Annotated in this window: 342 protein-coding genes, 6 tRNA genes, 3 pseudogenes and 1 riboswitch (1 of these 352 cut by a window edge); of the genes and pseudogenes, 152 read left to right on the forward strand and 199 right to left on the reverse strand. The window is 57.6% G+C overall.

Going from position 1 to position 378,408, the window contains the following annotated elements:
* The 7 genes from DESLA_RS18615 to DESLA_RS18625 all read right to left on the reverse strand — a co-directional run.
* Positions 1-1,148, reverse strand: partial view of a secretin GspD/PilQ domain-containing protein gene (locus DESLA_RS18615; protein WP_051434364.1) — the 5' portion only. The gene continues 523 nt to the left of window position 1, outside the view; only the first 1,148 of its 1,671 coding nucleotides appear in the window; it begins with the start codon at positions 1,146-1,148; its stop codon lies beyond the left edge, outside the window.
* A gap of 40 nt (positions 1,149-1,188) precedes the next feature.
* On the reverse strand, positions 1,189-1,698 hold the full coding sequence (locus DESLA_RS0104060) for a hypothetical protein (protein WP_028571480.1): 510 nt from the start codon (positions 1,696-1,698) through the stop codon (positions 1,189-1,191).
* Between the two features lie 10 nt (positions 1,699-1,708).
* Positions 1,709-2,272, reverse strand: coding sequence for a hypothetical protein (locus DESLA_RS0104065; protein WP_035261332.1), 564 nt, complete (start codon positions 2,270-2,272; stop codon positions 1,709-1,711).
* A gap of 1 nt (position 2,273) precedes the next feature.
* Positions 2,274-4,349: a hypothetical protein gene (locus DESLA_RS0104070; RefSeq protein ID WP_028571482.1), complete on the reverse strand. Its 2,076-nt coding sequence runs from the start codon at positions 4,347-4,349 to the stop codon at positions 2,274-2,276.
* Positions 4,350-4,542: 193 nt separating this feature from the next.
* The gene (locus tag DESLA_RS21460; RefSeq protein WP_051434365.1) at positions 4,543-5,985 is read right to left on the reverse strand and encodes an AAA family ATPase; all 1,443 of its coding nucleotides are present in this window, start codon (positions 5,983-5,985) and stop codon (positions 4,543-4,545) included.
* Entirely contained in the window at positions 5,972-6,130 is a 159-nt protein-coding gene (locus tag DESLA_RS23115) for a hypothetical protein (protein WP_169732591.1), read from the reverse strand. The genes DESLA_RS21460 and DESLA_RS23115 overlap by 14 nt, the downstream gene beginning before the upstream one ends.
* A 107-nt stretch (positions 6,131-6,237) precedes the next feature.
* Complete coding sequence (locus DESLA_RS18625) at positions 6,238-6,525, reverse strand: hypothetical protein (RefSeq protein ID WP_156932856.1); 288 nt, start codon at positions 6,523-6,525, stop codon at positions 6,238-6,240.
* Positions 6,526-6,528: 3 nt separating this feature from the next.
* Between DESLA_RS18625 and DESLA_RS21465 the strand changes: the two genes are divergently transcribed.
* From DESLA_RS21465 to DESLA_RS0104115, 5 genes are all read left to right on the forward strand, one after another.
* The gene (locus DESLA_RS21465) at positions 6,529-7,728 is read left to right on the forward strand and encodes a P-loop NTPase (RefSeq protein WP_051434366.1); all 1,200 of its coding nucleotides are present in this window, start codon (positions 6,529-6,531) and stop codon (positions 7,726-7,728) included.
* A gap of 399 nt (positions 7,729-8,127) precedes the next feature.
* On the forward strand, positions 8,128-9,294 hold the full coding sequence (locus DESLA_RS0104100) for an LL-diaminopimelate aminotransferase (RefSeq protein ID WP_028571484.1): 1,167 nt from the start codon (positions 8,128-8,130) through the stop codon (positions 9,292-9,294).
* 79 nt (positions 9,295-9,373) lie between these two features.
* Positions 9,374-9,880, forward strand: a complete 507-nt coding sequence (gene folK, locus DESLA_RS0104105; protein WP_028571485.1) for a 2-amino-4-hydroxy-6-hydroxymethyldihydropteridine diphosphokinase — start codon at positions 9,374-9,376, stop codon at positions 9,878-9,880.
* Between the two features lie 119 nt (positions 9,881-9,999).
* The gene (locus DESLA_RS22735) at positions 10,000-10,152 is read left to right on the forward strand and encodes a hypothetical protein (RefSeq protein WP_156932857.1); all 153 of its coding nucleotides are present in this window, start codon (positions 10,000-10,002) and stop codon (positions 10,150-10,152) included.
* 10 nt (positions 10,153-10,162) lie between these two features.
* A complete protein-coding gene (locus tag DESLA_RS0104115) occupies positions 10,163-10,423 on the forward strand; it encodes a transcriptional regulator (protein WP_028571486.1) in 261 nt (86 codons plus the stop codon).
* A 293-nt stretch (positions 10,424-10,716) separates the two neighbouring features.
* On the opposite strand, the gene DESLA_RS0104120 is transcribed toward DESLA_RS0104115, so the two are convergent.
* The 22 genes from DESLA_RS0104120 to DESLA_RS0104235 all read right to left on the reverse strand — a co-directional run bounded on the left by DESLA_RS0104120 (position 10,717) and on the right by DESLA_RS0104235 (position 30,391).
* Positions 10,717-10,803 (reverse strand) — tRNA-Leu (locus tag DESLA_RS0104120).
* 19 nt (positions 10,804-10,822) lie between these two features.
* Entirely contained in the window at positions 10,823-11,188 is a 366-nt protein-coding gene (gene secG, locus DESLA_RS0104125) for a preprotein translocase subunit SecG (protein WP_028571487.1), read from the reverse strand.
* 23 nt (positions 11,189-11,211) lie between these two features.
* On the reverse strand, positions 11,212-11,985 hold the full coding sequence (gene tpiA, locus DESLA_RS0104130) for a triose-phosphate isomerase (protein ID WP_035261340.1): 774 nt from the start codon (positions 11,983-11,985) through the stop codon (positions 11,212-11,214).
* Positions 11,982-13,172, reverse strand: a complete 1,191-nt coding sequence (locus DESLA_RS0104135; RefSeq protein WP_028571489.1) for a phosphoglycerate kinase — start codon at positions 13,170-13,172, stop codon at positions 11,982-11,984. Before DESLA_RS0104135 ends, tpiA begins: the two co-directional genes overlap by 4 nt.
* Positions 13,173-13,392: 220 nt before the next feature.
* Positions 13,393-13,851 (reverse strand): ribosomal protein S18-alanine N-acetyltransferase, encoded by a 459-nt coding sequence (gene rimI / locus DESLA_RS0104145; protein WP_028571491.1) that lies wholly within the window; start codon positions 13,849-13,851, stop codon positions 13,393-13,395.
* A gap of 29 nt (positions 13,852-13,880) precedes the next feature.
* Positions 13,881-14,681, reverse strand: a complete 801-nt coding sequence (locus tag DESLA_RS0104150) for an inositol monophosphatase family protein (protein ID WP_028571492.1) — start codon at positions 14,679-14,681, stop codon at positions 13,881-13,883.
* 167 nt (positions 14,682-14,848) lie between these two features.
* A complete protein-coding gene (locus DESLA_RS0104160; RefSeq protein ID WP_028571493.1) occupies positions 14,849-15,343 on the reverse strand; it encodes a rubrerythrin family protein in 495 nt (164 codons plus the stop codon).
* 270 nt (positions 15,344-15,613) lie between these two features.
* Positions 15,614-16,366, reverse strand: coding sequence for a hypothetical protein (locus tag DESLA_RS0104165; protein ID WP_156932858.1), 753 nt, complete (start codon positions 16,364-16,366; stop codon positions 15,614-15,616).
* A gap of 162 nt (positions 16,367-16,528) precedes the next feature.
* Positions 16,529-17,752: a LytR C-terminal domain-containing protein gene (locus DESLA_RS21470; RefSeq protein ID WP_028571495.1), complete on the reverse strand. Its 1,224-nt coding sequence runs from the start codon at positions 17,750-17,752 to the stop codon at positions 16,529-16,531.
* 173 nt (positions 17,753-17,925) lie between these two features.
* On the reverse strand, positions 17,926-18,822 hold the full coding sequence (locus DESLA_RS18640) for a tetratricopeptide repeat protein (RefSeq protein WP_084031873.1): 897 nt from the start codon (positions 18,820-18,822) through the stop codon (positions 17,926-17,928).
* A gap of 283 nt (positions 18,823-19,105) precedes the next feature.
* On the reverse strand, positions 19,106-20,074 hold the full coding sequence (locus tag DESLA_RS18645; RefSeq protein ID WP_084031874.1) for a type II secretion system F family protein: 969 nt from the start codon (positions 20,072-20,074) through the stop codon (positions 19,106-19,108).
* A gap of 18 nt (positions 20,075-20,092) precedes the next feature.
* Complete coding sequence (locus DESLA_RS0104185) at positions 20,093-21,058, reverse strand: type II secretion system F family protein (protein WP_028571496.1); 966 nt, start codon at positions 21,056-21,058, stop codon at positions 20,093-20,095.
* A 123-nt stretch (positions 21,059-21,181) separates the two neighbouring features.
* Positions 21,182-22,555, reverse strand: coding sequence for a TadA family conjugal transfer-associated ATPase (locus DESLA_RS0104190; RefSeq protein WP_028571497.1), 1,374 nt, complete (start codon positions 22,553-22,555; stop codon positions 21,182-21,184).
* A gap of 166 nt (positions 22,556-22,721) precedes the next feature.
* Complete coding sequence (locus DESLA_RS18650) at positions 22,722-23,873, reverse strand: CpaE/TadZ family protein (protein WP_051434369.1); 1,152 nt, start codon at positions 23,871-23,873, stop codon at positions 22,722-22,724.
* A gap of 44 nt (positions 23,874-23,917) precedes the next feature.
* Positions 23,918-25,279, reverse strand: a complete 1,362-nt coding sequence (locus DESLA_RS0104200; protein WP_028571498.1) for a vWA domain-containing protein — start codon at positions 25,277-25,279, stop codon at positions 23,918-23,920.
* Positions 25,280-25,311: 32 nt separating this feature from the next.
* Positions 25,312-25,932, reverse strand: a complete 621-nt coding sequence (locus DESLA_RS21475; protein ID WP_028571499.1) for a TadE/TadG family type IV pilus assembly protein — start codon at positions 25,930-25,932, stop codon at positions 25,312-25,314.
* Positions 25,933-25,976: 44 nt separating this feature from the next.
* Positions 25,977-26,456, reverse strand: a complete 480-nt coding sequence (locus DESLA_RS21480) for a TadE/TadG family type IV pilus assembly protein (RefSeq protein ID WP_084031875.1) — start codon at positions 26,454-26,456, stop codon at positions 25,977-25,979.
* Positions 26,457-26,515: 59 nt separating this feature from the next.
* Entirely contained in the window at positions 26,516-26,830 is a 315-nt protein-coding gene (locus DESLA_RS18665) for a hypothetical protein (RefSeq protein WP_035261343.1), read from the reverse strand.
* Positions 26,831-26,901: 71 nt separating this feature from the next.
* On the reverse strand, positions 26,902-28,302 hold the full coding sequence (locus DESLA_RS18670) for a type II and III secretion system protein family protein (RefSeq protein ID WP_035261345.1): 1,401 nt from the start codon (positions 28,300-28,302) through the stop codon (positions 26,902-26,904).
* Between the two features lie 40 nt (positions 28,303-28,342).
* On the reverse strand, positions 28,343-29,215 hold the full coding sequence (gene cpaB / locus DESLA_RS0104225) for a Flp pilus assembly protein CpaB (RefSeq protein WP_028571501.1): 873 nt from the start codon (positions 29,213-29,215) through the stop codon (positions 28,343-28,345).
* A 245-nt stretch (positions 29,216-29,460) separates the two neighbouring features.
* Positions 29,461-30,039, reverse strand: a complete 579-nt coding sequence (locus tag DESLA_RS0104230; protein ID WP_051434370.1) for an A24 family peptidase — start codon at positions 30,037-30,039, stop codon at positions 29,461-29,463.
* 187 nt (positions 30,040-30,226) lie between these two features.
* The gene (locus DESLA_RS0104235; RefSeq protein WP_028571503.1) at positions 30,227-30,391 is read right to left on the reverse strand and encodes a Flp family type IVb pilin; all 165 of its coding nucleotides are present in this window, start codon (positions 30,389-30,391) and stop codon (positions 30,227-30,229) included.
* Between DESLA_RS0104235 and DESLA_RS0104240 the strand changes: the two genes are divergently transcribed.
* Positions 30,390-30,674 (forward strand): hypothetical protein, encoded by a 285-nt coding sequence (locus DESLA_RS0104240; RefSeq protein ID WP_028571504.1) that lies wholly within the window; start codon positions 30,390-30,392, stop codon positions 30,672-30,674. The genes DESLA_RS0104235 and DESLA_RS0104240 overlap by 2 nt on opposite strands.
* A gap of 531 nt (positions 30,675-31,205) precedes the next feature.
* On the opposite strand, the gene DESLA_RS21485 is transcribed toward DESLA_RS0104240, so the two are convergent.
* Entirely contained in the window at positions 31,206-33,959 is a 2,754-nt protein-coding gene (locus DESLA_RS21485; protein WP_051434371.1) for a sensor domain-containing protein, read from the reverse strand.
* Positions 33,960-34,238: 279 nt separating this feature from the next.
* The gene (locus DESLA_RS0104250) at positions 34,239-35,648 is read right to left on the reverse strand and encodes an ATP-binding protein (protein WP_028571505.1); all 1,410 of its coding nucleotides are present in this window, start codon (positions 35,646-35,648) and stop codon (positions 34,239-34,241) included.
* 296 nt (positions 35,649-35,944) lie between these two features.
* Here DESLA_RS0104250 and DESLA_RS0104255 point away from each other — a divergent pair, with 296 nt between their 5' ends.
* From DESLA_RS0104255 to htpG, 10 genes are all read left to right on the forward strand, one after another.
* The gene (locus tag DESLA_RS0104255; protein WP_028571506.1) at positions 35,945-36,772 is read left to right on the forward strand and encodes a CheR family methyltransferase; all 828 of its coding nucleotides are present in this window, start codon (positions 35,945-35,947) and stop codon (positions 36,770-36,772) included.
* A gap of 107 nt (positions 36,773-36,879) precedes the next feature.
* Positions 36,880-36,954 (forward strand) — tRNA-Gly (locus DESLA_RS0104260).
* 12 nt (positions 36,955-36,966) lie between these two features.
* Positions 36,967-37,041: transfer RNA gene (locus tag DESLA_RS0104265), tRNA-Cys, on the forward strand.
* A gap of 25 nt (positions 37,042-37,066) precedes the next feature.
* Positions 37,067-37,141, forward strand: a tRNA-Gly gene (locus DESLA_RS0104270).
* Positions 37,142-37,198: 57 nt separating this feature from the next.
* The gene (locus tag DESLA_RS18680) at positions 37,199-38,047 is read left to right on the forward strand and encodes a class I SAM-dependent methyltransferase (RefSeq protein ID WP_051434372.1); all 849 of its coding nucleotides are present in this window, start codon (positions 37,199-37,201) and stop codon (positions 38,045-38,047) included.
* A complete protein-coding gene (locus DESLA_RS0104280) occupies positions 38,044-39,777 on the forward strand; it encodes a YcaO-like family protein (protein WP_028571507.1) in 1,734 nt (577 codons plus the stop codon). Before DESLA_RS18680 ends, DESLA_RS0104280 begins: the two co-directional genes overlap by 4 nt.
* Positions 39,778-40,072: 295 nt before the next feature.
* A complete protein-coding gene (locus DESLA_RS0104290) occupies positions 40,073-40,390 on the forward strand; it encodes a TusE/DsrC/DsvC family sulfur relay protein (RefSeq protein ID WP_028571508.1) in 318 nt (105 codons plus the stop codon).
* A gap of 292 nt (positions 40,391-40,682) precedes the next feature.
* Positions 40,683-41,984: a M48 family metalloprotease gene (locus DESLA_RS0104295; RefSeq protein ID WP_245589993.1), complete on the forward strand. Its 1,302-nt coding sequence runs from the start codon at positions 40,683-40,685 to the stop codon at positions 41,982-41,984.
* Positions 41,985-42,136: 152 nt separating this feature from the next.
* Positions 42,137-42,424 carry a hypothetical protein gene (locus DESLA_RS0104300; protein WP_028571510.1) on the forward strand — a complete coding sequence of 96 codons (288 nt, stop codon included), beginning with the start codon at positions 42,137-42,139 and terminating at the stop codon, positions 42,422-42,424.
* Between the two features lie 177 nt (positions 42,425-42,601).
* Positions 42,602-44,524, forward strand: a complete 1,923-nt coding sequence (gene htpG, locus DESLA_RS18685; protein ID WP_051434373.1) for a molecular chaperone HtpG — start codon at positions 42,602-42,604, stop codon at positions 44,522-44,524.
* A gap of 286 nt (positions 44,525-44,810) precedes the next feature.
* Here the strand turns inward: htpG and DESLA_RS22230 are convergent, their stop codons facing one another.
* Genes DESLA_RS22230 through DESLA_RS0104330 form a run of 3 tightly spaced genes read right to left on the reverse strand, consistent with a single transcriptional unit; the run spans position 44,811 to position 49,155 of the window.
* Positions 44,811-46,304 (reverse strand): flagellar hook protein FlgE, encoded by a 1,494-nt coding sequence (locus DESLA_RS22230; RefSeq protein ID WP_035261348.1) that lies wholly within the window; start codon positions 46,302-46,304, stop codon positions 44,811-44,813.
* A 58-nt stretch (positions 46,305-46,362) separates the two neighbouring features.
* On the reverse strand, positions 46,363-47,184 hold the full coding sequence (locus DESLA_RS18695) for a flagellar hook assembly protein FlgD (RefSeq protein ID WP_084031877.1): 822 nt from the start codon (positions 47,182-47,184) through the stop codon (positions 46,363-46,365).
* Positions 47,185-47,214: 30 nt separating this feature from the next.
* Positions 47,215-49,155: a flagellar hook-length control protein FliK gene (locus DESLA_RS0104330; RefSeq protein WP_028571513.1), complete on the reverse strand. Its 1,941-nt coding sequence runs from the start codon at positions 49,153-49,155 to the stop codon at positions 47,215-47,217.
* A 229-nt stretch (positions 49,156-49,384) separates the two neighbouring features.
* On the opposite strand from DESLA_RS0104330, the gene DESLA_RS23120 reads away from it, so the two are divergent.
* Positions 49,385-49,657 (forward strand): DUF4911 domain-containing protein, encoded by a 273-nt coding sequence (locus DESLA_RS23120; protein WP_051434374.1) that lies wholly within the window; start codon positions 49,385-49,387, stop codon positions 49,655-49,657.
* Between the two features lie 13 nt (positions 49,658-49,670).
* Positions 49,671-50,120 carry a hypothetical protein gene (locus DESLA_RS0104340; protein WP_156932859.1) on the forward strand — a complete coding sequence of 150 codons (450 nt, stop codon included), beginning with the start codon at positions 49,671-49,673 and terminating at the stop codon, positions 50,118-50,120.
* A gap of 9 nt (positions 50,121-50,129) precedes the next feature.
* Here DESLA_RS0104340 and DESLA_RS0104345 read toward each other — a convergent pair whose 3' ends face one another.
* Positions 50,130-50,972, reverse strand: a complete 843-nt coding sequence (locus DESLA_RS0104345) for a TatD family hydrolase (protein ID WP_028571515.1) — start codon at positions 50,970-50,972, stop codon at positions 50,130-50,132.
* Positions 50,973-51,216: 244 nt separating this feature from the next.
* Here DESLA_RS0104345 and DESLA_RS0104350 point away from each other — a divergent pair, with 244 nt between their 5' ends.
* The 10 genes from DESLA_RS0104350 (at position 51,217) to DESLA_RS0104395 (ending at position 61,439) form a co-directional block, all read left to right on the forward strand.
* Complete coding sequence (locus DESLA_RS0104350; protein ID WP_028571516.1) at positions 51,217-52,875, forward strand: HIT family protein; 1,659 nt, start codon at positions 51,217-51,219, stop codon at positions 52,873-52,875.
* A gap of 6 nt (positions 52,876-52,881) precedes the next feature.
* A complete protein-coding gene (locus tag DESLA_RS0104355) occupies positions 52,882-53,607 on the forward strand; it encodes an AzlC family ABC transporter permease (protein WP_028571517.1) in 726 nt (241 codons plus the stop codon).
* Complete coding sequence (locus DESLA_RS0104360; protein WP_084031879.1) at positions 53,597-53,977, forward strand: AzlD family protein; 381 nt, start codon at positions 53,597-53,599, stop codon at positions 53,975-53,977. Before DESLA_RS0104355 ends, DESLA_RS0104360 begins: the two co-directional genes overlap by 11 nt.
* A gap of 138 nt (positions 53,978-54,115) precedes the next feature.
* Positions 54,116-55,285 (forward strand): GNAT family N-acetyltransferase, encoded by a 1,170-nt coding sequence (locus tag DESLA_RS0104365; protein ID WP_051434375.1) that lies wholly within the window; start codon positions 54,116-54,118, stop codon positions 55,283-55,285.
* A gap of 225 nt (positions 55,286-55,510) precedes the next feature.
* A complete protein-coding gene (locus DESLA_RS0104370; protein ID WP_028571520.1) occupies positions 55,511-56,236 on the forward strand; it encodes a lysophospholipid acyltransferase family protein in 726 nt (241 codons plus the stop codon).
* Entirely contained in the window at positions 56,212-57,870 is a 1,659-nt protein-coding gene (locus tag DESLA_RS0104375; protein WP_028571521.1) for a ribonuclease J, read from the forward strand. Before DESLA_RS0104370 ends, DESLA_RS0104375 begins: the two co-directional genes overlap by 25 nt.
* 28 nt (positions 57,871-57,898) lie before the next feature.
* Complete coding sequence (locus tag DESLA_RS0104380; protein ID WP_028571522.1) at positions 57,899-58,678, forward strand: fumarylacetoacetate hydrolase family protein; 780 nt, start codon at positions 57,899-57,901, stop codon at positions 58,676-58,678.
* A 24-nt stretch (positions 58,679-58,702) separates the two neighbouring features.
* Positions 58,703-59,431, forward strand: a complete 729-nt coding sequence (rdgC, locus tag DESLA_RS18705; RefSeq protein ID WP_084031880.1) for a recombination-associated protein RdgC — start codon at positions 58,703-58,705, stop codon at positions 59,429-59,431.
* Positions 59,428-59,967: a hypothetical protein gene (locus tag DESLA_RS0104390; protein WP_028571523.1), complete on the forward strand. Its 540-nt coding sequence runs from the start codon at positions 59,428-59,430 to the stop codon at positions 59,965-59,967. The genes rdgC and DESLA_RS0104390 overlap by 4 nt, the downstream gene beginning before the upstream one ends.
* A gap of 47 nt (positions 59,968-60,014) precedes the next feature.
* Positions 60,015-61,439, forward strand: coding sequence for a 30S ribosomal protein S1 (locus tag DESLA_RS0104395; RefSeq protein WP_028571524.1), 1,425 nt, complete (start codon positions 60,015-60,017; stop codon positions 61,437-61,439).
* A 279-nt stretch (positions 61,440-61,718) separates the two neighbouring features.
* Here DESLA_RS0104395 and DESLA_RS0104400 read toward each other — a convergent pair whose 3' ends face one another.
* Together DESLA_RS0104400 and DESLA_RS0104405 are read right to left on the reverse strand one after the other, a co-directional pair.
* Positions 61,719-63,920 carry a sensor histidine kinase gene (locus tag DESLA_RS0104400; protein ID WP_028571525.1) on the reverse strand — a complete coding sequence of 734 codons (2,202 nt, stop codon included), beginning with the start codon at positions 63,918-63,920 and terminating at the stop codon, positions 61,719-61,721.
* Positions 63,921-64,006: 86 nt separating this feature from the next.
* Positions 64,007-64,621: a DUF4390 domain-containing protein gene (locus DESLA_RS0104405; protein ID WP_028571526.1), complete on the reverse strand. Its 615-nt coding sequence runs from the start codon at positions 64,619-64,621 to the stop codon at positions 64,007-64,009.
* 68 nt (positions 64,622-64,689) lie between these two features.
* On the opposite strand from DESLA_RS0104405, the gene sucD reads away from it, so the two are divergent.
* The 8 genes from sucD (at position 64,690) to DESLA_RS0104445 (ending at position 72,653) form a co-directional block, all read left to right on the forward strand.
* Positions 64,690-66,852: a succinate--CoA ligase subunit alpha gene (gene sucD / locus DESLA_RS0104410; RefSeq protein ID WP_028571527.1), complete on the forward strand. Its 2,163-nt coding sequence runs from the start codon at positions 64,690-64,692 to the stop codon at positions 66,850-66,852.
* Positions 66,849-67,316, forward strand: a complete 468-nt coding sequence (locus DESLA_RS0104415; RefSeq protein ID WP_028571528.1) for a 23S rRNA (pseudouridine(1915)-N(3))-methyltransferase RlmH — start codon at positions 66,849-66,851, stop codon at positions 67,314-67,316. The genes sucD and DESLA_RS0104415 overlap by 4 nt, the downstream gene beginning before the upstream one ends.
* 22 nt (positions 67,317-67,338) lie before the next feature.
* Positions 67,339-68,196 carry a tol-pal system protein YbgF gene (gene ybgF / locus DESLA_RS21505; RefSeq protein WP_051434376.1) on the forward strand — a complete coding sequence of 286 codons (858 nt, stop codon included), beginning with the start codon at positions 67,339-67,341 and terminating at the stop codon, positions 68,194-68,196.
* Positions 68,193-69,491 (forward strand): DNA-processing protein DprA, encoded by a 1,299-nt coding sequence (gene dprA, locus DESLA_RS0104425; RefSeq protein ID WP_156932861.1) that lies wholly within the window; start codon positions 68,193-68,195, stop codon positions 69,489-69,491. The genes ybgF and dprA overlap by 4 nt, the downstream gene beginning before the upstream one ends.
* 73 nt (positions 69,492-69,564) lie before the next feature.
* Entirely contained in the window at positions 69,565-69,948 is a 384-nt protein-coding gene (locus tag DESLA_RS18715) for a hypothetical protein (protein WP_035261354.1), read from the forward strand.
* Positions 69,945-70,787 carry an HDOD domain-containing protein gene (locus DESLA_RS0104435; RefSeq protein WP_028571530.1) on the forward strand — a complete coding sequence of 281 codons (843 nt, stop codon included), beginning with the start codon at positions 69,945-69,947 and terminating at the stop codon, positions 70,785-70,787. Before DESLA_RS18715 ends, DESLA_RS0104435 begins: the two co-directional genes overlap by 4 nt.
* A gap of 2 nt (positions 70,788-70,789) precedes the next feature.
* Entirely contained in the window at positions 70,790-71,731 is a 942-nt protein-coding gene (locus tag DESLA_RS0104440) for a GGDEF domain-containing protein (protein ID WP_028571531.1), read from the forward strand.
* Positions 71,706-72,653, forward strand: coding sequence for a tyrosine recombinase XerC (locus DESLA_RS0104445; protein ID WP_028571532.1), 948 nt, complete (start codon positions 71,706-71,708; stop codon positions 72,651-72,653). The genes DESLA_RS0104440 and DESLA_RS0104445 overlap by 26 nt, the downstream gene beginning before the upstream one ends.
* A gap of 37 nt (positions 72,654-72,690) precedes the next feature.
* Here DESLA_RS0104445 and DESLA_RS0104450 read toward each other — a convergent pair whose 3' ends face one another.
* The 7 genes from DESLA_RS0104450 to DESLA_RS0104480 form a co-directional block, all read right to left on the reverse strand.
* A complete protein-coding gene (locus DESLA_RS0104450) occupies positions 72,691-75,579 on the reverse strand; it encodes a chemotaxis protein CheA (RefSeq protein ID WP_028571533.1) in 2,889 nt (962 codons plus the stop codon).
* Positions 75,580-75,770: 191 nt separating this feature from the next.
* On the reverse strand, positions 75,771-76,136 hold the full coding sequence (locus DESLA_RS0104455; protein ID WP_035262437.1) for a response regulator: 366 nt from the start codon (positions 76,134-76,136) through the stop codon (positions 75,771-75,773).
* Positions 76,137-76,146: 10 nt separating this feature from the next.
* On the reverse strand, positions 76,147-76,869 hold the full coding sequence (locus DESLA_RS0104460) for a chemotaxis protein CheW (RefSeq protein WP_028571535.1): 723 nt from the start codon (positions 76,867-76,869) through the stop codon (positions 76,147-76,149).
* Positions 76,856-77,641 (reverse strand): ParA family protein, encoded by a 786-nt coding sequence (locus DESLA_RS0104465; protein WP_028571536.1) that lies wholly within the window; start codon positions 77,639-77,641, stop codon positions 76,856-76,858. The genes DESLA_RS0104460 and DESLA_RS0104465 overlap by 14 nt, the downstream gene beginning before the upstream one ends.
* Positions 77,638-78,063 carry a PilZ domain-containing protein gene (locus DESLA_RS0104470; protein WP_028571537.1) on the reverse strand — a complete coding sequence of 142 codons (426 nt, stop codon included), beginning with the start codon at positions 78,061-78,063 and terminating at the stop codon, positions 77,638-77,640. Before DESLA_RS0104470 ends, DESLA_RS0104465 begins: the two co-directional genes overlap by 4 nt.
* A 59-nt stretch (positions 78,064-78,122) precedes the next feature.
* Positions 78,123-78,977 (reverse strand): CheR family methyltransferase, encoded by an 855-nt coding sequence (locus DESLA_RS0104475; protein WP_028571538.1) that lies wholly within the window; start codon positions 78,975-78,977, stop codon positions 78,123-78,125.
* 8 nt (positions 78,978-78,985) lie between these two features.
* Entirely contained in the window at positions 78,986-80,929 is a 1,944-nt protein-coding gene (locus DESLA_RS0104480) for a HEAT repeat domain-containing protein (protein ID WP_028571539.1), read from the reverse strand.
* Between the two features lie 255 nt (positions 80,930-81,184).
* Here DESLA_RS0104480 and DESLA_RS0104485 point away from each other — a divergent pair.
* A tRNA-Arg gene (locus DESLA_RS0104485) sits at positions 81,185-81,261 on the forward strand.
* A 196-nt stretch (positions 81,262-81,457) separates the two neighbouring features.
* Here DESLA_RS0104485 and DESLA_RS0104490 read toward each other — a convergent pair.
* Positions 81,458-82,357, reverse strand: coding sequence for a lysophospholipid acyltransferase family protein (locus tag DESLA_RS0104490; protein ID WP_028571540.1), 900 nt, complete (start codon positions 82,355-82,357; stop codon positions 81,458-81,460).
* 413 nt (positions 82,358-82,770) lie between these two features.
* Here DESLA_RS0104490 and DESLA_RS0104495 point away from each other — a divergent pair, with 413 nt between their 5' ends.
* From DESLA_RS0104495 to DESLA_RS0104545, 12 genes and pseudogenes are all read left to right on the forward strand, one after another.
* Complete coding sequence (locus DESLA_RS0104495; protein WP_028571541.1) at positions 82,771-84,531, forward strand: hypothetical protein; 1,761 nt, start codon at positions 82,771-82,773, stop codon at positions 84,529-84,531.
* On the forward strand, positions 84,524-85,600 hold the full coding sequence (gene gcvT / locus DESLA_RS0104500; RefSeq protein WP_028571542.1) for a glycine cleavage system aminomethyltransferase GcvT: 1,077 nt from the start codon (positions 84,524-84,526) through the stop codon (positions 85,598-85,600). Before DESLA_RS0104495 ends, gcvT begins: the two co-directional genes overlap by 8 nt.
* Before the next feature lie 20 nt (positions 85,601-85,620).
* Entirely contained in the window at positions 85,621-86,397 is a 777-nt protein-coding gene (locus DESLA_RS0104505) for a 16S rRNA (uracil(1498)-N(3))-methyltransferase (RefSeq protein WP_028571543.1), read from the forward strand.
* Between the two features lie 38 nt (positions 86,398-86,435).
* Positions 86,436-87,266, forward strand: coding sequence for a hypothetical protein (locus DESLA_RS0104510; protein WP_028571544.1), 831 nt, complete (start codon positions 86,436-86,438; stop codon positions 87,264-87,266).
* Positions 87,263-88,480 (forward strand): replication-associated recombination protein A, encoded by a 1,218-nt coding sequence (locus tag DESLA_RS0104515; protein ID WP_028571545.1) that lies wholly within the window; start codon positions 87,263-87,265, stop codon positions 88,478-88,480. Before DESLA_RS0104510 ends, DESLA_RS0104515 begins: the two co-directional genes overlap by 4 nt.
* Before the next feature lie 304 nt (positions 88,481-88,784).
* Entirely contained in the window at positions 88,785-89,768 is a 984-nt protein-coding gene (locus DESLA_RS0104520; RefSeq protein ID WP_028571546.1) for a flagellin N-terminal helical domain-containing protein, read from the forward strand.
* A gap of 153 nt (positions 89,769-89,921) precedes the next feature.
* On the forward strand, positions 89,922-91,595 hold the full coding sequence (gene fliD, locus DESLA_RS0104525; protein ID WP_028571547.1) for a flagellar filament capping protein FliD: 1,674 nt from the start codon (positions 89,922-89,924) through the stop codon (positions 91,593-91,595).
* Positions 91,596-91,662: 67 nt separating this feature from the next.
* Positions 91,663-92,145, forward strand: coding sequence for a flagellar export chaperone FliS (gene fliS / locus DESLA_RS18720; protein WP_084032184.1), 483 nt, complete (start codon positions 91,663-91,665; stop codon positions 92,143-92,145).
* Between the two features lie 106 nt (positions 92,146-92,251).
* Positions 92,252-92,344, forward strand: a pseudogene (locus tag DESLA_RS23650) (zinc-ribbon domain-containing protein); the annotation flags it as partial.
* A gap of 258 nt (positions 92,345-92,602) precedes the next feature.
* Positions 92,603-93,265 carry a YIP1 family protein gene (locus tag DESLA_RS0104535; protein WP_245589994.1) on the forward strand — a complete coding sequence of 221 codons (663 nt, stop codon included), beginning with the start codon at positions 92,603-92,605 and terminating at the stop codon, positions 93,263-93,265.
* A gap of 36 nt (positions 93,266-93,301) precedes the next feature.
* Positions 93,302-93,637, forward strand: coding sequence for a hypothetical protein (locus DESLA_RS0104540; protein WP_028571549.1), 336 nt, complete (start codon positions 93,302-93,304; stop codon positions 93,635-93,637).
* Between the two features lie 42 nt (positions 93,638-93,679).
* Positions 93,680-94,393 (forward strand): hypothetical protein, encoded by a 714-nt coding sequence (locus DESLA_RS0104545; protein ID WP_028571550.1) that lies wholly within the window; start codon positions 93,680-93,682, stop codon positions 94,391-94,393.
* A 128-nt stretch (positions 94,394-94,521) separates the two neighbouring features.
* On the opposite strand, the gene DESLA_RS18725 is transcribed toward DESLA_RS0104545, so the two are convergent.
* The 10 genes from DESLA_RS18725 to nifH all read right to left on the reverse strand — a co-directional run bounded on the left by DESLA_RS18725 (position 94,522) and on the right by nifH (position 105,566).
* The gene (locus tag DESLA_RS18725) at positions 94,522-96,006 is read right to left on the reverse strand and encodes a sensor domain-containing diguanylate cyclase (protein ID WP_051434379.1); all 1,485 of its coding nucleotides are present in this window, start codon (positions 96,004-96,006) and stop codon (positions 94,522-94,524) included.
* Between the two features lie 223 nt (positions 96,007-96,229).
* Positions 96,230-97,507 (reverse strand): radical SAM protein, encoded by a 1,278-nt coding sequence (locus DESLA_RS0104555; protein WP_028571551.1) that lies wholly within the window; start codon positions 97,505-97,507, stop codon positions 96,230-96,232.
* Between the two features lie 17 nt (positions 97,508-97,524).
* Positions 97,525-98,895, reverse strand: a complete 1,371-nt coding sequence (locus DESLA_RS0104560; RefSeq protein ID WP_028571552.1) for a nitrogenase component 1 — start codon at positions 98,893-98,895, stop codon at positions 97,525-97,527.
* On the reverse strand, positions 98,892-100,283 hold the full coding sequence (gene nifE / locus DESLA_RS0104565) for a nitrogenase iron-molybdenum cofactor biosynthesis protein NifE (RefSeq protein ID WP_028571553.1): 1,392 nt from the start codon (positions 100,281-100,283) through the stop codon (positions 98,892-98,894). The genes DESLA_RS0104560 and nifE overlap by 4 nt, the downstream gene beginning before the upstream one ends.
* 99 nt (positions 100,284-100,382) lie before the next feature.
* Positions 100,383-100,661 (reverse strand): (2Fe-2S) ferredoxin domain-containing protein, encoded by a 279-nt coding sequence (locus tag DESLA_RS0104570; RefSeq protein WP_035262443.1) that lies wholly within the window; start codon positions 100,659-100,661, stop codon positions 100,383-100,385.
* 160 nt (positions 100,662-100,821) lie between these two features.
* On the reverse strand, positions 100,822-102,201 hold the full coding sequence (gene nifK / locus DESLA_RS0104575) for a nitrogenase molybdenum-iron protein subunit beta (RefSeq protein ID WP_028571555.1): 1,380 nt from the start codon (positions 102,199-102,201) through the stop codon (positions 100,822-100,824).
* 73 nt (positions 102,202-102,274) lie between these two features.
* The gene (gene nifD, locus DESLA_RS0104580) at positions 102,275-103,918 is read right to left on the reverse strand and encodes a nitrogenase molybdenum-iron protein alpha chain (RefSeq protein ID WP_211239021.1); all 1,644 of its coding nucleotides are present in this window, start codon (positions 103,916-103,918) and stop codon (positions 102,275-102,277) included.
* A 23-nt stretch (positions 103,919-103,941) separates the two neighbouring features.
* Positions 103,942-104,316, reverse strand: a complete 375-nt coding sequence (locus DESLA_RS0104585; protein ID WP_028571557.1) for a P-II family nitrogen regulator — start codon at positions 104,314-104,316, stop codon at positions 103,942-103,944.
* Positions 104,313-104,672 carry a P-II family nitrogen regulator gene (locus DESLA_RS0104590; RefSeq protein ID WP_028571558.1) on the reverse strand — a complete coding sequence of 120 codons (360 nt, stop codon included), beginning with the start codon at positions 104,670-104,672 and terminating at the stop codon, positions 104,313-104,315. Before DESLA_RS0104590 ends, DESLA_RS0104585 begins: the two co-directional genes overlap by 4 nt.
* 69 nt (positions 104,673-104,741) lie before the next feature.
* Positions 104,742-105,566 carry a nitrogenase iron protein gene (nifH, locus tag DESLA_RS0104595; protein ID WP_028571559.1) on the reverse strand — a complete coding sequence of 275 codons (825 nt, stop codon included), beginning with the start codon at positions 105,564-105,566 and terminating at the stop codon, positions 104,742-104,744.
* Between the two features lie 411 nt (positions 105,567-105,977).
* Here nifH and DESLA_RS18730 point away from each other — a divergent pair, with 411 nt between their 5' ends.
* Positions 105,978-107,117 (forward strand): LeuA family protein, encoded by a 1,140-nt coding sequence (locus tag DESLA_RS18730; protein WP_084031881.1) that lies wholly within the window; start codon positions 105,978-105,980, stop codon positions 107,115-107,117.
* A gap of 68 nt (positions 107,118-107,185) precedes the next feature.
* Complete coding sequence (locus tag DESLA_RS0104605; RefSeq protein WP_028571560.1) at positions 107,186-107,398, forward strand: hypothetical protein; 213 nt, start codon at positions 107,186-107,188, stop codon at positions 107,396-107,398.
* Between the two features lie 179 nt (positions 107,399-107,577).
* Here the strand turns inward: DESLA_RS0104605 and DESLA_RS0104610 are convergent, their stop codons facing one another.
* From DESLA_RS0104610 to DESLA_RS0104680, 13 genes are all read right to left on the reverse strand, one after another.
* Entirely contained in the window at positions 107,578-108,090 is a 513-nt protein-coding gene (locus DESLA_RS0104610; protein ID WP_028571561.1) for a nitroreductase family protein, read from the reverse strand.
* Between the two features lie 99 nt (positions 108,091-108,189).
* On the reverse strand, positions 108,190-109,383 hold the full coding sequence (locus DESLA_RS0104615) for an HD domain-containing phosphohydrolase (RefSeq protein WP_051434380.1): 1,194 nt from the start codon (positions 109,381-109,383) through the stop codon (positions 108,190-108,192).
* Between the two features lie 46 nt (positions 109,384-109,429).
* Positions 109,430-111,061, reverse strand: a complete 1,632-nt coding sequence (locus DESLA_RS18735; protein WP_051434381.1) for a response regulator — start codon at positions 111,059-111,061, stop codon at positions 109,430-109,432.
* A gap of 92 nt (positions 111,062-111,153) precedes the next feature.
* The gene (locus DESLA_RS18740) at positions 111,154-112,395 is read right to left on the reverse strand and encodes a response regulator (RefSeq protein ID WP_051434382.1); all 1,242 of its coding nucleotides are present in this window, start codon (positions 112,393-112,395) and stop codon (positions 111,154-111,156) included.
* A gap of 703 nt (positions 112,396-113,098) precedes the next feature.
* Positions 113,099-114,052: an L-lactate dehydrogenase gene (locus DESLA_RS0104635; protein WP_028571563.1), complete on the reverse strand. Its 954-nt coding sequence runs from the start codon at positions 114,050-114,052 to the stop codon at positions 113,099-113,101.
* Between the two features lie 564 nt (positions 114,053-114,616).
* Positions 114,617-114,955 carry a sll1863 family stress response protein gene (locus DESLA_RS0104645; RefSeq protein ID WP_028571565.1) on the reverse strand — a complete coding sequence of 113 codons (339 nt, stop codon included), beginning with the start codon at positions 114,953-114,955 and terminating at the stop codon, positions 114,617-114,619.
* A gap of 26 nt (positions 114,956-114,981) precedes the next feature.
* Positions 114,982-116,832: a malto-oligosyltrehalose trehalohydrolase gene (gene treZ / locus DESLA_RS0104650; protein WP_051434383.1), complete on the reverse strand. Its 1,851-nt coding sequence runs from the start codon at positions 116,830-116,832 to the stop codon at positions 114,982-114,984.
* Between the two features lie 147 nt (positions 116,833-116,979).
* Positions 116,980-118,359, reverse strand: a complete 1,380-nt coding sequence (gene radA, locus DESLA_RS18745) for a DNA repair protein RadA (RefSeq protein WP_051434384.1) — start codon at positions 118,357-118,359, stop codon at positions 116,980-116,982.
* A gap of 96 nt (positions 118,360-118,455) precedes the next feature.
* The gene (locus tag DESLA_RS0104660; RefSeq protein ID WP_028571567.1) at positions 118,456-119,310 is read right to left on the reverse strand and encodes a DUF3426 domain-containing protein; all 855 of its coding nucleotides are present in this window, start codon (positions 119,308-119,310) and stop codon (positions 118,456-118,458) included.
* Between the two features lie 89 nt (positions 119,311-119,399).
* Entirely contained in the window at positions 119,400-119,927 is a 528-nt protein-coding gene (gene hpt, locus DESLA_RS0104665; protein ID WP_028571568.1) for a hypoxanthine phosphoribosyltransferase, read from the reverse strand.
* A gap of 223 nt (positions 119,928-120,150) precedes the next feature.
* Positions 120,151-120,627, reverse strand: a complete 477-nt coding sequence (locus tag DESLA_RS0104670) for an N-acetyltransferase (protein WP_028571569.1) — start codon at positions 120,625-120,627, stop codon at positions 120,151-120,153.
* A complete protein-coding gene (locus DESLA_RS21515; RefSeq protein ID WP_051434385.1) occupies positions 120,624-121,115 on the reverse strand; it encodes a TlpA disulfide reductase family protein in 492 nt (163 codons plus the stop codon). Before DESLA_RS21515 ends, DESLA_RS0104670 begins: the two co-directional genes overlap by 4 nt.
* 38 nt (positions 121,116-121,153) lie before the next feature.
* Positions 121,154-123,610, reverse strand: coding sequence for a homocysteine S-methyltransferase family protein (locus DESLA_RS0104680; RefSeq protein ID WP_035261362.1), 2,457 nt, complete (start codon positions 123,608-123,610; stop codon positions 121,154-121,156).
* 267 nt (positions 123,611-123,877) lie between these two features.
* Between DESLA_RS0104680 and DESLA_RS0104685 the strand changes: the two genes are divergently transcribed.
* The 10 genes from DESLA_RS0104685 (at position 123,878) to DESLA_RS22245 (ending at position 133,404) form a co-directional block, all read left to right on the forward strand.
* Positions 123,878-125,050, forward strand: coding sequence for a sigma-70 family RNA polymerase sigma factor (locus DESLA_RS0104685; RefSeq protein WP_084031883.1), 1,173 nt, complete (start codon positions 123,878-123,880; stop codon positions 125,048-125,050).
* Entirely contained in the window at positions 125,034-125,807 is a 774-nt protein-coding gene (locus tag DESLA_RS18755; protein ID WP_035261365.1) for an HD domain-containing protein, read from the forward strand. Before DESLA_RS0104685 ends, DESLA_RS18755 begins: the two co-directional genes overlap by 17 nt.
* A 92-nt stretch (positions 125,808-125,899) precedes the next feature.
* Positions 125,900-127,609, forward strand: coding sequence for a tetratricopeptide repeat protein (locus DESLA_RS18760; protein WP_051434386.1), 1,710 nt, complete (start codon positions 125,900-125,902; stop codon positions 127,607-127,609).
* 277 nt (positions 127,610-127,886) lie between these two features.
* Positions 127,887-128,669, forward strand: a complete 783-nt coding sequence (locus tag DESLA_RS0104700) for a hypothetical protein (RefSeq protein ID WP_028571572.1) — start codon at positions 127,887-127,889, stop codon at positions 128,667-128,669.
* Between the two features lie 113 nt (positions 128,670-128,782).
* Positions 128,783-129,175, forward strand: a complete 393-nt coding sequence (locus tag DESLA_RS0104705) for a hypothetical protein (protein WP_245589996.1) — start codon at positions 128,783-128,785, stop codon at positions 129,173-129,175.
* Between the two features lie 25 nt (positions 129,176-129,200).
* The gene (gene rpiB, locus DESLA_RS0104710) at positions 129,201-129,650 is read left to right on the forward strand and encodes a ribose 5-phosphate isomerase B (RefSeq protein ID WP_028571574.1); all 450 of its coding nucleotides are present in this window, start codon (positions 129,201-129,203) and stop codon (positions 129,648-129,650) included.
* A 15-nt stretch (positions 129,651-129,665) separates the two neighbouring features.
* The gene (gene tkt, locus DESLA_RS0104715; protein WP_028571575.1) at positions 129,666-131,651 is read left to right on the forward strand and encodes a transketolase; all 1,986 of its coding nucleotides are present in this window, start codon (positions 129,666-129,668) and stop codon (positions 131,649-131,651) included.
* Positions 131,652-131,733: 82 nt separating this feature from the next.
* A tRNA-Leu gene (locus DESLA_RS0104720) sits at positions 131,734-131,820 on the forward strand.
* Positions 131,821-132,363: 543 nt separating this feature from the next.
* A complete protein-coding gene (locus DESLA_RS23125; protein ID WP_028571576.1) occupies positions 132,364-132,783 on the forward strand; it encodes an Lcl C-terminal domain-containing protein in 420 nt (139 codons plus the stop codon).
* A gap of 138 nt (positions 132,784-132,921) precedes the next feature.
* Positions 132,922-133,404 (forward strand): Lcl C-terminal domain-containing protein, encoded by a 483-nt coding sequence (locus DESLA_RS22245; protein WP_084031885.1) that lies wholly within the window; start codon positions 132,922-132,924, stop codon positions 133,402-133,404.
* 75 nt (positions 133,405-133,479) lie between these two features.
* Here the strand turns inward: DESLA_RS22245 and DESLA_RS18765 are convergent, their stop codons facing one another.
* Positions 133,480-135,588 (reverse strand): dipeptidyl-peptidase 5, encoded by a 2,109-nt coding sequence (locus DESLA_RS18765; RefSeq protein WP_051434388.1) that lies wholly within the window; start codon positions 135,586-135,588, stop codon positions 133,480-133,482.
* A 331-nt stretch (positions 135,589-135,919) separates the two neighbouring features.
* On the opposite strand from DESLA_RS18765, the gene DESLA_RS0104740 reads away from it, so the two are divergent.
* The 3 genes from DESLA_RS0104740 (at position 135,920) to DESLA_RS0104755 (ending at position 137,538) form a co-directional block, all read left to right on the forward strand.
* Positions 135,920-136,411, forward strand: coding sequence for a TspO/MBR family protein (locus tag DESLA_RS0104740; RefSeq protein WP_035261369.1), 492 nt, complete (start codon positions 135,920-135,922; stop codon positions 136,409-136,411).
* A gap of 287 nt (positions 136,412-136,698) precedes the next feature.
* Positions 136,699-137,148, forward strand: coding sequence for a nucleoside deaminase (locus DESLA_RS0104750; protein WP_028571579.1), 450 nt, complete (start codon positions 136,699-136,701; stop codon positions 137,146-137,148).
* A 60-nt stretch (positions 137,149-137,208) separates the two neighbouring features.
* Positions 137,209-137,538 (forward strand): hypothetical protein, encoded by a 330-nt coding sequence (locus DESLA_RS0104755; protein ID WP_028571580.1) that lies wholly within the window; start codon positions 137,209-137,211, stop codon positions 137,536-137,538.
* 70 nt (positions 137,539-137,608) lie between these two features.
* Here the strand turns inward: DESLA_RS0104755 and DESLA_RS0104760 are convergent, their stop codons facing one another.
* Positions 137,609-138,250 (reverse strand): hypothetical protein, encoded by a 642-nt coding sequence (locus DESLA_RS0104760; protein WP_028571581.1) that lies wholly within the window; start codon positions 138,248-138,250, stop codon positions 137,609-137,611.
* A gap of 223 nt (positions 138,251-138,473) precedes the next feature.
* On the opposite strand from DESLA_RS0104760, the gene DESLA_RS18770 reads away from it, so the two are divergent.
* The 15 genes from DESLA_RS18770 to DESLA_RS0104850 all read left to right on the forward strand — a co-directional run bounded on the left by DESLA_RS18770 (position 138,474) and on the right by DESLA_RS0104850 (position 152,109).
* Positions 138,474-138,878, forward strand: coding sequence for a helix-turn-helix domain-containing protein (locus DESLA_RS18770; RefSeq protein WP_035261372.1), 405 nt, complete (start codon positions 138,474-138,476; stop codon positions 138,876-138,878).
* A 305-nt stretch (positions 138,879-139,183) separates the two neighbouring features.
* Positions 139,184-139,537, forward strand: a complete 354-nt coding sequence (locus tag DESLA_RS18775) for a hypothetical protein (RefSeq protein ID WP_051434389.1) — start codon at positions 139,184-139,186, stop codon at positions 139,535-139,537.
* 229 nt (positions 139,538-139,766) lie between these two features.
* Complete coding sequence (locus tag DESLA_RS0104775; protein WP_245589997.1) at positions 139,767-140,132, forward strand: YkvA family protein; 366 nt, start codon at positions 139,767-139,769, stop codon at positions 140,130-140,132.
* Between the two features lie 55 nt (positions 140,133-140,187).
* Positions 140,188-140,484 (forward strand): hypothetical protein, encoded by a 297-nt coding sequence (locus DESLA_RS0104780; protein WP_028571583.1) that lies wholly within the window; start codon positions 140,188-140,190, stop codon positions 140,482-140,484.
* A gap of 402 nt (positions 140,485-140,886) precedes the next feature.
* A complete protein-coding gene (locus tag DESLA_RS18780; RefSeq protein WP_169732592.1) occupies positions 140,887-142,098 on the forward strand; it encodes a YcjF family protein in 1,212 nt (403 codons plus the stop codon).
* Positions 142,095-143,642: a GTPase family protein gene (locus DESLA_RS23765; protein ID WP_051434391.1), complete on the forward strand. Its 1,548-nt coding sequence runs from the start codon at positions 142,095-142,097 to the stop codon at positions 143,640-143,642. Before DESLA_RS18780 ends, DESLA_RS23765 begins: the two co-directional genes overlap by 4 nt.
* Before the next feature lie 307 nt (positions 143,643-143,949).
* On the forward strand, positions 143,950-144,249 hold the full coding sequence (locus tag DESLA_RS0104800) for a DUF1889 family protein (RefSeq protein ID WP_028571585.1): 300 nt from the start codon (positions 143,950-143,952) through the stop codon (positions 144,247-144,249).
* Positions 144,250-144,372: 123 nt separating this feature from the next.
* Positions 144,373-144,681, forward strand: a complete 309-nt coding sequence (locus DESLA_RS22250; protein WP_211239022.1) for a ubiquinol-cytochrome C chaperone family protein — start codon at positions 144,373-144,375, stop codon at positions 144,679-144,681.
* A gap of 125 nt (positions 144,682-144,806) precedes the next feature.
* The gene (locus tag DESLA_RS0104805) at positions 144,807-145,682 is read left to right on the forward strand and encodes a YaaW family protein (protein ID WP_051434392.1); all 876 of its coding nucleotides are present in this window, start codon (positions 144,807-144,809) and stop codon (positions 145,680-145,682) included.
* Positions 145,683-145,699: 17 nt separating this feature from the next.
* Positions 145,700-146,626 carry a hypothetical protein gene (locus DESLA_RS0104810; protein ID WP_156932862.1) on the forward strand — a complete coding sequence of 309 codons (927 nt, stop codon included), beginning with the start codon at positions 145,700-145,702 and terminating at the stop codon, positions 146,624-146,626.
* 659 nt (positions 146,627-147,285) lie between these two features.
* A complete protein-coding gene (locus DESLA_RS0104820) occupies positions 147,286-147,696 on the forward strand; it encodes a hypothetical protein (RefSeq protein ID WP_028571588.1) in 411 nt (136 codons plus the stop codon).
* A 341-nt stretch (positions 147,697-148,037) separates the two neighbouring features.
* Positions 148,038-148,607 carry an HAD family hydrolase gene (locus DESLA_RS22740; RefSeq protein ID WP_156932863.1) on the forward strand — a complete coding sequence of 190 codons (570 nt, stop codon included), beginning with the start codon at positions 148,038-148,040 and terminating at the stop codon, positions 148,605-148,607.
* A 10-nt stretch (positions 148,608-148,617) separates the two neighbouring features.
* A complete protein-coding gene (locus DESLA_RS22745; protein WP_156932864.1) occupies positions 148,618-150,018 on the forward strand; it encodes a hypothetical protein in 1,401 nt (466 codons plus the stop codon).
* Between the two features lie 53 nt (positions 150,019-150,071).
* The gene (locus tag DESLA_RS18790; RefSeq protein ID WP_084031888.1) at positions 150,072-151,097 is read left to right on the forward strand and encodes a helix-turn-helix transcriptional regulator; all 1,026 of its coding nucleotides are present in this window, start codon (positions 150,072-150,074) and stop codon (positions 151,095-151,097) included.
* 61 nt (positions 151,098-151,158) lie between these two features.
* A complete protein-coding gene (locus DESLA_RS0104850) occupies positions 151,159-152,109 on the forward strand; it encodes a YcjF family protein (protein ID WP_028571590.1) in 951 nt (316 codons plus the stop codon).
* Between the two features lie 34 nt (positions 152,110-152,143).
* Here the strand turns inward: DESLA_RS0104850 and DESLA_RS18795 are convergent, their stop codons facing one another.
* From DESLA_RS18795 to DESLA_RS0104860, 3 genes are read right to left on the reverse strand one after another with little or no spacing between them, the layout of a single operon-like run.
* Entirely contained in the window at positions 152,144-152,701 is a 558-nt protein-coding gene (locus DESLA_RS18795) for an arylesterase (protein ID WP_035261378.1), read from the reverse strand.
* An 18-nt stretch (positions 152,702-152,719) separates the two neighbouring features.
* Positions 152,720-153,076 (reverse strand): DUF4087 domain-containing protein, encoded by a 357-nt coding sequence (locus DESLA_RS23655; protein WP_156932865.1) that lies wholly within the window; start codon positions 153,074-153,076, stop codon positions 152,720-152,722.
* A complete protein-coding gene (locus DESLA_RS0104860; RefSeq protein WP_028571591.1) occupies positions 152,967-154,253 on the reverse strand; it encodes an ATP-binding protein in 1,287 nt (428 codons plus the stop codon). The genes DESLA_RS23655 and DESLA_RS0104860 overlap by 110 nt, the downstream gene beginning before the upstream one ends.
* A gap of 726 nt (positions 154,254-154,979) precedes the next feature.
* Here DESLA_RS0104860 and DESLA_RS22750 point away from each other — a divergent pair.
* Complete coding sequence (locus DESLA_RS22750) at positions 154,980-155,123, forward strand: hypothetical protein (protein WP_156932866.1); 144 nt, start codon at positions 154,980-154,982, stop codon at positions 155,121-155,123.
* Between the two features lie 97 nt (positions 155,124-155,220).
* The gene (locus tag DESLA_RS18800) at positions 155,221-157,101 is read left to right on the forward strand and encodes a YgiQ family radical SAM protein (protein ID WP_035261380.1); all 1,881 of its coding nucleotides are present in this window, start codon (positions 155,221-155,223) and stop codon (positions 157,099-157,101) included.
* A 16-nt stretch (positions 157,102-157,117) separates the two neighbouring features.
* Here DESLA_RS18800 and ligA read toward each other — a convergent pair whose 3' ends face one another.
* Positions 157,118-159,166, reverse strand: coding sequence for an NAD-dependent DNA ligase LigA (gene ligA / locus DESLA_RS0104875; protein WP_245589998.1), 2,049 nt, complete (start codon positions 159,164-159,166; stop codon positions 157,118-157,120).
* Positions 159,163-159,978 carry a glycosyltransferase family protein gene (locus tag DESLA_RS0104880; RefSeq protein ID WP_245589999.1) on the reverse strand — a complete coding sequence of 272 codons (816 nt, stop codon included), beginning with the start codon at positions 159,976-159,978 and terminating at the stop codon, positions 159,163-159,165. The genes ligA and DESLA_RS0104880 overlap by 4 nt, the downstream gene beginning before the upstream one ends.
* Positions 159,979-160,030: 52 nt before the next feature.
* Between DESLA_RS0104880 and DESLA_RS18805 the strand changes: the two genes are divergently transcribed.
* Positions 160,031-160,330 (forward strand): transcriptional regulator, encoded by a 300-nt coding sequence (locus tag DESLA_RS18805; protein ID WP_156932867.1) that lies wholly within the window; start codon positions 160,031-160,033, stop codon positions 160,328-160,330.
* Between the two features lie 41 nt (positions 160,331-160,371).
* Here the strand turns inward: DESLA_RS18805 and uvrB are convergent, their stop codons facing one another.
* Positions 160,372-162,399 (reverse strand): excinuclease ABC subunit UvrB, encoded by a 2,028-nt coding sequence (uvrB, locus tag DESLA_RS0104890; RefSeq protein ID WP_028571594.1) that lies wholly within the window; start codon positions 162,397-162,399, stop codon positions 160,372-160,374.
* A gap of 366 nt (positions 162,400-162,765) precedes the next feature.
* On the opposite strand from uvrB, the gene DESLA_RS0104895 reads away from it, so the two are divergent.
* On the forward strand, positions 162,766-163,263 hold the full coding sequence (locus tag DESLA_RS0104895; RefSeq protein ID WP_028571595.1) for a hypothetical protein: 498 nt from the start codon (positions 162,766-162,768) through the stop codon (positions 163,261-163,263).
* Positions 163,264-163,386: 123 nt separating this feature from the next.
* Here the strand turns inward: DESLA_RS0104895 and aat are convergent, their stop codons facing one another.
* The 4 genes from aat to DESLA_RS18810 form a co-directional block, all read right to left on the reverse strand.
* Positions 163,387-164,070, reverse strand: a complete 684-nt coding sequence (aat, locus tag DESLA_RS0104900) for a leucyl/phenylalanyl-tRNA--protein transferase (RefSeq protein ID WP_028571596.1) — start codon at positions 164,068-164,070, stop codon at positions 163,387-163,389.
* Between the two features lie 281 nt (positions 164,071-164,351).
* A complete protein-coding gene (gene clpA, locus DESLA_RS0104905; RefSeq protein WP_028571597.1) occupies positions 164,352-166,631 on the reverse strand; it encodes an ATP-dependent Clp protease ATP-binding subunit ClpA in 2,280 nt (759 codons plus the stop codon).
* A gap of 4 nt (positions 166,632-166,635) precedes the next feature.
* Positions 166,636-166,938, reverse strand: a complete 303-nt coding sequence (clpS, locus tag DESLA_RS0104910) for an ATP-dependent Clp protease adapter ClpS (RefSeq protein ID WP_028571598.1) — start codon at positions 166,936-166,938, stop codon at positions 166,636-166,638.
* A gap of 122 nt (positions 166,939-167,060) precedes the next feature.
* The gene (locus DESLA_RS18810) at positions 167,061-168,413 is read right to left on the reverse strand and encodes a tetratricopeptide repeat protein (protein WP_051434394.1); all 1,353 of its coding nucleotides are present in this window, start codon (positions 168,411-168,413) and stop codon (positions 167,061-167,063) included.
* 70 nt (positions 168,414-168,483) lie between these two features.
* On the opposite strand from DESLA_RS18810, the gene DESLA_RS18815 reads away from it, so the two are divergent.
* The gene (locus tag DESLA_RS18815; protein ID WP_051434395.1) at positions 168,484-169,137 is read left to right on the forward strand and encodes a class IV adenylate cyclase; all 654 of its coding nucleotides are present in this window, start codon (positions 168,484-168,486) and stop codon (positions 169,135-169,137) included.
* Here the strand turns inward: DESLA_RS18815 and DESLA_RS0104925 are convergent.
* The 4 genes from DESLA_RS0104925 to pgm all read right to left on the reverse strand — a co-directional run bounded on the left by DESLA_RS0104925 (position 169,091) and on the right by pgm (position 174,361).
* Positions 169,091-170,155: a protein-glutamate methylesterase/protein-glutamine glutaminase gene (locus tag DESLA_RS0104925; protein WP_028571599.1), complete on the reverse strand. Its 1,065-nt coding sequence runs from the start codon at positions 170,153-170,155 to the stop codon at positions 169,091-169,093. The two genes, DESLA_RS18815 and DESLA_RS0104925, sit on opposite strands and share 47 nt — an antisense overlap.
* Positions 170,152-170,715: a chemotaxis protein CheD gene (locus tag DESLA_RS18820; RefSeq protein WP_051434396.1), complete on the reverse strand. Its 564-nt coding sequence runs from the start codon at positions 170,713-170,715 to the stop codon at positions 170,152-170,154. Before DESLA_RS18820 ends, DESLA_RS0104925 begins: the two co-directional genes overlap by 4 nt.
* Before the next feature lie 355 nt (positions 170,716-171,070).
* Complete coding sequence (locus tag DESLA_RS0104940) at positions 171,071-172,708, reverse strand: B12-binding domain-containing radical SAM protein (RefSeq protein ID WP_211239025.1); 1,638 nt, start codon at positions 172,706-172,708, stop codon at positions 171,071-171,073.
* Positions 172,709-174,361: a phosphoglucomutase (alpha-D-glucose-1,6-bisphosphate-dependent) gene (gene pgm / locus DESLA_RS0104945; protein WP_028571601.1), complete on the reverse strand. Its 1,653-nt coding sequence runs from the start codon at positions 174,359-174,361 to the stop codon at positions 172,709-172,711.
* A 148-nt stretch (positions 174,362-174,509) separates the two neighbouring features.
* Between pgm and DESLA_RS21520 the strand changes: the two genes are divergently transcribed.
* Positions 174,510-175,958 (forward strand): VgrG-related protein, encoded by a 1,449-nt coding sequence (locus tag DESLA_RS21520; protein ID WP_051434397.1) that lies wholly within the window; start codon positions 174,510-174,512, stop codon positions 175,956-175,958.
* A 38-nt stretch (positions 175,959-175,996) separates the two neighbouring features.
* On the opposite strand, the gene DESLA_RS0104955 is transcribed toward DESLA_RS21520, so the two are convergent.
* The gene (locus tag DESLA_RS0104955) at positions 175,997-176,290 is read right to left on the reverse strand and encodes a hypothetical protein (RefSeq protein WP_028571602.1); all 294 of its coding nucleotides are present in this window, start codon (positions 176,288-176,290) and stop codon (positions 175,997-175,999) included.
* A gap of 204 nt (positions 176,291-176,494) precedes the next feature.
* Here DESLA_RS0104955 and DESLA_RS0104960 point away from each other — a divergent pair, with 204 nt between their 5' ends.
* Entirely contained in the window at positions 176,495-176,767 is a 273-nt protein-coding gene (locus tag DESLA_RS0104960) for a hypothetical protein (protein ID WP_028571603.1), read from the forward strand.
* 7 nt (positions 176,768-176,774) lie between these two features.
* Here the strand turns inward: DESLA_RS0104960 and DESLA_RS0104965 are convergent, their stop codons facing one another.
* The 4 genes and pseudogenes from DESLA_RS0104965 to DESLA_RS23660 all read right to left on the reverse strand — a co-directional run.
* Positions 176,775-177,524, reverse strand: coding sequence for a TlyA family RNA methyltransferase (locus DESLA_RS0104965; RefSeq protein WP_028571604.1), 750 nt, complete (start codon positions 177,522-177,524; stop codon positions 176,775-176,777).
* Between the two features lie 3 nt (positions 177,525-177,527).
* The gene (gene thrC / locus DESLA_RS0104970; protein WP_028571605.1) at positions 177,528-178,991 is read right to left on the reverse strand and encodes a threonine synthase; all 1,464 of its coding nucleotides are present in this window, start codon (positions 178,989-178,991) and stop codon (positions 177,528-177,530) included.
* A gap of 40 nt (positions 178,992-179,031) precedes the next feature.
* Positions 179,032-179,595, reverse strand: coding sequence for a Uma2 family endonuclease (locus DESLA_RS0104975; RefSeq protein WP_028571606.1), 564 nt, complete (start codon positions 179,593-179,595; stop codon positions 179,032-179,034).
* 122 nt (positions 179,596-179,717) lie between these two features.
* Positions 179,718-179,900 (reverse strand): annotated as a pseudogene (locus DESLA_RS23660) (DUF1016 N-terminal domain-containing protein); the annotation flags it as partial.
* Between the two features lie 582 nt (positions 179,901-180,482).
* Between DESLA_RS23660 and DESLA_RS22755 the strand changes: the two are divergent.
* The 6 genes from DESLA_RS22755 (at position 180,483) to DESLA_RS0105010 (ending at position 184,730) form a co-directional block, all read left to right on the forward strand.
* Positions 180,483-181,472 carry an RES family NAD+ phosphorylase gene (locus tag DESLA_RS22755; RefSeq protein ID WP_156932868.1) on the forward strand — a complete coding sequence of 330 codons (990 nt, stop codon included), beginning with the start codon at positions 180,483-180,485 and terminating at the stop codon, positions 181,470-181,472.
* Between the two features lie 90 nt (positions 181,473-181,562).
* The gene (locus DESLA_RS0104990; RefSeq protein WP_028571609.1) at positions 181,563-182,735 is read left to right on the forward strand and encodes a hypothetical protein; all 1,173 of its coding nucleotides are present in this window, start codon (positions 181,563-181,565) and stop codon (positions 182,733-182,735) included.
* 153 nt (positions 182,736-182,888) lie between these two features.
* Positions 182,889-183,335, forward strand: coding sequence for a hypothetical protein (locus DESLA_RS0104995; RefSeq protein WP_156932869.1), 447 nt, complete (start codon positions 182,889-182,891; stop codon positions 183,333-183,335).
* 49 nt (positions 183,336-183,384) lie between these two features.
* Positions 183,385-184,101, forward strand: coding sequence for an NYN domain-containing protein (locus tag DESLA_RS0105000; protein ID WP_028571611.1), 717 nt, complete (start codon positions 183,385-183,387; stop codon positions 184,099-184,101).
* A gap of 126 nt (positions 184,102-184,227) precedes the next feature.
* Entirely contained in the window at positions 184,228-184,470 is a 243-nt protein-coding gene (locus tag DESLA_RS0105005; protein ID WP_028571612.1) for a type II toxin-antitoxin system Phd/YefM family antitoxin, read from the forward strand.
* The gene (locus DESLA_RS0105010) at positions 184,467-184,730 is read left to right on the forward strand and encodes a Txe/YoeB family addiction module toxin (RefSeq protein ID WP_028571613.1); all 264 of its coding nucleotides are present in this window, start codon (positions 184,467-184,469) and stop codon (positions 184,728-184,730) included. Before DESLA_RS0105005 ends, DESLA_RS0105010 begins: the two co-directional genes overlap by 4 nt.
* An 80-nt stretch (positions 184,731-184,810) precedes the next feature.
* On the opposite strand, the gene DESLA_RS23275 is transcribed toward DESLA_RS0105010, so the two are convergent.
* From DESLA_RS23275 to DESLA_RS0105080, 13 genes are all read right to left on the reverse strand, one after another.
* The gene (locus tag DESLA_RS23275) at positions 184,811-185,311 is read right to left on the reverse strand and encodes a DUF1016 domain-containing protein (protein ID WP_211239027.1); all 501 of its coding nucleotides are present in this window, start codon (positions 185,309-185,311) and stop codon (positions 184,811-184,813) included.
* Entirely contained in the window at positions 185,247-185,729 is a 483-nt protein-coding gene (locus DESLA_RS23280; RefSeq protein ID WP_245590100.1) for a DUF1016 N-terminal domain-containing protein, read from the reverse strand. Before DESLA_RS23280 ends, DESLA_RS23275 begins: the two co-directional genes overlap by 65 nt.
* Before the next feature lie 282 nt (positions 185,730-186,011).
* Entirely contained in the window at positions 186,012-187,736 is a 1,725-nt protein-coding gene (locus DESLA_RS0105025) for an FAD-dependent oxidoreductase (protein ID WP_028571614.1), read from the reverse strand.
* A gap of 96 nt (positions 187,737-187,832) precedes the next feature.
* Positions 187,833-189,146 (reverse strand): YhjD/YihY/BrkB family envelope integrity protein, encoded by a 1,314-nt coding sequence (locus DESLA_RS0105030; protein ID WP_084031890.1) that lies wholly within the window; start codon positions 189,144-189,146, stop codon positions 187,833-187,835.
* The gene (locus DESLA_RS0105035; RefSeq protein WP_028571616.1) at positions 189,124-190,176 is read right to left on the reverse strand and encodes a 3-isopropylmalate dehydrogenase; all 1,053 of its coding nucleotides are present in this window, start codon (positions 190,174-190,176) and stop codon (positions 189,124-189,126) included. The genes DESLA_RS0105030 and DESLA_RS0105035 overlap by 23 nt, the downstream gene beginning before the upstream one ends.
* 24 nt (positions 190,177-190,200) lie before the next feature.
* On the reverse strand, positions 190,201-190,446 hold the full coding sequence (locus DESLA_RS0105040) for a hypothetical protein (RefSeq protein WP_028571617.1): 246 nt from the start codon (positions 190,444-190,446) through the stop codon (positions 190,201-190,203).
* A gap of 12 nt (positions 190,447-190,458) precedes the next feature.
* Positions 190,459-190,956, reverse strand: coding sequence for a 3-isopropylmalate dehydratase small subunit (locus DESLA_RS0105045; RefSeq protein ID WP_028571618.1), 498 nt, complete (start codon positions 190,954-190,956; stop codon positions 190,459-190,461).
* Position 190,957: 1 nt separating this feature from the next.
* Positions 190,958-192,229 carry a 3-isopropylmalate dehydratase large subunit gene (locus DESLA_RS0105050; protein ID WP_028571619.1) on the reverse strand — a complete coding sequence of 424 codons (1,272 nt, stop codon included), beginning with the start codon at positions 192,227-192,229 and terminating at the stop codon, positions 190,958-190,960.
* On the reverse strand, positions 192,214-193,749 hold the full coding sequence (locus DESLA_RS0105055; RefSeq protein WP_028571620.1) for a 2-isopropylmalate synthase: 1,536 nt from the start codon (positions 193,747-193,749) through the stop codon (positions 192,214-192,216). Before DESLA_RS0105055 ends, DESLA_RS0105050 begins: the two co-directional genes overlap by 16 nt.
* A gap of 478 nt (positions 193,750-194,227) precedes the next feature.
* The gene (gene pssA, locus DESLA_RS0105065) at positions 194,228-194,989 is read right to left on the reverse strand and encodes a CDP-diacylglycerol--serine O-phosphatidyltransferase (protein WP_028571621.1); all 762 of its coding nucleotides are present in this window, start codon (positions 194,987-194,989) and stop codon (positions 194,228-194,230) included.
* Entirely contained in the window at positions 194,986-195,654 is a 669-nt protein-coding gene (locus DESLA_RS0105070; protein WP_028571622.1) for a phosphatidylserine decarboxylase family protein, read from the reverse strand. Before DESLA_RS0105070 ends, pssA begins: the two co-directional genes overlap by 4 nt.
* Positions 195,655-195,743: 89 nt before the next feature.
* Positions 195,744-197,447, reverse strand: coding sequence for a potassium channel family protein (locus DESLA_RS0105075; protein ID WP_028571623.1), 1,704 nt, complete (start codon positions 197,445-197,447; stop codon positions 195,744-195,746).
* Positions 197,448-197,484: 37 nt separating this feature from the next.
* Complete coding sequence (locus DESLA_RS0105080) at positions 197,485-197,913, reverse strand: DUF4079 family protein (protein WP_028571624.1); 429 nt, start codon at positions 197,911-197,913, stop codon at positions 197,485-197,487.
* 252 nt (positions 197,914-198,165) lie between these two features.
* Here DESLA_RS0105080 and ahbC point away from each other — a divergent pair, with 252 nt between their 5' ends.
* The 7 genes from ahbC to ahbA are packed head-to-tail and all read left to right on the forward strand — an operon-like array spanning position 198,166 to position 203,376.
* The gene (gene ahbC / locus DESLA_RS0105085; RefSeq protein ID WP_028571625.1) at positions 198,166-199,359 is read left to right on the forward strand and encodes a 12,18-didecarboxysiroheme deacetylase; all 1,194 of its coding nucleotides are present in this window, start codon (positions 198,166-198,168) and stop codon (positions 199,357-199,359) included.
* 9 nt (positions 199,360-199,368) lie between these two features.
* Positions 199,369-199,917: a Uma2 family endonuclease gene (locus tag DESLA_RS0105090; protein ID WP_028571626.1), complete on the forward strand. Its 549-nt coding sequence runs from the start codon at positions 199,369-199,371 to the stop codon at positions 199,915-199,917.
* A gap of 10 nt (positions 199,918-199,927) precedes the next feature.
* Complete coding sequence (locus DESLA_RS0105095) at positions 199,928-200,239, forward strand: nucleotidyltransferase domain-containing protein (RefSeq protein ID WP_028571627.1); 312 nt, start codon at positions 199,928-199,930, stop codon at positions 200,237-200,239.
* Positions 200,229-200,618: a HEPN domain-containing protein gene (locus DESLA_RS0105100; protein ID WP_028571628.1), complete on the forward strand. Its 390-nt coding sequence runs from the start codon at positions 200,229-200,231 to the stop codon at positions 200,616-200,618. The genes DESLA_RS0105095 and DESLA_RS0105100 overlap by 11 nt, the downstream gene beginning before the upstream one ends.
* Positions 200,619-200,639: 21 nt before the next feature.
* A complete protein-coding gene (gene hemB, locus DESLA_RS0105105; protein WP_028571629.1) occupies positions 200,640-201,611 on the forward strand; it encodes a porphobilinogen synthase in 972 nt (323 codons plus the stop codon).
* A 24-nt stretch (positions 201,612-201,635) separates the two neighbouring features.
* Positions 201,636-202,865 (forward strand): heme b synthase, encoded by a 1,230-nt coding sequence (ahbD, locus tag DESLA_RS0105110; protein WP_084031891.1) that lies wholly within the window; start codon positions 201,636-201,638, stop codon positions 202,863-202,865.
* A gap of 46 nt (positions 202,866-202,911) precedes the next feature.
* The gene (gene ahbA / locus DESLA_RS0105115; protein ID WP_028571631.1) at positions 202,912-203,376 is read left to right on the forward strand and encodes a siroheme decarboxylase subunit alpha; all 465 of its coding nucleotides are present in this window, start codon (positions 202,912-202,914) and stop codon (positions 203,374-203,376) included.
* A 159-nt stretch (positions 203,377-203,535) separates the two neighbouring features.
* Here the strand turns inward: ahbA and DESLA_RS0105120 are convergent, their stop codons facing one another.
* The 19 genes from DESLA_RS0105120 to DESLA_RS0105210 form a co-directional block, all read right to left on the reverse strand.
* Positions 203,536-204,495 carry an LVIVD repeat-containing protein gene (locus tag DESLA_RS0105120; RefSeq protein WP_028571632.1) on the reverse strand — a complete coding sequence of 320 codons (960 nt, stop codon included), beginning with the start codon at positions 204,493-204,495 and terminating at the stop codon, positions 203,536-203,538.
* A 170-nt stretch (positions 204,496-204,665) separates the two neighbouring features.
* Positions 204,666-205,733 carry a Coenzyme F420 hydrogenase/dehydrogenase, beta subunit C-terminal domain gene (locus DESLA_RS22265; RefSeq protein ID WP_084031892.1) on the reverse strand — a complete coding sequence of 356 codons (1,068 nt, stop codon included), beginning with the start codon at positions 205,731-205,733 and terminating at the stop codon, positions 204,666-204,668.
* Positions 205,734-206,220: 487 nt separating this feature from the next.
* Positions 206,221-208,317, reverse strand: a complete 2,097-nt coding sequence (locus DESLA_RS0105130; protein ID WP_028571633.1) for an AfsR/SARP family transcriptional regulator — start codon at positions 208,315-208,317, stop codon at positions 206,221-206,223.
* Between the two features lie 259 nt (positions 208,318-208,576).
* Complete coding sequence (locus tag DESLA_RS0105135) at positions 208,577-211,819, reverse strand: AfsR/SARP family transcriptional regulator (protein WP_084031893.1); 3,243 nt, start codon at positions 211,817-211,819, stop codon at positions 208,577-208,579.
* Positions 211,820-212,182: 363 nt separating this feature from the next.
* Entirely contained in the window at positions 212,183-212,407 is a 225-nt protein-coding gene (locus tag DESLA_RS0105145) for a hypothetical protein (protein WP_028571635.1), read from the reverse strand.
* A gap of 60 nt (positions 212,408-212,467) precedes the next feature.
* On the reverse strand, positions 212,468-213,691 hold the full coding sequence (locus DESLA_RS0105150) for a PQQ-dependent sugar dehydrogenase (protein WP_028571636.1): 1,224 nt from the start codon (positions 213,689-213,691) through the stop codon (positions 212,468-212,470).
* A gap of 424 nt (positions 213,692-214,115) precedes the next feature.
* Positions 214,116-214,313, reverse strand: coding sequence for a rubredoxin-like domain-containing protein (locus DESLA_RS0105155; protein WP_028571637.1), 198 nt, complete (start codon positions 214,311-214,313; stop codon positions 214,116-214,118).
* Positions 214,314-214,342: 29 nt separating this feature from the next.
* Entirely contained in the window at positions 214,343-214,762 is a 420-nt protein-coding gene (locus tag DESLA_RS18835; RefSeq protein ID WP_051434400.1) for a pentapeptide repeat-containing protein, read from the reverse strand.
* A 445-nt stretch (positions 214,763-215,207) separates the two neighbouring features.
* The gene (locus tag DESLA_RS18840; protein WP_245590001.1) at positions 215,208-216,491 is read right to left on the reverse strand and encodes a type I restriction-modification system subunit M; all 1,284 of its coding nucleotides are present in this window, start codon (positions 216,489-216,491) and stop codon (positions 215,208-215,210) included.
* A gap of 18 nt (positions 216,492-216,509) precedes the next feature.
* Positions 216,510-216,821, reverse strand: a complete 312-nt coding sequence (locus DESLA_RS22275; protein ID WP_084031895.1) for a DUF2442 domain-containing protein — start codon at positions 216,819-216,821, stop codon at positions 216,510-216,512.
* A 3-nt stretch (positions 216,822-216,824) separates the two neighbouring features.
* Positions 216,825-217,217: a DUF4160 domain-containing protein gene (locus DESLA_RS23410; RefSeq protein WP_245590002.1), complete on the reverse strand. Its 393-nt coding sequence runs from the start codon at positions 217,215-217,217 to the stop codon at positions 216,825-216,827.
* Positions 217,214-218,596 (reverse strand): restriction endonuclease subunit S, encoded by a 1,383-nt coding sequence (locus DESLA_RS0105180; protein ID WP_028571639.1) that lies wholly within the window; start codon positions 218,594-218,596, stop codon positions 217,214-217,216. The genes DESLA_RS23410 and DESLA_RS0105180 overlap by 4 nt, the downstream gene beginning before the upstream one ends.
* The gene (locus DESLA_RS0105185) at positions 218,596-221,364 is read right to left on the reverse strand and encodes a type I restriction endonuclease subunit R (RefSeq protein ID WP_028571640.1); all 2,769 of its coding nucleotides are present in this window, start codon (positions 221,362-221,364) and stop codon (positions 218,596-218,598) included. The genes DESLA_RS0105180 and DESLA_RS0105185 overlap by 1 nt, the downstream gene beginning before the upstream one ends.
* A gap of 161 nt (positions 221,365-221,525) precedes the next feature.
* Positions 221,526-222,518 (reverse strand): proline iminopeptidase-family hydrolase, encoded by a 993-nt coding sequence (locus DESLA_RS0105190; RefSeq protein WP_051434401.1) that lies wholly within the window; start codon positions 222,516-222,518, stop codon positions 221,526-221,528.
* 57 nt (positions 222,519-222,575) lie between these two features.
* Positions 222,576-223,139, reverse strand: a complete 564-nt coding sequence (locus DESLA_RS0105195) for a hypothetical protein (protein WP_028571642.1) — start codon at positions 223,137-223,139, stop codon at positions 222,576-222,578.
* 164 nt (positions 223,140-223,303) lie between these two features.
* Positions 223,304-223,639, reverse strand: a complete 336-nt coding sequence (locus tag DESLA_RS0105200) for a DUF1016 N-terminal domain-containing protein (RefSeq protein WP_245590003.1) — start codon at positions 223,637-223,639, stop codon at positions 223,304-223,306.
* 352 nt (positions 223,640-223,991) lie between these two features.
* Positions 223,992-224,414 carry a hypothetical protein gene (locus DESLA_RS23790; protein WP_492207360.1) on the reverse strand — a complete coding sequence of 141 codons (423 nt, stop codon included), beginning with the start codon at positions 224,412-224,414 and terminating at the stop codon, positions 223,992-223,994.
* Between the two features lie 205 nt (positions 224,415-224,619).
* Positions 224,620-224,988 (reverse strand): hypothetical protein, encoded by a 369-nt coding sequence (locus DESLA_RS0105205; protein ID WP_028571644.1) that lies wholly within the window; start codon positions 224,986-224,988, stop codon positions 224,620-224,622.
* 109 nt (positions 224,989-225,097) lie between these two features.
* Positions 225,098-226,240, reverse strand: a complete 1,143-nt coding sequence (locus tag DESLA_RS0105210; RefSeq protein ID WP_084031896.1) for an ATP-binding protein — start codon at positions 226,238-226,240, stop codon at positions 225,098-225,100.
* Between the two features lie 265 nt (positions 226,241-226,505).
* Here DESLA_RS0105210 and DESLA_RS0105215 point away from each other — a divergent pair, with 265 nt between their 5' ends.
* From DESLA_RS0105215 to DESLA_RS0105230, 4 genes are all read left to right on the forward strand, one after another.
* Positions 226,506-227,699, forward strand: coding sequence for an acyltransferase (locus DESLA_RS0105215; RefSeq protein ID WP_084031897.1), 1,194 nt, complete (start codon positions 226,506-226,508; stop codon positions 227,697-227,699).
* The gene (locus DESLA_RS18845; protein ID WP_051434402.1) at positions 227,696-228,772 is read left to right on the forward strand and encodes an alpha/beta hydrolase family protein; all 1,077 of its coding nucleotides are present in this window, start codon (positions 227,696-227,698) and stop codon (positions 228,770-228,772) included. Before DESLA_RS0105215 ends, DESLA_RS18845 begins: the two co-directional genes overlap by 4 nt.
* Before the next feature lie 160 nt (positions 228,773-228,932).
* A complete protein-coding gene (locus DESLA_RS0105225) occupies positions 228,933-229,709 on the forward strand; it encodes a M15 family metallopeptidase (RefSeq protein ID WP_245590004.1) in 777 nt (258 codons plus the stop codon).
* A gap of 164 nt (positions 229,710-229,873) precedes the next feature.
* Positions 229,874-231,667, forward strand: a complete 1,794-nt coding sequence (locus tag DESLA_RS0105230) for a GspE/PulE family protein (protein ID WP_051434403.1) — start codon at positions 229,874-229,876, stop codon at positions 231,665-231,667.
* 41 nt (positions 231,668-231,708) lie between these two features.
* Here the strand turns inward: DESLA_RS0105230 and DESLA_RS0105235 are convergent, their stop codons facing one another.
* The 3 genes from DESLA_RS0105235 to DESLA_RS22765 are packed head-to-tail and all read right to left on the reverse strand — an operon-like array spanning position 231,709 to position 233,530.
* Positions 231,709-232,044, reverse strand: a complete 336-nt coding sequence (locus tag DESLA_RS0105235) for a 7(1) septoil knot domain-containing protein (protein WP_211239028.1) — start codon at positions 232,042-232,044, stop codon at positions 231,709-231,711.
* 39 nt (positions 232,045-232,083) lie between these two features.
* Positions 232,084-233,337, reverse strand: coding sequence for an L-serine ammonia-lyase, iron-sulfur-dependent, subunit alpha (locus DESLA_RS18850; RefSeq protein ID WP_051434404.1), 1,254 nt, complete (start codon positions 233,335-233,337; stop codon positions 232,084-232,086).
* 19 nt (positions 233,338-233,356) lie between these two features.
* Complete coding sequence (locus tag DESLA_RS22765; RefSeq protein ID WP_156932871.1) at positions 233,357-233,530, reverse strand: hypothetical protein; 174 nt, start codon at positions 233,528-233,530, stop codon at positions 233,357-233,359.
* 620 nt (positions 233,531-234,150) lie between these two features.
* Here DESLA_RS22765 and DESLA_RS0105250 point away from each other — a divergent pair.
* The 10 genes from DESLA_RS0105250 (at position 234,151) to DESLA_RS23580 (ending at position 248,154) form a co-directional block, all read left to right on the forward strand.
* Positions 234,151-234,807, forward strand: a complete 657-nt coding sequence (locus tag DESLA_RS0105250) for a DUF4145 domain-containing protein (protein ID WP_028571651.1) — start codon at positions 234,151-234,153, stop codon at positions 234,805-234,807.
* An 80-nt stretch (positions 234,808-234,887) separates the two neighbouring features.
* On the forward strand, positions 234,888-235,811 hold the full coding sequence (locus DESLA_RS22280) for an FRG domain-containing protein (protein ID WP_084031898.1): 924 nt from the start codon (positions 234,888-234,890) through the stop codon (positions 235,809-235,811).
* A gap of 56 nt (positions 235,812-235,867) precedes the next feature.
* Entirely contained in the window at positions 235,868-236,302 is a 435-nt protein-coding gene (locus DESLA_RS0105255) for a PIN domain-containing protein (protein ID WP_028571652.1), read from the forward strand.
* Positions 236,299-236,511 carry a hypothetical protein gene (locus DESLA_RS0105260; protein WP_028571653.1) on the forward strand — a complete coding sequence of 71 codons (213 nt, stop codon included), beginning with the start codon at positions 236,299-236,301 and terminating at the stop codon, positions 236,509-236,511. Before DESLA_RS0105255 ends, DESLA_RS0105260 begins: the two co-directional genes overlap by 4 nt.
* Before the next feature lie 289 nt (positions 236,512-236,800).
* A complete protein-coding gene (gene xerD, locus DESLA_RS0105265) occupies positions 236,801-237,700 on the forward strand; it encodes a site-specific tyrosine recombinase XerD (protein ID WP_035261404.1) in 900 nt (299 codons plus the stop codon).
* A gap of 60 nt (positions 237,701-237,760) precedes the next feature.
* Positions 237,761-240,445 carry a CBS domain-containing protein gene (locus tag DESLA_RS18855; RefSeq protein ID WP_035261406.1) on the forward strand — a complete coding sequence of 895 codons (2,685 nt, stop codon included), beginning with the start codon at positions 237,761-237,763 and terminating at the stop codon, positions 240,443-240,445.
* Positions 240,446-240,473: 28 nt separating this feature from the next.
* On the forward strand, positions 240,474-241,409 hold the full coding sequence (locus tag DESLA_RS0105275; protein WP_028571655.1) for a transglycosylase SLT domain-containing protein: 936 nt from the start codon (positions 240,474-240,476) through the stop codon (positions 241,407-241,409).
* Between the two features lie 17 nt (positions 241,410-241,426).
* Positions 241,427-242,356 (forward strand): substrate-binding periplasmic protein, encoded by a 930-nt coding sequence (locus DESLA_RS0105280; RefSeq protein ID WP_028571656.1) that lies wholly within the window; start codon positions 241,427-241,429, stop codon positions 242,354-242,356.
* Between the two features lie 15 nt (positions 242,357-242,371).
* Positions 242,372-246,088: a response regulator gene (locus tag DESLA_RS18860; protein WP_051434405.1), complete on the forward strand. Its 3,717-nt coding sequence runs from the start codon at positions 242,372-242,374 to the stop codon at positions 246,086-246,088.
* Positions 246,085-248,154, forward strand: a complete 2,070-nt coding sequence (locus tag DESLA_RS23580; protein WP_169732593.1) for a response regulator — start codon at positions 246,085-246,087, stop codon at positions 248,152-248,154. The genes DESLA_RS18860 and DESLA_RS23580 overlap by 4 nt, the downstream gene beginning before the upstream one ends.
* Before the next feature lie 144 nt (positions 248,155-248,298).
* Here DESLA_RS23580 and DESLA_RS0105295 read toward each other — a convergent pair whose 3' ends face one another.
* The 4 genes from DESLA_RS0105295 to DESLA_RS0105315 form a co-directional block, all read right to left on the reverse strand.
* Positions 248,299-250,905 (reverse strand): PEP/pyruvate-binding domain-containing protein, encoded by a 2,607-nt coding sequence (locus DESLA_RS0105295; protein WP_051434406.1) that lies wholly within the window; start codon positions 250,903-250,905, stop codon positions 248,299-248,301.
* Between the two features lie 288 nt (positions 250,906-251,193).
* Positions 251,194-252,411: a serine hydrolase domain-containing protein gene (locus DESLA_RS0105305; protein WP_028571658.1), complete on the reverse strand. Its 1,218-nt coding sequence runs from the start codon at positions 252,409-252,411 to the stop codon at positions 251,194-251,196.
* Between the two features lie 200 nt (positions 252,412-252,611).
* A complete protein-coding gene (locus DESLA_RS0105310) occupies positions 252,612-253,268 on the reverse strand; it encodes a DsbA family protein (RefSeq protein WP_028571659.1) in 657 nt (218 codons plus the stop codon).
* Positions 253,265-253,702 (reverse strand): disulfide bond formation protein B, encoded by a 438-nt coding sequence (locus tag DESLA_RS0105315; RefSeq protein WP_028571660.1) that lies wholly within the window; start codon positions 253,700-253,702, stop codon positions 253,265-253,267. The genes DESLA_RS0105310 and DESLA_RS0105315 overlap by 4 nt, the downstream gene beginning before the upstream one ends.
* A gap of 776 nt (positions 253,703-254,478) precedes the next feature.
* On the opposite strand from DESLA_RS0105315, the gene DESLA_RS18870 reads away from it, so the two are divergent.
* Positions 254,479-255,054 carry a DUF305 domain-containing protein gene (locus tag DESLA_RS18870; RefSeq protein WP_051434407.1) on the forward strand — a complete coding sequence of 192 codons (576 nt, stop codon included), beginning with the start codon at positions 254,479-254,481 and terminating at the stop codon, positions 255,052-255,054.
* A 43-nt stretch (positions 255,055-255,097) separates the two neighbouring features.
* Here DESLA_RS18870 and DESLA_RS18875 read toward each other — a convergent pair whose 3' ends face one another.
* Together DESLA_RS18875 and DESLA_RS0105335 are read right to left on the reverse strand one after the other, a co-directional pair.
* A complete protein-coding gene (locus DESLA_RS18875; RefSeq protein WP_051434408.1) occupies positions 255,098-255,703 on the reverse strand; it encodes a pentapeptide repeat-containing protein in 606 nt (201 codons plus the stop codon).
* A 9-nt stretch (positions 255,704-255,712) separates the two neighbouring features.
* Entirely contained in the window at positions 255,713-255,979 is a 267-nt protein-coding gene (locus DESLA_RS0105335; RefSeq protein ID WP_028571662.1) for a c-type cytochrome, read from the reverse strand.
* A gap of 386 nt (positions 255,980-256,365) precedes the next feature.
* Here DESLA_RS0105335 and DESLA_RS0105340 point away from each other — a divergent pair, with 386 nt between their 5' ends.
* Together DESLA_RS0105340 and DESLA_RS18880 are read left to right on the forward strand one after the other, a co-directional pair.
* Entirely contained in the window at positions 256,366-258,360 is a 1,995-nt protein-coding gene (locus tag DESLA_RS0105340) for a ferrous iron transporter B (protein ID WP_156932872.1), read from the forward strand.
* Between the two features lie 26 nt (positions 258,361-258,386).
* A complete protein-coding gene (locus DESLA_RS18880; protein WP_051434409.1) occupies positions 258,387-259,067 on the forward strand; it encodes a metal-dependent transcriptional regulator in 681 nt (226 codons plus the stop codon).
* Between the two features lie 18 nt (positions 259,068-259,085).
* Here DESLA_RS18880 and DESLA_RS21525 read toward each other — a convergent pair whose 3' ends face one another.
* The 17 genes from DESLA_RS21525 to DESLA_RS0105435 all read right to left on the reverse strand — a co-directional run bounded on the left by DESLA_RS21525 (position 259,086) and on the right by DESLA_RS0105435 (position 278,920).
* Positions 259,086-260,291 carry a sensor histidine kinase gene (locus DESLA_RS21525; RefSeq protein WP_051434410.1) on the reverse strand — a complete coding sequence of 402 codons (1,206 nt, stop codon included), beginning with the start codon at positions 260,289-260,291 and terminating at the stop codon, positions 259,086-259,088.
* Positions 260,288-260,995: a cobalamin B12-binding domain-containing protein gene (locus DESLA_RS18890; RefSeq protein ID WP_051434411.1), complete on the reverse strand. Its 708-nt coding sequence runs from the start codon at positions 260,993-260,995 to the stop codon at positions 260,288-260,290. The genes DESLA_RS21525 and DESLA_RS18890 overlap by 4 nt, the downstream gene beginning before the upstream one ends.
* Positions 260,996-261,037: 42 nt before the next feature.
* Positions 261,038-261,892 (reverse strand): hypothetical protein, encoded by an 855-nt coding sequence (locus DESLA_RS0105360; protein WP_028571664.1) that lies wholly within the window; start codon positions 261,890-261,892, stop codon positions 261,038-261,040.
* Positions 261,889-262,569, reverse strand: coding sequence for an ABC-type transport auxiliary lipoprotein family protein (locus DESLA_RS0105365; protein ID WP_028571665.1), 681 nt, complete (start codon positions 262,567-262,569; stop codon positions 261,889-261,891). The genes DESLA_RS0105360 and DESLA_RS0105365 overlap by 4 nt, the downstream gene beginning before the upstream one ends.
* Positions 262,566-263,714 (reverse strand): MlaD family protein, encoded by a 1,149-nt coding sequence (locus tag DESLA_RS0105370; RefSeq protein ID WP_028571666.1) that lies wholly within the window; start codon positions 263,712-263,714, stop codon positions 262,566-262,568. Before DESLA_RS0105370 ends, DESLA_RS0105365 begins: the two co-directional genes overlap by 4 nt.
* The gene (locus tag DESLA_RS18895) at positions 263,711-264,568 is read right to left on the reverse strand and encodes an ABC transporter ATP-binding protein (RefSeq protein ID WP_245590005.1); all 858 of its coding nucleotides are present in this window, start codon (positions 264,566-264,568) and stop codon (positions 263,711-263,713) included. Before DESLA_RS18895 ends, DESLA_RS0105370 begins: the two co-directional genes overlap by 4 nt.
* Entirely contained in the window at positions 264,552-265,688 is a 1,137-nt protein-coding gene (locus DESLA_RS0105380) for an ABC transporter permease (protein ID WP_245590006.1), read from the reverse strand. Before DESLA_RS0105380 ends, DESLA_RS18895 begins: the two co-directional genes overlap by 17 nt.
* A gap of 30 nt (positions 265,689-265,718) precedes the next feature.
* The gene (gene sugE / locus DESLA_RS0105385; protein ID WP_028571668.1) at positions 265,719-266,033 is read right to left on the reverse strand and encodes a quaternary ammonium compound efflux SMR transporter SugE; all 315 of its coding nucleotides are present in this window, start codon (positions 266,031-266,033) and stop codon (positions 265,719-265,721) included.
* Positions 266,034-266,036: 3 nt separating this feature from the next.
* Positions 266,037-268,844 (reverse strand): hybrid sensor histidine kinase/response regulator, encoded by a 2,808-nt coding sequence (locus DESLA_RS21530; protein WP_051434413.1) that lies wholly within the window; start codon positions 268,842-268,844, stop codon positions 266,037-266,039.
* The gene (locus tag DESLA_RS18905; protein WP_051434414.1) at positions 268,834-270,105 is read right to left on the reverse strand and encodes a branched-chain amino acid ABC transporter substrate-binding protein; all 1,272 of its coding nucleotides are present in this window, start codon (positions 270,103-270,105) and stop codon (positions 268,834-268,836) included. The genes DESLA_RS21530 and DESLA_RS18905 overlap by 11 nt, the downstream gene beginning before the upstream one ends.
* A gap of 220 nt (positions 270,106-270,325) precedes the next feature.
* Entirely contained in the window at positions 270,326-272,026 is a 1,701-nt protein-coding gene (locus DESLA_RS0105405) for a glutamine--tRNA ligase/YqeY domain fusion protein (RefSeq protein WP_028571669.1), read from the reverse strand.
* Between the two features lie 24 nt (positions 272,027-272,050).
* A complete protein-coding gene (locus DESLA_RS18910) occupies positions 272,051-272,863 on the reverse strand; it encodes a DsbA family protein (protein WP_051434415.1) in 813 nt (270 codons plus the stop codon).
* A 101-nt stretch (positions 272,864-272,964) separates the two neighbouring features.
* On the reverse strand, positions 272,965-273,981 hold the full coding sequence (locus DESLA_RS0105415) for a hypothetical protein (protein ID WP_028571670.1): 1,017 nt from the start codon (positions 273,979-273,981) through the stop codon (positions 272,965-272,967).
* A gap of 21 nt (positions 273,982-274,002) precedes the next feature.
* The gene (locus DESLA_RS0105420) at positions 274,003-274,932 is read right to left on the reverse strand and encodes a glycosyltransferase (RefSeq protein WP_028571671.1); all 930 of its coding nucleotides are present in this window, start codon (positions 274,930-274,932) and stop codon (positions 274,003-274,005) included.
* A gap of 63 nt (positions 274,933-274,995) precedes the next feature.
* Positions 274,996-277,356, reverse strand: coding sequence for a glycosyltransferase family 4 protein (locus DESLA_RS0105425; protein WP_028571672.1), 2,361 nt, complete (start codon positions 277,354-277,356; stop codon positions 274,996-274,998).
* A 110-nt stretch (positions 277,357-277,466) separates the two neighbouring features.
* Positions 277,467-277,955, reverse strand: coding sequence for a hypothetical protein (locus DESLA_RS0105430; RefSeq protein ID WP_028571673.1), 489 nt, complete (start codon positions 277,953-277,955; stop codon positions 277,467-277,469).
* Positions 277,955-278,920 carry a GDP-mannose 4,6-dehydratase gene (locus DESLA_RS0105435; RefSeq protein ID WP_028571674.1) on the reverse strand — a complete coding sequence of 322 codons (966 nt, stop codon included), beginning with the start codon at positions 278,918-278,920 and terminating at the stop codon, positions 277,955-277,957. The genes DESLA_RS0105430 and DESLA_RS0105435 overlap by 1 nt, the downstream gene beginning before the upstream one ends.
* A gap of 209 nt (positions 278,921-279,129) precedes the next feature.
* Here DESLA_RS0105435 and DESLA_RS18915 point away from each other — a divergent pair, with 209 nt between their 5' ends.
* The 6 genes from DESLA_RS18915 to DESLA_RS0105470 all read left to right on the forward strand — a co-directional run bounded on the left by DESLA_RS18915 (position 279,130) and on the right by DESLA_RS0105470 (position 284,898).
* On the forward strand, positions 279,130-280,515 hold the full coding sequence (locus tag DESLA_RS18915) for a glycosyltransferase family 4 protein (protein ID WP_051434416.1): 1,386 nt from the start codon (positions 279,130-279,132) through the stop codon (positions 280,513-280,515).
* Positions 280,512-281,633, forward strand: a complete 1,122-nt coding sequence (locus DESLA_RS21535) for a glycosyltransferase family 4 protein (protein WP_028571675.1) — start codon at positions 280,512-280,514, stop codon at positions 281,631-281,633. Before DESLA_RS18915 ends, DESLA_RS21535 begins: the two co-directional genes overlap by 4 nt.
* Complete coding sequence (locus tag DESLA_RS21540; protein ID WP_051434417.1) at positions 281,630-282,985, forward strand: glycosyltransferase family 4 protein; 1,356 nt, start codon at positions 281,630-281,632, stop codon at positions 282,983-282,985. Before DESLA_RS21535 ends, DESLA_RS21540 begins: the two co-directional genes overlap by 4 nt.
* Before the next feature lie 3 nt (positions 282,986-282,988).
* A complete protein-coding gene (locus DESLA_RS0105460; protein ID WP_245590007.1) occupies positions 282,989-283,831 on the forward strand; it encodes a glycosyltransferase family 2 protein in 843 nt (280 codons plus the stop codon).
* Positions 283,832-284,122: 291 nt separating this feature from the next.
* On the forward strand, positions 284,123-284,401 hold the full coding sequence (locus tag DESLA_RS0105465; protein ID WP_028571677.1) for a type II toxin-antitoxin system TacA family antitoxin: 279 nt from the start codon (positions 284,123-284,125) through the stop codon (positions 284,399-284,401).
* Entirely contained in the window at positions 284,398-284,898 is a 501-nt protein-coding gene (locus tag DESLA_RS0105470; protein ID WP_028571678.1) for a GNAT family N-acetyltransferase, read from the forward strand. The genes DESLA_RS0105465 and DESLA_RS0105470 overlap by 4 nt, the downstream gene beginning before the upstream one ends.
* Positions 284,899-285,072: 174 nt before the next feature.
* Here the strand turns inward: DESLA_RS0105470 and tpx are convergent, their stop codons facing one another.
* Positions 285,073-285,588, reverse strand: a complete 516-nt coding sequence (tpx, locus tag DESLA_RS0105475; protein ID WP_028571679.1) for a thiol peroxidase — start codon at positions 285,586-285,588, stop codon at positions 285,073-285,075.
* Between the two features lie 413 nt (positions 285,589-286,001).
* On the opposite strand from tpx, the gene DESLA_RS0105485 reads away from it, so the two are divergent.
* The 9 genes from DESLA_RS0105485 to DESLA_RS0105525 all read left to right on the forward strand — a co-directional run bounded on the left by DESLA_RS0105485 (position 286,002) and on the right by DESLA_RS0105525 (position 295,561).
* Positions 286,002-286,673: an endonuclease III domain-containing protein gene (locus tag DESLA_RS0105485; RefSeq protein ID WP_028571681.1), complete on the forward strand. Its 672-nt coding sequence runs from the start codon at positions 286,002-286,004 to the stop codon at positions 286,671-286,673.
* Between the two features lie 101 nt (positions 286,674-286,774).
* On the forward strand, positions 286,775-287,854 hold the full coding sequence (locus DESLA_RS18930) for a murein hydrolase activator EnvC family protein (protein ID WP_156932873.1): 1,080 nt from the start codon (positions 286,775-286,777) through the stop codon (positions 287,852-287,854).
* 122 nt (positions 287,855-287,976) lie between these two features.
* Positions 287,977-289,251 (forward strand): S41 family peptidase, encoded by a 1,275-nt coding sequence (locus DESLA_RS0105495; RefSeq protein ID WP_028571682.1) that lies wholly within the window; start codon positions 287,977-287,979, stop codon positions 289,249-289,251.
* A 25-nt stretch (positions 289,252-289,276) separates the two neighbouring features.
* The gene (locus DESLA_RS18935) at positions 289,277-290,779 is read left to right on the forward strand and encodes a divergent polysaccharide deacetylase family protein (protein ID WP_051434418.1); all 1,503 of its coding nucleotides are present in this window, start codon (positions 289,277-289,279) and stop codon (positions 290,777-290,779) included.
* Positions 290,776-291,147 carry a cupin domain-containing protein gene (locus DESLA_RS0105505; RefSeq protein WP_211239029.1) on the forward strand — a complete coding sequence of 124 codons (372 nt, stop codon included), beginning with the start codon at positions 290,776-290,778 and terminating at the stop codon, positions 291,145-291,147. Before DESLA_RS18935 ends, DESLA_RS0105505 begins: the two co-directional genes overlap by 4 nt.
* Before the next feature lie 36 nt (positions 291,148-291,183).
* Positions 291,184-291,711 carry a hypothetical protein gene (locus tag DESLA_RS21545; protein ID WP_051434419.1) on the forward strand — a complete coding sequence of 176 codons (528 nt, stop codon included), beginning with the start codon at positions 291,184-291,186 and terminating at the stop codon, positions 291,709-291,711.
* A 149-nt stretch (positions 291,712-291,860) separates the two neighbouring features.
* Positions 291,861-292,048, forward strand: a riboswitch (cobalamin riboswitch).
* A 58-nt stretch (positions 292,049-292,106) separates the two neighbouring features.
* The gene (locus DESLA_RS18945) at positions 292,107-292,769 is read left to right on the forward strand and encodes an anaerobic ribonucleoside-triphosphate reductase activating protein (RefSeq protein ID WP_035261415.1); all 663 of its coding nucleotides are present in this window, start codon (positions 292,107-292,109) and stop codon (positions 292,767-292,769) included.
* Entirely contained in the window at positions 292,763-294,838 is a 2,076-nt protein-coding gene (locus DESLA_RS0105520) for a ribonucleoside triphosphate reductase (RefSeq protein WP_028571684.1), read from the forward strand. Before DESLA_RS18945 ends, DESLA_RS0105520 begins: the two co-directional genes overlap by 7 nt.
* 33 nt (positions 294,839-294,871) lie before the next feature.
* On the forward strand, positions 294,872-295,561 hold the full coding sequence (locus DESLA_RS0105525) for a class I SAM-dependent methyltransferase (protein WP_028571685.1): 690 nt from the start codon (positions 294,872-294,874) through the stop codon (positions 295,559-295,561).
* Between the two features lie 28 nt (positions 295,562-295,589).
* On the opposite strand, the gene DESLA_RS0105530 is transcribed toward DESLA_RS0105525, so the two are convergent.
* The 5 genes from DESLA_RS0105530 to DESLA_RS0105550 all read right to left on the reverse strand — a co-directional run bounded on the left by DESLA_RS0105530 (position 295,590) and on the right by DESLA_RS0105550 (position 300,565).
* Entirely contained in the window at positions 295,590-296,789 is a 1,200-nt protein-coding gene (locus DESLA_RS0105530) for a DNA polymerase IV (RefSeq protein WP_211239030.1), read from the reverse strand.
* A gap of 66 nt (positions 296,790-296,855) precedes the next feature.
* Positions 296,856-297,290 carry an ATP-binding protein gene (locus DESLA_RS0105535; RefSeq protein ID WP_169732594.1) on the reverse strand — a complete coding sequence of 145 codons (435 nt, stop codon included), beginning with the start codon at positions 297,288-297,290 and terminating at the stop codon, positions 296,856-296,858.
* Positions 297,277-297,609 (reverse strand): STAS domain-containing protein, encoded by a 333-nt coding sequence (locus tag DESLA_RS0105540; protein ID WP_028571688.1) that lies wholly within the window; start codon positions 297,607-297,609, stop codon positions 297,277-297,279. Before DESLA_RS0105540 ends, DESLA_RS0105535 begins: the two co-directional genes overlap by 14 nt.
* A 43-nt stretch (positions 297,610-297,652) precedes the next feature.
* Positions 297,653-298,402: a DUF4412 domain-containing protein gene (locus DESLA_RS0105545; protein WP_028571689.1), complete on the reverse strand. Its 750-nt coding sequence runs from the start codon at positions 298,400-298,402 to the stop codon at positions 297,653-297,655.
* Between the two features lie 132 nt (positions 298,403-298,534).
* Entirely contained in the window at positions 298,535-300,565 is a 2,031-nt protein-coding gene (locus DESLA_RS0105550) for a molybdopterin-dependent oxidoreductase (protein ID WP_028571690.1), read from the reverse strand.
* A gap of 705 nt (positions 300,566-301,270) precedes the next feature.
* On the opposite strand from DESLA_RS0105550, the gene DESLA_RS22285 reads away from it, so the two are divergent.
* From DESLA_RS22285 to DESLA_RS22290, 3 genes are all read left to right on the forward strand, one after another.
* Positions 301,271-301,549, forward strand: a complete 279-nt coding sequence (locus DESLA_RS22285; protein WP_084031909.1) for a BrnT family toxin — start codon at positions 301,271-301,273, stop codon at positions 301,547-301,549.
* Positions 301,546-301,860 (forward strand): CopG family antitoxin, encoded by a 315-nt coding sequence (locus tag DESLA_RS0105560; RefSeq protein ID WP_028571692.1) that lies wholly within the window; start codon positions 301,546-301,548, stop codon positions 301,858-301,860. Before DESLA_RS22285 ends, DESLA_RS0105560 begins: the two co-directional genes overlap by 4 nt.
* 62 nt (positions 301,861-301,922) lie before the next feature.
* Positions 301,923-303,026: a hypothetical protein gene (locus DESLA_RS22290; RefSeq protein ID WP_084031910.1), complete on the forward strand. Its 1,104-nt coding sequence runs from the start codon at positions 301,923-301,925 to the stop codon at positions 303,024-303,026.
* Positions 303,027-303,208: 182 nt separating this feature from the next.
* On the opposite strand, the gene DESLA_RS0105575 is transcribed toward DESLA_RS22290, so the two are convergent.
* Positions 303,209-304,759 carry an ammonia-forming cytochrome c nitrite reductase subunit c552 gene (locus tag DESLA_RS0105575; RefSeq protein ID WP_051434420.1) on the reverse strand — a complete coding sequence of 517 codons (1,551 nt, stop codon included), beginning with the start codon at positions 304,757-304,759 and terminating at the stop codon, positions 303,209-303,211.
* Positions 304,752-305,225 (reverse strand): cytochrome c3 family protein, encoded by a 474-nt coding sequence (locus DESLA_RS0105580; RefSeq protein ID WP_051434421.1) that lies wholly within the window; start codon positions 305,223-305,225, stop codon positions 304,752-304,754. The genes DESLA_RS0105575 and DESLA_RS0105580 overlap by 8 nt, the downstream gene beginning before the upstream one ends.
* Before the next feature lie 364 nt (positions 305,226-305,589).
* On the opposite strand from DESLA_RS0105580, the gene DESLA_RS0105585 reads away from it, so the two are divergent.
* From DESLA_RS0105585 to cimA, 5 genes are read left to right on the forward strand one after another with little or no spacing between them, the layout of a single operon-like run.
* Positions 305,590-307,116: a bifunctional ADP-dependent NAD(P)H-hydrate dehydratase/NAD(P)H-hydrate epimerase gene (locus tag DESLA_RS0105585; protein ID WP_028571695.1), complete on the forward strand. Its 1,527-nt coding sequence runs from the start codon at positions 305,590-305,592 to the stop codon at positions 307,114-307,116.
* Positions 307,117-307,146: 30 nt separating this feature from the next.
* On the forward strand, positions 307,147-307,605 hold the full coding sequence (locus DESLA_RS0105590) for a CBS domain-containing protein (protein ID WP_028571696.1): 459 nt from the start codon (positions 307,147-307,149) through the stop codon (positions 307,603-307,605).
* A 56-nt stretch (positions 307,606-307,661) separates the two neighbouring features.
* Positions 307,662-308,210 (forward strand): tRNA (adenosine(37)-N6)-threonylcarbamoyltransferase complex ATPase subunit type 1 TsaE, encoded by a 549-nt coding sequence (gene tsaE, locus DESLA_RS18950; RefSeq protein ID WP_084031911.1) that lies wholly within the window; start codon positions 307,662-307,664, stop codon positions 308,208-308,210.
* Positions 308,198-309,442: an aspartate kinase gene (locus DESLA_RS0105600; protein ID WP_028571697.1), complete on the forward strand. Its 1,245-nt coding sequence runs from the start codon at positions 308,198-308,200 to the stop codon at positions 309,440-309,442. Before tsaE ends, DESLA_RS0105600 begins: the two co-directional genes overlap by 13 nt.
* Entirely contained in the window at positions 309,439-311,040 is a 1,602-nt protein-coding gene (gene cimA, locus DESLA_RS0105605) for a citramalate synthase (protein WP_028571698.1), read from the forward strand. The genes DESLA_RS0105600 and cimA overlap by 4 nt, the downstream gene beginning before the upstream one ends.
* Positions 311,041-311,444: 404 nt before the next feature.
* Here cimA and DESLA_RS0105610 read toward each other — a convergent pair whose 3' ends face one another.
* The 14 genes from DESLA_RS0105610 to DESLA_RS0105680 form a co-directional block, all read right to left on the reverse strand.
* Positions 311,445-311,762 (reverse strand): BON domain-containing protein, encoded by a 318-nt coding sequence (locus DESLA_RS0105610; RefSeq protein WP_028571699.1) that lies wholly within the window; start codon positions 311,760-311,762, stop codon positions 311,445-311,447.
* A 152-nt stretch (positions 311,763-311,914) separates the two neighbouring features.
* Positions 311,915-312,550: a cyclase family protein gene (locus tag DESLA_RS0105615; RefSeq protein WP_028571700.1), complete on the reverse strand. Its 636-nt coding sequence runs from the start codon at positions 312,548-312,550 to the stop codon at positions 311,915-311,917.
* Positions 312,551-312,568: 18 nt separating this feature from the next.
* Positions 312,569-314,476 (reverse strand): glycoside hydrolase family 15 protein, encoded by a 1,908-nt coding sequence (locus tag DESLA_RS0105620; RefSeq protein ID WP_051434423.1) that lies wholly within the window; start codon positions 314,474-314,476, stop codon positions 312,569-312,571.
* A 720-nt stretch (positions 314,477-315,196) separates the two neighbouring features.
* Positions 315,197-317,227: an amylo-alpha-1,6-glucosidase gene (locus tag DESLA_RS0105630; RefSeq protein ID WP_028571702.1), complete on the reverse strand. Its 2,031-nt coding sequence runs from the start codon at positions 317,225-317,227 to the stop codon at positions 315,197-315,199.
* A complete protein-coding gene (gene treZ / locus DESLA_RS0105635; protein ID WP_245590008.1) occupies positions 317,220-319,112 on the reverse strand; it encodes a malto-oligosyltrehalose trehalohydrolase in 1,893 nt (630 codons plus the stop codon). The genes DESLA_RS0105630 and treZ (DESLA_RS0105635) overlap by 8 nt, the downstream gene beginning before the upstream one ends.
* Before the next feature lie 318 nt (positions 319,113-319,430).
* Positions 319,431-319,958 (reverse strand): DUF2892 domain-containing protein, encoded by a 528-nt coding sequence (locus DESLA_RS18955; RefSeq protein ID WP_084031912.1) that lies wholly within the window; start codon positions 319,956-319,958, stop codon positions 319,431-319,433.
* A 62-nt stretch (positions 319,959-320,020) separates the two neighbouring features.
* Positions 320,021-321,133: a D-alanine--D-alanine ligase family protein gene (locus tag DESLA_RS0105645; protein ID WP_028571704.1), complete on the reverse strand. Its 1,113-nt coding sequence runs from the start codon at positions 321,131-321,133 to the stop codon at positions 320,021-320,023.
* Between the two features lie 15 nt (positions 321,134-321,148).
* A complete protein-coding gene (locus tag DESLA_RS0105650; RefSeq protein ID WP_051434424.1) occupies positions 321,149-322,180 on the reverse strand; it encodes a putative zinc-binding metallopeptidase in 1,032 nt (343 codons plus the stop codon).
* Positions 322,181-322,567: 387 nt separating this feature from the next.
* Positions 322,568-324,376 (reverse strand): SLC13 family permease, encoded by a 1,809-nt coding sequence (locus DESLA_RS0105655; protein WP_028571706.1) that lies wholly within the window; start codon positions 324,374-324,376, stop codon positions 322,568-322,570.
* 256 nt (positions 324,377-324,632) lie between these two features.
* Positions 324,633-325,457 carry an MlaA family lipoprotein gene (locus tag DESLA_RS0105660; RefSeq protein ID WP_028571707.1) on the reverse strand — a complete coding sequence of 275 codons (825 nt, stop codon included), beginning with the start codon at positions 325,455-325,457 and terminating at the stop codon, positions 324,633-324,635.
* Between the two features lie 17 nt (positions 325,458-325,474).
* A complete protein-coding gene (locus DESLA_RS0105665) occupies positions 325,475-326,101 on the reverse strand; it encodes an MlaC/ttg2D family ABC transporter substrate-binding protein (protein WP_028571708.1) in 627 nt (208 codons plus the stop codon).
* A gap of 69 nt (positions 326,102-326,170) precedes the next feature.
* The gene (gene mlaD / locus DESLA_RS0105670; protein ID WP_028571709.1) at positions 326,171-326,623 is read right to left on the reverse strand and encodes an outer membrane lipid asymmetry maintenance protein MlaD; all 453 of its coding nucleotides are present in this window, start codon (positions 326,621-326,623) and stop codon (positions 326,171-326,173) included.
* A complete protein-coding gene (locus tag DESLA_RS22295; RefSeq protein ID WP_084031913.1) occupies positions 326,620-327,849 on the reverse strand; it encodes an ATP-binding cassette domain-containing protein in 1,230 nt (409 codons plus the stop codon). The genes mlaD and DESLA_RS22295 overlap by 4 nt, the downstream gene beginning before the upstream one ends.
* 351 nt (positions 327,850-328,200) lie before the next feature.
* Positions 328,201-329,007 (reverse strand): MlaE family ABC transporter permease, encoded by an 807-nt coding sequence (locus DESLA_RS0105680; RefSeq protein ID WP_028571710.1) that lies wholly within the window; start codon positions 329,005-329,007, stop codon positions 328,201-328,203.
* A gap of 1,231 nt (positions 329,008-330,238) precedes the next feature.
* Here DESLA_RS0105680 and DESLA_RS0105690 point away from each other — a divergent pair.
* Both DESLA_RS0105690 and DESLA_RS22770 read left to right on the forward strand, forming a co-directional pair.
* The gene (locus DESLA_RS0105690) at positions 330,239-330,859 is read left to right on the forward strand and encodes a methyltransferase family protein (RefSeq protein ID WP_028571711.1); all 621 of its coding nucleotides are present in this window, start codon (positions 330,239-330,241) and stop codon (positions 330,857-330,859) included.
* Positions 330,860-331,030 carry a hypothetical protein gene (locus tag DESLA_RS22770; protein ID WP_156932875.1) on the forward strand — a complete coding sequence of 57 codons (171 nt, stop codon included), beginning with the start codon at positions 330,860-330,862 and terminating at the stop codon, positions 331,028-331,030.
* 247 nt (positions 331,031-331,277) lie between these two features.
* Here the strand turns inward: DESLA_RS22770 and DESLA_RS0105705 are convergent, their stop codons facing one another.
* Positions 331,278-333,755, reverse strand: coding sequence for a heavy metal translocating P-type ATPase (locus DESLA_RS0105705; protein ID WP_028571712.1), 2,478 nt, complete (start codon positions 333,753-333,755; stop codon positions 331,278-331,280).
* Positions 333,756-334,616: 861 nt separating this feature from the next.
* Here DESLA_RS0105705 and DESLA_RS0105710 point away from each other — a divergent pair.
* A complete protein-coding gene (locus DESLA_RS0105710; RefSeq protein WP_028571713.1) occupies positions 334,617-335,099 on the forward strand; it encodes a hypothetical protein in 483 nt (160 codons plus the stop codon).
* Between the two features lie 213 nt (positions 335,100-335,312).
* Here DESLA_RS0105710 and DESLA_RS18965 read toward each other — a convergent pair whose 3' ends face one another.
* The 14 genes and pseudogenes from DESLA_RS18965 to DESLA_RS21550 form a co-directional block, all read right to left on the reverse strand.
* A complete protein-coding gene (locus DESLA_RS18965; RefSeq protein ID WP_028571714.1) occupies positions 335,313-335,885 on the reverse strand; it encodes a DUF305 domain-containing protein in 573 nt (190 codons plus the stop codon).
* Positions 335,886-336,009: 124 nt separating this feature from the next.
* Positions 336,010-336,561, reverse strand: coding sequence for an alpha/beta fold hydrolase (locus tag DESLA_RS18970; RefSeq protein WP_245590009.1), 552 nt, complete (start codon positions 336,559-336,561; stop codon positions 336,010-336,012).
* A gap of 10 nt (positions 336,562-336,571) precedes the next feature.
* A pseudogene (locus tag DESLA_RS23770) lies at positions 336,572-336,832 on the reverse strand (alpha/beta fold hydrolase); the annotation flags it as partial.
* 63 nt (positions 336,833-336,895) lie between these two features.
* Complete coding sequence (locus tag DESLA_RS0105730; protein ID WP_211239031.1) at positions 336,896-338,137, reverse strand: phospholipase D-like domain-containing protein; 1,242 nt, start codon at positions 338,135-338,137, stop codon at positions 336,896-336,898.
* Positions 338,138-338,234: 97 nt separating this feature from the next.
* On the reverse strand, positions 338,235-338,819 hold the full coding sequence (locus DESLA_RS0105735) for a DUF6691 family protein (protein ID WP_028571716.1): 585 nt from the start codon (positions 338,817-338,819) through the stop codon (positions 338,235-338,237).
* A 7-nt stretch (positions 338,820-338,826) separates the two neighbouring features.
* The gene (locus tag DESLA_RS0105740) at positions 338,827-339,456 is read right to left on the reverse strand and encodes a YeeE/YedE thiosulfate transporter family protein (protein ID WP_245590010.1); all 630 of its coding nucleotides are present in this window, start codon (positions 339,454-339,456) and stop codon (positions 338,827-338,829) included.
* 168 nt (positions 339,457-339,624) lie between these two features.
* Complete coding sequence (locus tag DESLA_RS0105745) at positions 339,625-341,031, reverse strand: MBL fold metallo-hydrolase (protein ID WP_028571718.1); 1,407 nt, start codon at positions 341,029-341,031, stop codon at positions 339,625-339,627.
* A gap of 126 nt (positions 341,032-341,157) precedes the next feature.
* Positions 341,158-341,784 (reverse strand): superoxide dismutase, encoded by a 627-nt coding sequence (locus tag DESLA_RS0105750; RefSeq protein ID WP_035261421.1) that lies wholly within the window; start codon positions 341,782-341,784, stop codon positions 341,158-341,160.
* Positions 341,785-342,276: 492 nt separating this feature from the next.
* The gene (locus DESLA_RS18975; protein WP_035261424.1) at positions 342,277-342,633 is read right to left on the reverse strand and encodes a hypothetical protein; all 357 of its coding nucleotides are present in this window, start codon (positions 342,631-342,633) and stop codon (positions 342,277-342,279) included.
* A gap of 24 nt (positions 342,634-342,657) precedes the next feature.
* Positions 342,658-343,152, reverse strand: coding sequence for a hypothetical protein (locus DESLA_RS0105760; RefSeq protein WP_028571720.1), 495 nt, complete (start codon positions 343,150-343,152; stop codon positions 342,658-342,660).
* A 34-nt stretch (positions 343,153-343,186) separates the two neighbouring features.
* Positions 343,187-343,543, reverse strand: coding sequence for a phage holin family protein (locus tag DESLA_RS0105765; RefSeq protein WP_028571721.1), 357 nt, complete (start codon positions 343,541-343,543; stop codon positions 343,187-343,189).
* Between the two features lie 18 nt (positions 343,544-343,561).
* The gene (locus DESLA_RS18980; RefSeq protein ID WP_211239032.1) at positions 343,562-343,924 is read right to left on the reverse strand and encodes a DUF883 C-terminal domain-containing protein; all 363 of its coding nucleotides are present in this window, start codon (positions 343,922-343,924) and stop codon (positions 343,562-343,564) included.
* A 496-nt stretch (positions 343,925-344,420) separates the two neighbouring features.
* Positions 344,421-345,626 carry a mechanosensitive ion channel family protein gene (locus DESLA_RS18985; RefSeq protein ID WP_051434425.1) on the reverse strand — a complete coding sequence of 402 codons (1,206 nt, stop codon included), beginning with the start codon at positions 345,624-345,626 and terminating at the stop codon, positions 344,421-344,423.
* 117 nt (positions 345,627-345,743) lie between these two features.
* Positions 345,744-346,307 carry a 3D domain-containing protein gene (locus DESLA_RS21550; RefSeq protein WP_051434426.1) on the reverse strand — a complete coding sequence of 188 codons (564 nt, stop codon included), beginning with the start codon at positions 346,305-346,307 and terminating at the stop codon, positions 345,744-345,746.
* Positions 346,308-347,213: 906 nt separating this feature from the next.
* Here DESLA_RS21550 and DESLA_RS0105785 point away from each other — a divergent pair.
* Together DESLA_RS0105785 and DESLA_RS0105790 are read left to right on the forward strand one after the other, a co-directional pair.
* On the forward strand, positions 347,214-348,071 hold the full coding sequence (locus DESLA_RS0105785; protein WP_028571722.1) for a PRC-barrel domain-containing protein: 858 nt from the start codon (positions 347,214-347,216) through the stop codon (positions 348,069-348,071).
* 233 nt (positions 348,072-348,304) lie between these two features.
* Positions 348,305-348,508 carry a DUF3185 family protein gene (locus DESLA_RS0105790; RefSeq protein WP_028571723.1) on the forward strand — a complete coding sequence of 68 codons (204 nt, stop codon included), beginning with the start codon at positions 348,305-348,307 and terminating at the stop codon, positions 348,506-348,508.
* A gap of 371 nt (positions 348,509-348,879) precedes the next feature.
* Here the strand turns inward: DESLA_RS0105790 and ku (DESLA_RS0105795) are convergent, their stop codons facing one another.
* From ku (DESLA_RS0105795) to DESLA_RS18995, 3 genes are read right to left on the reverse strand one after another with little or no spacing between them, the layout of a single operon-like run.
* Entirely contained in the window at positions 348,880-349,875 is a 996-nt protein-coding gene (ku, locus tag DESLA_RS0105795; RefSeq protein ID WP_028571724.1) for a non-homologous end joining protein Ku, read from the reverse strand.
* Positions 349,868-350,653, reverse strand: coding sequence for a non-homologous end joining protein Ku (gene ku / locus DESLA_RS0105800; protein WP_028571725.1), 786 nt, complete (start codon positions 350,651-350,653; stop codon positions 349,868-349,870). Before ku (DESLA_RS0105800) ends, ku (DESLA_RS0105795) begins: the two co-directional genes overlap by 8 nt.
* A 2-nt stretch (positions 350,654-350,655) precedes the next feature.
* Entirely contained in the window at positions 350,656-350,889 is a 234-nt protein-coding gene (locus DESLA_RS18995; protein ID WP_035261426.1) for a hypothetical protein, read from the reverse strand.
* Positions 350,890-350,954: 65 nt separating this feature from the next.
* On the opposite strand from DESLA_RS18995, the gene ligD reads away from it, so the two are divergent.
* Complete coding sequence (ligD, locus tag DESLA_RS0105805) at positions 350,955-353,666, forward strand: DNA ligase D (RefSeq protein WP_156932876.1); 2,712 nt, start codon at positions 350,955-350,957, stop codon at positions 353,664-353,666.
* Positions 353,667-353,703: 37 nt separating this feature from the next.
* Here ligD and DESLA_RS22780 read toward each other — a convergent pair whose 3' ends face one another.
* From DESLA_RS22780 to DESLA_RS0105830, 5 genes are all read right to left on the reverse strand, one after another.
* On the reverse strand, positions 353,704-353,877 hold the full coding sequence (locus DESLA_RS22780) for a lmo0937 family membrane protein (protein WP_156932877.1): 174 nt from the start codon (positions 353,875-353,877) through the stop codon (positions 353,704-353,706).
* Positions 353,878-353,984: 107 nt separating this feature from the next.
* On the reverse strand, positions 353,985-354,791 hold the full coding sequence (locus DESLA_RS19000) for a ubiquinone/menaquinone biosynthesis methyltransferase (protein ID WP_051434427.1): 807 nt from the start codon (positions 354,789-354,791) through the stop codon (positions 353,985-353,987).
* 39 nt (positions 354,792-354,830) lie between these two features.
* Positions 354,831-356,054, reverse strand: coding sequence for an SDR family oxidoreductase (locus DESLA_RS0105820; RefSeq protein ID WP_028571727.1), 1,224 nt, complete (start codon positions 356,052-356,054; stop codon positions 354,831-354,833).
* Positions 356,055-356,060: 6 nt separating this feature from the next.
* Positions 356,061-357,881 carry an FAD-binding oxidoreductase gene (locus DESLA_RS0105825; protein WP_169732595.1) on the reverse strand — a complete coding sequence of 607 codons (1,821 nt, stop codon included), beginning with the start codon at positions 357,879-357,881 and terminating at the stop codon, positions 356,061-356,063.
* A gap of 156 nt (positions 357,882-358,037) precedes the next feature.
* Positions 358,038-359,870, reverse strand: a complete 1,833-nt coding sequence (locus DESLA_RS0105830; protein WP_028571729.1) for a transketolase — start codon at positions 359,868-359,870, stop codon at positions 358,038-358,040.
* A 468-nt stretch (positions 359,871-360,338) separates the two neighbouring features.
* Here DESLA_RS0105830 and DESLA_RS19005 point away from each other — a divergent pair, with 468 nt between their 5' ends.
* Entirely contained in the window at positions 360,339-363,950 is a 3,612-nt protein-coding gene (locus tag DESLA_RS19005) for a S41 family peptidase (protein WP_245590011.1), read from the forward strand.
* A 1,051-nt stretch (positions 363,951-365,001) separates the two neighbouring features.
* On the opposite strand, the gene DESLA_RS22785 is transcribed toward DESLA_RS19005, so the two are convergent.
* Positions 365,002-365,361, reverse strand: coding sequence for a hypothetical protein (locus tag DESLA_RS22785; RefSeq protein ID WP_156932878.1), 360 nt, complete (start codon positions 365,359-365,361; stop codon positions 365,002-365,004).
* Positions 365,362-365,547: 186 nt separating this feature from the next.
* On the opposite strand from DESLA_RS22785, the gene DESLA_RS21555 reads away from it, so the two are divergent.
* The 6 genes from DESLA_RS21555 (at position 365,548) to DESLA_RS19025 (ending at position 371,443) form a co-directional block, all read left to right on the forward strand.
* Entirely contained in the window at positions 365,548-366,219 is a 672-nt protein-coding gene (locus DESLA_RS21555) for a PRC-barrel domain-containing protein (RefSeq protein ID WP_051434428.1), read from the forward strand.
* Positions 366,220-366,370: 151 nt separating this feature from the next.
* Positions 366,371-367,729, forward strand: coding sequence for a DUF2254 domain-containing protein (locus DESLA_RS19020; RefSeq protein ID WP_035261429.1), 1,359 nt, complete (start codon positions 366,371-366,373; stop codon positions 367,727-367,729).
* Positions 367,726-369,054 carry a ferredoxin reductase family protein gene (locus DESLA_RS0105860; RefSeq protein ID WP_028571731.1) on the forward strand — a complete coding sequence of 443 codons (1,329 nt, stop codon included), beginning with the start codon at positions 367,726-367,728 and terminating at the stop codon, positions 369,052-369,054. Before DESLA_RS19020 ends, DESLA_RS0105860 begins: the two co-directional genes overlap by 4 nt.
* 41 nt (positions 369,055-369,095) lie before the next feature.
* The gene (locus DESLA_RS0105865) at positions 369,096-369,920 is read left to right on the forward strand and encodes a glucose 1-dehydrogenase (RefSeq protein WP_035261433.1); all 825 of its coding nucleotides are present in this window, start codon (positions 369,096-369,098) and stop codon (positions 369,918-369,920) included.
* A gap of 64 nt (positions 369,921-369,984) precedes the next feature.
* Positions 369,985-370,239 carry a hypothetical protein gene (locus tag DESLA_RS23290; RefSeq protein ID WP_028571733.1) on the forward strand — a complete coding sequence of 85 codons (255 nt, stop codon included), beginning with the start codon at positions 369,985-369,987 and terminating at the stop codon, positions 370,237-370,239.
* 28 nt (positions 370,240-370,267) lie between these two features.
* Positions 370,268-371,443 (forward strand): GGDEF domain-containing protein, encoded by a 1,176-nt coding sequence (locus DESLA_RS19025; RefSeq protein WP_211239033.1) that lies wholly within the window; start codon positions 370,268-370,270, stop codon positions 371,441-371,443.
* Here the strand turns inward: DESLA_RS19025 and DESLA_RS0105880 are convergent.
* From DESLA_RS0105880 to DESLA_RS0105905, 6 genes are all read right to left on the reverse strand, one after another.
* On the reverse strand, positions 371,364-372,755 hold the full coding sequence (locus DESLA_RS0105880) for an Nramp family divalent metal transporter (protein ID WP_028571735.1): 1,392 nt from the start codon (positions 372,753-372,755) through the stop codon (positions 371,364-371,366). The two genes, DESLA_RS19025 and DESLA_RS0105880, sit on opposite strands and share 80 nt — an antisense overlap.
* Positions 372,752-373,114, reverse strand: coding sequence for a sensory rhodopsin transducer (locus DESLA_RS0105885; protein WP_211239034.1), 363 nt, complete (start codon positions 373,112-373,114; stop codon positions 372,752-372,754). Before DESLA_RS0105885 ends, DESLA_RS0105880 begins: the two co-directional genes overlap by 4 nt.
* 170 nt (positions 373,115-373,284) lie before the next feature.
* The gene (locus DESLA_RS0105890) at positions 373,285-374,466 is read right to left on the reverse strand and encodes a D-arabinono-1,4-lactone oxidase (protein ID WP_028571737.1); all 1,182 of its coding nucleotides are present in this window, start codon (positions 374,464-374,466) and stop codon (positions 373,285-373,287) included.
* Between the two features lie 144 nt (positions 374,467-374,610).
* Complete coding sequence (locus DESLA_RS0105895; RefSeq protein ID WP_028571738.1) at positions 374,611-375,807, reverse strand: AI-2E family transporter; 1,197 nt, start codon at positions 375,805-375,807, stop codon at positions 374,611-374,613.
* A gap of 49 nt (positions 375,808-375,856) precedes the next feature.
* A complete protein-coding gene (locus tag DESLA_RS0105900; RefSeq protein WP_435050755.1) occupies positions 375,857-376,546 on the reverse strand; it encodes a superoxide dismutase in 690 nt (229 codons plus the stop codon).
* A 158-nt stretch (positions 376,547-376,704) separates the two neighbouring features.
* Positions 376,705-378,249: an FAD-dependent oxidoreductase gene (locus tag DESLA_RS0105905; RefSeq protein ID WP_028571740.1), complete on the reverse strand. Its 1,545-nt coding sequence runs from the start codon at positions 378,247-378,249 to the stop codon at positions 376,705-376,707.
* Between the last annotated feature and the right edge of the window lie 159 nt (positions 378,250-378,408).

A 378,408-nucleotide genomic window follows, 5' to 3' on the forward strand; every position in this document is an offset into this window, starting at 1 on the left:
AGGGCGGAAAGCTGAACTTCAAGGTAGTTGGGGCTGCCGGTGATGAATCCCAAGGTCAATCCGGTGAGCGTGGAGGTCAAATCGGCGGGGAAGTTCCCGGCCATGCCGCCGCTGCCCTGGCCTTGATCGAAGAATGGGGGAGGCAGTTCCCCGGCGGGCCATCCTCCTGCCGGACCTCCGACGCCGGGCGCCACCATCCAGGGTTGATCGCCGGCGAATCCCGCACGCCGTCCGCCCCACTGAAAGCCGAGGTCCCGAGCCGTGTCCTTGGTGGTCTCCACGATGTGGGCCTGGATCAGAATCTGGGGTCGCGGGCGATCCAGATGCTCCAGCAAGGCGAAAACCTTGTTCGTGACGTTGCGGGGGGCCTGGAGCACCAGAGAGTTGGTTTCCGGGTGGGGGACGACGACGCCTTGCGCGCCCTCGCCTCCGTTGCTCCCGAGCAATTTGGTGATCATGCCGGTCAAGTCGTTGCCGGATGTTCGGGACGTTTCGGACGTTCCAGTGCGTCCGTCCGTTCCGGCTGAGGGATCCTGGCCGATATTCAGGTAACGCAGCTTGATCACGCTGGTGACCAGCGGCCCGGAATGCATCGCCTCAGCCCGCAACTTGGTGAAGTCCTGGGCCACGCGCTCCCGCTCCATGTCCTGCTTGACGTCGTCCACGGTGCGGACTTGCAGGATGGCTCCGTTCCACACGTACACCAGCCCGTGGGCGTCCGCCATGTTGCGGAAGGCGGTTTCCCATGGAACGTCGTCGATAATCACGCTGACGCCCTGCATGGCCCGGACGCTGGGGGAAAGGACCATGTTCACCTGGGCGGCCCGGGCCAGGGCCATGAGCAGGGTGGCCATGGGCGCTTCCTGCATGCGCAGGGAGACGCGCTGTTGGGGAAAAGGGGTGTCCGGGGAGGTTTCGGGTTCCGGGTCCAAAATCAAGGAAGCTTCCGGAATCTCGAAACGCGGTTCCAAGGGGCGGTCCGTGGGGGTGTGGGCCAGAGCCTGTTCGCTGAGTTCCCGCCAGTGATCCATGGGGTCTTCCTTGGAGGTGGAAGCGCAGCCCCAGAGCAAGACCAGCGTCAAGAGGGCCGCCAAAAACCCTGGAAAAAAAGCAAGGATATTGGCTTGGGTGCGGTCAGTATGCGTCATAAAGCCTTTGTACCGTTTCGGATGAATTATCCACAATTGATTACCAACTCGCGCCTTCCAGGTCCACCACCAACGTTCCGGTCACCGCGCCGGAGGGTGTGCGGCGTTGGATGACCACGGCGTCCTCGTGGGTTTCGGCCAAGTAGTAGCCTAGTTTGTCCAACTGGTCGCCGGTCTGGTATTCCCGTCCGTTGATCACCACGAAAAGATCCTGCCCGGCAATGTTGACGAACCCTTGATAAATGAACTCGGGAAATGATTCCTCCCCGCGTTGCGGGGCGGGCTCCTGTTCCAGGACCACGTCCTCAAGCCGCTGGAAGGGATTTCGCCCCCTGGAATCCAGCGCGGTTTCCAGGATGTACCATTCCAGGCTGTCCAGCCGGGAGCGGGATGCGATATCCAGGGCGCTTTGGGCAACGGCGTCGGCCGGGGAGGCTTCCTGGACCATGGGCGCGGGGGCGCTGGTCCGTCTGGAATCCAGGAAGACGTATCCGCCGTACAGCACTGCCGCAAGCATCAGGCCGACCAGAATTTTTTCACGCAGGGCCATCACGTCTCCGTCATCCTTTATCCATGGCGACAAGCAAGCGCATTCTGATTTCCTCGCCGGTCCGACCGCTGGAAATTTCCAGGTCCCGGACGTCCAGCAGCCAGGGATTGCCGCCCAGGGCAAGCAAAAACTCCCACAACCGAAACATCTCCCCGGCCAGGGAGCAATCCACCAGCAGGACGCCATCCCTGGCCAGAGCCGAAGCGTCGGGTCGGATGAAGCGGACGTCCAGGGAGGCTTCCTCGGCCATGACCCTGATGCGCGGCGCGGCATCCTCCAGTTGGAGAACGGTTTCGCCCGTCAGCATATCCGCGTGGAGCCTTCCGGGCAGAGGTTCGTCCAGGATGGCCTGGAGTTCTGCCTGCACGGGGCGCAAAGCCTGTTGCGTCCGGATCTCGTCCTGGCGCTGGGCGATCCCGCGGGATAGCCTCTCGCTTTCCATGCCGTGCGGCAGGACGAAAACGAACAGGAAAATGCCAAGGACGCCCAGACACAGAATAAGCCAGGGAATATTGTTGCGCGAAGGCCGAAAGGCCGTTTTCAAGGATTTCAAGGCGGCAAAGGGAGGCATCATGTCACTCCCTTGACGCTACGGCGTCAAGCCGGGTCGATGAGTCGGGTCTTGCGTGCATGGGCAGATGCAAAACAAAGCGCATCCGCTCCTCGCCGTGATTCCCGCTTTCCAGACGTTTGTCGTGGACCTGCGGCGGTTCGAACAGCGGCGAGCGCTGCAAGGCGATGATGTATCCGGCCAATGCGGTTTCAAACCTCATGGGATCGCCGACGATCATCCCGTCCATGACCAGGGCCTTGCCTCCCGCCACGGGCTCGGAAGACCGGGCGCGGACATCGGCTTGCCGCCGCGCTCCCCCGTCGACCCGGACATTGAACAGTCGGATATGCTCCGGCGTCAGGGCCGCCACCTCCCGCAACATGGCCAGGGTCTGCAAACGCGCGCTCAGGCTGCGCAGCTCCTCCTGCTGCTCCCGGATCTCGTTCACGGACCGCATGAGCATGTCTTCACCAAGCCGGGGCGTGAATTCCGTGAGTTCCCGGTCCAGGCCGGCCAGGGTTTCCCGCTTGGCCGCGATGTCCTTCCCCTGAAACATGTAGACCGTGCTCAGGACCAACAGCAGGATGATGGTCGTGACGAACATGGCCATGTTCACCCTGGTGACGGAACGGGCTTCCTCGTGCTGATGAAAGGTCGCCTGCAGGTTCAGGCAGTTGCCGGGCGTACAAAGGGCCAGGGCCAGGGCCAGATTGTGTTGGATGCGGTCCAGTTGCGTCGGAGGCGTTGTCGGCCCCCATTTGGGCTGCTGTTCCGGGTCGAGGGGATCCAGGGCCTGGGTGGGCACTCCGAGAATGCCCCAAAACACCTCGCGCATGCGAACGTTTACGGCCAAATCCCCGGATATCAGCAGCAGTTCCGTGCGCTCCTGATTCTGCTCGCGCGTGTTGTAGGCGAACGTCCGCTCCACCTGCTTGGCCAGACGTTCGCAGACCGGCGCGATCATCTCGAAAATCTGGTCGTCGGAAATGGCTTCCCAGGGTATGGACGAGACGTCCCTGCCGTTGGCCAGGGTCTGGATCAGCATGTTCATGGCCCGGTCCATGTCCAGCGGTTCGCCGACATGTTCGGTTGCCGGGGGCTTTCGGACATCTTCGGGGATATCAACGGACGAAAGCCGGGGCAGGGCGGTTCCGGTTTGTACCTCGTCGTCTTGAACCAGGGACGCCGCCATCGCCTCGACTTCGGCGTCCTCGTCGTCCTTGATGGAAACGTCCAGTTCAACCATGCCCCGCGCCGCGTCCCCCCGCCCCTGACGTGCTTCCTCCCGGCGACCGGCCAGGCGTTCGTTGCAGTGCTGAACCAGGGTATCGGCCATGCTGCTCAATCCGGTCTTGACCAAACGGCTCATGACCAGATTGCCATCGGCGAAGATGTCGATGCGCGACCAGTCCTGTTCCACTTGCAGGGTAGCGAAATACGGCGCGTCGACATGGAGAAAAGGGTGGCGAAACATGGCTTGCAGAGCCAGGGGCGCCGGGGTCAGGCCGGCAAGAGGCAGGCCCGCCTCCACGAACCAGGATCGGGTCAGGGCAAGCTCTTTGCGGGGCGCCACGCAGCAGATCACGCTGTGCTTTACCGCCCCCTTATCCATGATCTGGCCCTGGACCTTGAAATCCAGAAGAAATTCCTTGTCGTCGAAGGGATTGTCCCGTTTTACCCGCCAGTACACGAGATCGTACAATTCCCAGGGCGGCACCTTGGGAACGAGGATATGTTGCAGTTGGGTCCGAAACGAGAAGACATGGCTCCAAATTTTCAAATCATCTGTACGTCCGCAGAGAGACTTGACTTCACGGCGCAGAAAGGCCGGAAAACCGGCGCTGCCCGGATTGGCTCCCTCAGGATAGGCTATGTCTCGAAAGCCAAGGATTTTCGGGGCGGCTTCAGTGTCCGCGACCAGCATCAGACGCAGCCCTCGCGGCGCGATGTCCACCCCCAGGCGTCGGCTTTTGGTCGTCCAGGGTCTGGGTATCCTGAAACGTGAAACCTTGGCCGTGGGGGAGGCCTGAGCTGTCGAGGATTCGTGTTTATCCCCGGAGCGGATGATGTGCAGCAGTTTTTCCGTGGCTTGGCTCATGATTGGTCATGGCAAGGGCTGGAGTTCGGCGGACATCTTTACTGTCCGCAAGCCTTGCAGGTAAAAAAAATGGGATTGGTAAAAAAACACCATCCCGGAAGGATGTGGCGTTCTCACAAGCATGGCATCTCGCCATGAAGCGCGTCCGTTCTGATCAAATGGGTTGCGGAGTATTTATGCAAAAAGTGCTCCATTACTTCCAGGCAGGCCGATAGCGCATTCCCTCGGCTTCAACGACCACGACCTCCAGGCCTTCGTTTTCGCGGAGCGCCTCTGCTTTCCGGATGGCCTGGTCCAAGGTGTCGAAATGGTCGATATACACGATGTTCCACTGCCGTCCATTGTAGGTCACGCTCAACGTGCCGGCGGTCTTGTGCCGGGCGCGCATGGCGAGCACCGCACTCTCGGCGGCGTCATGTCGAAGAAAAGCTCCAGCCTGCACGTAGAAGCGCGAACCGGAAAACATTTGGCCCGGTTTGATGGAGTCGTGCTCTCCTGATGCGATGATCTGCTCCGAAGGTGTCTCTACAGGCGCGAGGGAGACGGTTTCCGTTTCGTCCGTATCCATTTCGTCCGTTTCCGTTTCGTCCGTATCCTGGTTGTTCGTGCCCACGGAAGGAGGGATGGCGTCGGTACGAGCCGGAGCCGTCAGGAATGCATGACTGACGGGTTCCCTGATTTCCGCTGGCGAAACGGCCTCCTTGCTTTCAGGGGCGGCGGGATCAAGTGCCGGGATTTCCTGCAAGCCCCGAGGAACAAGAGTCAGCATTGCAATCAGCATGACCGCGACGAAAAGCAACAGGCCCGGGCGGCGGTCCTCATCCCAGCCCAGGGGCCGGGCGCAGGCCAGCACGACGTTTCGATTCACCTTGGACTTGTTGGTGACGATCAAGGTCATCAAGGCCTTGTGCCCGAGATGCATGATTTTTCGCGGGGTGCCTCGAGACGCTCGGTACAAGGCCCAGTACGCCGGCCAGGTGAATAGCTCCCTGGAAGTGCCGGCAAGGCTGAGCCGATGACGAATCAGTGCCCTGGTGTCCCGGAAGTTCAAGGGCGTCAGTCGGCAAAACTCGTTGATTCTGTCCTGAAAGTTGGGCATTTCGGCCAGAACCACGTCGAATTCTTCCTGGGCGAAGATGATCACCTGCAGGAGCTTCGCGTCGTTGGTCTCGTAATTCAGCAGTTCCCTGATTACTTCCAGACAGGAAGGGGCGAGCTTCTGGCCCTCATCGATGATCAGCACCAGAATTCTCCGGCTCTCCTGGGCTTCCTGAAAAAGATGCTGCTGCAAGGCCTCCATCATTTCCCGGTGCGTGGCTTCCGGCGAGGGAGAGACGCGCAAAAAGCGGGTGTGCAGGGTGACGAGCAGTTCTCTGGCCGTGGAAAACGTGGGGTCGAGGATGAGGTGCGGAACAATGGCCGAGTCGTTGGCCATGCCCTGGATCAGGGTGCGGCAGAGCGTGCTCTTGCCCGAACCGATCGGCCCCAGGCAGACATTCAGGCCGCGGCGCAGACGAACGGCGATTTCCAGCCGATGCAAAGACTTGGCGTGGTTTTGGGATTCGAAGAAAAAAACCGGGTCCGGAGAGTTGGAAAACGGCTCCCTGGTCAACCCCAGCAATTCAAAGTAGTTCACGCAAAATATCCTTGCAGTACAGGGTCGCCCCTTGCCGCGGGAATTGATCAAGCTCGACGCGAAGCACGCCAACCATGTTCATCATGAAAATCCGCACATTACCCGAGCCTTGCTCCACAGGCAAGAAAATGTGGGGAGAGTTCATGGTTTTCGGGCATCCGGGCATCAAGTGTTTTGAAGGCCACGCTCGGGCAGGGCCATTTTGTTCTCTGGAAAATGGCTATAATTTCAGAGTAGTATGTTTTAGGGTGTTCAAGGGGAACCCCCAAGGGTGGGCTGGCAATCATCGAAATCGCTATCGAAATCGTGATCGAAATCGATTTCTGATAACATTCCGATTTCGATCACGATTTCGATTTCGATACCGATCCTGAGTGCCCGTGGTTCGAGAACAAAATTGCCCTGCACGCTCGGGGAAAAGTTGTTGATTCCGTTCAGAAAGCCGGGTAATTGTAAAGATGGCAGCTTTAAAATTCCTGATGCCCGCGCAGGTCGAACCTTCATTTCGGCGTTGCAACCAGTTTCATTGATGGCGCTCAACCCATGCTCGACAATACGACCGCACCTCGTTCGTCTGTTCAACAGGCACGCAAAGACGTCACGTCCCCGAAACGCAAAACCCGGACCATAGCCGTTGCCAGCGGCAAGGGCGGAGCCGGCAAGACGTCGGTGGCCGCTTGTCTGGCCTGGATATTGGCGGAGCAGGGACGAAGGGTTTGCCTGGTGGACGTGGATCTGGGCCTTTCCAATGTGGACGTGCTTCTGGGAATAACTCCCGGGCATACCCTGGAAGAGGTCGTTATCGACAACCTTCCCATGGAGCAGGCCATCACCAGGGTGCGTCCGGGTCTGGACGTTATTTCAGGCGGCTCGGGGATCGCCGCCCTTACGGAGATGACCAAGGCAAAACAGATCGATTTCTTGAAGAAAATCAAATCGCTGGACAGCTATGATTTTTTGCTCCTGGATAATGCGCCGGGAATCCATCGGCAGGTTGTCGCCTTTTGCCTGGCCGCCAGGGAACAGGTCATCGTCGTCAACCCCGAACCGACCTCCGTAACCGACGGATACGCACTGCTCAAGGTCCTTCGGCAGAACGGACTGCGTCGACCGCCTTATATCCTGCTGAACAAGGTTAAAGAGGGCTTTGACCACGCAACGCTGATCAAACGCTTCGCCGCTGTCTGCAAAAAGCACCTGGGAGCGCTGATCCTTCCGCTGGGCGCCGTCCCCGAGGATCCCGTCTTCCATGTTGCTTCGACCCGGTCCGTACTGCCCGTGGCCTTTCGGCCCCAAGCCCCCGGGTCCCTGGCCCTGACCCGGGTGGCCAACCTGATCGTCAAGCGCATGGCTCCGGAAACCCTGCATTCTCATTTCCACGGCTTCTGGGCTGCTTCGCTGTTCACGATGTTCCAGGGGCTGCACCTGCCCGCGGACGGAGCGTCCACGGCAAGCCCGAAGACGTCTCCCCCCTCCGCCGCGCCTCCGGCGTCGCCCGAAGCCGAAACGCGACCTTCGGTTCAGGACGTGGTTCAACGCCTGGACCACGTCGTAGCGGAGTTGGCCGACACAGTGGCCAAAAGCATACGGCATCCCCAGGCTTCCCCTTCGGAAGACGCTTCAGAGGCAGCGCACCGCTTGGCTCTTACGGCGGAGCGGTTGCAACGCCTCGCGGAAATCTGGAAGAAGGCGGCCATGTCCTCGCTCAAGGCTTCGACGGCCAACCCGGACGCGAAGCCATGAGCCCTTGGCTGAAGCGAGAAGGCGACCTATTCTGAAAGAGGTTTTGCTTGCCCCCCTTTTCGTCGCCCTCCTATGAGAAAGCATGGCAGATTTGTTTTCGTTCCTCACCCACTATCTGAACGGTATCGAAATCGAATTCGAGCTTCATGCCCAAGATGACGCAATCACCGGGTGATGCACAGCATTTTCCGATTCTGATTCCGATTTCGATCGCGATTGATTTTGAGGAGAACAGATTTGTCCCCTTATGAGAAAGGCCTGGGTTTGACTTTACGAGCCACTCTTTACTAAACTTTTTTTTGGTGACGGCCATCCCGGTGGTTCCGGGAGGGCTTTTTTCGTTTTCACCGTCGACACGCCTTCAACCGAGAACCTTCAATATTCAAGGAGTTCCGAAGCATGCCGAATTTCAAGCCGGCGCGGCGCTTGGCGCAGTTGCCGCCGTATCTGTTCGCTGAAATTGACCGGGTCAAGAATGAAGTCAAGGCCAAGGGAGTGGACATCATCGACCTGGGAGTAGGGGACCCGGATCTGCCGACCCCGGACTTCATCATCCAGTCCATGAACAAGGCCGTGGCCAAGAGCGAACATCACCGCTATCCATCCTACTCCGGGCTGAACTCCTTTCGGGAGTGCGTGGCCAGATGGTACAAATCGCGCTTCGGCGTAACCCTGGACCCCACCTCCCAGGTGCTCAGCCTGATCGGCTCCAAGGAGGGTTTGGCCCACTTCCCCCTGGCCTTCGTGGACCCCGGCGACCTGGTCATGACCTCGACGCCCAATTATCCGGTCTATCCCATCGCGACCATGTTCGCCGGCGGCGAGACCCATTTCGTGCCGTTGACCGAATCCACGGATTTTTTGCCGGATTTGGACGCCATCCCCGAGGACGTGTGGAAACGGGCCAAGATTTTTTTCCTGAACTACCCCAACAACCCCACCTCGGCCATGGCCCCGCGAAGCTTCTACGAGAAGCTGATCGCCAAAGCCCGGGAGTTCGGGACCATCCTGGTTCATGACGCCGCGTATTCGGAAATGTACTACAATCCGGCCAACAAACCGCTCAGCATCCTGGAAATCCCCGGTGCCATGGACGTGGCCATTGAGTTCCATTCCTTGTCCAAGACCTACAACATGACCGGCTGGCGCGTGGGCATGGCCGTGGGCAATCAGGAGTTGGTGCAAGGCCTGGGCAAGATCAAGAGCAACATCGACTCCGGCATCTTCCAGGCCGTCCAGGAAGCCGGGATTACCGCCCTGGATCACGGCGAGGCCTTTGCCCAGGAGATGCGGGACATCTACAAGGGGCGGCGGGACGTGGTGGTGGCGGAACTGGCCAAGATCGGCCTGGAGTGTCGCTCCCCGGAGGCCACGTTCTACGTCTGGACCAAAGTCCCCCAGGGCCGCGATTCCACCGGCTTCGTGGCCGAGGTGCTCCAGAAGACCGGAGTGGTGGTCACGCCGGGCAACGGATTCGGCACGCCTGGAGAGGGCTACTTCCGCATCGCCCTGACCGTGGGCGAGGACCGTTTGCTGGAAGCTTTGGCCCGGATCGCCAAGCTGTAATGACGGCAGGGAAGGGGGGAACATGCTGTTTCCCTCTTTTTTTTCTTGAACTGTTCGAAGTCGATCTTTACTTGCGGGCATGACGCAATCCCGGACCACGCGGGCGTTCATCAGTCTGGGCTCGAACCTTGGAGACCAGGAAGACAATCTGCGGCAAGCGCGTGAAACGTTGAGTCGGCTGCCTGAGGTCCGACTTGGTTCGCAATCCCCCGTCTATTTGACGGAACCCCAGGACGTCCGGAATCAACCCTGGTTCGCCAATCAGGTCGTCTCTTTGGACTGCGGGCCTGTCTGGACGGCCCAGGAACTCTTGCGAACGCTCCTGGAAATCGAAGACCGCATGGGGAGGGTCCGCGAACGAGACAAAGGCCCGCGAATCATCGATCTGGATCTGCTGCTTTTCGGCTCACAGTGTTACGATTTTCCTGAGTTGACCCTGCCGCATCCGCGCCTCCGTGAAAGGGCCTTCGTCCTCGTTCCCCTGCGCGACATCGCCCCGGAACTCGTCTTTCCCGACGGGACAAATCTGTCCGAGGTGCTTGATCGTTTATCGTTTCATGTCCAGGGACGTGGTATTTTTCAGTAGGGAAGGGGCTGTTTCAGAAACAGGTTTGATTTTTCAGGATCGACCTTTTACTGAATTCGGGTTGTGCAGTGAATTCTGAAGACGCGAAGCGGGAGGCGACTCGGGAAGGAGCGCCGCCCATGGAACTGATTGACGGGAATCGCCTTGTGGCCATGCTGGAGAAAGAGGAAATCGGCGTTGTTCCGCGTACGGTCTACGCTATCGATTACGCCTTTTTCCGAGCATATTTACCAGAGAAGCCGGAACCGGCGACGTCGGGAATCGGCGGGTAGAGGAGTTTTCATGCTGAAATTTCTAATTTTTATTGCCGCGGCTTTCATCTTGTACAAACTTCTGGTCGGTGATTTCCAGAAGAAGAAAGAGGTCAAGGAAAAAGAAAGCGAGAATCTGGCCGCCAATGGTGTGATGACCAAGGATCCGGTCTGTGGGACATACGTTCCGGTGGGCAGCGACATTCGGATCAAGGAAGGGGAGACGGTGCACTGCTTCTGCAGTTATGAATGTCGGGATTCGTATCTGAAGAAGCTGGAGGCCGGGAAGTAATACCATCTCCAATTCAATGATTCTCTTTCGGTGTCGCTATCGGGATGGGAATTGGGATCGAATTAGGATTATTGGAAACAGTAGCGATCCCGATCCCGATAACTGCATTTTCTCAAGCGAACAACGCATTGCCGAAATAGAAGGTATTATTGGCACACAAACAGTATCGATCCCGATAGCGATACCGACGCCGACACCGACAACTGAATGAGTACAAGAACCAGGTGAAAAGAGCTCGATAAAAAAAGACGAGGTCGGACAAACTGTCCGACCTCGTCTTTTTTTGTGACTCTTGGTGCCGAAGGGGGGACTCGAACCCCCACGAGGTTTCCCTCACCACCCCCTCAAGATGGCGTGTCTACCAGTTCCACCACTTCGGCGTTTGACTTTGCTTGAGATTTACTGCGTTTCGGTCCGTGATTGCGGAGCAGCGTCTTGAGGTTCCGCTGGGATCGAGATCTGTTCTTCGATGCTTCCTGGTGCGGAGGGAACTTGCGGCAAATCAGCCGGGAAGTCAAGGATCACGGATTCTTCGGCGGTGCGTTGTCCGCTCATGTAGGTGAAGCTCAGGGAGGTGATGATGAAAATGCTGGCCACGCTGATGGTCAGCTTTTTGAGCAGCCCCCCGGCGCCGCTGCTACCGAAGACGGAACTGCTGCCTCCGCCGAAGATGACGCCCATGCCTTCCTTGCCGGATTGCAGCAGGATGAGAATGACCAGAGAGATACAGGCCAAAACGTGAATGGTGATGATCAGTGCGTTCAAAACAGTGTGCTCCTTGCGATATTTCAGACAGCCGAGGCAATGGCCGTGAAGCTGTCGACCTGCAAACTTGCGCCTCCTACCAGCACGCCGTTCACATTGTCAAGGTCCAGGATCGCTCCGGCGTTGTCCGGCTTGACGCTGCCGCCGTAGAGAATGCGGATTTCGTCGCCGCAACGAGGGAACAACTCCTGCAGGGTCTTGCGGACAAGATCGTGGGCCGCGACGATGTCCTCGGTCTGGGCCACCTTGCCCGTGCCGATGGCCCAGACCGGCTCGTAGGCGATGGTCAACCGGTCCGGAGTCACGCCGTCCTTGTCCACCTCGGCCAATCCCAGCCGGAGTTGCCCTTTGAGTACGTTTTCCACGCTGCCGTGGGTGCGCTGGTCCAGGGTTTCGCCGATGCACAAAATCATGTGCAACCCGGCTTGAAGGCCAAAGGCGGTCTTTTGGGCGATGAACCGGTCGGACTCTTTGAGCACGTGACGGCGTTCGGAGTGGCCGACCAGGGCATGGGTGCATCCGGCATCCACGAGCATGAAGGGCGCGATTTCCCCGGTAAAGGCGCCTTCGGAAGACGGATAAAAATTTTGTCCTCCCAGGAACAGTCGTTCTCGCCCGCGGATGGTTTCGGCCACGGCCTTCAGCGTGGTGAAGGGCGGCAGAAGCAGGATTTCGCGGTCCTCGGGCAAAACGTCCCGGAGGCCGGCGGCCAAGCCGGAGGCCAGCTCCACGGCCTGGGCCTCGGTTTTGTACATTTTCCAATTTCCGGCGATCAACATTTTTGGGGTCGTACTCATGCGGCGCACTCCTTCAGGGCTTTGAAGGCGGGGAGATCCTTGCCTTCCATGAATTCCAGAAACGCTCCGCCCCCGGTGGAGATGAAGCTGATCTTGTCCGCCAGGCCCGAGGCGTGGAGCATGGCGTCCGTATCACCGCCGCCGACGATGCTCACCGAGGCGGAATCGGCTATGGCCGTTGCCACGTGCATGGAGCCGGAAGCGAAGGCCGGGTTCTCGAACGCGCCCATGGGGCCGTTCCAAACCACGGTTCCGGCACCGGCCAGTACTTCCGCGAACAGCGCTTGCGTAGCCGGGCCGATGTCCAGGACCATTTTGTCCGCGGGAATGTTCTGGTACGGGCAAACCCCGTCGGCCCGTTCGGACTTGAGGCCGTCGGCATACACAAAGTCCACGGGGAGATAGAGCGCTGTTCCACGCTCCTTGGCTTTGGCCAGGACGGCCCGGGCCGTGTCCAGGAGATCGTCTTCCACCAGGGAGGAGCCCACGCCAAACCCTTGAGCCTTGATAAAGGTGTTGGCCATGGCCCCGCCGATGATCATCCGGTCCACCTTTTCCAGGAGATTGTCCAACAATTCGAGCTTGCCGGAGACCTTGGCCCCCCCCGACACGGCCACAAAGGGGCGCTTGGGATCAGCCAAAGCCCGGCCCAGATATTCCCATTCCTTTTGCATCAACAAACCCGCGCAGCAGACCGGAATCAACTTGGCCACGCCGACGTTGGAAGCGTGGGCCCGGTGGGCCGTCCCAAAGGCGTCGCTGACGAAAACGTCCCCCAGTTTGGCCAACTGGGCGCTGAAATCCGGATCGTTCTTGGTTTCTCCGGCATGGAAGCGCAGATTCTCCAACAACAGGACCTGACCCGGCTCAAGGGCCTTGGTCATGGCTTCCACCTCGGGACCGACGCAGTCCGGGGCCATGGCCACGTCCACTCCCAACAACTCGGAAAGACGTCGGGCAATGGGGCCCAGGCTCAGTTCGGGCACGACCTGACCCTTGGGGCGCCCCATGTGGGAACACAGCACCAGAGCAGCGCCGCGTTCCAGGGCCTGCTTCAACGTGGGCAGGCTGGCCCGGATGCGGGTGTCTTCCTTGATGGTGCCTTGATCCATGGGCACGTTGTAGTCCACGCGGATCAACAGGCGTTTATTCCGCACGTCAACGTCTTTTAAATAGGTAATGCTCATCGTTTTCCTCCTGGCTTGGGTGCTACAGGGCGGTTGTCATGCTGGCAGTCCGTTGAAAAATTCCCAATTGCCGCGTCGCTGCAAATATTTCAAACTCTCACGTATGAAGCAATACGCTTCGATCTTGAACTATTTTTGCTCCTTGCACTTGGGATTTTTGAACGAACTGCCGGAATAGGATAATTTCAATACTTGGGTAGATCGTACCTTACGACTTCGCTCATGCCGCGACGTATCGCGGATCGCACTGCATCAAAATGGCGTCTCTTACTCCCTCCGGGTGCCGGTAGTAACCCCGACGGCGTCCGATGGGCGTAAAACCGAGCGCCGTGTAGAGGTGTACGGCGGCAAGGTTGGTTTCGTCCACCTCCAGGTGGCAGGCATCGATTCCCAGGGCCGCGCCGTGTTCCAGGGCCGCGGCCGCCAGCGCCCGGCCCAGGCCGCGGCCCCGGAAGTCCTGACGAACGGCCATGTTCAAAATCTCCATCTCCGGAGGCAGGATTTGGCAGCTGATGTAGCCGATCAATGCGACCTCGACGCGAACCCCATGCACACGGCACGTGCCCTGGTCATAGCTGCTTTGGAATTGCTCCAGGGACCACGGCGCGGGGAAATGCGCGGCTTCCAACGCCGCGGCTTCCGGAAGTTCGTCGCGGGAGAGCAGAAAGACGCGGGACACGGCGGTCGGTTCGTTTTGGGAGGCGGGGATCAGCCGTCGGTTCGCCCCAGGGCCTCGACCATCTCCGCGTGGACCTTGGTGTTGCTGGCCAGGATGGAAGGGATATGCAGGTCGAACGCCGAACCGTCGATCCGGGTGACCAGTCCTCCGGCTTCGCGGACCAGCAGCCATCCCGCGGCCATGTCCCACGGCTTGAGGTTGATTTCATAGAAGGCGTCGAAACGGCCGCAAGCGACATAGGCCAGGTCGCTGGCCGCGGAGCCGGGCCGTCGAATCCCCTGCGTCAGGGTGAGCATGGTTTCCATCCACCCCAGAATCGGCGGCAGTTGCTCCCGGACGGAGTAGGGAAACCCCGTGGCGACCAGGGAGTTTTCCAGGTCCGGGACGGTGGATGCCTGGACCGGAACGTTGTTGAGATGGGTCCCTCGGCCCTTGGCGGCGTGGAACAGTTCGTGGAGCACGGGCAGATGGACCAGCCCAAGCTGAACGTCGCCCTTGTCCCACAGCGCCACGGAGATGGCCACGAAGGGAAAGCCGTGGGCGAAATTGGTGGTACCGTCCAGGGGGTCGATGATCCAGGTGGGACCGTTCAGTCTTTTTCCCAAGTCCTCGGCGGAGGCCGACTCCTCGGCCAGAAAACCGGCCTCGGGGAGCAGGGCGCCCAGACGTTCCTTGAGGAGTTTTTCAAGGGCCAGGTCCGCGGTGGTGACCAGGTCGATCCGACCCTTATGGCGGATTTCCCTGGGAGCGTGCCAGTACCGCATCAACAGGTCCCCGGCCTCGCGGACGATGTCGATGGTTTTGTGAAGAAGTGGTGCGTGGTCGGTCATCCGGCGAACATATGCGCAAACAGGGCTGATGCCAAGACGCTGAAAACGAATCGTCCCGCGTCGCTCATGCGACGCGGGACGATATTTCTGGAAATCCTGCTTGATTCCAACTTCGAAATCGTCGGGTTCCGGATTCGGAAACAGCGGCGCTTCCGGATGAAAACGTATTAATCGACCTTAAAGAACGCCTTTTTCGCGGCGTTGCAGACCGGACATTTCTCCGGAGTTTCGCCTTCAATCGTGTAGCCGCAGACGCTACAGACATGGATGTCGATTTCGGTCTGCTTTCCCAGATTCTGGAGGGCCTTTTCGTAGAGTCCGGCGTGAATCTTCTCCACTTCATTGGCGAAGTGAAAGCCGCGTTCCACGGCCTTTTGGCTTTCCTCCTGGGCATCGGCGATCATCTCCGGGTACATCTTCGTGAACTCATGGGTTTCCCCGCTGAGGGCCTCCTTCAGATTTTCCTCCGTGGTGCCGATGCCGCCCATCAGCTTGAGATGGGCGTGGGCGTGAACGGTTTCCGCCTCGGCAACGGCCCGGAACAAGCGGGCTACCTGGGGATGACCTTCCTTGTCGGCTTGCTTGGCGAAAGCCAGGTATTTCCGGTTGGCCTGGGATTCCCCGGCAAAGGCTTCCTTAAGGTTGTTCATGGTCTTGGACATTGTGGTTCCTCCTTGAGAAGGGTTGAGTGTGCGATGGTCCGTGACGACTGTAATCTGAATGCGGTGAGCGTCGTCGATCCAGTGTCTTTTTCATAGTCCAAGAACGGCCGCAATGGAACCAGTAATGGGGGGGGGCGAAATGGCAGTCAGAAGCAGAAATGTGCCGCCCTGGGCGGCGATCCCAGGGCAAAAGATTCCGGACTCGTAATTCAAAAGTTGAGTGCAACCGGAAGGTTGCACTCAACTTATTTTGAAAAGGTTCGCCGGGGCCTAGAATTGCACCGGGAACTGGGTGGATTTGTTGTCGGCTCGGGCGGTGACCGTGACCGGGTGGGTGCTCTTGAGGTGGATCTGCCCGATGCCGTGCCGGTTGGTGCGCACTTCGGGAACCGGGGCGGGGTTGCCTTGGTGATCCACGAATTGCCCGCCGCTGCTGTGGAATCGGACGGCGACGTTCTCCAGGGGAGTCTCTCTGGGACCGGGACCGGTGACCAGCACGCGGATGATTCTCGTATCCGCCGTGGGACCGACCTGGATGTCGAGCAGGCGGATGTTTTCCACGATGAAGACCTGGATGGATGCGGATATGGTCCCGCTGCCCACGTTGTCGTGCCAGTCCACGTCGTCTCGCTGGTGGGATGCCGAGGCCATGGCCGTCACCGTGGCGCTGGGATAGGGGCCAAGCAGCAGATAGATGTCCGCGATGCCGTTGGCATTGGTTTCAATGGACGGACCGTTGGGCGTATTAATGCATTCCATTACTGTTAAGTCTTCGGTGTCCACCTTCACCTCTTCGCACAACTGGCCCGCACTGGTGCTGAAGCTGACGAGAACGCCTCCCATCATCTGATTGTCCTTGTTCCGAACCGTGGCCCGGACAATCTTTGTGGCTATGGGCAGGTAATTCGATGAAAAGGATTCCATCCTTATTTCGCCCGGTCCCGGACCGTCTCCGCCACCACCGCACCCGGGCATCGACAACGCCACCACGATCATCGCAACAAGCCACCATACCCGTTTCATGCCATTCCTCCTTGGATTGTAATTGTGTGCCGGGTGATCTCGATATTGCAACATCTTGCCAATGGTTCTCGCATCAGCGCGACCATTTCAATGGTTGAATGACCGGCGTACCCGGATACGGACAAACCGCGCCCGGTCCTGTTCGCCATGTCTTTTCGCTCGTCATGGACGCACGGGGGAATCCGGTCCACGGCTGATCAGCGTTCCCTGGCCGGAAGCGGCGTGATGGGCCGGGTCTTCGACGTGCCTGCGCCCGAGAACGGCCAATTGGCGCTGATCCAGATCCTTTCCGACAACGACGCGGATGCGTGATTCGAAACGGTCCAGGGACGCTTCCTCCTTCAGGAGGTACTCCCCCGGAAACTGGCGGGACAGCAGTTTCGCGGCCGGGAGGTAACCGATTCCGTAGTGGATGATGGTGCGGGGATGGTCGAAATGGTCGGCGTTTTTTTTCCGGATCACCCGGAAGCCGTTTTTTTCCAGATACGAGCCGACATCGTGAGCAATACGGGTGACGCCGCTGCCGTTGAGCACTTCCACCGGAACGGCTTTCAGGAAATCATGTTGGTTCGTCTGCCGGTCCGGAGTGACAGGCATCCCGGACGATGCCTGTCCGGTGGAAAGTTGAAGCTCCGCGGCCGGGGCGGGGGAGGGCGTGGCGGTGGTTTGGGTTGCGGGATCGACCCGTGGTCCGGCCTGCTCGATCCGACGACGTATGGTGCGAGGTTCAGTCCGATTTCCGGACTTTGGTTCGACCCGTGGTTCGACCTGTGGATCGATGTGGGGGGCGCTCACGGTGTTGCCCGGCGGTCTCGGCATCAGCTTGCGGATCCAGTGGCGCGGCTCGGGCTCGAATTGGGCGGTTTCCGTCTGTTCAATTTCAGTTTGGTTGTCGAACAATGTCGTTGGGTCGACACGGGAAGCGGGGTGTTCCGCATGGGGGTCGCGCTGGAACTTGGCCAGGGCCTGGTCGAACAGGCCTTTCTGTGCATAGGCCATGCCCAGATTGTTCAGAAAGATCGTGTTGCTCTGGTCCAGGGTCACGGCTTTTTGGAAAGCCTCCACAGCCGCTGTGTAGTTGCCCTGGAGAAAGTAGGAGTATCCGAGGTTGTTGTAGATGTAGTCCTGATCCGGGTCCAGGCTCAAGGCCTGCTTGTACAGCGCCACGGCCTGTTCGTAGTTTTCCAGTTTGTCGCAGGATACGGCCATGGCGTTGAGGGCCTTGATGTGGTCGGGTTCCAGCAGGAGCACCTTGGCGAATTCATCCACGGCCAGTTTGTGCTGCCCGCGGGTTTGGAAATAGAGGCCCTGCCGAAAATGCATTTCCGGATTGCGGATGAACGGCCGGGCCGAGGCCACGAGGCGGCGCAGTTCCTGGTCGGACATGGTCGTACGGTGCTGCGTTCCCCAGGGTTGGGGCTCATGATTCCTCTCCCACAGGGCGCAACCCGACAATCCCACCGCGATACAGACAGGAATGCCAATTTGTTTCAAATGCTCCCGCAACCCGTTTCCCATAATTGACCCACCGTTTTTGAGTTTTGAACCGCTCGCTTCGATCACTGCTCCTTCCCCAAACCCAATCTGGCTCGTTTCAGATTTTCGCCGGCCATGACGTAGAATCCCGGTTCGTGTTCGATGGCTTTTTCGAAAGAGCGGATGGCGTCTTCGTAACGGTTCTTGTTCAGGTAGACGCTGCCCAGGTTGTTGTAGGCCTGGGATTCGGTGCCGCCCTTGCGGAAGGCTTCCAAGGCGGCCTGGTAATGTCCCAGGTTGGAGAGGGCCAGGCCCAGGTTGTTGTAGACCCGGCGGTCCTGGAAATTATGTTCCAGGGCCTTGTTGAAGGCGGCAACGGCCTTTTCGAAATTCCGGGACATGGTGAAGGAAACACCCAGGTTGTTGTACAGGGAGCCTTCGCCGGGCCGCAGGGTAATGGCCTTTTGGTGTTCGATCAGGGCCAGGGCGGTTTCGCCCCGGAGGTCGTGGATCATGCCCAGGTAGGCCCGGGATCGCCACAGGTCCGGGTTCAGACGCAGGGCCTGCTGCAGGCTGAGCAGGGCCTGGTCGAGGTTCCCGGCCTGGAAAGAGGCCCGCCCCATTCCTTCGTGGGCCAGTTCAAAATCGGGATTCTTGGCCAGAATTCGCTGGAATTCGCTGACAGCTTCCTGGTTGTGTTCCCCGTGAACAAAGACCAGACCCCGCTTGTACCTCGCGCTGAGATTGTCCGGGTTCTGTTCCAGGGCGCGGTCGAACTGGAACAGCGCCATCTGCAGGTTGTTGCCGGCCAGCAGGGCATCGCCCAACCGTTCGTGCTCCCGGCTGGTGATGGTCAATCCGTCATCCCGGACCAGAGATATCTGTTGCTTGGCCGTACAGGAAATCATTCCCACGCTGAGGAGCAGTATCGTTGTCCAGCATGTCGCAACCCCCATCATTCCAGCCTTGCGTTGTCTCATGATTCGATCCTTCGTCCAGCGTTGGCGAGGTCCGCCGGAATGGCCACGGTTGATTGATTATGAACGTGAATGATACTCAGTATTCCGCATTGTTGACGCCTGCCCCGGTAATAGCCCAAAAACTCCGGGCAACTCTTTTCATAATACCTAGAAACCCTGGGCAGACAGGCAAGATGCCTGTCCCGCTATAGAACAGATACCTGCCCCAGGTCGCCCGTGAAGGGCGGCCTAGGGATTTAGTGTCGGGTAGGTGTCGGGTCGGATGTTGCATCGTTGCGGTGCGCTACATCTGGATCAGTGTCCGATAAATCTGAATCATTCCAGGGCCAAGGATGACCACGAACAGTGCTGGAAAAATAAAGAGGATCATGGGGAACAGCATCTTGACCGGCAACTGGGCGGCCACGGTTTCGGCGCGTTGAAAACGCTGCGTGCGCATGCTGTCGGAGTAGACCTTCAAGGCCTGGCTGACGCTGGTGCCGAATTTGTCCGTTTGGATGAGCAGGGTCGTCAGATTGTGCATTTCGGAGAGATCCGTGCGCATGGCCAGGTTCTTCAAGGCGTCATGGCGCAGCATTCCGGCCCGAAGCTCCAATGAGTAGAGCATCAGTTCGTCGCTCAGTGTTTGGTTGTCGAGCCGGATTTCGTTGGCCACTCGTTGCATGCTGGCGTCCATGCCCATGCCCGCTTCAACCCCCACAACCAGCATGTCCAATGCGTCAGGAAAGCCGTCCAGGATGATTTGTTTGCGTTTGAGCGTCCTGTTGTAAAGGAGCAGGTCTGGCAGGTAATAACCGGTCAGGGCCGCTGCCGTGAGAGCCAGGATCATGACTGTCGGAGAGATGGTTATGTGGGGGGTGGAAAGCTTGAACAACAGAATACCCGAGGGCAGGAGCAGGGCCAGAAGGAACTTCGTGCCCCAGAAGACGGCAGGGGCCCCTTCGCTCCGGATTCCGGCCTTCAGAAATCGGACCCGCATCCGGGAATGTTCCGCGACGCTGTCCTTGGTGATTTTGCTTCCCAGCAGGCCGATGAGGTCGTAGACCATGCCTCCCTTGGAAGATGACTTCTGGTTTTTGCCCTGAACCGGTTCAGCCGTGGAAGCGGAGAGGGGAAAGCGGGCTCTTTCCAGGAGCGCTCGTTGTCGCGCGGCGTGCCGAGTGTGCTGAACAACGCCGAACAGCAGCAATACGAAGGAAAATGCAAGCATGCCCACGCCGGCAAGCAGCAAATGATCTCCTTGAATAGGCATTTTTGACTCCGAAAATGTCTAGACCTTGATTTTGACCATGTTCTTCATGACGATTGCCCCGAAAATCATCATGATCGAGGCTCCGCCAAGCAGGAACCAACCTATGGTTTCCTCAAACATGACGCTCATATAGTCGGGGTTCAAAAAGTAGATCACGATTCCGATAAAAAACGGCAGAATCAGGAGCACGTACATGGAAAGCACGGCCTCAGCCGCCAGGGCCTTGACTTTTCCGAACAGCTTGAATCGCTCCCGGATCAATGTAGCGATTTTGTCGATGATTTCGGCAAGATTGCCGCCGGTTTCCCGTTGGAGGATAACCGCTACCACGAAAAAGTTCAGATCCTTGCACTCCACACGCTCGGTCATTTTTCGCAGGGCCTCGGGAACGCCCACGCCGAAGTTGATTTCGTCCAGGGTGGTTTCAAACTCCGGTCCCAAGGGGTCCTCGAATTCTTCCGCCGCGAGCTGCATGCCCGTACTGAAGGCGTGGCCGGCCCGCAGGGACCGGGCAATCAGGTCCAGGGCCTCGGGCAGTTGCCGCATGAATTTGGCGGACCTTTTTTTCTTCTGCCTGGACAGATAGACAAAGGGCGACAAGCCGCCCGCCAATCCTGCGCCGAAAGCCGGAAGAGTCGAATATTTCAGGGAGACGAGCAAATAAAACGACATGAACAACAGCACGCTCAAGAGAATGAAGAATCCGGCGGAACGGCGGGCATTGGCCTGGAGGAGCAATCGATTCAGTTGATGGGCCGGGGAGAATCGCAACAGGATGGAATTGAAGGTCTTGATTTCGCTGAGAACTAATTTGCGTGTGATTTCAGAAACTTCTTGTCTTTCCTCTCGCAAGGCGATTCGTTTCAATTTGCGACGGATCGCAGCCCGGTCAGGATTTGTGATCATCTGATAGGAGTAGTACGCTGCTTGCAGCATAATCACCGTGACGATGAAAAGAATCGCAGCTATTGCGTAGATGTTCATACCCGCCTCCCCGCGCTGCCCGGTTCGTTGAACATTCCGATCGCAGCGTGATGCATACAGATTAACCTCTCAGGCTTGCTCGAAGGGTTGAGCGAACCTCGATGAAGAACTTTCAAGAATCTGTCATATCTCATGAATTTTATCCGGATTGAAAATTTTTTGATCTATTGGAATGCCGTATTGGGTGAACTTTTCCACAAACCTCGGCCTCACTCCGCTGAATCGGAAAAATCCCCTGATTTTTCCGTCGTTGTCGATGCTCTTGGTGGTGAAGGCGAATATTTCCTGGGTGGTGATGACGTTGCCTTCCATGCCGGTGATTTCCTGGATGCTGGTGACTTTTCGAGTGCCGTCGGTCAGGCGGGCGGTCTGGATGACCACCTGGATGGCGGAACTGATGAACCGACGCATGAAATCCGAAGAAATATCCAGGTTGGCCATGGAAACCATGCTTTCCAGACGCATCAGGGCGTCCCGGGGGGAGTTGGCGTGGATGGTGGTCAATGATCCGTCATGGCCGGTATTCATGGCCTGAAGCATGTCAAAAGCCTCCTGTCCCCGCACTTCGCCGACGATGATTCTGTCAGGCCGCATCCGCAGGCTGTTGCGCACGAGATCCCTGGCGGTCACTTCGCCCCTGCCTTCGATATTCGAGGGCCTTGTTTCCAGACGGACCACATGATCCTGCTTGAGCTGCAATTCCGCCGCGTCCTCAATGGTGATGACCCGTTCAGATACGGGCACGAATTGGGAGAGGACGTTCAACAGGGTGGTTTTTCCGCTGCCGGTGCCTCCGGAAATCAGGACATTCAAACGGGAACGGACGATTCCCTTCAGGATTTCACCTATTTCCGGAGTCATTGCCCGGAGCATTATCAAGTCTTCCAGCATCAGGGGATCGCGTCCGAATCTGCGGATGGAGAGAATTGGTCCGTCCAGGGCCAGGGGAGGGATGATCACGTTTACCCGGGAACCGTCGGCCAGTCGCGCATCCACCATGGGCGAGGATTCATCGATCCGCCGGCCCACGGAGGAGACGATCTTGTCGATGATTTTCATCAAATGTGAGTTATCCTTGAATGACGACTCGGACAGTTCAAGTTTCCCGAAGCGCTCCACGTAGATCTGGTTGTGAGTGTTGACCAGGATGTCGGCGATGGTGTCGTCCTTGAGATATGGTTCCAGCGGACCCAGCCCCAGGACTTCGTCTTCGATATCCTGGAAAAGTCGTTCTCTCTCGCTCAGGTTCAGGGGGACTTTTTTGAACCCGTTTTCGTCCATGATTCTGCCCAGCAAAGTCCGGATCTGGGATTTCAAAACACTGCGTTCCAAGGAATCCAGCAGCGTCAGGTCCACGAGATCCAATAGCCGCGAATGGATATTGCTTTTGAGCTGAAAATAGTCATCGCTCACTTTTCGTGCAGTCGGCGCTTCGACAACAGGACGGGAGGGCGGGCTGGGGGCTTCTTCGATTGTTTTCTTGCTGTTGAAAAACATGCGGACTTCTCCACTCAACCAGGTGTTTGCTCGCAATTTGATAACTGCTCAAAAAAACAGGCATTCTCCACCGGGCAGCCGTTACACATAATGCAACTTCTGCCTTATTCGGACGACATAGAAACACAGTAGTGGGACAGGCATCTTGCCTGTCTGCCCAGGGTTTTCAAAACAGCCACCACGATTTTTTCTTGGCCGCTTTGTCGCCCTCCGCGGGGGACAGGGATTCGGCCAATTGTTTAAAGCTTTTGGTGATCTCCTCTTTGGCCGCGAATTTGGCCAGGGGCTGGCCCTTGTTGATGGCCGATATCGTGGTGGCATAATCATTGGGGACGGTCCAAAACACCTTCTGGCCCAGGGAACGCTCCACGTCTTCCAGAGTGATGCTGGTTTTTTTCATGTATCTGTTCAGAATGATATGGATTTTGTTTTGCTCCGGGTATCCAAGGTCGCGAAAGGAGCGCAGCAGTTTGTTGGTGGTGGCCAGGCATGGCAGACTCTGAACGGAAACAAGGAAAAGCATGTCGGATTTTTCCATGAACTTCAGGGTATTGTCGTTCATCACCTGCCCCACGTCCACGATTATGAAATCGAACATCTGGATCAGAACGTCCAGCAGATGCTGGATGACTTCCGGTGTGGCAAGGTACTGGCTTTCCATGTATCCGGGAGAAGGCAGGACCTGGACTCCAGAGGGATCCACGGCCAGGATGTTTTTTAGGAACGTGGAATCCAGCCGGGAGATGTTCTTGATGATTTCACTCCAAGTGTAGGCGGGTTCGATTTCCATGAACAGCGGAATGTCGCCGAAGAGGTTCATGTCCAGCAAAACAACGGATGTCGGCTGCTTCTGATTCGCCAGGCTCACGGCCAGATTCACGGCGACGGTCGTGGTTCCTACTCCGCCTTTGCTGCCGGAAACGGTGATGATTCGCCCCCTGTTCTTCCGGCCGGCGTCGTCGACGCCCTTTCGACGGTCCATGAACCGTTCCAGAGCGGCCTGGATCTCTGCATCCTCCGCGTTGGGGCCGAAAAATTCCCTTGCTCCCGCCCGGATGGCCTTCAGCAGAATAGCCTGGTCCGGGTTGCCGGAAGCCAGGAATATTTCCCTGGCTGATCCATTCCCGGCAACCTGCTGCACCAGCTTGAAATCCGCATCCACATCCGGGCTCAATTCGAGAATCAGGAGGTCAGTGGGGCCGGTATCCGTTTCTTTTTGCAGTTCAAGCTGCTTAAAACGGCCGATAACATGCTCAAGCTGCTTTCTGAGACCATGATTCTGAATTCTCAATCTGATATGGGATGTTTCAGCCGACATTGCTCCTCCACTTCTGTTAAGGGGCCAGAATGTTTCCCGTCGCGTTACTGAATGAGCCGCAGTTTGATCTGTCTGGCCACTTCCTGGAAAATGGCCTCCAGGTCCGAGGAATTGGGCGTGTAGTAGGTGAAGGAGGGGCCGCTGGATATGGCTTCCAGAAAACCCTCGTCCACATTACCGAGACCGATGGCGTAGATCTTGATGTTTCGGTCCTTTAAGACCTGGATGTTATCCAGGGACTTGGTCCTGGCCACGTTGCAGATGTGCCGGGCCATTCGGGAAAAATAATTCGAGTCCGGCTGATTGTCGTCATACGGGCTGGACCATTTGGCGCATTGAGCCGCCGGGTAGGGGGAGGCATTGGGCCGGGGAATGGGCCGCTCTTCAAATATTTCCCATTTGGTGTTCAGATATCTGGTAAACGTTTGGTTCCACCACCATCCGCTCGTATAGCCGCAGCTTGTCAGGGGGGTTGCGGCGGTCCGCAATCCGTCGCCGGTGTCGCGGGGATCAATGCTCAGCCATGTCTCCACGCTGTGGTTTCCCAACTGAGTGTGTACCACGGGGGTTTCGTTCGGCCGGCAATTGCTGGTCACCACCCCCACGGCGTCATGGACGATGTTGTTGTGACGGAAGGTTCCCCGGAATGCCGTGGGGTTGCCGTCGGAAAAAAAGACCATGAACTGCTCCACCCGCTGGTCCCCGGGAATTCCGCTCTGATCCGCGAACTGCGCCCCGGAGCGGGTGACGGCGTCCTCGATGTTTGTTGCTCCCACGGCTTGTAGGTTGGTAATGGCCGTATTCATGGCCGTGACGTAATTGGTGCCCATGGGGCGGTTCACCGTCACGGAGGTGGCGAAGGAGACCAGTCCCATCCTGTCCGTGTCCTGGGTATCCTCGAAAAAGTCCACAAAGGATCTGGCCGCGGACTTCAGATTGGTCATCGGGGTTCCGCTCATGGAGCCCGAGCGGTCCAGAACCACCATGATTTCGACTTCCTTTTTCTGGGCCACGCCTTCACTGCTGATTGCCGTCACGTCCATGCCGAACAGCCGGGACAGGGTGGCCTGGGCCGAGACCTGTCCCACGACTCGAACCCTGTTAAAGGGCTCCCGCGTTCCGGTGAAGATGACGGCTTCCGAGCCGGATAGCGGCGTGCCGAGAAATCCCGGGGAAAAGTTCTCGTATCCGAAATCCTCGGCAATGACTTCCGGAGCCACATAGGGGTTGGAGATGTTGGCCGCCGCGGAAAGGGCCGCGGAGTCGGCGGCTTTGGACAGTTCCGAGCGGACCAGGTACCAGTAGCCGACTTCGTAGGCCAGGGCAGTGAATCCGAGCAGAACCATGAGCATGACCGCGAAGGTGACCAGCACCGCTCCCTGTTCGTTTGCGCCTTTTCTGTTCATCTGTACCTCCAGGGCTCCGACTCGGAGTGCAGTCAGATCTGCACGAACTGCAGAACGCTGCGGCTGCCGATGATCATTCCGCCGTCATCGGGAAACAGGTTCTCCCGGAGAAAATTGGGCAGCGGCGTCACCGGGCGAAAATGAAAAAAGACCTCCACCACCACCACTTCCGAGATGATCGAGGTGTTGTGCGTTTCATTGAATAGGAGATAGGTGTAGATGGTTTCGGTAAACCCCATGTTCAGACGGTTTTCATGGATGCTGCTGGAAGCGTTCAGGCTGCCGCGACTGCTTACGCTCGCTATCCGGGGAACCCGCAAATCCTCGGGAATCCCCGTGCCCGCCCGCACCCGGGTGATGAGGATTCTGCCTTCCCCGTGCAGGTCGAGAGGTTCGGCGGAAGCCTGGAGCATGTTCAGCAGCTGATCGCCGGATTTGAATCCGCGGGAGGCGATGCTTCCTCCTTCCCGGCTGACATTGGTCACGATGAGTCTGGCGTGGAAAAGCCTGCCGAAATCGATGACCACGAAGGCAAGCAAAGCCAGCAGGGGAAGGATCAGGGCGAACTCAATGAGCGCGACGCCTTGTTCTCCGTTTCGCGGCGTCCGATGACGACTTCGGCGGCATGCTTGCAAAAAGTTGCGGCCTTTCATGGCGATTCTCCAATGGCTCCGGTCTTCACGAGGCCTTCTCGGACCTAATCGAAAAACTCATTGCGATAGACCGCCTGGACTTGGACCCAGACTTTGTTGTCCGGGAAAAAGGCGCCGATGATCGGAGTCAGGAAGGAAAAATGATATCTGGTCCTAACGCGCATGTAGCTGCCCGGCTGGCCGGCGTCCTGGATGTCCTCCCAGTTTTCCGGGTCGCTGTAGTCCGGATTCACTTCAAAAATGCTGATGTTCAGGTTGTCGGGGTTCAAGGCCAGGGAAGCCTGCTCCCGGATGGTGATGATCATGGAATTGGTTCGATCCTGCAGCTCGTCCTCCCTCTCTATCCTGCCGCCCACGAGAGCCAGGCGCATGCCCTCCCTGGTGGCGTACTGCAGGGTATGCTGGGTGAAGAAGTACATGCCGAAGTCGATGACGGCGAACATCAGCAGCACGAACAGGGGCAAAATCAGCGCGAATTCCACTGCTGTCGCACCTTTTTGTCCGGGACGTCCGGTCTGGTTCATGGGGTTACCCTCACAGTGTGCCGCACGCACGGGCAAATCATCTCATCGCGCCGACCGGTCTAATTTTTCGGGGTGATGGTGAATACGGGGCTGACGCGATCTATGGGATCCACTTCCTTCTCGATGGAGAATGTTCTGCGGTATTTTTCTGTGGCCAGCCCGCCGGTCCGTCCGTCCATCCCTTCCACGGGTTCCCTGGTCAGGCCGGCGGTGGGATTCAGGGTCTGGTTGGAATTGGCGGATTGAACGGACCGGCCCCAATTATCCTGGAGGAAAGTCACCCTTTGGCTTTCCGGCAGATTTCCGGCACAACCCAGAATCATGATGGAAACAGCCGGCAGTATGGCCAGGCCAAGCATTGCGATTCTGCTCATCCCGCTCTCCTTCGCAGTGGTTTCGGTACAGGCCGCGCGGGCCTGGGCCGGTAAGTGGGTGATCTTTCCAATCACGGCACGACAACATGCCCGAATTGTCCATCAAACATCGCGGATCTGTAGTGTGGCGAATGCTGCTGGGATTGTCCGAAAACTCCCCAGATGTAGAATTCCGCGTCGTCCGGCCCGATGAGAAAGTCCGTGGGCAGGCGTTGTTCCGCCGCGACGATAGGTCTGACCAGGCGAGGGGTGACCAGAATGACCAATTCGGTTTCATTGGACTGAAAGCTTTTGCTGGAAAACAGGGCGCCCAGCACGGGCAGATCGCCCAGAGCCGGAAATTTGGATACCGCCTCACGGGAGGTTTCGCTGAGCAAGCCGGCAATGGCAAAGCTCTGCCCGTCTCCCAACTCGACGGTTGTAATCGCCCTGCGGACGTTAAGGCCCGGTATGAAGGCCCCGGCGATGACCGCTCCCCTGTTGGGATCGATTTCGGAAACCACCGGAACCACATTGATGGCGATCCGGTCTTCGCTGAGCACCGTGGGGGTGAAGGCCAGTTCAATGCCGTAGGGCTTGAACTCAACGCCGATGTTTCCCTCTTTATCCACTTCAGGGATGGGAAATTCGCCGCCGGCGAGGAAGCTCGCGGTCTGACCGCTCAAGGCGACCAGTGACGGTTCGGCCAGGATTTTGGCCATGTCGTTTTCCTTGAGAACGTCGAAAATGCCGCGCCACTGCACCGACTGCCCCGGTCCGGTGTGCAGGGACATTGTCCCGCTGGCCGGCCGCAACGGATCAACCAGGCTTCCGAGAAAGCCCAGGGCAAACCGGCCGCTTTCGTTCACCAGGTTGAAGTTCACGCCCAGCCGTTGCAGCGACTCCCGGGAAACGTCCGCGATTTTCACTTCCAGCATCACCTGGTGCACGCCGCCCACCTGAACCATGTTGCGAATGTTCTCCCGGGGGGCGAAGGCTTCCGTGAGGACCAGGATCTGGTCCAGTTTGGACATGCTGGAAACTCGCCCGGACAACGTCAGGGAATCGTTGGTGGACAGGATCCGCAGGTCCGTTTCCTCGGGGAAGATTTCATTGATGCGTTGCTTCAGCCGGGCGATCTCGTAGCGCACTTCCAGCTCGTAAATCGCCGAAATCCGGTCGTCCTGCCACATCATCAGATTGGTGCTGCCCGCGGCCACGGGTCTCAGGTAGAGCTCTCGGGCGGAGATGGCCCGGACGCTGACCACATCCGGGTCGGCCACCAGAGCGCGGTCCACTGCCGTGGGTGTTCTGAGAATGACGGCCCGTCCGTATTCCAGCTGCAACCGCCGCGGCTGTTCCAGGTTCACGACGACTTCGTCGGGGACCACCTGGAAGTTCTGGGCTCGGCTTTCCAGGGGGAGCAACCAGGAGATGGCTACCAAGTGCAGAAGAACAGCGGCTGTTTTCCAGGATCTGATTGCGGCAGGCATGGATATCCATTCTCCTTGCTGGTTGATAGCTAGTTGATAGCTATTGGATGAATTTGAACTGCTCGACCTTGTTGCCCTCGATCACTTCCATGATGAACTCCGAGCGTCTCGGGGGCGGCGGATTATTGATCCGGGGGGCGGGGCCGGCTGCCAGGCGGACGGGTTGGGGATTGAGGTAGTTCATGGCGTGTCTGGTCGTGGCTCCCCGGGTGACCACCGAATTGACGTCGATGGGGCTGCGCAGGGCGAACTGGAGCCGGCCCTGGTTGCGGACATGGGTCAGGATTTCGGTTTCTTCCGGAGTCAGCTCCAGGGTGTAGACATCCACAGGTGCCGTTGCGCCGTTTTCTGTCTCCTGCATTACTGTTCCCGTGGCCAGGACCGTGACGTTCTCCAGGACGATCTTGGTGACGTCTTCCTCGGTTTCCGCGTCCATCCAGGTTACAAGCACGTCCACTTTGTTGCCGGGGTGGATGAAGCCGGAAAGGCCGATCACCTTGTCCCCCTCCACGGCCACGGCCCGTTTGCCTTCGCCAAGTAAGGCCGAAACACCGCCGGTGCGGATGTCGATGGGCGCCAGACGGTGTTCGATGATCGCCTCGCCTTCCTTGAGGGGAACGATGGCCACCCGGCCGATCAGGTCGGATGAATTCCGGAAGTGGCCCTGGGGCAGATTTTTCAGGATCTGTTCCCGGTCGGCGATCATCTCCGCGGACAATCTGGTTCCCGCGGCAAGGTCGAACGCCGCCACGGCTACGGGCCCGATATCCGGCCGCTCCTTCTGGATTTCCTCCACCACCTTCGCGGGGATGCCGGTGTTCTGCTGCTGCAACCAGTTGTAGATGAACATGCTGCCCACCACGGCGATGGCCATGGCGAGAGTGATCGGTATCAAAGCCTTCCACCTGCCCATAAGTCCTCCTGGATTGCGAATTCGAAACGCGGAGCTTGTTTGAAACTTGAGAGATGAAATTGAAATGCAACGACCCGGCTCATCCGAGTAAAGCGTCCTGGATACTCGCTTCCCCGTCTGCACGGGGACAGCTCCCGCGGGTGTGGCTGACCCGGAGAGGCATAAAAACACGTCATTCCCGCGAAGACGGGAATCCAGTTCTGATTAGTGTCCGGTCATCGGAAAATCATCGACTTTGGAACGTATCAGATGCCGAGAAACTCAAACCCGACATGGTTCAGCGCCAGGTAGGTAATGGTTCCTAAAGCAATTGCCACGCCATAACAGAGTTTTGGTTTGTTTTCGATTGGATGAGGAGTGGTTACGGGTACATATTGGCGGGTCAGCAGGAAGGTTTTGAGAACGGCCCATGTCCGGGAAAACAAGATTCGTCCGTATTGGCGGTGGATGGCCAGCAAGAGCAGGGCATACACCCCGCCGTACAGGGCGGTGAAAATCGCTGAGATAAACACCCCCTTGGCCCCGACCACGGCCCCCACGGCCCCCATGAGCTTGGCGTCCCCGGCGCCCATGCCGCCGAAAATGTAGAGAGGAAGGAAAATGGCTATGCCCAGCAGAAGACCGGAAATACCAAACAAGAAACCTTCAAGCCCAAATAGTAAAGCGTGGAAAGCCAATGCGAGCCCCATGATGGGGAAGGTGAGAAAATTCGGGATTTTTTGGTACTTAAGATCTGTAATGGATACAACAATAAGAACAGGGATAAGCAAAAAAATGAAATAATTCAAATGTGACATGATTATTTCAAAAAAAAAATAATTCATTTTGATATTTCATTTTGTTATAATTATTTAAAAATTTAAGTAACTCTCTGCGATCATTATATTTTCATAACTTATTCAATTATGTAATGTATATCAAACAAATAATGTAACAGGTTTATATAGTGTATATATGATTACAATTATTAACCATATATACACTATATTTGAAATTATCCGTCGGCAGGGGTTAGGGGGTTAGTGCGGTATCAACTTCTTCGAACGCAGCCTCAATCTTCGGTCCAATGGTAATTAAAAAGGCAATCGCTGCTATAGAAATCAAAGCAACCAATAAACCATACTCCACCATCGTCGCCCCTTCCTCGTCCTTCAAGAAATTCATCAGCTTTTCCATGGTGTCCTCCTGGATAAATGTGGTTGAAGGTGTTGATACAACATGGGGAACCAAATCAGCCAAAGATTTTGAATTCCCTGGGCCTGAGATGCTCTTGTCTATCAAAAATCGGGCCAAATATTATTTTGCGCTTAACTTTCTAATATTAAAGATTAAGTTTCTTTGTGAACATGATTTGTGGGGGGAGATTTGGGCTTGGAACTGTCTTGTTGTCCGAGAAAAGGCGATTTGGGGAGGGGATGATGGTTTTGATAGTAACTGTTTGGAGTTAAAAGAAATGTAAAACATGACGGGCCGGCGGGTGACCGAGATACCTGGATTGGGTGGCTGATTGGTACGGGGAGCGTTCTGTCGGTGAAATCGACACTGAGTGTAAAGAAATCTGACAAGTCCATGGAGATAAATCGGGTGTTGTGTCCATGATGAAGGTGTTCTGTTCAGATATTCTTTTTTTCACTCAAGAAAAAATATTCAATGGAGTCTTGGGGAGAAGATCGAGTGATTATTTGTGTCAATATTTTTAACACAACATGAAAAAACAACAGACTTGGATTTAATATCAACAAATTTAATAGGATATGATCTAGTTTTCGTGGATGTGTCCGTCTTTTCAGGACAGGTCAGTGCGAGACAGGTCAGTCTTGTAATACAGGATAGATGGTAGTCAGGAATCAGGAGGCAGGAGGCAGGAGGCAGGAGACCCGACCGTTCCCACGCTCCAAGGGGTACACTGCTAAAATGTGTCAACCTTTTCTGAACCATCCCAAAAATGTTTCCCCTTTGCGTCCTTCGCGCCTTGAGCGAAGCGGGCGGTTCAAAAACACTGTATTGGAATGGTGGAATGAACGGAATCGGATTGGGGGTGGAACGGCGCTTCGGTTGAGCGGGATTTTGGGGGGATGATCCAGGTTTTATCGATATCCGCGGGATCCATGGGTTTGGCGAACAGGTATCCCTGACCGTAATGACACTTGTAGGTCTTGATCAGGTCGCATTGGGACTGGGTTTCGATGCCTTCGGCCACCATTTCCAGATTCAAGCCCAACGCCATTTCCACAATGGCATGGATGATCGTGTTTTTCGCGGGGATGACGTTGATGGCGCTGACGAAGGAGCGGTCGATCTTCAGTTCGTCCAGAGGGAAGCGCTGCAAGTGGGCCAGGGAGGAATAACCGGTTCCGAAATCGTCGATGCTCAGCCGGGCGCCCATATACTTGAGCCGCTTCAGCGTGCGAAGGTTCGTATCCATGTTGGACATGGCCATGGTTTCCGTCACTTCCAGGTTCAGACAGCCCGGGTCGAGACTGTATTCCTGCAGAACCTGATAGATCTTTCCTTCCAGCCCGGGTTTGGCGAGCTGCTTGCCGGAGATGTTCACGTTCAAAATCAGCGAGGTATTGGTTTCACGCCACTTTCCAATTTGGCGGCAGGATTCCTGGAGCACCCAGTCCCCGATGGGTTCGATCAGTCCGGTTTCCTCGGCCAGGGGAATGAACATGGCCGGGGAAATCAGGCCGTTGTCCGGATGCTTCCAGCGGATCAGGGCTTCCAGGCCCTTGAGTTCGCCGCTGTCCAGCTTCACGATGGGCTGGTAGTTGATGAACAGTTCGTCCCGTTCCATGGCCCGGCGGAGTTCCTTTTCCATGATCGTTCGCCGGCTCTTGCGCTGGTAGATCTCCGAACTGAAGACGGCGCAGCGGTTTTTGCCCTGCTGCTTGGCTTGCTGCATGGCCAGTTCCGCGTCCCGGAGCATGTCGTCCGCGCGGACGTAGTTGGGGTTGTAGGCCAGGATGCCGAAGCTGGCGGTGATGAAAATCTCGTGGCCATCCACCTGAAAGGGGTCTTCCAGCTTTGTCCTGATCTTCTCGGCCAGGGTCATGGTGTCCCCGGGCAGGGCGTCTTCCGTGAGCACGCAGAATTCATCCGAGCTGAAACGGGCCAGGGTGTCCGTGGGACGCAGCTGGTCCCGGACCCGCTGGGAGATTTCCAGGAACATCCGGTCGCCGACGAAATGGCCGAAGCTGTCGTTGACCGTGCCGAACCCGTCCAGATCAAAGATCATCAACCCGAAAAGTTGGTTCGGGTCGTTGGCCGCCTTTTTCAAGGACTGGTCCAATTTTTCCAAACAATAGGATCGGTTGGGCAGGTTGGTGCGCTGGTCGTAGAGAACCTGATGCATCAGGCGCTCGTCGTTTTGCTTCCGGACCGTGATGTCCGTGATGCTGCCGGCGAACTGGATGATTTCGCCCTTGTCATCGCGCACGGTTCGGGCGTTTTCAGCGATCCAGACCGGACTGCCGTCCTTGCGGCGGACCAGGGTTTCCATCTGCAGGATTTCGCCCTTGTTCCGAAGCGCGGCAAGTCTGCTTTCCCGGACCTTGGGGATCAAATAGATTTGCGAAAATTGCGTTGCGCGGTTTGCGGCTTCGAACTCCTCGGGAGAGGCGTAGCCGAGGATTTCGGCAAAGGAGCTGTTCACGCAGACCACCGTGTCGTCGGCCCTGGTCAGGTACATCCCGTCCGGGGCATGGGCGAACAGGGCCCGGTAGGTGGACTCGGATTTGCGCAGTTTGACCTCGGCCTCATGCTTTTCGGTGATGTCGGCCATGGTCCCGGCGAGCATCAGATTTCCGTTGCCGTTGTAGCTCAGGGCCTTGCCCCGAAGGCGAATCCAGCGCCACTCCCGTGTGTCGGTCTTCATCCGGAAGCGGTGCTCGAAATGCTCCCCGTTGTCGGTAGCGTACAGCCTGAGCTGCTCCTGAAGCTGTTCCCAGTCCTCGGGATGGACCAGGGTATCGAAGGCGGCGTGGTGTTTCAGCTTTGCGGAGGATTCTCTTTCCGTGTGCCCATTGCCGGGCAGGTCCACCGTCATCTTATACGAGTTCATGTCCATCTCGCAGACCAGTTGCCGAGCGCCCTCCAAGGCAGCCCGCAGGCGCTTTTGGTCCAGCTCGATGGATTCCTCGATCTGCTTGCGCTCCGTGAAATCCTCCAGCTTGACGAAGACCTTTTCCACCAGCCCGGTGGTGTTGCGCACCGGGATGAAGGTCACGCGCAGGAAAACGGTCTTAGAGTTCGGCTCCGGGTAAGCCCTGGGCAGCTTCCGCCACGTTTCGGGCAGGACCACTGTTTCCCCCAGACGAACTCTGGAAAAGACGTCGTTCAGGCCCCAGTCCGAAGTGCGGTGGTCTGTCATGACGGCAAATTGCTCGCCCGGCGTCAGGCCCATCAGCTCGGCGAAGGAATCGTTGAATATCAGGGTAGTGCCGACGGGATCGCAGATCAGGGTCGGGTGGGGATTGGAGCGGATGATGTCTTCAAGTTCCCGGTTCTTGTTGTTTTGGTGCCTGCTCAGGCCCGGGAAGAACAGCCCCAGCGTGCTTTTGAGGTTCAACCCCATGAAGAGGGATGCGGTGAGGAGCAGGTCGATGAGTTTGTCGGGCCGGGGGTGGTGACTGTGGCAGACTGCGATCCAGAACACCGTGCAGATCACAATGAACCATATCACCATTGCCGGGGGCGGAACCCTTTGTGCGGTTTTGTCGTCCGCCTGGGCGGTGGTGATCATGGAATCCATTGTTGCCCGTTGTCTAAAAAAACAATTGTAACAACTCAGCTTATTCAAAGTGCGGCCTGGATACCCGCCTTCGCGGGTATGAGTGCGCCCGTGAAGGCGGTAATTCAGCCTCGGCATGAGGCTCTACTCAGGCTGTGCTGAACAGTTGTAAAGCGATCTTGTTTTCCCGGACTGTGATTGATCTTGTTTTTCCGGATCGTGTTGCCTTGTGATCTGTTTTCTATGTGGTCGAATGCATCAGGAGGATAAATAGCAACATGCGTGCCTGAGCTACGCGACGAACAGGTTGTCCCAGGCCATGGCGATCTTTTCTTCGCTCAGCTCGGGATGGCGGCCGTGGTAGTACGCTTCGTCAATGATGTGGTCGATGATGTCCCGGGGCTGGCACGCGGAGAGGCGAACATCCATGCGTTTGTAATACTGGTCCATCAGAAATTCGAAGACATCTTCCTTGAACTCGACGTTGTTCGCCTGGCAGACCTTGATGAATATCCGGCGGTAGTCCACGGGAGAGGGGTGGTCGATTTTGATTTTGTAGCGCAGCCGGCGCAGGAAGGCCATGTCCACCAGCTGCTTGGGATCAATGTTGGTGGCGAAGACGATCAGCTGGTCAAAGGGCACAACGAACTTGCGGCCCGTGTGCAGGGTGAGTAGGTCCATGCGCCGGGCCAGGGGGATGATCCAGCGGTTGAGCAGGGTCTGGATGTCCATTTCCTGGCGACCCAGGTCGTCGATGATGAACAGGCCGTTGTTGGCCTTGACCTGGAGCGGGGCCTCGTAGAACTTGGCGATGGGGTTGAAATCCAGGTCCAGGGTGCGCATGGTCAGCTCCCCGCCGACCATGATGGTGGGTCGCTTCACCCGGATCCAGCGCTGGTCGGCGGGCGGAACGTCCGTAGCGGGCGGCACGGGCAGATGCACGGACTTGTCGAACACCGTGATGATTTCGCCGCCCACGATGAAGGCGTGGGGCACGTAGACCTCGCCGGGCAAGGCGCGGCCCATGGCTTCGGCAATGGTGGACTTGCCGTTGCCGGGCGGGCCGTACAGGAAAATCGCCCGTCCGGAGCAGGCCGCGGGCCCCAGGGTGTTCAGCACCGACTCGCTGACCACGAGATGGGAAAAGGCCTTGTTGAAGTGCTCCGGCTTGATCACGATGTTCATCACGGTCTGCAGTTCGATCTGTTTGCTGTACTCGGCCAGGAGCACCGGGGCGGGCCCTGTGTAGCGGCAGACGTTCAGAAGCTCCGCGGCCCGGTTGCGCCCGATGTCCGTCATGGCGAACTTGTAGGAGGTCTTGGTCAGGTGCTCCGCGCCCTTGACCATGATGCACTGCTCCCGGCGCAAAATCTCCATGGCCTCGTCCACCACGGGGATGGGCAGCTTGACGCTGTCGGCCACCGTGGGAATCGTGAATTCGCCCATGAAGACCACGTGCTTGTTGATCAGGTCCACGATGAAGGTCAGGGACAGGCCGGTCTCCTCCACAGTGCGCGGCGGCGGGGGCGTCTTGCGGAAGAAGTCGGCCAGATCCGTTTCATTGATAAAGCCCAGGGTCACCAGGTTATACCCCAACCGCCCCCCGGACATCCGCTGCCGCTCCAGGGCCATCTCCAACTGTTCCTCGTTCACCAGATTCTTCTCCACCAAACGCGAACCTAAAAGAGCGTGAGCTTCCATTTGTTTCCTCTCTTTTTGGTATGATCCCGTGTCAGCTCTGTATTGTATGCAATATATTTGCCGGAATGAGGCCGTTGAGGGGGGGCTGCCTCAAAAAACTTGCGGAAATTGACTGCCGGAAATGCTGTCTCCTCTTCATAATCCGCATGACCAGGAAAAGATGTCGACCTTTGACGCATACGTTGAGTCGTCCCGAAAAAAAGGCTAAAGCGACGTCGGAGGAAGGGACGTCCATTCCGAGTAAGGGCGGGTTGTGGCCGCAACGGGCGTTCGAACCAGGGAGAAAGGCGAGGCATATGCTTGGAACCATGAAGGAACGCGATTTCCGACGGCTCAGTGAATTCGTGCAGAAAAACTGCGGCATCAAGATGCCGCCGAGTAAAAAAACCATGATGGAAGCCCGGTTGCAGCGTCGTCTTCGGGCATTGAATTTAACCGAATACCACAACTACTGCGAATACGTCTTCAGCCCCCAGGGAACGGAAAGCGAGATCCCTCATCTGATCGACGCCCTGAGCACCAACACCACCAGTTTTTTTCGCGAACCGCACCATTTCCAATATCTGACTTCCACGATTCTGCCGACTTGGTGGCAACGCTTCGGCCATGCTCGGGAATTGGCGGTCTGGAGCGCGGGGTGTTCGTCCGGGGAGGAGCCTTACACATTGACCATGGTTCTGGCCGAGTTCCAGGAACAGTACCCGCTGTTTCGCTGGTTCATCCTGGCCACGGACATCAATACCCAGGTTCTGGAGCGGGCGGCCAAGGGCGTTTATCCGGACGACAAGCTTCACACCATCCCCAGGGCTTTGCATCAGAAGTATCTGTTGCGCAGCAAGGACCGAACCAAGAAGCTGATTCGGATCGTCCCCGGATTACGCGAAAAGATTCGATTTCGTCGCCTGAACTTCATGGAGCGATTCAGTTTTCGCGAGCCCATGGACATCATTTTTTGCCGCAACGTGATGATCTACTTCGAGCGGGACGTCCAGGAACGCCTGATCCGCAATTTCCTGGAGCATTTGCATCCCTGGGGGCACTTGATCATCGGTCACTCGGAAAGCCTCGCCGGGATGGATCTCGGTCTGATTCAGGTGGCGCCGACGGTGTATCGCAAGGCGTAGTTTCTTCTCCGTAGCCTGAATAAGAATGGAGTTCTCTTGGATTGGAAAAAGAGTGCGGCACTCCCTTGACAGCCGACAGTCTCTTGGCTAGATACTCACCTCTTCGAGCGGGAATAACTCAGTGGTAGAGTGCAACCTTGCCAAGGTTGAAGTCGCGGGTTCAAATCCCGTTTCCCGCTCCATTTTTTTTTTGAGGCGGCATAGCCAAGTGGTAAGGCAGCGGTCTGCAAAACCGCCATTCTCCGGTTCAAATCCGGATGCCGCCTCCAAATTTGATTCGTACTTTCCCATCAAGCGGGAGTAACTCAGTGGTAGAGTGCAACCTTGCCAAGGTTGAAGTCGCGGGTTCAAATCCCGTCTCCCGCTCCATATTTCCTTCTTTCCCCTACTGATTCACCTCCTCATATTTTCGAGCCCTTCCCCGACATGGCCATGTCCAATACCGGCAAAACTGGATCGCCGACCGGCAATTCCCGATTGCATCTGCTCAGCCGGTCCGTGTCCAAGTCGGAGTTGTCACGGCTTCTTGAACAGGCCTCTCTTGATCAGCTTTTGGAACTTGTCTCCGCCAGGCACGCGGTGCATTTCGAAACCGTGCGCATCGGGGAGGACGTCCTGGAATGCCTCCAGCTTTCGGACATGGAAGCGTATATCGAGCAGCGCCTGAACGTGCCTTCCCCCGAAGTCGGTCCAGAAACGGGAACGGGAGCCGGGATAGACGCTTTACCGCTTTGGGCTAAAATATGGCCGGCCTCCCTGCCCCTGGCCATGTATATGCGCGGCGTCGTCCCTGGTCACGGGGAGCGGGTCCTGGAGATCGGGGCCGGACTGGGCTTGACCGGCTTGTTCGCGGCCAAACGCGGGTTTTCCGTGGTGCTCAGCGATATTGTCCCCGAAGCTTTGCTTTTTGCGCGGATCAATGCATTGCGCAACGGGCTCGGCGACACAGTCGTCGTTCAGTCCGTGAACTTCATTAAAGAAGACCATCCGGATCGCTATCACCGAATAATTGCTTCAGAAGTTCTCTACCGTGAGCAATTTTTCGACCCATTGCTTTCTTTTTTTCGGACCCATTTGGAACCCATGGCCACTGCTGAAATCGTGCTTTCCGCGAATGCAGGGCGGCGTGCGATCAAATTTTTTGCGGCTGCGAAGGATTACTTTCAAATCTCACGTTCTTGTGTTCCCTCACCGGTACCCGCGGTCGATTTTCACGGACTTCCTGGGACCGAAGCCAACCAGAAAACGTATCTCTACCGACTGAGGCCTCGATGAGCATTCGTCTGCGATCATGTCCCAAGGGACATACCAAAGAACTGGACAAGGTTTGTCCTCCCCAGGAAACGGTTGTCAGGGTTCGGGCCTCTCTGGAGGCATTTGGGGAAGACGTTCTGGCTGAGACCCGGCGCATCGACACCGGGCGGCTGGGCATCCCCGTTTATCTGAGCGTCTGTGGACAATCAGCCCGCCGAATCATGCCCACCCGCAAGCAGATGGGCAAAGGAGCGTCCGCCATCCAGGCCGAGGCCTCGGCCTTGGTGGAGTTGACGGAGCGGTTCAGCTTTTTCAGTTTCTGGCAAGGCGTTCAGGATATTGAGCCCTGCTCCTGGAGCGAGGCCCAGCGGAAATGGCCGGGGAGGGTTCTGCCTGTCTCCGAGATCGCCTTGTCCGTCTCCGACGCGTTGCCCGACGAGCAAATCAGAAGCCTGATGGACCTCGTTGCCTGGCGCTTCGTGCCGGCAACGCGGCTGGATACCGGACAGGAGTTTCTCGTCCCTCTGGAATGGTTTCGGAAGATTAATGAATTTAACGGCTCATCCGCCGGAAATACCCCTGAGGAGTCGATCCTCCAGGGCGTGTGCGAACTTGTGGAACGTCATGTCTGCGCCGTGGTGGACCGGGACCGTCAAAAAACGCCTACCCTTGATCCGGAAAGCTTCACGGACCCCGTTCTTCGCGACCTGATGGACGCTTTCAAGCGCGAGGGCATCGTCGTCGTTTTGAAGGACTTCTCCCTTGGCCTGCCCGTGCCCACCGTGGCCGCCGTGGCCTACGATCCTGCAACGTTTCCGGAACGCAGCGAAATCGTCTTCACCGCCGGAACCGCCTCAACGCCATCCAAGGCGGCCATTCGCGCCCTGACAGAGGTTGCGCAGCTGGCCGGAGACTTCGAAACCGGCAGCAACTACGAAGCCTCCGGACTTCCAAAATTTACGGAATTGGCGCAAATCGCCTGGTTGCTGGAGGGGGATACGGTTTCTCTATCCAGCTTGCCGGACATCGGACGCGAGGATATTCTGGATGAACTGACGGAGCTTTGCAACGGGTTGGAGCGAATGGGCTTTCGGGCGTACAGCGTGGAGACGACGCATCCGAAGTTGGGAATTCCGGCTCATTACTCCTTCGTGCCGGGCTTTCAGTTCCGTGAGCGGGCCCTGAATCCCTGCGTGGGCTTGTTCGTCGGGCGCATGTTGGCCGAGGAAGTCCCTCCGGAGCAAGCCAAGACCGGCTTAGAGCACTTGGCCCTGTTGTATCCCGACGCCTCCTTTCCGCTGTTTTTTCAAGGGCTGCTGGCCGTGCGTCAAGGACGCTTTTCCAAGGCCTTGGAAGCCCTGGGCAAAAGCGAGTTGGGGCTGGAGCAACGTGACGACCAAGCCCTGGCTGCCTTTTATCAGGGGTACGCCATGAGCCGGGAGGAGCGCTGGACGAGCAGCCTTCCGCATTTGGATCGGGCGATCAAACTTTGTCCGGAGGTCAAGGAGTACTTTAATCTTCGCGGAGTGGCCAAATTCAAACTGGGCGAATACGCCGGAGCTGAGTCGGACTTTCGAAGCGCGTTGGACTTGGACAGCGGCTCAGCCATGGATCTGGCGAACATGGGGCTGTGCGTCAAGTTTCAAGGTCGCGCTGAAGAAGCTGAGGCCTTGCTGCGCTCCGCTTTGGAACTCGATTCGAGCCTGGATTTTGCTCGCGACCACCTTCGGGAATTGCAATCCTTCGAATAAACCGAAGAGTGACATCCGGATCGCGATAAAAGGTTTCGTTTTTTTCGCCATCCAGCATTGACAACGAATGTCCTTGCATTTTACAAGATAAAAGGATTCAACGCGCATCACGAATGAATCGCGGAATTCTCCGCTGTTTCTGTTCTCACGGAATGTCCCGGAATGGATTTTCGGGCATTTCTGATTATCACGGGATTCCCCGATTTGGGCCTCGTGATTTTTGACAAGGGTCCCGGTCAGGTGCTAACTGCACACTCATTTTGAGACTTAACAAACGCTTAAGGAGGTTTGGACAATGGCCACTGTAGAATTCAAGGGAAATAACTTTGAAGTTGATGAAGACGGTTTTTTGCAGCGTTTTGAAGACTGGAACCCGGATTGGGTGGAATTCGTCATGGAGAGTGAAGGCATTAAAGAAATGACCGATGAGCACCAGAAGGTCATCGATTTTCTGCAGGACTATTACAAGAAGAACGGTATCGCCCCGATGGTGCGCATCCTGTCCAAGGTGACCGGCTACAAGCTGAAGCACATTTACGAGCTGTTCCCCTCCGGACCCGGTAAGGGAGCCTGTAAAATGGCCGGTCTCCCCAAGCCCACCGGTTGCGTATAAATCACTACTTTACCGGTTTTAAAAAAAAAGCGGAGCCCATTGGGCTCCGCTTTTTTTTTGTATGCGCACTCAGCAGAAGGTTCGTGCGAACAGATATCTTCGGACGTCCCACAGGGTTGCCAAAGCGGCGGTGCGGTATGGGCGCACTTGACGTTCCAGTTCAACGGATTATGTGAAACGAACGGTAGTGAGCAGTGAGCACGACCTGGACGACCTTGATCGACACGAAACAGAGAGGATGAATATGCATCACCGGAATTCCGACTTTGCACGACGGATCGCGAGCCGGTCCATGACCAGACGGGATTTTATGTGGTTGGCCACGGTGGGAGCCGCCGGGGCCACGGCGGGGTGCGCCGCGAACCCGGTCACGGGCCGGCAACAGTTGATGATTCTGTCCGAGGCCAATGAAATAGCCTTGGACAAGGAGCATTCGCCGCATCAGTTTTCCGCGGACTACGGGGCGGTCCAGGATGTTCGACTGAACCAGTACATCACCACGGTGGGGGAGAGCATGACGGGGTTCACCCACCGTCCGCACATGCCCTACTCGTATCGGTGCGTGAACGCGACCTACGTCAATGCCTACACCTTCCCAGGAGGCAGCATGGCCACCACCCGGGGGATCATGCTGGAAATGCAGGACGAGGCTGAATTGGCCGGGCTGCTGGGTCACGAGATGGGCCATGTCAACGCCCGGCATACGGCGGCACGGATGTCCACGGGCATCCTGACCAGTGTGGTCCTCCTGGGCGCTTCGGCGGCCCTGGCGTCCCAAGGTGAAACCTGGGGAGCCGTTGCCGCCGGTTTGGGCGGGGTGGCAGCCGGGGCGCTGTTGGCCCACTATAGTCGCAACGACGAGCGGCAGGCGGACAATTTGGGCATGGAGTACATGACCAAATCCGGCTACAGCTCCGAGGGCATGGTCGGCCTGATGGACGTGTTGCGCAACATGCAAAAGAACAACCCCTCGGCCATTGAGATGATGTTCTCCACCCATCCCATGAGCGAAGAACGTTATCAGACTGCTGTTCGGGAGGCCGCAAGCACGTATGGTCATGCCCGAACCCAGCCCCTGTATCGGGAGCGGTATATGGATCACACCGCCGGGCTGCGCCGGATCAAGGGGGCCATTGAGAAGATGCAGGAAGGGGAAAAGCTGATGCGCCAGGAACAGTTCTCCCCGGCCGAAACCGCCCTGGACGACGCCTTGCGCCAAGCCCCGGAGGACTATGCCGGATTGATGCTGATGGCCAAGTGCCAACTGGCCATGGACCGGCCCCGGCGGGCCGAATTCTTCGCGGACAAGGCCCGGACCATTTATCCAGCCGAAGCCCAGGCCCATCATGTCAGTGGTGTGGCGAAACTCAAGTTGGACCAGTTCGAAGCCGCCTACGATCAGTTTGATCGCTATGAAAAGCTGCTCCCCGGCAACCCGAACACGGTTTTTCTCAAGGGCATCTCCCAGGAAGCCATGGGGCGCCGCAATCAGGCCGCCCAGGAGTATCAGCGTTTTCTCGGCACCGTCCGCCAGGGCGAACAAGCCGAGTACGCCTATGGCCGTTTGGTGGAGTGGGGCGTTATCGCGCCTTGAGAGCCTGTCTTCTCACACCCAAGACTTGTCTTTTGACTTGTCCGTCCTTGCATCGGAAAGGTGAACGGCCTTTATTTTGCAATGCTCTCTGATTTGAGGGCAAGGCTGAATTTTTTGACCACCTTTATTCCTGACAAGGAAGGAGCAAGACCATGAAGATCGACGGGAGCGACAGTGCATTTGCCGGCCATGACTACTTGAAGGCCCTCCAGGATAAAATTCAGGATCTGAAACGTGGTGCCGGACCTTTGGCGGACGGGGACCGAACGAGTATTCATCCGCGGCGCGCCTTTGTCGGAGCGGGAGAAGAGGTTTCGTTCGGCGATGCCCGGCAGAGCCTTGAGCAGATCAAACGGACAGGACAGGGGTCTCAGCTAGGGGATTTGCATGTCAATCTGAACATGGACCGGGTCCGGGAGCTGTTGAGCCCTTTGGGCTGAGTGTTTGGCTTGGGCATTTTTTCCGATTTCGATTTCGATTTTTGAGGTTCAAAAACAGAATTCCGCTCCTGAGCCCTTTCCCTTGGGTTGACGCCGCCGCATAAAATATTATCTGTAGGCACTTTTTGCTGTGTGGCGCATCAAGAATCATCCCAAGAACGGTGAAGGAGAACGGATATGAACGTGGACGCATCGCAAGGCCCTGGCGAGACCAGGGAGTTTCAGGCCGAGGTCAAGAAGATCCTCGATATCGTGATCAATTCGTTGTACACGGAGCGGGAAATCTTTCTGCGGGAATTGATTTCCAACTCCGCGGACGCCCTGGAGCGCTATCGGCATCAGAGCTTGACCGACCCGGGTGCGTACCCGGATTTGCCTTTGGAGATCCGGATCGTGGTGGATAAGGATGCCAAGACCCTGACCATCACGGATACCGGCATCGGCATGGATCGCGGCGAGTTGGAAGCCAACCTGGGAACCATCGCCCATTCCGGGACCAAGACTTTCCTGTCCCAACTGGCCGAGGGGACCAAGGACGTCAACCTGATCGGCCAGTTCGGCGTCGGGTTCTACGCCGCCTTCATGGTCGCGGGCAAGGTCCGGGTGACCTCCCGATCGTATCGCCAGGACGACTCCGGGCATCTCTGGGAGTCCGACGGCGGCGGGGCCTACACCATCTCAACGGCATCCGAATTGCCGCGGGGCACGTCTATTGTCCTGGAACTCAAGGACGACGCGGCTGAATTCGCGGACCCAGAGCGGATCAAGCGGATCATCAAGCAATACTCCAGTTTCGTGCCCTTCCCGATCCTGCTGGACAACGAGGCAGTGAATACGGTCCAGGCCCTGTGGACCAAGAACAAAAGCGAGATCACGGACGAGGAGTACACCGAATTCTACAAGTTCGTGGGCAATGCCTTTGACGACCCTCTGCTCCGGTTGCATTTCGACACCGACGCCCCCCTGGCCATCAAGGCCCTGCTGTTCGTGCCCAAGGACAACTTCGAGAAGTACGGCCTGGGCCGAACCGAGCCCGGGGTGAACCTGTACTGCCAGCGCGTACTCATCGAGCAGCATTCCAAGACCATCCTTCCGGAATGGCTGCGCTTCCTCAAGGGCGTGATCGACTCCGAGGATCTGCCCCTGAACATTTCCCGCCAAGCCCTGCAGGACAGTTCCCTGGTGCGCAAGATCAATTCCGTGGTCACCAAACGCTTCCTGAAGCACCTGGAAGAGACGGCCAAAAACCAGCCCGAGACCTACGAGACCTTTTGGCGTGATTTCGGCTACTTCCTGAAGGAAGGGGTGGTCAGCGACTTCGGCCATCGGGAAGCCCTGGGCAAGCTGCTGCGCTTCGAATCCTCCACCACCGAACCCGGCAAACTGACCTCCCTGGTCGACTACCTGGGCCGGATGAAGATCGCCCAGAAGGAAATCTTCTACATTCACGGCTCCAACCGCGAAGCCATCGAGGCCGGTCCGTACATCGAGGCCTTCCGCAAGCGCGACCTGGAAGTGATCTACACCATGGACCCCATCGATGACTTCGTGATGGGCCACCTGGCGGAATTCGAGGGCAAGAAGCTGGTTTCCGCGGACCGGGGCGACATTGAGCTGCCGGAACTGGACGAGGACAAGAAAGATCAAAAAGACCAGCCCGAAGCCGAAAAGGAAATGGACAAGGCCCAGGCCACGGATTTGGCCGCCTGGATGAAGGGCGTGCTCGGCGACCGGGTCAAGGAGGTCAAGGAGTCCAAGCGCCTGGAAGGCAGCCCGGCCATGATCGTTAATCCGGACGCGCATATGACCAGCTCCATGGAACGGATCATGCGCGCCGCCGGCCGCCAGGGCGATCTGCCCATCTCGGCCAAGGACCTGGAAATCAACGCCCGCCATCCCCTGATCAAGGGCCTGGCCGCCCTGCGCCAAACCGACGAACCTTTCGCCCGCACCGTGGCCGAACAAATCCTGGACAACGCCATGGTCCAGGCCGGCCTGCTGATCGAGCCCAGAAACATGGTGGACCGGACGTATCGGATTCTGGAGCGGGCCGTGGGTGGAGCAGGGGAGGCACCTAAAAAGGTGGAGTCAGATTCCTGATCAGGTCATTCATTTTGTAGGGGATGAGCGCATACACAGTTGCGCCCCCCCTTTTATCGGTATCGGAATCGGAATCGGGATCGATACGGTTTGTTCGCCAATAGTCCTATTTCGATACCGATACCGACCCCGACCCCGATAACTGCATTATATAAAAGCCCCTGGAGGTGATCCTCCAGGGGCTTTTTTCGGTCTTCTCGATTACCCCTTTGCCTCGCCTCACCAAAAACAACAGGCCGGAAGCATCTCGCTCCCGGCCTGTCCTGATTACCGATCCGTCAACCCGTTATCTCTTCATCCGAATCACTTCATCCAGCATCGTGTCCGTGGTGGTGATGGTCTTGCTGTTGGCCTGGAAGCCTTTCTGGGTGCTGATCATCTTCACGAATTCCGTGGCCAGATCCACGTTGGAGAGTTCCAAGGTGTTGGAGGAAACCGTCCCCAGGTTGCCCGTACCGGCTATGCCCGTTAATGGAGGCCCCGAAGCTCCGGTTGCCGCGAACAGGTTACCGCCTTCCCGGTTCAATCCCCAGATGTTGTTGAAGTTGTTGATGGTCAGCGCATACAGATCGAGAACTTGTCCGTTGGAATAGCGTCCGGTCAGGACGCCTTCCCTGTTGACGGAAATGTTCTGTAAAAAACCAGCGGTATAGCCATCCTGGGTTTGATACAATGTGGTTGAAGCATTATTGTAAGCTGTTGTGGAGAGAGCATTTCTTTGCCAATCAGCAATGTCGCCCGCAAAAGCTCCTGCTACGTATCCAGCGACATCGCCTACAAATCTTGTTCCTAGAGTGAATTCAATATTTTGAGGTTCTCCAAGAAAATTTGCAGCAAATGTTGGATAGCCATTTCGTGAAATAAAATATGGATCGCCATTGCCATCTTCTGTTTCGAGAGTTGGGTCTGCTCGCATATTGATAATCTCTCCAGCAGGATTAAACAGAAGATCTCCTGTCATTAACAATCCAGTGCCATTTTCTTGATCATCTTCAGGTGGAATCGTTACAATAAATTGCCATATTGTAGTTCCATCTGGGGGATCAGGCTGGTCAGCATCCGGCCTTTTATCAAAGTATACCGTTACATTATGAGCGCCGCCGTTCGCATCGTAAATCTTCATTGTAGTTTGATATTCAAACTCTTGATTTCCTATATCACCAGGTGGTGGGCCATCCCATGCATCTATAAGATCGTCGACACTGGACCTGGCGGCGGAATCAAGGTTGACCACGGCGTTGACAGTTGATGTCGGTGATGGAGGTGATTGGAAGTTGTCTAATTGAATGTCTCTGGGAACACCTTGGATATTGACACGTCGAGCACCGACACCTTCACCATCAACCTCATCGACCAATGGGTCGACCGTATCCCGGGCAATACCCCAGCCTTGAACCCTATACCCATGCGGATCGACGAGAAATCCTTCCTGGTCAAAACGGAAGTTTCCGGCGCGGGTGTAGTAATTTATTTCATCACCAGGAGGGCTGACGGTAAAGAAACCGTTGCCGGTGATGGCCACGTCGGTGGACTCGTTGGTGGTTTCAAGGGAACCCTGGCTGAAGTCGCCCAGGACGGCGCCGACCGCGACGCCGCGACCTATCTGGCCCACACCGTTGGCCACGCTGACGTTCTGGCTCATGAAGTCTTCAAAGTGCATGCGAGAGCCTTTGAACCCGACGGTACTCACGTTGGCGATGTTGTTGCCGATCACCCCCATTTTCTGGCCGTGCCCCTTGAGGCCGCTGACTCCCGTCCACATTGATGCGGTGAGACTCATGATTGTGCTCCTTTGTATAGCCCGCTCGCGCTCTTAAGAGGTGAGGGGGTGAAATGAATTACTGGGTCAGACTGTTCAGAAGGTCTTCGGTGGAGGATGATCCGCCGAACAATCCGTTAAGATTCGCCAGGTTTCCTGTAATATTTTGGAGTTCCGATGCCAGCGCATTGCCTTGCGCCGCCCCTGCTCCGACGACTTCCTTAACGTCCGTGATATTGACTCTTCGTCCGTCCTGAAGGCGGAGGAAGGTTTGCCCATCCTCGCTGACCACCGCTGAAACCACTCCGCTCGTCTTGGTGGAAACCATCAACGGCTCTCCGTGCTTGCCTTCCGCGGCCATGGCAATACTGTATACTCCGTCGGGCAGCGGATTGCCGGAGTGGTCCCGGCCATCCCAGACAAATTCGTGTTCGCCGGGCATGCGACCGGGCAACGTGATGGTGCGGACGATGTTGCCGAAGGAATCGAAGATGTTCATGTGCAGCTTTTCAGCCACGTCCGGCAGGGAATAGGTGAAGGAGCTGACGGAGTCTCCATCCTTGCTGATGCTTCGCCCTTCGGCTCGAATCTCTTTGCCGATGAAGTTGACTGCGTTCAACGTTTCCTGACGGGCAAACGAATCCTTGAAGCCCTCGATGGACTCGGAGATGTTGCTGAGTTGCTCCAGGCTGGAGAATTGAGCCAATTGAGCGACGAATTCCTTGTCGTCCAAGGGGTTGAGAGGATCTTGGTTGGCAAGCTGGGTGGTCAACAAGCGCAGAAAGGCATCTCTGTCCAATCCGCTTTTATCGCCTGTCCTCGGGTCCGGTGGAGCGAAGTCTCGTTCGGCTCGGCCGACCAGATTGCCAGCGTGGGGGCTGACATATGGGCTTGTCGACATGATCGTTCTCCTGGAAAGAGGAAAATTTTGCTAGGCGATCAGGTTGATGCCGCCTTCTCGGGGTGAATTAAGCAAAATCGATGCCTGTTCCGAAGCGTCCTGGCCTCCGGCATCATTTTTTTGCAAGCCTCGCCCCAGGGCGGCCCACTGGGTATTGGCACCCTGTTCCTGGAACTTTTGTCCGTCCGAGCCCTGCCAGAGCTGGGTGAACTGGTTCTGGTCCTGCAACTGGGTCGAAACTTCCAGGCGCGTGACCCGCAGGCCCTGGGACTCCAGGGACTGGCGGAGCAAAGGCATGTTTTCGGCGATGATCTGGCGGGCTTCCTGGTTTTCCGCGCGCAGCACAGCCTGGACTTCTTTGCCTACCACTCTGAGGTTCACGGTCAGGCTGCCCAGATCCGCGGGATGCAGCTGCAAGGTCAATTGCTGGCGGCCCTGGCCCATGTTCTGGAGCAGGCCGGAATGGACCTGATTCAGGACGGCCCGGTGCGGAGCCGGGGCATTGGCCAGGACCTTGCGGGCCGCGGCTTCGGTATTGGTGGCCGCGGTGGTCTGGCCCAGGATGGATCGTGGGTCCGTGCCGGCATCCTTGAGCAGGCCCCCGGATGCCTCGCCGCTGCCCTGGACGCTGACCTTGTTCCAGAAGGATTCCCAGCCCTGGGCGGACTGGTTCGCGGCATTCTGGGCATTGGGGTTTTGCCAGGGCGTTCCCTGGCCGTTGCGGTCCATCATGCCGGAATTTTTGCCGTCGCCTCCCGAGGATACTGTTTTAAGCGCGTTCACGGCCTCGGTCATGGACATCCGGTGGGCGTTGGGGCCGTTGTCCGCGGCCTGCATCCGGAGATCACGGTTTTCAGAAGCTGCCATAATCCTTTGGATTTCCGCCAGTAATCGGTTTCTGTCCTGATCCGAGCCAGCTGCGGCCTCCTTGATCATGCCCAGGATTTTTTTCAGCTCCTCAGGAGACAGTTCCTTTTCCGTGGCCTGCTGCAGGATTTGGTCGAGGTTCGGAGATGATCCGCCTGCGTTCTGTTTGAGAGCGTTCTGAAACGCGGCCAGGGTCTCCGAATTCAGCTTCAGCTCGCCCTTGGCCGCGGCGTCAGAGACTCTTTGCAGCAGATCGGCGTTTTCCCGGAGCGCCTTGTGGACCACGGAACGTAGTTCAGCCGTCATTTCGATTCCAGCCTTTCTCATGGCCTCGGCAATGGCTTGCATGGCCTGCACGGATTTCGGGTCCACATTCCCGAAACTTTCGCCGCTCAATCCGAAAAACTTCCCCAGAGCGGGGTCCGTCGTCCCGGAAGCCTTGTCGCCGCCCATCAGGCCCAGGGCTTGCAGCAAAGCCAGGATTTCCGCCGAGGTAAAGGAAAATTTCTCCTCGCCGGTCAGGTTGGAAAGCAATTCCTCGATGCGCTTGAAGACCGCGTCCAGTTTATTGTCCAGGATGTCACCAGCCAGGGCCAGGGCGTCGTCCGGAGAGAAGCCGATCTTTTCCAGCAGGCTGATCAGGTCCTTTTCCTGCTCCGGAGTGAGCTTGATATTGGCCAGTTCCTTCAGCGGCTCGCGCAAGACGTCCAGGACTTGCCGCCACGTGACGGTCTCGTTGGAATCAAAGAGATCCTCAAGACGATCCAGAGTTTCCTCGTCCACGCCCAGCTCTTCCAGCTTCGGGCGCAACTCGGCAAAATCTTCCCTGTTTACGGGCACGTCTAATTCTCGGGAACGTGGAAGATCCTGGTGAACGGACTTGGGCGGTTCCGGATGGTTTCGCCGGTCGTCGCTTCGAACGTGTTCCGAACGCGTCGTCTCCGGCGAAGGATGGAATGGTGCATCGTCCCGAGTGTCGCGCAGGAATGCCCCGAACACATCTTCGAAATTTTTGTTTCCGAGGTTGAACAGCGGAGCGTCCAGGGCGAACCCCGTGTTGGCCGAGGAACCGGATTGGGCTGAAAAAGAGGGAAAAATCTGCATGGTCTTTTCTCCTTGTCCGCGTATGTTTCAAGAGTCGTTCCAACTTCCTCGCTTCCGGTACTGGGGGCGTCCCACGTCGCCCTTGTCCGCGACGGCCTGTTGCGATAGGAGAAAGGTCATGTCTTCGCCACGGGCGACTTCTCGGAAGCCCCCTCAAAAAATATATCAGACGACCTCTCAGGCGACCTCCCAGGCGACGTCTCGGTCACTTCCGCGGTATTCAAGCCGCATGTACCTGCAACTCGCCCCGGACGGCATCTCTCTGCTGAAGTTTCTTCTGGAGGCCGAGGACAATCTGGCCTATTTGAGCACGGTGAGCCCGCACACGGCGGTGGTCAAGCTGGTTTTCGCCCCGGGCCGGGAGCGGGAAATTTGGAAGTTTCTGGAGACGGCGCACCATCAATTGACGTTTCGTGAGGTGGTTACGTTCCCGGGTGGGTGGAAGAGCGAGGAAAAACGGAAGGAATCAAGAAAGGATACGGAGGAACGGGATGCAAAATGAACGATGTCGCCGTATGACGACACCATGGATGGCCGTGCTGCTGGTCGCGGCCTGGTTGAGTCTGGGGATGGGCGGGCTCGGCGACTCGGATGTGGTCACCAAAATTCCCAAGCCGGAGCGGTCGTTTCTGGTGGAATTGGTGGACGCCGACGACGTCTCCTTCGCCTTGCACGACTTTTCCATGAACGGCCTGACCATGCTCCCGGTCACGGCGGGAAAGGCGGACATCAGTCTGGATTTCGCCGAAATCATGGAAGCCCGGATGTATCTCCAGGACGACCGAGTCCTGTCCAAGGTTTTGTTTCGGAATCAAACCACCCAAGAGTTTATGATCGATCCGGGTCTGGCGTTCTATGGATTGACGGATTGGGGCAAGTTGAAGATCACGGCCGGAAATATCCGACGGATCACGTTTTTGGGCCGGGCGGACAAGCCCTTGCCTGCCGGAGCGGGGACGGATTGAACCTCCTTTTCATTCGTCCAAATTGAAAAACGCTCGGGCCGTGTCCCCGCAGGCCGTCCAGATATCCTGAATCGGCTGGCCGCGCAGGTCGGCGACGGCTTGGGCCGTATAGCAGAGATAGGCCGGTTCGTTGCGCTTGCCTCGAAAGGGATGCGGGGTCAGGAACGGGCAGTCCGTTTCCAGAACCATCCGGGACAAGGGAATGTGGGGGATTGCCTCTCGCAGGGCCGTGCTTTTGGGAAAGGTGACCGGGCCGGGGATGGAGATATGCCAGCCGTCGGCCAAAATCTGTTCCGCCAACTCCCGGCCCTGGCCGAAACAGTGCCAGAGCAGCGGGCGATCCCTGAACCCCAGGTCCCGCAAGATGGTCAGGGTTTCCGGCTCGGCTTCTCGGCTGTGGACGATCACGGGCAGATCCAACTCCCTGGCCAGGGCCAATTGCTCCTGGAAAGCCCGAATCTGGACGTCCCTGGGACTGCGGTCCCAGTAGAAGTCCAGCCCGATTTCGCCCAGGGCGCGCAGCCCCTTGTCCTCATCCTGGTCCTGATTTTGGGCGAACAGCGCGGCCATGTCCGCCAGGACGTCCGGCGTGACGGTGGACGCCTCGTGCGGGTGGATGCCCAGGGTGAAGAACATCCCGGCAATGGTGGACAATCGCGGCTGGTGGGCCCGGTACGCCTCGGGCGACAGAAAGACGTTGCCGAACCAGGCCACTCCGGCCGCCCTGGCCCGATCCAGGACGTCATCCAGGTCCTCGGCGAAGTCCGGAAAATCCAGGTGAGCATGAGTTTCCACGCCCCCGGGGGGCAGGCCGAACGTCTCCGGCAAGGGGATGTTTTTTTTTGACGACATATGGTGCTCCTCCTTCGGGCGGGGAACCTACGGCAGGCGGCGTTGGTTTGTCACGCGCCGCGGGCCGAACCTCCGGGTCAAACCTGTTCTCATCGAAATCGCGATCGAAATCGAAATCGGAACATGCTGTGAGTAAGGCATCTTTATAGACATGATGTTCGATTTCGATCACGATTTCGATACCGATTCAGGTAACGAGTGAGTATCGAAATCAAATCAGTTCAAAACTACAACTACCCTCGCGATGACATTACGCACCTGCATCACCCCTGAAGGTCGATTCCGCTTCGGCGTCCACCGACCTTCCTACACAGTGGCCAACCTGCGGGCCGAGGACCATCTTGAGGCCCTGGGTCGAACGGAAACCGGGAAGGAGGTGAACAACCAGCGCAACTTTCCCGTCGGAGACGTCCAGGTGGACCGGGCCTCCGTGATCTACGAAATCCCCAATGCCTTTCCATTCCGGGGCACGACCTACGTCGATTCCTCCTGGGCCGACGCCAAGGCCCACGATCCGCTTTGCATCGCGCTTCCCGCGCCGGAAAAAACATCCATGCACGATGCGTTGGACTCCATCTTCGACGCCGCGGGAAGCAAGACCCCATCATCGGACAAAGCCGCGCTCTTCGCGGCTCTGCCTGAATCCGTGCTCCTGGCCGTGGCCGTCACGTCCACGGACCCGAAGGATCTGCAAATCATCGCGTCTCTGTCCTGCGATCTGTTGTTTGGCGACACGGATGATCCTTCAGGAGCCGTCCCCACGGGGTTGCGCTACATCAAGGACGCGGATGGTCGGGTCCGCCCCGTGATGCATCGTCACGATCTGTTCGAAGCCGTGGTGAACAATCCCCGACTGCCGGACGCCTACAAGGTGGCCATGGTTCTTCGGCCCGGTGTTCAGGGGGCCAGCGAGGTGGTGGGGGACGTTCGCTTCGGTCCGGACGGGCGCACGCACGTATTCGAGTATCTGCGCCGCAACAGCTACATTCCTTGGGGCCATTTCGCCGCGAACATGGCCCACGACGCCGTGCGGTACGGAATCCGCGAACTGGACGTGGAGGACATTCTCGGCCTTCGTCACCTGTATTATCAGCGAACCTACATTCGGCTGGCGGAGCTGTGCGGCCTGGCCACGCCCCGGCATCGGCGGTTGACCGTTGAAGAGCTGGAGGAACTGCGGATCACGACCCTGGAGCACGTCCGCCGGGCCGCGGCTCGCGGCGAGGAGCTTGCCTACAGCGCCACACTCTGGGGCTGGAATTTCGGGTTTGATTTCGCGCCCAGCGGCTATCGCCTCCACGCTTCCCATCAGCAGGTGCATCAGCAGTACGCCTTGATTCCAAGCTCGTTGCCGATCACCGAGGCGTTGAGTGAGGGCGGGACGTTTCGTCCGTATGCCTGCGGCGATCTGGTGGCCGACGCCGTAGATCGCTATCGGGTCGAGACCGGACAAGGGTTGTTCACGGACTATCTGCGGGCCATCCGCGCCAATCAACGCACCGACGGCCGTCCTGGGGAAGCGGACTTGGTGGTCCATGAGGACGAGCACGTGCTGCTCTTCGTACCCAAGGCCCAGGCCGCCGGGTTCGAGTTGCAACTGATGCCGCTGCGTCCGGTGGGCAACGTGCTGGAGGCGGACGCGACCTGCCGCGCGGCCCTGGACAAGGCCATGCTCATCGCCCAGCGGGCCTTGGAAGGCCTTGGTGCGCGGATGGTCACCAGCATTGAGTATTCCCGCCGCCTGGATGCCGGAGATCCGGACCAACGTCTGCTGTACGCCTTTCTGCCCAAACTGCCCTATGCCCCCGGCGGGTTCAGCGAGGCCCAGGCCCGGTGCATCGTCGGCCACTATCCCGAGGATTTCGCCCTGGCCTGCCGAATAGTTCTGGCCAGGGACATGTGAGCATTCATGTCCACACCCTCAATTTCCTCGTCACAGCCGATAACGTTCACGCTTTCCGGCGTCCGGCGCGGCTTCCAAAGCTGCCTGCCCCTGGGATTGAGCGTGTTCGCCTACGGCTTGGTCTTCGGCATCCTGGCCGTGCAGGCCGGGATGAGCGCGGCGCAGGCCGGGGCCATGAGCCTGACCACCTTTGCCGGGGCGTCCCAGCTTATGGTGCTGGAGTTCTGGGGACCGGTCCTGCCCTTTTTGGGCATCGTGCTGACAACATTCATCGTCAATCTACGCCACGTACTCATGGGCGCGGCCCTCAGGGATTGGCTGGTCGGCCTTCCCCCTTGGAAAGCCTATGGTTCGTTGTTCTTCATGACCGACGAGTCCTGGGCCCTGTCCATGCGCGAAATGGGTTCAGGCGGACGGGACGCCGCGTTTCTGCTGGGCGCGGGGCTGTGCATTTACCTGTTCTGGTTTTCGGCCACGATTCTTGGTGCATCCAGCGTTTTTTTTCTCGGTACGGCCATGAGCGACCCGGCCCGCTGGGGCCTGGACTTCGCGTTCACCGCCGTGTTCATCAGCCTGTTGATTTTTTTCTGGAAAGGCCGACACGACCTGCCGGTCTGGCTGGTAGCCGCCGCTGCGGCCTGGATCGGATGGGCGCTGCTGCCCGGTAAATGGTACATACTTTGCGGCGGTCTGGCCGGGGGGCTGTACGGGGCATGGCGACATGGACGCTGATCTCGCCCTTGCGGCCCTGACCGGCGTTTCGAGCCCGAGTTTTTTAGGGGTGTCCGTGGGAGGAGCCGGGGGAGAAGCCTGGGGCGTGTTCTGGGTTTTGCTGGGCATGGCCGCGGCGACCTATCTCACCCGGGCCGCTGGTTTGTTTCTGATCAGCCGGGTTTCGCCCACGCCGCGAGTGGAGGCCTTTCTCCGGCATGTCCCGGCCTCGATCCTGGTGGCCATCGTCGTGCCCAACCTTGTTCAAGGCGGGCCGGCGGAACGGGCCGCCGCCGGAATCACGGCCCTGGTCGCCATCCTGACCCGCAACCTGATCGCCGCCCTGTTCGCCGGCGTCCTGGCCGTGGTCGCGTTGCGGGGAGTGATATAGTGATCTTACCGCGGTGTCGGAATCGGTATCGGAATCGGTATCGAACTCAGGTTATTGGCATACAAACAATATCGATTCCGATACCGACACCGACACCGACACCGAAAGAGAATTGTTGAATTGGAAATGGTATTACCCATGACCACCATCCCCACCCTGACCGCGATTTGGCATAACGCCATTGCCGACATTGATCCCGATGCCTGGAACAGGCTGTGTTCCGGTCGGGATGTTCCTTTTTTGCGCTGGGAGTGGCTGCATTTATTGGAAGCGTCCGGTAGCGTCGGCTCTGAAAGCGGCTGGCAGCCGTGTCACCTGACGATTCACGATCAGGGGCGGATGGTCGGGGCCGCGCCGCTGTATTTGAAAACGCACAGCGACGGGGAGTTCGTCTTTGATCATGCCTGGGCCCATCTGGCCGCGAGCATGCGGGTGCGCTACTACCCCAAACTGGTAGGCATGAGTCCGTTCAGTCCGGTCACGGCTTATCGCTTTCTGATGGCCGGGAACGTGAATCAGGCCAAGTTGAGCGCGGCCATGATTCTGGAAATCGAGAACTTTTGTCGGCGACGCGGGGTGTCCGGGTGCGGGTTTCACTTCGTGACCACCAACTGGGGGCGAATTCCGGAAAGCCTGGGTTACAAGGTCTGGGTGCATCAGGGGTTCGTCTGGCTGAATCCCGGCTTCACTTCCTTTGACGAGTATCTGAACGGGCTGAAGGCCAATCAGCGCCGCAACGTACGTCGGGAGCGCGACCGTCTGGTCCGGCGCAAAATCACCACTCAATGCCTGTTCGGTCGGGAGATTCCGGAGTCCTATTTCGCCCTGATGTACGAACTGTATGCCCGGCACAACGATCGGTTCGGGCAGTGGAGCTGCAAGTTTCTGACCCCGGCCTTTTTTCAGGGACTCCGGAAAACCTTTCGTGACAACCTGTTGATCATCGCGGCCTTCGAACCGGATGAACCTACTCCCATGGCCATGTCGCTGCTCATCACGGACGGGGACCGGCTCTACGGGAGATACTGGGGCACGTGGCGGGACGAAGAGTTCCTGCATTTCGAACTGTGCTACTACAAGCCCATGGAATGGATGATTAGGAAAGGAATCCGGCTCTTTGACCCGGGCATGGGCGGCGTGCACAAGGCGCTGCGCGGATTCGTCTCCGCGCCCAATTACAGCTTGCATAAATTTTTCGATCCCCGGCTGCACGGAGTGATGGAATCCACCATTTCGGAATACAACCAGATGGAAATGCGGGACATCGCCGCCCTGAACAGCATCCTGCCCTACAAGCGACGAGGGTGAACGGGGGGATACATCGGATCGGTATTGAAATCGAAATCGTGGTCGAAATCGAACGTCATATCCAAGAAGATGGCGTAATCACCGAGTGATGCACAATTTTTTCCAGATTCCGTTTTCGATTTCGATTTCGATCGCGATTTGGATTATTGATGAGAACAGATTTGCCCTGATCATTTCCTGGCCGCATTTACATTTTGATCATAACAGATTAGGAGAGGGCGCTGCATGTTGTCCATTATTCCTTTCTATCTTTTCTTTGTTCCGCTGACCATTTTCTTCGCGATCGTCGTCATAATCGCTTCTTTTTTCGACCGTAGCGGAAATCTTTCGAACCGGATCAGTATCTTCTGGGGCGGGCTGGTTTGCCGGTTGGCCGGGGTCACGGTGCATGTGGACCGCGGAGATTTCGATCCGGATGGAAAGTATATCCTGATGGTCAATCACCAGAGCTGGTTCGATATTCCGGTGTTGCTGGCGGCCTTAAAAGGGCATCAGTTCCGGTTCGTGGCCAAGAAAAGCCTGTTTCGCATCCCCTTTTTCGGTCAGGCCATGTCCCGAATCGGGTACATCGGCATTGACCGGGAAAATCCTCGCCGCGGGATCAAGAGCATTCAGGAAGCCATCGCCAAGTCCGACCACGCCTCCATTCTTATTTTTCCCGAAGGCTCCCGCTTCGAAAAGCTTGGGAGCTTCAAAATCGGGCCGATGATCCTGGCCATCAAAAGCGGACGTCCCGTGGTGCCGGTATTGATCTCCGGAACCTACGCCGTGCTCCCGAAAGATTCCTGGCGCATCCGACCGGGTTCCGTCGCGGTGCGGTTCTTTCCCGCCCACGCGATCCAAGACGCCTACACGCTCAAGGAGCGTGAACGACTCAAAGAGGATATATGGAAAATCATGCACGCGCACTCCAAGGAGACTGACGAATGGTTGGACAAGAAACGTCCGTGACCCTGACCCCTCTGGGAGGGTTGGGCGAGATCGGGATGAACTGCATGCTGCTGGAGTCCGCCGACGGCATGATCATTATCGATTGCGGACTGATGTTTCCCAGTGACTTTCATTACGGCGTGGACGTTCTGATCCCGCGCTTCGAAACCATCCTGGCCCGGAAGGACAAGCTCCGGGGCATCGTCCTGACCCACGGCCACGAGGACCATATCGGAGCCTTGCCTTGGCTGCTGCCCTACGTGGACGCCCCGCTGTTCAGTTCCGAGTTTACTCTGGCCCTGCTGGAGAACAAGCTGCGTGAGCACAACCTGAACAAATACGTGGATTTTCGCCGGGTGAACAGCAACGACTCCGTGGAGTTGGGGCCATTTACCGTGCATTTTTTCCAGGTCTGTCACTCCATCATCAACGGTTACGGCCTGGGCATCGAAACCCCGGTGGGCCGGATCGTGCACAGCGGCGACTTCAAGATCGACCCCACGCCCATGGACGACCAGTTTACCGACCTGGAAGCCTTTGCCAAATTTTCCGAACCCGGCGTGCATCTGCTGCTTTCCGACTCCACCAATATTGAACGGGAAGGGGCGACCTTGACCGAGCTGGAGATCAAGGGTGCACTGGAGCGGGTCTTCCGACAAACCGAAGGCCGGATCATCATCACCTTGTTTTCCAGCCATATCCAGCGGATGCAGGAAGTCTTCGACCTGGCGGCCTTGACTGGAAGAAAGGTCGCCGTCAGCGGACGCAGCCTGGTGAACAACATCGCCCTGGCTAAGGACCTCGGGTATCTGCGCTTGGCCCCGGACGCTCTCTGTTCTCTGGACGACATCGAGGACCTGCGCGACGATCAACTGGTTCTACTGGTCACCGGCTCCCAGGGCGAACCCCTGTCCGTGCTCAGTCGGATCGCCCAGGGAGAACACCGCCAGATCAGCATCCGTCGGGGAGACCTGGTCCTGATGTCCTCACGGATCATTCCGGGCAACACCAAGGCCATTTCGCGGCTGATCAACAACTTGTACCGCCTGGGCGCGGAAGTGCTGTACGAAAAGGTCCAGGGCATCCACGCCTCGGGCCATGCCCACCGGGACGAATTGGTCACCATGCTGAACACGGTCAAGCCCAAATTTTTCGTGCCCGTTCACGGGGAATACCGGCACTTGGTCAAACACTGTCAACTGGCCCGGGAGTGCGGAGTGGCCCCGGAGCGGGCCATCGTCCTGGACAACGGACAACCATTGACGTTTTTCGAGCGCGGGATCCGCTTCGACGATCGCATCCGGGTGGATTCGACCCTGGTGGACGGCAAAGGCGTCGGCGACGTGGGCGCCAGCGTGCTCAAGGAGCGCAAACTGCTGGCCGAGGAAGGCCTGGTGGTGGTGCACGTGGTCATCGACCAGGAGACGGGACACATTCTGGTCGGCCCGGAATTGATCTCCAAGGGGTTTGTCTTTGAACAGCAGTTCGAGCACGTCCTGGATGATTCCAAGTGCCTGATCCTGGACGTGTTCGAGTCCAATCCCAAGGCCTCACCCAAAAAAAACGCGGAACGCATCCGCGTGGTCCTGCGCAACTTTTTCCGCAAGGTCCTTCACCGCGATCCCGTGGTTTTGCCCGTGGTGGTCGGGGTGTGAGGGACGAATTCAAAAACGGGAGTTTTTTATGCGAGTCGTGCGAGTGCAGTATGCGGGGAAGACGTTTTACGCCACCCTGGAGCCGGACCATGTGCTGTGTCTGAACAGGGACATCGGGTTGAATGATCCGATCCCTCTGGACCAGGTGGTCTTGCTGCCTCCGGTCGCGCCCAGCAAAATCATCTGCGCGGCCTTGAACTACCATGCCCATGCCGAGGAAATGGGCAAGACCGTACCGGAGGAGCCGGTATTGTTCTTCAAGCCGCCGTCCTCGATCATCGGTGCGTGGCAGTCCATTGTCCTGCCGTCGCAATCCTCACGGGTGGATTATGAAGGGGAGTTGGCCGTGGTCATCGGCAAACCGTGCCGCCGGGTCGGCGTGGCCGAGGCCTCGGAATACATTTTCGGCTACACCTGCGCCAACGACGTCACGGCTCGGGACCTGCAGGCCAAGGACGGTTTGTACGGCCGCGCCAAGGGCTTCGATACCTTTGGCCCCATCGGGCCCTGGATCGAGACCGAGGTGCCGGACCCGGCCGCATTGACCCTGACCACCCGGGTCAACGGCGAGGTCCGCCAGGAAGGCAGTACCGGCGACATGATTTTCAGCGCCTGGGAGTTGCTCAGCTTCGCCTCCAGCGTGATGACCCTGCTGCCCGGAGACGTGATCCTGACCGGAACGCCGCCCGGAATCGGACCGATGCGTCCGGGCGATGAAGTTCAGGTGGAAATCTCCGAGGTGGCCCTGCTGACCAACACCGTGGTGGCGGAGCAGGCTCAGGAATCGGAATTCACGGTCATTCAATAACCATGATTGGATAGGGAGTCGAACGTGGGTTTTCTTTCCGCGAGCACGGGACTGACCAGATACCGTCTGCCGGACGAGGTCGGGGACGACGTGCTTTCCGATGTCCAGCTCAGGCTGAAACGGTTTGCCTTCGTGGACATCGACCAGAGCATGGAGGAGCGGTCCTTCGGCTGGGTCTGCTTCGACGACCTGTTGGACGCGGAGTGGACCACGGCTGGTCCGGAAAAAGGACCGTACTTGGCCTTTTCCCTGCGCCTGGACACCCGGCGCGTCCCTCCGGCGGTGTTCAAGAAACATTGGATGATCGCCCTGCGGGAGCGGATGGCCCAACTGGTCGCGGAAGGCAAGAAGTTTCTGAGCAAGGACCAAAAAACCGAACTGCGCGATCAGGTCCGGCAACGCCTGCTGATGCGCAGTCTGCCCATCCCGGCGGTGTTCGACGTGGTCTGGAGCGTACGGGACAACCGGGTGTATCTGGCCACCACCAATACCAAGGTCCGCACCCTGTTCGAGGAACTGTTCGCCCGAACCTTCGATGCCGAGCTGGAGCCGCTGACTCCGGTGGTTCTGGCGCTGGAACTCCTGGGAGAAGCGGCGGAAGGTCGGTTGACCGGATTTGAGGGATCGATGTTCGTTCCGATCCGTCGAGCCGCCGTGGAGACAGCCCGAGAGGCTTTTGGGCAGGCCGCCGCGCGGCGCGAAAGTGACCGCGTTCGCGACGCATCCGATGAAGAAGGGGAGGGCGTGTCGTGAGTCTGGAAACCATCAAAGCCAAGGACCTGGCTCTGGGGCAGGAATTTTTGACCTGGATCTGGTTTCGCAGCGAACGCAGCAACGGCCAGTGGCAAACCACGGACGGCATCCCCTTTGGCCTGACCTTCGAGGGCCGAGTCATGGTCCAAAGTGGTGAAGGCGAATACCTGGAAACCGCGGTCAGCAGCGGCCCCGGCGCGGAACTGCACGAGGCAAAAAGCGGTTTGTTGCGCGGCAAGAAGGTGCATCAGGCCAAGCTGCGCGTGGAAGAGGACGGCCACGGCTGGCAGGTAACGGTAAAGGCCGAGGATTTTTCCACGGCCGGCTTCAAGACGCCCAAGGTGGAGTTTCGCCTGGAAGAGGGCCAGGACCCGGACGGTCCGTTCCTGGAGAAGATGTACCTGTTGGAGCGGGCCTTGTTCTTTTTTGACCAGATGTTCTTACAATTTTTAAAATTGCGGTTTTCCTCCGAATGGAGCGACGAATTGAACGCCGTTCGCCGGTGGGTCGACACGACCTCCGGTTCCACTCCGTAACCCCAAATCAGCCGTTGCCCAAACGACCCTTCACAGGAGCATATTGTATGTCCGATTCCCAGATGGAGCAGAGCTTTGCCGAGATGTTCGAGGCCTCTGAAATGGAAATGAAGCCCGACCTGCGCGTGGGCGACCGGATCAAGGGGCGGATCATCGCCGTCAGCGAGGAAATGGTCTACGTTGACACCGGAACCAAAAGCGACGGGGTGATCGAGAAGCAGGAACTCCTGGACAAGGACGACGTATTCTCGTTGCGGGAAGGCGATGAGGTTGAATTGTTCGTAGTGGCCGTCCAGGGCGGCCAGATCCGCCTGGCCAAGGCCCTGAGCGGAGAAGGCGGCCTGGAACAATTGCGGCAGGCCATGGAAGAAGGCATTCCGGTGGAAGGCAAGATCAAGGAAACCTGCAAGGGCGGGTTCCGGGTCCGGATTCTGGACAAGACGGCCTTCTGTCCGCTCAGCCAGGTGGACCGTCGTCCCGTGGTGGATCCGGAAGCCCTGGTGGGCGAAACCATGCAGTTTCTGATCACCAAGGTTGAGGAGCGCGGACGAAATATCGTGGTGTCCCGCCGGGCGCTTTTGGATCTGGAATTGGCCGAGACCTTGGCCGAATTTCTTAAAAAAGTCTCGGTCGGGGATCTGCTCCAGGGCACGGTATCCCGGTTGGCCCCTTTCGGTGCGTTCGTGGAATTGGCCCCGAGTCTGGAAGGGCTGGTGCACGTCTCCGAACTGGGCTGGTCCCGCAATGTTTCTCCGGAAGACGTGGTGTCCGTGGGCGACCAAGTCACGGTCAAACTGCTCAAAGTCGACGACCAGGGCAAGGGAATCCGCCTGGAATTGTCCATGAAACAGGCCATGGAAGACCCGTGGAGCCGGTTGGCCGACGAGGTCCGGGTGGGGGCCAAGCTGAGCGGACGGGTGACCAACCTGGCCCCGTTCGGTGCGTTCATGGAAATCGTTCCCGGAATCGAAGGCCTCGTGCATGTGAGTGAGATGAGCTACCTGAAGCGGGTGCACAAGCCCGGAGACATGGTGGCCGTGGGCGACAGCGTCCCGGTGATGGTTAAGTCCATTGATCCGCAAACCCGGCGCATCGCTTTGTCCATGCGCGACGCCGAGGGCGATCCCTGGGAGGGAGTGGCCGAACGATTCAAGAAAGGCCAGATGATTCAGGGGACCATGGAAAAGCGGGAAAAATTCGGCATGTTCGTCCGGCTCGAGCCCGGAGTCGTGGGCCTGTTGCCCCTTTCCCGTCTGGAACGCGCCGAGGACGAGGCCTATGCCAAGGCCAAGCCCGGAGACGTGCTGTCGGTTGTCGTCGACGTCGTGGACGTGGACAAGCGTCGTATCTCCTTGGCTCTGCCCGGTGCCGACCAGGGCGAGGACTGGCGTGGCCACGCGGCCCAGGAAACGGCTCCCATGGGGTCATTGGGCGAGCAGTTGAAAAAGGCCATGGAGGCCAAGGAAGAGTAAAGAGGGGAGGCGCGGGCTATTGTTTAGGAGATGCTCGGGGTTGAAATCGAAATCGGTATCGTAACTATTCAGCATAGAGTAATGCCGTTGTCGGGGTCGGTATCGGGATCGAAAACGCTGGGTAGCGTTCAAATTTTTCCTGTTCCGATTCCGATTCCGATAGCGACCCCGACTCCGATTGCCGGAGCAAGGGCGGAAACAAAATGTGCTGAATAGATACTCGGTATCAAAGCTTTTTTTGATTTCGATACCGATTTCGATTTTGTCGGCAAAGTGGAGCTATGCTGGCAGGACGACCTCGAAGACACACCCACGCGGGGTGTTGGGCAGGACCCTGATCGTCCCCTGGTGCTCCCCGACGATGGACTTGGCGATGGTCAAACCCAGGCCGGTCCCGCCTTTCTTGCGGGAAAAGTAAGGCTCGAAGATGTTTTGCATGTCGTCGACCTGACTGAGACCCTGCCCGTTGTCCTGGAACTCGATGCGCACCGACTGATTTTCCGGGTCGTGGCTGAGCCGGGTTCGTACTTCCGGTTGGTCCTGATCCTCCAGGGCCTCCACGGCGTTGGTCAGCAGGTTGATCCAGACCCGGCGCAGGGCTTCGGGGTCGAAACGTACCAGGGGAATCGGGCCGTCCACGTCCAGGGTCCATTTGATGCGCACATGGCTGTTGCGGAACATGTCCACGATTTCCTCCAGATGCGGCTCCAGGGCGTTCTCGAAGGCCCGGACCTCCGGCAGCTTTGCAAAGGAAGAAAACTCCTGAACCATGCGCTGGAGATGTTCTACCTGGCGAATAATGATTTTGGTACACTGGTCAAAGACGGTTCGGTCGTCCACCTGGGCGGCGAACTTGCGCTCCAACCGCTGAGCTGAAAGCTTGATGGGCGTCAGCGGATTCTTGATTTCATGGGCGATCCGACGAGCCACATCCTTCCAGGCGGCTAGGCGCTGCATCTTCTCCAGTTCCGTGACGTCCTCGAACACCGCAATGACCCCGCCCTGATCCTGCAGGTGGACGATGTTCACCAACAGCTTGATTTCCCTGGACCCCATGCGCAGATCCAATTGCCGCTGCCATTTGGCCCGGGGGTGGACGTGCAGGTGCTTGATCACGCCCTGGAGCATGCCCAGATAATCCTGATGCAGAAACTGGTTGGGCGTCTTGCCCAGGATTTGCCGGGAGTCGAAATTCAGGATCGCCTCGGCGGCCTTGTTCACCGTGCTCACCCGTCCGTCCGGGCCGATGGAGACCACTCCGGAAGTGATGTTGTCCAGTACGGCCTCCATATACTGGCCCCTGGTCTCCAATTCCTGGTTTTGATCTTCCAGGCGGGCGTTGGCCTGGGTCAGTTTAGCCCGGCTGGACTCCAGATCCCGGACCATATGGTTGAAGGACTGAACCAGCATGCCCAGTTCGTCCTTGGCGTCATCCTGGAGGCGAAAGGCCAGGTCCCCCTCGGCGATGCGCTGGGTGCCCAGAGCCAGGGCCTGGACCGGGGCGGAAAGTTCCTTGGCCAGGCGAAAGCCGAACCAGGTCGCGGCAAGGACGATCAGCAGGGTGGTCAGCCCCAGGACCAAGTAGAGCGTCACCTTCAAGGGATACTTCAGGGTTTGCAATTTTTTGTATTCGTCCACGCCCCGGACGATCTGGCGCAACTTGAACAGCAGCCCCTCGCCCAGGCTGTCGCCCAGGACCAGATAGCCGGTCCGCCCGCCGTCCACAGGCAGCACTCCCACGACCAGATCGGAACTGGGTCCGGGATGAATGGCGGAGAGAATCCGGGGGGAGTCCAGCAGGGATTCCAGGTTCATCTCCGTGCGGACGCTGGGCCAGGCCGCGGCCCAGTCCTCGTTGGCGTGCCAATTCTGCTCGGTCAGCCCCGGAGAGAGGACGCCGGTCAGCCCCAGCCCGTATTCCTGGCGTTTTTCGTCCAGAAAGGCGTGCATGGGCCGTCCGCCCCAGGAATATTGGCGTTCTCGGATATGGTTGACCAAAAATTCACCGCGCTGCTCCAGACGTTCCTGAGCCGAGGAATAAAAGGATTGGCCGACGGTCAGGGCTTGTTCCAGGGATTTTTCCATCTGCCCTTCGAACCAGAAGTCCACGGATGTGCGCACGAAGATCAGGGAAATCAGAAATAGCAGAACCGTGGGGACCAGGGAGAGGGACACGAAGGCCAGGACCAGTCGAGTGCGCAGCCGGACCCCGATGACCTTGCGTCGTCGCTCCAGGATGAGCTTGACCACGTTTCTGGCCACCAAAAACAGGACGACCAGCAACAGGATGAAGTTCAGGTTGTACAGGGCGAAAAAAACGTAGGAGTCGACCCGCAGGAAATTGAGCTGCACCCAGACCAACACGACCACGGCAATAAAACCGAACAGTGCCAAGTACAACTCACGCTGCCGGCGTTTGCGTTGGACCCTGTCCGGAACGCTGATCTTGATCGGGTCGGGGGAAGGCGAAGGTTCGGGCATGGGCGGTGAGTGCGCGGTCAACCTTGGACGATGGGTGCGCGGGTCACCCTTGAGCGACGAGCGCGGTCAACCATGACCGACGGCGCTCAAGGGACGGAGAATTCCAGTTCATAGCGAATCGGGGTCATCACTTCCCAGGACCAAAAGAAGAGCACGCGGCGCATCCACACGGGGATGTCCCGGCGATCCAGGGTGACTTCCAATTCCATGTGATAGGTCTGGCCCGGAACCAGCATGGACCATTCGCCCATTTCCAGGCTGATCTCCCGCCAATGTTCGGTGATCAAGTCCTTGAGTTCCTTGGCCTTGACCAGATGTTCCTTCTGGGGCAACGTCAACTCGTATTCTTGAGTCAACGGGTTCCATTCCAAGACATGCTCAAAGATCTGTTCGTGAAGGATTCTGTTGGGCAAGAATAAGCGCTTGGAGATCAGACGGGCGGTCCCTTCCAACCAGAGGTCGACTCCTTCGTGCAGGACCGCGGCGACGGGTTCGGGCTGTTCCAGACGCAACCCGAAGCGGAGATGAATTTTTTCGGCTTGGCTGTCCACCACCAAGTTGTCCAGAGCCAGCAACGTGGCCCCCATGCCGGGGATCGGAATTGCGACCACGGTCAGGACCAGCAGACAACTCAGGATAAAATGGCGAATATGGAGCATCAAATGGGGGATGGATGATATTTGAGGAGAAGCCCTGCGCATCAAGATGATCCTCTACCCTTATTGGCATGCCTTTGACAACCAGCAAGGCTTTGTTTAGCGGAGCGCATATGCAACTGAACGAACATGACGGCAAGACACTCTTCGAGGAATCGGGCGTTCCCACGCCCAAAGGCCTGTTGCTTTCTCCCGACGATTTGACCGAAGGGCGACGCTTGGAACTGATGTCCCGGTTGGTCGGAATACCCTCGCCCTGGATGCTCAAGGTTCAGGTGCTCTCCGGCGGACGCGGCAAGCAAGGGGGGATCGTCTCCGTGGACTCCCTTGAAGAATTGGTCACCAACGCCGAGGGCCTGTTTCAAATGATCGTCAGTGACCGGAAGGTTCCGTTGCTGCGTATTGAACAACGGGCGGACATCGCCCGGGAATTCTATCTCAGCCTGACCCTGCATCGGGAGTGGGGCTGCCCGGTGCTGACCATCGGCCGTCGGGGCGGAGTAGATGTGGAAGCCATCGGCGCCGAGGATCCGGAAAATCTTTTCATTCAGAAAATCAATCCTTTGGCCGGGTTGATGGATCATCACATTCGCGCGGCATTTTTTCATTTGGGACTGGACCGAGACGCGATCAAGGCCTTTTGGCCGGGCTTTCAAACTCTGGTGCGCAACCTCTGGAACTGCTTCCTGCGCAACGGTTTGCTGCTGGCGGAAATCAACCCCTTGGTGCTGACGGGGGACGATCGCTGGCTGGCCCTGGACGGCAAGGTGGAGGTGGACGACAACTTGGCGGATCAGCGACCGGAGTTGCGGCGCTATGAACGGGACCTCTACTTCAGCGATCAGGAGTGCAGGGCCAGGCAGGCTGGATTGAGCTATCACCGCTTCGGCGGCCGGGTGGGTCTGATGGTCAACGGGGCCGGGCTGGCCATGGCCACCATGGATCTGCTTACCTTTTCCGGTCTGGAGCCGGCAAATTTTCTCGACCTGGGCGGAGGCGCCGGTCAAAAGGCCATGGACGCGGCCATGGCCATCCTGCTCGACGATCCTCAGGTCGAAGCCGTGTTGATCAACCTGTTCGGTGGCATCCTTTCCTGTGAAAAGGTGGCCGCGGCCTTGAAGAACGCCCTGGGCGGCCGCCCGCCGTCCAAATCGGTGGTGGTGCGGCTTTCCGGGCATGGGGCAGAGGCCGGTTGTGCTTTACTGGCGGACGTGCCCGGAAACACTTTGCATGTGACCGACGACTTGAGCCAAGCCCTGGCCGTGTTGAAGACGCTTGTCCCGAGTCGGACTCCGGTCGCGGAGGCAACCGGCGGATCGGGCTCTGGTTTGTCCACGGCGTCCTTCACGGGGGCATCGTCCATCCCCGTCGCCGAAAGTTTACCTCGTGACCGGCCCTTCGGCCTGAATGCTTCCTCCCAAGTTTTGGTGCAGGGGCTGACCGGAAGGGAAGGGCAGCGCCATGCCGCCCTGATGCAGGAATATGGAACCCTGGTTGTGGCCGGAGTGACGCCCTTCAAGGGCGGGGAGAACGTGCTCGGGCTGCCGGTCTATTCCAGCGTGGCCGCGGCGGTGTCCAAACACCGGATCGACGTCTCCATTATTTTCGTTCCCGCCGCGGTGGCCGCGGACGCCATCCTGGAGGCGGCCCAGGCCGGAGTGCCCTGGATCGTCTGCATTACCGAGGGCATTCCCCAGATGGACATGCTCCGGGTGCTCAAGCAGCTCGACGGCTCGCCCAGCAGGTTGGTCGGTCCCAATACTCCCGGCCTGATCGTGCCCGGTGAGATCAAGGTCGGGATCATGCCCGGCCATATCTTCACCCCCGGGCCGGTGGCCGTGCTCTCCCGCAGCGGCACGCTGACCTATGAAACCGTGCACCGCCTCTCAGCGGCCGGCATCGGCCAATCCGTATGCATCGGCGTGGGCGGAGACCCCTACGTCGGTTTGGGGTTGACGCCCTGCGCCGAGTTGGTGATCGCTGATCCCCGGACCGAAGCCGTGTTGATCCTGGGCGAGATCGGCGGTCGGGCCGAAGAGGAAACCGCCGAGCACCTGCGGACCATGGGCTGGAACGGACCGATCCTGGCCTTCATCGCCGGACGGACCGCCCCCGAGGGCAAGCGTCTCGGCCATGCCGGAGCCATTCTGGAAAAGGGCGGCGGCGGCATCCAGGCCAAACTCGATCGCCTCCAGGCCGCCGGCGTGACCCTCTGCACGAATCTGGACGACATCGCCCGGCTGACCGGGGAGGCATTAGAAATAGGGCGCGGATGAAAGCCATAGCCTGTCTGGCGGTGGGGCGGTTGAAAACGCCGCACTGGGTGCGGGCCGCGGAGCACTACGCGACGTTGATTGGGCGGTTCGTCCGGTTTGAACGTGTGGAGGTCAAGGACGCTCCGGGCCACTTGACCCTGGAACGGCGGATCGACATGGAGAGCAAGGCACTGCTGGCCAAACTGGGACCCAAGGACCGGGTCCTGGGTTTGGACGCGGCGGGACGGGGGTATTCATCGGAAGCCTTTGCTACGGCCCTGGAAGCATGGTGGGAAGACCCGGTGCGCCGACCTTGTTTCGTGCTGGGCGGCGCCTTCGGCTTTTCCGGAGAGTTTCGGGAGCGCTGCGATCAATTGATCAGCCTGAGTCCCATGACCTTGCCCCATGAACTGGCCCGTGTGGTGCTTTTCGAACAGGTTTACCGAGCCCTGACCATCCAGCGGGGGACGGGCTATCACCATTGAACGGTTGGGAAGGAGATATTCCATGAGACGGCATTGGATGCCCTTGGTCATCGGGGCGGGTCTGCTCGTTCTGGGACTTGCCGGTTGCGCCTCTCCGTCGTTGCAGCAAGGCCGTATCGGCAATCTGGAGTATGCCCTGGTGGAAGTCCGCGACCGCCAGGACCGACTGGCGGATGAATTCCGGGAACGCCTGGACTCCATGGAGCTGTCGCTGTTGCAACAGGAACGCTTTCTCCAGGATGTCTTGGCCGCGCAAGATCCGACCAAGTCGGTCGTCGAGGAAACTTCCCGAAGCACTCCGAAGTCCGCGGATGCAATGACGCCGCCCTCCGCAACGCCTTTCGAGGCGGACCAGACAGAGGCGGTTCCAGCACTACGGACGCCTTCCGAACCCGCATCCGTTCCTGGACCTCGCCTGACTCCGGAACCCGAGGTCCGACCCTCGCCGACTCCCAAGCCTCAACCGTCCGCTTCAGCCGATTCACGGGATCAAAACGAGGCCAAGGAACTGTACGATCAGGCCTTGGCAAAATATTATCGAGGCGAATACGCCCAGGCCCGTGCGGACTTTTTCACCTTTCAAGAACGTTTTCCGAACCACCCCCTGGTGCCCAACGCGCTGTATTGGCAAGCGGAAACCCACTACGCCCAAAAGCAGTTCGCACAGTCCATTCTGGTCTTCAAGGAACTGAGCCGACGGTTTCCCAAAAGCGCCAAGGCTCCCGACGCCCTGCTCAAGGCCGGGTTCGCCTATGAGCAGTTGGGGGACTATCCCAACGCCCGCTTTCATCTCCGGATCGTCATCGACGATTACCCCGACACTCCGGCCTCTCGGTTGGGCCGTGAGCGCCTGCCACAACTGCCGACCACCGCTTCGTGAGCCGAATACGCCTGAAAGCGCACCCGGATATGGACCCGGATCGTCGCGACGAATATCTGGCCAGCTTGGCGCTACGCAACAGCAGCGGCCTGGGGCCGCGGACCTGGAAGCGTCTTTTGGAGCATTTCGGGCGGGCCGCCGTGGCTGTCGAACACGCCGGGCAATGGCATGACCTCGGGCTGGCGCGGAAAAATCAGGTCCGGGAGTTTCTGGCCGGTTCCTGGCGAACGGCCGCGGAGCAGGAGGCCCAGGACGCCCGGAACAAGGGCATGGAGGTTCTGCTCTGGTCGGACAGGGACTATCCGGCGTTACTGCGCCGCATCCCCAACCCGCCGGCCTTGCTCTACCTGGCCGGAGATCGCGGTCTGCTCGGTTCCCCGGCCCTGGCCATGGTCGGCTCCCGGAAGTGTTCCCGCTACGGCATGGAAGCCGTGCGCTCCATCAGCCGGGATGTGTCTCGAGCCGGAATCTGCGTTATTTCCGGATTCGCCGCTGGGATCGACCGTCAGGCCCATGTTTCGGCCCTGGAGGAGATCGGCTCCAGCATCGCCGTTCTGGGCACGGGCTTGGATCTATTGTACCCCGCCGCGAACAAGGATCTCTGGCTGCGCCTGCTTCGCCAGGGACTGATCGTGACGGAGTTCGCGCCGGGCACTCGGCCGGACGCGGTCAATTTCCCGCACCGCAACCGGATCATCAGCGGCTTGTGCCTCGGAGTCCTGGTGGTCGAAGCCGCCGTGCGCAGCGGCAGCCTGATCACGGCTTCCATCGCCCTGGAACAAGGACGCGAGGTTTTCGCCCTGCCCGGTCCGCTGAACATGGAGAGCTACAACGGCTGTCACCACTTGATTCGTCAAGGCGCGACCTTGGTCCGGACCGTGGAGGACATTCTGACGGAACTGCGGCCTCAGCTCATCGGCATCAAAGGGTCGGGCGCCCCGGATACCGCCCCGAAGCCTTCGACATCCGATTCTCAAGGCACCGGTTCGGACAAGCCCATGGACCCGCCCAACCTCTTTTCCAAAGAAGTATCCGGCGACTCTCTCATGGTCTCCTCGACCTCCAAGCCCGACAACCACTTCGCATCGGCGGATGAAAGTTGTTGGGAGACGTTGAATCCGGAAGAAGAACGATTGGTCAAATTTCTTGAGCACCGGGGCAGGGTGCACATCGACGACATTTGCAACGGACTTGATGATGAACCCTCGCGAATCAGTACGCTCTTGCTGCTTCTGGAAATGCGTTCTCTTGTCAGGCGATATCCGGGGATGTACTATTCGCTGTGCGGACGATAAACGTTTTTTTTCCGGTCGGCGTTGTTCACCGATCCTGGTCTTGACACCCAGACGACAAGGCGCGACTCTATTTATGCAAAAAATTCCATTAAATCTGGCCAAACCGGGCATGAAGCTGGCCAAGCCCATCCTCCGGGAAAACGGATTGGTATTGGTGGCCGAAAACACCGAACTTTCCGAGTCATTGCTGGAACGGCTGGAACGCATGGACGTGGCCATGATCACGGTCCAGGGCAATCCGGTGGACCTGGGAGGAGGGGGGAAGAATCCGTATACCATTCGGGTCGAGCGACTGGATCATTTGTTTCGCAAGCACGGCGACGATCCCTGGATGGTCAAGCTCCGGGCCCATCTGAAAGATTATTTTCTGCTCAAGGCCGCCAGCGCTACAGTGATCGCTGAATCACCGGAGCAGACCCTGCCGGCTGAACAGAAGGAACAGGGGGGCGCGGCATGAGCGAAGATCTGCGCACCGAGCGCAAGGGGCAATTGCTGGCGGTCAAGGATCTGCCCACGTTGCCCACGGTGTTGGAAGAAGTTTCCAAACTCCTGGAAGATCCCAACTCCTCAACCCAGCAGATCGCCAAACTGATCTCCCGGGACCAGGTGCTCTCGGCCAAGGTTCTGAAGATGGTCAATTCACCGATTTACGGGTTCCCCGGGCGGATCAGCACCATTCAACACGCCTTGGTCCTACTGGGGTTCAACGTCATCAAGGGGCTGATCATCAGCACCTCCGTATTCGAGTTGATGACCACTTCCATGGTCGGTCTGTGGGAACACAGCGTGGGGTGCGCCATGGCCTGCAACGCCATTGCTCGGGAGGCCGGGTTCAAGGAGCCCGAAGAATATGCCGTGGCCGGTCTGCTGCACGACCTGGGCAAGGTCATCGTGGCTCTGCAATTGCCGACGGCCAAGGCGGAGATCGACGCCGTGGTCCGCCAGGATGACGTGCTTTATCTGGACGCGGAAAAGAAGGTGCTCGGCTTCGGCCATGACCGAATCAACTCCTGGGTCGCGGATCACTGGAACCTGCCCGTGAACCTGAAGATCGGTATTTCCGGTCATCACCGTCCCGTTGCCGCGCAACATTATCCAAAAATGGCCTGCGTGGTGCACGTGGGCGACTTTTTGATTCGAACCCTGGAAGTCGGCTCCGGTGGCGACGACTTGGTACCCCGCCTCGATTCCGAAGCCCTGGCCTTGTTGCAGTTGGACATGAGCCAACTGGACAAGGTCTTGGACGTCATGGTCGCGGAAATCGAAGGTGACGGGCTGTCCATGGGGTTGGGCTAACCGTGCTGTGCGGGCGCAAGCTGCGTTTTTTCCTGGTTTGCGCGGATCGGGACCGGGTGGAGTTTTTCCAAAGTCTCTGGCCGTCGGACCAGGTGGAGTGGACGGTGTTCCAGCGCGGTCCCATGGCTCTGGAACAAGTCTTCAACGCCCCGCCGGACCTGCTCCTGGTGGACGACGACCTGCCCCAACTCTCCGGGCCGACCCTGGTGAACATGGTCAAGAGCGAGAATGTCTATCGCCAGTTGCCCGTGGTTCTTTGCCTGACCGAGGAAAAGCCGCTGGAAAACATGGATTTTCATGCGGTGGAGATGGATGACTTTCTTCTCTATCCCATCTCGCCCCTGGAAGCTCGGTCCCGTCTTAGCCTGACCCTGCATCGCGCTTCCCGCGAACTGGACGCCAATCCACTGACCAAGCTGCCCGGCAATACCTCCATCATTCAGCGCATCCAGGATTTGATCGACCGCAAGGAACCTTTTGCCCTGGCATACGTGGACCTGGATCACTTCAAGTCTTTCAACGACAAATACGGTTTTTCCCGGGGGGACGAGGTCCTGATGATGACCGCCCGGGTCATCGTGAACACCATCCGCTCCTTTGCCGGAAAACTCACCTTTGTAGGGCACGTGGGCGGAGACGATTTTGTCTTCATTCTGCCCCCGGACGCGGTGGAGTTCGCCTGTCAACGGGTCGTGGAGAGCTTCGACGGCATCGTCCCTCATTTTTACGACCAGGACGACCAGGAGCGCGGCTATATCCTTTCCACGGACCGCAAGGGCGCCTTGCAGCGTTTTTCCATGATGTCCGTATCCATCGCCGTGGTCTTCAACACCGACGGCCGACTCAAGCACTTCGGAGAGGCCTCGCAGATCGCCATGAACCTGAAGAAAAAGGCCAAGTCCATCCCCGGCAGTTCCTATGTCCTGGATCGCCGACAAGAATGATCTGTCCTCCTACGGGCGGATGTTCATGGCCCATTTGGGCGTGGAAAAAGGCTATGCCGAAGCCACCCTTGCCGCGTATGGGGTGGACCTGCTCCAGTTCGAGCATTTTGTCCGGGAGAAAGGCCTAGTCCCCGAGGCCCCGGAAAGCATTACCCGGGACACGGTGCGCGGCTACCTGGCCGATCTGCACCGCCGAGGCGTCAAACGCAGCTCCGTGGCCCGCAAGCTGGCCGCTCTGCGCTCCTACTTCCGCTTTCTGATCCGTCAGGACATTCTCCGCGTCAGCCCCTGCGCCGCCATCATCAATCCCAGGCAGGACGTTCGTCACCCGACCACTCTGAACGTGGATCAGGCCCTGCGCTTGGTGGAGGCCTCTCAGGAGCCGGATCCCCGTTCGCTGCGGAACATGGCTCTGCTGGAACTGTTGTATGGATCGGGGTTGCGGATCAGCGAGGCCCTGGGGCTGGACCTGTACGACGTGGACATGAACCAAGGCATGGTTCGCGTTCTGGGCAAAGGGGCCAAGGAACGCCTAGCGCCCATGACCGAGCCCGGAGTGGAGCGGATGCGCGTCTACCTGGAACACAGGGGGGCGTTTGGCCCTAAACCGGAGGAACGGGCCGTCTTTCTGGGGATGCGCGGCGGCCGGTTGAACCGGCGCGAGGCCGCTAAAATCGTGGATAAGATCGCGGCCCAGGTCGGGCTGGAACGCCGGATCAGCCCCCACGTCCTGCGCCACAGTTTTGCCTCCCACCTGCTGGAATCCGGGGCGGACTTGCGCAGCGTCCAGGAACTCTTGGGCCATGCCCGGCTCAGCACCACACAGCGCTACACCCATCTGGACCTGGCCCGGATCGTCCAGGTCTACGATCAGGCCCATCCTCTGGCCGGAAACAGCGGGGGAGGGGAGGGGGAAGGGTGAAGATGGAGGGCACCCCCGCGTGCCTGCCCTGCGGAACCTACCTCCCTGGGCGGGAAGTGGCCAGAAGATAGACTTCGTGCGGGTCGAGGATCAGGACCACGCTGCCGTCGCCCATGATCGTGGCCCCGGAAATGCCGTCGATGTCTCCCAGGTACGTGCCCAGCGGTTTGATGACCACTTCCTGACGTTCCAGCAAGCGATCCACCACCAAGCCCAAACGGCGATCGTTGTCCGTGATCACCACCACCGGGAGAATCTCCCGTTGGCTGTTGTTCTTGGGCAGGCCGAGCAGGTCGGTCAATTCAACGATGCCCAGCACCTCGTCCCGCAAGGTGACCGCCTTGCGGCCGCTGACGTCGGTGAGAGTCTCGGTCTCGATTTTGGTCGTCTCGGATACCGCGTCCAGGGGGATGGCGTATGTGGCCCCGGCCACGGTGACCATCAGGGCGTCGATAATGGCCAGGGTCAAAGGCAGGACCAGGGTCATCTTCGAGCCCTTGCCCAGTTCCGAGGTCACGTTGACCGTGCCCTTGAGGTTCTTGATGTTGGTCCGGACAACGTCCATGCCCACGCCCCGACCGGAAATGTCCGTGATTTTCTCGGCCGAGGAGAACCCCGGAGCGAAAATCAGCTCCACGGCCTCCCGGTCGTCAAGCCTGGCGGCCTCCTCCTCGGACATCAGTCCTTTTTTCACCGCCACCTTGCGCATTTTCCCCGGATCAATGCCTCGGCCGTCGTCTTCCACCTCAATGGCCACGGAATTGCCCTTGTGGTAGGCGCGTAGCCAAACCCGTCCGGTGGGCGGCTTGCCCGCGGCGACACGCTCTTCTCGTCCTTCCAGCCCGTGGTCCATGGAATTGCGGATCAAGTGAACCAGAGGGTCGCCGATGACTTCCACGATGCTCTTATCCAACTCGGTTTCCTCGCCCTCGGTGATCAGCTCCACGTCCTTGCCGCTTTTGCGGCTCAGGTCTCGAACCAGTCGGGGAAACCTGGAGAACACCGCGCTCACCGCGACCATGCGCACCTGCATGATGGTGTCCTGAAGATCGTCGGAAATTCTGGCCATGGCGTAGGTGGATTCGGTCAACTGCTGGGCGACCTGTTCCACTTGGTCCGGATTTTCCTCCAGGGACTTGGACAACATGGCGAAGCGGTTGCGGTTGATGATCAACTCGCCGATCAGGTTCATCAAATGATCCAGCCGTTCGTGGTCCACCCGGATGGTGGTGGACGTCTTGGGCTTGGGGGGAGCGGTGGAATCTTGACGTGAAGCCGGCTGCTCGGCGGAGGCTTCAGGGGAAGAGGGGGGGGGCGAGTCCGGAGTCTCCGTCCGGTCGTCGTTGGTGTTTGAAGCAGGCGTGGCGGCGGCTGCCTCGGGTTTCGGCGAAGGCGCGTCCCAGGAGGAAGTGCTCGCTACGGGCTCATCTTGAGACGGTTTTGGGGCTTGGGATACGGCTTCTTGTTGTTCACCGCCGGATTCTTCAAGTCGTGCTTCAGGTTGCGGCTGAGAAGAAGCGTCGAAAAGCGTATGCTTGTTCAAAACCGCCTCGACCATGTCCGCAATGATCTCCTTTTCCTGGTTGAGCAGGTCCAGGAACAGCTCGAATCCCATGTCCGCGCCGCGGGCCTGGTCCACGAGCTTGGCCGTGCGCTCGGCGTAGACGTTCAAGTCGTCGTAGCCCATGTAGTTGGAGGAATTCTGGAGGGTCAGCAATGAGCGGTACAGGCCGTCAATGGAATCCCGATGGGCGGGATTCTCGGCCAACAGACCCAACGCCATGCGCATGTTTTCCACCTGTTGACGAGCGGTTTCGCGAAAAATAGCGAAGTCTTCAGGATCCATCCCGTTCGGAACCACTGAGGGGGGCGCTGTGTTGTTGGAGGAAGGGGCTTGAAGCGGCTGGTCATGGGGGAGGGGGGCGACGTCCTCAACTTGGGCCGATACGTCCGGTTGTTCGTCCATGCCCGCATCTCCCAGGCGGGCTTGGTACAGCTTGGCGATCATCGGCTGAACATCCGTCGCGGTAACGGTCATGGACTCGGCGTCCACCTTGGCCACCAAACCGTCGACTTGGTCCGTGGCGGCCAGGAGCAGGTCGATCAGATCCCGCTCCAGGGCGATCTCTCCTTTGCGGACTTGGCCCAACAGGCTTTCAGCCTCATGGGCCAGAGCGTTGAGCTCGGAAAAACCCAGCAGGCCGCTGTTTCCCTTGAGGTTGTGCATGTAGCGGAAAATATCGTTGATCAACTCGTCTTTTCCTTCCGGAGTCCGCTCCAACTCCAAAAGAGACTGGTTCAGGTTGGTGACGATTTCCTGGGCCTCTTCCAGAAAGTCCGCCAAGTGTTCCGCGCTGACCGCGTTCAAGGCATAGGTGTCCGAGGATGCCGGATGTCTGGCTGATGGGCCGTTTTCCGAGTCCGTCGAGGCTTGAGGTGGTGAGTCCGCTGGGGATTTCGGAGATGGTGCCGAGGGCGATGAGTTTTTCGGAGCCGTGGTTTCCTGAGAGACAGGCGCGGACGGGGCGCCGCCGCCTTCCAAAACGCCATTGATGCGAGCGATGATCTCCCGTGTTTCCACGTCGCCTTCCAAGCCGCTGATCTCCAGGTTGTCGATCATCGTTCGCAAGGCGTCGGTGGTCGCCAGGATGATGTCCATGATGTCGGGAGTGACCTGGAACTTGCCCTTGCGCAGTTCGTCCAGGATGTTCTCGGCCTTGTGGGCCAAATTGTTGATTTGAGGCAGGCCCAGAAAACCGGACGCCCCTTTCAGGGAGTGCATCGGCCGGAATATGGCATCCAAAAGCCCCACGTCCCGCGGCTGTTTTTCCAGAAGCAGCAGGTTGGGCTCAATGGTTTCCAGATGTTCCTTGGCCTCGATGATGAAATCGGAGAATATTTCCGGATCCGAGAACTCTTGGTTCATTCGCGCACCTCTTGAAGGGGAAAAGGGAGAGGTTGGCTGAGTGTTGAGAAAACCTTATCCGTCAGTCCGTTCAAAAACCCCAAGTGCAAGAAGCAAAAAAAGTTCAAGGTCGAAGCGTATTTATTGATATGTGAGAGTTTGAACTTTTTGTAGCGACGCAGCAATTGGGAGTTTTTCAACGGACTGTTGGGCTATCCCAGAAGCATTTTTACGTTGCGGACCAGTTTGTCGGGCTGTGCCGGCTTGACCATGTACAGATTCGCGCCCAGGCCGATCCCTTTTTGAATGTCTTCTTCCTGACCTTCAGTGGAGAGGACGATGATCGGGATATCGCGAAAAATATCTTGTTCACGGATATTCTTGATGAAAGTAAAGCCGTCCATCCGCGGCATATTGATGTCGCTGATGATCAGGTCCAGTTCACCGGCGGAAAAGAGCTTTTCCAGGCCGTCCATGCCGTCCTCGGCCATGGTCACCCGGAAGCCTTCCCGTTTCATGATGAAGGCGACAAGATTGCGAACCGTTTTGGAGTCGTCGACGATGAGAATATGCTTCACGAAAAACACCTCATGATTTCACCAGGGATTGAACAAGATGGTCCAGGGAGAGAATGCTGATCAGGCGCTGATTTTCGGAACGAATCAGACCGCAGATCATCTCGTTTTGTACGCCCAGCAAGGACTCCACCGCCCAATCAATGCGCTCCTGCTTGACTCGGTGCATGGTGGAGACGGCCTGGATTTGCAAGCCGACCTGCAAGCCCCCGTGACGACAGACGATGATGAACAGATCGTCCCCTGGAGGCAGACGGAGCAGATTGCGCAGGGAAACCAGGGGGGTGACCCGCCCCCGCAGATTGACCACGCCGGAAAGAAACGTCGGCGCGGAGGGCAGCTTGGTCGCCTCCACGGATCGGATGACTTCCTGGATCACCTCAATGGGGAGGGCATAATCCTGATCCGCTAGACGAAAACCGATCAACTGCAGTTCAGGCTGTTCGCGCAGTGCTTTTTGCAGTTCCGCCGGATCCGAACCCATGGACGAACCTCGCGGGTCCGTCGAGCCTTCGGTCCCGGAGGCTACACCGGTTGGAGGCGTCGGCCCGGCCATGACCTGTTCCGGATTTACGGTCTGGATCGCCGGTTCGTGGTCACCGGAGGGGCTCCCGAAACCGAGATATTTGCGTAAGAAAGCCTGTTCCGCGCTGGTCAACTCCTCGCCGTCGCGGGGGGCCGCGATGTTGTCGGGCAGCAGCGGCTGATCCTTGAAATATTGTTCAAGCGTTTTCATTGGCGGTCAACTCCCTGGCCAGTTGTCGGTAGGCCTGCGCCCCCTTGGAGGATGGGGCGACGCCCAGGATGGTTTTCCCCAAACCACTGGCTTCCCGAAATTTGGTATCCATGGGGATGATGGTTTCGAACATCTTGGAAGCCGCCTTTTGGCGCAACAAGCGCAATACCCGCTGACAAGCCCCGGCCCGGCGGTCGAACATGGTGGGTAAAATTCGAAAATCAATGGGTTTGGGCAAGGCTTTGTTCAGAGTCTTCATGGTCGCGAAGATCAGGCGCACGCCGTGCAGGGCCAGAAAATCCGTCTGCATGGGAATGATCACCAGATCGCAGGCTACCAGGGCGTTGACCAGCAATATGCCGACATGAGGCGGACAGTCCAGGACCACGTAATCATATCGGTTCTCCAGGTGGCCCATGCATTGCTTCAGGATCGCGCCCTTGCCCGCCCGGTCCCGGAGGTCCATCTCCAGTTCGGAGAGTCGAATGTGGCTGGGAGCGGCGTCGAATCCGGCATCGACGGCGGGGGAGATCATCGCGTCCAGGATGGTCGTGCGCTTGCCGGGATCCTCCTCGCGAAACAGGTCGTAGAGGGTCGTGCGCTCCTCTTCGGGATAAAACCCCAGATGGATGCTGGCGCAGGCGTGAGGATCCAGATCCATGACCAGAACGCGACGCCCCGTTTCGCCGAGCGCGGCGGCGAGGCTCAAGGCGGTGGTGGTCTTGCCGACACCGCCTTTCTGGTTGGCCACGGCCAGGACCGTTGGCTTCACGCGGCACCCTGTTTGCGCAGCTCCTTGAGGATCAGCGTGCGCAACGCCTGCCAGTCGTCCTCATAGATGTCCAAAAATTTCAAACCCAATCCATAATCCCGTAGCGGGATTACCTCCTGAACCCTGACCACCTCGGCCACTGCGGTCAAGGATTGGTCCACGTCGCTTTCGAAGACCTTGAAGAAACCAGGATGGTGCTTGTTCAGGCTGGGGATGAAGATGGTCACCTGCAACTTGTCCCCGACGGTGAATCGCCGGGCGCAGTGAACGAGCAGCCCGCCTTCGCTGATGTCCACGGAATGGACTTCGGAAGTAGGCTGGCGTTGCAAGGGGAAGGCAAAAGGCCTGATTTTCACCTCAAACGGTTTGGTCAGCCGGACATGGGCGCGTTTTTCCTCTTCAGTAAGCTCTTCATTAAGCATGCGGGACTCCCTTTCGCATTGATCGTGAATCAATTCATCGCGGCGTCTCGTGGACCGGGTCATGTTTCTTTGTAATAGACGATGCTTCCAGGATGGTGTTTAGGGGTCAGGGTTCTGGAAACATGGTGCAGGGATTCGGAATGGCCGATGAACAGCACGCCGTCAGGCGCCAGATTGTCGTAAAAAGCATTGATTACCCGTTTCTTCATCGTATCGTCAAAGTAGATGATGACGTTTCGGCAAAAAACGATCTCCGAGCGCGGAACCAGTTTCACTTGGCCGCGATCGTTCAGGTTGAGTTGGCCGAAGGTAATCATATTTTTCAAGTCCTGGCGTACCCTGAATCGTCCGGCTTCTTCGGCGAAGTACCGCTTGACGACATCCTCGGGCGTGGTGCGCAGGGCGTAATCGGAGTAGATGCCTTGACGCGCCGTACGGAGGACGGCTTCGGATAAATCATTGGCCGTGATCCGGATGTTCCAGGAGGCGATTTCAGACTTGAGCACCTCATGGATAATGATGGCCAGGGTGTACGGCTCTTCGCCGGTGGAACAGCCCGCGGACCAGATGTGCAGGCTGCGTTTCCCTTCCTTGCGAAGTCGCTCCAGTATCCGAGGCAGAACGATGTTCTGAAAGACGTTGAGTTGCGGTGGGTTGCGATAAAAACTGGTTTCATTGGTGGTGATGACCTCGAACAGCCTGGGCAGTTCCTGACGGCGTCCGCCGTCGTATTTCAGAAAGTGAAGATACTCTCCGTAATCCTTCAGGTTCAGATTCTTGACGCGGTTGGAAAGCCTGTTCTCCAGAAGATATTTCCGGTTGTCCGGGATATAAATTCCGCTTTGCGCATAAATGAAATCTCGAAGTTGTTGAAACTCGGCATCCTTGATGTCCACCGTTCCCGCGGCGTTCATTGTTTCGCCTATCCTTCCTCACGTTCCTGGAGCACGGCGATGGCGTCCTCCACTGCGTTGATCAATTCCGAGTCGTCGCTGTCGAGCATGCTGAGCAGAACCTGGAAGGCGGCCTGGTTGCCGATCATCCCCAACGCTTCGATCACCTTGATGGAAATAAGTGGATTGTTTTCTTGCAAAAGAGGAGCCAAGTCCTTAACCGCGTCGGCGACCTGCAATCGTCCCAAGGCCTCGACGGCTCGGATCCGGATCCAATCGTCGGCGTCGCCCAGCGCGGATTTCAGAATCGGCGCCACATTGACCAGGCTGCACGCGCAGTCTCCGAGCAGGGCGACCAGGGTCAGCCGAACGTCCCGGTCTTCATCCTGCAAGCGCTGGGAAATCATTTCAAAGACTTCCCCGGTCAGGCCGCAGAGTTTGATGCTGGCTTCCAGGGCTGCCTTGCGCACGGCGGTGGACTCATCCTCCAGGGCTGAACGAATCACGTTCAGATGCGTGTCGCACCCCAGATTGCCCAGGCCGAGGATGGCCATGGCCCGTTTGTCCGCGGCCGGAGACGCGTACATCTGGTGAAATTTGTCCACCAGGGATTTTCCACCCAGGCTGATGCAGGCTTCCAGGGCAACACCGCGGACATCGGGGTAGGGGTGATCCAGAAATGTGAACAGTTTATCGGCCAGTTCCGGTTTTTTCTCCTGGGCGGCCTCACGGCTGAGAAAACGCATCGCCTGTTTGAGTACATGCCCGTCGTTGTGCCGATCGAGCAAATCGACGAAAAACGCCTCGGCCTCATCCCCGGCCACGTCGCACAGGGCATCCACCAATTCTCGCTGCACGTCTCGGTCGTGCTTCCAAAACGCATCCATCAGCAAACGGCTGGACTCCGCCCCCGGCAAGCGCCGCAAGGTCTTCACCGTCAAGGCCATGGCCGCTGGGTCGGATTCCTGGAGGATTTGGCGCAAGGGTTCGGTGAAACTGATTTGGGCCAAAGCGTCGGCGATGGTTTCCAGACGGTCCTGATGCACCTCAAAGTTCGGATCCAGCTTGGCGGCCATCTTGATAATCGGGACGGCGGCTTCGGATACCTTTAGGGAAGCCAAACCGGATATGGCCATATCCTGAATTTCTTCATCTTCATCTTCCAGCGCGGAGAGCAGGTAGTCCTTGAAATTGGCTTGTTCCAGGGCCGACAACAGGTTCAGGGTTCGTCCGCCCATGATTTGGACCACGGCCTTGACAATTTTGTTGCGTAACGCCCGTGGTGATTCGTCAAGTCGCTTGAGCAGCAAGGGAATGGACTTCAGGTTGCCCATTTCGCCCAAGGCGTCCACGATCATCGAGGCCACCAAGTCCGAGGACTGAGGCATGGCCCGGATCAAAGCATTGATGGAGGATTCATCCCGGATTTTCAACAGGGCTTCGATGACGGAAAACTGGACCCATTCTTCGTCGGAAAGGGCTTGGTTCAGACATTGAACGGCTTCGGCAAACCCCAGGCTGCCCAGGCTGACGGCGGCCTGGTATCGAACGTTGACTTCCGGATCATGGAGTAGGGCTTGGCACAAATGCGGCACGCCAAGGATGTTCCGGGTGGAACCGAGAATGTCCGAGGCGAAAATGCGGATGTCCACGTCGTCGTCGCTGAGTAGGGCGACGATCGTATTGATGTCCAGGTTGCCTACTTCCCGAAGGATGTCCATGGCCAGATTTCGCACTTGGGCGTCCTCGGCTCGAAGCAAGGGACAAAGCCCCCGCACCGCCTCGCCGCCGCCCAGTTGCCGCAACGCCAAATCAGCGGCCTCCTGGACCCCTAAATTTGGGTTTTGCAACAACGTGATCAGTCCGGGGATTGCCTCCTCACAGCCGTAATCTCCGGCATCCTGCGCCGCTTCACGCAAGGCTTCCGGATCCTTGACCTGGAATCGTTCAATGATTTCTGGACAATCTGTCATGTTAAACCCGAGTTGTCGTTCCCGACGGATATATTGTTTTGATAAACTGCTTGGGAAAATGGTCCAAATAGCTTCGAATGAGCTGAACAGTTACGTTTACCCCTCAGAAGGTCTTAAAGCATCATGCACGCTTTCTCGTCAAGGTTTGGAAAAGTTTTCAAACTGTCCATAGGTTCGACATCTGGAAAATTTTAAAAACCTGGCTTCGAGCACTTGACAAAATCCTTGAGCTTTGAGTAGAGATTATCGCTTTGCGCGCCCGTAGCTCAGCTGGATAGAGTACCGGACTACGAATCCGTTGGTCGCACGTTCGAATCGTGCCGGGCGCACCAAATATGGATGTAAGGGTTCACGGCTTAAGCCGTGAACCCTTTTTTTGTGCGATAACCGGTTGAGGCAGGTTTCGGAGCATTAGGATGTTTGATTTCAGGTGGGTATATATTTGTCTCATAATGTAAATTATGTAAACTTTATCCTATGAATGTGTTTTGCCGGGACTCGTCACGCCATCACGAATAAATATGCTGATTACCCCCTCTCGCGAGACTCCCCTTCGGGGCGGGTTTTCCAGCGGCGGTGCATCCAGAACCATTGTTCCGGGTAACGACGCACCATCCGCTCCACGGCCTGGGTGTAGAATCGGGCGATGACTTCGACTTTCTGATGGCGATCTCCGGATATATCCTGGGTATCCAACGGTGCTTCAGAAACGAGTCGGAATTTATCCGGGGACTCGCGAACGACAAAAGCCGGCCAGACCAAAGCCTTGGCCCGCAAGGCCAGCAAGGCCGGGCCGATGTTGACCGCGGCCTCTCGCCCCAGGAACGGCAAAAAGACCGCTTCTTCCCTCCGGCAATTGTGATCCACGAGAAAGCCGCTCAAGCCTTTTTGCTTTAAGTTGCGCAACACCTTGGGCACGGCCTGTTCGTGCTCGACGACGCGCACCGTCGGTTGGCTGCGCATTCGCCGAATGACGGAATACAAATATTGATCGTGGGTAGCTTTGACGATCACTTGTTTGTGTTCCTGAGGGGTTATCAGGTGCAGCAGTCCACTTATAAGTTCCCAGGCGCCGAGGTGCGCCGTGGCCGCCACGCACGGCCTCCCCCGCAGTTCATGAAGGGTTTCGTGGAAGAGTTCCGGATTATCGATAATCAATCTATCCCGGACAAACCGCCAATCTATCCTGCGACACAGCAGGATTTCCAGAAAAGATCGACCGTTGTGAACAAAGCTGTTTCGAGCCACGGCTTTCGCCTTGGCCGGGCCCAGCCCCAGGCGTTCCATGATGGCGGTCGTGGCCAGCCTGCGTCGTGACGGTACGACGGCCCAGATGAGTCGGCCAAGACCTGCCCCCATGGTCTGAACATGCCGAAAGTCCGCGTGCTGCCCGAGGGCGGCCAGTGCTTCATAAAGGATTGTGCGCATGGAATTGTTTAAGTAATACTTTGGCTTTGGTGTTCAATATTTTGAAAAATATGACTTAAAATCGCTTTCCTTGGCTTTCCCGTTTTGGTTCTCGATAATCGCTATCACTACAATGAAACTTCATATTTCATCAGCAAGACGCCCTGTGCGTGGCCCACGGAACACACGGAAAAACACGGAATATCCTGAGATCGTTCGTCGCCCATATGCGTGAAGATGTTCGGGGATGATCGCACTTCAGTCAGTCTTATCCAAAGGCCCTGAATATTGAGAGTCGGTACGGCTACATGTTGTTTTTTTACGAAAAAACAGATAATCTTTTAAAAAGTATCCGAATTGCATTGAAGGCACATGGGAATGAAGCAGTTGAATCGCCTCTTTTTTCTTCTCCACGATCAAACGCCCGTCTCGCTATGAGCATTATCTGGGAGCAGGCGTTTTCTCAAGCCCAGGATATTGCCTGGGCCGATCATTGGACGTTCAAAAACATCCCGGAGTTCGGCACCCTTCCTGAATTGCGCCGTTTTCTGGACATGGTGCATATCAAGTACTGCTTGATCAAACCCTATTTTGAAACGGCCAACTACCCTCTTGTCGAAGCCCGGGAGCTCCTTCCTTCCTTTGACGTAGATATTTTCGAATACAAGCATCTGCCGGGGTTCAGCCTGGTGGCCTTGGCCAGACCCCTTTCCTATTTCCAGGAAATCTTTCAATTCGACATCCTGCATTCCCCTTTCGAGCTCCTGGACCAGGGCGACCAAACCGTCTGCCCCCTGGAAATCCAGATCTCCCGCCAAAACCAGTTGGCCTTTCAAAGTCGCCTTCCCAGACAGATGCACGACGAGTTTCAGTATTACTTTTCCGAGCGGGACCTGACCGCTTTGGAGAATTATCCACGGGTTCTCTCCTTTCTTTTGCGCATGGAGCGCGGGCATGTTTTCTCCCAACTTTCCCAGGGGCCGTTTATTTTTTCCGGCATCAACGCGTCCTTCCCCTCGGATTTGGACAGCGAACTGAAACGCTTCGGCTTGCGTATCGGCAAGTTCAAGGTTGGCGACAATCGTTGTTACGAACATCACCGCAATTTCGTCTATCAGTTTCTCATGGAATTGTACGGCTTTCCCATTGTTTCGGAGCGCAGGACCTCCTCCGCGCTGTTCGCGCGACGGCTGTTCAAGTTGAGCGAGGATTTTTTGGTTCGGGTTTTGGGGCAATCGGATCGGACCATCACCACCCTGCACACCAACGCGCAATCCAAGTCCTATCCGCAAGTGGACAAAATCGCCCTGGTCCGAGTCGATCCCGACCAGGTGGAGCTGATCAATCACCTTGGAGACCGGGGAGCCTTTGTCGACGCCCAAAAACACGTCGTCATCCTGAGGGTGACTTACCGCCAGCATCGCTACGACCGGAACAACGTCCGTCAGGACCGGGCGCTTTCCGTTCTGCGCCAGGAGATCATCCATCCCCTGTCCGGAGAAGTCTGCTGCGAGGCCAACGTGATCAAGGACATTTCCAATATGCTTCTGAAGCTGAACGACATCGTCAAGGGCGAGTACGCCGGCTCGATTCGCTTCAAGAAGCTGGAAGTCGTGGAAAACACGGATACCCACGAAAAGCGGCTGAAATTTCTGTTTGCCTGGCTATCCAAGCACCAGCGCAGGATCATCGGATACAGCGACGAGTTCTACTCCGGAGTGGTCAAGGTTTTGGACGGCTATCTCTTTGAGCAGAGTAATTTGGACGTCTTCAAGCAACACCAGAGACTGTACACCGACGTCTGGTCGCAGTATTCCTACATCCGGCAGGCCCGCAAGGTCCGTATTTTGGAGGATTTGACCCAGCGCTCCCGCAAAGGTCAGCCTCTCTCCTGGCTGGACATGCTCCAACAGATGAACGACATTCTCCAGGACTTCAAATTTGAGATCCATCCCTATTTCGACGGGCTGATGGACCGGGTCGTCAACTTGTGCGAACGGGTTCTGGGCAATGCCTATCTGAATAAACGCTATGTCCAACTTAAGGAAGACGAAGCCAGTGTCTACGGTCTGCGCGTCAAGGCCCAATTTCGTCGGCTGGTGGGATTGGTGGATGAACTACGCGGCATTCGCAAACAACGACCGGAGTCACGCGACCCCGTACCGGAAAAAGAGAAAAAGGTTCGTGATGCATAAGACACCGTTGCATGCATGGCACTCGGCCCATCAGGGCCGGATGGTTCCATTCGCCGGATGGGAAATGCCGGTGCAGTACGCCGCCGGGATTTTGGCCGAACACGAACAGACTCGGAAACGGGCTTCCGTGTTCGACATCTGCCACATGGGCGAATTCCTCGTCTCCGGAGAGGACGCGGAAGAAGCGCTGGGGCGCATCGTGACCCATAACCTTCAAAAATTGCGTTCTGGCCGGGCTGGATATGGATTTCTTCTGAGTCAAGACGGAGGAATTCTCGACGACCTGATCATCTACCGGCTGGAGCAAGCCCGGTTCCTGCTCGTGGTCAACGCCGCCCGGATCGACCATGACCGGGAATGGATCCGGGGCCTCTTGCCGTCCGCGGTGATACTGGAGGACGTTTCCGAACAGACTGCGAAGATCGACTTGCAAGGCCCCCTTTCCCTGGAGGTGTTGCAAGGCGTCGTGCCCGCTGACTGGCGGAACTTGGGGTATTTTTCTTTTTGCAAGCAGCTTTTTCAGGGAGAGGAAGTTCTGATCAGCCGCACCGGGTACACCGGGGAGCTGGGCTATGAAATCTATCTGCCGGCATCGTCGGCGCTTGCGTTCTGGGAAGCCTGCCTGCGAGACGACCGGGTGCTTCCGGCCGGACTCGGCGCCCGGGACACCCTGCGCCTGGAAATGGGGCTGCCGCTGTACGGCCAGGACCTGGACGAGCACCACACCCCGGCCGAGGCCGAGTACGCCGCCCTGCTCACCTCCCCTGCCCCTTATGTGGGAAAGGAGCACCAGATGGACGTCCGGGAACACCTGACCCCGCTGCTCATTTCCGGCCGACGCAGCGCCCGTCACGGAGACGTGGTGTACAGTCCATCCGGGGACGCGCGCGGCCGAGTCACCAGCGGTAGTTTCGCCCCATCCTTGGGCCAGGCCGTTGCCCTGGCGTATGTGGACACGCAGTTCGCCGATGAGTCGGAATTCGTGGTCCGAACAGGGAAGGCCGAGTTGCCCGCGCGACGCACTACCCTACCCTTTTACACTCAAGGGACCGCCCGAATAAAGCTTTAGGCGGTTTTCCGCGCCGAACCGTGAAATCCCTCTACCTCCCCCCGGATCAATGGCAGGAGCCGTTCCGCTTGGAAGGACCGGAAGCCCATCACCTGCTCACTGTCTTGCGCGCTCGTCCGGGAACCACCGTACGCCTTTTCGATGGCCATGGGCGGGTCGGTGATTTCATTGTGCGGGCCGCAGCCCGCAAAACAGCCCACCTTGAACTTCTGACTCAGCAACGCCCTCCGCGTCCGCGACGGGAAATCCACTTGGCCATTGGCTGGAACAAGGCCTCGCGTCGCGGTTGGATCCTGGAAAAAGCCGTGGAACTGGGAGCCGCGGGGTTGATTTTTTGGCAAGCTTCACGCAGTCAAGGAAGGGTCCCGGATCAGCCCAAGGAGGGCTGGACCGATCACTTGGTCAACGCGGCCAAGCAATGCGGCAATCCCTGGCTGCCCACGATCACCACGGTTCCCGAAGGGCCCGACGAGGTGATCCGCTTGTGCTCCAACTTGTCCAATCAAGCTTCTCTGCAAGCCTCCTCTCAAGCAACTCCGGAGTCCGGAAACTTTTTGATTTGGGAAAGTGCTTCGCCGAGCGATCTGTTTGATCCGGGACAGCTTCCGTCTTCCGGCCCCGCGGTCCTGGTCCTTGGCCCGGAAGGCGGATTGGCCGAGAACGAAGCGCAATCCTTTATAGGCAACGGCTACCTGCCCCGCTCCCTGGGGCGGTCCACCCTGCGCTGGGAAACCGCCGCCCTGCTCTGCCTCGGGCTTTGTTATTGGAGTATCCAGGGCGGTGCTTCAGAAGCCTGACCTCCCACGTCAACCACACATCGTCACGAGCCCGCACCATGTATTGTCCCAAATGCAAGCACACCAGTTTCGACCACCTGGCGACCTGTTCCAAATGCGGCTACGACTGGCAGTCGATTCGCACGGCCTTGAACCTGAACTGGCTCCAATCAGCCGGGCATGAGTGGCTTCCCGAGTCCGCCCCCGAACCGCCGGAGGCAGAGGCGGAACCAGGTCCTTCAACCGCCCCGGAGCCGATGGATTTCGAACCGGATGTCGAGGCCGCCGAACGCTTCGCTTTCGACGAACAAACGTTGGATTTTGATTTGTCGCCGCCTGAAGAATCCTTGCAAAATGAAGAAACAGCTCATTCCATCTCAAATCGGGAAACGCTGCTCGCCAAATACCCCTCTGCCGTTTCGGAAGACATCCCCACCGTTTCCGTTGCCGCGCCGGCCCAGGATAATTTCGAGGTCGCACAGCCAGACGACCTCTCCCTGGTTGAGGTCATGTCCGAGGATGACGCCGATACGGCAATAATCTACCAAGTCGACGACCCAAAGCCCGATTTTTCCGAAGGAGCAGAATCCACCGAAGAGGAATTGCCGGTCTGGGAGATTGAGCTGCCCCAGGACCTGCTTCCCCACGAGTATTTTCCCGAGCCGGTCGGTGAAACGAGCGACAAGGGCGAACAGGATGGCGTCGAGGTGGTCGGGGATATTTCCTACGATTTTTCCGAAGTGGAGGTGGTCCCTTCGGAACTGGATGCAGAGGCCCAACCTCCTGCTTCCCGCGACGTCGCGTCCCCGTCGCCGAGCGCGGCTGATGGCGACGATGCCGAACGATCTTCCGCCCCACTCTCCTCCAGCGACCATAAGGAGGGGCAATGAGCTTTCAGCAGCCTCTGGCCGCGGCCATTCGCCCGACCAAGCTGGAGGATTTTGTCGGCCAGGATCATTTACGGATCAGGCTGCACGCCCTGTTTCAGGCCAAGCGCATGCCCAGCATGTTGCTTTTCGGCCCTCCGGGCTGTGGAAAATCTACCCTGGCCCTGCTTTTAGCCACTTCCCGCAATCAGCCCTATCTGCGTCTGAGCGCGCCGGAAGTGGGACTGGCCAACCTGCGCAAGAAGCTGGAGAACATGGAAATTCTGGTGCTGGACGAACTGCACCGCTTTTCCAAGGCCCAGCAGGATTTCTTTCTGCCTATCCTGGAAAGCGGGGAAGTCACCCTGCTGGCCACCACCACGGAAAACCCGTCCTTCAGCGTAACCAAACAACTGCTTTCGCGAATGCACGTTCTGCGTCTGCGCCCGCTGAACCGCCAGGAACTGACCATCCTGGCCAAGCGCGGGGCCCAAAGCCTCGGGGCCGCCATACCCGAAACCAGCCTGGAAATTCTTGCCGGTTTGTCCAACGGCGACGCCCGGACCCTGTTCAACCTCCTGGAACTCACCGCGGAACTGTCGCCGGAAAAATGGGCCGAGGACAAGCTGCGCCAGGCATTGCCCGAAGTGGTCCTGCGCGGGGACCGCGAGGGCGACTCCCACTACGAGCTGGCCTCCGCGCTGATCAAATCCATCCGTGGCAGCGACCCGGACGCGGCCCTCTACTACCTGGCCTGCCTCCTGGAGAGCGGCGAGGACCCCCGCTTCATCTGCCGTCGCCTGATTCTCTCGGCCTCCGAAGACGTCGGCCTGGCCGACCCTCACGCCTTGAGCATGGCCGTGGCCTGCCAGCAAGCCGTGGAATTCGTGGGCATGCCCGAAGGCTTCATTCCCCTGGCCGAAACCACGGTCTATCTGTCCCTGGCCCCCAAAAGCAACGCCACCTACGCCGCTTACCTGGCCGCCCAAAAAGAAATCCGCGCCCACGGCCCCCGCCCCGTCCCCTTGCACCTGCGCAACGCCTCCTCGGCCCTGCAAAAGGAATGGGGCTACGGCCGCGGCTACAGATACCCCCACGCCTACCCCGACGCCTGGGTGGAACAAGACTACCTCCCCACCGAAGTCAACCTCCGCTTCTACGAACCCAAACTCCAAGGCCAGGAGCCGCGGCTGAACGCCTGGCTGGCCAAGTATCGGAAGAAAAGGAAGGTTGGCTGACCGGATTGTGAATTTTCAAGGCCGTCTTTTCTAAATGGCTTCTTTTTTGCAAATCACTTCCTGCCTTGCCTTTCGTACAGCCAGATACGGAAAGCTTTTCTCCTGCCATCACGCCATCACTCCATGACGGGTGAGAGAAAACCAGCATTCCTTGTGAATTCTGATTTCGCTCTAAAGTTTTTTCTCCATCCGTCGATACAGTAGTCAAATGCTGGGCGGCCCCACCCGTGGCGGGTGCGGATCATGTCCATGAAGGACGGTTTGACGCCCAGGCAAGGAAGCCAACATATCCCAAGGAGGAAGTATCATGCTAAGTATTAACAACAACTTAATGGCCACGAACGCGGCCCGAAATCTTTCGGGCAACTATGGTGCACTGGGCACGTCGACCCAGCGCCTTTCGTCCGGTCTGCGCATCAACAGCGGTGCCGACGATGCCGCCGGCTTGGCCATTCGTGAGTTGATGCGGGCGGAAATCGCCTCGCTGAACCAGGGCGTCCGGAATGCCAACGACGCCATCTCCATGATTCAGACCGCTGACGGCGCTCTGGCCGTTATCGACGAAAAGCTGATCCGGATGAAGGAACTGGCCACCCAGGCGGCTACCGGCACCTACAATTCGGACCAGCGGTTGATCATCGACTCCGAGTATCAAGCCATGGCCTCGGAAATTACCCGAATTGCCAATGCCACGAAATTTAATGGTATCTACCTCTTGAATGGGAACTTGTCAGGAAGCGGCGACAACGTAGCTACAGCCAACCCCCATCTCTGGGGCCAAGGTCATACTGGCTCGGGCATGCAATCGACAGGTCCTTTGAAGGTTCACTTCGGACCATCGAACGACAGTTCAGAGGATTACTACTACATTGCTATTGGTATTGCCACGGCTTCCGCTCTCGGTGTTGGGAATAATTCGAATCAAACATCAAATTTTTATGCTGCCGGGATGTCAGATAAGGCTGGGGGAGATGGTGATGATGGTTTCTCAATTTCTACACAACAGGGTGCCCAGCGTGCCCTGAACGCCCTGGAAAACGCCATTCTTTCTAAGGATAACATCCGAGCCAGTCTCGGTGCCTTGCAGAACCGGCTGTCGAACACCATCACCAACCTCCAGATTCAGGCCGAAAACATTCAGGCCGCGGAATCGCGGATTTCGGACGCGGATATTGCCCAAGAAATGACGGCATTCGTACGTAGCCAGATTCTCACCCAGGCCGGCGTAGCCATGCTCGCCCAGGCCAACTCCCTGCCCAGGATGGCCATGCAGCTCATCGGCGGCTAACCATAAATCGGGGCTTGATCACTCAAGGCCGGGCCCTGTTCTAGGGTCCGGCCTTTTTTGCTGATGGCGGTTCAGTTGTACGATGGCATCGACTTTGCTTTAAAAAATATGAGGTAAATCGAACCAGCAACTTTTTCCCAGCAAGGTCACATCATGGATACGGAAGCCCTCATATCAGGATCGATCAACTTTACGGGTCTGGGGTCCGGAACGGACTTCAAGACCATGATCGAACAGTTGATCAACTTGGAGAAAAGGCAAACCGCCCGCCTGGAGCTCTGGAAAAAGGAGTGGGAGCAGAAGCAGGAGGGATTTCGGGAGCTGAATTCCAAGATGCTCACCCTGCGGACCAATTTGCAACGTATAAACACCATGGCCAAGTTTATGGTCAAGGATGCGGACAGCGTCAACGACAACGTGCTCACGGCCACGGCCACGGACAAGGCCCAGGTGGGCAGTCATGTGCTCGAAGTCCACCAACTGGCTCAGAACCATATCCTGACCAGCACGACGACGAAGGCCAGTACGACGGAGGACATCACCGATGGCTCGGCCAGGGTGTTCAGCTATTCCTACAACGGCAAAACACGGATGTTGAACCTGCCGTCCGGCGGCAGCCTTGAGGGCTTGCGAAACCTGATCAATACAGATCCTGAGAACCCTGGGGTCCGGGCCAGCATCATCAAAAGCGCGGACGGCGTACACCACTTGCAGCTTCGGGGCATGGACCTGGGAGCGAACAAGACGATCACCATAAACGACACGACCACTGTTCCTGGTTTTGAAAACGCGAGCTTCAGCGAAACCCAGGCAGCACAGAACTCCAAGCTGAAAATCGACGGTTTCCCTCCTGGTGAAGAGAACTGGATAGAACGCTCCACGAATACGATATCCGACTTGCTGGACGGCGTGACTCTTAACCTGCGTCAAGCCGGAACAACCACGCTGAATATTGCCGTGAACAATGAAAAGGTCCTGGAGAATGTCCGGGAGTTCGTCGATCAGGTAAATGAGGTTCGAGCACAGATTACCAAGCTGACCAAAGTGGATCAGAGCGGCAACGGGTCGATCCTTACCGGCAACTATGCCATCCAGATGATCGATTCACGGCTGAAGTCCATCACCTCCGTGAAAAGCATCGGCTTCGACGTGAACAACGACGTGTTCAGCTCCCTGGGCATGATCGGGATCACCACGGATGCCGATCAAGGCTCTCCCATGTTCGGCATGCTCAAGCTGGACGAGGAAGTGCTGGAACACTCGTTGCGCAACCGTCCGGATGCCTTTGCCAGGGTTTTTGCCGCCGACTATATCGGTTCCAGTGATTCTCAGGATTTCCGATATTATACCAGCATTGACGGCGTGACCAAAGGCGGCGAGTACAATGTAAAATACACGGTCAGCGGGGGTACGATCAGCAACGCGACCATCAACGGCAATCCGGCCAGCTACAGCGGGAACGGGGAAATCACCGGCATGAGCGGCAAGCCGGAGGCCGGTATGGTGATCAAGGTGGACGACCTGTCCATGGATGGAACGTATACCGGTAAAGTGTTTTTAAAATACGGAAAAATTCCTGAGCTGGCCGACGCGCTCAAGGACTTGACGGACATCAGCACCGGACCACTCAAAATACTTGAAGAGAACTACGACGATATTACCGACGGCATCGACCGTAAAATCGAATTCGAACAGCGTCGCATCACCCGCATGGAGCGGGACTTACGCGCGCGCTTCGCTCGCTTGGAAACCTTGCTCGGCTATTACGATCAGCTCGGTGTCTCCATAAGGTCGCAGCTCGGGCAGTTGAGTTCGGATACGAAGTAAGCCGGCGACACCGAGTGTCGCCTTGGTGTTCAGTCGCAAGTCCGACCTTCAAGATCGGGAGAAGAATATGTATAATGCCGCGAAAGCCTACCTCCAAACTCAAGTCACCACGACCAACCCCGGAGACGTCGTCGTGTTGCTTTATGGAGGGGCGATTAATTTCTTGAACCAGGCCAAGCAGAAAATGAAAGAACGGGATATGGAGCAAAAGGGGCTGCTGATTTCCAAAGCGTTGGACATCATCGGCGAACTCGAAGCCAGTTTGAACACCCAAAAAGGCGGCGAACTGGGAGAGAATCTGCACAAGCTCTATTTCTACTGCAACACGCGGTTGCTGATGGCCAATCTCAAACTGGATCCCAAGCTCATCGACGAGGTGATCACCATTCTTTCCGGTTTGAAATCCGCGTTCGAGGAGATCAAAAACCAGAATCCGACTACGTTTTCCTCGACCACCTCCACCATGACCGCTTCCCCTTCGGGGTTCGCCGCTCAGGAGATGAACACGCCGAGCACGACCATGCGGTACGCCAGGAACGCCTACAAGTAATCAACCGTGCGCGCCGCCGGGGGCGGCTTCAGGCTTGCTTGCTTCTCTCCTCGGGACGGGCTAGGAATGGACGAAGTTGTTGAACGTTTGTCCCCGAGGAAACACCATGGAAATCACCTGTCCCCAGTGCGGCTTCGCCAGGACCGTTCCGGACGAAAAAATCCCGGAACGGGCGGAGATCGCCACCTGCCCGAAGTGCAAACACAAATTTCAATTCCGTACAGCGGGTGATCCCTTCCCGCCTCCTCCCCTTCTTGCGGCCCCCCCGCTCGACAAGCCTGACTCCCACCAATCCCAAACAGAATCAGCCCGAACCGAGTCGGAAAGAGCTCCTGGAGGCGATTTTGCCCAGCGAGCGGCACGGACCGACCACACCGAAACAGCGCGGCCCGAAAAAGCACCATCCGAAAAGGCAGCCCCTTCCGACAACGGCGATTTCTGGGACAGTCTCGCTTCCATGGGCACGCCTCACCAGGAAGCCCAAGATACGGAGCAGCCCGAAGAGGTCACCAAGGGCGGCGAGATCGAGGTGCCTTGGGAGCGGCTGGACATTTACGGCTTTTTTCCCGGCATCTGGGAGACCATCAAGCGGGCTATGCTCCGGCCCGCGGCGTTTTTTCAGGCCATGCCCGTGGGCTCCGGCCAGATCAAGCCATTAATTTTTTACCTGCTGGTCGCCGAGTTTCAGATCGTTTTGCAGATGCTTTGGGATATGACCGGTATGACATCGAGCATGACCGGGGAAGGTGAGGCCATGGGGTTCAGCGCCGTGATGCTGCTGGTGGGCTACCCGATCATCCTGACCATGCTGCTGTACGTCATGGCCGTGCTGGTTCATGCCTGCCTCAATATGGTCGGGGGAGCAACGCGAGGGTTCGAGGGAACATTCCGCGCCCTGACCTACGGCAGCGCTCCAATGGTATTGACGCTGATTCCTTTCGTCGGCCCCTTGGTGGGAGCGATCTGGTCCCTGGTCGTCACCTTTTTGGGTTATAAATACATTCATCGGACGACAACGGCCAAGGTCCTCCTGGCCATGTTGCTCCCCTTGATTCCGTTCATTCTTCTGCTGGCCATCGTCATGAGCATGGCGCAACGCAGCGGGGCACCGGTTTTCTGACCACGTTGCAACCGAGACAACGGAGAAATTGTCGACATGCTCTCTTGGCTGAAACAAATCTGGACAAATTACCGGGATTCCCAAGAAGTCTCCAAGCAAACCAAACCAGAGGCGTTATTGGACCTTTCGCGGGAAGTCCGGGCCTTGGCCGCGGCGGTGAATCGGTTTTGCGTCAATGAGCCGCAACTTCGGACCCGCCTGATGAAAGTCGAACGGGAAATGCAAATGCTCGAGGAAATCATCGAGCGTCCGAATTTTCGGCTCGTTACTCCGGAGAAGCGACTCCAGTTGCGGGAGAATCTGATTGAATCCCGCGAACATTTGCTTGAAGCCGTCAAGGAAGCTCCCACGGCCTCTTCCTTGCCGCAATAGTCCCTTTTTACAAGGAGAGCCTCTATGACAAGAAGAGCCTCTATGACGCGGAAACGAAACAGACTTGGCGCGTGGATCATACTTTTGGCTTTGGCCCTCTCGGTACTCACCGGATGCGACCTGGCGAGACAGGCTGGGGAATATGTCGGAGTGGTCGGCAACTACTGGGAGCCCCGCATCGGCCCTCAGGAAGTGACCACCGACGCCCCGATCTTTCGCGGCCCTCCCATCATCTCGATTTATCCCAAGAACGTTCCGGCAGCCCCGCTTTCAGCCATTTTCTACCCCATGCAGGTCACCCAACCCACGGACAGCCCCATCGTCCTGGGTCGAGCCCTGGGGCGCATTTTCTGGCAAACCTGGAGTCAAGCCGCGGTCTTTCCTTCCTTCATCTACGAGGAAGAAACGACGTGGCCGGGGCTGACCAGAGCCTTGGCCAGGGCCAGGGCCCTGGACGTGGACCTGATTGTCCGGGGTGAAATCCCGTACTTTCTCAGCGGCGGCTCGCGGGGAACGACCAGCATCAGCCTGCGCCTGGAAATCTACGAGGTGGAAGGCGGCCAGCGCATCTGGATTATGGAACACGCCGGACGCATGGAACCGCAACCCCGCCGCGACTACATCATCGCCCACCACACCCGCCGCCTCCCGGAAGAGCCGGTCTTCTCCATCATGACCATCCTGGCCTGCGACTTGGCCATGAACGTCGGCCAGTGGAACAACAATTGGGAGGCCTATCCGGCTTGTCCGTGGTAGAACGAGTTTGCTCAGTTCACTGTTGAGTCGCTGAAACTTGCGACCATCCACAAATTCAGAAACGGGCTCGCCCTCTACCAGGGTGAGCCCGTTTCCTTGTTTTCGGATGGGGATGCGTTGGGGATTGCTCAGGCATATTGGCGGCATTGATCCTCGTCCTCTTCTTCTCCAGCCAGACAGATCATGTTCCGGCCGCCGGCCTTGGCCCTGTATAGAGCTGCGTCGGCTTCGGCGAAGAGGTCGACGTTTTGACCAAAGAGGCCCGTTTCCAGGGAGGCGATGCCGATGCTCGCGGTGACTCTGAAAAATTTTCCCTTGTAATTGAAGCGGCGCTTGGCAATGACCTCGCGGATCCGTTCAGCCAGGACCCAAGCCTGCTCTTCCGTGGTGTGGGAAAGCAGCATTACGAACTCTTCGCCGCCGTACCTGGCCGCGAGATCGGAACTGCGCAGCATTTCCTGCAACAAGCGTCCTATGTCGCGCAGAACCATGTCTCCGGCTTGGTGGCCGAAGGTGTCGTTGATCCGCTTGAAGTGGTCCAGATCCATGATCATCAGGGTCAGAGGGATTCGGTACCGCTGATGGCGTTTGAGTTCCTGGACCATCCGCTCGTCAAAAAAATGACGATTGGGCAGGCGGGTCAGGGCATCCCGGTCCGCTCTGGTGCGCATTTCCCGATACAACAAGGCGTTACGCAGGGCCAAGGCCAGATGGTTCACGGCCGCCAGGATGGTTTGCAGGCGATCCCGACCCAGTCGGGCAATTTTTTCCGAGACGATGCTGACGCATCCAAAGCTCTTGCCTCCGAATCGCAAGGGCAACACGAGGATGTCCTTGCTGTTGATCTTTTTCAGTTCATCGCCGCCGTCCATCTTGGACATGAAGTTGACGTGGTAGTTTTCAATGGGCTCCTCGGCGTGTTTGGCCGCGTTTTCCAGCAGAAACTCAATCATTTTACCCTGAATGGTCTTACCGGAGTACTCATGAATGAAGAGTTCCGCCTCCATCTGTTGCTCCGCGCCGGTATGCCAGAAAATCGCGTCCACGCCTTTGACCGGGAGCAAAATTTGAAGATCCTGATGGGCTTGGTGCAGAATTTCCACGGGGTCCAGGGTAAAACTGGCATTGGTGAGGATCTTGTTGAAGAATTGCAGCAAATCCGCCTGACGTGAAAGAATTTCTCGCTCCAGGCAGATTTCCCGAGCCATGTGGTATAGGTCCTTGTACAAGCCCTGGGATTCTTGAAGTTCCCGCGCCAGGCCCCTGACCCGCTCCGGCTCGAAGGGATAGCGCAAAACAGCCGTAAAACCGGCATCCACGACCCGTTCCAAGTCGGCCTGGGCCACGTCGGAATCCAGAACCAACACCCGAGGAGGGGCGTCGTCCTCTTGAAACTCTCCGCGCTGCAAAGCCGAAATCCGGCCATTGATCCCTTTCCAAGAGATCAAGGCCATGAGTCGTTGACTTTGGTTGGCTTGCTTGGCCGTCCCGGATGGCTGATACCGTTCCCAGGAATAATCCGGACCGATAATTGCCTGAATGTCCTCTTCCTGTCTGGGGCTCAGCCCGACGGATAGGATGCTGAATTGGCTCTGGGGCTCACTCATTCGCATTTTGGTTCGCTCCTGGTTGAGAAACTTGATGTTCCTGCCAGGGGCAAATGCAAATGCAAAGCCAAAAAGGTGGGTGATTCAGAAGATCGGTTGATAAGTCGTCATGACCATTTCGAACTTGGCCAGAGGATGGACATGAATACGCACTCAAGCGTGGCACCATCCACAAGCAGGGGCACGGGGGCCGTACCCCTGCTTTAACGACCAAAAGACAGTAAAATTATCAGCCGCACCCTCCCCCGTCTCCGGTACAGCCCATGGCCTTGCAGGTCTTGCCTTCGCGACGACGCTTGAACGCGTTGACGTTTCCGGCAGTATAGACCGCTTCCAGGCCCTCCTGGATGAACCCGCTCATTTCCAGCGGCGTGGCTCCCTCTTCGCTGAGGATGGCCATGGGCGTGTCGCCGACTCCGGAGACCAGCACGGCCCGGCAGTCCTTGAGCAAATCAGCCAGAGCGTACCAGCGATTGGCCCCTCCTCCCTTGGGCGGAGCGGTGCGGACCTCCAGCATGGCGTAACTGCCGTTTTCCCGGCCCCAAATCTGGAAGGACGGGGCTTCGCCCAGGTGCTGATTGATCAGCACGCCTTCCATGCTGGCCACGGCCACGTAGGGTCTGGCCTCGGTGCGCATGGGCGGCAGAGTCTTGGAGCAGGCACTCAGACAGGAGGCGAATTCCGGTGACTTATCCTGATCCAGCAACCCCACGGCGTCGGCCCGGCAACGCTTGCAATGGCGCATCTGGGGCAGGTAGGCTTCGGCCATGGTCCGGATCCTCTCCAGCTCTTCCTTGTCGGGTTCGCGAACATCCTCGAAAACGGTTTCCGCGGTCGGATACAAGGGCATGCAGTTCAGCAGGTCCACGTCCAGCTCGCGCATCCTGGCCGCGATGGCCTCCACATGCTGGTCGTTCACTCCCGGAGTGATGATGGTGTTCACCTTGACCGTGATGCCCCGCTGCTTGAGCCCCCGGATGGCCGCTTCCTGGCGCCGCAACATCAGTTTGGCCGCTTCCAGGCCGCGATAAATCTTCTTTCCGTCCCGGACCCAGGCATAGAATTCCTGGCCGATCTCCGGGTCCACGGCGTTCACCGTGATGGTCATGTGCGTCACGCCGTAGTCCTTCAACTTATCCAGATGCGCCGGAACGCCCAGGCCGTTGCTGGACAGACAAAACAGCATCCGGGGAAAACGCTCCCGGATCAGACGCAGGGTTTCCAGGGTTTCCTCCGGGTTGGCGAAGGGATCCCCGGGGCCCGCGATGCCCACCACGGTGACCCGAGGCTCTTTCTCCAGAACCCGGGCCAGATACTCCACGGCCTGATGCGGCTTGAGCACCGCGGAGGTCACTCCCGGACGGGATTCGTTCATGCAGTCGTATTTGCGGTTGCAGTAATTGCACATGATGTTGCACTTGGGGGCCACTGGAAGGTGGATGCGCCCGCATTCGCCCTTCACCGCAACGTTGAAACAAGGATGCTTCGTTGTATCTGGAGTGCTCATGGTGTATCCCTTTTTGCTCAAATATATCCGTACCCCACCGGGGAATCGTCCTGTTTTTTCTCAATCAACGCATTCACGATCAGATCGTAGAGATTCAGCGCGCCCCGGTAACCCAGGTGCAGGACGCGCTGGGAGCCGAAGCGGTCGTGGATGGGGAAGCCGACGCGGATCAGGGGGATGTCATGGGCCCGGGCCAGCTCGCGGTAGCCCTTGCTGTTGCCGACCACCAGATCCGGCTCCAGAGCTTCGGCCTCGGCCACAATCTGGTAGAAATCCACTCCGTCGCGAACCAGGGGCGGGTCGCCGGGGAATTCCCCGGTCACCGCGGCCACGGCTTCGGACAACAAACCGGATTCCCCGCCGGAGGCTACCAGGACCGGCTTGACGCCGATCTCGCTCAAAAACGAGGTCAGGCCCACTGCCATGTCTTCTTCGCCGTAGATCACGGCCTTTTTCCCGGCCACGTACTTGTGGCCGTCCACCATGGCGTCCAAAAGCCGGCCCCGTTCCAGGGCGCAGCGTCGTGGCGCCGCACATCCGGCCAGGGTTTCCAGGGTGGTGAACAGGGCGTCGCTTTCCCGCAGGCCGATGGGCAGGCCCAGGGAATAGAGCGGCACGCCGTACTTGTCCCGGAGTACGGCCCCGGCGCTGCGCTCGGGCTTGATGGTCCGGCCGAATTCGATGCTCGCCCCGGCTCCGGGCATGGCCCGGACCGCGTCCAAAGGTGTCCCGCCTCCGGGAATGTTCTGGTAGTCTTCCAGGGCCGGGCCATCCAGAGTTTCGGAGTAGTCCGGCAGCAAAGCTACAGGAAGACCAAAATGGGCGAACACGTCCTGGAGATGCCGGATGTCCTCCGGCGAGATGAACCCGGAAAAGAGATTGATCCCGCCATGTTTTTCCGTTGCCGGATCGGCCAGTTGGGCGACCATGGCCCGGACCGCGGCGTGAAAGCCTTCCATGTGCGAACCGCCGTAGGACGGGGTACTGCAGTGGATCAGAGCGGGCATATCGCCGTTGAGCTCGGCCAAACATTCCTTCTTGAACTCGTGCAGGATCGTGGGCACGTCGTCGCCGATGGTCTCGGTCAGGCAGGTGGTGGCAATGCCCACGGCAGGAGCCTTGTACTTGCCGATGACATTGAGCAGGCCCTGCATCAGATTGGCCTTGCCGCCGTAGACCGCATCCTTTTCGCCCAGGCTGGAGGAGGCGATGTCCATGGGTTCGCGGAAGTGACTGATGATGTACCGGCGCATATAGGTGGCGCAGCCCTGGGAGCCGTGCAGAAAGGGCACGCAGCCTTCCAGACCCTTGAAAGCCATGGCCGCGCCCAGGGGCGTACACATCTTGCAGGCGTTGGTGGTGGAGACGAAAGGTTCGGCTTTTTTCATGACAAACACGCCTCCTGCGCATGATTCACGGCAATGGGCGACTTGCGCCGTCTGGGGGTGAAGTTCCAGACCGGGCTGGTCACCGTGGCGTGGACTTCCTTGGCGAAGTTGTACATGCCCAAAAAACCTTCCAAGGCCTCCTTGCGCTCATGGTTATGGTCGCAGAATCCCACGCCCAGCTTGAAAGCGATGGGACGCTCCTTGACCCCGCCCACAAAGATGTCCACGTCCTTCTCCTTGATAAAGGCGGACAGTTCCAGCGGGTTGGTGTCGTCCACGATGATCGTGCCCTCGTCCGTGATCTCGGCCAGTTCCTGGTAGTCCTCCTCGGTGCCGGTCTGGGAGCCGACCATGACCACGTTCATGCCCAAATGCCGGAAAGACTTGATCAGGGAAAAGGCCTTGAACGCCCCGCCCACGTAGATGGCGGCCTTCTTGCCCTCCAGGTCCTTGCGCAGTTCCTGAAGTTTTGGATACAGGGCCGTGAGTTCCTCTCGAACCAGCTCCTGGGTCCGGGCCATGATCTCCGGATCCTTGTCCTGGAAAAACTTGGCCACGTCGTAGAGCGCGTCGGACATGTCCTCAATGCCGAAGTAGGACACCCGGATGAACGGGATGCCGTATTTTTCCTGCATCATCTTGGCCAGATCCATGGTCGCCCCGGAACACTGGACCAGATTCAGGGCCGCGCCGTGGGCCCGGCGCACATCCGCCACCCGGCCGTCGCCGGTGATGTTGGCCACCACGTCCACGCCCATCCGTTTCAGGTAGTCCTGGATGATCCAGATCTCCCCGGCCAGGTTGAAATCGCCCAGGATATTCACGCTCAAGGGCGAAATGGTCGAGGTATCCCCGGTGCCCACCAGTTGAAACATGGCTTCGCAGGCCGCCAGATAGCCCTCGCGCTTGTTCCCTTTGAACCCTTCGGACTGAACCGGAATCACCGGAATACCCTTCTCCGCCTCTACTTTTTTGCACACGGCCTTCAGGTCGTCGCCGATGATCCCCACGATGCAGGTGGAATAGACAAAGGCCGCGTTGGGCTGGTGCCGGTCGATCAGTTCCACCAAGGCCTGGTAAAGCTTCTTCTCGCCGCCGAAGATGACGTCCTTTTCGCGCAGGTCCGTGGAAAAACTGAGCCGGTGCAGCTCCGGCCCGGAGGACAAGGCCCCGCGAATGTCCCAGGTGTACACCGCGCAGCCGATGGGGCCGTGCACCAGGTGCAGGGCGTCGGCAATGGGATACAGCACCACCCGGGATCCGCAGAAGACGCAGGCCCGCTGGCTCACGGCCCCGGCCAGACTGCTCTTGTTGCAGGAAATGGAGAACGGCTCCGCTCCCTTGCGATGAATCTGCGTTTTTCGTTCTTCAAAGATCACGGGTTCCATGGTTGACCTCGTTGGGTTCTGTTAGCCGCCCCCCCTAAAGGGAGGCGGCGCTTAGAAGTGGATGGGATTTATGGGAATTTTCGAGAGTTATAGGGTATCCTAAAGAAGATGGTCCTGGGATGGCTCGCCCTCTTCCAGGCCATCCAGAATGGCGTCCACGGCATTTTCACTGTCCACTTTGCCGAACCACCACCCTTCCGGATACACGACCATGACCGGACCGTTCTCGCACTGCTTCAGACAACCGGTGCTGGTCACCAGCACGTCCAGACCGCGGTCCAGAATTTCTTCGTCGATATAGGGCAGCAAGCCGATGGTGCTCTTGTGGCACACGCCCTTGGGTTCGCCCTTGGTCCGAAAACTGGCGCAGACGAACATATGATGCTTCGGCTTTTCCACGCTTTCTCTCCTTGATTTCAACGTTCAGATCGATACCGGAGAAAATCGGCAACCATGTTTTCCATGGCACCCCGACTCGAAGGACAACAGACCGCCCTCCTGTCTCCTGAATCCTGACTCCTGAATTCTCGCCTCCCCTCTACATCGCCAATTCGAATTGATCCTCCTTGGCATCCCGGTCGATCCGGGTCAGCAACGCATCCAGAATCTTCTCCAACAGCCGCAATCCGCCCTTGTAGCCCACCGTGGGGAAATACTGGTGGCCGACGCGGTCCAGGATCGGGAAGCCGTGGCGAATCAGAGGGGTGTCCTCGTCCCGGGCCATGTACTTGCAGTAGGTGTTGCCGATGAGCAGATCCACCGGGTCGTTCTTGATCCACTGGTGCAGCAGGAACATGTCGCCGTGGGCCTTGACGTTGACCGGAAACGGACTGTCCGCGGTGATTTCCTTGATCCGGGCCTCGAACTTCTTGCCCGGCGTACCGGTGACGATGTGCACCGGGCACATGTCGATGGAGGTCAGAAATTCGGTCAGGGCGATGACCTGGTCCGGGTCGCCCACCAGGGCCACCTTCTTGTGGTAAAAGTACTGGTGCATGTCCGAGATCACATCCACCAACTGACCTCGCTCATGGGCGATCAGGTCGGTGACGTGGCGGCCGGAGATCAGGCGCAGGGCGTCGATGAATCGGTCCGTAGCCTTCAGTCCGATGGGCAGATCCAGGATCTTGCAGGGCACCTTGTGGGTGCTGTCCAGATACTTGGCTCCGTCGGCGGAAGCCCATTCGCCCAGGGCCAGGGTGCCGATGGAATCGCCGGTGGAGCGCAGTTCTTCGATGGTCGTGCCGCCGTCCGGAAACATCTTGTATTCGCCGGTCAGGGGGCCGTTGAGTACGCCGGAGGTGTCCGGAAAAAGGATCGTCCTTACGCCCATGGCCGCGGCCAGACGCTTGATCTCCTCCATGTCCGAAGGCTCCACGAACCCGGGGATGATGTTCACCTTGCCGTTTTTCTTGCCGGTCTTTTCAGCGAAACCCTTCAGCGTGCCCATGACCATGTTCGAAAAACCGGTCACATGGGAGCCCACATAGCTGGGCGTGGAGGCGCTGACCACGAACTTGCCGTCGGGAATCTTGCCTTCCTGACGGGCCTTTTCCGTGATCTGGGGCACGTCGTCGCCGATGGTCTCAGACAGGCAGGTGGTGTGCACAGCGATGACGTCAGGCTCGTACACGGTGAAGATGTTGTTGATGGCCTGAAGCAGGTTGGCCTGACCGCCGAACACGGAAGCGCCTTCGGTGAACGAACTGGTGGCCGCGGAAACCGGCTCCTTGTAATGCCTGGTCAGGGCGCTGCGATGATAGGCGCAACACCCCTGCGAACCGTGACTGTGGGGCAGACAGCCGTGAATCCCCAGGGCCGCGTACATGGCCCCCACCGGCTGACAGGTCTTGGCCGGATTGATGGACAGCGCGGAGCGGTCCTTGATTTCCGTGGGTGTATGTCGAAGCAGGGTCATGTCTCGTTCCTTTTTTCTTAAAGCGATGCTTGAACAGTTGTCGCGTCACAAGTTTGCTTATCGTGCTTCGGGACTATTCCCAGACATAGGTCGCGGACAGTTCCGGCTTTTCCTGCCAGGGGGCCTTGAGATAGGACCAGACCCTGCTGTTCACCATCCGGTCGATGTCCTGGTAGAAATTGACGGCCCCCTTGAACCCTGCGTAAGGGCCGCCGATGTCGTAATTGTGCAGCTGCTTCAACGGGATGCCCAGCTTCTGGACCGAGTACTTTTCCTTGATCCCGGCGCAGAAAATGTCCGGCCTCATGATTTCGATCAGCTTCTCGGCCTCATACTGGTTCAGGTCGTCGATCACCAGGGACTTGGTCGGCATGTCCGGGATCATCCCCGCGTACTCCTTGAACGTGAACCCGGCTTCTTCCAGGTTCTTGATTTCTTCCGGCGTCTTGCGCGGATTATAGCTCTCGGCGCAGGGTTCCACTTCCAGTTCCTCGATGTTTCGACTGTCCGCGTCGACCTTGATCTCCGGGATCACGTGGCGGCCTTCGTAGTCGTCCCGGTGGGCGAACTCGTATCCCGCGGAAATGGTCCGCATCCCCAATTCCTTGAACAGTTCCTGGTAATGGTGGGCCCGGGAGCCGCCCACGAAGAGCATGGCCGTCTTGCCCTCGGTCCGGGGCCGGACCATGTCCATGGCCAGCTTCACCGTCGGCATTTCTTCGGCGATCACCGCCTCCACCCGCTCGGTCAGCTTGGGCGAGTCGAAGTACTGGGCGATCTTGCGCAGGGACTTGGCTGTGGCCTCGGCACCGATGAAGTTCACCTTGATCCACGGAATTCCGTATTTGGTCTCCATCATCTCGGCCACGTAGTTGATGGAGCGGTGGCACATCACCGTGTTCAAATCCGCGGTGTGGGACGTGGCGAACTGGTCGTAGGTGGAATTGCCGCTGAAGGTGGAGATGACGGTGATTCCGCACTTGTCCAGTATCCGGTCGATCTCGAACCCGTCCCCGCCGATGTTGTATTCGCCCAGCAGGTTGATCTTGAATTCTCCGACCTTGATTTCCTCTTTGGTGCCCACCACGTGCTTGAAGATCTGGTTGTTGGCGATATGGTGGCCCGCAGACTGGCTGACGCCCTTGTATCCTTCGCAGCTGAAGCCGAAAACGTTGATGCCCAGCTTCTCCTTCATCTCCCGGGCCACGGCGTGCACGTCGTCGCCGATCAGTCCCACCGGACAGGTGGAGAAGACGGCGATGGCCTTGGGATGGAACAGCTCGTAGGCTTCCATGATGGCCTGCTTGAGCTTCTTTTCCCCGCCGAAGACAATGTCGTTCTCGTTCATGTCCGTGGAGAAGGCGTAGGTCATGAAGTTCTCGTCCGCGTCCGTTTCGGTGTAAGTCTGGTTGCGCCGGGTCAGCCAGGAATAGAACCCGCAGCCGATGGGCCCATGGGTGATGTTCACGATGTCCCGGGTTGGTCCGAGAATAACCCCCTTGCAACCGGCGTAGGTGCATCCGCGCATAGTGATGATGCCCGGAATGGTCCGGACGTTGGCGCCCATTTCCGGAGTTTCCGCGCCCTCGGCCTCCTTGACCATGATCTGCTTGGCCCGTTTCCGGGCTACCTTGGTCGGATATTTCTTCAACAGATCCTCCATCAGTTCAGTGGGATCCATCTGGACGATCTTTTTCTTCTTCGCGATGGTGGTCATGTTTTCTCCTGGCAAGGCCAAGCTTAATCTATGGATTTATTTCCCTTCTCCCCGGTACGCACCCGGACGGAGTCAAAGACCGGACTGACGAAAATCTTCCCGTCGCCGGGCTTGCCGGTCCTGTTCACCTCCATGATCGTCCCGACCACGTCTTCCACCTGATCATCGGTAACGATGACCGAGAAAACGCGCTTGGGATACAATCGTCCCTTTTCCCCCAGCAGCTCGGCAGCCTCTTCATAGCCCTTCTCCGCGCCCTTGAGCAGCTCGGAGTTAATCAACCCCTTGCCCCGGCCCTGGGCCTCCAGGGCGAAGAACGCGGGCACGCCGGCTTCAGCCAGGGCTTCCTTGGTCTTGTTGACCATGTTCATCCGGATGACGGCGGTGATCTCCTTCATACCCCGACCCCCTTCAGGTCCGCGCCCTCGGTTTCCTTGACCCCGGAGCTGATGGTGTACATCTCCTCCACCGGGCTGAGGAAGATCTTCCCATCGCCGAATGCGCCCTTTTCACCGGTCCGGGCTGCTTCCATGATCGTCTTGACCACGAAGTCCTTGTCTTTCTCGCCGACCACGCTCATCAGCAGGACTTTGGGAATCTCGTCGTAGGTGATCTCCCCGATCTTGATGCCGCGCTGCTTGCCGCGCCCGGCCACGGAAAACTTGGTCACCGCCGGATAACCGGCATCCATCAACGCCTTCAAAACCGCATCCACCCTCTCAGGCCGGACAATCGCTCGAACCATGATCAACATATCGCTTCTCCCTTATTGTTGGTTGAAATGTGGGCAACTCTACACGGAGTAAACCGAATAATCAGATACCTAGTTGGCGATGCCGTAGTCGATGAGCAACTTTTCCAGTTCGTCGATTTCCATGGGCTTGGGCACGATGAACATCTCGTTTCCGTCGATTTTTTTGGCCAGGGTGCGGTATTCATCGGCCTGGGGATGCTTGGGATCAAAGTCGATGACAGTTTTACGGTTGATCTCCGCGCGCTGGACCATGTTGTCCCGAGGTACGAAATGGATCATCTGCGTTCCCAGACGTTTGGCCAGCTCCACGATCATCTCCCGCTCGTTGTCCACATTGCGGCTGTTGCAGATCAGCCCGCCCAGGCGCACCCCGCCGGCCTCGGCGAATTTCACGATGCCCTTGCAGATGTTGTTGGCCGCGTACATGGCCATCATTTCCCCGGAGACCACGATGTAAATTTCCTGGGCCTTGCCTTCGCGAATGGGCATGGCGAATCCGCCGCAGACCACGTCGCCCAGAACGTCGTAAAAGACGTAGTCCAGGTTCTTGTCTTCCTTGTAGGCCCCGAGCTGTTCCAGCAGATTGATGCTGGTGATGATCCCCCGGCCCGCACAGCCCACGCCCGGCTCCGGCCCGCCGGATTCGGTGCAGACCGTCCCGCCGAATCCGGCCAGGAGGACATCGTCCAGTTCCACGTCCTCGCCCTCTTCGCGCAGGGTGTCCAAAACCGTGCGCTGATGCAGTCCGTGCAGCAGCAACCGGGTGGAGTCCGCCTTGGGGTCGCAGCCCACGATCATCACCTTGCGGCCCATCTCGCCCAGCGCGGCCACCGTGTTCTGCGTCGTGGTGGATTTTCCGATCCCGCCCTTTCCATAAATAGCAACCTTGCGCATACGTTCCTCCCGGAGATTGAGTGTTGAGAATGGAAGGCTTAGGGCAAGGAACATGCCAGGGGTGGGAGTGAAGCCATCTGGAAAAATTAAAGCAAATAATTTCAAGTTATTGCCGGAACATTTCGCCGAAGCGATTGCAAGTTGCCGCCCATGCGGACGCGACAAAGGTGAACGACATTTTTGTCGGAAACTACGGTTTTGCAGGGGTCGGGGGTCGTGTAGGGCACGACGCCCGACCCCTGCACGATGGGGGGGAATACCGTAGGTGATGGCCGGAGCACGGAATATCGTAGGGGCACGGCGCGCCGTGCCCCTACGGTGTGGCGATGAAACGCAGATCAACGCTCCCTGGCACTGATCGTGCTTGTTCCGGTCACTGCATTGCCCCTGAAACCACGACAAGGACCCCATATGCTTATCGACAGTACCTTACGCGAAGGCGCGCAGATGTTCGGCGTCTATTTCTCGGACGCCCAACGCCGGGACATTCTCTCCGGTTTGATTCGGGCCGGCGTGGACGAGGTGGAGATCGGCTGGGCCGGGCAGGACGGGCTGGAGGATCTGCTCCGGCACGGAAGAAAGGAAGATCCGTCGGAACGGACCAGGCTGACGGTCTGGTCGCCGTTGCGAATGCTGGACCTGGCTCGTCTGGCCGCCATGGGCGTCAGGCGCATCCAATTCGGCGTCCCGGTTTCGGACGCCCACATAGAGCATCGTCTTGGCATGGATCGGGCAGGACTATTGCTTCGGCTTCAAAACATCTTGCGCCGAGCAGCGGAACTGGAGATGGCGTTTGTCGGGGTCGGGCTGGAGGACGTATCCCGGGCGGACCGGGATTTCGCTTTGCAGGTCGTTCGGGTGGTGGAGGAATGCGGAGGCAGGCGGATTCGCCTTTCAGACACCGTGGGCCTGCTCACGCCGCTGGAAACCGCTGAACTGGTGCGCTGGTTCGCGGACCGGACCGATCTGGCCATTGGATTTCACGGCCACGACGACTTCGGCATGGCCACGGCCAATGCCATCACGGCCCTGGCCTCAGGAGCCGAAAGCGTGGACGTGTCCGTGCTGGGAATCGGGGAACGGGCCGGGATCGCGGCCCTGGAAGAGGTCGCCGGCCACCTGAACTTCAGGCGAGGGGCCGGCTACGATTTGAAGCAGTGCGTTTGTCTGGCTCGAATGGTTGCCGAAGCGGCCGGAGTACCCATGGTCCGGAACAAGGCCATGACCGGCGAGGACGTTTTTGCCTGCGAAACTGGCCTGCACCTGCAAGCCTTGGCCAAAGATCCCAGCCTGTTCGAACCCTTTGCCCCGGAAAAAATCGGCGCGAACAGAAAACTGGGCCTGGGCGGCAAAACCGGAAAAACAGCTGTCCGCCAAGCCGCCCATCGTCAAGGCATCACCGTACCCAGCCACGGAATCGAAAACCTGACCTGCGGCGTCCGCCTCCTTTCTCAGACTTTGGCTCGACCACTGTTCGAAGAAGAGCTCAGGGCATTGGCCATGACCGCCGACTCCGCGGCTTCAAGCTCTGAGTCGTGCCATGTCCCCTAAAGAAACCTCGCGCACGTCCGATAAAGACTTGAAGGCATCGTTTTTTCATCAGCCAACAAGGAGGTTTTATGGAACTTGACACAGCAGCGCAAAGTCAAACAGGCATCGCCATGATGGCGCAGACCTTGCAAAACGCAACTATGGGGGCGGATATCGTCACCAAAACCATCAGCGCGGGTAACCAGATCAATGCCGGGGCCGGTGGCGCGCAACAACCCGTTGACACCAGGGCGGTGGCCGAAGCCACCGGGAAAGGTCTGAGGATTGACGCGGCGGTCTAAACCAGAGCCGAACCAAGGACGATGCCGTTTTCGCGAAACACGGAGGGCAGCGATTTCAAGCCGTTGTCAATTTGAAGATACCGGATGACGGCACCTGATCAGCTTTCCGTCAAAACAGCCGGCCGGTCGCGGAGATTACCGTGACCGGCCGGTTATTTTTTGTTGCGACCCGACGAAAATCACCAGCCGTTCTTATGCACCCGGTCCGCTCTGAAGCGATCCTGGTGCGTGAACTCCTGGGCAGGCCAGCCCAGGGGGACGATGGCATGGGGTTCCACGCCGCCGGGCAGGCCGAGAATCCGGCGGACGGCGTCCATCCGTTCCTGGATCGGAGCGACCCCGGTCCAGACCGTGCCCAGCCCCAGTCCCCTGGCGGCCAGGAGCAGGTTCTGGATCGCCGCGGCCAAATCCTGGACCCAGTAGCCGGGATATTTCTCCAGGGCCAGTTCCGCGCAGACCACGATGCCCACCGGGGCCTGCCGAAGCATGCCCACGTAGGGATGCGTTCGCGACAACTCGTCTCTCAAGGCAGCATCCGTGACCACCACGAAATGCCAGGGCTGGGCGTTGCCCGCGCTGGGGGCGATCATGGCCGCGGCCAGGATTTTTTCCAAATCCGCCTCGCTGACCGGCTTGTCCGGGTCGAATTTGCGGATGCTGCGTCGGGTGTGCAGTGCTTCAAAAACGTCCATGTCCTGTTCCCTCCTTGCAGTATTGTTCAAGATGTATCCGTCCGTACACGTCATGCCGTACAGATCATGCGAGCCCCGAATCGGCTGCAGGAAACGGCTTCAGCACGAATCTTGTTCCTGTTCCCCGCGCTCCTCCACCGGCGGCACCAACACCTTGATCGGTTCGTGCACTCCGCTGATTTCGGCATAGGTCCGCAGCCGGGTGATCAGCACCGTGGAGACTTCCTGACCTTGGGCCACCAGCAGCGTGCCTTTCAAACTCTGAACATCCTCGGTCAAAAGCATCCCGGTTTGGAGCTGATCCACCCGCACCTCTTTCAATTCGTAACCGGATTTCCGACTGAGCACCCTTTCCAGCACATCCAGCACCCGCGGATCGTACCAGCCTTCCCGACCGCGCAGAATACCAAGGGCTTGATCCGTGGACTTGCCGGAATTTCCCAGTTGGTCGAAATCCACTAGGATTTTCAAAATTCGCCCGCCCAGTGGGATGTCAGGTCCGGATTTTCCGCCGATGGGCGCACCCTCTCCGTCATATTTTTTTTCCTGGTAGGCGATCATTTCCCGGACATTTTCCAACCGGGGAATATGGCCCAACAGATCTGCGGCGATCATCGGATGCATGTCGTAAATATGCTGCATTTCTTCGTCCAAGGTCTCGCCTCGGGTAATGCGCTGAATGGCCATGGTGGGCAGGAGCATGCAGCCGATCTGGGAGAGCAAGGCCGCGTTCTCGATTTCCCAGGTATTGGTCATTCCCAGATGCAAGGCCATCTGGCGGACTAGGCGATGAATCCGGTTGGCCCGGCCAAAAGCATCCGGATTCACCAAGGCCAGCAGTTCAGTGAGCACCTTGATGCTCCCGCTGAGGGTTTGTTCCAGAAGCTGTTTTTCCGCGGTTACCAGCCGATACTGCCGCAGGGCGTCCTCCAGAACCCGCTTCATATGCTGGGCCGAACAGGGCTTGGTCAGAAACCGGAACACGCTGCCTTCGTTCACCGCGGCAATGGAAGATTGAACGTCCGCGTAGCCGGTGAGCATGATCCGGATGGTATCCGGACATATCTCCTTCAATCTGGTCAAAAACTGCACCCCGTCCACTCCGGGCATGCGCATGTCCGAAACCACCACGGCGAACGGTCCCTTGCGGGCGATGATTCCCGCCGCCTCCCTGGCGCTGGTGGCGGTTTCCAGTTCATATTCCTTACGGAAATTGCGCCGGAAAGCGTCCAAGATATTGTGGTCGTCGTCCACGAACAGAATTTTTTCCCGCATGCAGTTTTGATCGGTCATGGCCGTGTTCCTTTACGATTCAAGTGACCGGATAATGGCGTGGATCTCATGCCGAAAACTCCGCAAAGGGGTCGTCCTCCGGAGCGGTGACCGGCAGCCTCAAAACAAATGTCGTGCCGTGCCCCACTTCGGATTCTACGGCAATACTTCCGCCATGGCGCTTGACAATGGCATTATGGACGATCACCAGTCCTTGGCCCGTACCCTTGCCCACGTCCTTGGTGGTGAAAAACGGATCAAACATTTTTGACCTGACGTTATCAGGAATACCGGTACCGGTATCCGAGATTCGGATTTCAATCCACTCTCCGTCAGCGCGGGTGGAGATGGTGATCAATCCCTGTTCTTGGGAGTGTTCTCCGTGGGCCTCAGCGACGGCTTGGGCCGCGTTGGTTACGATGTTCAGGAAGGCTTGGTTCAATTCGCTCAAATAACAAGATATCCGAGGCAGCTCCGGATCCAGGTCCATGTGCATCTCGGCCACGTATTTCCACTCGTTGCGGGAGACCGTGACCGTATCGGACAGGGCCGTGTTGATATCAGCCAGGACCATGTGCTGCCCGCCCGGATGGGCGAAGGATTTCATGGATCGGACAATATGGGCCACTCGTTCCAGACCGCCCAGGGATTGCTCGATGGCCTGGGGCACTTCCCGGAGCAGATACCCGACATCGGCAGCGGCATACCGGTCTTGTGCTCCCTTGACGGCGGCGGCTGAAAAACCGTTTGTCGGCTCGTCGCAAAGAAATTCCCGACAAGCTGAAACCAATGTGCTCAGTTCGTCGAAAGCTTCTTTCAGGAAGCGCATGTTGTCGCTGAGGAACTGGATGGGCGTGTTGATTTCATGGGCCACGCCCGCGGCGAGCTGACCGATGGACTCCAATTTCTGGGCCTGCATCAACTGGCTTTCCAGAAGTCGACGTTCGGTCACTTCTTCGCCCAGCAGGATCAGCCCGCCCATGGCCTGAACAGAGGTGGCGACCAGCGGAGTGATGTTCAGCTTGAGAAAGCCATCGGGGCCGTCAGGCCGTTGGAAGCGCAAATTCTCAACCAATACTCCGGCCATGGACTCGCGACACGTCCGGACGGCCTGGATCACCCGATCATGGTCCCAGGGCAGGGACAGACTCTCAAAGGAACGTCGGTGCACTTCCTCGAATCGAACGCCGAGGCAGTTGGTGGTCACGGAGTTCCAACGTTGAACCAAGCCGTTCTTGTCGATCACGATCAACAAGGACTGAATCGAGGTGAGAATCTGATGCAGTTCCATATGGGACTGCCGGTCATCACGCTCTGCCTGACGCAACCTGAACACGGCCGCGACCCGGGCTAACAACTCTCGCGCCTCCACGGGTTTGACCAGGTAGCCTTCGGCTCCGCATTCTATGCCTTTGGCTTGGCTGTCGGAATCCACATGCTCGGCCGAAAACAGAAAGACGGACGTGGAAGCCAGTGCCCGATCGCTCTTGATCCGTTTACAGACCTCCACGCCATTGATGTCGGGCAAGACCACGTCCAACAGAACCAGGTCGGGACGATTTTTTTCAGCCGAGCGCAGGGCTTCCATACCGCTGGAGGCTTGACTGACGTCGTAGTCCTGGGAGGCGAGAATGTCCGTGTAATAATTCAGTTGAACAGGCTCGTCGTCCACAATCAAAATGCTTTTCGATTCGTTCATGCTCCACCTCTCAGTCCGCCCCGATCCGGCCAGCGGGTCAACGGAAAATGAACGTGGTCCCTGTGTCCGGCTCGGCTTCAGTTTTCAACCGACTATGCCCGACCATTCTCTGAAGGGTTTGCCTCGTTGTCGGTCATGCCGAAAAGCTCCCTGGCTTTTTCCTCCCAGGCCGTGATCCGGTCGCCAAGACCGCAGGCGTCGAGATAGTCCAGGTCAGGTTCTTCGACCTTGCCCGCCGGTCCCTCGGGCTGGATGCCGACGACCAGAGCGTTGGCGGCGTGCAGGGCCGTCAAGGGAATGAACAGGGTCGTCGTGCTCAGAGCGGGCTGGTGGTGGAAAGCGATGGCTTCCACCACCGGGTCGGCCATGCCCCACAAGCCCAACACATAGGCCCCGAGTTGGGCGTGGCTTGCGCCAAGCAGTTCTCGTTCCACGACGGTCAGGGACAGGTCCTCGGACGCGACCATTTCCAGCATTTCGTCGTACAAATCCGGACAGTTCACGGCAAAGATCAGTTTGCCCACGTCATGGAGGATTCCGGCCAGAAACGCGTCTTCCTGGACCTCCCGGGGCGTGTTTTCCATGGCGCAGATCCGCTTGGCCAGGGTGGCGGTCATCAGGCTGTGTCGGGAAAGCCGGGCCAGGGAAAAGTGTGGACATTTCTTGGGATTATATTGCGAGAAAACCTGGACGTGCAGCACCAGGGCCTTGACCGTTTCCGTACCCAGCAAATTCACGGCCTGGGCCGGGCTGGTCACCTTGGTGTACATCCCGAAAAAGGAAGAATTAACCAGTTGGAGGATCTTGGCGGACATGCCCACGTCCGTGGCAATGATCTCACCGACCTTCTTCAAGGAACAGCGGGGAGACTGCAATTCTTCTTGAATGGCAAGGTACAGCTTGGGCAGGCTGGGGATTTGCTCCAAGCTGGAGGACAGGCAGGTCAAAGCTTCCTCGGCCAGATAGCGGCGCAGGGCCAGGAGGCGACGGAGCACTGCGATCAACGTTTCCGGGCTGCACGGCTTGCTCAGATACTGATGCACCACCTTGGTGGAGCCCATGATCATCCGCTCGTCCATATGGCCGGACAAGGCCACGCGGGCGGTTTTGGGGAAGCGCTCCTTGACCTCGTTCAGCAACTGAATTCCATCCATGCCCGGCATGCGCATGTCCGAAACCACCACGTCCATGGGCGTGGCGGCCATCACCTCCAAGGCTTCCTTCCCACCGGGCGCGAAATGCAGCTCCCATTCCCGGCTCTGACTGTGCAGCATCCGCCGCAACCCCTGCAATACCTGCGGCTCGTCGTCCACGAACAGAATGCGATACGTCATGCCTGCTCCTCGACGGTTGTTGAGATTTCCGTTTCAATCACCCTTTCGGTTCCACGCATCATGTTCCCGGCAGCGTGTCAATACGGCTCGCCGATTTCCTCAGGGCAGATTGTTCTCGATCCTCACCCGTTATCTGAATCGGCATCGAAATCGTGATCGAAGTCGAGCATCATGTCCAAGAAAATGCCGTATCAGAGGGTGATGTACAACATTTTCCGATTTCGATTTCAATCGCGATTTGGATTTTGATGAGAACAGATTTGCCCTGCCGATTTCCTCATGCGCTCAACCCGGTCAGATATTCCGAGGCATCCCGGATATCGATACCGTCCACGAATCGCTCTCGGCACAGGTGCATGACGGCTTGAGTGCATCTGGCGTCCGGACTGATATCTGTCCCGGAAGTAGGCCAATGATCTGGACGGCGCGGAATCGGCCCGTTTGACTTTCAATTCCGCGAGTCGCTGATCTTCAACCAAGGCGAAGTCAACCTCTTGCCCCTCCTTGGTGCGCAAATAGCATAAGGAAAGTCCCTCGGCTTTCGTATCGTTAATGAAATGAACGTGTTTGAGCAGGGAAAGGGCCACGGTATTCTTCAGTCGAACCCCCTCATCGCCGATGACGAGGCCGGTATCGTAAAACCCGTATTATTGAGAAGATATTCCCGGAGTTCCTTGGAGATGATTCAGTGAGCCGGGTGAATTCAATACCCTACCGAATCCAACCCCTCCCGCAGAACCTGGGCCGATTTACGCAAGGCCTGCTCCTCGTCCTCGGCCAGTGGATTGGTCAGCACGCGCTCAATACCTTTGGCGCCAACCACGCACGGCAACGAGAGGCAGACATCATGCAATCCGTACTGGCCCTGCATCAACGTGCCCACGGTGAGCACGCTGTTCTGATTCATCAGCACCGCCTCGGTGATCCGGACCATGGCTAGGCCGATGGCGTAGTAGGTGGCCTGTTTGCGCTTGATCACGTGATAGGCGGCGTTGCGCACGTCCTCGTCGATCTCCTTTTTCTTGGCGTCAATGGATTTCCCGCAGGCATGGCAGTAGTCCATCAACGGTATGCCCGCGATGTTCACCCGGCTCCAGACCAGCACCTCGCTGTCGCCGTGCTCGCCGATCACGTAACCGTGCACGTTGCGGGCATCCACGTCGTAATACTCGGACAACAGGTGCCGAAAACGCATGGTGTCCAGGACCGTACCCGAACTGATCACTCTCTCCGGAGGCAGCTCGGAGACCTTCAAGGCCACATGGGTCAAAACATCCACGGGGTTGCTGACCATGAGCAGGATTGCGTCGGGATTGTGCTCCAAGATCCTAGGGATGATGTCCTCGACGATCTTCACGTTGCGCTTGGCCAGATCCAAACGGGTCTCCCCTTCTTTCTGGTTCGCGCCCGCGGCGATGACCACGATCTGGGCATCCTTGCACATTTCGTAGCCGCCGGCACGGATGTCGATGGGCTTGGTGAAAGGCAACCCATGGCTCAGGTCCATGGCCTCGCCCTCGGCCCGCGCCGCAGTGCGGTTCACCAGCCCGATCTCCCGGACCAATCCCTTGATGCACAGGGCATAGGCAAAGGACATGCCCACCAGCCCGGTGCCGACGATGGTCACCTTTCGGTGACGGTACAGATTCTCCCGCATGTCGCCTCCTTTGTTGCTTTGTAAGATGGTTGCCTTTTTCTAACGCCTTGCAATCGCGCAATGTATTTCCGTCTACCACGGATTTCAAAGCTGGACCATCCAGTGGGGCACGCCTCGGAAACGGCGGTTACGATGTGAACGAATATGCTCGCTCCCCGTTTTCATCCCGCACGACCAGTTGCTTGAAGGAAACCACGGAATCAGCCTTGGACCACAGTCCGCAAAAAAAACTGAACAGTTTCCTCGGCCAGAAATTCGAGGACGGTATTTCCGTCCACCTTTGCCCGGACATCCCTTTCGTGGGCCGTAACGTCAGCCTGTACCAGTGGCCAGGCTCGAACGACGAAAGCATCGGTTTTTCGCTTCGGATTTGGACATATTGACGCCTTTATTTCTTGACATTGGGTAACTATCGGGCTGTGGCTTCGCCACATTTTCGATTTGCCGTCCTGGCAATCGAATCAAGGTCGAAGCGTATTTATTGATACGTGAGAGTTTAAACTTTTCTTGCTTTTTGCACTTGGGATTTTTGAACGGACTGCCGACAAAGGACTTTTTCAACACTCAGTTACGCTTCTTGCTTTGCCCTTCTTCCCGGCCTTCTTGATACCCCTTTTCAAACGCCGTTTTCGCCTTGGAAAAACTCGCCTTCCACACTTCCCAGGAAGATTCAACGCCATGCTTGAGTTCTTCCCAGGCAGATTCTCCGGCGTTTTGCAAATCCGCGATTTTTCCCTCCAACTCCTGGCGTTTTGCCCGCAACTCTTCAAGTTCCTGCTGATACTTGATTTTTGCGTCCGCTTCGGCTTGGTCCGCCTTGGCCGTCAATTTGTCGATATCCGCGTTCCATTCATCAATCTTGGCTTTCAGTTTCTGGATATACGCATCTCTTGTTTCCGACATGATCTGTTGCCTCCTTGTTCAATTCGTCATTTTGGGACCACGGTCCACATTACGCCCCAGCCCTCCAATTCCACGCCACGTTTTTTTCGTTGAGCGGAAGGCGAAACATAGATGATATCCAGTGAATCAGGATCAGTTTTCAGGTCAAAGTTCGTCAGGAACAGCTTGGAACCGAGATTGCCCGTCATGCGCAGGACGCGGCCATCGGTCAAGGGCCAGGCCACGGTCAGCACACTGGACGCCTGGATGTGCCAAGTTGCGGCTTTGGGCTGGATCAGTCCCAGCAGGGGCACGATGCGCTCCTGGCGCAGGGCCAGGAGATCCCGGTAGAAGGTCAGCCATTGGGAGTGCTCCACGGAATAGCGCTCATCCCAGTTCAAAACGGCGCTCCGGGCCGTGGCCGGGTCGTTGGGGTCCGGGATGCGCTCGCGCATGGCCGGGTCGGCGAACTCGGGAAAGGCCGCGAACTCCTTGCGCCGGCCTTCCCGGACCGCGTCGGCCAGATCGCCCTGGAAGTCGCAAAAAAACGGAAAAGGCTGCTCCGAGGCCCACTCCTCGCCCATGTAGAGCATGGGGATCTGCGGGCTGAGCAGGTACATGGCCGTAAGGGCCGTGCGTCTTTCCATCGGGGCCAACCGGGTCAGCCGATCTCCCAGGGCCCGATTGCCGATCTGGTCGTGGTTCTGGATAAAAGCCACGAAGGCTTCCGGCGGAAGATGAGAGCTGGGCTCACCCCGAACCTGGTCCTCCCGGTGGGGTGAGGGCTCGCCCTGATAGGCGAAGCCCTGGGCCAGGCACCGGCCCAGCCGGTCCAGCACGTTGTCCGCGTAATCCGCATAGTAGCCCTGGGTCTCCCCGGTGCCCAGCACATGGTAGACGTGATGAATGTCATCGTTCCACTGGGCCACGTAGTATTTCGGTTCGCCGTTTTCCGCCCGGTCCAGAAACCGGGCCTGATTGGCGTCGTTTTCCAGGACCAGGTGCACGTGCCGGTCCTTGGGCAGGACTTTGGCCACGGTCTGGGTCAATTCCTCCAGAATATGCACCGGCCCGTCGTCCTGGATGGCATGCACCGCGTCCAGGCGCAGACCGTCAAACCGGTACTCCCGCAGCCAGTACACGGCGTTGGCGATGAAAAAGTCCCGGACCTGGGGCACCGAAAAATCAATGGCCGCGCCCCAAGGCGTCTGGTGGGCATTGGTGAAGAACTGGGGAGCGTAGAGATGCAGGTAGTTTCCTTCCGGGCCGAAATGGTTGTAGACCACGTCCAGAAAAACCATCAGCCCCAGCCCGTGGGCCTCGTCGATCAGACGTCGCAGGTCTTCAGGCGTGCCATAGACCGAATCCGGGGCAAAGGGCAGAACCCCGTCGTAGCCCCAATTGCGGCGGCCCGGAAAATCAGCCAGGGGCATCAGTTCCACCGCCGTGACGCCCAGGTCCTTGAGATACGGCAAACGAGACCGCACTCCGTCGTAGGTGCCTTCGGTCGTGAACGTGCCCACATGCAATTCATAGAGCACCGTCTCCGTCCAGGGCCGCCCCTTCCAATCCGGATTTTTCCAGGTAAACCCGGCGGTATCCACGACCTGACTCGGTCCGAAAACGTCCTCCGGCTGAAAACGTGAACCCGGGTCCGGAACCAGAGTCTCGTCGTTGATTTTGAAATGATACAGGGAACCGGGCCCGGCCTCTGAATTCAGAACCTCGTGCCAACCGTCCTGAGTTGCCGGCATGGTTACATTTTCCTCCTGATCCTGCCCCACCAGGACTAGGTCCACCTGCTTCGCTTCCGGTGCCCAGAGTCGGAAACGTACGCCGTTGTCTTCGAGAATCGGGCCAAAGGGAATGTGATTATTTGGTACAGTCTGTCTGTTCATATTCGTTTCCCTTGATCTGAGTGAGAATGAGAAGATTGAACCACTGTGCGAGCCGTGCACACCATCTAAAGTAGCCCGCAGTTCGCCAAGACGCCAAAGCTATACTTTTCGGACAACGGCCTGCTGAGGATCGTTGACGATGGGCCGTCAGGCTCGTGGGGAATGGTCGACTTCGAGGTTGGGGGTGGAAGAGCCGACGTTTCCGAACAGGAGTTTGGCCAGTTCGGCGACATTGGTCACGCCCTGAGGGGTGTCGGCGCTCCGAGGAGTAAGGATGGGGGAGTAGCCGAGGCGTCGGGCCTGGCGGTCGCGGACGTCCTGACCCAGAACCGGGCGGACTTGGCCGTTGAGGTCCACCTCGCCCCAGAGCACGGCTCGTTCGGGCAAGGGCTTGTCCAGGAAGGACGACAACACGGCGGCCACCACGCCCAGATCCAAGCCGGGATCCTGAAGACGCAGGCCGCCGCCGATTTTGGTATAGATGTCGAACTGGCCCAGGGGCAGGCGCAGGCGCTTTTCCAATACGGCCAAAAGCAGGTGCAGGCGGTTGGCGTCAAAGCCCAAGACGGTCCGGCGAGGCATGGCCAGGAAGCTCTTGGTGGCCAGGGCCTGGACCTCCACGGCAAAGGGCCGATAGCCGTCCAGGGCCATGACCAGAGCCGTGCCGCTCAAGCTTGGGTCCCGGTCGCCCAGGAAATACGTGGAAGGGTCCGGAACCACGGTCAAGCCGCGCTGCTCCATCTGGAACACCAGCAGTTCGTTGCTGGGGCCGAAGCGGTTCTTCTGCACCCGCAGCAACCGGAACATATGTTGGCGATCACCCTCCAGGGAGAGCACCGTGTCCACCATGTGCTCCAGGAGCTTGGGGCCGGCGATGGAGCCGTCCTTGGTCACATGCCCGACCAGAATCAGACAGCAGTTCAACTGCTTGCAGCTCTCCACCAAGCGGGTGGCCACGGTGCGGACCTGGCTGACGCTGCCGGGCAGACCGTCGGACTCTTCCGTGGACACGGTCTGGACCGAGTCCACGATCAAGAGGGCCGGAGGCGTTCCGGCCTCCAGCATGGCCAGCACGTCTTCGAGCCGGTTGGTGCTCAGGGCGTCCAGACCGGGGACCAGGGCTTCCAACCGCTGGGCCCGGGCCTTGATCTGGCCTAAAGATTCTTCGCCGGAAACATAGACAACCCGCCTGACGCCCCCGGCCGCCTGGGCGGCCAGTTGCAAAAGCAGCGTGGACTTGCCGATCCCCGGCTCTCCTCCCACCAGCATGGACGCCCCTGGCATCAGCCCGCCGCCCAGAACCTCGTCCAGCCCGGAAAGCCCGGTTGTCCACGCCGAAGCTGGAGCGTCGCCACCTTCGGTCAGACTGACGGGAGAGGAAATGGGCCGGATGTCACGGCGGACCGGAGAGGATTTCGGAGCTTCCTGGAGCGTGTTCCACGCTTTGCAACGTGGGCACTGTCCCTGCCACCTGGGGGACCGGGCCCCGCAGTCGGTACAGATGTGGAGGGCGGGGGGAGTTTTCATCGGGGAGGATGGACGGGGTTATACCGTTCGGTCGACAAATATCCTCCCGTTAGGGTACGGCGGGCCGTGCCCTTAACGGGAGGTATCCGAAAAAAACTACCTCGGCGGATGCTGGGCGCCGACGACTTTCAATCCGTATTCCTGAACGGTATCCGGGGGATTGGGAAAAACAACCATGAACTGAACGTCCATTCCGGGACGAATATTGGTGTTGTTGGTCAGGATGCCGACCCGGGCGCTCAAGGCCGCCTCCAATTCCTGCTCCGAAAGAATTTGGAGCTGAAACAAGGAGACGGAGTTACCGGCCAAAAATTCCTGGCGCTCCACCACCTGTTCGGCGGCGTCGAACAGACTGGCCTCGATGCGGAACAGTTCCATGGGCGCCGGAAAATCGTTGCGGGCCTTGCCCTCGATGACGAACAACTGGCCGATTTTCTCGTTGGTGACAAAATACTGGCGCACATTCTGCAATGAAACCAAGTGCACGTCTTCCGGGCCGAGCACTTCCGGCTCCGCGACGTGCTCGGGCTCGGAGGAACCGAACCAGGACGTAACGGTATCCACGGCTCCCTGAGAATACAGGAACGCCGCCAGGGCGATGATCGCGACCACGAGACCGGCCACGACATAGGTCATGGTCTTGTTTTTCGGCTCTTCCGTGGGCTGGATTTCCACGGAATATCGTTCCTCGCCGTCCTTGGTCCGGCCCTTGCCGTCCTCTTCGGGCTCCACCTCGTCCAGCCAGTCGAAGTCTTCCTTCTGGTCCTGGTCCAGGTCATGCTCCTGGGTTTGTCCCTGGGTCTGTTCGGACTTGACGTCGAACTCCGCGCCCGGCGGAGCAACGAAAAAGACATGGTCGCAGCGGATGCACCGGACCTTCGATCCATCCGGACCAATAACGGATTCGTTCAAATTGTATTTGGTGTCGCAGTTGGGACATTGGATCAACATCGTTTTTCCCCTCGTGTTCCTCTGATCATTCCGAGTTTTTCACGCGTCGGTTCACATGCACAAAAGGGACCAGCGGGAATATGTTCCGGTCAGACGTCCGCATTCAAGGTATAGACCGCCGGGAGATGACGGTAGCGTTCCGCGTAGTCCAGTCCGTAGCCGATGACAAAGCCCTCGGAAAGCACGAAGCCAGGAAAATCCACGCTCACGTCGACTTCCCGCCGTTCCCGCTTGTCGATCAATGCGCAGACGCGCAGACTTTTCGCACCGCGCATCCGCAACACGTTCAGCAAATACAAGGCGGAGTGGCCGGTATCCACGATGTCGTCCACCACCAACACATGCTTGTCCTGCACGGGAAGTTCCATGTCCTTGGTGAACAGAATCCGCTCTTTGCGCGAAGTCTGCGCACCGTAACTGGCCAAGCGGACAAAATCCACTTCCGGCTCGATGGGCATGGCCCGCACCAAGTCGGCGAAAAAGATGAACGCTCCTTTGAGCACGCAGACCATGATCAATGGCTCGTCGCCGTAATGTTCGGAAATGTTTGCTCCGAGTTCCCGGACTCGTTTGGCAATGGCCTCGGCGTCAATGATTAGTTGCATGGATGTGGTCATGGAGTACTCGGACAAAGTTTAATTTAAAAGTTTGGAACTGCTCAGCTTCTTCGCAGTATACGCAGCCTGGATAGCGTGATTGCTCCGGCAATCGGTATCGGTATCGGAGTCGGAATCGAAACAAGAAGAATTTAGAACGCATCCCAGCGTTTTCGATCCCGATACCGATCCCGACTCCGACCCCGGTAACGGTATTACTCAATGCTGAATAGTTACCAAAAAATTACATATCTATGGCCATGGCGATTTCGTCGCAGTCCGGGAACTTGGGACAGTGCAGGCAATCGGCCCAGACCTTCTGGGGCAGATTGTCCTTGCTGACCACCTGAAATCCGATCCGTTCGAAAAAAGTCGCTTGATAAGTCAGTGTGAACACTCGATAAATACCCAAGGTGATGGCGTCGCTCAGACACGCTTCCACCAGTCGGCGCCCCCAGCCCTGTCCTCGGCACTCCGAGGCCACGGCCAGGGAGCGGACTTCGGCTAAATCCTCCCAGGCGATGCTCAAAGCGCAGCATCCGAGAATCGCCCCGCCCTGGCTCGGGGCCAGGACGAAAAAGTCCCGCAGGTGGCTGTAGAGTTGATTGTAGGAGCGCGGCAACAACAGGCCCTGCTTGGAACAGTCCATCAACAAGCCGTGGATGGTGCGGACGTCCTGAATCCGGGCCTTACGGATGTAAATCGCGGAGGGTTCGGTCATGGGGTGATTAAGCGGCCAACGTCCTGGCACAGTGTTTCGGGGGATGTCAGGCCTTCCTCGACGATCACCAATGCTCCGGCGGCGTCGTAGACATGCAACAAGGGGATGGCCCCTACGCCCAGTTCGGCGCCCAGGCCGTCTTCAGCCAGGAATATTGGATAGTTCAATTGATTGACCTTCAGAAAACTGCGCAGGGTTGCGGGGTTGAAGTCCAGGGAAATACCGAGCATGGCCACCTCTTCCTCGGAAAAACTGTCTCGGCATGCCATCAGCGCCGGCAACTTTTTGCGGCACGGCCCGCACCAAGTGGCCCAAAAATCCACGACCACCACCTTGCCTCTCTGCTCACGCAAAAAATCGAAAAACCCCTGAACGTCCATTACCGGCAAATCATCGGTCCTCTCGACTTCATTGGCCCAGCAGGCCCGAAACGGAGTCGAAGCGACCAAGGCCAGCAACAGGAGCGCGGGAAGTAGCATTTTTTTCATGTCCATCTCCCTTGTGCCGGAACAACGAAGAGCGGCGATCAAGAGGCCTCGGCCCGGCTCCGGGCATCATCTCCAAGCAATCTCGCGGCCAGGCGAACCGCGGCCACGGCGTCCGGGGCGTACCCGTCCGCGCCGATGGATTGCGCGAAGTGCTCCGTGACCACGGCCCCGCCCACCATGACCTTGGTGGAGAGGCCGAGTTCCTTGACCATCCGGACCGTGTCTTCCATGCGGACCATGGTCGTGGTCATCAGCGCGGACAAGCCGATCAGACCGGCCTGTTTGTCCTGGGCTGCCCGGACGATGGTCTCGGCAGGCACGTCCTTGCCCAGGTCGTGCACCTCGAATCCCATGTTGCGCAGCATCAGGCAGACGATGTTCTTGCCGATGTCGTGAATGTCCCCTTCCACCGTGGCCATGATGATCCGGGCCCGTTGCGCGTCTCCGGCACTCTCCCGGAGCAGGGGCGTCAACCGGTCAAAGGCCCGCTGCATGGTCTCCGCGGAAAGAATCAATTGGGGCAGAAAGAACTCTCGGGTTTCATACCGTCGCCCCACTTCCATGATCGCCGGGATCAGTTCCTCGTCCAACAAGGTGCCAGGCTGGGCCCCGTCTTGCAACGCCGTTTCCAGGAGAGCAAGGATCCGGTCCTTGTCGCCCTGGATCACCGCTTCCCCGAGGGTCAGCGCGGGCTTGGCCGTGGAGCCGCCCTGGCCGGTGGTCGCGGAGCCCGCGGACCCGGCTCCCCCGGCGCTCCAGTCGGCATAGCCTCCGACAAAGTTCTTGGCCTGGGCGTCCCGGGCCAGCAGGACTTCCCCGGCGGCCAAAGTTTCCTGTACTCGCCGCGCCCCAGGATGGGCAATGACCGCGCAGAGGCCTTGGGCCATGGCCATGGCCAAAAACGTGCTGTTCAGCAGCTCCCGGGCCGGCAGGCCGAAGGAGATGTTGGACAGGCCGATCACCGTGGGCAGGCTCCATTCTTCCCGACAAGCCCGGATGGTTCGCAGGCAGTGCTTCGCGGACTCCGGCTTGGAGGAGACCGTCAGGGCCAGGGCGTCCACCATGATCAGACGCCGGGGAATCCCGAGGTCTTCGGCCCGGCGCAGCAGATTTTCAATGATCTTCAGTCGCTGGGACGCGGTTTCAGGCAGGTCGCTTCCGGCCAGGGGCAAAAGGATGAACGGCGCGCCATAGGTCCGGCACAGCGGCCCCAACACTTCCATCCGGCCGCTTTCTCCGCTGATGGAATTCACCAGGGGGGACCCCGGATACTGGCGCAAGGCCGCTTCGATGGCTTCCGGCTTACTGGAGTCGATGCTCAAGGGCGTGGAAAAACGGGCGGTCAAGGTGGAAACGAGGTCCGGCAGCAGAACGGTCTCGTCCACCATGGGCGCGCCGACGTTGACGTCCAGCACTCCGGCCCCCTGGGCGATCTGTTGCCCGGCCATGTCCAGGGCCAGAGCATGTTCTCCGGCCTGAAACTGGGCGGTCAACTGCTTCTTGCCCGTGGGATTGATCCGCTCGCCGATGATCACCAACGGCTCCCGAGGCCCGATACAAACCGAGACGGCCCTGGAGGTCAGGATCAGATCCGGTCCTCCGGTCACATTGCGGGCCTCGAGCGCAGCGACGTCCACGTCCCGCAAAGCCTGGGCCATGGCTCGAATATGGTCCGGACTGGTGCCGCAACAGCCTCCCACGCCCTGGACGCCCAAAGCCGGAAAACGAAGCATCCGTTCGGCAAAGGGGTGGGGTTGCAGCGGAAACACCGTCTTTCCGTTCTCCAACACCGGCAATCCGGCGTTGGGCTGGACCAAAAGCGGCGTGGTCGCCCGGGGCAGCATGGCCCGGATGATTTCCTCCAGGCCCTCGGGACCGAGGCTGCAATTGGTCCCGATCAGGTCCACCCCGAGGTTTTGCATGGTGTCCAGAAAGGTCAGCGGCGAAGTACCGGTCAAGCTGGAACCGGATTCAAAGGTCATGGAAACGGCCACGGGAAGATCGCAAACCCGGCGGGCCGCCACCACGGCCGCCCGGATCTCACCCAGGTCGAACTGGGTCTCGATCTGAATCAGGTCCGCGCCGCCCTGGGCCAGTCCGGAGATCTGTTCCGCGAAGGCGTCCACCAGCTCCGAAAAATCGACCTTGCCCAACGGCGCCAGCAGTTCACCGGTAGGACCGACGCTGCCTGCCACGAACCCCTTGTCTCCCGCGGCGCTCCGGGCCGTTTCGGCCATCTTGCGGTTGAAGGAGCGCGGGGCGAGACCGGAAGGCAGTTTGAACCGGGTCCCGCCGAAGGTGTTCGTGGTCAAAAACATTGCCCCGGCGTTCAGATAATCCTCATGAATCCGAGCAATCACCTCTGGATTGCGGTCTCCGAACTCTTCCGGCGATTGGCCGGGTTGCAGCCCACGGGCCTGAAGCTGCGTCCCCATGGCCCCATCGAACAGGAGTATTTTTCCGGATTGAATCAGCGATCTGACCTTTTGGCTCATTATGGTTTCGCTCCGACTTCGACTAGTAAGGATATACGTATATCGGGGCCACGCGGGATTTTCCACGACTCGGTGAAGCCTCGCATTATCGAGACGTTACCCCGAAAAAGGAACGCTTACTGAAAAACATTGAAAAGGACAAATAAAAAATATAGGATCACCGATCATGACCCTGGGACCCAAGCCACCGGAACCCTCACCCGCCGCGGTTCACCCGCACCCGATGCGCTCCCACCCGAACGGACCGAGCAACCGGATACTTCCCGCATGAAGCAAAAGACTCGAGTCGCCGCAACCGCGACTGCTTCCAAGGGTTCATCCCGACTGAAGCAAGGTTTCCATCATGCCGAACCTTCGGACGATTTGGCGGACGATTTGGCGACCGACGTGACTGACGACATGTCCGAAGACGCGGTTGATCCCGAAGTCGAACTGGATATCGAATCCAATATTCAACCCGAGACACCACCCAAGGGGAGGTTTGAGGGTGAAAAAGACGCCGTTCTTGACGTCCCAGATATCACTGACGCCCCAGGGCCCATCGACCTTTCCCTGACGCCCTCCTCCCCGGCGATCCGGGACTCAATGCAGCTCTATCTGCGGGAAGTGAACCGGTTTCCGATGCTCAAGCCGGATGAAGAGTTCACCCTGATCCGCCAATACCGGGAGCAAAACGACACCAAGGCCGCGTTTCGGCTGATCTCTTCCCACCTGCGTCTCGTGGTCCGCATTGCCATGGACTTTCAACGCAGCTGGATGCAAAACATCCTGGACCTGATCCAGGAAGGCAACGTCGGCCTGATGAAGGCCGTGCAGAAGTTCGACCCGGAACGGGGCATCAAGTTTTCCTACTACGCTTCATTCTGGATCAAAGCCTACATTCTCAAGTTCATCATGGACAACTGGCGCATGGTCAAGGTCGGCACGACCCAGACCCAGCGCAAGCTCTTCTACAACCTTGGCAAGGAGCGCCAACGCCTGCTCAATCAGGGTTTCGACGCCAGCACGGCTTCCCTGTCCAAGAGCCTCAACGTCAGCGAACAGGACATCACGGAGATGGACCAGCGGCTGGGCAGTTCGGACATGTCCCTGGACGCCCCGTTTTCCGAAGACACCAGCATGACCCGCATGGACATGCTGCCCGCGCTGAGCACGCCCGTGGACGACCTCCTGGCCGAAGAGCAAATGGTCGTCCTGCTCAAAAAACAAATCCAGAAGATGATGCCCGAACTCAACGACAAGGAACGGGACGTCCTGGAGCAGCGCCTGATGAACGAGGAGCCCGTGACGCTTCGCGAGATCGGAGAGAAATATAATATCACCCGTGAACGGGTCCGCCAGATCGAGGCCCGTTTAATCGAAAAAATCAGGGATAATTTCTCACATAACCTGGCAACCGCGACCGATAAAGGAACGGAAGACCATGTTGAAAGAACTTGAGTTGGTGAAACAGGAGGCCAAAAGCTTGGCCGGGGTTCAACCTCCGCCGCGTTTTTACGACCGGTTCGCGCCGGAATTGGCCTTTTCCAAGGAATTGTTTTTCGATCACCCCCTGGTCGTCCGATGCTGCGAGGACGTTCTACCGTTTCTCGCCGACGACTACGGCCACGGAATCGAACATGCCAAAAAGGTCGCCGTGGAATCCGGGGCCATTGCCCTGGCCGAGGCCCGGGCCTGGGGCATGGATCAGGCCAGGCATCTGTGTCTTTTGGCGCAGTTAAGCGGATTGCAGCACGACATCTGCCGCCTGGAGCCGGAGCACGCGCTCCGGGGAGCCGAACTCTCCTTTCAAATTTTGGCCGACTTCCCCTTGACGGACAGGGACAAGGAGATGATCGCCTTCGCCATCCGCAACCATGAGGCCTTCCGCCCGATGGAAACCTCATTCGATCATTTAGAAGAACTGCTGGCATCCTGCTTGTACGACGCGGACAAATTTCGTTGGGGACCGGACAACTTCGGCACCACGCTCTGGGAAATCTGCGATTACGAGGAATGGTGTCTGCGCGAGATCCTGGCCAAATTTCCGGAGGGCGTCGAACGCATCCGCTCCATCGCGAACACGTTCCGCACCGAAGTCGGAAAGACGTTCGGCCCGGAATTCATCGACCTGGGCCTCAATCTCGGCAATCGACTGTACACGCTTTTGCAACGGCATTGCCCATCCCAGAATCAGGCAATGTCCACGAGAAACTGATCAGCGCGCCCATTCGGATCAAGCGCTCCCTTTACGGGCCGTCGCGCTCCGATCAACTTCGTCAATCGCTCCGTAACTAAGGATTTATCTCCGTGACCGCCCATTCGCCGCTGAAGTGTCTTTTTTTGCTGTTCGGCCTGGCCTTCGCCTTTTCCATGGCCGCATGCGCCCCGAAGGTTACATTCACTCCGGAACCGTTCCCGGCCGCGACCATCGCCGACCCGGAGCATGAACTGACGCCCTCGGCCCAGGCCGTGCTGGCCTACCTGGAAGCCCAGGACCTGGCCCGTACGGACGACCAGGAAGGCGCCCGTGAAGCCTTGGCCCTGGCCTTGGCCCTGGACCCTTCGCCCTTTTTGGCAATGGAACTGGCCAACTCCTACTGGCGGGAAGGCCGAAACGCTGAAGCCAGGACGGTTTTGCGCCGCTCCATGGAATCGTTTCCTGAAGACCAAACCCTCCCCTCCGCCCTGGTCAACACCTACCTTACCGACGACATGGTGGAGGAGGCCATCGCGACCATGGACGAATACCTGCGACGCCACCCTCGGGATTGGGCCATGCGCCGGAACATGGCCGCCCTGCTCTTGCAGTATTCCCGCTTTTCCCAAGCCGCGGACGTGCTCCAGGTCATCCCCGAATCGGAACGGACGGCCGAGGTGTTATTGTTGCTGGCCAGAAGCAACTCCGGGCTCGGGTTGGTCCGCCAGACGGAAGAGTTTCTCAAGAAGGCCCTGGAGCAAGACTCGAATTTCCTGGAGGCCATGGCCGAATTGGCCTTTTTGTATGAAAGCGAAGGCGACTTGGTTCAAGCCGAGGAAACCTACAGTCGCATTCTCGACCTCCGCCCGGACGCGGACGAAATCCTGCTGCGCATGATCCAGGTCAACATCAAGCTGAACCAACCGGACAAGGCGCTTTCCTTCGCCCTGGGGCAGGAGGGACGGGAAAGCTTCATCCTGGAAGTCGCATTGCTCTTCATCCGCGAAAACCTCTTCCAGGAAGCCGGTGCCGTGCTCGACGCCCTGCCCGAAGAGGACGGTTTGCCGGAGGCCGACTTTTACCGCGCGTTGGTCGCTTACGAAGGGGACAATGACCCGGAACAAGCCCTGTTTTACCTGGGCAGGATTCCGGAAGACCATCCGCACTACGCCCGGGCTCTGAGCTTTCAGGGTTATTTGCTGCTGCAACTGGATCGCCACGAGGACGCCCGGCAACTGGCCCGGGAAGGGCAAGACCTGTTTTCGAACATGAGTGATTTTCTGCTGCTGGAGGCCGAAATTCTGTTGGGTGAGGACGAAATCTCCCAGGCCTCAAGCCTGCTGGAGATCGCTCGCCAAAAGTGGCCCGGAGACACCGACGTGCTCTATCGCCTGGGTTTTCTTCAGGAACAGATGGGCCGACGCCAGGAGGCCCTGCGGACCATGGAGGAGATCATCGTCCTGGATCCGGACCATGCCGAGGCCCTGAATTTCATCGGCTACACCCTGGCCCAGGAAGAGCGCGAACTGGAACGGGCCCTGGTGCTCATCGAACGTTCTCTGCAACTCAAGCCCGGCAGCGGCCACATCATCGACTCCCTGGCCTGGGTGCACTTCCAGCTGGGCAATCTGGATCTGGCCTGGCGGCACATTCAGTCCGCGGTGGAAATCATGGCCGACGATCCGATCATCTGGGAACACTACGGCGACATCGCCGCAGCCCTCGGAAAAACCGCCGAAGCCCGCAAGGGCTACCGCAACGCCCTGCGCCACCACCCCCAAGATCCTGACGCGATACGGCAAAAGTTGAACGCGCTTTGAGAGTCGATCCGGATCGTCATATCCGAGAGGGGCACCCCTCATGATTCCTGTCGTGCGCGTCGTTTCGTGGATTCGGGCACGCCTGCTTCCGGCGTCGGCCGCTTGCGCCGGAACGACTCAAAAACTTGTGGGTATCTACTCAGCACATTTTGTGTCCGCCCTTGCTCCGGCAATCGGAGTCGGGGTCGCTATCGGAATCGGAATCGGAACAGGAAAAATTTTGAACGCTTCCCAGCGTTGTCGATCCCGATACCGACTCCGGCAACGGTAGTACTCTATGCTGAATAGTTACAAATTACCTTGGGTCCTGCTCACCGTCTGCGCCCTGCTGAGCGCTTGCGGACCGAAGCCGTTGCCGCCCGGATATGACGACCCGGACCGAGCCTCGGTCGTCTGGTCGCTGTTCCAAACGTCGTTCGTTCAGGACTGTCACCCCGAGGATTTCTCCCTGCGGGCCAGCGTCAACTTCTCCGCTCCGGACCGACACTCCCGATTCATTGTTTCCATGTGGGGTCGGACGGACTTTCCCATCCGCTTGGACGTTCAGGCCGGCGTGGGCGCCATGCTGGCCCACTGGCGGGAGGACCGCGACGGATGGCTCGGATATCTTCCCGCTTCCAGGGAGGCCTACGTCGCGAAGACGGTCCAGGAAGGCGCGCGGACCACGGGGCTGTTCATGCCGGTGCGCCTGGACGCCCTGGCTCAGATCTTTCTCGGATGTTGGCAAACTCTCGTTCCCTCGGAATACGAGGCCGTCCGCCTGGTCGACGATATGCTGGAATTCCACGTGACCGGGCATTTCACGCCCCTGATCCTGGTTCTGGCGTTCGACGGGCGGCCAGCGTCCGTACGCGGTCCGGACCACGGCGGCTGGACCGTGTCCGTGGACCAGTGGGAAAGCGACACTCCTTCCAGGCCGCGCCGCGTCAGCCTGGTCCAGGGAGATCAGTCCGCGGTGATCCGCGTCCAGCGCCTGGAAACGGCCGTTGAGCCGTGGCGGGCCGAAGACTTGCGACTGGACGTGCCCCCCGGTTCCACCGTATGGACCGTCCCAAATTGAGCCGAACGGACTGAGCCGAACGGGTTGAGCCGAACGGGTTGAGCCAGGCCGCGGCCTTCCGGTCGCTTCACGACCTTCAAGGAAAACAAAAGCATATCCACATGGAGAGCAACATGACCACCACGAATCCCCTCGGCGGCACAAACATGCCGTTACACCGTTCGTTCTGGCTGGGCCTGAAAGTCCTTGGCAGTGAATTGACCTGGCTGTTTCTGCTTGCGCTGCGCAACTGGGAAATCGCGCAACTGCGCAAACGGTTGCGCCAGGAATACCATGCCCTGGGCATGATCGAAGCCGCCGGAGCCGGACTGGAGTTGGCCAAGAACGAGCAGGAGCTGAACATCTTCGACGAGAAGGAGCTGGCCATCAAGCAGATCGCGTTTCTGCTGGACGAAATCGAGTACCTGAAGGCACGGCTGAAGGAAGAGCGAACCGAATACGTCCAGCGCCGCGTTCAAAAATGGAAATTGCCCAACGATTCATCAACCGCGTCGATCACTTCATGACCTACAACTGAGCAAGGAGAAATACATGTCGTCACCTACGGTCGTCATCGGTTCCGACCATGCCGGATTTGATCTTAAAGTTTTCATCACGGGCCATCTGCAAGAAGCGGGTTTCGAGGTCAAGGATTTGGGAGCCCGCTCCAAGGAGTCCTGCGACTATCCCCTCGTGGCCGGCGACGTCTGTCGGGAAGTCCTGGCTTCGGGACATCTCGGCATCCTGATTTGCGGCACGGGCATGGGCATGAGCATGGCCGCCAACCGCTTTCCCGGCATCCGCGCGGCCCTGTGCACCAATGAATACCTCGCTCGGATGACCCGAGCGCACAACAACGCCAACGTCCTCTGCCTGGGCTCGCGGGTCCTGGGCGACGAGCTGGCCAAAAGCATCGTCGACGTGTTTTTGGCCGCAAACTTTGAAGGCGAGCGCCACCAGCGCCGCATCGAGCAGATTGAAACCCTAAACGCCAATTTATAAGAAAGGATCGCCACCATGAACACCACCGAACCGAACCAACACGCCGTCAACGTCATCAAGGGACTGGTCATGGACGCCACCCGAAAGGCCAATTCCGGCCATCCGGGCGGGCCCATGTCGTCGGCGGACATGGCCTATGTCCTGTTCCACGAGTTTCTGCGCCACGATCCTCGGGATCCGGCCTGGTTCAACCGGGACCGTTTCGTGCTTTCCGCCGGACACGAATCCATGCTGCTTTACAGCCTGCTGACCCTGATCGGGCACCTGAACATCCAAGATCTTCAGGACTTCCGCCAGCTGGGCAGCCGAACCCCGGGCCACCCCGAAGAACACATGACCCCCGGGGTGGAAGCCACTACCGGCCCCCTGGGCCAGGGCTTGGCCATGGGCGTGGGCATGGCCGCGGCGGAGCGCATGCTGGCCGTCCGCCTCGGCGCGGACGTGGTGGACCACTCCACCTATGTCCTGGCTTCGGACGGCGACATGCAGGAACCGGTGGCCCTGGGCGCGGCCAGTCTGGCCGGACACTGGGGGCTGGGCAAGCTGATCGTGTTCTACGACAGCAACCAGATTCAGCTCTCCGGGCCCACCAGCCGTACCGACTGCACGGACTATCGCAAGCTCTTCGAGGCTTTTTGCTGGGACGTCCTGGAAGTGGACGGCCACGATCACGACCAGATCCGCGAGGCCATCCGCCGGGCCAAGGCCGAAACCGCCCGCCCCACCCTGATCATCGGCCGCACGGTCATCGCCAAGGGCACGGCCTCCATGGAAGGAGATTTTGAAACCCACGGCGCGCCGCTCAGCCCGGACGAAATCAAGGCCACCAAGGGCAAGCTCGGCCTCCCCGAAGATGAGACCTTTTACCTCCCCCAGGACGCCGTGAACCACTTCCGCGCCCGATTTCCTGAATTGACCCGGGAAGTCGACGCCTGGAAGGGACACGTCCAGGAGAAGAAGGCCGCGGATATGACTTTTGCCCAAACCTGGGACCAGCACGTCGCTCCGCCCTCGCATCGTTCCTTCACCTGGCCGGAACTGGACGTCACGAAAAAGGTTTCCACGCGCAAAGCCTTCGGCCAGTGCCTGAACGAGTTGATCACCCAATTGCCGAACCTGGTGGGCGGTTCGGCGGACCTGGACCCGTCCAACCAGACGACCAAGTTCCGGGATACCACCGGCATCTTTGGCCCGGACAACCCCATGGGACGCAATCTCAGCTTCGGCGTGCGGGAATTCCCCATGGGCGCGATCCTCAACGGCATCGCCCTGCACGGCGGCTTGGTGGGCTTCGGCGCGACCTTCCTGGTCTTTTCCGACTACCAGCGCAACGCCGTGCGCATGTCCGCCATCCAGAACCTCCCGGTCCTGCACGTCTACACTCACGATTCCTTCTACGTCGGGGAAGACGGACCGACGCACCAGCCCGTGGAGCACGCCTGGTCCCTGCGCCTGATTCCCAATCTTCTGGTGATGCGCCCGGCGGACGTCGTGGAAAGCCGGGTCATGATGGAGGTCGCCCTGACCCAGGACAAGCGCCCCTCCGCCCTGCTCTTCACCCGCCAGGACCTTCCGGTCTTGAACCCCGAGACCTTCCCCCAGACAGCCGAAGCCGCTCGCCGCGGAGCCTACGTCCTGCACGACCCCGCCGACGGCGCCCCGGAAATGCTGATCATCGCCACCGGCTCCGAAGTGCACCTCGCCCTGGAAGCGGCCAAAATGCTCCCGGACCAGAAAATCCGGGTGGTCAGCGCCCCGTGCCTGGAACTGTTCGAGAAACAGACCCAAGCCTACAAGGACGAGGTCCTGCCGCCCCGGATTCAAAAACGCGTGGCCGTTGAAGCCGGCCGCTCCGATCCCTGGTACAAATACGTCGGCCTCGACGGAGTCGTCCTGGGCCTGGACCACTTCGGCGACTCCGCCCCAGCCGGCGCCCTGGCCAAAAAATACGGCTTCACCCCGGAACACCTCGTCTCAATCATCCAGGCGAAATACGCATAGCCGCCAAACGAGAACCAATGGGAAAACGAACGACTTCAGGCTTGACAGGCATACCTCTCCCAAGCTAGATGCCTCCCTTTACGCCGGGGTGGTGAAACTGGTAGACGCACTGGACTCAAAATCCAGCGGGGGCAACTCCGTGTCGGTTCGATTCCGACCCCCGGCACCAAACAAAATCAAGGGCTTACAGTGAAAACTGTAAGCCCTTTTTTGTTGCGCGGTTTTCAACGTAACCGCTGCGTAACCATCAGGTCATTTTTTCGTCCCTCCGAACGGGAGCATCACGATTTTTTTTTCGAATAACCGCCGGTGCAAGCGAGACCAGAAGATGCGCCCTCCTGGAAGACCTGTTGCAATGGTCCCGCATGAACCAGGGTGGCATCGATTACGGGCGTTCCGCGACACCCCCCAGCCCACGCCGCTACCCCCTCATTGCCGTAACCGCCCCGCCCTGCTATCAGCAGCCAGGAGCGAAACCTCGCCCATTGGCCTCCTTGCCCTTGCGCTCTGCCCTCGACACCAACAGCTTCCCAGAATTTCTCGGGTCGCCAGGAATGTTGGCAGTGCCAACGGAATGGGCGCAAACAGTGCGGCTTTATGCGGTTGGCGCTTTCCTCTACCATCTTGGATTCATGCTGCTTTATTCATGGCATGGATCGTGCTTAAAGAGATGCAAGACCACTACGGTCCAACCTCAACAGGAGAAATAATCATGAAGAAGCTTCTCGCGATTGCAATTATGGCGGTTCTGCTCTGTCTGTCCGGGCAGGTTATGGCCGAGACGATTACCGATGTATGCGTGGACAATAGAGATGGGACCATAACGGACAAATGGAAAGACCTGATGTGGCAGATTCCGACGGCTGGTTCAATGAACTGGAATGACGCTGTGAGTTACGCCTCCGGACTTTCACTGGGTGGCCATTCGGATTGGCGGTTGCCAACCACGAATGAGTTAAAAAAGCTGTACAACTCGCCATGTAAAAGAATGATGGACGTTAAGCCAGGCGACTACTGGTCGTCCAATGGGTCTTCTGATCAAGCCTGGGCCGTGCACTTCCACGACGGTGTCGAGGGCCGCTACAATGCGAACAGCGGCTTTCACGTGCGGGCAGTGCGTTCGGCACAGTGATGGATGATTTGATTCTTCGGTGATTTGGCCCTTTGGCCAGGTTGAGGTTGTCGCTGAGGACAGCCTCAACCTGCCAAAGAAGAAGCCTGAATGTTTTCAGCTTTTTAAGATCATTAGATATCATCAAGGAGCATCGTCATGAGAAAAATATGGAGAAAGGCTTTCGGAACAGCGGCCCTGACCTTCATGCTCTGCCTGACCGGGATGGTCATGTCCGGCACGGCCTTTGCCCAGCAGTGCGTGGACAACGGAGATGGGACCGTGACGGATAACGGAACCGGCCTGATGTGGCAGAAAGCAACGGCTGGTCCAATGAACTGGGATGCGGCCATGAGTTATACTTCCGGCCTTTCATTGGCTGGACATTCTGACTGGGCATTGGCTGATGCAAATACATTAGTCAGATTGTATTCTTCAGTATGCAAGTCAATGCTAGAAGGGGCAGCAGATTCTTTATATTGGTCATACACCTCTACTGGTTCCGAAGCATTGACAGTCACCTTCAACAACTCTGATACAATTTCTGTTGATAAATCCATCCGTCACCATGTTCGTGCCGCACGGCAAAATAATGATGGATACACAAAAGCGACTTGCAGACCGTGGTGTGTGTCGAATTAAATAATTTGGAATGAAGCGGAAAAACAGATAGCCAGTCAATTTAGACATTTATCTGTTAAAAAACCTGTCACTGGATCAGTGATTAGCGGTTGCACCCCCGCCGCCTGTCCACCGATCCGTCCAGTCCAGAACGGTCCGATACCACAGTACGCTGTTCTGGGGCGACAGAACCCAGTGGTTCTCTTCGGGGAGATAGAGCAGTCTGGCGGGAATGTCGCGCAGCCTGGCCGCATTGAAGGCGCTGAATCCCTGGGATTCCGGAACCCGGTAGTCGCGTCCCCCGTGGATGACCAGGAGAGGCGCTGTCCAGTTCTGGACGAATCGGTGCGGAGACGCGGCATAGCTGCGTTGAACACTCGGATTGTCCCTGTCCCAGAACGGCCCGCCAAATTCGGAGTTGACGAAAAAGATTTCTTCCGTCTCCAGGTACATTGATTCCAGGTTGAAAACACCGTCGTGGGCCACCAGCGCCTTGAAGCGGTTGTCGTGGTTCCCGGCAAGCCAGTAGACGGAGAACCCGCCAAAACTCGGCCCCACCGCGACCAGGCGGTTGCTGTCCACCCAAGGCTCTTTGCCAACGTCGTCGATGGCCGACAAGAGGTCCTGCATGGGCTGACCGCCCCAATCCCCCAGAATGGCTTCTTTCCACTGCTGCCCAAAGCCCGGAGCTCCCCTGCGATTGGGACCGACGACCACGTAGCCTCTCGCGGCCAGGGTCTGCAAATTCCAGCGGTAGGACCAGGAGTGGTCCACGGAAACCTCCGGCCCGCCGATGCAGTAGAGCATGGCGGGATAGGTTTTTTGAGGGTCGAAATTCGGCGGCAAGACGACCAGGACGAGCATCTCCTGGTTGTCAGTGGTTTTCACCCAGCGTTCCCGGACCTCGCCAAGGGCAAAGGACGACAAAAAATCGTCGTTGACGCGGGAGATGTTGAGCATTTCCTGACTGGCCGCATCCAGGAGGAAAACCTCTCCCGGTTTGGACAGGGTTGATTTGACCGCGACAATGGCGTTGCCCGCGCTGACCAGTTGGGAAAAGGTGTGTTTGCCCTCGGTCAGGGGGGCGATGTCGCGGCTGGCGGGATCAAGGCGGTAGATCTGGGTTGAAGCGTGGCGCAGGCTGGTTAAAAAGATGGCCGCGCCGTCCGTGGACCAGGCAAACTCGTTGACGTCCTGGTCAAGGCCTGTTGTCAGGTCAGTGATGCTCTCCGAAACCAGGTCCAGGACCAGCAGCCTGTTCTTGTCCGCTTCGTAGCCGTCCCGCTCCATGCTCAACCAGGCAATGCGCTTTCCGTCCGGAGAGAATTCCGGGTTGACGTCGTACCCTGTTCCGGTGCTCAGGGTCCGGGTTTGGCCGGTATCCAGGCTGTGGAGCATGATCCGTGAATCCGTGGACAAGGCGTAGGCCTTGCCGTCGATGTTTCGGGCGGAATAGGCGAGGGATCTGCCGTCAGGACTCCAGGCGACCTGCTCCATGCCGCCGAAGGGCCTGAGCGGGGACTCCAGCCCCAACCCCCGCATGATGTCCACGTACTCCCCCAGTCCCGCATCGGAATACTTAGCCACATGGAGATGGCTGAACGACTCAATCCAGGTGTCCCAATGCCGATACATCAGTTCGTCCACGATCCTCGCGTGAGCCTTGTCCAGACCGGCGAACAGATTCTCATGCCCGGCCTCGGAAGAGACAGGGCCGGCAAAGACGATGTTTTTCTGTGTCGGCGAGTAGCTGAACCCTGTGACTTCGGCAGGGATGTCGGTGAGCCGCGTACGCCCTGAGCCGTTAGGATTCATTTCCCAGATTTGCCCTTGATGCAGGAAGCCGATCCGCGCCCCGTCGGGTCGCCATTCGCCCTGGCCGTCGTTGCCGTTGTTCTCAGGCGAGATGCGCCGCCTGTTGCTCCCATCCATATTGGCCACATAGAGGTGACTTTGGCCGATATTGCCCTCCAGGTCGAAGTGCTTGACCGAGAACAGCACCTGGGACCCGTCCGGGGAAATCCGGGGATCGGAAACCCGACCGATCTCCCAGAGGGCTTCCGGGGTGAGCAGGCTCGCGACCTTGCTGTTCTGTTTTGAATCCGCCGTTGCTGTGAATATGTTGAAAAAACAGAAAAATATGATAATTATCCCGACAAGCCCGAGGCGCGTATATCCGCCCGCGGTTGTTTCTTGATCATTCATCGTGTTGTTTCCTCCGTGGGGATATGTTGTCCGCGAGTTGGCCGTCCGGCATATTTTTTCAAGTTTGAATCCTTATGTACACAGCCTATTCTTGCCCAACTCACCCCAAACATCGGGATCAGCGCCAAGCACCAGCTGAGGCCGTGGCCATCCGCATACACTGGCCGTCGCCGATCTCCAAGCTCAACATTTGATCACAGTACGCCTCTCATTGCCCCACTCCCTGTTTCCTGATACTCACATCCAGACCATAAATCACACCACCCCGGCGTGTTCCACTAACGGCTGGGAACGCCTGGGCCGTTAAAAACCCGTACAGAACATATTGAGAATGAACAGCAAACGCACGCAAGTCTTCGCCCTTCTGGCTTGGCTTGCCGTCACGTTCGTCGCCGCGGCCGTGGGCGCCGGGGCTTCGATCAACGCCCAGTCGTTCTACACCCAGCTTGTCCAACCGGGATGGGCGCCGCCGGGGTTTGTGTTCGGGCCGGTCTGGACGGCGCTCTACACCTTGATGGGCCTCGCGGCATGGCTGGTCTGGCGTGAAGGAGGGCTCAAGAACATCCGGGCCGCCCTGGGTCTCTACCTTATCCAACTTGTCTGCAACGCGCTGTGGAGCTGGCTCTTTTTCGTCTGGAATCTTGGCCTGCTCTCATTTTTGGAGATCCTGTCGCTTCTAGCCCTGATCCTGGCCACGACAATGTCCTTTTGGCGAATCAAGCCTCTGGCCGGAGCACTGCTCATGCCCTACCTGCTCTGGGTGATCTTCGCCGCGTTCTTGAACTATTCGCTGTGGCGGATGAATCCTCAGGTTCTGGGATAAAAACTGACAGCCGCCTTGGGTTCAACTGAGCCTGCCACTGAGCCTGCCACATCACCCATCTCTTTTCCGGTTCCAGGCGCTACACCATCATTACGTTTCGAGGGTGACCGGCTTCTCGTCGTCAACCATCCTACAAACAGGAATTGTCCATGTCTCCAGGCCACACACCAGACCAAGCATCTGACCACGCATTTGGCCAAGCATCTGACCACGCATTTGGCCAAGCATCTGACCAAGCATCTGGCAAAGCATCTGGCCAAGCATCTGGCCAAGCCTCTGGGCGCTTCATGCGCGAGGCCATCAGGCTGTCCAGGGAAAGCGTCCGGCAAGGCGGCGGGCCGTTCGCGGCCGTGATCGTGAAGCACGGCGAGATCATCGCCCAAGCCTCCAACAGCGTCACCCTCGACAACGACCCGACGGCCCATGCCGAGATCAACGCCATCAGGCAGGCCTGTCGCGCCTTGAACACGTTTGACTTGTCAGGTTGCACGATCTTCACATCCAGCGAACCATGTCCCATGTGCCTGGGGGCGATTTATTGGGCCCGCCTGGAGAAAATCTACTACGGTAACACCAAAAAGGACGCGGCCGACATCGGCTTTGACGACGCCTTCATTTATCAGGAGTTGGACGCTCCTCCTGAAAAACGCGCCATTCCCATGGTCAACCTGTTGCCGGAAGAGGCCGGGAAGGCGTTTACGGAGTGGGAAGCCAAGGAAGACAAGGTCGAGTACTGACGGAGAAGCTCTAAGCCATTACCGGAATCATCATCCCAGGGCGGGCACGAAACCATCTTGATGGTGAACGACGAGCCCGAAATCCCGGAGTTGACCCAGGAGGCCATAGTGCTGCTCGGGTACTTGGGATATGAAATCGTCGGCGAATTGCCGGTTTTCACCCAGCGCTCCCGGACCTCGCCAAGGGCAAAGGACGACGCGAATTCGTCGTTGATCCGGGAGATGTTGACCAGCTCCCGGTTGGTCGCATCCAGATGGAAAATCTCTCCTGGCCTGGACAGGGTTGATTGGAGTGCGACGATGGCGTTACCCGCGCTGATCAACTGGGAAAAGGTCTGTCTGCCCTCGGTCAGGCGGGTGATGGCGCGGGTGACGGGATCAAGGCGTTAGAATCTCTCATATTTCCCTCACCACAGGATTTGAGATTATGGGAACGTTCAGCCGTTTTAGGAACATTGGTTCAGGGAATCACTATCTGGCGCAACTCACCTGAAGGAGGCAGGTCGCAGCGTAAGCGGCCACGAAGAAATTCCGAAGCTGAAACAAAACTATCCAGCCCTTGTTGAAGCTCTCTTCGCGTACCGACAAGGCGAAGGCAATCCTCATGCCGATAGGTGTCTTCGCGAGGCAATCGACAAAGGGTTATGGTTTGTCCGTCGTAGAGGGCGTATCCCAGAATGGGCATTCTGGAGTATCGGCCCGAGGCGACTTCCATGGTGAATTCTTCTTCGTAGCCCCGGATAAGGTCAAGCCCAAAAGCCGACACAGGATGCCAGTTTCGGTTCAAATAGGCCTGCCCTCCTTCAAAAACACATTGCACTCTGTCGCCGTAGGGGGCGTTTCGGCGCATGGCCTCCAGTTCGGCCTTTCGAGCCTCAGCTTCCGCTGCCTTGAGCCTGGCTCGGGCAGCCCGCTCTTCCGCTGCGGCCCGGTCCAGTTCCGCTTGCTGGACTCTGGCCGTATTCTGTTCTTCCAGGCTCATCATTTGCCACTGATCATCGGGAATGCCCAACGGATGCCGGGGGCCGCAGGCCAGGACAAATGCAAGCAGCAATACAGCGCTCATCCGGAGAGCCCAGCGGCAGATTCTGGCTGTCTTCATTCTTTCCTCCTTCGGTCGCGAGTTGAAACTGGGATACGCCAAAAAGGGATTATTCTTCGAGGGCGCGACGGAACGTGTCGCACATCTCAAGAGTTATCAGGAATCAAGAGCCGGATTGATCTGCTATTGACTCAAGTCTATACGTCCATATAGCTGTTTAGTTAGGCAGGCAAGGTGCGGCATGTGGCCGCTTTTCAATCTTCAACAGGCATTGAGGCGGATTATGGTCAGGGACGGTGTTGATCACGTCGGCGCACGCTTGAAGACGCTGCGCGAGGAATTCAGTTTGAGTCAGGAGGAGTGGGGCAGGCTGCTGCAGGTCACCCCGAATACCGTGGCCCGCTGGGAACGCGGCGAACTGGAACCCAAGGGGGCGCACCGCAAGAAGGTGGAGCAGGTGCTGGCCATTTCCGAGGACGACCGGGCCAAGGAGACCATCAAGACGACGTTGGCCTCCGAGGGCGGGCTTGCGGCCACCGCCGCCTTTATGGGCATGCTTTTCGGCGTGCTTGGCGTTTTGGGCGTCGGCCTGGGCCTGGCCGCTCCGCTTTTGCGCTCCAAGACCAATCTGCTCAGCGGCATCATGAGTTACGTCAAAAACGAAGACAAGGACACCACCTCCAGATAGCCCCCCCCTCTTTTCCTTCTCCCCATCCTGTCGAAAAACTTGGCGCAATCCCGCCATCCCCATCCTTTTCCCCAGATTCCGCCATGGCTCTCCGATTGCTGAGCTAAACAGTTCGCAAGCGACACAGGTTGTCGCACCCCGCTATTACATACCGCGCCTTCGAGCCTGCTCCTGACGATCAAAAAGTTGCGGACCAAAAAAAGTGCGACTTCGTATTGACAAAAAAATATACGTTCGTATAAACGACACATTCGTGCATTTGGCAGTGTTCACAGGATTCGCGAACACAATAAGGGGGATGAAGCGTGGAGTTCGGGAAGCTGGCCAGAAACATGGCGGTGAGCGGAGTTTGTCTTTCGGTGAAGTGTTGGCTGAACCTCTACCTGATCAAGGAGTACGGCGAAATGCTCAAACTGGAAATCGATGCGGAGAACCGGACCATGAACGTCGAAGTGCTGCTCAAAGGCGAATCCGAGCCGATCCGGATTCAAGTCGGCAGGTATGACTACGTGTCCGGCAATGGCGGGAGCGGCATGGTTCTACAGGAGGTCAGCACATCCAGGGAATGGATGAACACGCTGATCACAAACCTGCATCCCAACGGCCTGACCATCCCGATGGACGAGCAGATTGTCTCCATAGCCAAGGGGGTTCTGTAAAGCCCTCCGGTCAGTCGAACGGCACTGAAAATGAATTGGATTGGAAAGGTGGTGTTGGTGGCAACCTTATAGAATTATAACGCATTAAGCTCGATAATCAAAAATCAGGGTGGTTTTTTGTTATAAGTACTCTTAGAGGCTTTTTTTTGAATTATGCAAGGTATATTGACAAGTTAAAGGGATTTTGGAAAACAATCGTCTCTTTTTCCCTACCAACCAGGAGGACGCCATGATGAAGCCGCTGGACATGGAGCGCGATGGGAATGTTTATCGTCAGGTTTATTCCGAAGAGAGCTTTTGGGACAAGGTCGTCGGATATGCCAAGGCAGCCGGTCATGAAGTGATTGAAAAAGCCCTCTGGCTCTACTACGCCGCCCAAAAGCCTTCCACGCCGACCTGGGCCAAGACGATTGTTTACGGGGCTCTCGGGTATTTCATCATGCCTTTCGACGTGATTCCCGACATCACCCCGGTGGTGGGTTACATGGACGATCTGGGCGTCCTGGCCGCCGCCGTGGCCACGGTGTCCATGTACATTGATGAAGACGTAAAGGAGACGACCAGGCGCAAGCTCCGGGAATGGTTCGGCGAGTAGAAAGGCGGGCCGGGGGTTTTCCCCGGCCCATTCACAAAGCCCAGGGAGACGCGAAATGTCCGACAAAACCATCATGGAAACCATCAAGGCCAGACTCGGTTCCGCCAAGGAAGCGGAATTGAAGGAACTCTACGCGGACGTACGCAACCAGGCGGGCGAGGACATGGCGAAAATCGATGCGTATATCGACGCCAGAATCGCGAGCATGGGGGAGCAGCTTCGCCGGGAGTACAAGGAAAGCATGGAACTCCAACGTGCTGAAATGAAAGCGATGAACCAGCATCTCCTGGTGAGTGCCGTCCTGACGTGGATGTTTATCGTGGGCTACTTCATCATCCGCTTTGTATTGTGAGCAGTGATGGCAACACTCTCGGAATAGTATTCTTTTCAGACCTGTCAGTGAGTCAACGCTCTCCACGGAACTTCTTCAAAAAAAGCAAGGTGAAGCGTTTATGCATGATCTTTCGAGACTTGGACCGTTCAGAGTGAAAGATAATAAAGAAATTTTCAAAGCAAAAATTTCATTTTTCAAGATTTGCTTGCAGGGAAGACATTTTCGATTCTTTTTTGAATATATAATTTTCTTCAATTATTTTTATGTCATCGCCTACGAATCAACGAACCAGGCCAAGGAAGCGAATTTCTGTTACAAAATGAAGGAGAGAACACCTCGCATTCTGACCAGACATCGACGTATCTGGAAAATGTGGAATGAACCTGTATTGGTGACACTGATTGGATGATGACAATCAAAATGCGCATCGGAAACTTTGGCGAGAGGCTATGGGATGCCATATTCCGTCCCAAAATTGATGAGCAGGCCTTGAACGCGGCCCTGGGCAAGGCCAGGGCCGCGCACCCACCTCCCGTCGTCTGGCTGCTGGGCAAAACCCAGGCCGGGAAAACGTCGATTATTCGCTCGTTAACCGGCAGTCCGGACGCCGAAATCGGCAACGGTTTTCAAAGCTGCACAAAAACGGCCCGGTTTTACGACCATCCCATGGACTTGCCCATTGTGCGCTTCCTCGACACCCAGGGTTTGGGTGAGGTGGCTTACGACCCAAGTGAAGACATTGCGTTCTGCGAGTCCCAGGCGCATTTGATCATCGCGGTCATCAAGGCGGGCGACAGCTTGCAGGATGCTGTTTTTGGCGTTCTGCGCACGGTTCGTGAGCGGCACCCGGAATGGCCGGTGATCATTGTTCAGAGCTGTCTGCATGAAGTCTATTCCCCTGGAGTTGGGCACGTCCAACCCTATCCTTTCACAGTGTCCGGTTGGGAATCCTCCGTTCCTGGGGACCTGGCCCGCTGTCTGCTCTTTCAGCGGAACACCTTGGGTGTTCTTCCGGGTAAAGGTCCGGTCCATTGGGTCCCCGTGGATTTGACTCTTCCCGAAGATGGTTTTTCCCCTCCGGACTATGGACTGGAATCACTATGGGCCGCCATTGAGCAGGCATCCGCGATGCAATTGGAAAATCGGTTGCGCGGGGACCGGGGTGTTCGGGATTTGCGCCAGCAAACCGCGCATCAACATATCGTCGGTTATGCCAAGGCTGCCGTGGCGGTTGGGGCATTGCCCATGGTCGACCTGGCAATGATTCCGGCCTTGCAGATGAAGATGCTGCACAGCCTGGGAGAAATTCATGGCGGGGAATGGAACAAGCGCCGGATCAGTGAGTTTGGTGGATTGTTGGGCGGCGGCTTCCTGGCCGGATATGGACTGCGACTGGTCGGACGAAGCGCCATTAAAGTCATTCCAGGCTACGGACAAACCCTCGGCGCGGCGTATGGGGCCGTCACCAGTGCCGCCGTCACCTTCGCTCTGGGCAAGACAGCCAGTTACTACCTGGAATGCTCCCTTGCAGGCAAGCTCCCCGGCAAAGCCACTTTGCGCGACGTCTTCAACCAAGCCCTGAACACGGGCAAAGGCATCGCGACATCGTTTCTCGGCAAGGAGCAGGCATGATTACCAGAACACACCTCTTCCGACAGTTTGGGGGGCTACGAATGCTCTCCGTTGTTCTCGCGGGACTGCCGTTGCTGATCTTGCCCGTTCTCGGCCTTGTCTGGCTCTGGCAGGCTGATTTGCGGACGTACTGGCTGTTGGCTTTGGGTTTTTGTGCCGTCCTGGGCTATGGGCTGCACGCTTTGATGGCCAGGCAGGACAACCGCAGGGTTCCGCTTCAGGCGACCAGGCCGGACCCCAATTGGTCGCCATGGCAAGAAGCCTGCTGGGAAGTGGTGGAGCGCATGGCCGCGCAAACCACTCCGCAAGACTGGCCACTGGATGATGTTCAGAAATTGGCCCTTCTGGGAAGAAACACCCTGGAAACCGTAGCCAGGCAGTACCATCCGGAAACGGAAAACCCGCTGTTGGAATTGACGATCCCCCATGCCCTATTGATTATCGAACGGGCCAGTCGGGATCTGCGCATGGAAATCGTGCAAGCCATCCCCTTCAGCCACACCTTGACCATGGGCATGCTGGCAAAGGTCAACCGCTGGAAAGAGCAAGTCAGGCAATACGAAACGTTGTACCGCGCTGGACGATTCGTCCTCTCCCCGTATTCGTCCCTCTTTTATGAATTTCGCCGCAAACTGGGCAACAACATCGCCAACTACGGACTGGATAACGTCAAAGGCTGGCTCCTGGGCGAATACGTCCGCAAGGTGGGCTATTACGGCATTGAACTCTACAGCGGCCAGCTCTTGCTGGATATGCAGGACCCGACGGCCAAGCCAACCTCGTCAACAAAGGAGGACCTGGCCAACGCGGACCGGGAAGAGACCAGTCAGGCAGAGCGTGGAGAACCGTTGCGCATTCTGGTTCTGGGCCGGGCCAATGCCGGGAAATCGAGCCTGATCAACGCCCTGTTCGGTAAGCTGACAGCCGCCTCTGACATCCTGCCCCACACCACGACTGCCGTGAAAGCCTATCGTTTATACCGGGACGGCGAGGAAGATGCTTTAATTTTTGACGTCCCTGGTTGCGATACGGATCTGTTCCCGCAAAAAGCCCTGGAAAAAGAAGTTCTGGACGCGGACCTCCTGCTCTGGGTCACACCGGCCAACCAGGCTGATCGGCAAGAGGATCATCGCCAACTGGACTGGATTCGCAAAGTGTTCGCCCAGAGACAAAACAGACGGCAGCCTCCCATGGTTGCCGTCGTCAGCCACATCGACAAACTGCGTCCGTTTCAGGAATGGCAGCCGCCGTATGATCTGACATCCTCCTCGTCGACCAAGGCCCAAAACATCGCGTCAGCCGTGTCCACCATCGCCACGGACCTGGGCTTCCCGCCCGACCTGACCATCCCCGTCTGCCTCGATCCGACCCGGCTCTACAATGTCGAGGATACCCTCGCCGCTGTACTTCTGGAGGTTCAGGGTGAGAGCCAGCGAGCCAGGATGCTGCGGTGTCTTGAGGCCAGGAAGAGTCAGGAGAAGTTGGAAATACTCGCGGGTCAGTTCAAAAATATTGGGAAAAAAGTGTTTGGGTTGGTCAGGTGATTGCCATGGGGTGAAAAGAGACGGTTGGTGATTGAAACCGATGGCGGTGTGAGTGACCGACTGTACAACGTGGAAAAGCGATATGCCAGGCACGGGGAGCCTAGGACGGGCATTCGGTTGGATTGATGGGAACTTCTTGACACGTTTTCGTTCGTGGGCAAAAAGACCGGCACAGCGTGAATGTAGTTTTTCTTGACTCAATTTGTCGGGTATTTGGATTTGGCTGGGCATTTTTTTAAGTATTATGTGATGGCATAATATAAAAAAAGTTATTTGAAATTGTAACTGGAGATCATTGGAAATCGATATGGAGACCGTCCTACAGAAAGCCTTAGAAGCGATTACATCACGAACGAATTTATCCACTGGCTTGGCGCACCCAAACGACGAGTATGCCGCGAAGGAGATGTTCAAGCGACTCCATGCATCAGGCATAACCTTGCGGGCAAACGAAATTAGCTCATGGGCTCATATGAACGGATGGGGAAAAAAAGATGCTGATGAGTTGGGAGCGCTGGCTCAACAGATTGGAATGGGAAAAAGAGTGAAAATTAAAGACGGGCCTTGGTGGGAAAAAGATATTCTTGAAAGAATAATTAGAGATTGACAATCAAATGCCGAATATAATCTCTTATGAAGGTGTTAACGCTTTGGAAAAATGAACCCAGAGGAGTTGAGAGCTTGCTGAGGCTACTGGGTCAAGAATACAAGTGGTATTACAGCAGAAGCAATGGTCGGCATTTTTCAGGCCGTATTCCCCGCTGTTGGTTTCAAATCTTACCAGCACACTCTAATTATTGTTAACGCAATAATGAAAGCACTTATCGGGCGTGACTTGTCTTTTGCTGGCAATGTTGCTCTTACAAGGACTATGGTAATTTTTACTGGGCCAATAGGTTGGATAATTACTGGTCTTTGGACTGCTATTGATATTGCAGGTCCAGCCTATCGGGTAACAATTCCAGCAGTTATTCAAGTAGCTGCTCTTCGTCAAAAATATCTTTATGAGAACCAAGCTGAGAGAGTTGAGCACATCTAATAGTATGAGCGGCACCTGGATATCAGTTCGAAGCTCTCGATGGAGGCATCTCCGCCCGTCTACCTTAACCGAAGGGGCATGGGCAAGCCAAAACAGAATCTCGGTATAGCCCGCCCAGAAGGGACATGGTCTTTGATTTGTTTGGCGCTCATGCCAGTCTGGCGTGGGGCTTATGCCTCATTGGAGAGAAAAGCGTTGGCATCGCTGGCCTCATCGCCAGGTACGCAAAGCGTGGAAGAACCCTAAAAACATGGAGGAATGTTCTTGTGACGCCCGACCCACATCTCACCGAGTTGTTCGGGACCTGTAGTGACGAGGACTTGATTCCGATAAGGGACTACATCCTCAAGGCAATGACGAACGGATTGGACACCGATGAGCACTATAAAAGGCAGCCTAACTTTCCAACAAGATACATAGACTCTCTAGTCTTCCAGATTCGAACTTTTGGTGGCAATAGCTTTGTCAACGTGTTCCGCGGCGATGGTGTGGCCTATGCCGAGATTGTGGAAGATGTCGCCAAGAAGCTCAAAGTCCACAAGGTGCCCGACTTTGATGACAAAACCGTCGAAGAGCGCGAGCAACTTGTGCTGGCGAAGATCGTGGAGGACTCCATGAAGAATATGACTGAGGACGAATTGCGCGAACTCGAGGATCTTTTCGGCGAGGCGGGTCTCGAAGGTCGCAACTTACGAGGAGGTATACCACTCGCGGCACTGATTGCTCAAGGTGCCATTCAGCTCGCCGGATTTGCAGCATATCGCATGGCCGTAGTTGTAGCGAATGCGGTAGCCCGCCAAGTTCTCGGGCATGGCCTCCGTCTCGCTACCAATGCTGCGCTCGCTCGCGGTATGGCAGTGTTCGCCGGGCCTATTGGGATTGCAATCACGGCAATTTGGACGCTATTCGACATTTCTGGACCGGCGTACCGCGTGACAATCCCAGTTGTGTGTCACGTAGCCTACCTTCGAGCTAAGGCTGACTTCGCAGAATCGGTATGACTACACGACTTGACCAATTGGCCATTCTGTTTGCTGTTCCAAAGTGGATCACCGACGGCCTGAACGACGGCAATCTCATACGTCGCGGTGGCGTGATCCAAAATGCGACGAACAACGAGATTGTCATGTGGCTACGCGAAGGCGTGCGGCTACGGGACTGGAAGCCGGACGCAACACCTCAAATTAATTCCGCGTTGCAGACGCAGTTGACAGGTTTGAACGTGAAGGCCGACATGTTGCTCGGTTTGCAGGCGGTCAACCTCGCGGTGACCGTAGTCGGTTTCGCTACCGTCATGCACAAATTGCGGGCCATCGACCGGAAGATTGACAGTATTGTTGATCGACTCGATGCCGTTGCAAGGGATCTGAACTGGCTCGATCGACGTAAGGACATCGAGCTTCTCGCGTGTGTCGCCGCTGCGCTTGAGCAGGCATCTTGGGCTGAACGGACCGGACGTGAATCTATCGAGTTTGTCCGCGTGCGGACTCAGCTGGTTCGTGCGCATGTGCATTACACGCTGCTGTTGGACGCCATGCACGATAACGAACGGGCACATAGGCATCCGGGTATTTTCTCACGCTACTTCCACCAAGCGCAGCTGTGCGCGGCAGCCGTGACTCGCTGCGACGGCATGTTGGACGGCACGGATGCGGCACTTGCAGCCAACCTATTGCTGGGCGAGCGACTCACGCTGCTCGCCCAACGATATCGTGACACACTCCTAAACCCACGAAAGCATCGACACCTTCTTATGCTCGCACCTCGGAATCGAGAGCAGGCTGTTTCAGTAGGCAAGGCAATCAACGAAACAACCAATCGGATGGAAGGGCACCGTGCCGAGCTTGAGTGGTGCGCCCGTGAGCAGATCGGCTGGCGTGAATGGGAGGCGCTCGGAGACGAACACCCGGAAGCCGATCTAGTGTTTGTCTTAGCACAGAGATAAAGACGGGCCTGGACCTGACCATCCCGGTCTGCCTTGCCCAGGATCGGCTGTACAATGTGGAGGATACCCTGGCGGCGGTGATCCTGGAGCAACAGAACGAATGCGAAAAGGCCAGGTTTCTGCGCGTTCTGGAAGTTCGGAAAAAAGGGAAACCTGGGAGAAGGTTGTTGTGCAGATGAGGAATGCGGGGAGGGTGTTGAGTTCGTTGGTTAAGCGATAAGACTTGGTATGTCGCTGATGGCGATTATGGCAGGAATGGGGTGCATATCTTAATCATGATTGTAGGTGGGCGAGGATTCCTCCAGCGGGCGTTCCAAACAGGGGATGCTCAACTTCTCGAGGTGTTACGTCAATTCCGAATTACAAATAACACAGATGTTTTTGAAGAGGTCATTGCAGAAAGTCTTCGCTCATGGTCAATTGTATGATTGGCCAACGGATGATAGAGGGTGGCCGTGAAAACGTGGTCAAAACGTAGCAATAATGCCATAAAATTGGAGCTATTTCCGCCTTCAAATTTTACAAAAACCTAATTTTCGGAAACGCCTAATGTTCCCATACTGATACTGAGGCAGGGTATAGAGCTTTATGCGCACCAAAAACTGGATTGCTGACTTTCTCGAATTATCGGAACATCAAAATTAAGATAGGAGGAATCCATGGACAAGTACCATACTAACTCGCACGGTCCAGATCGCGAGGCTCTTGTACGTGCATACAAGCACACTCTTGAACTAGCCCAGGCAGGAAGTAGCGTTGCCTATATTTCGACGCACACGACAAATAATGTGACATCAGGATTATCTGCAGTCCTTGGAAATACTGGCGTCAAGAGGCTCGTCAAAGAGAAATCACTGACAGTCGATGGTGGCGTTATCTTGTATCTACAGACCGAGAAGATTGCTCCAGCCATCAGTGAATCTGGCCCTGTTCTTGCCCCATACGTTAGCTTGCAACTCGCATTGGCAGTTCTTGAAGACTCGAGGGCTTCTACTCTTGTCTATGTTCCGTGGACGGAAAAGGAACTCTCCACATATCTTGCAGCAAACGGGGATTCACAGGAAATCTGATTCCAAAAAATGACGGGAGCATAATGCTCTTGATAGTGATAGTCTCTGACCAAATGCGGGCCTACTCAACTGAGGCGTATGCTTTGTTTATTGGTCAAAATCTCTACATTTGGCTATTTATGAAATGCCAAATATCCTGAATTTTAATGCCCTTTTAGCAAATGCATTTTTTAATGCTTCTTTTGGAATAGAAATCTTTCATACAGTTTAAATTAATGGAGAGTTTGAAAATCTTTGAACGTGAATAAATTGAAAGTCAATAAGTAATACCGCGTTAGGATCAGGCGATAACATTTATAATAATTTTAAACTCAAAAGTAAATTAACATTGGATGCTTATTATGTTAGGAAAGAAAAATATTATCGTTGTCGCTCCCGATAAGTATAAAGACTTTGCTCGAGAATTATCACATTTAATATCTAAAAAGCATGGATTCTCGAGTTCATATTGGTCAGTAGAACACTTCGAGGCTAATGAATGTAATCTCAGTGGTGAACAGTATGCTATATTTATTGGCAATCCGGATGAAAATTCTCTTACAGAAGCTTATTTGCGTGTAATAGGCAATATAAGCAGCAAATATGGAGCATGTTATGGATATGATTCATCAAAAGCTATTGTTTTTGGCGAAGGCAAAGAGGAGCAGTTGCAGCTTGTTAATCAAATCAACAATTCTATAAAAGGTATACTATCTTTAGAGGGGTCTACATCGAATGAAAATCGTTCTGAAATTTTAGTTTTTATAGACATAATAGATGATTTGTTAAAAAAAACAAATCCAGTATACTACTACATACAAAAATATTTTTTGAATGGGCAGCTTGATGAGTTGAAAAATCAGCAGTTAAAGCTAGCTATCTTAACATTTTTGAATGAAGAGTTTAACGATTGGACAAGTGTTGAAAATTGAGACAATCGTTATGAATTCATTTGAATACTATTTCAGATCCGTGAATGATCAATCAGGTGGGACATTAGGCACATTTCATGGTACTAATTATATTCAAGAAGTAGAAAGCGCAATTAATAACGCCAACAGAGCTCTTCAAAATGAAGCTAGCCATCGAAGTAACGTCTCTGTTGATTATCTCAAGGGCTGGTTAGCCGAACAATGGCACGCTGAGACATTAAAAGTGAATGCGTCTGCCAAAGGACGTGATGACATTTGGGCTAAAGTACAGTCAAATAATACACCAGGGGAAGATGTCCTCTTCGGAAATGCCAATAAATCATTTGTAGCTGAAGTAAAATACTACAGGACAGGTGAAGACACCGCTAAAGCCATTAGCAGACCTGACTATGAAAACAGCTTCAAAGTTGTCCCAGGTGATCAGAAAGAAGTCGTTATACACGCAGCAGAGAGATTAGCCATAAAAAACCAGGTTAATCGTCCTGAACAGGCTGCCCATTATCATGACACTGCTAATCGTGCTTCGGACAGGTTGCATGTTGATAATGTCTCTTCTAGGCCACTAGATGAGCACGTAGCCAAAGATATGTCAAAGGACTTTAAACGGGATGGTGATATTGACCTTGAAAAATATGGGCTTCTCAGCAAAAACTTTGTCGAATGGACAGATATTGCAAGGGAATCTGGTGAAGCTGCTTTACATGCTGCGGCTCTTTCCGCTGCCATAACAGCGGCACCTTATATCTGGGCTTGTATTGACAAGTCTTTTAAAGAAGGTTCGATTAATCTTGATTCACTGACTAATAATAGTCAAAACGTACTATTTGGAGCAGGTGCAGCAGGTTTAAGAGGTGGAATTGCCGCTTGCTTAACAGCTTCTTGCAAATCAGGATTGCTTGGGGAATCCTTAAAATCAATATCTCCTTTTGCAATAGGAATGGCTACGACAATAGCTATCAACACAATCAGTCACTCAATTCAATTGCGAAATGGAAAAATTTCAAAAAATGAATTTTCTTTTTACTGCTTAAGAGACACTTTTATTCTTTCTAGTTCAATCAGTGGAGCCTACATAGGCCAACTATTAATTCCGATACCAATTCTTGGCTCTATTGCTGGAAATATTGTCGGAGCAACTCTTGGTTCGGTTATATTTTACGGAACAAATCATATAATGTTAGGTTTGTGTGTTAAAAATGGGTGGACATTTTTTGGAATTGTCGATCAAAACTATACTATTTCTGAAGCTATCTTGAAAAAGTCTGGATTTGATATGATACAACTCAAAAATTTTAATACCCATTTTTTTGAATATAACAGATTTAACTACGATAAGTTTGAGTTCAACAAACTTGAGATTTCTCAGGTTAAGCGAGGTATGATCTCGTGCAGGGCGGTTGGCTATGTTTAGTGTGACTCGCTGAAGTGAGTTGCAAATAATCGAGATTACTGCATGGTCATTTTATGCCCATAATATCTCCCATGCCCACCACGCTCCGCCACCTCGCCATGCTCCGGCGCATCCCCCGCGCACCGGCCTTCATCACAACGCCTGATCTCCGTTCCGCTCTGGAATCTCTTGACTACACCGTAGACATCCGCACGGTGCAACGCGACCTGGAAGCCCTGTCCTCGGTTTTTCCTCTGTACTGCGACACGTCGTCCAAGCCCTTCCGCTGGCAATGGCTGGCCGGAGGGGAGGTTTTCGACATTCCCGGCATTGATGCCCACAGCGCCTTGGTTTTCAAGCTGGCGGGCATGTTCCTGGAGCCCTTGTTGCCGGTATCCGCCATGGAAACGCTGATGCCGTACTTCCGGTGCGCGGACAGGGTGCTTGGTGAATCCGGAGCACGGTGCGGGTCATGGTCGGACAAGGTCCGGGTTCTGCCGCGTGGTCAGCGTCTGCTCATGCCGGACGTATCGAGGACGGTTCTTGACGGGATTCACCAGGGCCTGTTTTTTGGCCGCATGGTCAAGATTCTCTACAAATCCAGGGGCAAGCAGGATTTCAAGGAATATCTCATCAATCCCCTTGGGCTTGTCCTGCGCAATGGCCTGATCTACCTCGTCTGCACCTTTTCCGGCTACGAGGATATCCGCCAGCTTCTGCTGCATCGGATGCGACAGGCTGAAGTCGTGAACGAGCCCTGCGCGGTTCCTGATGGATTTGATCTGGACGGATATATCCAGGACCAGGAGTTTGATCTTGCCCGTGGCCGTCCGGACATCCCTCTCCGGTTTCGTTTCCGCGCCGTTCCCGCAAGCGCCCTGTATGAGACGCCCTTGAGCGCGGACCAGGTCATCACCCCTCTTGCCGACAGGCAATGGGTCGAGGTGAGTGCGACCGTCGCGGATACGGACCAGTTGCGCTGGTGGTTGTTGGGGTTTGGGAATCAGGTTGAAGTTTTGGAGCCGGTGGCCTTGCGGGAGGAATTTTGCGCGATTGCCCAGGATATGGGCAGATTGTATGCGGCTTCTGACTCGGTTTGATTGGATTGTATTGGCGTGGGGCTTCGGATAGTCCTTCTTATTTCCTACAAGGGGAACTTCAATGAACGAGCATGAACAGAAAGCAATACTGACCATCTGCCTGATGGCCGCCTTTTCCGATGGCAGGAAGGACGAGCGCGAGCGGGAGCAAATCAAGCGCATTGCGGACAGCCTCGGCCAGGAGACCAGAATCGACGTCGCCTCGCTGTACCAGGACGTTCTCCTGAAGCGCCGCACCCTGGACCATGCCGTCGCGTCCCTCACCAGCCCGGAGGCCCGCATGTTGGCCTATGAGATGGCCGTGTGCGTTTGCGATGCCGATGGAGTGAACACTGATGCGGAAGTGGCCTTCCTTGAACGCTTGCGTTCCGCCTTGGAGCTGGATGCCCAGGCATCAAGCACTTTCGCTTCAGAGGCAGCGGCAATCGCGGACTACTCCTTTGAGACGGAAAGCCCACCAGCCCCACCAGTCACCAACAGGCCCGCGGCGCAGGTCAACGTCCCTGAGTTGGACAAGATGATTCTCAACACCGCCATCCTGAACGGCGCGCTGGAACTCCTGCCCCAGTCCCTGGCCTCCATGGCGATTCTCCCTCTGCAGATGAAGATGGTCTACAAGGTGGGCAAGGCCTACGGCTTTGAACTGGACCGGGGGCATATCAAGGATTTTGCCGCGACCCTGGGCATCGGGCTGACCGGCCAGTACGTGGAACAGATGGGCCGCAAGCTCCTGGGCGGCATCCTGGGGAAGCTCGGCGGCGGGTTGATGGGCGGGCTGGGCAACGCCGCCACGGGCTCGGCGTTCTCCTTTGCCACAACCTACGCCCTGGGTCAGGTGGCCAAGGAATACTACGCCAGCGGGCGATCCATCAGCATGAACCAGCTCAAACAGATTTTTGCGTCCCTGCTGGAAAAAGGCAAAGCCATGCAGTCCAACTACGCCGGTGAAATCCAGCAGCGGGCCAACACCGTCGATACCCGGCAGATCGCGGGGTTGATCCGGGGGCAGTGAAGGTTTGTGGATTCAATAGAGAGTCAAGCCACGCTCACTCACCCAACACCTCGTCAAGCAAGGGCCGCAATACCGGCAACACAGCGGCCACGATGGCGTCCACACCGGCCTCGTTGGGGTGCAGGCCGTCGGGGAGGGTCAGATCCAGGTTGCCGGGAATGCCTGGGAGAAAGTCGGGCATCAGGGGCACCTGCTTTTCCCTGGCCAGTTCCTGATAGAGATTGTGGAACCGTGCGTCGTACTCGCCCTGGCCGGACAGCGAGCGGACGCCGGTCAGGAGCACCAGCGCACCGGCACCTTGGCATTTTTCGATGATCCGCGCCAGATTGGCCTTGATCTCTTCCACCGGCAACCCCGAATACCAGTCGTTGGTTCCGAACTCGACAATGACGAGGTCTGGGTTATGGGCAAGAAGGCGATCAATGCGGCGCAGGCCGTCATATGCCGTATCACCGGACACGCCGCCGTCGATCACTCGGACATCCCTGCCTTCGCGATTCAGAATCTGTTCCAGCCGGGATGCAAAGGACGCTTCCGGCGCAAGGCCGTATCCTGTGGTCAGGCTGTCGCCCAGGGCCAGGATCGTGATCATGATGGAGCTCCATGGTTTCTACGAAAAATGAAAACCGTTGGGCAATGCCAACGGGCAATCCTGCAAAAACAAAGGGGTTAAGCTTATGATTGCCGTGACTTCGCCTTGAAGGTTTGCTTCAAATTCCATGTCCAAACAACCATATCCGTAACTCCCAACATTTGTCGTCACCCATTGGCTCGGAGCAAACTCCGGCCAGTCCCAATCCTGGTCCAACTGGTACCCGAAGGTCTGATCGCCGCCGTTTGGCCGGTCGAAGCTTAGCTCATAACTGAGACTGGGGCCGCCAAGCCCAGAATGTCGAAAGCGGCAGGCCGTAAATGTTCTCTCCCAATGCAAGCGGGCGGTCTCCAAGATAGAAGAGGATGCCGACAACCTGCCATGTCCTGCCAGGCCCCAAGGTTTTGAACCAGCGCAGGTTTTTGATGTCATCCGCGTTCAATGTCGATGACGCCTTGACCTCCATAGCCACGAGCATCCGATCGCACTCGGCCAGCAGATCCACTTCCCGGCCTTCCTGGTTGCGCCAGTGCCAGAGCCGCCAGTCGCGGGCCAGATAAGGCAGGTTTTTTACCAGTTCATTGTGGACATAGGTTTCCAGAAGATGACCCAGTGCAGTCTGATCCCCTGTCGGTCCAAACGAGGTGGAAGAAAATCCCCTGATGGCGGCGGCAACCCCGGTATCAAGAAGGTGTACCTTGGGACGTTTAATTTCCCGACCCGCCGCTCCGGATGCCCAGGCACCCAGTCGCTGCGCAAACGACAAGCGGGTCAGGACATCAAGATATTGTTCCACCGTGTTGCGCTGGACACCGACCGCTGAGCATAACCGCTCAATGGAAAATTCCTCAGCGGTTCGGGAGGCAAGCTGATCAATCAGCCGACGCAAGGCGTCGGTTTTGCGGACTTTGAGAACATCGGCCACATCACGATCAACAAGAGCATCAATGGCATCACGGTATCGTTTGTTGCGAGGCCGGTCGGGCAGGTCGCGAATCTCGGGATAACCGCCTTGGACAATCAGGTCGATGTACGCTTGACGTCCGGCGGATGGGATGTCCGGAAGCGTGGCCAGGGATGGGTTTTCAGCTGCCCAGTCCAGAATCCTGGCCGGACCGTAGCGGAAAGCCTCGGCAGCGCTCAGCGGATGCAACATCAACGTGGAAACCCGCCCGGCCAGGGAATCGGTTACATGTGCGGCGGCGAAGACGTTGGACGATCCGGTCAGGAGAAACTGCCCCTTCTGGCGACGTTCGTCCACAATGCGCTTGATGGCCAGTGCCAGCGCTCGGGATCGCTGCGCCTCGTCAATGACCACGGGTGCGTCTTTGGCGTTCGCCGTCAAAGCCGTCAGTTGGCCATAAGGATCGGTTTCCATCGCGGCGAGGACGCCGGTATCGTCAAGGCTCACAAAGTGGCTTGAGCCGAGCAGATCCCTCACCAATGTGGTCTTGCCCACCTGACGCGGACCTATGACGTTCACGACCCGCGTTGATCGGAGCGCACTCTCCACCTCGCCGCACAGATGTCTCGGAAGTAATTGCTCAGACATTCATTGTAATCTTATTTGGTTATGAGGGATGCTTCAGAAAAGGTCTGGACTTGGGCACAGGCGGCCACTGGTAGTGATGGCGGATCGTCCTTGTCTTCCTTGGATAATGGCGAGACGCCTTCAGTCCCAGCAATGCGCATCTTGGAATGACAATCAATGACGAAACCGCCCCAGTTTTTCCGACGATTTGGCATGAACGTTCCGGAAAATTTGTAATAGCTTCCCCGGCAAAGTGTCAACAGTTAAGCCGTCAAATTACCAATAGTACCCGATTCGGAAGATTGCTCAACACCGGCTGAAAGGGAGTCATCATAGAGCCGGTGATTCCAATCACCGGAATGCACCGCACAACAATCTCGAGTCCTTCCATGAGAAGGACTCATGACTGGGGGAGGCCATTTTCCGGTGGTTGAAACCACCGGCTCTACGATTGAATCCCTTCAGGATTAGTATCTACTCAGCACAATTTTACGTCCGCTCTTGTTCCGGCAATCGGGGTCGGTATCGGAATCGAAACAGGAAAAATTTTGAACGCTTCCCAGCGTTTTCGATCCCGATTCCGATTCCGACCCCGACAACAGCATTGCTTTCATCCTTCGTCTTCCCCTCCCTAGCCAGAAAGATCGCCGCGCGGTCGCCTGTCCGCCCTTGATGCCAGTCACGTTTTCGGGAAGAATGCGAAGCGGGCGGCCTTGAAGCGAAAATGGCGGACCGTTCGAGGTCGCCATGGGCTTTGATGACGCCTTTATTTTTCTGGAGTTGAACACTCCTCCTGAAAAACGAGCCATTTCCATGATCAACCTGTTGCCGGAAGAGGCCAAAGAGGCCTTCACTCATTGGGAAATCAGGAACGACAAGATCGAGTACTAACGGAGAAAGCACCGGAATCGGAGTTTGTGCATCCCGCGGGCAAGGACCCGCTCCGCCCCCCAAAAAACCACATCCCCCCAACCTTCCAGGAGACCTCATGAAGTGTCCCACGCCGCGGCCCCAACCGGAATTCCTGCCCATGAGCCGTGCGGAAATGGACGCCTTGGGGTGGGACGAGTTGGACGTGCTGCTGGTCAGCGGGGATGCTTACGTCGACCATCCGGCCTTCGGTGTTCCGCTTTTAGGCCGGTGGCTGGTAGCCCAGGGCTTTCGGGTGGGGATCGTGGCTCAGCCGCGCTGGGATACGTTGGATGACGTCCAGCGATTGGGACGTCCCCGGCTTTTCGCCGGGGTCGGGGCCGGGGCGCTGGACTCCATGCTGGCCCACTACACCGCCTTTCGCAAGCTCCGCCGGGACGACGCCTATACCCCTGGAGGGAGCGCCGGAGCCCGGCCGAACAGGGCGTGCATCGTCTACGCCAATCTGCTGCGCCGGGCCTTTCCCGGGCTGTTCGTGGCCCTGGGCGGCATCGAAGCCTCCCTGCGGCGCATCGCCCATTACGACTTCTGGACGGACAAGGTCCGCCGCTCCATCCTCCTGGACAGCAAGGCCGACCTGCTGCTGTACGGCATGGCCGAACGCGGCATTCTGGAGCTGGCCCAGCGCCTAGATCAGAACCTGGGCCAAAATCTGGGCCAGACCGCCGATCCAGGCTCCACGCCCGCCCAACTCTCCGTCGGCCCTTCAGTCAGCCTGGACATTGAGACCCTGCTCCAAATTCCCGGCGCGGCCTTTGTTTGCCGCCCGGAAGAACTGCCTCCGCTCCCTTCCACCCTGGAACTGCCTTCCCACGAAACCATCCTGGCCTCGTCGGACGCATTGCTCCAGGCCACCGCGCTGCTGGAAGAGCATGTCCACCAGGGCAAGGATACGGCCCTGCACCGGATCGGAGACCGACTCCTGGTGCTCACTCCCCCGGCCGCCCCGCTCACGGAAACGGAAATGGACGCGCTCTACGACCTGCCCTTCGCCCGCCGCGCCCATCCGTCCTATACCAAGCCGATTCCCGCCGCGGAAATGATCGCCTCCAGCGTCACCACCCATCGCGGCTGCGGAGGCGGCTGCTCGTTCTGTTCCCTGGCCCTGCACCAAGGCCGCCGGATCAGCTCCCGGAGCAAACGCTCCATTCTGGAAGAGATTGCGCGGATGAGCGCCGCGCCGAATTGGAAGGGGGTGATCAGCGACGTGGGCGGCCCCAGCGCGAACATGTGGCGGGCCGTTTGCGCCCTCGAAAAAACAGAAATAGAGGGAAAAGAAGCTGGAAAGAAAGGGCCGGACGGAAAACCCGGCCCCTGTCGTCGGGCCAGTTGTCTGCATCCGACGATCTGCCGTCATTTCCGCGTTGACCAGCAGGCGACTTTGGCCATGCTCGAGGATGTCAGCCGCTTGCCGAAGGTGCGCCACGTCCGGGTGGCCAGCGGGGTGCGCTTCGACCTGCTGTTGCAAGACCCGCAAGCCGCTGAGCATCTGATTCGCCGGTTCGTGGGCGGCCAGCTTAAGCTGGCCCCGGAACACGCCTCCGACAAGGTGCTCCACCTGATGCGCAAGCCCGGTTTCAGCGTGTTCGAGCAGTTTCTGAGCCTGTTTCAGCGCCAGTCCGCCCAGGCGGACAAACAACAATTCGTCGTCCCCTACCTGATGAGCGCCTTCCCCGGATGTACGGCCCAGGACATGGCCGCCCTGGCCGACTGGCTGCGCCGCAAAGGCTGGCGGCCGCAACAGGTCCAATGCTTCGTGCCGACCCCCGGCACCATGGCCACGGCTATGTACCACGCCGGAAAGGACCCACGGGGCAACCCGCTGTTCGTGGCCCGCACCGACGCCCAGCGTCTGGCCCAACACCGGATGCTGGTCGAACCCCAATCACGATCCGGACCGCGAAAACCGAAAAAACAAGGTGATGGGAGAAGCGGCTGAGGAACAAGGCTTTTCACTACTCGCCGCCCTGCTCCACCATCCGCGAAAACTCCGCCCCGTCCAGAACCGTCAGACCCAGCTCACGGGCTTTCGTCAGCTTGGACCCGGGCTCGGCTCCGGCGACGACAAAATCCACCTTCTTGGAAATCGCCCCGACCACCGTTCCCCCGGCCTGTTCCACCAGCTTCTGGGCCCGGGTCCGAGACATGTCGGGCAGGGTTCCGGTAAACAGGACCCGTTTGCCGGCGAACGGGGAATCCGGCTTCCGGGCCGCTCTCTCCTGGTCCTTCGCGCTCGGCCAAAGCCCCAGCTCCCGCAGTTCCTCCAGAAGCCGCTGATTGTCCGGGTTGGTGAAAAAGCCGTGGATGGAGGCGGCCACCTCCGGTCCGATATCCGGGAGCCGTTGCAGCGTTTCCCGGTCCGCCCGGCCCAGGGCGTCCAGGTCCGGGAAATGGTCCGCCAGAACCCGGGCCGTCTGCGCACCCACATGGCGGATGCCCAGCGCGCGGATCAGCGTCGCTAGATCCGCCCGGTCCCGGGCCTGGGCAATGGCGGCGATGATGTTTCCGGCAAGCTTGGTCCCCATCCGGTCCAGGGTCAGCAAGTGCTCTTCCCGGAGTCGGAAGATGTCCGCCGGAGTGTGGATCAGCCCCTTGTTCACAAGGATTTCCACCCATTTCCGACCCAGGCCCTCCACATCCAGCCCGGCCTTGGACGTGAAGTAGACCAGGCTTTCCCGCAACAGCGCCGGGCAGGCCAGGTTCTGGCAGCGCCAAGCCGCCTCCCCGGGAAGACGAACCGCCGGGGTGGCGCAGGCCGGGCAGACATGGGGAAAGGTGAACGCGTGCTCCCCTCCGGTGCGCTCTTCCACCACCGGACCGACCACCTCGGGGATCACGTCCCCGGCCCGCTGGACCACGACCATGTCGCCAAGCCTCAAGTCCTTGGACCGGATTTCGTCCTCATTGTGCAGGGTGGCCCGAGACACCGTGACCCCGGACAAGGCCACGGGCTCCAGCACGGCCACCGGCGTCAGGACTCCGGTCCGGCCCACCTGGACCTGAATGTCCAGCAATCGGGTCACGGCCTGGCCGGCGGGGAACTTCCAGGCCAAGGCCCAGCGCGGAGCCCTGGCCGTGGCCCCCAGGCGGCGCTGCTGTTCCAAATCGTTGACCTTGGCCACCACCCCGTCGATTTCGTAGGCCAGGGTGTCCCGGAGCCGGGCCACGTCGGCGTAGTGGCGCTCCACGTCCGTCGGGTCGGAGCAGAGCCCGGAATGTTCCGGAACGGAAAATCCCAAAGCCCGCAAGCCGTCCAGAATCTCTTTTTGCGTCGCCCAACCTTGTGCGCCCTCAGGCCACTCCACCAGGCCCACGCCATAGGCGTAAAAGCGAAGAGGACGCTCAGCGGTGATCCTCGGGTCCAGCTGGCGCACCGAACCGGCAGCGGCGTTGCGCGGATTGGCGAAGGTTTTGCGCCCGGCATCGGCCTGTTCCCGGTTCAGTCGGGCAAAGTCCTCGTGGCGCATGACCACTTCACCACGCACTTCCAAAAGACTTGGAACGGCCCCCTGGGCGTCAAGCCGCAGCGGCAGATTGCGCACCGTTCGCAGGTTCATGCTGACATCCTCGCCCGTGACGCCGTCGCCCCGGGTTCCGGCCCGAAGGAAGCGCCCTTGCTCGTACACCACTTCCACGGCCAATCCGTCCAGCTTGGGATCCGCCCAAAAGGTCAAGGCTTCTCCAGGCAGCGCCTTGCCCAGACGAGCCACGAACGCTCGCCATTCCTCCAGGGCAAAGGCGTTGTCCAGGCTGTACATGGGCAGGGAATGGGCAAAAGGCCGGAAAGCCCGCGACGCCTCCCCGCCGACGCGCTTTGTGGGCGAATCCGGGTCCGCCAGCTCGGGATGCCGCTCTTCCAGGGTCCGGAGTTCCCGGAACAGCGCATCGTATTCCGCGTCGCCGATCTCCGGATCGTCCAGCACGTAATACCGATGATCATGGTAGCGAATCAACGCGGCGAGTTCGTGCATCCGCTTGCCGGGGTCGTGATCAGATGGCCTCACAGTCGATCCTCGTCAATGAAAGTGTTTTGGGCTTGGCGCAGAATCCCGACATGGTCCGGGCCCAGACGGGCCGCAAGATATTCCCGTTCCCGGCGTGCGGCAATCTCAAGAAATCCGGGCACGTCCCTGGCTGCGGAGTGGTACACGTGGCGCATTCGGACCTGATGGTCCACGACCACCGGCCACCCCGCCCGGGAAGCCCGCAGGGAAAACCACAGGTCCACGCCGTAGCCGCGGGGATTATCCGTGCAATCCAGCCCACCCAAGGCTTGCCAGCACTCCAGGCTGATCAAAGGGGCCACCCCGTCCAGCACGGTGGCGCGGCGATAAGCCCGGGCCGTATCGGCGATCATCTGGGGATGATACGGATGGTGCTCGAATGCCGGAGAATAGATGCCCACCGGGCCGATGGTCCGCTCCAAACGGAGCATCCGTTGCCAGGCCCGTTCCAAAAAGGGTGGGTTGGAAATGAAAAAGGCGTCGTTGTTCAAAAACCAGACATGGGACCATCCGCTTTCCCGGCCCAGCAGCAGGACGTACTCCAGGGCCCCGGCCCAGAACAGGTTTGCGTCCAAGCGCCGCCAAGCTTGCGGATAGGGCTCCGGAGCATGATTGTCCAAAACCATGATCCGCTCCCGCCAACCAGGGTCGCTGCTCAGCAACTGACGATGCAAACGCCGGGTCACCTCGGGGCGTCCGTAATGCAAGATGACGACGACGGGCTGCTCGCCGGTACACGGAGCAGCGTCCGACCTCAAGCTGGATTCGCTTTCTTTATGCTGGTCGTCTTGACAGAAATCGACGGAGATCATTACGTTCTCTTGCATGGATGCGATCACACAATTCAACGAATTGGAATCCAAGATGCCCCCTGAACGTCTGGCTCGGGCGGACTTGAAGGCCAAGGAAATTCTGACGGAAATGCTCATGGCCGAGATTAGAAGGCAGACCGGCTTGACGCAGAAAGAACTCTGCTCGGCGCTTACGGACAATCAATGTACTCCTGAAGCTGAAGCCCGGGAGGAAATCGGGATCAGTACGCTCCGGCGCATCGTCGAGGCCTTTGGGGGACAGCTTGAGTTGATCGCCCACCTCCCCAAAGGCGCCGTCCATCTCCTGCCGACTGAACGACACTCCCCCAGGAGCATGGCTGAAGTCGGATAACGGACGACTCTCGTCCGTCCTCGCCCTCCCGCACTTGCACATCAGCTTCCCCCATCTCCATCGAGCATCTTGCGCCGCAGCAACGCCACTTCGTCGCGCAGTGCCGCGGCGCGTTCGAATTCCAGTTCCTTGGCCGCGACGCGCATCTCCCGTTCCAGGCTTTTGATCCGGCGGGCCATGTCCTTGGGGGAGAGGTTTGCGTCGCCGTATTTGCCCCCGGCTTCGCGCAGGGTCGCGGATTGGTCCTTGTCCCTGGCCTCGGCGTAGATGTGACCGAGAATGTTGTCCATGCCCTTGATGATCGTGGTCGGGACGATGTCGTGGGCCGCGTTGAAGTCCTGCTGGACCTGGCGACGGCGGGCGGTTTCCTCCATGGCCTCGGCCATGGAGCGCGTGACCTTGTCCGCGTAGAGAATCACCCGGCCCTGGACGTTGCGGGCGGCCCGGCCAAATGTCTGGATCAGGGAGCGGAACGAGCGCAAAAAACCCTCTTTGTCCGCGTCCAGGATGGCCACCAGGGAGACTTCGGGCAGGTCCAGCCCCTCCCGGAGCAGGTTGATGCCCACCAGCACGGTGAATTCTCCCTTGCGCAAAGCCTGGATGATGGCCACCCGTTCCAGGGTGTCGATGTCCGAATGCATGTACCGGGCACTCATGCCCATGTTTTGCAGGTACTCGGTCAGATCCTCGGCCATGCGCTTGGTCAGGGTGGTCACCAGGACCCGTTCCCTCCTTTGTTCGCGCAGCTTGCACTCGGCCAGCAGGTCGTCCATCTGCCCTTTCACCGGACGGACCTCCACCTCCGGGTCCACCAGTCCGGTGGGGCGAATGATCTGCTCCACCACCGTGCCGTTGCTTTGTTCCAGTTCAAAGGGGCCGGGAGTGGCCGAGACATAGACCACCTGCCCCACCCGGTCCCAGAATTCCTGGATGCTCAGCGGCCGGTTGTCCAGGGCCGAAGGCAGGCGGAAGCCGAAATCCACCAGGGTTTTCTTGCGGGACAGGTCGCCGTGGTACATGCCGCCGACCTGGGGCACGGTGATGTGGGATTCATCCAGGAACAGCAGAAAATCCGAGGGAAAGTAGTCCAGCAAACAGGCCGGAGGCTGTCCGGCCCGGCGGCCGTCCAGATGCCGGGAATAGTTTTCGATCCCGGTGCAGTAGCCCAGTTCCTCGATCATCTCCAGGTCCAGCATGGTCCGCTGCTCCAGACGTTGGGCCTCCACCAGCTTGTTTTCGGCCTTGAGCAGGCGCAGCCGCTCCCCGAGTTCGTCCCGGATATCCGCCATGGCTCGCAGCAGGTTCTCCTTGTCCGAAACATAGTGGCTGGCCGGAAAGATTACCGTCTTCTGGATTTGGCAATGGGTTTCCCCTGTCAGAGGGTCGATCTCGTGGATGGTCTCCAACTCGTCGCCGAAAAACTCCAACCGTAAGGCCCGCTCGTGGCTGTAGGCCGGGATGATGTCCAGGCTGTCGCCCCGGACCCGAAAGGTGCCCCGGTGGAAGTCGATGTCGTTGCGCTCGTAGAGCACCTCCACCAGGCGGCCCAGCAGGTCGTCCATGGAGAGCCGCTGCCCGGCCTCGATGGGAATGACCATCTTGGCGTAGTATTCCGGCGATCCCAGGCCGTAGATGCAGGACACCGAGGCCACGATGAGCACGTCCCGACGGGTGAGTAGGGCATGGGTCGCGGCATGACGCAGCTTGTCGATCTCCTCGTTGATGGAGGAGTCCTTCTCAATGTAGGTGTCACTGTGCGGTAGATAGGCTTCTGGCTGGTAGTAGTCGTAATAACTGACGAAATACTCCACGGCGTTATTGGGGAACAGCTCCTTGAACTCATTGAAGAGCTGCGCGGCCAGGGTCTTGTTCGGGGCCATGACCAGGGCCGGACGCCCCAGCCGGGCAACGACCTGGGCCATGGTAAAGGTCTTGCCCGATCCGGTCACGCCCAGCAGAACCTGATGCGCTTCACCGGACCGAACCCCGGCCACCAGGGCGTCGATGGCCTGGGGCTGGTCGCCTTGGGGCTTGTATGGACTGATCAGTTCAAACGGGGTTGTGGGCAAAGGGCCGGAAGAGGTCGTCATTGCGGTACGTGGCGTCGGATGATAGGAAAAAATGTTGGATTCACGTTCATTATCAACCCAACGGCGAGTCGACTCGTGAACCAAATGGACGGTCGCAGTCTAGAGATTTCCACTTGGGCTGTCATCATATGCCAATTCTCCTTCGGTAATGCGGTATTCGCATTGAAACAATGCAGTTATCGGGGTCGGAATCGGTATCGGCATCGGGATCGATACTGTTTGTTCGCCATAACCTTGATTCGACCCCGATTCCGATTCCGACCCCGATATCGAAAGAGAAGCTTTGAACCAGAAACGGCATTTCCCGGCTAAACCTTATTGCACTCATGTTATGAGAGGAACCACATGGAACTGAACATTCTCTGTCCTGAAAAAGAACCGTCGGTCCCCCGGGCCCACGTGATGACCATGGCCATCAAGAGCTTCAAAGGGCGACGCAACGTCGAAGTTCATCTGTACCGGGCCGGCTGGAAGCCCGAAGAGTTGGACGCCTATGACTGGGACCACCTCTTGGGCGAACCGATGCAGGCGGACACTCCGATTCCTCATGAAAACAGCAAAAAAGTCCTCCTGGAGGCCTTCACCGCCGAGGAGCGGGATCAATTGGTCGCCTACCTGCAACACCGTTACGGGGAAAAGCTGGCCTCCATCTCGGCCTGCGCCCTGGACTTCCCCATCCCCAAGGGCCTGGCCGCCCTGTCCGACGTTCCCGAAGGCAAAAGCGTGGGCCGGATTCGCCTGGAAACCGTCCCCCAATTCACCCTGCCCTTCCCGGTCCATGGCCTGTACGACCTCGGTCAGCATGAACCGCTGATGGAGGCCAACGGACGGGAAGCCGCCTGAAAAATGTAGGGGCGGACCTGTGTGTCCGCCCTGGTGTAGGCCGTCATCCCGTGATGGGCGCACACACAAGTGCGCCCCTACATGATGGGCGGACACAGACAGGTCCGCCCATCCTCCCCATCATCAAGCCTCCGTCCACCGGCCAAAAATGGTCGGCTGGACCGTGGCCTCTTCCAGGATGGCCATGAACTGCCAACGGCGGATCTCCTTGGCCCCAAAGCGTTGCATGTGCGCCGTGGTCTGCTGACAATCCAACAGCCGGAAATCCCAGCGTCGCAATCGCTGAACAAGATGGACCAGGGCGACCTTGGACGCGTTGGGACGCAGGTGAAACATGGATTCGCCGAAAAAAACGCGGCCCAGGGCCACGCCGTACAGTCCGCCGACCAGTTCCCCGTCCTCCCAGACCTCCACGGAATGCGCCAGTCCGACCTCATGCAACAGGGTGTAGGCCAGCTGCATTTCCGGCACCAGCCATGTTCCCGGGCCATCCGGCCTGGAAGCGACGGCGCAGTGGCCGATCACCTCGGAAAATGCCCGGTCAAAGGAAACCTGAAATGGTTCCCTGCGCAAAACCTTGCGCAGGCTGCGGGAGACGTGCAGTTCTTCCGGAAACAACACCAGGCGCGGATCCGGCGACCACCAAAGAATCGGCGAGTTGGGCCCGTACCAGGGGAAGATGCCCTTGCTGTAGGCATGCAGCAACCGTTCCGGGGACAAATCCCCGCCCACGGCCAGCAACCCGTCCGGCTCGGCTTGTTCCACCGGGGGAAAGATGATCTGGGGATGCAGCGCATGGACGGGCATGGTTGAAAAGGGATGACTACTCAGTACATTTTGTGTCCGATCTTGCTCCGGCAATCGGTGTCGGGGTCGGAATCGGAACAGGAAGAATTTAGAACGCATCCCGGCGTTTTCGATCCCGATCCCGATTCCGATTCCGACCCCGACAACAGAATTACTCTGTGCTGATTAGTTACGAAAAGGGAAGAGCCTGGGGCGATTAGCGGGAAAGGTTTCGCCTCAATGCGAAAAGGCCGAGCCACAAGCATGGCTCGGCCCTTGTATTGGAGTCGAATACGAGCCGGTCAGGCGAATTCAAACACCAAGGCTTCGTCCTCGCCTTGATCTTGATCCGCAGCCGGAGCGTCCACCCGCACCGTGCCGCCTTTGACCAATCGACCGAACAGGATCTCGTCGGTCAAGGGGTCCTTGATGGAGGTCTGGATTAAGCGGCCCAGGGGTCTGGCTCCGAACGACGAGTCAAAGCCGCGTTCCGCCAGCCAGGTCAAAGCTTGCGGGGCCAGGGTGACGACCACCTTCTTGTCCTTGAGCTGCGTGTTCAGCTCATCCACGAATTTGGTCACGATTTTTTCCATGACCTCGGTGGTCAGGGAGTGGAAACAGATGGTGGCGTCCAGCCGGTTACGAAACTCCGGGGTGAACAGCTTCTCCACGGCCTTCTTGCTTAAGTGGCCGCGGTCGTCGTCCTTGCCCGGCTCGCCGAAGCCGATGCTCGTGGCGCACATGTCCTGGGCCCCGGCGTTGGAGGTCATCAGCAGGATGGTGTTCCGGAAGTCGGCCTTGCGTCCGGCGTTGTCGGTCAAGGTGGCGTAGTCCATGACCTGAAGCAGGATGTTGAACAGGTCCGGATGGGCCTTCTCGATCTCGTCCAACAGGAGTACGGTATGCGGGTGCTTGCGGATGGCGTCCGTGAGCAGGCCGCCCTGCTCGAAGCCGATGTATCCGGGCGGCGCGCCGATCAGCCGGGCCACGGCGTGCTTCTCCATGTACTCGCTCATGTCGAAGCGCAGGAAATTGACGTTCAGAATCTGGGCCACCTGGCGGGCCAGCTCGGTCTTGCCCACTCCCGTGGGCCCGGTAAGCAAGAAGCAGCCGGTGGGCTTGTTTTCCGCACCCAGCCCGGCCCGAGAGCGTTTGATGGCCCGGGCCAGACTCTCCACGGCTTCGTTCTGTCCGAAAATGACGTCCTTCAGCCGTCCTTCCAGCTCCTGGAGTTGACTCTTGTCCGAGGCCGAAACCCGTGTCTCGGGGATTCGAGCCATCCGGGCCACGACCTGTTCCATTTCCAGGGGCCGGATCAGGTTTTTCTTGCGAATCTTGGGATTGAGCTTGAACACCGCGCCGGCCTCGTCGATCACGTCGATGGCCTTGTCCGGCAGAAAACGTTCGTTGATGTGGCGCATGGAGAGGTCCACCGCGGCCTCCAGGGAACTTGGCGCGTAGCGCACCCCGTGGTGCTCCTCGTAGTATGGCCGCAGCCCTTGCAATATCTGCACGGTCTCGTCCCGACTGGGCTCGGGAATTTCCACTTTCTGGAACCTTCGGGACAAAGCCCGGTCCTTTTCAAAGTGATTCTTGAACTCTTCGTAGGTGGTGGAGCCGATGCAGCGCAGCTTGCCCGAAGCCAGGGCCGGTTTAAGCAGGTTGGAGGCGTCCATGCTCCCGCTGCTGGTGGCACCGGCACCGACAATGGTGTGGATTTCGTCGATGAACAAAATCGCGTCAGGAACGGACTCCAGTTCCTTGAGCACGCCCTTGATCCGGGCCTCGAAATCACCTCGGTATTTGGTCCCGGCCAACACCGCGCCCATGTCCAAGGCGTAGACCTTGGCCTTGCCCAAATACTCCGGCACGTCCCCTTCGGCGATGCGCAGCGCCAACCCTTCGGCCAGGGCGGTCTTGCCCACGCCGGGGTCGCCCACGTAGATGGGATTGTTCTTGCGCCTTCGGGCCAGAATCTGCATGGTCCGGTGCAATTCCAACTTTCGGCCCACCAGCGGATCGATCTCGCCGTTCTTGGCCTTGGCCACCAGGTCCACGGTGAACTGCTCCAGAAAGGATTCTTTCTTCTGTTTCTGGCTCTGGGTCCGGCACTTCGTGCAAGACTCATCCTCGGGCTGGCCCTGATGGTCGTGGGTGGGAACGCCGTGGGAGATGTATTCCAGAATATCCAGTCGATCCACGCCATAGGATTGCAGAAAGTAATTGGCGTAGGACTCCTCTTCCTGACAAATGGAAGCCAGGACGTCGCCCACGCTGACCTCGACCTTGCCCGAGGACTGGACGTGCAGAATCGCCCGCTGAATGACCCGTTGCAGGCTGGGGGTCTGGACCACCTCGGTCATTCCGCCCGACGGCATGACCTGTATGTGATCCAGAAAAAAACGTTCCAACTGTCCCTTCAGCTTGACCAACTCCACGCCGCAATGCTCCAGGATATCCTTGGCCGTGGAATTCCGGATCATTGCGTACAGCAGGTGCTCCAGGGTCAGAAACTCATGGTTGCGGACCCTGGCTTCGCGCACCGCGACCAGAAACGAGCGTTGCAATTCCTTGCTCACCATATATCTATTCCTCTTCCATGGTACATTTCAGCGGAAAACCGTTCTTTCTGGCCATGTGCCGGACCAGGGCCACCTTGGCCTCGGCGATCTCCGCGGTGTAGACCCCGCAAATCCCCATGCCCTCCTGGTGCACCTTGAGCATGATCGCGGCGGCTTCGTTCTCGATCTTTCCAAAGACCACCTTCAGGACATGCACGACGAACTCCATGGTCGTGTAGTCGTCATTGTGCAGCAGGACCTTGTACCGCTTCGGCAGGTCCAGAAGGTCGTCAACCTCAATGTCTCCCTCGATCCGGGGATCGGATATTTCGACGCTCAACGGTTCATCCTTATCTTCAGCGATCCATTCGACAAAAAGAGAATCCGAGCACCCATCGTCGTTTCGCCTCGACCGGAAAGGGATACCTCGGATTCCTTCGGACTCGTCTCCTAACTAACATCCGCGATGCGCTTGTCAATTCCGGAAAAGTCCGGATTGAGCTCCTTGACCCGGAGGAACAGCGCCAGGGCTTGGTCTTTTTTCCGAACCTGCTGCATGGCCACCCCGATGTTGAACGCGGTGATGTCGTTGGAGAGCATGTTGATCTTGTTGACCTTCAAGGCTTTTTCGAACGCGTCGTGGGCGTCCCAGAACCGCCCGCCCTCCATGTAGGCCATGCCGATGTTGTAATGCACGATATCCGTATCAGCGGCCACGTTGAGGACCTTCTTGAATTCCTTGATGGCCTGCTCCCACTTGCCCTGCTTGCGCAACGCGATGCCCAGTCTGTTGAAAACATGAACATCCGACTGGGTCAAGGTGGACTTCCCGTCCAGTATTTCGCGAAAATACTTTTCGGCAAGGGCCGCGTCTTTTTTCAGGCAGGCCTCGGCCACGGTCAGCTTGACATGATCGAGCATGTCCCTGGCCTGCTTGGTGGAAATCTTCACCGCCTCCTTGAAATACGCATCGGCTTCCTCTGTGTTCCCCTGTTCCAGATGCAGCTCACCGATCTCGATCTTGCGGTCCATGTTCATCGGGCTGAGACGTTCCAGTTTTTCCAGGTATTCCAGTTGAGCCTGGAGGTCGTTCTTTTCCCGAAAGTATTCAACGATCTTTTTCAACGGCTCCAGGTACATCTTGGCTTGTTGGGCCGCGTGGAGATAGGACTGCAGGGACTCGGCGTCGCGCCCCATCCGGAGAAAGGCGTCTCCTTGGATCATCAAGGCCGCGGAACTGTTGGGCTTGATTTCCAGAATTTTCTCCACCACTTCCAGGGCTTTTTCATACTCTCCCTTTTGAATCAAATCCTTGCCGTGCCCCACCAGCTTGGGTAATTGCCCCTGAGGGCGGATGGTCAAGGCGATCTTCTCGATGAGCGTATTCACGGAAACCGGTTTGACGATAAAATTGTCGGCTCCTATTTCATGCAGATAAACCAGGAGATTTCGATCCGCCTCCGTGGTCATCAAAATGATATAGGATTCCGGGTAGGTGGTCTTCAAAAACTTGATCAACTGGTTGTTGCTGCGGTTGTTGACGACGCGCTCGATGAAAAACAGCGGCTTCCCCTTGATGTCGACAATCCGGCGGGTATCCTTGAGCAGTTCGTCCTCGCGCAGCGCGAGTCGCATGCAGTCCTTCAACTGGAGATGGCTGGCGAAGGTGTTGCGCAGAATCTTCACCGCGATGGTATCATCGGTAAAGACAAGGCAATACCCGCGCTGATCCAACACGAAATCCTTGATCACCACCTCGTACTTCTTGAGTTGCTGCATCGCGGCCAACTGATTTTCATACATCGACAACCTCCTTGGGAGCCAACCATTCAACCACGCCAAGCGGCGCGGTCGTTGAACAAAGGATCATCGCATGTCCCTTGAAGTTGAAAAAAAATATTTAAAACCGAACCTGCAAGACGTCTGCAGACTTCTTTTGGACGCGGGGGCGACGTTTCGAGCCCACCACCTTGAGGAAAATTGGCTGTTCGACACCCCGGACCTACGGCTGCGGGCCGCGAAGATCCTGCTTCGCCTGCGCCGAGCGGACGGGGCCACGCTGACGGTGAAAAAGAAGCCGGATGCCGCCGTGCCGCTGGATCCGCGGTTCAAAGTGCTCGAGGAATTGGAGACGGAAGTCGCCGACTTGGCTTCGATGCGCGGCATTCTGGAGCTGTTGGGATATGTCATCGTGTTCCAATATGAAAAGATTCGGGCGATATGGGAATGGCAGTCCTGCACCATCTGCCTGGATACGCTGCCCTTCACCCAGGTCGTGGAGCTTGAGGGAACGCCGGAATCCATTGAGCGGACCGCTCACCGACTCGGCCTGGATGGGTTGGAGTCATCCACCTGGAATTACATGCGGATGTATCAGGAGCATTGCCGAACTCTGGGCGAACCGAACAATGATAGGTTTCTTTTTTCCAAGACGCAACGCAACACGGCCTTGGCGGCGTTGCGGGAGGCAGATGAAAGGCTCACCCCATGCGCAGTATTTCTCCGGCCAGATTTCCCAGGGGCATGACCTTGCGCACCCCGCCCAGCTTGATGGCCTCGTTGGGCATGCCGAACACCACGCAGCTTTGCTCGTCCTGGGCCACGGTATGGGCCCCGGCGTCGAACATCTCACGCATGCCCTTGGCCCCGTCGTCCCCCATTCCGGTCATGATCACGCCTACCGTGTTGGCTCCGGCATACCGGGCCGCGGAGCGGAACAGGACGTCCACTGATGGCCTGTGCCGGGAAACCAACGGCCCATCCTTGATTTCCACATAATACCTGGCTCCGCTGCGCTTGAGCAGCATATGCCGGTTTCCGGGCGCGATCAGGGCTTGTCCGCGGAGCATGGTGTCGCCGTCCCGGGCTTCCCGGACCGTGATTCGGCAGATTCCGTCCAGGCGCTTGGAAAAGGCCGCGGTGAAGTTCTCGGGCATGTGCTGGACCACGGCGATGGCCGGACAATCCATGGGCAAGGCCTCAAGAAGAATGCGCAAGGCCTCGGTTCCGCCGGTGGACGCCCCCACCACCACGACCTTTTCCGTGGTTTTGACCATGGCCTTTGGCTGGTGGCTCATGGAGGGAATCACGGCATCCGCGGTCAGTTTAGGCCTGACCGTGACCGGCGTGTACACCCGCAGCTTGGCGCTGGCCGCGGCCTTGACCGCGTCACAGATGCGAATCCGGGACTCCTCGAAAAACTTTTTGGTCCCGACCTTGGGCTTCTGGATGATCTCCACCGCGCCGTACTCCAAGGCCTTGAGGGTGGTTTCCGCCCCCTGTTCGGTCAGCGTGGAGCAGATGATCACCGGGATCGGATGCTGGGCCATGATCTTGCGCAAAAAGGTCAGCCCGTCCATGCGCGGCATTTCCACGTCCAGGGTGATCACGTCCGGAACGATCTCTTTCATCCGTTCCACCGCGGCATACGGATCTCCGGCGGCCCCGATCACCTCGATGCCCGGGTCCGAGGAAAGCAGTTCAATCAGCGTCTGCCGGACCAGGGCGGAATCGTCCACAACCAGCACCTTGATTTGCTGTTTCATCGGCCTGACTCGTTTTGCTGGATTGTTGAATTGGAACAGACGGTTCGATCATCCGGAAAAATAGAACGTTTGATCCGCTTGACCCAAACCTCGCCCGTATGACTCAAAAAATATAATTTCCGACCCACCGAGCCGCCGACATCCGAGGCCATGACCCGCAGCCCGGCTCGTTCCAGTTCCATGATCGCCATCTGAACGTTCTTTCGTCCGACGCTGCAAGAGGAAGAACGTTTACCACCGGTGAATCCGAACAGTTCCGCGCCGCCGAAGACCTTGATCTGAATGTCCTTGCGCCGTCCGCCGTGTCGCTCAACGGCCGAGAGAATGCTCTGAATGGAGTGATTCACGAACCGACAGGGCTGCTTGGCGACATTCTCGCCGTTATAATCCGTCGAGTCCGGCAGCAGGGCATGAAATATGCCCCCCAGAGGAATGGCCGGTTGAAAAAAGGACACCGCGACGCAGGACCCCAGCACCGTGCAGACCAGCGTGGGGTCCTTGGACAGGAAACATTCTCCGATATGGAGATGAAAAACCGGATAGTTTGAAAAATCCGTCATTTGAAAAACCTTGTCCCCACACTTTCATGCGCGGATGATATTCGCGACACTGCCCCCCGCAAGGAGGCTTCGGCGAAAAACAGCGCGGCGCATCCCAAGATAGCCGACTTCCTCAAGGCTATCAATCCGTAAGCAAAAAAACCTGTAACGACTCAGTCCATTCTGTGTCCGCTCTTGCTCCGGCAATCGGTATCGGGGTCGGGGCTTCGCTATCGGAGTCGGAATCGAAACAGGAATTGAGAACGTATCCCAGCGTTTTCGATCCCGATCCCGATCCCGATTCCGACCCCGGCAACAGAATTACTCTGTGCTGAGTAGTTACAAAAACCTTCGCATCGGTAATCCCTGGATCAGTTCAGGCTTCCGAACGTTCCCCAAAAAAGGGGGCGTGATTGGAGGTGAACAAGGGCGGGTCGCGGCGCAAAATCGCGGCAATGGCCGGATGACGTCTGAATTCCCGGTCTAGAAAACGACGCACCAAGGGACGATCCCAGCCTTCGGGATGCTGAAAGCCGGCATACAGGGAAAGATCGTCATCGTACGGCAAAACCTCCAATCCGGCTCGCCCTCGCCCGGCCAACGGCAGATTGAACAAAGCCAGGTTCAGAAAGCTGATGGCGCGGCTGTTCCGGACCGTAAATTCCAGAGTGGCCCGGGCCTCGAACTCGGACTCCGAGGGCGTGCCGAACAGCAGGTAAACGTAACGGGCTATCCCGGCGGCGCGCAGACTCTCGAGCACCCGCTCGGCCAAGGCCAGGTCCACGCCCTTGTTTTCCCGATCCAGCACGGCCTGACTGCCGGACTCCAGCCCCAGCTTGAGCATCACGCAACCGGCCCGGCGCAGGGCGCGGCAGTACTCCGGGTCCGCGAGACGCGGAAAAAATCGGACGAAACCATACCAGGGAGGTCCCGGCGGGGTGCGGATCAGTTCGTCCAGCAGGGCCGGGCTCAGGGCGTTGTCCACCAGATGCAGCAGTACGGGCCGATGTCTTTCGGCCAAGGTCCGCAGGTCATCCACCACCCGGCCGCGGCCCACGGGAGCGTACCGGTTGCCCTCCGCCGGTTCCGGACAAAAGGCGCACCGATTCCAGTAGCACCCCCGGGAAGCGGCATAGGGCAGAATCAGCCCCGGCGCGAAATAATCGTTCAGGGGAAAAAGGCCATAGTCCGGGAGTCCGGGCCGAACCTTTCCTGGCGCGGCCTTGTCGAACCATTGGAGCAGCGGGCCTTCCCCCGGCCCGGAAATCACCGCGTCCACCAGTCCGGAGAAAAGACCATCCAGGGTTTTTAAAGCATCCCTTGAAACGTCCCCTGAAGTCGCCCCCACCGATTCGCTCGACGGCTTCAGCTCACAACCCGTCAGTGGCTCATCTGCTTTGGCCAGTCTCCCGGACCACGAGGTGACCAGCCCGCCGCCCAGAAGAATCGCTGTATTCGGCCAGCGGCGACGGATGAAACCGATCAGGGCGAAGGTGCACAGAGCCTGGCTCAGATAATTCAGGGAAAAGCCCACGGCCGAGGGCTGAAGCGTCTCCATGGCCCGAGTCAGCCGGGGCGCGAGAACGGGGAGAAAGGGATTGGCTTCCGGGGTTTCCGCGGCCCGGAGCAGATCCCGGCTCCGCGTGGGAGCCAAGCGGTCGTCCTGGTAGTTGGCCAGGGAAATCCGGATGCCCGGGCTTGAACCGCCCGGAACGGACCGCTCCACCAGGCGATTCAGGTCCGCGACCACCCGGGCGTAGCGATCGGGCGAGTCATAGGTCTCCCTGCGGCGGATCGCGTCGAGGTTCCGGTCCCGGTGGCGCGCGGCCCGCCGGGTCCAAGCGTCGTCTCCGGCCACGTCTGCCCGAATCAATCCCCCCAGCCCCTCCAGATTCAGGTCCAGAACCGCGCAGTCCACTCCGGCCCGCTCCAGGGTTCCGAGCAATGCGGCAATGCCTCCCGGCGGCTCGCAGGCCTTGGCCACCGGGGGATGAATGAGAAGAATGGAGGGCAATCAGACCACGCCGGCCGCCTGGAACGCGGCGTCCACCAAAGCTTGGGCCTCCTCGGCCAGTCGCTCCAGATGCGCCTGGTCGCGGAAGCTTTCGATATAGATTTTGTAGATGTCCTCGGTTCCCGACGGCCGGGCCGCGAACCAGCCGTTGGCCGCGACCACCTTCAGGCCCCCGATGGATGCGTCGTTGCCCGGAGCGTTGGTCAGCACGGCCTTGATCGGCTCCCCGGCCAGCGTATCCGCCCGGACCATCTCCGGGGTCATGGATTTGAAGGCCTTTTTCCGGGCCAGATCCGCCGGGGCCTGCCGTCGCTCGTAGACCGGCCTGCCCAGTTTGTCCGCCAGATCGTCATAGAGTTCCTGAGGCGTCTTGCCGGTCACGGCCAGCATTTCCGCGGCCAGCAGATCCATGACCAGCCCGTCCTTGTCCGTGGTCCAGACCGAGCCGTTTTTACGCAGAAACGATGCTCCGGCGCTCTCCTCGCAACCCAGTCCCAGGCTGCCGTCCAGCAGCCCGGGCACGAACCACTTGAAGCCCACGGGCACTTCGTGCACCTCCCGGCCCAGAGAGGCCGCCACCCGGTCCAGCATGGAACTGGTGACCACGGTTTTGCCCACTCGCACCTTCGCGCTCCATTGCGGGCGGTGAGCAAAGAGATAGGCCACGACAGCGGACAGATAGTGGTTTGGGTTCATCAACCCGGCCGGGGTGACGATGCCGTGGCGGTCATAGTCCGGATCGTTGCCGAAACAGAGGTCGAAACGGTCCTTTTGCTCCAGGAGTCCGGCCATGGCATACGGGGAAGAGCAATCCATGCGGATCACCCCGTCCCTGTCCAGGGGCATGAAGGCGAAGCGCGGGTCCAGGTTCGTGTTCACCACGGTCAGATCCAAACCGTAGCGCTCGGCCAAGGGCGCCCAAAAGGCGATCCCCGAGCCGCCCATGGGATCCACGCCCAGGTGCGGTTTGGCCCGGGCAATGGCTTTCATGTCCACCACATCGGCCAGGTCGGCGATATACGGCGCGATATAATCATATTCCTGGACGGTCTTCGCGGCCAAAGCCCGCGCCAGGGACACGCGCTTCACGCCGCGCAGATTCTGCTCCAACAGTTCGTTGGCCCGGTTCTCCACGACCTTGGTCACGTCCGTGTCCGCCGGGCCGCCGTGGGGGGGATTGTATTTGAAGCCGCCGTGCTCCGGAGGATTGTGGCTGGGCGTGATCACCACTCCGTCGGCCCGAGATCCGGCATGGTCGCGATTGAAGGTCAAAATTGCGTGGGAAATCACCGGGGTGGGAGTGTAGCCCAATCCTTTCTGAATCATGACCTGGACGTCGTTGGCCGCAAACACCTCCAGAGCCGTGGCCAGAGCCGCCTCGGACAGGGCGTGGGTGTCCATGCCCAGAAACAGCGGCCCGGTTATGCCGGCCCCGGTCCGGTACTCACAGACCGCCTGCGTCACGGCCAGGATGTGCGCCTCGTTGAAGGACCGGGCCTCGGCCACGCCGCGATGCCCCGAAGTGCCGAAGGCCACTCGTTCCTCGGCCAGGCCCGGGTCCGGCTCCAGAGTGTAGTATCGGGAAAGGGCGCGGGGAATATTGGGCAGCATGTCTTGGGGAGCGATTTTTCCGGCCAAGGGATGAACGGGCATGGGACCTCCTGGAGAATGAGTTCTTGTAGGGAGAATGGACGAGGCGGAGTGATGGGCGAAAGGTCCGCCATCAACGTCGCGGCGCCAGAAACGACTGGCCCGGATTTTGTAGAACTTCAGGGAACAATTCACAACCAAGGAAGAGGAGATGATCGTCAACCAACCCTGGTCGCCCTTGCTATTCCCCGGCCAACAGCACAAACCGTCTCCGCTCTCGGGCCAATCGCCGGGATCGGAACAGCGTCAGAACGCCGACTTTTTGGCCGAGATGCTCAAGATGTCCTTGAACGCCTCGGCCATTCAATCCATGGGCGATCTTCCCCAGCAGCTGGGAGGATCATCCGCTGATCCAACAGCCCAATTGCTGTCGGGCACATCCCCCTTGACGCACATGAGCCGGAAAGCCGCCTCGACACATGCCGTCCCGGAAACAGCTACGGGAAAACTCACGGGAATACTCCCGGAATCGATCTCCAAAACCGTCTCGGAACAGATTCCGGAAACCCTGCAAAAGACCGTGTTGGACTCTCTCGCCCCAATGCTGAACGGAACCGGCGCTCCAGGTGCGAGCGGGCCAGATCCCCTCTCTCAACTGATCGGCCATGTCACCGGCTCCACGCAAAACCCCGCGGCAAGTTCCCTGATCGGTTCCCCGGCGGCTCTGGTAGCCCTGATCCAGTCCGCGGTGGTGCAACCGCCCTCTCCCCCCGCGCCGTCGCCCGCGAACCCGTCCACCCTGCGCCGGGCCATTTCCGCGTACACGCCCCAGTATTCAGTGGACGGCTTGCGCCAAAAAATTGACCATTCAACCCGCCGCGATTTGGGCCCGGCCCACCCCGGCCACGCGACACCGACCGAGCGGCTGCATGCCGGGCGCAGCGGGACGGCGGACGGAGGGTCATCGCTCCAGGCCGCGACGCCCTTCCTGGAACAGAAGGCCGCCGGCCCAACGGAGCAAAGCATTTCACAGTCCCAGCCCGGGATTCTGGCGGCCCGGTTCGAGTCCGCCAGTCGCCCGGACGCCATCGGCTATGACCGCCTGGGCGGCACCTGCTACGGCACGTACCAACTGTCTTCCAGGACGGGTGGGATGGATGCCTTTCTCAAATTCCTGGACTCCGAGGCCCCTCAATGGGCCAAGCGGCTGCGCGAAGCTGGCCCGGCCAACACCAAAGGCCGCACCGGAGCCATGCCCGCGGAATGGAAGCGCATCCACCGGGAAAACCCGGAACGGTTCGCCGGATTGCAGCACGCCTTCACCCAGAAGACCTACTACGATCCCGCGGCCAACCTGATAAATCGCCGCACCGGCATCGATCCGAACCAGGCTTCCCCGGCCCTGCGGGAAGTACTCTGGAGCACGGCGGTGCAGCACGGCGTCAACGGAGCCGCGAACATCTTCCAACGCGCCCTGGACACCGTTTCCGCCAACGCCCCCCCTCGCGAGAGCGACCTGATCCAGGCCATCTACAGTGAGCGGAAAACCCGATTCACCGGCTCCACCCAGGCCGTGCGCTCCGCGGTCCAGAACCGCTTCGAGCAGGAAATGCAACTGGCCCTGGCCATGTTGACCGAAGAGCGGGATGTCTTGGTCTGAACGGCCTGAATCATTTACCAGCTCCTGGCTGAGCACGGTCAGGAAAAATCCCGCATGGAGTCGAAAAACGTCTCCGCGTCCCAGTCTTCTCCGACCATCCGCTCCATCTCCGTAAAAAACGCATCCCACCCGCTGATTTCACCCAGCTTGGAACCGTTCTTGAAGACCTTGAACGTCGTTCCCTTGGGACACTTGGTCATGTTCACCTCCACCGAAGCCCCGGAGGACATTTGCTCGGTCCAGTGCGCGGACCAGGAACTCCGATCCCCTTCGGTTTTCTTGTACTTTTCAAAAAACTCCTCAAATACGCGGACGATTTCCTGCTGATCCATCGCGGCGGCTCCTGTTTCGGTGTGAACCGGTTATGTTGTTTGGGTGCTGGATGTTTTCACGAAACAGGCGCATACTCAACACTTCAGTCCCTCACAACACGCATCTTGAGAGCCGCATCGTGTCCACCAGCAACAATCCTGCCTCCTCCCGGCATTGTCCACTCGGGATCATCACGACGATCCGCGTCCAAGGGAACGTTTTTCATGCCGACTAAACCCTGCGTCGGTTGCGGATGGTGCTGCCTTACGGATCAATGCATGGAGTCCCACCGCAAGCACGGCTATCTGCCGCGTTGTCCGGAAATTGTCTGGGACGCGGAGAACGTTCGCTATAATTGTCGCCTGATGCAGGATCCCGTCAGCGGCGGGGCCTCTCGAAAGGCCCTGCTCCAGGGCAAGGGGTGTTGCGCTCCGCTGAATACCTGGCGAGACAACGTCCGCAATCGCGATCCGCTTCCGGCTGTTGGCCCCGCGTAAGCCTCGCTCACCTTCCCCCACCGAAACGCGCCAGATACTCCTGGTTCCCCTTGGGGCCAAGAATCCCGGACGGGACGATCCCCAGGCAGGTCAGCCCCAACACCTCTTCGGCATGGGAGCGGACATCCGCGACCACCCTCTCCCGGACTTCCGGGTCGCGGATCACGCCCTTGTCCCCGACCCCCGGTCCGGCCTCGAACTGGGGCTTGATCAGGGCGATGATTTCCGTGGTTGGTTTGCGGAAGTGCAGACAGGCAGGCAAGATCAGGCGCAGGGAGATGAAGGAGCAGTCCGCGACGATCAGGTCCACGGGCCCGGGCAGCAGGTCCGGTCCGGCATGGCGAAAGTTCACCCCTTCCAGATTGACCACCCGCGCATCCTGGCGCAGCTTCCAATGCAGTTGGCCCCGCCCCACGTCCACGGCGTAGACCTTGGCCGCGCCGTGCTGCAGGAGACAATCCGTGAACCCGCCGGTGGACGCGCCCACGTCCAGGGCGACCATGTTCCGGACGTCCAGACCGAAATGCTCCAGAGCCGTGAGCAGCTTTTCCCCGCCCCGGCTGACGAAGCGCTCCCCGGCGGCGACCCGCAGCTCCGCATCCGGGGCCAGAGGTTGGCCGGGCTTGTCCACGGGCCGGGCTGAACCGCCCTGCACCACGGACACCCGCCCGGCCATGATCAGCCGTTTGCCCTGCTCCCGGCTTTCGACCAGACCCTGCTCCACCAGGGCCTGGTCGGCCCGAACCTTGGCCGGCAAGGCCTACCCTCGCTCCCTGACCTGCAAGCCGAGCACGCCCGCCACAGCCTGGGCCGCCTGGACCGTGAACTCCTGGGCCGGAAGTTCGGCCTTGACCTCCGGAGACAGGACCCGTTGCGGCGCGTTCATCAGTTCCTCTTTGGGCGTAATCCCGTATTCCGGCGGGAAGCTGTTCTCAAAGTACATTTCCTGGAATCCGATGAACTTCAGGGCATGGGCCGTGGCATCCAGCACCGCGGTTTCCCCGGCTTGCATCAGGCCCAGCTCCCGGGCCCGCAACAGCCCGGCCAGACATTCCCCGCCCTGGGTGCAGGCAATGTGGCCGTGGCGGTTGGCCAGGAGCATGCCCTCGATCACGGCCTGCTCCTCCACCTGGACCACATGGAACAGTCCCGGCCCGCCGGCCTGCTCGTACCGGTCCACCAGGTGGCGCACCCGGGGAAAGGAGACCGGATTGCCGATCATCGCCGCCTGAGCCACGCTGGCCCGGACGGTCACGGGCCGGTACGTCCGCTTGGCCGGATCGGCTTCGTGATAATACCGATACACCGGGTCGGCGTGGGATGATTGCACCCCGAAAATCCGGGGCAGGTTCTCGATGATCCCCAGGTCGTGCAATTTTAGAAAACCGCTCATGATCGCCGTGACGTTGCCCGCGTTGCCGATGGGCACGAACACCGCCTTGCCCGCCAGATCCCAGCCGTAGTGCTGGGCCACTTCAAAGGCGTAGGACTCCTGGCCCAGGATGCGCCAGGCGTTCTTGGAATTGAGCAGGGCCACCCGGTAGTTCTCGGCCAGATGCTCCACCACCTTCATGCAGTCGTCGAACACGCCGGGCAACTCCAGAACCACGGCCCCGCTGCCCAAAGGCTGGGCCAGCTGCTGCGGGGTGACCTTGCCCTGGGGCAACAGCACCACGCTCTTCACGGCCCCGCCCACATAGGCGGCGTACAGGGCCGCGGCCGCCGAAGTGTCTCCGGTGGAAGCACAGACCGTAAGCACTTGGTCCCAACCGTGCCGCCGGATCAGGGCCTTGAGATAGCTGAAGGCGCAGGCCATGCCCCGGTCCTTGAACGAGGCGCTGGGATTCTGGCCGTCGTTCTTGAAGGCCAGCTCCTGGCCCACATGCCCGGCCAGGGCCGGGGACGCGGGAATGATCGGCGTATTCCCGTCCCCCAGCCAGATGATGTCCTCCGGCTCCAGCACCGGGGCCATCAGTTCGTAGAACCGAAATATCCCCTTGAGTTCCGGACGCCTGGTAGCGGCCCGCAAATCAAAGGTCTCCCGCCACTGCCCGGGCTTCGTTTGCCGCAATGCGTCGAAATCCAGGTCCTCCAGAAGCAAAACCTCGTTGCATTGCGGACAGGTGTAATACAATTCATCAATATCCAACCGGGCCCCGCAGCCCAGACAAACATACTCCATCCGCCCCCGGCGGGACGGAAACTGATCAAAAATTGAGTTCATGATATCGGCTCTATGGTTTGATTGTTGAAAACACTTACCCCTACTCCGTCACGTTCCGAAACACCCGTTGCCAAGCAATCTCCAGCTTCAAACTGTCAAAATGCAACGGCTTTTCAGCCAGCACATCACGCAAAGTCCAGACGCCCTCGTCCGTGCGCTGAAAGATATCCACAGCCAAGCGTTCCGGGTCAATCAACACGTACTCTCGCAAGGACGGGATCAAGCGATACCTGGCAAACTTCTCCCCCCGGTCATAGCCCTCGGTGGAAGGCGAAAGCACCTCGACCACCAGAACCGGCGAGCGCATGAACCGGTCCGCTTGATGATCCACCGGATCACAGGTCACGAACACGTCCGGATAATAATACACCTCACCCGCCACCGCCTCCACCATCATGTCCGCCATGTAGGCACGACAAGGGGTATCAGCCAGTATCTGGTCAAGTGCCGCAAAAACATTTCCCGCAACGGTCACATGCCGCCGGGAAGCGCCGCCCATGGCAAAGACTTCGCCAAAAAAATACTCATGCTTGCCCGCCTGCTCCGCTTCCCAGGCCAAATACTCCTGGGCGGTAAATGGGGATATGGGTTGAGGTTGGCCCATGATGTTCGCTCCTTCTTTTGACGCTGATGGAATGCGGGAATCGGATTACGGTTTGGGGAGGCGTCGGTCAAGATTGGTTAGCGCCTTGCCCTGGCGCACCTGAAGGCGGGGCTCGATCTGCATCACCAGCACATTGGCGCGACCAGTTGAGAGTGATCGCCTGTTGTGCGGACCAGCGACGAGGTATTCAGTTTATCAAGCAGGGCGAGGTGATGATACCATGGCAATTGTGCAATCCCCTCCTGCACAAATTCAGCCTCGGGCCACGCCTCGACAAAGGAGAGCATATACTTGAGATTTCGCGGTGAAAAGCCCTTTCATCGCCGGGCTCTGTTTTCTCGGGCGATGATGCCATTTTCTCCGTCATGCGCCTGCGTCCTTCCAAGTAATACCACGCAACGCCTCTCGACGGACCGCGAAACGATCAGAAGCCGGATACGATTGCTTCCACTCCAAATGTCGTTTAAAGGCTTCAACATTTGGTACGTTATCGGTTTCCCGAAGCAGTACCGGAATTTGACGATGGCTTCCCGATATGCGTGATAACGTTCCGGTGGGACACTGGCCTTCAAGACCTTTTCCCAGTCGTCAAAAGTGATCACGGTTTCATCCGTCATTTCCTCCGAGATTGGCTTTATGCCCCGCTCTTGTGGTGAGTATATGGCTGCCGCATAAAGCTAACTTCAGCACAAAGCATAAAGCTGACCTCGGAGTCAAGAAGGATTTGACAGACATTTCCCAATATATTGAGATAACATGGCAAATGCGGACCTTTTTTTTCGAAAAGTGCTTGCCAAATCAGCAGTTGTAGGGCCGGAAATTTTAGGGGACGGATTTTTGTGAGTTCCGCATAATAACACTGTTGGGCAGCATGAAGGAGCAGATTCTTGGCTAACGGAACTATTATAGATAGAACATTCGTGAGTGATCTTCGCAACCGCCTCTCTTCACTCGATATAGATCAGATTAAGAAAGAGATTGAAGAACGCATGCGAGGAAGGACAATCCGCGTTCCCCAAATCCCAGCAGGAGCCTTTGTATATCGAGCTAGGAAATTGGAAGGTTCTTTTAGCTCAACAAAAGGAATAGGGGTCGAACATTTGAGCTATCCGCCAGCATCTATCTGTCCAGCCGGTAGGTTAAACAGAAAAGGTTTTCCTCTATTCTATGCGGCGACATCAAAATCACCGCTTCTGTTTGAGCTGGGAGCTCAGCCGGGTGAACAGTTTGTCTTCTCAATTTGGGAGATGCAGATAAGTCCAATTATATCATGCCTGGGGCACACGCATTCTGTCTACACCTCTCTTGGTTCTGAACGTGAAGCGCCAACATGGTTGTCCAGTCGGCCTGTAGAGAAAGTTGCGACCTCAAATGACTTTTTGGCAGAAGACATACTAAGTGAATTATTTTCAGAGAAGATTATTTTGAACGAGCAGGACAAGTATAAGCTGACCGCAGCAATTGCTGAGCTTCACTATGAATTACTCGAAGGTGGCGATAAGAAATTTGCTGGTGTCATTTATCCATCCGTTGCGATGTGCGCCAATGGCGATAACATAGCGTTACTTCCTTGGTTCGTAGATGCACACCTTCAATGGAAGAAGGCTATTCACATTAAAGTGGATTCCACTGATGGAAAGTTATTTTCGATTACAGAGTTAGATACTGCACGAGACCTTGATAGTAGTAAAATACTTCAATGGGCTGGACATCCCGGATTTCAAGTCCCCCCAGGTATTTCATCTGGTCATTGCGTCTTTACCGAAGGGCGAGATGAGCTTGGAGACTACATCTATGGGAAAGACAACGTAGTGGGGCATTGGGTCTTTGTAGATGAAAAAACTGGCCGACAATTTGTCGGTGTAGATCCGGCATAAGACCAGAAGCAAATTCGGCCCAACCATCCAGCGCACCGGACGGCAAAAAGCTGCCGCCGGTGACCGGTACGTTAGCTTAAGGAGACCTTTTTGAAATCCGCAACTTTGCACTCGTTGATGACAGCTAAAGCAGTACTAGGAGAAACGAAGCCGCTAGTCTCTTCGGGAAACGCTCATTCTTGCTCTGCAGGATTAATCTTGTTGCAGGATGCATTGGAGCTTGTTGTGCTGGCCGTCCTATTAGAGAAGGAGGTAGATCAGCAGAAAAACATTGAGTCAAAGAGCTTCGACGAGCTTGTTGGGGAGCTGAGGAAGCTAGGTCTACAGCTGCCTAAATCAGGGACAATAAAAGCGCTTAATAAACAACGAGTCATAACAAAGCATTACGGCCAGCTCGCAGAACCAGCAACAGTGAGAAATTATTATGAGGCTGCGCACGTATTTATTGATGAAATACTAAGACAGGTCATTGGCAGAACGTTGGGTGACGTTATGCTGACGGACCTTTTGCAAGAAGGTGAGTCCAAACAGCTTCTCATGCAAGCAGCTGGTCTCAAAGACATAGGTAAATATTTCGAGTGTCTCATCGAAATCAGGAAAGCACTATTTGTTGAAATAGAACAAGATTATGCGATCCATCAATGGGTTGATGTCGAAGGCAATGGAGCAGGGCTTGGGCTATTGGGGCTAGGCCGTGGTGGCTTGAAAGCGCCATACTGGACTCGTAACAAGCGTTGGATTTCGGAGCATGTGAGGAGACCAACTGATTACGTACAAGTTGATCCAGAGCAATTGCGGCTTGATGCAATGGAGTGGGGCGTAAGAACCTCTGATGTGGAAAATCTACGCCGCTTAACGCCAGCAGTTTTCCGCGCTAGTCTGGATTCAAAATGGTCTGTGGACTACGAGCTTTCGCTTCCACCAAATGAGGGAACGCTTCACAATTGCGTTGAATGTCTTGATGCAGCAATCGAGGTTATACGCAAGAAAAAAGAACATGAACAGGCGCGACGATGGCCTGGACGCCAGCAACCCCATAAGGCTCCGGCAATTTATATAGGTCACCAAGTATATAAAGCTGCAAGAACCACCTCAGAAGTGATGCATATTGTACAGGAAGGATTCCTGTACACCATGCACCGAATCGTTTCCGGGTTTGACCCCAATGAGACGTTCTATCTCGTCACCGGAAACGAGGCGCCAGACGATGAAAACCCGTACGGCAAGAACCATATTTCTGGGTACCTTCTCAAATTTGATTAAATTAACCATCAGCTGCACAGCGACCGATCCTCGCCGCTTCGCGGCTCCAAACCGCGCGTGAGCCGGGCGTAGGCTCACAGGGAAAAGATGTCGCACAGACCAGAAGCAATTGCGGAAACGTTTTGCGTCTATCCACCAACTCCTGATGAGTGGATGTCAAGACGCGACGTCGTTACCGGTCTCAGCCTCAAGCTGTACAACCTTTCTTCAGTCCGGAATTTGCCCGAGAGATTCGGCACTTTGGAGCGAGAGCTTGAGCGCTGTTACTGCTCAGGCGCCTACTTGGCGTGTGTTGTTCTTGCTCAGTCAATTGTTGAGACGCTACACCACAAAAAATCTGGCGGAGACAAGCGGGCAATGGACAGGTTTCTCGAGTACTGCGGGGATGAAGTTGATCGACTTCGTTCGCGCAGAAACGATCTGCTGCATGCTGGTCGTCCTTCGAATGACATCACGTTGGGCGACTACATCAGCGACCGAGAAGCTCTTGAAAACGATGCTCGTAGCGCTGTCTCAATCGTTTATCACGTGGCTCGCGCATTTGTGCAGTGTGAGCCTAATCATTTACTCAAGCAGACCGATCAATCGCTTCGCGATTGATGCGGCCGCTTAGTTCAGGCGTTAAGTTTATAGGGAGATTCAACTCGAAATGGACGAAATAAAACAGAAAATAGCATTATTCATAGATGCAGATAATGCCCCTGCGAATAAATTTGAAGGCATTTTGAGCGAAGTAGCTAAATATGGTGTTGTGACTATAAGGAAGGCTTATGGGAACTGGAAAGCGCCTACTCTAAAGCCATGGGAAGACCTTTTACACGAATACGCAATTCAGCCGGTTCAGCAGTATGACTTGACAAAAGGTAAAAACGCCTCGGATATCGCGCTTGTTATTGACGCAATGGATATTATGTATACCAAAAATATTGATGTAATGTGTTTTGTTTCATCTGATTGTGATTTTACACCAATGGTCACACGTGCCCTTGCTGAAGGTAAGGTTGTTCTGGGATTTGGTGAGCGTAAGACTCCGGCTCCTTTTGTGAATGCGTGTTCAAAGTTTCTATTTTTAGATCAGGAACCAAAGCAGAACGGAACGGTACAGACAAAATCAAAAAACATTAAATCCGACACCAAACTTATAAATTTGTTGCGTCAGGCAATCGAAGCAACTGAGGAAGATGATGGTTGGGCAGCTCTTGGCCCTGTGGGCTCACATATATCGAACAAAACCTCATTTGATACTAGGAATTATGGTTTTAAAAATCTTAGTAGCCTATTTAAGGCCATTGATTTGTTTGAACTCAAGCGCGGACCGGGAAATTCTTACATGGTCAAGGATGCGCGAAAGAAAAAATCAACTTAACACCCGGCTGCAGGCGACAGCGAAAAAAAACACGCTGCTCCTGAGGCGGACCATAGGGCGATCGCCTTGACGTACGTACCGGAAGGCGTACAATCGATAAAAAAATGAACACGCGAGAGGTGCGTCATGACCGGAATCACAGCAACTGAGGCGCGCAGTAACCTTTATCGTTTGATTGATGAAACTGCCGAGTCCCACCAACCAATCGTCATCATGGGTAAGCGGAACAAAGCCGTCCTAGTGTCCGAAGAAGACTGGTCGGCAATTCAGGAAACACTTTACCTGCTGTCCATACCAGGTATGCGGGAGTCTATTCGTGAGGGGATGGGTACCCCCGTGGATGAATGTGATGAGGAGCTGGACTGGTGACATGGAAGTTGGTTTACACCAAGCAAGCCCAGAAAGACGCGAAGAAACTGGCCTCCAGCGGCCTCAAGCCAAAAGCCCAGGCATTGTTGGCACTGATTGCAGAAGATCCATACCGCAAACCACCTCCGTTTGAGAAGCTCATTGGTGATCTTGCGGGGGCCTATTCACGCCGCATCAATATTCAGCATCGTCTGGTCTACCAAGTGCTCGAGAACGAGCGAGCGGTAAAAGTTCTCAGGCTTTGGAGCCACTACGAATAATGCGTAACAGTGATGGGACGGGGCCGTCCCATCACTGTTAACCCATCATAATAGCATCCGCGTGTCTTCGGAGGTCAGTTTCATACCTCCCTTCCCTCCAGTTCATACTCAATCTGCTCGATTGTCGGCAGGCTGCTTTGCAGGGATTCCGGCAAGGTCTCCAGCAGTTTGTATTCCGCGATACCCAGCGGCTGAGCGTTGTCACGCAGAGCGTATTCCGCAACCACCTTGTTCTTGCTCTTGCAAAGCAACAAACCGATCGTAGGGTTGTCCTGCTCGCTTTTGACCTGAGCATCAACGGCGGTCAGGTAAAAACTCAGTTGCCCCAAGTGTTCCGGCTTGAATTTGCCGGCCTTGAGTTCGATCACCACATAGCAGCGCAACTTGAGATGATAGAAGAGCAGGTCGATGAAAAACTCGTCGCCACCGACATCAATCAGGACCTGTCGGCCGACAAAGGCGAAACCCGCGCCCAGTTCCAGCAGGAATTGCGTGACATGCTGCACCAATGTCAATTCAATTGCGCGCTCCTGGGCCTCGTCGGTCAGACCGAGAAAATCGAACCGATAGGGGTCCTTCAATGACTCGCGGGCAAGGTCGGATTGCGGTTTGGGCAGGCGCTGGTCGAAGTTGGTCAGTGCCTTGCCCTGGCTGCTCCAGAAGGCGGGTCTCGATCTGCATTACCAGCACATTGCGCGACCAGGCGTTCTCGATGGTTTTCCGCGCATAGGCCAGCCTTTTTTCACGATCCTTGAGTTTGGTAAGCAGGACCAGATTGTGCCCCCACGGCAATTGTCCAACAGCCTGTTGGACAATTTGCTCGTCCGGCCAAGCCTCGGCAAATGCTCGCATATACATGAGATTGGCGCGGGAGAAGCCTTTCATCTCCGGAAAGGCATTGGGCAGATCGTGGGCCAGTCGGGCAATGACCTTGGCCCCCCAGCCCTGATCGGCCTGCCGAGTCAGAATATCACGGCCGATCTGCCAGTAAAGCAGCACCAATTCGCGGTTAACCGCCAGGGTGGAGCGTTGCTGGGCTGTATGGATGCGGTATTTCAGTTCCGCCAGCCAGTCGGCGTAGCCCTAGGGCGGCGTGGTCAGGGATATGGGGTTATCGCTCATCCTCGTACCACCTCAAATGCAGGTTTGCGCCGAACCATGCCATGGCAGATTGTCGTTTCAACTGGTCAGAAAGACTGTCGTCCATGCCTTTGACCTGCAAGTTGGCCATTGCTCTTCCTTAACCCATCATAAATATCCGCGCGGTATTTCACCGGCCTCCTACACCTCGTCCATTCCGCTCCTGCGTATCGCCGCCACGCCCCCTTGCAGATTCAGGGCGTCGCCGATACCGGCCTCTTTCAAGGTGATCTGGGCCTCGTAGGACCGGCCTCCGGCGTTGCAGACCAGAACCAGCGGTTTGTCCCGGGGCACTTCGTCCAGCCTGACCCGCAGCTCATCCTGGGGGATGTTCATCCAGACATCGGGGTGTTTTTCCAGGAACGGTTGGGCATTGGCCGGTCCGCGGCAATCCAGGACCCGGAAGTCGCGGTCCTGGTCATTCCAGAGCCGGGCGAATTCCGAGACGGTCATGGAGGCGCAGCGGCCCTCCAGGATGTTTTCCGCAGCGTTGGCCGCGGCGTTGACGATGTCCATGGCCGAGGAAAAGGGGGGAGAATAGGGATATTCCAGATTGCCGATCACGGAGACATGCGGATGGTCGCCCAGAACCGCGGCCACGGCCCCGACCCGGCCCACCAGACCGTCCCCCTTGGCGCACAGCCCCTGCGCGCCAAGGACCCGGCCTTTTTTCGGGCCGCTTTTTTCCACGACCATTTCCAAGTGCATCAATTCGTTTTCCGGGAAAAAATGGGCCCGGTCCGACTGGACCACATGGGAATGAACGGCATCCAGCCCGGCCCGTTGAGCCGCTTCCGGGCACAACCCGGCTCCGGCCACGGAAATTTCAAACAATTTGACCGCGAAGCTGCCCACGGCTCCAGGAAACTCGGCGTCGCCGCCTGCCAGATTGGTCCCGATCACCCGGCCCTGGCGGTTGGCCAGCGAGCCCAAGGGGTAGTACCCAGGCTGGCCCGTGACGAGATTGGTCACCTGAACGCAGTTGCCGCCGGCGTAAATGTCCGGGTCCGAGGTCCGCAAGCGCGTATCCACGACAATGCCGCCGCGGGGCGACACCTCCAGCCCGGCGTCCTTGGCCAGTTCGGAGTTGGGAATCACGCCCACGGAGAGAATCACCAGATCCGCCTCCAGTTCCTCTCCTTCCAGGAGCACCCGCTCCACGGCCCCGTCTCCGTCTCCGGCGGCTCCGGCAAATCCCTTTACCGTAGCCGACAACCGGAAGCTCACTCCCTGCTCCTGCATGTGATGCTGGGCCATCCGGGCCAGTTCTTGGCTGACGAAACCGGGGAGGATCTGGTCCGCGATTTCCACCACCGTGGTTTCCACGCCCCACATGTCCGAAAGCGCTTCGGCGATCTCCAAGCCGATGAACCCGGCCCCGACCACCACGGCCTTGCCCACCTTGCCCGCCTCCACCCGGGAGCGGATGCCCTCGGCCTCCTCCAGGTTGGACACCACGAAAACCCCATCCATATTCACTCCGGGCAGATCCGGCTTACGCGGTCGGCTCCCCGTGGCCAGGACCAGCTTGTCGTAGGGAAAGGTCGCGCTCTCGCCGGACTCCAGGTCTCGGGCATGGACGACCTTGGCTTGGCGATCAATGCGCTCGGCCCGCGTTCGGGTCAGGACGTCCACGCCCTTGGCCTCGTGAAAGAACTTCGGGTCGCGAATCATGTGGAAGCTGGTGGCCTGCAATTCCTTGACGTCGCTGACGTCCCCGGAAACATAATACGGAATGCCGCACCCGCCGTAGGAGACCCTGGCCCCCTGATCAATGATGGTCACCCGGGCATCCGGCATCAGCCGTTTCAACCGACACGCCGCCTTGGGCCCCAACGCCACTCCGCCGATAATCACAACATTCATGGTTCTATTCCTTTCATGACAAAGGTTATTGCCGGTCAACCGGCAACGTGAAAAAACACGCTCGTTCAACAACAATGAGTTTGATCAGTAATGCGGTTACCCCGCTCCCGCCGCCTTCGTCGCCTGCTTCAACCGCAGCCCCAGGGAGCTGATGATCTTTCGGGACACGCTGGGGCTGTGGGACAGGAGGTCTTCGAAGACGTTGGAGGAGAGGAGCAGGAATTCTGAGTCGGTTTCGGCTCGGGCCGTGGAGTGGCGGGGCTGGTCCAGAAGGTAGGCGGTTTCGCCGAAGAAGTGTTTTGGTTCGATGACGATCAGGGGCTCGGAGTCCGGGGTTGGGTTTTCGCCGAACAGCGCGACCTTGCCGGTGTGCAGATAGTAGATGTCCCGGCCCTGGTCGCCTTTGTGATAAATGACCTCTCCAGCCGGAACACTCTGGGCGTACTTGGAGAAAATGCGCCGGGATGAGCCGAAGAGTTTGTCTTCCACGCGCCCGCTGATTCCGGTGGAATTGCTCTGGGAGGTAATGATCCGGTCCAGGGCCAGGATGTCCACCCGGCCGGCCACTTCCACGAACTGGGCGAAGAGGAAAAAGAGCAGAAAGACGAGATAGACCCAGAGCAGCAGAAAGATCACCGCACCCAGGGACCCGTACACGTAGTTGTAGGTAGCCAGGGAGACGTACTGCAAGAAGGCCAGTTGCAATCCGTGGATGGACAAGGTGCACAGCCCCGCGCCCAGGGCCGCATGCCAGGTCTTGGGCTTGGTCAGGGGCAAAAAACGGTAGCAGATGAAGATCAGGCTGAAGACCAGGGCCAGCGGCACCACGAAGCCGGAAAGCGACAACAGCAGGTCGTAAATCTGGATCAGCCAGGAAAATTCCCCCAGCTTGTCGGACAGGAAGCGCAGAATCACGTTGGTCAGCGCGGAAAGCAACAGCAGAATCAGGACGCCGGGCACCAGGACCAAGGACAGCAGGTTGCTCCAAACGAAACTTCTGGAGTGATTGCTGGGGAAGATCACCCCAAAGGCGCTCTGGATGGAACTGATAATCAACCGACTGGTCCAAAGCACTCCCAAAAGCCCCAATCCACTGATCGCGGCCTGCGTTTCCAGGACCCCGATGCGTCGAAAAAAGTCTTCGTTCAGCTCCGTGTTGAACTCGGCCAGAAAGGCGAACAGTTCCTCGGTCAGTTCCGGATGGTTGACCAGCGAGGTGTTCAGGATGGAGACGACCACCAGGATCAGCGGCCCGATGGACAACAGAAAATAGTAAGCCGCCGCGGATGCGTGGCTGGAAAGCTGATTCTTCAGAAACTGGAGGACGGTGCCGTACGTGGTCTGCAAAAACCAGTTCAGCCCGTCCCCCAGAAGATGGAAGGGAAGTTTAAGCCACGACCTTGGCCACACGATCGCCGACCTCGTCCGTGGTCATGCCCATGCGTCCGGCGGCCTGGCTGGCCATGGAGGGCAACAGGTTGATCACGGCCTGCTCCACGGCCTGGGCCGCCTGAGCTTCCTTGAGTTCAACGAGCATCATTTGTCCGGCCAGGATCGCGGCCAGGGGGTTGGCCTTGCCCTGCCCCGCGTATTTCGGGGCCGAGCCGCCGATGGGCTCGAACATGGACACGCCCTCGGGGTTGATGTTCCCGCCCGCGGCAATGCCCAGCCCGCCCTGGGTGATGGCCCCCAGATCGGTGATGATGTCCCCGAACATGTTGTCCGTGACGATCACGTCGAACCACTCCGGGTTCTTGACCATCCACATGCAGGTGGCGTCCACGTGGGCGTAGTCCAGCTCCACCTGGGGATAGTCCTTGGCCAGCTCATGGAAGACCCGCTCCCAGAGGCCGAAGGCAAAGGTCAGGACGTTGGTCTTGCCGCACAGGGTCAGCTTTTTGCGCGGCCGGGAGGCGGCCAGTTCAAAGGCGTACCGCAGACAGCGCTCCACGCCCATGTAGGTGTTCACGGACTCCTGGACCGCGATTTCATGCTTGGTGCCCTGGCGCAGGCACCCGCCGCTGCCGGCGTACAGGCCTTCGGTATTCTCCCGAACCACCACGTAGTCGATCTGCTCCGGTCCCTTGTCCTTGAGCGGGCACTCCACGCCGGGATAGAGCTTCACCGGACGCAGGTTGATGTACTGGTCCAGAGCGAAGCGGATTTTCAGCAAAACCCCCTGCTCCAGGATGCCCGGCTTGACGTCCGGGTGGCCGATGGCCCCGAGGTAGATGGAATCCAGGCCGCGCATTTCCTCCAGCACGGAGTCCGGAACCAGCTCCCCGGTCTTCAGGTAGCGCTCCCCGCCCAGATCGATGTGCTGCCAGTTGATCTTGAATCCATATTTCGCCCCGGCCGCGTCCAGCACCTTGCGGCCCTGCATGGTCACCTCCGGCCCGATGCCGTCCCCGGGGAACCAGCCGATATTGTAACTGCGCATGTCGTCGTTTCTCCTCAGTAAAGTTCATGGTTCACAAAAATGAACCGCACGCTTTCGATGGTCGCTCAAGGCGCAAAGTTCGCCAAGGAAAACATTTTGGAAAGCAGGGAAAGAGCTGCTTTCCAAAAGGATTGCCGCTTCCTGACGGGAGACAGAAACATCGCCGTCAGGCGGCAAAGCTTTTGCCTTCCGCATCTTTCCGGCGGAAGGCAAAAATCTATTCTTGACGTCCTTGGCGGCTTGAGCGAAGCGGGCGGTTCCCTCTTTCAAAAAACAGTCAGATCACCCCTCCGTCATCTGCCTGCGCACATACCCCACCAGGCCCCCCTGGGCCAGGATTTCCCGCATGAACGGCGGGACCGGGGTGCAGGGGATGTCCGTGTTCTGGGTCAGGTTGCGGATCAGGCCTTTTTCCGGGTCCACTTCCAGGCGGTCGCCTTCGTTGATGGTGTCCGCGGCGTCGCCGATTTCCAGCAGGGTCAGGCCCATGTTGAAGCCGTTGCGATAGAATATCCGGGCGAAGCTGTGGGCCAGGACCACGGGCATGCCCGCGCCGAGAATGGCGATGGGCGCGTGTTCCCGGGACGAGCCGCAGCCGAAGTTCGGCCCGGCCACCAGGATGTCGCCCTTTTGCACCCGGTTGATCCAACCCGGCTCCAGCCCTTCGAAGCAGTTCCTGCCCAACTCCAGTGGGTCCGTGGTGACCAGAAACCGGGCCGGGATGATGGCGTCCGTGTCAATATTGGTGCCGACCTTGCGGGCCGCTCCTGTGTAACTCATTTTAACTCCTCCCCACGATTTCAGCCGGATGGCAGATTCGTCCCGCAATCGCCGTGGCCGCGGCCACGCCGGCTCCGGCCAGATAGACCTCGCTTTCCAGGCTGCCCATCCGGCCCTTGAAGTTGCGGTTGGTGGTGGCCAGGACCTTTTCACCGGAAGCCAGGATGCCCATGTGGCCGCCCAGGCAGGGGCCGCAGGTGGGCGGGCCGACAACGGCCCCGGCGTCCATGAAGATTTCCAGCAGGCCTTCACGCAGGGCCTGCTTGTAGATCAGCGGCGTGGCCGGGAGGATGATCAGCCGCAGGCCTTTGGCCGCCTTGCGGCCCTTGAGCAGCGCGGCGGCGCGGCGCAGGTCGCTGATTCGGCCGTTGGTGCAGGAGCCGATGACCACCTGATCCACGACCACGCCCGCCACCTCTTCCACGGGCCGGACGTTGTCCGGCAGGTGTGGGCAGGCGATCTGGGGTGAAAGGCCGGAGACGTCGAAGGTCAGTTCCTGCTCATAAACCGCGCCGGGGTCGGCGGCAATGGGGGCGGCATCAGCTCGCCCGGCGGCCCGGGTATAGGCCAGAGTCTTGTCGTCCGCGGCGAACAGCCCGACCTTGCCTCCGGCCTCAATGGCCATATTGGCCATGGTCATCCGGCCTTCCACGTCCATGGCCGCGATTACCGGGCCATCAAACTCCAGGGCCTTGTAGGTGGCCCCGGCCACGCCGATCTTGCCGATGAGCAGCAGAATCAGGTCCTTGGCTTCCAGGTGCTCGGGCATGGTTCCGGTAAAGGTCGCCCGGATGGTGGGCGGGACCTTGAACCAGGTTTCGCCCAGAGCCATGGCCGCGGCCACGTCCGTGCTGCCCATGCCCGTGGCAAAGGCCCCCAACCCGCCATAGGTGCAGGTGTGGCTGTCCGCGCCCACGACCACGTCGCCCGGACCCACCAGGCCCAGTTCCGGCAACAGGGCGTGCTCCACCCCGGATTCGCCGCCGTCGTAAAAGTGGACTACGCCCATCTTGCGGGCGAAATCCCGGACCACCTTGACCTGCTGGGCCGAGTCGATGTCCTTGTTCGGGGTAAAATGGTCGCAGACCAGGAAGACCTTTTCCGGGTCAAAAACCTTGGTCGCGCCCATGGCTTCGAAGGACTTGATGGCCAGGGGCGCGGTGATATCGTTGGCCAGGACCGAGGACAGCCGGGTCCGGACTATCTGGCCCGGGCCGGTGATCGTCTCCTCGGTGCGGCCCTGAAGAATTTTTTCAGCTAAGGTCTGGGGCATATTTTTTCCTCCATTTTTTTGGCGATGCGGTTCAGGGCGTTCAGGTAGGCCTTGGCGCTGGCCACGATGATGTCCGGATCAGCGCCCCTGCCCACGGCCGAAGCCCCCTGTTCCTCAATACGCACGGTCACCTCGCCCTGGGCGTCCGTGCCCCCGGTAATGGCGTTGACCGAGAACTGCAACAGTTTGGGATCTCGGCAGCAGAGCTTGGCAATGGTATGGAAGACCGCGTCGATGGGGCCGACGCCGAAGTCCGCCAACTGCTTCTCCTGGCCGTCCACCTCCAGCTTCATGGCCGCGGTGGGAATGGCCATGTTCCCGGAGAGCACGCTCAGGTAAAGCAGCTTGTACTTGTCCGGAATGCGGTAGATTTCCTCCAGGACCAGAGCCTCGATGTCCTCGGTGGCGATCTGCTCCTTCTTGTCCGCCAAACGCTTCAGAGCCTGAAAGACCAGGTCCACCTGGTCCTCGTCCAGCCGGTAGCCCAGCTCCTCCAGCCGCTTCTTCAGGGCATGCCGACCGGAATGCTTGCCCAGGACCATTTCCGTGCCGGAACGGCCGATGCTTTCCGGAGTCATGATCTCGTAGGTGGAGCGGTGCTTGAGCATCCCGTCCTGGTGGATGCCGGACTCGTGGGCAAAGGCGTTGGAGCCGACCACGGCCTTGTTCGCCGGGATGGGCCGACCGATGACCAGGGACAGCAGGCGGCAGGAGGGAAAGAGTTGCTCGGTCTTGATGGTCGTGGTCAGGTTGTAGACGTCCTTGCGCACGTTCAGGGCCATGACCACTTCTTCCAGGGCCGCGTTTCCGGCCCGCTCGCCGATCCCGCTCAGGGTCACCTCGGCCTGCCGGGCCCCGGCGCGCAAGGCCGCCAGGGTGTTGGCCACGCCCAGGCCCAAATCATTGTGGCAATGCACGCTGAATACGGCCTGGTCGCTGTTGGGCACCTTTTCCAGCAAATAGCGGATCAGGGCGCCGAACTCGTCGGGCTGGGCATACCCCACGGTGTCGGGGATGTTGATGGTCCTGGCCCCGGCGGCAATGACCCGCTCCACCACCGTGGCCAGGAAATCCCATTCGGATCGAGAGGCGTCCTCGGCGGAAAATTCCACATTGGAGGTATATTTGACCGCATGGCGCACCGCGGCCTCGGCCATCTCCAGAACCTGATCCGGAGACTTGCGCAGCTTGTACTCCATGTGCAGGGGCGAGGTGGCCAGAAAGGTGTGGATACGCGGGTTCGCCCCGTCCTTGATGGCCTCCCAGGCCCGGTCGATGTCCCCGGGCGTGGCCCGGCACAGCCCGGCCACCTGGCAGTCCTTGACCGCCCGGCTGATGGCCTGGACCGCTTCAAAGTCCCCCTGACTGGCGGCAGGAAACCCGGCCTCGATGATGTCCACGCCCAAAATTTCCAACTGCCGGGCCAGCCGGATTTTTTCCGGCATGCTCATGGTCGCGCCGGGCGACTGCTCGCCGTCGCGCAAGGTGGTATCGAAGAAAAGTACTCGTGAATCGCTCATGATATCCTCGGTATGTTAATGATAGAGTTGATTTCATTCGGTTCGAGCTGACGCAAGCAGGAAACGGTTTTAAACCGCCCGCTCCCTCTGGTCGCTCAAGACGCCAGGGGCACCAAGAAAACATTTTGAAAGCGCAGGAAAGATGCGCTTTCAAAAAAGTTGCTTCACCTCTGACGGGGTGTAAAAATCATGCGTTTGATAAGCCTAATCGCACAGTGGACAATGTCTTTCCCAATCGCATTGACGTCCATTCTATCGTTCCTTTGTCGCCGACAGGCGTGGAGCTTTCGGCTACCGCATCTTTCCAGCGGAAACCGAAAAATCTTCTTGGCGTCCCCCGTGCCTTGAGCGTAGCGGGCGGTTAGTATTTCAGAGGCTACAAATCTGCGCTCATTTTCGGAACACCATCGCGTCACCGCGAACTGTTCACGAAGCAAGGAGAGAAATCAAGAAAAACTATGAGGGGGTGGGGGGTTGGTTACGGGAGTTCATGAGGGGACTCCCGTAGCAGACGGACTTTGCGATAAGGTAGAATCAGGAAGGAGAGGACCAACCCGGAAATCAGGTAGGTCAGAAAAAACAGGAATCCCAAAACCTTGGGTTCGGAAGCGATGACCACGAAGATCAGCATGGCCGCCACGGTGGTCCGGAACGGATGGCTGCGAATACCGTCGAATTCTTTCAAAGACGGATAACGCACCCGACTGACCATCAAAAAGGAAAGCATGTACACCAAAACCAGGGTGATCGTGCCGTACTTGTCTTCGAGAAGGGCCGGGGATTGGGTGCTGAACAGGACCAGGGTAGCAAGGACGCAGGCCGCGGCGGGAATGGGAAGGCCGATGAAGTATTTCTGGGAGATCTTTCCGGATTGAACGTTGAACCTGGCCAGCCGCAACGCGCCGCAGGCCACGATCAGGAAGGAGGCCAGCAAGCCAAGACGTCCGAATTCCTGCAACTGCCACATGTAGACCATGATCGCCGGGGCCACGCCGAAAGCGACCAGGTCGGCCAGAGAGTCCAGCTGGACGCCGAACTCGCTGGTGGAGTGGGTCAGGCGGGCGACCATTCCGTCCATGCCGTCCAGAACACAACTGACCAAAATGGCCAGGGCGCTATACAAGAACTGCCCTTCAATGGCCCAGATGATCGCCAGAAAGCCGGAGAACAGGCTGGCGGTGGTGAAGAGGTTGGGGAGGAGGTAGACTCCTTTACAGATGGGCTGATTCGGACGGTTCACGAGGACTCGGTGGTGTTGGTTTGGGCTTTCAGCTTGGCCATGGCCGTCAGGCCGGCGCAGGTTTGTTGCTGTTTCGTTACGCAAACTTCATAAGCATCCGGGAGGTAAAGGTCAACCCTGGAGCCGAATTTAATCAATCCAACACGCTGCCCGCGCCGCACGTCGTCGCCCTCTTCAGCCCAGCAAACAATCCGTCGGGCCACCAAGCCCGCTATCTGAACCACGGTCCAGCCATGGCCGTGCTCGTCCACGATCCGAAACTGATTGCGCTCGTTGTCCTCGGAGGCCTTGTCCAAGGCCGCGTTCAGGAATTTTCCGGGAAAATAGGTGATCCTTTCCACCCGCCCGGTCACCGGAGTCCGGTTCACATGTACGTTGAACACGTTCATGAAGATGGAGACCTTTGTCCGCACCTGGCCCGTGGCCGGATCGACGGCGGGGCCGATGAAGACGATCTTGCCGTCCGCCGGTGCCACGGCAAGGCCCGGTTCCTGGGGCGTGACCCGCTCCGGGTCACGGAAAAAGTTCAAGGTCAGGATCGTCAGGATCAGGGCGATTACAGCAGGAACTCCCCAGCCGAGAACGGCCAGGATCAATGTCACGAAGGCCCCCAGTCCGATATACGGCAGGCCCTCTTTGGCGAGCCCGGGCGAAGATTGGCGCATTTCAGTGCTCCTTATTGTCAGGATTATCAGATCAAGGTTTCAGGTTGAAAAATCCGTGGGATCGCCGCCACCAGTGGGGCATGGCTTGGTCAGTCTCCATTGGTAAATGACCCCATGAAACACTGCTCCGCCTCGGCATTGCCGATCATGATCAATTCCGTGTCAGGTTCAATAGAGCTGCCTGGCGAGGGGTTGATGTTCAGTTGGCCCTTGTTGTCGATGGCGATCACGTTGCAACCGGTCTTCTGACGGATATTGCTTTGCTCCAAGGTTTTTCCGACCAGTTTTTTGGGCGCGCGCAACTTGAAGATGTTCAGCCCTTCGGAGACCATCAAGGTGTTGTCCTGCAACAGGTAGTTCGTAATGCTGGTCACGCCCAGGGAGGCGTAGGACATCACCAGGTCGGCTCCGGCCCGGTGCAGCTTGGAAATATTTCGATCCAACGTGGCGCGGGTGATGATCTGAATGTCCGGCCGGAGGCGACGACAATAAATGGTAAGGTAGATGTTCATGTCGTCGTCATGCGTGGTCACGATCACCGCGGGCGCGGTGTCGATGCCCGCCTTGCGCAGGGTGTCCAGGTCCGCGGCGCTGCCGTGGACGTACTCGTCTTCCCGGCCCTTGATGGCGCGAATGTTTTTTTCCACGATCTTATAAGCCACCCCGCGGGCCTTGAGCGTATCCGCCGCGGCCCTGCCGACCCGTCCGCCGCCCAAAATCAGTACCGGCGCCTCGCTGGTCGCGTAGCCGCCGAATGTTTCGTCATACACGGCCAGCTGCTGATCCGAGCCTGCCAGGACAAGGACAGTAGAGGCGGAAATCATGGTATCCGGTAAGGGCACCTTGTACTTGCCCCGCTCCCAGACCCCGGCCACGGTGATCCCGGTCAGCTCCCGCAACCGGCTTTCCAGAATGGTCTTGCCCTCCAACGAACTGCGCATGGCCGGGACTTCGGCGATGAGCAGATCATCGAACCGACCGATGATGTTCGCCCGCATGCTCACGCCCAGGACCCGTCGGGCCAGGGACTGTCCGAGCATCTTGGTGAACTGGTAGACGTGGCTGCTGCCGGCCAGTTCAAGAATATCCACGGAATCGTCATCCGAGGCGTTGGATACGATGGGCGTTTTTTCGCACAGTTCACGCAGGGTATAGACGATGTTGGTGTTGATCTTGTCCTCAGTGTGATTCACCACGATCAAGGCCGCCTTGTCGGCCTGAATCCGGCGGTACGTCTCAATATCGTCCAGTTCGCCGAGCACGACCTTGAAGCCCTGCTCATGCAAACCCTGGGCGTCTTGCTGATCGCCGACAACCAGATAACTGGTCCGCCCGTACTGCTTCAGCTTGCCCACCAGGCTCAAACAGATCGGATCGATACCCACGATGATCACGTGGTTCGCCGTGTCCTCGGGCAGGGTGCGAATGGTCCGTGACTTGGACTGGGCTTCAAGCCAGGGAGCGTAAAAAAACTGGATGAAAGTGAACGGCAGCATCACCAGCAGAAAAACCACGCCGGAAAGCAGAACCACAAGGGAAAATATCAGCCCTAAATCCGTATGGAAGATGATGTCCCCGAACCCCAGAGTGCTCATGGTGACCAACGTCCAGTAGACGCCGGCCACCCAGGAATAGGAGCGCCCCTCGTGGTGGACCATGATCACATGGAACAGAATGCTGTAAACCGTGACCAATGTCAGCAGGACCACGATGAACTTCAACAGAATCCGCAAGTCCCGCTTGGCCTTGTTTGTTTGAAGCAGGGCGATGATCTGGGAGGGAAGATACTTCATAAGAGAGTGAAAAATTCAGGATTCATGACAGGGGGAGCTAATCCAGGATGAAAAACCGCACCACGTTGAGTCCGGTCCAGATCTGAACCAAGGCCAGGAACAGCACGACGGCGTTGTTCACCCCGTGCAGAACAGGCAGTCTTTTATACTTTCCCTTCTGCCTGTCCAGCAGCAGCCCGCTGACCAGGCCGAAGATCATCAGCGGCCCCAAGGCCAGGCCGATCCAGTAATGGTGCTGGGTATAGCCGATTCCTCCCCAGAAATACGCCGTGACCGCCGCGCCGCCGATCAAGCCGACCAGAAGAGCCGTCAGCGTGATCAGTCCGAGGGATACATGGCGTTTCCAGAGAAATGCCGCCTTTTTCCCGGAGAAAGCGGCCAGGAGTCGCGGCCATCCCAGGTAAAAAACATACACGGCGAGAATGGTCGCCGCAAACTGCCAAAGCGGATGAATGTAGTAGACCATGAGGCACCTCGATGGTTGTTTTCGCTGAGCTTTTTCCGACACAAGCACGGACGAGCGCGGGAAGAAGGTCGTGGAGACGAGGACAATCCGGCGAAGACCGGGAAAATCTCAACTCACTCGGGCCTTGTCAAGGCGATTGTTTGGCCTTATCCACAATCCACTTCGCGCACGGGCAGTTTTTGCCTTCCGAAGTAAAATGACCTATATTTTCTTTTTGCATTTTTATTGCCACCCATCTTTGAAGAGGAAACCATGATCGGTATATCAAAACTCTATTGCGGAACGATTGAGCCGTCCGACGCACTGCGTTACGGTCGGCATTCCGGCAAGCTGCCCTCGCATCTGCTCCAATTCTCCCAGGACAAAAAGCCCGTGGTGGTCTGGAACATGACCCGGCGCTGCAACCTGAAATGCGTCCACTGTTACGCCCAGGCCGTGGATCCCGACGGCACGGACGAAATCTCCACGGCCCAGGCCAAGACCATGATCGACGACCTGGCCGCCTTCGGCTCGCCGGTAATGCTCTTTTCCGGCGGCGAACCCCTGGTACGCAAAGATCTGGTGGAACTGGCCCATTACTCCGTATCCAAGGGCATGCGCGCCGTGATCTCCACCAACGGCACCCTGATCACCAAGCAAAAGGCCAAGGAACTCAAGGACGTCGGCCTGTCCTACGTGGGCATCTCCCTGGACGGCGGCGAGGAGGTCCATGACCGCTTCCGCGGCGTGACCGGATCGTACAAGAAAGCCCTGGAAGGCATCTCCAACTGTCAGGCCGAGGGGCTGAAGGTCGGCCTGCGATTCACCATCAATAAGCGCAATGTCCAGGAAGTGCCGGTTCTTTTCGACCTGATAAAGGATCTGGAAGTCCCGCGGATCTGTTTTTATCACCTGGTCTACTCCGGCCGCGGGTCGGACCTGATGAACGAGGACCTGGATCACGGCCAGACCCGGGAAGTGGTCCATCAGATCATTGATCGCACCAAGGCCCTGTTCGACGCCGGGATGCCCAAGGAAGTCCTGACCGTGGACAACCACGCGGACGGGCCGTTGATCTACCTGCGCCTGCTCCAGGAAGACCCTAAGCGGGCCGAGGAAGTCCGGGAACTGCTCTCCTTCAACGAGGGCAACAATTCCGGTCGGGGCATCGGTTGCATCTCCTGGGACGGCCAGGTCCACGCCGACCAGTTCTGGCGCAACCACACCTTCGGCAATGTCCTGGAACGCCCGTTCTCCGAAATCTGGATGGACCCGAATATCGCATTGCTGGCCAAACTGAAGGACAAGAAGGCCCACGTCACCGGACGGTGCACGACCTGCCGCTTCCTGAGCGTCTGCGGCGGCAACTTCCGCGCCCGTTCCGAAGCCTTTCACGGCGACATCTGGGCCCCGGACCCGGCCTGCTATCTGACGGACGAGGAAATTGCCGGACCGGCCATTGCGTAACGTCGCGCCATGTCTCCACTTAAAGCCGAACATCTTCCCCACTACACCTATGCGGATTATGCGCAGTGGGAAGGCCGCTGGGAATTGATTCACGGCGTGGCGTTCGCCATGGCTCCGGCGCCAAGCCCGCGTCACCAGATGGTCAGCCAGAAGATCGCCGCGGAGTTGGAGCGCTGCCTGTCCACCTGTCCGCAATGCCATGCCCTGCTCCCCGTGGACTGGAGAATTGCCGACGATATTGTCGTGCAACCGGACAACCTGGTGATCTGCCACGAACCAGAAGGCCCGTATCTCACCCAGGCCCCGCACCTGATTTTTGAAGTCCTCTCCCCCTCCACGGCGCTGAAGGACAGGAACATCAAGTACGAGTTGTATGAAAGAGCGGGAGTCCTTTACTACTGCCTGATCGACCCGCAAATAAACCAGGCAACGATATACAAGCTGGTCAACGGAAGATACGTCAAGGAAGCGACCATTTCAAAAGAAAACCTTGATTTCGAATGGGAGGGCTGCCGCCTGCCCTTCAACTTTTCAACTATCTGGGTCGAAGCAGCTTAAGAGAAACTACATGCCAGTGTTCAACTCTGAATCCCGCGAGAACGTTCGGAAAAATCTCGTAACTTCTCTGTCGCCGGAACCGGAAGTACGACGAATTGTCGTGTTCGGGTCTTTTTTGTCCGCAACAGAGCCAGCTGACGTCGATGTGGCCGTGTTTCAGGACAGCAACGAAGGGTATCTCCAACTGGCCATGAAATATAGGCGACTGACTCGTGAAATCGCGAAAACGATTGCCCTGGACATCCTGCCGCTCAAGGAATCTCATTACCCGAGTGCTGTTCCGTTAAGCATTACCGAAGGCCAAGTGATATATGAGAGGTAGATCGAGTCAATGGGTTGCCTTCGCGGACGAAAACTTGTCCGCCGCCCGCTTGCTGCTTGACCATCTCCTCCTGAACGCATGTTTGCATAACATTCAGCAAGCGGTTGAAAAATATCTCAAGGCAATATTGATTCACTTTGAGAAGCCGTTCAAGAAAACACACAGCATTCGGGAACTGATCATCATCCTGTCGCGTCATGATATCCACATCGAAATCAGCGAAGATGACGTAGATTTTTTGGATTCGATCTACCTCCCGTCAAAGTATCCCCTTGGGAGTGCGCTTCCTGATTTTTACCCCGATGAAGCAATCTGTAAAAACGCTCTGACCGTTGCGGAACATATCCAGGCACAGTTTTTTCAAATAACTGCACCGTAAACAGGATCGAGAATTAATCCCATGACCTTCCACAGAGGACGCCGCTTGCGACGGACGGCCACGTTGCGTGGCCTGGTGCGGGAAACGACTCTTTCCCGCGACGACCTGATCCAGCCCTATTTCGTCGTGGACACGGACGACCCGAATTTCGTCAAGCCCATCGGAGCCATGCCCGGACAGAGCCAGCTCGGCCTGGGCAAACTGATGGAACGGGTGGGCCGGGCCGTGGACCTGGGGCTTGCGGCCTGCATCCTGTTCGGCATTCCCAAGACCAAGGACCCCACCGGCTCCCAGGGCTGGGCGGAAAATGGGATTGTTCAGCGGGCCGTGGCCGCCCTGAAGCGCTCCTACCCGGACCTGTGCGTGATCACGGACGTCTGCTTGTGCGAATACACCTCCCACGGTCATTGCGGCTTGGTTTCGGGCGAGGAAGTCGTCAACGACCCGACCCTGGAGCTGCTGGCCAAGGTCGCCCTGTCCCATGCCCGGGCCGGAGCGGACATGGTCGCGCCCTCGGACATGATGGACGGTCGGGTGTTGGCCATCCGCGAGGCCCTGGACCACGAAGGCTTCACCCATCTGCCGATCATGAGCTACGCCGTGAAGTACGCGTCAAGCTTTTACGGCCCGTTTCGGGAAGCCGCGGAGAGCCCGCCCCAGTTCGGGGATCGCAAGACCTACCAGATGGACCCGGCCAACCGCCGGGAGGCCTTTCGAGAAGCCCTGGCCGACCTGAACGAGGGCGCGGACCTGCTGATGGTCAAGCCTGCCCTGCCCTACCTGGACATCCTCCGCGACCTCCGCGAAACCACGGACGTGCCCCTGGCCGCCTACCAGGTCAGCGGCGAATACGCCATGATCAAGGCAGCGTCGGCCAACGGCTGGATCGACGAACAAACCGTGGTCTTGGAGACCCTGACCTCCATCAAGCGGGCCGGAGCGGATCTGATATTGACCTATTTCGCCGAGAACGTGTTGGACTGGACCAAATAACCCGGACTTACTATCCTGATTATCATGCAACATCCCCCCAAAGCGCATTCATCCACCCCGATTCATCACCAAAGCCAACTGGACGGCCCGCCTACCGGTCACACAGGCAACCCGAATGGCAATGCAACTAGCCACCCTGGAGGCCACCCCACCGGACACCCCAAAGGCCTCTCGGGCATGCCCAAAACCCTGCCCGACGGCTCACCGCCCTGCCGGCTGATCGCCTGGGAAGTGACCCGGTCCTGCAACCTGGCCTGCAAGCATTGCCGGGCCGAGGCGCATATGGAGCCGTATCCGGGCGAATTTTCCACCGAGGATGCCAAGGCATTGATCGACACCTTCCCGGAGGTCGGGGACCCGATCATCATTTTCACCGGCGGTGAGCCCCTGCTTCGGTCGGACATCTTCGAGCTGGTCCGCTATGCCGACGCCAAGGGCCTGCGGTGCGTGATGGCCCCCAACGGCACCCTCGTCACCGCGGATGTGGCCCGGGAGATGAAGGAGGCCGGCATCCAGCGGGCCAGCATCTCCCTGGACGGGCCGGACGCGGCCAGCCACGACGTCTTTCGGGGGGTGGAGGGAGCGTTCGACGGGGCTTTGCGGGCCATCGAACACTTCAAGGATGTGGGGCTGCCCTTTCAGATCAACACCACCGTGACCCGGAACAACCTGGGCCAGTTCAAGGAGATTTTCCACCTGGCCGAGAGGCTGGGCGCGGCGGCGTGGCACATTTTTCTGCTGGTGCCCACGGGACGGGGCGCGAACCTGGGCCGGGAGGTGATTTCCGGCGAGGAGTACGAAGAGGTGCTCAACTGGTTCTACGATTTCCGCAAGACCACCAAGATGCAGCTCAAGGCCACCTGCGCGCCCCACTATCATCGCATCCTGCGCCAGCGGGCCAAGGAAGACGGCATTCCGGTAACCATGGACAACTTCGGCCTGGACGCCGTCAGCCGGGGCTGCCTGGGCGGCACGGGGTTCTGCTTCATCTCCCATACCGGCCAGGTCCAGCCCTGCGGCTATCTGGAATTGGACTGCGGTCAGGTCCGGACTACGCCGTTTCCGGAAATTTGGAAAAAATCCCCGCAGTTTCTGGAGTTTCGCGACCAGAAGACCTACCACGGCAAGTGCGGGGTCTGCGAATTTCACAAGGTCTGCGCCGGCTGCCGGGCCCGGGCCCAGACCATGAGCGGTCACTACCTGGCCGAGGAACCGCTGTGCACCTATCAGCCGAAAAAGGCTGAAGCCAAGTGACCAGCACCGAAAGAGCCCCCAAAATACAGCCCGAGATAAAACCACCATGGACGCGACTGACAAGAAAATCCTGGACCTGATCCAGACCGACTTCCCCCTGGACCCGCGGCCCTACGCCCGGATCGGCGAACAATTCGGCCTGACCGAGGCCGAGGCCTTGGCCCGAGTGCGGGCCCTCAAGGGCAAGGGCATCATCCGCCGCATCGGCGCCAATTTCCAGTCCCGCAAGCTGGGCTGGACCAGCACCCTCTGCGCGGCCCAGGTCCCGGAAGACAAGCTGGATCAGTTCACTTCCGAAGTGAACCGCCACCCCGGCGTGACCCACAACTACCTGCGCCAGCACATGTACAACGTCTGGTTCACCATGATCGCGCCCAGCGTGGACAAGGTCCGCGAAACCCTGGCCGAGATCACGGCCAGAACCGGCATCGAAATCCTGAACCTGCCCGCGGAAAAGACCTTTAAGATCAAGGTGGACTTTCCCATGTCCGACGAGAGCGAGCAAGAGTGATTCGCCAGCGGAATACTGTTCAGCCTGGCCAGGCAAGGCGCGACATGTGCAAAAATGAATCGGAAAAACGTCTGAACAGGTCCGACCTGTTCAGACGTTTTTCATTGACGTCCCGATAGTTAGATTGCTGTGTGGCCATGCAACCCATCCGGCATGATTCTAATTGCTTACAAGGTGTTGAAGATCAATAACCGTCAATTCATCTTTGTCGGCCATGCTCAAGTAGGCCACGTTCTCACTTATGCACATGGCCAGACAGATGCCTTCCAATTCTTTTTTGCCGACTTCGACGATACGCTCAGGATTACTAATATCGAACACCAGAAATCCATCGTCCAGACTTGCAATGTAAGCACGGTCGCCCGCAATGGCAGCGACTGGCGACCTGCCGATGTCTATGGAGGTGACCATTCGAGGACTCGTGGGTGAAGCGATGTCTATGATGTGCATCCGACGCTCTGAAGTGTTCATATACAGATGTGTCCCCGAAACACCCAGCCCGCGGGGGCGTCCCGGCAAGTCGATAAATACCGTTTCCACCGGTCTGGCTGGATTCTGAAGATCAAAAACATGCAACCCTCCGTTGAAGTTGGCTACATATGCAAACTGATCAACAACCGCCAGGGACTGCACCTGGGCTGGCGCGTCTATCCTTGATATTTCCTGCGGTACGGCGGGAGTGGAAATATCGAAAACACGCAATCCCTGTCCGGACACGGCCGCCAGCGCATATTGGCCGAAAATCTTGAAAGACTTAATCCCGCCGCCGTATTTGTGATACTTGCCGACAGTGGCGCATCGCTCCGGATTGCTGACGTCGATGATCAGCAAGCCTTCTTGGTCGTCCACCACATAAGCGAATCCATTGGCAAAATCCATGTCCAGGACACACCCCTTGGTTTCCATGCAGCCGACCATTTTCGGTTTTCCCGATTCAGACATTTCAAAAATCTTCAATCCTTGATCCGTATTGGACAAAAATGCATTTTCCCCCTCCAGGCGTACACATGCGCGCCCGGTGACCCCGATACATCCCGCATGGGCGATTACCGATATAAACGTTACCAAAACAAAGCAAAATAGAACACCAGTCAGACACTTCATTTTGAATGATTTCATAATCCATGACCTCCATTTTACATTGTAAAGAAAATCTGACTACATTTTTGAAAGTCCATTACGCCATGCTTTCTTCATGATCACCTCCCTTCACGGATGTCTTTCATGGAATTATATTGTCAGAATAATATGAATTAATTTTGCACATTACAATTATGATCTCATACAAATTAATGAACAGCATTCCAATGCTGCAATGCGTTTTGAGACGCACTCAAAATAGCCATGTTGCCAAGAGAAGTTCTTGAAACCATGGCCAGCATTTCACCTCTTATCGAGTAATCGCTAACTGATATGTCTGCATACTCTGCATAGTAATCCGTACAGTTCTGACATGCGTTCATACCCCTCGAATTTGACCCTTCGCTGCAGAAAACTCCGATTTTGATGCTGAAATGTTCTGATGGCATAAGGCCGAGATATTCCATTTTGCGTAGCGAGAGGACCTGGCATGGTTTCCCGACAAATCCTAATCTTTTTGAGCCGTTGGAAGATGTTGTCGACTTTTTTTCCACTGCGTGTTCATCAGACAAATTCGGTTGAAACCCATAAAGCATCGACCCCAAAGTCGGATTGTTGATCCGATCACTCAAGTTGAGTATATCTTCGCTATTATATGCAATGACTGGAGATTTTTTTTTGTTATGTTCACAGGGGACAATGACCCCATCAATAAATCCTGCATCCATCATGTGCAGAAGCAAAGCTGTCAGCGCTCCACTTTTGATATCTTTTTTCTGTAATTCAGAATCTGAAGCTTTGTATATTCCTGCACTCATAACTCGTCCGCTCGGCTCTTCCCATGAAACCATACCCCTTATTTTTTCATTTAATAATTCATTTGCTGAGCAAATTGCGTAACATATACCACATTCAATACATCTTGTTTTCTCGGAAAAAGATGGATAACCGTTAACATCGAATTCTATGGCATCATATTTCATTGACTTGCAATATGTGACACAACCTCCACATCGACGACATAATTGTTCTGGTTGATACTCTTCAAGAAGATCAGAAAAGCATTTCAATCTCCTTGGAGTACTTTCCTTGTGCACTAAGGCATTCAAATCAAATTTTTTTTTGAATGCCTCATTCCCATTACCTTTCTCGACCTTCCCTTGAATCAATGAACCGGATGAATTCTGTTTCTGATTCAAATTGTCTTTCTTCTTCAAATCTTTTTCATTTTTCACCGAAGCATTCACCCTTGACGATGCACGTTCTAACCTTGACATGACAAATCTCCTTATAGCTGTAGTGCAGTTCCCGAAAAACGACGTAAATATCTTGGACGTCGTGCCTCAAAAAAACTTCTCCGTATTAACTGAATGTTCGCCTTATACCAATTCTACTTCGGCAATGCGTTTTTCGCTTGAGAAAATGCAGTTATCGGGGTCGGCGTCGGCATCGGTATCGGGATAGATACTGTTTGTTCGCCAATAATCCTAATTCGACCCCGATACCGATACCGATACCGATACCGAAAGAGAAGCTTTGAATTAGAAATGGTATTACAAGGTCATCATCAGTATCCAGGAACTTTTTTTTAATACTGTGACGTTCTTGCGGTCATCATCAAGGCCGGGAGGTTTCGAGAAGATTACAACTGAGGGTACAGAAATTTTTTTTCTTAACTTCCAAATTGAAAAACTCCCAATTGCTGCCTCGCAGCAATTGGGAGTTTTTCAATTACTCATTGAACTTGATATCGCTTTGCCAATATCAACTGACTTCATGTGCCTGTCGAGCCAGTGAGAGCAAAATAGGACCGGGAAGAGTGTCCACTTCTTTTTTCAAAACCACGCGGGCCTGCTGAAATGTTCGAAGCGCTTCGGAGGGAAACCCCATATCTATGAATACATGCATAAGCATCGCAAACACCTGTTCGTTCGCAACCGACAACGCCCTGGCCTTCTGAAGGTAATACAGCGCCTCCTCTGATCGATTCAACTGAAGGCACATTCTGGACATCAGCAGAGCTCCTTGGACATATTCTTCTCTCAATCGGCAACGATACCTCTCCACCCAGGGATCTGCGACATGTTCCGGCAAAAAATCGCCCGTATATACATCCAAAATTTCCTTCATCTTCTCGATTGAGCAGTCTCTTTTCCTTGCTGCACGCATCTGCTCTCTGAATCGCAAACAGTCCACGGTACAAAATGCATTGTCCAGCGTGATACACCCTTGCTCCACAACCAACCAGGGGAATTGCCGTCCCAAGGCTTGATTCATGGCTTTCCTCAGCCGAGAGATCATGACTTTCAGGTTATTGACAGCCATGTCTCCATCCGTATCAGGCCATAACAAATCAAGAAGCAGATCACGGGAAACTCTGACTCCGCCATGCACGATCAAAGCCTTCAGCAGCAGTTGTGATCGAATGCCTTTTCGTTTTTGATCAAATACAAGCCGATCTCCCGCAAACATTTCAAACCCGCCAAAAGTCTGGATGCGGATGACCGCATTCTCCTGATCTTTCCATAAATGACACTCCTCCTGTCTCGCCTGGATTTCCTGGCGCAAGGACTCCACAAATCCCGCGGGTCTGTTCACTACGTTCAACTCCGATCCCATCGGCGTGAAGTGAATAGCCCGCTCGTAATATTCACCGGCTCGATCCAGCCTTCCTTGATCCAAAAGAGCCCTTGCCATCTCCATGGCACCGCAAGCGGCAAAATACCTAAACCCCGTGGCGCACCAAGTATTGATCCAATCATTGAGAAACGACCCCGCTTCATCCGTTCGCTTCAAGTCCACCAGTGACTGGGCGACAACCAATGCATTTTGCAGTTCGGGCAATGGGCTACCGCTGAGTCTGCCATATTCCATTCCTTCCATTCCGTGCAGGTACGCCTCGTAGGCTTTTTGACGCATCAGTTCGTAAACGCCGTGACAATAATGTACACATGACCAAAAAAGATAGTTTTTCTCGGGAATGGCTCTCAATCGGATTTGCTCCGACAATTTTTCCGCTTCGCTGGTTCTTCCAAGTTCGGATATCGTCATGAGCAGAGAACCAGACGCCATCAGCCATGCATAAGGGGGAAGTTCAAGCGCATGGGGGTGATCAAGCACGTTTCTAAAAATGACTTCCGCTTTTTCACCTCTGCCTTCGAAGTAGTGGTACAGTCCCGTCAGGGTCTGCATTTGCAAAACAGCGTTTGATGAAGCCTCCTTTGCCTCCAATAATGGCTGGATATCGTCTACGATGATGCGGAGTGCTGGAAAATCTCCAGTATAGGTCAGCGCAAATCCTGCGGCCCATGCGGCCCGGATGGACAATGAAACGGAACCGGTTTTGAACGCATGGCCTCTTGCGAGACGACCAAAGTACAATGAGGAATCAAAATCACCACTTCCGACTATTTTTGTAAAAGACCTGGAAATACAGAAGCTTGTCATGGCACATGCCTGATTGCCGGCCGTTCCCATAACTTCCTCGATCAAGTCGTCCAATTTTTGCAAATCACGGAGAGAATTCCCGGTGTTCATGACAAGCATGACAGCCCCTTCCAGGGCTCCGGCAGCGGCAATGTGATCGCCTGCCGAACAAAATTCTCGGCAATACTGGATCAGTTCTTCAACAGGAGTCGATGCCCGCACCACTTCCACAAGAAACCGCAGGCGCGGCGTCCACTCAAACCCTGAATCGACATGGCACAGAGGGTGAACATGAAGGGCGAGTCTTTGCAACCGCAGTTCAAGCAGCCACTCAGGCCCCCACTTGTCGAGAGCTTGAGCGTACTGATCCCATCTACCGTATCGATAGAATGTTTGAAAAGGCTCCAGCAGATTCGTGACCCGGATAGTCCGCAAGATTCTCGCCTCGGGAAGATGTTTCGGGAAGGAATGTGCTCTTTCATTTGCAAGAAGGGGGCGCCGCGGGAGGCACCGTGGAGGGAAGCTGGTGCCGCGGCGCCCCCTTCTTTTGGTGGGTTACGTGTCCAGTATACCCAACTTTGGTCACGGATTGGTCACAATCTGCAATGATTGAGATTTTTTTTTGAACCGGAGGGATGAACTGTCGACGAAAGAAAGCCTGGGGCAGGATAGGAAAAAGAATATGTCGGAATGTTCAATCCGGGCACCCAAGAGAACGGGCAAGTTTTTGAATTTCAAGGGAGGGTTTTATGTCGAAGACTTCTCTCAGCCGCCCCCTGCAACGGTGATAGGTGGCTACCACCTCTTTTTTTCGGTTCATTTTCTGCGCGCAAACCATCAATCGGCCATAAAAGTCCTCGTGCAGGTCATCCACTTCGAGCGCTCTCAAATAACACTGCCGGGCCTGCTCAAGGTCGCCGGATCGCTCGAGGACGTCACCAAGGCTGGCGATCAGATCATGAAATTTGTTGCGCAACCGCTCCCGCGTGGGAATGGTCCAGGGATAGTTCAGGTCCATTTGCAGAAAGTGTCCGCGGTAGAGGTCCTGGGCCTGGCTGGCCAAACTATAGAAGTTTATCCTGACTTCGTTGGTCTTATCATCGCCTTCCTCCAGTCGATTTCGACTGGCCAGCTCAAAGACGCGTCCGCACAGCTCCATAAACGTCCAGGCATCCACCCAGCAGATCCGGTCATTCAAGAAAACACCGTTTCCCTGGACCACCAGGAACTCCCTGGCGCCAAGCAGTTTTCGCAGACGGGACAACGTGGTCGTAAAAACACTATGCGCCCTGTCACCATCTGAATCCGGCCACAACAGATCAGCCAGTTCATTTTCGCTCGCACCGTTTCTGCCCGCCACGACCAGAGTCTTTAACAGGGCCAAGGGCCTGTGCTGCAATTTACCTCCAAAATACAGAACCTGTTCTTCCTTGACCAGTTCGAACCTGCCCAGGGTATGGATACGCAGTATCCATGGCCAATTGAATATTTCCAGGGGAGGCGGATCGGGAAACAATTTCCTGCGGCGGATCAAAAGCCTCGCATACTCCACCTCAATGCCGTGTTTCAGGGCTGTGGCGCATAGACGAGCCATCATATCGGGTCTCCACCACCAAAACATATTCAGATATCCTTCCCGGCGACCCAGATGAAATGCCATGCGCAGATAGTCCAAGCCATGCGTCCTGAGATTAGAGTCCACCAAGCCGAAATGCGCCTTGCAGATCAACCGCATGAACTCCAGGATTCTGCTGCCGGACCCGGCAATATTGTTTTCCAACATTACCATGATCTGTTCGCGACCTTCACGATCCCCCATTTCATGGCAGATATGGGCCTTCACCAGGGCAAAAAATGGTAAAGCATAGCGGGCCCCAGTCTGCTCGGCGGTTATCAGGGCTTTTTCAATATCCAGTTCAGCCGGAACGAGGTTGTCGCGATACAGGTGATACGTGGCGGCGGTGTAATGGTAATGCGCCCGTGCAAGCCGCATGCTCCTGGGGGTAACCGTCTGCATTTCAGCGAGATGTTTTTTCGCTGTACGGACATCCCCATGAGTCAAAGCCGCAAAAACACCCTGCCCCAGAAGCTTTGAACTCCATAACGTCAAGTTATGTCGTCGGGCCAAGCTCAATGCCCCCTCTACAATCTCCAGAGCCTGATCCCCGCGGGCGAAACACAAGGAAAACACAAGCGCCTCCAGGCAATTCGCGTTCAAGACGTCAGCAAGTGGGGTCTCAGGAGTCCGAACTGCTCGTTGAATGTTTTCCGAAAGGATTCGCAAGCGATTGAGATCTCCTGTCCACAAGGCGTGGTAGGCTGCATGAAAACCGACATGAAGAAGATTATACCCGGTGAATTGTTGGTGGGGCTGCCGCAAGGCAAGTTCCAGCCAGACTCGGATTCGTTCCGCTTGCTCGGGGCGCACGGACACCAGCGCCCCGAGCATGCAGACGGCGGTTCTCGTTCCCAACTCAGAGCGTGAAATCGCCAGTCCTTCCTCCAGTAGCGTTTCCAGGGCTGCTATCCAACCGTCAAGAAAGAGTAAATCGTTTCCGTCATAAATACAGGTGTCCACCGCTCCGCACCACGCCGAAAGCATCCCCTCCTCGTCCCGAACGGCCCGGAACCCCTCAAAAGCGAGTTCATAATAGCCTCTGCTGCGCACGGGATCCGTGAACAGCAGGCAGGTCGCCATCCAGTAAGCCAGCCAGGGCTCTTTATCCAAAAAACTTTGCTGGACAGCGGATATCCATTTTTCCAGGGTCCTAAAACGCCCCTCGGACACCATCTTTTCAGCATGTTTCAAGATGACCTCGACTATCCGTTTCGTCTCGCCCACGCTTCGAAACAGACTCACAGCCTCTTCGAGCTGTCCTGACGACTCCAGGATTGCGGCTGAACGACATATCAGCCTCTTTAACTCCTCAGGCGCGCTTTCCTTCCCGGCCATGAATCGGAGAAACTGCGAAAACAGTGGGTGATATTCGTATTCAGGGATTGATGAAAGATGTCGGGTGGTAAAATAGTTATTTTGAAAAAGACGGATGAGGATATTCTCTGCCTGTTCAGAGCCGGTCAAGGTGGAGGCCATGTCCACGGTCATCTTGGACAAAAATGCTGTTTTGATCAGAAAATCTCTGATTTCAGGCTGAATTTTATGGAAAACCTCCAAAGCCAAATAATTAAACACGTCCTCCATCGGGACCCAAGGCGTTGTATCAGCAATTCGTCCTCCCCGGCGAAGGCTTTCTCCAAGCAGGACCAATCCAGCGGCCCAGCCATCGGTTTTTTGATGAAGCAAATTGATCACTTCATCAGAAAAGTTGTCTGAGCCCAGCAGGGACTTGCTCTCTTCCAAAGTGAACCGGAGTTCGTTCCAGAAAAGAAAACTCACTCGTTGTTCGACCAACATTTTGACGGATGCATCCGGCGGACAATTACGACTGACGATGAACATGTTCACTTCCTTCGGCGAGAAGGAAGTCAGCATGTCCATTGCAAAGGCATGTACACTGCTGCCCTGATCAAGGAGATGATAGTTGTCCAGGACAATATCGAACGCGGCGGGAAGATTGAGGACAAATCGTTCAAAAAAAATGCCGGAAAAAGTGGCGAGATTCTGGAGGTGCTCAGGCGTCAACGTGGAAACAACGGCGTCCTGCACCTTGGAAATCGGCTTTGCAGCCGTTGCCAAGCCAGTAAAAAAAGAGGCTGGGTCGTTGTCCGTTTCATCCAGTTGATACCATATAAACGGCTTATTGCGTCGCTGGACATACGTAGCAATGAGCGAGGTCTTTCCGGAGCCGGGTGGCCCGGTTATCCAGATCACTGAACGCAGACAGGCCTCATCCAGCCTATCGAACAACCGTGGACGAAGAACGAATCTGTCGATTTCCGGCGGAGTGCACTTGGAGACAGAAAATGAGTTCGTCATTCTTGTTCCCCGCCGGGTAACTGGTTGGTCTTCGCAAAGAGTAATAATGCCCGTGGTCGGGCTTGTCTCGATTTTTGGCTCTTCGCGTCATCACCATATAGCCAAAATTTTCATTCGATGTAAACACCCTCACAGGTTGTATTTATAGTTTTTTTCCCAGACGTCTCCTCAGCATGATAACCTCTCGAAAGAAATGAAAAAAAACGACCATTTCATGCAACCTGCAAGCATTGTTTGGCCGAGATCACGGCCAGAACCGGCATCGAAATCCTGAACCTGCCTGCGGAAAAGACCTTTAAGATCAAGGTGGACTTTCCCATGTCCGAGAACGATCAGGACTGAGGTCACCCCCCGAGGGAGGGTCTACGAGTCTTTGCCCTCCCCCTTCCGGCTTTTTTGCCATTCGTCCAAGCTGTCCAGGATGGCGACGATTCCCTCCAGCACATCCCCGGATTTGCTCTCTCCACCGACACCATCCAAGGCCCCCGGCGCGTCCCGGCCTTCCCGCCCGTCGGCGTTCTTTTCTTCTGGCTGAGTATTCAGCAAACCAGGATGATCCGCGAGTTGAGCGGAGTTTGTTTTTGGCATGTTGTTTCCTTCAGGGCTTTGATCTTGAGATTTTCCCTCGCGATGGTTCAGAACCCACTGCTACGGTCCGGCGCTTTCCAGCCGCCAGATTTCCCCTCCATCAATGGCGACATAGAGCGCACCATCCGGACCCAGGACCAGGGAGCGCATGCGCTGTGACGGCAGACCGGGGATGACGCTCGCTTCCATGGTCATGTCGTCCGCGTCCAACTGCAACAGTTCGATGCGCGCCCCGCGCAGAAACCCCACGGCCAGCCGCCCTTCCCAGGCCTCCCAGTGCGGCCCTTCCAGAAAGACGCACGGCCCCATTCCCTCGGAAGCGCCGCGGTTGTTCCAGGACGGTTCGAGCGCGTCGGGAAACCGGGCCAGATCCGTCATGGGCGTAGGCCTGCCTTCGGGGTTGTTGGAGGTATATCCGCAGTAGTCGCTCATGCAGGATACCCCAGACATGGGCGCGGGGTCCCAGCCGCCGTTGCGGCCCGGAGCAAGGGGCGTCACTTCGTCGTCATGACCGGGACCGTGTTCGCAGGCGAACACTCGGCCCGTTCCGGGACGAAATGCGAGGCCCTGCACGTTGCGGTGCCCATAAGTAAAGATGCGTGGATCTCCCCCGGTCGGGGTAGTATTGCCCGGTGCGGCCTGGCCGTCGCGGTCGACGCGCAGCACCTTGCCGCCCAGACGGGAAAGGTCCTGGGGCAGCGGCCCATCGTGGTTGTCGCCGGTGGCGACGTACAGAAAGCCGTCAAACGGGCTGAACCGGATTCGCCCGCCGCTGTGCGCACCCGCCCGCCCCCAGCGGTTAAAGGACTGTTTGAAGGAAATATCGTCAATAATGTCCACGCGGTTCGCGACAACGGCATACGCATCGTCCACGGTGAGACGCACGACGCGGTTGGTCTTCATCCCGCCGGAGTCCGAGGCCATGTACACGTAAACGCGGCGATTCTCAGCGAACGCCGGATCCAGGGCCACCCCCAGCATGCCGCTTTGCCCTTGGCAGAAAAAGTCGTCCGCCTCCAGAGCTGCGCCGTTTGCTCCGAACAAATGGCGGACCGTCCCCTCCGGCGTGCGCACGGACAGCCCCCGGCATTTTTCCGTGAACAGCATGGCCCCATCCGGCGCAAAGGCCATGTCCCACGGATTACTCAAGCCGGACATGATCACCGTGCGGTGGATGCGAGGTTCTCCAGCATCCGCAACGGACTGATTGTCGCCGCAATGGGCGTAAAAGGCCACGACCAGAACCGTAAGCAGCAAGGGCAGTGCGTTTGTCTTCCGTTTCATGGATTCACCTCCGGATGTATGAAAACTGAATGGTGACCGGCAATTGACACTGAAAGCAGCAGAGGGGACAATCGTACTCATGAAAATCTTTGCTGATACCTGTTCCCAGGCGCGTCAAGCATTGGCAACGGTCCTCAATACCGCCCGCACCGAGCGGGTTTTGATCACGCGCCGCGGCGGAGAAACTTTTGAGGTCACCTTCAGGCCCATCCCAAAATCTCCCTTTGACGTACCCGGAGTGACAACACGGGCTTCCACTGGGGATATCCTGGCGGCGGTTCGTGAATCAAGGTCGCGGGGAGACGACCAGGACGTTTCCCCGACTGACCAGGCTTCCCCCTGATGCCCCGCCCGTAACCATATTTCTCCTTAGAATGCCCATTTTCCCCTCATAAATGTCGTTCTTGATTTCCTCTGGGGAGAACTACTTCACTGCCGTGTCGGTCGCGTTCTCTTTTTTGAACATGGTCGGATTGATGTTTTGGGAATCCGGGCCGCCGCATTCCGGAGTGTAGCAGGTCACATCCACGAATGAACACTTTTGCGAGCATGCCGGGCAGGTTTCCGGGGGCGTCATTGCTTCAAGGGTGTTTCCGCAGTTGTCGCACTTGAAATAGGCCATCGTATTGCTCCTTGTGTCATGTTGGCGGTTCAATCGCATACCCCCATGGAGCCTTCGGCGCATTCGCGTCCGTCGGTCCAGGTGGCCCCGCTGAGTTTGGCCCCTGTCAGGTTGGCTCGGGTCAGCGTTGCTTCGGTCAGGTTCGCTCCGCTCAGGTCGGACCAGCTCAAGTTGGCGCTGCTCAGGTCGGCATGGCTCAGATCGGCTCCCATCAGCCCGGCGCCGTTGAGGTTGGCCCAAGTCAGGTTGGCGTTACGCAGATTCGCTTCGTTGAGGTCGGCCCTGTTCAATCTTGCTCCGCTCAGGTTCGCTCCGCTTAAATCGCATTTCGGGCACTGGTTGCTCCCCCGCAAGTGATCCAGGTCGGCTTGATCAAAAGCCGCAGGAGTTCCAATCGTGCTCAGGAGCACAAAGACGGTGATGATCGGTACGGCAAAGTACATGGTCATTGGTGTGTTCTTCTCATGTGTGCAGGTGGCTCCTTGTTCGGCACGCTCACAATCCGGAGAGGCTCCAGAGAGTGATCCAGATTGAAGAATGTATATCACGCCCCTTGACCTGTCCATGAGAGATTCCACCCGCAGCAGGAGATTTCTTTCTCATCGAAATCCAAATCGAGATCGAGATCGAAATCGAAACGTAAATGACGTGTATCAGCCCGTGATGACGTCGTCATCTTGGAAATGACGTTCGATTTCGATCTCGATCTCGATACCGATTCACATGGTACCGGATCGTAATAAAATTACTCCCCGACCAATTCCTGACTGACCCCGCGAAACTGTTCCAGGGCCGCTTCCAGATTTTCGACGATGGCCGCGGCGAGCACGGCCGGTTCGGGCAGGCTGTCCATGTCTTCCAGGCTGTCGTCCTTGAGCCAGAAGATGTCCAGATTCAGCTTGTCCCGCCCAGTTCCTCGTAGCTGAAGCGTCGGAAGCGTTCGGTTTCCGTGCGCTCGTGAAAGCAGCGCACGAAGTCGTCGAAATCGTCGTCGGTCAGGCGCTTGGTCTTCAGGGTCTTGTGAATGTTGGTCCGGTAGTCGTAGACCCAGAGTTCCCGGGTCTGGACCTCCCGTGAGGCCGGGCGTTTGTCGAAGAACAGCACGTTGGCCTTCACGCCCGGACTGTACCAGATGCCCGTGGGCAGGCGCAGCAGGGTGTGGAAGTTGAAGCCCTCCAAGAGCCGCTTGCGGATGCCCTCCCCTGCCCGGCCCGCCTCGAAGAGCACATTGTCCGGCAGGACAACGCCCGCGCGGCCGTGGGTGTCCAGGATGGTCATGATGTGCTGCAGGAAGTTGAATTGCTTGTTCGAGGTGGTGAACTTGAAGTCCTCGCGCTCGTAGTGCTCGCGCTCCGTGGTCACCGCGCCGTCCTCGCCCACCACCTTGTAGCTGGACTTCTTGCCGAAGGGCGGATTGGTCAGCACCACGCCAAAGCGTCTGCCCCCGTCGCCGGCCAGGGCGTCGCCCTGGACCACGGGGCTGGCGCTGTTGCCCAGGCCGTGCAGATAGAGGTTCATGGCGCAGAGCCGGACCACCTCGTCCACGATATCCACGCCGGTGAAGGCGTCGTGGCGCAAGGCGCGCAGCCTGTCCCGGTCCTGGGTCTGGGTCTTCATGTGGTCGTAGGCCGCCAGCAGAAAGCCCCCGGTGCCGCAGGCCGGGTCGCACACAGTCTCGCCGATTGTGGGGTTCACGCAGTTGACAATGGCCTCGATCACCGGGCGCGGGGTGAAGTACTGCCCTGCCCCGGACTTCACCTCCGAGGCGTTGCGCTCCAGCAGCCCCTCGTAAATCTCGCCCTTCACGTCCACCTGCAAGCCCACCCAAGGCCCTTCCTTGTCGATCAGACTGACCACGCGCTTCAGCTTGGCCGGATCGGACAGCTTGTTTTGGGCCTTGCGAAAAATCGTACCGATCAGCCCATCCTCCCGGCCCAGGGCCTCCAACGTGCGCCGGTACTGCAACTCCAGCGCGTCACCGTCCTTGTTCGCCAGTTGCGCCCAGTTCCACTGCGGCGGAATGGCCGAAGCCTCGCCCAGCAATTCCTCACGCTCCAGATCCATTTTCAGGAACAGCAAATACGTGATCTGTTCGATGTAATCGCCATAGGAAATGCCCTGATCGCGAAGCACGTGGGCGTAGTTCCAGACTTTGGAGACGAGTTGTTCGTTGCTCATGGGGCTTACAGTTCCTCTTCAGCGATGCCCGCCTGCTTCATTATGGTGCGTTGCAGATCGATTTTCAGGTTTTGATCTCGTTGACGGCATTTCCTGGCCATGGCGCCACAATTCATATTCACTGATATCAATCTCATTATTCCAAGCAACTGCATAGCCTCCTTGCTCTACTCGTACAGCCTTGAAGAATGCCGGATTCTTCAGAGGGGCAAACATTTCTTTTTTAAGCAACGGAGTGACATCATATTTTCTCTTCTCGTTGTTATCGAACTCAACTACCAGAGTATGGTTGTCTATTGCCGTCGCGGATACGACCTTTGGATATTGCATGACTTACTCCAGAGGTGGAAGTTTACGAAATTCTTGAGCATCCCACATCTTCTTCATTTCTTCCTGATTCACCCTGGCCCACTCAAGAACCAGCTTCATTGCTCGCTTTGGCAAATCACCTTCAATCATTTCCAGTGTCTCAATATTGAACAGGCCGACATATTCACCGTATACTGCATGAAAATGAGCTGGAAGATGATCACTGAAAAAAAGCTTTATGATTATCCCATAAAATCTTGCTATTTCTGGCATATTATCACCCAATTCATTTCCTGGTTTGGACGAATTTTCAGATGCCTCGGCCAACTTCCGCAGGAGATCCGCGGAAGGTTCCTCCAGCTTCAATTCGCCACGGTCGCAGGTTTCCGAAATCAGCTTCTCTTCCTTGTCGTTCATTGCTTGCCCCTCTTCTTCGACCCACCCCCCCGCGCGGCCCTGATGCGGGCCAGCAGCTCCGATGCCGGTTCATCACTGGGGTCTTGCGGCACCAGGCGGCCAGCGAAGGCGTCTTTGAGGATGGATTGGCGTAAGGCGGTGGAGCGGGTGAGTTCGGTTTTGCATGATTCCTCGATAACTCCGGAATTAGCAAACTCCGCATCCACACGAGCCATGATCTCTTCTTGCTCGGTTGGTGGGGGCAAGGGAATAAGAGTTGAGTTCAAAGCTTCCTGATTAACAAACGGTTGCGCCCCTCCCTTGGATTTTTCCCCGAGTTTTGCATTTCGGAAAATCATCACCAGATAGCGCAGATTGCAAAAGCTTGGCGCTTGCGTGGCGTAGATGGCGTTATCAGTCACCCATGCCGGACCTATTGTTAGATGGACATTTCCACAGTGTGCGCCAACTCGGCCGACCACCATCGTCGGCTCATCAACTAAAGCGCAGTTGTGATAACCGTTCACGCCATTACCGCCGTAAACGGGGATGCCTCCTCCTGTTTGACTTTTATTTGGGAGAAATTTGCCACTTGACCATGAAAACAGTTGGCTGCCATTCGCCCACACCCACCCCTCCGGCAATTCCGGCAACCCTGTAGTATCAGGCGCGACAGGTTCCTTGTATTTACCTCTACCTTCCCAGGTTTCGCGGCGGGTTTGCAGGATGCGGGTGAGCAGGTCGCGGCCGTGTTCCAGGCGGTGGGCGTTTTCGGCGCGCCAGTCGGTTGTGAGCTGGCCGGTGACGGCGGATTTCAGAACGGATTGGCGATAGCGCACGAGCAGCTTCTGCACGTCGCGCAGCGTCTCTTCGCCCTTATCCAGCCGGGAGAACAGCGTTTCAATCTTTTCGATGATACGGCGTTGTTCGTTGAGGGGAGCTACTGGAATTTCGATTTGCGATAGCTTCGATGCGTTTACATTGGGAATTGCGATGCCTGAAGATTTATCTTCAATCTGCTCCCAATAGCGTCGTGACTGCATGAAAAAGTCGATGTATTCTGGTTCGATTTGCGGAGTAAACCTCACCAAATATGACGCGAAAACAGCATCAGTGACATTCTCTTTTATCAAAAACGATTTTCCAACAGACCCGGCCCTGGCGACGACAATATCACCGGCTTTAAGAAAGTATTTTTCTGGATCATTTGGCTCAGTCACGCATGTTGGGACAGCCTGCCAATTAACTCGCCCTGAGGTGATATCAGACGTTCGGAGCAGCTTTAACTTTTCGCCATAGTTGGCAGCTTTGGTGGTCCAGCCATACTGTGGTTTGGTCGTAACATCGCCTAATGATGATAAAAACCAGGAAGTCGGCAAAGCATTATTCAAGATGTCCATCACGCCACCAACACTCCTTGCAAATCATCCAACATATCATTCAATCCTGGCCCCAAGGCCTTCCGCGCCTGCAAAATACCGCCCTTGTCCGCAAGGATGGGCGCTTCCTGGAAATCACGCGGGGTGATTTCGGCGTTGGCGGCGATGAAGGCGGTGATGGCGCGGAGCCAGTCTTCCTGGTCGGGTGTGTATTCCCGGCCGACCTTCTTTTCCCGCCCCATCCAGAGATTGAACCGCCGTTCCACCACCGCGCTGAAGGATTCCAGCACCTCGGTCTGGCCCAGGGCGAAGCGGACCAGGCTGACCACCTCGGTCAGTTGTTCATCCACCGGCGCGCCGCGGACCTTGGCGGCATCCAGGCGCTTGTAGGCCTGCCAGATGGTGGCCGTGGTCAGGTAGAGCGGCGGGTCGGTCATGCGGCGGACCAGTTCGCGGATCGCGGCGTATGTCAGGCGCTGGCGGCCCTGGGGCTGGTTGTAGAGGATTTGCAGGGCGGTCAGTTCGTCGCGGTTATCTTCGATGAATTGCTTGAAATTGGTGACGGTTTCCTCGGCCCGCTTTTTGTCGAAGCCCGCGCCGGTGAGTTCATCAATGGTGATCTCGTCGATCACGATTTCGGTCTTGCGCTTGATGTCCTTGAGCAGATTGCGCACGGTCGGCTTGTCGAAGGGACGGCAGGCCGTTTCGGTCAATTCCTCGATCACCGCGCGTTCCTGTTCCGGCGTGGGATTCCGGCCGTGGCGCAGGAGGATGGCGGCCTGGCGGGCGTCCGGGTCGATGGCGTCCAGCAGGGCGTTGGCCAGATCCCGCGGGGTTTGGCCGTTCGTGGCCTCGACGATGCGGGCGCGGTCCTCGGGGTCCAGCTTGCGGTCCAGCATGGCCAGGCGTCCGGCCAGGGAGGACAGCGCGTCCTCATCCCGGCGGCCCATGGCGATTTGTTCGAGCAGGGCGTCGAAGCTGATGGACTTCTTGCGCTCCAGGGGCTGGGAGGCGTTCTTTTTGGTCTCGGACACGCCCACGGCGTCGATGAGGATGAAGCGGGTTTTGGTCTTGGCGTCCGGGGTGACCGCCCGGAGGTCGGCATCCGGAATGGTCCGCACGCCGCGGCCCTTCATCTGCTCATAGTAACCCTCGGACTTCACGTCGCGCATGAAGATCACCACCTCCACCGGCTTGATGTCCGTGCCCGTGGCGATCATGTCCACGGTCACAGCGATGCGGGGGAAGGGATCGACCCGGAAGGCCTTGATCAGCGTCTTGGGGTCTTCGCCGGTGTTGCGATAGGTGATCTTCTTGGCAAAGTCGTTGCCCTCGCCGAAGACTTCGCGCACGGCATGGACGATCTCCTCGGCGTGGTTGTCGTCCTTGGCGAAGATCAGGGTCTTGGGCAGCCACTGGCCGGAGCGGTCCGGGAAAAGTTCGGTGAAGACCCGGTCCTTGTAAGTTTGCAGGACCGTCCGGATCTGGTTCGGATTGACCACGGAGCGGTCCAGATCCTTGCCGGTGTATTCCAGGTCCGCGTCAAGCTGTTCGTAGCGGACCTTGCGGGTCCGCTTGTCCCGCACGGGCACCTGAAAGCCCTGCCCGCCCACCTCCACCTTGCCGCCATCCTCGGTGACCAGGGTGCGGATGCGGTAGATTTCATAGCCCACGTTCACGCCGTCGGCAACGGAGCGTTCGTAGGGGTACTCGGCCACCAGGTTCCGGTTGAAGAAGCCCAGGGTGTGCTTGGACGGCGTGGCGGTCAGGCCGATGATGTGGGCGTCGAAATACTCCAGCACCTGCCGCCAGAGCCCGTAGATGGAGCGGTGGCATTCGTCGGTGATGATGAAATCAAAGGTCTCGATGGGGATGACCGGGTTGTAGGCCAGCGGCAACGGCTCGGCCTCCCCACCCCACTGTTCAAAGCCGGACGCCTCCTCCGCTTCCTCGGGCAGATCCTGGCCCTTGAGCAGGGAAAAGAGACGCTGGATGGTGGTGATCACAACCTTGGCGTCCGGATCAATCCGGTGGGAATGGAGATGCTGGACAATGTAGGTGTCGGTGAAGCGGTTCGCCGCGCCGGGCGGATGATAGTTCTGGAACTCCTTCAAGGTCTGGTCGCCCAGGTTGTTCCGGTCCACCAGAAACAGGATGCGCCTGGCCCCGGCATAGCGGATCAGCCGATAGGACGACGAGCAGGCCATGTAAGTCTTGCCCGCGCCGGTGGCCAACTGAACCAGGGACCGAGGCCGGTCCTCGGCCAACGACGCCTCCAGCCCGGTAATCGCCTCAATCTGGCAATCCCGCAGCCCCTTGCGGTCCAAGGGGTCCTGGGTCGGCATCCGGCGCAACCGGGCACGCAACGTCTCCGGCTGACGCAGCCATTCATGCAGCGTTTCCGGACGATGAAAGGCAAACAAACGGCGCGAACGGGGCTTGGGGTCGCACTGGTTACAAAAAAAAGTCTCCTCGCCCGTACTCTCGTAATCAAAAGCCAGCACCTCGTCCCACCGAGCCAAATGCTCCGGCAACCCACCCATATACCGCCCCGCCTGATCCGCCACTCCACTCAACGTCACCCCAACCCTCTTCGCCTCAATCACCCCGGCGGCCTTCCCCCCGACAAACAACAGATAATCGCAGAACCCACCGGACAGGGAGAACTCGCGAACGGCAACGCCCAGGGCCGCATGGCGGTCGAGTTCGTGCCGGTCCTGGAGTACCCAACCGGCGTCAGTCAGAAGCTGGTCGATTTTTGTTCGGGCTTGGCGTTCGTCGTCAGTCATGGGTGGCAGGGTATGTCTTGATATTTATCTTAAGCATTTATCCTCCTGAACTTCAGGCCGGTTGCGGCAAAAATTTCATTTCAAGGCCTTACAGACAACCTTTGTCGTGAAATATTTCAGACTTCCTATTCAACATGCTGATATAATTTAATAATGATAGATTACAACCGTCCATGCTCGACGTCGAGAATGAACTGCACAAGGCCGCCAAAGTAGACCTCTTGATCATCGTACAGCGCCATATGACTCCCATCCGGGCAGAGCAAATACCGTGACTTCGGGATCTGACGAGCCATCCATGCCATGTGTTCAGGATCCATGGTATCATGCCTGGATCCGACCACAAGTGTCGGCACCGTAACGTTCTGGAGGTCTGAACTCCGATCCCACTTGGCCAACTTTCCGCTTGCGCCCAGTTCGCTCGGCCCCTGCATGGGAATATAAACCTTTGGATTGAGATGCTTGAACGCGCGATTCACTGGATCCGGCCACTGGTCATGTGGCATGCGGAGAACGTGGTGGACGTAATGGTGCTGCATGAGCAGTTCCATATAGCGGGGATTCTCGAAGTCTTCTTCCGCCTCCATGTTCTTGATATCAGCCAGGACAGCCTGATCCATGGAAGGGATCAACACCTTTGCGGCGTACTCGTTATAGGCCGGCATACTTGACATCATATTGGAGATAATCATCCCCTTCAGGTGTTCCTGGTATTTCAATGCATACTCAAGAGCCAGGATTCCTCCCCATGATTGCCCATAAAGATAGAAGTTTTGCCTGTGGAGTCCAAGGGCCTGACGGACCTGTTCAACCTCGTCCACAAACCGCTGGATATCCCAGAGTTCGGGTATGTCCGGCTGATCACTGTAGTACGATCCCAGTTGGTCGTAATAGTAGTACTCGATGCCGGAGGCAGGGAGATAGCTGTCAAAAGCTTCCAGGTACTCGTGCGTCCCACCAGGCCCGCCATGCAGCAGGAGGACCTTGACGTCCGGATTGTTCCCCACCCGCTTGGTCCAGACCCGAAATTTCCCACTTGGCGTGTCCACGGGCACTACCTTCACGCCTCCGCTCAGCACATCGTCTCGCCCCGTATAGTCCAAGTATGTCGAAGGCCCCCCGACGCTGTTTACTGTCGATTTTATCATAATCATGATGTCATTTTCCTTTGTCGTCGTACAATCGAAAAATGCGGAATTGGTAAAGTAATCCTAATGTCGATCCCTCAACAACCTTGCTATCGCGATGTCTATTACCTCAAGACGCATTTTGTCCGGATGTTTTGACGCTTCCAGATTTATGAGTCTTTCCGCGGCATGCTTGTCGCCTGAAACCATGACAACAAGCTCTCGATATCTATTGTTCGTCGTATCAATTTTTCCGTAGAAGATATTTTTTATTACGCCACTAATTTTTTTTTGATTTGATATATCTTTTTCAACGAAACTTTTTATTTCAGTTTCAACATAACTTTTCCTTTCAGTTTCAACGTTCTTTATCTGAATTTCATACATATTAAACATTGGATAAAAAACAATAATTATAAAAAAAATGAAGGATAATGCCAGAATTAAAGAGGAAGTAGTCGGAGAATTGAAATAATAAGAATGCCTCACAATGCCGATATTCGCTTCATAAACGTAGAATGAAATGATATCTTGAGAAAAATGAATATCAAACGGCATAAAATGATTGGAGTGCTTTTCATAAAATGGCTTCCATCCTCCAATATTCGCAAGCACGAAAGGAGAAGCAAAGAGAAATGGAAGCTTCATCCAGGAAGTGTTCCACAGTGAAGGTAAGTTCTTAAGGTACGACATAATATTCCAAAAGATGCGGCACTAACTTGGTGGGGGTGGGCATCTAAGATCAGTAACTACTCATTTTATTGAATTTAGACATCAAATAACCGTTTCAGGGCATTCCAGACAACCCTTTTTCAGCATGCAGCTAGAAAATGGCTCCAACTCAATTGTCGTGACAGTGTTACGACAATCTCATCACCATAGACGGCTCTTTCGTTTCCCAGAATATCCCCGTGTATGCGCTTCCCCAGTCGCCAGTAGAGCAGAGTCATCCCAGGATTGACCGCGGTCGCGACAGCCAAGCGGGTCTTTTCAACCATCGCCCGGATGTCACTCACCAAGGCGTTGGTGGAAGGGGGGCTGTTTTCAGCAAATCCACCCTTCTCCGAAGCGCCTTTTCCTTCTTCACCCTGGACTGGAGCCGGAGCAGGATGCTGCTGACCGTGCTGTAGGTCCATATTTTCGTGCATGACAACTGTTGGGGCCGGACAGAGTTAATCTACTGAATTTTCGAATGATTCGTCCCAAAATGATGTGTTGTTCTCTCCTGGCTCAGTCAGAAGCGCGACATTCTTCTTCCCAATTCTCAAGGCGCAGCCCGTGAACTCTTTCGAATTCTCGACTGTTGCGGGTAATCAGAACGCAGTCGCGGGACACACACGGTCAGCAAAAGAGAGGGGTCAAATCTGCTCTTGGCTCGCAAGTCCAACCCTTCTCACGCGTTCAAATCTTATTTCTCTGCTAATGATTTTTTTCATAATACTAAATCCTTAAATAAATATTGCTACTGCTCAATAAGGCATGGCAAGCAAACCAGATTATTCATGGACAGTTAAAAACACAGACATCTTCGGCGTGAACCTTCCCTCCACAGTTCTGGTAGCAAATCCGGTATTGTGCGTCACAACGTTCCGTGTCCGTGGTACATGAAACATAAAAATTGCATTCGCTGGATTTTGGCTCCCGTCCTTGTCTTCGAATATTATCCCTGCATCGATCCTGTTCAAGCCTGTTACGGTTGTTGCAGTTTTCAGCCTTCATCATCTCAAGTTGCTCACACTGCATCTTCATATTTTCGCATTGAAAAATGCACGATTGGCCTTGAGGATCGTGCGGGGGACTGTAGTAGTACCGTGTATCGTAAATAGGACCACAGCCGCTTAACGGAAGCAATACCGCCAAGACTATAAACCCGACAAGCACACACTGTGGAGTGAAACCTTTTCTTTTGAGCATGTCTTTCATCCTTAATAAATAATGTCATTGTGACGTTACCCTTGCCATGGTTGCCGACGATGGCGACATGATTCATGATCGATCCTCCATGTCCCTCTGGATTCCTCGCCCTGTCCCGACTACCGGGGACGGGGCGAGGATGGTGATTCGAGGTGACGGCGTAGTTGAGGATCTGGAGCTGATGTCGCTTCCTGGCGATTGACAAAAGCTTGGACTATTTCCTGTTGACAATGGAGATGAGGCAATCCTGCATCAATTTTCCCGACTGCATGTCCATCCACGGGCTTTGCACCGTGACGTCCACCTCGTCGGCCTTCCTGAACATGGCGGACTCATCGCTGACAATCACCTCCCGGATGCCGTCCTGTGCTCTGTAAAACTCCACCACCGCGGCCACGGAGTCGCCGGTGTGGAAGGCCATGCCTTGCATGCCGAGTTCTTCATTCAGGAATTTCGTGGTGCCGGGATGTTCCTTGGCGCCGGGATATACGGCCACCCCGAATTGTTCCGCGGCCGGGGCGATGCAGGGCACGAATGCAACGGCAAGGATGAGGAAAGTACAGACAAGCAATTTCGTTCGCATGACAGGGCCTCCTTGAAGTTTGTGTTGGTTTTTCCAGTTTGAACGCATCTCGCGGCAACTGGGCAAGTATCCCGGATTCCGGTTGTTCCGCATATTTCCGCGGTTCCACTCACACCCTGGTGTATTCCGCGCTGTCCTCCTGAAACTCGGTGATTATTTCCTCGGTAAGGGTCGGTCGAAGCGAAGGGAGAATTTCCAAGAATGTCTCCGTGGTGACCCGATAATCATGCTGCAGGTTCAATTCCTGTTCAAAGGCGTGCTGCCGCACTTTCTGGAAAAGATACTCGATGTCCGCCGGAGTGAAGAGCGGGGTGAGGGAAACCAGTCTGTCCAGGTCGACAGATCCGCAATTTGTGCGCGCGATATAGTGCTCGAATATGGTTTTGCGCCCCTGCTCGTCGAGGCTGCCCACGGGAATGACGCAGTCGAAGCGGCCGGGTCTGAGCAGCGCCGCGTCCAGTTGCCGGATATAATTGGTTGCGCAAATGAGAAGATTTTTTCGGTTCCTCGCTTTGAGCAAAGGGACCTGCTTGAGAAATTCATTGGTGATGGACTTGTCGACCCGGGAGGCATGGTCGCGGCTGCCCGCAATTTCCTCGAACTCATCGATGAAGACAACCGTCTCATCCAAGTCATAGACCTTTTCCATGATATTCTTCAGGTTGGCCCCCAAACGGTCTTGACCGTCGGCCATCAAAACGCTCGGGCTGATTTCGATGTACCACCATTGAAGAATGCCGGCGATGGCCTTGACGAAATGGGTTTTTCCCGTGCCCGGGGGACCGAAAAAGATAATGGCCCTCGGCGGCGTAACCCCGTGCTTGCGGGCGAGGTCTGCTTGTTGGAGAGTACGGATAATCCTGTTATTCACCACCTGTTTCGGGGGTTGGGAGTCGGAAATGGTCTCCCAGACTGCCCGATCGATAACCTGCGCGCCGAGTTCCCGGAGACACTGGATACGCTTACTCTCCCTGGCGTCCTTGGTAACCGGATCAATGTTTTCAATGAAGTCGATACATGCCAGTTTGAGCCCCACGTCGCGTCCCAATCTTTCAGAAAGTACCCACTTGTGCTGAAGAATTCTGGACCAAAGCAGGGCAGTTGTTTCAGGATCGAACTTCAGGCCGGTTGCGGCAAAAATTTGCGCAGCGCCATCCCCCTGGTCAGAGATGGAACTGTCACCTGGGGCATCCTCGCTGTGGGAATTCACAGCATCTTTTTCGTCTGTTGATTCCTTTGCTCCATTGTTCATGGTCGTTCCTTCTGAAGGCTGTTTGCTGTTTGGGGGGCGGACGATACCGTATAAGGTAGCATCCCGCATATCAAGTCATCAAACGGAATCCCGAAATCAAATTCATCTCACCCCGGCTGTCTTCTTGACTTCCTCAAAAGCCGCTGTATCGTAAATTATTCGTTCCTACTCAGCACATTTCACGAGATGACACAGAGATCCGATTTGACGATTTTCGGCATCTCTCAGCTTTCCAGATTTCGCTCATCCCGCGCCTATCTCATGCATGTCGAGGCCGTACCAGCACGCCGGGAGAGGTGCGACGAGCAGCCGCGGGCAGAAAAGCCCAGAACAAGTCGGTCCACGCGGGAGGAATGATATGAAAGATTCAATGCGGCTGCTCTGGATTGACCTGTTAAAAATACTCGCGATCTTCGGTGTCATTCTGCTGCATGCGTCCGCCCCATTTCTGGTGCCCTTCGAAGACTCCGGGCAGTGGTGGACGGGGAACGTCTATGACTCCCTCTCCCGGTGGAGCGTGCCCCTGTTTATCATGGCCAGTGGGGCTTTGGTGCTTCCGGGGGCGGACAAGGTGGTATTGCGGGATTTTCTGTTGGTGCGCATGCGGCACATTCTCATTCCTTTTCTGGCCTGGAGCTTCATCTATTTTATCTACTCCATCCATGTAAAAGGCCAAGACCACGGTCTCCTTGACTTTTTTCCCATGGTGATTGCCGGACCGATCTACTATCACCTCTGGTTCATCTATATGCTGATCACCTTGTATCTCTTCGCCCCGGTGATCAGCGCCCTGCTGAATCTGGCTCCCCGTAAATTCGCCTGGTATCTTGTCGGAATCTGGCTGTGCTGGGCGTCGCTTTTGCCTGCGGTCCATGAACTGTTAAACCTGGAAACATATTTTGTTTCCGACTTGAACGAATACTCGGCCCTTAAGCTCTGCGGCTACTTTTTTCTGGGATACATGCTCAAGGAGAACGTTATCCACTCAAAGGGAGGATTGGTTATCCTGTTGCTCCTGTTTCTCATCGGTGGCGCCGCGACCATGACTGGGACCTATATGCTGAGTTCAAGAGCTGGGGAGTTCGTGCATTTCTTTTACGATTATTTCAGCATTACCGTCATGACCATGACGCTTGCCCTGTTTCTGTTTCTAAAAAGCGTCTTCCATACCCCTAAGGAGGAGGCGGAGGACGACAATGGTCGCAAGCACATGAATTCTCGGAAGCTGCTTCGAAAAATCTCAATGAGTGTTTTCGGCATCTACCTGGTACATGCCTTGATACTGGAGCTGTTGCGGGACGGCCGCCTGGGTTTTACAATCAACCATGGCAGCGCTTTCGGGATCGAAATACCCATTGCCGCGGGAATTCCCCTTTTTGCGGCAAGCATTTTTGTCGTATCGTTGGGCCTGATTCTTATCTTCAGCCACATTCCCGTTATAAGGAAGATAATCACATGACCACCACCAACCGGGTACCCGGCATTTTCATTGCTTGCGGCTGTTTTTTGTTCGCGATCGGAATCTGGACCGCTGCCCACGCGGAGATTCAATTTGTCGAGGACTATATCTCTTTCACGCAAATGGCCAAACGTCCCTTGCGCAACCTCCCCGAACGGGAAGCCTGGAAAAAGGCCGCCCCGGAGATTGTCGAGATTGCCATTCCTCGGCCAAATGAAGACTCCGGCCAGCCCGCGCTCTGGTACAATTCGCAATCAGACCAACCAAAACCCTTGCTGATCGTACTGCACAGCTGGAGCGACAATTACCTTCAGCACTACGGCATTCCGTACGCGGTCTTCGCCGTGAAGAACGATTGGATTTTCATGCATCCTGATTTTTACGGCCGATTCAATAATAAAGACGCGACAGGTTCGGAAAAGGCGGTCCAGGATGTGCTCCTGGCTCTGGAGTACGCCAAGGCCAATGCATCCGTCGACGAAAGTCGGATTTACCTGGCAGGATTCTCGGGAGGGGCGATGATGTCGTTGATCATGGTCGGCCGGCACCCGGAGTTGTTCACGGCAGCCCTGGCATCGGTACCGGTGTATGATCTCAAGGACTGGTACGCATACCTGAGCGGGTCTCAACTCAGGTATGCGGACGGCTACCAAAACGACATCAGAGCGTCCTGCGGCGGCAACCCCGTTTCGGCAGACCAAGCCGGCGAAGAATGCCGTCGGCGCAGCCCTTCGGCGTATCTGCCGGATGCACGCGGCAGAGAGGTGCAGGTCTATCTCTGCGGAGGCACGAGAGATCCTTTTGTTCCCCCCTCCCATGCCATCCGGGCCTTCAACGATCTGGCCGAGGAAAATGACCGAATTTCCGAGGAGGATTTCAGATACATCGATAAAACCAAGTCCCTGCCGGAAAATCTTCAAGGACAGGGCAAAACAGACCCGTTTTTCGAGAAGGCTGGTCTGCCGTTGGTTTTTAAGCGCAAATCAAACAATGCGACCATCGCTCTTTTCGACGGCGGCCACGATATTGTCTTCAATCAGGGGTTGCACTGGCTTGCGCAACAGCAGCGATGAACATTTCTCATCCGGCTGCGCGCCGATGCGACTCATCATCACTGTTCACACTTCAACATCAGGTATCTGCTCAGTACAATTTGCAGGTTTGCGAGCCTGTAAAACCCGGACATGTCAGCGGACCCCGGTGAGTGGTTACCGGAGTTATGAGGAAAAAAATATGGAATACGTTTCAGGAAAGGATACGATCTCTTTGCGGACCGCGATGATCCTTGTTTTGGGGATGCTTGCGACAGTTTTTGCGTCATCAATTGCACACTCGCAAGAACCGGATTCTCTTGGCGAGCACTATACCATGCTGCAGCCGAATGAGAAATTCGACGGGAGAATGTCCGCACTCGAACTGAAGTTGATCAAAGAAGGTCTTGTGGATGTACAGATGCTTGATCCAGACATCCTCGTGGACCTGAAATATGCCCGGAAAAACAATTTCATGGGTATGAACGTCTACGGCGATTTCACACGGGCCTATCTGCGCCCCGAACCTGCAATGATGCTCGTCCGGGCGAACACCATACTCCAAGAGCGTCACCCTGACCTGCGCATCCAGGTCGGCGATGCTTTGAGACCGCGTTCCATCCAACATAGAATGTGGGATCTTGTCGTGGACACGCCCATGCAGCCCTACGTGGCCAATCCTTTTACCGGTTCGATGCACAATCACGGAGCCGCGGTGGACGTAACGCTGGTCAATGTGCGTACCGGCAAAGAGTTCGACATGGGAACACCCATGGATCACTTCGGGCCTTTGGCGCAACCGCGCTTGGAAAATAAGTTTCTCCAGCAGGGCGAACTGACGGCGGAGCAGATCGCGAACCGCCATATTCTGCGGGACGTCATGGTTGATGCGGGATGGCATCCGCTGGCCATCGAATGGTGGCATTTCGATGCGTTTGCCAAGGATATCGTTCGAAAAAAATATTCCATCATTGAGTAGCTTTCATCCGGGCCTGGTGATTTCTGCCGGGGCCGGACCAAGGGGCTTTTCTCTCCTGTTTCAATGTCTCCCGGGCGCGCTGATCAAGCGGATTGCGCCGTTTCTGTCGGTATGCGAAAGATTGCCCGCCACGGTTTCATCCATTCCCTTTGCCCAGGACATCCATGACCGCCACCGACCACTGCGCCTTCCCCCCCCACACCCGCCTGGACTACAGTTTGGCCGACCTTCTGCCGATTCTGGAGCAGACCGGGGAACTGGATTCTCCCCGAACACAGGTTGTTCTGGATCAGGCCCGGCAGCGGGATATTGATCCAGCGGACCCCAAGTCCGGGCTGGATCTGCTGCTGGGCCTGAAGTTGACCCGGGCCAAGGCTCCGCGGGAGCGCCTGACCGAGGAATGCGTGCTCCGGGCCGTGGCAACGCGGTTCGGCTTGGAATTCAAGCGGCTGGACGTGCTGGAACTGGATTTGGAGGTCAGCACCCGGACCATTTCCGAGGGCTTTGCCCGGACCAACCTGCTGGTTCCGCTGCGCATCGTGGACGGACATCTGGAGATTCTGGCCCACAACCCGTTTCGTCCGGAACTCCGGGAAGACATGTGCCGGGTCACGACCCTGCCGCTGCGGTTGTTCCTGGGTACCCGGGCCGAGATCACCCGGCTGATCGACGATTTCTACCAGTTTCGTCAGGCCGTGAAGGCCGCGGAACAGGAGTTTCTCAGTGCGTCGGAATCCCTGGCCAACCAGGAGCAGCGGGTCCGGGTCGGGGAGCGGTCGGATCCCGGCTCCCAGAAGCATGTCAGCAAGGCCGTGGACTATCTGCTGCACACGGCCCTGCGGGAACGGGCCAGCGACATCCACCTGGAACCCAAGCGCGAAGCCTCCCTGGTCCGGTTCCGCATCGACGGCGTGCTCCATCCCCTCTACCGCCTTCCGCTGACCGTGCATCAGGCCATGATCAGCCGCCTCAAAGGCCTCAGCCGCCTGGACATTTCCGAAAAACGGCGGCCCCAGGACGGACGGGTGCAGCTCGTTTTGGACGACATCCGGACAGATGTCCGGATCTCCACCATTCCGGTGGCCTTTGGGGAAAAGATGGTTCTGCGACTGCTCTCCAGCGACACCACGCTGAAGAAGCTGGACGAGTTGGGCATGGAGCCGGATCAGCTTCATCTCTTCCGCTCCTTCCTGGCCCGCTCCAACAGCCTGGTACTGGTCACCGGCCCCACGGGCAGCGGCAAGTCCACCACCCTGTATTCGGCCATGAAGACCCTGGCTCATCCTGGCGTGAACGTGCTCACCCTGGAGGACCCCATCGAAATGGTGGTGGACGAGTTCAACCAGATCGGGGTTCAGCCCAAAATTGGAGTGGATTTCGGCCAGGTGCTCCGGCACATCCTGCGCCAGGACCCGGACATCGTGATGATCGGAGAAATGCGCGACCTGAACACGGCCCAGGAAGCGGTCCAGGCCGCCCTGACCGGCCATCTGGTCCTCTCCACCCTGCACACCAACGACGCGGCCTCTTCCATCACCCGGCTGTTGGATCTGGGGCTGGACGCCTTTCTGATCAACGCGGCCCTGGCCGGAATCGTGGCCCAACGCCTGGTGCGCACCCTCTGCCCGCACTGCAAGGTGCCGATCCAAACCCCGGAGGACCAGGCCGTACTATGGCGAAGCAGTGGCCTGGACGTACCGGAAACGGTCTGGGCCGGACCGGGCTGCGAATTCTGCCGCAACACCGGCTACCTCGGCCGCACCGGCATCCACGAAATTTTGCCCTTTGACGAGGAGATCCAGGACGCCGTGCGCCGGGACACGAACCTCACCGCCCTGCGCCGCCTGGTTCGCTCCAAGGGCGTGGCCAACCTGTTCCAGAGCGGGATCGTCAAGGTGCTGGCCGGGCTGACCACCTTGGACGAGGTCGTGCGTGTCACCGGTGGGGTCGAGGGCTGATGGTATAAGAAAACCGCCCGCTTCGCTCAGGGCACGAAGCCTCAGAACGAGCCCCGCAACCGATGTGGCCGTACCCACCCGGCCTCACGGAAAGTATCCACAAAATAGACTTTCACTTCGCTCGCATCGACGGACACGAAAGAGAGCCGGACTGTCGCGTCCGCGGAATCCCTCGTGACAAACCATACCGCATCACCGAGCGCCAAAGCCCGAGAACTCACGCGATACACGAGGAGATCCGCCATACCGCGATCACGCACGATCGCCACTCGAATATTGGCTTCATCCGGATTGTATACCTGATAAATCTTAGCTGCGGAGGCAGTGGTGATGGTGGCGACCAGTACAATGCCGGCAAGCAAAAGACGCAATATCACGGTGCCCTACCTTTTTAAGAACGTGAGAGTTTGAGCTTTTCACGAAGACGCTTGAGAGTTTTCCAACGGACTGCTTCTCTCCTGCTCCCGGTCCCGCGCCCCCTGATAGACCTTGGCCAATCCGCCCTGGGCCGTTTCCCGGTAGAGACTGGGCAGGTCGTGGCCGGTTTGCTGCATGGCTTCCACCACCTGATCGAAGCTGATCAGATGGCGTCCGTCCGAGAGCATCGCGAATTCCGCCGCGGCCAAGCCGCGAATAGCCGCAAAGGCGTTGCGCTCAATGCAGGGGACCTGGACCAGCCCAAGAATCGGATCGCAGGTCAGCCCCAGGTGGTGTTCCAGACCGATTTCCGCCGCGTATTCGATCTGATGCGGCGATCCTCCCAAGAGCTGCGCCGCGGCGGCCGCGGCCATGGCGCAGGCCACGCCCACTTCCCCCTGACATCCCACCTCGGCTCCGGAAATGGAGGCATTGTGCTTGACCACGTTGCCCACCAGACCGGCGGTGGCCAGGGCCCGCAGCAGGTACTCGTCTTCCAGGCCGAGGTCCCGTTGCAGGTAAAACAGCACAGCGGGCAGCACGCCGCAGGAACCGCACGTCGGCGCGGTGACCACGAAGCCGCCGGCGGCGTTGTGCTCGGACACGGCCAGGGCATAGGCCGAAAGAAGCCCGGTCCGACCGGCGGAGCGGCGCAATTGCTTGGCCCGGGTCAAAAAGCCCCGGGCCTTGCGTTGCAGATTCAATCCTCCGGGCAGCGACCCTTCCTCGTCCAACCCGGCGGCGATGGCCTCCTGCATCTTCAACCAGACAAAACCCAGATGGTCCCACAGGTCCGACCCTTCCACCGCCTCGGCCAGGGCCCAGAGAGGCTTGCCGCGAGACCCGGCCTGGTCCAGGATTTCCTTCATGGTTGTCTGGACATACCGACTCGGAGTTTCAGCCTTCCCCCGTCCGGCCTCCCGCAACTCGCCCCCGCCGATACTGAAGACGGTCCAGGAGCCCAAAGAGCTCCCGTCCGCGGCCAAGGCCTCGAACAACATCCCGTTGGGATGTTCATCCAGCGCTTGGTCGCTCCAAACCACGTCGCAAGGCAAAGGCGACAAGCCCTGGGTCACCGCCTGGTCCGTCAAGTGACCGCGCCCGGTCAGGCTCAGGCTGCCGTACAGCGTGACCCGGACCCTGGCGGCTTGAGAATGACGCGCCCGAAACGCCTCCGCGGCCCGGCGCGGCCCCATGGTATGACTGCTGGACGGCCCCATCCCGTAGCGGTACAACTCGCGTAATGACTGCATATCCGTTCTCCCCTGGTCTTCAATGTCGATATGGCTTCTGAGCCGGGATCGAAATCAAAACGGCAACACCTTCATCTCTCTCCACCCGCTCCCGCATCTTCCCGTCGGCCGGCAAGACCAGGGAAGAAATGTTCTCCCGCGAAATGTTCAGGAATTCATCGGCCCCTCTCAGGTCGCAAGGTTCCATGGGCATGACCGGCATCTCCCGGAAGATGAAATGAAACAGGGTATTAATCGGACTTGATACCCTTCGACATGGAATTTGACAATGCCTTGATCTGAGCCGGCTCCGCGCCAAATACAGCGATAAACGACAACAAACGACGGAACCGTGAAACGATCAGGATCAGTCTCAGGCTCAGGATATTATTGCATCCATTCCAAATGTCGCTTAAAAATTTCTCACAACAGGCACTTGGTCGGTTTCCCGAAGCCTGTTCCGGAATTTGACGATGGCTTCCCGATATGCCTGATATCGAACCCCGGGGGCACGGGCCTTCAAGGCCTGCTCCCAATCATCAAAAAATCATCACGGATGTGTCCATCAGTTCCTCCGAGGTTGGCTTTATGTCCCGCATTTGTCGTGATCGTTTGACTGCCGCATAAAGCTGACCTCAATGCAAAGTATAAAGCTGACCTCGGAGTCAAAAGGCGGCTTGCCAATATAATCTTAGCATTCTGAAAAAAATGAGTTAATGATGTTTTTACAGTCGAAAAAAATGGGCCGAATCAATAGGTTCTAAGGTCTGAAATTGAGAGGTCAGGATTTTTTGAATTCCGTATAATAACACTGTTAGGGCAAAGGAGAAAATCGTGCTTCAAAAACTATCTGATAGATTTGATCAGCTTTTATCTGAATTACCCGCGATTGAATCAACTATTCAGCGGAGACAAAGCGAATATGGTGACTACACAGTAATGGATGATGAAAAAGCTTTGACATGGAAAGTTAAAGCGAAAAATTTGTTAGTTGCCACTTGCGGAGAAGAGTCCCAGCATTATCGCGAATTCACAAAAGCTGAAGAGATAAATTCTTATGAATCTATATCTGATCCGTTCAAAAGAATGAAAGCAGTATTTATAGCTGCAATGGACGATTATAAAGGCGGTTATCTAACATCAATTAAAAACCTCATTCAGGCTGATGTTTTTGATAGCGAACTGGAACAAGCAAGCGAGCTTCTTTCTAGCGGGTACAAGTTGGCTGCAGCAGTAATTGCCGGTGTAGTATTAGAAACAACCCTTAGGGATTTATGTAACAGGGAAGGTATTATAACTGGAAAGCTTGACAAAATGAATGCTGATTTAGCGAAAGCAGGGATTTACAATAAACTTCAGCAAAAACGAATTACTGCTCTTGCTGACATTAGAAATAGCGCAGCCCACGGAAAACCAGAAGAATTTACTGAATCCGATGTAGAAAATATGATTCGAGATATTGAGCAGTTCTTAGCTATACAACTTGCCTAACAAATGCGTTAACGCGGATTGCTTTTTCCGCTGACGCTCCAAAAGCAACCGGTTACGCTCGCGTTGGGGCTTTAACAAATATGAAACTTAAGCCGCTTTTTTCTTCAACGAAAATCTTATCCAGGACGGACGAATGGGCGCCTGTGTCTTTCAAGGAATTTGTAGAGGAGGTTGAGCACGTTATATCCCATTGCAAGTTGCTTGATCATTACCTTTTATTTCGAGGGCATGGGTCTGCTTCATGGCTCCTTGATTCTACATTTGCAAGATTTGTTAAACAACACATTCTTGGGATAAACATCACTGAAACCATTATAGAGGATTATCGTCATTCTCTGGATTTTTATCGTTTAGTCAGTAGTCTTTTTTTATGTAAGTTTGGGACTTTAATAAAACCCTCTCTTGAATTGACGCACGTCGCTGATGAAAATCCAGGTATAGATCCTTGGTTCGAGCTTATGAAGCGATTTCAACAATATCCAGAGGAAGACATGTCTAATCTAAAAGGCACATTTCTACTGGATTGGACGCAAGATTGGCGAGTTGCACTGTACTTCGCTAATAATGGGCGCAATGATCAGGAAAATGGCGTATTGTTTTTAGCAGATATGAGTCAGTCTGGATCAGTCCTTCATCGAGACCTGATGGTTGGAGAGATTATTGGAAGGCTCCATGAGGCCTTCATGAATGACCAGCAATTTGGACCACCTCTGATATTTAGTCCTCGCAAGCAAATAACTTGTGACCGAGCTAAACAACAAGACGCAATATACGTCGCCCAGATGGATCTTCGTTTAGATCTATCTGAATATTGGCGTGTTTTAGACCAAAAGCGTGATGATGGTAGCAGAATTCTTAACCGAATTTATCTGCCGAAAGATACGAAAAAAGAAATAAATGAATGGTTAGCTGATCAGGGCGTAACGGAAAGATTTATATATCCGGATAAAGAGACAACCCGAACATCGGCGTGTACGGGACGGCGAGGGGCATGCCGCCCGTAACGCCAAATGTTCGGTGAGCAGGTCCGCAGCATCGCGACAAGGAGATGACTGACCTTATGAAGCTCTATCTGGATAATTGCTGCTTCAATAGGCCGTTCGACGACCAATCCAACATCCGAATCCGACTAGCGGCGGAAGCTAAGTTGCGGATTCAAAAGGATATTCGTTCTGGTTTATATGCGCTGGTGTGGTCATACATTATGGATTACGATAATGGCAGGAATCCTTTCCTGGAGAGAAAGGAGCAGATCGCTTTATGGAGTGAGTACTCGGTAAACGATGTCGAGGAAGATAACGAAGTATTACGAATTGCTCGATTGCTTAATGATAAAGGTATTAAGAAGATCGATTCCCTGCATATTGCCTGTGCCATTGTTGCGAAAGCTGATTATTTCCTGACAACCGACAAGGGCATTCTCAAGAAAGCCATGCTTGTAAACGATATTACGATCATAGATCCGATTGGGTTTATAATGGAGACAGTGCAATGATTACCGATACAGAAATCAAGTCCAAGGGATTGCGGATACTCACGCGGAGTCTCGGCAATGTAGAGGCGGAGCGGTTTATGGCGCTGATTCAAAGGGAGCCTTTTGACTACACGAAGTGGCGACAGGATATGGACGAAGAATACGGCCTTGAAGAGATAAGCAGCAAAGCTATGGCGCTGAGATCGAAAACCACCGAACAAGGCGTTTAACAGTCCGTTGAAAAACCCCCAATTGCTGCGTCGCTACAAAAAGTTCAAACTCTTACAGCAGTTGGTTAGCGCTGTCGTTTGGTGCAACAGGATCAGATGATGCCAACGGTCTACATCGAGACGTCGATCGACAGCTGTCTTCGGCGGAAACAGCGCCCAACAAGTGCGCAACCTCCGACCGGGAGCCGGCTGATCGTCGCACTCGTTCCGCCCGGCCAGCCCTCGACGGGGTGGGCGTGACGTGACAACACCCCCCACTCCCCCCTCCTCCCCCGCCCTGCACCCCTGGATGGACCTGTTTCTGGAATACATCCTGGTGGAAAAGGGACTTGCGGAAAACAGCGTGGCCGCCTACACCACGGACCTGGAATCTCTGCAGCGATTTCTGACCCGCGAAAGCCTGGATCTGGAGCGGTTTTCCAGCCGACACGGCCTGCTCTACCTGCTGCATCTGCGCCAGACCGGACTGCAAAACCGCTCCCTGGCCCGGCACCTGGCCACGTTGCGCGGCCTGTTCGCGTTTTTGGTCCGGGAGCGGCTGATCGCTGAAAATCCACTGGAAAAGCTGGAAAACCCCAAGCTGCCCCGCCATCTTCCGGACGTACTCAGTCGGGAGGAGGTCACGGCCCTGCTGGCCCAGCCGAACAGCAACGACAAGCTGGGGTTCCGGGACCGGACCATGCTCGAACTGCTCTACGCCGCGGGGTTGCGGGTCTCGGAGTTGATCGGCCTGCGTCCCGGGGACGTGGATTTGCAGGCCGGATTGCTGCGGGTCTTCGGCAAGGGCCGCAAGGAGCGGGTGGTGCCGATGCACGCCTCGGCCGGGAAATATCTGGAGATCTATATCCAGAACTGGCGTCCGGCCTTTTCGCCGAAAGCGGAGGTTCTGTTTCTGAACCGTTCCGGCAAGGGGCTGACCCGGCAGGGAGTCTGGAAGCTGATCAAGGCCTACGCCCGAAAGGCCGGAATCCACCACCCCATCTCCCCGCATACCCTGCGTCATTCCTTTGCCACGCACCTGCTGGAAGGCGGGGCCGACCTGCGCACCGTGCAGATTCTCCTGGGCCACGCGGACATCCTGGCCACGGAAATCTACACCCATGTCCAGACTTCGCGCCTGAAGAGCCAGCACCAGAAACATCATCCAAGAAGCCGTCCCCCGGCCTCCCAGAACCAAACTTCCAAATAGCTCCGAAACCACTCCCCTGCCCCCGTCTCCAAAATCCTTAACCTAAACCGCGACCACAAAATGCCCACATCCCCCAAAACCCTGATCACCGCCCACAACAATGCCGACTTCGACGCCCTGGCGGCCATGGTGGCCGCGGGCAAGCTGTATCCGGACGCGGCGCTGATTTTTCCGGGCAGTCAGGAAAAGAACCTGCGCAATTTTTTCATTCAGAGCGCGACCTATCTTTTCAATTTCCAGTCCATGAAGGAGATCGACACCTCGGCCGTGGAGCGGTTGGTGGTGGTGGACACCCGACAGCGCTCCCGGGTGGAGCATGTCCGCTCCGTGCTGGACCTGCCCGGTCTGACCATTCACCTCTACGACCACCATCCTGACTCGGAGGAGGATCTGCCGGCCCAGAAAAGCGTGGTCCAGCCCTGGGGATCGACCACGGCCATCCTGATCCGGGAAATCCGGGACTTGGGATTGTCCGTGTGCCCGGACGAGGCCACGATCATGGGGCTGGGCATTTACGAGGACACCGGAGCCTTCACTTTTTCCTCCACCACCACCCACGACTTCGACGCGGCCTCCTGGCTTCTGGCCCAGGGCATGGACCTGGACACCATTTCGGACCTGATCACCCGGGACCTGAGCGCGCAGCAGATCAATCTGCTGCACGCCATGCTCGGCACTGCCGCGGTGCACGACATCAACGGGATCGAGGTGGTGATCACCGAGGTCAGCGTGGACGAGTACGTGGGAGATTTCGCCGTGCTGGTGCACAAGCTGGTGGACATGGAGAACATCCGGGTACTCTTCGCCCTGGCCCGGATGAACGACCGGGTGCACCTCATCGCCCGCAGTCGGCGGCCGGAGGTGGACGTGGGGCGGATCTGCGGCTTTTTCGGCGGCGGGGGCCATGTCTACGCCGCCTCCGCGACCATCAAGGACCGCACCCTGTCCGAAATCAAGGAAGAGCTGTTCGCCCTGCTCTACTCGCACATCAACCCGCAGATCCTGGTCCGGAGCTTCATGTCCAAGCCCGCGGTCACCGTGCCCCAGGGCACGACCCTGATCCAGGCCACGGAAATCATGACCCGCTATGGGCTGAAGGCCATTCCCGTGGTCCGGGAGGACGGGGGCTGCGTCGGCATCCTGGAGCATCAGCTTTCGGACCGGGCCGTGGGCCACGGCCTAGGCGAGCTGACCGTGGACGAGTACATGCAGCGGGACGTGGCCGTGCTCACGCCCGAGGACGATCTCTACGCGGTGATGGAGATCATCCTGGGCCAGAAGCAGCGGTTGGTGCCGGTGCTGGAGGACGGGCACGTGACCGCGGTGATCACCCGTACGGACCTGATCACCATCTTCATCCAGGAATCCGCGCGGATTCCGGAATTCCTGCTGCCCGAGCGCAAGAGCGAGCGCAACATCAAGAGCATGCTCCGCTCCCGGCTGCCGGAACCGATCCTGAATCTGTTGGAACACGCCGGGGCCCTGGGCCAGGCCATGGGTGTGAACGTCTATGCCGTGGGCGGCTTTGTCCGGGACATCCTGCTGAACCGCCCGAACCTGGACATCGACCTGGTGGTGGAAGGCGACGGGATCGGCTTTGCCCAGCTCTTCAGCCGCGAACTGGACGGACGGATCCGGATGCACAAGAAATTCCAGACCGCCGTGGTCATCCTTCCGGACGGCCAGAAGGTGGACGTGGCCACGGCCCGCCTGGAATATTACCAATACCCCACGGCCCTGCCCACGGTGGAACTCTCCTCCATCAAGATGGATCTCTACCGCCGGGACTTCACCATCAACGCCCTGGCAGTGCGCCTGACGCCGGACAATTTCGGCAATCTGGTGGACTTCTTCTCGGCCCAGAAGGACATCAAGGAGAAGAGCATCCGCGTCCTGCACTCCCTAAGCTTCGTGGAGGACCCGACCCGCATCCTGCGGGCCATCCGCTTCGAGCAGCGCTTTCACTTCCGGATGGACCGCCAGACCGAACGGCTGATCAAGAACGCCATGAACCTGAACCTGTTCCAGAAGCTCTCCGGTCGCCGACTGTTCCAGGAACTGCGGCTGATCATGGAGGAACGCGAAGTCCTGGCCTGTTTTCGGCGCATGGACGGCTTCACCCTGCTCCAGGTGCTCCATCCCCTGCTCAAGCTCACCGACCAGTTGGAAACCACCCTGGACGAAGTGGAGCAGGTTCTGAACTGGTACCGCCTGCTCTACCTGGAACCCACGGCCCAGTCCTGGAAACTCTATTTCCTCGGCCTGGCTTCGGCCCTGGACGACGCCCAGTTTCAAATCCTGATGCGACGCTTGAACTTTTCGGACAAAGACGAAGCATCCCTTTGGGGCATGCGCCGGACCCTGGATGCAACCATTCACCTCCTGAGCCAGTGGCAAGGCCGCGGCGGGCCCGTGAGCGAGCTGTTCTTCATCCTCAACCAACTGCCCCTGGAGTCGGTTCTGTTCCTGATGGCCCGGGGCCAGAAAGAGGAAATGCGCCGGAACATCTCTCTGTTTCTGACCCAACTCAGAACCCAGAAGGTCGCGGTGACCGGCAAGGACCTCAAAGCCATGGGTTTGCCTCCCGGGCCGCACTACTCCGAGATCCTGCGGGCCGTCCAGGCGGCCATGATCGACGGCGTGGCCCCGGACCGGGGCAGCCAGTTGGTTCTGGCCGGGAAGCTGGTGGATGAGTATAAACGGATCGCGCCTTCACGGAGTGCAAATGGAAAGATCATTCAGTAAGCAGAGCAACACAAGGAGACACAGCATCATGATCCGATCTCGTTTTCGGCGCATCTCGCGCCTGTGGGTTCACGCCGCGTGCGTCTTTGCGGCCATGATCACGGTTTTTGCACCACTCTTTTTGGCCGGTCCGGCTCAAGCCCGGTCTTTTCAGGACATTCTGGACAGCGGAGAACTGCGGGTTTGCTTCGCGCCGATCCATCCATCCGTGGTCCAGGCCGAACCCGAGGGATGTCGGGAGGACTGCCGTTTTTCCGGCCCGGCTTTCGAGGCGGCGCAGGCATTCACGGCTTTTCTTGGAGACTCGATGACCATGCGCGCCCTGCGCATCGATTGGGACGAGCAGTTTTTCAACGACCAGGGACGCACCGACCGGGACGCGGAATACGTGCCGGCCTTGCTGGATTCCGGGCACTGCGACCTGTACCCCAACAACCTGACCAAAAATTCCTGGCGGCTCCAAAAAATGGACATCGTGACCATGTTCACCAACCGGATGATGGTGCTGGTCAATGCAGAAAGTCAAAGCACGATCCGTGGTCCGTCCGAACTGGGCGGGAAGGTCGCGGTGGTGGAAAAAGACACCTCCTACCACACCTGGCTTCAGGACCGAAACCAAACGACTTTCAAAGACGAACCAGTGGATATCCGCCTCCAGCCCACCGCCGACGGTCTGAATAATCTGGCTCAGGGGCGGGCCGACTTCACGGTGATCGACGCGGATGCGGCGTTCTGGATTATCCGTCATCAGTTTCCCGACCTGATCATGGCTTTTCCCGTGGGGTCCATGGAAGAGGTGGGCTGGGGGATTCGCAAGGAGAGTCCGGAATTGCGCCAAGCCTTGCAGAATTTTTTCGACCAGCAACGCGCCGGACGCGATTCAGCCCTGAACGCGACATGGAACCGCCATTTCGGCATGAATCTGAACCAATTCATCAGCCTGCTCGGCTCGATGCAGGAATAGCCTCAGGAGAGTCCGCCATGCCCACCCAGATCATGCCCGCATCCCGCAAGTTCACCTGGAAAGGCCTTGCCATCGCTCTGCTTTTCCTCCTGCTCTGCCCGCTCCCTTCCGTCTCCTCGGCCCAGGCCCGCGGCCTGGAGGAAATCCGGGAGTCCGGAGAACTGCGGGCCTGTATCGTCCCGGCGACCCCGGCCTATGTGACTTTTGCCGATCCGGCCTGCCTGGAGGATTGCCGGGTCTCCGGGCCGGTCCCCAGAGTGGTGGAGGCCGTGGCCGCGGCCTTGGGATCTGACGTCCGTCCGATTTTTCATCGTCTGGAGTGGGATGAACAGTTTCATAACGCCGAAGGCCGGACCGCCCTGGAGGCCGAATACACTCCGTACCACCTGGAAACCGGACGTTGCGACGTCTACCCCACCCACCTGACCAAGAATGAATGGCGGCTGAAAAAATTGGATTTCGCCATCCTGTTTCTCAACCGGATCATGGTCATCGTCCATCAGGACCGGCTGCCCGAGTTCACATCCATGGACGATCTGGCCGGAAAAACAGCCGGGGTGGCGTTGAACACCAGTCTGCACACCTGGGTCCTGGAGCAAAATCAGGAGGCGTTCCGGGACGACCCGATCCAGATACGGCTGATCGACTTCGGAGCAGAACTGGGTTCCGTGGAGTCCGGGCTCGCGGACTTCACGCTGTTGGACGCGGAAGTTTCCCTGTGGGAGTCCGTGAACCGCTTCCAGGATCTGAATGTGGCCTTTCCTGTGGGACCGATGGAAGAAATCGGCTGGGCCTTCAGTCGCCAAAACCAGGATCTGCGGGATGTTGTGCAAGCCTTCTTCACCGAACAAGTCAGGACCGAAACCTCGGCCTTGAACAGCATCTGGAAAGAGGAGTACGGACTGACCCTGAGCCAGTTCCGGGCTTTGATCCAGGCTACCCAGTAGGATAACCGAATTCATATGCTCAAGAGCGTCGCGGCGTTGTCCGCCTCTTCCATTAAAACCCGCCTGTTGCTCATGACCGCCGGCATCGTGCTTCTGGTGGTCCTGGTGCTTTCCCTGGTCACCGCCTACCGGGCCGTGAGTCTCCTGGAAGGGGAATCTCGAAGGGAATTGCGGCATTCCCTGGCCCTGACCTCAGACATCTTCAAGGAATTCATCAACGTCCGTCAGGCCAACCTGTACGTCTGGCGGAGCAACCCGCTGGTGGAGTTCGTGGGCGCCGACCCGCGGCTCGGCTCGGTGTTCGTTCCCAGCCTGCGCGACTTTTTCGCCCAGATCAAAACCCAAGAGCCCTGGATCGAGAACATCCTGATCACCAAGAACAACGAGGCTCTGTACGAGGATACGCCCTACCTGCGCTGGCTGGACCAACCGGAGCGCGACCGCCTGATGCATTTTCTGGGCGAGGTCGGCGAACAAACCCCCTTGCTGCTGGCCCTGCCCCGCACCCCGAACATGATCAGCCAGCGGCACGTGCTGGTTTTCAGGCAGGCCATCCTCAACCAGGGCGCACCCTTGGACGACACGCACCTGGTGACAATGATCAACCTGGAAACGGCCGGACAGGCCCTGTTCGGTGCGACCAGGATCGGCAACCAGGGCTTTGTGAGCCTGGCCTACCAGCCGCATCAGCGCTCCTTTTTCACTCCGGAACAAGTCGTGGAAGAAGGTGAGCCGTCATCGGCACGGGCCGAACTCAATACATTGTCCCAGCAGTGGAACCAACCCGGGGACATTCCTTCCCGGACGTCCATGCTGCTCCTGGACCAGCTTCAGATGAACGACTTGCCCATCTGGCTGATCGGCGTGGCCGCGGTGGACGACATCAACAGCCCGGTCCGCGAACTCTTGCTGTACATGGTGGGCGTGGGCACCCTGACGCTGCTTTTGGGCATTGCCGCAGCTGCCTTTTTCTCCGGGCGCATCGCCGGGCCGATCCGGGAACTGACCGACAAGGTCCAGCGCTTCACCCTGGCCTGGAGGGAGAGCAAGGCCACGGAAGGTGAACCTTTGCTGCCCTCGGATGTACACATTGATTTCTCGCCGGAAGACCAAGGCCACCCTCCCTCATCCCGGGATGAACTGGCCGTGCTGACCAGGTCCTTCCACCTGATGGCTAGGGAAATCCACGAGCTATTTTCCAAGACCCAGCAATACGCCCAGGAATTGGAACAGCACAGTCTGCACCTGGAAAATCTCGTGGAAGAGCGAACCATGGAATTGGCCGATGCCAACGTCCATTTGCTGGAAGCCAAGGAAATCGCGGAAGCCGCCACCCAGGCCAAGAGTCTCTTTTTGGCCAATATGAGCCATGAAATCCGCACGCCCATGAACATCGTCATCGGCCTCAGCCACCTGGCGTTAAAGACCGACCTCACCGAACAGCAGCGGGACTATCTGACCAAAATTCGCGGCGCGTCCCAGAATCTTTTGGGCATCATCAACGACATCCTGGACTTCTCCAAGATCGAGGCCGGACGGCTGGACTTCGAGCAGATCCCCTTTGATCTGGACGCGGTGGTGAGCAACCTGTCCACCCTGTTCTCGGAAAAAGCCGGTGCCAAGGGTGTGGAGTTTTTGCTGGCCTACACCTCGGATATCCCGAACTATCTCATTGGTGATCCCCTGCGCCTGGGTCAGGTGTTGACCAACCTCACGGGCAATGCCCTGAAGTTCACCGAACACGGGGAAGTGAAAGTCGGCGTGAGCCTGGTGGAGGAGTCGGATGACTCCGTGACGCTGCGCTTTGCCGTCCGGGATACGGGCATCGGGATGACCGAGGAGCAGATCGGCAAGCTGTTCAGCGCCTTCAGCCAGGCCGACGCCTCCACCACGCGACGTTTCGGCGGCACCGGGCTGGGGCTGACCATTTCCCAACGCCTGGTGGAGAGGATGCACGGCCGGATCGAGGTTCACTCCACCCCGGACCGGGGCAGCGAGTTTTCCTTCATCGCCCGGTTCGGCAGGCAAAAGGAACGCCCGACCCATTGCCTGACCAAGGCGGATTTCGGCCATCGTCGGGTCCTGGTGGTGGACGACAGCCTCAGCGCCCGGGAAATCCTGCGCGATATGCTGATCAGCTTCAATCTGCACGTGGATACGGCGGCCTCGGCCGAGGAAGGCCTGCGCCTCGTTCAGCAGGCAAAAGCCCAGGGCCTTCCCTATGCTCTGGTGCTCATGGACTGGCAGATGCCGGGCATGGACGGCATTGAGGCCATCCGCCGAATTCGCTCTGAACCGCAAAGCGAGGCCTTGCCCCTGATGGTCATGGTCACCGGCTATGGCCGCGAGGAGGTCATGAGCCGGGTCAGCGACCGTGAACTGGACGGGCTGCTGCTCAAGCCGGTCAATCCTTCCATGCTCTTCGACGCTCTGACCAGCTTCTTCGCTAATCCGTCATGCGCCTCGACCGTCAGGAAGCAGGACCGCGTCGAATCCTCTCCGACCCCGCCGGATAAACTGCATGGCCACGTCCTGGTCGCCGAAGACAATCCCATCAATCAGCAAGTAGCCAGGGAACTGCTGGAAGGCTTCGGCCTGACAGTGCGCCTGGCCGACAATGGCCGGAAAGCCGTGGAACTGATCGCCGCGGAGCGCTTCGACCTGGTGCTGATGGACATTCAAATGCCGGAAATGGACGGGTATGAGGCGACGCGGCGCATTCGAGCTTTTGAGGTTGAACCTTCAACAACCGTGAACCGTGATCGGCGAACGCCGATCATCGCCATGACCGCCCACGCCATGACAGGCGATCGGGAGAAGTCCTTGAACGCCGGAATGGACGACCATGTGTCCAAGCCCATCGACCCGGACCTGTTGCTGCGCACCCTGGCTCAATGGCTGCCGCCGGGCGATGGAGAACGAAAAACGGATGAGCAACCCAGGGCGACCCCGCTAACCGCTCCAGCAAGCACGGCTCCTTCACCGACCACCCAGCCGTCCGTCCCGTCGTCCGCCCCGCTATCCACTCTGTTGCCCGACCAGTTGTCCGGCTTCGACCTTGCCCAGGGCCTGTCCAGGCTGCGCGGCAATGAGAAGCTGTATCTGAAATTGCTGTTGGATTTTCGGGGCAGTTACGCGGACGGTTTGGAAAAAATCGAACAGGGCGTCCAGGCCGGAGAACGCGAGCAGGCCGCCCGCACCGTACACGCCATCAAGGGCGTGGCCGGCAACTTGGCGGCCAACGCGGTCTTTGAAGCGGCCCAGGGCCTGGAACACTCGCTCAAGGTCGATCCGGACACCGATCCGGACGGCCAAGCCACGGCCCTTGCCGATTTTTCCACCGCGTTCCAGACCGTGATGACCAGTCTTGCCGCCCTGGTCCCACCGAATGCCTCGCCGGAAGCATCACCGGAAGCATCACCGGAAGCCTCGATTCCGGCCTCGGGAACCGTCCCTTCCCCCGTCGAAACGGCGCAAAAAAAGAGTGCGGCATCGCATCCGGACGTTGACGTGATTGCCCTCCACTCCCTGATCAATGATCTGCGAGAACTCCTGGAGGACGGCAATCCCAGGGCCGAGGAACTGGCCGAGGGGTTGCTAAACCGACTTGATGGACGATATTCGGACCTGACCGGTCAATTGCTGCAAGCAATTCATGACTTTCAATTCGAAAAAGCCGCGGAGACCATCGCGGAACTGGCAGGGCGGCTTGGACCGTCGGAGACAAAATGACTGAACGGAAATCCCGCATCCTGATCGTGGACGACGAGCGAACGAACATCCAGGTCCTCAACGCCATCCTCCAGGAAAATTATGAAATCAGCGTGGCCCTGAGCGGCGAACAGGCTCTGAAACGGGCCTTTGGCGATAAAAAGCCGGACCTGGTCCTGCTGGACATCCAGATGCCGGACCTGGACGGGTTCGAGGTCTGCCGAAGATTGCAGGAACATCCGGAAACCAGAGACATACCGGTGATCTTCATCACGGCCAAGTCCAATGAAAAAGACGAGGAGCAAGGTCTGGCCGTGGGCGCGGTGGACTATATCACCAAGCCTTTCGGCCCGTCCGTGGTTCTGGCCCGGATTCGGGTCCATCTGGAACTGAAGCGCAAGCGGGACATCCTCCGGAACCTCTCCAACAAGGACGGCCTGACCTGCATCGCCAACCGCCGCCGGTTCGAGGAATTCCTGGAATTCGAATGGCAGCGCGGCATCCGAAGCGGCGAGCCTTTGTCGCTGATCATGGCGGACATCGATCATTTCAAACTGTACAACGACCATTACGGCCATGCAGCGGGGGACGAGTGCCTGCGGGAAGTGGCCAGAAGCCTGAGTGGCGTCGTTTCACGACAAACCGATCTGGTAGCCCGGTACGGGGGGGAGGAATTCATCTGCCTGCTCACCGGCACGAACCAGGACGGAGCCAGGGAAGTGGCCCGGAAAATGCGCGAGGCTGTCGAGGCCCTGGGAATCCCCCATGCCTTCAGCCCCGTGGCGCCGACGATCACCCTGAGCCTTGGCGTGGCCACTCTGGTTCCCCAGCGGGACGGCAAGACGGCTCACGATCTCTTTCTGGCCGCGGACAAAGCCCTGTACAAGGCCAAAAGCACCGGCAGGAACAAAGTCGCCGCGCTGGACGGACTGGACGAGGCCCACGAGCCGTTCACCGCTCCGCGACCAGTCCGGGAACACCAACGCATCCTGATCGTCGACGACGAGCAGATCAACCTGAACGTGCTCAAGGCCATCTTCCAGGACACCTACCAGACCATCAGCGCCGCGTCCGGAAGCCAAGCCCTGGAACTAGCCCGGGCCGACCCCGCGCCGGACATTATTCTTTTGGACATCCAGATGCCGGACATGGACGGCTACGAGGTCTGCGAGACCCTGAAGGACGACCCACGTACCAGGGACATCCCGATCCTGTTCATCACCGTCATGTCCAAGGAAACGGACGAGGCCAAGGGCTTGCGACTGGGCGCGGTGGACTACATCCCCAAGCCCTTCGACCCGTCCGTGGTCCACGCCAGGGTGAACACCCACCTGACTTTGCGCCGTACCCTGACCGACCTGGCCCGGCGCAACTCAATCCTTGAAGACGCCCTGAACATGCGCGACAGCGTGGAACGCATCGTGCGCAACGACCTCAAACGCCCGCTGATGGACATTCTGAACAGATCGGATCGCCTGCTCGCGACCCGTGATCTTCCGGCTTCGTTGCGGGAAACCGTACGCGACATTGAACGATCCGGCTTCGAACTTCTGGAAATGATCGCCGCGTCCATCGACTTGTGGAAACTGGAACGGGGCGTCTATCAGCTCGACCCCCATCCGGTGAACCTGACCCGCATCGTTCAAACCGTGCTCAGAGCCTTGTCGCCCCTGGAAGCGATGGAGAACAAGGCCGTCCGGTTCATCACCGAAGACGCCCCGGCCTCGATTATGATCCGCGGCGAGGAGTTGCTCTGCTATTCCATGCTCCTGCACCTGATCAAAAACGCCCTGGAAGCCGACCCGCCGGACCGGCCGGTAACCGTTGCCCTGGAGCACCCTCCGCGACAAGACACGGACCAGGAAGGCCGATCCCGAATCCGGGTCCGCATCGCCAACAGCGGCGTCGTTCCCTTGGAAATCCGCACCCGGTTCATGGAAAAAGGCGCCACCTGGGGCAAGCCCGACGGCAAGGGCCTGGGCGCCTACTCCGCCCGCCTCATCGCCGAAACCCTCGGCGCGACCCTCCAGGTCCACATCGATGACGAAAACCAACGTACCGAAATCGTTCTGGAGTTTCCAGGGTAACAGGAAAAACGATACAACTGACTGAAGAAATTGTCGTATTCGTACGATGCCGAGGCGGATCGAGCGGGAAAAGAGGCACGTCCTAATCCGGAACGCGCAATGCTTCCCCTCCAGGGGATCGGGTAATCCGGTTCCTTGCGAACATCAGCGGCCAAAAACTTGCGAAGGCACTTGTTCAAAGGTGTAATTACCTTTGAAGAACTCCTCCGCGTACCACTGGATTTCTCCATCGTCGGTCAGAACCATGTCCAACAGCCGCACGGAGCCCAACAAGCGCCCGATATGCTCCAGCTTCTCCGTTAGTCGCCCGACATCGTATTTTCGCATTTCAGCCTTGAGCAGGTCGCCCTTGTGCTCGACCCGAAACCCCATCTTCTTGAGGATCAGGGCCATCAGTTCGGCTCGTCTCGTTCGCCGTCCCACGTCCGCTGCCCCGCCTTTGAACGAGAAGGTCACGTAGTTGGAGTTGACCTGCTCGGAGCAAAAGGAGTCGATGGTCGCGAAGTGGTAGCCGAGCCGGGCGTTGAAGTTGAGATATCTTTTGGAAATAATGGCGTAATTTGGCTCCCCAAGGCCGTCGTGCAAGTGCGGGTCGTTGAGTACGCCTTCCGCAACCACGGCCAAGAGTCCCTGCATGTTCACCCGGACCGGTCCGGACCAACGCACCTTTTCGTGGGTCACGCCCTTGAGCAGGGCCTGGAACGGTACCGAGACGATCTCCTCCACGGCGACCTCGTTTGCATCTTCCGCGGAGTTCCCCATCCGCTCGACTCCTCCGCCCAAGTCCAGAACAAAGGCGTTCAGCGGCGTATCGCGCAGCTTCTTTCCGATCCGCCCGTCCCCGGCTCGCCCCCTGAGCCAGTCTCCCAGGTGAAACATCTCCCGCATCGCCATTTCATGGGCAAAGCGAATCACGTCGTGCAGGGTGGCGCAGCCTTCCGGGGTGAACTCCGCGCTTCGCGGATCGAGCAGATTCAGCGGAACGACCTTGTTCAACACCCCGCGGACACGGATATGGACCGGGCTGTCCGCGATCAGGTTGGCCGGAGCCTTCTGCCGGATGACTGCGGGCACTTCACCCTTGTAAATAGTCCTGCGGGTGGCGTCCAAGGTAATGATGTCTCCGGCCTGGATGGTCCGTGTTCCGGTTTCAATCCCGACCAACGTCGGAACCTTGAATTCCCTGGCCACGGAAGCCATATGCCCGGTGACGCTGCCCACATCCGTCACGATCCCCTTGACCCTGCTCATGGCCGGGACAAGGGTCGGCGATGTCTGGCGGGCCACGAGGATAGAGCCTTCAGGAATGCCGGCCAGGCTTTGATCATCCTCCAGGATATACGCCGGACCGCTGGCCGCGCCGGGGGCGGCGGTCATGCCCGCGTGGATCAGAACGCGGTCGCGGGGCACGTGGACGTCCCTCCCCAGCTCTTCGAAGGACAAGTCCTCCGTGACCCTCTGCAAGGGGCGGGCTTGCAGGATGATAATCTTGCCGGCTTGATCCAGAGCCCATTCAATATCCAAAGGCGTGCCGAAATGCTCTTCTAGCTTCAACCCGTAGTCGGTCAGGACGCGGAGTTGTTCGGAGGTCAGACAGGGAGCGTTCCGCCGGGCCAGGGGCGTCTCACTTAGGCGCAGCCCCTGTTCCCTATCCATGACAAGCATGGTGTCTTTTCCGGCAATCTCCTGCTCCAGAACCTCCCTGGTCTCCCGGCAGATCCGCCAGTAGTCGGTTCTCGCCGACCCGTCCACGACGCTCACCCCAAGGCCCCAGTTGGCGTTGACGCAGATGTTGTCGGCCACATGATAGTTCGGGTCAATGGTGTACAGGCAACCGCTGGACACGGCATCCACCATGGCCACGCACAGAACGCTCATCAGGTCGTCGATGTCCCGATATCCCTTGCCGCGCCGGTAGAATACCGCCCTGGGGTTGAATATCCCGGCCACGACCTCTTTATAGGCCGCAAGCAGGTTGTCGACAGGGACGTTCAAGACACTGTCGTACTGTCCGGCAAAGGAAGAAGACGGGGAATCTTCGGCGCTGGCGCTGCTGCGAACGGCGAAACGCAGATCCTCACCGAGATCGCCGGCCAAAACCCGGGCCTCGTGAAGGATGGCCCTCGCGACGTCGTCGGGCAGCTGAGAGCCGAGAATCAGAACCTTGATCTCGGCGCAGACCGTTTCGAGACGTTCCATGTCCCGGACATCGAGTTGCCGTAGCTTACGCTTGACCTTTTCATAGATTCCCGCCTGCTTGAAAAAATGATGACACGAGAAGGCCGTGACCGCGAACCCTTTGGGCGCGGGCAAATACGCCCTGTTTGAAATATCGGCCAGGTTGGCCGCCTTGTTCCCCACCAACGCGCTTTTCTCGCGACTCAAGTTGGCCAGGGAGATGGTCCAGTTGCTCTTTTCCAGCTTTTGCCGTCCCCGCAGCTCCTTGAGAACGGACCGGCCGATCCTGTCGGCGACGCTCCTGAGGTTCGCGAACCGATTCCGGGACAACGCATCCAGGTCGGATGAAAGATCCCGAACAATGGCCACGAGACGCTCACACAAAACAACGACCTCATCGTAATCGAACGAGTCCGGATTGAGCATCATGTCTTCGATGTCGTTGATCACATGGAGTGAGGCGGTGTTCTTCTCCAATAGCTCCTTGAAAATATTGTACCGCTCCACGAAAACCTCCGTCTCGGCTTCTGGTTTGACGGCGGGCCTGATCCATTCTTTGACATAAGCGATCATTTTTCCTCTCCTTTCACGATCACGCGTCCATTGAAATCATTCTTTTTGCCAACACAAAAAATAAAATGGGCTCCGGTAAAAAACCGGAGCCCATTTTGGGTACAAAGTACAAAAAGAATGTGTCGCTGAAAATTTTCTTTATATCTACCCCTGCCATTTAGAAAAGGCAAGCTCTTGCATACAGCACTGCGAAAAATACCTTCTGGAATGCTTCAAGACATCTATTTAATGGCAATAAATCCGCTTGTCCGCATCTTTTATTCACTGTAGACATTTTCCCAACCTACCTCAGGGCGTCCTCTCCAGACATTCCGTGACACCTCGCCCCCCCGTGGCCTCCAACCACAGACACACGACGTCCAGGACGAGTTCGTCCCCGTGTTCGCCATTGGTCAAAACGGCGATGCCCCGTACCTGGGAGCCGTCCGGCTCATGGCCGGGCAGGAATGCCAGAAAGGAATGCCACGCCGGAAGATTGTCGCCGGGATGAAAAGCCAACAAGCCTTGGCCGTCCGGGAGATCCAACAATCCCAACCCCAGCCCCCAGCGGCTTCCGGCGAAGACCAGCCCGCTGTTTGCGCCGGGCTGAGGGGAAAGCATGTCCCGCAAGAGTGAACGTTCCAAACCCAGGCTGGCCCCCCTCCCTCCTTCCTCCGTTGCGCTCGCGGTCAACCCGGCGACGAAGCGCCCCAGGTCCCCGGCCGTGGCCCACAGCCCGGCCGCGGCCAGGGCCGCGAACCGACGCTCCGGCACGGCGGCGTTGTCCGCGGTATAGGACCGCGCCTTGCGGCCGTACAGCCGAGGATCGTCGCCAAAGCTGCTTGATTCCATGCCCAGCGGATTCAAAATCAGATCCCGGGCCACCTGGGAAAAAGGCCGTCCGGTAACCTCTTCGAGCAGCAATTCCATCAGTGTGTAGCCTCCACCGGAGTAGGCCCACTGCTCCCCGGGCGACAGGATCACGACCACGCCACGATCACCGGCGTCCGAAGCCGAGGTCAGGGAAGCTTCCAAGGTCTGAACCGGCTGGTCCGACAAAAAGCCCAAGTACCCCGGCACCGAAAGCCCGGCGGTATGGCTGAGAATCCGGCGCAACGTCACCTCGTCGGGGTCGAACTCCGATTCCGGGAGTCGCCAGCGGGTCACGTACCGGGAAACCGGTTCATCCAAATCCAACAGCCCGGCCTGAACCATCCGCAAGACCACCGCCGCGCTCACGGCCTTGGAAATAGAGGCCGCCTGAAAAACCGTATCCGGAAGGGCCGGAAGCCACGCTTCCATCTCCGCCCACCCATATCCCTCCTCCCAAACGACCATTCCGTCTTCCACCAGCGCCACGGACGCTCCATGCACCTGCCACTTGTCCATCAGGTGGAACATGGCCTTTTCCAAAGCATCAGGCTGCAGAAAAACAACCTGAGCCGTGCCCGGACCAGCAAGGCCGACGAGCCACAAGCAAAACAGGCTGGGCAGCAGAAAGCGTGAAATTTGAAAATGACGTAACATGGGACCTCCATCTCTCTGCATGCAAGAAGTCATGTAAAATCTTCATCTCCGCCTCTTGCAGTATTGTCGCCCTCTCGTCAATTTCTCCACTTGTCCGACACATCCTCACGTATCTGGAGAACGGATACGATTTCCGTGCCACCGGACTTGTCGCCCGGTGGCACGGAAACTTTCATTGCACTTCACACTTCAGCGTCGGCTCACTGTGGGTAATGCCGTGCGATTTCCGACTCCACCAGTTGCTGCAACTGCTTGAAGCCAAAAGTCGTCAAGGGTTTGCCGTTGACGAAAAAGCCCGGAGTCTTGGTGACGTTGAGCGCCCTGGCGTCGGCGATGTCCTGCTCCAGAATGCGCTGAATCCTTGCTTCGTTCATGTCGCTTCTGATCGTCTCCAGGTCCACGCCGGCCATGGCCACGAAGTCCCAGAGCAAGTGCGGTTGCGGGTTCTGGTGACTCGCCCAATGGCCCTGGCTTTTATACATGATGTCCAGGGTTTCCCAGTATTTGTCCTGATTGCCCGCGGCTTCGAGTATGCGCACGAAGTCTTCGGCCCCGTCATGGAACGGAGCGTACCGCAACACCAGCCTGATTTTGCCGGGATTGTCATCCATCAGTTTCTTCACAAAGGGCGAGAACGCGGCGCATGTCTCGCAGGCCGGGTCCATGAACTCCACCAGGGTGACCCGGGCATCCGGATTGCCCAGGGTGGGCGAGTGAGGTCGGACAAAGATTTCAGCATCTTCCCGTGCCAGAAAGTCCAGCTTCTGCGATTGCTGCGTCTGGTAGACATGGGTTGCAATGATAAAGAGCAGCCCCAGGGACAGTCCGGCCGCGACAACGAGATATTGTTTCCTCATTGAGAAATTCTCCTGTTGAAAATGTTGAGTAGCACCAGAATGATCGTGAAAGCCAACAATGAAAGCATGGGAATCGTCAGAAAACCGAGAATGTCGAAATGGATGTCCGTGCAGGAGACTCCCTGACTGCATGGTTTGATGTTCTCCGGGACTATCCCGTAAATAAGCAAATTCTGGTACAAGGCCACAAGCCAGCCCGCGCCGGCCAGAGGCAGGGCGTAACGCACCACGCTTTTGTCGCAAAAAAAGAGACCCGTGGTGAATATAAACGCCAAGGGAAAGAGAAAAATGCGCTGGTACCAGCAGAGAACACAGGGGGGCAGCTGCATCACGGCACTGAAAAAAATGCTCGTCAGTGCGGACGCAATGGTCAGCAGCCAAGCCAGAAAGAGAATATTCCAGCCTGGCTTCGAAACGCTATCCGTAGAAGGCATGCGGATTGATCTCCCATGAATGTAATGGAGCGGCACAATCGCCAAGGGCCTGGGCGACCCGCGGGAACAGCCGACAAAAAGCCGTTTAAGCCGTCAGTTCGGCTAGGAGGGCAAGCAAGATCAGGAAAATTCAGGCGGAAAGTCGATACGATGGACCAAGTCCGAGGGAGGGCGCGCAAAAGGTGGGAGAGCGAAGGTAATGGTCAACGGAAGGCCGGAGGTGGCCTCGGGAAGGAGGGACGTGAGCAGCTTCAGGCAGAAGAGACAGAGACACCCCTGCTCCGTGCAAGGGGCTGGGTTCGCGGGTTCACCAGAGCTGTCATCCGGGCTGTCATCATGGCTGAACGGCATGCAGCAGGAATCCGCTCCACCGGAGTGAAACAACGCCGAAACAACAGCCCCCATCCCGGTTGCGGCAAAAGAGGTCGTCAACAAAACGGCCAAAAGAAGTCCTCTTGCAAGCAGCGCATGCATTTTTAATAGATACCGCGCCGATGTCCGCATGTCAAAAAACATAGATTTTGAACTTTTATTTGACAATCCCTCTACACGAACATAGCATTTTCCTCTGTCAATAGGCCAACGAAAGAATATGACATTCGTCGTTCTGTTCGAAATGTTGTTTACCGTAAGCGGATTCGATTGTATTGCCATGGACATTGGTCCCCAGGCTCTTCCGATTCCTCTTGTTACTCCCTCCCTCGATCACTCCAAACACATCCGGTTCACGGGGCGGGTACGGCATCATGGATGTTCAACCACGACAAGGAGAAGCGATGATGAAAGCACTGAGTCTCATGACGTTCTGGATGCCCCTTACGGTCTTGAGCATGCTGTTCATGGCCGGTTCGCACGGCCCGGCGGATGCGGCGGAGCATGAACATCAACATCAAGTGGGCAGTGAGTTGGAATTTCTCGTGGAAATGATCCCTCACCATCAGGAAGCCGTGGACAGCGCCAAGCAGATCCTGGCCGTGACCGAACGCCAGGAACTGCGCGACTTTGCCAAGGAGGTGATGGACGATCAGACCGGGGAAATCGCGAAGATGCGCCAGTGGATCGAGCAGTGGTATCCCGACGCGTCCACACAGGCGGCCTATCAGCCCATGATGCGGGACATCGAAGGCCTGCCCGCGGAGGAAGCGGACACCGTCTTCCTGGAGGACATGATTGAACATCACCTCGGCGCCGTGCATATGGCCCGGGATGTTCTGGACAAAAATCTGGCCGTGCACCCCGAAGTGCGGACTCTGGCCGAAGAAATCGTCGCCGCCCAAAATCGAGAGATCGACCAGATGCGCGAATGGCTGGAGCAATGGGGCGGCGCTCCGACGGACCACCACGGTCATTGATCATCTGACGCAGAGAAGCACCCCGGTTCCAGGGCACGTTCCTTCAGTCCAACCTGCACTCGCCCCTGGAACCGGGGCCGCATGTCCGCCCGTCGATCCACACGGCGCCGATCAGGTTGGCTCCGTTCCATTCCACGCCGTCGATCTCGGCCCCTCTCAGATCGGCTCGGCTCAGGTCCGCCAGGAACAGGTTCGCGCGAACCAAGCGCGCGTTCTTCAGGTCCGCCCTGTGCAAGTTGGCCTTGAACAGGACGGCTTCGGTCAGGTCGGCTCCGGCAAGAACGGCCCTGTACAGATTGGCCCCGGTCGCGTCCGCGGTGGTCAGGTTGGCGACCTTGAGATCGACCCGGATCAGGTTGGTCATAAGGAGGTCGGCCCCGTGCAGATCGGCTTCGCGCAGATCCGCTTCGAGCAGATTGGCTTCCGCCAGATTCGCGAACCGCAAATCCGCGCCCCACAGATCAGCCTTGGTCAGATCGGCTTTGCTCAAATCCGCCCGGCTGAGGTCGCATCCCGGACAGGACCGAGTGTCCAACAGTCGCTCCAGGCCCGCCTGGTCAAATGTAAAACCAGGGAGTGCCCCCAGCCAAAACAGTACGGCCGTCATCGCCAAGGCGACAACGGCCGTGTTCGCGGCGTTATTGTTCACAAAACCGCCCTACCGGTTGGCCAAATATTCCACCACGGCGTCCCGCTCCTCGGCGTTGAGCAATCCGGCTCGCTTGCCGATCATCCGGTCCACCGTGGTTTCCCAGCCAGCCTGGTCTTTGGTGGCCCGCTCAACCCGCCCCAACCCGTGGCACTGGGAACACCGCTCCTGATAGAGTTTCTCCCCGTCCAGGGCTACAGCGGAAACGGCCGCCGTGCCGGCGAACAACAAAAACCCGCTCAGAGCCAGGCTGGTTATGATGGTATTCTTCTTCATGATGCTCCCTCCTTGGTTTGACGGACACCCTCGTCATTCCGGGTCCGTCCGTTATGGAACCAACTTTCTGACAAGGTGACAGCAGTCCCCAAAAAGATCAATCCCCGGTCGACAGCCTTCCCTGGGCAGATGTGATCTCTCGATTTTCACGCACTATCGGATCGGTATCGAAATCGAAATCGAAATCGTGATCGAAATCGAACGTCATATCAAGAAGATGGCGTCATCACGGCGTGAAGCACGTATTTTCCGATTTCGATTTCGATGCCCTTGAACCAAGCAAGGGTAACTTGACGGCCTTCGGAAAGCTTGGGAAGGAAAGCGACCACCGGCGGGAACGGACGAAGTACCTTTCCCGCCACCCATATGACGAACGTGAGACGACCATGACCATCTGTGACCAATGCGACACCTCCTGCCGTGCCGACGCCCACAAGGGGCCCAGCCCCCATTATGTGTTCATCGGCACGATGAAAGTCGGCAAGAGCACCTTGTACGACCGGTTGACCGCTTCCGACTGCGCTGAAATCGCGATCCCCGGCATCGCGGTCTCCATTCCTCGGGGACGGCTCAAGGGGCGAGACGGAACGGCCCTGGACACGCCGGGCATCCATTCTCTGTTCTCCACCAACGAGGATGAACGGGCCTCCCGGGACATTCTGCTGTCCCCGGAAATCCCGGGCGAAGACCTGCGTCTCGTCCTGGTGGCGGACGCCAAAAACCTGAAGCGGACCATCGCCATCGCCCTGCAGTTCGCGGAATACGGGCTGCCCATGCTTCTGGTCGTGAACATGGTCGACGAGGCCGCATCCCGAGGCATTGAGATCGACTACGCCAAGCTTTCAGAAAAGCTGGGCATGCGCGTAATGACCACCATTGCCCGGGAAGGAATCGGGGTGCGGGAGCTCGGCCGGGCTTTGGACGACGTCCGGCCGATGAAGCCTCTTGTGACGTACTCCCAGCGGGTCGAACAGTTTCTTTCGGTGGTGCAGAAATTGATGCCTTCAAGCCCGTTTTCTTCCAGGGCCTTGGGCATCCTGCTGCTCACCGAGGACACGGCCGTGGAACGATACATCCTGGATAAATACGGGGCCGGAATGCTCGACCAGCTTCACCGACTCGCCGAGGAAGCCCGTCGGGAAAGGCCCCTTGCCGTGGATATCGAGTTGAGCAACCTCTACCAGGCCGAGGCCGCCAGGATCGCCGAACAGGTTCAAAAGGTCGAACCGCCAACCAAAAGTTCGCTGATCCTCTCCTTCGGCGACTGGTGCACCCAACTTTCCACCGGCATTCCCATTGCCCTGGGTATTCTCGTGCTCCTGTACTATTTCATCGGGGCCTTTGGGGCCACCTTCCTGGTGGATACGATCCACGACCAACTCTTCGAGGCCCACCTGATTCCGCTGCTCGCGGCCCTGGTGGACTTCATTCCCAGCGCCTTGATCCGGGAGATGCTCATGGACCCGGATTTCGGCGTGTTTCCCACCGGGGTCTTTCTGGCCCTGGGGCTGGTCATGCCGGTGATCTTCTGCTTCTACATCGCCTTCGGTTTTCTGCAGGACTCCGGATACCTGGTCCGGATTTCCATTCTTCTGGACCGGGTCTTCCGCCTGATCGGCCTGAACGGCAAGGGCGTGATCCCTCTGGTCATGGGCTTTTCCTGCGTGACCATGTCCATCCTGACCACACGGGTACTCAGTACGGACAAGGAAAAAAACATCGCCTCGTTCCTGGTCTTTCTGTGCCTGCCGTGCGCCCCGCTGCTGGCGGTGATGATGATCATTCTGGCCAAGATGCCCGTCTCCGCCTCCATCACGGTTTATGGATTGATTTTTTCGCAACTGCTCCTGGCCGGCTGGCTGGCGAACAAGGTCATTCCGGGCAAGCGCTCTCACCTGATCCTGGAAATCCCGACCATGCGCCTGCCCAAGCCCTGGCCGGTGATCAAAATGGCCTCTCAGAAGACCTTTTTTTTCATCAAGGAGGCTTTGCCGATCTTTGTCCTGGCCTCGATGTTCATCTTCCTCTTCCAGCGCGTGGGCGGGCTGAACGCCCTGGAAGCCGCCCTGGGGCCGGTGATCAACACGGTCATGGGCCTTCCGGAACAGAGCATCCAGGTGTTCATCAAGACCATGATCCGCCGGGAAAGCGGCGTGGCCGAACTGGAGCACCTCAGCCCCCTGTTCACCAACCTGCAAATCGTGGTCAACCTGGTGCTGATGACCTTTCTGGCCCCATGCATCAACGCGACCATCGTCCTGTTCAAGGAACGCGGCGCCCGGGCCGGGGCCTTGATCTTGGGCACGGTAACGGTCTACGCCATCGTCCTGGCCGGCCTGCTGAACCACGTGTGTCGCTTGGCCGGGATCACCTTCACATAGCGTCTTCGACACAAGGATCATCAACCATGGAACACAAACACGAGGAAATTCTGGAGGCCGTGCTCTGCGCCAGCGAATGCGGAAAGTACGCTCTGGAGGACGTCAGAAAGTACTGTTGCGTGGATTTTTCGGATGAGGATGTTTCTGAACTGGAACGCCAAGGTCTGCTCGTCCGCGGCGAGGGCAAGATCCTGTTTTCCCGGGAGGGCAAGGCCCATGCCGAAAAGATCATGCGTCGGCACCGCCTGGCCGAGGTGTTGCTCAAGAGCATTCTGAAACTCAAAAACTCGGAAATGGAAAAGATCGCCTGCGAGGTGGAGCACGCCCTGCTGCCCGAAGTGGAGGAATCCATCTGCACCTTGCTGGGCCATCCGGAAATCTGTCCGGACGGCAAGCCCATCCCCAAAGGCCCGTGCTGTCACGCCGGACAGCGGACCATCAGCAACACGGTGGTCGGCCTGGACGAACTGCAACCCGGCGAGAAAGGCACCATCACCTACATCAAGCCCGGCAGCCACTCCAACCTGCAACAGCTCATCTCGCTGGGCCTGAATCCGGGAACAGTGGTCACGGTCCACCGCAAGACCCCGGCCTTCTGCATCAAATACGAGCAGACCGAACTGGCCTTGGACGACGAAATCGCCAAGAATATTTTTGTCTGGAAAGTGCTGGGAGAAGAAGGCCGGGCTACTGAGGCGCGGGCCTGAATACCGAAAAACTTTGCGCTATCCGTTTCCCATCGGCAAACGTACGCGCAACGTCGTTCCCTGGCCGACGACGCTCTCCAAACGGACTTCGCCTCCGTGGGCTTGGACAATTCGTTTGACGATGCTCAGGCCCAGGCCGGTGCTGCGTTCTCCGGCGGTGGGCCGGGCCGAGGCCTTGGCAAAAGGCTGGAAGAGCTTGGCCTGGTCTTCCGGGCTGATGCCCGGTCCATGATCCTGGACCGTTAACAGCAGATCCTTCTCTTTCCGGGCCAGGCTGATTTCGACCCGGCTCTCCGCGCTGCTGAACTTCACGGCGTTGCTGACCAGGTTGTCCACCACCTGGGTCAGGCGACCGCGATCCCCTTGGATGACGTGCGGCCCCTCTCCCTGGACGGCGAACACCAGCTCCACGCCCTTGGCCTCGGCCGAGGTCCGGGCGTAGGATATCTGCTGGGAGATCAACGCTTCCAGGTCCACGGTTTCCAGTTCCAGGGTCAACTTGCCGGACTCGATCTGGGAAAAGTCCAGTAGGTCCGAGATCAATTGCAGCAGAAAGCCGCAGCTCGAATCGATCAATTGGAAATACAGCGCGGAGTCTTCATTGAGTTTGCCTTGAAGCTCACCCTGGAGCAGTTGGCTCAGATTCCGGATATTCCCGATGGGATTGCGCAGGTCGTGGGCCGCGATGCCCAGAAATAGGTTCTTCTGCTGATCCAAGGCTTCCAGTGCACGGGTCTTCTTGACCAGATCCCGCTGCATGGTCACCAACTCGTTGTTCAGCCGGGTGACCTCCTCGTAACCTTCCAGATTCATCAAATGCAGTTCGTCGGCCAGTTCCTTGCGCCTCTTGACCTCGGCCCGGAGCAAGGTGATCTGGTCGCCGTGCATGCTGAGGATCTCTTCATAAAGTTCCATGACCGAGTTGATGTCCTCGGCCCCGACTATGACCGTTTGCTTCTCATGGCGGATTCCGGTGAACCGGAGAATGGTCACCGTGTTGTTGGTAGACACGCCCAGCTCCCAGTCCAGGACAATGCCGCTTTTTCGAATTTCCTCCAGAAAGTTCCGGGCTTTAATCAGGGACGTGGGATGGACGAAGGCCGTGAACGGCAACCCGGCGGGAACATTCTCGAACCGGTTGCGCTCGTCGGCGAGCACTTCCCGGACAACCCCCATGTCGTCGCAAAGCAGAGCGATGACGTTGCGGTGTTCGGTTCGCTTCATGGTCGTCTCCCGGAATCCAGGAGACGATCGGCCACCGCAATGGCCTGATGGGCGTCCGCGGCAAAGGCATGCGCTCCCACGCCCTTCCAAAGCTGCTGATTGGCCAGAAAAGGATATCCGCCGACCATGATCTTGACGTCGCGGCATTCCGGACGGCTGCGAATGCGCAGGATCAAGCGACCCACGAGGTGCAGGTGGAAGGTCATGGTCACGGAGATGCCCACCACGCCGGCCTTCTGCTCGACGATGGTCCGGATTACGTCCTCGTCCGGGGTATTGGCTCCCATATAGTAGGTGTCCCAGCCTTCCATTTCAAAAAAGTCCGTGACCATGCGCATCCCGATCTCGTGCAACTCCCCACCCACGCAGCAGCCCACGAACCTGTGCCCGGTCTGCTTACCGCTGAAAATGTAAGGATAAAGCAAGGACATGGCGAACTGCGTCGCCGCGGTGCAGTAATGCTCCTGGGCCACGGAGACCTGGTTGCGTTGCCAGAGGTCGCCAACCTCGTAGAGAACAGGCTGAAATACCCGCAGATAGACGTCCTTGACGGAAACCCCGTTCTCCACGGCCTTCAGCACCACTTCCGTCGCTTCCTTGCGTTTGGCCGCCAGCAACAAACGCAGGTAGTCACGGGCCAACTCGGCATGCTCGCCGGCCATCTCCGAAAGGCCGACAAATAAAGGCATACGCTCCTGATTCATGACGACTTCCGTCCTGTAGACAGGTTGATGACTCTCTCCAGTTTAGCCATCCTTGGTACTGTAAAAACCGTTATAGGTCCAGGTCAGGGCCAGGGCGAAAAGGGCCGCGGCCACGCCGATTCCGGCGTCGTAATACGGCGGCGCGGTCAGGGACAGGCGCAGCAACAGGGTGGATACGGCATATCCGGAGTTGCGCAGTACTGCGTGAAAGGTCGGCAGGAATCGATGGGAAACCAGAACCAACAGGATATCGCTGAAGATCAGGACCGTGTAAAAAGTGGCGAAAAAGGCAAAAGCACGGTCTCCGAAGAAAAAGTCCCAACCCCCATAGACCGCCAGGGCGATGAACACCGCCAGCAGGCCCAGGGCCACCAGCTTCTTGGCCGCCACGAAACGGTACCGGGTCTCGCCGGTCATCAGTTCGCCGCGCTGCTTCTGCTGGCGGTAGTAAAGACCGAGGATTACGAAGATGGCCAGGGCCCCGAAGCCGTCGGACAGAATCCGCAGCACCGGCATCATGTCCGTGCCGAGCTGGATGGGCTCGGGCAGATAGACCAGTTCCTTGAAGGAGTTGCGCAACAAGATCAGCGCCAGAATCTCGAACTGCTTGCCCACGGACTTGGAAACCGAGCAGGGCAGCACGAAGATCAGGCTGACCACCTCCACCAGTAAAACCAGGGTAAAGGCCGCGTTGATGGCCTGAAAATGGCTCAACCCGACCACCCCTTGCAGGGACGCCGGCAACATTCCTTGCCGGTTCAGTTCGATCAGTCCCAGGGAGACCAGGAACAGGGTCACCAGCAAGACCGTGACCACCTTGCGGTTGGCCTCGGACTCCCAGTAGGCGTGCAGGGGGTCGAAGACGTGGGTTGCGGCGTCGTAGACCCGGGTGGTCATCGATCCGGTTCCTGAAGACGGCTCGAAGCCAACGGCGAAAGCGCCGTGTCCCGCAAGGCGCTCTCCACGTCCGTGAGGATCCCTGCCAAGGCCGAATTCCAACCGACCACCAGGGAACTGATCGAACCGTCAGGCAGGTCCAAAACCTGGTGATAATCCCGCTGCGCGACCACCTCCATGGCCCCGGAGCGGGTCGGACGCAGCAGCAGCATTTGCAGGGCCAGCGCGGCTTGGGGCCTGTCGGAACGCAGATCCCGGTGCAATTCCTGAACATACCCTTCCAGAATCAGGTCCGGCTCGGTCAGCCCCCCCATGTCCGTGACCAGGCTGAAGAGCCCGGCTTGGCTCAACCAATTCCGAAACTGTCCGGCGAGCATCTCACCCGGAGACAGAAAGAAGCGTTCGTAAAAATCCCGCTGAACCAGCCCGTCGGCCCGGATGGTCACGATGCCCCTGGAATCGGAAGCCGGAGCGACGCGAAAGGTGCGCACGGCCAGAATCGGGGCCTCGGCGGGACGCTCCAGCGCGGGCTCGGGACGCTGGGCTTGGATCAGGTAATGGCGACGATCCGGGTCTGGGCGGTTCAGGGAGGCGCAACCGGACAGGCCCAGTAAAATGGCCAAGGCAAAAACGCCGAGATACTTCATCGGGTGCAAAAAAAGCGACAAACGGTTCATGGGAAGGACTCCTGGTTCCGAAAACCGGACGGGGGTTCGCCGAAGAACAGCCTGGAGGGATAATCCCGGGCGTCATCCGTGATTTCCCGAATGTTTTCACTGGATCGTCCAAGGTTGTGCAGCAGGACGTCGATCTGTTCCAGCTTCGAGGCCAGGCCAAGCTGGATCTGACCCAGGAGCAGTTGGAGGCGTAAAAAACTCTCCTGAGCCGTGTCCGCAGCGGTGGAAAAATCCTCCACCATCTCCGGGGCCCCGGCCATGGTCCGCCGCAGATCGACGATGGCCAGGCGCACGTCCTCCAGCCCGCCCTGCTCGGCATGGACCCATTTATTCACTTCTTCGGCCATGCCCCGCACTTCGCGCATGGCCAGGGAGACGTCCTGGAAGATGGATTGCAGATCCACCCTCTCGCCCTGCCCCGCGGGATCGTCCGTACCGCCCAGAAGACGAGCCACCTGGGCGTTGGTCCGGCGCAGCTCTTCCATCAGGGCAATGGCCTCGGCGCTGAACTGTTCGGTCTGAACCGCGTCGACCTTCTCCATGGCCAGACTCAGGAGTTGCTCCAGGCGCTCCACCGGGCCGCTCAGATTGACCTCTTCCAGGTTCTTCAGAGTGGTGCTGACCGACTCGAAGGTTTCCTCGAACCGAGCGATGGTTCCCGGGGCCGAAGGAATGTATGGCGCGGCGGGCGTCCAGTTGATGGGCAGGGCCGGAGCCCGAAACGGAATGGTATAGTCCAGTTCCAGATAAGCCGCTCCGGTCAGTCCCTGGGGAGTGATCCGAATCCGCAGCCCGGTAGCGATTTCCTCGGTCAGGAGTTCCTTGAACCTGTCCCGGGGGAATTCCCCGAACTTGTCGGCCTGCAGGCCGATCTCCACCAGCACGTAGCGGTGTCCGGCCTGAAACGCTTCGGGATATTTGAGGTAAACAAAGGATATCCGTTCGATATTGCCCACCTGGACGCCGCGCATCTTGACCACGGACCCGGCTTCCAGCCCTTGGGCGGATTCGTCCAGATAGGTTTCCACAAGGAAGCGCTCGCTCCAGAGCTTGCCGCCGCCCAGCACGATCAGCCCGGCGATGATCAAGGCCGTGGTGATCAAAACGAAGGCCCCGAGTTTGACGTAGTTGGTCTGGACGCTCATGAGAGAAGGGGTTCACGGTTTATGGGTTCAGGTGTTTCACCCTTTAACATTCGCCCTCCAGATACGTGACGGTGGAAGAAATCCTGGACCAGCGGGTCGGTGGAGTGGTCGCGCAGGGTTCTCGGATCGCCTTGGGCCGCGATGCCTTGCAGGGCTTTGTCCAGCATGATCACCCGGTCGGCGATGGCGTACACGCTGGCCAGTTCGTGGGTCACGATCACGAAGGTCATGCCCAGACTGCGGGCCAGGTCCAGGATCAGGGCATCCAGCTCGGCGGAGGTCACGGGGTCCAGCCCGGCTGAGGGTTCGTCCAGGAATAAAATACAGGGGTCGAGGACCATGGCCCGGGCAATGGCCGCCCGCTTGACCATCCCGCCGCTCAACTCCGAAGGGGCGTGGTTCTCGAACCCGGCCAGCCCCACTTGGGCCAACTTCATTCGCGCCACGCGCAGTCGCAAGGGCTTGGGCAGGTCCGTACACTCCTCCAGGGGCAGCAGGACGTTTTCCAGGACGCTCAGGGAACCGAACAAGGCCCCGGTCTGGTAGCTGACCCCGAAGCCATGCAGGATACGCGTTCGTTCCGCCCCCCGGGCCGCGTGGATATCTCGGCCGCTGATCAATACCGTGCCGGACATGGGCCGCTCCAGGCCGATCATCTGTTTGAGCAACGTACTTTTCCCGCATCCCGAGCCGCCCAGGAAGATCAATACTTCACCGGGAAAGACGTCCAGGTTCACGTCGCGGAGGATAATTTGTTCTCCATAACCGGCCGTCAAGGCCCGGACCTGGATCAGCGGAGCGCCCCGGTCACCGGCTTCCATGCCGCAGGCCGTGGCCTCAGTAGTTAAAGACATAATACAGCACCGCGAATATGCCGTCCATGACCGCTATCAGAATAATCCCGCTGACCACCGCGCTGGTGGTCGCCGCGCCCACGGCCCAGGCCCCCTGCCCGGTTTGCAGGCCGCGCACGCACCCGATCCAGCCCACCAGGAGGCTGAAAACGAAGGATTTGAACAGTCCGTTGGCCAGGTCCCCCACGCCCACGGAAAGCGTCACCTGATTAGTGTAGCTCACCAGGGGATAGCCCAGGGAAAGCATGACCACGGCCCCGCCGATGAGGCTGAAGACGATGAACACCATGGTCAACAGCGGCGTCATGCACATGGCGGCCAGCATTCGGGGGACCACCAGCAGCCGGACCGGGTCCAGGCCCATGGTGGTCAGGGCGTCCAATTCCTGGTTGATCTTCATGGTGCCCAGTTCCGCGGCAAAGGACGCCCCGGACCGCCCGGCCAGGATGATGGCCGTGACCAGCGGGCCGAGTTCCCGGATCATGGACAGACCCAAAAGCCTGGCCACGTAGATTTCCGCGCCGAACATCCGTAGGGGCATGGCGGACTGGAAGGAGATGATCAAGCCCATCAGAAAGCCGATGAGGATGATGATCAGCACGGCGTTGGCCCCCACGGTTTCGCAGCTCAGCCAGAAGTCCCGCCACCGGATGCTCCCCGGACGCCTCAGGGCTTGGGCGAACCCGGAAACGAACAGCCCCACGAAGCCCACCAAATCCCGCACGTCCCGCCAAAATGCCTGGGCGCCGCGCCCAATCCGCTCCAGCACCCCGCCACGCCGCGCCGGAACGGCGGCGGCCTGACTCTGGGCTTGAAACCGCTCCAGGCTTTGACGCAGTTCCTCGCGCATCCCGACCAGCTCCAGCCCCCCTCCCCTGCCTCGCAAATCCTCGTCGAGTTCCGCGAACAAGGCCAACCCCGAGGCGTCCACGTACTCCACCTCTGAAACATCCAGACGCAAAACCACCGACCGGGCCTTGCCCACGAGAACCTGCAACCGCCCCCAGATTGCCCCCGTGCTTCGGACGTCCAGCCGACCGGTCAGGGTCGCGGAAAGCGTGCCGGAAGCAGTGGAGGGGTGTTCTTCAAGTTTTACTTGAGAGAGGAGTTCGGGCTGCACGTCGACCATCGTGATTCGAGTTCGCGAATCTCAGGAAACCAGTTTCAACCCCAAAATTCCGGATACGATCAGCAGGATACAGCCGATCCGGGCCCAGGTCGCCGGTTCGGCGAAGAGGATGATCCCCAGGACGGCCGTGCCCACGGCGCCGATGCCGGTCCAGACGGCGTAGCCGGTGCCCACGGGAATAGTTCGCAGGGCCTGGGCCAGGAAGCCGAAACTGAAGATCATGGCCGTCAGCGTCAGCGCCGTGGGCCAGAGTCGGGTAAAGCCGTTGGAATACTTCAGGCCGATGGCCCAGATTATCTCGAAAACACCGGCAACGGCCAGAAAAAACCAAGCCATTGTTTATCCTCGTGATTGGTTGCGGTTTTTCAGCACGTCGAGAATCGCCCGCCGCAAGGCCTCGATGCTGAACGGTTTTTGCAAAAACGCCCCGGGACGGTCGGCGGCGAAGCGCTGCTCCGCTTCCCGTGAACTGTATCCACTGCACAGGACCACCGGGACGTCCGGCGCGATCTTGCGCAGTTTCGTGAACGCCGTGACCCCGTCCATGTTCGGCATCATCAGATCCAGGACCACGCAGCCGATCCGCTGATGGTTTTCCTGAAAAACCCGGACCGCCTCGACGCCGTCCTTGGCCGTGATCACCGCATACCCAAGATGTCTCAAGGCTTCAACCGAGAGGTCCCGGACCATTTCCTCGTCGTCCACGACCAGGATCAGTTCCGGCTCTGGATGAACGTCGCTTCCGGCTTCGGCGACCGGATTCGAGGTCAACGACGGCTCCGGAAGCGGGGAGCTCTTCACTATTGCATCGTCCACCGGAAAAAGCACGTGAAACGTGGTCCCCGAGTCCGGAGCGCTGTCCACGATGATCGCTCCGCGATGACCGCGCACGATGCCCAGGACCGCGGAAAGGCCCAGCCCGCGTCCGGTAAACTTGGTACTGAAGAACGGATCGAACAGTTTGGACTGGACCTCCTCGCTCATCCCCACGCCCGTATCCCGAACCTCCAGGTGGACGAACCAGCCGGGCTCGGGCTTTTCCTCGAGCCGGGAACGGCCCAGAAACGCGGCGTCGCAATGCGCCAGCCGGGTGGCGAGGGTCATGGTTCCGGGATGGTCGCCAATGGCTTCCGAGGCGTTGGTGATCAGGTTCATGATCACCTGCTGGATCTGTCCGGCGTCGGCCCGGATCGGGGGCAGGGACGAGGTCAGTTCCTGAACGAAGCGAACGTTCTTGCCCAGGGCGGTTTGGAAAATATGAGCGTTGTCCCGGACCAGGTCGTTAAGCACCACGGAACGGACATCGAATCCGCCCTTCCCCGAATAGGCCAGCATCTGACGAGTCAGGTCCGCGGCTCGCCGGGCGGCTAAAAGGGCCTGTTCCACGCGCTTGCGGCTCGGTTCCGCCAAGCCGGACATGGACAGAGCCAGTTCCATGTTGCCCATCATGGCCGCGAGAAGGTTGTTGAAATCATGGGCGATACCACCGGCCATGACTCCCAGGCTTTCCAGCTTCTGGGCATGAAGCAGCCGCCGTTCCATTTCCAGGCGCTGTTCCTGCATCCAGGCGCGTTCGGTGACGTCTTCCAGCAGGACCACGGTTTCGCCGTTGGCCGCTCGGGAATACCGAACCCGCAGGATGCGTTCCTCGGAGACGCGAATTTCTTCCGTGCCGACACCGAGGCGAAACATGTCCAGGTGTCGTTCCAACCAGTTTTCCTGCCGTCCAGGCTGATCCAAATTCGTGGATCGTTCGCGGGGAAGCATTTTGGCCTCCTGGATCACGGACAGGCATTCGTGAAACGAAATGCCGGTGCGCAAGGCATTTTCCAGGGCCGGGAACATCCTGGTCACGTTGCGGTTCGCGGTGACCAGGCGTCCGTGCTTGTCGAACAGGGCAAACCCTTCCTCAATGGACTCGATACCCTGGAACAGCCGATTCTGGGTCATTTCCATGCGCCGCTGCAGGTCGTGCATCAGCTTCGCGATGCGTTCGGCCATGGTGTTGAAGGTTTCGGCCAGTCGACCGATCTCGTCGCTGGATCGCACTTCGGCCCGGGCCTGGAGATTGCCGCCCCGGATCTGGTCCGCGGCGGCGGTCAGAACCGCGAACTTGCGAGAGATGGAGCGGTGCATGAACAGGGCTGAGGTCAATCCCAAAAGCACGGCGCAGACCACGGACGAGAGCAAGAGCATGGAGGCGTTCCAGCGGGTCTTGGCGATGCTCATCCAGGCCCGATCCACCTCCTGCCGAGCCTGGGTCATCAGCTGTTCGGAAATGGGCAACAAGGCGTTAATCCGCAGATCGAACTCCCGTGACTTCGCCTCCAAAAGCCGGTCCAACTCGAGAATCCGCTCGGCGACGTATCCGTGATAGCGCAGCATGTTCTGCAGGTCCGAACGACTGACTTCCGGCAGGTCCGGGTCGAGGAGCAAGCGGTCTTCAAAGATTTTCAACACGTTCAGAGCGGACTGCATGTCCGAACGTTGCCGGGTGGCCAGGTAGCGGTTCTGCCAGGTCTGGGCCGTACGAAACAGCAGGAGCAGATCCCAATGCCGGAGCATCTCCATCCGCTCCGCCAGCACGTCGCCCATCACGTACAGCGTGGTCTGTCGCCCGGTGTCTTCCTTGGCCAGTTCCGAAACCAGCAACACGGCTTCGGCAAACGCCTCGGCGTAGCGTTCCGCCGCGGAAAGATAAAAGTCCAGGTACAGCACCGTGTCCCGCAAGTCCTGGCTGATGGCCGGATCGTCAAGCTTGCCGCGCAATCTGGTGGTCAGGGCGATCACGTACTCGATCCGAAGTTGCAGCGGTTCCCCGAAGGACTTCATGGCCTGGGAAAAACCGACTTTGGGCCATTGTTGAAAAAAACCCCGCTCAAGTTGGCGGGCGTATTGCAGTTCCCGGTCGATTTCCAGGGTCAGCTCGCGAATGTCCGTGCTGGCGATGATCACGGATTCAACATGGTTCAGAGTCGCACGCAGGGCGATGGCCCCGGTCAGGGCGGTGAGCATGATCAAGAGCAGCATGAAGGCCATGATGGCCGCGAATTTGAAGCCGATGGACGACCCGCGCCACCATTGCCGGATCAACGATCCGACGCCGTGTTTGGACTGCGGGGAAGGAACCATGGAATCAGGGGGCATACACGGCAAGAGTGTTGTTCAAGGCCTGTTCGAAATCCATGGACGCTTCCAGACGGACCAGCTTGAATCGCGGGACGCCGCAGTCGCCGAAGGCGTCGCAGCTTAGCGCTCCGGTCAGGGCTGGAAAACGGCGCAGTCCATGCAGGACGTCCCGGATCCGCTGCCGCTCGATGCGCAGAGAGCCGTCCGGCTCCGGAAAAGAGGCCTGTTCCAGGGCGTGGAGCAGGATGGACGCGGCGTCGTAGCCGTGGGCATGAAAATAGCCCACGGGCCTCGTGCCGTGAGCCTGAACGTAACCGTCCCAAAACGCGGTATAGGCCGGGCTTTGGATCTGGTCCGGGGCAATGAAGAGCATGCCCCGGCAGACGTCGCCGCAGCCCTGAATGAATGGCTGGTTGAAGATGGAGTCCGCACTGAGCAGGATTAAATTGGAAAGTTCCGGTTCAGCCCGGATGGCCTGGATCAAGTATTCGGCTTCTGGAGAAAAAATCGGCAGAAAGAGCAATTCCGGACCATATCCGGCCATAGCCTGGGCCACGGGCCGCATATTGCGGTCTCCCGGAGCGACGGCGCCGATGAAGACCACTTCGCCGCCCTTGGCCAGAAAGGCTTCCGCAAAGGCCTCGGTCAGGCCTGCGGCATAGGGGCTTTGATCATGAACCGCCGCGACTCTGCGCAACCCCAGAAAATCGTAGGTCAAGGAGGCCGCGGCCACCCCTTGGAACTGATCATTGGCCGCGGTCCGGAAAAAGCCCGGCTGGTGGTGCTCGCCCCGCTTGCCGTTCTGGGAAGTCAAAGACGGGGCCGTGGCAGTCCCGGAGACCAGGACCATCCCCGCTTCAGAGAGAACGCGGGCCGCGGGAACCGCCGCGCTGGAACAATGGGGCCCGTGGATCGCGACCACGTTCGGGGCCGTGGCGATTTTCTGGGCCGCCACCAATCCCCCGGCCGTGGAACACTGTTCGTCCTCGCGCACGATGGTCACGGCCCGGCCGTGCAGCCCCCCGCGTTCAGCGATGCGCATTTCCAAAGTCCGAACGAGCTCCGCGCCGACCGTCTCCAAAGGGCCGCTGAAGGTCTGCAAGCTGACGAGCTTCACCGCCTCGTCCGGCTCGACCCAGACGCAGCCCAGGGCGTCCCGGCACGCCGACCGCGGCGCGGTCTCCGGAGCGCAACTTAGGATCACCGCGACCATGGTGCCAAGCAGCAGGCCAAGGAGAAGCCGGAGCGTCCAGAAGCGCAAAATATCCGTTGTCTTCATCAGGCTCCCGTGGTGTTGAGGCCAAACTTCTTCAACGTCTTCATCTCGCGCCCATCTCCCATGAACTCCAGCGGAATGATGCAGCGAACTTTCGTGCCTCGGTCGGTTTCACTGCACAAAGTCAGGGAGCCTTCCACCAGCGCTCAGGCGTTGCACGATGGCGGAGTTGGACATGCTGGCGGTTCGTGCACGGTGGATCGCAAGGATGGACGAGGGCGGATCAGGTCTTCTTCCCTTCCGCGGCCTGGACCTTGGCCCATGTATCGCGCAGGGAGATGATCCGGTTGAAAATCAGTTCCTCCGGAGTGCTTTCCACGGGATCCACGCTGAAATAGCCCAGACGCTCGAACTGCCAGCGGCTGCCCGTTTCCGCCGCGGCCAGATGCGGCTCCACCAGACAGTTTTCCAGGACTTCCAGGGAGTCGGGGTTGAGATTGTGGCGAAAATCCTTGCCTTCCGGGGCTTCGTTGGGGTTGAGCGTGGTGAAGAGATGGTCGTAGATCCGGACCTTGGCCCGCTTGGCCGTCCGGGCGCAGACCCAGTGCAGGGTGGCCTTGACCTTGCGCCCGTCCGGAGTGCCTCCGCCCCGGGAGGCCGGGTCGTAGGTGCAATGCAGCTCCATAACCTCGCCCAGGCTGTTTTTAATCACTTCCCGGCAGGTGATGTAATATCCATAGCGCAACCGGACCTCCCGGCCCGGCGCCAACCGATAGAATTTCTTGGGCGGCTCCTCCATGAAGTCGTCCTGTTCGATGTACAGCTCCCGGCCGAAGGGAATCTTTCGCGAGCCCATCTCCGGGTTTTCCGGATGCAGGGGCGCTTCCAACTCCTCGATCTGGTCTTCCGGGTAGTTGGTGATCACCACCTTCAGAGGCCGAAGCACGGCCATCACCCGGGGGGCGCGGACATTGAGCACTTCCCGGACGCAGTGCTCCAGCATGGAAATGTCCACCGTGGAGTCGGCCCGGGCAACGCCGATCCGGTCGCAGAACGTCCGCAACGCCTCCGGAGGCACGCCCCGCCGCCGCAGGCCGGAGATGGTCGGCATCCGCGGATCGTCCCACCCGGACACAGCCTTGTCCTGAACCAACTGGATCAGCTTGCGCTTGCTGAGCACGGTATAGCTCAGGTTCAGGCGGGCGAATTCGATCTGCTCCGGGTGACACGGGGTTTCCAGGGCGTCCAGGAACCAGTGGTACAGGGGGCGGTTGTTTTCAAACTCCAGGGTGCAGATGGAGTGGGTGATCCCCTCGATGGAGTCGGACAGGCAGTGGGCGAAGTCGTACATGGGGTAAATGCACCAGGCGTTTCCGGTCCGGTGGTGGGCGGCCTTCTTGATCCGGTAGATCACCGGATCGCGCAGGCTGACGTTGGGTGAAGCCATGTCGATCTTGGCCCGAAGCACATGCTCGCCGTCCTCGAATTCCCCGGCCCGCATCCGGGCGAACAGCTCCAGATTTTCTTCAACGGTTCGGTCGCGGTACGGGCTGTTCCGGCCCGGCTCGGTCAAGGTGCCGCGGTAGGCCCGGATATCCTCGGCGCTCAGACTGCACACGTAGGCCTTGCCCCGGCGGATCAGCTCCTGGGCGTAGTCGTGGAGCCGGTCGAAATAGTCCGAGGCGTAGAACAGGTTGTCGCCCCAGTCGAAGCCCAGCCAGCGCACGTCGCGCTTGATGGACTCCACGTACTCCACGTCTTCCTTGATCGGATTGGTGTCGTCGAACCGCATATGGCAGGCCCCGCCGAATTCCCGGGCCAGACCGAAGTTCAGGCAAATGGACTTGGCATGGCCGATATGCAGATAGCCGTTGGGCTCCGGGGGGAACCGGGTCGTCACCCGGCCGTCGTTTTTTCCGGCCCGCAGGTCTTCCTCCACGATGGTCTTGATGAAATTGGGCGCAATAGTGTTGGTGCTTGTCATATGATTGACTCCTTGATCGGTCCTTTAATTCGACCCGACCGAATCCCGCGTCTTGGCCAGTTCAATGACGCGCTGAAACTCGGACAACGGCACGGCTCCGCGCAGCGGAATGCCGTTGACCAGAAACATGGGGGTACCGCTGAAGCCGAATTTCCGGGCCTCATCCATATCGGCCTGGATCAACTCGGCCAGTTCCGGGCGCTTGCGGTCCTCGGCGAACCGCTCCGAATCGATGCCCAATTCAGCGACGATCTCCTGAAGCACGGCCTCGGCCCCGCCCCGCAACCGACCCTGTTGTTCGAAAAGGCGATCGTGCAGCTTCCACGCCGCATCGTGGCTTTGCAGGGCCGCGGCCTCGAAAGCCAAGGCCAATTCCTGAGAAACCGGGTTCAGGGGCAGGTGCTTGAAAACCAGGCGCAGTTCCCCGGCTTGATCCAGGGCCATCAGGCGTTTGACGGTCTCCGTGGCCTGACTGCAATACGGGCACTGGAAATCCGAATATTCGACAATCGTCACCGCGGCATCCGCATTGCCCCGGATCGGACGCTGGTCGGAAACCTCCGGATTGCGCTCCATGGCCAGGTCAGCCTGCTCCTGCCGACGGTGATCCGCCTCCCGCTTGGCCATCACGGCCTGTTCCAGAATTTCCACCAGTTCGAGGGGATTGTCCCGCAGGACGTCCAACACCAGTTCAGGATGGGCTGTAAACAGCTCCCGAACCTCGGACGGCGCGATATTTCCGGCCATGTCTTGCGCATCGGCCGCCTGGGGGGCAAGACAGGAAAAAACAAACGCCAAGGCCGGAACGATAAACAAAAGCCGCAAGGTTTTGATCATGGGTCAATGTGCTCCAATCCGAAGATGTAAAGGCAGTTTTCGGTTCGTTTAGGATTATTGGACGAAGTCATGCAAGCCCATCGGGACGGACAAGACTTCTTTTAAAACAGTAAGCCTCGACCATCAAAAAGTGAATGGAACGTCACGGCCAACACTGTCAAGCTTAGGAACACGATGACAACGTGCGCCAGCATCAGTCCTTTCAGGCGCATGGGGTTCTGGCTTCTGATCAGCGGAATCAGGCTCAGCCAGGCCAGCAAGGATAAAACCAGAAACGCCAGTAGAGCCGCGAGGGCCGAAGATCCGGATACCGCCGCGAGGGCGGTCGCAAGCCAAGAGGACGGCCCCTGAAGCGCCAAATCGGCCCAGGGCACGCTGAGGGCGATGAACGTCGTCACGCCCCAAAGGGCTTGGACCACGCCGGAACTCAGGGCCCTGCCGGAGCAGGTCCGCGCGGCCCAGGCGTAGTAGTCTCGTCCATAGTCTTCCTTGTTGCGCCGGGCCACCAGGAACAGCAGTCCCGCCCCACCGGCCAGGGTCATGGCCAAGAACAGGCCTTGGGCCCAGATCAGCCAGGCCGTGGGATTCATGAGCAGCAGCGGCAGGGTAACGGGATCCATCTTTTGGGCCATGCCCTCGACGCGCCCGCTCTCCAGCCAGCCGGTAATGAACAGCATCAAGGCGACCATCCAGGTCAGGCAGGATATGCCGCCGAGCATGAAGTGCACGGCAGAGCCTTTCTTGTGTCGCCTCCAGGCTCGGGCGGTAATGATGGACGTCAGGACAGCCAGCATGCTCACGTGCCCGGGGATGTCGAAAAAGAGGTGGTAAAACCGTCGCAACGGTCCGGACACCGGCCAAATCTCGCTGATCCAGAGCCCCCACCTCGCTGAAACGAGCAACAGCCACACGCCCAGCACGAGCATCCCGAACTCGGACATCTGCTTGGCCAGCTTGTCCGCGAACACTCTGGACGATTTTCTGTATGTCACCGCCGTAAGCACGGCCACGAACACCGCCCCCACGGCGATCAGTCCGGGCAGGAGCAATGCCGCCAAGCCCAAGGCCGGAAGCAGAACGTCCGGCGTGATCAGGGCCGATATGTCTTCCATCCGCATGATATTTGGCTCCCGATAGTCTTATCGTTCGATGATTTCGCGAATAATATAGGACTTATCCTTGGATTTCTCGTAGTACAGCTTGGACATCATGTCCGCGAGGAGGCCGCTGACAAAGAGTTGCAATCCAGTGATCACGGAAAAGGCGGACAAGAGCGGCCAGACCGTGTTGGAGAGGTTCTGCCCCTTCAGGAACAAGATCAACGTATACAACGAGAAAAACATTCCGATACCCAACAGGACCATTCCGACTCCGCCCAGCAGATGCAAGGGCCGGACCGCATATTTGTTCCAGAACCACACGGAAACCATGTCCACGAAGCCTTTCATGGCCCGCTTCCAGTTGTACTTGGAAACCCCGGCCACCCGGGGCCGGTGGTTGACCTCCACCTCGCCCACGGTGAAGCCCTTGATCTTGAGCAGGGCCGGAATAAAGCGGTGCATCTCGCCGAACAGATTGATGTTTTCGAAACATTCCCGCCGATAGACCTTCAGGGCGCAACCGCTGTCGTGAATTCTGTCCTTGACCAGCACGTCCCGCAACATTTTGGCCCCGTTGGAAAAAAACCGTTTGGAAAAATTATCCTTGCGGTTCTTGCGCCATCCCGAAACCACATCGTAGTCATGCTCTTCCAAATAGGCGACCATCCGGGGGATGTCCCGGGGGTCGTTCTGCCGGTCGCCGTCCATGGTCACGATATACCGGTATCGAGCCTGCTTGATCCCGGCGTCGAAGGCGGCTGTTTGCCCGAAGTTGCGGCGAAAGCGAACAATTTTCGCCGGCGAACATTCCTTGGCCCGCTTCAGCGTCTCATCCTCGGACCCGTCGTCCACCAGGATGATTTCATACGTATACCCGTTGGCTTCGCAAACGTCCTTGATCTCCCGGTGCAGTTCCGCCACGTTGCCCTCTTCGTTGTACAAGGGCACCACAACCGATAATTCCGTCATGATGGCAACTCAACTTGTTTCATAGCTGTTCGATAATCAGATAAAATCAAATCGTACTCGTGTTCAGCCCAGCCCCATTCGATCCAACACCCGCTGAAATCGATCATGGAACCTCTCGGCCACGAAGGCTTCCCGACGCTCCCGTTGGGACTGGATCACACGTTGCCGGACCTGGTCGTCACGGATCAACACATGGGCCAAAGCGGCCAGCCGAGAAGTGCTCTCCACCCGATGAATCAGCGCTCCGGCGCCGCCCATGGTTTCCGGGACCGCGGAACTGGCTAAAGCCAGCACCGGGATATTGAACCACATGGCTTCGATCAGCGGCACGCCAAAGCCCTCGTGCTCGCTCATGGACCAAAACAGATGGGCCGTGCGGTAGCAGGACTGCAAGCTCGCATCCGGAATGCTTCCCAGAAACAGCACGTTGTTTCTGAGGCCGAACTTGTCCACCATCCAGGTCAGGCTGACATAATAAGGGTCCGCCGGGTCGTAGCCGCCCGCCAGGATCAGCCGGGCAAAAGGATCCAGAGTCCGGTACGCGGCAAAGGCCCTGATCAGTTGGTCCTGACGTTTGTTCGGCGCCAGTCGTCCCACAAACAGTATATTCGTCCGTCCGTCCTGAAACCGGGCCATCAGGGTCGGCCCGGGAGAGTTGTTCCACTGGCCGGGGTCCACGATCAAGGGCAGTACGCCCGGATCACGAAATCCGGCCTGGGCCAGTTCCTGGGCGTTGTAGGCGGAGTCTCCGACGCTGAGCGGAAACCGGTCCGCCAATGATCCCAGTTCGGCTCGACCGCCTTCCAGCAGACCGACCCGGGCATCGCTGTAGGGCGCATAAAAGTGCGCCGGGGTGACGTTGTGGTAGATCAAGCATTTCGGGCCGTTATGGTCAGCGGCAAAGGGCGTCAGATCCGAACCGATGGAATGGTGGTAGATCAGGCCGTCGCCGGGTTTGATGCAGCCATCCTGAAAAGGATGGGCCAAGTGCCGGGCCGCGGAGTCCAGGTGTTGGCCGGGCAGATAAATTTCCGAGGCGAATCCGCGTGCAATGAGCTGTTGACGGATGGCTCGGGCATAGTTGGAAATGGCGTCGCCTAGGCGAAATCCGGCCACGATCTGATGGACCGACCGGCCCGAGGAGCGCACTTCGAGACGGCTTGTTTTCGGCCCCGGCGCAGGGGCCGAGGTCGGAATCAGGCCCAATGCCTGTTCATAGCGATCCACCACCCGCTCCCAGGAAGCGTGTTCCCGGGCATAGGCTTGGCCCAGTCGTCCCAGAGAGCTCAGCTCGGCTTCGGACGCCTGCTCCACGGTCGCGAACAAATCAGCCCATTGGTCCAGGGTCTCCGCCAGCCAGCCGCCGCCACTGCGGCGGACCACCGTGGCCGTGGCCAGACAGCGTCCGTGGGCCGCCACCGGTCGCTCACTGAACCAGGCCTCCATGATCACCCGCGAATAGCTCTCGTTTTCGCTGGGATGAAACAAGGCGCGGCATTTGGCCAGGAGAACGGCTTTATCCTCTTCGCTCACCAAGCCCAGATCCACCACGCCGCGTTCCCGGTCGTCGTAGGGATGGTCCCCCGGACCGGCAAGAACCAGTCGCAACCTGGACTCCGGGTGGCGGGACCGATAGGCTTGGTGGGCTTGAACCAGAAAGTTCGTATTCTTATGCAGGTCCCTCCGGCCCAGGCAGAGCACGAAGGCCTCGCCCGCCTGATCCAGAATCCGATTCGTGTCCGACCCGACATGCGGAGCGACCAGTTCCACCCCCGCGCCCACCAGCACGCCCTTGGAGACGATCCCAGGGCCATAGAGCCGCTCGGCCAAGGCCTGTTCTCCGGCGGAGAGGTACAGAATGCCCTTGGCCTGCCGAAAAATACGTTCCACCTGGGACAGATACGCATAAGCCTCGTCGTGCAGGCAGGGCATCAGAAAGGCCCGCTCCGCCACCAACGGCAGTCCGTTCAAAATCGGCCCGTACAGATAGGGCAAAAAAACTACGGCGGCGTAGTTTTGACCATGGCCGCGCAGATGGTTCAACAGCCCTTGGGCGTTGACGCTGTCCGAGGCGAAAACCTCGGACGCATTGCCCGGCACCGGACTGACTCCGGGCTTCAGCATGTTCCGATCCAGGCGCAGCAAGTGACCGTTCAATGCGTTGAAATCCTGGAAGGAACTCCGGCGCAAGGCGAACCGCCGGACCACCATTCCATCCTCGCGGCTCATGCCTTCGGGGTAATGGTTCTCGGCCCAATGGTCCTGAAATGAACGACCGCAGGTGGTCAGCACCTCGACGCGATGGCCCCGAGCCGCCAGCCGACTGGCCATCTGCCAAGCCTGCTGCTCGGCCCCGCCCTTGAGGTCCTTGCCGAACCAGGGAATAACGATGGCGATGGTTCGTTCTATGGAAGTGGTATGCACGGTGAAATCGGATCGATGAGGTGATGAGGAGACGCGGTCCGGATCGGACCACGAAAGATCAGGCCGGGAACGCATGGTCGAGACGACGTGGCCGGGACTATCCGGCGGCGTCAGCCCCGTTCCCGCAATTCCCGCAACTCGCGTTCCAGGCGGTCCACCATGGCCTGCTGGGCCGCGGCCCGGACCTGCATGTCGCGCAGCACCTCGGCCAGCTTGTGCTGTCCGCGCCGGACCTGCTCGTTGAGCTGGCGATTGACGGCCATGGACTCCCGTAAGGCCTTGATCAGGGCCAGATTCACCCCGCGCTGCTCCCGGAACAGCACCTCGTAGAATCTCAGGATGAAGCGATGCAGAAATCCAAGGTACTTCAGGGGAAACCGGCTCATCCTGGCCGGCAGCACGGTTCTGGACGGGAAACACTGGGCCGCTTCGTTGACCAGGCCTTCCACGTGGTAGCTGCGCAAAGCGATGTCGTCCTGCAAGGCCTTGATCATCGGATCGCCCTGATCCGCGTCCATTTCCGCCAATACGGCGTCGATCTTGGCATTGAGTTCGTCGACGGAGATCCCCGCCACGGTGATATCGGTGGTTTCAGACATTACTTCACCTTCGCCTCGACCATCATCCGAGCCACGTCCGGCATGGCGAACTTGGCCCGCCACCCTAACTCTCGCGCGGCCTTGGTCGGGTCGGCGCGGCTGATCATGATGTCCGTGGGACGGATAAATTCGGGGTTGGTGCGCACATGACGGGTCCAGTCCAAGTCCAGGCGCTCGAAAACCATGCGCACGAAGTCTTCCAGGCTGAAGGTTTGGCCGGTGGCGATGACGTAGTCGTCCGGGGCGTCCTGCTGGAGCATCAGCCACATGGCCTCCACGTACTCCGGGGCCCAGCCCCAGTCCCGCTGGACGTCGATGTTGCCCAACGACAATTCCCCGCCGCCCTCTCGGGCGATCCGACAAGCCGCGGCCACGATTTTCTGGGTCACGAAGCGTTCCGGACGCAGGGGGGACTCGTGGTTGAAAAGGATTCCGGAGCAGGCATAGAGACCATACGCCTCGCGATAATTGGCCACTTCCCAGAACGCCGCGGACTTGGCCACGGCGTAAGGACTGCGTGGTCGGTACGGGGTCTCCTCGTTGGCGGGCACCCCCTGGGTGTTCCCGAAGCATTCACTGGAACCGGCGTTGTACAACCGCACCGGTCGTTCAAAGAACCGAATCGCCTCCAACAGATTGATCACCCCGACGCTGATGCTCTCGAAGGTTTCCATGGGCTGTTCAAAGGACAGTCCCACGGAACTCTGCCCGGCGAGATTGTAAATTTCGTCCGGCTCGGAGCGGATGATGGCCTGCAGCACGCTGCGAAAATCATTCACGGCCACGGAGAAGAGCGTGACCCGGTCCAGCACGTCCAGCCGCCGCAGATTCGCGAACGAGGACATCTGCACGTCCCGGGACGTACCGAAAACCTGGTAGCCTTTGTCCAGCAGCAGCTTGGTTAAATAGGCCCCATCCTGTCCGGAGATGCCCATGATCAGGGCTTTTTTTTGTGGGTTCGACATATCCTTGGATCTGTTCGGGGTTACTTTTCGGGAGGGATATTCATGAATCAGAGCAGATTTTTTCTCGATCCTCATCCGTTATCTGAATCGGCATCGAAATCGAAATCGCGATCGAAATCGAACCTCATGTCCAAAAAGATGACGTAATCCCGGGTGATGCACAACATTGTCCAATTCCGATTTCGATTTCGATTGCGATTTGGATTTTGATGAGAAAAAACCTGCCCTGGCTCATGAATGCGGTGGTCTTGCGTGAAGCTGTTCTTTATGGTCAAATTTTCAGCTTGTCCACCTGGAACCCCATGCACCACACCTCCCCTTCTTCATCCACCAAACCGGACGTCCTGCTGCTCACGGACCCCTTGCGCGACACGCCCTTGACCGGGATTGGCCGCTATGTCCTGGAGCTGGCTCGTGGGTTGCGATCCCACTCCGGGCTTGGTTCGGTGCGTTTTTTCGCCGGCCGCGGCTGGGTGGCTGATCCGTGTCGGCCCTTTGCGCCAAGTGTTGCCAAGGGTGCCGCAGCGGATGCGCGGACAGGTTCGGATCAAACCGGACGCCTGCGGTCACTGCGCAAGGCCCTGCCCTGGCGATGCTTGCAGGACCGAATCAGTTTCAGCTTGAAAAAGGTTTCTTTTTGGACAAAAACTCGCCGGGGTGCAACCCCGATCGTACATGGCCCCAACTATCTGCTCCTGCCCTACGACGGCCCGAGCGTGGTCACGATCCACGATCTCTCCTTCATTCATTACCCCGAATATCACCCCAAGGAACGCCTTGCCCTGCTGGACCGGGAGCTACCCAAAACCCTGCGCCGGGCGGACCATGTGCTCACGGACTCGGAGTTCGTTCGCCGGGAAATCATCGATATCCTGGGCGTGGCCGCGCACCGAATCAGCGTCACGCCCTTGGGAGTGGACCCCGTCTTCCAGCCCATGTCCGCGCAGCGTACCCAGCCTGTCCTGAAAAAGTTGAGCCTTGAACACGGACGCTACCTGCTTTGCGTGGCCACACGGGAACCGCGCAAGAACCTGGCCCGATTGCTCACGGCCTTTTCCGGACTTCCAGCCGGAATCAGGTCCACTTTTCCTCTTGTCCTGGCCGGATCCGGCGGATGGCTGACCGAAGACCTGGAACGGCTGATTCAGCCTTTGGAATCCTCCGGGCTGGTCCGTCGCCTGGGCTATGTTCCGGAACCCAGCCTGCCCGCCCTGGTCGCCGGAGCTTGCGGACTGGCCATGCCCTCGTTTTACGAAGGATTCGGCCTGCCCGTCCTGGAAGCCATGGCCTGCGGTGTGCCGGTGCTCACCGCCAACCGCGCAAGTCTGCCCGAAGTGGCCGGAGACGCGGCCCTACTGGTGGATCCCGAGGACGAGCAGGCCATCCGCGAGGGCCTGGAGCAATTGCTGACGGACGAACAGTTTCGCCTAACGGCCACGGAACGTGGATTGCGACAGGCCACGCGGTTCAGCTGGGCCGCATGCGTGGACCAAACCGTGCGGGTCTACCAGCAAGTCGCCGGTCATCAGGCTTCCCCCTCTTTCTCCCAACACCCCTCCCCGGCGTCTCCGGGAGATTTACGAGTGGCACCATGAAGCGCACCACAAAACGCCTTTTGGTCGACCTCAGCCTGACGGCCCAAACCGAGGCCGGTTCCGCGGTGTACGCCTGGGAAATCTGTCACCGCCTGATGCGTCAGGCCATGCCCATGCAGGTCATGCCCCTGACCAGCCCTTTCCGCGTCCAGGGCCGAACCGGCATCCGGCGCAAGCTCAACGGCCTGCTCCGTGATCTGCTCTGGCGGCCCCTTCTGGCCGGTCTTGAAGCCCGGCCCGACGACTGTTTTCTGTTCACCAACGCTTTTGTGCCCCGGAAATTTTGGCGTCGAAAATTCGGAGTGGTCATCCTGGACCTGGGCGCATGGCACGACCGGGCCTTGCTCTCCTGGCGCGGACGCCTGGGCACCCGCTCCCTGCCCGCGGTCCTGGCCGGCGCGACCCATATTTTCGCCATCTCGGAACACACGGCTCAGGATGTTGCCCGCGAATTCGCCATTCCCCTCCATCGGATCACCCTGGCCCCCTGCGGGCTCTCCGAAGCCTTCTCCGCTCCGGCGGCTCCCTTGGCGACAATCAACGGCATCCCTCTGCCCCCGCGCTACCTGCTCCACGTGGGCAGCCTGGAGCCCAAGAAGAACATCCCCTTTCTGCTCCAGGTCTTTGCCCAGCTTCGACAGCAGGACGACAACCCGGCCTCGCCGCCAACCGGCACACGGCCCCCTTGCAAACTCGTCCTCACGGGCGGCGAGTCCTGGCACGACGCATCTCTGCGCCAGGCCGTCGCCGACCACCCCTATGCCGAGGACATTCTCATCCTTGGCCGGGTGGCTCCGGAAGAACTGCCCGCGCTCTACCACCAGGCCGCGGCCCTGGTCTTCCCCTCCCTGCTGGAAGGTTTCGGCCTGCCGGTAATCGAAGCCCTGTCTCAAGGCACTCCGGCCCTGGTCCAGGCCAACAGTTCCCTGACCCAGTTCGGGGCCTACGGAGCCACGGTCCTGGACAGCTTCGAGCCCGAACTCTGGGTCCGTCGGCTCCAGGAAATACTTGCATCAGAAGCCGGAATACCCGAGAAACAGAGACAGGCCATTCAGGAAACATTCAACTGGGACCGCACAGCCGCTATTATTCATCGGGCCATGCTTGGAGCGACATGACCGCCACATCGCTTGATCTCGGCACCCACCGCCCCATGCGCGTCGGCCTGAACCTCCTTTATCTTCTGCCCGGCATCGTGGGCGGTACGGAGACGTACGCCGCGGGATTGCTGCGGGGTTTGGCCGAGGTCGAGGACGGGTTGGAGTATGTGGTTTTCCTGAACAGGGAGAGCGCGGACTGGCCTTTGCCCGATATTCCGGCCTTTCAGCGGGTGGTCTGCCCGATACGGGCTTCGAGCCGGGCTTGGCGGCTGCTGTACGAGCAATTCCGGCTCCCCGCCCTGGCCCGCCGTCACGGCGTGGACGTGCTGCACTCCCTGGGCTACGTGGCCCCGGTGCTGGGCCGCTGTCCCGGAGTGGTCACCATTCACGACATGAACACCAGGGGCCATGGCCGGAGTATGCCGCTGTTCAAGCGTTTGACCCTGGCCTTTCTGGTCCGTCTCGGCGCCCAGGCGGCCCGCCAGGTGATCACGGTTTCCGAATTTTCCCGCCAGGAAATCCACCGCCATCTCGGCCTGCCCCTGGAACGGATCCATGTGGTCCACGAAGCCCCGCTGTCGCCGACATCAGTGCATCAAGAAGCAACAGCGTCTCCTGTTGCCCATGCCTCCACCGATCAACAGCCTCGCCAGCCGGACGCGCCCTTCATCCTGGCCTTTGCCAGCCAGTCCCCGCACAAGAACATCCCCCGGCTGGTCGAAGCCTTTGCCCGGATCGCGCCTTCCGTGCCGCACCATCTCGTCCTGGCCGGGCACCTGCCCGGGGACGGGGCCGTGGACCGGGCCATCCACCGCTGGGAAATTGCCCACCGGGTCCGACTGACAGGCTATCTGCCACGGGCCGAGGTGATTCGGCTGCTGTCCGAGGCCGCGCTGTTCGCCTTTCCGTCCATGTATGAGGGGTTCGGCTTGCCCGTGTTGGAAGCTCAGGCCGCAGAGACGCCCGTGGCCTGCGCACATCGCGGAGCCCTGCCCGAAGTGGCCGGTGAGGGCGCGGTGTTTTTCGATCCGGAAAACGTCCTGGACATGGCCGCGACCCTGGCCCACGCCCTCACGGACGAGGATCTTCGCCACAACCTCGTGGCCCAGGGACGCCTCAACCTGGAGCGCTTTTCCTGGACCGAGGCGGCCCGCCAAACCCTGAACCTTTACGCCCGGGCCGCTTGGCGCGGTGGGAACAGGTACGTCGGATCTCCGGCCAAACCTTCGGCCGTCCTTGCACACGGCGCTCCAGCGACTTCCCTTGATCACTCAGCGGACGAACCGTCGGACGTCGCCGATGAAGAGTTCTCGCTCGGCGATCATGCACTCCCGCCTCCCCGCGCCGGGTCCAAACCAAAGCAGCCCTGATCCATGACCGCTCCCTCCGCCATGGCCCCCGGGAACGACGTTTCTCAACTGGAACGGGAACGCGCCCCTGAACACTTTCCTGAACACTTTCGGGTCAGCATCGTCACCGCGGTGCTCAACGGCGAAGCGCATCTGGCCGACGCCATCCAGAGTATTCGCAACCAAACCTATCCCCATATTGAACACATCATCGTGGACGGCGGCTCACGGGACGGGACAATCTCCATCATCCAGGCCAACGCGGACGGGATCGCCAAATGGATTTCCGAACCGGACCAGGGCATTTACGACGCCATGAACAAGGGCATCCGCATGGCCACCGGGACCATCGTCGGCACGCTCAACGCCGATGATTTCTACCCCCGACCGGACGTCATCGCCGACGTGGTCCAAGCCTTCGCGCGAACCAAGACTGACGCGGTGTTCGCCGATTTGCTGGTGGTGGACCGGGCCGACCCGCACAAGGTCGTCCGGTATTACGACTCTTCCGAGTTCCATCCCGGACGCTTTTGCCAGGGCTGGATGCCGCCCCACCCCACCTTTTTCACCCTGCGGGAACACTACCGGCGCTTCGGGCTCTACCGCACGGACTACCGCATCGCCGCGGACTACGAACTGCTGACCCGCTTCCTGGCCCGCCACGGCCTCGCCTATACCCGCATACCCAAGGTACTGGTGCACATGCGTTCAGGAGGGGTCAGCTCCAGGAACCTCAAGAGCAACTGGGTGCTGAACCGCGAAATCGTGCGAGCCTGCAAGGAAAACGACATCCACACGTCCATGCCGCGCCTGCTCTGCAAGTATCCGCGCAAACTGCTGGAGTATGTTCGCAGGCCAGGGCGCTAGGTCCGGGCGTCTCGGGTTGGGCGACTTGGCGGCCCAGCTTGTCAGGACAACGTCCGGATGATAGAAAAATACATCGTATCTACTCAGCACATTTTGTATCCGCCCTTGCTCCGACAATCGGAGTCGGGGTCGCTATCGGAATCGGAATCGGAACAGGAAAAATTTGAACGCTTCCCAGCGTTTTCGATCCCGATAGCGAAGCGCCGATCCCGACTCCGACCCCGACAACGGCATTACTCTATGCTGAAAAGTTACAATACTTCGCCATTCATAAATCGATGGAGGAAAGATATGGCCACTGTAACGCATCAGAAAACCGAACGAATCGATGTCCGTGCCAGCTATGCGGTCAAACAGTTACTCCAGGAAGCCGCTCGGGCCTCCCATAAAAATGTCAGCGAATTCTTGCTGGACGCTGGAGTGACCGTCGCCAACCAAGCTTTGGCGGATCGTCGCCGCTTCGTCCTTGATGATACGCAATGGGCCGCTTTTCAACAGGCCTTGGACCGGCCCGTCCAAGCCAAGCCCCGCCTTGCCAAACTGCTGGCGGAACCCGGGGTGCTGGATTGAACGAATACGACCCGGTTCGAAAACTTCTGCCCGAAGACAAGATTGACGGGTTTGATTGCGGCGAACCGGCATTGAACCACTTCCTGAAGCGCTATGCCCTCGTAAACCAAAAGGCGGACAGCGCTCAAACGTACGTCGTTTGCTGCTCGGGAGCCGTTGTCGGATTTTACAGCCTTGCCGTCGGCAGCGTGCATCATGAACTCACTCCAGCCAGAGTCGCCAAGGGCTTGGCTCGCCACCCCATCCCGGTGATGATTCTGGCTCGCTTGGCCGTGGACAGGGGACACCAACGCAAGGGGCTGGGCCGGGCTCTCCTTCGGGACGCCTTGTTACGTACCTTCCAGGCATCGGATATCGCGGGGATCCGATGTCTGCTTGTCCACGCCAAGGATGACAAAGCCAAGCATTGGTATACATCCTGGGATTTCGAACCAAGCCCCACCGCTCCCAACCATCTGTTTCTGATGCTCAAGGACGTAAAAGCGCTGCTTTCGTGAGCCGTCACGAAGAGTCGTGCCGCCTCGTTTTTTCCTGCCGCGTCATTTCGTTCCCAGCCCCTTGAAAAGCAGTGCCGCATGGCTCCCCTCACGGCAAGGACGAAAAGCCCTTGTATTGAGGGGAGTCATGCGGCACTCCGGAAAACGGCTTGGTCGATCGGCGAGAGATGTCGGCTACAGAAGCTTCTTGGCCGCATCCAAGGCCAGTTCGTAATTCGGCTCCTGCCCTACTTCCTTGACCAACTCCATATACCGAACGATTTTCTGACGATCCACGACGAACACGGCCCGGGCCAGGAGGCGCAGCTCCTTGATTAACACGCCGTACTCGGTGCCGAAGGAGGCGTCTTTGTGATCGGAGAGGGTCAGGACGTTGTTCACCCCGGCGGCGGCGCACCAGCGTTTTTGAGCAAAGGGCAGATCCATGCTGATGACCAGGATCTGGACGTCGTCTCCCAATTTGGCCGCTTCCTGATTGAAACGACGAGCCTCGAGGTCGCAGACCGGGGTGTCCAGGGACGGAACCGATGTGATGATCGCCACCTTGTCCTTGAGGGACGAAAAACTGAACGGCTTCAGGTCGTTGTCCACGACCTGAAAATCCGGCGCGGCGTCACCTTCCTGAACCGTGTTGCCCGTCAGCGTTATGGGCTGGCCTTTCAACGTGATCAATCCAAAACGTTCCTTCATGATCGGCTCCTTGTTATAGTTATGTTTTCCAAAAGCACGTCCATCGGGGTGGACTCGGCGAAACGGGTGTTCGTCGACGGCGATTCCCGGGCAGGGCAGATTTGTTCTTGATACTCACCCGCTATCTGAATCGGTATCGAAATCGTGATCGAAATCGTGATCGAAATCGTGATCGAAATCGAACTCATGTCCACGAAGATACCGTAATCACGGGATGATGCCGGCATTTTCCAATTCCGATTCTGATTTCGATCGCGATTTGGATTTTGATGAGAACATATTTGCCCTGTATTCCCGGGTCATCATCTCTTGGCATTCTGGTTTCGTAAGAGTATCCTTCACGATTCGGAGTTGCAAGGACCTCCCGCAATTCTTATGAACATCTTCAAGACGGCAATCAATCACCCAATCTCATGCCCGCTTCCACCACCCGACTCCTCATCGACATGTACGACGCCATGCTGGCCCGACTCGGGCCAAGCGGGTGGTGGCCGGCCAAGAGTCCGTTTGAAGTGGCCGTGGGCGCGATTTTGACCCAGAACACCAACTGGTCCAACGTGGAAAAAGCCATTGCCAACCTACGCCTCCACGACCTGCTCAAGCCGGAACAGCTCCGCTCAGCCCGGCCGGAGGTCGTGGAGGAATGCGTTCGGCCATCGGGATTCTTTCGGCAAAAAGCCAAAAAACTACGAAATTTTCTGGACTTTCTGGATCGGGAGCAGGCCTTGGATCTAAAGAGTCTTGCCCTCCTGGACACCGTCGAACTCCGCGTACGGTTGCTGGCCGTCAATGGCATCGGTCCGGAGACAGCGGACAGCATTCTGCTCTACGCATTGGACCGCCCGGTGTTCGTGGTGGACGCCTACACGGCCAGGATCTGCAATCGACATGGGCTTGTTCCCGAAGACGTGGATTACGACGCTTTGCAAGATTTGTTCCTGTCCCACCTCCCTGAACGGGTTGAACACTACAACGAATACCACGCCTTACTGGTTCGAGTCGGCAAGCAATGGTGTCGAAAACGAGAGCCGCGCTGCGATGGGTGTCCCCTCCGACCGTTTCTCCCGCACTCACACCTCTCATAAGCCCTGGCTCTCCATCTACCGTGCACTCCACGCATCCCATGAAAGCGTCGCCCTTTGCCCTTCCTCGACTCCGTTGGACCATGATTTGGTTTTGGACGGTCATGATCGGACTTCTTCTGAGCGGTCCGAACCCGGCCGCGGCCACGACCACGGGAACCATTCAACGCACCCTGGAAGAGCGTGAGCGCGATGTTCGGGCCCACGAAGAAATTCTGAAAGGCCTGTCGGAGCAGGAACGCGCCTTGTTCGCCGACCTGCAGGAAGTGGAAGCCCGGTTGCGGGCCACCGCGGACGAGATTACGGACCTGGAAACGCATTTGGACCGACTGCGTCAGGAAGAACGCGTCCGGCTGAAGGACTATCAGGAACTGGACCTGGCCCGGGCCCAAACCAGCGAGGAATTGGGGCGTCTGCTGGCCCTGCTCTGGCCGGTGCATTTGCAGGGCGTGGAACACAATCTCCAATCTTTAACCTCCTGGGACGAGGCTGACCGGCAATACCATTGGCTGTCCCGGATCTACGACTTGGTTCAGGACCGGATCGATCAACTCCGCCGACAAGGGCGGGAATTGGCCCAAGGACAGGCCCGCCTGGAGCGGGCGCGAGAAGAAATCACCGCGCAGATGCTCCGGATCGATGCCGGCAAGGACCGGCTTCTCAAGCAAAAGCTGGATTTCCTGCGCCGCGTCCAGGAAGTGCGTGCGCAACAAGTCTCCGCTGAGGAGCAGATTAAGGAAATCCTGCAAAGCATCGCCGAGCTGAACTACCGACTCCAAACCCTGACCTCCAGGAACTTTACGGATTTGCGCGGTCACATGCCTTGGCCGACCCAGGGCCGGATCGTGGAGCGGTTTCGGCCTCAGACTGATCCTCCGCACCGCGGTTTGAGTTTCGCGATGTCCGAGAACGCACCGGTACGCGCCATCTCCTGGGGCAAGGTGGTCCATAGCGATGTGCTCCGAGGATATGGCCACGTGGTCATTCTCTACCACGGTGAAGATTACTACAGCCTGTACGCCTTTCTGAACAACCCTCTGGTCGCCGTGGGCCAGGAAGTGGAAAAGGATGAACAGATCGGCGTAGCGGGGCTTTACCCCAAAGTGGATGGTCCGGGGCTCTACTTTGAATTGCGTTTTCAGCAAAATCCCGTTAATCCTGATATCTGGCTTGTCGCCGATTAACGGCGGCAGTGGCGAAACCCGTCGTCACCAAGCCGCACCGGAGCTTATATCCCCCTGCACGGCGCTTTCGGGCGCCGTCCACCATACCAGCACACGCTTTCAAAATGCATTCGGAGGTCATTATGCGGGTTGTCCACTGGGTCGGCACCGTTACACTTCTTTTCTTGCTGGCCGTCACCTTCGGCCAGAGCATGGCCACGGACGAGGAACGCTACTCGCCGCTCAAGCGCTTCAGCCAGGTTTTGGACTTGGTGGAGCGCTATTACGTTCAGGACGTGGATCGCAACGAGATGATCCAGGGCGCCATCCGGGGCATGCTTCAGGAACTGGATCCCCATTCCAGCTTCATGACCCAGGACGCCTTCCGGGAAATGCAGATCGACACCTCCGGCGAGTTCACGGGGATCGGCATTGAGATCAGCCTCGTGGAAGGCAGGCTGACTGTCGTGTCCCCCATCGAGGACACCCCGGCTTTCCGTGAGGGGCTCAAATCCGGAGATCACATCCTGGAGATCGACGGCCAGTCCACCCAGGACATCACGATCATGGACGCCGTGAAGCTGATTCGAGGCCCCCGGGGCACCACCGTGGATATGACCATCCTGTCCAAGGGCGAGACCGTTCCCCGCACCGTGACCATCACCCGGGACGTCATCCCGATGCACACGGTCAAGCTGTTCGAATTGGAACCCGGCGTGGTCCTGATGCGACTGACCAGCTTCAAGGAAACCACCATGGACGACCTGCGGGAAGCCCTGGACCGATTCGACCTTGATCAGCGCGTCGGCCTGATCCTTGATCTGCGCAACAACCCCGGCGGATTGCTGAACCAGGCCGTGGCCGTGGCCGACGCCTTTTTGCACGAGGGCAAAATCGTCTACACCAAGGGGCGGTCGGCTCAGGCGGAAATGAATTTCGACGCATCCCGAAACGTGCTGGACAAGGAAACCCCCATGGTGGTGCTGATCAACGCCGGCTCCGCCTCTGCCTCGGAAATCGTCGCCGGGGCCCTGCAGGACCACGGACGGGCGCTGATCCTGGGTGAGCAGACCTTCGGCAAGGGGTCCGTGCAGACGATCATCCCCCTGGCCGACGGCTCCGGGATCAAGCTGACCACGGCGGTCTACTATACGCCCAACGGCCGCTCCATCCAGGCCAAGGGCATCGACCCGGACATTTCCGTTCCCTTCGTCGCCTTGAATGACGACCAGCGAGAAGGACGCATGCCTTTGGTTCGCGAAGGCGACCTGATCCGACACCTGGAAACCGGCCCGATTCCTCCGGACCAACGCGATCAACCCAGGCCTCAAGCTCTGGAAATGCTCGAACGGGACAATCAGCTGCGCCTGGCCTTGGAAATGGTCAAAGCCATGCCCAGGCTCAAGGCGCTCCGTTAACCACGCAAACCGACATGGGTCGGCGATGACCGGTAAAACAGCGAAAAAAAGCGGCAAGCCCTCCCGCTCTTCCACTTCCACGAAAAGTGGTGGTAAGAGCGGGGGCAAGCCCAAGAAAACCACCGCCAAAACCAGCCGCAAACGATCATCCCGCAGGGGTTTTTCCAAGCTCTGGGTGATGCTCATGGCCGCGGCCACCGGGTTGACCGCCATCACCCTTGTCTGGGCCTTGAGCCTCTCCCCCGTGGATACCTTGTCCACGGACGTCGCGACTATCGACAAGCCTGTCTCCGCTCCACCCCCAACCTCCGCTGCACCGTCCGCTTCCCGCTCCACCCCCCGGTCCGCGCCTGCGCAGCCGGACAGGGTCGCCAGTTTGACGACTCCTGCCCCCACAAACCACATCCGCGCCCGAATCGCGCCCGATGCCGCCCCCCCGGCTCCCTCACGGCGCCAAGGCTTGGTTTACGAAATATTCGATACGGAACTGCTGGAACAGCAGGTCAAGGAAGTCGACCTGGCCCTGGTCCAGACCATCATGGAGTTGAACCTGGACCCTCGTTCGGTGCGTCATCTGGATATTCAGATGAAAACCCGCAACGGGCAGAAATATCATACCCAATCCTTGGCCATCGGATTGGACCGGGACGCCCGAAGCTTTGAGCAGACCTTGCGCCGGAATCTGGAACTCTGGGTCCAAAGCGCGGAACTGCGTCAGATCAACAAAAAATCCGGCAAGCAAGAGTGGCGAATAACCCTGCTCAACCTGCCCACACACACCCTGTTCCTGGAGGAACACGGTCGCAAACCATCCCCGCCTCCCCCGCCGGCCTCGCCGGGAATCGGGCCGCGGCTGGTGGTGGTGATCGACGACCTTGGCGAGAACGTACACCAAGCCCAGGAACTGGCCGCCCTCTCCTTCCCGGTGACCTTCGCCGTTTTGCCCAATATTTCCAAAAGTCGGGAAGTGGCCCGGATCGGGGCCGCGGCGGGTCGCGACGTGCTCCTGCACCAGCCCATGGAACCCCTGGACTACCCCCACCGGGCCGACCCCGGCCCCGGGGCCCTGTTCGTGGGCATGGAGGACGAACAAATCCTGAGAATCCTGCGGGACAATTTGGCCCAGGTTCCTCAGGCCATCGGCATCAACAACCACATGGGCTCCCGGTTCACCGCCGACGAGTCGGGCATGTCCACGGTGCTCCAGGAATTGAAGCGCCGCGACCTCTTTTTTCTGGACAGCCTGACCACCGGAAGCTCCGTCGCGGACAAACAGGCCCGCAAAGTCGGCCTGGAGCACCTGCGCAGACATATTTTCCTGGACAACATTCCCAATGTCCAGGCAATTCTGTTTCAACTACGCAAAGCCGAGCAACTGGCCCATAACCAGGGCCAGGTGATAGCCATCGGCCACCCCTACCCGGAAACCCTGGAAGCCTTGAAGCTCTGGGAGCGGGAACGTGATCAGCGGATCAACGTCGTCTCCCTCGGCTCCCTGCTCTCACGCCGATCATTGGCCGAGCGTTGAAAGCGCGACTCGCCATGCTCAACCTGTTCGCCATCCCAAAGGGCCCCATGCCCGAGGAACGCGTCGATCTGCTGGCGCGTGGGGACGGGTTGCGCATCGAACGAATCATCTCGCTGGGCCATGTTTCGCCTCCCGATTTCTGGTATGACCAAGAATTGGACGAATGGGTCGTCCTCTTGCAGGGCGAGGCGGAAATCCGCTTCGCGGACGGGCGGACCAAGGCCCTCAAAGCCGGAGACTGTCTCTTTCTCCCAGCCGGCCTGGGACATCGAGTGGACCGCACCACCGACGACCCGCCTTGCATCTGGCTTGCCGTGCATGGCCGGATGACCGACGGACCATGGTCCCGCGCCACATTGAACGATTAGGCTTCCCCCGCATCGAAGACCAAAGGAGATCCGATCATGCGCCGAATACGTTTTTCCCTGGCTCTTATCCTGTTCGCGCTCCTGGCCGTCGGTTGTTCCTACTCCAGCGTCGGCCACTTGCAGCGCCAGCCCTGGGTATTGAACGCGGAACAACAATTGGAGATGCGTTTCTGGCGGTTTTCCTATGTCGCGGAATCCTTCGGCGGACAGTACAGAGTCAAGGGGCGGGCGACGCCCAAGACGGAAAGCCTCCCCGCCGACCTGGGTTGGATCGAGGACTTGTGGCTGGCCGCTTATCTCAGTGATGATCAGGGACGGGTGTTGGCTCAGGATTTGCGGGTTTATTCCAGCCTCCTACTGGACCCCGACCAAGGCGTGTCCTTCACTTTTACCCTGCGTCCGGACCGACTGAACCGCACGGCCTCCCTCCAGATCACCTTCGGCTACAACATGACCCTCACCCCGGATGAACACTACATGGCCCAGGAAACCCCGGAAAAGAAACACGCTGGGGAGCGCGGCGCGGTGTTCTTCGCCCATGAGGGGGCATTGACCAGGTTTTAAGCCGCAGGCTGGTGGCAAAGTCGGCGATTATTCCGTCCAGTCGTCCACGTGCCAATTCCGCCACTTCGTCGCGACTTCTGGACATTGTCACGGATTCTTTTTAAGTACGTCACACGCATGGTTGAACTCGTTTTCAACGAACGACCACGCCACGTCTCCTTGCTTCAGGTCGCCGCATGGCGCCAAGAGGGAACCCGGTGCGATTCCGGGACGGTCCCGCCGCTGTAAGTCCCATTCAACCTGACTGGCTTCGCATGGCCACTGGAACCGTGTTCCGGGAAGGCCCGCCAAAGTCGGGGGGACAAGTCAGAAGACCTGCCTGAAGCGCATTTGTCGCGGGACACGCGGATGTCCAGGCGGCCGTTCCCCGGGGCTTTTCAGCCCCATCGCTGACTATGCGGAACCACCCTTCCCCCTGGTCCAGGCTGCGCGGCCTGGAGCCGCTGAGTTTGTGCGACTGGCCGGGTCGCGTCTGCGCCGTGCTGTTTCTTGGCGGCTGCGACCTGCGCTGCCCCACGTGCCACAACTTCCATCTGGCCTGGAACTCCGAAGACGATCCCCGTATCTCTCGCGACCACGTTCTGAACTTTCTCGACCAGCGAGCCCCCTGGTTGGACGGCCTCGTGGTCACCGGCGGAGAACCGGCATTGTCCACGGACCTTCCCGAATGGCTCGCCGAACTCCGAAACCGGTTTGGCTTGCCCGTCAAGCTGGATACCAACGGCATGCACCCCGACATCGTGGAGCGGATTTTGGACAACCAAGCCGCAGACCTGGTGGCCGTGGACGTCAAAGGCCCGTGGTCCAAATATCCCGCGTTGACCGGAAACAAAATTTCCGCTCGTGAAGCCAAGGCAACCCTGGGCCGGATCTTCAAGCTCGCCGAAGGCCACCCGAAACACTTTCTCTTCCGAACCACCCTGGTCCCCCTGTTGACGCCGGAAGACCTCCGGGAGACCCGGTCTTTCCCGCCTTCCGGATTTCTCCTGCAGACCCAGCCTTTTCGCCAGCCATCCCGCCCTTTCCAGGGCCATCATCACAAGGAGCAATCATGCTGACCCACATTTGCAAACGTGACGGCCGCACCGAAACCTGGGCCGTGGACAGGATCGCTGCGGCCGTTCTCAAGGCATTGAGATCCTGTGGAATCCAGGACGCGCTTTTGGCCGACCGCCTGGCCCGCAAGGTGGAGGAACGCCTGGCCGAAGCCGGCCTGACCGTCCCGGACCAGGAGCAGGTTCAGGATCAGGTCGAAGCCGTGTTGATGCAGTCCCGCTTGTTCGACGTGGCCAAGCGCTACATCCTGTACAGAGAGAAACGCCGCCAAATCCGGGAACAAAAGGCCGCGTTCCTGGACATCATGGAAACCATCGACGCCTACGTAAACAAATCCGATTGGCGGGTGGCCGAAAACGCCAACATGTCCCACTCCTTCCAGGGCCTGATGCTGCACCTTTCCGGCACGGTTCAGGCCCGTTACGCCCTGGAAAAATATCCCCTGGAAGTCCGTCAGGCCCATGAACACGGCTACCTGCACATCCACGACCTGTCCTTCGGCCTGGCCGGATACTGCGCCGGGTGGAGCCTGCGCGACCTCCTTCTGGAAGGCTTCAACCTGGAAGGCCGCTCCTCCTCCGGTCCGCCCAAACACTTCGACTCCGCTTTGGGCCAGATGGTCAACTTCCTGGGCACCCTGCAAAACGAATGGGCCGGGGCACAGGCCTTCAACAACGTGGACACCTATCTCGCGCCCTTCGTCCGTCATGACGAATTGGACTACCGACAGATTCGTCAGGCCGTCCAGAAATTCGTCTTCAATCTGAACACCACCTCCAGATGGGGCGGTCAGAGCCCGTTCACCAACCTGAGCTTCGACCTGGCTCCGCCCAAGCACCTGGCTTCCGAAGCAGTGATCATCGGCGGTCGGCTCCATGACAGCCAGACCTACGCGGACTTCGGACCGGAGATGGAGATGATCAACCGGGCCTTCCTGGAAGTCATGCTTCAGGGTGACTACCACGGCCGTATTTTCTCCTTTCCCATTCCGACCTACAACGTGACCGAGAACTTTCCTTGGGAGACCGAGGTGGGCGAGCTGCTGCTCCAGCTTACGGCCAAATACGGGGTGCCGTACTTCCAGAACTTCATCAATTCAGACTTCAAGCCCGAGGACGTCCGCTCCATGTGCTGCCGGTTGCAGATGGACCTGCGCGAACTGCGCAAAAAGGTCGGCGGGTTGTTCGGTGCCGGGGATTTAACCGGGTCCATCGGCGTGGTCACCCTGAACCTGCCCAAGCTGGCTTTTCTGGCCCACGACGAGGCGGACTATCTGGACCTGCTCACCGAGTACGCCGAACTGGCCCGGGACAGCCTGGAGTTCAAGCGCAAGCTGATCAACGACAACCTGGAACGGGGCATGTTTCCCTTCACCCGGCGCTACCTGAAAAACGCCTACCGCGGGCATTTTTCCACCATCGGCGTGGTGGGCGGTCACGAGGCGTGCCAAAATCTGCTGGGCAAGGGCATCGAAACCCCGGCCGGGATCCGGCTGATGCGGACCACCCTGCTCCACCTCCAGGACCTGACCCGACGCTTCCAGGAAGAGACCGGCAACCTGTACAACCTGGAGGCCACCCCGGCCGAAGGCGTGAGCTACCGGCTGGCCAAGCTGGACAAGACGCTCTACGCCGGGATCAAGGCCTCGGGCAACGGCGTGCCGTACTACACCAACTCCACGGCCCTGCCCGTGGACCTGGGGCTGGACGTCTTCGCGGCCCTGGAGCACCAGGACCAATTGCAGACCCTGTACACCGGCGGGACGGTCTTTCACACCTTCCTGGGCGAGGCCGTGGCCGATCCCCAATCCTTACGAGCCTTCCTGGTCAAAGCCATGACCCGGACCAAGCTGCCCTACATCTCCATCACCCCAACCTTTTCCGTGTGCAAGGACCACGGATACCTCCGAGGCGAGCATCCGGAATGCCCGGAATGCGGCAACCCGGCGGAAGTCTACACCCGGGTCGTGGGCTACTACCGCCCGGTCCAACGCTGGAACCAGGGCAAACAGTCCGAATACGCCCAGCGCCGCGTCTTTGCCGGGCTGGGAGGCGAAAGCGCCGCAAGCTGAATGTCGCGGTGAAGATCACTTTGGAGGTACGATATGGACACTACTGCGTTTCTTGCCGCCCTGAAGACGGTCTTTTCCGTCCAGGAAATGACCAAGCCCACGGATTTTCGCTTCGATCCGCTGCCCAATGTCCAGGGCAAAACCGCTCCCAAAGTACAGCGGCTGCTCCAGCTCGGGGTACGCTGCCTGCCGCCTGAGGAATGCTATTTCGAAGTGGGGACGTTCCAGGGCAAGACGCTGATTTCCGCGGCCCTGTTCAATGAAGACAAGCACCTGGCGGCCTGCGATGATTTTTCGGAGTTTACGGACAACCCTGAACAGGCCCTGGATGTTCTCCGTCGCAACATCAGCCGCCACTGCCCTCCGCACCAGTGCATCGACTTCCACATGGCCGACTTCCGCCGGGTGCTGCGCGAAGGCCGCCTGTCCAAGCCCATCGGCTTCTACTTCAACGACGGCGCTCATGACTACGCCAACCAGTTCGATGGAATGACGCATGTTGAAGATCATCTGGCAGACGAAGCGCTGGTCCTGGTGGACGACTGGCGCTTTACCCCGGACTCCCGCTCCCAGGCCCGGCAAGCGACACTGGACGCCATTGCCCGTTCCAAACGCAAATGGGAACTGATCTACGAACTTCCCGCCCGTTTCAACGGCGACGCAGCAATGTGGTGGAACGGCCTCGGCCTGCTGCGGACATGGGTGTCTTCACTCTCGGCTTGATCAAGAAACGACCGAGTTCCCTGGACGGTCACGACGGCTTTCGGAAACCGAAGACGCGTCCCCGGACCATAGCCCCGGGACCGAACTTCTCCCGGATTGCGTCCAGGGTCGTGTCCAGGGTTTTGTCCAGATCGGTTTCGTTTCCGGGGAAAAGAGAAAGCTGACGCCTTGCATTGGAAAAATTGGACACGCTCAGTCCGATCAAACGGACTTTATTGGGGAGTTGCTCGGCGTCCAGCAGTTGGGCGGCGGTCTGGAAGATCATCCGCGTGGACGCGGTGGGCTCGCGCAAGGTTTTCGCGCGCGTGATCACCTTGAAGTCGCTGAACTTGACCTTCAGGGACACGGTGCGCCCGGCATGACCGTCCCGGCGCAACCGGCGTCCCACGCGCTCGGCCTGATCCAGCAGCCAGCGCTTCAACTCCTCCCGGTCGTCGTGGTCCTCGGCAAAGGTGTTTTCCGCGCCTTCACTTTTGGCTTCGGACTCCGGAACAACCGGCCTGGGGTCAATGCCCCTGGCCCTGGCATAGAGGACCTCCCCCCACTTTCCGAACCGCTCGCGCCAGAATCGTTCCGAATACCTCGTGACATCGCCGACCCGACGCACTCCGAGCAGCGCGAGCTTTTCCACAGCCTGCCGCCCCACGCCCGGAATCTTGGAGACCGGCAGGGCCTCGAGAAAAGCCGGTACGTCATTCGGAGCGAGGATGAACAGACCGTCCGGCTTGTTCTGGTCCGAGGCGATCTTGGACAGAAACTTGACCGGAGCCATGCCCACGGAGCAAGTCAGCCCGGTTTCCGCGGCCACGGCCTGCTTCAACACGATCCCCAGCCGTTGCGGAGGTCCAAAAATACGTTCCAGACCGCTGCCATCGAGATAGGCCTCGTCCACCGAGGCCTGCTCCACCAACGGTGAAAACCGCTCCAGGACGGCCATGACCAGCTGGGAGACCTGGGCATAGCGTCCCATGCGCACGGGCACGAACGCTCCGTTTGGGCACAAGCGCCTGGCCTGGACAATGGGCATGGCCGAATGCACGCCGAATTTTCGGGCTTCGTAGCTGCACGCGGAAACCACCCCGCGCTGGGACCCGCCGACGATCACGGCTCTGCCGCGCAACTCGGGATGGTCCAGTTGCTCCACGGACGCAAAAAAGGCGTCCATGTCCACATGCAGGATCAGGGGGGCAGTGGAAGATGGAAGGGAAGCGGGAACGGCGGTGCTCATGGCCCGAACTGTCCGCAAGAAAGAAGACGGGACGGAATCGTCGTCGCCGAGCAACGAAAAAGAACGCTACTCGGCGAAAACGATCTCCAGGATGTTGCTGTCGCCCTCCCGGCGATACCGCTGGGAGGCGCTCATCTCTTTGGTCAGCAGAATGCCCAGCCCACCCTGAACACGCTCGTCCATGCCCAGGGTGACGTCCGGAGGAGGCTTGGAAAGCGGGTCAAAGGGAGGCCCCTGGTCCGTGAAGCGCACCAGAAACCGCCCCTCCTCCGCCAACTGTCCGCACGCCACGGAGACCATTCCGGTCTGGTCCGGACCGTAGGCGTAATCAAAAATATTCAGGAGCACCTCTTCCAAGACCAGATCGATCTTGAGCTCCAACGCCGGAGACAACCCGGTGGATTCGAAACGCTCCAGGACAAAGCGCCGCAGAGGCTCCAGAGAGGATTTGTCCGCCGGCAGCGAAAGACCGGCCACATCCTCGGCGCTACTTGGCCGCAAGGGCCGCCTCCAGGGAATCGTACACCGGGAAAATGGACGCGAAGCCGGAGATGTCGAAGACTTCCTTGACCATGGAACTCATCCCGCCGAAAGCCAACGAGCCTCCCTGGCTTTTCAGCTTCTTGCCCACGCCCAGAATGACCCGCAATCCCGCGCTGCTGATGTATTCCAGGCCGGTGAAGTCCACGATCAGCTTGGAATCGCCCTGCTCCATCCAGCGCAGACATTCCTGCTCGAAAGACGGGGCCGTTACCGCGTCCATGCGGCCCGTCGCTTTGATCGTCACGCCCTGCTCCACCTTGGTACTCGTAAATTCCATGCTGTCACTCCTCTTGTTGTTTTGAAAATTTTTCAACGACCCACTACATGCCCATGAATCGTTGTCGCGTGTACCCCTCTGGAATATCAAAACTTCCGGAGGGAGCGGCCATTTTTTTGTGCTCCAGAAGTTCTTCCCGGGTCACCACCGTCGCGCCCATGACATTGGCTCTGCTCACGGTCAGCACGGCGACTCCCCGAATCTTCTCCATTTCCCGAAGCAGCTCCTCGAAACCATGCTGCCCGGCCATCATGGCATGACCGATCTTGTTGTACATGCTCACGTTCACGTCGATCTGGTCCGTGGCGCAGATTTCAGCAGCCGTTTGCCCCATGGGCATGTTCAAGGTCAGCTCATAAACCCGGCAGGTCCAGTCGTTGACGTTCTTCACGGTCCCGGTTTCCACGACCGAAGCCTGCATCTGCATCATCCCCCCCATCATCTGAGCCATCATCTGGGCCTTTTCATGTCCCCCTTCCTCGCCCAGCATGCCGGCCATGGCTTCGGACAGGTTCAGCGGCACCTCGGTATACGTCCGCTCACCGTGGTCCAGCATGTACATAGTCTGCTTGTCGCCATCGAAAATCACCGACGTCTTGTCGGAAGAGTTCATTCGGGCCTTGTTGCCGCTCAGCCATGTCTCGACTATTTCCTCGCTGCCCGCCTGCTTTTGCCCCATGATCTCATACGGCTCACTGACATGGAGAATCTTCAGGTAATCCTCGGCCCAGACCCAGCCCCCCTGAAGCAATACAACCAGAATAGTCGTCAAACAAATCGTGGTTCTTTTCATCTCTGCTCTCCAGTTCTGAAGTTGAAACCGGCCCAGGCCGGAACGCGTTCGGTCTCCAACGCAAACCGTCGCCACCTCTGTACGAAGCCAAGCGGAAAAAGTCCATATGGTCGGTGACCACCTCCTGAATGTTTAATCCGGCTCCAACCGACAACACTGGCTGTACAGGGCCGCGCAGTCGCCCATGTCCGTAATTTGAGGCTCGATGATCGCGTTGGGGCCGTGGCCCAGACTGACCCAGCCGTCGCGGCGGATCAGGACGACCAGGGGATGCAGGGATGCGTCCAGACGCAACCGAACAGCCATGCGTCCCAAAGGAGTGGCCAGGAAAGTCGGGCCTTCGGGGTCCAGGTCGTCCAGATCCGGGTTGTCCGGGGAGACCAATATCTCGGGCAGCCCCTGCTGCTCGCTCTCCGGAATCTGGGAGTGCATGTATTTGCCGCGGACCAGGGAGAGCAGGCGCAAAGGGAATTCGGGGTCGTCGTCCTGATCAAATTCCAGAGGTTCCGGGTCGAGCGTTTCAGGAAACCGATACAACCCGTCCGGATGGGCGAACGTCAACCCCGCGAAGGCAACGGGAGGATGGTCGGCCCTGACAAAGCCCCTGGCTCGGAACGATTCCAGGTCGACGCCCAGCGGGCCAAGGCCGATACGCAGGCACTCGTCCGGCTCCGGGAAGCCCACCGGCGGATTCAATCGTGCGCCCAGGTCACGAAGGATGTCGAAATCCGAACGACAATCTTCCCGGGGTGGGATCGCCTGGCCGGAATAGTTGACGTAGTGATGCAGACAGGAACCCACTATTTCTTCGCGCTCCAGCATCAACGCGGGCGGCAGAACCACGTCCGCACAACGAGCCGTGTCGGTCAGAAACGCATCCACGCAGACCACGAAGGGCCGTTGCAAGGCCTTGGCCATGGCCAGACCGTCCGGAACCTGATTGACCACGTTGTGCCCGTCCACCCAGACGAACTCCACCGGCGGGTCGGCCCATTCCAGTTCCCAGGCCAGGGAGGGCAACAGGAAGGAGCGCCTGCCGGCGACATCAGGTCGTCCCGGTGAATCAGCCCGCCAGCGCCCCAGATTCCGGCCCGAGGCGATGTTGAAATACGAGCCTCCCCCGACGCGACCGATATTGCCCGACAACAAGGCCAGGGCATTGATGAACCGCACATTCTGACCACCGAACAGATACCGCTGCACGCCCCAGCCGATCAGCGTGGCCGTGGGGTCGCCAAGAGCGGCACCCAAAACAGCACCAGAAACAGGATTTGCCGCAACCCAAGGCGCGTACCACTCCAGCAGTTCTTGCGCCGAACCACGATCCACGTCGCACGTCCGCAACAGATCGTCGTCGTTCAAGCCGTGCATCAGCGCTTGCAACGCATCCCAATCGGCGCAGGCCCGAACGACTTCCGGAGAGACGGCGTCCTGCTCCAAGAGCCTTCGGATCAGCCATGCCGCCAGGAAACGGTCCGTACCGGGGCGGATGCGGACCGTCCGGTCGGACCACCCTTCGCTGCCATCCCCGCCAGGGGAAATGGTCAGCACCCGCGTTCCCTTTTTACGCGCCTCGCGGACCAAAAGGCCGATATGCGGGGAAGAACGACCCAGGTCCTTGCCCCAATTCACGATCCGGGCCGCATTGAGCAAATCCAACGGATCGTTGTGCTCCAACGCGCCGAAGTCGCGGATGCAGGCCTCAATCCCCGCGTCGTCGCACAAGGAGCCATGGATGGTGGAGGAGCCGAGAGCCGCGAAAAAGTTCAGACTGGCCTGAGCCAGAACCCCGCGATACCCGTAGCCGCGCACGTGCAGCACGGCCTCGGGCCGGTCCGCCAAAGCGTTCAGCTTGGCCGCGATCAAATCCAAAGCCGCGGCCCAGGAAACCGGCTCAAACCCCTCATGGCCCGCCTCGACGGCTTTCCCGCGCCGCAAGCCGCGCTTGGCCTTCGTGCGCACCAAGGGCCGGGTGATGCGCTCCGGAGCGTCAAGCCGATCAAAACAACGAGCACCCTTGCGGCAAATGAACCCATTGGTGAACGGATGCGCCGGATTTGCCCGGAGAGTTCGAGCCCGAGAATCCACAAGAAACGAACAGGCATCCGGACAGTCCAGAATACAGGCGGAAATCCGCGATGTCTCACCGTTGTTCTTCAACATTTCCATGCTCCTCCTGAGCAACCTCGCTTCCGTGCTCCTCTCCGCAATCTTCGGTAGCGTATTGAAATTGCGAACCGTGTCATTCCGACGGCATCCGCTATATTTCGTCACCATGGAAGCGGTCAACAATCCAGACGCCGTTTAGCGTTTCCACGCGCCAAGACGACGCTCCACCGCCGATCCGGATCGGCGGTGACAGCGATACGGTTTCTTGTATCGCGGAGAAATTTGAAATATGGAGGTACAGCACGGTCAGCAGCGTAGCAGCGTCCTGCCCCGGCTCCAGTCCAGGCTGAAGAAGGAAAGGCGCTTCGGAGAAGGGAGGATTCGGTGAAAAAAAAGATATGCCCCCTGTTCGACTTCCGGGATAGCCTTGTTCAGTGAATACCCTTGTATTTGGATTGCAATTCGGCAGGAATCGCCTTCATCTAAAATCTCCCTTCTTCCGGACAACCTTCATTTTTGACATGATATACAGAAGAAGGTGTTGAAATGTTTTCCAAATCCATGTCGATTGTTTTACCTTGACAGTTGGTTAATTGGAAGCTGGGGTGCCCGGTGAACCGTGATCCACACGATTTCTGGAAAAATACCTGTAGCCCCCAACACCTGAATCTTGAGATTATCCGGGAACTGGTGAATCACTTGTTGGCTGCTTTCGGCACCTGATGACAAAATGCACACTTTCATGCTACGCTTTATTGTATGAAAATCTACAATTGGAACCCTGGTAAAAATCAGGAGCTTATAGTCGGGCGGGGCGTTTCCTTTGAAGAGGCGATCTTTCATATTGAACATGGCGGCCTATTAGATGATATTGCTCATCCAAACGCCTCCGATTATCCCAATCAACGGATTTTCGTCATTTGCATTAAAGAATACGTTCACCTCGTCCCGTATGTGGAAAGCGAAGATGAAGTGTTTCTGAAAACAATCATTCCCAGCAGAAAATTTACCAAGCTGTACCTTGGAGGCGGATCATGAGCAAAGGCAAGTTATCGAAAGAAGAGAAAACTCTGCTTGATGCCGTGGAGGCTGGCGAGTTTGAATCAGTATTAACTCAAGCCCGCAAAAAGGAATTGGAGGCAATTGCCAGCAACACGTTTAAAAAAGACAAAAGAATAAATATTCGAATCTCAAACAGGGATTTAACTGCTATCCAGTCAAGAGCATCGGAAGAGGGTATTCCGTACCAAATTTTTGTGTCGAGTATCATTCACAAGTACATTTCGGGCTCACTGCAAGATCTCACAGCGAACAAGCAAATGCAGCCGACGCAAAATACGCGCGGCTGATTTGGGCGTTCCCCGGCGCTGACTTCGTCCGCCGCGATTGGGCATTAAAAAGGAAAAACTAAATGCTAATCTCTAATCACATTGAAAAAGTTCGGAATGGACTCCGTGAAGGCAGATTCACTTCAGAAGCCGCTGTATCACAGGGGATACTTTTACCAGCTTTACATGAACTAGGATGGCCAGTTTTCGATACAGCAATCGTAATTCCGGAATTTTCTGTTGAAGGACGACGTGTTGATTATGCATTGTGCCATCCTGAAAACAGACCATCGGTGTTTATCGAGGTTAAGAAGGTAGGGTTATCCGAAGGAGCAGATCGACAACTGTTCGAATATGCTTTCCATCTTGGCGTACCGATGGCGATTCTGACGGATGGTCAGGAGTGGAGTTTCTACCTTCCTGGTGAACAAGGCCGTTACGATGAACGTAGAGTTTATAAACTCGATCTTCTGGAACGTGAGATTTCGGAAGCAGAAAGTAGACTTGACAGATACTTAAGCTACAGAAATGTCTGTTCAGGCGCCGCATTAAAGGCTGCGCGGTCAGATTATCAGAATGTGGCACGAGTACGAATTATCGAAACCAACCTTCCCAAAGCATGGGAAGCGTTGCTTAAAGATCAAGACTCATTGTTGTTGGATCTACTTTCTGAAAAGGTTGAAGATATTTGCGGTTATAAACCGGATTTGGATATATGCAGTCAATTTCTGGAAATGCAAATTCAAAATAGCAAGCATCATGATAAATATGAACCTGAAATAAATAATCCGATAAAACAAACGAAGCCATTCACTCCAGAGACCGGCACCATTCGCGCTCGAACTGTTGATAATTTTAATTTCGTATTTAAAGGTAAAAATTTTCCGGCTCGTTCGGCGCGAGACGTCATGACAAAGCTTTTCCAGTTATTGTCTCAGGAGGACAGTGGTTTTCTTGATAGATTTGCATCACGCAAACATGGCAAGAAGAGGCGGTATATTGCAAGGGAAAAAAGTGATCTCTACCCTGGTCGTCCTGATTTGGTAGAGCAACATTCTGTTGAAGTTGTGGCAGGATGGTGGCTCGGAACCAATTATAGCCGACGAAATATACAGGACATAATCGAATTAGCACTTGAAGTTGCTGGGCCGCAACTTCGCAACAGGGTCAAGGCAAATGTATTGTGATCCATTTCCCAACCAATCACTAGACTTTTAACGTACCGAACATCGCGCGTTCTTGCAAGCTCGGTCCGACCTCAAGCCCCAAGCCACAAGGCACACCCCCGACACGCCAAAGCAAAACGGCCTCGGCACGTAACGTGCCGAGGCCGTTTTGCTTATGCATTCAATGAGCTGAAACCGCGCGTTTACTGAACGCGACGATTCAGATCCCAGATCAGATCCGCTTCCGGAAGCAGTGGGAGATAGCCCAGCCACTCGTGGGAATCCAGATGCTCCTGGCTTTGTTGCAGTTTGCGGCTGTGCTCCGTGATCGGCGGGACGATGTCCTTGATGTCGCCTTCCAGGTTTTGGGCGATGCCGTAATTGGTGGCCTGCATGGCATAGTCCACTGCCTGTTGGCTGTATTGGATGGAACGGGAAAGCGTTTCCAGGGCTTTAGCCGGGTTATGGAATCCGGCGCTGTTTTCCGCCGAGACCCAATCCCAAAACATTTGCCCCTTCCGAATCCGTTCGCGAGCATTGATCATCAATTGATCAAAATCAGGTCGTTTGTACCCCTGATACTCGCTGGCAAGTCGAACGGCTTCGTGAGCCTTGACCGAAATATCCTGGGCGGCAAGCAATTGACCCCAAACTTTTTGTTGACTGAAAACAACACGTTCCTTGAGATATTCCGGAGATTTGTCCGCATGGCATTGCCCGCAGGCGCTCTTGATCATTTCCGCGGACTTGAGCGGTGAAGTCCAGCGATGGGATGAAATCTTCTTTTTTCCATCCAGCCGACGATAGTTCATGTGACAATCCGCGCAGGCCACGCCGGCCGCACCATGCGGACTATCATACCACATCTCGTATTCGGGGTGCTGGATTTTGATCATCGGCGTGTCGGACACCGCATGGGTCCAGTCGATGAAATGCCCCTCAAAGCCTTCTCGTGTGGTCGATCCATGATCCTTGTAGTATTCATACATATCTTCCGGATCCTTGCCCAGGTCCCAAGGAAAGATCGGCTTGGCCGCAGCGCCGAATTTCTTGTCCTGAAAATAGTACTCCACGTGACACTGGGCGCAGACCAGGGAGCGCATCTCGTTGCGCGAGGCTTCCCGCCAATCCTTGCCCTGACGCTTCAGCGCCTCATCCAGAGGAACGCTGGTAATTCGCAGGTCCATGGTTTGCGGGTCATGGCAGGTGGCGCAGCCGATGGTGTGGTCGTCCAAGTCCAATTCTTCCCGGAACTGGTTGAATTCCATGATCCAGAAATCGTCGCCGTATTTGGGAATCCACTCCACCATCTTGGGGGTTTTGCAGTTGTAGCAGGTGGAGGGCAACCCGGCCTGTTCGCTGTAGCGGTTGATCCGGTCGATTTCCAAAACGTCGTGCAGGGCGTAGGTATGTCCGCGGGCTCGGTTGTATTCGTAACTGAAGGGGTAGCCCATCCAGAGGTTTTTCAGATATGGCTGACAGTATTTCCAGCCTTTGGGCGGATCTTCGCAAAGATGCTTTTCATGAGGGATCGAACCGGAGTACTCGGTCATCTGGCTGTCGTCGTTGTTTTCCAGGAACGTTTGGTAGTGAATGGGAAAAAACTCTTCAAACGCGCTGTTCTTGATTTCCGTGGCCGCCAGCGTGGTCGTGTAGGACGGCGTGACCGGCTCAGGCACCTCGGTACAGCTCACCAGGGCCATGACCCCAAGGGCTATGGCCGCACAACAGACCGTGACAAGCATTCTATTCATCCGACACCCTCCTTTCGGAAATCGGTAATTTGGACATGTGTGGCACGGAGCGATGACAATCCGTGCAGTACGGCTTGGCTTCGACCATTTTCTCGGAAACGTTCAAAATCGTCATGAAATGACAACGGATGCAGCTGTCGTTGACCACGTCCTTGGTCTTGTCCGATGCATGGATGACGTCGTAAACGTCACCCAGGGTATTTTGGTAAATATCCTTGGTACCGGCCCTGGCCTTGAATACAATCTTGGGCACCCCCGTCTCCGGGGCATGGCATTCGTTGCAGGCCAGATTGGCGTGGGGCGACACTTGATGCGTCCGAACGGCCTCGTACATCACGTGACAACTGCCGCAGAACTCCGGCTGATCCGTGACCTTCATGGAAAAGGCTATTCCGGCATACAGTCCGGCGCCGATGAGCAGCAGCACGAGTACGGCCACCTTTCCTCTACCGAGGGGTTGTACCATGATCCACCTCCTTGCAGGATGACGAGAGAAGATTCACATGCCGATCGACAACTCAGATAAGAAAAGACTCCATCGATTTCAACTGCTGCGAGTTTAAGCATGAAACAAAAATGAAGGTCAAGGAAAAATTTAGTATCGAAAATTTGGCACAACTCGCCTTGCCCCTTCTTTTTGCTTAGCCATCTTTCTCGTTTGATGCCTGGACAAGCTTCACTAAACCCTGAATATCCAGGATTGACCGTCAGGCTTGTCCGTCGCGCCGATCTTCGGCAAAGTAGCGAGAAAACGTATTGGCTTACATGCTGGCACATGCTCCCCAGCGTACCGCCTTTCCAATACTTTTTCAAAACCAGGAGAAATCACCATGTACCGCCCGTTACCCACACCGGATGAAATGGCCCATTGGGACTCCGCGGCCCAGCGCGACTACGGCTTGTTGCAGGAACTGCTCATGGAAAACGCCGCACGGGAGGCATTGGCCGTGCTGCTCCAGGAGTACGGGCCAGTGGAGGGAAAGCAGGTCGTGCTGCTGGCCGGACCGGGAAACAACGGCGGGGATGCCTTTGCCCTGGCCCGGCACCTGGCCGACCGCGGCGCCTGGGTCAGCACGTTTCACGTCAAGCCGCTCGAAGCCTATACCGGCGCGGCGGCCTATCATTTGAATTTACTGAACAAGCTGAGCCTGCCTCTGATCCCGCTGTCCGAGGCCCACATCGACCACCTGCGCCAGCCGGACGTTCTGGTGGACGGCCTGCTGGGCACAGGCTTCCAGGGAGATTTGCGACCGGATTATCGGCAATGGATCGAATACATCAACCGTCTGCCCAGGGAGGTCTTCATCCTGTCCCTGGACATCCCCACGGGCTTGAACGGACTGACCGGACGTCCTTCGCCCATTGCCGTCCGGGCTTCGGCCACGGTCAGCTTCGAGGCGACCAAGCTCGGCCCGGCCCTGCCGGAAGCCGCTTCGTACGTGGGCCGAGAACACGCCCGCCCCATCGGGATTCCGTTTCGGGTCAAACAGGCCCAGCCGCCGGGACAATTTCTGCTGGAGAGCGGCGTTTTGAATCTCCTTCCTCAATCGAACGACCTGCTGCATAAAGGCACGGCCGGCCACGTGCTGGTGGTCGGCGGCTCACCAGGGCTGACCGGAGCGCCCCTGCTCTCGGCCCTGGCCGCCTTGCGTTGCGGAGCCGGACTGGCCTCCGTGGCCTGTCCGACCAAGCTGGCGAGAGAGATCAAAGCCGGATGCCCCGAAGTGATGCTCCTGCCCCTGGGCCACGGAACCTCCTGGAGCCGGGACTGCCTCGACGACCTTTCCGGAGCTCTGGAGCGCTTCGACGCGGTGATACTCGGGCCGGGTCTTGGCCGCTCCCCAGAGACGGGCGCCTTTTGTCGAACCCTGCTGGCCCACGACCTGCCCTCCTTGATCGGCGACGCGGATTTCCTGTACGCTTTGGCCCAGGATTCGAACCTTTTCACCCAACTCCCTCCGAACACCATCCTCACCCCGCATCCGGGAGAAATGGCGATGCTGACCGGACTGACCATCGACCAGGTCCAGGCAAGCCGTATCGAAACGGCCCGGGAGTACGCCCGGAAATGGAACGTCGTCCTGGTGCTCAAAGGGGCCGGGACGGTCATTGCTTCCCGCGAAGGTGCCGTGTATGTATCTCCGTTTGCCTGCCCAAACTTGGCGGTGGGAGGTTCCGGCGACGTGCTCTGCGGCGTCCTGGGCGCCCTGCTGGCCGCGGGCCTCGCCCCGCTGGCGGCCGCCAACGCGGCCGTGTACTGGCATGGCTTGGCGGGAACGGAGTTGAGGAAGCGCTTTCCCCGGCGGGGCAATTTGGCCCGGGAAATCGCGGACATGCTGCCACATGTGGCGGACTGAACAATACGGAGCCGAGAGGAGGCGCACAGGATGCGGACAGCTAAGGACATTATGACCCGGGACGTGGTCACCGTAACCCCGGATACGGACGTCAACGCGGCGGCCAAAATTCTGCTGGAAAAGGACTTCAACGGGCTGCCCGTGCTGGATGAAGACGGCAAGCTGGTGGGCGTGCTCTGCCAGAGCGACCTCGTGGTCCAGCAACGCGAATTCCCCCTGCCCTCTTTTTTCACCCTGCTGGGCGGCTTCGTGGCCCTGACCTCCCTGAGTCAGCTTCAACGCGCCGTGGACAAAATGGCCGCCACCAAGGTCAGCCAGGCCATGACCCCGGACCCGGTCAGCGTCTCCCCGGACACCCCGGTGAACAAACTGGCCGACCTGATGGCCGAAAACAAATATCACACCATCCCGGTGCTGGAAGATGGAAAACTGGTCGGCGTGGTGGGCAAGAAGGACATCCTTCGTCTTTTGGCCAGTTCCGAGGAATAAATCAGCAAACACGAAACCAACCGAATCGCCCGCCTCACGTCGAGGCTCTCCTCCTCATGCCTTCACCGTCAGCACCGCTTCATCTCCACCTCAAGGATCACGACGCCACCATGGCCCTTGGTGTCTGCTTCGTCGACGCCATGCGGGCCTTGGGCGCATATCCGGCGCTGTTGCTGGACGGCGAGTTGGGGGCCGGGAAGACCACGTTTACCCGGGGCGCGGTTCAGGCCCTGCCCGACGGCGACCAGGCCGAGGTGGCCAGTCCCAGCTTTAATTACCTGAACGTCTACCCCACTGAGCCGGAAACGTATCATTTCGACTTTTACCGGTTGCAAGGCCGGGGATTGGACGACGAATTATTCTGCGCCCTGCACGAACCGGCCCGGCTGATCATCGCGGAATGGGCCGCGTATTGCCGATCCGGAGACCTGCCCGGGGATCATCTGGCCGTCCGGTTCAGCGTGGTTCCCGGCGGTCGCGAAGCCGCGGTCCAGGCCCATGGAGCCATGGCCGAGGCGGTGCTTCGGCGGTTGCGCGACAGCCTTTCCACTCATTTTCCGTTTCACGACGCCCTGCAAGGAGGAGATCCGAGATGCGGATCGTAGTTCAGAAATTCGGCGGCACGTCCGTGGCCAACCTGGAGTGCATGCGCCAGGTCATGGCCAAAAACCAAAAAGTCCTGGACCAGGGAGCCAAGCTGGTCGTGGTCCTCTCGGCCATGGCCGGGGAAACCAACCGTCTCCTGGGCATGGCCAAACAGTGGAGCACCCGTCCCGACCCCTGGGAGATGGACGCCCTGGTGGCCACCGGGGAGCAGGTTTCCGTGGCCTTGTTCGCCATGCTGCTCAAGGACCACGGCATCCGGGCCCGTTCCGTGCTCGGCCATCAGGCTGAAATCCTGACCGACTGCTCCGCCGGACGGGCCAGAATTTTGGGGATCAACACCGAACGACTCATGGAACTGCTGGAAAAGCACGATGTCCTGGTGGTCGCAGGATTTCAGGGCTGCGATATCCGGCAACGGATCACCACCCTGGGCCGGGGAGGCTCGGACACCTCCGCCGTGGCCATGGCCGCCGCGCTGCACGCTGATCTGTGCGAAATTTTCACGGACGTGGACGGCGTGTACACCACGGATCCGAACATCTGCCCCAAGGCCCGCAAGATCAACCGGATTACCTACGACGAGATGCTGGAGATGGCCAGCATGGGGGCCAAGGTGCTCCAGATCCGATCCGTTCAGTTCGCCAAAAAATATTCGGTCCCGGTGCATGTCCGCTCGACGTTTTCCGACGAACCGGGAACCATCGTCACCAAGGAGGAGGAAGGCATGGAAGAAGCGCTGGTATCCAGCATCGCCTACGACAAGGATCAGGCCAGGGTCACCCTGATGGACGTGTACGACGAACCGGGCGTGGCGGCGACGATCTTCGCGCCCATTTCCGACGCGGACATCGTCGTGGACATGATCGTCCAGAACCCCAGCCGGGAGGGCCGCACGGACATGACCTTCACCGTGCCCCGGGGCGACCTGGACGGGACCATCCGCATCCTGGAGCGCATGAAGACCGAGATCGGCGCCCCGGCCGTGGTCTCCGACGCCCATGTCAGCAAGGTCTCCATCATCGGCGTGGGCATGCGCAACCACTCCGGCGTGGCGGCCATGGCCTTCACGGCCCTGAAGAACGAAAGCATCAACATCCTGATGATCAGCACCTCGGAGATCAAGATTTCCATTCTTCTGGACGAAAAATACACCGAGCTGGCCGTGCGCACCCTGCACGAGGCCTTTGGTCTGGACAAAGCGGCAACTCCGACGCACTGTGAGCAGACATGACCTTCATCAGCATCTACGACACCACCCTGCGGGACGGGGCCCAGTCCGAGGATCTGCATCTCTCCACCGAGGACAAGATCCGCATCGCCCGCAAACTGGACGAGTTGGGCATTGCCTACATCGAAGGCGGCTGGCCCGTATCCAACCCCACGGACCTGCATTTTTTCAAGGACATCAAGAACTACGACCTGAAAACCGCCCAGGTGGCCTGTTTCGGCAGCACCCACAACCCCAAGGGCTCGCCGGACAACGATCCGAACCTGAAGGCCGTGCTCCAGGCGCGGACCGAGGTGGTCACCCTGTTCGGCAAGACCTGGGACATCCACGTCCAGGAGGCCCTGCGCACCACTCTGGAGCACAACCTGGAGATCATCGCCGGCTCCCTGGCCCATGTCCGCCCGGAGGTCAAGGAGCTGTTCTTCGACGCTGAACACTTTTTCGACGGCTTCAAGGCCCACCCCGAATACGCCCTCCTCTGCCTGCGCAAGGCCTGGGAGGCCGGGGCGGACGTCCTGGTGCTCTGCGACACCAACGGCGGTTGCCTGCCCCAGGAGATCGGAGAAATCGTGACCCGGGTCCAGGAGGCCCTGCCCGGAGCCAAGCTGGGCATCCACACCCACAACGACTCCGAAACCGCGGTGGCCAGCTCGCTGATCGCCGTGGCCAACGGCGCGGTCCAGGTCCAGGGGACCATCAACGGCTACGGCGAGCGCTGCGGCAACGCCAACCTTTGCTCCGTGATACCCAGCCTGGAACTGAAAATGGGCTGCGCCTGCCTGCCCGAAGGCCACCTTTCCCGGCTGACGGCCACGGCCCATTTCGTCTCCGAGGTGGCCAACCTGAAGCCTTTCCTGCGTCAGCCCTTCGTGGGCAATTCCGCCTTTGCCCACAAGGGCGGCATCCACGTCAGCGCGGTGACCCGCAACCCGATCACCTACGAGCACATCCAGCCGGAACTGGTGGGCAACAAGCAGCGCATTCTGCTCTCGGACCTGGCCGGGCGCAGCAACATCCTGTTCAAGGCCAAACAGTTCGGCTTTCACCTGGAAAAAGACGACCCCTTTGTCTCCGAGCTGCTGGCCGAGATCAAGCAGCGGGAAAGCACCGGCTACGAATACGCCGCGGCCGAGGCGTCCTTTGAGCTGCTCCTGAACCAGACCCTGGGCCGGATGCGCCGCTACTTCACCCTGCTCAGCTTCCGGGTCATCGACGCCCGCCACGAGGACCAGGCCCAGCCCTGGGCCGAAGCCACGGTGATGCTCAAGGTCGGCGGGGTGGTGGAACACACCGCCGCGGCCGGACAAGGCCCGGTCAACGCCCTGGACCATGCTCTCCGCAAGGCCCTGGAACGCTTCTACCCCAATCTCAAGGAAATGCGCCTCCTGGACTTCAAGGTCCGGGTTCTCTCCGGCCGCTCCGGCACCGCGTCCCATGTCCGCGTGCTCATCGAATCCGGGGACGCCCATTCCAGCTGGATCACCGTGGGCGTGTCCCACAATATCATTGAAGCCAGTTGGCAGGCCCTGGAGGATTCCATGAACTACAAGCTGTTCAAGGACGACCAGCGCAAACTGGAGCAGATCACCACGGGAAAATAGGAGATGGTTCAGAATTGGTTGACAGTTTTGCGCACACCCCCTGGGAGCGAGGGCGTCTCGCCTTGGGAGCATTGGAGCTTGTCCCAAGCATAGGCTTTTTCAGGTCTTTCTCGACGAAGCGAAAATGATGGGGCTCAATCAGACGTGCGAGGAATTCTGGTCCCGGTTGCCACTGACCGGCAACCGGTCCAGGTTCGATTCATCATTTCAGTGCTCAGACTAGAATACGCCGAGCAGCCACAGTATAATAAGCAATGTAAACGGCACTCCGAGAAGCCATAAGAGAATAGGCATAACGTTACTCCTTTATTGTTGAGGGTGAATGCGCTTCCGACAGCCATGCTTCCGGATATGCTTGATCATTTTGCTGTCGGAAGCGAAAATTAATGCAACAAGCCAGGAATCTACTTGTTCCGGACAACGATCTCGTTGTTGACCGAATGAACACCTTCCACATTGGCGGCCAGTTCTTCTGCTCGCTGTTTCTGCTGCCGCGTATCCGCCGCGCCGGTCAGATTGACCTGACCTTCAAAAGTCTTGACGCCTATTGCGAGGCCTTTCACCGAGTCATCAGCCAACAGTGCCGCCTTTACTCGCGTCGTGATGGCTGAATCGTCAACAAATTCGCCTGGCGTGCGTCCCGCTGGGGTTTGGCATCCAAGCAGGGATGCAAGCATGATCAGAACGAAACCGAATCCCAGAATTTTCTTGAAATTTAACATGACGATCTCCTTTTTATAATGTGAATAAAGATGGACGGCAGTTTATGGATGATGCGTTTTGGATGCACGCATTATTTTTTCATGGCATCTTTTCTGATACCCGGGAATTCACTCTCTCGCCCCCCCTCTTCCATTAACCGTTCCCCCTTGATTTACGTATTGCATGGTTCGCCGTCCGGCTGAATCAGGATGGCTCTGGCCGGTGCGCCGTCCGCTTTGATCCGCAACGGCAGACCGACGAAAATGTATTTCCCCGCGGACACCTCCCGCAGATCGAGCCCCTCGAAAACCGTCATCGCCGGAACCAGGGCCTGATGGACCTTCATACCGCTGTCAAAGGGCTCCACGCTCAGATAATCCACGCCCACGGTCTTTACCCGCTGCTCCGCCAGGTAGGCGGCTCCGTCCGCGGTCAGATGGGCGTAATCCTTACGGAACCGGACGTAGCCCTTCAGGGAATTTTCCGTTTTGAGCAGCACGATGAGGTCTTTGTGGATGTCTTCATTTTTCAGATGCTCCGCGGTGATTTCCCGCCCATGCCGCGTCATGTCCAACACCACGCAGGGGCCGTAGAAACTTTCCAGGGGCAGGTCGGCTACGCTGCCGCCGTCCTCTTTGATGTGCAGTAACGCATCCACATGGGTTCCGGTATGCATGCCGAGAAACAAGGACGACTCGTTTATGCCCTCATCCTGAATACTCTTGTATCGATCAATGCGCGGCGCCGGATTGCCCGGATAGACGAGCAAGTCCGGGTGAATCTCCATGGAGATGTCGTGAATTTTCATTGGTTGCTCCTTCGGCGTTCATTGATTCCCGGCAGTATCCCCGTTGTTCCGGAATTCCCTGTGTCCGGGAGTGCCGATTGGATCATGCACCGGCACATCCAACCCCTTGGCGTAGGCCAGATACAAAATGCTGTTGATCAGGCCGATGTGCGTGAAGGCCTGGGGGAAATTCCCGAGAAACCCGCCTGTCTTCGGATCCACCTGTTCAGAAAAAAGGCCGAGATGATTGGCGTATTGGACAATGTTCCTGAAGATCTTCTCGGCTTCCTCGATCCGCCCGGAAAGGGCCAGTACGTCCACCAACCAGAAGGTGCACAACCCGAACGCCCCCTCTTCTCCGGGGAGGCCGTCGTCGGCGATGTAGCGTCGGATCAGGCAGTCGCTCATCAACTCCTTCATGATCCGGTTCACGGTGCCCTGGATCTTGGAGTCGTCCGCAGGCAGAAATTCCACCAACGCCAGGCGAAGATTGGCGGCATCCATGTCCTTGGAGCCGTAGGACTGGACAAATGCATTCAGTTCCGAATCAAAACCCTTCTCCATGACCTGTTCCTGGATCCTGGTCCGGGTTTCGTCCCAGAGTTCCACATTGCCCTTGAGTTTGTAATGCTTGGCCAGCAGCAGGGCCTTGTCCAGGGCGACCCAGGCCATGGCCTTGGAGTAGACGAAATGGCGCGCCTCTCCCCGGAACTCCCAGATTCCAAAATCGGGACGCTCCCACACTTCCACCACGTGGTCGGCGATCCAGGTAATGAATTCGGATATGTCGTCGGTGAGCGGATGTCCTCTGCGGGCCAGTTCGTACGCCGTACTGACCAGCTCGCCGTAGACCTCGAGCTGGAACTGACCGTATGCCTCGTTGCCGATGTTCACCGGCCTTGACCCCTTGTAGCCTTCCAGATGTTCAAGCTGCTGCTCGGTCAGTTCCAATTCCCCCTGCAGGCCGTACATGATCTGCAGGTCCCGCTTGCAGGACTTGCAGGTTTTGGAAACTTCCTCGAACCAGCGCATCAGGTCCACGGATTCCGCTTCATGGCCGATGGAAATCAGGGCCTGACCGGTCATGGCCGCATCCCGGATCCAGGCATAGCGATAGTCCCAGTTGCGCACCCCGCCGAGCACTTCCGGCAGGGAGGTGGTGGGCGCCGCGGCAATGGAGCCTTGATCGCCGATGCACATCAGCTTGATGACCAGCGCCGAGCGGATGACCATGTTGATCTGATCCCCGGCCCAGACCTGCTTCATGACGCTGCCTTCCTGATGCAGCCAGCCGTTCCAGCACTCCAGGGTGGATTTGAGCGCGAGTGCTGTTTCATAGCCGTTCTTTCCGTCCTCCGCGCCCCAGCGCACGACAATGGCCTTGCTCTCTCCGGGATTGATCCGGAACCTGGCCCGGATCAGCGGGCCGTGATCGTCCTCGCCCGGTTCCGCGCTTTCCAAGCCTTCCAGGCGCATGGCATCCTCTTCGGATCGGGCGATCCATCCGCCGGAAATGCGTTCCAGGGCAACGGACTTTCCGGCGTAATCGAATCGGGGACACCACAGGAGTTCAACATCCACGGAACCGCCGCGGCACTCGATCAGCCGGTGAATCTCCGGAGGGGCGTAGGCGTCGTTGCGCCCGTTGATGTCTCCGTCCAGGGGCATGAAGTCGGTCACCGTCAGGACGGCGCCCTCCAATTCAAAGCTGGTCTTCAGGACATTGCTTTCCTGGACATACTCCTGATTGCCGCGGCCTCCGCCCGCGGGACCGATCCGAAAAAAACCACCGCGCCGGGCATCCAGGAGAGCTCCGAAAACGCTGGGACTGTCCATCCTGGGCAGGCAACACCAGTCGATGGCCCCGTCCCTGGCGATCAGGGCGACGCTTTTCAGATTACCGATGATGCCGTAATCGGAAATGGGCTTGTAATCCTGGATGTTCATCCTTGAAGACTCCTTTCAGTGCTTGCGACCGGGTATTCCGTATTCTTCCATGATTGCCAGCTTATCTTCCTGAACACCGCTGGCTGTTGGAGGAAGTAACTACTCAGCAAACAAACTACTCATAAAGATAGGGCTCGTGAGACCACGGAAAACAACTGGATTCCGGCCTTCGCCGGATGACTGACGAAGGAGGCCGTTTTTCGTGTTGACGTCATACCGGCGAAGTTCGGCGACCGCTATCCAGGTTCTTTTCTCTGGCTTTGCTGAGTAGTTACACCTGGAGGATACCCTTTTAAGCATCCCTGTCTGTAGGGGAATCGCATGTTTATCGTGGGGAGAAATCACAGGCGGCGGGAATAATTCCCGAGATGGACGAGCGGAGAATCGAAATCGAAATCGTGATCGAAATCGAACCTCATGTCCAAGAAGATAACGGGATCACAGGATGATGCACAAAAAATTACGAGTAACTACTCAGCTCATCCGAGTAAAAGCGTCCTGGATAGCGGCAACGCTCCCGCCTTCGCGGGTATAACAGACTCGGGGGACGGCATTGAAAATACGTCATTCCCGCGAAGGCGGGAATCCAGCCCCGGTATGAGGCTCTACTCAGGCTGTGCTGAATAGTTACAATCCAGATTTCGATTTCGATCGCGATTTCGATGAGAATAGATTTGCCCTGATTTGCGGGCGGTACTGGATTGAGGCGTCGCGGAAGTATCAGTCCGTATTCACCCAGCTGCGCAGAACTTCCGCCACGCTCCACGCCTGCGCCACGCAACCACGCGGAGTGTATGGCGCTTCCGCGTCAAATACCTCGCTGATCGAACCGATGCAGGCTTCGTCCAGGTGCGCCACAAAGCCCGTCAGAAACCTCCGGGCGTCCATCCCCTTGCCCGGATTCAGTTTGAGCCACGCATCCACATACGGCCCGATGAGCCATGCCCACACGGTCCCCTGATGATATGCGGCGTCGCGGGAGCGCAGGTCGCCGTAGTATTTTGCCTTATAATCCGGATGTCCGGGCGCCAGAGACCGCAATCCAACGGGCGTAAGCAGCTGATCCGTCACTACATCCATTACGGGTTTCCATCGCGCGACATCAAGCACCGGGTGATCGAGGGAAATCGCGAATATCTGGTTCGGCCGACATGCGTCGTCATTGCCGCCGTTTTCCACATCCACCACATCAAAGAGATATCCCCCCTTTTCATGCCAGAACCGCTGATTGAAAGATGCCTGCACGCGATCCGCCGTCTCGTTCATGCGGCGCATGTCCGCCTCCTGGCCTTCTTCCCGCAGCCACTCGGCCATCAGGCGCAGCGCGTTGTACCAGAGCGCATTTATTTCCACCGCCTTGCCCCGACGCGGCGTCACCACCCAGTCCCCCACCTTGGCGTCCATCCAGGTAAGCTGATATCCCTGCTGCCCCTGGCGCAGCAACGCGTCTTTCGGGTCCATGCCGATGCCGAACCGCGTTCCGTTCCGGTGCTGCGCGATGATTTCCATCAGCATGGGCAACACCTGCTTCAGCGTCGCGAGATCGTTGGTAATCCGCACGTACCGGTGGATTGCGTGAAAAAACCACAGTGTCGCATCCGCGGTATGATAGAGTCCGTCCCGCTCGCCTTCGGGAAACATATTGGGAATCAGTCCATCGCGAACGTATTGGGCGAACATTCGCAATATCCGGCCCGCCTCGTTCAGTCGCCCTGTCATCAGCGTGAGTCCTTCCAGACTGATCATGGTATCGCGACCCCAGTCCGTGAACCAGTGATATCCGGCGATAACGGTGCACATTTCATCTCCGGAACCCTCGACGCGTGCGTCTTCCAGTCTGGCAACGGGGGTGACGAGGAACTGATCGGCGGCAAGCACCAGTTCAGCGGCAGGTCCAGTCCGTGCCTGGGGCGGAGCGGCATCCAGCAGCATTTTGCGACGATCCAGCTCCGCACGGAACGCGCCTTCCGGTGACAGCCCCCGGATCGTGTCCCACTCCTCGGTGGATGCCACGAGCGTCGTCCGGTCGCCTTCGCCCAGGTCGGCGCGAAAGTACCCGGGACTCCAAAGAGACCCCTGCCATTCATATCCGCGATCGCGCTCGGTGCGATAGGGAATCAGGGAGGTTTCCTTGTGGTCGAACGTAAATGCCGTCGAGGGGCCGTGGACAATGAGCCGCAGCACGGGCAAATCCGCGGCGCCGCTGATTTCAAACTGGTCTTCAGAGACGGATAATTTGTAGTACGGCGCAGGCGGTTCACTGACCGGGGCATCGTGCGAACGGAAATGCATCGCCGGCCGCAGCCCCAAGCGCAGCTTGCCTTTCCCCGAGAGCAGCAGATACGTCACGTGCACGGTGTTCTGCCGGTACGGAAGAATCAGGCGTTTTTCGAGAACGAACCCATCCACTTCATAGCGCCACACCGGCAGTCCGGCTTCCAGCCGGAACTCCGTCAGGTCAAGGGTTGCCTCCGGGGAGATGTCCGCAAGCTCCTTCGCCCCCGTATACACCACGCGGCGGTCCGGCAGACGCAGGCGTTCGGAAAGTCCGTTCAGCATCATCGTGCGGCCCAGCGGATTGGGCAAAGCGGCAATCAACAGTCCGTGATACCGACGTGTGATGGCGCCCGTCACGGTTCCCGACGCATATCCGCCAAGGCCGTTGGTAACCAGCCATTCTTTCCGCAAGTGGGGATCCGATTCCGGATCGCAGAATGCGCAGTTGTCCAGAACCCGAATCAGATCATCCATGACGTTCTTGCTCCGTAGGGGTTGGGCGCAATGCAGCCGCGGCATGCCCCGGGATGCGCCAGTTGTCTTCGGAATCGAAACCGGGCGTACCGGTACCACCGTACCGGGGATCCTCGCTCGACCACAATATCTGCCATCTCATCCCCTCCGGCGGTGCAAGCAGCGGCTCCGGCGCCGGATCCAGATGCAGATCCGTTCCGAAATTGACCAGGAGCAGGCGATCACTACCCCCTTGGCCGAAAAAACGCAGCAACAGGCACGCATCGGCAAGCACGGCCCCATCCACACCGCCCGAAGTTTGGGCGCTGAAAACGGGATCTTCGCGGCGCAGCCGCAGCAGGTCCCGATGCATATCATATACGCCGCGGTTGCGATCGCGCTCGCTAAAATCCAGCTTGCACCGCTCGAAGGTAGCGGGATTTGCCGGGTCGGCCAGATACGGCGCCATCTCACTCGTGGCCAGGCTGCGGAATTCCGCCAGGGACTTGGCCCGCCCATCCCGCACCAGTCTGGCCAGCTCCGGCTGGTGGTGGTCCGCAAAATAGAAGAACGGGCTGGATGCCGCGAACTCCTGCCCCTGAAAGAGCATGGGAGTCCCCGGCGCAAGCAGCATAAGCGCGGTCATCGCCCTGAGCCGGCCGGGGCTGGTCAGGAACTGCACCCGCTCACCGCGACCGGCATTGGCGATCTGGTCGTGATTCTGAATATAATTTACGAATTTGATCGGCGGCAGCCCGAGGCCGGGCGTGCCCCGGCGCTGCTTCTGCCACTTGTACCGCTGCCCCTGGTAGAGATAGCCGTACTTCACCATTGAGATGAACTCCTGGGGCTTGCCCAGGTAGTCGGTGAAGTAGGCTTCGTTTCGTCCGGTCATCGCAACCATGGCGCTGTGGTGGAAATCATCATTCCACAGAGCGTCCAAGCCGTAGCCGCCGCTCTCGACCGGACGCACCAGCTTCGCGACTTGCGGCTCGTTCTCCGCCAGGATGATGGTCTTTCGCCCGCGCGCGGCTTCCCGCACGCGTTTGCCGATGGCTGTCAGGATGTGTTCAGCAGAGGCGTCAAACATATCCTGAGTGGCGTCCAGCCGAAGCCCGTCGACATGGTACTCCTCAATCCAGTACGCGGCGTTGGTGAGAAAAAATTCGCGGACCGGATTTGCCTTTTCGCCATCGAAATTGATGGCCTCCCCCCAATTGTTCTCGTACCTGTCGGTGAAATAGTCGGTGGAAAATTCCTTCAGATAATTTCCGTCCGGTCCGACATGGTTATAAACCACATCCAGAATCACCCCCAGGCCGACGCGATGCGCCGCGTCCACGAAACTGCGGAAATCGTCCGGCTCGCCGTACAGCCGAACCGGAGCAAACTGCCCAACTCCGTCGTAACCCCATCCGAAGCGGCCCGGAAAATCAGCCACGGGCATCACTTCCAGGATGGTGATTCCACAGTCGGCCAGTTCCGCAAGTTCTTGCCGGGCGGCCTGCCATGTCCCTTCCTGCGTGAAGGTCCCGATGTGCATCTCGTAAATGACCTGGCCTTCGATGCCGACGCCCTGCCAGCCGTTGTCGTTCCACCTGAATCGTGAAGGATCCACAACCTGGGAAGCTCCATGGGGTCCGTCCGGCTGAAACCGCGACGCCGGGTCGGGAAAAGAGCCGGCGTCATCGAGCCGGAAGCGATAGCAAGTGCCCTCGGCGGCCTCCCTCACAAGGCCCGCAAAGTAACCATCCGCTCGCGGCTGAAGTTGAAAGGCCGCCGGGGCACCGGGACCCGCCTCCAGCACCACTTCCACTTTCTTCGAGCGAGGCGCCCAGACGCAAAAATGCGTGCCCCCGGCCGTCTGCAATTCGGCGCCGATCGCGAATCGTCGTTGAAGGTTCATGACTATTTCCTTGCGTTGCGCTCGATGACACCGAAATTATCTGGGATGGTTCACCCTGACGGAAATTACAGGTTGACACTTTCCGGCACCCGGCATTCATTCCGGTGCCAAGGTGTAGGGACGGTTCGCGAACCGCCCCTACGGCAGGCCGTGCATCCGCATGGAGTTGCTCAACGCACCTGTCGACCGTCAACTGCCAACCTGTTCTGAACCATCCCAATTATCTTAAACCCCAGCCCCCCTTTCCTGTTTTCTGAAGCCGACACAAGACGGATCTGGCGATCTGTGACCGTTGGTCGCTGTCCTCCTTTAGTCCGGCTACCGTTCCTGAAGGCTCAGCAGTTCCTCCGCCTGGCGCCGCGGATCGACATTCTCCGGCATATGGGTGGTGTCGCCGCGAATCATCTTGAGGGCATGGCGCTCCTGCTCTATTTCCTGACATGTTCTGATTCCCATCCGCCGGAGGATCGGCAAGGGCGGGCACCATCCCTGCAGGGCATGCTGGACGAGGAAACCCGACACTCCCAGGGACAGATAAAGCCACTTGCGGTTGACGTATTTACCGAGGACCACGCCGGTCAAGATCAGCAGCGAGGCGTTGAGCTCCAGCACGCGTTCGACATCCCATTCCCGGTCGAGTTCCCTCAAGCGGGTATCGATCGTCTCTGGCGAGGAGATCGCCCGGGCAATATTCTCCACGGTGCGCAACCGGATCCTTTCCTGCACGTGGGAAGCGGTACGTTTGGCAACCCGGACGGCCGAAGGAGGAATTATCTGTTCGAATCTGATCTCTGTTTCTTCGGAGGGGGAAGTTACACGATTATCGGTTACCTGTGTCTGATTCATGATCGATCTCCTTTTAATTGATTTATGTCTCCAAACAGGGACGGACGGGACGTTGGGATGGTTTACGCATTCCGCTCCATGGCCAATGCGACTATCTTCTCGATCAGGTCCGGGTAATTCAGCCCGTGCTTCTGGGCGGCCACTGCAAACTCACTGTTCTTGTCCAGGTGCGGGTTCGGATTGACCTCGATAACGTAGAACTCCCACGCATCAAGTTCCGTCGTTGCCTTTTCCACGCCCGTGGATTTTTCGGCGACACCTTTTCCGCCGATTTTCTTTCCGGCCTTGCCCTTGGATTTTTCATCCGGACGCATCGGCGTCACCCTGCGCAGACGCATATCGACCCGGCCGTAATCCCGAAGTCTCAGCGCCTTGAAGGCCTGAACCGCTGTTTCCTGAATCCGTTTGCAGACCGTATCCGGGATATCGGTCGGAAAAACCTCTGGTGCGTCTTTATAAGGAGAGTCCTCGTCCCACTTGGCTTCACTGGAGGCAATCCTTGGCATGCCGTCTGCTACCCCGGAAAAATCCCACTCCAAAATGGGTAGAGCTTCCGGTTTGTCGTTGCCGAGAACTCCTATGTAGATCTCCCGCCCCTCGATGAACTCCTCGATCAGGGCCGGGGCGTTGAGCTCGGTCTGGAGGTAGGAGATTCGTTCCATCAGCTCCTTGACGGTATGGACAACCGAGCCGCTGTCGATTCCGATGGAAGCATCCTCATTGAGTGGTTTCACAAAAAGAGGGAATCGCAAATCGTCCGACCACTCCACCTTGCCGCTGTCCATGCTCGAAAACCTGGGGTATCGAATCCCGTGGAAATGGTAGATTTTTTTGCTGAGTTCCTTGTCCTGGGCAAGTGCCAGACCTATGGATCCCGCGCCTGTAAATTTTTTGTCCAGCACTTCCAGCAGTGCGGCCACCGTCTGCTCGAATTGGCTGACCCCGCCTATTGATTCGCACAGATTAAAGATCAGGTCCCCATCGTCCTGGCCTATCTGGGTGGCGAAAGCCCGGATCTTGCTTTCGGCGGCAAGCCTCTTTACGTCGTGCCCGCGCCGGATGAGTACCTGCTCCACCTGTTCGCAAACCAGAGATGCCTTTTTTTTGCTTTCGGCTTCCTGTCTGAGCTCATCTTCGACGGCATCATAAATTATTGTAATTTTTAATTTTTTCACACTGCCCCCATGGTTTCACTTTATGATAAAGTCGCCTTTGAACAGCTTGTTCATGCACAGCGTCGTTGCATAAGCGCTCATTTCCATCAGGACTTCAAGACGCTTCTCGGGGTTCAGATAGAGCTCAAGCATTTCACACCGATTGATGAAGTGCTGAATGAGCGATCTGACAGCGGCATCGTTGAGCCCGGTCCAGTAGGTGATATTTCGGACAAGGCTCTTCCTGTGCTTGCTCAGAAACTGGTGTGCCGGGAGCCAGTCATCTTCCTTCCCCGGGGGGACCTTCCTTTCGAAGATGTCTTTTAAGTCTCCGTCAAAATACGCAGGCACCTCGCTTTCTTCGGCCCGGAATTTCTCATAGTGTTCGGTGATAGAGCCGCGCAGGTCGCAAGCCACGTCGTAGTTTTCGGCCGTAACCAAGGGGTCCATGGGCCCGTACTGGGCCACGATCCTGTCCACGTAGACGAGTTTTTTGTAACAGCCCCAATCTTTATAGGTCTCCTGCCAATTGGAATCCGGGGTGATCCAGACGGCAAAGGTTTCGGCAAAATCTTCATCAGGATGCTTCTGGGCATACCAGCCCGGAATGTGTCGAACGAAGTTCAGCGAAAAGGGATCCGGCCTGTAATCTTCGCTATACGGACGGGAGTAGGGACCGAACACGTCTTGCCATTCCTCGGTCTCGTAAAGTTTGTATGCGTAGTTGAAGGCGTGCCCCGCTTCGTGCCGCAGGTAGCGCAGGATCTCTTCGTCGGACTCGGCTTCTATGTCTTCCATGATTTCGTCTTCAATGCGGGAAAGCTTTTCATCGGCAAGATAAAAAGGGATCCCTATGATTGGCAGCCCCTCGGGGCAGCCCCATTCATCGGAAAGGTATACCTTCGGTTTGAGCCGTATTTTCGCGCTCTCCAACTCTTCGTAGAGGTCCTCCACAATTTTTTCCAAGCGCGTTCCTTCAAGCTTCAACCCCAAGTCGCACAGCTTGCTCTGAAGCAGCCTTTCACGCTCGGTATGCCAATCATCCGCCGGATTTTCCGTAACCATCATTCGACCTCGAACAGTTTGTTGATCAGGCGATCCTGCGACAGCATCGAATAGCACGGAAGGCATACCGGCCAATTGTCCGTCCCTGTCCGTCAGCCGAGTGTCTTTGGTTCAACACCAATGGCTCCATAACTGGAAAGATACGCTTTTGAGCATCCCGGTCTGTAGGGTAATCTCATATTTTATGTGAGGAGAAATCACAGGCGACGGGAATAGTTCCCGGCATCGGCGAGTGGATGAACGGACACTGCACGGAAGTTTGGAAGAGAGCGACGGCGATCCTGCCTGACCCTCGCGAAATTCCGGCCCGGATTTAGACCGGCGTCACGAAAAGCGACAGAGGGATCAATGGCCAAACCGCAAGGAGGGTGCGGGCCGCCTGCAGATCAATCAGAAAGGCCACATCAGGGGCACGAGCACTGCAACGACTGCCAGGGTGATCACCACCAGCCCGGTCCCGAACTTGAGATAATCCCTGGTCGCATATGACCCGGGACCCTGGACCATCAGGGGCGCCGGATGGCCTTCAGGCAGCAGGTAGGTGGCCGCGGCCCCCACAATAACGGCGACGGCAAACGCTTTCGGCTCGACCCCGAGCAGGCCGGCTGTATCCAATGCGACCGGGATCATGATCACCGCCACGGCTGCCCCGTGCAGGGACTGCGTCAGGAGCAGGGCGATCAACGTGATCCCGATCATGGTGACATGCGGGCCGAGTGTACCCAACGTATCGGCTATCAGGCTGGAAACCAGTCCGGCAGCGCCGCTTTTCTCCATGGCCAAGCCCAACGGGAACATCCCGCCGACCAGGACAATCGTCCGCCACTCCACATGTTCATAGACCAGCCGGAGAGGCAGAATGCCGATAAGGACCATTAACGCCGCGCCCCCCAGCGCCGCCACGGCAATCGGAAGCAGATTGAAACCAGCCAAGGCAATCACCCCGGCCATAATCAAGGCGGCCCACTTGCCCAGATGGCGCAGCTTCCGGGGAGCTTCCTGCGGGTGTGGCTCATGCAGCCACAAGAAACCCGGCCTGGGATCGTAGCTGCGCGTCTGATCGCCCGGACCATAGAGCAGCAGCGCGTCACCTTCTTGCAGGGGAGTGGTTCCCACATCGGTTCGAATGGGGCTGTCCGCGCGCCAGATCGCTACGCCCGTGAGGCAGGTTTTCCTGCGCAAATCCAAATCAGTCAGGGTCTTGCCGACCACCGGTGAACGCGGTGGGACAACCACTTCGATCAGCTCTCCACTGGATGACGGAAATTGTTCAGGTTCGCTGGGATGTCCCAATACTTTGAGTCCCGGATGTTCCTGGACCAGTTTTTCGACCCTTGTCCTGCGTCCGCCCACCAGCAGCATATCGTCCTTCTCCAGGACAAAATCCACTCGTTTAACAAGGTGGGGTTCGTCATGGCGCACAACAGACAAGACCGTAAGCCCGTGCTCATTACCGATTGCGATTTCTTGCAACGTCTTCCCCACCCAGGAAGAATCGTTCAGGAGCAAGACCTCCCAGAGACGATCTTCCAAATGGTATGTCCGCATTAAATCAGTATGATCTCCCCGGCTTTCCACGGCGCCCTTTTCGCCCGGCAACAGGCGCTGCCCAATGACCAGGGTGTAGACAGCGAAAGAAATGATCAGGGCAATGCCTACCGGCGCAATTTCGAAGAAACCAAGCGCTGACTGTCCCGAGGATCGAAGCAGATCGTTGACCACAAGGTTATGCGAGGCCCCGATAATGGTCAGGCTTCCACCTGCCAGGGCAGCCATGGCGATGGGCAGGAGCAGCTTTGAACGGTGGATATCGTTCTTACGGGCCAGTCGGAGGACCACCGGGATGAATAACGAAACCGTGGCAATATCGCTCACAAAACCCGACAGGACGCCGGGGACCAGGGTGCTCATCCAAGTCAACCGTTTGCGGCTCCCTCCGGCGATGTCGTTCAGACGCTCCGCGATCCACCGGACCACCCCGCTGCGTACCAACCCGGCGCTCAAGATCAACAAGCCGGCGATGGAGATGACGGCTTCGCTGCTGAAGCCGAGCAAAACCTCCTCCACCTCCAATACGCCGGTAGCCGCCAGCGAAACGAGTACCAATACCGCGACGATATCCGCACGGATCCAACCGGTTATAAACAACAGCATGGCGGTTCCCAGTATTGCGAAAACCACCCCGATTTCCATGGTCATGGTACCTCTCTCTCCCCAGACCTTCCATGGACAAATATCAGAGCTTGGTGCAAAAAGTTATATTACACCAAGCTTGTTGAAAGTTGATGGTTGAAAGCTTATTCAAAACGATGTGTTATGAATTACGGTTTTGTCCCGGCAAGATGGTTAAGGAATGGACACCGCATGGAAGTTTGGAAGGGAGCGACGGCGATTCTACCTGACGCCTCGCGAAATACAGCCCGGATTCAGACTGGTGTCGCCTTTTGCTCCCAGGTCAATCCTGAACCAGTGCGTGGCGGTACTGGATATAGGCGTCGCGGAAAGCGACATAGGGATCAATGGCTGATTCCTTCATGTCCTCGTACTGTCCGATCCTGAATGATAAAGAATTGATGCGTTCATGGGCCTTCAGGGCCCATCCCAGTTCATGAGGTTCAAGGTAGGAGAGTGGTGAAAGGAAGAAATCGCCTGTCATGCCCACCGAATCGCGCAATGTCGATGGACCGAGCAACGGCCAGACAATATACGGACCGTTGCCGATCCCCCAGACGCCGAACGTTTGTCCGGCATCCTCGTGAGTGACGTTCAGGACCGGGAAGGCATCCGATATTTTGACCAGGCCGAGGAAGCCGAAGGTCGTGTTCAAAACGAAACTTCCGGTTTCCTTGGCGACCTTGTCGCCCTTGCCCTGCAACAGACTGTTCACGGCGCGCACGGGATAAGCCAGGTTGGTGAAGAAGTTTCCGATGCCGATCCTGAAGAGTTCGGGAACAACCATGGCGTACGCCTGGGCGACCGGTTTGAGCAGATAGAGGTAGAGCTTGTCGTTGACGGTGAACATGGCCCTGTTCCATCCTTCCAAGGGATCGACGACGCGCAAAGGCTTGTGCTCCTCGGCCAGGGTTTCCCATTCCTCTTCCCACCAATCGTCATCGTCAAAATCGTCATGCCGATCCGGGCCGCCCTCTCCTTTTGCGGCAACGGTTCCCCCGTCCGCGATCATTGCGGAACCGGGACTGTTCTTTCCGGCGCATCCGGTCGTGACAACCAGGCACGTCAGCAAAAGAACCAACGCCGCGGATGATATTTTTTTCGGCATATCTTCCCGTCCTCTTCTCAATTCGCGGCCTCAACGCCGTCTCGCAGGCTCGCGACCTTGCTCCGCAGTGATTCGAGCAATCCGTCCACACCGCTTCGATGCAGAATTTCTTCGAACTGGGTCCGAAAATTCTGGGCCAGGCTTATCCCCTCCCCATGGATGTCGTAGACCAGCCATTTTCCATTTTCCTCATAGAGCCGATACAAGACCAGGACAGGACCCTGCCTGGCCATGACCTGGGTTTCCACTTCGGCCTTGGGGATGCGCGCCCCTGCTTCCGTGAGCAACGTTTCCTTGACGTAAATGACGTCTTCGTCGGAATAGGCGGAAATGTAATTTCGGTAGGTGCGCTCGATCAACTCCGAATACAGCGCGACGAATTGTTCTTTCTGCGAATCATTCAACTGTCTCCAGCCTCGACCGAGGGTGACGCGGGAAAGAACCTCGTAGTCAAAGGCTGCATCAACAACCTGCTTGATGCGCTCGAATTTTCCATCGATGATGTTCTGCTCCGGACTATCCGGTTCACCCAGAATGCCGAGAACCTGATCGACCGCGGTCTGAACGGTCGCCATCGGTGAAGCGGCCAGGGCCGTGGACGCAAAAAGCAGCAGGCAGACCATCAAAATAATTTGTTTCAACATATCGTCCTCGCGGTTTGACGTTTTCGATGCGGCATAGCCATCCTCGCCGTTTTTCCTCCCCTTCCGCCCTTATTTCTCAACGTCGCCAAAGGCGAACCGTCCGATCAGTTTTTCGATGTCCAGGGCCGGCACGGTATCCACGATGGTTTCTCCCGGACCGAGTTCGAAATCCGACCCCCCGGGAGCGATGTCGACGTATTTGTCTCCGATCAAACCGCGGGTTTTGATCGCCGCGACGGCATCATCCGAAACCGGGACCTCCTTTTCGATCCGCAAGGTCACAATGGCCACCAGATCCGTGGGATGCAGGCGGATGCTCTCGACCTTGCCGATCCCGACTCCGGCCATTTCCACGACACTGCCCCGGTTCAGCCCGGCGGCCGAAGTGAATCTCGCGTTGAGCAAATAGGTGTTGCCGCGCAGCAGTTCCAAATCTCCCAGCCTGATCGTCAGATACCCGACGCACAGCAGTCCAATGAGCATGAACACGCCCACGCCCGTTTCCATGGCGTACTTCTTCATATCGTTTCCTTTTTTTCGCGTACCGGACAAACCGTTTGCTGCTCATTGTCACGAGCCACCAGGACCAATGCCTGCAAGTCGGGGTATGCATCCACCTCCGCAACCCCCAAACTGATGCAGAAATTTCTGTAGCCGGGATGTTCCGCTCCGGATGTGCGTTTCCCCATGGTGCTGATCCGTTCGAGCATTGCCGCGCGGAAAGCGTCGATCTGATCGGAATCGGCTACCGGGAAATACGCCGCGACCTCATTTTTCCCGATCCGCACGGCTCGCCCTTGGCCGTTCAATTGGGCGATCAGTCCGTCGGAGAGGTTTTGGATGGCTCGTTGCGCCGCGATTTGGCCCACATGCTCATCCACTTCATCCAGGCCATCCAACAAAAAGAGGATGAAACCATACCGCTCGCCGAGTTGGATGCGAGGGCCAAGGCGTCTCAAACCGGCCATGAACTCCTTGCGGTTGTCCAGCCCGGTCAGGTCGTCCTTGAGCATCTCCACGCTGTTCAGAAAGGCCTGGATGTCCGGGTCGTCGGACTGCTCCAGGACAACCGGCGTGTCTTCAAAAATGATCCCGCTGGAATCGATGATGGCCACCTTGTCCGCGATGTAGAACACATCAGGGATGTCATGGCTGACGACAACGGCCGTGAACCCCAGCTGCCGCTGATAATGAGCGATCATGTTCAGCACGGCGTTTTTTCTGATCGGGTCGAGCCCGGTGGTGGGCTCGTCAAAGAGAACGATCTCCGGATCGGTGATCAAGGCCCTGGCCAGGGCCACGCGTTTTTGCATCCCTCCCGAGATCTGCGAGGGATATTTGCTCAGGACATCGGAGATCTCCAACTGTGTCGTCCGCTGAATGACCTTCTCCCGAATCATCGCGGACGCCAGACTCGTCTTTTCGGTCAGGGGCAGGGCGATGTTCTCGTACACGGTCATGGAGTCGAACTGGGCGTTGCTCTGGAACATGTAGCTGAAACAACTCTTCAACTCGGACATGCTCTTCCGGCTCATGCTGGAAAGAGGTTTGCCCTTGAAGAAAATATCCCCGGAATCCGGCTTGAGCAGTCCGATGACGTGCTTCAGCAAGACGGACTTGCCGACCCCGCTCTTCCCGATGATCACCGTCACCTGTCCGCCAAGGATATCCAGACTGACGTCCTTCAGGACGACCTTGTCGTTGAAGCTCTTGCAGACCTTTTCGAAGCGGATGACGGGTTCGGGCATAATCGTCCCAACTGTTTATTCAACGGACAGCTAACTGTGAAAAAACCTTATCTTGCTGTTCGGTATCTACTCAGCACATTTTATGTCCGCTCTTGTTCCGGCAATCGGGGTCGGGGTCGGGATCGGAATCGAAACAGGAAAAAATAAGAACGCATCCCAGCGTTTTCGATCCCGATTCCGATTCCGATTCCGACCCCGACAACAGCATTGCTTTGTGCTGAGTAGTTACGCTGTTCGTTCAAAAACCCCAAGTGCAAGGAGAAAAAACCCAATGTCGAAGCGTATTTATTCATACATGAGAGTTTGAGCTTTTTGCAACGACACAGCAATTGGGAGTTTTTCAACGGACAGCTAAAGCAGAAACGAGGTCAGAACATAGTCCACCACCAGCACGGCCACGCAGGACATGACCACCGCGGTGGTCGTGGACATGCTCACCCCTTTGGCCCCGAAGCCCCCGGCGCGCATATGGGTGAAATACCCCTGGAAACAACAGATGACCGTAACGATAAATCCGAAAACCACCGCCTTGACGAAGCCCCCGGTAATGTCCTGCATGACCACGCTGGCCTCGATCTGGGTGAAGTAGGTTCCGGCGCTCAGGTGGAGCAGCACCACGCTGGTTATGTAGCCTCCAAAGATGCCCACCACGTCGAACAAGGCCGTCAAAAGGGGAAAGCTGATCAGGGAAGCCACGATTCGGGGACTCACCAGAAACTTGATGGGATTGATGTTCATGGTGTCCAGCGCGTCGATCTGTTCGGAGATGCGCATGATGCCAATTTCCGCGGCCATGGATGAGCCGGCCCGGGCAATGATCATGATGGCCGTGAGCACCGGCCCCAGCTCCCGAATCAGTGACAGGGCCACGGCCGGTCCCAGCAAGCCCGTTGAACCGAATTTTGCCAGGGTATAGTACCCTTGAAGACCCAGAACCATCCCCGTGAACACGGATACCAGGAGAATCACGGACACGGATCGGAAGCCGATGAAGTACAATTGGCTCAGTATCTTTCTGAACTGGAAGGGAAAGGTGAACACGTGCAGAACGGCCAAACCGGCGAAGATGGCCATTGCCCCCAGCTCATTGACCAGGGCGAACACCATCCGTCCCAAGGCGGCAAAAGGATTTGCACGGATCTCCGCATAATCTGCCATGGCTCGACTCCATTAAAATGAAGGGATGGGCCCGCCCCTTAAAGAGGAAACATCAAGGACACGTCACCCCCTTGAAGGAGGCCGTCCATCACTGATGAGACGGGGCTATGTCGGCGCCGATGAAACAGCGACCTGACGTTTCAGCACTCCACCATGGATCATTCCGTCATCTTGGCGGACTCCAGGAGGCCTTCCAGCATCATGTGCATCATTTCCATCTTGGAGTGCATCATCTGACGACATTTCATCATGCCCTGGCACAATTTCCGGCCACACAGTGGTTGGGGGCAAGACATCAGCCTGCTGGTTACGTTCATATTTTTTGGTAACCACGTGAGAGCTGTTGGCCCTTGCTCGGTTATCCACCTTCGGCGTAACGGTAACTCCGAAAATACATTCACATGGCTGGCGGAATGGAGGCGTCATCGTGTACCCGTGTTGTGACGAGTTCCTCGAGCAGTGCGTTAGCCTCGTGCGGCAGGTAGACGTGAATGACTGCCGAATTTTCTGTTGGCCGCTACATCAAGGAAGTCGGGATACTGTGAGAGTTATTGTCCTGCCGCCACACATACGACGACAGCTTGTAGTTCAGTGAAAAGTAAAAATAGCATTTTGTTTGATCGTGTCTATAGGGGAATCACTTGCTTTAACGGGAGGAATTCCCGGAAGACTGGAATAATTCCCAGGCCGAGGTTGAGTTTTCCTCTGCTCATCGTCGGCCAGGGATTTATTCCCGTTGCACGTGTTTTTCCCTTGCGACAAGAGGCGATTTCCCTACAGACTCGGTTCAAAAAATAGGTTTTCATGACGGAGGTTGGGATAACAGACTCGGCTCTTGAAACATCTTGAACAACGTATGCATATGCTCAAGAGGAGTGTTCTCGTGCAAAGAATCGGATGTGACCGTAGGAAACTGATCTCGCGGGCTGTATTGCCGTCGCGTGCTTCTCTTTATCTTTGTTAGGCTGATTTTTAGCAGGATTATCCGTAACTACTCAGCACAGAGTAATTCTGTTGCCAGGGTCGGTATCGGAATCGGGATCGAAAATGTGGGGATGCGTTCAAAATTTTTCCAGATTCGATTCCGATACCGATACCGACCCCGATTGCCGGAGCAAGAGCGGACGCAAAATGTACTGAGTAGTTACAATTATTCAAACTTCTCTTCTGGGAAGCTGCCTGCCTTAACAGGAATAAGACAGAGACAAAATCGGAGAAAAGGAGGACGCTTATGCATGTAGGAACATGGGGGTTGGCGCTTATCGTCATCGTGATCGTATCATGGCTTCTTTACCGCTACCTAGCGCCCCAGAGCTGGAAGGAATGGTCGAGTGCCGGCGTGATCCAGGCATTTATAATCGCTTTTTATGCCGAGATGTATGGGTTTCCTTTGACCATCTACTTTCTGGCCCGTTTTTTTGGTCTGGACCTGAAACTGGCTGAGGGAGGCAATCTCTGGGCGCAGCTTTTCGGCACGCCTGTAGCGCATATTGTTGCGATGTTAATCGGCTACGCCATCGTATTCAGCGGTGCAATCCTGGTTGCGGATGGTTGGAGGCGTGTTCACCAAGCCAGAAAAGAGGATCGTTTGGTCACCGATGGGGTCTATGCAAAAGTACGTCACCCTCAATACACTGGCCTCTTTCTGATCGTCTTCGGCGAAGGCATTGTGCATTGGCCAACGATCGTTTCAGTTATTGCATTCCCGGTGATCGTATTCGCCTACACCCTCCTGGCGCGAAAGGAGGAGGGCTGGATGGTGGAAAAGTTCGGAGAAGAGTATCGCGATTACCAGAGGAGCGTACCCATGTTCATTCCCAGTTTGAAAAGCAATGATCCGCAGGAGGTATAAATGAACGCCCAAACCATGACCATCATCAGCGGCCTTGTTTTTTTTGTCGTCTTTGCTTTGGCTGCTTGGAGCTTAAGGCGACGGCGCAAGCCGAAAGGTGTTGCCATCGCACGAAATGCAGATCAATACGATGAAGAGGGCGCTTCGCACAGGAAAGGTCATAAGGGTTAAACCTACTACTTGTGTTCGAAGCAATGTGCAGTAAGAAAATCCAGAGCGAAAAAGAATGAAAAGATGCTGGCTCATTTGGCGTTTTTCAGGAATCTCACGTTGATGGCAACAATCACCGTGCTAAGGGACATGAGCGCCGCCCCCATGGCCGGAGACAACAGAATGCCGTATGTATATACGGACACCTGCCGCAAGGGGTATGGCAAATAATCTTCAGCCAAGCATAAGTGGGCATATAATCTGCCTCTTATCTGATCTTTCCGTCCAGCGAAATCTTTGACCGTCTGAGCAGTATGGAGTTGCCGATTACCGTCAGCGAGCTTGCGGTCATGGCCACGACTCCGATCATGGGATGCAGGAGACCTGCTGCTGCAATGGGTATGGCTACCACGTTGTAAAAGAACGCCCAGAACAGGTTCTGTACGATTTTGCTGAAGGTTGCCCTGGACAGCCGGATAGCCTCGACCACCTTGGGCAGTTCTCCTGAGACCAGGGTGACGTCCGCTGCTTCAATGGCCACGTCGGCCCCAGCTCCAATGGCGATGCCCACGTTGGCCTGCTTGAGGGCCGGGGCGTCGTTGATGCCGTCTCCCACCATGGCCACGTATTGGCCGAAACGCTCCTGCAGTTTGCGGATCTCGTCCACCTTGCCCTCTGGCAGCACACCTGACAGCACTTCGTCGATACCCACTTCCTCGGCCACGGCCCTGGCGGTCCGTTCATTATCGCCAGTGACCATGATCACCCGAAGACCCAGATCGTGCATGGCCTTGACGGCTTTTTGGGAATCCGACTTCACTGTGTCCGCCACCGCGACAATGCCCACAGCCTTGCCTTCCATGGCCACCAGAACTGCGGTTCGGCCTTTTTCTTCCAGCCTGTCAAGATCTTCATCCAAAGCTTTAAGCCCGGAAACCCCGTGTTCGTCGAGTAACCTGCGATTGCCTATGAGTATCTGTTTTCCGTCAACTTTGCCTTCAACTCCACGGGCGGTCACTGAACTAAAATCTTCTACATCTCCAAAATCAACATTCCTGTTTCCGGCCCCTTCCACAACCGCCCGGGCAAGGGGATGCTCAGATGCATTCTCAACCGCTGCAGCCAGAGCCAGAACGTTATCATCATCATATCCATCGGCAGCCACCACATCGGTGAGTTCCGGCTCGCCTTTGGTTATGGTTCCTGTTTTGTCCAGGACCACAATCTTGATATCCTTAAGGGTCTGAATTGCCTGGCCGGATCTGATCAGCACACCACTCTCGGCTCCCATCCCGGAACCGACCATCAAGGCGGTGGGAGTTGCAAGGCCCAGAGCGCATGGACAGGCAATGACCAATACGGCAATGGTTGCAAGAATTGCCAGAATAGCCGGCGTGGCCGTCGGATCTACCCAGGGCAGAAAGCCCGCCCCCCATTCCAGAATGGGCCGAAGGGATTCCGCAAACAAAAGCCAAGTAAAAAGACTGGCCAGAGCTATGACTATTACCACAGGCACAAACTTGGCAGTGATGCGGTCGGCGAATTCCTGGATGGGCACTCTGGATCCCTGGGCTTCCTCAACCAATCGTATGACCTGAGACAAAAAGGTGTCCGCTCCCACCCGGGTGGCCTTGACCTTAAGCCGGCCTTCTTTATTGATGGTGGCTCCAAGCACTTGATCGTTCGGTTTCTTTTCTACGGGAATGGATTCCCCGGTAGCTATGGACTCGTCCACGTGGCTTTTGCCTTCCACTATTTCACCATCCGTGGGAATTTTTTCTCCTGGGCGGACGACCATGATGTCGCCGATTTCCAGCTCTTTGACCGGCACTTCTATTTCCCCCCCGTCTCGTTCCACTCGAGCTGTCTTGGCCCCAAGAGTGAGCAGCTTCCGGATGGCTTGGGAAGCACGGCCCTTGGCCCGGTTCTCCAGATAGCGCCCCAGTAGATGGAACGTCATGATTGTCGCGGCCATCTCGGTGAAAGAGGTCATGGGATAGACAAATCCTACAAGCCCGATGATGTAAGGAGGAAGACTGCCCATGGAAATGAGCACATCCATGTTGGCGGTCAGGTTGGTAAGGGATCTCCAGGCGGATACATGGGTGGCCCAGCCTCCGAACAGGAACACCACGGGAAATGCCAGGATGGATATGATGGCCAGATATCCCGGGATTGGCGACACGAACATGTGCACCATCATCAGGATCATAATGAATGTTGCGGGCACGGCGGCAATGACAAACCGTTTCCAGGCTCGGGAAAGGTAGAATTCATCCGCCTCCCGGGGTTCGTCACCCTCCCGGTCAGTGCTGACGGAAGCCACCTCGTAGCCTGCCCGTTCGATGACCTTTTTCAGTTTTTCAGCTGAAGGACCGTCCTTACCGGATTTTACTGTAACCTGGTGATTGGAAATATTGGTTTTGATTTCGCCTATTCCGCTCAGGCGGTTCAGACTGTCACGAATGATCCCCGCGCAGTGGTCGGATCCCATACCGGGCACCACCAGCTTTACCAAACCGGATACATCTTCATTGGAAACAGATGCCACTTCGTAGCCCGCCTTTTCCACGGCCGAACGAATGGCGTCCGAACCGGTCCGATCCGGATCATAGTTCACCCGCACCTTGTGATTGGAGATGTTGGTTGAGATATCCTCAATCCCGTCCAGACGGTTCAGGCTTTCACGGATGATCCCCGCGCAGTGGTCGGATCCCATGCCGGGCACCCCTAAGGTCAGTTTCATTTATGTACTCCTTTGCTTGAACTGAATTCAGACACGCTTTCTCAGACAGGGATGGAAGAACTTGAAAACTCTGAAAACCGAAGGAAACGAGCATGAATAGGATTTCATCCTGGATATTGACAGGCTAGCAGTCCGTTGAAAAACTCCCAAGTGCTGCGTCGCTGCAAAAAGTTCAAACTCTCACGTATGAATAAATACGCTTCGACCTTGAACTTTTTTTGCTCCTTGCACTTGGGGTTTTTGAACGGACTGCCGGATAAGGACTTTTTCAACACTCAGCTAGATTTTTTAGTTTTATTTTTTTTACTATGTTAAATGGAAATTCGCAATATTTTTGATTATTAGCTAACAGAAAATTCTATTTGATTTAATAATCCAATTACATAGATTGTCATGAACAGATATTTGATAACAAATATCTACCTGTTTATTTCCAGAATTCGGACGGCTATGTTTATTTAGACGTAACTACTCAGTACATTTTGTGTCCGATCTTGCTCCGGCAATCGGTGTCGGGGTCGGCGCTTCGCTATCGGAGTCGGAATCGAAACAGGAAGAATTTAGAACTCATCCCAGCGCTTTAGATCCCGATTCCGATTCCGACAACAGAATTACTCTGTGCTGAGTAGTTACATTTAGACAAGAATACTTGCGAATCCAGACCACTCAAGGTCTAGCATCTGCACGCTCAATAGCGTATAAACAACTACATAAAATTATCAGTGATTCGAAAAGAAAACTGGACAACGCCACTGCAAGGGCCCTGCGCGCCTCCCAGCCACAAGGTTCCGCAGGAGGGGTCCGGCAGATCTTGAATTCCGGATTTAATCAGAATCAAGCTCTAAAGCGGTGGAAATCAGGATGCGCAGATTACTTGTTTCTCCGGAACTTAACGTGGCCCTGTTCACTTTCTTGCTACACTATCCCTGGGAGTTTCTTCAGGTTCCCTTGTATGAACAAATGCCTGATCTGCTTCACTGGGATGGCGTAATAATCTGTACCCGGGCGACCCTTGGGGACGTAATCATTTCCCTGGCGGCATACTGGACGGTGGCAGCGATCCGTCATGACCGGAGGTGGATTAAGCGCCAAGGGACCGCAACCATAATTGCCTTCATGGCAATGGGGATAATGGTTACCGTTGCCATGGAGTGGCACGCTACAGCCGTTGCGAATCGCTGGCAGTATGGAGATGTGATGCCCACTGTTCCGCTGCTGGGGACCGGCCTTTCCCCGCTGCTGCAATGGATAATTCTTCCCCCGCTGACAATCTGGTTCGCCAGACGCCAGATCCTCGGACAGGAACGGCTTTCAAACTGTCGATCGGTTGATAAAACAATCTGATCCTTTTTACGGATTCCGGAACAAGACCATAAGGAGATCAATAAAATGAAAACCGATCCCGTATGCGGCATGAATGTGGATGAAGCAGGAGCAATACACAAATCAATCTTTCGAGGGGAAAGCTATGTTTTTTGTTCACTGCCAGGAGGCTTTTGAACAGCATCCTCTGCTGTACATTGAACAAGAACCGGGGTGCTTCTCTACGTCAGATGATCAATGACCGTGGTGGTCCGTCGGAGCGCCGCCCCATTGCTCCAGCCATTCGCGCATCTGGTCGATCTCTCGATTTTGGGCGGCGACGATTTCTTCGGCCAGAGTCCGCACTTCGGGGTGCACGGCCAGATTTTTGTCCAGAACATCCCGGGCCATATGCACGGCGCCGAGGTGATGTTCAATCATGTCCTCCAGGAAGACGGTGTCCGCTTCCTCCGCGGACAGGCCTTCGATGTCCCGCATCATGGGCTGATAGGCCGCCTGTGTGGACGCGTCGGGATACCACTGCTCGATCCACTGGCGCATCTTCGCGATTTCCCCGGTCTGATCGTCCGTCACCTCCTTGGCAAAGTCGCGCAGTTCCTGGCGTTCGGTCACGGCCAGGATCTGCTTGGCGCTGTCCACGGCCTCCTGATGGTGAGGGATCATTTCCACGAGAAATTCCAACTCGCTGCCCACTTGATGTTCATGTTCATGCTCCGCCGCATCCGCCGGGCCGTTCGAAGCGGCCATGAACAGCATGCTCAACACCGTAATGGGCATCCAGAACTTCATGAGACTCAGTGCTTTCATCCTCGTTTCTCCTTGTCGTGGTTGAATCTCCATGATGCCAAAACGTGCGGCCTATGCCGAATCGTTCAGGGGCATGACATCCAGGAGACGATCTCCGGATGGTATGTCCGCATTAGTCCGCTGACTATGCTTTAAAGAATGCGAGAAGATCTGCGTTGATCTGGTCCTTGTTGGTGGAGCACATGCCGTGTGGCGCTCCAGGATAGATCTTCAGCGTTGCGCCCTTGATGATCTTGGCCGAGAGCAGGGCAGATGCATCGATCGGTACGATCTGGTCCTCGTCGCCATGCATGATCAGTGTCGGTACGTCGAACTTGTTCAGATCATCCGTGAAGTCCGTCTCTGAAAATGCCTTGATGCAATCGACCACAGCTTTGAAACCGGCCTGCATCCCCTGGAGCCAGAATGCGTCCCGCAGACCTTGCGAGACCTTGGCACCCTCCTTGTCGGCGCCATAGAACGGCGTGGTGAGATCCTTGAAGAACTGCGAGCGGTCGGCGAGTACGCCGGCACGGATCTTGTCGAACGCCTCCATCGGCAGACCGCCGGGGTTTGCGGCCGTCTTCAGCATCAGCGGGGTCACTGCGCCGATCAGCACAGCCTTGGCGACACGTTTCGTGCCATGGCCGGCCGATGTAGCGGGCAACTTCGCCGCCGCCCGTGGAGTGGCCGACATGAATACTATTTGTCAGGTCGAGCGCGGCAACGAGTGTTGCCAAGTCGTCGGCATACGTATCCATGTCGTTGCCATCCCAGGACTGGCCTGATCGGCCATGACCGCGGCGGTCATGGGCAATGCAGCGATAGCCGTTGGAAGCCAGGAACAGCATCTGGTCTTCCCAGGCATCCGCGTTCAGCGGCCAGCCATGACTGAAGACGATGGCCTGCCCTGTCCCCCAGTCCTTGTAATAGATCTGCGTACCGTCTTTCGTCAGAATCGTGCCCATTATTTTGCCTCTTTTTCCTGCTCAGGGGTTGTCGATTTGGTCGATTGCCTGGTTTCAGCGCGATCAAAGCTGCGATTTGATTGGCAGGAGAATCTTTTCGGCGATTTTTTGGCGCAGCGGACGGCGCTCCCAACGCGCAAGGGAAAACGGCTCAGCCTCCAGCAGATCGGCCTCGAACACCGCCGTCATCCGGGTAGCGAAGTCGCTGTTGTAGATATTCAGACTCGCTTCGTCGTTGAGCCGGATCGAACGAATGTCGAAATTGGTTGAACCCACCGAAACAAACTCGGCATCAATGACCAGCAGCTTGGTGTGCAGCATGGTCGGTTGATAGACGTAGATTTCGGCGCCTGCTTGCAGCAGCTCGCCCCAATCGGCCTTGGAAGCGATCTTGACCGTCAGCGCATCCATATGCGGCCCAGGCAGCAGGATGCGAACGCGAACGCCGCGACCGCGGGCAGCAACCAAGGCCTTGATCAACAGCCGGTCGGGCACAAAGTAGGACGCCGCCAAGTCGATAGTCGCCTCGGCCGCCGCGATGGCAAGCAGATACATCAGGTGCATGCTCTCGCTCCCGCTGGCCGGGGAGGCAATAAACACGTGTGCGTCCATCTCGCCCTTCTCCTGCAGGGCAGGAAAGTAGCTCGGGCCATTCAGCACCTGACCAGTGGTCTTGATCCAGTTGTCGTTGAAGGCCGCTTGCAACTGCGCCACTGCGGGGCCTTCAATCAGGAAGTGACTCTCCCGCCAGTGGTTGGGATCGCCACCGTCCCCAGTCCACTGATCCGCGATGCCGACCCCTCCGGTGAACCCGATACGCCCATCGACCACCAGCAGCTTGCGATGGGTGCGGTTGTTCATCCGGCCCAGGTTGTACCAGTTCAGCGGCCGATATCGATGCAACTGCACCCCAGCAGCCTGCATGGAATCCAGCAGCGACTGCTCCATCTTGGTGCTGCCAACCCAGTCGAGAATGACGCTCACCGGCACGCCGGCGCTGGCCCGCTCGGAAAGCGCCTGCGAGAAGGCATCACCAATTTCTCCTGACCAGTAAATGAAGGTCTCGAACGTGATCGAGATCTGGGCCGAACGAATGGCCAGCAGCATCGCCGGAAAAATCTCGTTGCCGTTTTGCAGCGCGGTGACCTGATTGCCGCCCACAATCGCCGGGCCCAGCAGGACGGACATCTCGCGCCGAAACTGCGGATCGGAGACAGCGTATCGATGCTCGACTTTGCGCTCCAGCACCTTCTCGGGTGTCTTGAAGTTCTGCAACACGACCAGCACCAGGCTGGTGGCCAGCACAGTGACTCCGACAACCCAAAGCATTTTATTTCGGTTCCCAGTCATTGCATTGCCTTCCCGGACAAACGACGGAGTTCGCGACAAACACTATTTGTCGTCACCGGGTGGTGAATTGCTGTACCACCACAAGAAAAAGGATGAGAACGCCTGCAAAGCAGACGACAAACACGCCGCGCGGCACGCTCAGCAGGTCGGGGAGCCGCAGTTTGCCGAAGTCGCCCCAGGTCTCAACCGTTCGTTTTGTCCACCCAGAAAGTTCGGCAAACATCCATGAGCCCGCAATAAGTCCGGCCATCCCGAAAAGCGCGTCCCAGCTTCCCTGTCCCAGCGCGGCAGCGGCAGTTCCTGGACAATATCCCACCAGCGCAAATCCCGCGCCGAAAAGGAGCCCTCCGATGATGTTCGCGCCGATGCGTGTCGGCTTGACGTGCAGGTTCACTTTGTCGAAGTGGTGCAACGTGGACACGCCGATCATGCCGACGATAATTGCGGTGAGCATTATCTTCACGACGGTCCAGTCCTGAAGAAGCAGTTGGCCGATGAGTACGTTGTATTTGCCAACGCCTCCTTTCTGCAGGAGGAAGCCAAACACCAGACCAAATATCGCGCCGGCAATCAGCTTGGAAGTCGCGGTTTCGACTGATTTCCGGTTTGTCGTGGCCGACTTCAGCGTGTCAAACATGGGTTCCTCACAGATTGTAGAGCGGCAGGGCCACGGCGACACCACCAATGAAAAAGCAAATCACGGCAATCCACGATGCCACGTTGAGCTGAAGGGTTCCGCTGATGCCGTGGCCGCTGGTGCAACCTCCGGCCAGCCGGGCCCCAAATGCCATCAGCATGCCGCCGGGAAAGGCGATGGCCGCACGCAGCGCAATGCTGTCGCCGAAGCGTGCCTCCCAGATGGGCGGCAGCCATTCATTGGCGAACTCGCCGCCCGTCAGGGCGGCAATCGCGCCACCCACGATGGTTGCGACCACAAAGACGAATCCCCAACCCACTTTCGGCGGCTTGTCCTTGAAATAGGTGAGCGAGGCCGTGCGGCGGGGCGCGATGCGTTTGCCGAGAAAGCCCGCGAGCTGCGCGTAGAATGAGGAGGCCCCGATGGGCTTGTCGGAAAAGTAAAATGTCAGCCAGGAAAGCACTCCAATGCCCGCGCCGACAATATAGGGGGACCAGGCCGGTCCCGGATAATCAAGCGCATCCACGCCTGCCCCCGCATCGGTCGCGGCACATGTGAACAGGAGAACAAGACTGCCGATCAATAACGCGGCAGGCCTGGAAATCATTGGGACGGAAGAAGGCATGTTCGTGCGCAAGGTTGCTCCATTGTTGTCAGGGTCGAAATCGAATCGAAATCGCAATTGAAATCGCTATGGCAATAGTTTTATGATTTATTTGTTTTTCGACTCGATTGCGATTTCGATTCCGATTTCGACCCTGGGTATTGCATTGGCTATTTATCTTAAATTGAACGAAAATTCGTATTACTTTTTCTCGCTCTCTCTTTCGACCGGAAATCCCGCATTCTTCCATGCCTGCCAGCTTCCGGGAATGTTGCAGACGTTGCCGAACCCGTGCTGCTGCAAGATGCTCGTGGCGATGCTCGCACGGTAGCCGCTGTCGCAATAGACGGCCGTCGGCTTGTCCTTGTCCAACGCGCCGAGGTGTTCGCGCAATTCACCCAGAAATACATGGCGGGCATTTGGGATATGGCCGTCTTTCCATTCCGCGGGCGCCCTGACGTCGAGAATCTGGAGTTCTTTCCCCGCGGCTTGGACTTCATGCACGGTCTTTTGCCCGACCGATTCCAGCGGCAGGCCGGCGTTGTTCCATGCCTTCATGCCGCCGACGAGGTAGCCGGCGAACTTGGTATAGCCCGTCCGGACAAAATATCGCACGATTGCTTCGAGCGTATCGTCGGACTCCAAAACGAGAAGGATGGGCTGGCCGGGATCCAGCAACCAGCCGGCCCAGATGGAGAGTATGGGCAAACCACCGATGCTGAGCGCTCCCTTGATGTGCCCTCCACCAAAGGCCAGCATCATGCGGGTGTCGATGAGAACGTTGTTGTGGTCCTGGGCGGCTTCCTGAAAAAATTTGGGAGGAAGCCCGCGCACTGGGGGCAGATTGCCGAGCACCATGGGCCCCTTGGTGTTCAGTGTCTTCATCAACGGGTAATAGGTTGGGATGGGCGACGCGCCGGCGAGCGCGTGCTTGATGAAGCTTTCGGCATTGTCGAATTGGAGGAACGCATTGAAGCGCCGTTCATAGCCAATCGTGCTGCGGAGCCGGTCGCCGATGTCCTCGCCGCATGGCGACCCTTGAGCGTGCGTCGGGTAGATAATGACGCCATCATCGAGCTTCAGGTAAAAATCATGCAGCGTATGGAACAATTGTTCGGCCAGCTCTTTTTCCCGACTCCTGCCGAGGAGATCGGGACGCCCGGCGGAACTGACAAAGAGCGAGTCCCCGGTGAGCACCCCCCAGGGGGCTTCCGGATGATCCTTTTCCGAGAGAAGATACGCCATGTGCTCCGGCGAGTGGCCGGGGGTGTGCCGAGCGGTAATCAGGGCGGAACCAAGCTCGAAGACATCTCCATCCGCGACTCCCTCATGTTCGAAGCCGTAGCGCGCGCCTCCTTCGTGACTGAGGTATATTTTCGCTGACTCGGCACGCGTACAAAGCTCACGCGCACCACTGACGAAATCGACATGGATGTGCGTTTCAAAAATATGTGTGATCGAGACTTGTTTCTCGCGGGCCAGTTGCAGGTAGCAGTCAACATCCGGACGAGGATCGAACACCGCGGCTGTTCCCTCGGCATCATCACCGAGCAGATATGAAACCTGGGCAATGCCGTCGGTTTGAATGCTTTCAAAGATGAGTGCCATAAGGGGGTCCTGTTTTTCATGTTGATCCACTGAGTCAGGGTCACACTTTCCGCAGTTGCTGGCGGACGGGCGTGAACCGCTTCCCGCCCGTCCGATGCAGCAACCTGGTTCTTCGCGTCCCCAGCATCAGCCGATGTTTTGCAGGGCAAATTCCCAGTTGAGCAGTTTGTCCAGCACGGCTTTGACATAATCGGCGCGGCGGTTCTGATAATCCAGGTAGTAGGCGTGTTCCCACACGTCGATGGTCAACAGCGGCTTCATCCCGTTGGTCAGGGGCACATCCGCGTTGCCGGTCTTGACCACCTTGAGCGTGGTGCCGTCCAACACGAGCCACACCCAGCCGCTGCCGAACTGGGCCGTTGCAGCGTCTGCCAACTCCTTCTTGCATGCATCCAGGGTCCCGAATGCAGCCTCGATCTTTTGCTTCAACTCCGCGGGAGGCTCACCGCCGCCCTTCGGCTTCAGACTGCTCCAGTAAAACGTGTGGTTCCAAGTTTGCGCTGCATTGTTAAAGATTGCCGTCGTCGTCTTGTTTGGCTTGCCGGATGTCGCGACGATGATTTCTTCAAGCGACATGTCCGCGAATTGCGTTCCTGATACAAGTTCGTTCAGTTTGTCGACATATCCCTTGTGATGTTTTCCGTAGTGAAAACTGATGGTGTTTGCGGAGATTACCGGATCCAGAGCATTATCCTGATACGGCAAGGACTGCAGGACATGCGACGACGCTGTTTCATTCTTCACATTGGTCATAATTTGGCCCCATTATATATGCTTTCATTTCGCGTTAATGTTATCATTGCCAAAATCCTCTGCATTTGGAAAAGTCGATCGGATCAGGTGCATCCACGCAATACGAAAAAAACCAACAAGATTGGGATTGGAATTCCCAAGGCCCATAGCAGAATCCATCCTATCTTGCCTCGTTCATTTTTTTGCAAATTATATTTACTCACAGGACTCCTCCTTCTCTTTCAGTACCCATAACTTTTGAGTATGTTTCCCCAAACAAAACATAACTACTCGGCACATTTTAATGACAAAATATGGAGTGTTCCGGCTTGTCTCGATTATTCGGCATCGCCTGTCTGACTGAGCCAGGATTCGTCCATGGAACCATTGCCGGGTGCCTGAAGTGCCCACTGTTGTTGATTTGGGCAATGCTTCGACGTTACGAAGCCGACGATGGAGTTGTGAGGCCGAAAGATCGAGACAAGCCGGAACACAGTTGAGTAGTTACCAATTTTACCGGAAAAACCTTAAAGCCATGTCTGAAAGGGCATGAACCACGGGTTCAGCGTACTGGCTGCCGCCACGTGAATGTCGCGTACTGGCGCCCAACAGAAATCCCAATCCGACCCCTATCCCCAATGCAATAAGCACTGTCTTCCCTGGATTATCGCTGCCATAGCTCTTGGCCTGCTCATACGTTTCGCTGACCTTCTGACTCGTTTTATCGTAAACATCACCTGCTACCTTCTCCGCGGTCCCCAGAGCCTCGGCGCCGCGGTCCATGAGAGTCTGATCGGCAGCGCTATAGCTGCCTGGATTTCCAAATTCCTGCTTTTTTGGGGTCTCGTACGTCTTCTTTTCGGTATCCATATCACCCTCCTAACTGTTAAAGTGTTAACTGTTCGTTTTGATTACGTCACGATCCGCTCGTGGACTTGCGGTTGAGTCCCGTCCTTTGTGAGCATCAGGACCTGCATCGCTTGCCTCTTCCGTCATGGTTGCATCATTCAGCCATCCGGCTGCGGCCCTCGCGACAATACCTATCAGCGTCAATTTGATAAGACCGGGCCTGGCGGCTTCCGGCCTCAGGCCACCAAACGACTCACACGCTTCCTCGACAAGGGGACCCATGATTTGCTCCAGGGGCGAAGCTCGTTTCGTGAAGACGCTCGAGGCCAGATAGCCGATGCCGGCGGCTACTCCCAAAGACAGGTATGGGGCGTCATTTACATATTCGCGCCAATCCATTTTCTCTTTGATCCGTTCGCCGATCTGTTCGACGGTCTGGGAGATGTTCTCCTTTTCTCTCGCAATATTCCGGCGTATTTCTTCGGAACTCCGTTCGCCATTCAGTATTCCTGTGCTGCCGTGATATTCTTTTTCATCCATACCTTGCCCTCCTTTGCGGTTCGGCGCCACCTTTCTATGTTTTCAGGATCGCTTTCTTCAATTGCTTGTAGCCGATCAAGGCAATGATGCCTCCCAAGAGCGCGAGGGCTGCTCCGGTAACAAGCACTGCCATCACCGGGGCCATATACGAAGTGAGTACGATGATCAGCGCGGCACAAAAAGACAAAAGTGCGGCAAAAATGATGAATGCTCCAGCGACGACGGTGAAGACTCCACCGCATACGGCCGACACCTGTTCACGTACTCCCTGGACCACCAGTTCGATTTCGTCGTGAACCACCGCGGCCAAATTGCCGGCAAGCTGTTCCAAAAGCTCCGTGAACGATTCACGATGCGTGGCAGGGTCCTTGTTTTCCTCTCTTGTGCTCATAGAGTACCCCCATCTTTCTTACCTGCGCCGCAAAACAGCTCCAATAATCAAACCAACGGCTCCAGCTACCAGAAGACTCCGTCCAGGGTGCTGCTTGATACATTCTCTGACTCTGGCTTCTGCATGTTCATAGTCGAATTCCCGAACGTATCCGGCTGACTTTTCCAAAAACTTTGATGCCTGCTTTCCATACTGTGCAGTGCCGGATTGTGCGTCCTGCCCCGTGCTCTTTTCATCCAACATTTCAGCAATGGTTTCCAACTGATCAGCAATACTATTTTTGACGTTTTCAAAGCCGTGCGACCTGCCTGAATTATGTGACATTCCCCTGGTTTCTCCGGCATTGCCAGCTTTACTCTGATCATACTCAAATACACTCATGGTTCACCTCGTATTAAATGTTGCTCTTTTACGGATGACATGGTTCGATCGTCCGTTTTCAGAGGCAAAACTGATGTTGCTCAAAACGCTAGTGAGAGCACGACAACCGCCACAGCCAAACAATTGATTATCTTGCGATGCATTCTCCTTTTTTTGGTTATCCTATCAACACCACTGAATTTGGCTCTGAGACCGGAGGATACCTTTTTGGGCATCCCTGTCTGTAGGGGAATCGCATATTTTGTATGAGGAGAAATCACGGAAGCCGGGAATAATTCCCGAGCGGAGGTTGCGTTGGAAGTGGAAAGAGGAGCGTGTGAAACGCTTAGCAGTCCGTTGAAAAACTCCCAATTGCTGCGTCGCTGCAAAAAGTTCAAACTCTCACGTATGAATAAATACGCTTCGACCTTGAACTTTTTTTGCTCCTTGCACTTGGGGTTTTTGAACGGACTGCCGGATAAGGACTTTTTCAACACTCAGTTAATACTGGGGATATCTAGGTAGGTTTTACCGCCAGACCTTCCGGTCCGATGAACTGGATCTGTCTGCGTGGGTAGACGTTGATCAGGCGGCCGGCGTATTTTTCTTTCTTCAGTTCGTCCATGACCCGCACGGTCAGCTCGCTCTTCCATTTGCGGCGTTCACGGGCATTGACCAGATAGCGGATGGTCAGGTCCGTCCAGGATTCATTCATGGAAACGAAGACCTGCGGTTCTTCGGCCACGCCGACCTCCAGGCCGGCTCTTTCCAGGATCTCGGCATAGCGGTGGGCGGGCCTGGACATGTGGGGTCCCAGCAGTTCCCGGGCAACATCGGTCAGGACGCGCATTCCAAGGCCGAGGTCCGATTCGTTGGCCAGGGGCACGGTCAGCTCGTCCCAGACGTAGGGAAAATCACGGGTCAAGTTGACCACGGTCCCGGCCAGCACCTCGTTGTTGGGAAAGGTAATCAGTCGGCCGGTGGGCTGTTCGGCCTGGACGAATCCTCCTCGGCCCGGAGACCCGATCTCCCAGACCGTGGTCGCAAGATAATCGATCTGATAGACGTCGCCGAACACCTCCCCGACCGCCACTCGGTCCCCAACGCGGTAATAGCCCTTGAACGAGTTGAGCAGCCAGCCGCTGAAGCTTTCGATGGGCGTCTGCAGCGCCCAGGACAGAGCCAGACCGATCAGGCCGAGGGAACCGACCAGGGCCCGGATGTCTCCGGCCAGAACGCTCAGGGATATCCCGGCAGCGAAGATCCAGATGACGATGCCGAAGAGCGCGACAACGGCATTGGCCTTTTCCCAGCGCTTGAGGGTCCTGCGCAGAAGGGGGCGGACAAGTTGGACCAGAACCCAGGCCACGGCGATAACACCCAGGACCACCAAAAACTTGGGGAGGTTGCCGTACATCCCATACCAGAGGGTTTCCAGGGTCCGAGCCGCCTCTTCGGCCGCGGCCTGGCCAATGGGTTCGGAGGGCTCCGGTCCCTGGTCCCCCCGCTCCGGCAAATCTTGATTTGGTTCGACAGAGATCGTGGAGACGGCTTCCGATGCCGGAAATTGCTCTCCGACATCAACGGCGAGACCGGCTTCCCACGGGGCAACCAGCAGAAGGAGAAGGCTGGTGATGGCCACCGCAAGCAGCGTAGCCTGCCGGAAAAGCCGCAACCTGCCTCTGGCGCCTGCCAGCGGGTCGCCCGGTCGGCGACGACGCATTCCGCCCCGCCTCCGACGGCGCGGCCGACGGCTTCGGATCACGTTTTCCCGGCTCGAAGTTGCTGGTCTCAGCTGCATACTTGTTGCCCGATTATCAATCGCAACAGTCCGATTGGCTCAAGGCTCGGCCTGGGATGTGAAATGCAGGCATTCCCAGCTAATGCCTTTGTCGCTTTGGGCCAGTGGCTCGATGAGTGTGACGAAGACATTCTCCCGGACCCCGATTTCCTCGGCTTCACTGACGTCCGAAACAAGGATGTCTATGGATTTTGAATACCTGGAGTTCATCAGATCGCTGACCATCCTGATACCGAACCCTTCAACATATACTCTCTTGCCCAGCCACCCTCGCAGATCTCGGGATACGGCCACGGTCCATCCGGTTATAGGCCGCTGCATGATCGCCGTATTCTCGATATCGTCGTTGCACTCTTCCTTTCTGGCCGTATAAGCGGATAACCGCAAATAGTGGGTGTTCGCCTTATGATAGGCTTCCAGAATCGCCTTCAAGACCAAAATCTCCTCTCGGGCTTGCTGCAATTCCAGCTTCTGTTCATCAATGTAAATCATCTCTAAAAGAGGATTGACGGCCTCCTCGACAGAATCTCCGGCAATCGCCGATAATGCATTAAAATTCAAAACAATAGAAAGGATTATCACCGGAAAGGCGTGGCGCATCATGACGAACTCCTCCTGCTGATCAAATGTGTCCGGCAGCGCAGCGTTTGAGCGTGGCTATTTCCGAGCCCTGTCTCGTTTTCGGAGTCCAACTCTTGGGTCCATGCATGAGACAATTTGAGGCCAACCAGTTTGGTTCCGTGTCTCCATCCCCACGAAGGACTCTTTTCGATCTCCAAGTTCGGCTGGTTACCTTTGAAAGCCAAATTCCGGATTTTCTGGATTGAAAGGCCTCACATCATGGCATTGGGTCAGTATTCTTGATGCTCTTTCCAGCTTTGCAAGAAGAAAAATATTCGGTCGGCATTAGTTCGTTCAAAAATCCCTAGGGCAAGGAGCAAAAAAGCTATCCGGACACGTCCTGTGTCCGGCCTCTACGGGCTGTGGCTACGCCACATTATCGATTTTCCGTCCTGGCAATCGAATCGAGGTCGAAGCGTATTTATTCATACGTAAGAGTTTGAATTTTTTTTACGGCGACGCAGCAATTGAGAATTTTTCAACTGTTAGCGATCGGCAAGCCCTGACTTTGCAACCATCATACCGCTGATCGCGCCGGCCGACGCTAAAGCAAGTTTTTCCTTGACTCCATGGATATCTTTTCCCCTTCCTGTTCCTTCCCTGCCGTGGACTCCACATAACAGGCCGTCCAGGTTTTGGAGACCACTTCAGGAAATATTCCCGTCGCCTGTGATTTCTCCCCACACAAAACATGCGATTCCCCTACAGACAAAGATGCCCAAAAAGGTATCCTCCGTTTTCAGTCCAGTGGTGTGGATAAGATAACCAACACAAGGAGAATTCAAATTCAAAAATCGGAGGTTAAGCATGATATTCACCTATTTGTAGAATCGGCTTGAAAATCAGTGTCACCTAGATAAACTAATAAATTTGTAAAGGAGAATGACTATGAAAACTTTATTGACAAGCATTATTATCGGATTACTGAGCTTGAGCCCCGCATTCGCGGAACAGCAGAAAAACGTTTTTATCGATTCTCGGCAAAAAATGGATAAGGAATATTCCCATGCCTCCGAAGTAATGGGCAAGGACGTCTATGTCACTCGGGAAAGCGATGTGCCAAAATCCGTCACTGAAGAACCTCAGGGATGGGAGAACATCGGCAGCATTGATGATTTCATCGTTACTCGAGATGGCGATGTCCAGGCTGTATTGATTAATGTCGGTGGCTTTCTGGGAATGGGAGGCCGCACAGTGGCCGTAGATATGAAGGCCTTGGAAATCGTGGAAAGAGAAGGTCAGGATGATTACTATTTTGTCCTTCCTGAAACCACGAAAGAACAACTTGAGAATGCTCCTGAATACCAGGCTGAAGGGAGAATGGGCCAAAGAGGCAGGGACAATCAAAGAGAGATGCGACAAGAAGGTCGCATGGACACGAATCAACAGAAAGATCGTCAAATCGCCACTGACCCAATGCGTTCTCAGCGAGCCACAGAAGTGGAACCTCAAGAAGGATATCAGCGGGTATCATCTGGCCTGATCACCGCGGACGACCTGCAAGGCGCGAGTGTCTATGGCTCCAACAATGAAAGTGTGGCCGATGTAAAGGAAGTATTGATGACACCTGACGGTAAAGTTGAACTGCTTATCGTGGACGTAGGTGGTTTTCTCGGCATGGGCGCCCGCAGCATAGCTATCGATGTGAATGAAGCCGACATTCACAAGGATGCGAACAATGATGTTCGCGTCTACATTCCCATGAGTGAGAAAGAACTGCGTCAAATGCCGGTGTACAAAAGATAAAATTAACAGGTTGATCTCTTCGACAACCATGAACTGTCCAGGCACGGAGAAATCTGTCGCCTGGACAGTTTATGATTCAACTCTTCCGGTGCGGAAGGAGGCGGGAGAAAAAAGTGATCTGCACCCGACAGCTGACAGTTAGAACAATAGAATTGATAAACCAAATCCGAATCACTGGTTTTGGACTCTTTTTGCATGGAATCATATCACCTGAATTTTAAAGGAGAAAAAAAATGAAGAGCACTCAAATAATCGGCATTGCACTTCTGGTACTCGGCGCCATACTGCTTTTTTTCGGCTTTCAATCATCCCAAGCGGTTGACGATCAGATTATGGAAACCCTCACCGGACGTTTAACGGAATCCACCATGTTCTTGTTAATCGCCGGTGGAGTTTCAATGGCCGTTGGTTTGGGTCTGCTGGTTCTCAAAAGGTGACCGAGGTAAGAGCAAGGGAACTGTGTTCGGGCTGGCCTGCGCGCAGGGCCATTTTGTTCTCTGCAAATCTCTATTTCAGAGCGGTAGATGGCAGTATGTTCAAAGGGAACCTCCAGGGTGGGCCAGCAACATCGAAATCGAAATCGTGATCCAAATCGGAAAGTTACCAGAAATCGATTTCGATCACGATTTCGATTTCGATACCGATTCAGAGCGCCCTTAGTGCGAGAACAAATCTGCCCTGGGCCTGCGCGGGAATGACCTGTTATTCAATGCCGTCCCCAAATCAGTCATCCCCGCGAAGCCGTCCTCGTGCAGACGGGAAGCGGGCGCGTTGCCGCTATCCAGTCCACTCTTGTTACCGAATATTATCAAGAGGTTCGCTGACTCTCGCGAACCGCCTCCAATAGTTCCCGGTGGTCCATCGAACTTCTTCCGGGTATTTCAAGCTTTTTGGCCCTGCCGTACAGATCGGGCTTGCTGAGCTTTTCGAGAGGGTCTCTGTCTTGTGCTTCCGAGGTCGATTCTTGTGCTGATTCCATTTCCACGCTGCGTTTCAGAAACTGCATCAGGTCGATGATCTTACCAGGCTCTTGGCCATGCTCTTCCGATTCCGTTTCCCGTTCCCTATCCCTTTCCGGCGACACAACCACATCCCGACCTGCCAGGCGCTTGCGCTCGGCCAAGGCAACAAGCTTTGCGGTGGAGATGTCCTTCAACTCATCCAGATCCAATTCATCGGCGGACGCGCTCCGGATTTCTTCCGCCATGCGCTCAACCAGTTCCTTGGGAATCTCCTTGGCAATGATGCCGCCGATGGCCTCCGGCGACCGGATCTCATCGGCAAAACGCAGGGTTTCTGCTATCAGAAGGCCGTTCTCCGCCAGGATAGCCACCAAGTACTCCCGTGAACGCATCACAAAAGTGGCAATGCCCACCTTGTCGGATTTTTCCATGATTTCGGTCAGCAAGCGGTATGCTTTTCGTGAATCGCCCAAGGGTGCCAGAAAATAGGGGCGATCCAAATACTTGGGATCGATCTGTTCCGCGGGCACAAAACGACGCAGATCTATTTCCCGGCTTTTTTGCGGTTGAAGCGATTCGAGTTCGTCATCCGTGACGGTGATGAATTTCCCTTCTTCGACTTCATACCCGCGGATGATCTCTTCCTGTTCAATCAGCCGATTACTCACGGGGCAATAATACTTCCGGGCCAGTGGGGTTCCATCGGGTCCGAGCATGCGCAAACGGACCTGCTGCGAACGCCGGGCTGGCAAGAGCGCAACCGGGATGCTGACCAGGCCAAAGGAAACGGTTCCAAACCAGATCGACCGGCGCCGGATTTCATTGTCGTGCTGCTCAGCCACTGTGTTGTTTCCTTATCTGATTCAGACTCTGTTCCAGGGTGTCGGCCAGCGAAGCTATCTTCGAGCGGCGCTGCTTCGGCTTTTCAAATCGGTAGACATTCCCCAGGGCTTTGGTATTCACAAGCTCCATGACCCGGTGCCGATATTCGTCGCGGTATTCGGTCGGCTCGAAATCTCCGGCCAGGGCATTGACCAACTGCTCGGCCATCCGCAACTCCAGAGGCTCAAACCGGCGGCCTTCGGGTCTGGGAATCGCCCGGGCATCGATCACTTCGTCGGCAAAACGCAGCGTGATCAGCTTGAGCAGGCCGTCTTCTTCATGAAGCGAACCGACATACCGTTTCTTGCGCATCGTCCACCGGGCGATGCCTTGGCGTTGCTCTTTCGCCAAGACCTCGGCCAGAGCCTGGTACTGCTCGCCTTTGCCATCCGGTCCGAGAAAATAGGGACGATCATACCATTGATAGTTGACCCGCCCGTGTTCGATGAACCGGGTGATTTCAATATCCCTGGACGGTACGGGAACAAGCGCTTCCAGTTCTTCCGGCGAGATCATCACGATATCACCGGTTTCCACCTCCAGTCCTCGGCGGATTTGTTCCTTGGGGATCGTCTTCCCAGTGCGCGGATCAACCATGCGCTGTTCCACCGGCGTGAGATCCGACGCGTGCAGCAATCGGAAATGGACCTTGCGATCCTCCACTGCGGAAAACAGCTTGACCGGCACGGAAACCCCGCCAAAGCGAATCACTCCTTTCCAGATCGAACGCAGGGCCATGGTCAGTCCCCCTCCTGCTCTTCTCCACACCCATCGTGACAATCCGGGCAGAGCCTTGTTCCCACGGTCTGAATCGTGACACAGAAGGGGCAGACAGGCTGATTGCACGTAACGCACAGGATCTGCGTCTCGTAGCTGTACGGCTGGAGACAGTGCGGACAGGTTTCGGTTTCCGGCCAGTGCTGGACAGCGGAGGCGGTCCGTCGCCCGGTCGGCGTTCTTTGATCATCCTTCATTTTTTGTTCCTTTCAGTATGTGAATTCTGGTCCCGGCTGCGCGGGAATGATATTTGGGATAAAAATTGCATTTGAATGCTTGTTTCCATGAAAAAGAGACGCAAGGCATTCCAATCGACAACATTACTCCATCTAAACACATGACGCTCAAGGAATATCAACGCAAGAGAAATTTCCAAAAATCCCATGAACCGGAGGGAAAAGAGGATGTTTCTCATGAAAGCCGACTTTTTGTCATCCAAAAGCATGCGGCCAGTCGGCTGCATTACGACCTGCGGCTCGAACTCGATGGAGTGCTGAAAAGCTGGGCCCTGCCCAAAGGTCCGAGCCTTGATCCCGGCCAAAAGAGACTGGCGGTGCATGTGGAGGATCATCCTCTCGAGTATGGGACCTTCGAAGGAACAATCCCCAAGGAAGAGTATGGAGGCGGAACCGTCATGCTCTGGGACAAAGGGACATGGATTCCGGATGGAGATCCGATGGAAGATTACCGCAAAGGACGGATGCATTTTGAAATCCAGGGCGAAAAACTTCGCGGAAAATGGATTTTATTCAAGATGGCTGGAGACAAATCGAGCAATAAGCAAAATTGGCTTTTCGTAAAATCCAAGGATGCGCACGCCGACAAGGATATTGCGGATCGTTTGCTCGATGAGCAGGATCGAAGCGTATCCACCGGAAGATCCATGGAGCAGATCGCGTTACATCGCGACACGGGTGCGGACCAACCAGAAGATTCGCTCCCTCCTCCCCCTTTCCGCCTGAAAAGCGCCCAAAAAGCCTCAATGCCGGAGGTCATCCACCCACAACTGCCGACTCTGGTCGAAACTCCCCCGCTGGACAACCAGTGGCTCCACGAGATCAAGTACGACGGGTATCGGATCATCGCCTTCCTGAAAAACGGCTCGGCTCGGCTGATGAGCCGCAACGGCAAGGATTGGACCTCCAGGCTGCAACCTGTTGCCTATGCCTTAGCAGGATTTCCAGCGCAAACCGCGGTCATCGACGGAGAAGTCGTGATGCAACGCCCGGATGGCACAACAAGTTTTCAGGCCTTGCAGAATTCTTTTCAGGGCCCAACTTCCGGAACACTGCTCTATTACGTCTTCGATCTTCTCTACCGCGATGGATATGACCTCACCCGCTCTCCGCTTTTGGAACGCAAAAACCACTTGGCGCAGTGTCTCGGCAAAATGGATCCCCGGTCGGAGGTCATCCGGTTCAGCGACCATATCCAAGGTTCGGGCGGCCTTGTTTACGAGCATGCCTGCCGAATTGCCCTGGAAGGGATCATCTCCAAAGACGGTCTGAGCACCTACCACCAGAAACGCACCCGCGGATGGGTCAAGATCAAATGTCAACACCGCGATGAATTCGTTATCGGCGGCTACACCGAGCCTTCCGGCTCCCGAACCGGTTTTGGCGCCCTGCTCCTGGGGATCTATGACGACAAGCTCCTGGGGAGCTATGACGACAAGGAAGAACTCCGCTATTGCGGCAAGGTGGGCACGGGATTCAGCCGGAAGCAACTTGCGTCATTGAAAAAAAACATGGTCGGCCTGGAACGCAAAACGCCGCCTTTCATCAATCCTCCGAAAGGAGCGGATGCTCGCGGAGTTCACTGGATCAATCCCGAACTGGTCGCGGAAGTCGCCTTCACCGGCTGGACACAGGACGACATTTTACGCCACCCGGCCTTTAAGGGGCTTCGCGAGGACAAGCCCGCAAAGGATGTCCGCCGAAAAACCATGATTTCGACCAAGACCCCGGTAAAGATCCCGGCCCATATCCCGGCCAAGTTATCAATGGACACGGCTGAAGCTGAGCAACCCAAACCGACATCCCGCAAGGAAACACCTGAGGTCAATGAGGCGGGAAAAGCCGGTCCTGCTATCAAACATGTTCGCCTGACAAACGAACAGCGCATCTATTATCCAGAACTGGGAACAACTAAGGCTGATCTGGTCCGCTATTATCAACTGGTATCCGATTACATGCTGCCTCATGTGGTGCACCGCCCCCTCTCCCTGCTGCGCTGTCCCAGGGGCAGGGGGCAGGATTGCTTTTATCAGAAACATTTTACTGAATCGCTGCCTGTCTTTGTCCGGGAAATTGAGATTGAGGATAAAAATGGTGCTGAAAAATACATCGTGGTGGATGACATTGAAGGGCTGATCAGCCTGGTCCAGCTGGGAGTGCTCGAATTCCATCCCTGGAATGCTCGGGAAGATCGGATCGATCGCCCGGATCTGATCGTCATGGATCTCGATCCGGCTCCAGGGGTCGCTCTCGCTGATGTGGTCAAGGGCACACGCTTGCTTCATGAATTCTTGACCACCCTTGGCCTTCGGAGCTTTCTGAAGACATCCGGCGGGAAAGGGTTTCATGTGGTCGTTCCCCTGCAACGGCGCTCCGGTTGGGACGTGGTCAAAGGCTTCGCCCGTGCCGTGGCCGTGCAGATGACCCGCATCCATCCGGATCGCTTTGTGGCTACGGTCAGCAAAAAAAAGCGGGCAGGGAAAATTTATATCGACTACTTACGAAACGGGAGGGGTGCGACCAGTGTTGCTCCATATTCAACTCGGGCCAACCACGGGGCCCCGATTTCCATGCCTATGACCTGGGAAGAATTATCTCCGCGAACTGCTCCGGACAAATACCGGATCAACAACATCGAAGAGCGACTCCGGGCATTCAAAGAGTATCCCTGGAAGGATTTTTTCAATACAACTCAATCCATTACCAAGTCGATCCAGAAGCAGATCGACTCTCCCTGATCGTCTATTGCCGGATCGGTTGAATGCAATTCTGACCTTACCGTTTCATGGATGGTTGTATGTTCGCTCCCCCCGCCTGGTCGAGAAGCTGGATCACCATAACGATGACGGCGACGACAAGAAGAACATGCACCAATCCGCCTGCCGTGTATCCGAATATCAATCCCAACAACCACATGCCCAAAAATAGTCCGAAGATAGTCCAAAGCATGTGTAGCTCCAATGGGTTAAGGGTTCTGGGTGGCTCCGAAATCGGAGTAGTAGGCATTTTGGGCATCCCTGTCTGTAGGGGAATCACACGTTAAGCATGAGGAAAAATCACGGGGAGACGGGAAAATTCCTGAACGGAGGTTGCGAGGGAGTGGAAGACGGAATGTTTGGAGAGCGCTTCTTCCCTGAGTACAGCACGGCCAGACCGTTGCTCAGCCGCTCAAAAGAGGTGTTCGCGAATCCGTTGGCCGTCATGAGATTCTGGACCTGCTCCGGAGCGGGAAAGACCCGGATGGATTCGGACAGATAGTGAAACGGCGCGGCCGTGCCGGTGATCAGCGCCCCGGCCCAGGGCAGAATACGGAAGGAATAGAATTGATAAAGACGTCGCACCCAGGGGGTCGAGGGAATGGAGAACTCCATGGCCATACACGTTCCGCCGGGTGCGAGAACGCGGTGCATCTCCCGCAGCCCCTGCTCCAGAACAACAAAATTGCGGATGCCGTAGCCCACGATGACCGCGTCGAAACTGTCCCGGGCAAATCCCATCCGCTCCGCATCCCCCTGAATCCATACGATGCGGTCCGACACGCCGGCGCGGGCGGCCTTGCGCCGGCCAGCGCCCATCATGGCCCTGCTGATATCGCAGACCACCACCATTCCCGCCGATCCAACGGCTTTGGCCGCCGCAACGGCGAAATCGCCGGTGCCCCCGCACAGGTCCAGGACCCTGTCGCCGATGTGCAGCCTTAGCCTGCGCATGGCCCGTCGCCTCCACAAAAAGTGCAGCCCGAAGCTGAGCAGCGCGTCCGCCAGGTCGTAGCGCCGGGCAATGGCCTCGAAATGGCCGAGCACCAGGCGGCGCTTTTCACTTGGATGCACTTTCTTGAACCCGTAAGAGACCTCTTCGGGCATCAGGCGCTCCTTTCACGTCATTTCAGGATGATCGCGGTTTCACCCCGCGCTCGATCCAACATCCGATCCCCGGGACACCGGATCCGGATTTCTGCCCCAGTCCACTTCCAGGGCATACCGCATGCAGGTCGCGAAGATGTCGGAGGTGAATTCCGGACAGGAAATGTCATGCCTGGTCAGAATCGCCGCGGCTCGAGAATGTTCAAATATCCGAGCATCGTGCATATAAGAGCCGTAGGCGTGAATGTGGTTCTCGAACAGCAGTTCCAGACCGTTTCGCGGTCTGGTGTCGAAGTCGTCCGGGCATGCAACCTCGATTCCCGTCAGGCCGAAGAACCGCCGGGAGAAATCCACAAGCTCCGCCATGGTGGTGGTCCGGGGATTCACGATGTGGAACACCCCTCCTTCCTGGCGGGCCGCCGCGCGAATGGCCATGAAGGCCCGGACGAAATGGTCCACCGGGATCAGGTTCACCCCGCGTTCGTCCGAACCGGCGATGCGCAGGGGCAGGCGCAGCTCGCCGCTCTTCTCCAGGCAAACCCCCATGGCCCGGGCCTTGGCCCCGTCCGCTGACAATATGTCTTTGGCGTACACTTTCTGAAAAAAATGCAGGGTGCGCACCGGATAATACAGGGCGTTGAACAGAAAGGTCCTGCCGGTGACCGCGTCTCCGTAGACAATGGAGGGACGATGCACCGTCAGCACGATTCCGTTGCGGGCGCATCGCTTTGCGGCTGTCCGCTCCGCCCGATACTTGGTTTCCTCATAGACATTGTGGAACGATTCGACCGGCCCGAAGGCTTCCGGGCATGAGCCAGTACGCTTTCCGGCCACATAGGCCGTGCTGATCAATTGCACTGTGCGGCAGCGGCTCCCCTGGAGCAGGTCCAGCAGATGTTCCAGCCCTTGAACATTGGCACGTACCACCTGTTCGCGCTTGTCGGCGGAAAAGGACGTGTCCGAAGCGCAATGGATGGTTTCGTCCACTTCTGAGCGCACATATTGCGCACTCCGCGCATCCAGTCCGAGACCGGGCCGCTCCAGTCGCCCCTCCAGGACCTCCAGCCGGTCGCGCTGGTCATGGGGAAGGCCGAACCAGTCCAGCCGCCGCACCATCCGCTGCGCGGCGCTCAGTTCGCCTCGACCGCGGGCCAGGGCCAGCACGTTGTGCCCGTCGGCCAGCAGGCGCGCGATAATATGGCTGCCGAGAAGGCCCGTGCCCCCGGTGACCAGGATGGTTTGTCGGCGAAGTTGGGAGGACATGCCGTTTCAGGTGTATAAAAACGCTTCCTTGCGCGCGCAGCCCTGGGAAAAAATGTACTTCAACCATTTCACTCCCTTGATCGATGCGCTCAGGTCGTCCAGGTACGGTTCGAACTCGACCATGGCCTTGCGGATTTTTTCGGCCTCCGTCGGGTCCTGGTGATCAATGTAGTAGTCGTATTCCAGGATGCCCCGCTTGCCCATGTCCAGAGGCGTCAGAAAACCGTAATCATTGTCGATGCCGTGGTTGTCGGCGATGCGTTTGAGTTCCGCGCAGATATCCTCGACCAGGTCCACGCGGTTCAGCGGCACGTAGACCAGAAAGGCGAACATATGCTTGTGCCGGGACATCCGGGAGCTGAGGATCCGGAACATGTTCAGCCAGACCATGTCCGTCATTTCCGGCCGGGCATACAGTTTCGTGTAAAAGTCCCGCAAATCCGCGTCCACGGCCAGGGCCGCGGTTTCCGGAGAGGGACGCAGCACCGCGTCCAGCACGGGTCGCAGTTCCGGACGCGACAATACCTCGTACGGCGGACGATCTCCGCCCATCCCCGCGACCAGCTCCAGCCAGTCGTCGTCAGCCAACCGGGGCAGACCGAGCATCAACATCCGGAACAGCTCCCCGTCGATCACGGCTTCACGCATGGATCGCACGGCCTCGCACGCGAACCGGTCCCCCACCACGAACACGGCGTAGCGCAGGCCGAGGGCCTCTGAAAGACCGTGCCGGACCCGGTCCGCGAGATCGGCCGACGGCGACATGAACGTGGAAAGGTAATGGCCGCCGAGCACGCCGACAGCCAGCCCGATCCGCCGCCGGCTCAGATCCCGGGCGAAAGTCGCGGCCTCTCCGAAATCGGCGAAGGGCACAAGCAGCCCTTCCTCGTCGTCCGTGGTCGGATGCAGGCGCACGACAGCCTGGGTGCAGATGCCCGGCGACGGAGTCAATCGGTGTTCATAACAAAAGGCATTGGGGGCGGACGGCTCGTTGAGCCGAAAAACATCCCCGCCGGCATTCACGAACTCCATGTCCACAAAGGTGTCCGCGTTGACTCCGTAGGCATTGGACCAGGTCGAGAACAGCCCGGTGCAGACAATGTTCCCGCAGACCGTGGCCGCCGGCTCAGCGGTGTTCACCCGGAAACCGTGCCGCACCGCCTCCTGTTGCAGTTCAAACGAGGTCACCCCCGGTTCCACTGAGGCGGTCCAGTTCTCGACGTCGATGGCAATGCCCTTCATCCGCTGCATGTCCATGACCAGGCCGTCACTGAACACGAACCCGAACACGCTCCCGCCGTTGCCCCGCACGGCGTACGGGATGTCGCGCCGGTTCGCGAAGCGGACCAGGGCCGCGACCTCGTCCCGGGTTCCGGGCAGGGTCACGAAGCGCGGCATGCGCATCCCGGCCAGGGGAAAGGGATCGTTGGCGTAGGTCACCAGGATGGCCGGATCATTGGTGGCCCACTGGCGGCCGACAATCTCGCGCAGGCCGTCCAGGTCCGGATCGGATGCGACGTGAAGAGGCTCAAAGCCCTGGGCCAGCCAGTCCCGGACGTGTTCCTTGAGGGCCTTCATCACCTGCACCGGCCGCATTCCGGTCACGAAATGGCACTGCCGGTCGCAGATGCCGCACAAGTTGCAGGAATCGGCAATCTCCACGAGCCCCTGGGTAATCGGAACGAGCCCCTTGGCCAGGGCGTCGTAAATGTCCATCCGCCCCTGGGGAAAGTGACTGACATAATAGTGTGTTGTCCCTGAGGCGCACAATCCGGTCCCCAGATAGTCGATCTTGCACATGGCGTAGTGGCGGCACTGCGCCGCCACCTTCCTGATCTCCTCCGGAAAAGCGAGAGATTTCCGTCGTGGTGACGCGGAGGGGGGCCTTTGAATATTTCCTGAGGTCAATAGAGACGATTTCATGCTCTCCTCCGTGGAAGCAGGGTTGAACTTCCGTTGGGCAAGGGTCCGGTCATGAGGCGCTCACGCACCCTCCCGGACCGTTCTGATGATCGCGTCCCTGGAGATGGACTCCCAATCCAGGAGTTCCCGAAGCTTGCCGCTTCGGGGCATCCGGCGCACGGCGAGGATACGCAGGGTGACGGAGAGACCGACCAGGACTTCCGCAACCGCCTCTCCCAGGCCGCCTTGGGCATAGTGGTCTTCAACAGTGACGACAAACCCGGTTTCGCGAGCAGCCGTGCGGATGCTCTTCCGATCCAGGGGCTTGATCGAGTAGCAGTCGATGACCCGGACCAAAACCCCTTGTTCTTCAAGAAGGTCGGCTGCGGCAAGGGCTTCGTGCAGGGTGATCCCGGCAGCGATGATCACGGCCTTGTCTTCGGGATGCTGGATCAGGACCTTGGAGCCGCCGATCGGAAACCGTTCGTCGGGTCCATACAGGACCGGCGTGGCCTGGCGGGTGGTCCGGATATAGGAGATCCCTTCATGGGCGGCCGCCTGCTCCACCAACCGCTCCGTGGACATGGCATCCGAGGGGTAGAGCACCACGCTGTCCAGCACGGTCCGGAACATGGCCAGATCCTCCAACCCCATCTGAGAGGTCCCGTCCTCTCCGATGGAGACCCCGGCATGGGAGCCGCAGAAGACGATCCGCCCTCCCGAATAGCGACTCATGCGAATCTGGTCGAAGGCCCGGGTCAGGAAGGCGGCAAAGGTTGAGACGAACGGGACCTTGCCTCGCAAGGAAAGGCCCAGGGCCGCCCCGACCATGTTCTGTTCGGCAACGAACATTTCAAAGAAGCGTTCGGGGTGCTCCCCGGCAAAGAAATCGGCATAGGTGGAGTTGCTGACTTCGGCATCGAGGACGACCATTCCCGGGACCTGGGTGGAGAGCCGTGCGAGGGCGTTTCCATACGCCTTTCTGGTGGCGACGGATTCATTTCTTTCGTACCCGGGGGGAGAAGCCTGAACAGGCCGGCCCTGTTCCGGGAGCAGGTCTTCAGGTTCCTGTATCTCCCCTCTGATGGAGTAATCCACCGCCCCAAGACCGGCCAGGGCGTGTCCCGCCTCTTCCTGGGGAACCGGCTTTCCATGCCACCCTTCCCGGTTTTCGAGCAGGGCGACCCCCCTGCCCTTCAATGTCCGGGCGATGATCATGGCCGGCTTGTCACGAACCACCAGCGCCTCCCTGTACGCCTCTCCAATGGATTCCAGGTCATGGCCGTCTTCGATGGTGATCGTCTGCCATCCAAAAACACCGATCCGTTGCGCATAGGCATCGAGGTCGTGGCCGTACATGGTCTGACCCCGCTGTCCCAGCCGGTTCACGTCCAGAATGCCGATCAGGTTGTCCAGCCGGTAGTGGGCGGCAAGCTGGATGGCTTCCCATTGCGACCCTTCGGTCATCTCGCTGTCGCCAAGCAGAACGAAGGTCCTGTAGGGCAACTTGTCGACGAATTTGGCGTTCAGGGCCATGCCCAGGCCGATGGAGAGCCCCTGGCCCAGACTTCCGGTGGACGCCTCGGTATAGGGGAAGGCCGGGGTGGGATGACCTTCGAGCGCACTGCCCATGGTCCGCAGACTGAGAATCTCCTCCTCGCTCACCTTTCCGGCCGCGGCCCAGAGGGCATACAGCAGAGGGGCGGCATGTCCTTTGGAGAAGATCAGCCGGTCGTTGTTCGGGTGTTCAGGAGCGTTCGGGGAGAACCGGAACGTCCCGCCGAAGAGAAGGGAAACCATGAGCTCGGTGGCCGAGAGGGAGGAACTCGGGTGGCCGGAGCCGGCCCGGGTGGTGGAGGTCAGGATCATGGAACGGATATTGCGACTCAGTTGTTCGAGGAGTTCGTACGCCATGGGGTCTCCTTCTGTATCAAGATCTTATGGGTATGGATCCGTACTTGATACCTTATTTGACATCCCTGTCTGTAGGGGAATCACATATTTTGTGTGAGAAGAAATCACAGGAGATGGGAATAATTCCCGGAGTTGCCAGGAGAGCATTCGGGATTATCATGAGGAAAAGTCACGGGAGACGGGAGTAATTCCCTTGTTTGGCATGGTTCTTGATGAATAGATATTGTTTCGAGGACTTGTGTTGCGAGAATCAAGTAAAGTGCCTGTATCGTGTTTTAGTACGGAAGAATGCGTATCCGTTGGCAAGTCAAAATTTTGCCATGTAAATTAAAATATAGTTCCGACGCGTAGCGAAGTTCGGCTTAGAATCTGGATTTTTTCTCCGTGGATCAAACAATAGGTAAACGTATGCAACGCCGCAGTGTACCAGATCAAAATATGAAATGCACTGATTCAGGATATTCAGGAATGAGACAAATACAGATGGCAAATCTATTTTTCCGACAATGGATTCAACGAAGTATGCTGGTTATTCTACTTCTTGCGCTCGGCTGTGGATTCGCACCTGTTTCCGCGAATGCCGATATTCCCAAACTGCCGCGATTTCCATCGATCAGTCCTGATGGTTCAGAGATTGTTTTCAGTGCCGGAGGAGATCTCTGGATCGTTCCGGTACATGGCGGCATGGCGAACCGGCTGACCGGGCATCGTTTCGACGACCTGCATTCCAGTTGGAGCCCCGACGGTCAATCCCTTGTCTTCACGTCGATGCGAGACGGCTATATGAACCTTTGGCGCATTCAGCGCGACGGCACGGGGACTGTTCAGCTGACCTACAGTGATCGCTTCCTGCGGGCACCGCATTGGTCGATTGATGAAGAAGGCAGGGAGATCGTCACCTTCTCGGGTCTTCTTGAGGCCGATGTCTACCGTGATCAGCGTCCTTACCGGATATCACCGCAAGGCGGGGAACATGAGCTCCTCCATCACGCCTTCGGTTCCGAACCGCGCTTTTCTCCGGATGGTCGACGCGTCGTCTTTACCCGCGGTGGTTATTATCACGACTGGAATCATCGACGGTATCGCGGACCGGATGCAATGAACGTCTGGGTTCTGCACCAATCGGAAGAGCGTTTCGAGGCCGTCACGGAATGGGAAGGCGACGACGGGAATGCCAAGTGGGTGGACAACGATACGCTGCTCTTCATGTCTGAACGCCAGCTCGACACCGTCAATCTCTACCGTGTCAACCTGGATGACGACAATCGTGCTCTTCAGCGGATCACGCATTTTCAAGGACGCGGTGTTCAAGATTTTGACGTCTCAAGGGATGGAAGCATGGCCGTTCTTCAGGTCTGGGATCGGCTGTACACCCTGAACCTTGCTGATCCCCAGGCTGAGCCGGAACCGATACATATCCAAACGGGCGATGATGGCCGGGATGACCATATTTTGCGCTGGATCGACCGGGACGTTACCGAGGCCGCACTCAGTCCGGATGGGCAAGTCATGGCCTATGTTGCCTATGGACGAGTCTACATCCGCAATGTGGACGAATACAGTCCCACCCGGGCGGTCATTCCGGATACCCATGCCCGTCACCAGGATATTGCATGGTCTCCGGATGGGCTGCATCTGTATTTTGCAAGCGATGCCGACGGTACGCTCTCGATCTACAAGGCCCAGGTGGAACTGACCCGGGATGAAATCCGTCTCGCCCACCAGCAACTCCCGACGCGTGGCGAGCTTCTGGCGAAAAGCACCGCTACGCACGTCTCGCGCGGGACCGAAAGTATTTCCGAAAGCACGCATCAGTATTCCGAACATTCCGTGAATTCGGATACGGATGATCCTTTTGGGCCGCTGCCCCCCAACAATCCACTTGACCCACCTCATCCACCTGACCCGCAAGATCCGTCCGAACCAAAACCGACCGGAGAGCCGGCTGATGTCCCTTCCTCTTCCCAGGAAGAGAGCCATGCCACGGAGAAGTCGAAGCACGTGACCGGCCAAGAAGACCCTGCTCGTTGGCACGATGCCGTTCAGTTCCGGGTCTTGCCCGTTGTCGTGGAACAGAGCAACGACCGTGGTGTTTCACCTTCCCCTGATGGTCAGTCCGTCGCATTTCGCCGTGGACGTGGAGATCTGGTTGTGATGGATCTTCTCACAAACGACCTTCGAACGCTTGTGAAGGGCTGGGACAGCGATCTGCATTGGCGCTGGTCGCCGGACGGGCGGTATATCGCTTATGACCAGAACGATCTGAACTTCAGCACAAATATATTCATTATTCCCGCGGATGGTTCCCACCAACCCGTGAACATTACCCGTCATCCACGCAACGATTTCAACCCCCGCTGGTCGGCGGACGGCAGAATATTGACCTTCATCTCCAATCGATCCGGTGACGGTTTCGACCTCTACAGGGTCACTCTCGATCCCGAGATGAATCATTGGACCCGGCGAGAGTTAAACAATTACTATGATCGAGCACGTGTCGCTGCCGGCATGCATCGCCCACTGCCTGTTCGCAAGCCTGGAACGGTACTCTCGCTGAGACAACCCGGATGGCAGACCGCCAAGGGGCTTGAACTGGAAAATGCCTGGCAGCGCGTGGAGCGCGTCACGGCATCTCCCGATCATCAGACAGCCAACGAGATGACCCCTGGCGGCGACCGGTACGTCTTCAATTCCGGCAAGGAAGGACTGATCGCCGTGAATTGGGACGGGAGCGACCGCCGGCGTCTGGGGCCACGGGGAAACGTCCAACACCTCGATGGTGTCGGTAACCGAGTGATCTATATTGCGGATGGGCGTGTCGGCATTGCGCCGCTGGACGGGAAAGCGCACACGCAGGTTGATATCTCTGATCGTATCCGGATCGATCTTCGAAAAGAGTCTTTGCAGAAGTTTCGGGAAGTGGCGCGAGTGATCGAGGAAGGTTTTTACCGGCCGGACATGAAGGGCTTGAACTGGAAGAGGCTTGTCGCTGATTACGAGGAACTCATTGTCCGGACTCGGACCGCAAGTGAATTCAGCGATATCGCCAATCGACTCCTGGGTGAACTGTCCGCTTCGCACATGGGACTCTCCAATCCGGGACCAGGTTCCGCATTACGCGACCCCTCAGGCCGTTTGGGTATCGAATATACGCGGGTGACTCTGGAGGATGAGAGGAAAGGGTATCTCATCACGAAGATCATTCCCGGAGGACCCTCGGACCGTGGACCTGTCCGCCTGTACCAGGGCGATATAATAACCAAAATTGATATGCAAAGCTTTGACGAACAGGACTCCTTGCTGGAGCGGTTGCGAGGAAAAGTCGAACAGGAAGTCGTTGTCGGCTTCGAGCGATCCATCAGCGGCAAACGTGTCGCCTCCCAGGCGATCCTGACTCCGATCTCTTTCAACGACTTCGCCGGACTGCGGTACAATGCGTTTCAGGAAGAGAGCCGGCGCAAGGCTTCGGAGCTTTCAGGCGGACGCATCGGCTACATTCATATCGAGGCGATGAATCAGGCATCGTTGGAAAAATTCCAGGCCCATCTGTACGCGGCTGCCGACTCGAAAGACGGCCTGATTATCGATGTTCGCAACAATGGCGGAGGACATACCAGCGACCGCATCCTTACTTCGATCATGACCGCGGAACATGCCTATACGGTCCCCGCTGGAGCCGATCCCCATTTGAACGGCCGCTATCCCCAGGATCGCCTGGACGCGCCACGCTATACCCTGCCGATCAACATGCTGGCCAATGAGAAAAGTTTTTCAAACTCGGAAATCCTGGCCCACGCATTCAAAACGCTGGGACGGGGCACATTGGTGGGAAAACAGACCTACGGAGGGGTCATTTCCACCGGGAGCCACTCTTTGATCGATGGGGCAACGGTCCGCCTGCCCTTTCGCGGGTGGTATCTCCCGGACGGCACCGATATGGAGCAAAACGGCGCAATCCCCGACCTGTTTGTTGATCACACTCCGGCTGACGAGATCGCCGGGCGGGATCGCCAACTTGAAGCAGCGGTCATAGATTTGCTTCAACTGACATCACGGCGCCCTTCCCGGAATGCATCATAAATTCGTAACTACTCAGTACATTTAGAGCCCGCTCTTGCTCCGGCAATCGGTACCGGGGTCGGAATCGGAATCGGGATCGGGATCGAAAACGCTGGGATGCGTTCTCAACTCTTCCTGTTTCGATACCGATACCGATACCGACCCTCCGATTGCCGGAACAAGAGCGGTCGCAAAACGTGCTGAGCAAATACTCCTATCCTCTCCTGCTTTTGTTCCATCCTGAGTGAAGCCTCATTCCGGCACTGGATTCCCGCCTTCGCGGGATTTTTTTTTTTTTACCACGCCGTCCCCCGAATCGGTCGTACCCGCTAGCTGAGTGTTGAAAAAGTCCTTATCCGGCAGTCCGTTCAAAAACCCCAAGTGCAAGGAGCAAAAAAAGTTCAAGGTCGAAGCGTATTTATTCATACGTGAGAGTTTGAACTTTTTGCAGCGACGCAGCAATTGGGAGTTTTTCAACGGACTGCGAAGGCGGGTATCCAGTCGCCCGAGGTTTGCGGCCTCCTGATGCCTGATGCCTAATGCCTGATGCAGGACGCCGCTGAGCAGGTGAGGCGGTTTTTATCCGAAATCATACGCCACCACGTAAGGTCTTGCCATCAATGGAAATGGCAATGGTGCGCCCATCTTCTCCTCCGTGATCAGGAACCCGGATCGAACGATCCCTTTACCGCCTCCTCGCAATCTTCCCGGGAGTTATTCCCGTCGCCTGTGAGATTTCTCCTCACACAAAACATGCGATTCCCCTACAGACAGGAATGCTCAAAAGATTATCCTCTAGTTACGTAGCGAGTGGTGTAGGTAAGGCAACCAAAACAAGGCAATATCCAAAATCGGAGGCTAAGCAAGACGTAAAAAACAATCGGCTTGGAGATCAGTGTCACTTCGATCAACTAAAATAACTTCATAAAGGAGAATGTTTATGAAAACTTTATTGGCAAGCATTATTATCGGATTACTGAGTTCGGGTCTCGCATTTGCCCAGGTTGAAAAGGATACTCAAACTACTCAGACTCAACAAAGAACTGGTGTATATCAGAGCGATACTGATACGCTAAATGATCAAGGTCGAAGTCAGCAATGGCGTCAGGATCAAGATCAATCGATGACGGACGACGAGGGTCGGGAGATTTGGGAGAGAGGCCAGGGGAGAGGCGAGATGCTGGAGCATGAAGAACAGGATAGCGATAGCCAGCCTCTGTGGCAGAGAGATCAGGATCGAGATGGCCGGCAGCAGATGCAGAGAGACCAGGGTACCGAGGGTCAACAGCAGATGCAGAGAGGCCAGGGTCGCGACGGCCAGCAGCAGATGCAGAGAGGTCAGGGTACCCAGGGTACCGACAGTCAGCAGCAGTTGCAGAGAGGCCAGGGTACCCAAGGTACCGACGGTCCGCAGCAGTGGCAGAGAGGCCAAGGTACCGACGGTCAACTGCGCGATGGCCGGCAGCAGTGACAGACTAGTGGACAGACTAGTGGATTGATGGCGGCAACAATGGCGAGATGACAATCAGCAACAAGGTCGTACAAAACCCAGCAGTTTCGGCACGGAAGAGTAGGCGACTATGTATGTATTGGCATAAAATCTTAAAGGAGAAGCATCATGAAGACACTCATCGTTAGCATTATTATCGGATTACTGAGTTTGAGTCCCGCATTCGCGCAAAGCACCATGGACACGAAACAAAAAGAAACTGATCAGAAACGCTCCGAACAAACGGGTGAGTATCAGACCGTGCCGAAATCTGATCAAGATCAACTAAAGAAAACCGATCAGGATCGTCGCTCTGGGCAGGAAGGCATGTCGCGTGACATGGACAAGAAACAGCGTGATATGGACAAGAAACAGAATGAAACTGATCAGACTCGGCGCCCTGGACAGGCTGGTGAACAAAGCGAGGTCTTGCCGAAATATGATCAAGATCGCCAAGTCACCACTGATCCCGCGCGTCCTCATCGGGCCACAGACGTAGAACCTCAAGAGGGATATCAGCGGGTATCGTCTGATCTTATCACCGCGGACGACCTGCAGAGCGCGAGTGTCTACGGCGCCAACAATGAAAATATCGCTGATGTCAACGAAGTCTTGATGACACCTGAAGGTAAAGTTGAACGAATTGTGGTGAACGTAGGCGGTTTTCTCGGCATGGGCGCACGCAGCATAGCTATCGATGTGAATGAAGCCGACATTCACAAGGATGCTGACAATGACGTTCGCGTCTACATTCCCATGAGTGAGGAAGAACTGCGTAAGATGCCTGAGTACAAAAAATAAAACGAACAGGTTGCTCCCTTGAGGCAATCTTTCTGAACTGTCCAGGCACGGAGAAATCTGTCGCCTGGGCAGTTTTTTGATTCAATTCTTCCGGCGCGAAAGCCATTCCCCATGAGAACGAGGACAACTTGCGGGCGTATGAGGCATAGTCGTGAAAGCGCAGTTCTTGAAAATATTCGTTCAGATCCATTCCAGCTTGTGGTTCATTCCGGTTGTCATGTCCTGCGTGGCAGTGGCCCTGGCTTTCATAACCACCGCTTCAAACGATCCCATTACGGATTTTTTGGAAAATTCATTGGACTGGACCTTTTCCGGCGGAGCCGAGGGCGCCAGTGCGGTCCTGAAAACCATTGCCGGTTCAATGATCACCATAGCCGGCGTCGTGTTCTCCATAACGCTGGTCGCTCTGTCGCTTGTTTCATCCCAGCTCGGCCCCCGGCTACTCCGGAATTTCATGCGGGATACGGTAACCCAGGTGGTGCTCGGCACCTTTGTCGCCACGTTTCTCTATTGCCTGGTCGTGCTGCGCACGGTGCGCCGTTCGGATTCTCCTGGAGACATAGTATTCGTGCCGCATTTGTCAGTGTCCCTGGGCGTCTTGTTCGCTGTGCTGAGCGTGGGAGTCTTGATCTACTTCATCCATCACGTTTCCGTTTCCATACAGGCCAACAAGGTTGTGGCCCGGGTCGGCGACGAGCTGCTCAAGACCATCGATGATCTTTATCCCCCAAAAACCGCGAGAGACACCCTGAAAACGGAAGATCTGCCCAGTGCGGATTTCATTGAGATGTTCTCCAGGGAGTCTCGTCCTGTTCCCGCAACCAACGACGGGTATCTTCAGTTCATCGACAAGGATGTCCTGATGGAATGGGCCGTAAGGGAGGATGCGGTCATCCGGCTGGAGCAGCAGACAGGACGATATGTTATCGCTGGACGACCACTGGTCCGGATCTGGCCGAGAGACAAAATCACCGACCAACTCCCCAAACAAATCAACCGGGCGATCGCCCTGGACGACGAAAGAACCCCGAGTCAGGACATCGAGTTCGCGGTCCTTGAACTTGTCGAGATTGCGTTGCGGGCGCTTTCCCCCAGTTTGAACGACTCGTTCACGGCAATCGCCTGCATTAATCAGCTGGGATCCGCCCTGTGCCGACTGGCTCAACGCGACATTCCGTCCCCGTATCTCCTTGACGATCAAAAGCAACTGCGGGTCATCGCGCCCACCAGGGGATTTTCAGAGATCGCGGACGCGGCATTCAACCAGATCCGGCAAAATGTCCGCTCCAATGTCCAGGTAACCATCCGCCTGCTGGAAACTCTGGCCACTGTGGCGTACTTCGTTCACCGTCCGGAAGATCGGGCAACGCTTTTGCGACAGGCTGAAATGCTTGTCCGGGGTGCGCGCGAAGGCTTGCCGGAAGAACTGGACCGCTGGGTCGTTGAAGAGCGTTATCAGGCTGTGGTTCGACTTTGCGAACCGCGGCAACAGGACGGAGAATGGGTGTGATCATCAAGAAACAGTATTACTGGGGGTATCTGGTTGTCGGGTTGAGCCTGGTGCTTACCTATGCGATCTATTTCGGTTCCATGTGGTTCTACGACGACTGGTACGATCACCGCCTGAAGTATCTTGCCAAAATCGGAAGCATGGGCACGACCATGCTGATGTGCTGGGCCCTGGTGCTGGCCGCGCGACTGCCTATCGTGGAGCGGTTGTTCGGAGGGCTGGACAAGGTCTACAAGGCGCACCGCAAAATTGGCGAACTCGCCTTGTACCTCATTGTCCTGCACCCGATATTTTTGGCCCTGAATCCGGAGTTCGACTTTGTTCGCTTTTTCTGGATAGCCCAACTGCCCGGCGAGGCGGAACATTATTATTTTGCCCGGATGAGCGGCCTGATCGCCCTGGCGGCCCTGGTCGCGCTGACGTCGTTGTCGCTCTGGATCTCACTGCCCTACCACCACTGGAAACAGACGCACAATTTCTTCGGCTTGGTGCTGGTGCTGGTGATATTCCACGCAGTCGTGGCTCAGGGCCAGATCATGTCGTATCCGCTGCTTGGGGCCTGGTTCGCCGTGTGGGCCGCGGTCGGGGTGTGCTGCTATTTCTATATCCGGGTGCTCTACCGCTGGTTCGGGCCGCTCCATAACTATCTCGTGGATCATGTCCGAATCCTGGGCGACATCACCGAAGTCCACATGCGCCCCCGGGATCCGAACCGGAAGATGGCCTTCCACCCCGGCCAGTTCCTGTACGTCTCTTTCGATTCACCGGATCTGCGATCCGAGCCGCATCCTTTCAGCATTTCGTCAGCGCCCCAGGCCGGGAACATCCGGATATCCGTCAAGAAAATGGGCGACTGGACAAAAGAGCTTCCCATCCTGAAGCCGGGTCAGCGGGCCTCCATCTGGGGGCCCTACGGCAAGTTCGGCGAGCACATGACGGAGCATGCGGACAAGGAAACCGTGCTGGTGGCCGGCGGGATCGGGATCACGCCGTTTTTGAGCATGGTTGAGAATGCGGATTTCCAGGCGGGCAAATACAACAAGGCGCATCTCTTCTACAGCGTGCAGGTACCGGAAGAAGCCTATTATCACGACGAAATTACGGACCTCGGCGTGAAAGAGGAATACCTGCACTACATCCCCCACTCTTCCGATTCCGAAGGGTATCTCACGCCGGAAGTCATCGCGGACCGGGTGGGCGACCTGAAAACCAAGGTCTACCTGATCTGCGGGCCGAAGGTGCTGATGGATTCCCTGCGGGATCAGCTCATGAAAGCCGGCGTGCCTTTTGAACAGATCTTCACGGAAGACTTCAGCATCATCTGACCATCGTGTGAAACCACAACTGCCTCAAACGGAGGAACGACATGAACCAGGAACATCAAAAAACGTCAAAGATTCTGGACGGCCAGACCGTCGTGGTCACCGGCGGGAGTTCGGGCATCGGCGCGGGCATTGCGCGGGCTCTGGGCGAGGCCGGGGCGAACGTGGTGGTCAATTACTCCGGCAGCCGCGAGGGGGCCGAGGTGGTGGTCGCGGAGATCAGGGATCAGGGCTCCCAGGCCGTTGCGGTTCAGGCCGACGTGAGCAGCGAGTCGGATGTGGAGGCCCTGTTCCGCCGGACCGTGGAAACCTTCGGCACCGTGGACATCCTGATCAGCAACGCCGGAGTGCAGCAGGACGCGGCCTTTACGGAGATGACCCTGGATGAGTGGAACTCGGTCATCAATATCAACCTGACCGGAGCCTTCCTCTGCGCCCGGGCCGCGACCAAGGAGTTTCTGCGCCGGGGCATGGTGCCGGAGCGATCTTCAGCCCTGGGCAAGATCATTTTCATCAGTTCGGTGCATGAGATCATCCCCTGGGCCGGCCGGGTGAACTACGCATCCTCCAAGGGCGGCTTGATGCTGTTCATGAAAAGCATCGCCCAGGAGCTGGGCGCCGAGGGAATTCGCGTGAACAGCATCGCCCCCGGCGCGATCAAAACGCCCATCAATCGCGATTCCTGGGATGACCCGGAAGCCAAGGCCGAACTGTTGAAGCTGATCCCGCGCAATCGGATCGGAGACCCGTCGGATATCGGCAAGGCGGCCTTGTGGCTGGCTTCGGACGAGTCGGACTACGTCCATGGCACGAGCCTGATCGTGGACGGAGGCATGATATTGTATCCCGGCTTCATCTCCGCCGGTTGAGCGGATAAAACTCGGCTCTTGATGTAATCGGCCCCTTCTGAAATGACAAAAGGAGTAGATGAATATGCGATTAGCTGATTTTATTCGAGCAGAAATAGAGCCAATTCTTCAGGCCTGGGAAGTATTTGCAAAAACCATCTTTCATGCCCGGCATATGGGCCAACACGGGCTGCGCGACCACGCCAAGGGCATGCTTCTGGAGATTGCCGACGATCTCGATACACACCAGAGTAAAACAGCAGACCGCCAAATCGAAAGGCTTAGAGGCGGTCTCTGGGGCGTACGATGGGCAGGAGTCTTCGGCAGACAAGCACGGTAGCGACCGACAGACCAGCGGCTTCAGCCTCATGGACACAATGTCCGAGTTTCGTGCCCTGCGTGCAAGCGTGGTGTCACAATGGATTAAAGCTAATCCAACGGTTACCGGGCAACAGCTTGAAGACCTTACCAGATTTCATGAAGCCATAGACCAGGCCCTCGTCGAATCGATGGAGCACTATACGGTCTTAAAAGAGATGGATACCCGGTTGTTCGGCACCATTCTGGTCGCATCGCCTGATCCGATTTGCGTGCTGGATCTCGAAGGCAGATTTAGTTATGCAAATAGGGCCACTGCCGATCTCTTCGCTCTGAATCCCAAGGCGATCATCGGACATTCCACCTCTGACCTCGGGTTTTCTTTCGCCTCAGACCTCCAGAGCAATCTTGAAAAGGTGATTGCTAACCAGTCCATCTACCGAGGCAATTTCAGCCACACTTTTGGTACTGGTAAGGGTGAAAGGTTCGCGTATCTGCTTGCGCCCGTGCTGGACGAGCATCAACACACCGAGGCGATTGTCTGCATTTTCCGGGATATTACCGAACAAGCGCTCGCCGAAGAAAAAATATGGCACAGCGCCAATCATGACCCTCTGACCGGGCTTCCGAATCGACGTCTTTTCCTGGATCGTCTCGAACAGGGGGTCACTCATGCAAAGCGCAGTAGCCTACCTCTTGCCGTACTGTTCCTGGATCTTGATGGCTTCAAGAAAGTCAACGATTCGCTCGGCCATGAAGTGGGTGACCATTTACTGTCTGACGTTGCAAAACGCATTACTGATTGTATTCGGGAGGAAGATACGGTTGCTCGTATGGGCGGCGATGAATTTACCGTGATTCTCACCGGCGCAAAGGAGCGCAATGGTGTTGAGCGTGTGGCCAAGGATATTATCGATGCACTCGAGAAGCCCTTCCTAATAGCACAACAGCCTGTCCAGATTTCCGTCAGTATTGGGATCTCGTTCTACCCCCACGACGCATCCTCTCCGCACGCTCTGCTGGAAGCCGCGGATCAGGCTATGTATAACGCCAAAAAATCCGGTTCAAACCGGATGTGGTTTTACGACACATCGGCTACTCGGCCAATAGCAATTCCACGTCTTAACGTCGAAGAACCGAAAGCTCTCAGGAAAACAGCAGATTGTAAAAAAACAGAATCGAGAAGAAGGCGTAGAACACTATCGCGAATCCAGTTGCCGTGGTGAAAAAGATGCCGGGACCGAGGTGGCGTGGAAGGCGGCTCAGGTTCAGATACAATGTCAGGGCGACCATGATCGGCAGGTGGGCAGCGGTGATGATGCCGGCAACGGACAGGATGACCACGGGGTTGCGCAGCAGCAGGAAGACGATGATCGGAATCCCGGTCAGGACAACCAGGATGTAACTGTTCATCAGCTGCCTGCGCAGCCCGGCTCGGGATCTTCCTTTCTCAAGACGTTTCATGGTCCGCGGCAGCAACATCAATGTCGCGTCCGCGTACATCCTCCCCCAGCCGTCCTGATTGGAGAGGATGGACCCCCACAAGGCCACGAAAATGCCGGCCACGAGCAGATACTGACCTGGTCCGCCCCAGACCTCGCCCAGCAACCTGGCCAGATCCTCAGCCACCCGGATGCCTTCGGGAATGACCCCCAGTGGCCGGAGCAGCTCCGCGCCCAGGGTGAGGAAGGAAAAATTGACAATGGTGGCGCCGAGCACGCCGATGGCCGCCGTGGTGGACATGATCACCAGCCAGCGGCGCAGCCGCGTATCGGCATCGCTGCGTTTGGTCGACGTTTCCGGAGGCAACGTGTCGTCTCCCTCAATAATCTCCCCGCCGTATCCCCGGGCCGCGACCCAGTAGGAGAACCACATCATGCCCGCGGCACCCGCCAGGAGAAAGCCGAACCAGGGCAGAATGAAATAAAGGTCAAAGTCCGGAACCATTGTGGGAATCAGTCCCCTGCCGTACGCCTCCCAGCCCGGAAAGACAGCGATTGCGGTCAAAAATACGGAAACGATCATTATCACCGCCATGACCGTGGTAACCAGCTCCAGCTTCTTGTATTGGCCGCTGATCACCAGCACGGCGGAAACAAGGATGATCCCCACCGACGCAACGGCTTGGTTCAGGGGCAGGACGATCACCAGCGCGCTCCCAACAAGGGCCGCGATGCCCGAGACCACAACGATGCCGCTGACAATGCCGGGCACGAAGATGAGCCATACGGCCCACCCCCTGGGGCCTTTCAGGCCCTCGTAGCCTTCGAGGATCGTGCGCCCGGAAACCACGGTGTAACGGCCGATCTCCCGGATGATCACCCAGGTCAGAAACGTCACGATGAGCGCCGCCCAGAGCAGGTCGTAGCCGTACCGGGAGCCGACCCTGGGCGTGAACAGGATCGATCCGGAACCCACCGAAGAGACCATCCAGACAAATCCGGGCCCAAACCATTTCAACCGTTCCCACTTGGTGGGCACGGGAGAAACAAATGCCCTGCGCTGCTCCTGACTCCGGTAGTCCGCACCCTGATTCATGTCGCAAATGCCATCATGGGCGACATGGCGGGTTTGGATTCACTGGTATCCGTCCGCTCAAACTGGACCACGATGGGCACGTTGGACTCGATCACGGCGCCGTAATCCGTATCCAGCGGAGGCGCCTCCGGGTTGATCAGGTTGTTCACGCGCACCCGCCGGATCCGACGCGGCGGGATATCCAGCTTGTACGGCCCCACCGGTTCGCGGTCAGCATAGAACAGGGTCACCTTGACCTGCGCCTCCCGGTACCCGACATTGAGGAAACACAACTCGTCCCGGCTGGTGTTTTCAGGCTCCCGCCCGGTACTGCGCAACGGAATACGCCCAGCCGAAATCATCCAGACCTTCCGTCCCATTTTCATCATTTCCACGCCCCCCATAAAGCTTCTCTTTCGGTATCGGTATCGGCATCGGGGTCGAATTAGGATTGTTGGCGAACACAGTATCGATCCCGATCCCGATACCGATACCGACGCCGACCCCCATGATTTCTGACTTCTGACCTCTGAATTCTATCACTATCCCCCTACCCTTCCTCAAAAATCGTCCGTAGATACGCATTCATGAACACCCCTTCCGGGTCCATGGACCGACGGATTCCCTGGAAATGATCCCAGCGGGGGTACAGCTGCTTCAGGTTCGTGGCGGTCTGGTAGTGCTTCTTGCCCCAGTGCGGCCGACCGCCGTATTTGGTCAGGTACGGCTCGATGTCCCTGAAAAATGCGTCATGGGGCAGGGACGCGTTGTGGTGCATGGAAATGGTGGCCGAGGCCCTGCCGTACGCTCCGCTCAACATGGCTTCGTCCGCGGCCACGGTTCGGTACAGGACCCGCCAACCGACATCCTTCCTATGAACGTCCTTGATCCTCTGGCGGATCTCTTCAAAGCAGGGCGGACCGTTTTCAATGGGCAGCCAGTATTCGATTTCATCGAACTTGTTACCCCGCGACCGGGGGATGACGTCGCCGCTCCAGCCCGTCCGTTCCTTCTGGCACCAGGCATAGGGGATGTCCTTCGGCCCTGTACCGGGAATGTTCAGGGTCCTGAGTTTGGCCTCATCGCTGCGGGGGTACCAGTAGAAATCAAAATTGCGGTTCGAGGCGATGAGCTTGTCCAGGTTGACCATGCAGTCCTCGATATGGGTGCACCATTCCTTGCGGTGCAGGTGAAAGGCGGGCACCAACTTGAGCCGAAGTTCGGTGAAGATACCCAGAGTCCCCAGGGCGACCCGGGCGGCCAAGGTGAAGTCGGGATCGTCCTTAATGCTGAAATCGACGATCTCACCCTTGCCGTTGACAAGCCTGCCCCCAACAAGATGGTTGGACATGGTCCGGAGATTTCGTCCCGTGCCGTGCGTTCCCGTGCCGATGGCACCGGCCAGGGCCTGAAGATCCACGTCGCCGAGGTTCTCAAGGGCCAGGCCATGCTCAAGAAATATCTCGTTGGCCTCCGTGAGCATCGTTCCGCCACGGATGGCGATTGTCGCCCCATCCCTGGCCACGAAGCCATTGAAGTTTTTCATGGACACCAGGATGTCCGGCGTCTGCACCAGAGGCGTCGAGGAATGGCCCGCACCACTGACACGAACCGTTTGCTTCTCGTCTCCGGCCCGGCGGATGATCCGGGCAAGCTCCTCTTCGTTCTCGGGAACAACCACGGCAGCAGGTGTAAACCGCACGCTTCCGGACCAGTTCGACCATTCGCTCATCGTCCGCTCTCCTACTGATTAAAGATGAATGCTGAATGATGAACCGCCCGCTTCGCTCAAGGCGCGGAGGACGCTAAGGAAACATTTGGAAAGCAGGGAAAAATTATTCTTTGCGTCCTCCGCGCCTTGAGCGAAGCGGGCGGTTCATTTTTTTTCGCGCAGAGCCTTTCTTGCCAGATCATCCAGGTCTTCATCCGTAACCATTGGCAGATACCGCTTTCGATACAGTTCGTCATGAAAGATACTCAATATGGCAATCAGAGGCGCAGCAATCAGGACACCCAATACGCCAAAAGCCGCAACGGATAAAAGCATCGCAAAAATTACAGCTAATGGATGCAATTTCATTCCACGCGCCATGATAAACGGCTCAAGAAAATTACTTTGCAGACCTTGAATCACGACATACGCAAGAAGAACCCATAATGGAGTCATTCCACCAGCTCCGAAAGCGAGCAACAGTGCTGGTATGGCACTCAAAAACGGGCCAAGAAATGGTATGGCACCCATAAGCGCCGCGAAAATTCCGAGAACAAGAGCGTCCAAAAATCCAAAAATTATCCACATAAAGATAAAAACAAGCAGGCCGATCGAAGCCATGTCCAAGAGCATCGTTCCTGCCCACTTCGGTGCAAATTCGGTGATTCGCTGAAGAAGGATTTGGGCTTGATCATGGTTGCGCTTGGGTACAAGTAAAAAAATCGCCCTAAAAATCGGACGTGGATTCATGATTGTAAACAAAACGCCGAAAAAGACGGTCACCAATACGATGAAGATTTGACCGGCATTGAATGCCACCGCGGTAAAGTTACCCAGCAAATCCTGAAACATTCCGGTGATATTGGAACGAAGAGTTTCGCCTTGATCAGAGGATTTTGATACTTCATCGGATTCCTCCTCGCCAGCAGGTTCGACAGTTTCCGGGTCATCCCGTGCAATTTCAGTGGAAACTTCCTCCTGCAACTTCTCTTCGGAAAGTATGGCTTGCTGCTCAAGTCGAATCAGAGGCTTCTGAATACGCTCCCAGTATTCAGGTATCTCCCTCGTGAGATTTTCGACGGATTCCTTCATCGGCCCGAACATTGTCCAGCCCGCCAAAACGATGCTTCCGAGAAAGCCAAGCGTGAACAGTCCGGCCGCGAGTCTTCTGTTGCGTGTCACAACCTGTATCCGCAAAATCACTGGATTGATTGCCAGCGCAATGAGCATGGTGAGCACAAAGGACAACAGAATCGGAGACAGCAACCAATAAGCTTTGATAAAAGCATAAATCGCCGCTGCCAGGACTATATAGAAAGAAAGCGAGCGAGGCTTCACTTCAATTGCAGGGTTGCTTTCCATGCATTATTCTCTTCTTCTCCGAAAGATCTCCTTGGAACGGAAACTCCAATCATCCAAGGTTCTGCGCCGCGAAATCCCAGTTGACCAGATTGTCCAGCACTGCCTTGACGTAGTCGGCGCGACGGTTCTGATAATCCAGGTAATAGGCGTGCTCCCACACATCAATGGTCAACAACGGCTTCATTCCGTTGGTCAACGGCAGATCCGCGTTACCGGTCTTGACCACCTTGAGCGTGTCCCCGTCCAGCACGAGCCAAGCCCAGCCACTGCCGAACTGGGCAGTTGCCGCGGCGGCAAGCTCCTGCTTGCAGGCCTCGACACTGCCGTAGGATGCCTCCATTCTCTGTTTGAGTGCCGCGGGTGGTTCGCCTCCGCCCTTTGGCTTCATGCTGTTCCAGTAGAATGTATGGTTCCATATCTGCGCCGCGTTGTTGAAGATCTCCATCTTTTCCGGCCGTCCCGCACTACCGGAAATAATCTCCTCCAATGACGATCCAGCATATTCTGTTTCGGCGATAAGGTTGTTCAGTTTGTCCACATACCCTTTGTGATGTTTCCCATAATGAAAACCGATCGTTTCTGCTGTTATGACCGGCTCCAATGCGTTCTCGGCATAAGGAAGAGGTGGTAATGCAATGGGTGATGCTGCCTGAACAGACCTGGGAAGACCGAGACCACCCATCATGAGCCAGCCCGCGGTGCCCATGGATGCGATAAGAAAAACGCGACGATCAAGCATAGTCTTGATTGCATTTTCTCTGTTCATACCAGCGTCCTTTTGCGATACGTTTTCAATCTTTTCATTTGTCATTGTTTGAACCCTCATATTCAAATTTAGTTTCGTGCCGTGCTTTCAGTGCCACACATCACCATTTGAGACGATTAACAACCGGATAATTATAATTCTTCCACACCTTCAAGGTCGCTGTTCGCCGGTCCGCTTATGACCCGCCCGTAACGGTCGTAGCTTGAACCGTGACATGGGCAATCCCAGGTCTTCTCCAAGGGATTCCAGCTTACCATGCACCCAAGGTGTGGACACACGGCTGAGCGCTCATGCAGGGTTCCTTGTTCGTCACGGTATACCGCAAGCTTCCGCAGCCCTCGTCGAATGATCGCCCCTTCGCCCTGGGCAATCTCTTCGGTTGAACCCACGTCCCCCCCTGTCAAATAATCCTCGGCGTACTGCACGGCGACATCGATATTCTCCTTGGCATATTCCAGAAAGGCACGGAGAGACTTGCGAGAAGGATCATAGAGCGGTACCCAGGAGCTTTCGCGCCCGACAATTAAGTCCGTGATGAGAATTCCCGCAATGGTGCCATGCGTCATGCCCATTCCTGAATCTCCGGTAGCGATAAAAACGTTTCGCGGGTCGCCTGGATTGCGTCCGATGAAGGCAATGCCGTCAACGGGCTCCATAACCTGACCAGACCAGGCAAACACTATCCTTTCAATCATCGGGAATCGCTCACGTGCCCACGCTTCAAGATTCGCGTGCCGCTGCTCGCCGTCTTCCGCGTGTCCTGCTTTGTGATCCTCACCTCCGACGATCAGAACATCGTACGGGTCACCATCTCCAGAGGAAATACTGTGAATCCTGACGTAGTGGTATGGATCGGCTGTATCCCAGTACAAAGCTCTTGTAACCGAACCGCGTGAAATCCGTGCGCCGATCACATAGGTCTGATAAGGGGCCTGTTTGGTGTGGATGGTGACGATGTTGTTTACCGGAGTGTTCGTGGCGATCACAATCGCAGTAGCGGTCACTACGTATCCATTGCTTGTTTCGACCCGCGCCTGCGCGCCTCCCTCCATAGTGCTTGCGTGTGATCCGGTGAAGATGCGCCCGCCGTCGCGTTCAATGGCGCGACTGAGCCCGGCCAGATACTTCACGGGGTGGAACTGCGCCTGTCGGGGAAAGCGCAAACACAATCCGGTGTCGAAAGAATCAATTGGCGCACGCTCAACCTGCTCAACATCCCTGAGTCCCGCGCGATGCGCGGCCTTCACTTCACGTTCGAGCACGTCTTTTGAGTCCCCGGGTGGAACGAACAGGTAGCCGTCAAGGCGTTCGAAATCACAATCAATTCCCTCTTCCGCAATGATGGCCTCGATGCGGTCAATCGCCGCCGTGTGACTTTGGGCGGCGATCCGAGCCCCCTTTTCGCCATGCAGACGCTCGATCTCAAAATAGCCGTCGTCAATAGCATTGGATAGGTGAGCCGATGTACGCTCCGTCATTCCTCCACCAATTCGCCCGTCATCCAACACAACCACCGATCTGCCCTCGCGCGCGAGGAGATATGCGATGGTCATGCCGGCTATCCCCGCGCCGACAATGCACACATCAGCATGCGTATTCTCGGTGAGAGGGGAATGTTCCGGCACTTCCGCCGTTGCCACCCAAGTCGATATCGTTTGTCGGGAATGACTGTCCATTTTTCCTTACCATTACTTGTTTTTAACTGAGTCCGGCGAAAGCCCATAGGACCTTCGCCGGAGCTTTATCTGAGTGTTGAAAAAGTCCTTATCCGGCAGTCCGTTCAAAAACCCCAAGTGCAAGGAGCAAAAAAAGTTCAAGGTCGAAGCGTATTTATT

This window comes from Desulfonatronum lacustre DSM 10312 (assembly GCF_000519265.1).
Lineage (GTDB): Bacteria > Desulfobacterota > Desulfovibrionia > Desulfovibrionales > Desulfonatronaceae > Desulfonatronum > Desulfonatronum lacustre.

What these genes read in the sequence shown, in the direction of transcription:
- DESLA_RS18915 (WP_051434416.1), top strand. Translation starts at nt 279,130, where the DNA reads ATGAGAAAAAACCTGCCCTGGCTCATGAATGCGGTGGTCTTGCGTGAA.
- DESLA_RS21465 (WP_051434366.1), top strand. Translation starts at nt 6,529, where the DNA reads ATGCTCGACAATACGACCGCACCTCGTTCGTCTGTTCAACAGGCACGC.
- DESLA_RS23790 (WP_492207360.1), bottom strand. Translation starts at nt 224,414, where the DNA reads ATGAAAGACATGCTCAAAAGAAAAGGTTTCACTCCACAGTGTGTGCTT.
- DESLA_RS0104235 (WP_028571503.1), bottom strand. Translation starts at nt 30,391, where the DNA reads ATGGAAAAGCTGATGAATTTCTTGAAGGACGAGGAAGGGGCGACGATG.
- DESLA_RS0105885 (WP_211239034.1), bottom strand. Translation starts at nt 373,114, where the DNA reads ATGGGACGGAAGGTCTGGATGATTTCGGCTGGGCGTATTCCGTTGCGC.
- DESLA_RS0104740 (WP_035261369.1), top strand. Translation starts at nt 135,920, where the DNA reads ATGAACAGCAAACGCACGCAAGTCTTCGCCCTTCTGGCTTGGCTTGCC.
- DESLA_RS0104280 (WP_028571507.1), top strand. Translation starts at nt 38,044, where the DNA reads ATGAGCATTCGTCTGCGATCATGTCCCAAGGGACATACCAAAGAACTG.
- DESLA_RS18835 (WP_051434400.1), bottom strand. Translation starts at nt 214,762, where the DNA reads ATGACCATGTACTTTGCCGTACCGATCATCACCGTCTTTGTGCTCCTG.
- DESLA_RS0105620 (WP_051434423.1), bottom strand. Translation starts at nt 314,476, where the DNA reads ATGAACATCCAGGATTACAAGCCCATTTCCGATTACGGCATCATCGGT.
- xerD (WP_035261404.1), top strand. Translation starts at nt 236,801, where the DNA reads ATGGACCTGTTTCTGGAATACATCCTGGTGGAAAAGGGACTTGCGGAA.
- DESLA_RS0104435 (WP_028571530.1), top strand. Translation starts at nt 69,945, where the DNA reads ATGAGCGAAGATCTGCGCACCGAGCGCAAGGGGCAATTGCTGGCGGTC.
- rpiB (WP_028571574.1), top strand. Translation starts at nt 129,201, where the DNA reads ATGTCGTCACCTACGGTCGTCATCGGTTCCGACCATGCCGGATTTGAT.
- radA (WP_051434384.1), bottom strand. Translation starts at nt 118,359, where the DNA reads ATGAAAACTCCCCCCGCCCTCCACATCTGTACCGACTGCGGGGCCCGG.
- DESLA_RS23120 (WP_051434374.1), top strand. Translation starts at nt 49,385, where the DNA reads ATGTACCTGCAACTCGCCCCGGACGGCATCTCTCTGCTGAAGTTTCTT.
- DESLA_RS0105155 (WP_028571637.1), bottom strand. Translation starts at nt 214,313, where the DNA reads ATGGCCTATTTCAAGTGCGACAACTGCGGAAACACCCTTGAAGCAATG.
- DESLA_RS21515 (WP_051434385.1), bottom strand. Translation starts at nt 121,115, where the DNA reads ATGAAAAAAATGCTACTTCCCGCGCTCCTGTTGCTGGCCTTGGTCGCT.
- DESLA_RS18805 (WP_156932867.1), top strand. Translation starts at nt 160,031, where the DNA reads ATGCCCCCTGAACGTCTGGCTCGGGCGGACTTGAAGGCCAAGGAAATT.
- DESLA_RS23115 (WP_169732591.1), bottom strand. Translation starts at nt 6,130, where the DNA reads ATGAACTCTCCCCACATTTTCTTGCCTGTGGAGCAAGGCTCGGGTAAT.
- DESLA_RS0104880 (WP_245589999.1), bottom strand. Translation starts at nt 159,978, where the DNA reads ATGATCTCCGTCGATTTCTGTCAAGACGACCAGCATAAAGAAAGCGAA.
- DESLA_RS0105205 (WP_028571644.1), bottom strand. Translation starts at nt 224,988, where the DNA reads ATGCGAACGAAATTGCTTGTCTGTACTTTCCTCATCCTTGCCGTTGCA.
- DESLA_RS0104475 (WP_028571538.1), bottom strand. Translation starts at nt 78,977, where the DNA reads ATGAACGCCGCGGGAACGGTGGACATCAAGGATGCCGAGTTTCAACAA.
- DESLA_RS0104060 (WP_028571480.1), bottom strand. Translation starts at nt 1,698, where the DNA reads ATGGCCCTGCGTGAAAAAATTCTGGTCGGCCTGATGCTTGCGGCAGTG.
- pgm (WP_028571601.1), bottom strand. Translation starts at nt 174,361, where the DNA reads ATGCCCGTTCATCCCTTGGCCGGAAAAATCGCTCCCCAAGACATGCTG.
- DESLA_RS0105100 (WP_028571628.1), top strand. Translation starts at nt 200,229, where the DNA reads ATGAGAGGTAGATCGAGTCAATGGGTTGCCTTCGCGGACGAAAACTTG.
- DESLA_RS0104605 (WP_028571560.1), top strand. Translation starts at nt 107,186, where the DNA reads ATGGAACTTGACACAGCAGCGCAAAGTCAAACAGGCATCGCCATGATG.
- DESLA_RS0105905 (WP_028571740.1), bottom strand. Translation starts at nt 378,249, where the DNA reads ATGGACAGTCATTCCCGACAAACGATATCGACTTGGGTGGCAACGGCG.
- DESLA_RS18815 (WP_051434395.1), top strand. Translation starts at nt 168,484, where the DNA reads ATGTCCCTTGAAGTTGAAAAAAAATATTTAAAACCGAACCTGCAAGAC.
- DESLA_RS18880 (WP_051434409.1), top strand. Translation starts at nt 258,387, where the DNA reads ATGGAACACAAACACGAGGAAATTCTGGAGGCCGTGCTCTGCGCCAGC.
- DESLA_RS19025 (WP_211239033.1), top strand. Translation starts at nt 370,268, where the DNA reads ATGGACACAATGTCCGAGTTTCGTGCCCTGCGTGCAAGCGTGGTGTCA.
- DESLA_RS0105590 (WP_028571696.1), top strand. Translation starts at nt 307,147, where the DNA reads ATGCGGACAGCTAAGGACATTATGACCCGGGACGTGGTCACCGTAACC.
- DESLA_RS0104780 (WP_028571583.1), top strand. Translation starts at nt 140,188, where the DNA reads ATGTCCGACAAAACCATCATGGAAACCATCAAGGCCAGACTCGGTTCC.
- DESLA_RS0105580 (WP_051434421.1), bottom strand. Translation starts at nt 305,225, where the DNA reads ATGGTACAACCCCTCGGTAGAGGAAAGGTGGCCGTACTCGTGCTGCTG.
- DESLA_RS0105785 (WP_028571722.1), top strand. Translation starts at nt 347,214, where the DNA reads ATGAAAACTTTATTGACAAGCATTATTATCGGATTACTGAGCTTGAGC.
- sucD (WP_028571527.1), top strand. Translation starts at nt 64,690, where the DNA reads ATGCAACTGAACGAACATGACGGCAAGACACTCTTCGAGGAATCGGGC.
- ahbC (WP_028571625.1), top strand. Translation starts at nt 198,166, where the DNA reads ATGATCGGTATATCAAAACTCTATTGCGGAACGATTGAGCCGTCCGAC.
- DESLA_RS0105495 (WP_028571682.1), top strand. Translation starts at nt 287,977, where the DNA reads ATGCGGGTTGTCCACTGGGTCGGCACCGTTACACTTCTTTTCTTGCTG.
- DESLA_RS0105225 (WP_245590004.1), top strand. Translation starts at nt 228,933, where the DNA reads ATGGAATACGTTTCAGGAAAGGATACGATCTCTTTGCGGACCGCGATG.
- DESLA_RS0104185 (WP_028571496.1), bottom strand. Translation starts at nt 21,058, where the DNA reads ATGAACATCTACGCAATAGCTGCGATTCTTTTCATCGTCACGGTGATT.
- DESLA_RS0105335 (WP_028571662.1), bottom strand. Translation starts at nt 255,979, where the DNA reads ATGAAGAAGAATACCATCATAACCAGCCTGGCTCTGAGCGGGTTTTTG.
- DESLA_RS18740 (WP_051434382.1), bottom strand. Translation starts at nt 112,395, where the DNA reads ATGACGTATCGCATTCTGTTCGTGGACGACGAGCCGCAGGTATTGCAG.
- DESLA_RS0104230 (WP_051434370.1), bottom strand. Translation starts at nt 30,039, where the DNA reads ATGAATTATTTTTTTTTTGAAATAATCATGTCACATTTGAATTATTTC.
- DESLA_RS22750 (WP_156932866.1), top strand. Translation starts at nt 154,980, where the DNA reads ATGGGCTTTGATGACGCCTTTATTTTTCTGGAGTTGAACACTCCTCCT.
- ahbA (WP_028571631.1), top strand. Translation starts at nt 202,912, where the DNA reads ATGGACGCGACTGACAAGAAAATCCTGGACCTGATCCAGACCGACTTC.
- DESLA_RS0105525 (WP_028571685.1), top strand. Translation starts at nt 294,872, where the DNA reads ATGGACACTACTGCGTTTCTTGCCGCCCTGAAGACGGTCTTTTCCGTC.
- DESLA_RS0105280 (WP_028571656.1), top strand. Translation starts at nt 241,427, where the DNA reads ATGCCCACCCAGATCATGCCCGCATCCCGCAAGTTCACCTGGAAAGGC.
- nifD (WP_211239021.1), bottom strand. Translation starts at nt 103,918, where the DNA reads ATGACCACCATCGCGAAGAAGAAAAAGATCGTCCAGATGGATCCCACT.
- treZ (WP_245590008.1), bottom strand. Translation starts at nt 319,112, where the DNA reads ATGAACCTTCAACGACGATTCGCGATCGGCGCCGAATTGCAGACGGCC.
- DESLA_RS0105075 (WP_028571623.1), bottom strand. Translation starts at nt 197,447, where the DNA reads ATGAAGTATCTTCCCTCCCAGATCATCGCCCTGCTTCAAACAAACAAG.
- DESLA_RS19005 (WP_245590011.1), top strand. Translation starts at nt 360,339, where the DNA reads ATGAGACAAATACAGATGGCAAATCTATTTTTCCGACAATGGATTCAA.
- mlaD (WP_028571709.1), bottom strand. Translation starts at nt 326,623, where the DNA reads ATGAAGAAGTACGCCATGGAAACGGGCGTGGGCGTGTTCATGCTCATT.
- DESLA_RS0105145 (WP_028571635.1), bottom strand. Translation starts at nt 212,407, where the DNA reads ATGCCAAAAACAAACTCCGCTCAACTCGCGGATCATCCTGGTTTGCTG.
- thrC (WP_028571605.1), bottom strand. Translation starts at nt 178,991, where the DNA reads ATGAACTCAATTTTTGATCAGTTTCCGTCCCGCCGGGGGCGGATGGAG.
- DESLA_RS18795 (WP_035261378.1), bottom strand. Translation starts at nt 152,701, where the DNA reads ATGATCACGATCCTGGCCCTGGGCGACAGCCTGACCACAGGATACGGC.
- DESLA_RS0105315 (WP_028571660.1), bottom strand. Translation starts at nt 253,702, where the DNA reads ATGCCTTCTACGGATAGCGTTTCGAAGCCAGGCTGGAATATTCTCTTT.
- DESLA_RS18715 (WP_035261354.1), top strand. Translation starts at nt 69,565, where the DNA reads ATGCAAAAAATTCCATTAAATCTGGCCAAACCGGGCATGAAGCTGGCC.
- DESLA_RS0105050 (WP_028571619.1), bottom strand. Translation starts at nt 192,229, where the DNA reads ATGCCCCAGACCTTAGCTGAAAAAATTCTTCAGGGCCGCACCGAGGAG.
- DESLA_RS0104995 (WP_156932869.1), top strand. Translation starts at nt 182,889, where the DNA reads ATGTCAAGACGCGACGTCGTTACCGGTCTCAGCCTCAAGCTGTACAAC.
- DESLA_RS0104480 (WP_028571539.1), bottom strand. Translation starts at nt 80,929, where the DNA reads ATGACAGATTGTCCAGAAATCATTGAACGATTCCAGGTCAAGGATCCG.
- DESLA_RS18840 (WP_245590001.1), bottom strand. Translation starts at nt 216,491, where the DNA reads ATGAGCAACGAACAACTCGTCTCCAAAGTCTGGAACTACGCCCACGTG.
- DESLA_RS0105415 (WP_028571670.1), bottom strand. Translation starts at nt 273,981, where the DNA reads ATGCGGATGGAAGACATATCGGCCCTGATCACGCCGGACGTTCTGCTT.
- DESLA_RS21535 (WP_028571675.1), top strand. Translation starts at nt 280,512, where the DNA reads ATGAAGCGCACCACAAAACGCCTTTTGGTCGACCTCAGCCTGACGGCC.
- DESLA_RS23125 (WP_028571576.1), top strand. Translation starts at nt 132,364, where the DNA reads ATGAAGAAGCTTCTCGCGATTGCAATTATGGCGGTTCTGCTCTGTCTG.
- DESLA_RS0105135 (WP_084031893.1), bottom strand. Translation starts at nt 211,819, where the DNA reads ATGACGAACTCATTTTCTGTCTCCAAGTGCACTCCGCCGGAAATCGAC.
- DESLA_RS0104240 (WP_028571504.1), top strand. Translation starts at nt 30,390, where the DNA reads ATGGTGTCCTCCTGGATAAATGTGGTTGAAGGTGTTGATACAACATGG.
- DESLA_RS0104820 (WP_028571588.1), top strand. Translation starts at nt 147,286, where the DNA reads ATGGACAAGTACCATACTAACTCGCACGGTCCAGATCGCGAGGCTCTT.
- DESLA_RS0104705 (WP_245589996.1), top strand. Translation starts at nt 128,783, where the DNA reads ATGACCACCACGAATCCCCTCGGCGGCACAAACATGCCGTTACACCGT.
- DESLA_RS0104860 (WP_028571591.1), bottom strand. Translation starts at nt 154,253, where the DNA reads ATGTCTGAGCAATTACTTCCGAGACATCTGTGCGGCGAGGTGGAGAGT.
- DESLA_RS21550 (WP_051434426.1), bottom strand. Translation starts at nt 346,307, where the DNA reads ATGATGCGCCACGCCTTTCCGGTGATAATCCTTTCTATTGTTTTGAAT.
- DESLA_RS0105880 (WP_028571735.1), bottom strand. Translation starts at nt 372,755, where the DNA reads ATGAATCAGGGTGCGGACTACCGGAGTCAGGAGCAGCGCAGGGCATTT.
- DESLA_RS0105600 (WP_028571697.1), top strand. Translation starts at nt 308,198, where the DNA reads ATGCGGATCGTAGTTCAGAAATTCGGCGGCACGTCCGTGGCCAACCTG.
- DESLA_RS0105615 (WP_028571700.1), bottom strand. Translation starts at nt 312,550, where the DNA reads ATGAAAATTCACGACATCTCCATGGAGATTCACCCGGACTTGCTCGTC.
- DESLA_RS0105735 (WP_028571716.1), bottom strand. Translation starts at nt 338,819, where the DNA reads ATGTTTGACACGCTGAAGTCGGCCACGACAAACCGGAAATCAGTCGAA.
- DESLA_RS0105000 (WP_028571611.1), top strand. Translation starts at nt 183,385, where the DNA reads ATGGACGAAATAAAACAGAAAATAGCATTATTCATAGATGCAGATAAT.
- DESLA_RS0105665 (WP_028571708.1), bottom strand. Translation starts at nt 326,101, where the DNA reads ATGTTGAAACAAATTATTTTGATGGTCTGCCTGCTGCTTTTTGCGTCC.
- DESLA_RS23580 (WP_169732593.1), top strand. Translation starts at nt 246,085, where the DNA reads ATGACTGAACGGAAATCCCGCATCCTGATCGTGGACGACGAGCGAACG.
- DESLA_RS0104700 (WP_028571572.1), top strand. Translation starts at nt 127,887, where the DNA reads ATGCTGAATAGTTACAAATTACCTTGGGTCCTGCTCACCGTCTGCGCC.
- DESLA_RS0104800 (WP_028571585.1), top strand. Translation starts at nt 143,950, where the DNA reads ATGGAGACCGTCCTACAGAAAGCCTTAGAAGCGATTACATCACGAACG.
- DESLA_RS23765 (WP_051434391.1), top strand. Translation starts at nt 142,095, where the DNA reads ATGATTACCAGAACACACCTCTTCCGACAGTTTGGGGGGCTACGAATG.
- DESLA_RS0104955 (WP_028571602.1), bottom strand. Translation starts at nt 176,290, where the DNA reads ATGGATCAGCAGGAAATCGTCCGCGTATTTGAGGAGTTTTTTGAAAAG.
- hpt (WP_028571568.1), bottom strand. Translation starts at nt 119,927, where the DNA reads ATGACCACATCCATGCAACTAATCATTGACGCCGAGGCCATTGCCAAA.
- DESLA_RS0105460 (WP_245590007.1), top strand. Translation starts at nt 282,989, where the DNA reads ATGACCGCTCCCTCCGCCATGGCCCCCGGGAACGACGTTTCTCAACTG.
- DESLA_RS18820 (WP_051434396.1), bottom strand. Translation starts at nt 170,715, where the DNA reads ATGACGGATTTTTCAAACTATCCGGTTTTTCATCTCCATATCGGAGAA.
- DESLA_RS0104555 (WP_028571551.1), bottom strand. Translation starts at nt 97,507, where the DNA reads ATGAGCACTCCAGATACAACGAAGCATCCTTGTTTCAACGTTGCGGTG.
- DESLA_RS0105865 (WP_035261433.1), top strand. Translation starts at nt 369,096, where the DNA reads ATGAACCAGGAACATCAAAAAACGTCAAAGATTCTGGACGGCCAGACC.
- DESLA_RS0104070 (WP_028571482.1), bottom strand. Translation starts at nt 4,349, where the DNA reads ATGAGCCAAGCCACGGAAAAACTGCTGCACATCATCCGCTCCGGGGAT.
- DESLA_RS18730 (WP_084031881.1), top strand. Translation starts at nt 105,978, where the DNA reads ATGCTTATCGACAGTACCTTACGCGAAGGCGCGCAGATGTTCGGCGTC.
- DESLA_RS0105185 (WP_028571640.1), bottom strand. Translation starts at nt 221,364, where the DNA reads ATGACTGACGACGAACGCCAAGCCCGAACAAAAATCGACCAGCTTCTG.
- DESLA_RS18790 (WP_084031888.1), top strand. Translation starts at nt 150,072, where the DNA reads ATGCCCATAATATCTCCCATGCCCACCACGCTCCGCCACCTCGCCATG.
- DESLA_RS0105900 (WP_435050755.1), bottom strand. Translation starts at nt 376,546, where the DNA reads ATGCTTGATCGTCGCGTTTTTCTTATCGCATCCATGGGCACCGCGGGC.
- DESLA_RS18860 (WP_051434405.1), top strand. Translation starts at nt 242,372, where the DNA reads ATGCTCAAGAGCGTCGCGGCGTTGTCCGCCTCTTCCATTAAAACCCGC.
- DESLA_RS18985 (WP_051434425.1), bottom strand. Translation starts at nt 345,626, where the DNA reads ATGCGTCGTCGCCGACCGGGCGACCCGCTGGCAGGCGCCAGAGGCAGG.
- DESLA_RS0104960 (WP_028571603.1), top strand. Translation starts at nt 176,495, where the DNA reads ATGCCGACTAAACCCTGCGTCGGTTGCGGATGGTGCTGCCTTACGGAT.
- DESLA_RS0104585 (WP_028571557.1), bottom strand. Translation starts at nt 104,316, where the DNA reads ATGAAGGAGATCACCGCCGTCATCCGGATGAACATGGTCAACAAGACC.
- DESLA_RS0104660 (WP_028571567.1), bottom strand. Translation starts at nt 119,310, where the DNA reads ATGTTGATCCAATGTCCCAACTGCGACACCAAATACAATTTGAACGAA.
- DESLA_RS0105070 (WP_028571622.1), bottom strand. Translation starts at nt 195,654, where the DNA reads ATGCGCCAATCTTCGCCCGGGCTCGCCAAAGAGGGCCTGCCGTATATC.
- DESLA_RS0105055 (WP_028571620.1), bottom strand. Translation starts at nt 193,749, where the DNA reads ATGAGCGATTCACGAGTACTTTTCTTCGATACCACCTTGCGCGACGGC.
- DESLA_RS0104340 (WP_156932859.1), top strand. Translation starts at nt 49,671, where the DNA reads ATGACGACACCATGGATGGCCGTGCTGCTGGTCGCGGCCTGGTTGAGT.
- DESLA_RS18890 (WP_051434411.1), bottom strand. Translation starts at nt 260,995, where the DNA reads ATGAATCAGGAGCGTATGCCTTTATTTGTCGGCCTTTCGGAGATGGCC.
- DESLA_RS0105550 (WP_028571690.1), bottom strand. Translation starts at nt 300,565, where the DNA reads ATGTTGAAGAACAACGGTGAGACATCGCGGATTTCCGCCTGTATTCTG.
- DESLA_RS18810 (WP_051434394.1), bottom strand. Translation starts at nt 168,413, where the DNA reads ATGTATGAAAATCAGTTGGCCGCGATGCAGCAACTCAAGAAGTACGAG.
- DESLA_RS0104380 (WP_028571522.1), top strand. Translation starts at nt 57,899, where the DNA reads ATGCGAGTCGTGCGAGTGCAGTATGCGGGGAAGACGTTTTACGCCACC.
- DESLA_RS0105090 (WP_028571626.1), top strand. Translation starts at nt 199,369, where the DNA reads ATGTCTCCACTTAAAGCCGAACATCTTCCCCACTACACCTATGCGGAT.
- DESLA_RS18850 (WP_051434404.1), bottom strand. Translation starts at nt 233,337, where the DNA reads ATGCAGTCATTACGCGAGTTGTACCGCTACGGGATGGGGCCGTCCAGC.
- DESLA_RS21545 (WP_051434419.1), top strand. Translation starts at nt 291,184, where the DNA reads ATGCGCCGAATACGTTTTTCCCTGGCTCTTATCCTGTTCGCGCTCCTG.
- DESLA_RS0105360 (WP_028571664.1), bottom strand. Translation starts at nt 261,892, where the DNA reads ATGACCACCCGGGTCTACGACGCCGCAACCCACGTCTTCGACCCCCTG.
- DESLA_RS18945 (WP_035261415.1), top strand. Translation starts at nt 292,107, where the DNA reads ATGCGGAACCACCCTTCCCCCTGGTCCAGGCTGCGCGGCCTGGAGCCG.
- DESLA_RS18695 (WP_084031877.1), bottom strand. Translation starts at nt 47,184, where the DNA reads ATGTCGACAAGCCCATATGTCAGCCCCCACGCTGGCAATCTGGTCGGC.
- DESLA_RS0105895 (WP_028571738.1), bottom strand. Translation starts at nt 375,807, where the DNA reads ATGGAAAGCAACCCTGCAATTGAAGTGAAGCCTCGCTCGCTTTCTTTC.
- DESLA_RS0104450 (WP_028571533.1), bottom strand. Translation starts at nt 75,579, where the DNA reads ATGAACCAAGAGTTCTCGGATCCGGAAATATTCTCCGATTTCATCATC.
- DESLA_RS0104135 (WP_028571489.1), bottom strand. Translation starts at nt 13,172, where the DNA reads ATGAGCATTACCTATTTAAAAGACGTTGACGTGCGGAATAAACGCCTG.
- DESLA_RS0105520 (WP_028571684.1), top strand. Translation starts at nt 292,763, where the DNA reads ATGCTGACCCACATTTGCAAACGTGACGGCCGCACCGAAACCTGGGCC.
- DESLA_RS0105255 (WP_028571652.1), top strand. Translation starts at nt 235,868, where the DNA reads ATGAAGCTCTATCTGGATAATTGCTGCTTCAATAGGCCGTTCGACGAC.
- DESLA_RS18955 (WP_084031912.1), bottom strand. Translation starts at nt 319,958, where the DNA reads ATGAATCAGACACAGGTAACCGATAATCGTGTAACTTCCCCCTCCGAA.
- DESLA_RS0104610 (WP_028571561.1), bottom strand. Translation starts at nt 108,090, where the DNA reads ATGGACGTTTTTGAAGCACTGCACACCCGACGCAGCATCCGCAAATTC.
- DESLA_RS18970 (WP_245590009.1), bottom strand. Translation starts at nt 336,561, where the DNA reads ATGTCGGCCACTCCACGGGCGGCGGCGAAGTTGCCCGCTACATCGGCC.
- DESLA_RS0105610 (WP_028571699.1), bottom strand. Translation starts at nt 311,762, where the DNA reads ATGTTAAATTTCAAGAAAATTCTGGGATTCGGTTTCGTTCTGATCATG.
- DESLA_RS0105690 (WP_028571711.1), top strand. Translation starts at nt 330,239, where the DNA reads ATGCATGTAGGAACATGGGGGTTGGCGCTTATCGTCATCGTGATCGTA.
- DESLA_RS0105305 (WP_028571658.1), bottom strand. Translation starts at nt 252,411, where the DNA reads ATGTTACGTCATTTTCAAATTTCACGCTTTCTGCTGCCCAGCCTGTTT.
- tkt (WP_028571575.1), top strand. Translation starts at nt 129,666, where the DNA reads ATGAACACCACCGAACCGAACCAACACGCCGTCAACGTCATCAAGGGA.
- DESLA_RS21555 (WP_051434428.1), top strand. Translation starts at nt 365,548, where the DNA reads ATGAAGACACTCATCGTTAGCATTATTATCGGATTACTGAGTTTGAGT.
- DESLA_RS0104615 (WP_051434380.1), bottom strand. Translation starts at nt 109,383, where the DNA reads ATGACCGATCAAAACTGCATGCGGGAAAAAATTCTGTTCGTGGACGAC.
- aat (WP_028571596.1), bottom strand. Translation starts at nt 164,070, where the DNA reads ATGCCCGTCCATGCGCTGCATCCCCAGATCATCTTTCCCCCGGTGGAA.
- DESLA_RS0105095 (WP_028571627.1), top strand. Translation starts at nt 199,928, where the DNA reads ATGCCAGTGTTCAACTCTGAATCCCGCGAGAACGTTCGGAAAAATCTC.
- DESLA_RS0104925 (WP_028571599.1), bottom strand. Translation starts at nt 170,155, where the DNA reads ATGAAACAGCAAATCAAGGTGCTGGTTGTGGACGATTCCGCCCTGGTC.
- DESLA_RS22285 (WP_084031909.1), top strand. Translation starts at nt 301,271, where the DNA reads ATGAAAATCTACAATTGGAACCCTGGTAAAAATCAGGAGCTTATAGTC.
- DESLA_RS18725 (WP_051434379.1), bottom strand. Translation starts at nt 96,006, where the DNA reads ATGCGAATGAGTGAGCCCCAGAGCCAATTCAGCATCCTATCCGTCGGG.
- DESLA_RS0105575 (WP_051434420.1), bottom strand. Translation starts at nt 304,759, where the DNA reads ATGAATAGAATGCTTGTCACGGTCTGTTGTGCGGCCATAGCCCTTGGG.
- DESLA_RS0105660 (WP_028571707.1), bottom strand. Translation starts at nt 325,457, where the DNA reads ATGCCGAAAAAAATATCATCCGCGGCGTTGGTTCTTTTGCTGACGTGC.
- DESLA_RS18895 (WP_245590005.1), bottom strand. Translation starts at nt 264,568, where the DNA reads ATGTCTTTAACTACTGAGGCCACGGCCTGCGGCATGGAAGCCGGTGAC.
- DESLA_RS0104490 (WP_028571540.1), bottom strand. Translation starts at nt 82,357, where the DNA reads ATGCGCACAATCCTTTATGAAGCACTGGCCGCCCTCGGGCAGCACGCG.
- ybgF (WP_051434376.1), top strand. Translation starts at nt 67,339, where the DNA reads ATGAGACGGCATTGGATGCCCTTGGTCATCGGGGCGGGTCTGCTCGTT.
- gcvT (WP_028571542.1), top strand. Translation starts at nt 84,524, where the DNA reads ATGCATAAGACACCGTTGCATGCATGGCACTCGGCCCATCAGGGCCGG.
- htpG (WP_051434373.1), top strand. Translation starts at nt 42,602, where the DNA reads ATGAACGTGGACGCATCGCAAGGCCCTGGCGAGACCAGGGAGTTTCAG.
- cpaB (WP_028571501.1), bottom strand. Translation starts at nt 29,215, where the DNA reads ATGGGCAGGTGGAAGGCTTTGATACCGATCACTCTCGCCATGGCCATC.
- DESLA_RS0105190 (WP_051434401.1), bottom strand. Translation starts at nt 222,518, where the DNA reads ATGATTATGATAAAATCGACAGTAAACAGCGTCGGGGGGCCTTCGACA.
- DESLA_RS0104350 (WP_028571516.1), top strand. Translation starts at nt 51,217, where the DNA reads ATGACATTACGCACCTGCATCACCCCTGAAGGTCGATTCCGCTTCGGC.
- DESLA_RS0105120 (WP_028571632.1), bottom strand. Translation starts at nt 204,495, where the DNA reads ATGAAATCATTCAAAATGAAGTGTCTGACTGGTGTTCTATTTTGCTTT.
- DESLA_RS0105545 (WP_028571689.1), bottom strand. Translation starts at nt 298,402, where the DNA reads ATGAAAAGAACCACGATTTGTTTGACGACTATTCTGGTTGTATTGCTT.
- DESLA_RS18680 (WP_051434372.1), top strand. Translation starts at nt 37,199, where the DNA reads ATGGCCATGTCCAATACCGGCAAAACTGGATCGCCGACCGGCAATTCC.
- DESLA_RS22280 (WP_084031898.1), top strand. Translation starts at nt 234,888, where the DNA reads ATGAAACTTAAGCCGCTTTTTTCTTCAACGAAAATCTTATCCAGGACG.
- DESLA_RS18800 (WP_035261380.1), top strand. Translation starts at nt 155,221, where the DNA reads ATGAAGTGTCCCACGCCGCGGCCCCAACCGGAATTCCTGCCCATGAGC.
- DESLA_RS0104685 (WP_084031883.1), top strand. Translation starts at nt 123,878, where the DNA reads ATGAAGCAAAAGACTCGAGTCGCCGCAACCGCGACTGCTTCCAAGGGT.
- DESLA_RS18910 (WP_051434415.1), bottom strand. Translation starts at nt 272,863, where the DNA reads ATGATCAAAACCTTGCGGCTTTTGTTTATCGTTCCGGCCTTGGCGTTT.
- DESLA_RS18855 (WP_035261406.1), top strand. Translation starts at nt 237,761, where the DNA reads ATGCCCACATCCCCCAAAACCCTGATCACCGCCCACAACAATGCCGAC.
- DESLA_RS0105745 (WP_028571718.1), bottom strand. Translation starts at nt 341,031, where the DNA reads ATGGCACTCATCTTTGAAAGCATTCAAACCGACGGCATTGCCCAGGTT.
- DESLA_RS0104560 (WP_028571552.1), bottom strand. Translation starts at nt 98,895, where the DNA reads ATGAAAAAAGCCGAACCTTTCGTCTCCACCACCAACGCCTGCAAGATG.
- DESLA_RS0104515 (WP_028571545.1), top strand. Translation starts at nt 87,263, where the DNA reads ATGAGCTTTCAGCAGCCTCTGGCCGCGGCCATTCGCCCGACCAAGCTG.
- DESLA_RS0105295 (WP_051434406.1), bottom strand. Translation starts at nt 250,905, where the DNA reads ATGATCGCTTATGTCAAAGAATGGATCAGGCCCGCCGTCAAACCAGAA.
- DESLA_RS0105710 (WP_028571713.1), top strand. Translation starts at nt 334,617, where the DNA reads ATGCGCAGATTACTTGTTTCTCCGGAACTTAACGTGGCCCTGTTCACT.
- DESLA_RS21485 (WP_051434371.1), bottom strand. Translation starts at nt 33,959, where the DNA reads ATGATCACCACCGCCCAGGCGGACGACAAAACCGCACAAAGGGTTCCG.
- DESLA_RS0105080 (WP_028571624.1), bottom strand. Translation starts at nt 197,913, where the DNA reads ATGGTCTACTACATTCATCCGCTTTGGCAGTTTGCGGCGACCATTCTC.
- DESLA_RS0105790 (WP_028571723.1), top strand. Translation starts at nt 348,305, where the DNA reads ATGAAGAGCACTCAAATAATCGGCATTGCACTTCTGGTACTCGGCGCC.
- DESLA_RS0105310 (WP_028571659.1), bottom strand. Translation starts at nt 253,268, where the DNA reads ATGAGGAAACAATATCTCGTTGTCGCGGCCGGACTGTCCCTGGGGCTG.
- DESLA_RS0104250 (WP_028571505.1), bottom strand. Translation starts at nt 35,648, where the DNA reads ATGGAAGCTCACGCTCTTTTAGGTTCGCGTTTGGTGGAGAAGAATCTG.
- DESLA_RS0105830 (WP_028571729.1), bottom strand. Translation starts at nt 359,870, where the DNA reads ATGGCGTACGAACTCCTCGAACAACTGAGTCGCAATATCCGTTCCATG.
- DESLA_RS0105430 (WP_028571673.1), bottom strand. Translation starts at nt 277,955, where the DNA reads ATGTCTGAAACCACCGATATCACCGTGGCGGGGATCTCCGTCGACGAA.
- DESLA_RS0104635 (WP_028571563.1), bottom strand. Translation starts at nt 114,052, where the DNA reads ATGCGGGAGAATCTGTACCGTCACCGAAAGGTGACCATCGTCGGCACC.
- DESLA_RS0104300 (WP_028571510.1), top strand. Translation starts at nt 42,137, where the DNA reads ATGAAGATCGACGGGAGCGACAGTGCATTTGCCGGCCATGACTACTTG.
- DESLA_RS22780 (WP_156932877.1), bottom strand. Translation starts at nt 353,877, where the DNA reads ATGCTTTGGACTATCTTCGGACTATTTTTGGGCATGTGGTTGTTGGGA.
- DESLA_RS0104150 (WP_028571492.1), bottom strand. Translation starts at nt 14,681, where the DNA reads ATGACCGACCACGCACCACTTCTTCACAAAACCATCGACATCGTCCGC.
- DESLA_RS0105465 (WP_028571677.1), top strand. Translation starts at nt 284,123, where the DNA reads ATGGCCACTGTAACGCATCAGAAAACCGAACGAATCGATGTCCGTGCC.
- DESLA_RS0105435 (WP_028571674.1), bottom strand. Translation starts at nt 278,920, where the DNA reads ATGTCGAACCCACAAAAAAAAGCCCTGATCATGGGCATCTCCGGACAG.
- folK (WP_028571485.1), top strand. Translation starts at nt 9,374, where the DNA reads ATGACGCAATCCCGGACCACGCGGGCGTTCATCAGTCTGGGCTCGAAC.
- DESLA_RS0105750 (WP_035261421.1), bottom strand. Translation starts at nt 341,784, where the DNA reads ATGACCAATGTGAAGAATGAAACAGCGTCGTCGCATGTCCTGCAGTCC.
- DESLA_RS0105195 (WP_028571642.1), bottom strand. Translation starts at nt 223,139, where the DNA reads ATGAAGCTTCCATTTCTCTTTGCTTCTCCTTTCGTGCTTGCGAATATT.
- DESLA_RS18665 (WP_035261343.1), bottom strand. Translation starts at nt 26,830, where the DNA reads ATGAGCAGAATCGCAATGCTTGGCCTGGCCATACTGCCGGCTGTTTCC.
- DESLA_RS18755 (WP_035261365.1), top strand. Translation starts at nt 125,034, where the DNA reads ATGTTGAAAGAACTTGAGTTGGTGAAACAGGAGGCCAAAAGCTTGGCC.
- DESLA_RS0104360 (WP_084031879.1), top strand. Translation starts at nt 53,597, where the DNA reads ATGGACGCTGATCTCGCCCTTGCGGCCCTGACCGGCGTTTCGAGCCCG.
- DESLA_RS22250 (WP_211239022.1), top strand. Translation starts at nt 144,373, where the DNA reads ATGGTCGGCATTTTTCAGGCCGTATTCCCCGCTGTTGGTTTCAAATCT.
- DESLA_RS0105680 (WP_028571710.1), bottom strand. Translation starts at nt 329,007, where the DNA reads ATGGCAGATTATGCGGAGATCCGTGCAAATCCTTTTGCCGCCTTGGGA.
- DESLA_RS0105585 (WP_028571695.1), top strand. Translation starts at nt 305,590, where the DNA reads ATGTACCGCCCGTTACCCACACCGGATGAAATGGCCCATTGGGACTCC.
- tpx (WP_028571679.1), bottom strand. Translation starts at nt 285,588, where the DNA reads ATGAAGGAACGTTTTGGATTGATCACGTTGAAAGGCCAGCCCATAACG.
- DESLA_RS0104405 (WP_028571526.1), bottom strand. Translation starts at nt 64,621, where the DNA reads ATGCGCAGGGCTTCTCCTCAAATATCATCCATCCCCCATTTGATGCTC.
- DESLA_RS0104760 (WP_028571581.1), bottom strand. Translation starts at nt 138,250, where the DNA reads ATGAAGACAGCCAGAATCTGCCGCTGGGCTCTCCGGATGAGCGCTGTA.
- DESLA_RS0105650 (WP_051434424.1), bottom strand. Translation starts at nt 322,180, where the DNA reads ATGATGGTTACGGAAAATCCGGCGGATGATTGGCATACCGAGCGTGAA.
- DESLA_RS0105025 (WP_028571614.1), bottom strand. Translation starts at nt 187,736, where the DNA reads ATGAATGTTGTGATTATCGGCGGAGTGGCGTTGGGGCCCAAGGCGGCG.
- DESLA_RS18995 (WP_035261426.1), bottom strand. Translation starts at nt 350,889, where the DNA reads ATGAAGGATGATCAAAGAACGCCGACCGGGCGACGGACCGCCTCCGCT.
- DESLA_RS0105630 (WP_028571702.1), bottom strand. Translation starts at nt 317,227, where the DNA reads ATGGATGATCTGATTCGGGTTCTGGACAACTGCGCATTCTGCGATCCG.
- DESLA_RS0105035 (WP_028571616.1), bottom strand. Translation starts at nt 190,176, where the DNA reads ATGCGCAGTTACAATATCGGCTGGTTCCCCGGGGACGGCATCGGGCCG.
- DESLA_RS0105420 (WP_028571671.1), bottom strand. Translation starts at nt 274,932, where the DNA reads ATGACGGAATTATCGGTTGTGGTGCCCTTGTACAACGAAGAGGGCAAC.
- DESLA_RS0105405 (WP_028571669.1), bottom strand. Translation starts at nt 272,026, where the DNA reads ATGACAAGCACCAACACTATTGCGCCCAATTTCATCAAGACCATCGTG.
- DESLA_RS21475 (WP_028571499.1), bottom strand. Translation starts at nt 25,932, where the DNA reads ATGAAAGGCCGCAACTTTTTGCAAGCATGCCGCCGAAGTCGTCATCGG.
- ahbD (WP_084031891.1), top strand. Translation starts at nt 201,636, where the DNA reads ATGCAACATCCCCCCAAAGCGCATTCATCCACCCCGATTCATCACCAA.
- DESLA_RS0104645 (WP_028571565.1), bottom strand. Translation starts at nt 114,955, where the DNA reads ATGTCGGAAACAAGAGATGCGTATATCCAGAAACTGAAAGCCAAGATT.
- DESLA_RS0105260 (WP_028571653.1), top strand. Translation starts at nt 236,299, where the DNA reads ATGATTACCGATACAGAAATCAAGTCCAAGGGATTGCGGATACTCACG.
- DESLA_RS0104375 (WP_028571521.1), top strand. Translation starts at nt 56,212, where the DNA reads ATGGTTGGACAAGAAACGTCCGTGACCCTGACCCCTCTGGGAGGGTTG.
- DESLA_RS0104255 (WP_028571506.1), top strand. Translation starts at nt 35,945, where the DNA reads ATGCTTGGAACCATGAAGGAACGCGATTTCCGACGGCTCAGTGAATTC.
- DESLA_RS0104400 (WP_028571525.1), bottom strand. Translation starts at nt 63,920, where the DNA reads ATGCCCGAACCTTCGCCTTCCCCCGACCCGATCAAGATCAGCGTTCCG.
- DESLA_RS0105890 (WP_028571737.1), bottom strand. Translation starts at nt 374,466, where the DNA reads ATGAGCGAATGGTCGAACTGGTCCGGAAGCGTGCGGTTTACACCTGCT.
- DESLA_RS0105210 (WP_084031896.1), bottom strand. Translation starts at nt 226,240, where the DNA reads ATGAACAATGGAGCAAAGGAATCAACAGACGAAAAAGATGCTGTGAAT.
- DESLA_RS0105560 (WP_028571692.1), top strand. Translation starts at nt 301,546, where the DNA reads ATGAGCAAAGGCAAGTTATCGAAAGAAGAGAAAACTCTGCTTGATGCC.
- DESLA_RS0104540 (WP_028571549.1), top strand. Translation starts at nt 93,302, where the DNA reads ATGCTCTCTTGGCTGAAACAAATCTGGACAAATTACCGGGATTCCCAA.
- DESLA_RS0105180 (WP_028571639.1), bottom strand. Translation starts at nt 218,596, where the DNA reads ATGGACATCTTGAATAATGCTTTGCCGACTTCCTGGTTTTTATCATCA.
- DESLA_RS18845 (WP_051434402.1), top strand. Translation starts at nt 227,696, where the DNA reads ATGACCACCACCAACCGGGTACCCGGCATTTTCATTGCTTGCGGCTGT.
- DESLA_RS0104470 (WP_028571537.1), bottom strand. Translation starts at nt 78,063, where the DNA reads ATGCTTAATGAAGAGCTTACTGAAGAGGAAAAACGCGCCCATGTCCGG.
- DESLA_RS0105820 (WP_028571727.1), bottom strand. Translation starts at nt 356,054, where the DNA reads ATGTCCTCCCAACTTCGCCGACAAACCATCCTGGTCACCGGGGGCACG.
- DESLA_RS21520 (WP_051434397.1), top strand. Translation starts at nt 174,510, where the DNA reads ATGATCGTCAACCAACCCTGGTCGCCCTTGCTATTCCCCGGCCAACAG.
- DESLA_RS18765 (WP_051434388.1), bottom strand. Translation starts at nt 135,588, where the DNA reads ATGAATGATCAAGAAACAACCGCGGGCGGATATACGCGCCTCGGGCTT.
- DESLA_RS0104775 (WP_245589997.1), top strand. Translation starts at nt 139,767, where the DNA reads ATGATGAAGCCGCTGGACATGGAGCGCGATGGGAATGTTTATCGTCAG.
- DESLA_RS22265 (WP_084031892.1), bottom strand. Translation starts at nt 205,733, where the DNA reads ATGTCAAGGTTAGAACGTGCATCGTCAAGGGTGAATGCTTCGGTGAAA.
- ku (WP_028571725.1), bottom strand. Translation starts at nt 350,653, where the DNA reads ATGGCCCTGCGTTCGATCTGGAAAGGAGTGATTCGCTTTGGCGGGGTT.
- DESLA_RS0104545 (WP_028571550.1), top strand. Translation starts at nt 93,680, where the DNA reads ATGACGCGGAAACGAAACAGACTTGGCGCGTGGATCATACTTTTGGCT.
- DESLA_RS18645 (WP_084031874.1), bottom strand. Translation starts at nt 20,074, where the DNA reads ATGCCTATTCAAGGAGATCATTTGCTGCTTGCCGGCGTGGGCATGCTT.
- DESLA_RS0105655 (WP_028571706.1), bottom strand. Translation starts at nt 324,376, where the DNA reads ATGACCATGGAAATCGGGGTGGTTTTCGCAATACTGGGAACCGCCATG.
- DESLA_RS18980 (WP_211239032.1), bottom strand. Translation starts at nt 343,924, where the DNA reads ATGAGTGTATTTGAGTATGATCAGAGTAAAGCTGGCAATGCCGGAGAA.
- DESLA_RS21480 (WP_084031875.1), bottom strand. Translation starts at nt 26,456, where the DNA reads ATGAACCAGACCGGACGTCCCGGACAAAAAGGTGCGACAGCAGTGGAA.
- DESLA_RS22245 (WP_084031885.1), top strand. Translation starts at nt 132,922, where the DNA reads ATGAGAAAAATATGGAGAAAGGCTTTCGGAACAGCGGCCCTGACCTTC.
- DESLA_RS22770 (WP_156932875.1), top strand. Translation starts at nt 330,860, where the DNA reads ATGAACGCCCAAACCATGACCATCATCAGCGGCCTTGTTTTTTTTGTC.
- tsaE (WP_084031911.1), top strand. Translation starts at nt 307,662, where the DNA reads ATGCCTTCACCGTCAGCACCGCTTCATCTCCACCTCAAGGATCACGAC.
- DESLA_RS0104895 (WP_028571595.1), top strand. Translation starts at nt 162,766, where the DNA reads ATGGAACTGAACATTCTCTGTCCTGAAAAAGAACCGTCGGTCCCCCGG.
- DESLA_RS21470 (WP_028571495.1), bottom strand. Translation starts at nt 17,752, where the DNA reads ATGTCCGACCAGGAACTGCGCCGCCTCGTGGCCTCGGCCCGGCCGTTC.
- DESLA_RS0104460 (WP_028571535.1), bottom strand. Translation starts at nt 76,869, where the DNA reads ATGAAAACGCTTGAACAATATTTCAAGGATCAGCCGCTGCTGCCCGAC.
- DESLA_RS0105005 (WP_028571612.1), top strand. Translation starts at nt 184,228, where the DNA reads ATGACCGGAATCACAGCAACTGAGGCGCGCAGTAACCTTTATCGTTTG.
- DESLA_RS18735 (WP_051434381.1), bottom strand. Translation starts at nt 111,061, where the DNA reads ATGAACGAATCGAAAAGCATTTTGATTGTGGACGACGAGCCTGTTCAA.
- sugE (WP_028571668.1), bottom strand. Translation starts at nt 266,033, where the DNA reads ATGGCTTGGTTTTTTCTGGCCGTTGCCGGTGTTTTCGAGATAATCTGG.
- DESLA_RS18770 (WP_035261372.1), top strand. Translation starts at nt 138,474, where the DNA reads ATGGTCAGGGACGGTGTTGATCACGTCGGCGCACGCTTGAAGACGCTG.
- DESLA_RS0104850 (WP_028571590.1), top strand. Translation starts at nt 151,159, where the DNA reads ATGAACGAGCATGAACAGAAAGCAATACTGACCATCTGCCTGATGGCC.
- DESLA_RS0105540 (WP_028571688.1), bottom strand. Translation starts at nt 297,609, where the DNA reads ATGGAATTTACGAGTACCAAGGTGGAGCAGGGCGTGACGATCAAAGCG.
- DESLA_RS0104200 (WP_028571498.1), bottom strand. Translation starts at nt 25,279, where the DNA reads ATGAACAGAAAAGGCGCAAACGAACAGGGAGCGGTGCTGGTCACCTTC.
- nifH (WP_028571559.1), bottom strand. Translation starts at nt 105,566, where the DNA reads ATGCGCAAGGTTGCTATTTATGGAAAGGGCGGGATCGGAAAATCCACC.
- DESLA_RS0104415 (WP_028571528.1), top strand. Translation starts at nt 66,849, where the DNA reads ATGAAAGCCATAGCCTGTCTGGCGGTGGGGCGGTTGAAAACGCCGCAC.
- DESLA_RS21530 (WP_051434413.1), bottom strand. Translation starts at nt 268,844, where the DNA reads ATGCCCCCTGATTCCATGGTTCCTTCCCCGCAGTCCAAACACGGCGTC.
- DESLA_RS0104670 (WP_028571569.1), bottom strand. Translation starts at nt 120,627, where the DNA reads ATGACCGAACCCTCCGCGATTTACATCCGTAAGGCCCGGATTCAGGAC.
- DESLA_RS0104345 (WP_028571515.1), bottom strand. Translation starts at nt 50,972, where the DNA reads ATGTCGTCAAAAAAAAACATCCCCTTGCCGGAGACGTTCGGCCTGCCC.
- DESLA_RS0104755 (WP_028571580.1), top strand. Translation starts at nt 137,209, where the DNA reads ATGGTGAACGACGAGCCCGAAATCCCGGAGTTGACCCAGGAGGCCATA.
- DESLA_RS22290 (WP_084031910.1), top strand. Translation starts at nt 301,923, where the DNA reads ATGCTAATCTCTAATCACATTGAAAAAGTTCGGAATGGACTCCGTGAA.
- DESLA_RS0105045 (WP_028571618.1), bottom strand. Translation starts at nt 190,956, where the DNA reads ATGAGTTACACAGGAGCGGCCCGCAAGGTCGGCACCAATATTGACACG.
- DESLA_RS0104510 (WP_028571544.1), top strand. Translation starts at nt 86,436, where the DNA reads ATGTATTGTCCCAAATGCAAGCACACCAGTTTCGACCACCTGGCGACC.
- DESLA_RS18905 (WP_051434414.1), bottom strand. Translation starts at nt 270,105, where the DNA reads ATGAAGACAACGGATATTTTGCGCTTCTGGACGCTCCGGCTTCTCCTT.
- DESLA_RS21540 (WP_051434417.1), top strand. Translation starts at nt 281,630, where the DNA reads ATGACCGCCACATCGCTTGATCTCGGCACCCACCGCCCCATGCGCGTC.
- DESLA_RS0104445 (WP_028571532.1), top strand. Translation starts at nt 71,706, where the DNA reads ATGTCCTGGATCGCCGACAAGAATGATCTGTCCTCCTACGGGCGGATG.
- DESLA_RS19000 (WP_051434427.1), bottom strand. Translation starts at nt 354,791, where the DNA reads ATGCCCGAAGAGGTCTCTTACGGGTTCAAGAAAGTGCATCCAAGTGAA.
- DESLA_RS0105365 (WP_028571665.1), bottom strand. Translation starts at nt 262,569, where the DNA reads ATGAACCGTTTGTCGCTTTTTTTGCACCCGATGAAGTATCTCGGCGTT.
- cimA (WP_028571698.1), top strand. Translation starts at nt 309,439, where the DNA reads ATGACCTTCATCAGCATCTACGACACCACCCTGCGGGACGGGGCCCAG.
- DESLA_RS0104330 (WP_028571513.1), bottom strand. Translation starts at nt 49,155, where the DNA reads ATGCAGATTTTTCCCTCTTTTTCAGCCCAATCCGGTTCCTCGGCCAAC.
- DESLA_RS0105485 (WP_028571681.1), top strand. Translation starts at nt 286,002, where the DNA reads ATGCCCGCTTCCACCACCCGACTCCTCATCGACATGTACGACGCCATG.
- DESLA_RS23410 (WP_245590002.1), bottom strand. Translation starts at nt 217,217, where the DNA reads ATGAACGACAAGGAAGAGAAGCTGATTTCGGAAACCTGCGACCGTGGC.
- DESLA_RS0104370 (WP_028571520.1), top strand. Translation starts at nt 55,511, where the DNA reads ATGTTGTCCATTATTCCTTTCTATCTTTTCTTTGTTCCGCTGACCATT.
- DESLA_RS0104290 (WP_028571508.1), top strand. Translation starts at nt 40,073, where the DNA reads ATGGCCACTGTAGAATTCAAGGGAAATAACTTTGAAGTTGATGAAGAC.
- DESLA_RS22735 (WP_156932857.1), top strand. Translation starts at nt 10,000, where the DNA reads ATGGAACTGATTGACGGGAATCGCCTTGTGGCCATGCTGGAGAAAGAG.
- DESLA_RS21525 (WP_051434410.1), bottom strand. Translation starts at nt 260,291, where the DNA reads ATGAAGCGAACCGAACACCGCAACGTCATCGCTCTGCTTTGCGACGAC.
- DESLA_RS18670 (WP_035261345.1), bottom strand. Translation starts at nt 28,302, where the DNA reads ATGCCTGCCGCAATCAGATCCTGGAAAACAGCCGCTGTTCTTCTGCAC.
- hemB (WP_028571629.1), top strand. Translation starts at nt 200,640, where the DNA reads ATGACCTTCCACAGAGGACGCCGCTTGCGACGGACGGCCACGTTGCGT.
- DESLA_RS0105765 (WP_028571721.1), bottom strand. Translation starts at nt 343,543, where the DNA reads ATGAGCACAAGAGAGGAAAACAAGGACCCTGCCACGCATCGTGAATCG.
- DESLA_RS22740 (WP_156932863.1), top strand. Translation starts at nt 148,038, where the DNA reads ATGTTAGGAAAGAAAAATATTATCGTTGTCGCTCCCGATAAGTATAAA.
- DESLA_RS22745 (WP_156932864.1), top strand. Translation starts at nt 148,618, where the DNA reads ATGAATTCATTTGAATACTATTTCAGATCCGTGAATGATCAATCAGGT.
- DESLA_RS18870 (WP_051434407.1), top strand. Translation starts at nt 254,479, where the DNA reads ATGATGAAAGCACTGAGTCTCATGACGTTCTGGATGCCCCTTACGGTC.
- DESLA_RS18780 (WP_169732592.1), top strand. Translation starts at nt 140,887, where the DNA reads ATGCGCATCGGAAACTTTGGCGAGAGGCTATGGGATGCCATATTCCGT.
- DESLA_RS0105150 (WP_028571636.1), bottom strand. Translation starts at nt 213,691, where the DNA reads ATGAAACGGAAGACAAACGCACTGCCCTTGCTGCTTACGGTTCTGGTC.
- DESLA_RS0104065 (WP_035261332.1), bottom strand. Translation starts at nt 2,272, where the DNA reads ATGATGCCTCCCTTTGCCGCCTTGAAATCCTTGAAAACGGCCTTTCGG.
- DESLA_RS18650 (WP_051434369.1), bottom strand. Translation starts at nt 23,873, where the DNA reads ATGTCGGCTGAAACATCCCATATCAGATTGAGAATTCAGAATCATGGT.
- nifK (WP_028571555.1), bottom strand. Translation starts at nt 102,201, where the DNA reads ATGACCCTGCTTCGACATACACCCACGGAAATCAAGGACCGCTCCGCG.
- DESLA_RS18935 (WP_051434418.1), top strand. Translation starts at nt 289,277, where the DNA reads ATGACCGGTAAAACAGCGAAAAAAAGCGGCAAGCCCTCCCGCTCTTCC.
- DESLA_RS0104570 (WP_035262443.1), bottom strand. Translation starts at nt 100,661, where the DNA reads ATGTTCGTCTGCGCCAGTTTTCGGACCAAGGGCGAACCCAAGGGCGTG.
- DESLA_RS0105200 (WP_245590003.1), bottom strand. Translation starts at nt 223,639, where the DNA reads ATGCACGAAAATATGGACCTACAGCACGGTCAGCAGCATCCTGCTCCG.
- DESLA_RS22230 (WP_035261348.1), bottom strand. Translation starts at nt 46,304, where the DNA reads ATGAGTCTCACCGCATCAATGTGGACGGGAGTCAGCGGCCTCAAGGGG.
- DESLA_RS0104295 (WP_245589993.1), top strand. Translation starts at nt 40,683, where the DNA reads ATGACCAGACGGGATTTTATGTGGTTGGCCACGGTGGGAGCCGCCGGG.
- DESLA_RS0105760 (WP_028571720.1), bottom strand. Translation starts at nt 343,152, where the DNA reads ATGGATGAAAAAGAATATCACGGCAGCACAGGAATACTGAATGGCGAA.
- DESLA_RS0105230 (WP_051434403.1), top strand. Translation starts at nt 229,874, where the DNA reads ATGACCGCCACCGACCACTGCGCCTTCCCCCCCCACACCCGCCTGGAC.
- DESLA_RS18965 (WP_028571714.1), bottom strand. Translation starts at nt 335,885, where the DNA reads ATGAAAGCACTGAGTCTCATGAAGTTCTGGATGCCCATTACGGTGTTG.
- DESLA_RS22275 (WP_084031895.1), bottom strand. Translation starts at nt 216,821, where the DNA reads ATGCAATATCCAAAGGTCGTATCCGCGACGGCAATAGACAACCATACT.
- DESLA_RS0104100 (WP_028571484.1), top strand. Translation starts at nt 8,128, where the DNA reads ATGCCGAATTTCAAGCCGGCGCGGCGCTTGGCGCAGTTGCCGCCGTAT.
- DESLA_RS0104365 (WP_051434375.1), top strand. Translation starts at nt 54,116, where the DNA reads ATGACCACCATCCCCACCCTGACCGCGATTTGGCATAACGCCATTGCC.
- DESLA_RS0104590 (WP_028571558.1), bottom strand. Translation starts at nt 104,672, where the DNA reads ATGTTGATCATGGTTCGAGCGATTGTCCGGCCTGAGAGGGTGGATGCG.
- clpA (WP_028571597.1), bottom strand. Translation starts at nt 166,631, where the DNA reads ATGGTGAGCAAGGAATTGCAACGCTCGTTTCTGGTCGCGGTGCGCGAA.
- fliS (WP_084032184.1), top strand. Translation starts at nt 91,663, where the DNA reads ATGTATAATGCCGCGAAAGCCTACCTCCAAACTCAAGTCACCACGACC.
- DESLA_RS0104355 (WP_028571517.1), top strand. Translation starts at nt 52,882, where the DNA reads ATGTCCACACCCTCAATTTCCTCGTCACAGCCGATAACGTTCACGCTT.
- DESLA_RS0104190 (WP_028571497.1), bottom strand. Translation starts at nt 22,555, where the DNA reads ATGTTTTTCAACAGCAAGAAAACAATCGAAGAAGCCCCCAGCCCGCCC.
- DESLA_RS0105340 (WP_156932872.1), top strand. Translation starts at nt 256,366, where the DNA reads ATGACCATCTGTGACCAATGCGACACCTCCTGCCGTGCCGACGCCCAC.
- DESLA_RS18930 (WP_156932873.1), top strand. Translation starts at nt 286,775, where the DNA reads ATGATCGGACTTCTTCTGAGCGGTCCGAACCCGGCCGCGGCCACGACC.
- DESLA_RS0104680 (WP_035261362.1), bottom strand. Translation starts at nt 123,610, where the DNA reads ATGAGCCAAAAGGTCAGATCGCTGATTCAATCCGGAAAAATACTCCTG.
- DESLA_RS0104165 (WP_156932858.1), bottom strand. Translation starts at nt 16,366, where the DNA reads ATGAAACGGGTATGGTGGCTTGTTGCGATGATCGTGGTGGCGTTGTCG.
- DESLA_RS0104160 (WP_028571493.1), bottom strand. Translation starts at nt 15,343, where the DNA reads ATGTCCAAGACCATGAACAACCTTAAGGAAGCCTTTGCCGGGGAATCC.
- DESLA_RS0104975 (WP_028571606.1), bottom strand. Translation starts at nt 179,595, where the DNA reads ATGGGCCAACCTCAACCCATATCCCCATTTACCGCCCAGGAGTATTTG.
- nifE (WP_028571553.1), bottom strand. Translation starts at nt 100,283, where the DNA reads ATGGAACCCGTGATCTTTGAAGAACGAAAAACGCAGATTCATCGCAAG.
- DESLA_RS0104115 (WP_028571486.1), top strand. Translation starts at nt 10,163, where the DNA reads ATGCTGAAATTTCTAATTTTTATTGCCGCGGCTTTCATCTTGTACAAA.
- DESLA_RS22295 (WP_084031913.1), bottom strand. Translation starts at nt 327,849, where the DNA reads ATGCCCGAACCCGTCATCCGCTTCGAAAAGGTCTGCAAGAGCTTCAAC.
- DESLA_RS0105370 (WP_028571666.1), bottom strand. Translation starts at nt 263,714, where the DNA reads ATGAGCGTCCAGACCAACTACGTCAAACTCGGGGCCTTCGTTTTGATC.
- DESLA_RS0105705 (WP_028571712.1), bottom strand. Translation starts at nt 333,755, where the DNA reads ATGAAACTGACCTTAGGGGTGCCCGGCATGGGATCCGACCACTGCGCG.
- DESLA_RS0104750 (WP_028571579.1), top strand. Translation starts at nt 136,699, where the DNA reads ATGCGCGAGGCCATCAGGCTGTCCAGGGAAAGCGTCCGGCAAGGCGGC.
- DESLA_RS0104805 (WP_051434392.1), top strand. Translation starts at nt 144,807, where the DNA reads ATGGTCTTTGATTTGTTTGGCGCTCATGCCAGTCTGGCGTGGGGCTTA.
- DESLA_RS23290 (WP_028571733.1), top strand. Translation starts at nt 369,985, where the DNA reads ATGCGATTAGCTGATTTTATTCGAGCAGAAATAGAGCCAATTCTTCAG.
- DESLA_RS0104495 (WP_028571541.1), top strand. Translation starts at nt 82,771, where the DNA reads ATGAGCATTATCTGGGAGCAGGCGTTTTCTCAAGCCCAGGATATTGCC.
- treZ (WP_051434383.1), bottom strand. Translation starts at nt 116,832, where the DNA reads ATGAACAGACAGACTGTACCAAATAATCACATTCCCTTTGGCCCGATT.
- DESLA_RS18975 (WP_035261424.1), bottom strand. Translation starts at nt 342,633, where the DNA reads ATGGATACCGAAAAGAAGACGTACGAGACCCCAAAAAAGCAGGAATTT.
- tpiA (WP_035261340.1), bottom strand. Translation starts at nt 11,985, where the DNA reads ATGAGTACGACCCCAAAAATGTTGATCGCCGGAAATTGGAAAATGTAC.
- fliD (WP_028571547.1), top strand. Translation starts at nt 89,922, where the DNA reads ATGGATACGGAAGCCCTCATATCAGGATCGATCAACTTTACGGGTCTG.
- DESLA_RS0105530 (WP_211239030.1), bottom strand. Translation starts at nt 296,789, where the DNA reads ATGAGCACCGCCGTTCCCGCTTCCCTTCCATCTTCCACTGCCCCCCTG.
- DESLA_RS0105215 (WP_084031897.1), top strand. Translation starts at nt 226,506, where the DNA reads ATGTCGAGGCCGTACCAGCACGCCGGGAGAGGTGCGACGAGCAGCCGC.
- DESLA_RS18640 (WP_084031873.1), bottom strand. Translation starts at nt 18,822, where the DNA reads ATGAGACAACGCAAGGCTGGAATGATGGGGGTTGCGACATGCTGGACA.
- DESLA_RS0105275 (WP_028571655.1), top strand. Translation starts at nt 240,474, where the DNA reads ATGATCCGATCTCGTTTTCGGCGCATCTCGCGCCTGTGGGTTCACGCC.
- DESLA_RS22765 (WP_156932871.1), bottom strand. Translation starts at nt 233,530, where the DNA reads ATGCCCATGGAACCTTGCGACCTGAGAGGGGCCGATGAATTCCTGAAC.
- DESLA_RS0104535 (WP_245589994.1), top strand. Translation starts at nt 92,603, where the DNA reads ATGGGCACGCCTCACCAGGAAGCCCAAGATACGGAGCAGCCCGAAGAG.
- DESLA_RS0104395 (WP_028571524.1), top strand. Translation starts at nt 60,015, where the DNA reads ATGTCCGATTCCCAGATGGAGCAGAGCTTTGCCGAGATGTTCGAGGCC.